This is a genomic window from Mesobacillus sp. QJM3NY_10, from assembly GCF_056173465.1.
Window position 1 is genome coordinate 425,343 of record NZ_CM149675.1, and the last position, 461,373, is coordinate 886,715.

The following is a 461,373-nucleotide window of genomic DNA, read 5'->3' on the forward strand; positions in this document are numbered from 1 at the left end:
AATTCGATAATGAAATAACAGTCAAATCAAATGATGAAATTGCCTTTCTTGCTAAAACCTTTGATCATATGCGTACGAACATAAATAATTTAATTCGGCAAATAAAGGAAAAGGCAAAGCTGGAACACGAGCTGCAGCAGAACAAAATTTTGCTGCAGGAAAGTCATTTTCGCAGTCTGCAAAGCCAAATGAATCCGCATTTCTTGTTTAATACGCTTAATACGCTATCGAAAAAAGCTTATTTAGAAGGATCTGAAGAAATTAGTGATTTGCTCGTCAGCGTAGCAGACCTTTTACGCTACAATTTAAAGCAAATTGACCGGTCCGTTACATTAAGAGATGAATTGATTGTTGTCAATCAATATATGCAGATTCAAAAGGCACGCTTTACGGATCGGCTTCATCTGCAATTAGAAATTGATGACTCATGCTTACATGTTGCTATTCCGGCACTCACCCTGCAGCCGATTATAGAAAATGCTGTCATTCATGCAATAGAGCCCAATATTAACGGGGGTGTCATCACAATTCGTGTGAGAGAAAACAATGATTATGTCCTAGTTCAAATTGAAGATGACGGAATCGGCATGTCTGAGGAAATCATTACGCAAATTTTAATGGAACGTCAAGTGCAATCAGCAGGACATTCAACAGGAATAGGTTTCAGTAATGTTGTAAAGCGTCTTCGTCTTTTTTATGAGAGGGATGACGTCATTAAGATCGAAAGCTCATTGGGCAGCGGCACGGCCGTTCTATTAAAAATTCCGAAACAAAGAGGCGAGATACATGATTAAAATTTTAATTGTGGATGACGAACAAATAGAACGGGAAGGGATGGAAGCCATTTTAAATAGAGCATTCCCGGACCTAATTGTTGAACAAGCCAATAATGGGAATAGAGCGGTAGAATTAGCAGCAAGCTTTAAACCAGATTTAGTGTTAATGGATATCCAAATGCCTGGCATGAACGGCTTGGAAGCCGTAGAGCAGATTTCTGCAGACTTTCCTCATACTAAATTCATAATGATAACAGCATTTGATACGTTTAATTATGTGCAGTCAGCCTTGAAGCTTGGAGCGAAAGATTATATCTTAAAGCCGAGTAAGGTGAGTGAAATTAGAACAACGGTTGGTAAGGTATTGGAAGAAATAGAAAACGAGAGAGAGGTACAAGCAGAAAGCAGCTTGCAAAGAGAAATGCTTCAAAGAACATTATCTCTCGTTGAAACAGATGTTGTAACCCAGCTGCTATTTGATCATGTACACGAAGTTCACTTAAATATGCTAATGGAGATGCTCGATATTCAATCAACAAGTCAGGTATTCGTCATGAATGTGATTGTACCAGATGGAATGGAACATCTTTATTCTAGGATTAAAGAAAAAATAAGGGAAACGAGAAGCGGATGGATGGGTGCTCTTTACGATGGGCAGCTGCCGATTATTATCTTCAGAAACGGCCAATCTCATCGATCACAAGCGACTTCACTAGCAAGAGATATTTTAATAGCAGTAAACAAGGAGCAGAAAACTGGTTGGTTCATTGGGATAGGAAATGATTGCAACTCATTAGAGAAAATTCGTCAATCCTATCAGGAGGCCATTATTGCTTCGAGCAATAAGACTCTACCGGTAAAATATCGGTTTTATCAAGATATACCTGTTTTGAATGAAACAGGCAGTTGGCAGCAGGCAAAGTATTTAAAAAAGGATCTTTCCGACCAGGTACGTCTTGGACAGTGGGACCAAATTAAATCGAACATTAGTCATCTTATCCAGGCATACGAAATGGAAGGCATAGAAATCCAGCAAGCACAGCAATTCGTATTAGAAGCACTATGGTCAATCTGGTCGATTGTAAGCGATTTGGGGATTGAGATAGCAACGCCTATTTACCATTATCAATCGCCAAATTACCGTCAATTACGTTCTGAAACGGCCAATCTTCTGATGGATATAAAAGATTCTTATGATCGACATTACATCAGTTTGGAAGCGGATACAATTTATCGAATTAAACAATATATCATGGAAAATTCCCAACAGAATATTTCATTGGAAACACTTAGTAATAAAGTAGGTTTAAGCCCCATTTATATCAGTAAAATGTTCAAAGAAAAACTAGGGATTAACTATATTGACTTTTTAACTGAGTGCCGGATTGAAAAAGCAAAGAAAATGTTAGCAGAACCAGAGAAGAGTATTAAGGAAATTACAATTGAAGTTGGCTATCACGAACCTAATTATTTCAGCAAAGTATTTAAGAAGGTGTGCAATGTTACACCAAGAGAATATCGTAAAACACTGCTTGGAATAAGAGATTAATCTCAATTCTATTAAAGTGTAATCTATGAGAATAACGGCAGAGTAAAACTGAAGTCCTGCAGGCGAAGGGAGGGGAAACGATGGTAAGTAAGCTTAGGAAAGTTGGTCTATTAAATCTTATTTTCCTTCTAATGTTATTGGCGGCATGCGAAGAAGGGGTGTCTACAGCAAAGAAAGAGAACAAAGAACCAGAGAATGAAAGCGTAACTGATTTTGAAGACAAGCTTAAAATCGGATTTTCAATGGACACATTAGAAGAGGAACGTTGGCCAAGAGATAGAGACTTTTTTAAAGAAGCGGTAGAGTCATTAGGGGCGGAAGTCGTGATACGTGAAGCGAAGGGTGACGATACCTTGCAAATTGTGCAGGCAGAAACGTTAATCAGCGAGGGAGTGGACTTACTTGTGATCGTCCCGCATAACGCGGAGGCTGTAGCAACCATCATCAACAAAGCCCACTCTGCGGGTATTAAAGTTATATCTTATGACCGTTTAGTGAAAAATTCTTCTGTTGATTTATACATCTCTTTTGACAATGAGTTAGTTGGAGAACTTCAAGCTCAGGCGATAACAAAGGTAGTTCCAAAAGGGAAGTATGTATATATCGGGGGGGCAAATACAGACAACAATGCCCACTTATTTAAAAAAGGAGTTTTTAACGTCCTCCAGCCGTTCATAGATAGGGGGGACATACAGATTGTGTATGATCAGTGGACAGAAAATTGGACTCCTGAAAATGCACAGGCCAATATGGAAGCTGCCTTGGAAATAAATAATAACGAAATAGATGCGGTTATTGCTGCAAACGATGGGACAGCAGGTGGTGTTATAAAAGCACTTGAAGCGCAAGGGCTTGCGGGAGAAATTCCAGTTGCCGGACAAGATGCAGACTTAGCAGCAGCGCAGCGTATTGTGCAAGGGACTCAAACCATGACCATCTACAAACCTATTAAAACATTAGCATACGAAGCAGCAAGAGCAGCTATCAAAATGGCAGAAGGAGAAACCGTTACATCGAACAGAAAAATTAACAACGGAAAATTAGAAATACCATCCCTCCTCCTTGCACCCATTGCTGTAGATAAGAGCAATATAGATGCGACCATTATTGCTGATGGGTTCCATTTGCGAGATGAGGTATATGGAAAGACAGGGAAATGATAATCATTTTTTAGCAGCAGATTAAGAAATTAGTGGAGGATATTTCATGATCAAAACAATAATTGCTGGGTTTGGTTTTGCCGCAAAGGTTTTCCATTTACCACACTTAGTTCATTCTGAGAAATATGAAGTGGTCGGAATTATTTCAAGATCAGGAACATCAAAAGAACATAATGATGTAAGAAATGTACCGGTGTATGCAACGGTAGAAGAGGCACTTTCACAAAGTGAGGCAACGTTGTATATCATCACCACGCCATCTGATATGCACTATGACATGCTAAAACAATGTATTCTTGCCGGAAAAGATGTGCTTGTCGAAAAGCCGGCATTTTTAACAGCTGAAGAAGGAAGAGAACTCATTCAGCTTACCCAAAATAGCCCGTCGGTGGTGTCTGTGCACCAAAATCGTCGCTGGGACGGAGATTTTTTAACCATACAAAAACTTCTGAGAGAAGAAATACTAGGAGACTGGAAAGTCCTTGAATCGCGGTTTGAGCGATTCAGGCCCGTTGTTCGTAATCGCTGGAGAGAACAACCAGGAATAGGCTCGGGCATCCTATATGATTTAGGTTCCCACTTAATTGATCAAGCACTTGTTTTATTCGGTGAACCAGATGCACTATATGCAGAAATAGTGACTCAACGGGAGAACGGCCAAACGGATGATGGCTTTCTAATCGTGCTGCACTATGGGCAAAAACGAGTATATTTACGCTCAAGTTCATTTATTAATTCAGCTTATCCTCGTTTTGAACTGCATGGATCAAAAGGCAGTTTCGTAAAATACGGCCTGGACAAGCAGGAACCTCAATTGGCAGATGGTACTTTCTATCAAGGGAAAGAAAAAGAAGTGGGTACACTCTATAGAGAAGAAACGACAGAGGTCACAATAGAATCTGGAGGATACGACCATTTCTTTTCATTACTTGCAGATAACATATCGAGCCGGGAGCCAGTCGTATCATTGGAAGAAGCACTTAGAGTGACCAAGTTTATTGAACTGGCCCGTACATCTTCAGCAGAAGGAAGATTGATCAAAAAAGAAGAATGGTTGAATAGGTGAATTTAGTTAATTGTTTGAAACCTGGTCTGAATTGTTACGGTAGAAGCACAGGGTACGTCCGCGTGCTATGGAAACGAAATTAAGTTAGATGAGATTTCAGTAGGGATTATGGTTAATGTTAACTTGCTGAAATAACTTCTAAGAGCGGTCTTTCGAAAAAGCTGATGAGATAGCACCAAGGTTATAAAACCCCATGTGTTGTCACATACTCTATGGACACGTAGAGTGTGTAGCGCAACTCAAATTAACAGAAGGCAACTGGCCTATTGGGCATTGCCTTTTTGCATTTTATTTAATTTATATTCTATAAAGGCCTAACCTTTCGGGGTTGAAAGCGTTCACATAATTGTTAATAAGTTTTGAAATTGACTGAATTAAAATGATACGATGTATGGTATTATTTTTTCGATAAGTGAACGATCCTTCTTGAACTTTCTCGGGAATGTTTCCTCAAAATTTTTCCTGCATTATAAAACCCTTCATAAATGATGCATCTTTTCTGATTGAATCCGTAGAACCTCTCGAAACCATCTTATACTCTCTCGATTTGTCTAAAATAAATCCTTGAATACAAAAGTGAAAGGAGTGGTAAGCCATGTAAACTACTTATCAGCTTTTCTAATATTTCTTATTTTATATTTGAAGGAGGAACATTAAATGGGTCACGATATTTATGGATTGAATAAAGCGAGGGAAGAAATTGCTTACGCCCGTTTTAGCATGGGGAATCATAATGCCCTCCTGCTGTACCGTTTACTTGATGCATATCAGTTCTATGCTGGTGTCAGCGGATCAGGTAAAAGCTCGACCTTTTCGCTGCAACAAGTTGAAAAGGCTATGAAGGGCTATAAAAAATTCTTTAAAACTGCTGCACCGTCGGAAAGTGACTGTGCATCATGGGATCAAAAACAAATCTTCCTCTTTATCCAAAGCTGTTTGGAAACGGCACAGAAAGAAAAAAGTGTAGAAGTGTATTTTGGCTAGTATTTCACCCTAATTTTGAACCGGTAGAATCCTATTTTTCACCTAAACCTAATCTGCTCTTAATTCCTCAAATTCACCCTCAGCTGCTTCTAATCATAAAAGATTCCAATTATAGATACTAAATCCCTTGTCTCTTTCATAGTTATTAATGTTGAAAGTTTAATTATTTTTATTTTGACGAAAGGGGAAAGAAAATGGACAAGGATACTGCGAATGTTGGAAAATGCCCGTTTACGCACGGGGGTGCTACTAGTCATAAAACCAGTGGCACGACGAATAGAGACTGGTGGCCAAACCAGTTACAATTGAATATTCTCCATCAGCATGACAGAAAATCAAATCCTATGGGAGAAGATTTTAACTATAATGAAGAATTTAAAAAGCTGGACTATGATGCACTTAAGCAGGACTTGCATGATCTTATGACAACCAGTCAGGACTGGTGGCCGGCTGACTATGGTCATTATGGGCCATTATTTATCAGAATGGCTTGGCACTCAGCGGGCACGTACCGGATAGGTGATGGCCGTGGCGGCGGCGGAACTGGTTCACAGCGTTTCGCACCGCTTAACAGCTGGCCGGACAATGGCAACCTTGATAAAGCCCGCAGACTGCTGTGGCCGGTCAAGCAAAAATATGGCAACAAGATTTCCTGGGCTGACTTAATGTTGCTGGCAGGTAATGTGGCAATTGAGTCGATGGGCGGTAAGACGATTGGCTTTGGTGCAGGACGTCCGGATATTTGGCATCCGGAAGAAGACACTTACTGGGGTGTTGAATCTGAATGGCTTGGAGACAAAAGGTATACTGGCGACCGTGAGCTCGAGAATCCGCTTGCTGCCGTGCAAATGGGTCTGATTTATGTGAATCCTGAAGGACCGAATGGGAAGCCGGATCCACTTGCTGCCGCTCGGGACATTCGCGAAACCTTTGCGCGGATGGGCATGAATGATGAAGAAACAGTAGCCCTGATCGCTGGCGGCCATACTTTTGGAAAAGCCCACGGTGCAGGGGATGCAGCTAAAGTTGGTCCAGAACCTGAAGCTGCTCCTATCGAAGAAATGGGCTTAGGCTGGAAAAATGCATACGGCAGCGGCAAGGGACGTGATACGATTACGAGCGGCCTGGAAGGAGCCTGGACGGCAAATCCGACACAGTGGGATAATGGATACTTTGATTTATTATTTGGATATGAATGGTGGCTGACGAAGAGTCCGGCAGGTGCCTATCAATGGCTGGCTGTAGATCCTGCGGAGAAAGACCTTGCACCAGATGCAGAAGATTCATCTGTAAAAGTTCCAACCATGATGCTTACTACCGATATTGCATTGCGCCACGATCCGGAATACGAAAAAGTCTCACGCCGATTCCATCAGAATCCAGAGGAATTTGCCGATGCATTTGCACGCGCATGGTTCAAATTATTGCATCGAGACATGGGCCCTAAAACAAGGTATAAAGGTCCGGAAGTTCCGGAAGATGATTTTGTCTGGCAGGACCCTGTTCCAGCTGTTGATTATGAATTGACGAATGAGGAAGTAGAAAAGATCAAAGTTATGATTCTGGACTCAGGGCTTAGCATCGGCGAGTTGGTTACAACTGCCTGGGCTTCAGCAAGTACTTTCCGTGGCTCGGACTTCCGTGGAGGAGCGAATGGTGCCCGCATCCGTCTTGCACCGCAGAAGGATTGGGAAGTGAATCAGCCGGAACAGCTTTCAAAGGTGCTAAATGCACTGGAAGACATCCAAAGTCATCTCGATCAGAACGTCAGTCTTGCCGACTTGATTGTACTTGGCGGAAGTGCTGCAGTAGAGAAATCCGCGCGAGATGCAGGTTTTGATGTAACCGTTCCATTTGCTCCTGGACGCGGGGATGCGACTGATGAGCAAACAGATGCAGAAGGCTTTGCGGTGCTAGAGCCATATGCTGACGGATTCCGCAACTACCAGAAGAAACAGTATGGCGTCAGTCCGGAAGAGCTGTTACTGGACAAGGCACAGCTGTTAAACCTTAATGCACCGGAAATGACGGCACTGATCGGTGGAATGCGTGTCCTTGGTACGAATCATGGAGGTACAAAACACGGTGTATTTACTGATCGCGTCGGTACTCTCACAAATGACTTCTTTGTAAACCTGCTGGATATGGGGATTGAGTGGAGACCTGCAGACGGTGTTGTATATGAAGGGCGTGACCGAAAGACAGGCGACGTTGTTCGGACAGCCACCAGAGTCGATCTGGTTTTCGGTTCAAACTCACAGCTGCGTGCGATTGCGGAGGTTTATGCTCAAGATGATAACAAAGAGAAGTTTGTGCGCGACTTTATCTCTGCATGGGTAAAGGTCATGAATGCAGACCGTTTTGATTTGAGTGAACAGGCTCGCGAGACTTCGGAACTGGCACGCACACGTTGAAAAAATTAGATAAATAGTTTATGAGATAGCAGACCGAGGAATTGGTCTGCTATTTTTTCTTGTCGGATTTTCCGAAGAAAATAGCCCATTATCTTCATTTGGGTAAAAGGAGAGCCCCTGCATTGCCCGAAAGTGCGCTATCTCTTTCATTTGGGTAAAAGGAAAGCCCTTGCATTGCCCGAAAGTGTGTTATTTTCTGCATTTGGGTAAAAGGAGAGCCCCTGCATTGCCCGAAAGTGCGCTATCTCTTTCATTTGGGTAAAAGGAAAGCCCTTGCATTGCCCGAAGGTGTGCCATTATCTTCATTTGGGTAAAAGGAGAGCCCTTGCATTGCCCGAAGTGTGCCATTTCCTTCATTTGGGTAAAAGGAGAGCCCCTGCATTGCCCGAAAGTGTGTTATTTTCTTCATTTAGGTAAAAGGGAAGCCCTGCATTTTCTATCGGGATAAGGAAATACCTTGTTTGTATAAGTCTCTTCCATCAATAAGTTGAGTCTAGTGACCATTCTTAGGAAGAATTATCTATTAACAATTGGATTCAATTCAGGGTATGATGATTGAGTATTTAGATAATTGAAATTTTACATATATTCATATCTTTATATTGTAATATAATTTTTCAACATCTATAATACATAGTACACGAACAGTTGTGTTTTTAAGGAGGACAATGTTAGTTGTTGGCCTCTTGAAAAACCACAAACAAGAGAACTTACTTATGGGGGAGATGACGATGAAAGATTTACTGAAGAAGTGGAATCAAGTAAGCCTGGTGAAACAGATCATTGCTGGTTTGTTGGTTGGTATTATCCTTGCTTTATCCATCCCGGAACTAGCAAAGCCGGTTGCTATTTTTGGATCTTTATTTGTAAGTGCCTTGAAGGCGGTTGCTCCTGTATTGGTATTATTCCTGGTTATGTCGGCGATTGCCCAGCATAAACGCGGACAAAAAACAAACATGAAAACGATTATTTCTTTATACCTTTTAGGAACATTTGCCGCCGGACTTATTGCGGTCATTGCTAGTTTTATGTTCCCGGTAAGCTTGAAGCTGTCAACAGGTGCTGAGGGCCTGACGCCTCCTGGAAGTATAGTTGAGGTTCTTAGAACGGTATTGCTTAACATTGTTGATAATCCTGTTAATGCTATTATGAATGCTAATTATATCGGTATCTTAGCCTGGGCAGTCTTAGTCGGCCTTGCTCTGAAGAATGCGTCTGATTCAACAAAAACAGTGATTGGGAATTTATCCGATGCCATGTCCAAAATCGTCACTTGGGTGATAAAATTCGCTCCACTTGGCATCATGGGACTTGTATTTGAGTCAATTACAACAAACGGACTTAGCTCTTTGCTAGGTTATGGAAAACTACTTGCCATTCTGATTGGCGTCATGCTTGTTATGGCACTTGTAGTCAATCCGCTCATTGTTTTCACTCAAATAAGGCAGAATCCATATCCGCTTGTCTTCAAATGTTTGAAGGAAAGTGGTATTACCGCATTCTTTACACGCAGTTCAGCTTCAAACATCCCAGTTAATATTAAAATATGTGAAGATTTAGGTCTGGATAAGGATTCATATTCTGTTTCCATTCCATTAGGCGCAACCATCAATATGGCTGGAGCTGCCGTGACGATTACTGTTATGACACTGGCTGCTGTTCATACACTTGGCATTCAGGTTGATATTCCTACTGCCATTCTTCTAAGTGTTATGGCTGCCATCAGCGCTGCAGGTGCTTCAGGTGTTGCCGGTGGTTCACTGCTGCTGATTCCTCTCGCATCCAGCTTGTTCGGCATCCCAAATGATGTCGCCATGCAGGTAGTTGCAGTAGGTTTCATCATCGGTGTTTTACAGGATTCTTTTGAGACAGCCCTTAACTCATCGACAGACGTATTATTTACGGCTGCCGTAGAATTCAAGAAATGGCGCCAAGATGGAAAAATCATCGAAATCAAAAAAGCATCATAATATGGACGGAAGCAGGGGAACGGACCTCTGCTTCCCTTTTTTTGCTCAGCATATGAGCTAGTTGTCTTAAAGAAAAGGGTCCACACGACGAATTAAAAATAGTTGAAAAAGAATGAAAGATGATTTACTATCAATTCATAACACGATATATTGTGTTAGATGAACAGTTTCATAACTAAATATTGAAATTACCGATAAGTATGGTGTCTGAACAAGACTTAATAGGGAATCTGGTGAGAATCCAGAACTGTTCCCGCAACTGTAAGTGCTGACGAAATAAGGAAGAACCACTGTCTAAAAAATAGATGGGAAGGCCTTAAAGTAGGGTGAAGCACAAGTCAGGAGACCTGCCATATTTATTCGTGTTATCTTCTTCGGGAATAGGGAAGGTATACGGGGATCAATTGATAGACTCATGCTGTTTTTTACGGCTTCATATGAGCTGTTAATACATCAACGTTTACTTAAAACCCATCTTTCGAGATGGGTTTTTCTCATTTTTTAGGGAGCATTTTTTACACACAGGAGGTCAGAAATGGAAGGATTATCAGCAAATGTATCAAGGACATTTCAGAACAGGCTCGTCCTGCCGCCGGATACAAACCATCTTGGAACGATTTTTGGCGGAACCGTGCTGAGCTATATTGATGAAATAGCTGCAATTGCAGCAATGAAACACAGCAGAAGGGCTGTTGTCACCGCCTCGATTGACTCGGTTAACTTTTTGTCTTCCGCTGTAGTGGGCGATATTTTAACACTCGAAGCGGTCGTCATTTCAACAGGCAGGACGTCGATGGAAGTGTTCGTGAAAGTGGAAAGTGAAAACTTGAAAACTAGCAGGAAAACGCTGACGACCACTTCAATTCTTACCATGGTCGCGAAGGATGACAGTGGTGCACCTGTACCGGTTGCGAAGGTCATTCCCGAAAATGATGAAGAACGGCAGATGTCCAACACTGCCGATATGAGAAGGCAGCGAAGGATGGAAATGAGAAAAAGTAATCAAGTTGGAGGGATAATCGATGAGTATCCAGGTAAAGGATGAGAATACAGCCAAACTGATTGCAGGAATAGAGTCTTCGTTCCCTGAATTGGACTTTCAATCGTTCAAAGAGAAGGTGGACCAAGCTCTCGAAGTAAAAGAAATGACTGGCGATCAGGTTGAAAACATGCTGATTTTGACCGCAGTTGAACGAATCGGCCGGAACGAACCTGAATGGACATATGTGGCAGCCAGGTTTTACCTAAAGAAATTATACAAGCTTAGCGCACGCTTCAGAAAAAGCGGGAAAGAGACTGGTTACGGTTCGTTCTACGAATTGATCAATAGCTTAATAGAGATTGGCATTTATGACGGCGGGATATTAAAGTCCTACACCCGAGAAGAAATCGAATATCTTGAAAAAGTCATCGATCCAGAAAGAGACAAGCTGTTTACTTACATAGGCCTTGTGACCATGGCGGAAAGGTACCTGGCACGCACACAAAATGGTGATTACGCTGAACTTCCCCAGGAGCGGTTCATGACGATTGCCATGACGTTGCTGGCTGAAGAACCAACGGAAATACGGCTTCAGTTAGTGGAAGAGGCATATTGGGCGCTTTCCAATCTATATATGACAGTCGCCACACCGACATTATCGAATGCTGGGAAAAGCTACGGCCAGTTATCGAGCTGCTTTATTGATACAGTCGCGGATGATTTGAGGAGTATTTACGATAGTAATACAGATATCTCCACTTTGAGCAAAAATGGTGGCGGCATTGGCGTCTATCTTGGCAAAATCAGAAGCCGCGGCAGTGATATTAAGGGTTTTAAAGGGGTCAGTTCCGGAGTCATTCCCTGGATGAAGCAGCTGAATAACACCGCGGTTTCTGTTGATCAATTAGGTCAGCGCCAGGGTGCGATCGCTGTGTATCTTGATGTGTGGCATAAAGATATCTTTCAGTTTCTTGATGCAAAACTGAACAATGGAGATGAGCGACAGCGGACGCATGATTTGTTTTCGGGCATTTGCATCCCCGATTTATTTATGGAACAAGTAGAAAAACGAGGTGACTGGTATCTGTTCGATCCTCATGAAGTGAGGAGTGTCATGGGGTTTTCCCTAGAAGATTATTTCGATGAGGAAAAAGGGGCAGGCTCCTTCCGTGAAAAATATTGGGCCTGTGTCTACAATCCTGACTTGTCACATCAGGTGGTCCCTGCCATCGAAATCTTTAAATCAATCATGATCTCTCAGCTTGAAACCGGAACACCGTACATGTTTTACAGGGATCAGGTTAACAGGCTGAATGCCAACCACCATAAAGGGATGGTTTACTGCAGCAATCTTTGTACGGAAATCACACAGAATATGAGCCCTACCCTTTTGGAAGAGGAAACAGTGCAGGACGGAAAGATTTTAATCTATAAAAAACCGGGTGACTTTGTCGTCTGCAACTTATCCTCGATTTCTTTAGCGAAAAGTGTGATCGATGATGTCCTGGAAAGAGTGATCAATATCCAGGTGAGGATGCTCGACAATGTCATCGATATCAATGAGATTCCTGTCCTGCAGGCTCAAATTACGAACAAAAACTACAGGGGAATCGGACTGGGGACATTCGGCTGGCATCATCTGCTGGCTCTAAAAGAAATCAAATGGGAGAGCGAAGAAGCTGTCGAGTATTGTGATAGTCTTTATGAAAATATCGCTTTTTTAACCATTAACGCTAGCCTCGAACTGGCAAAAGAAAAAGGGGCATATCCTTATTTCGAAGGCTCCGACTGGTGTAATGGACAGTTTTTCGAGAAGAGACAATACACTGGCGAAAAGTGGAACAACCTCGCTGAAGAAGTGAAGCAGAACGGAATCAGAAACGGGTACCTAATGGCAGTAGCGCCAAACTCTTCGACCTCAATTTTAGCAGGTTCAACAGCGAGCATTGACCCGATTTTCAGGCTCGAATATTCCGAGGAGAAGAAAGATTACAAGATTCCTGTGACCGCGCCAGATCTATCAGCCGAAACGATGTGGTTCTATAAGACAGCCTATAACGTTGACCAGCATTGGAGCATCAGGCAGAATGCCCGCCGACAGCGCCATATCGATCAATCGATTTCATTTAATTTTTACGTCACCAACAACATTAAGGCAAAAGCATTGCTGGATCTGCATATGGATGCCTGGAAGTCGGGATTAAAAACGACGTATTATGTCCGCTCCACATCCAGCAGTGAGTTTGACGAATGTGAGAGCTGCCATAGTTAAGAGGAAAGGACGGATAAGAATGAAGCAATTGAAGAAAAGAACTCTTGTAGACGTCGAGGCTCCCAATGCTTCGACTGCTATTATAAATGGCCGTAGTTCAAATATCTTAAACTGGGATGATGTGCGCTTCCCGTGGGCCTATCCGAAGTATAAAAGGATGCTGGGCAATTTCTGGACTCCTTTTGAGATCAATATGTCAAAGGACATTAAGCAATTCCCCATGCTTTCCGAAAAGGAACAGGATGCCTTTTTAAAAATCATCGGGCTGCTGGCACTCCTTGACAGCATTCAAACGGACTATGCCGGTAAAGTTGCCGATTATCTCACCGACTCCAGCTTAAATGCACTGATGATCATTTTGGCTCAACAGGAAGTAATCCATAATCATTCCTACAGCTATGTGCTGTCAAGCATCGTATCCAAATCGAAGCAGGAGAAAGTGTTTGACTATTGGAGGACAGAACCAATCCTGCGCAAGCGGAATGAATTTATAACGGACGGCTATAAAGGTTTCGCGGAAAATCCAAGCATTGAAAATCTATTGCATTCGATTGTTTATGATGTCATCCTTGAAGGCCTGTTTTTCTACTCGGGCTTTGCCTTCTTTTATAATCTGGCCCGAAATCAGAAAATGGTCGGCACCAGCACGATGATTAATTACATCAACCGTGACGAACAGCTTCATGTAGGGTTATTCGAAAAGATTTTCAAAGAAATTCTGCATGAAAATCCCGAATACAACACAGAATCATTGAGAGAATTTGGAACGGCAGCCTTCCAGGAAGCAGCACGATTGGAGATTGAGTGGGCGGAGTATATTATCGGCAACGAGATTGATGGACTGCTCATGTCAGACGTGGAAGCCTATATCAAGTTCATGGCAAACAAACGAGCAGAACAACTAGGCTTTCCTGCCCCATTCGAAGGACATCGAACCAATCCATTAAGATGGATCATCGCCTATCAGGAAGTAGACCTTGGCAAGACCGACTTCTTTGAGCAAAAATCAAGACAGTACACGAAAACATCCGCTGATAATGGGTTTGATGAATTATAAAATGATCTGCGTTCGTTCATTTTATAAGTTTTACTATTATTTGATAAAATGGAAGCATAGGGACGTCCCTTTGCTTCCATTTTTTATCGTCCACTATACTTCATTAGAAAGTAGGGCATCAGAATGAAAACGGAGAAAGAAAAGATGCTGGCCGGGGAAATGTACAATCCTGCTGACCCCGTTTTGGTAAAAGAGCGTGAGGAAGCTAGACGAAAAGTTAGAATTTATAATCAAACATTGGAAACCGAAGGGGAAAAACGGAGCAAGTTATTAAAAGAATTACTAGGCTCAACAGGGGAAACCGTGGTGATGGAGCCGAATATCCGCTTTGATTACGGCTATAACACCCATGTGGGAGAGAACTTTTTTGCCAATTTTGATTGTACCATCCTCGATGTTTGTGAAGTCCGCTTTGGCGACAATTGTATGCTCGCACCAGGCGTGCAGATTTACACAGCCACACATCCACTCCATCCAGATGAACGAAATTCAGGAAGGGAATATGCAAAGCCGATTACGTTTGGAAATAATGTCTGGATTGGCGGAAGTGCCATCATAAACCCGGGGGTAACGGTGGGAGACAATGTCGTGATTGCATCAGGAGCGGTTGTTATAAAGGATGTACCAGATAACGTGGTGGTTGGCGGCAATCCAGCGAGAGTTATAAAACAGATTGAACTTTAAGAAGGAAAACCTAGCTTGTTTTGGACAGGAAAGAATCTCTAGATCAGGTCTGGCCCTGGGAACGAAGTGTGTATGAATGGAGGAAACAAGAATGAAAGAACAGGTTGTGATTGTCGGGGCTGGCCTATCAGGTCTTCATGCTGCCTCTATGCTGCAATCAAAAGGTATAAGCTGCAAAGTCCTGGAAGTGCGCAGCCGGATTGGGGGCAGGGTTTTGAGCTTAGAGGTCAAAGACAGTCCGGAGCTTGGCCGGTTTGATTTGGGGCCGACCTGGTTCTGGCCGAATCACGAGCCTGCGATAACCAATTTGGTGAAAGACCTTGGATTGCCCACCATTGAACAGCATACAGCAGGAGCGATGCTTTTTGAGCAATCGCAAACTGGGCAGGTACAACGTCATGTTCTGCCAGAAGGCGCAGTTGAAAGGTCGGTGCGGCTGGCCGGTGGAATCCAGTCCCTAATTGACGCCATTGCATCATCACTTCCGTCTGAGACAGTCTTACTGAATACCCAGGTTAAAGCAATCCAACTGGATCAATCTGGCGGAGTCACAATAGAAGCAGAGCAACCTGATGGAAAAGAGAAAAGCATTCGGGCCGCAGCTGTCATCCTCGCATTGCCACCTCGAATCGTTGTGGAAAGGATTGCTTTTTCACCGGCACTTCCCAATGAACTGATAGCCAGCCTCAAAGGCAAGCCGACATGGATGGCGGGACAGGCTAAGGCAGTAGCCGTTTATGAACGCCCATTCTGGAGGGATGCTGATCTTTCCGGTCAGGTCACTAGCTGGGCCGGGCCCCTGCAGGAAATCCATGATGCTTCTCCTGATACAGGTTATGGCGCCCTTTTTGGTTTCTTCGGACTTCCGGCAAAGATGCGTCATGAACTTGGTGAGGAACATATTCTGAGACTAGTCACTGACCAATTGACAAGGTTATTTGGTCCTCAAGCTGGAAAACCTCTTGCTCTCCTTTACAAAGACTGGGCGAGCGATCCAGAAACAGCTGTGGAGGAAGATGCACAGCCGTTGACCAGCTTCCCGGAATATGGACTTCCGGCAGGAAAGAGTTCATGGGAAAAGCGGGTTATTTTTGCTGGTACAGAAACAGCGTCTGGGCACGGAGGGCATCTGGAAGGAGCGCTTCAGGCAGCTGAGCGAGCGGTCTCTATAGCGAGGGAAATGGTTAATAGCAATTTAGCATAAGGAATAGAGAAGTAAAACAAAAGCGCCACTCGTCCGATAATTTGGAAGAGGCGCTTTTTTTGATGTTCCAAAATTATTCTGGTTTACTTCTATTCATCGATGATAGAAACGGTGGAGGTTAAATAGTTCATATTACCTACATAGCAATGATATAGTTATAAAAAACTAACTTGAGAGGAAGCTGTAATACATGAGTTGTAATGCGTGTGTGGTAGGGAATTTACAGTTTGAGATCAAGGTTGATGGGGAACGGAATTTGTCCATCTTTCCTGAAGTGGTCCACCATATGGACCGTAACGGTGATTTGCTTCGGGCTGATGGGGATTTTTTAGTTGTAAGAGAAGCGGGAATGAGGGATTTCCTGGATTTTTGCGATGATCATATGGATCCTGAGAATGTTTTCTTCCGGTTGGATGGTGAGAAATGGAGGCTGGTTGCAGAGGCAGGAGATATTCTCGAAAGCCAGTGGATTGACGAGGTCATCCTTAGTGAGCTTGTGACCTGCCATGCACAGCCGATCCTTAAGGCTGAAGGCGAAATTTATGCGTATGAGATGCTGGCACGGTTTTACCGTGAGGATGGGTCAATGATCTATCCTGGTGAAATCTTCGGCGCGGCGAGGAAGAGGGACAGATTGTATGCGCTTGACCGGATTTGCAGGATGGCTGCGGTAAGGGCATCTACTTTTACTGATAAAAAGGTTTTTATTAATTTCATCCCGACTTCGATTTATTCACCGGAGTTCTGTCTGAAATCGACCACCATGCTGGCAGATAAGTTAGGAGTCAATCCGGATAGGCTTGTATTTGAAGTGGTAGAAACAGAAAACGTGGAAGACACGGATCATCTGAAAAGGATCCTGGCTTTTTACAAAGAAAAAGGTTTTCGTTATGCGTTGGATGATGTAGGAGAGGGATATAGTACACTTGAACTGCTGTCAGATCTGCAGCCACATTATATGAAATTGGATATGAAGTATGTCCAGGGAGTTGCCACGGATACACAAAAGCAACAGACAGCTTCCGCTTTTTTGGCCGAAGCGAAGAGGCTTGGTTCCGTACCGCTTGCGGAGGGGATCGAGTTGGAGGAAGATTTTAAGTGGCTTAAGGAAAAAGGATATCAGCTATTTCAGGGATATCTGTTCGGAAAGCCTGCTCCAATTGAAGTGAAGAAGTTGAATGAAGAATAAAAAAGAAACCGTGAAATACGGTTTCTTTTTCTTAATCCAGCTCCAGCGCTTGTCGGGGCTGAACGAGGCGCTTGCGCTTTTTGTTCCTATATATTCTCGGGTGAATTCTGGGAACATCTTGCTTCCCATACCTCTTTCATTTCTTTGATCGCTTCTGTCAGGAGCGCGATATCCTTCAGAATTTGCGCTTTGATTATTGTATCAGCACTTGATTGATATTCATCTTTCAGTTGACTTAGTTCCCTCTGGAATAGAAAAAGTGTGAGCAACTTAATCTCCCCCTTTTGGTATAACAATCATTCTCTCTATATATAGTTCAAAATACCCAAAATTCTAATAGGATAAACATAAAATTTGGTAAAAAGCCTCACCCAACTAAATTGGGCGAGGCTTTTGAAATTAGGCTGTTGTCTTTTGCGCTTCAAGTACCGCTACAGACTCTTTCCTCTGGTAGTAATACCAGTTTAAGATGATTGACAGTACATAGAAGCCAATGAAGATGAAGAATGCCGGTGCATAGCCTCCTGAAATATTGATGGACCAGCCGAACAGTTTTGGAATCAAGAATGATCCATATGCTGCGAATGCTGCGGTAAAACCGAGCACTGGTGCCGCTTCTTTCGGAACGAAGATTCCCGGGATCATTTGGAATGTTGAACCAGAACCGATTCCAGCAGCAATGAACAGGATTAGGAATGAAATCAGGAAGCCGCTGAATAGCTTGTTGCCAAGGAAGAAGATGACGCTTCCTGCTCCGACCATCATTACCAGCAAGACAATCGATGTCAGTTTAGCCCCCCCCATCTTATCAGCAAGCCACCCGCCGACAGGACGTGATGCTGCAGCAAGGAAAGCACCTAAGAAGGCTAAAGAGATATATTCAGGGAACTGTGATTTCAATAATAGCGGGAATGCCGCTGAGTATCCGATGAATGAACCAAATGTTGCAACGTAAAGCCATGTCATGATCCAAGTGTGCTTTCTTTTAACAATGACGAATTGATCAGAGAATGATTGCTTTGTTCCAGGCAGGTTATCCATGCCGAACCATGCTGCAATTGTGACAATCGCGATTGGTAAAAGCCAGATGAATGCTGCGTTTTGCAGGAATACTTCCTGGCCGTTAGACAATTTCTGTCCATCGCCAGCGATAAAAGCGAAAGTTCCAGTTGTAATGATCAATGGTGTTACGAATTGAACGACTGATACACCCATGTTGCCTAAACCGCCATTAATACCAAGCGCGGTTCCACGTGCTTTTTTTGGGAAAAAGAAGCTGATGTTGGATGAAGAACTAGAGAAGTTACCGCCACCCAAGCCGGAAAGTGCTGCGAGTAAGAGCATGACAGAATATGGTGTGTCAGGATTCTGGACTGCAAAACCGATTCCGATTGCTGGAATCGCCAGTACAGCTGTTGACAGGACCGTCCAGTTACGGCCACCCATCATTCCAACGCCAAACGTGTACACAAATCGCAAAGTTGCACCAACAAGACCTGGCATTGCTGCCAAAGTGAAAAGTTGCTGATCAGTAAAACTAAAGCCAATATCATTTAAGCGAATTGCGACTACAGACCAAATTTGCCAGACAATGAATGCGAGCATCAAGGAAGGGACAGAAATCCATAAATTCCGTTGGGCATGTTTTTTGCCTTCGGATTGCCAAAAACGATCGTCTTCAGGATTCCATTTATTTATGCGAGCCATTTTAATTCCTCCAAATAATTTTGAGTGGGTGTTTATAAGATTAATAAACCATTTATATCACGAAGCAGGTGTGACGTACCTCACAATTATTTTAGTGCACACAATTCTGTCAAAAAGTCTTGAACATTCTTTGACAGAGGGTGATAAAAGTCAGTACCCGTAGGGGTTTTACCTAGTGGAAACACAGTATTTTCTAGTGCGAAAACGGCTGCGAACACAAGAGAATAGGGGAAGTTTTGGAAGCGTACTACTTCAAAATATTGTCATAGACATATCACAAAGTTGAAACTTCCACTCTTCAATTTTGTGATTTAATAGTATATAGATTGTGAAATTATGAGCAAAGTAGAACGGAGGCAAAGTTAATGAAATATCCGCATTTATTTACCGTTGGAAAAATAGGCAGCTTAATGCTTAAAAACAGAGTGGTGATGCCGGCGATGGGAACGCGTTTGGCCACTGCTAATGGAGAAATGACGGATCAGCAGATTCGCTATTATGAGGAAAGGGCCAAGGGGGGAGCGGGCTTAATCATCACTGAATTTACGACAGTTGACTTTGAATTGGGAAGAGCGGCAGTCAACCAGCTCAGAATCGATGATGACTGTTTTATTCCGGGGTTCCGCAGGCTTGCAGACGCAATTAATACATATGGTGCGAGGGTATTTGTCCAGCTTCACCATGCAGGTAGAGAAACAACTTCCTTTTTAACAGGAGGGAAGCAAATCGTTGCGCCTAGCCCAGTTACTTGCGAAGCAATAGGTGAAGAACCGAGGGAGTTGACTACCGCAGAGGTAAAGGAAATCATCCAGCAGTTCATAGACGGGGCAGCCCGCTGCCAGGCTGCCGGCATTGATGGGGTAGAACTGCACGGAGCACATGGTTACTTGATTAATCAATTCCTTAGCCCGAATACGAATGTCCGTACAGATGAGTATGGAGGCAATTTTGATAAAAGAATGAGATTTGTAGAGGAAATCATCACCGGGATTAAAGAGCGATGTGGAGCTGATTTTCCTGTCACTGTTCGACTTAGCGTCAGTGAGTTTGAAGAAGGCGGCCTGGATCTGCTGCTGAGCAGGGAAATAGCCAGGTATCTAGAAAAAGCAGGCGCTGATGGAATCCATGCGAGTTCGGGCAATTATAATACGATGGAAACGGTCATCGAATCACCGCTTTACGAAGAAGGCTGGAGAGTCTACCTTGCCGAAGAAATCAAAAAAGAAGTCAACATCCCTGTCATTGCTGTTGGCAATATTCGTGACCCGCAATTCGTCGAATCTATTTTGCAAGAGGGCAGGGCTGATTTCGTCGCGATTGGCCGCGGACACATTGCGGATCCTGAGTGGGTGCGAAAAGTGGCAGAAGAACGCGAGAAGGCAATCAGGATGTGCATATCCTGTCTGCATTGCGTTTACACACAAGGTCCTATAGAGTGTTCCGTCAATGTCAGAGCAGGACGCGAGCTCGAATTTTTGGAAATGACGAAGATTGATGAGAAGCGTCATGTGGTGATTGTCGGCGGCGGTCCGGGCGGAATGGAAGCAGCAAGAGTTTTAGCGCTCAAAGGATACCAGGTGACGCTTTTTGAAAAAAACAGCAAGCTTGGCGGCCAACTCAACCTTGTAACCGATCCGGTCTATAAAAAGAAAATGAAAAAGTATGTGAAGTACTTAAACAATGAAATGGCGAGGCTGAATATTCATATCCGACAGAATACAGAGGCTTCTGTTGAGTTGATTAAATTGCTGAATCCTTACGCTGTTCTTCTGGCAACGGGAGGAATGCCATATATGCCCGATATAGAGGGCTGTGACCTGCCAAATGTATGCAACTATAGAGCCATCAAAGTTGAAGACAGTGTCCTGCAAGGCAAAAAAGTCGCGGTTGTGGGAAGCGGAATGGTTTGCCATAGCACATCCCGCAGACTAGCAGAGCAAGGAAATAAAGTGATCCTCATTGAGGTCCTTACGGAATCTGCCAAGAAAATAAGTCCTGTGACAAGAAAGAAACTGCAGGAAAAGCTGCAGAATGAAGGAATTCAAGTCGTTACCGACCACGACGTAGTCAAGGTCGTTCCTCAGGGACTTATTTTACAAGAGAAAGAAACGGGTGTAAGGTTAGAAATCGGCGTAGACCAGGTAGTCATAGCCATGGGCGTCCAGGCTTATAATCAATTGGAACACCCATTGAGAATGGAAATGGAGAATGTCTTTGTGATTGGTGATGCAGCAGGCAATACATCGCTGGCAGATGCTACAAGAGAGGGATTTGAAACGGCATATGCCCTTGAATCATTAGTTAAGGAGCCGGCTTTGAAGTAGAAGGACAGACTTTATTGGCGAAAATGAAATTATATCGACCATATTTCAAGATATATCAGCGGATTTTTGATTTTATCGACCACATTTTAGGATATATCGACCACTTTTCGAAATATATCGACCAAATCCGATCAAGACTGCTAATTTGCAGACTTTTTACACATCAAAAAAGCCTAGATCCACTCGCGGTCTAGGCTTCTTTGTAAACTCAGTTAGTAACCTTTATTCTCTTTTAATGGTGACAGGGTATAAATATGGAACTTCCGGCTCTTCGGTTATCTCCCATTTAGAGACTTTAACTAGCGGGATAGGGGTGTCCATATAGGAACCAGTCTCAATGACACCTTCAATTTTGATCCACGTGTCTTTTTCGATATTGGCTGCGTCTGGGAACTCAGATAAAAATCCGATGATGCTGGCATCTGCGACGCAGTGGGTGACCAGGAATCGTGATACGACCAGCTGGTCTTCTGCAAAGCCTTCTTCTTTATAAACGAATCCATAAAGACTTACCTTTCGGCCCTGGAACTTATCGATGTCGGAGCTGATTTCCTCATAGTAAGATGAATAGATACTGTCATTAAAGATGATGGTGGATCCTGTCTCCAACTCTTTTATTTTTTTATTGTACTCTTCATCTGTCATTTGATTTTCATAACCTGTGGCAGTCTCAGTGCCTTCGGGTATGTCAGAGTCAGAGCCTTGTCCAGCCAGATCATCGCTCTCCTCTGGCGACTGAGTGGCATCGCCTGTTCCCTGGCTATCTGCCTGTTCTTTCGTATCACTCGCTGCCTGGCTGCTTTTTCCGCTTTTGCTAGAACCAGCGATTGACAGCATCGCGCCCTTTTTATCGGCGATCGCGGAGTCGAGAACCTTTGCAGGCAGAAAAAAGCCTGATAGCAGAGGCAGGACGATAATCAAGTAGGACACCAGTTTTTTTGCTGAAAAAGGTGTTGTCCCATGGTCATGAAAATGGTCGTGGTGATTATCATGAGAGCAGCATTCACCCACATGACTGCAGGAGTCGTGGTCATGTTCCGTTTTTATTGTCCAGACTCGTGTAATCTGGATAAAAAACAGGAGCAAAAATAGGAACGCGGCTGCCTGACTTAAAAGCAAATACTTTGGATTAATGAATAAATAAATCTTACCTGTAAAATGCAGCATATAAATCAAGACGGAAAATCCAAGCAGGATCAGGGACCTTGCCGCCTGCTGTGCATGGAATTGCATGGACAAGACCTCCTATAGCATGCCGCCAACCAGCATGAGAATGGTGAATACAGTCCCAGCGACGAGCGCAAGAACGGTCATGACAAATTTAAACCGAAACACACTCATCATGATCAGCGTATTTTTCAAGTCAATCATCGGCCCGAAAATCAGGAAGCCAAGGATCGAGGTTGAAGGAAAGATACTGCTGAAGGAAGCCCCAATGAAGGCATCTGCCTCAGAGCAAAGGGATAGGAAGAACGCTAGTCCCATCATGACAGCCAGTGAGGAAGCCGCACCACTGCCGATTTCCAATAAGGTTTTCGCCGGCATATAGGTTTGGACCATTGCTGCCAGGAATGCACCGATGATCAGATACTTGGCCATGTCGAAAAACTCATCAATTGAATGCTGGAGCATTGCCCAGAATTTTTCGAGAAAGGACTGTTTTCCAGAATGGCTATGGACGTGCAATGAGGTGCTTTTTTTGAATTGTGTTCCTTTGAATATCATTCCAACCATGAAGGCGACAATGATTGCAATGCCAAATCCCAATCCCATTCGAAGCGCAGCGATTTTAAAATCGTTGCCAAAAGCCATATATGTAGACGCAATGACAATCGGATTGATGAGGGGACCTGTCAACATAAAACCAATAGCAGCGGCGATCGGGACTCCTTTGCCAACTAATCTGCGGATGATTGGCACAATTCCGCATTCGCAGGCTGGAAAAAGAGCGCCAACACTGCAGCTCATGACAATCGCCAAATATTTATTCTTAGGAATCCACCTGCTTATATGCTCCTCGGTGACAAAAATCTGAATCATCCCCGCAATCAGCACCCCAATCAGAACGAACGGGAAGGCTTCTATTAAAATACTGAGAAAAATCGTATTCAGATTCAGAATGGAAGAGGGGATTTCCAACTTACTCTGAAACCCCATCCCCAGGCTTAGCAGCATGAGAAACGCCAGAATGACAGCAAAACCTGTAATGTCCAATAAATTAGACCGGATTAATCGAATCATTTTCTCCTCCTAGTTACTTTTACTAGATTGTACTATTTAATTTAAGAAAATATGTACAATCTAGTAAAAAAGACTATCAATTTAACACTTTTTCAAGCGTCTGAAGATTTTTCCGCATCAGGCTGAAATAATCCTCTTGATTCTTCATATCTTCAGCTGAGATGGACTCAAGATTATACAAGGTAACTGTCTCAGCACCGATTTCTCTTTGAATCATTTCTGCCACGCGTGACGAAACATTCTGTTCAAACGCAATGTATTTCAAATCATGTTCTTTTGCTTCTTCAATCAACTTTGTCAATTCACGTTGTGAAGGCTCCTGTGTAGGAGAAAGTCCGTTGACAGCGATCTGGATGATTCCATATCTATTTGACCAGTACCCATACGCTTCATGAGCAACAAGCAGATGCTTGTTTTCGGCCTGTTCAATCACACTCTTGAATTCATTGTCCAATTCCTTTAGGTCTTTCTCAAGTTGGGCGAAATTCTGTTCAAATTCCTGTTCACGATCAGGCATAAGCTCAATCAAGGAATCTTTGATATTCGATGCCAGTTTGATAGACAGGATTGGATCAAGCCAAACATGAGGGTCTAAGTTTTTATCATGATGGTCGTCCGAGTGAGCGGCTTCTTCGTCATGGTGTTCTTCATCAGAGTGAGCGGTGTCTTCGTTATGTTGTTCTTCGTCCGAATGAGCGGCTTCTTTGTCATTTTGCTCTTCATCGGAATGAGCGGCTTCGTCCTCATGGTGCTCTGCATCGGAGTGAGCGGCTTCTTCGTCATGGTGCTCTTCTTCGGAGTGAGTGGCATCTTCGTCATGGTGCTCTTCTTCAGAGTGGGCGGCATCTTCGTCATGGCGCTCTTCTTCGGAGTGAGTGGCTTCCTTGTCATGGTGTTCTTCTTCGGAATGAGCATCTTCTCCTTCATGAGAATGATCATGGGAAGTCTCAATCATTTCCGCATTTTCTGCTGCTTTTACCATCATGACCTTTTCATTTTTCAAGGCTTGCTCTGCTTTATCTGTAAATCCTTCGATTCCCGCACCGGAATAAATGAATAAATCAGCTTCAGCGAGCTTCATCATATCCTTCGTGCTTGGTTCGAAGCTATGGGCGTCTACATTCGGTGGATAGATGCTTTCCACATCCACGAATTCCCCGCCTATTTTTTTCGCAAAATCTTGAAGAGGGTAGATGGTTGTATAGACTGTCAGCTTAGTAGCTTCTGAATTATTTTTGTTGGCTGATTCCTTGCTGGAAGAACAGCCGGCTAGTGTCAAACCCACTAATAGCAGTAAACCAAGTGATAGTTTAGTAATTTTCATAGTGATCTCCTTAAACGATATTTTCATTAATCGAAATGATTACGATTTAAAGTGTAAAACAGAAATTTAAATTTGTAAATGATTTTAGGAATCATTACGATTTAATTTTTCCGAATGCTATGCTTCTAAAGAGAGGATGACCAGTTAAGTATTACATTTCTAAATAATTGACAAGCAGAAGAGAAGCGATTATTATCTAACTCAAATCGTAATGATTACGATTAAGTTTGTCTAAAAGAATAGTATGCCGAACGGAAGGTATGTATGAGAAAAAATAAAAAAGAGGTGTAGAAATGAACAGGAAAATACCTGTTACTGTGTTGAGCGGATACCTTGGTTCAGGCAAGACCACATTATTGAATCATATATTGAACAATCGCGAAAATAAAAAAATTGCGGTGATCGTAAATGATATGAGTGAAGTGAATGTGGACGCAGCTCTGATTAAGCAAGGGGGTTTTTCAAAAACCGAGGAGAAGCTTGTCGAGCTTCATAACGGCTGCATTTGTGTACATTAAGAGAGGATTTAATAATTGAAGTGGAGCGACTGGCGAAAGCTGGAGACGTTGACTATATCGTTATTGAATCGTCAGGGATTTCAGAACCGATTCCGGTTGCCCAGACATTTACCTATGTGGATGAGGAGCTGGGGATTAATTTAACCGAATGGTGTGAACTCGACACTATGGTAACAGTTGTGGATGCAAACAGGTTTTGGCATGATTTCTCTTCAGGGGAGAGCCTCCTGGACAGAAAGGAGGAAACGGATGAGAATGATACACGAGAGGTCGTCGACTTATTGATTGATCAGATAGAGTTTGCCAATGTCATCATTTTAAACAAAAAGGATCTGGTCAATGCTGAAGTCTACCTTGAGTTGAAGGCAGTACTGCAGAAGCTGAATCCGGGGGCAAGAATCATTGAATCAAGTCACTCCAGGGTAAGGATGGAGGATGTTCTAAATACTGGATTGTTCAATTTCGAAGAGGCCAGCCAGGGAGCGGGATGGATAAAGGAACTAAATGAAGAACATATCCCCGAGACGGAGGAGTTTGGAATATCTTCATTTGTTTACAGAAGAAAGCGTCCATTCCATCCTGCGCGATGGAGGAAGTGGCTTGAGGAGTGGCCTGAGGATATTGTGAGAGCAAAAGGCTTCTTCTGGCTGGCAACCCGGAATGATATAGCAGGATTAATATCCCAGGCGGGACCTTCTATCATTCTAGAGGCTGCGGGAGAGTGGATAGACGCATACCCGGAGGAGGAGAAAAATCAAATCCTTAAGGAAGAGCCTGAATTATTGGCAAAATGGGATATTGAGTTTGGGGATAGAATGACGGAGCTGGTTTTTATTGGTGTGAAGATGGATATGCAAGACATCATTGACAAGTTGGATCAGTGTCTGCTAACTGAGGAAGAAATGAGGATGGATTGGCGCCAATTCTCTGATGATCTTCCGCCTTTTTCTGTGCCGGCAGAGAGTGGCAGCTAAGGTTCTATTCGGCAGTGACTGGTGATAACAGGACGTAAGTTTCCTAAGAAGGGTAATTAAGCCTAATTAGAAAAAAAGCTATTCTTGGAGTTGCGCTCACTGAATATATGTGATTAAATGTCTGTATGTTAATTTCTAAATCGTAATGATTACGATTATCTTTAGTGAAGGGAGTGAGTTAATTGGCTAAAAAATCAAAGGTAGTAAAAGAAAAAAAACGCCAGGAGCTGGTGTTGAAATATGCAGACTTGCGCAGGGAACTGAAAGAAAAGGGCGATTACGAAGCGCTGAGGAAGCTTCCGCGTGATTCTGCACCGACTCGCTTGAAAAATCGCTGCGAAGTGACAGGACGACCGCGTGGATATCTCCGTAAATTTAAAATGTCGCGTATTGCTTTCCGCGAATACGCCCATAAAGGCCAGATTCCGGGCGTGAAAAAATCCAGCTGGTAAAAAGATTGGAGGAATTTACGATGAAGGAAAACATTCATCCGGATTATCATAAAGTAGTATTCATGGATATAAACAGCGGCTTTAAGTTTTTAACAGGATCGACAAAGACTTCGAACCAGACAATCGAATGGGAAGATGGCAACACTTACCCGCTTATTAAGGTGGAGGTAAGCTCTGATACCCATCCATTTTATACGGGCGTCCAAAAGTTCTCTGACCGTGGAGGCCGAACTGAAAGATTTATGAAGAGGTATAATTTAAAGGACAAATAGAATGTAAGTCAGGTGAGGTGGACGTATGAATTCGCATTTAATGGAGATTCTCTCAAGAGAAATTATAAAATCACTTCCAACTGAACAGAGAGAGGTCTATGAGTATGTTGTTCGGCTGGAAGACGATCTGGCTCAACAAGCTGAAACATCCGATGAATTTATGTCACTCCTTGTAACGCATTCACCTCACAGACAGGCAGCAAGGCATTTCAAGTTAACATTCGGACAGCTGATGGCATTAATGAGAGAAGCGGAAAACTTTATCAATCAGCAGCTGGAGAGAAAACTGAAAAATGTAACATGGTTAGATCTCACAGAACAAGTCAATTCAAGAAAAAAGGTCGTTAATGACAAAATAAAATATTTTTATTTCTCGGTTAATGAAGTTCATTCGTGATTTTTTCACTTTGTAAATCGTAATGATTTCGTTTTAAGTATGAGGAGGGTATCAATGTGTACGAATGGATTGTTATAGGCGGAGGCATACAAGGATGTACGATCGCCACTTTTTTGTTAAGAAACAAAAAGGTTTTACCAGGCAATCTCTGTATTATTGACCCGCATGAAAAACCTTTAGCCAATTGGACGAGAAATACTGGGTTAATTGGTATGAAGTTTCTTCGTTCTCCGTTCGTGCATCATCTTGATGCCGATCCGTTCAGCCTGATCAGTTTTACAAAGAAAAAGAACCTTAAGGATAACGAGTTTTACGGTCAATACAAGCGTCCATCGCTGAAGATATTTAACGAACACAGTCATGATCTCTTTCAAGAGACAGCTTTGAAACAATCCTGGCACCAGGGCTATGTCAATGACATCGAGAAAGAGAAGGACCACTGGCGTGTCCATACATTAGACGGTAAAAGCTTGGCTGGCAGGAATATCGTATTGGCACTAAGCGTAAACGACCGGTTGTTTATTCCTGAATGGGCAGACTCACTTCATGAAGAATCAAACCAGGTGTTTCATATCTTCGATAAAAATGCTTGTATCCAGGAGCTGAAGCCTCCAATTGCCGTAGTAGGAGGCGGAATCACTTCTGCGCATCTGGTAATCAGGCTAGCTGCTATGTATCCGGGAGGGGTCACTTTAATCAAAAGGCATCCCTTCAGAGTGGTTGATTTTGATAGTGATCCAGGTTGGCTGGGGCCAAAGAGACAAACTGCCTACCGTCAGATCAACGATTATGAAAAACGCAGAGAAGTCATCATTAGCGCCAGGAACAGAGGGTCGCTGACTGCGGAACTGTTCCAGAAGCTCAAGAAACTTGAAAATGAGCAAAAGATTAAGGTAGTGGATGGTGAAGTAACATCAGCAAATAAAAGGGACGGGGAAGAGATCGGCCTTATACTTGACCAACAAGAGGTCAACGTAAAATCCATCGTTTTCGCGACAGGGTTCAAGCCCGGGCGCCCTGGCGGCGGATGGCTGGACAAAGCGATAGAAAAGTTTGATCTTCCATGTGCCCGATGTGGTTACCCAATTGTCAGTCCGACGCTCGAATGGTGCCCTCACTTATACGTAATGGGATCTCTAGCCGAACTGGAGATTGGCCCCATTGCCCGGAATATCTCCGGTGCACGCCAGGCAGCCGAAAGAATCGTTCACAATATATAGAAGAAAAAATTAGGAGGAAAGAAAGATGAGAGTCAAAATTACACTTGCATGTACGGAAACAGGAGACAGAAACTACATTACTACCAAAAATAAAAGAAATAATCCGGATCGGATTGAATTAAAAAAGTATTGCCCACGCTTAAAGAGATACACGCTGCATAGAGAGACGAAATAGGCGGTGGATTCAGCATTCATTTTAAAACACACAATTTCCAAAGGAGGGCTTATCAAAAAGCCCTCCTTTTATAGTCTTTTCTCTGCCTGCGCAGCTTCGTTATGATGAAATCCATAACGAAGGGGTCCCTATATCCAATTCCTGCATTGTGACAGACTCAGGAATTCCCTCCTGAGAACATTCGGGTCCCATGCTCAATAAAATCAATGCGCACATATAACAGTTCCCTTTGCCCTTTCTGAAACTTATTGTGTCCCTAACCGTAATAATGGGTAGGAAAGGGTGATGGAGATGAAAAAATATTTGTTGTTTGCCGGAAGTTTTATCTTGTCATATATCGTGTTGCAGGTAGGATCTGGTCTGCTGTTAACCGCAATTTATACGCCTGAATTCCCATCGGAAGCAGCCAGTTTGCCATCCCAGGTAGAGTTTGGGGAAACAAACTCAATCCCATTGATTATCTCTGTATTGTCATTGGGGATTGCATTTGTTTTAACCAGGTTCTTTAGCAAAAGCCAGAAATCTTAATGAGTTGTTGCAGCTCCCCGATCTAAAACTGCCTCCAGACGCTTGTGAAGGTGAAAACTATAGGCTTTTTTAACATTTAATGTTAGACTGCAATAGTTAATCGGGAATACTAACGGTACAGCTTTTTATAGGAGGATTTTTAAATGCTTAACAATGATATAATGATCCGTTTGCGGTACGCTTTGGATATCAAAGATACTGATATGGTAGAGATATTCAATCTTGGCGGCGTGAACGTGACGAAGGACGATGTCCGGATGATGCTGCAGAGAGTAGATGAAGATGAATTTGGTGAGGAGATTGTCCCAGAGGGCTACATAAGAGTCAACAATGCAATGATGGAGCAGTTCCTGAATGGTATGGTTACTTTTAAAAGAGGGAAGCGTCCGGGAGAGACTGGAACTCCTCCACTGACCGGGGAGACTGTGAATAACCAGCTTTTGAAAAAAGTGAAGATCGCCTTGTCGCTCACGAGCGAGGATATGCTCGAGATTTTTGACCTTGCGGGAGTACGCGTGTCTAAGGGTGAGCTCGGGGCAATTTTGAGAAAAGAAGGGCATAAGAACTATCGGGAATGCGGCGATAAATTCGCACGGAATTTCCTGAAGGGGCTGGCCTTGAAATTTCGCGGATAGAAATATAAAAGACGGTTCTCATGAAGGATGAGAACCGTCTTCTTGTTTGTTGAGCCTCATTTCTTTGATTTTCTGACGCTGCTCGTCTGGCCACCATGCTCCACAGTCATCGGAGACGATACAGGCAGCACATTTTTCAAGGTCGTAGACTTTCATCCCGCTGATGGGCGGGGAATAGAGGTGGAGAGTGACGAGTCCACTTGTGCCGTCCGCTTGCATTTTATGAACGCCTTTCTCAGGTGCATAGAAGAACTTCCCCTGATGGTGGTACTCCTTGAACAGCTCTTTGGGCAGACTGTTGCCATCGGCCTCGTAAACTGAATTAACAGAAGTTCCGTTAAGCACCTGGATCCAGCCATGGGAATTCCCGTGGTCATGGGGAGCGCATTCTAAATCTGACCAGTTCATCACCAGAAGCTCTATATCCTCGCTTTTGTACAGGAGTTTGCGGTAATAAGGCTTGCCGGAAGATGATTGAAGAAAGGGCTTCAATTCATCTACAGACATATTGATCTTCGCCAGTGCCTCCTTCAGCTCGTGTTTAGAAGGATCTATTAGTGAATCTAACACATTTTTTGCCTGAGGATTTAGAGTCATGGGCATTCCCACCTTCTTCATTTTTTAAAAAACGCACTCGTCATTAAACGTGCAAGACCACCATTGACAATAACCACTCCTATAATAATTATGATTCCGCCAATCGCACTTATGAGGATAAATTTTTCATGTAAAAGAAAGATGGCGGCAATCAGGGTAGCCAGCGGCTCTAGGTACAAGAACATGGACACTTTCGAGGCATCCAAAACCTCCAGTGCCTTTCCCCAATACCAATAGCCAATTCCAGACACAAAGATCGCAAGGAACAAAAGATGGGCCCACTCCGTCTGGGTCAGCAGGGGCACGGATTCCCAGCCTTTGTTGCGGATGATGAAAGGGAGAGTGAGGATAAAGCCAATCAGGCTCATGTAAAATGTCACCAATAGTGCAGGATACGGGATGTGGAGCCTTTTTAACAGGATGGAATAGATCGCCCAGTTCAGTGTGCTGAGAATCATCAGGATGAAGCCGAGGTTCAATGCGAACTCGAAGGAATGGCCGCTCCGGGTGGTAGTGACAAGAAAGACCCCCGCTATGGCGACCACCATTCCAAGTGCTTTTTTTACATTCATCTTTTCATGCAAAAACAGAACTGAAAGGATGACGGTGAAAATAGGCGAAAAAGAAATCAACCACCCGGCAGATGAGGCATTGATCGTTAACAGAGCGGTTGCCTGCAGGACCTGGTGAACAAAGACGCCCAGTATTCCGAGGACAACCAAATGAGGGAGGTATCCGATTGAAATCCGCAAACGAGAACGGTTGAGCAGTAATATCACCAATAAAAATAAAGCTCCGAGGCCAAAGCGGAGCACCAATAAAGAATACGGATCGAGCTTTGCGAGTACAGCTTTTGCAGAAACAAAGGAAACTCCCCAAAAACTAATCGATAAAAGAGCATAAAAAGAAGCGGTAAGCTTGGCGCGTAACGGAATCATTGCGTGGAATCCTTTCCGGTGGACAAGTTTTCTACTAATTTATGCTTGTCTTGGGGGAAGAAGAATCATGAAAAATTATCCAATTATATTTACAAAATAATGTAAACTTGAGATAATGAAGCAAATGATTGAGGAGGGAAAGTAAGTTTATGGAACCAACATCTAATTGCTAATTATTAATTTTATTAATAAGGATTTTGTATTGAGTGTAAAAATGCCTATGTTGCATAGGTTTATTTCGTTATGCTCTTTATGGAATTACGGCAATTAGAAGATAACTTACTTTACTGAATCGTGATCGTGATTTTTTGGCATAGGCTTATTTGTGCTTGCTGAATTGTTGATTCAAGACTGTAGGGATTTCTACAGTCTTTTTATATTGGAAAAAATGAATGGTAAATAGGTTCTTCTTTGTGCTGTCCATAAAAAGCGTAGCTTCATTATGGATGAAAGAAGGAATTAATATGTTAGAACTGAAAGTGCACGGAATTAAAAAATATATGGAAGCGACGCTGGTCGTGAACAGTTTTACATTGGAAGCATTTGAAGGGGATAAAATCGGGATTGTTGGGGCGAACGGCAGCGGGAAAAGCACGGTCCTTAAGGTGATTGCCGGGATCGAGCCTATGCATTATTATCCCGGCTATCCGCAAACCTCGAGTCCTGGATATGATGAAGGGCTGGTCCATCGTCCTCGGGGAGCATCGTTTGCCTATCTGGAACAGATGCCATCGTATCCGGCCGGCTTGAAAGTGATTGATGTGCTGAATCTTGCGTTTGAAGAGGTTCATGAGGTTGAAAAACAGATGAGAGAGCTAGAGGCGCAGATGCAGGTTTTGGAGGATGTGGCCCTGGAAAAAGCGCTGAATAAATACAGTGATCTAGTGAATTTGTATGAATCAAAAGGCGGTTATGAGCAGGAGGAGAAGCTAAGCAAGGTGTGCACCGGGCTTAAGTTTACCGACAGCTTTTTACAGAGGGATTTTGATTTGCTGAGCGGCGGGGAGAAGACGACGGTTGGGCTTGCGAAGATTCTGATTCATCATCCGGATATTCTGCTGCTCGATGAGCCGACGAATCATCTTGATATGGATTCAATTGAATGGCTGGAAGGCTTTTTGAAAAATTATAAGGGAATCGTGCTGATTGTCTCACATGACCGTTATTTCCTTGATCATGTCGTCAATAAAATCGTCGAGATCGAGGATATGGAAACGATTAGCTACAAGGGGAATTATTCTTCTTTTATCAGCCAGAAAGAAGAAAATATGCGGGTGCAATATGAGCAGTTCCGCGAGCAGCAGAAGAAGGTCAATAACATGGAAAAGCAGGTGATGAGCCTGCGGGACTGGGCATTGCGTGCCGATAATAACAAATTTTTCAGGCGTGCGGCGAGCATCCAGAAGAAGCTTGATAAGGTGGACCGTATTGATAAGCCGATTTTTGAACGAAGGAATATGAGGTTGAGTTTTAACGATGCGGTGCGCTCCGGGAATGAAACGATCAAGGCGGTTGGTGTTTCTAAGCGCTATGAGGATAAGGTGATTTTTGACGGCGCTGATCTGATGGTTCATTACGGTGAGCGGGTCGGCCTTGTTGGTCCGAATGGCAGCGGCAAGACGACCTTCTTGAAGATGCTGTTAGGAGAAGAGCAGCCTGATTCGGGTTTAGTGGAGTTGGGTGCAAATGTAATGGCCGCCTACCTGCCTCAGAAGATTGAATTTAAAAATGAGGAGCTCACGCTGCTCGAATGCTTCCGAGAGGATATCTCGATTGTAGAAGGGAAAGCGCGCGAGTACCTGGCGAAGTTCATGTTTTACAAAAAGAGTGTCTTCAAAAAGGTGAAGTTCCTGTCAGGAGGGGAGCGAATCAGACTTAAGCTGGCGATGCTGATGTTCCAGGATATCAACTTGCTGATTCTAGATGAACCGACAAATCACCTGGATATAGATTCGATTGAAACGCTCGAAGCAGCCTTGGAGGATTTTAAGGGCACGATCTTCTTCATTTCTCACGACCGCTATTTCATCAATAAAATCGGTGAGCGTGTGATTGCGGTTGAGAATTTTGGCTTGAAGAGCTATCTGGGGAATTACGATGATTATAAAAGAGAGAAGTCTGCGGCAGAGCAGAAAAATGTGATCGAACCGGTGCCTGTTTTCAAGGAGAAGAAGGTGGCGCATAAGTCGCAACCGAAACCTTCCACGGCGCAGATTTTCAGGAAGATCGAAGGCCTGGAAAAAGAAATCACAGAGCTTGATTTAGTGATGGGGATTAACCAGGATTATGAGGAACTTGATAAGCTGTTTAGCAGGAAAAAGCAACTGAATGACGAACTCGAGCTGGCAATGGAGATGTGGTTGAGTGCCGGGGAGTAAGCGAGAGGAAGCATGGATATTTCGTTCATGCTTCCTTTTTTGTTGTTATAGGAGAAAAACACTATAAACAAGTTGTGAATATAGAATTTTTTACCCTTAAAGGGAATATTTATGGTATAAATATATAGGTAAAAAGTTCTAGGGGGGAATGAGTGTGACTTTATATGGATTATTAGTTTTAGTTCATCTCATCGCGGCCGTTGTTGGTTTAGGAGCGAGCTTTGGAATGCCGGTGGTTGCCAAGTTTGGTGCTAAGTCAGTAACGAACGCAAAAGTTTGTTTTGAGATTAATAAAAAAATTGAGATCTTTGCCAAAGTCGGATCACTTACATTGTTAGCCAGCGGAATTTTGATGGCCATCGTCAATCCGGTGCTTTGGTCACAGGGATGGTTCATCGGTTCCTTGATTATATACGTGCTGATTCAGCCTGTTGTCGCAGCAATGTTACCAAAAACAATCGAAAAGCAAGTCGATATCGTGATGAACAGCGGTGACGGCGAACTGCCAGCCGAGTATCATCAGCTGGATAAAAAAGTCGCCAAGATGAATGGCATCGCGCATGTTGCAGCAGTTGTGCTGATCGTGCTTATGTCAACAAAACCATTCTAGGGGGAAATACAAATGCAAGCGAAGCCAATGTATTATGACGGGAACGGAGAAAACAAACAGACCACAGGTGCTGCACCGACACAGGTATCCAGCGTGGTCATTACTGCAGAAATGAGGAAGTCCATCGGCGGAAATCCTTATGTGTTTGTTAAGTAGGATGATAGGAAGAGAGAGTGCCAGCCTTTTGGGTTGGTGCTTTTTTTGTTATTCAGACAGCTTCGGGGTCGAAATAGGAATAGCTGTCAGAAGTAGGGCTGGGTTTGGACAGGTATGAGGTCCTGAGGCCAAAAGCTGTCAAGAAACCGAAGGAATTGTGACAGGTATGAGGTCCTGAGACCAAAAGCTGTCAAGAAACCGAAGGAATTGTGACAGGTATGAGGTCCTGAGGCCAAAAGCTGTCAAGAAACCGGAGGAATTATGACAGGTTTGGGTGCACCGGGCCAAAAGCTGTCAAGAAACCGGAGGAATTGTGACAGGTATGAGGTCCTGAGGCCAAAAGATGTCAAGAAAACGAAGGAATTGTGACAGGTATGAGGTCCTGAGGCTAAAAGCTGTCAAGAAAATGGAGGAATTGTGACAGGTAAGAGGTCCTGAGGCCAAAAGCTGTCAAGAAACCGGAGGAATTATGACAGGTTTGGGTGCACCGGGCCAAAAGCTGTCAAGAAAACGAAGGAATTGTGACAGGTAAGAGGTCCTGAGGCTAAAAGCTGTCAAGAAAACGAAGGAATTATGACAGGTAAGAGGTCCTGAGGCTAAAAGCTGTCAAGAAACCGGAGGAATTATGACAGGTGTGAGGTCCTGAGGCTAAAAGCTGTCAAGAAACCGAAGGAATTATGACAGGTAAGAGGTCCTGAGACCAAAAGCTGTCAAGAAACCGGAGGAATTATGACAGGTTTGGGTGCACCGGGCCAAAAGCTGTCAAGAAAACGAAGGAATTATGACAGGTATGAGGCCCTGAGGCTAAAAGCTGTCAAGAAACCGGAGGAATTGTGACAGGTATGACGCCCTGAGGCCAAAGGCTGTCAAGAAACCGGAGGAATTATGACAGGTATGGGGTCATCTGGCCTACTTGCTTCAGCACGATTGCACCACGTGGAATCTGAATAAAGATAAACTGTAAAACTTTTACTTAATTATGCAACTTTTCCAATTCACCTCCGTCTAAACTAATAGACTACCAATCCTTCTAAAAATTGGGTGAATAAAAGTTTGCTAGAGTGGGAATACTATAACCAACAACATATTAACAACGGAGGTAGATTAGGATGAAGCAAATTAAGGAATTCATGAATGATGAGGGTTTTGAATTAAAAGGTTATATTTCACAATTATTTGAGCAAGTTTCCGATAAAGATGAAAAGAAGAAACGCTGATCGCGAGTTAAGCTGATCAGCGTTTTTTCATTTGCTGCAAGACTTCATCAATTTTTGCGTGATCCTCGGGTGATTCATCGATATGCTTCCATAAGAGTATGCCGTCGGCCGAATAGAGCCAGGTTCCTCCTTGAATATAGACGTCCTGTGTCTTCATCGACTTCATGACGAATTGTTTCTGCTTCTCGTTTTTAGGGATAAAGTCTTTGACCTGGCCAGTAATAAAACCAAAACCGGCTTTCGCCAGCAGCTTCCACTTAGGCATCGTTTTATGGCCCATACCCCGATATGCTTTACGCGTTGGATCCCCAAGTATAGGAAATGGGAAAGGCCCAAACTGTTCAATGAATTGCTTGATAAAAGAGCCTTTTGATGGGGCGACGGCTATGACCTGGTAACCTGTTGCTTCAACTTCAGTTATTCGCTCGCGCAACTGCGCAAGGTATGCTCGGCAGACTGGTCAGCCAAGGTGGCGCACAAATACGACCATCGTTGGATTCCCCTGAATGGCTGTTTCCAAGGTTAGTGATTTTTCAGGATCTGTAGTTTCTAATACATATTCCATACCGAAACCTCCTTTTCTTCACTATATATAACTTCTCCCTTTGAGGAAAGAATTAACATTCCTTAACAAACCTTTTCAATTAATTTACAACTCCTTAAAACGAGGTTAATAACTGTCTAGTAATCTTGTTCTTGTAGCAACGGACATAATATTAGGGGGAATTAAGGAATGAAGAGTTTTAAAAAATTAGCGATGTTTACGATGCTTGCTGGTGTAATGGCTTTCGGAACTGCTTGCTCAGATGGAGAAAGTAACGCAGAAGCAACGAATGGTTCTAATGAAACTGAAACTCAACTTGAAGGCAGCGTTGTGATCGATGGCTCCGGCACTGTTTACCCGTTCATGGCAAAAATGGCAGAGAACTATATGTCCACCCAAGAAGATGTATCTGTAGAGGTTAGCCGCTCCGGCACTTCCGCTGGCTTCAAGAAATTCCTCGTTGAAGATGGAACAGACTACAATGATGCATCACGCCAGATCAAAGACGAAGAAAAGGCAAAAGCCGAAGAGCTTGGAATCGACGTGAAAGAAATGAAAGTAGCTTTGGATGGCCTGACGATTGTCATCAATAAGGACAACGACTGGGCAAAGGAGCTGACAAAAGAAGAAGTCATTGATATCTTCCTTGCTGAAGGCGGAAAGAAGAAATGGTCGGATGTACGTCCTGACTTCCCGGCTGAAGCAATTAACACATATGGTCCGAACGAAAATCATGGAACATACGAGTTCATGTTTGAAAACATTCTTGATGAAAAAGATCTTGTAGAAGGCATCAACCTGCAACAGGACTACTCTACACTGGTTGACCTGGTTTCCAAAGACAAGAACGCAATCGGCTTTTTCGGCTATGGCTACTATGCAAACAACAAAGAAAAATTGGATGCAGTGAGGGTGGATTTCGGTAACGGACCTGTTGAACCTTCACTGGAAACAATCAAGGAAGACGGGAAGTACGGTCCATTCACACGACCTGTGTTCACATATTTGAATGTTAATAACGCAAAAGAGAAAGCACAAGTACTAGATTACGCGATCTACACAATGGAAAATGCACAGGATATTGCCGCAGAAACAGGCTTCGCACCACTGACAGACGAGGACATCCTTGCAACAATCGAAGAACTAGAAGAATTGAAGTAAACAAAAAGGAAGTATGAGGCATGTTCTCATACTTCCTTTTGTTTCGTATGAATAAAGATTATCGTATCAATCCTCCTTAAAGTAAGTGTATTCTTCAGAAGATCGTAGCGATTAAGAAATAATTGATAGAGGAATGGGTATACTACGGAAAACGTTTCCTTTATTTGTAAATAATTTTCAGTGAGGCAGACTATGACGAATGCGATTTATGCGATTTTTTGGCTGGGAATTTTAATCATATGGGGGGATTGGAGGAACTGGAGAAGGTACTATCCGACAATCCTTTTCTTTATGCTTGGGGATTTTATTTATCTTTATTTACTGTCGGATTATTATCCAATGTGGAGGTATGTACCCTCGCCTGGTGACAGGGAACTGGGAATCACCAATTCTCATATTACATTTTCAATCATGATATTAAAATACCCTGCGACATGTCTTGCCTACTTGTCTCATTTTCCACAACAAGGTGCCATCATTAAGTTCATTTATTATTTAGGGTGGATGCTAATTTACATTCTAAATGAAATGATCGACTTGCATTATCATTTAATAAAATACTACAATGGCTGGAATTTCGGGTGGTCCATCCTTTTTAATGCGGTCATGTTCCTCATATTGAAGATCCATTTTCATAGGCCGGTATTCGCCTGGATCCTCTCGGCGGTATTTATTGTTTTCTTATGGAATAGCTTTGAAGTACCTGCTAATGTTTTTCGATAATACTCCTTGTCTTTTGATGATTGTTTGTTGTAAAAAAGTGAGTAAGTTCATATAGATGCGGGAAAAGAGAATAAATCAGGAGGTGTTGTTATGTCGTTTAAGTATGCAGAAGAAGACGGACGTTTTGTCGCAAAGGATTCAGATGGGCTCGAGGTAGGGGAAGTAACCTATACTCGGGATGGAGATAAGTTTCTTGTCATTAACCATACGGGTGTCGACCCAGCGAATCGCGGACAGGGCGTGGCGGAGGAATTGGTACGCCAGGTTGTTGAGAAGGCAAAAAATGAAGGCCTGAAGGTGGAGCCAGTTTGTTCCTTTGCGCAAAAGGAATTTGAGAGGAAACCTGAATATAAAGAAGTTCTAAAACAATAGCTGGAGAAAGCCTTTGAGACAGCTCAAGGGCTTTTATCCAGGTTGACATGAAAATAACCACATGATAAAATTATCTCGAATTCAAGATATTATGTTTTTTTCGAAGGCATTAAGGTTAAAGTAAGAATAGATATTTTTTGTAATAATATCTCGGTTTCGAGATAAAGGGGGAGACAACTTGAACGAATTAAAAGGAATTCACCATGTTACCGCCATTACTAGCAGTGCGGAGAAGAATTATGAGTTTTTCACATATGTGCTGGGAATGCGTCTTGTAAAAAAGACCGTCAACCAGGATGATATCCGTACTTATCACTTATTTTTCGCGGATGATAAAGGGTCAGCGGGAACGGATATGACATTCTTTGATTTCCCTGGGATTCCGAAGGGTTCTCATGGAACGGACGAGATTTATAAAACAGGCTTCCGTGTTCCGACAGATGAGGCGCTGGAATACTGGGTGAAGCGTTTCGATAAATACGAAGTCAAGCATACTGGCATCCAGGAACTGTTTGGCAAGAAGACGATTTCTTTCGTCGATTTTGATGATCAGCAATACATGCTGGTATCAGATGAGTTCAACGAGGGTGTCGCTTCAGGAACACCATGGCAAAACGGTCCGGTACCGTTGGAGTACGCGATCACAGGCCTTGGGCCAATCCATATTAGGATCTCACGATTTGATTATTTTAAAGAGGTATTGGAAAAAGTCATGCATATGCGTGAAGTAGGGAAGGAAGGTTCCCTGCATCTTTTTGAAATGGGTGAAGGCGGGAATGGCGCACAGGTCATTGTTGAGGACAATAAAGTGCTGCCAGCAGGACGCCAGGGATTCGGCACCGTGCACCATACCGCTTTCCGTGTTGCTGACACTTCGGTTCTTTATGAGTGGATTGATCATATGAAGGCGGCGGGATTCGGTACATCCGGTTATGTCGACCGATTCTTCTTTGAATCATTGTATGCGCGTGTAGCACCAGGAATCTTGTTCGAATGGGCAACAGACGGACCAGGCTTCATGGGTGACGAACCATACGAGACCCTTGGTGAAAAATTGTCACTGCCGCCATTTCTCGAATCGAAACGCGAGCAGATCGAGGACTTTGTGCGACCGATTGATACAGTCCGCAGCACACGTGATATTGAAAAAGAGTATCTGTAAGTCTAGTTTGCAGGACGGGAGTTTGTGGAAAACTACTACTAAAGGAGGCAGATAAAATGGTCAAATTAGCAGTGATTTTTTACAGCATGAGCGGAACGAATGTACAGCTTTCGAAATGGGCTGCAGAAGGCGCAAAAGAAGCTGGAGCAGATGTGAAGGTTTTTAAGGTGAAGGAATTAGCCCCTGAATCAGCAATTGAAGGTAATGAAGCGTGGAAAGCCACTGTTGAAAACACAAAGGATATCCCTGAAGTGACTCCCGATGATCTTGAATGGGCAGACGCGATTATCTTCAGCGTTCCAACACGATTCGGGAACATGCCATCTCAAATGAAGCAATTCCTAGATACGACAGGCGGCCTCTGGGCACAGGGCAAGTTGGTAAACAAAGTTGTGAGCGCCATGTCATCTGCGCAAAATCCGCACGGTGGGCAAGAAGCTACCATTCTGTCACTATACACGACGATGTACCACTGGGGTGCAATCGTTGCGGCGCCAGGTTACAGCGATCCAGTCACATTCGGTGCCGGTGGCAACCCATACGGAACAAGTGTTACGGTTGATCAGGACGGCAACATGATTGAAGACGTTGAAGCTGCGGTAAAATACCAGGCGAAGCGCACAGTGACCGTTGCTGGTTGGGTGAAGAACGGGAATCAATAAGGTGTGATTAGATAGCCTAATTCCTTTTGAGGAGTTAGGCTGTTTTTTTTGGTATGGGTAGGCAGGGTGTGTGGAGGAAGTTTTTAATGGACATTTTGATTGTAGAGCGGGATAAAATGTCTAATAAGAGTTGTTTAATGGACATTTTGAGAGCGGAGGAGTGTTGAAATGTCTAATAAGAGTTGTTTAATAGACATTTTGAATGCGGAGGAGTGTGGAAATGTCTAATAAGAGTTGTTTAATGGACATTTTGAATGCGGAGGAGTGTTGAAATGTCTAATAAGAGTTGTTTAATGGACATTTTGAGAGCGGAGGAGTGTGGAAATGTCTAATAAGAGTTGTTTAATGGACATTTTGAATGCGGAGGAGTGTTGAAATGTCTAATAAGAGTTGTTTAATGGACATTTTGAATAAGAGAACCCGGAGAAATGTCCGATAGAAGAGGTCTATCGGCCAAATGGATGACGAAATCACGAGGAAGTGTCCGATAGAAGGGGTCTATCGGCCAAAAGGAAGGCTAAATCACGAGGAAGTGTCCGATAGAAGGGGTCTATCGGACAAAAGGAAGACGAAATCACGAGGAAGTGTCCGATAGAAGGGGTCTATCGGCCAAACGGAAGGCTGAATCACGAGGAAGTGTCCGATAGAAGGGGTCTATCGGCCAAACGGAAGGCTGAATCACGAGGAAATGTCCGATAGAAGGGGTCTATCGGCCAAATGGATGATGAAATCACAAGGAAATGTCCGATAACTTTGTCTCTGATTTTGATAAAAGCTTGATACCAGCCAAAACAAAATGCCCAATCCACACAAGGATTGGGCATCTGCATATGAGGTTATTCTTTTAGAAAACCTGGCTGTTCATAGCTAGGGTTCGGATATTTATAAAATCCTTCACCGGTTGCTACACCGAGTTTTCCTTTGTCAATGTACTCAGTTTTCAATAGATTCGCGAGCTCTTTAAATTGTGGAACTCCAGCTTCGCCCTTGGCATTGGCGATATTGTATGCTGTGGTGATTCCGACGATGTCTAAAATCGCGAACGGTCCTTTTGGAGCGCCGGTTGCGATCATCCACGTCTTGTCGATGGTTTCCTTTTCGGCTACTTCCTTCAGGAGCAGCATTTGGCCTGCTTCTAAAAACGGCACCAATAACGAGTTCAGGATATATCCAGGCTGCTCCTTGTATAAAGGCAAGGCGACCATGCCGATGGCTTTTGCGAATTCCAACAGATCATCAAACACTTTCTTGTCTGTGCCAGGATGCATCATGACTTCGGCGGTGTTATTTTTCCAGATTTCATTCGCAAAGTGAAGGGCGAGGAATTTTTCAGGACGCCCTGTCGCATCGGCAAACTGGCTTGGCAGCAACGTAGAAGTGTTCGTCGCGAACACAGTCTTTTCAGGTGCGACTTGTCCTAGTTTCTTGTAAAAATCCGTTTTGATGTCGATGACCTCAGGTACCGCCTCAATGACCAAATCAGCGTCAGCTACCGCCTGTGGAAGATCACTGTAAAAAGAAAGGCGGTTGTAGGCCTTATCAACCTCCTGCTCGGATGCTCCAAGATCCTCCTGGTAACGCGGCATAAGCTTCGAGATACGTTCCTTGGCGCGCTCGATCGCTTCATCGTTGATATCGTAAACTGAAACATTGAAACCACTATATGCAGTTTGAAAAGCAATTTGGCTTCCTAAAACGCCGCTTCCGGCGACAGTAATGTTTTTATAATTCATGGCAATTCTCCTTTCTACACTATTTGTTTACCCACAATTATTATTCTTAAAAAGTATTTTTCTAACCCTTGAGCTAAAACAAATGACAGCTTTACCAATCAGTAGGGAGGGTATATTAAGTAGAAGGAAGAATACATTAATGGATATGAAAAACGAACGACAAGAACGTGAAGATAAAGGAGGCAATCCAATGACAACCAATCAAGCTGGCTGGAATATCGATAATAGCTATTCACGGCTGCCTAAAATATTTTATAGTCTGCAGAAACCGACTACTGTGGAAGCACCGGAAGTGGTAATTTTCAATGAGTCGCTGGCGGAAGAACTCGGTTTGAATCCTGAAGCGCTGCAAGATGAAGAAGGGGCTGTGATCTTTGGCGGAAACGAGATTCCTGAAGGAGGAACTCCTCTTGCTCAGGCATATGCAGGACATCAATTCGGGCATTTCACAATGCTTGGAGACGGCAGGGCGGTCCTGTTGGGCGAGCAGATTACTCCGGATGGTGAGAGGTTTGACATACAGCTGAAGGGTTCAGGGCGGACGCCATATTCGCGTGGTGGAGACGGGCGCGCAGGACTTGGGCCAATGCTGCGGGAGTTTATCATCAGTGAAGCGATGGTAGGATTGGGAATCCCGACGACCAGAAGTCTGGCAGTGGCGACAACTGGGGAGGAAATCATCCGCGAGACGATGCAAACTGGCGCAATTCTTACCCGTGTGGCAGCAAGTCACCTCAGGGTGGGAACATTCCAATTCGCCGCTAACTGGGGTAAGACAGAGGACTTGAGGGCACTGGCTGATTATGCAATTGAGCGACATTATCCTGAAGTTGCGGGGGAGGAAAACCGCTATCTTTCCTTTTTGAAAAAAGTGATCAAGCGCCAGGCATCATTGATTGCGAAATGGCAGCATGTTGGTTTTATCCACGGTGTCATGAACACTGACAACATGACGATCAGCGGCGAGTCAATCGATTATGGCCCTTGTGCTTTCATGGACACGTATGACCCGGCGACGGTTTTCAGTTCAATTGACCGGGATGGCCGCTATGCCTACGGCAATCAGCCATATATCGGTGGCTGGAATCTCTCGCGTTTTGCTGAAGCCTTATTGCCTTTATTGCATGATGAAGAAGATGAGGCCGTGAAACTGGCGGAGGAAGCCCTCTCTGAATTCCCGGAAATATTTGAAGCAGAATTCATTTCCGGAATGAGGATGAAACTAGGTATTTTCAATGAGGAAAAAGAAGACAAAGCGCTTATTTCTGAATTGCTTAATTTGATGCACAAACATAAAGCTGACTTTACGAATACGTTTAAAGCTTTAACCTTTGATCAGCTGGAAGGATCAGAACTGTTCAAGGCTGAGGAGTTCACGAAGTGGCAGGGAAGATGGAAGGAAAGGCTCGGACGTCAAGAGCAATCGAAGGAAGACGCACAGGAACTGATGCGTGACAACAATCCGGGCGTAATTCCTCGCAACCATAGGGTAGAGGAAGCACTCGAGGCTGCTGTGAATGGTGACTTGAGCGTCATGGTGAAATTGCTCGAAGTCCTTGCCAACCCATACGAGCATTCTCCTGAACAGGCCGAATACTGCAAGCCAGCTCCCCCAACGGCAAGACCTTACCGGACATTTTGTGGGACGTAATATGTAAGCGTAAAACGCGATGAAGTGACCGTCGTCAAAGTCATGACGGACAAAAACCCGAGAGAAATGAGAAAAAGTGTCCGTCATCAAGGCTATGATGGACAAAACCTCGAGGGAATCCTGAAAAAGTGTCCGTCATCGAGGTTATGACGGACACAAATCCAGTGAAATCATGAAAAAGCGTCCGTCATCGAGGCTATGACGGACAGAAATGCAGGGAACTCATGTGAAAGTGTCCGTCATTGAGGTTATGACGGACACAAATCCAGTGGAATAGCGAAAAAGTGTCCGTCATCGAGGTTATGACGGACAGAAATCCAGTGAAATCATGAAAAAGTGTCCGTCATCGAGGCTATGACGGACAGAAATGCAGGGAACTCATGTGAAAGTTTCCGTCATCGAGGCTATGACGGACAGAAATGCAGGGAACTCATGTGAAAGTGTCCGTCATCGAGGTTATGACGGACAGAAACCCCGTGAAATCATGAAAAAGTTTCCGTCATCGAGGCCATGACGGACAGAAATCCCGTGAACTCATGAAAAAATGTCCGTCATCAGGGTCATGAAGGACAGAAATCCATAGCGATCGTGATAAAGTGTCCGGTTATATAAAAAAGGCAATCCCATGGCTACTGCTACTGGGATTGCCTTTTTCTAATTCTGTTGCACTTCAGCTGTCTTCTCATCTTTTTCAAAGAAAAGAATCAATGCTGGCAATAGCATGCCGCGCACGAGGAACGTGTCGATCAGGATTCCGACTGCGACGATGAAGCCGAAGACGAACAGGTCGGCGATTGGCATTGTTGTCAGCGCTGCGAAGGTTGCAGCTAGGATGACACCCGCTGATGAAATGACGCCGCCGGTATTGCGAATCGCGATTTCAAGTGCGTCCTTGACTTTGTGTGCCTTACGCTCTTCTATGAATCGGGAGGCGAGGATGATGTTATAATCGATTCCCAATGCCACCAGGAAGATGAAGGCGTAGACTGGAACGCGCGAGCTTAATGCTTCGAAGCCGAATAAGACGTCGACGAGGAAGATTCCGAGTCCCAACGCAGATAAGTATGATAACAGGATGGTTCCCATCATGTAGATGGACATCTTGATCGAACGGGTGAGAGCGTACAAGAGAACGAGAATCAACACCGTCTCTAGGAGCACGATTTTTACGATATCACGGTTATTGATTTCCCGTTCGTCCAAAAGCTTGGCCGTGACTCCGCTATAATAAGCTTCTCCATCGATCGCAAGCTCCTCTAATAACTCTGGAGTTTCACCGCGTAGATCCCCGATGAAATCAATTGCTTCTGTCGAGTATGGATTCATTGATAAAGCAACGTTCAGCTTCAAGGCTTCTGCATCATCAGTTTGAGCGGATACCCGGACGGAGGCAATCTCATCATAGCTTTGCCACTGGTCGATAATGGCCTTTGTCTCTTCCGGGGTGAAAGCATCATCGCCTTCGATCACCAGGGTAGTCGGTGCCAATTCCCCTTTGTCAAACCTTGCCTCGACGATTTCATAGCCGACGCGTGAAGGCAGGTCTTCAGGGAATTTTTTTACCGTATCAAATTCAAAATCCAGATTGAAGACATTGAATGCAGTGATGACCAGGAATAAGGCAACAATTCCACCTGAGATTCCAGGCTTGTTAACGACGAACCTGGCGACCGGTCCCCAGATTCCGTGCTTCACTTCGGTTTCCTGGCCGTACTTCGGTACCTTCGGCCAGAATGCTTTACGTCCGAATAATGTAAATAGTGCCGGCAGCAATGTGACCGACGCAATCATGATGAAGAACATGGCCGTCCCGAAAACAGGTGCGAAGTTCAGGTAATCGCGGAAATCGGCAAAGAATAGGATCAGCATCGCAGCTAACACAGTGCCTCCTGCGAAGAATACGGGTTCACCAGTTGCACGCATCGCGTATTTCATTGCCTCGTACTTGCTCTCATATTTGTTCAGTTCCTCGCGGTACCGCGAGAAGACGAACAGTGAATAGTCAATGACTGCAGCAAAAAGCAAGATACTCATGATGGAGGAGGTTTGGCTGCTGACCTCCAGGCCGCCTGCACCCATCAGCGCGACGCTTTGATTTACGACTTGATAGACAATGACAGTCGCAAGAAGCGGGATAATCGCGAGCAATGGTGACCGGTAAATAACAATCAACAAGATTAAAATGATCAAAACAGTTGCGATTAACAGGACAAAGTCAGCTTGTTCAAAAAGCTTGACCGTATCGCCGGCAATACCGGCAGGTCCAGTAATATAAAATTCCGTATTTTCAAGGTCTTCAGCAATCTTGTTGCCGGTCTCCAGAGCCTTGTCATTAATTTCGGAATACTGGCTGTTCCCGAGTCCTTTTTCAAGCTCCATCGGGACGATCATCGTTGAGCCATCTTCTGATGTAAAGCCTCCCAAAGCTTGAGGAGGTAGTGCGCTGATATCAACGATGGTTTCAATGCCTTCTATATCCTCAGCAACAATTCCATTAAGGATTTGTTTAACTTCATCCAGATTGATGTCGCCATTTTTATTGTGGAAGACCAGAATTCCCGGTGTTCCTTGTTCATTTGGAAAGAGCTCTTCAGCCTTTTTCTCTGCTATCATTGACTGTGCTTCATCAGGAAGCGATTGGAAGTTGGTTGTTTTATATTCACTAAGCATAGGTCCTGCACTTAAGCCAACCATAAGGACCAGCCAGGCGATGATTGTGATCCACATTCCACGCTTCGTTGAAACCCAATCGGTAATTGGATATAACAGCTTTTTCACTAGTAAACCTCCCTGATAAGATTCCATTCTAATCTTACCATTTCATTTCTCTGTAAAATCAAGATAATTATAGAGTTTCTGTTAATAAAATATCAGCGCATAAATGAGTCATGCCATCTATCCCAATCAGAACCTAGGGAGTAGCTGACAGACTTGGACTCCAGCTTTGGACAATCTTTTACGCAGCTGCCCCCGACAAAGAACTTCAGGGATGGATCCATTTTGAGGCATGATTGAATCCAGTCCTCCACCTTTTTAATGGGATTCGGATTCGTCATTGAAATCGCGACAACGCTAATGTTTTTCATTTTTATCAAATCTGATAATCCCTCAAGCGGCGTATTCGGGCCTAAATAGATGACGTCATGGCCCTTCTTTTTTAAAAATAAGCTGAAGACCATCAACCCAATCTGATGCTGCTCTCCTTCTGGACAAAATGCCAGCACTTTCGGAAGGGCAAGATTGACAGGGAGGACCCTCAGGAACTGGGTACAGCGGTTGATAATGAACTGCGAAGCAAAATGCTCCTGGGCAACCGAGATGGCGCCATTCTCCCATTCATCTCCAACCTTATACAAAACCTGAACTAATATGTGATGGAATACCTCTTCATAGTCATACAAGGAAAAAGCGAGGTCAGCAATCTGATTTGCTTCTTGAGTATCAAGGTTGACCAGCGCTTCGTAAAGCTTTTCTTTTAGCTCACCGTACTTGTCATTCTGTGATGGAGGTGGGGAGGAAGCCGGAGGGGACTCCTGTAGCATCCTGACTGCATCACTGATTTTCATATTCTTTTCGTGTACTTGAGTCTTAATCCACTTAAGTGTTTCGAAATCCTTTTCGCTATATAAACGGTGACCGCCCTCAGTCCTTGTCGGAGCTACGACACTATAGCGGTTTTCCCAGGCCCTGATCGTGACGGCGGGTATATCCAATCGTTCTGATACCTGCTTGATGCTATACATTATTTTCACCTCCACTCATCAGTATAGAGAAGTTATACAAAAATTACACAGGTTAAAAGTTGTCAAATCAACATTTTCATATAATTATATAAAATGTTTGCTAATTTTGTATAGGTTTTGTATAATTAATTTCGAAAGGTTATACAAAAATTATACAATGGGTGGTGTCAAAATGAAAACGTTGAATTTGGTATCATTAGTATTGCTTATTGTCGGCGGTTTAAATTGGCTATTGGTTGGATTATTTGAATGGGATTTGGTTGGCGGTCTTTTCGGAGGCATGGACAGCCCGATCGCAAAATTGGTCTATATCCTTGTAGGACTCGCGGCCATTTACAGCATCACGCTTTTATCTAAAGTGAATAAATAGAGGAAAGGGCGTACAGAAACTTATCTGTACGCCTTTTGCATGCATCTTGAATAAACGCCCTGTTATCGCTATTCTATAAGAAGTAATCGTCGAAACAGGGGGAGCAAGCAATGGATAAAAGAGAAATTGAATATAAAATCGTCGAACTGAAAGACGAGTATTTGCAGCTTCAGCACAATCTCGAAAAATTGGAATCTGTCAAAGGCAACTTGCATCCGCTGGAGAAGCGGCTGGCAGCGATTGAAGAGGAATTAAGCTCTTTGAACACAATGCTTCGTGATATGTAAAATGACAAGCCTGTTCCTTAAAGGAATTAGGCTTTTCTTTTTGGAAGAAGGACTATTTTAGATTGTCAGGTCCCAAGGATTAAGCCTAATAAAGTTAGCACTTTAATAGAGCAGCTTTCAAAAATGATTTGTGCTTCAACAAAGTCAATCATTCCTGTACTTAAATTTATTAATCAAACGTTTGATTAAACCCATTTTCCCATCGGCCACAGCGTCATGCACAGTTATGGAGGGCAACTACCCTGGACTATTGAAAGAATTAAAGGCATGAGCCAGTTCATTACCTGGCTCATGCCTGTTAAGCTTACTGACGTGAATCCTTTATTTAACTCCCATTTTTCGACCTTCAAGTGCAGAAGTTCTTACTGCATCTAAAACTTTTTGAGTCGCATGTCCATGTTCGAAGGCAGCGAGGTATGGGTGTTTCTTTCCTGAAGCCAGAGTTTCATGCAGGGCATCTAAAGCCCTTTGGAAGCCGTTATAGTACCTTGCTGCGATTTGCGGCATAGTAGAAGGGGCTTCAATATCTGGAACTAGCTCAACTTCTTCAAGTGGAGAATTTCCAACAGATAGCAGCACCTTTTTGTCATCCAGCATAACAAGTGTGCCTACCGTACCGTAAATCTCAAGACGCCATGTATGCTCAGTTTGGCGCGCTGCAGAAAGGAGTTCAAGCGTTACAGTAGCCCCATTTTCCAGAGAGCCGATAATCTGAAAAGCATCGTCCGCTGTTCGATGTTCAGTATTCCCGTTTTGATCAGTCTGGGTGGGGATGTGAATTGGCAGCTGGGCAAACACTTCTTTAAATGGGCTGTCCAACCACCATTGAAGAGCATCTGTCATATGAGATCCGATTGCGCCAAGCATTCCGCCGCCTTTTTCTTCCTGTCCCAGCCAGCCTCGCGGTTTTGAAATCAGTCCGGTATAATTCGCAAAAGAGCACTCGTAGCGAACATGCAAAATTCCCCCGAGTTTTCCGCTTTCCATGATTTCTTTTACCTTCGTACGAGCCGGCAAAAAGCGGAATTCATGATTGATCAGCCCGAGTTTGCCTGCCTTGTCTCTTTCTGTGATCATCTCTTTCGTTTCAGCAATATCCAGGGCCATTGGCTTTTCACAGACGACATGAATGCCCTTGTCAAAAGCGGCGGCAACCATTTCCTTATGTAAATGCACAGCAGATGCCACGACCACTAAATCGAGGGTCTCCTGCTCAAGCATCTGCCGCCAGTCGGTATAGATATTGTCAATCCCGCTTGCCTTCCGTGCCTCTTCAACATTTCCTCTTGATACACTAGAAATAGATACAACATCAAAACCCTCATGATGGTCCATCATCGGAGCATGAACTTTGGCACCAAACCCCGTTCCGATAATCCCGACTCTAAACTTTTCCAAAAATACCACCCCTGTCCAGAATATAATTTAATAGTAAGTCCAGCAGGGGAGGAATGTAAATCAATATAAACAACAAACAAATACCTTTTTATTACAAAGTAAGAGGATTACTAGACAAACGTGGAGAATATGAACTGACAATATACTCTACTATAGTAGGTGCCTATTATGTTAAAAGCTTGCTGGAGAAACTTTCTTTATATACTTGAACATAAAATTAATGTATTAGTTGAATGTTGGAGAGAAGGTTTATATATACAGGGGATTACTCATGACTTATCAAAATTTAATCCAAAGGAATTTTTCCCATATACGAAGAAATTTTTCATGGATAGGAATATAGATTCTATTGATGAAATGAAATGGAAGTTTGCATGGCTCCATCATCAACATAAAAATAAACATCATTGGGAGTATTGGGTAGTTGATCCGAATCAAAAGATAGCCTTGCCAATGCCAAGAAAATATCTACTTGAAATGGTTTGTGATTGGCGTTCTTTTTCGAGAAGATGGGGTAGGAAGGTGAAGTTGTCGAATTTAAAACTTACAGAAAAAATGATACTGCATCCTGAAACAAGAGATGCACTTGAAATGATTATTAAAAATGAAAGGGAAGCGGAGGTTAAAGAAACTATAGGATAATAAATCATAAGAATTATGGGGCGGGATTAATATGAACATTGGAGATCTATTATTTCAATTTATTTCTTTCATTTTAATGATTGGTATTGTGGCTGCTGTTTTTTATGCTGTCCGGTCACTTGTAGTAAAGGAACCTAATCATTCGAAGAGTATAGAACGAAAACTTGACCGAATAATTGAGTTGCTTGAGAAGGAAAATAAAGACTAAACAGCTTATATAATTGTATGTCGGCACATGGTATAATGAAGAACTTAGATGAATTTTAAACATAATTGCACGGATGCTCGAAAAGCCTCCGCCTAGCGATCATATATGGAGGTATAACATGAACAAACGATGGACGATTGAAAAGATTAGAGAGTTTGTGGAGAAAAACTCAGAGAGTAAGCTGCTGACGACAGAATATCATGGTTTTTCACAAAAATTACTCTTTAAATGCGCTTGCGGCAACAATTTTGAAAAACCCTTCAAGAAATTCAAGGATAATCACCAGCGCAAATGTGAAGTGTGCCAGCCGCCAAAATCTTCACGGTAGTTGGACAAGGTGAAGGATAAAAACTAAGTGCTGCCTTAGGCCTTCACGCCAAGCAACGTAGTTATTTTAGTAAAAGCTCAATATTCTAGCAAAGAAGCGTAAATCTTGGAGGATTCACGCTTCTTTTTGTTGAACTTATTGAAAAGAATCTTACAGGAGTAACAAGAATAATAATGAAGAGATATATGCTGAAAAACGAATTTAAGGGTTTGAAAAAAGGCACGCACTTCTATTTGATTGCTGAATCAGAATTTATCGGGATCAAAGAGTATGTGCTGCGAACCAGTGATTTAAGAATTAGGATATCGATAAATGATAGAGTATTTAGGAATCATTTCATTTTATTAAGCTAGAAATGGGGGCATGTATTTGTTTTTATCCATACTGTTAAGTGTCATTCTAGGTTACCTTCTATTTGTTATGGGGCCGATTGTAGGTGGCATCCTTGCCTTCGGAATTATTGCAGGCAGTCTATTTAGAGGGATTTACTTACTGAATGACGTCCGTAAAAGGATTGCGACTATATCGCCTGAGGTTGGAAAAGTACAAGAGAAGGTGCAGGAGCCGGCACATGAAATCGTTCCTGAACATTTGCAAAGCCCGGGCGCTTATAAAAAATACCTAGAAGCTAAACAGTAGAAATGTGAGATAGAACGACTGGGTTGACCAATATGGAGGAGGATTCAAAGTGGAATCCGCAGAATTAATGGTTTTTGGTATTGTCTGGGGAGGCTTGATGGTTTACTTCTTAACGTCTTTTAACAATAAGATCAGGGTCGAAGGAAATTCTAAGGTGACAGTCTCCAAGGATTTTAAGGAGAGTTTGTCTAGATTGATTTTACATAAAAAGGCCTTTCTTGCTTTACTATTATTGGTGATCACTTTAAGTTACATCTGGTCTTATTTTATATCGATTGATGACTATAACAAACTCCACGGTGTCGCCAGTGAATCAAGGAAACCACAGGCGATTTTTTACATGATTAGCTTAACTTTGTATTCCGCAACTCTGTATATATTGCTTGCAGTAAGAAGGACCCTGAAATTCAAAAAGTAATTTTGTCCAGGGGGGACAGGTTTGAAAAGAACTACTAAACTGGTTATCGTGTTTTTTATGATTGTAAGTTCAGTTATTGTGTCTTACGGTTCTGATTCCGAAACGCTGAAGAATGTTGGGAAAGGTCTGTTCACTGTTCTAGTAGCTATAATGGTTTGGGACGCATTCAGGGATGATAAGGGGAAAGGGATATAATTGCTGTTGCAATGTGCAGCTGTTCCGATAAGGGTCAGTAATTTAAAGTTAACCGTCTCATTGCTCATACTTCAGAGTTGCTGAATAAAATTACCAGTTTTATTAAAAGATAGCCTTAACATATAAAAAGTTGAGGATATACTTATGGAAAATTTCAATCCAACAAATCCAGTAAACCCCTCCCGAAGAGCAAGGAGGTTTAAAGCTCACGTTAGTACCCTTGGTACAACTCAACTTCATCTGCGAAATCCTTTTATTATTGCCTGGTGGTCAGCCGCATTTCCGGGGTTTGGACATCTTCTTCTGTCTAAATATCTTAGAGGTTATGCTTTATTTATTTGGGAGATTTTTGTTAATAACATGGCTCACATAAACCAAGCTATGGTTTTGTCTTTTACTGGGAATATTGAGATGGCAAAAGACGTTCTTGATCCGAGATGGACGCTTATGTATATTCCTGTTTATATTTTTGCTATTTGGGATAGTTACCGAACCACTGTTGATATGAATAAAGTGTTCCTATTAGCAGAACGGGAGGATGCGGAATTCAATTCATTTGTCATTGGTGCCGCAGAGATAAATTATTTAGATAAAAGAAGACCGCTCAATGCCTTTGTATGGTCTATACTTACGCCAGGGTTGGGTCAACTATATATCCACCGAGTGATCACTGGGATTTTCACATTGATATTTATGATTGTTTTTGTATATTTTTCAAAGATCCTGGTTGCAGTTCATCTTCTTTTCCTGGGGGATATTAGTCAAGCAACACAAGTCCTTGATCCGCAATGGCTTCTGTTTATGCCTTCTCTTTACGGGTTTGCCATTTATGATTCGTACGTCAATACAGTTGAAAATAATAAACTATTTGAAAGTGAACAAAGAAAATATCTTAAAGAAAATTATCAGCAATCTCGGGTGAAAATTCCTGTTTCGGTGGATGAGGTGAAATAATTGCAGATTTTCTCAACCTTTGAGCATTCCTCCTATCTTGAACTTGCCATCACTTCTTTGGAAAAAGTCGGTGTGAAAAAGGAAAGTATTCTTGCTGTTCCCCTTATTAATAGAGTGGAGGAAAGGAGATTATTTGATACACTTCATCGTGCTGATGGTATTAGCCTATTTGACAAGGGAGCAGCGATTGGAACAGCCTTTTCTGTCGTTGGCGCAAGCGTAGGGTTTATTTTAGAATGGGGGCCCATTTATTGGGGACTCATTGGCGCGGCAACTGGATTTATACTTGGCTTTATCATCGACTACATCATTTATAAAGTTGTACATAAAAGAAATAGGGTTGTGAAAGGGAAGAAGTCAGAAGTGGTGTTAGTCGTAGAATGTCAGAAGGAATTGGCTGAAAAAGTTGAAGAGGTACTGTGGGAACATTTAGCATTAGGGGTAGCAAAACTAGAGTAATGGATCTTGCGCAGTTTAAACAGTAACATTCAAGAATTGGCAATTGTGCATGAAAACAAGGGGGAGTTAATATGGCAAAGGGAAACAGAGAGTTGTCACGAGAACAACAGGGAGAATTGCTAGAAACTTTGAAAGCTCGTTTTGAGAAAAATATGAACAGACATGAAGGTCTTGAATGGGCTAGTGTACAAGCTAGTCTTGAAACTAATAATGAAAAATTGTGGTCACTCAGTGAAATGGAAGCAACTGGCGGGGAACCGGATGTTGTTGGTCTTGATCCAGAGACGGGCGAATACATTTTTTATGATTGTTCAGCGGAAAGTCCTAAAGGCCGCAGAAGTGTTTGTTACGACCGGGAAGCTTTGGAGGCAAGGAAAAAACACAAGCCTGAGAATAGTGTGATGGATATGGTAGCTGCCATGGGGATTGAGCTCTTAACGGAAGAACAATACCGGGAGCTGCAGAAACTAGGGAAATTTGATCTGAAAACGTCAAGCTGGGTGCAAACGCCTGAGAATATTAGAAAACTAGGCGGGGCCCTTTTTTGCGATCGCCGCTACGACACGGTCTTTGTGTACCACAATGGAGCGGATTCCTATTATGGTGCAAGGGGTTTCCGTGGGTCGTTGAGGGTTTGATTTGTAATTTATATTCAATAATAGAAATAATAGAGTTCAAATGTAGAAGCTCAGAGTGATTATACTCTGGGCTTTTTTACATGGCTATAAAAGGTTTATGTTTCACGCCATCGCCTCCCGGGAAGATGAAAAGACTAGTTCATATTGATAGGAGGAGTCGGAATGACTAAAACGATTTTTATTACGGGTGCTGGCAGCGGGCTTGGCAGGGGAGCTTCTCTTGGGCTTGCGAAGCAGGGGCACCGCGTGATTGCGACGACTGAACTGACTTCCCAGAAGACGGATCTGATGAGGGAAGCTGAGGAGAAGGGGCTTGATATGGAAGTGTTTAAGCTGGATATTACGAATGAGCGGGATCGTGAACAAATTAAGAACTACGACTTTGATGTGTTTGTCGCGAATGCAGCCATCAATGAAGGCGGACCGCTGGGTGAAGTGCCAATGGACCGGATTCGTGCTCTCTTTGAAGTGAATGTGTTCTCGACACTGGAAACAGTGCAAATCGCAGCACAAAAGCTAGTGAAGAAGGGAAGCGGAAAAATCATTTTCATGAGCTCGATGGCTGGTATTTCAGCAACACCGTATGTTGGTCCCTATACGGCTACGAAGCATGCCATCGAGGGAATCGCGCAAACGTTGAAGTCGGAGCTTGCGGAGTTCAATGTAAAAGTAGCGACGATTAACCCGGGCGCATTCGAAACCGGCTTCAATAAGCGAGCTGCTGAGGAAAAGTGGAAGTGGTACGATGAAGAGAAGAATTTTACCCGGAAAGAGGATATGGAAAAGCAGGAAGAGGCGCTGAAGGACCAGTTTGATCCAGAGGATATGATTGCGAAAATGGTAGAAATCATCCCTGCAGATCACCATAAATTCCGGACGGTTTATCCGGAAGAAACGGAAAAACAACTCAAAAAGACGCAAGAAGAAAGATGGACGATGGACATTTAATTGTGGAGGTAAGAAGCCTGGCATTTGTTGTGCCAGGCTATTTAATATGCTGGTGCTTCCATCAAATTCAACGTGTACAGGCTTTTTGTTGTGGTATAGCTTAAATAGACGAAAATCACAAGGAGGGGAAAACATGGCGAAAAAATCAAATGAGCGGATAAAAAGACAGGATGTGGATGAAAAGCAGACCTGGGATTTAAGTACTCTTTTTGAAACGAAGAGTGACTGGGAGAAGGAGCTGAAGGCGGTCAAGGACGATTTGCCGGAAGTCACTAAATATAAAGGGAAGATTGGTAAAAGTGCAGGTGAGCTGCTGGAATGCCTTGAGGCGAAGGAGAAGCTGCTGGAACGCTTTAACCTTGTTTCAATGTATGCAAATCTGCGTCAATCGGTAGATCATACCGATCCAGAAAGACAAAAGGATGCGGCTAAGGCGAGCGATGCTCAGTCGACAGTCAATTCGGAGCTGTCGTTTGTAGAGACAGAAATCATCAAGCTTCCGGATGGGAAAGTCGATCAATTTATAAATGAGGAGCCGGGATTGGAGCCATTTAAAAGGTATTTGAGCGATTTACAGAATCGCAAGGCACACGCACTCGGAGAGGAAACAGAGGAAACGCTTGCGGCTCTCGGTTCACTGTTCAGTTCCCCATACAATATTTATAATCGCGGCAAACTGTCAGACATGCAGTTTGATTCTTTCATTGATGATGAGGGTAATGAATTTCCTTTATCATTTGCACTTTACGCAGGGAAATATGCATCGTCACCATCCAGTACGGTGAGGCGGAATTCATATGATTCTTTCAACAAGACATTGAACCAGTATAAGCATACCTTTGCGGCAACCTACGCAACTCAGGTGAATCAGGAGGTGGCGATGTCCCGGCTAAGGAACTATGATTCTGTCACGGACATGCTTCTGCATGATCAGCAGGTCACCCAGGAGATGTACGATAACCAGCTGGATATCATCCAGGAAGAGCTGGCTCCGCATATGAGACGCTATGCTAACTTAAAAAAACGCGTTTTAGGACTGGATAAGATGACAAATGCCGACCTTAAAGCGCCGCTGGATCCAGATTATAAAATAGAGACCAGCTATGATGAGGCAGCTGAAACGGTCCAGGAAGCATTCGAAATCATGGGGCCGGAGTACAGCAAGATGATCAAGACGGCGCTATCCGAGAGATGGGTGGATTATGCTGACAATGTCGGGAAAAGCACGGGAGCTTTTTGTTCGAGTCCATATGGTGCACATCCATACGTCCTGATGACCTGGCCGGATACGATGCGCGGTGCATTCACGCTTGCCCATGAATTGGGGCATGCCGGACATTTTTACCTGGCAGGAAAGAATCAGAGAATGGTCAATACCCGGCCATCGAGATATTTTATCGAGGCACCATCGACGATGAATGAAATGCTGCTCGGAAACCACTTGTTGTCGAATACGGAGGACAAGCGGAAAAGGCGCTGGGTCATCCTTCAGCTGTTAGGGACGTATTATCATAATTTTGTTACCCATCTGCTCGAGGGAGAACTTCAGCGCAGGGTTTACAAACTGGCCGAAGAAGGGGAGCCGTTGACAGCAGACTTTTTGTCCAAGTTAAAGCTGGAGATCCTTGAAAACTTCTGGGGAGACTCTGTTGAAATGGACGAAGGAGCTGGCCTGACCTGGATGCACCAGCCGCACTATTATATGGGCTTATATCCATATACGTATTCCGCTGGGTTAACTGTTTCAACGCTTGTTTCCCGACAAATCTTGGACGAAGGCAAGCCGGCGGTGGAAAAATGGCTCGAAGTATTGAGAGCTGGTGGAACGATGAAACCTTTAGATTTAATCAAAAAGGCAGGAGTCGACATGTCCAAGCCAGAGCCAATCCGCGAGGCGGTTGCGCATGTAGGTAAGCTGATTACGGAGCTGGAAGAAAGCTTTGAGGAGTAATGTTCAAAAAAAATGGCCGGATCCTGGTTTAGGATTCGGCCATGAAATACATATTAATCAGTCGCAATAAAAGCATCGATTCCGTTACTTTCGATTTCCCGGAGGCGAGATTTAGCATTCTCGCGGTTAGAAAAAGCACCAGCTTGAACACGGAACCAGGTTTCACCGGAAATCTCCGCTGTCGTAATAAAGCTCTCGAATCCTTGTGTTTCCAGTTCTGTCACTCGCTTCTCGGCATTTTCCCTTTGCTTGAAGGATCCGGCAATCACTTTATACAGTGCTCCGCGATCAGTGGCTTCCTTCGGAGTTAGGTTGAATGCTTGTGCAATACCATTCGCATGTCCCTGGGCAACATTTCGCCGCCAGGATCCTGCTTCATCAGGGCGGCATTCTGGGCATTGTCGATAAAGCCGTTCTCAGATAGCATCGCATCCATCGTTGTTTCACGCAGAACATGGAAATCTGCTTTTTTCTTGCCACGGTCATCAAGCTGATTCAGCTTCATAACCTCAGTATGGATGATGTCGCGGTATCTTGCGGTTGCCGAATTATTGGATAAGCTGCTATGAATATAATCCTCATATCCCTGGGCAGAGCCATTGAAGGAATTGATGTGGATTGATAGGTAAAAGTCAGCGCCCCAGGCATTAGCCTCATTGGTGCGCTGGCTCAAGCTTTTATTCATATCGCTTGTCCTACTCATTTTCACTTCAATATTTTCGTAGTTATCTTCAAGAATGGAACGGATTTTCAATGCAATATCCAGGTTCAAGTCTTTTTCCCGAAGACCATTTCCCTGCGCTCCCGGATCCGAGCCGCCATGGCCTGGATCTAAATAAAGTTTCATATAGCCTCCTCCTTTAAGTTGGTCTTTATAGGATATGTAGGAGAAAAGTATTGGCAAGGGTACATGTCCCGGCTGGGAAAAGTTAACTTTATTTTGACGGAACATTTTTTGATTTGAATCGTAAAACAAAGAAGACTTAATAATATTTGAGGTGGTAGGATGGAAACGAAAATGCAGACATCACAAAATATTAAAATAGAGAGGACCCCGGAAAGTGATTTGAAAAAGGTGTTGAATATTATCGGGGTATTCATTTTTGCCGGATTGGTGCTGACTATTTTTACCAACCCATTGCCGGCTAAATACCTCAAGGAATATTTCCTGTTCATCGGAGGAAGTGCGATTATTTATTACTTTTTGCTGAACATCTATTTCATTGGGGAAACATGGAGGAAAGTGTTTTATGCTAGCCTGATCGTACTCGGAATCGGCAGCCTGTCGTTGGCGATTTACTTGTTCAGTCATTCATCACATTAGGAGTATTTAAGTTCCTGTGGGGATTTTCCCTTAATATGGATGAAGGTGCAATTAATCGTGTTGAGTGCGCAATTTCCGTTTTGTACCGTGCAATTAACATGAACGAGCGTGCAATTATCCCCAAAGACCGTGCAAATATTAAACTCAACACTGCAATCATTAAATTTTTCAACAGAAAACTCCCTGCTCTGGGAGTTTTTATTTTTACGAAAGGCTGTTTTCGTAAAGATTGTTGTTAAAATCCTAAAGCCGATTTTAACGTGGAAAAAGCTATTTTGTAGTTCGGTATTAAGTGTGCAAGCTCTTTTCTCCTAATTATCTTTAATTTTGTGAAGAAAAATAAGTCATTTAATCTTTTTTGTAGTCAATAGCAACAAAGTTTGAGAAAAGAGCCTTACGAAAAAGTGCTTGTCTAGTTGCTAAATAACTAATTCAGAATATTCATAATATATTTACTTCGATAAATTTTGTAAGCGTTACCATTCCTAACAGACTAGTCAGGGCGCGGTTTTTGCCTGTTCTCAATATCCTGTAACATCCTTGAAACAATTCAGGATGTTTGTTAGGTTTAATAACCGTAAGCCCCATGAGGGCAGGAAAAACTTGGACGGCATAATTAACATAAGGATTATTTCTGTGTGGTTCGGCTGGTTAGCTCTTATAACTTTCATGATTAAGAATTCATTTTTATTCTTGTACGTTAGCCGATTTTGTTAACCACTATGTTACTTATTTCGTTTAGGGAAAACGAAAAGGAGAGATTTGGTGAGTATTGAAGTATTTATTTCTTTAGCAATTTATTTTATTGCAATGATCCTGATCGGATTGTATGCATACCGCAAAACATCTGATCTATCAGATTATATGCTTGGCGGACGTGGTCTTGGACCGTCGGTAACGGCTCTATCAGCTGGAGCATCTGACATGAGTGGCTGGATGTTGATGGGCTTGCCTGGCGCAATGTACACTTCAGGTATTTCCAGTGCCTGGATCGCAGTTGGGTTATCGATTGGTGCCTATTTGAACTACCTCATCTTAGCTCCAAGACTTCGAACCTATACGGAGTTGGCAAATGATTCAATCACAATCCCCGATTTCCTAGAAAACCGCTTTTCTGATACAACTAAAATTCTGCGTTCTGTATCTGCAGTCGTTATTATCATTTTCTTCACGCTGTACACTTCAGCGGGTCTAGTTTCAGGCGGTACTTTGTTTGAGTCAGCATTTGGGCTCGATTATCGCTGGGGATTGTTCCTGACAGCTGGTGTCGTTATCGTTTATACACTATTCGGTGGTTTCCTTGCTGTTAGTTTGACTGACTTTGTTCAAGGGGTCATCATGTTCCTTGCACTTGTCTTGGTGCCGGTTGTTGCCTTTACGGAACTTGGCGGACCTGGAAACGTTATGGATACGGTTAGTGGAATCGATCCTACGTTAATGGATCTTTTCAAAGGTACGACATTCCTTGGAATTGTTTCTCTATTGGCATGGGGTCTTGGTTATTTTGGCCAGCCTCATATCATCGTCCGCTTTATGGCGATCAAATCGATGGAAGACCTTAAGCCTGCACGCAGAATTGCGATGACATGGATGGTCGTTTCGATTATCGGTGCTTTGGCGGTCGGACTCGTCGGTATTGCTTATGTAGAGATGAACAACGTAACGCTTGAAAATCCAGAAACAGTATTCATCATGTTTGCGAACATTTTGTTCAATCCTTTTATCACTGGATTCCTGCTCGCCGCGATTTTGGCTGCGATCATGAGTACAATTTCTTCACAGCTGCTCGTAACGTCCAGTGCGTTGACTGAAGACTTTTACAAGGCGTTCTTCCGCCGCGAAGCAACAGACAAAGAATTGGTATTCGTCGGCCGTGCAGCCGTATTGCTTGTTGCATTAGTAGGTATCGCGCTTTCTTATACGCCTAACGACACGATTCTTTCATTAGTCGGTAACGCTTGGGCTGGATTCGGTGCTGCATTCGGACCAGTCATGCTTCTGAGCCTGTACTGGAAGCAAATGAACCGCTGGGGTGCGCTTGCCGGTATCGTCGTCGGTGCACTTACCGTCATCATCTGGATCAGCATCGATGGATTATCAGAATTCATGTATGAAATGATTCCTGGATTCTTCTTGAGCTTAATTGCCGTCATTGTTGTAAGTAAAATCACAACAGGACCAGGCAAAGCTGTAAAAGAAGAGTTTAAAGAAATGGAAGACATTATGTCTGAGTAATTTAAAAGTAACCAGGCTGCTAGATTGCTAGCAGCCTGGTTTTTTATTTAAGGCTTGAATAGGTAGCATAGATGAACTCTATCTCCCCAAAATGAAAGCCGCTGCGTCAATATTTGAGAAAAACTGAAATTAAGAAAGAAGCCTCTTAAATTCATGGATAAATATCCAACTATGTAGAATACTACCTTTTGTAAAATACCGAGGTTATGCATGCCTCTATTGGAAAAAGGAGTGATTCACATGATGAAGAAATTTGCGGTAGTTCTTTTTGCAGTGATGATGGTAATATCAATTGCAAATCCTAGTTTTGCTGCGGGGAATCCTGGAAACAAAAAGGATATTGTAGATACAGCAGTATCAGCTGGGAACTTTAAAATTCTCGCGGCTGCACTGGAGAAAGCCGGATTGGTTGAAACCCTTAAAGGGGAAGGGCCATACACTGTATTCGCACCGACCGATGAGGCGTTCAATAAGCTTCTGAAGGATCTAGGGATTACAGCAGATGAGTTATTAGCAAGACAGGATCTTAAGGATATCCTCCTGTATCATGTACTTCCTGGTAAAGTCATGTCAGGTGACTTAAAGGAAGGAATGCAGGCACAGACACTTGCCAAGAAGAATGTCACCATTTCACTTGACCCGGTTCAAGTAAACGAAGCGAATGTCGTGACACCTGACGTTGAAGCATCGAACGGTGTCATTCATGTGATCGACAAGGTATTGCTGCCTAAATAAGTACGACAGACTGGATTCCATGCGGATTCAGTCTTTTTTAATTTGGGCAAGCCCCTGAGGTTCACCATCATGGACATTTAGGATGTAAAACGGTATAATTAATTCGGTTTTCGAAATATTATTTACATCTTAGAGTTTGAAGGTGAACGTATGCAAAAAGAAAAATTATGGACGAAGGATTTCATTTCGATTTCTCTAGTGAATTTCGTGATGATGCTTTCGATGTATTTATTAATTGTCACAATGGCTTCCTATGCGACTGATACGTATGGAGCGTCAACGAGCATGGCAGGATTGGCGTCAAGTATCTTCATCATTGGGGTTCTTTTTGCCAGATTGTATGCTGGTAAGGAAATTGCGAGGATTGGCAGTAAAAAGATGTTAATTGGAGGAATTTTGTTCTTTGTTCTAATTACTGCTCTATATTTAATCCCGTCGAATATCTATGTCCTCCTGATCGTCCGTTTTCTTCATGGTGTCGGGATCGGGTTCGCGGCGACAGCAACGGGGACGATTGTGGCACAAGTTGTTCCTGCGAGCAGGAAAGGGGAAGGGATCAGCTATTTCAGCTTGAGCGTGATTTTATCAACCGCGGTTGGCCCGTTGATTGGCCTCGCAATGATTAATGAGTTTGGCTATCAGAGCATGTTTATTTTTTCCCTTGTCGTCGGGCTGGCCAGTTTGCCAATCGCCCTTATGGTAAATGAACCTGTTGTGGATGATCAGGGAGAAGCTAATAAAAGCAGGAGCTTCAGTCTGGCAAACTATTTAGAAGCAAACGCATTGCCGATCTCGATTGTCACGTTCGTCATCGCGCTAGCTTATTCAGGTACACTATCATTCATCGCGTCATTTGCGAAGGAAGCTGAATTGACAGAGGCAGGCAGCATGTACTTCTTCGTTTATGCGATGGCTGTCTTATTTTCCCGTCCATTCACGGGGAAGCTGATGGACGCAAAAGGTGCGAACAGCGTTGTGTACCCGGCATTGATTGCCTTTGCTCTTGGGATGTATGCATTAAGCCAGGCGCAATCCAGTGCCGTGTTCCTGTTGGGAGCCGCGCTCATTGGGTTAGGGTATGGCAATTTCCAATCTGTCGCACAGACGATCGCCATTAAGATGACACCCCCGCACCGTATGGGAATGGCCACGTCGACCTTTTTCATCATGATGGATATCGGAATTGGCTTCGGACCATTCCTGCTGGGATATATGATCCCGGATTTCGGATACCGCGGATTGTATCTGGCGATGGTGCCCTTAATCATAGCAGGTGTCTTTATCTACTACTCTTTGCATGGTAAAAAAGAGAGAATGAAGGCAGCATAGGATTCCGTTGTTCAACATGAAAACCTCGCCACATATCGGCGAGGTTTTATCTTTTTACATATTCGGTGCATAGTTCTTATTTTTTTCAACATCAGTTTCCTCTGCCAATTCTTCCATTTCCATATGAGTCTGCGGGAAACCATTGGCCACCCATTCTGCGCGCATTGCAGAGTCCAGCTGGGTAAGCCCTCTTTCAGCGGGGTCTAGGCCCGCATCGACACTCTCCATCTGATCGATTTTCTTGCTGTTCCTCATGTCTGTATCCTCAAGAAAACGAATCGCATCCCGCTGGCTTTTCCTGTATGCGGCTGTCAGCAATACGGCGCCGCCAGCTGAAAGCAAAGAAGCCAAAACAAAATTCTTGGTCGATTTCTTCATCTTCGTTTCCCTCCATTCGATAATAACTCCTCTTGAACTCTATATTCCCGTTTTATGTGACTATAAAGAGTCCAGTTATTTACATTTTTGTTGCGAGATATGGTCAGTAGGAGAGATATTAAGGCAATCTAGAGCAGAAAAGAGAGTTCGATTCTCTAAGGCCAGAGGGTTATCAGCTTGAGAAGGCTTCATAGAGGAATTTTATAAGCCCAAAATGAGGATAAATCCAGGAAAAGGTCCTATAGAAGGATTCTATAAGCCCGAAATGGGGGCTGGCCTTGTAAAAGGTCTTATAGAAAGATTCTATAAGCCCAAAATGGGGGAAGATCCTGTAAAAGGTCCTATAGAAAGATTCTATAAGCCCGAAAAGGAGGGAGAGCTCCCTAAAAGGACTTATAGAAAGCTCTATAAGCACGAAGCAAGGAGTTTGAGCTATGCTGAAGAATAAAAAAGCTGCCATGTAATCATGACAGCCAACTACTCAATAACTACACCTTTTCCATCATCTTCTGATCAAGATGTTCAAGGATCATTTCCCAGGCTGATTCATGCCTGGTTTTTGATTTCTCATGAGGGAATCCTTTGTGTGAAAGACTTAGATACGTACCATTGCCCCTAGGTTCAAGCTCGATGGTCACCACGGTCTCGGCACCTTCTGTTCCTCCAGCGCCTGTCAGCCATGTAAATTCAATCAGGCGGTCCGGTATTAAACGAAGGAATCTTCCATAATGCGGGTGTCGCTGCTCAACTAGATCTTCTTCGGTTTTAAAGACGGTTTCAAAAAAGAATACGGAATTGACCTCTGCCTTCATGATCAGCGTTCCGGGTGCGGCAAACCATGTATCGAATTTTTCCGTCCACGCTTGGTAGAGGGTATCAGCCGGGGACTCCATTAACCGTTCAACTTGAAAACCGAGCGGTCTTGCTGAAAGGTCTGGTACTGTGATTGGTTCCATTTTAGTTCTCCTTATCCAGTGGGATATCTTTCTTTTAAAAATGCAACAGATTGATGAATCAAAGCTTTTAAAACATCCACATCAATATCTGCCACTTTATTTATGTACACACATGCTTTCCCGGAAGTATGTTTGCCGAACTCTTTCAATAGCGCTTCTCTTTCCGTGTCACCAGTAGCAAAATACAGGCTGATCTTGGCTTTGCGAGGAGAGAAGCCTACTAGCGGCGCATCTCCTTCGTGGCCAGATTCATATTTATAATGATAGGAGCCAAAGCCAATAATGCTCGGTCCCCACATTTTCGCTGGATAACCTGTTGTTTCTGTAAAAATATCTAACAGTCTATACGCATCCTCCCGTTTTTTAGGGCTGTCGACATTTTCAATGAACTCGATGACACTATTGTCGTTCTCCTTCGTTTTCAATTCATACATAATCAAAACATCTCCCTTCGATCTTTTAAAATATGTATTTATCTATGCTGGTCAACAAGAATTTGATTGCCATCAGGATCCTCAATCGTAAAATGAGCCGGACCCTCTCCGGATTCATCTACTTCAGTAAGGAACTTAACTCCGTTTCCTTTAAGCTGCTTTTGAAGTTCTCGAACATCCGTGAAGCTTTCCAGATTTTCGGCATTCTCATTCCAGCCCGGATTGAAGGTAAGGATATTTTTTTCAAACATCCCCTGGAACAGTCCGATTATGCAATTTTCATTCTTCATGATCAGCCAATTTTCATTGATATCTCCTCCCAGGGCTTGAAACCCCAAGTTTTCGTAAAAAGATTTTGAAGCCGCAATGTCTTTTACAGTTAAGCTTACAGAAAATGCACCAAGTTTCATATGATCTGCCACCTTTATAGAATGAATATTCTGATATCGTTGTTACCAGTATAGACAAGCATTGTAAAATTTACAATTAACCACGGTAATATCGGGAAAATAACTTCGAAATGATCCTCTGACATAATTTGGTCAAAGCTTTTCAACAGAATTGTGACTAATGTCACAACGCAGTATTCTTTTGATGGAAATTTGATATGTTAATAGTGTACTAATACTAAATAACCCATTGGAGTGAAGAACATGTTTGCAAAGTGGTTAAGAGAAAACAATGTTGCTGCTGGTTTATTGGCTGTTATAAGAATCTGGCTTGGATACAACTGGATGACTGCTGGATGGGGTAAATTGACTGGTGAAGGTTTTGACGCATCCGGTTATCTGAAAAATGCGGTTGCGAATCCGGTAAAGGGTCCAGACGGAAACGCAGTGTACGGCTGGTACGTGAACTTCCTTGAAAGCTTCGCGATCCCGAATGTAGAATTGTTCAACTTCATCGTCCCACTTGGAGAATTCCTAATAGGACTTGGCTTGATCCTTGGAACTCTGACAACTGCTGCAATGTTCTTCGGTCTAGTGATGAACTTCAGTTTCTTCCTAGCCGGAACTGTATCTCACAACCCAACTGACATCTTCTTCGGCTTCATCATCCTGTTCGCAGGCTACAACGCAGGTAAATACGGTCTAGACCGCTGGGTCGTACCATTTATCCGCAAAACTGTTTTCAAACGTGGAGAAGAAACGGCACGAAACGCTGCTTAACTTAGTTAAATCCCCCTTTAATATAATTTGGCTGCCGGGAATTCCTCGGCAGCCATTTTTTATATCCAGGGAGCAAATCCTTCCTGAAAAAGCAAAAGCATAGGAAAATCATTCCTATGCCTCGTCGCCGTTAATGAAATTATCTTCCGAAGAAATTGCCCATTGTGTTTCTGAAGTCATCAAATAGACCGTCTCTGTTTCTGTTATTGCGGATGTCATCGGCGAATGTTCCCATTCTGTTGAAGGCATCACGGTCAACCGAAACGTATACATTATCGATTCTGTTATTTGCCTGGCGCACTCTTTGTTCAATCTGCTGCTCCAGCTGGCTCTTATTACCGTTCATGGTGTTACCAGTTGCGTTTCCATTCATGTCTGTATTACCAATTCCATTCATGTTTCCATTGCCGTTATCATTTCCGTTGCCAAAAATATTGTTGCCATTTGTGTTTCCAGCGTTTTGGCGATCGCCATTTCCTGCGTCACCTTTGCCGTCAATGATTCCATCATTTCCTGCACGGTTGTCACCCTGGTCAACTCGTCCATTCTCGGCAAAAGTCCTGCCGTTGCCATCCAATGCATCATTGACTGAAGCATTCCCATTATTTTCGCCATTGTTATCTGCGAGTCTAACTGCGACGTATGCATTGTTTTCCGAGATGATGACTCGTGCGTCGTCGACTTCCGGCATCTGTTCTACCTGGCGCTCTGCACGATCAGCCAGCTGGAGCCTGGTTCCTTCGGTAGCTGGTCCGCGCTGAACCTGGGAGATTTCTACCTGCTGTTCGCCGTTATCGTCGGCAGCATTGTTATTCGCTCCGCAGCCAGCCAAACCGAATGAAATTGCAGCACATCCTGCTAAAATGAATGACTTTTTCACTTTATTCACTCCTTCTTTTGTTGTTATTCGTCCTTATGATGGCTTGAAATTGGCGCAGTATGCAGGGAGATAAATTTTTTTTGGAAAAAAAGCCATTCCATTGAAGATCCTTGCAGGTCTCCTGCCAGTTACCTTTAAAGTTTCTTGATAGGGGGGACGTCCAATACCCCTTAATAAGGTCGAAGTCCAATAACAAATCCAGTGTTAATTTGATGGAGAGCCTTTATTAGTAAGCTTTTAAAGCCTGGATGATTGCGTTGTCACCATTCGTTCAAAACATTTCAACAGAATTGTGAATTCATTCACAAAAACCCCTATTTTCGAGATATATTTGATATCTTATAAGTGTACTAATACTAATTAACTTATTGGAGTGAGGAACATGATTGCAAAGTGGTTAAGAGAAAACAATGTTGCTGCTGGGATATTGACTGTCATTAGGGTTTGGCTAGGATACAACTGGATGACTGCAGGTTGGGGTAAATTGACTGGTGACGGCTTCGACGCTTCTGGATTTTTGAAAAATGCGGTGGCGAACCCAGTTAAAGGTCCAGACGGAAATGCAGTGTATGGATGGTACGTGAACTTCCTTGAAAGTTTCGCGATCCCGAACGTAGAATTGTTCAACTTCATCGTTCCACTAGGCGAATTCCTTGTTGGACTTGGATTACTACTTGGAACTCTGACAACTGCTGCAATGTTCTTCGGCCTTGTGATGAACTTCAGTTTCTTCCTTGCCGGAACAGTATCTCACAACCCAACTGACATCTTCTTCGGATTCATCATCCTTGCTGCTGGTTTCAACGCAGGCAAATACGGTTTAGACCGCTGGGTTGTACCATTCATCCGCAAAACAGTTTTCAAACGCGGAGAAGAAGTCACTCGCAACGTAGCTTAACTTGATTTTAAATCCCCCTTTAAAATAAATAGGCTGCCGGGAAATTAAATCCCGGCAGCTTTTTTTATAGGTCATTCTTATTTCTGAGGATTTTGTATTTTCTAATCTTGTACAATAGACCTTGCCTTGTTATGCCGAGAGCTTCGGCAGCACGTGCCTGGTTGCCGTTTTCGCTTGTCAAAGCGGTTTCAATCACTTCTTTTTCAACCTTTTCTAGATGTTCTGGTAAAGAAAAATCGTCAGTCAATTCGATATGAATATCAGGAGATTCAAGCTCTTTTTCTGAAAAATGGTTCTGGGTTTCCTCGGGAAAATCCTCGAGAATCAATTGTCCTGAACGGGAAAGGACGGTTGCCCTGGACAAGGCATTTTGCAATTCGCGGATATTGCCAGGCCATGGATAGGAAGTGAGTTTTGTTAATAGGTTTTTGGAAATCGAATAGCTGCGGTTATGTTCTTCTTCAAACTGTGCCAAAAATTGTTCGACGAGCAAAGGGATGTCTTCGATACGCTCGCGCAATGGAGGCAATTTGATTCCAATGATATTTAACCGGTAATACAAGTCTTCACGAAACTCACCGTTCTGTACCATTTCCCATAAATTCCGGTTAGTGGCTGCGATGATACGAACGTCTGAAAAAACCTCTCTGGCGGTCCCTAGCGGTGTAAAGGTTTTGTCCTGGGTGAACTGCAGGAGCTTTGCTTGCACATCCAGCGAGATTTCGCCGATTTCATCCAGAAAAAGAGTGCCTTTGTCGGCAGCGGCGCATTTGCCTTCCTGGGATCGGACTGCACCGGTAAAAGCGCCTTTTTCGTAGCCGAATAATTCACTTTCCAACAGGTTTGAGGGGAGGGCGGCGCAATTGACTTTTATGAATGGACCTAACCTCCGGGTGCTCTCGAGATGCACAGCGTGAGCTCCACGCGATTTACCAGTCCCGCTTTCTCCTTCAAGCATGATGGTGATATCCTGCTTGGCTACTCTTTCAATTAACGAGTAGACCTCCTGCATTTTTGGACTTTTGCCAATCATCCCATGAAGATCATATTTTTGCTGAACAGCCTGTTTTAACTCTTTGTTTTCTTTTTTCAAATGTTTCATTTCAAATGCCCGTTTGATGACGACCTTTAGTTCATCAGCCTTGATTGGCTTAGTTAGATAGTCGTAAGCCCCCATTTTCATGGCTTTGACGGCATCCTCGATATCTCCGTAGGCAGTACAGGGAATAAAAACAGTATCAAGAAAAATTGGCGCCAATTTTTCCAGCAGCTTCAGCCCGGTCGTGTCCGGCAGAAGGAAATCGAGCAAAACAAGGTCAATGTTCTCGCTCTCCATCAGCTTTTCAGCTTTATTGCCTGTTTCTGCTTCGATGACGGCATATCCCTCCTTCTGTAAGGTCAGCTTGGTCAGGCGGCGGAATTTTTCATTATCTTCAACTAACAAGATTGTTTTTTTCATAGTGATCGCCTTTCTCGTGCTTTTTCAATGAAATCAGGAAGGATGTTCCTTCGCCCATTTCACTTTCTACCTCGATATGGCCGTTATGGGAAGAAATAATGTCATGGGTAATCCATAAGCCCAGCCCGGTACCTTCTTGTTTGGTAGAAAAGAATGGATTGAAAATACGCTTGATCTTTTGCTGGGGGATACCGATTCCATCATCTTTTATCTCTATTTCAATAGTATCACTATTTGCTTTTTTCATCGAAACAGTGATTTGGCCATAATGGGAAACCGCTTCTATACTATTGATAAAAAGATTGATCAGAGCCTGAATCATCTGGTTTCGGTCACCTTTAACAAAGTAATCCTCACCATCAGCCTCCAGAGTGGCATGAATCTGCTTTTTCCTGAATTGATGGGATAAAAGCTGAAGGGTTTCAGAGGCGACTGTTTTCATGTTAAAAACAGATTCGTCCTTTTTGTTTTCCCGGCTGAATTGAAGGAACCGTCTTACAAGAAGGTCAAGGCGCTGTATTTCATCCTGAATATCCTTTGCCGCTTCGGAAATGATGTCAGCGGAAGCAGCCTCACTTTCGCTGGCAGCTGTCATCTCCTGTATTTCGCTTGCGATTAAATCACTCGCAAGCTGGACAGTCCCTAGCGGATTTTTTACCTCGTGAGCAAGCCCGGCGGTCATCTGGCCAATCGCAACCAGCTGTTCTGAACGTTGAATATGAGTTTCCAGCTGGCGCACCTTTGTCACATCCCAAAAGGTGATCAGGACCCCGATGACGTGGTCTTTTTCATCCAATAATGGTGAACTGGATTGCTTGATGATTTTCTTGCCCCATTCATTTTCAAAGGTGAAGTCATCTTCAAGGCCGTCAAATTTCCTTGAGACATGCTTGCACTGCTCAAAATGATTCCTGAAAGAAAGCGGCAGGGCAGAGACCGATTTTCCAATGATGTTTTCTTTTTTTCTATTCAATAGATCCCCGGCCGTTGTATTCATTGAACTGATGAAGCCCTCCGGATTGATAGCGAGGACGCCAAAAGGGAAGGATTCCAAAATCAGCTGCAAATGGCGCTCATGTGACTTTAAGCTCTCGGCCATATACTTCATGGTGCTGGACAATGTCTTGATCTCATCCTCTTTCTCAAGTACAGGAACAAACCACTCACCGCCCTTTGCGTAGCTTGCTGCCTCCTGGGTGAGAGCTTTAATCGGCTTAATGATCCAGCGGATACCGAATATAAGCAAGGTCAGCGCCGCTAAAAAAATCAGGATGAATCCTTTCCATAAGATATCCTTCAAGGAATCGATTACGGCGTTTGCTTCTGACAGCGGGATAGAAGTGGCTGTATAAAATGGCAGCCGATCGACAGGGTTATAGGCAACAAGGGATTCTTCGCCCCAGAGGTCACCTCTGTAAACCCCGGTCCTGTCCAAAAAAGCCTCTTGCGAAAATGGATACTCATTAAGCAGGTTGCCTGATTTACTAAAATCGTTCGTATCGAACAAAACTTTTCCTTCCCGGTTAAAAACAAAGCTGTGGCCGAGTTCGCCAATGACATTTTGCTTGAAGTACTTTTGCAAATACACGAGACTCACATAAGCAATCAAGCCGCCTTCAACTTCCGCTGCTTCGTCAGCCTGAAAAGGAACGATAATCATAAGTGTTGGCTCACCGTTCATTTTTGAAATCGAGTCAGCGACAAAAGAGCTGCGCCGCCATTTCAGTTCGGCATACAAGTCGGCTTCAGCCAAAGTCAGCTTGGAATCACTTTCGATAAAAGGAGCTTTATAGACGATTCTTTCCTTCTCATCATTCACGATCTGGATTCTTTTAAAGAAAGGATCATTCACGACGAGATTGGTCAGTATTCCTTCTAATTTGCCCGTCTCTTCAGCCTGATTTACAACGATATTCTCCAGCAGCTGGATCTTCAGGTTGAATAGGTCACTCGTCTTGTCGGACATGACCCTTGTCACCTGGATCGCCTGATTCTCAGTCTGATTTTTTATGATATCTCTTGAAGAAGTGGCTGCGAGAATGAATATGATCAGTAGAGGAATAAAAATGATGATGGTAGTAAGATATAGAAACCTTTTGGTTAATCGTGATGGATAAAGTCTTTTCATATCGATTTCACCTTTCTGACAGCATGCCTCCATCGTAATAAGAAGCTTATTAATCTATTACCTTTATACCATACTATTGAATGGCTATGGCCGGTACCCCGGACAAAGGAAGAAGTTAGTATTTTTCCAGACAGATGTTCAATTTTTCTATAAGGCACTGTCTGAACCTGGTATGCGTAAATAAGCAAGGGATCATAACTCAAGAAGGGGTATCTTCAACCATTTTAAAAAGGAGGAAACCATTGCTGATTTCCTCCCGAAAAACTTATTATTCTTCAATTAAGCCGTTTTCTGTCAGCCATTTTCTAGCGACCTCTGTTTCACTCTTTTCTTCAATATCGACTTGATAGTTGAGATCCGTCATAGCTTCTGTATTGATTTTTTCAGCTAAAGGCTTCAGGAGCTCTTCTAATTCAGGAAACTTTTCGAGTGTTTTTTCATGAATCGTGATGCCGGCATTGTAGGCAGGGAAGAAGCTCTTGTCATCTTCAAGGTTTACAAGGTTGAAAGCCTTGATTCGGCTGTCTGTGGCGAATCCTGTTGCCACATCGACCTGGCCATCTCTCAGTGCCTGGTAAAACAGACCTACGTCCATTTTCTTAATGTTGGAAGAACCAAATTTAAAACCATAGGCTTTCTCTACACCTTTAATTCCATCAGGTCTTGTCGCGAACTCAGCATCTGTACCTAAAGACAATTTGTTGCCATCATTCAAGTAAGCTGCCAAATCACTGATTGATTCAATGCCGAGTTCTTTGGCTTTGTCTGCTTTCATCATTAGAGTATACGTGTTATTTACCTGAGATTGATCAAGCCACACAAGGCCGTTCTCTTTGTCCACTTCCTTTACTTTTTCATAGGCTTCCACTGAATCGGAAAGAGGATCAAGCTTGTTGTAGTTTACGAGACTGGTTCCTGTATATTCCCAATAAAGGTCTACCTGTTTATTCTCCAGTGCCTGGCGGACAACCTGGCTTGCCATATTGTTTTTTTCCTCAACCTCATAGCCATTCTCTTTTAGATAGATGGCAAGAATTTTGGAAAGGACGAATTGTTCCGTGAAGTTTTTTGCACCGACGACAACCTTTTTGTCTGAAGCAGAAGCGGATGAGTCCTCTTCACTGCTGCAAGCGGAGAGCAGCGAAACCATTAAAGCGATGATGACGGTAAATGATAAAATCTTTTTCAATTAGTTTTCCCCCTAAAAATTGTTTTCTTTAATCTGAAACTGTTACTGATTGTCTTAACCCTTTAGAAATAACCAGCTTTTCGATGAGCCTGACCAATTGGTCTGCCAATAGAGCAAGCAAAGTAACCGGGATTGCACCGGATAGGAGATAAGAGTTATCCCTCATCATGATTCCGGTAAAAATCCAGTCGCCCAGTCCGCCGCCGCCTACCAGATAGGCTAAAGCAGCCGTTCCGATATTGATCACCACAGCTGTCCGGATGCCTGCCATGATCGGATAGGCTGCGTTAGGCAGCTCAATTTTCAGAAGAATTTGAGCCGGTGTATAGCCGATGCCTTTTGCTGCATCCAGCAAGTCCGGATCAATCGATTTAATCCCGGCGACAGTATTCCGTAGAATCGGCAGCAAGGAATAAAGAAACAGAGCAAAGACTGCCGGCTTGAAACCGATTCCCATCCAGGTCATCGCCAATGCCAGAATCGCGAGGCTCGGAATCGTCTGCCCAAGATTGGCTGTATTCATAAACAGCCATTGAAGCTTTTGGAATTTAGGCCTCGTAACCAATATTCCCATCGGAATCGCAAGCACGATTGCCAGCAGCGAGGACAGGAGCACCATGTTGATATGCTGCTTCAATAGAAAGATAAATCCTTCTGAATCATCGATGATCAGCTGGTAATACCCAGACTTGAATGACCAGGCGAAAAAGCTCCCGACAAGGGTGAAGAGGATCAGCTTGATGACAAAAGATACAAAACGTTTATTGTTCATGCTTTCTCTCCCCCGTTATTTAATATGCTGATGCAAGTAGGCCTCTACATCATCAATCTGCATCGCACCCACAAGCTTGTTGTTTGCCTGGACGACTAGCTGGTCGGCTTCCTGGTTGAGCAGGATGGATAAAGCATCCCTAAGATTCGTTTCAACTGAAATCGTCTTTTTGTTGGCTTTTTCCGGCCCGTCCAGTTTTCGCAGCATCCGTTCTGAAATCAAATCCTTCACGGTATGCAGGCTCAGACTCTTCAACGCGCGGTCCTTGCCGACGAATTCACGAACAAAATCATTCTTTGGATGGGCAAGCAGCTCGCTTGGAGAATCATATTGCATCAATTTTCCTTCTTTGAAAATCGCAATTCCGTCCCCCATTTTGATGGCTTCATCAATATCATGGCTGACAAACAGAATCGTCTTTTTTACTTCCTTCTGAATTTGCAAAAACTCATTCTGAATCCGGGTACGGATGACCGGATCCAATGCCCCGAACGGTTCATCCATTAACATGACAGGCGGGTCTGCAGCCATCGCACGGGCGATGCCGACTCTTTGCTGCTGTCCTCCTGAAAGCTCATGCGGATAACGCTTCCGGTATTCATCCGGATTCAGGCCGACCAGATCCATTAAGTATTTATATCTGTCTGCTTTCTTCTTCCGGTCCCAGCCGATTAAATTAGGGACAGCCATCACATTATCTTCAATCGTCATGTTTGGGAACAGGCCGTTATGCTGGATGACATAGCCGATATTCCGTCTTAGCTCGATGTCATTCAAGGAATTCACATCTGTTCCATTAACGAAAATTTTGCCATCGGTGATCGACTCCAGCCTGTTTACCATTCTTAGTGTTGTCGTTTTTCCGCAGCCTGATGGCCCTAAGAAAACGACGATATTGCCCTCGGGTACATCAAAGCTTACATTATCAACAGCTTTCACCTTATCTCCGTACACTTTGGTGACTTGATCAAACTTAATCATACTTTTCACCCCATCTTACTTCTATTTATTGTTGAAAACCTTTTGGAGTCATACGCTTTTGGAGAAGCCCCAACAGTCCGTCTGTCACAATCGCCAGGATGGAAATGGCAATCGCTCCTGCCAGTACCATTGTTGTATTCGATCTTGAAATCCCCTGGTTGATCAAAACACCAAGACCGCCAGCTCCGATGAACGCTGCAATTGCGCCGATTCCGATATTCATGACCACGGCCTGCCTGACTCCTGCCATAATGATAGGAAGGGCATTTGGAATCTCAACACGCAGAAGACGCTGCATCGTACTCATTCCCAGCCCAATGGCGGCATCACGAATATTGGGATCGACATTATTGATGGCTACATATGTATTACGGATGATTGGCAGCTGCGAATATAAAATGAGTGCGATTACAGCTGGCACAAAACCAATTCCCTGATTGATGATCGACAGAATCGGAATCATAATCCCGAAAAGCGCGATACTCGGAATCGTCATAATCACATTCGCGACCTGAAGGACCGTCTCCGCTAACTCCTCATTGGTTGTTAAGTAAATCCCAAGCGGAAGGCCAATTGCTATGGCAATCAAGACAGACAATCCAACAAGCTGCAAATGCTCCGCACTATATGTCCAAATCGAAGCCTGGTTCTCTATTATGTAGTTCAATAAATCATTCATCTCTTTACACCTCCTTCAAAGTAACTAGTACAAATAAATAGTTGCAAGAAGCGTGCCAATTATAAAAAAGGACGCAAAAAAGCGCCTGAGCCCATCTATTTCTATGGGTCAAGCGCTTTTTTTATTTATTAAGGTATTAAATAGATTCTTTTACAGGAGCAAAGAATTTTTACATGCTTGTTAAAATTTTTTTACAAAAAGTGAGATTATCTGCATTTCTAGTTACTTACCCGAAATAGAAGGAGGATAAACCAGCGTTTAAGAAATAGTTCAAGAAAAAGGAGTGAAAGGGTGTTTCATAGAATAGAATATACAGCCATTAAGAGAAAAAGGGATTTGGAGAGTGCTGACAGTGAAAAAAATACATAAACCATGGATCAAACTTAAGGAAAACATCGGTGATGAGGATTATAAAATAATCAATGAACTTCAGGAACGGTGCCTTCAAACGGCTCAAACCGCACTGAAGCTAGAGCTAGATTACAAGCTCGGGGTCAGCGATGGCAGCGGCAATGGGGTTCAGGATATAAATGAGTTCATGTACTTCGATGGGGAGCTGTTGATTGGATATATGGGGATTTGCAGCTTTGGCGGTCCGTGGGAAGTGAATGGGATGGTGCATCCTGAGTACCGGCGTCTGGGTGTGTTCACCAGGTTGTTTGAGTTGGTCATGGCGGAATGGAAGCGCAGGGATTCAGGCAGCATGCTGTTGCTCAGTGACCGCAACTCAGAATCCGGGCAGCAATTCATTGCCGGAGTTGGTGCGCAATACAAGCATTCTGAATATGAAATGTTTTTGAAAAAAGATACTCCGGTCACGACGCCAGAGCAGCTGGCGGGCATTTTCTTCAGGAAAGCTACGAACGCGGACGCGAAGGAAATCGCCCGGCAGAACGCGATTTATTTTAACGATGAAGAAGAAATCAACGCCGATGACATGCCTCTGCCTGAGGTAGAGGAAAAGCGCGGAATGACTTCTTATCTTGTTGAAAAAGAAGGGCAAATCATCGGGAAAGTGAATCTGCAGCTTACCTCGAAACTTGGTGCCATCTTCGGTCTCGGTGTGTTGCCAGAGCACCGTCGCAAGGGGTACGGAAGAGCGCTTCTTTTGCTTGCTATTGAAAAACTGAAGGAAGCAAACGCACAGGAAATCATGCTGCAGGTAGCGGCAGAAAACGCAAATGCACTGAACCTTTATAAGTCATGCGGCTTTGAAGAGACTTCTACGATGGACTATTTTGAGCTTAAATAAACGATATCCACCTTGTACAGAACAAGGTGGATATTTTTGGATTAGTTTGAAACTAATGAATGGGAGATTCGTATTATATTTTGATCATCATTTTTGAATGGGAGGGTTACCAATGAACTGGAATAAAGACTTTAAAACTTCCGCTCTCATCATTTTATTAGTCATCACGGCGATTGCTCTTTTGGATAATGCCAGAACAGCCGATTTTGCCGCGAATCTTGAGGATGATAAAAATCGACTTGAAAAGAAAGTTATTAGTTTAGAAAAAGAAATTGAAAGGCAATCCCGGATGACAGATGACTTAAAGTATGAAAATGATGCTTTGGGCGTCAACCTTTCAACCCTGGAAGAAGAAATAGCGGTAGCACAATCCTCTGTTCAATATCAGGACTTCATGGATGCGATCAGTGTCGTTGAGACCTATAAGGCTGCGGAAGAGTTTAAAGAAGTAATTGAATTAATCGCAGTTGGAAATTTTACAAGTTTTACCCTTGATCAAGAGGACAATTGCCCTTGCAGTATTCACTTCAAATATAGCAATCTTGATTGGATTCCAAATGTAGTCTTAAACCTAAGTGAATTTAATATTGAAAAAGGAAGAATCGTCCTTACATATCTTACAGTCGAGGACCTGGAAAATAATTATCAATTTGTATTGACTAAGAGCGTTGGCTATTACGAAAGAACTGAAAAATGGGAAATAGAAGAAATTAGACTTATAGAAAAGGAGGACTCCCAATTATAAAATTTGATCAACGATTTCTCCCGTTATTGGTCTATTTTTTATTGATCATCTTGCTTCTGCTTTTTACGAAGCAAACGGACTTTAATTTGTCAGGGGTGAATTATCAGTTCAATCAGGAAACGATGACGATGACCATTGAAAAGGGGATTTTGAATAAGCAGGTGGATGAAGGGAAGGTTACCGCTCAGGAAGCGCTTGAAATCATGTTGCCGATTAATGAGGCGAATCAGCTCTGGAAGATGAATATATATCTTATACCGCTGTTTACAGCTGTTTTTATCGCTCTATTTTTTACTCCTTTACGACCGAAGAAATATTATAAATGGTATGTATTCATGTATTTTATTTTCCTTGCCACCTTCGTAATATGGGATGTTACAGTACACAGGGTACTTGCCGGGAAACTCGCTGTAACCTTGAAGGGTTTATAGTGAAAGCCCGATCCCTGACCTCCAGGCCCTGAAAATGTTATGGACATTTTTTGGAAAAATAATGTTGACAGCCGAGTCGAATTCATGATAAATTTATCTTGAATTAAAAATAATTGATTTTGAGATTTATTTTTTTAGAATAATATCTCGAATTCGAGATAATAACATAACAGGGGGATTTTAGAATGGCTAAATTTGTAGTAGATCAGGCACACTCAGCATTAGGATTTGAAGTGAAACACATGATGGTTTCAAAGGTAAAGGGACAATTTGGTTCTTATTCAGCGGATGTCGAAGCAGCAGACCTAACAGATTTAACAACAGCTTCAATTGCATTCAAAATTGATGTAGCAAGCATCGACACACGCAGCGAGGACCGCGAGAACCACCTGAAATCAGCAGATTTCTTTGATGTTGAAAACTATCCAACAATCGATTTCAAATCTACTAGCATCACTCGTGATGGCGATGATTACAAAGTCACTGGTGACCTGACAATCAAGGATGTAACGAAGCCAGTCACATTCGATGTGGAATTCGGCGGCAAAGGCACAAACCCATGGGGCGTAAAAGTTTACGGTTTCGAAGCAGAAGCAAAAGTCAACCGCGAAGATTTCGGCCTAACATGGAATGCAGCATTAGAAACAGGCGGCGTGCTAGTAGGCAAAGACATCAAGATCAAAGTGGAACTAGAAGTGAATCCAGCAGCGTAAATTTAATGAGAAAAGGGCGGCTACCTATCGGTGAGCTGCCCTTTCCTTTACAGTTCCATCGTCATAAATACACTGTTCTGATCTTCTATATAATCACCGAATGGAGGGCAATAGACAAAGCCGTATTTTTCATAGAGCTTCCTCGCAGGCAAGAACGCCTCCATTGAACCTGTTTCGAGGCTAAGTCTTGTATAGCCGCGCTTTCTGGCTTCCTTGATGATGTGCTCTAGCATGGCCTGTGCGACGCCTTTTCGGAGGTGGGCGCTGGCGGTTCTCATCGATTTGAGCTCACCATGATGGGAATCAAGCTTTTTCAATGCACCGCAGCCCATTAAATGCTCCTCATTCCAGACTGTCCAGAAGGTAATATCCGGTGCTTTTAACTCACCAAGCCCCAGCGCATGAATGCTCTCGGGAGGGGAGTGAAGCTTCATTCCGTGCAAATGTTCCCCTATTAATGAAATAACCTCAGAACCTGTTAGGTCATCGACTTTAATTTCCATACACAAACCCCCCGGCGATTATTAAACTCTATTTCTTTTTCTGACGAAATAAATCCATGGATCTATACCCTTGGGATAAAACCTCAATCATTTGTTCCTGGCGTTTTTCGCGCGTTTTTTGTTGCTTGGCTGAAAAAAGGAATCGAGCCCAATCTTTTTGGTAGCCAGGGGTGAGTGCTTTATAAAATTGTTGCTCATTTGGATAATCTGTTAGTAATTTTTCAACATCATGGACGTTGTCCTCGTAATCACCCACACACTGACTAGCTGCTGTTGACTTCTGGGCTGGCTTCTTTTCGCGCTTTAATCCAACGACCGTAAAAACATCATCCATACTGACCATTCTCGAAAATTTAATATCGCTATTTTCCACATATCCATCTTCGCCAACCTTCAACGCGGGGAAGATCTCATCTCTATGAACATATGTATTATATCGCTTGTTCCCTTTTTTCGGGTAGGCAAAAAATAAGTAACCTTTTTCTTGCAAGTGCTGCCCATTTATGATGCTTTGTGTGTGTCCCACCATATCCTCAATACTTTCGACAAAAATGAAAATCGCACCATGGTCACCGGAAATTTCTGTCCTATAACCATCGAAAAGATCATAATCATCTGGCTGATTGAGTACAGCCAGATTGCTATACTTAGTCAGTTTTAATTTATTTATGATTGTCATAATTTACTCCTTTGGCTATAAAGTATTATGTACCAGCAACGAGTTAAACTTGATTCTACTTTTTTTGTATCTCTTTATTATAGAGTATATAAAGTGATGTGATGCAATGATAATTTTGCTTGTGAAAGATAGTGTATTATTAGACTTTTCTAAGATATTGAATTATGAAAAATCCCTTCTCAAATAATGAGGTGGGATTATTTTTTTTAATTCCTTATCAATTCTTAAACTCAATGATTGAGTCGTAAGTGCTAGAAAAGTAGAAGGAATAAATCAGGATTTTTGAAATATAATAATAGTTGGTAGAGGAATGTACTATTACCAATAGGTTAACAATGTTAATCTAGATTATGAAACTATTATAGGAGAATCCTAAAATGAAAATGAACTATTTTATCTTACTTTTAACAACCATTATGATGGTTGGTTGTACCAACATAGAAGATGCACCCAGTAAAGATGTGGAAACCGATCCACAAGAAGTAACCACAGTTAATACAAATGAAAATAGTGAAAAAGAAGAAACCAAGGATGTCGATGAAGCAGTAGTAGAGGAAACACCAAGCCAATCAAATGATGAACTGTTCTCAGGATACAAACTAATTGAAGTTGATGGTGGTGATTTGTCCGGATATCGTGAACCGAATGTCGTCGTTGACATTGGTTTTGGGGACCGTGAATATTGGGCATTTACTAATGAATACGGCCAACTAGTACGTGTCATAGCTGACGAAATCATTCTACAAGATGACCTTAACGAACCAGTATTATCTTCTGGCAGATATTACTCTGATGAGGCAAAGGTTTCTGGTGTCGAAAGTGACGTTTTAGATGAAGGACATATCATTGCTGATTCTCTCGGAGGGGTATCGAATGCTTATAATATTACCCCACAAGATAGTACGCTCAACCGACATGGTGATCAAGCGTATATAGAACAAGCGATCCGTAGTGCAGGTGGAGCCACTAATTTTGAAGCAATTATCACATATCCGAATACGGAAACGCAGATTCCTTCAAGTTATCAGTATACCTATACTTTAATGGGTAACGAAATCGTTGATACCTTTGACAATGTGAACCCTGACGAAGTAAACGAATCACTCGGTTTAACAGGCAGTGAGCCTTCTGATTCAACTAGTTCAAACACAAACGGTGATATTTCTAGTGTTGATACAAACGGTAATGGACAGGTGACGATTAAAGAAGCAAAAGCCGCAGGTTTTAGTATGCCAATAACCAGTGATCATTGGTTATACCCCTATATGGACGATCGTGATAACGACGGTATGGTTGGTGAGTAAGCCCCTAGAACTTTGAGGCAAAATAAATGAATCAAAGGATTTTTCTCGTTGGACGATTTATATCCAAATTTATATGATAAAAGTATAGGTATCCTTCACTACCAGGTGCGTTGATCCAGCAGGATTAACGGCCTTTTTTGTGAATTCTTTATTATGCTAAGTTGCAGGTTAGTTCAATAAATCGAAAGGGAAAAGGGATATGAAAAGGGAATTACTTGATAAACCATACTAAATAAAGGAGAGGTAGTTTATGAGTAATTCATTTATTGAGCAAGTACATTATATTAGAATTCCGGTAAAAAATTTAGAGCAGTCTGCACAATGGTATAGAGATATATTACGGCTTCAACTAATAACCATTACTGAGGATCCATTTGCCATTATAAAAGTTAATGAGGGACCTTTTTTACTTATCTTAGTTCCTACTGAAGATGATACATTTGCACATTTTACAGTTGATAATGTGCCAGCCTTTAGCATTGGTTTTACAAGTCCAGAATTATCTAAATTTCATACACACCTTATTGAAAATGGTGTTAAGGTTGAGGATATAAAAGAGGATAATGGACATTCTTTTTTTCACTTTTTTGATTTAAATGGCAATAAACTCCAAGTACACTGGTAAGATATATATACATAAAGGTAATTTAGTGAAAGTCACACTTAAACTAAAAAGGGCATTCTTTAATTAAGGAATGCTTTTTTCTTGTTGAAGTAAAGGAGCATCTGAAGAAGAAGTGGTAAGATTACTATTAAAATAGATGATGAATTGTCCTGAAATGGAGTAATATGGTGAATCCAGAAGTTAAAAATTCCGTACAGAAATTACTAGAACGTGCTGAAAGTGAAGGTGAAATGGGAGAGAGATGTTCATTAAATCAACTTAATGATATAAATAAATTATTTAAAAATAAACTCCCCGAATGGCTTATTAAGTTTTATTATAGTACCCCTATTTGTGGTTTAGAAATTGCAACAAAATACTCAGATTCAGAAGACGACGAAGATTACTTAAATATAGAATTCCTAAATGTAAAAGGGATAATCTCTGAAGCAACTGAGGCATATCCAGGTTTTTCTTTAATAGAAAAGTCTATTTATGCATTGGAAATGATGCTTTAGGAACAGGAGACCAGATTTATATCTCTTTAGATGAAGGTGAAAATCCAGCAGTTTATCAGATATATCACGATGTTAGTGAACATCCCGATGAAATTTTATCAGCAAAAAGAATAATCGCTAATTCTCTATCTGAGTTATTTAAAAATGCAAAGGTTACATAAGAATTACCTTTTCTTTCACGATATCAGGTGCGGAGATCCAGGAAAGATTATTGCACTTTTTTTACAAAATCCTTATGGAACTAAAGAAGCAGTTATATATAGTATGGTTTTGGACCGTAATTAACGTTAATAAAGCTACAAAAACAGCCTATTTCTTATCTTTGTTTACTAGTTATATATAGTTATTAATTATAGTTTCCAACGTAAAAAACGATAGGACTTTACTTGGAGGGGTGGGTACGATAGGCTGATCCGCCACTGAAACACCTGCTTCAGCCTTTTAAGACCAATCATGCTCACAGAGGCTCCAAGTCAAGTCCTTAAACGCCTTATCTATGGTTACATGTAAATAATGATAAAGGGTGCACCATATCAATGTTTGTGAACAGATACTACTTATAACTCCCCGTTAGTTCAACAAACAATATCAAAAAGGGTGAGGAAAATGCCATCAGACGACAGAAAAATGATGGACACTGCGTTGAAAAAAATAGTTATCCCTATACTAAGGGATCAAGGATTTAAAGGTTCCTTCCCCCATTTTAGACGAAAGAATAACGATTATATAGATTTAGTAACTTTCCAATTTAACAAATGGGGCGGGTCTTTTATAGTTGAGTTAGCTGTCTTCCCGTTGGAAGGTATTACAGAGCCTTGGGGAGAACACATTTCACCTAACAAAATAACGGCTCACCATATTAACAAAAGACATAGATTAGGAGCAAAATCCGAAGAAGAAGACGGAATATGGTTTGATTTTGAAAAAGCAAATTCAGAGGGTGACTATAACCAGGTTGCAATAAGGGTTTTGAATTTACTTAACACATCGGATTCTTTGTGGATTACGAATTTATTCAAATGAAAACCTTATTTACTAACGGATGCAAGAGTACAGAAGCAACACATAATTGTGTTGCTTCTTCACTTTGTTAGAAGTATTTTTGGTAAAACTCCTGTCTCAGCCTTCCGCTTAATTGAGCATATATTCGAGTGGTTTCACTTTTCTCGTGGCCCAAAAGGCTCTGGATAACCTCCACGGGTGCTCCATTATTTAATAAGTGAGTGGCGTAGCTGTGCCTGAGTTGGTGAGGATAAATTTCCTTATCTATGCCGGCACGCGCTGAGATTTTCTTAATGTAATACCTCATTTGGGCAATACTCATCCTGTGTGGCTGTCTCTCTGTTACAAAAATGGCCGGATCTTTATCCTGGCGGCTATCAATGTATCGCTTAAGCCATAACTCTGCCCGAATATTAAAATACACTTCACGTTCCTTGTCACCCTTTCCCCTGACGATGGCAGAACGGTTGGACCAATTAATGCAATTGCGATCAAGTGCAGCAATTTCACCGATTCTGCAGCCAGTTGAAAACATAAATTCAAAAAGTGCCTTTTCCATAGGACTTAGACAGGCTTCACGTAAAAGTTCAATCTCCCTTTCAGATAGAAACTTTGGGATTCTCTTGCCGGCTTTAGGTTCCTTTATCTTTGCTGCTGGATTTATGGTTAAATGGCCCTCCTCGTGACACCAGCGAAACAATGATTTGATAAACCGAATTCTGTGGGCCAAACTTGAGGGTTTTAAATCCTTGCCTTGAGTAACAAGATATTTCTTTAATCCTTCAGTATTGAAGGTATCAATAATTGGGTCCTTAAAATAATTTATAAGCAGCTTTGCCTGAATTCCATATGCTTTTAAGGTATAGGGGGAAAACCCTTCAATACGCTTATCTGCTTCATAGGATTTCCAAGCAGTTGATAGTAACAAACAAATCCCTCCCATTAATTAGGATAATAGAAGGTATTTTTGCCAGTTTTATAGAAATTTAGACTTGGTGTAAAGAAATTTTAAAATATCTAACAAACCAAATTTATTGGAGGTGTTGAAATACATAGCATTTATAATGTCAGACCCCGGCTTCGGAGTTGGATATTAAATGAGTAGTTCCCATACAGATCGCTCAACAAAAACAGGAATGTGTTGTTGAAAGAAGCAGGTTAATTCATTATCAGTGTCAGTGTTAAGGTTTAAAAATACAATGTGTTTCAGAGTCTTAATTATGCCTGAAGTTAATATAAACATTTAATGATGATACAAACAAATCTTGTGATAAATCTAGTCCCCCAGATTTATCAGATATTTGAAAGGAGTAAATATTTGATGAATAATCCAATTTAAACTTCCCCTATTTAAGAAAATATTCATTTCAGAAATTGGGGGACATAAAATGAACTTGAATAAAAACTTTTCTTTATTACTATTGGGTCAATCGCTCGCTAATATTGGCGATGTATTATATATGGTCAGTATCATTAGTACGATTTTTGTATTAACGGGCTCGGCAACAGCTTCCTCATTTGTACCATTTACAATTACTTCTTCCATGTTTATATCTAGTCTGTTAACACCACTTTTGGTGGGGAAAGTAAATCTTAAATGGTTAATGGCTGGATCGCAAATCGGAAAGACTATTCTGCTTTTTATTCTGGGAGTAATGTTAGGTGGAGTTACAGCATCAAATTATTATTTGATTTTCTTAATCATAGGATTGATTGCTTTACTAGATGGATGCGCAAATCCAATAAGGCAGACATTAATTCCATACTATGTTAATCCTAGTCAATTAATTAAAGCCAATGGACTTGCAGAAACTGTTACACAGATCATACAAGCAGTGATGTGGTTCATAGGGAGTTTATTCTTAATTATTATGAGCTCACAGCAACTGGTATGGTTAGCAGGAGGTTTGTTTATAGGAGCAAGCATCTTGCTCAGTCTTTTAGAAAGTGTAGCTGATAATAGAATTGAGGCTAAAGGGAAATTTGAACAGATTACGGAGGGATGGGTAACTTTATCTAACACTCCAGTATTAAGAAAGATTGCTTGGCTAGACTTCTTTGAGACAATCGCAGGAACGGTTTGGATAGCAGCCATACTCCTTGTGTTTGTTAACGATGCTTTAGAGGTTGGTGGACAGTGGTGGGGATTTATCAATGGTGCCTTCTTTATAGGATTGATTTTAGGAAGTGTTTATTGTATTAAATATTCTTCAATCATTGAAAAGAAATTGGGGACCTTTATATTTATTGGTTCAATCCTAAGCTCCTTAGTCACATTACTATTTAGCATAAACAGCATACCAATCGCCGCACTCCTATTGTCGCTCTTTGTAGGGCTTTTTGGTCAAATTAAAGGCATACCTCAACAAACAGTGATACAAACCAGCGTTTCAAAAGAACAGTTATCAACGGTTTATACTTCATTAGGAGCTATCGGTACTGGAATCTTTGGCGTTGGCTCTCTTGTAATGGGATTGCTAGCAGATTTACTGGGAATAAGAATCGTGTTTATGATCTCAGGAATACTGCTTGCAGTGGTCAGTTTAATTGTTTATAAAAGTAAGCACTTGTTTGTTAGGAATATAATCAAATTAAATAATTAATGATAGAGTGGGACTGCGATTCATCTGTGGTCCCATGCCTTTATAATTTGTGCTTCAAGGGGCTGAAATGATGGAGGTAAAGAAATCACAAAGCAATTCTAATTTATTGACAAGAATAAAAATTGTAAAAGGAGAAAACTTTGTAACTATAGAAGATACAAAAAGCCTGGCGAATCAAGAGCTAATTGAACTTATAAAATATCTGATGGGACAGTCATTTATAAAGAACTGTAAAAATGTAAATATACTGGTTAATAGTAAATTTAACAAAGAAGTAGACTTTCTTTTAATAGAAAATGGGTTTAAGTTACATGATGAAAATGTTACTGTTCACAAGGTGTTAGATGATTCACCTAAGGTTGAAAACGGGTTCTTACTAAAGGATTTACACGAACTTTCGTTAGTAGAGTTTAAAAGGGTTTGGGAGGAATCTATGCAAGGATCATTAAATGCGCCCTCTTCGCTAAATGTTGACGAACAAATGCGAAGTGTAGAGTTGGAATTAGGCCCCCACTATAAGAAATCTTGTATTATTGCTTATGATAATGGAAATCCAATCGGAGTCATTATGCCGCATATAGAACCTGGGACTTCAGAAGAAGGAAGGATTTTTTATTTTGGAATCATTCCAAGCGAAAGAGGGAAGGGAATCAGCAAACTTCTTCATCAACAAGCATTAGAAATATTAAAAAATGACTTTATGGCCACCCATTATATTGGCTGCACTAGTCACAACAACCTTCCAATGCTTAAAACATTCCGGAATAACGGATGTACAGTTATAGAACGAAATAAGGTTTTCAAAAGGGAAAACTAAAAATTTGTGAAGAGTAAAGGGAGAGTTGATCAGGAAGGATTTATGTATTTTTTTGTTGAATTCCTTATTAAGCTATAGGTGCAGGTTAGTTGAAGAATGAAAAATATAATCGATATACCATTTTATTCTATTTAATATATAAATGGGAGGAAATTTATGACTACAAATAAGGATTACATTCGTTATATTCGGGGAAAAGTGGGGCACGATTTAATATTTCTTAATTTTGCTGGAGGAATTATTTATAACGAACGAAATGAAATTCTTTTACAAAAACGTGGAGATAGAAATGAGTGGGGTTTTCCAGGTGGTGCTATGGAACTCGGAGAATCTCTTGAAGAAACAGCTAAACGAGAAATACTTGAGGAGACAGGATTAAATGTTGAGGTTGAACATCTTATTGGTGTCTACTCTAAATATTCTGGTGAGTTTCCGAACGGAGATAAAGCTCAGACTATCACTCACTTTTTTCAATGTAAACAAATTGATGGGGAACTTACCGCAGATGGTATTGAGACTTTAGATTTAAAATACTTCCCAATAGACCAAATACCAAAATTATTCACAAAACAACACGACGATGCCTTAGAAGATTGGCTTTCCAAAAGAAAAGGTATATTTAAATAAAAACAACTTCAAAAAATTATCCATAATTTTTAACTACTCTCGCTATCCTTAAATAAAAACAAAGGAAGCCATTTTCTTATGTCGTTAGTGGGGAAGGATAGTGGCACAAGGATAATAAAACATACATATAGAATTTTAGTATGATAATTAATTGAAGCAAAGAGAAGGTGTTACTAAATGAACAAAGTTCAAGGTGATATTAAGGTAGTTATAGGATCGGGAGAATATGTTAATAATCCTGGTTGGATACACACTCAGGAAGAAGAATTAAACTTATTAGACGAAAATATGTGGCAAAACAGGTTCAGTGAAAGTTCAATAAAGGTTATATTGGCTGAACACGTATGGGAACATCTTACATACGAAGAAGGTATTGAGGCAGCGAAAATGTGTATCAAATACCTAAAAGCTTCTGGCTACATTCGTTGTGCAGTACCTGATGGCTATTTTCCAGATGAATATTACCAAAATATTGTACAGGTTGGTGGACCTGGACCAAAAGATCACGCAGCAGCTAGTCATAAAATAGTTCACAATTATAAAACTTTGACAAAAATGTTTGAAAGTGCTGGATTTGAAGTTAAATTACTTGAATACTGTGATGAGGATGGCAACTTTCATCAGAATTATTGGGATGGTAGTGATGGTGTAATTTTTCGCTCAAAGAAGTATGATCCAAGAAATCAAGGCGAAAAACTTGTGTTTCCTTCTCTGATTATTGATGCTTTGAAACTATAAAAACTCCAAGTTTGTGGATAATTTTACTTAAACTATCGGGTGCTTTAGTTAAATAACATAACACAAAAAGGCTTAGAGTAGAAAATAACTCTGAGCCTTTTTGCCCGTGAAATATACTGCTATTTGCCGTGCGATTAGCACTGTGATTTAACGTTTTGCACCTCACAAGTAAACCCGTTAGTATTTTGTACGGTTTTTCTTATATTATTGTAAGATATTTGAGTTTATCGCGTCTTATATGTAAGGAGGTGAGATGGTGACACAGCTTGAGGATATTTATAATAAATACTTTAAAGATGTATTTTTATATGTGTATAGTTTGTCTGGCGATAAGCATATCGCTGAAGATATCACTTCGGAAACTTTTATGAAGGCATTAACATCGCTAGACAGTTTCAGAGGGAATAGTGATATCCGTGTTTGGTTATGCCAAATTGCCAAAAACAGTTATTACTCTTATTTGCGTAAGAATAAAAGCTTGGTGGATCTTGAGTCGGTTCCAGAATCAGCTAGTGGAGACAATGTAGAACAAGAAATAGCCATTTCAGAAGCGTCTATGAAGGTACATGAAGTTATCCAGAATTTGAAAGAGCCATACAAAAAGGTCTTTACTCTCCGTGCATTTGGAGAACTGTCATTTAAGCAAATTGGCAAATTGTTTGGAAAAAGTGAAAACTGGGCTTGTGTTACTTATCACCGTGCTAGAGAAAAAATTAAAGCGCGATCGGAGGATTATCGATGAAAATTAGCTGTAATATGATTAGGGATATACTGCCGTTATATGTGGAGGATATGGCAAGTCAAGATACTAGAGATCTAGTTGAAGAACATATAGCTTCTTGTGAGAACTGTAAAAAACGACTTGAAGAAATGAGGACTTTTGAAGAACCGCCAGTAGATACCGATATAGCTCCCTTAAGAAACATACAAAATACATTGCGAAAGAAGAAGCTGCAAACGATTATTCTTTCAGTCATGGTAACATTGGTTTTTGCAGTGGTTACAATCGCTTATCTGACAACCCCAGCATACATCTCTTATAATGAAAATGCGGTTTCAATTATTGAAAAGGATGACGGAACTGTACTTTTGAATTTTAGTGAAGAAGTCTCTGGATATAATGTAAATCAATATCCAGCAGCAGACAATTCAGGTTATGTCTATGATATAACTACATGGGAAACGATTTGGCAACAGAAAATAAACAAAAACAACCTGGAAAATACGGTCATAAACCCGAATGGGGAAACGGTCGCTTCGATCTACTATTACAATACCGATGGAATTGAAAATACTTTAATTTATGGAGATCCAATAACGGATGGTTCTGTCATGACGTTACCTCGGCTTGTTTTAAGCTACTATGTGTTGTTTGCTATAGGATTTTTACTTATTTGTGGAATTGGATTGGTCATATTCCGTAAGAACGAAAAAATAAGAAATGGACTAGAAAAAATGATTCTATTGCCTATCTCGTACCTGTTTGCTCACTTACTTATAAAAGGTCTTCACTCTGCCACTTACCTTGCTGGACGAGACCTTTATGTAATATTACTTGTCACAATTCCTTTATATTTTGCGTTGTTAGCTGGAAGGAACATATTAATAAAAATATCAATCAAGAAGCCGAAAAGCACTTTATAATAGTTGTTGCTTTCACTGGTTTATAATAGACTCACCAATCAGCGATTTTTTTCTTAATTTCAGTTCTATTTTACTTGATTCGGAAAGGTTTCCTGATGGATTCAAATTTCTAAAACATGGACAAAAAGTATCCTTTGAATTGGTTGAAAACCCAAATTCTACTGTCCAGGGGCAAGTTGCAGAAGATGGACTCATTATTTCTGATTAATGAGTCCATTTTCAACAAACGGGTGCTTCGTTTAAGTAGAATGAATTATTTTCTGGATACGAAAATACATAAAATTAGAAAAATGGCGTGTCAAAACTGTTGTAAGTTTACACGCCATTTTCATTGTCTTTTATAAGATATGCATCCTAAACGGAACGGTTTTGTATAGCTCCAGAGCGATTTTTTTGTTATGTAGGAAAAGTGTTTGTTGTGGAGTAGAGGGAAAACATGTACGGGAGGATATAAATAGCTGGGACTTTTTGCTATGATATACTTGTCAGAAAAGTCTATTAATACGGGAGTTTATGATATCGTGAAAATTGAGTTTATGAAAACTGATGAAGTTGATATGGTTGCTAATTTCATTTCAGAAATTAATAGTGTTGAAGAATCACATATTGGTTATTGTGGCAAGGATCCTAAGGAAATTGCACATTCATTAAGGAAGGATATTTCAGATATCACCTGTGGTAACAGCTTCTGGACTGTCTATGAGGAAGGTGGACTAATTGGTGTACTAGGGTTTGATGCAGATTTGGAAAGCAATAGTGCGGAAATTTGGGGTCCATTTGTAAAAGAAGATAGGTGGGATATTGTTAATCCACTGTGGAATAAAATGATTGAATTAATGCCTGAAGAAATAAATTCAATTAGTATTTTTGCAAATAAACAAAATAAACAAAATAAACAAGTCATTCAACTTGCTAACGACTTTACATTTACCAGACATAATGACCAAACCATATTGAATTTCAATCGAAATGGAATGGCTGAATTAGAAGAGGTCCCTGCTTTAGAATTAAAGGAAGAGTATTTTACAGAAATGAAACAGCTGCATGATCAATCTTTTCCTGATACATATTACAATGGTCAACAAATTATTGACCGACTGAATCAGGATAGGAAGGTTTTTATAATTGTAAAAAACGGTCATCTAAGCGGTTATATTTATGTAGAAGCGCAACCAGCCTATGGGGAAGCAAGTATTGAATTTTTCGCTGTTGATGAAAGTGAAAGAGGAAAGGGAATAGGAAGTAAGTTATTAACTGTTGCCCTAAAATGGCTCTTTACGATTGAGAGTATCGAATCAATTACGCTTTGTGTTAATTCAAGTAATCAGAATGCTATAAATCTGTATAGGAAAGTTGGATTTCAACATATACATGATTTATGTTTTTTTACAAAAAGCTTATAACTAAACACGGAATTAGAAAAACAATATATTTTAACCCGAAGTTTTGGTATAATTTTACCAAAATAACCTAAGCAAGAGGTACATACTTTGACTAAATCTAAACTGCAATTTTGGCTGATTCAAATTTTGCTTATATCGACGATCATTTATGTTTCTACAAAGATTTCATTTATGTTTGAGCCGATAGGGGTCTTCATATCAACGGTGTTCTTTCCGATTCTGATTACTGGATTCCTCTATTTCTTGCTGAATCCGGTGGTGGATTTTCTGGAACGCAAGAAACTTCCTCGGGTACTCGCAATATTGATCATTTATGTTGTGTTTGGGGCCCTTCTTGTTCTGGCGATCGGGAATTTAGTTCCCGCGGTATCCAAGCAGGCGACAGAGCTTGCGAATGATCTTCCTATTTTTGCTGACAAGACGACGGAGTATTTTTACGATGTTGTTCAGTCCTCAGAGTTTAAAAGCTTTAGGGATGAGCAGCGTGAAATGATTGATACGGTGCAGGAGCGTGTAATTGAGTATTCAAATACGATACCGACTAAATTGACGAATGGGCTAAAAGGCTTTTTGGGTATCGTCACCAATATTGCAATCATCCTTGTTACCGTTCCATTTTTATTGTTTTACATGTTCAAGGACGGTCACAGGTTTCCGCTTGCAGTTTCCAAGTTTATTCCGAAAGATTACCGTGATGAGGGGCTTAAAATCCTGAAAGAAACTGGTGAAACACTGGCTGCATATATCCAGGGACAGGTAACGGTCGCCTCGGCTGTTGGGATTTTGGCTTTTATCGGGTATCTCATCATTGATTTGCGCTATGCCTTGATTCTGGCGTTAATCGTCGCCTTCACAAACATTATCCCGTATGTCGGGCCGATTATTGGCGGAGCGCCTGCAGTGCTGGTTGGTCTCTTTGATTCCCCTACAAAGGCTTTGCTGGTAGTAGTGGTTATCCTGATAGCACAGCAAATTGAAGGGAATTTACTGTCTCCACTTATCCTTGGTAAAACCCTGGATACCCATCCGGCAACGATCATCATTATTTTATTGGCTGCCGGAAATCTGGCTGGCGTTCTGGGAATGGTGTTAGCTGTCCCAACCTACGCCGTCACAAAAACAATCGTATTGAACCTAGTCCGATTTTTAAGAGCAAGGAAACGAGCAACGATTACCACAGAGGTAACATGAGTCATAAACTAACAAGAGAATCCTGGATTAGACTTTGGGCGATAGAGCTGTCTGTATTGAAGCTGCTATCGCTTTTTTAATACGAAGATTATTTAACGTGCCATTTATGATGCAGCAAATCTCGTTATGGTCACATAAAAGAGAATAATGTGCGGATAACGAAGGCGTTCCCAGAATTATCGTCACATAAAAGAGGATAATGTGCGGATAACGAAGGCGTTTCTTGAATTATCGTCACATAAAAGAGGATAATGTGCGGATAACGAAGGCGTTTCTTGAATTATCGTCACATAAAAGAGGATAATGTGCGGATAACGAAGGCGTTTCTTGAATTATCGTCACATAAAAGAGAATAATGTGCGGATAACGAAGGTGTTTCCAGAATTATCGTCACATAAAAGAGGATAATGTGCGGATAACGAAGGCGTTTCCAGAATTATCGTCACATAAAAGAGAATAATCCACCGATAACACTGGACCATCCTGGTTTACGGGAACATGATAGGGCCAGCTGTAATTTTGTAAAAAGGGTCAAGGGAGGTTAACATGTCCGAGGAAAAAAGAGAGCGGCTGAAATTAAAAGAACAAAGGAAACATCCGGGGGCAGCCTTGAACAATGGATGGGCACAGGCGATGACAGGGTCACCAAGCGGTGGTTGTTTGGTAAATGTGATATCAATTCTGATTGTAGTGGGGGTAATTCTGGTAATTAGAGCATGCTCACAGTAGTAAAAGGGGGGATAGGATGAGGGCTTTATTTAGTTTTATTCTGTTGCTGGTCGGTGGACTCTTTATTGGGGTTACGGTTGAGAATTCTATTGTAGGAACAAGCGTTGTCAAATCAATTGGGGCCTTATGCTTGATAGGATTCTGGAGGACGTTCCCTAAAAGGGAAGATAAATTATATTAAGCTTTATTTTGGATTCCAAGTAAGGTGGGGAATGTGATGAGGAAAAAGAAGTGGCTGCTGTTATTGGTAGGTGTTTTGATTGTCGCTGTAATCACTATAACTCAAAAGCCGAATGAAGATGACTTTGTAAGTTGGATGGAAGAGACGTATGAAATACAATGCCTTGATGAACGCTGTAGTGCCTTTCATATTGAAGAAGGTGATGAAAAAATCTTACTGCAATCGATGCGCGGTGGTTATTCACCAGGAATTTTTCAAATGAAGGTTCATGAGGCTTACCGGAATCTTGATGATCCTTCCTATTACCTAGAACTTGAAGTAGCAGGCTTTGTTGGAAAAATAACGATCGAAGAGGAAAAGGTAAACAGAATAAATAAAAGGTAAAGTGATGCTATTCGACTAAGGAATAGCATTTTTTTAAAATAATATGTAAGGTTTACTTGACACTAATAGGGAATAATTGTAATTTATATGTAAGGTTAACCTTACACAGGAAGAGGTATTTATCTTGAAAAACAAAGTAAAACAATTAAGGGAGCAATACGGCCTAACGCAAGCGCAGCTGGGCCAGAAGGTAAATGTATCACGCCAGGCGATCAATGCGATTGAAAAAAACAAATTCGATCCTTCCATCTGGCTGGCCTATGATTTAGCGAAATATTTCAATATGACGATTGAGGAATTATTTGAATTTGAGGAGAGTGAGCGAAAGTGAGTTTACTGAAACATCCGGCTGTTAATATTCTTTTCATAAGTTTTATGTCCGCAATCTATTCATTCATTTTTATTTTCACAGCTGGTCATATGGAATTTATAAGTATCCTTTCACATGGCAAGACACTGAACTCGGATTTTTGGAACGGGTGGTCGGACTTTTTAAGAACAGGCAATATGAAATTCATTGGTTACTTGATCATCGGATTAACTGGTGTAATTATCGTTTTTATTCTTGTGAAAAGAACGAAGCAATACGATGAATATCAAGTGAGTATATTAGCGAAAAGCCTGTTTGTGGCCGGGGTTTTATCAATCAGTATGATTCCATTTCTGATGATCATGCTTTTGAGTGACCCAAACTACAGTACGGAAACCATCTTTTTATTTGCGACGATCCAATGGGTAGGTGTTTTGGTTTCGTATTTATTTTTTGTAGTGCGGTCTTGAGGACGAACTTTTTTCCATAAAAGTACAAGGACTTTTCAATACTCAGAACTCCATAACTGAACATAATAAAAGAGGGTTTTTACTAAACAATGGAGGACTAAATTGGATGAGCGGAACAAAAGATGAACTTAAAGAACAGCTTAGTGTATTAACCGCTAGGAGGGACCGGATGCAGAAGAATCTCTACGAGGTGGAGAAGGAAATTGCGGAAATCACCAATAAGCTCGCTAAACTGAAGTAAGAACTGCACAAGGTAATCTTCAAAAACCAGACAGAGATAACGTCCCTTTGCTTCTATTTAATGGAAGAACTCCGTTTCTATGCTTCCAAGTATTTGTTGACAAGCTTTCCAGACGCCTTTAATATTTACTTATTAATTGAATACTCCTAAAGGGGAGTAGCTTTTACAGCAAGGTCGTCATTACGGAGTTCTTGACTCTCGGCTTTGTTGGCAACCACTGTTGTTAGCAAGACCTTTACCCATATTAGCGGTAAGGGTCTTTTTTGTCTGAAAAACCTTTGCCTGCAATACGGTAAAGGTTTTTTCTTTTTTGAATGACCATTAAAACTTAAGGAGAATGACATGGAAAAATGGTTAATTGGAATAATGGAGGAATTCGGCTACGCTGGTGTAATGTTTTTGATTGCGCTTGAGAACATCTTTCCCCCAATCCCATCCGAAGTTATTTTAACTTTTGCTGGATTTATGACTGCTTCAACGGATCTTAGCATTGCGGGCGTGATCCTTTCGTCCACTCTAGGATCACTGTTGGGGGCTGTATTGCTATATGGACTAGGGAGACAGTTGGGTGTGGATAAGTTGGAGAGGATTGTTGATAAATGGGGATATCTTCTTGGGGTAACCAAAAATGATATTTACAAAGCGGATTCCTGGTTTGATCGTTATGGAGCCTGGACTGTTTTCTTTTGCCGTGTTATTCCTTTACTTCGCAGTCTGATTTCCATTCCTGCCGGCATATCAGAGATGAGATTTAGGACATTCCTGCTGTTTACAACAATTGGTACGCTGATCTGGAATTCGATTCTCGTCTATTTAGGGGCCACTGTCGGAGCTTCCTGGGAGGAGATTGTTAAGTATATAGATATTTACTCTAAGTTTATTTATATAATTCTACTACTGATCTCAGTCAGCCTGTTATTTGTGTTGGTTATAAGGAAGAGGAAATGATAGGAAGAAGAAGCAAAGGGAACCTAAGCAGTTTCCTTTTCCCTCATTTTAGAGGAATATCTCTCTTTTTGTTGAAATTCATTAGGATAACGGTGGAATGAAAAAGGTGATTTTTTATGAAGTACAAGCGTTTAATATGGCTTATATTTGTTCCTTTATTCTTATTTTTCCTTGGCCTGTTCTATATTGAAGTGTCCGTTTATTCGCTTTTGCCTCCGGATCAGGGCGGAATGAGTTTTTGGATAGAATTGAAGAATGTCTGGTATCGTTCTGTATGGTTTTATGCCATGGTCCTGATTGCTTCCTATTTTCTGTATTTGCGTTTTAAACATAATCGAAAGTAGCCGTATATAAAAAATGTCCCTCCATATTCGGGGGACATTACAATTATTGCTTATCGTTTGCGAGTTCTTTTCGATTGGGAGCCAGTGGGGGTTGTTCTAACCAGTTGTTTTTTTTCATGATATCAAACCATTTCTTTGTCACCATTAAATTTTTCAGGATTATGGTTTCATAAGTAGCTACGAGGTCTGTCCGCATGGCAGATGCCAAACCTGTACCGTGATAGACTTGAGCAGCCTGGAACAAGAAGCCGGTATGATACATCATCAGCTTGTCTGAAAAAGGAGGATCCGTTGATGTTGTGACTTCTGCTTCCCACGAAGGTGGAACTGGCAGATTATCCTCGTGCATGATTTTGGCAAAAGTTTGTATTTGTTGATCAGCTGTTTTCTCAGATTCGGTTAAAAACTTCCGAACTTCCTTTGAGTGGGCAACTTGACTGAAAGCAATCGACAAAGTTTTAGCCATAATGTTCTTTTTTACATTGAAAGAAATACTTATAATCTCTGTGGCAGATAAACTCCTGGCCTTTCCGAAAATCCCATCTGTGAAATCTTTACTAACAATAAATTCAGGGTTCTTGGCAGGATAAAATAAAGGATCTCTCTGGAAACAGCCATTCTCAAGCAATAGTTCGATGGTCTGGTGGTACATTCTTTTCCCATCGTTATCAGATGAGTCGTAAAAATCCCGTAAGTCTTTTCTGACAGAAACACCTAAAGCGGTGATATGTCCAATCAATCCATGCAGTGTCATGATATGTAGGTAATTCAGGCAAAACGTGTCCGAGAACAATCTTTTTGCACCTTTATTTATATCCGCTTCACTAAATCCTACGGGGACCGGAAACCCCTCATTCTCTAAAAATGAAACCATTTGATTCTTTTGCCGTTCGAACGTCGAAAGAGCATCCGCAAATATGGCTTTTATCGATTCATCTTCAATAATGGTGTACATATATCGATTCACTGTATCGATCATTGTCCCGTTTACATATTCGCCCCACAAGGTTCCTATTTCAGAAGAAGTAAGTTGTATTTTATCCTTATCCATATTTTCACCTCCTCGGTATTATTTCCGCATACAAAAGAAATATGAATATTCATGTGTTCAGGATTGTACTCAATATCATGTTCTCTTAGTTTTCGAATGTTTATTGACATCCCTAATTTTTTCGAGGAGAGTTGTGAACTGAAGTGAATGCTAACTCTTCATACTTATAAATAAGAAATTTAGTTAAAAAATGAACTTTTCAGGGTGGTTTTGACTCTTACATAGGAGCGGGGTGAGGGGATGAATGTAGTTCGGATGGTGAAAAAGGCCAAAAAGGGCAGTAAAGATGCGTTGCTGGAGTTGATTATGGCTGAGAAGGATGCCATGTACCGGCTTGCTTTTACATATATGGGGAATGAGAATGATGCGATGGATGTGCTGGAGGAGATGATTGTCCGGCTGTATGAAAACATCGGCCAGCTAAAAAAGGAAGAGGCGTTTTATAGCTGGGGCAAGACCATTCTTGTGAACCTTTGTAAAACAACGCTTCGTAAACAAAAGAAGGTTGTGCTGCTCGATAACTGGGAGTCTTCTAAAGAAGGGGAGCAAAAGGCTTATACCGACTCAAATGTGCAGCAATTAGAGATTGCTGAGATGTTATCGATTTTAAATGAACATCAAAAAGAAGCGATTCAGATGAAGTATTTTCTCGACCTCGATTATCAAACGATTGCGGAATTGACCAACGTTCCAGTAGGAACTGTGAAATCGAGGATTTTTCAGGGGTTAAGGAAAATGAAAGATTATGATGGAGGTGAAGCAGATGAAAGAGATAGAAGAACGATTGACTGAGGAGAAGCAGCGGTTGGACGCCATGACCGCCCCAGCTGATTTCGAAAATAGATTGCGAAGCGCTCTTGACACAACACCTGCGAAGAAGCCCAAGCGCAGGAATCCTTTCATTATGGTCGCTGCTGTTAGCGTTCTATGCTTTTTGCTGATTAGTTATAATTACAACGCTGTTGCATTCTATGGAAAAAAGATTTTCGGTTTTGAGGAAATTATGTCGGGGACGATGAAGGATTTGAATGATAAAGGAATGGGGCAAATCATTGATAAAAAGACGACATTATCTGATGGAACAAAGCTGACCATTGACGGGATCATGACGGACGCCAATCAATTGATTATGTATTATACGCTTTCCAATCCTCAGGGTGTGGGTGAATTGTGGGGGGACGCCTTTAATCCTGATAAAATATCGGGCTTCTTTACTAATGCCCGGGCAGGAGGTGGCATGGCAAAAGTAAATGATTCCGGTACAGAAATAAAGGGGACGACTTATTTTGATCCAGTCAGTCCATTTTCAAAAAAATTGACTATGCACTTTTGGCAAGGTGCAGAAAATCGGCAGGGGAGCATCACGTTTCCTTATGATCCAAACAAAGCCATGCAGACTCAGATAAAACAGTCGATCAACGAAACAGTAAAGGTCGACAAAGGGAAGGTTACTTTCAAGACGATTACAGCGACTCCAACTTCAACAGTATTAGAAGGAAAAATGGACGTGGATAATTTCGATCGAATTCATTTCGGCTTTGAAGGAGTCAAGTTAATAGCTAATGGTAAGTCCATTGACAACCTGGGTTCTGGTGTATCCGGTAGTAAGTTTGATTTGCGATTTGATGGCCTTCCCCAAGAGCTGTATTCTCTTGAATTAGCTTTTAATGAGTTTGTAGGATATCAAAAACTAGCGGAACAGATTCCACTTAATGATGATACGCACCATGAACTCGAAGGAAAGGATCTTTGGGTAAAAAAAGTTAGTACTACTGAGCGAGGAGTCGAAATCACGATTGAGACAGACGAGAATCTATTGCTTGACGGTGTTTCTATTCAAAATGGTGACAAAGTGACTCCTATAAAAACAACAATAAATCAAAGGTTGGAGAAAAAGGTAGATAGAATTACCAGCGAGCGGACGATGGTCTTTGATACGAATTCTATGCCGGAATATTTGTTGATCAAGGGCATACATTATGTAAAAAAATACAATCAAAAGATTGAGATTCCGGTTGATTAGTCGTAGTAATTGGGAAATAAAATCGGAGTAAAACCAAGGCATTGTTAATTCAACAATGCTTTTTCATTTTCAACACTCTTTTAGACGACATATTAGAAGCAAAGGCAAGTCCCTGCATTTCATAAAAAAATCATTGACACTATTAAGCTATAGGAGTAATTTATACTTATTAAATTTAATAAAGACCTTTTTGCTGAATCTTTTGAGCGGGGGAACCAATTTTGATAAAGCTACTTTATCTTGGGGTGAATTTTAGCGAATGAAGCTAAAAAGGGATACTCTCAATCCCTAATCCGACAGCTAACTCCGTAAGCCGTGAAGAGAGAAGGGTTGATGATCTTAACATTGACCATTCTTATTAGGGATGGTCTTTTTGTGCTTGCATCGTTTTAAAATAAAACGTAGAAAAGAAGGAATTACCTTGGCGAAAATTTTTAAAAGAAACTGGTTAAAGCCTGCGCAAATCATTGTATTTTTTTATGTCATTGCCGTATTGATTTCGGCGTCGCTCCTCAGTCTCCCTATTGCGCTCAAGCCTGGGGTGAGCTGGACATTTATTGACGTTTTATTTACGGCAGTTAGTGCGGTGAGTGTAACAGGGCTGACGGTTGTATCAACACCGGATACCTTTAGTACACCAGGCGTTTTCATTTTAATGTTTATCCTCCAGTTTGGCGGAATCGGCATCATGACGCTCGGTACGTTTTTCTGGATGTTGCTGCGAAGGAAAATTGGCCTTAAAGATCGACAATTAATCATGACCGACCAAAATCAATCTCAAATGTCTGGCCTGGTCAAGCTCATGAGGCAAATTTTGGCCATCATCCTTTTGATCGAGGCGGTAGGGGCTCTCATATTAGGAACGTATTTTCTTGGCTATTTCCCGACATGGCAAGAAGCTTATCTGCAAGGCTTATTTGCGGCGGTAAGTGCAACGACGAACGCTGGTTTTGATATTACAGGGAGTTCGCTTATTCCTTTTGCGCATGATTATTTCGTTCAGTCTGTGAATATTATTCTCTTAACCTTAGGTGCCATAGGATTCCCGGTATTAGTGGAAGTGAAGGAATTCTTTTTGAATCGAAAAAAACACCATCGATCTCATTTTTCCTTATATACTAAGCTGACTACGTTAACATTCTTTGCGCTTATGTTTTTCGGTACATTCGCCATCCTGCTGTTTGAATATAATCATTTTTTTAAAAGCTACAACTGGCATGAATCGTTTTTTTATGCCTGGTTCCAGTCGTCCTCCACTAGAAATGGCGGGCTTGCTACGATGAATGTGAGTGATTTCTCTAACCCTACCTTACTGCTTCTTTGCTTTTTGATGTTTATTGGAGCTTCGCCAAGTTCTGTGGGCGGAGGCATAAGGACGACCACTTTTGCGGTCATTATATTGCTGATCATCAATTTTGCAAAAGGGCATAATGCCATCAAGGTGTTTGGTCGTGAGCTGCATGAGGAAGATATTAGAAAATCAGTAGTTGTAAGCTTTTTGGCCATTATCCTCTGTTTTGCGGCGGTGGTCATATTGAATGCGACTGAAAGCTTCACGATGATGGAAATCATGTTCGAAGTCAGTTCAGCATTCGGGACAACAGGCTTATCTATGGGCATAACTCCTGAACTTAGCACAGCAGGGAAGATTGTCATTATATCCTTGATGTTCATAGGAAGAATAGGAATTCTATCTTTTATCTTCTTATTCAATCGCGGAAAACTAGAGCCAAAATGCCATTATCCGAAAGAAAGATTGATTGTTGGATAGAAAATCTGGGAAGCAGAGGGGATGTTTAGCCCCGTGCTTCCTTTTTTCATGTCTCTTATTGTCTTTTAAAAAGAAGCATAAGGAACGTCTCTCTGATTCGAGAAATCGTGTATGACTTAGTGGATTAATAGGTGATTTGATATATGAACCTTCCTAAAGCTCAGAGCAATAACCTGAGCTTTTTTGCTGTTCTTGTGAATTCTTTTTGTCCCATGTTTCTGTTGCGATTACACCCAATAGTAAGAATAATTTCGAAAAATATTAAGAAGCTAATGATAGGGAAAATCTTATAGGAGATGAAATAATGCGCAATGTAAGATGGTTAAGCTTCTTAATAATTGCTCTGGTTTTTGTTTTCGCAGCTTGCAATAATGACAGTGCAAAAGATCCTGAGGAAACACAAAGCAAGAATACGGACGGCAATACGAATCAGCAGGCTAGTGACAGTAAAAAGGATGAAGGGAACAATACTGGTGATGAATTGGCCTATGACCCTCCTTCAATGGAGGAGCTGGATCCGAAAAATCCTATGACCGAATATATTGAATATGGACAGAAGGTGTTCCATGAAACAGATACTGTCCTGGATGAATATGTGGGAAACCAATTATCATGCTCAAGCTGTCATGCAGATGCTGGATTGGCCCGTTCCTCTTCGATGGTGGGAGTAACAACCCAATTTCCGCAATACCGGCCAAGGGAGGGTGTGGTTTTTACACTCGAGGATCGTATTAATGGATGTATGGTGCGAAGTATGAACGGTAAAATGATTCCTCAAGACAGCAAAGAGATGCGGGCCATGATGGCTTACCTGACTTATATATCTAATGGCATTGAAGTGGGAGCAGAAATTCCGTGGAGAATGCTGAATACGATGAAGGAAATTCCTCTGCCAAGTGTTGAAAATGGCGAGAAACTCTATGCCGAAAAAAGCTGTATAGCTTGCCACGGGCAAAATGGTGAAGGAAAAGGCGCGAATATTGGTCCAGCGTTATGGGGGGACAACTCCTTTAACGATGGAGCAGGGATGAACCGTATGTCGAAAATAGCCGGGTATATTCAAAATAATATGCCGCCAAACGGTGGGACTTTAACGGATCAGGAAGCGGCAGATCTCGCTGCCTATATCTTGTCACATGAGCGCCCAGTATGGGGAGGACATGAAACGGACTGGCCAAAAGGCGGCCGCCCAACTGATATCATTACAAAAGACCGTCGGGAGAAAATCCGCGAAGGAACATTCGATTGGTCGGAGATTGATAATGTTGTACAGCCTGATTGAGCAGTAAGAGTGGGACATTAGGAGTTCTCATGTCCCGTGATTGATGGGTCGCAAGAACGGACTCTCTAGAATCATTAAAATTTTAGTTCATAGTCGCTAACTCACCTGATTTTTAATTACGTCTGGTCCTCGATCCTAGCCAATTTCGATTTTTTAACGTATTTTTATGGAAAAAATGCGTCAGGCAACGTAATTTTACTTAAAATGAGCGATTTTGATTCTGGATTTTAACCGAAATCAACCCGCCTAGTTTATTTATTGGCGAAAAAATATTTTTATTGGCGATTTTCAAGATTTATTGGCGATAATTTAATTTTATTGGCGATAATGAGCTGGTTATTGGCGAAAATCAATTTTTATTGGCGACTTGGAAATTTTCGCTGATTTTTTCCAGTTCAAATAGACCCAAGTGCGACCAATTTTTCATGAAACTTCCAGTTATCCTATCCGTATAGATAACAAGGGATAGGAGGATGGAGAATGAAAAAAGTATTTGAAACTACATACAGAGACCATCATATAATTGTGGAGAATACCTGGTTTAATGGGGAAAAGCTATTTGTGGACGGTAAATTACAGGATCAGAATCTTGGATTTGCTTTTGACCGAGCCAGTTTGAGAGGGGTAATCAAAAATAATAATGGTGAAAATCAGAATATTAAGGTCAGCCTTGGCGGTGCGATAACGGTAGAGTGCAGGATCTTTGTGGACAATGAATTGATTTATCCTGACCACGAGGTTTGATAGTAAACAAAAGGAGTTCAACTTAGTTGAGCTCCTTTTTTAGACTTTAAATCTTTTTTTGATCTTTCTTGCTCTGAAAAATAAAGATGGCGATTGCTACAGCTGATGCAAGCAAAAAGGCCAGGATGGTGATCGTGATGTACAACGGATCATTGTTTGCTTCTTCTGGTACAAATCTTGTTGCAATAGGGCCCATGGAGAGAAATAAAGGGATTAGTACGGTGAACCATGTTTTGGTGTAGAGTGCTGCACCGATGAAAATGACGGCACACAGGACAATGATCAGGTTGTTTTGCGCTGGTGTTGCTACGAAAACGGCTTCGAATTCCTGTGATTTGTACCAAAACATAAAGGCTACCATTAATCCGGTTACCGCCAGAAAGGTGCCGGAAAATAAAACATAATTCCATTTAGATTGAAAGAATTTCGGCATTACTTTGAATAAGAATAAGCCGTAAACCAGGATGCTAATGGAGCTGATGACAAGCGCAAACCAGATGGTCCCCTGGGATACGGAAAAAGTTCCTTCAATTGCAGGGCCGATACTTAAGTATGCTGCGATCAGCAGAATCATCAAAGGAACCAAACCTGCCAGCTGACGGTAATCCGTTTTCATGGATTCGCCGATGCTTTTCATATAATTCTTCGGACTGTCCCCGATGATATGGCTGACATCTTTGCCGGCCGCTTCGGCCTCTGTCAAATGGACCTCAAGCTCTTCGGTAATTTCATTGATTTCCTGGTCGTTTTTCCCTTTTGAAATCAAGTACATACGCAGTTCCACTAAAAACTGTTCCGCTCGTTTTGATACCATCCCGTTAATACCCCCTTTTATTTAAAACATTGTTCACCGAGGAGCTCAGCTGCGTCCACCGTTTGATGAACTGCTCCAATTCCTGTTCGCCTTTTTCCGTCAATGAATAATATCTCCGTTTTGGTCCGGCAGTGGATTTCCTTAAGGTTGTGCTTACCAGACCCTCTTTCTGCATCCGCAGCAGCAGAGGGTAAATCGTTCCTTCGCTGAAAGAGTGGAAGCCATAGGACTCTAATTTGGCGGCCAACTCATACCCATAAATTTCGCCCTCTTTAATGATGGACAAAAGACATCCATCGAGAATCCCTTTAAGCATTTGCGTAGTATCAGCCATGGATTGGGCTCCTTTCAGTAGCTTGTAATGCAAGGTATTTGATGTGCTGAACAGTACCTTGTATTACAAGATATATCTTCACTATACAATATGCTATCTTGTAATGCAAGGGTTAAGAAAGAAATCCGAAAGACGCCTCTCTCCTTGAAAGGCGTCTTTCGGATTATTTTTTCGCAACAAGCGGTCTGTCGTTTAAATACAGCTTCAGGTCGGGACTGTTTCCGGTTCTGATTTCTTCAGCAATGATTTTCGCGAGCATCTGGCTGTAGACGGTGCCATTGTCGCCGAATCCCATGAGGAAGTAGCTGTTTGGATATTCTTCATACTTCCCAATGATCGGGAGGCCGTCCGCAGTTCCACCGTAAAATGCAGCTAAATAATACTCAGGTTCTACCTGGATGGACGGGAACATCTTGTTGAATTCTTCAATCAGTTTGTCGCGTTTATGGATGAGTTTACTGTCCCTGTCCTCAGGATAGGGAGTGTTGTCATCAAGGCCGCCAATGATAATCCGGTTATCAGCTGTCGTCCGCATATATAGATATGGCCTTGCCGTTTCCCATAAAAGCGTCTGGTTGTACCAGAACGTCAGGTCAGCAACAGGCTTTGTCGTGACGGTATACGTACTCACGAAAGAAACCTGTTTTTCTTTCTTTAAGTCGATTCCCTCATAGCCACATGCAATTATGACTTTGCCTGCCGAGATGGATTGGCCTCCTTTGGTAGAAAGAATCACCCGCCCTGATTGCGGATCAACATGGTGTCCATTCATCTCGGTGTTTTCAAAGATCTGTCCGCCTTTTTTAGCGGCGTAGTCGATCAACGCATGGGTGAACTTGAAAGGGTTCATCTCGCCATCACCATAGGAGTAGATGGCGGCCTCGCGGCTGAACGGATATTTCTCCTCGATTTCTTCGTTGCTGAGAAAGTCTACCTTCAGACCTTGCTCTTTTAAAAAGTCGTATTCTTTTCTCAGCGATTCAACATCTTCACTGCAGCTTGCAGAATATAGGGAGTCTCTTCGTTGAAATTCGCAGTTGAGTTCTACCGTCCTGCACGCTGTTTCCATTTCATTGATGGCTTCCTGCAAGAGTTCTAAATGCCTTGAAATATACATTTTTCCAAAGGTGTTAACCAGGTTCGTGAACATCTTCTCCCCTGAATACTGTATGAGTGCCGTATTCGAACTCGTGCTGCCGCTGCCAATCTTCTCTTTTTCAATGACTGCCACTTTCAATCCAGAATCCGCAAGATAATATGCACATTGCGAAGCTGAACTCCCTCCTCCAACGATCAGGACATCGCATTCCAAATTCTCTTCCAGCTGAGGATAGGAGGGGGGAGAAGGGAAAGTGGAGGGCCAATAATATGTACCAGACATTATATTCATGTGTTTCCCCCTGCTCATAGAGATATCGATAGTATTTCCACGATAAGCTATGACATTCATTCAAGGTACCCGCCAATGAACAGCTTTTCCTGCAGGCTGACTCTATACCCTTGGGTGTTCTTAAATCCATGATTAAATGCTAAACCACTCCGTTTTAAGATGCATATTCTATTAATGACAATGAAAATGGCATGTGAACCGACATTCGTTTTTGCATGATGGTTTATTTGTTTTTTCTCCGCTGAATTTTATGGAATAGCCGTATAGTTCCTATGTCTCTGTCTGCCATTTTGTGGTATCGTTGAAGTTAGAGGTGGTTGTCTTGAAGAAAAAATTAGCCTTAAGCTTTTTAATGGTGATCACACTAACAGCTTGTAATCAGAATGAATCGTATACCCACTGGACAGACAGTACGGATAACCAAACCCAGCGTCTGGATGAAGCGGGGATAAAATATGAAATCAGAGAAGGCGAGATCTGGGTCCGCGAGAAGGATTTGAAGAAAGCAGTGGCCTGTTGCTCTTAATGTGTCTTTCTGGTTTAAAATAACTGATTATTCTTATAGTTTGGATAACTCTGGTGTCATAGAAATAGAGAGGTTGGAAGTCTGGGCGTTGGGTGAACAGCCTTTTGTCCGAGGGGGGAAATTCGAAAATGATCTTGGAAAAAATGGAGCCAATTTCGATTACGGCGATACAAGAAAAGGGCATACAGTCTGTCGTGGATTGGTTTGGTGGGCATAAGGAATATTTCTATAGTGTTGGCTGGCATTTTGTTCAAAATCAGCATCAGATGGAGGAGCTTTTTTACCAGTCGATTCTGAAAGTGCATAAGGAGTTTCCCCGGTATAAAGGGAATCTGTCGTTCAAGATGTGGGTCACTTCGATTTTTCTTCAAAGCATCCGCTTGCAAGGATCAGAAGAACTAAACCCGCGTCGGGAAATGTTTGCTGGAATGAATCAACTGGAAAAGGAAGCGCTGGTTCTTACATATGTAACAGGTTTTACCCTTGAGGAGACTGCACAAGTCCTCGATGTTCCGGCTGGAAAAGTGAAGGAATTGTTGTTCTCTGGTATTCAGTCGGCCAGAAAACAAATAGATGGTTCAGTCTATTATGGCTGTGAGCAGTTCCAGAAGCATTACATTGATTACCTTGAAAAATGCATGGAGCGTCCGGCGAAGATAGAGTTTGAGATTCATCTTTATAACTGCAGGGAATGCCAGGAGGATTTAGCGAGCTTCCAGGAAGTCGCGATGAATAGGCTGAATCATGTTGAGGAGGGCAATGACCGGAGTGTGCATCCTCAACTAATGGAAAACGTCAAAAAGAGATTTGCAGATCAGAAGGAACATAGACAACAGAAGAATAAAAAGCGTAAAAAGTGGGCCCTTGGTTTAGCAAGTGCGTTTGCCTTCATCGTGGCGATCGGCTTCATTAGCGGTGCGTTTCCAAATGTCTATTATGCATGGACGGAAGATGACGTGCAATTGCGCGCCTTTCTCCAGGAGGGTTTTGGCCAGAGGCTGAATCTGGAAGCGGAAAGCGACGGAGTAATTGTGAAGATCAAGGGCGTGGTGGCGGATGATATCCAGACGCTTGTATTCTATGAAATTCATGATATGAAGGAAGACAAGCAATATTTTATGACTTTTGAGGATGGGGTGACTGTTGAGAACGAATTTGACATTTTAAAACGCGACACCTATCCACGCTATTCTTTTCCTGATGTCGAGGCGGAAATGAATAAAAGTGATAAAAACGTTTTTTATGGAAAGATCGCGCTAAGACCACTTGAGGAAGAGCAAGGTGAAATCAAGCTGAGGATCACCAGGATTCAGGAATTGGCTAACGATGCTGCGATATCATTGGGTTTTAGGGCTCGCGACTATAAAAACGGTTACTGGAGCTTCGAGTTCCCGGTAACCAAACAGCCTACCACGGAGTACGAAATCAATGAACAAAGGGAACACGAGGGGGTAGCCGTCCGATTGGAAAAATTGATTGTTGCTCCAACCGCAACTTTTTTACAATTTGGCATCAATACAGAAAAGCTGGAGAAGCGGATCGATTTCCTTAATTTTAAATCGCTGGAAGTGAATAATAAAAAAGTTGAGTCGGAACGATATGGCAGCCACTTTATGGATTACCAGCAGGACAGTGCCTGGACTGGTTTCCAAGCCTATTTTGACCCGCTTTATGGGGAGAAAGTAAAAGATTTTAGAGTCCAATTAGACTCGATCTATTTATCGATTGTAGATCATAGAAGCATCGAACTTAGCGGAAATCAGACATTCCCGCAGACGATTGAGTATGCAGGCAGTACCCTCTGGATCGATAAGACACAAGCCGGTCAGTCAACCGAGGTTATAATACGTAATGATGATCTGAAAAATCGAGAATATGAATCACTTCACATTAATTACGTCGATGAAAATGATCAGCAACCTGAAATCACCCATATAGATTCCAAAGGCGTGCTGGTAGACAAAAACGGTGTTGAATATGATCCGCATAAAGGGCCAATCGACTATGAAAAATTGGAGCAGCCACGTCATTTCATCACAGAACAATCCATGAGAGTGGAAGGCATCGACGATAACTCCATGAAACTTCAGATTACCGGTTATAACAGCCTGAAGTATCTGGATGAAGTTTGGGAGCTGGGGCCGGTTATAGTGTCTCAGGATAAGGAATAAAATATAGTTTACTAGTGGGGCGGGGAAACCGTCAGCTTGTTTCCAACTATAGAAGCAGGTTAATCAACGGGAAATAGCAAATATAATAAAGTAAGAATAGCTATAAATTATCTATAAATAGGGGGAAATTATGAATTCAAAACCAATATTAAATCAAATAGGAACTACATTTATTCCTGTTAGTAACATTGAAAGAGCACGCGACTGGTATTGTGACATATTAGAATTACCATCAGATGGTGAGATACTATTTGGTCATCTATACATACTACCTATGAACGGAACAGGTATCGTATTAGACAGCAAAATATTTTCAGAGGAAAATATATATAAAGCTCCACCTTTTCATTTAAACACAGATAATATAGAACAAGCTTTTCAATACATGAAAAGAAAAAATGTAGAAATTACCACAGAAATTGAAAATAATCATTGGTTTAATTTTAAGGATTTAGACGGTAATCATTTAATGATTTGTCAATGCTAGTTGTTTCACTATCGGGGGCAAATTTGGTGCCTCAATATATGGAGTGAAATGTAATTACAAGGGACGGGAAAAACCGTCCCTTGTTTTTTGTCTCGGCAGGGAAGGAAATCATGAATAAAATCCGTAAAGAAAAAATATATAAAGAATATATGAAAATGGACAACTACTGTTTTGATAATTTGGAACTATAAGGTGCTGATGTTTTGAATAGAAACAAGAATTTGCATTTATTCATCTTTTTGCTTGTTTGTCTGCTTATAGTTCTAATTGTTCACGTTATCCTCCACACAAAAGTATATGTAGTGTATAGTGCAAGTCTTGGTTCAGTCTTCATGATTGGACTAGTCATCTTCCTGATTATATTTCTCTATTTAAACGGGTGAAAAGAGAATTGAAGTGTTTCAATTTTTTAAAAGAATACCCCAGGTAACGAATTTTCACTTCAAATGAGCAGTTTTGATTCAGGATTTTAACATCCTTCCTTGAGTTGGTCGATATATTGCGAAAAGTGGTCGATAAAATTGATAATCCGCCGATATATTGCAAAATGTGGTCGATAAATTTAAATATAATTAAATCTGTATTCTAAAAGAGGGGAATTTCGGTGAGAAATCTACCTGCCTGCTTTGTTTATTGGCGATTTCCAAGATTTATTGGCGAAAAATTAATTTTATTGGCGATAATGAGCTGGTTATTGGCGAAAATCAATTTTTATTGGCGACTTGGAAATTTCCGATGATTTTTTCCAGTTCGGATAAGTGGAAACTGGGTGTCCCAGCAATAGTAGGATTTGGGACGGGAAAACCGTCCCTTTGTCTTTTATAAAGCTCCCAACTTCGTGGCAGATCTCGCCCCGGCCTTATTGGCAAACTCCATATAATCCGTTAATTCAGCTTCGTTTTTAGGAATCCCTCTGTCATGAAAACAGGATAGGAGGGCCGCCATGAATGCGTCGCCGGCACCTGTTGTGTCTACTGCTACAACCGGAAATCCGGGAACGTGCACCATCCTATTATTATGAACGGCGGATGCTCCTTCTTTTCCTTTTGTGATAAAAAGGAAAGGAATCTCCATTTTTGTTAGGTGATCCAAACCTGTATTTTCCGTTAAAAATAGCAATTCATCTTCTGTCATTTTTACGATATCTGCCTGTATTAACATCTTTCCTTCCTTGGCATATTGAAGAGCTTGCTCAGTTGTTTTCCTTGCGATTGGATGAAAAAGAGTGCCGGACCCAAAGTAAAAGATTTTGTTATTCACAAACGGCTTTTTATCAAGTTCCTCCGAGGTAATCCACTCATCCGGAGTTTCGTTTACGTACGCATGAAAATAGCGTTCTCCATGCTGATTCAAGTGAATATAAACCGAGCAGATTCTTTTATTTGAATGATAGGAACAAAAGGAAAGGTCAACATTTTCCTTCTTTAACTCTCCCTCTACAAATTTACTTGTTTCATCCATTCCCAACTTGCATAAGTATGACGATGGAATGCCATGTCTGCTAACCCCAACTGCTACATTAACAGTAGCTCCTCCTAATAATCTCTGCAACGTCGAATTGGAGGGGTCGGTTGCAATAAAATCAACGATTACTTCGCCCAGTGATATAATACCTAGCTTTTTCAATATGGAGCTCCTTTCGTCCATGTAAAGAACTGACAACATATTTATTTTACGAATATTTTAACAGCTATTTCAGCCGCTTGGGAAGCAGAGGAGGCATCCGGTGGATAGAAACCCGAAGTTGCTCGCAAAAAAGAATCTTCATTAAACATCCGGACATCCTACAATCAGGAGGGATGTTTTTTGAAGAACCGATTGATTGTCGTGCTACTTCTCGTAAGTTTTCTTTTACCAATGGCAGTAAGTGCAGAAGCCCCGCCTACTGCTGCATTTATTCGTGATCATCAGCTATGGATCAAAAAAGGAGAAGAGGAAACGCAAATTACGAAGGGACGGTATGTGTATTCTCCGAAATGGTCATTTGATGGCCGTTTCATTGCCTATATTGATGGAGATGAACAAGGAGAAAAATCGGATTTATTCATTTATGATACGAAGGCAAAGGAAAGCTACCAGCCTTATGTAAGGGTTGAGACATCTGACTTCAAATGGTCACCGGTGAAAAATCAATTAGCCTACAGTGATCATGGATTGCTGAACGTGACAAAAATGAAGGATGGTCGCCCGCAGGGTTTCGAGAATGTTGCACTGGGGGTAAGCGGGTTCGAATGGTTTCCAAATGGAAAAGAATTCATCGTTTCCTCGCAATCCAGTTTGCGTCCTACCGGTTGGGGACCAATCCCGCTATATAAAATCCCGGTCAATGCGAATCTTGCAAAGGAAAAAATGAAGAAATTTTATACAATCCAAACACAAGAACCGGACTTGTTTGGTATTGATGCTGACTATTTTAAGTGGAGCCATGATGGGAAATGGGTCAGTTTGATTCTGATTCCTACCGCTTCCTGGTCGATGGATAGCCAAACTTTGTGTGTCCTGTCAAATCAGGGAGAACAATTCCAGTCAGTAGGGAAAATGCTGGGGTACAAGGACTGGTTCAAGTGGGCACCATCCTCCAACCAGCTTGCCTATATTTCAGGTGAAGGAAGATTTTTTGTTGAAAATAAGAAAACCAAAATCGCTGACATTCCCATTTTTAAGGAACAGAAGGAATACACACCCGTAGGTTTTGTCGACCTGGATCTGGAATGGTTCTCGCAGGATCAAGTAATCGTGGCACGTGCAAAAGAAAACAAGGAATGGAACGAGGGACCTGTTCCAACTATGTACACCTCCCTTTATGCGATCAATATTAAAACCGATGAGCAAAAACAAATTACTTTTCCGAAAAAGAATGAACTTGATATAGATCCCCAAATGACTGGCCATCATCTTGCCTGGTTTCGAAAGAATCCAAATGATGTGCGGGGCGATGTATGGTTGAAGGAAGGCGTGAGTGGGGAAGAGTATAAATGGATTAAGAACGCTGATTCTGCTCCGGTGTTTTTAGCTGTAAAAGAAAAGCCATGACAGGAACGGAATTGTCAGGAGTTAGAGATCCGTTCTGTGGACCGCGACGCAAAAAAAAGCAGCGAAGTACTTCGCTGCTTCAGTAATCAAGATGCTTGTTCTTTATCAGATACAGTATAAATTAAAGAATTTCCTACGCTTAGTAAGCTTTTTCGCAAGTCCTTCTTATCATTAAGGATAATGACACAAGTATCCTCGAACTCTCCGAGATTATTTATATATTTTTCATATAATGCCTCTTCGGCTTCATCTAAATCTGTACTGTTCGGAAGTGACAGGTCAAGTCCTAGCACGTATTGTTTGCGCTCTGGGATTGACGTGAGTTGCTTTCGTACGAGATAGGCATTGGTAATTTCCCTGTATTGTGCAAGTTGATTTATGCCTGCGAGTATCTCGCTGCTTTCTTTGTCATGAGGAATAAAGTTGTCTGCTGGCTGGATAAAATCGCACTCCTCATTGGAAGCTTCCACGTTTTCTTCCCACTTCTCCAGTTCATCTCTCGTCTTTTCAAATAACTCGCTTTGTTCAGTTTCATAATAGTAGCCGCATAATAGGTCAAGCGCGGGCAGACGTAATTCCCAATCATAGGACATAGCAAGGTGAATCAATTGTACAGCTTTGTCCGCAGTGTCCCTGGATTCCAAATAATACTCTCCCAAAGTTAACAGGGCGCCCGCGGTCCGCGGATTCTCTGAATGCTTTTCAGCAATCTCCTTATACAAGGGAATCGCTGCTTCCATACTATTGAATTCAACTGTCAAAAAGGCTTTTTCCAGCAATTCCTCAAGGTTGGTAACTTGCTGGTTTGATAACTCTTCGAATCGCTGCTTTGATTCATTAAAGTTTTCAATTTCTTCTTTCCAGTTATCCTGATTGTAGTCAATCCACATTTTATTAAAGTCACTGATTATCCGGCCTGGGAAGGTGAAGAAATAGTCAAGCGCAGATTCCTGCTGTTTTTTTGGTAACTCTGCCTCTATTCCCAGTGCAGAAAGTCTATCCCTTAAACAAGGGTGAGTGTCTGTCATATAACTTTCCTCAGCAAGCTGTTCATTGAAATATTCGCTTGCTTTTTGATCACTAAGTGACTGGAACTTCTCCGTGAAATTCGAATATGGCTGAGGGACATTATTGGTCTTTGCACATTCTTCAAACAACTCGCTGTAAAAATCACGATAATAATAGGGTGCAGCCACAGAGATCACTGTCAACGCTTCGCCCATTGCTGTCGAAGAGGTTGCCAAGGCTGCGGAACGGTCTGCATCGTATTCTTCCTGCCTGGCCATGGCAAATGTATAGGCATCAAACCTTGGATAAAACCACTGAAAGAATTTTTTAAAGATGAAAGTGCCGAATTGTTCGTTTTCTTCCAATGAATGCAATAGACGTCCCCAGCTCATTCTCAGGCGGTATATTTTTGCGCCAAGAGCAGTGTCAGAGTTAGAGATATGAGCAAGCTCATGGGCTAGGACTGCCGTAAATTGTTCCTGGGAAAGTGTCGATAGAAGTGGGATTCCGATCACAAGGACGTTCCGCTTTTTTCCGAACATTCCATATGCTGAAATTTGTGCGACTGAGGCATTAAATTCACTATCCAGGACAATCGCATCGATCTGTGGTGTATTCAATCTAAGGCGCAAAGTGTCAATCATCTCAAATAACTTGGGAGCTTCCTCCCTTTGCAGATAATAGCCATCAGGCATTTCCATTTTCGCAATCAGGGCTTTAATGATGAAAAATGACAAGGTTCCTGTCAAGAGCAGAACTTTCACATTTCCAAAGGTAAAATTCCCATCAGCAATCATGGTAATCGAAATGGCCATCAAAACTAAAAACAACGACAAAAATAATGCAACATAACCAAAACCAAGTCCAGTAAGCATGATGACTTTGAATCTGTAAAGCTTCGGGTTGGCAGAGGCCTGCTTTTCCAGCTTGCTCACCAACGTTTCAAACTCTTGAACTGTCATTCTCATTCCCCTTTAATATGTTATCGATAGTATTATAGCAGGCAGGAAGTTATTGTTAATAGATGTTTTTTATTGGAAAAAGAGGAAAATTACTTATTGAAAAATTTAAACTGATGTTCGTGGATTAACGACGTAAATTTTTAATAGGAACATGGGGTTTATTTGACGGTACAATAAGCATGAAAAGTACCCTTATGCAGCCGTTTGAGCCGACATAAGGGTACGATTATGGAAGAAAGATACACTTATGGAGCTGTATGAGCCGACATAAGGGTACGATAAACGAAGAAAGATACCCTTATGCAGCCGTTTGAGCCCACATAAGGGTACGATTAGTGAAGAAAGATACCCTTATGTAGCTGTTTGAGCCGACATAAGGGTACGATTAGTGAAGAAAGATACCCTTATGCAGCCGTTTGAGCCGACATAAGGGTACGATTAGTGAAGAAAGATACCCTTATGCAGCCGTTTGAGCCGACATAAGGGTACGATTAGTGAAGAAAGATACCCTTATGCAGCTGTTTGAGCCGACATAAGGGTACGATTAGTGAAGAAAGATACCCTTATGCAGCTGTTTGAGCCGACATAAGGGTACGATTAGTGAAGAAAGATACCCTTATGCAGCCGTTTGTCACCACATAAGGGTATCATTCATTTATGTATTCCTAAGAACCGTAATGAATCCATCTAGAATTTGATGGCTAATTTTAAAACCTTTGCTCTTGTAAAAATGGAGGGCGGCATCATTCCCGTTGGATACATAGATAAACTGGTCGTGAAACCCGTCAAAGGAATCAAGCCATTTCTTTGATTCATCATACAGTACCGAACCGATGCCCATGCTGCGGTATCCTTCTTTTATATAAAATTGCGAAAAGCAGCCGACATCATTTCCTTTTACCGAATCCATATCAAAAAAAGTAGCAAAGTCATTAGAATAAACTTCTTTTGGGGAAACATTGCTATACACGTATCCGACGATCTCATCGCCATCCATCGCGGCAATGATTTGATTCGCCTTCGCGTTCTTAATCGAGGGGACCATTCTGGTTTCAAAACTCATGCCATCAAAGAGCTCCGGGCGAAAAGTGGCTAGTGATTTTTGATAGCTCATCAACTCATTGCAAAGATCTTTTACCAGGCTAATCTGATCATCAGGAACAAGCTCATAACGGATTGGCATCATCCAACTTCCTCTCTTAACAGGGTTCTTAATGGAATTATATCGCAATCCTTCATTTCTTGATAATCAAAAACCCGCCTCTTGAAGGCTTCCCTTTCCCACGAGATCCCTGTGTCTCCCGAGCTGTCAGCCGCGGGGAACAAGCCGAGCCAGCTGGTCATAGAATAAACATGAAAAAATGGTGACCTGCCTGGAGGGAGAATGAACAAGATGATGCGCAATGGAATGTATTCACAGGGAACACAAAGCGGACCAATGAATGTGGTAGTAGTTGAGCCGTTTGTATATGGAGCTCTTCATAATCTTATCGGAAAAAGAGTAGTCCTGGATACGACGCGAGGTTCAGTTAGTGGGATTGTTATGGATGCAAAGCCAGACCATGTGGTGATAAAGGAGCATGATTCCACATTTTTTGTCCGGATACGCGAAATCGTTTGGATCATGCCGGAGTCTTGACTAGGATCTAAGAAGATACCTCTGACTGTCTATAAATCTAATATGAAAAAAAGCAAAGGGAACTAGACGTCCCTTTGCTTATTTAGTTTGTGGATTCTTGTCTATACATAATTCTTGGTTCGCGAATAGAATATTGGGAGTGTCTTCATGTAAGGAGGTTAGACAAGAATGAAGCAAGCAAAAACAAACCAGACCTATTCAAACAGGGTGTTACGAGCGGAGTTTGATGATGACTGGAAGACAACAGTGACGAAATCTGGCTATGTGAAATATACAGCTTTGAAGAATAAAGCAAGAGTAGACGTGATCCTTTCTGATGGTTCAACCAGGACAGTGTTGTTTCCTAAGAATGGGTATGTTCTGGTCGGCAGCGGGGGAACAAGCCACTTTAGCAAGCCGCATATTACGATTACTCCCTAGGTTATTGATAGACTTCTATAAGTCGTGGCCCTCACCTTGATTGCTAGCTTTATCTAGCAATCAAGGTGCTTTTTTAGAGCCGTCCCCATGCTTCACTTTCTGGCAACTAAAAAATAGGCTGTGATCCAGGATGTTATCGGGATCACAAGTGTTACGCCAATTCCGGCACAGAGGATGGTAATCATCTCTGCGCTGAAGATTTTGGAATTGATGATTTCTCCTGCTGAATAGGACAAGTCTTTGAACCAGATCAGCAGGGCGAGATAACTTCCGAAGAAGGCGAAAAATAACGTATTGGTGCTCGTTCCTAATATATCTCTGCCGATGCTTAGCCCTGATTTAAATAAATCCTGTCTGGTGATATCCGGGTTATGATAATGAATCTCGCGCATCGGGGAGGAAATCGCAATCGCAGCATCCGTGATCGCGCCAATCGTGCTCATGATGATGACCGATACGGCAATTTTAACGAAATCGACGCCAATATGAAGGGAGAACATGCCAAGCTCCTGGATTTCCTCTTCGCCAAAGCCCTGGATTCTTGCCCGGTCCGCAATGATAAAAATAAACAAAAGCAGAACAATCGTTGAAATTACCGTTGAAATGAAAGCGGTCTTTGTTGTACTATTCACTTCGTTAATATAGAACAGGTTAATGACGCTGATGAAAATACAGGCGACCAGCGTAATAATAATCGGATTTGCATTGGGGTCGTTCATGAAAATGATGGCGATGAAGATCACGCTGAAATTGAAGAAGATCGCTAAAAAAGACCGAACGCCTTTGCCTCGTCCAATCAGGGCCATCAAGATGAATAAAATAGCAGCTAACACAACTAGAGCATTCATAGTCCAGCCTTCTTTCTATTGATGAAAAAGATCGTCACATAGAGACCGATTGGAATGGTCAAAACGATTCCAATCCCGCCTGCCAATGCCCGGGCCATTTCCAGCGAAAGGTTCATGGAAAGAGCAAAGCCCAATGGAGAGCCATTTTTAAAATAAAGAATCAGGATCGGGATCGAACCGCTGACATAGACGAAGAACAGAATATTCGTCATCGTTCCCATGATGTCTTTGCCGATTTCCATTCCGGATTTGATTAGTGCCTTAACGGGTATGTTGTTGTTCTTTTCAAACATATGGAACATAGAAGAAGACATCGTAATCGCGACATCCATGATCGCTCCAAGGGATCCTAGGAACAGGCCAGCGAGAAACACCACCTGATACGGCCGGGTTATAAATTGCAGCTCTTCGTAGCGCAGCCCTTTTTCCGAGGTCCCCCATAGGACCACCCAGACGATGAACAGGGAGGCGAAAGTCCCCAGGAGCGTTGCGATGATGGCAGCATAAGTTTTTTCATTAAAGCCATTCACGAGCAATAAGGAAATCACGGTAAAAAAAACTGCAGCGATACTGCAGATCAGTAATAGGCTCCAGTTGGCGTTATTCAGATACACATCCAAAGCAAAGGAAAGCAAAAGGGCATTGATGACTAGGCTGACAATAGACAACAGCCCTTGCTTCCTGCCGACAATCAATAACACAAGAACAAACACCCATGCCACATACATAAGGTATTTATCGCGTTTCACGTCTTTGATGGTACCCTGTAATTCTCCTGTATCCGTCCTGGTCGAATCAAGATCGACGAATAATTCGTCCCCAGCCTCAAATTCATGGTCGTACCCTTTCGAAGTAGAGAATTCATTCACTAGATCAATGAGCTTGCCCTTCTCTTGGCCATTTTTTATTTCCGCAGTTAACTGCTGGGTGTATAGATGGTCTATATTATCGAGCGGATGTATCACTTCTGTCTTTTCAACGACTTCTGTCTCCAGTACCTTCACAATCGTGCGATCATACAGGAAATGATTGTTATGTACAAAAACAATGGTCCCTACAATGAATACGACAAAAAGGGATAGGAAAAGCAATTGCTTCTTTTTAAGTAAGTTGCTGAATGGATTCAAGTTAGGCCTCCGCGGTTGGAAAAATAAAAAACACCTTCGTTGACTGAAGATGTGCATTGGTGAGGTTACGGTTATTGATCGATAGATTATGTCGCCAAAAGTCATACGTTATAATCACATGTGATCAGTCAAAGTTATCTTATCAGTAATGATTTTGGTAAGTCAAACAGAACAAGGGCTGCCGGATTTTACGAGCATATCCGGCCTCAACATGATCAAAGGAATCCTCAGCAATTTTCGATGTGCTGGTGCTATTGCCATAAGTATTGCTTTTGGATTCCCAAACTGGCATAAGAGCTGTCCGAAGTCAGTGCTTCCTAAACAGCCTGAAGAAAATCAGGACCAAAATGATTGCGGACAGGACATAGGAAGTGGTGCTGACTGTCGGGTGGGAGGCAGCATTTTTCACACCGATTCCGATAAAGGCCCAGACGAATACGAGCGGATAGATATGATCCTCATTTTTTCGGTGAAAATAAAAAGCCAAGAGTGTGGCGATCACGAGCATGATCAGTGTCCAGGTGACATCCGAAAGACCGAAACCCTTCCAACCTATATCCTTCAAGTAATAGCTGATATTGGCGATGGTGGCGACGCTGATCCAGCCGAGGTAGACAGAAAAGGGAAGAAGATCCCAAAATGAATGGTCTTCATTTTTGATGAGATGATATAGTCGGATGAGAGTCAGCAGCAAACCAATCATCACCAATACCGTCAAAAGGAAAAACTCGTAATGCCATAAAAGGATCCAGGCGATATTAAGGATAGAGCTTAGTACATAAAGCGGAGTGGACTTTTGGTAAACCGGCAAATTCCTCCTTGAAGCGGGAAACTGCCTGATTGTCCAAATGAACAATAAAAAATAAATCAATCCCCATATCCCAAAAACATATCCAGCTGGAGTAAACAACACATCCAGTCTATTTGAAATTTCCCCCGTCGTCTGCCCGTTGATCGGAAGGATATTCGCAAGCGCATTGACCAGTACCACGAGCACGGTGGCAATCAGATTCAATAAAAATCGTCCCATTCTTATCCCAGCCTTCATTTTAGTAGTTTATTCATATTATTCCACTTCCCAAAAGTGCATAACTACATTTAGCCTCTGAGTAAGGAGATAAACATTCCAATGTGTTGGCGGTACCGTCATACCATCTATCCATTGTTTTGATGGTATAACGTTAGTTTGTCCCATTATATTCCATAAATAGGTCTCGAGGCTGATTACAAGTTAAAGCCCCAGCCGGTTAAAGGAAGCGGGGGAGTGCCTTATGATTAACGTATAATCAATTGGAGGCGAAATAAAATGAAAAAAGTGATCAGTTTTGGTTTGGCGGCATTATCGGCTGTTTTAATATTGTCAGGGTGTAATAACACAATTCTTGCTAATAACGAAAGTGATGATGAAATTGTCGTTGAGAAGGATCGGGCAAAGGAGCTTGAGGTTGTTTTGAATTTTGGCGCCGGGAAAATGGATGTTGCGGGCGGTGCAGATGAATGGGTGAATGGCAACGCAATCTATGAACCTGAAAAAATGAAACCTGAAGTCTCATATGATCTAAACGGGAAAGTTGGCAAAGTGGAGATTGCTCAGCCAGACCATTTTAAATTTGGAAAGATGAAGAATGAATGGGACCTGAAAATCAACGAAGATGTTCCAGTGGACCTTGTCGTAAATGCAGGAGCATCAGACACCGATCTGGACTTGAAGGGAATTCAGCTTTCCAACCTTGAAGTGAACGCAGGGGTTGGTGATATAACCGTGGATCTCGGAGGAGATTGGCAAGAAAGCTTTGATGTCCGTATTTCATCGGGAGTAGGAAAGATGACCGTGATTCTTCCAAAAGATACAGGTGTAAGAGTACACGCCCAAAAAGGTATCGGCTCCTCATCCTTTGAAAACTTAATTTCAAAAGGAGACGGCGTCTATGTAAATGAAGCCTACGAAGATGCAAAAGTAAAGATTGATCTGGAAGCAGACTTAGGTGTCGGTGAAGTAACATTTAAAACGGAAAATTAAATCGGTTATAAGGGGACGGTTTCAGCGTTTCATAATTCGTAAAGAATTGTGGGGCTGCGGATCCGTCCCTTTGTCATTGTTTTGGATTTTTATGGTAAAATTTATGTGAGGAGGGATAATGTTGCGATTTAAGATATTTAGAATCATACATGTAGTCATGATGGGGATTATCACGATACCAATCAGTATTTTTATGGCAGCAGGGGCAATTGGTGAAAACTATGGTGATGACTATTTTGTTGATCCTGGGTTCCTTGTGTTTATTTTAATATGGCTAGTTGGTGCTGTTCTTTCTTTCACTAAAAAAGGTGCGAAGTTTGGATTAATCATCAGTGCATTGCCTCCATTACTTTTCCTAGGGGTTATTACTTATACTGTTATTAGTGGCTTTTTTATTTGATTCTTTCTGGCAGGACACCGAAAACATAAATCATTCTTGATGTTAACGTTCAGAGCTTTTCGGGCTCTGGGCGTTTTTTTAAAAAGTCAGGATTGATAAGGTCTCAACCCTTATTAATCAAACGTTTGATTAAGAAAAATCTACTGGTTATATTTATTATAATAATAATGTATCATTTACAATACTGTACGTCATACACTATGATGAGGGTAGGAGTTGATACAATGAGCAATGTGAATGAAATGGTCGATAAATTACTTCAGGAATTGCGCAGGGGGACGATTACGATTGCTGTATTGAGCCAGCTTGAAAAACCTCAGTATGGGTATTCCCTCGTCACTATACTGGCGGAAAAAGGGGTTCAGGTGGAAGCGGGGACCTTATATCCTTTGCTTAGAAGGCTGGAAAAGCAGGGATTACTGATTAGTGAATGGGATACAAATGAAGCGCGCCCTCGGAAATTTTACTTGCTGAGTGCTCTTGGAAAAGACGTTTATATAAAGCTGCTGGATGAATGGAAGAAGATGGCCTCAAGTATGGATGGGCTGATCAATGGGGGAGGAACTGAACATGGAGATGATTAAGAAGTATATTTATGCTGTAACCCACAGGCTTCCGCAGTCTCAGAGAGCAGATATTGCGATGGAATTGAGGGGCTTGATTGAAGATATGCTTGGAGAAAGAACAAATGGACGTCCTACTTCCCAAGAGGATGTGGAAGGTGTCCTGCTTGAGCTGGGCCACCCGAAGGATTTAGCTGAAAAGTACCGCGGATCAAAAAGGTATTTGATAGGACCAGAACTCTTCCACCCATATATAACTGTACTGAAAATAGTCTCTTTTGCTTTGCTGGTCGCCATGAGTGTCGTGTTCGTCATCGAATCCATGGTTGAACCCCGCTCGGTGATTGAGCATATTTTTGGTTTTGTTACATCAGTCATCAGCGCCAGCATGCAGGCGTTCGTTTGGATAACAGTCGGTTTTGCGATCGCTCAATATAAAGGGGTCGCACCAAATGAAGGAATGGCTGAAGAAAATGAAAAATGGTCACCGTCTGACCTGCCACCAGTACCGGAACAGAAAAAAAGGATCAAGCGCGGCGAAGCAATCACAGGAATCGTATTTTCTATCCTATTCCTTGTCTTCCTTCATACTTCCAACCACGTGTTTGGAGTTATAATGTTTGATGATGGCGAACTAGTAAACGTTATTCCGTTTTTAAATAATGAGCGTATAGAACAATTCTTCAACATCATTTATGTCATCACGATGATTGGGATTTTAAAAGAAGGACTAAAGCTGATCATCGGAAAATGGACGAAGAAACTAGCATTGTATAATTTGATTCTGAATGCAGTCACCTTGATTCTTGTAGCATTCTTATTTAAGGACCAGGCGATTTGGAACCCCAACTTTATGCAAGAGTTGAACCAGGTGAGCCAAGCCAATTTGAACCAGGATACGTACGATCTGATAAAAACCATCTGGACGCAATCCAAAACATGGGTCGTCATTGGGTTTGCGATTGTTTTGATCATCGATACAGTATCCGGATTTTACAAAGCATATTTGAAATGAAGCGGGGGACGTTGCTTCTTAAAATGAAACCTTTTCAGAGTAAAAGCGTAACAATAGATAGGGTCCAACGATGAATTCTCAGGGAGGTGCATTGTGGCTGCAACGATTTTTTTTACCGTGGTTATTATGGTCCCGATCTATGCCTTGTTGATCTGGACTTACTATGAACCTGAAGAAAGTATCCTGTTTGGGAGCCGCTGGATGTATAAAGAGGAACCAGAAATATCAAGCAAAGCTGTCCGTTATACAAGATTCGTATCGGTTACTTCGATGATTGCCATCCCTTTTGCTGTCGTGAGTCTCATCCTGGAAATCTATGTCCTTCGATTAGTATTAGTGGTCATTCCGATCGTGTTTATCTTCGGGGGACTCAAAATCTTCACAGATGATAGAGATCAATAAACCGGCTTTATTCTGGGAAGATTCGCAGGACAGTCCCCTGTTTCCTCAGGATTTTGTCGAAGGGTATTTCTTTATTGAGGATATTTTGTTCTTTATAATGAATTTGTGGGCTGGTTTTTTCAAAGGGGGATGAAGATGGCGAAAATCATTGTTACTTATGATCAACCGAAAGACCAAGAAGGTTTTGAAAAGTATTATCATGAGGTTCATATTCCCCTTGTTCAGAAAGTGCCAAATTTAAAAGGTGCAGAGGTTCATCGTGTACTACAATCCATGTATACTGAAGAAAAATTGTACTTGATTGCTGAACTGCAGTTTGAAAGTCCGGAAGTTTTGACACAGGCGCTGGCAACGCCAGAATTCCAGGAAGTGCAGGGAGATGTAAAAAATCTAGTAGCCTTTCTTAATAAGCCCCCGGTAGTGGCGATTGTGGATTAAGCTATTGGAAGCAAGGGGGACGTTCCCTTTGGAAGCGCGGGTCCCCGTGCTTCTTTTTTTCTCTCTTTGTGAGGGATTGGATAATATTTCTGCCATCGAATCTCAAAAATGCGAATATAAGTTAGTATAAAGAGAGTGATCCTTTTTACATAGGAGGTTCGTATGAACGATAAAATCGTGGTAATTACAGGAGCGAATTCTGGTATTGGCAAGGCGGCGGCCATCAAGTTTGGCAATGAGGGGTACACCGTCGTTCTGGCTTGCCGCAACCTTGAGAGAAGCAAAATCGCCCAACAGGAAATAATTGAAGCAACCAAGAATCCTCATATTGATTTACAGCAGCTAGACATTTCTTCATTCAAATCCATCCACCAAATTTCCACAGTGCTCAAAGACAAATATCCAAAATTGGACATCCTGATTCACAATGCGGCCTATTTAAATCATGGGGAGAAAAACTATTTGCTAAGCCAGGATGGCATCGAACTTTCTTTTGCCACGAATACAGTGGGCCCGTTCCTGCTTACCAGGCAATTGGCAGGTATGCTCGGAAAATCGGAGGATGCTCGAGTCCTACACGCCTGCACGACCAATATCAGGCATTTTTTCGATCCAAAAAGGAAAATTGAGTTCGACAACCTCCAGGGAGAGTTCAAAGACGAAAGGACATTCAACGCCTATAAAATGTACGGAGATACCAAAATGGCCTTGTTGCTGATGACATTTAAAATGGCCGAAGAATTGAAAAAACAGCGGATTAGCGTCAATGCTGTGCAAATTTCGGCTATTAAACTATCGAAAGAAACCATTGAAAAATTTCAATCAGGCTGGAAATTCGCGGCGAGGATTCAGAATGTGTTCAGTGCACCCCGTGAAACAATGGCCGACACCTACTTCCACATATGCACTTCAGAAGAGTTTAAGAATGTGTCAGGCAAATTCATCAACGATAAAAGGAAGGTGATGGAGCCATCCCATTATTCCGCTGGACTGGCACAGGATATCAAGCAACTAATGGATCAAAATGTTTACCCGAAATACGCTGACGATCGAGAGAACATCGAGAAAGTCTGGGATCTGTGTGTCAGCATGACGAGCAATCCTGTAAGCAGGGTATAGGGAAGCAATGGGTACGTCCCTACGCGTCAGTGATATTTGGAGCACTCAAAATATTCACTGATGATAATGATCAGTAAACCGGCGTGATCCAGGAAGGATTAACGCCTTTTTTGTTGTATTTAATCAAGTACAGGATTTAAACATACAGGAGGAGAGAACAATGACATTACAGGTTGGAAATATCATAACGTTTAAGCGGACTTTTACAACCAGGGATGTTGAATTGTTTACAGAGATTTCAGGTGATGAAGGAATTCATCACTTAACACCGGATGAACAGGGCAGGCTTGTTGTCCAGGGGTTGTTAACAGCCACACTGCCGACCAAAGTAGGCGGTGACCATAACGTCCTCGCACGGAATATGAATTTCGAGTTCATCAGGCCAGTTTTTACAGGAGATACGATTCTTTGTGAAGTGACAATTGAAAAATACGAAAAGCAGGAAAAGAATCGCACTGCCATAAGAGCGTCCTTCATTTGTACGAATCAGAATGAAAAAGAAGTGCTGACTGGGGAGTTTTCTGGTGTGATTCTATAACTCTAGGTTTAGTGTTGCTTTTTAGCAAGAAAGACAAGGTGGATAAGATGGAAGGTTCTATTAAAATAGAAACAATGCGTGCGGATGATTGGGAAGCGGTACGAGCAATCTACCTTGAGGGAATCGCTACTGGACATGCAACTTTCCAAAAGGAGGCACCCGCCTGGGAGGAATGGGATCTCGGTCATAATGCGGAATGTAGGATTGTTGCGCGTTTAGATGGAGATGTTGTGGGCTGGGCTGCGTTAAGTCCTGTATCAAGCAGGAGTGTGTACGCAGGTGTTGGAGAAGTCAGTGTGTATGTTAGTCAGAAGCATAACGGAAAAGGGATCGGCAGCTTGCTTTTAAAATCCTTGATTGAATTAAGTGAGCAGAATGACTTTTGGACATTACAATCTAGCATTTTTCCTGAAAACGCGGGCAGCATTAGATTACATAAAAGGCATGGCTTCAGAGTAATGGGACGGCGGGAGCGGATCGGTAAAATGGATGGGGTATGGCGCGATACAATCATATTGGAAAGAAGAAGCAGGGTAGTGGGTAATGATTAATTTGGACAACCTATTCTTTGCTGAAACGCGGTAGTATATTTCTCTTCCTTGTGACTCTTGGAGAATTTTGAGCGCAGACAATTAAAAAATGTATTTTTCGACTCACAAGTGGGACGGAAAAACCGCCCCTGTCTCCCCGCTAAAAAAATAAAAGAAGTAACCTACTCCTTTTTGGATGGAAGTTGTCAGCCGCCTTCTACACAGGTTGCTGAAGTACTTCCTACAATATCATTTAATTCCTTGACCAGTGAATCGAGAATATTCCCCTCAACTACTTTTTCTAAAGGGATTTCTGAAATTGCAATGTTGTTCTTTTTAAAGATATCTTTGGTGTTTTCCAAAATTTCAATAATGGATTTTGAGGACATATTTGGCTGGATGACCATAATAGTAGTCTCCTTATACAATATTATTTTAAGTATATCATTTTTCTCCCAATGGGTATTTAATCAAAGCGCGACGTTCCCTGTGCTCCTTTTTTGGTGGATTGGAGCATAAGTTTTTTTTTTTGTTTAAATTTAAAGTACCGATTGCCACTTAATATATTTCAATCTGATAACAATTTCTTAAAAACTTCCCTTTTAATCCGAAGAATGTGATAATATGACGGACAAGTTAAGTGAAAGGGGATTTTATTTTTATGATGAAGCGAATTTTAACAGGAATTCTTTTATTGAGCGTGGCTGTCCTTGTGCTTGGCGCATGCAGCAATGATAGCTCAAAAGGGAATGCTGAGAAAGAAAATAAAGAAGATATGGTTGCAACAGTAGATGGAAAAGGCATTTCTAAAAAGGATTATGAGAAAGAGCTGGACGTCATGAAAGCAACTTACGAACAACAGGGCATGCCGGCAGATCAGATGGACGACAAGCAGAAGGAAGAACTGGAAAAGTCGGTTCTGGATCAAATGATCAATGCAGAGCTGCTTCTCCAGACAGCTGAGAAGGACGGCATCTCGATTGAAGATAAAGAAGTCGATGCAGAGCTAGAAAAAATCAAAACCAACTTCGAAGATGAAAAACAGTTCGAAGACGCACTAAAAAAGAACGAAATGACTGAAAAAGAGCTCAAGGCCCAGCTGAAAAAGCAAATGACGGTCAATAAATATCTGGACAGTAAGATTGGCAAGGTCGAAGCAACTGACGAAGAAATTCAGGCCATGTATGATCAATATAAACAGATGGCACAATCTCAAAAACAAGAGCCAGAAGAATTAGAGAAGATCAAACCACAGCTTGAGCAGCAGGTTCTTTCAGGAAAAGAAAGTGAAAAAATCAGCAAGCTGGTTGAAGACCTACGTAAAGAGAATGAAGATAAAATCAAAATCCTTAAGGCGTAGGAAGCTTTCCTATGTTGCATAAACTAAGGATCTTGAATAAAGCGTAATGCAAGGGGATGGACATTTGTCTATCCTCTTTAATATATTCTCTAAAGCCCTTAGCCTAACTAAGTAAGGGTATTTTACATAATCTATCTTCGCAAAATAAACACGGGACAGATTCAATAGCCCGTCACTGAATCTTCATAAACAAAGACTGTTGACAAAAATAATAAAATCATTTATCTTTAATTCAAGATATTTAATTTCAAGATATTTTTAAAGGAGGGATGAAATGCTGGATATTTTAAAAAGGATAAATGAACTTGCTCTTAAGAAAAAGAATGAGGGATTAACAGAAATCGAAACCGAGGAAATGATCAGGTTACGAAAAGCCTATCTGCAAATCTTCCGCGGATCGATGGAGGATCTGCTATTGAATACAACGGTTGTCGATCCTGAAGGAGCAGATGTAACTCCGAAAAAGTTACGAACAGAACAAGCAAGAATTAGAAAGAAAGCAATCTGGTCGTCTTAAATTATTTATTGACACACAAACGGACTTCGTGTTAAATTTATCTCGAATTAAAAATAAATGAATTCAAGATAAAATTTTTTAAAGAAATATCTCGAAATCGAGACAAAACGAATTAGGAGGAATTTTAAAATGGCAAAATGGACAGTGGATCAATCGCACTCAAGCATCGGATTTGAAGTAAAACATATGATGGTATCGAAGGTGAAAGGTCAATTTGAATCTTACACTGCAGATGTTGAGGCAGCAGACCTAACAGATTTAACAACAGCTTCAATCGCATTCAAGATTGACGTAGCAAGCATTGAAACACGCAATGAAGACCGCGATAATCACTTGAAATCAGCAGACTTCTTCGATGTTGAGAATAACCCGACAATCGATTTCAAATCTACAAGCATCACTAAAGACGGCGATGACTATAAAGTAACTGGCGACCTAACAATCAAGGATGTAACAAAATCAGTAACATTCGATGTGGAATTTGGCGGCAAAGGCACAAACCCATGGGGTGTAGAAGTTTATGGTTTTGAAGCTGAAGCAAAAATTAACCGTGAAGAATTCGGTCTTACTTGGAATGCAGCACTAGAAACAGGCGGCGTTCTTGTAGGAAAAGACATCAAAATCAAAGTGGAATTAGAAGTGAACCCAGCAGCATAAATCGGTTCAAACCCTAGTGGTTATGCTGGATTCGTTGGAATCCAGCTCGACCATTGGTAAGGAGCAATGGAAATGGAACTGCCAAAAGATGAGTTAAAAGCTGTGACTGTGATCATTCGTGCCGCTCAGGCCATCCAGGAAGTGATTCGGAAAGATGCGGCGAAGTTCGGATTGAATCCAACGGAATTCTCTGTGTTGGAGATGTTGTACCATAGAGGGGAACAGCCGATTCAGGTGATTGGAAAAAAGGTTCTTATTTCAAGCGGCAGCATCACTTATGTCATCGATAAGCTTGAGCAAAAAAACTATGTGAAACGCAAGGGATGCCCAGAGGATCGCCGCGTAACCTATGCGGTTATAACAAGCGAAGGGAAAGAATTGATGGATGATATTTTCCCGCAGCATGAATTGGAAATGACCAAGGTTTTCGCTGACTTGGATGCCGACGAGGTCAATCAGACCATTTCTCTATTAAAAAGAATCGGTTACCGGGCGAAGAAATGTTAAATATATATTTTTTTAATTAGATATCTTGAATTCGAGATAATTACAGGAGGAATATTAAAATGATGGATTTAGGTTTGTTAATCATAAGATTGGTGATTGGTATTTTATTTATCGGACATGGTGCACAAAAGCTGTTTGGCTGGTTCGGTGGTTATGGATTAAAGGGAACGGGCGGCTGGTTTGATTCGATCGGCATGAAGCCGGGTGTGACGATGGCGCTTTTCGCGGGATTAGCAGAATTTATAGGGGGAATATTACTAGCGGTAGGACTTTTAACGCCACTTGCGGCTTTAATGATTGCCGGAACAATGCTGATGGCGATTGTAAAAGTGCATGCCCCAAATGGCTTGTGGTCCACTTCAAATGGATATGAATATAACTTAACGTTAATTGCTGTAGCTGTAGGACTAGCACTTATTGGTCCAGGTAAATATGCAATGGATGCAATTTTATTCTAATTTATCTTGGAATCAAGATTTTGAATAGGAGTGAAAAAAATGAGCAAAAAGACAATGGGAATTCACCATATTACCGCAATTGTTGGCCATCCTCAGGAAAACGTCGATTTCTACGCTGGTGTATTGGGTCTGCGCATGGTCAAGCAAACGGTCAATTTTGATGATCCACAAACATATCACCTTTACTTCGGAAATGAAGGCGGAAAGCCGGGAACGATCATTACGTTCTTCCCATGGGCTGGAGCAAGCCAGGGAGTCATTGGTGACGGCCAGGTAGGAGTGACTTCCTATGTGGTACCAGTCGGTGCGATGGACTTTTGGAAAAGGCGCCTGGAAAAATTCAATGTAGCTTTTACAACGATGGAACGCTTTGGTGAGCAGTATCTCGAATTTGATGATCCTCATGGACTTCATATGGAGATCGTTGAGAGAGAAGAAGGCGAAACCAATGATTGGAGCTTTGGTGAGATAACACCATATGTTGCGATTAAAGGATTTGGCGGAGCCACTCTATTATCGACCAAGCCGGAAAAAACCGCTGAATTGCTGGAAAAAGTAATGGGCCTTGAGCTGGAGAGTAAAGAGGGAGATTTCATCCGCTTCCGTTCTTCAGCAGACATCGGGAATGTCATCGACCTGAAATTGACGCCGATTGGACGAGGTGTGATGGGTGTAGGAACGGTTCATCACATTGCCTGGAGAGCTGTTGATGACGACGACCAGCTGGATTGGCAGAAATACGTGGCCGACAATGGTTATGGTGTCACTCCTGTACAGGACAGAAACTACTTCAACGCGATTTATTTTAGAGAGCATGGAGAAATCCTGTTTGAAATCGCAACGGATCCTCCGGGATTTGCGCATGATGAAAGTCAGGAAACAATGGGTGAAAATTTGATGCTGCCTGAGCAATATGAGCAGTATCGCGGTCAGATCGAGAGAAGACTAATCCCGATTGAAGTTAGAGAGTTGGACTGAATCTAATCAGAAAGGATGAGGGCTATGCTTTCAATTGACCCGTCAAGTCTTTCCGAGAGGGACAATTACAAATTCCTGATTGGAAGCATCATTCCCAGGCCAGTCGCCTTCGTCACGACAACCTCGAAGGATGAGGTATTGAATGGAGCGCCATTCAGCTACTTCAATATCGTATCATCCAATCCGCCGATGATTTCTTTATCCATCCAGAGGTCAGGCCGTAATCAGAAGGATACAGCGAGGAACATCCTTGAATCCGGAGAGTTTGTCGTCCACATTGTTGACGAGCATAATGTTGAAAAAATAAACCAGACTGCCGCCAGTCTTGCTGCTGACCAAAGCGAGGTGGAGCTGGCCAGGTTAACTCCGATCGATAACGTGAAGGTTGCTGTGCCTGGTGTGAAGGAAGCCAAAATCAGGATGGAATGCGTGCTGGAGCAATCGCTGGAATTAGGCGGCGGAGATACGGCAGGCTGTGATTTCTTCATCGGAAAAGTCGTTCAGTTTCATATAGAGGAAGGCATCTATGAGAATGGAAGAATCGATGCGGAAGGGCTGGCTGCTGTTAGCAGATTGGCAGGTAACCATTACGCCAAAATTGGAGAGATTTTTGAAATCGAAAGACCGAAATAGATTCCCAAAGCGAAAGGGTGATTGATGAATGCAAAAGACTTCAGGTATCCACCATATTACGGCGATGGTAAATGATGCACAGAGGAATATCGATTTTTATGCAGGCGTACTTGGGTTGAGACTCGTTAAAAAAACGATCAATTTTGATCGCCCGGAAGTGTACCATCTTTATTTTGGTAACGAATCCGGAGATCCAGGGACCGTCATCACCTTTTTTCCATGGGCTAACCAGCTGAAAGGGCGCATCGGCATAGGCCAGGTCGGCGTGACCAGCTATGTCATTCCAGTCGGCTCCCTTCCTTTTTGGAAAGACCGATTGAAACGGTTTGGAGTCAGATTCATTCAGAATGTCCGGTATGGCGAAAGCTATTTACAGTTCCAGGATCCAGACGGGCTTGAAATCGAGCTGGTCGAACGAAACGAGGGGCCAGTCAATACCTGGGGCTTCGGAGGGGTTACATCTGACGTTGCCATCAAAGGGTTTGGCGGGGCGACATTGATTTCGGCGCAGCCTCATAAAACAGCAGAGGTCCTGGAGGATACACTCGGACTAGAGAACATTGGCCAAGAAGAAAGCTTCTTAAGGTTCAAATCAGAAGCTGAGATTGGCAATACGATCGATATCAAGCTCACTCCGTCCGTGCGTGGATTGATGGGTGCAGGAACCGTTCACCATATTGCCTGGAGAGCAAAGGATGAAGAGGATCATAAAAGGTGGAGAGCGCTTCTCGTGGAGAAAGGCTATTATCCAACCGAGATCCTCGACCGCAACTACTTCAACGCTTTGTATTTTCACGAAGGCGGTGGCATTCTCTTTGAAATAGCGACTGATTCACCAGGTTTTGCAGTTGATGAACCAATGGATGCACTGGGTGAAAATTTGATGCTGCCATCGTGGCTGGAGTCAAAGAAGAAGAATTGGAAGACAAGCTGCCAATGGTAGAAGCTCGTATTTTGGAGGGTGATTTGAAATGAAACATATATTCAACAAGGGAAAAGTCCCGACAAAACCAACATTGTTATTGCTTCACGGCACAGGAGGCAATGAATTAGACCTTCTGCCACTTGCTGGAATGATCGATGATGAAGCGTCAGTATTAAGTGTCCGCGGAAATGTATTGGAAAACGGAATGCCAAGATTCTTCCGCAGGCTGGCAGAAGGTGTTTTTGATGAACAGGATCTTATTTTCAGAACAAAGGAATTGAATGAATTCCTTGATGAAGCAGCAGAAAAGTATGAGTTTGACCGCGACAATGTAATAGCGGTCGGCTATTCAAATGGAGCGAATATCGCAGCAAGCTTGCTCTTCCACTATCAGAATGCATTGAAGGGAGCCATTCTCCACCACCCAATGGTGCCGAGAAGAGGCATTGACCTGCCAGAACTGACAGGAACATCGGTATTCATTGCTGCTGGAACTAACGACCCAATCTGCTCACCACAGGAATCCGAAGAGCTAAAATCTCTACTGGAAAAAGCCAGTGCGGATGTAGAGCTTCATTGGGAGAATAGAGGCCATCAACTGACACAGCAGGAAGTCGAAGCAGCGGCGAAATGGTATCGGGATGTAATAGTTAAATAATTATTAGTAGAAGACATTATCGGAGCACTTACGAGGAGCATGAGGACGGGAGCATGGGGACGTATCTTATGCTTCCGTTTTCTTATTTCAATTCATTACTTAGGCCACTGAACGAAAACTCCTAAAATGAAGCAAAGGATCTTAACTCCGATATACATCCATATAACCTCCTAAGAAAGTCTGAACAGTGATTACCCTAATAAAATACACCCTATCTTCCTGATGTTACCGCTTTCATTCACTATCTCGGCCATATGCTCACGAATGGCAGGATATCCCTTGAAACTATACTTGAGGATGTTACCATTAATAACGTTGGCAAAATACGAACGGTATACGAACACTTTTTGAATGAGTGATTGTTCCTTATGTTTTAGAGGGAATCACAAGGAGGTATTGGATGGTAGAGCAAGACAAGAAGATAAAAAGAGTTGTAATTAAGATTGGCAGTAGTTCGCTGACGAGTATGCACGGGGAAATCAGCCGCCGGAAGCTGGAGAACCTAGCGAACCAGATTGTGGCCTTGAAGGATGCGGGGTATGAAACGGCCGTTGTTTCATCAGGCGCCGTAGCAGCAGGGTACCGCAAGCTTGGCTGTATTCAGCGACCGACTTCATTGCCGGAAAAGCAGGCAGCCGCTTCGATCGGCCAGGGCCTGTTAATGGAATCTTACTCAGAACTCTTTTTATCTCACGGGTATGTCGCTTCGCAGATTTTAATCACGAGAAGCGATTTCGCGAATGAAAATCGCTACAACAATATGAAAAATACGCTGAACGTTTTGTTGGAGAGAGGGATCATTCCGATCATCAATGAAAATGACACGGTCACGGTTGACCGTCTGCGTTTTGGCGACAATGACACATTGTCAGCGAAGGTTGCCGCGTTGATCGAGGCAGACCAGCTGATCATTCTTTCCGATATCGACGGCTTGTATGATGCAAACCCGAACAACAATCCAGATGCTAAGTTGCTTGATAAGGTCCATGAAATTACTCCTGAAATCGAAGCAGCAGCAGGCGGTTCCGGAAGCGCGGTCGGTACAGGCGGGATGAAGTCGAAAATCTCCGCTGTAAAAATTGCGATGGCATCCGGTATCGATTCGTTTTTAGGAAAGGCCGACAGCAAGGATATCCTGGTAAAAGCAGTGAGCGGAAGTGCAAAAGGGACGTATTTCAACCAGGATCCCGAAGGCTTCAACCTCGACAACAACCAGCAATGGATCGCGTTCCATTCCGGACCTGAGGGCGAAGTAATCATCAGTCCAGAATCAAAGGCTGCGGTTATCGAGAATCGGAAAAATATCCTCCCATCAGACATCCTTCAGGTAAAAGGAAGGTTCGGAGAGGGGGCGGTTGTCCGAGTGATGGATGAAAACGGAGAAGAAATCGGCCTTGGCCGAATCAATTATTCTAGCGGAAAATTGGAAGAGACACTTAATGAAGAAGAATGTGAAACAAAAGAAGCAATCGAACAGGATACATTTGTCTGTTCACGTGATTTTGCAATGCCGGTATCAGTCTAAAAATATACAGGAGGCGTTTTGATGACATTGACAATGACTCAAACAACGACAGTAGAGGAACAAGCGATTGCAGCGAAAAAGGCAGCGAAAAAGCTAAGCATTCTTTCCACGGAGGAAAAGAATGAGGCACTGCTTGTTTTAGCTGACGCTTTAGAAAGCAATTATGAAGCCATTTTAGCGGAGAACGAAAAGGACCTATTGAACGGAAAGGAAAAAGGCTTCGAGGACGCATTCATGGATCGCCTGGCACTCTCACGCGAGCGAATCTTCGACTTTGCGGAAGGACTGCGCCAGGTTGCTGAGCATGCTGATCCAGTCGGGGACGTCCTTTCAGACTGGACGCTTGAGAATGGCCTTAATGTAAAAGAAATACGCGTACCGCTAGGCGTTATTGGCATGATTTACGAAGCACGCCCGAACGTAACCGTCGATGCAGCAGGCCTGGCTCTAAAATCAGGAAACGCGATCATCTTAAAAGGCGGCTCCTCCGCACTGTCCTCCAACAAAGCCATCGTCGACATCATGCACCAAGCACTCGAAAAGACAAAGGTGCCAAAAGAAGCCATCCAGTTCATCGCAACAGCAGACCGCAAAGCCACGCAGCAGCTGTTCACGATGAAAGAGCACATCGATGTCCTGATTCCACGCGGAGGCGGAGCATTGATCAAAGCCGTCGTTGAAAACGCAACGGTACCAGTGCTTGAAACCGGAGTAGGCAACTGCCACCTGTATGTGGACGAGGAAGCTGACACCGAAAAAGCATTGAACATCATGATCAATGCCAAAACAGACCGCCCAGCAGTTTGCAACGCAGCAGAGACACTTGTTGTCCATAAAGCATGGCTCGAGGAAAACAAAGAGAAGCTTGCGGCCGCATTCCAGAAGAATGGGATTACTGTACATGGTGATGAGTTGGCAGCCGCTTCACTGCCAAACGTGGTACCAGCAACTGAAACCGACTGGGCAGACGAATACCTGAGCCTAGACATCGCTGTTAAGGTTGTTAACGATATCGATGAAGCCATCGACCACATTGACCAGTACGGTACAAAACACTCAGAAGCTATTATTACTGAAAATGCTGAGAACGCTAAAAAGTTCCTGCAGCTTGTTGATGCAGCCGCTGTATACCATAACGCATCCACTAGATTCACAGATGGCGGAGCGTTAGGATTTGGTGCAGAGATTGGTATTTCTACACAGAAACTTCATGCCAGAGGACCAATGGGGCTGCCAGCGTTGACTACTCGTAAGTATGTTATGGTTGGGGATGGATTGGTTAGATAACTTACAGCTAAATTTTATAGAAGAGATAGAAGGCTTTCCTTGTCGTTATTGATGGGGAGGGCCTTTTTTTGATGTAGGAGTGTGATGAAAAGTAAGATTACAATTGGTTCGTAAATGTACCCTTATGAGAAGGAGAAAGGCGACATAAGGGTACGATTAGCCCGAAAATGTACCCTTATGAGAAGGAGAAAGACCACATAAGGGTACGATTAGCCCGAAAATGTACCCTTATGAGAAGGAGAAAGGCGACATAAGGGTACGATTAGCCCGAAAATGTACCCTTATGAGAAGGAGAAAGGCGACATAAGGGTACGATTAGCCCGAAAATGTACCCTTATGAGAAGGAAAAAGGCCGCATAAGGGTACGATTAGCTCGTAAATGTACCCTTATGAGAAGGGGAAAGACCGTATAAGGGTGCGATTGGCCAGTATCGAGACATAGGGTGGTTCAGGAGTCTCGTAAACTGTAAAAAAGTGTTGTTAATTTGGGGCAGAACCGCCTGTGTCCTATAAAGTTGAAACTTTTGTAAGAATGTATCGTAAATCATTAGAGGTGACTTTGGTGATTGAACTATTATTTCTCTTTGTACTATTATTGCTGACAACACTTGCTCGATATATCGTGTTTGGTGCATTCGAGCCTTTGATGTTTGCGATAATTCTGCTGCTTCCATTAGGTTCACTTGCAATTTATCTGATCAGTAAAAAGTTCGCAGAAAAAGAGCGTGCTTATCAGCCGAAAAATATCGAAGGCTGGTCATTTTACAACATTCAAAAATCATTACCCATTCAGAAACCTCTTTTTAAAGGGAAAGCTCAAAGAGGATACATAAAACGTTACTTTCAGCAGAAATGGAATTATATTTTTGGTGATCTTCTCGGTTTTAACTGGTACCTTTCATTAGAAATTAAAATTGACAATGATTTATATGATGTACGATGGTATCGAGAAAAATGGTTCACCCAACAGGATCAATGGAAAATCTATAAAAATGGAAATCTCATCGGTAAAGCCCAAACACAAATAAATCTAAAAAACGCACTGATGCTAAATGAAGAGATTAAGTTTAGCTTCGTTGACACTACGATTTTGTCCTCAGCAATGACAATTACATCAGCCATTTCACTAACCCAAGACAAAGTGCTGCTTGGCACAATGAAACGGAACCATATCATCAGCAATGTACAAGTATTAGAAGTACAAGAAGAAAAACCAGAATACCTCGTCGCACTGATCCTTCATTCCTATTTTTTCAAAAGTAAATAAACGTGAACATTGGTGGTAATTAAAAATATGTAGAAGAAGGAGGATAGCAATGTTGCTATCCTCCTTAATTTAATGGGTTTGGCTGGTAGGATTCTGTTGTTGTCTCACTTCTTTTTTACCTCTTTGGGAGCATCCACAAAAAAGCCATTAAGGAATGACTGGAAATTATTCGTTTCATTGAAAATAAGAAAGTCTTCTCCCGTATTTTCCTTCACTTTCAAATCTGCCACTTCGTTATTGATCCTCTCCATTTTCATATCCAATTCAGCAGCTGAAATGGCTGCGTCCTTCAAATCCTTTTTGATCCGTTCAGGTATTTCCTTTTCATATTTATAGTATATTTTATGTTCCAGGCTGGCCCAAAAATCCATGGCGATGGTTCGAATCTGCAGTTCCACAAATACCATCTCTACTCGGTCAGACATAAAAACCGGGATTTTGATAATAAGATGGAGACTCTGATAACCGTTGGGTTTTGGATTACTAATGTAATCCTTCCGTTCAACCAATTCTATATCTCTTTGCTTTTCAATCATCTGGCTTATTTTATAAACATCGGTGATAAATGGACAAATGATTCGGATTCCGGCGATGTCTTTAATGTTATCCCTGATGGATTCTATTGAAATGCTAAGGTTCTTCCTGATCACTTTTTTTATGATACTCTCGGGAGACTTTAGCCTTGAATTACAATGTTCAATTGGATTGTAATCGTGTATATGAATAAATTCCTCTTTTAAAATATTGATCTTTGTATTCATTTCATCCAGAGCAAATTTATAAATCAATGAAAACCTTTTTAGGTCGTTTCTCATTTCTTTCGGATTGATTCTATACTGCTGAGTCAATTCTTCCATTTAGGGACTACTCCTTGTGGTTATAGTTTATCTCGCCACCATCACAGCCATCAATTAAGGAGGGACTCTAACAGAGGGGAGGCCACCATTTCTGATAAAAAACTTCCGAAAAAGTTAACTCTCTATAGGTTGTAAGTGTTCCATTTTCCATTGCAGCCACTGAAACTTACGAACCTTTCTCGGAAGGAATTGCCGGATTTCCTCCTCGTTATAACCAACTTGAAGCTTCTTGTTTTCCACGATTAGAGGACTCTTCAGTAACCGGGGGTGTTGATGGATCATTTCCAGTAATTCAAGCAAAGAAAGGTTATCAAAATCTATATTCATGGTTCTATAAGGAAGGGACCTTTTAGAGAGAATGTCATCGGTACCATCAGTGGTCAATTGTAATAGTTCCTGAAGCTCATGAACCGTTAAAGGCTCCTCGATCATATCCCTTTCCACGAAAGGAATCTGGTTGTTTACCATCCATTTTCTTGCTTTCTTGGTAGACCTGCATCCCAATCCATATATCATTACAGTCATTAACCTACACCTCCGTACTGATCAGTCGTTTTTCTTGTATATACCTTGTTTTAGCAAACTCATACTAAGTTTAAAGGATTCCATTGCCTCATCATCAGATAAGCCCTTTACTGTTTTTTCAATAAGGTTGTTAAAGGCCAGTGCAGAGACCATTTTAAAGATATGTAACAGCTCTTTTTCGGCTGTTGAATTCAGGTAGTCTCTATTAATCAATTCCCCAACCTTCTTGAATTCCTGGTTATCCAAATAGGTATCCCAAATACTTGTAAAGGAGCTCTCTACCCTATGTGTTGTGAAAAGCAGGGCATTTTTTAAAAATTGCTTCTCTTCCTCATCTGATAGGGCAAGTAAAAAGTAATTTTGGAGTTCAATCAAAGCTTCGATTACATCCCCCTGATGCTTTGCCAGTAAGGCGCTGAAATAGATTTTGCCCTTTTTTAATTTATCTTCTAATAAATAGAAATATAAATCATCTTTGTCCTCGAAATATTGATAAAAGCTACCTCGAGATATACCAGCCGTTTTAATGATATTTGCTATCGAAGCTTCAAATAAAGGAGCTCTTGCGAACTCAATTTCTGCTGATTCCAGCAGCTTTTTCCGTTTTTGCTCTGACAAATTAAAAAACGTTTGCTTTGGAATAGTGATCACCTCAGTTTAGAGATATGACACGGTGTCATATTATAGTTTTATAATATATGACACCGTGTCACATGTCAATGTCGAATGTGGCAGTGTGTCACATTTTAGAGATACGGAGGCGGTTTTGGCGTTTCATTATTCCACGTACCCCAAAAGTCTTGTAAAATTGGAGGGGAGAGATTACCCGTAAAGTGGTGAGGATGATTCAACAGTTACTTTTACTTCAACGTGTCATTGATTATATAGAGGATCATATTAAAGAGGAGCTTAGTGCTGAAGAGCTGGCGAGAATGGTTGGGTATTCTCCTTATCATTTTTCGCGGATTTTTCATAAGCAGACGGGTTATACATTGATGGATTATGTGGTAAAAAGGAAGCTCCAGTTTGCGCTGTATGAATTAGTGAATGGGAAAAAGATCATCGAAATTGCGATGGATTATGGGTTTGAAACTCATTCGGGCTTCACGAAAGCGTTCAAGAAGTGTTTTGGAAGTCCGCCGAGTCTTTATAAGGAGCATTGTCCAACATCACTGCCGCAAAAGCTGGATCTGATGAGCCTTCATGAAAAGAACACGGGTGGCATTGTCCTGCAGCCGCAGATTGTCCGGCGAAGCGCTTTTAATGTCGGCGGAAAAATCTTCAGTATTGAGAATTTCCCTTCTGACAGAAATGTGCCAGCCTTCTGGGAGCAGGAAGGTTTGACAGATGGTTCGATTGAAACATACTTGTACAAAGAGTTGTCGCCGAAAAAGCATGGAGAGTATTGCATCAATTTAAGCCGAAGCCTGGAAGAAGGGTGTCGTTATTTATTTGCTGTAGATTATGACGGTGAAATGAGCTTACCGGATGGAGTAACCGCTACACGAATCCCCGAGGCTACTTATGCCATATTCCGTACGCCTTTGGTTGAGGTTGGCCAATTTGCAACGGCGATCAAAGGGACGTGGAGATACATACTGGAGGATTGGTTTCCGCACTCATCCTATGAAGTGGATGAAGAGGGCTTCGACTTTGAATTTTATGACGAGCATTGCCATTATTGGGATTATAAAAAAATCTACATGGGAATTCATATCCCGATCAAAGAAAAATCTCGAGAGTGAAATCACCCTCGAGATTTTTTGATGGCCAATTGATAGAAATAGATCACAGGTGTTAAAAGAAGGGCACTTGCGATTATGGCAATTTTAATAGAATAATTGGCGGCAACCATTCCAATTGTTTCTAATCATATAGGTATTTTTAATTCATTATTTAGAATCCGGAGGCAATGGAACGGTCCACCTGTCCCTCTGTTTCTTCCAACAACCACGCCTTGGTTATCATAGGACTTATACTCATTTTTTAACCTGCTGTGCATCAGTACAAGCAATTTTCCTTAATTCTCATAAGCTGATATAACAACTGCGCAGTTGTTATGAATGTAAGAGAGGGGATATGAAAAGTGAGTAATGCCGATACAATGATCACTTATTTTAACAGTCAAAGAGAAATCAGCAAAAAGCAGTATGAGAGTTTGAGGGAGAATGGTAATTCTATAGGTGTACTGCAGGAAGGTGAAGTTTCCTGTCCAGTTACCGTTGACTTTTGCTGTAGAATTGAGATTCCACAGGGGTTTAATGCAGATACTAATAATTTTCCGGAAGGGTTTGGCTTCCAATTCGACTTGTCCGATATTAGATGCTATAAAGAGCCATTGCTTGCTACTGCCAGTGTTCCAACTTGCGTAGAGGGAGTACCGTTGGAGTGTGAGGTTGTAGCTGGATATGCTGTAAGAGTGTGTGGAAGTAGCACTTTGTTAGTCAATGCACCACTTGTTGCTACAGAACCTGCTTTTTTCGGTGACCAACTACCAGCTAGAGGGTGCTGCAGTAGGCAAACTCCAGTAGATGATATTATTGCATATACTTGCAATCCTGCTCCATGTACACTGGACTGTGTGACGGATATTCTGGGAGGTTTTGTAAGCTGGAGATTACTATCGGATGAATGTGGTGAGTATTTTTTAGTAAATTCAGAAATTACTCTTGCTTACGCTGGATGCACTACGGATTAAATGGGATTTACTAGTACAGTTTAATCGTGGACAACAGGGATTAGGCAGCCATCTTGCAGAATCCCTTTTTTGTATACTCCCCTTAGCGAGGGTACCAAACCTTTTCAGAATGCTGTAGATTATGAATGCTTACCGGACGGATTAACCGCTATACAAATCCCCGAGGCTGTCTATGCGATATTTCGGACGCCTTTGGTTGAGGTTGGTCAATTCGCAAAAGCGATCAAAGGGACGTGGAGATACATACTGGAGGATTGGTTTCCGCACTCATCTTATGAAGTGGATGAAGAGGGCTTCGATTTTGAATATTATGATGAGCATTGCCATTACTGGGATTATAAAAAAGTCTATATGGAAATTCATATCCCAATCAAAGAAAAATCTCGAGAGTGACTCTATCACCCTCGAGATTTTTTAATAGCCAATCCATAGAAATAGATGACTGGCGTTAAAAGAGTGGCACTTGCAATCATTGCGATTTTAATAGAAAAGTTTGCGGCAATCAATCCAATAGCCGGTCCACCGCTAATCTGGCCAATTGCATCAACCTGGCCTTTCACCGAAAAGAACGTTGCGCGAGTCGAGGAATCAGGAATGATTTTATTCAGCCATGTATCTTCAAGCGGTGCCATGACAGACCTTGTTCCTTGGATGATCAGGTAAAAGCACAACAAACCGATGATACTTGTTGAAAGAGCAAAGCCGGTCAGCGACGTGATAATCAGAACACATCCAATCAGCAAGGATATATAGATGGTGTTCAATTGATGATGGAGAGAACTCCGGCTGATAAAATGAAGGCCTATAAATGAAAGGAGCATCACGACGAAATTAATGCTGCCAATCAGGATGACCAAATTTCCTTCTGTCATGTAGGCAAGTTGAGTTTCTTCAAGAAAGTGAGAAATCCATAGCCTGTCAAAGCCTTCGCTATATAACCCGAAAAACAAGGCAATAAGGAAAAGAATCCGCATCAGATAACTGGCCTTTGTGTAATGGATCATCTGGCTCATATTACTTTTCAGCGTCTTCCAAGTGGAAGTATTTTCAGGTTGGATAGGTTTGAAATTCTCTTCTTTCATAAAAAGGAGCAGGAAAACTGCCAAGCCGACCATGGATAATCCGCCAATGATGATGGGCAGATTGATCATGAAATAGTAACCAATCAGGATACTTAAAGGAATCGCGATTACTTCTCCAAGCTTGCCAGCCTTAGCTCCATTCACAAACGCCTGGGAAGCACACTCTTCTCCGATCTCATTCGCAATCCACGCTTGATGCGCACCGCTGGTAAATGTGTAGCCAATTCCCCAGAGAACCTGAGACACTAAAACGGCGATGAAATACGGAAAACTGCCCTCGATGAGGAAACCCGCCCCAATCAAAAAGTACCCGAAAATAATAGAAAGCCTGCGACTTTTCAAATCCGCGACAAACCCAGTGGGAATTTCAAACAGGAACACAACCGCCTCCAGAACAATCCCGACCAGGACCAGCTGCAACGGATCAAGACCCACGACCTTCACATGATACAGCAGGTTAACCGTAAAGATAAATGTAAAAAAGAACTGCGACCAAAAACGTGTATATATATAGACACGATATGAATCCATTTTTTTATTAAAAGTCAATTTCATCTCCCCCTAACCAGATTATAGAGAGGGAGGAAGACGTTTTCTTTTCCAAATTTGCGGTTTTTGGGAGGTGAGGGGGAAGCTAACATTGGGTAAAAATGAAACTGTGTCTCCCTTTGTCTCTAAGTACATTCCCAAAATAATTGCATAGGATATTTTGATGAACTGGGAAGGGAATGACAAAAATGTACTTTGTTCCACATGGGTATTCAAATCAATACTCTTATTATGGTAATGGACCGATGTATCACAATGGAAGACAGTCTGTTCAGTGGGCTTATCCTTATGGGGTGCAACATATGAACGGCTTTCATGCTTTTCGCTATCCTAACGGTAATGGAATGATTCCTTTAGCGGATTATGGACCAAATCCATATGTGGTTAATATCAATGAAGCAACAAAGCAAAACAACACGTATCGTACTGCGTTATGGACTGGATCACATTTGCAGGTCACTTTAATGAGTATTGATGTTGGAGATGATATCGGCTTGGAAATGCATCCTGCTGTTGATCAATTTTTACGGATCGAACAAGGGCAGGGGATGGTTCAGATGGGCCAGACTAAAGAGAACCTAACCTTTCAAAGTCCGGTCGTTGACGATTCTGCGATCATGATTCCAGCAGGGACTTGGCATAATGTGACCAATACCGGTAATACTCCATTAAAGCTTTACTCCATCTATGCTCCTCCTAACCATCCATCCGGGACTGTCCATGTGACCAAAGCCGACGCCATGGCGAGTGAAGGCGGAGCAAACGGCAATGGAAATACCATTGTTTTTGGCAAAACTCCAGATGAATGGGTACAGCACACGGAATTTTTAGTGCAAGAAGGATTAGAGGACGTTAAAAGAGGAATCAATGCAACGCATATTCTTCAAGAGTTTATTCTAATGGGAGTCCTTGTAGGGAAAGGGTATACTCCTGAAAAAGCATATGAAACTGTAGAAGAATGGGAACGTACAGGAGAATCCAAACTTCTTCAGGCGAGCAAAAATATGTAGGGATTAAAAAGCATGGGGGACATGGGGACAATGGTTCTCATGTCCCACTCTGTCATTGGACATCGGCCATTCAGATGGGGGAGGTGGAGGAGAGGGAGGCCGATGCGGGTCGATCGTCTCAATCTTCGCTGATTTTTTTCAAAGAACCCATGCCCCTCTAGGGTTGGTATGCATTTAATCAAACGTTTGATTAAGAGGGATGAAAGAACATCCGGCGAGATTAGAGGCTGATTTTACATTCTTTGAATATGAAACTTAATAGGGGATTCTAACTTTTGAGATGAGCGACAAAGCTTGTCTTTTTTTATTTCGGGACAAAGGGACGGTTCTTATTTCCGTCCCATTGCCTTTTAAATTGAACCATGATCTTCGGCCAACTGAATGTCACCGATTCAACCAGCTGCTGGAGGAGTTGCGGCATTTGTTCTTGCACCTAATTCTTGATCTATAAGTAAAAGAGCGGAAGGGTTATTTCCAGCAAGTTTAAGACGATCAATGATGGTTTTGGCTTGTGCTTCTTCATCTATTTGCTCCCTTAAAAAGTCCTGGATGATCAAAGCGGCCTGAGGGTCGATTGAATTCACATAGTTATAGGCTTGACGGTAAGTATTCGTAACAAACTGTTCATGGCTTAATACTTTTTGAAAGGTCTCTAATGGAGTGCCAAAGTCACTTGGTTGTGCAGGGATGCTATTTATTTGGACAGTACCATCCCGATCCACGACAAAATCAATTAAAGTGAGCATGTGGGTTCTCTCTTCCTCTGATTGCAACCTTAACCAATGGGCTATGCCTGTATAATTCTGTTTAGCCATAGAAGCAGACATCGCAAGATATAAAGTTGAAGAAACATGCTCGAGTTGGATTAAATCATTAAACAAGCCTTGAAGTTCATCATTCATTTTTTTCACTCCCCAATAACAATAAATCTACAGTTTAGTTTATAGAAAATAGAAATTTGTGAAACTTGTATATACGTTTTTATAGGAATCAAGGTGGATTCTTTTTAATGGGTTCTAAAGAAGAGCAGGTATGATGAAGAAGGATTTATTGTTTAAGGTGTTGAAGAATGTATCTAGCAGGATATGAATCTAGAAGCATAGATACAGGAGGAATGTTGGTGATGCAGATGAGACCGGAATATGAAGATTTTCCTTTAAAGGCATATGACAAGATCAGGTATGCAGATACGGATCGACAGGGACATGTAAATAACGCACTATTTTCAACGTTCTTGGAAACGGGAAGGACTGAGCTTCTCTATGCAAAGGAGCCGCTGCATGCTGAAAACGCCTCGTTTGTCATAGCGAGTCTAAATCTGGACTTGCTTTCCGAAATACGGTGGCCTGGAACAGTTGAGATTGGCAGTGCCATTACAAGAGTTGGCAACAGTTCCTTTGCTTTATTCCAAGGAATCTATCAAAAAGGAAAGCTTGCTGCAGTGGCAGAAACCGTTATCGTGCAAATGGACGAGCACACTAGAAAATCTGCGCCACTTTCCTCTGAAACAAAAGAGCGATTAAAACAATATTTAGTTGAAATAGAAAAATAGAAACAAAGATCGAAACGCTGGGACGGACGGAATCGACCTTTGTCCATAATCGATAATTAGGAGTGATTGTTTTGGAATTTAATGATGTGATCCACGGGCACCGATCGATCCGAGAATATGAAGATAGGGAAGTTAGTCAAGATTTGCTCGAGAAAATTTTAGAGGCAGGTATTCGTGCCTCATCAAGTGGTAATATGCAAACGTATTCGATCATCGTCACGAAAGATAAGGAACTTAAGAAAAAATTATACACTGCTCATATGGAGCAATCGATGGTTGTGGATGCGCCGATCCTTTTAACATTTTGTGCTGATTTTAATAGAATGAGAAAATGGCTTGAACTCAACGATGCACCTGTCCATTTTGATAACTATATGAGCTTTATGATCGGGGCCATTGATGCAACCTTGGCATCACAAAACTGTGCTTTAGCAGCTGAAAATGAGGGACTTGGCATTTGCTATATGGGCTCTACGCTTGCGAATTGTGATCAAATTGGTGAACTGCTGAACTTACCACCCAATGTCGTACCCGTTGTAGGCTTTTCGTTAGGTTATCCAGCAGAAAACCCTGCCCCGCGTGACCGGCTGCCAATGTATGGACTTGTTCACTATGATCAGTATCGTGATTATTCGGATGAAGATATTCTGGAAATTTATAAAGAGCGAAACGAAAAAGGATGGAACCGCTACATGGCCGTCCCAAAACTTAAAGAAATGACAGAAGAATTAGGATTGAAAAATCTTGCTCAGATTTATACGATAGCTAAGTATACGAAGGAATCGCATCAGGAATTTTCTCAAACAGTGCTGAAGTACTTAGAGAGACAGAACTTTATGAATAATGAGTGAGGGGATTATGGTGCTCAGGACAAATAAGGAAAAGTCATTTTTGGGGACAGCAAAACCATTGCTGGTTTGTTGAAATGTTTAGCGACCTAATCTTTCCATACGAGGGGTAGTAAAAATGAATATCTTAATAAAGAACTTACCTGAAACGGAAATAGCGTATATCAGACGAACGGGGAGTTACTTTGAGCCCCAAGAGCACTGGGGAAAGCTGATCAATTGGGCGATTAGCAATGGACTATACCCTCCCCAACAGTCATTTATCGGTATATCATTAGATAATCCGGAGCAAGTGGAAAGCAAGGATTGCCGTCACGATGCCTGCGTTACATTACCTGAGGGATTTGAAAAAGAAAATCATAAAGAGATGAAATTCAGGAAGTTGGAAGGCGGGCATTACGCCTTGTACTCCTTTTATGAAAAACCTGAAAAGCTAAATTTTGCTTATCAATACATATTTGGCGAATGGCTGCCAAATAGCGACTATGCAGCCGATTACCAAAGATATAACCTGGAATTCAATATGAATAACCCTTCCGAAGATCCTGAAGGGAAATGCAAAGTTGATTTATTTATACCCGTTAAAAAGAGAAGATCTTAGGGCTAAGTGTCACCCATCAACGGTGACATTTTTGTTATTTTACTGAAGTGCAGATTAGTGAAAGACTTTAAAGAATAGTGTTTTTGGGATTCTCTTTAAAGTTAAAAGTAAGGCGGCATTATATATAGAAGCTAAAGGGTGGAACCAAAATGATGATCAAATTCTCAATAGATAATGATAGAAGCTTTCATTTGAGATCTGCTGCCATTATCAAACATAATGGAAAGGTCTTATTTCAAAGGCCAGTTAATAGTGAAAAATGGTTTTTACCAGGAGGAAGGGTTGAGCATTTTGAATCGACGGAGGAGACATTAAAAAGAGAGTTAATGGAAGAGTTTAGCTTACAAGTAGACCATATGAAACTTTGCTGGGTAGTGGAATATTTTTTAGAGGCAGAGAATAAAAAAATTCAGGAATTAGGTATGCATTACCTTGTGGAAATTCCTGTACATCATAAATTAGTTGACCATAAAGATGAGTTTAAAGGAATGGAAGACGGTTATATTCACAAATGGATTGAGATCAATGAACTTGATAAATACAAAATAGTACCCGAATTCGTTGTTCCTCAGTTACAAAAGTTAGGGGATAGCAACAATGTTGAGCATACAGTTTTAACGGTAGTAAGATAGTTTCATTTAGGACTTTCTTAGAATTATACGAGTCCTTCGATCCTTGAGGGGGGTATTTTTAGGTTCGACTTCCGAGGGCGTTGATCAAAGAAGGATTCAGGAGTTTAAATTTTAATAAAATCTTTTTTGGGGTGTAAATGTGGATTCTACGGCAGAAACAATACAAGAATTAACGGATAAAGAACAATGGTTAGAAGCCTTTACGATTATGAATCAGTTACGTACTGAGCTGACTCAAAAGACATACCTGGAGTTACTAGAAGAAATGAGGAAAGATGGGTATTCTTTGTATGCTTTATATAAAGATAATCAGATTGTATCTTTAGCTGGTTTAAGCTGGAGAGTTAACTTCTATAATAAACGACACGTTTTTATCTATGATCTGGTAACGGATACTGCTTACCGCTCATTCGGATTCGGAGAGAAATTATTAAGTTATATACATAATTGGGCAAAAGAAAATGGAGCTGAATATGTGGCATTAGAATCAGGAATTCAGCGAGACAAAGCTCATCGTTTTTATGAAGAGAAATTAGATTATGATAAATGGTGCTATTCATTTAGAAAAACGTTATAAAATAAGATTAATGCTTTGACTAGATAGAATTAAATATCATTAGATAGTCCGGATAAGGTGAAAGAAGGGGTTATCGTCAGGATGCCTGCGTAATATTACCTTATGGATTTTGCATAGAAATTAGGGAGGAATATAGATGAAAACAGAACAAGGGTATTTTGAAGAGGGAAAATCAATTCAAACTTATATGAATGAAATGGGCACGTTAAAAGAGGAAAGTTTTGCAGTTTATGAACAATTTCATCTCCCAGCAGATGGATTTGCTGAAGAGTTAAAACAATATCAACTTCATTTCCTAACGATTACCGAAGATTGGTGTGGAGATGCCATGATGATCAATCCTGTTATTCGCAAATTAGCGGAGGCAGCGGATATTGAAATGCGCGTCGCCTTACGAGATGCAGATACAGATTTGATTGATCGTCACTTAACGAACGGTGGACGTGCCATTCCAATGGTTTTAATCTTTGATAATCAAGGAAATCTACTTGGAAAGTGGGGACCTCGGGCACCCAAAGCTCAGCAAATCGTAGATGAAGTTCGTGCTGCATTGCCACCAAAAGAGGATCCTTCCTTTGCAGAGAAACAAAAAGAAGCCTTTGGTTCTTTAAGAAAAAGGTATGCAGAGGATCCCGTTCTTTGGTCAGATGTTTATGATAGTTTTAAGGAGACGCTATTAGCTATTTTGAAGTGAATAAGCAAGGACATGTCCAGGTGGCCATGTCCTTAAAATTTGGAAAAAAGTATGCATCTCCTCATTTTAGACGGGATAATTCTGGTTCTACCGATTCAGGCTGGCGCATTTCCTTAATCGTACTCACTCCAAACAAGCCAATTAGAGAAAAGATGACTGGAATGATGAAGCCATAAAAATATCCTTCAGTCATACTGCCTGAAACAGAATGAAAATGATCCAATACTTTTCCGAAAAATCCTGGCAATAAAACAGCACTTAGAAAGCCACCGGTATTCGCAAAACCAGATACAAGGCCAGATTCCCTAATAGGAAAGGATTGACGAACGACGGCAAAAGTTAAGGCACTTGCTCCAAATCCATAGCCGATGATAAAGAAAAGCATAATGAGCATGAAAAGAGGAGGGTTCCCTTTAAATAAAAGGAAAGCAGACCAGCTTGTTAAAATAATAAAATGAACCATTACATAAGGACGCTTAATGGTTCCAAGCCGACTTGAAATCCAACTGGTTAGCGGAGCCCCTATAAGTGCCCCTATAAGACCGACCATTACTAGTTGACTGGCATCTGATCGAGTCATTTCATACATGTTCATCCCATAGGGTACTGCCCATGAACTAATAAAGCCCACATAGCCGCCAACAACCCCAAAATGACAGAAGAATAAAGCCCATGCCTGCCGATTCATAACTATTCTTTTCAGTAACATCGAAATGTTTTGACGTTGAATTTCTTCTTTTACAGTTACCGATTCATTATGAAAGAGTTGTCTTGGTTTCTTTACCAATACAATATAAAGAAGAATTCCGGTTAAACATAAAGCTATACCCGCAGAAAAAAATGCAGCTCTCCAGCCGAGTAAGTCAATCCAAGCGGAGAAAGGAACTGTCGCCAGGAGGAATCCAAGACTTCCCGTCATTCCCGCGAAACCAATTAATCGAACAAATTCCTTTACTTTAAACCATTGGCTTAAAATTAATACCAAATTGACCCAAATAGTCGCATCTCCAACTCCCGTAAGTATTCTGGCAAAAAACAAGACAAACTCATGGGTCCCAAGACTATAAATGATCGTGCCTAACCCAGTAACGATTGCACCTATAATCAGAAAAAAATTAGGCCCATACCGATCAGCCAAAATCCCCATAGGAATTTGCAAACTAGTATAAACAAAGAATTGCATACTCGTTAATAACCCAATCGTTGTCGCTGTTACATGAAAATCCTCCATCACCTGCTCAGTAATCAATCCCGGAGCTGTTCGTTGGCTCGACATTAATAAGTAAGTTAACAATACGGAAACAAATACAACCCACCGAAACCTGCTATTTTGTTTGTCCAATGATTTCTACTCCCGTTAGCTTTTACACTATATATATGGATATCCAGCACGGGTAATGATAACTACTGAACCACCGGGCTTTAGGGTAATTTAAGGGTACAGGAGAACCGTCCCTGTTTCCCTATAAACCAAGTGAAAGGATCGTTAAGGAAATATGAGATTATTATATTTTTTCGGCAGTATGATCATTGTTCCTTTCTTGCCATTTTTATATTTTCAAGGAAAGAGGGTCAGAGCAAGTACGCCCCGGTTACCGGAAGCGGAAGGAAATACAGGCATGGTAAAACTTGATGGTGATCAAGAGTTTCGAGTTATATTTCTGGGGGAGAGCTCGATTGCCGGTGTGGGGGTTAATCATCATGAGGAAGGATTCGCGGGTGTTTTTGCTAAGGAATTAGCAGAAAAAACGAATGCGACGGTCCATTGGGAAGTGTATGCAAAAAGCGGCTTTACTCTAAAAAAGATTAGAGAAAATATTGTTCCGGTGATTCCTGACAACAAAGTGGATTTGATAGTGATCGGCCTTGGGGCCAATGATGCCTTTACTCTTAATAATCCATGGGCCTGGCAAAAGCAATCAGAGTACCTAGTTACAGATTTGAGATCAAAATTTGAGGATGTGCCCATCGTGTTTGCCAATATGCCGCCGATCAAAGACTTTCCGGCATTTCCATTTTTAATCAAAGTCTTCATCGGGAATTTGGTGGATATATTGGGGAATGAACTGTTGACTACCGCCTCAAAGTTCAATGGAGTCCATTACAATGATAAGAAAATCCGGCTAAAAGATTGGCGAACAAGAATGAACCTGAAAGCAGAGGATTTTTTCAGTGATGGAGTACATCCATCAAAGCTTACATACGGTTTATGGGCTAGTGAACTATCTACATTTGCATGGGAAAAGATGAGGGATAGAGGAACCGTTCCGGTCACCCAGGAAAAGTAAATCTTAATTAGGTTAGGGGCCTGGGGACGGTTGAAGTGTCCAGAAGCAAAGGGTACGTCCCTTCGCTTCTCGACACGATTCCTATTGTTTTTACTTTTTTTAATTTTAAAGAAAAAGTAGTTGACACTGAAAATAAATTTATGATATTATTAAAAATTTGATAAAAAATAATATATATGTTAAGGTTAAGAAGGTTACCATATATGGAGGTGGATTATTTGTTTCAAATTGACGATACCATTGTTTATCCAATGCACGGAGTAGGTATAATTAAAGCCATAGAAGAAAAGGAAATCTCAGGGGAAAAACAACAGTATTATGTCATAAAAATGTTAATCGGTAATATGCAAGTCATGATTCCTGCGGGTAAAATATTGAGTTCAAATATACGACCTGTTACTGACATAATTGCATTAAAACACATCATGAACATTTTTCAGCATGGAGAATCAGATCGATTACTGCCGTGGAAACAGAGGTATAAAGTGAATACGGAAAAAATAAAAACAGGTAAAATACAAGAATGTACTGAAGTGGTACGTGATTTAATGCGTATGAAGAAAGAAAAAGCACTTAATACAAGCGAAAAAACAATGTTGGATAACGCACATAAATTTTTGATTAGTGAACTGGGATTAATTAAAGGAATTACTGAAAATCAAATAAAAAGTTTCTGTTAAGGTTTCTTTCATACATCTCCTTAAAATAACCTGGATTTTATAGGTTTTTTTAAAAATTTTCAAAGACATTCAACTTCTCCAACTCACCATTAGAGCATTAACCTCTTTTGTTTTTTCTACAATCTAATCCATTTTGATTACTAAAATTTCCTTTACGAACGGTTGAAGTTTCATCAAATAACTCGATAAAATAGTCACTTGATTTTTGCAATCCTGATTCACACTGGCACGGACTAGGAGCCGTAAGGATGAAAGAGAGGTAGGGCTTTCATTGTTTTAGGTATACAAGATATTATTTAAGTCATTATTTCTAGAAGAAAAAACAATCAATCTCACCTCTATCTATTAGAATTTTTTGCATCTACTGAGACAGTGAATAGTAATTGTTTAGCTTCCTTACGTAAAAGAGAAAAACGAAACGGTATCACCATATGGTCCCTCGAAAATGGTTTCCAGACGAGGAAACCATTTTTTATTTACATAACAATTCCTTCAGTAATGAAAATCAAAATAATAGTTGCATATCATTAAATGACAATGTATTATGTAGGTAAGCGCATACAGAACGGATTGTTACTGTTAAATCAGGCAAAACCGATTCCTTTTAACAGGGGAAGGTTTTGCCTTTTTTGTTACTGAATAAGTATAGACATTTTTCACTTAGATTAGTGTCTAGCTCCAGCGCCTAGTCCCTCGAGTCGCTTCGGTCCGCCCAATGAAGTCAAAGAACGACTTCCCTGGTCGGCCCTCCAGCGCTTGTCGGGCCTGACCAAGGCGCTTACGCTTTTCTTATCGGAGGTGGAAGAAGTGAAGGTCAATAAAATACTGAACAACAATGTTATAGTCTCTACAAAGGATAAGCAGGAAGTAATCGTTATGGGGCGAGGGATTGCCTTTAATAAACGGGTTGGAGATGACATCGATCAAGATAAAGTAGAAAAGATTTTCACTTCGGAAGACCAGGATCTTACAAAGAAGTTTAAGACCTTAATTGCGGATATCCCGATGGAGTATATGGAGCTGTCGGAAGAGATCATTCAATATGCTAAGCAAAAGCTTGGTAAAAAGCTAAATGATAGTATTTACATCTCTCTTACGGATCATATTCATTTTGCGATTGAGCGCTATCATAATAATCTTCCAATCAAAAACGGATTACTCTGGGAAACAAAGAACCTCTATAAACAGGAATTCGAAATTGGACTAGAAGCGTTGAATATGATTTGTGACCAGTTCAATGTAATTTTACCGGAAGATGAGGCAGGCTTTATCGCGCTCCACCTGGTTAATGCTCAGTTAAATGAGGACATGACCAATACGGTTGATATGACCAAGGTGATTCAAGACATTTTAACGATTGTGAAATACAGTTTCAAAATCGAGTTTGATGAAAATTCATTGAACTATCATCGTTTTATCACTCATCTGAAGTTCTTTGCTCATCGGCTGGTCAAAGGCGAGCATTATAAAGATGGGAAGGACGACCTTCTAAATGTTATTAGTAATAAGTATCCTGAAGCATATCAATGCTCATTAAAGATCAAAAAGTTTGTAGAAAAGCAATATCGATATGAGCTAACGGAACAAGAGATACTCTACCTGACGATCCATATCGAACGTGTCGTTAAAAGATAAATATTCTTTCCATTTAGGATTGTTACTCAATGAGGCAAAACCTAAATTACGAGAATGACGGGCTATTTATGTCTGGTCTTCACGTAGTTTAGGTTTTTTCTTTTATCAAAAATGCTTTGAAAATAATTGGGGGTGCATGGTGATGAACCATCAGGAGCTAGGTATAAAAATTTTAGAGCTGGTCGGCGGGGAAGAAAATGTTCAAAGTGTAATCCACTGTATGACCAGACTCAGGTTTAACCTTCGGGATAATAGCAAGGTAAAACGCAGCGAGTTAGAAAGTTTGGACGGTGTCATGGGCACGAATATAAGCGGTTCACAGTTCCAGATCATTATTGGAAATGATGTACCGAAAGTGTATAAGGAAATCATTAAAAACAGTAATTTAACTGAAGACAGTAACAACGGAGGCAAGTCAGGTGGAACAAACGTAATAAGTGCAATCTTTGATGTAATCTCAGGTGTTTTCACTCCGATTCTTCCAGCCATTGCTGGAGCAGGTATGATCAAAGGGATCCTGGCAATCCTGTCGACATTCGGCTGGCTTGATCCGGCCTCTCAGACATATATCATTTTAAATGCCATTGGTGATGGAGCATTCTACTTCTTGCCAATCTTGTTAGCTGTCAGTTCAGCTCGTAAGTTTGGAAGTAATCCTTATATAGCCGCAACTATTGCGGCAGCAATTTTGCATCCGACGCTAACAGCTTTATTTAGTGCAGGTGAACCAATCAGTTTCATTGGATTGCCAGTCATAGCAGCCGTTTATTCATCTACCGTTATTCCGATTATCCTGGCTATTTGGATTGCTTCACATGTTGAAAAGTTTGTAGATAAATTTACTCATAACTCTTTGAAGCTGATTGTAGTTCCAACGCTAACCATTTTGTTCGTTGTACCGGTTACATTAATGACAGTTGGGCCTCTGGGTGTTATTTTAGGTGATTATTTATCTAGTGGTTTAAGCTTCTTATTTAGCGAGTATGGATTCATTGCAATGGTTTTACTGGCCGGAACTTTCTCGCTAATCATTATGACTGGTATGCATTATGCTTTAGTGCCGATTATGATCAACAACCTGACAGTAAAAGGTATCGATTATTTAATGCCTGCCATGTTCCTGGCGAATATGGGGCAAGCAGGAGCAGCATTCGCTGTGTTCCTGAAATCAAAAAACAAGAAGTTTAAGTCTCTATCATTAACTGTCTCCATCACTGCACTTATGGGTATTACAGAGCCTGCAATGTATGGAGTGAACGTAAGACTAAAAAGGCCATTTGCTGGTGCACTATTGGGTGCTGCTGTCGGAGGCTTGTACTATGCAATCACAGGAGTGGCTGCTTATATCCTGGGAGGAAGCGCGGGTTTACCGGGAGTTACATCATTTATTGGACCAACATTCATACACGCATTAATCGGTCTTGCCGTTGCATTCTTTGCGGCAACCATCATTTCCTACCTATTAGGTTTTGAAGATATTCCTGAAGAAAACAAGGAAGAAACAAAAACCGATGCAGCAGCAGATCTACTAGTAGCAGAAGGTGATTCCGTGTTAATAAGCCCGGTCAAAGGAGAAGTTGTAAAACTTTCTGAAGTTAGTGATCCAACCTTCTCATCAGAAGTAATGGGTGAAGGAATTGCAATTAGACCGCATGATGGCAAGATTGTCTCGCCTGTTAATGGTGTTGTGACAACACTTTTCAGAACCAAACATGCGATAGGTATTACATCTGAAGAAGGTGCGGAAATCTTGATCCATGTTGGAATTGATACCGTAAAGCTAGAAGGAAAACATTTCGAAGCTTTGATTGAACAGGGAGATACAGTAGTCGCTGGCCAGCCATTATTAGAAGTGAACATTGAAGGCATCAAGCAAGAAGGATTTGATACAGTAACACCTGTGATTATCACAAATACAGCATCTTTTGAAAAAGTGGATAAAACCAATATGGCCACTGTTACACATCATGATGTTCTATTAAAACTTGAGGCGAAAACGTTAAAAAAGAGTGTGGTTTAAAACCAGATCACACTTTTAAATATGTTAAATATAAAAAACTAGGAGGCAATTACTATGAATTTTCCAGAAAACTTTTTATGGGGCGGCGCGACAGCTGCCAATCAATTAGAAGGTGCATCACTAGAAGGCGGCAAAGGGCTTAACCTTGCAGACGTATTACCTGGAGGAAAAACTCGTTTAAAGATTCTTTCACAGCCGGGATTTGACTTTGAAATGGACACAGAGAAATATACTTACCCAAACCATGAGGCGATTGATTTTTACCACCGTTATAAAGAAGATATTGCTTTGTTTGCAGAAATGGGCTTCAAAGTGTTCCGTATGAGCATTGCATGGAGCCGTATTTTCCCTAATGGTGATGAGGTTGAACCAAATGAAGAAGGCCTGGCTTTCTACGATCGAGTATTTGATGAACTCCATAAACACGGAATCGAGCCATTGGTGACCATTGCCCACTATGAAACGCCATTGCATCTGATAAAAGAATATGGCGGATGGAAGAATCGTAAACTGGTAGAATTCTTCGAGCGTTATGTAACGGTTCTTTTTAACCGCTACAAAGGTAAAGTGAAATATTGGCTGACATTCAACGAAATCAATGGTGCTACACACTTCCCACTGTTTGGTCTGGGATTCTCAGCAACCAGTGAGGAATCACGTCTTCAGGAAAGCTTCCAAGGACTGCACCATCAATTTGTCGCAAGTGCGATTGCTGTAAAACTAGGACATCAGATCATTCCTGGATCACAGATTGGCAACATGCTGATCTACGCACCGACTTATTCATACGATTCCAATCCAGAAAACGTTATGCATGCTTTGGAAGATGGAAGAATCTTTAATTTCTTCTGTGGAGATGTACAGGTTCGCGGAGAATATCCAACATTCATTAATCGTTACTTCAAAGAAAACGGTATTAAAATTGAAATGCATGAAGGCGATCTAGAGACAATCAAGGAAGGAACAGTTGACTTCATTTCCTTTAGCTACTATATGTCGAGAACAGAGAAAAAGGAGAAAACACCTGAAGAGATTGGAGAAGGCAACCTAATCGGCGGTGTGAAAAATCCATTCCTTAATGCAAGTGACTGGGGTTGGGAGATCGATCCGACAGGCCTTCGTATTGCACTGAATGAGCTATACGACCGTTATCAAAAACCACTGATGATCGTTGAAAATGGACTGGGCGCATACGATAAAGTTGAAGAAGATGGAAGCATCAACGACGATTATCGTATTGATTATCTCCGTGACCATATTCAAGCAATGGGCGAAGCAGTTGAAGATGGTGTAGATGTCATTGGATATACATCATGGGGCTGCATTGACTTAGTAAGTGCCTCGTCTGGAGAATACTCCAAAAGATACGGCTTCATCTATGTCGACAAACACGACGATGGAAGCGGAACAATGGAAAGAAGCAGAAAGAAATCATTCTATTGGTATAAAGATGTGATCAGTAGTAATGGGGGAAATCTGTAAGACTCCCGACCATATGGGAGTCGGAATAAAGGGGGAGGAGCGTGAAGCGGTGATGTGCTTTGCGCTTCTTTTTTTAGGATTATAGGGATATGGGGACGGCTCCTTTGTGTCTGTTTACCCACTTGCTAATCTAACATCCCCGTTTTTATTTTCATGACATGGGGCGGCGCCTGTCATTCATCACCAGTGCAATGCTAGTGATTTTGAGCACCGTCGCACCGCTTCCATCCACAAGTCCTATCCGGCATAGTGTCTTAGTAGTATTTTAATGACCTATAGTATGTATTTTGCCCTTGCAGCAGAGGTAAAACCAATTAGGCCAACGTATTCTTTCCTTGAAAGAAGATTTTTCGAGGAGGGTTTTGCGTAGATGAAAAAGCGAAAGCTCGTGACGGCTCTATGTTCGACGCTGCTGGCTGGCCAGGTTTTGTTAACAAGCGGAATAAATGCTGATCAGGTTACAGGCCCAGTGACCGCAGAGGGAATCCATGAGGATCATGAGTCTCATTTGTATGATGTCAGAAATGTTGTAAACAGTGTTCTGCCGACACAGAAACAGCTCGATGCCGCTAACACACTAGTACAATCAGTGGGAGCGGGAACGAAGATTAAGTGGAACACCCTGTTTGGCACCCCATCGACCATCATCAAGGATCAGGGTTATTTGTCAGCTCCTTCTAATGACAGTGCTGAGACGATTGCGCGTAACTGGTTAAAGCAAAATGCGGCTCTCTTTGGTCTTCAGGCCTCAGACATTGACTCATTTGTCGTAAGCAAAAATTTTGAAATGCCGGGAACAGGGCTGCGTCCTGTAACTCTTCAGCAAACATTTGATGGTATTGAGTCTGTGTACGGAGGACGTGTGATCATCGCGGTAAACAAAGATGGCCAAATCCTGTCTGCAGCTGGAAATCTTAGCCGTGCAACAGGTCTGATTGCTGACTTTCAGCTATCGGAGGCAGATGCTTTGAACAAAGCTGTTGCGCTTGAATTGCCAAACGTAAGTTATGTTCCGAAGCTGCTAAGTGAGGAAAAAGGCTGGGCTGTTTTTGACGGAGGAGAAGTGCTTCCGACCAAGCAGCGTGTGAAAAAAGCAACATTTATTACAAAGGATGGTGTCCGGCCAGCGTACCGTGTGCTTTTCATCAAGGAGCTGAATGAAGGCTTTGAAATGGTGATCGATGCAGCGAATGGCGAGCTTTTATACCAGCGCTCCCTCGTTGATTATTTACTAGAAACAGAGGGTCTTATTTTTGAGAATTATCCTGGTGCGCCAGCTGGGGGGACACAGGTGGTAAAGTCGTTTAAGGGAGATCCAAAGGCGTCACCAAACGGCTGGCTCATTCCGGGCACAAGCCTGGGATTGACGACATTTGGAAACAATGCGAACTCGTATGCGAACTGGAGCAACTTTTTAGTACCGGCGGATCAGGCCACTCGTCCACTTTCGTTAGACGGCGATTTTAGCTTTTTATTTAAAAACGCATGGCAAAAAACAAACGGGCAAACTACACCTCCATCATATGCAGAGGATCTAAACAGTGCTGCCACGAACTTGTTTTATCACCATAACCTATTCCATGACTATTTCTACAACCTTGGATGGACAGAAGCGGCAGGAAACCTGCAGCTTTCAAACTTCGGAAAAGGCGGAAAGGACGGCGATGCCATTTTAGGTTTGGTTCAAGCAGGAGCGCTGTCAGGCGGTGCGCCAACTTATACGGGACGGGACAATGCTTACATGCTGACGCTTCCTGACGGAATTCCAGCGTGGAGCGGAATGTTTCTTTGGGAACCGATACCAGGGGCCTTTGAGGGTCAATATGCAGATGGAGATTTTGACGCTGGGATAATCTATCATGAATATGCCCATGCGTTGACCAATCGTTTTGTAGCAGGTGGAGAAGCACTCGGCAGCCACCAGTCAGGTTCCATGGGCGAAGGCTGGGGTGACTTCTTAGGAATGCACTACTTAGCAAAAAAGGGTTTGCAGGATAAGCCAGTTGTCGGTGCCTATGTGACAGGAAACGCTGAACGAGGCATTCGGAGCTATTCACTTGATGAAGCCCCATACAACTATGGAGATATTGGCTATGACGTTGGAGGTCCAGAGGTTCATTCAGACGGCGACATTTGGGCAGCTATTTTGTGGCATGTAAGAGATTCATTAATCGATCGCATTGGAAAAACAAAAGCAGAATCTGTCATTGAGCATCTAGTCATGGATGCCATGCCAATCTCAGCTCCAAATCCGTCTATGGAAGACATGAGAACAGCCATTATCGCAGCTGATTTTGAACGCTACGACGGAAAGCACTATGATGCTTTATGGACGGCATTTGCCCAGCGCGGCTTAGGGGCAAATACATTATCTAAAGGCGGAGACGATACCGATCCGGTCCCAGGATTTAATCATCCAGATGGACAGCGAAATGGCCAGTTGATTGGAAAAGTGGTGAATGCTGCCACAAAGAAGCCGGTCCAGGATGCACGAATCATCATTGGCGAATTCGAAGCTAGAACGAGTCCATTAGCAGTATCCGGCCAAAAGGGCGACTTCGGGGCATATATTGTAGAAGGAACCTATGACATTACAATCCAGGCAAAAGGTTTTGGATCAAGGACAATTCGTGATGTAGCCATCAAGGCAGGGGAAAAGAATCGTTTAACTTTTACAATTGGACCAAACGTTGCATCATCCTTTAATGGAGCAGCGATTTCAAGCGTATCCGGGTCATCGGACAGCAATCCAGTCAAGTTTGCGATTGATGACACAGAAGCAAGTGTGTTTGCTTCAAATACGCAGGAAAATGGGTTCCTTGGCGCGAACTTCATCGTTGACCTGGCAGGAGATGAACCGGTGGAAGTTTCTCACGTTCAAGTGAGTGCCATGAAGGACATTTCCGGTTCGCGATTTGCCACACTGAAAAACTTCAGTCTTCAAACATCGATTGACGGTGAAAACTTCACAACTGTCTGGAAAGGGAAGTTCGAAGCCGGAAAGCCAAGGCCAACGGTAGCTGACCTTCATTACCAGGGTATTGATCTTCCACAAACAGTAGAGGCAAAATACCTTAAATTCATCGCCCATGATACGCAGGATAACAGCAAAGGCTTTGTCCAGGTAGCTGAGGTTCAAGCCTTCTCTGAGCAAAAATCAAAGATTGAACCGCTTAAACTAGAACCAGAAGCACCATTTGTTGCGGAAGGCACCGTGCAGGCAGGAAATGCAGGAACAGGAATTGGAAGTCTGGCAGGTGTACCAGCGACACTAGCTGTTACAGAGAATGAGTTCGTGACTACGCAAAATCCAGAGCCGGCATCCCAAGGTGCAGATGGATATGTTGTGAACCTTCCAGAGCAATATGGAGATGGTATCCATAACTTCACACTGCAGGGAAGTAATGACGGATCCTATGACTACGATGTGTATTTCTATAACCAAAACTTTGAGCTGATTGGAAGTGTCGCCACATCCGGGGCTAACGAAGCAGGAGTCATTCCGGGCGGCACACGCTATGTGTATGTAGGATTATATTCAGGAGCAAATGTACCGTTTACATTTACAGCTACGAGTCCTTATTAGGGATGTTACAAGAAGAGATAAAGTGGTCTTAGGCATAATGTCTCTATTTGGGAAAAGGGGATAGACTTTTGTCTATCCTCTTTTAATATGATTGAGAAGGCTTTGCGACAAGGGAAAGGTTCTCACGTCGCAGAAATTGAAGTGAACTTACAGTTGACGGAATAATTACCTTCTAACTTTATAATTTTCCTGCAAACATCGAAATCTCACAATTAAATCAGGGAGTAGGGATACCTTTAAAAAAGTTAAAATATGTAAAAGCATGAGGCAGCAGAACCGTCCCTGTGTCTCTTATAATGTCAACATAAAAGAAAAAGACCAACGAATGGTCTTTTTCCTACAATTAAAGATAATTTTTCAATGTCTCTTTAAGGGTCCCTCTTGTTTCTGTATCTTTTTCAAAAAGTATTCCGCCATGGACCATTTTTCTTACAAGATCCGGTCGGAGTCCGGTCAGAATGGCTTTGCAGCCCATCATGGCCACTCCAGTCAAGATCTTTTGAAAGTAGTCGATAACATCCTTATCCATCATAGCTACACCTGATAGATCGATAACTAAGTTTTGGAACCTTGTGTTGGCTATTTCGTTTAAAACTTTTTCTTCAATGATTCTAATCCTAAAGGAGTCGATTGTGCCAATTAGAGGCAGTACAGAAACAGTCTCACTTACAGGAATGATTGGGACAGACAAATGTTCAACCATTTCTCTTTGCTTATGGAGCATTTGATCTTTATATTTTGAGTAGCTTAGAAAGAAGCTGTTAAGAAATTGGTCTATTTGTACGTTTATGAATTCTTCCATTTCATAAAAATCTTTTTTTCCATCAGTCAGGTTCTTTTCTTCATCAATTTTACTAATTATATGCCAAAAGGTTCTTCTGATCGCTTGAACCCATTCTAATTTCAAAGACAGAGTTAGAGAATGTCCTGCCCAAGCAATTCCCTCCTCTTCTGCAAAAGCGATTAAATCTTTTTCATTTTGATCAATTATGAAGAAAATTAATTTCCTGGCATTCTTTAATAGGTCAATGTTTCCTTTTTCTAAAATCTCAGTGATTTTCCCCGAAACATTAACTGCTTGAGAGAGCAAATTCTCTTCAAATATCTCACCATTATCATTAAAGTAGATTTTGATGTCTTCTCTTAAATCATTGATGTTATTCAATTTCTTTTACCCCCGAAGTAATAACGTAACAACTGATATTACATACCCTGTTAGACGATTTATAAACCATTTTACCTAGAAAAAATGCGAATATTTTTTGTTGGGAAAAATAATCCAAAAGCCGTTATGCTATATTGAAAAATCCGATACAGAAATATAAAAACCTCAGCCAAAAGTTGTAGTTAGGTTACACCATTCTTCCGAAGAGATCGCGTAATGGTTTTCTTATAATAAAGATAAGAAAAATCATAGGAAGGTGTTCAAAATGAACCATTATATATGTAATACTTGCGGTGTCCAATATCATGATTCTGCTCATGCTCCTGAAACCTGCTTGATTTGCGCGGACGAAAGACAGTACATCCATCATAATGGACAGTCATGGACAACGCTTCAACAGCTTGTAGATACAGGGAAATATAAAAATACCATTGTCCAAGAAGAGGAAGGACTGTACAGCCTTACCACTACTCCTTCGTTTGCGATTGGGCAGACAGCCTATTTAGTTCGGAATGAAGGGTTCAACTTGTTATGGGACTGCATCACCTACCTGGACGAAAAAACAGAAAATGAAATACATTCTCTAGGAGGAATCGATGCCATCGCATTATCCCATCCGCATTATTATTCGACACAGGTTGAATGGGCTGAACGATTCGGAGCAAGCATTTATATCCACGAAGCTGATCGCCAGTGGGTCACTAGGCCGAGTGACAGGATCATATTCTGGTCTGGTGATTCTCTGGAGCTTGATGGGGGTGTAACATTGTATCGTTTGGGTGGTCATTTTAATGGGGGAAGTGTTTTACACTGGGAAAATGATGTGAACAAGCAAGGGTTACTTCTTACTGGTGATATTATTCAAATAGTGGCCGATCGACAATGGGTAAGCTTCATGTATAGTTATCCAAACCTTATTCCATTGCCAGCTAACAAGGTTCAGGAGATGGCAGCTAAAGTCAGCGTTCTCAATTTTGATAGACTGTATAATGCATTCCATCGTGTCATAAATGAAGACGCCCATCAGTCTGTTCAAAATTCCGCTAAGAGGTATATTGAGGCTTTGGAGGGAAAGTTAGTGAGCGATTAAAATGATCGTCTGAAAATAGCGCCTGGTTGATTAAACCTGGCGTTTAACTTTTAAATGACTATTCTCCGAAAATACTTTCAATAAGCTTAGGGACGTACATTATGCTTCTGTTAAGTAATTAACTCAATCTACTTCCATTGAGCCAAAACATGAAAAAGAGCAAAGGGTACGTCCCCAAACCTATTATTTTGCTGCGTATATAGCATAGAGCATAAGCTCCTCATCGTCTTGAGGAAGAGTCACGTATCCTTCGAAAGTCATACCAAGCTTTTCAAGGAGTTTTGAGGAGGAAGCATTATCCTTGGTTGTAATGGCAACGATCCGATTCAAACCTAGTTTTCGGGCATATTCCAATGTTCCTTTTGCTGATTCAAAGGCATATCCTCTTGATTGATGTTGTGCAAGAAAGGCGTATCCAATATCGACATCCTCTAGTCCATCCCGTTTAATCAAACCGCATAAACCAACCGGTAGTTGACTCTCTTTTAGTTCAACCACAAATAAGCCGAACCCAAATCGTTCGTACATCTTTCTTGGCCCGGTCAAAATATAATTCTTGGCATCCTCAAGCGACCGAATGCCTTTATCTCCAATATAATTTAACCATCCTGGTTCATTTAGCAACTTAAAAATAAACTCTTGATCACTTACTTCCAGCCAGCGGACTTTCAAACGTTCTGTCTCAAATACAAGCACTTGCCATACCTCATTTCAAAAAAGTTCAGTGTAGCACCATCTTATCATTATAGAAAGTTTTCGAGGGGTTTTTCTTATTTATTTCGGTTCACAATGCGACCCAGGAACAGTCCATTTGCGTTTCGCTGGCTGAAGGGCAGGGCATGGGGACGGTTCCTGTGCCCGAAGAAGTGAAAAAAGGTTAATTCGTGGGACAGAGGAGCCCCCTATGTCTCTTGATAATAAAAATGCCATGTGGAAAATTTTTGTAAAAATGAGATTGGTTGTTTATAATTCTTCTATATAAATTTTTAAGGAGATACATATGAAAAGGATTTTCTTTTTATTTGCGATTACCGTGATTTTTCTGGTTTTGACGGGCTGTTCAGTGAGCGATCGGGAGCTTAAGGATTACGTCCATGATAAACACAATGTGGATGTCGATATTGTCTCAAGGCCAACGATTGACACGGGTAATGGAGGGAGAAGCAGCTTCAGGGTAAAGCATAAGGACATCCCGGAGTTTAGGTTTTCCGTGTTTGTTGATGGCCTTTTTTTCAATGGAATCACAGGGGATGATTATAAAGAGAGCCTAGAATTCTATGAATTCAATAAAGAGTATATGGAATCTGACCTTCATGAAAACTTTAAAAAACTGGGGTTTGATAAATCGTTCCTACAGGTGTATAGAACTAAAGACGAGGATGGGTTTAAAGGCAGTGCTCTTCTCTTCTTGTTTAAGCCTGGAGGAATAGGCGTGGATGAACAGGATTATTCCTTGGTGCAGCAAAGTTATCCTCTGATCCAGGAGGTGAAGCAGAAACTGGCGGGTCTGGAGTATGATCTGTTTGAACTCTATATTTACGACGTGAATGCTTTCAACCGCTTTTTTCTACATGAATATGATAGCAAAAAATACAAGATTATGAATGAAGTCAGTATCTATAAAACTGGTATAGAGAAAATGAATACGGTCGATGGGGTGAAAGAAGCGATTTTTTCTGACAGTCTTAACCGCGGGAAATTGATCAGTTATCATTTTTTCAAAAAAGAAGGAGATAAAGTCGATGAGAGATTGCCAGAACTAAATGAAATTGGCTTCGAACCAGATGAGGGCTTTTTTTATGGCTTTGTTGATCCTTATCTATTCTGTGGTGATGGAGGAGAGGACTATGTTTCCTATGAATCATTGAACATAGACGCCTGCCAATCCTATGATCTCAACCTGCAAACAAAGGGCACTTTGTCAGGCATGGCGGAAGAAACCAGGAAGGAACAAATCATGCAAATGCTATCCATTGTCCAGTCAATCAGCTTACCGATCAACAATGTAAGCCTGAAGGTGATGGATGGGAAATATGTCGATTTCATTTACCTGGAGGACATACATAACATGAAAGATCTGCAGGCTTTGGAAGCAAGTCTTGATGAGCAACTGCCGGAAGAAGAGCAGTGATGTTAGGTAAGGTGGTGTCATATGTGCAAGAGTGCTTTGAGTTTTATGTTCTCAACTTCTGTACCATCGATATAGTTAAATGAATGAACATTACCTAAGGAGTTGTAGTCGTGTTAAAAAAGATCGTGATTCTTCTGGTTTTGCTTTCACCCATTGCCTCGCCTGTGTTTGCAGGGTCTTATTCGATTGATGAAATTCGAATAAGGGCGTGGATTCAGCCTGATGGTGATTTGCTTGTTAATGAAATCTTCACCTATAACTTTGATGGTGATTATGATGGCGTCAGCAGAGCTCTACATAAGAAAAATCATAAGGGAGTAGAACTTTTCGAAGCGTATGAACTGTTGAATTCTAAGGCGGAGCTTGGTTATGTGAATATGGAAGACCTGCGTCCTCTTGAGGTATCAAGAGAGGACAACATCTACCGCGCGATACTGCCGGCTAAGGATGAAAAGAAAGCTATCTTCTTTATTTACGAATTAAAAGAAGCAGTGAAGACGTATGATTCATACAGTGATCTGACTGTTCCTTTCTTTGGGACAGATACCAATCATGATGAAGATTTGAATAAGGTCACGATTGACTTTGTTTTTCCAAAGGAACTCAGGCCGAACAGTTATTTTGCCTTTTTCCATGATCGGAAAGGCAAGGTGACCGAAAAAGGCCCTTGGGTGGTGCGGTTTAAAACACCAGTGTCCGAGATGTACTCACTGACCGAAACCCGCCTGCTGTTTCCTTCTTCTTTAATGTCGGAGCAATCTCAGACCAAGGCACCGATGACATTAAAAGATGCGATAGCAGAGGAAGAACAACTGGCTGAAAAAACCGCCTCAATGAAGAAACAGCTAGGCATGCTGGAAAATGTATTGACTGGCCTTGCTGCTTTCCTAGCACTCGGAGTGTTGACCGTGCTATTCATGCGTCTTCTTAGGAAACTTAGGAGCGCTGATCGTCCTGAAGTGCTGCTTCAGACAGATCCTCTTGTTCTGTATATGATCAACCGGCGGGGTAGAATGGATCCTTATGCCTTTCTAGCTGGACTGTATTCGCTTGTTGAAAAAGGAAAGGCAGTGGTCAGGACGGAGCAAAATGCCGGCCGATTCCTAAAAGATGACCAATCCGCTGACCAAACGCTTTATTTTACATTAACAGCTCCGGAAACGAGCTTATCGACATGTGAGCATAAATTAGTATCCTGGCTGTTCAATAGAAAAGCCAAAAATGGAAGTCCGGTTTTCTTCATGAGTGACATCGCAGGTGCATCAAGCCAGCAAAGAAATAATCCACAGCACCTGCACAATTTCCATTCAAAGTACAAACTGTTCAAGGACAATGAAAAGGAATGGTTTGCCTGTGTTTTAAAAGAGTTGAAGGAAGAAGGCATGATGAGTGATAAAATGAGTCGGCTGGTTGGAAGGGGGCTTATGCTGATCATATTTTCAGCTGTGATCTACGCCTATTATCTGGATTTTCTATCAACAGCAGCTATAGTAACCTATTCAATCATTGCAGGGTTCCTATTAATAAGAGGGTGGCTCAAACCCGTTCGAAAATTATTCACCCTTCTATTTTATCTGGTATCCCTGATTGCCTCTCTAATGCTATATGATGCCGAGGCACTCACCTTGCTGCTGATCACCATTATCTTTTCGGCGTTGCTCAGCATATTAACGCCACCGATGACCCTGTCAGGAGAAGCTCTCGCGATTGAGCCGGAAATACATGCTTTTAAAAAGCAGCTTAAGTTTGAGAGATTCCCTGATAAAATGAGCAGCCAATCCGATAAATGGATGATTCGCAGTCTTCTGTTAAAGCCAAAACGTCAATCCAGGGCAATAGACAAAGAATTCGTCAGCGATGAAAAATCAGTAGCACCATTAACCTATCTGGTTGCATCCGGACAGAACCCTGTAGAATTCCTTGCAAACACATGGAAGTGGAGCATCCCTCCAGGAAGCAGCTCATCATCCTCCGTGTCTGGGGATAGCGGCTATTCAGGTGGGGGAGATAGCGGAGGCGGCAGTGATGGAGGCGGAGCTGGTGCAGATTGATCGCCTGCTAGTTATCCTTTGCAAGGAAGCAGTTGCTAAAAGGGGGCAGTTCCAGTGTCACATAAATTGAGAGTGAAAATTCGCAAGCTAAGGAAAAGGAAACGATAAATCATGGGAAATAAGATTGAAAACACTCCAGAAGAACACAATATTATCGTATCAAAAGGTAAAGTCGAGATCGTTTATACAAACGTCGGTGCTGGCTGTATGCTTACTGGCATGGGGCTAATGACAGTTGCTTCACTTTTTATTTTCTTTACCGTGCCAGACGTAAGTTTTGTAAAAGGATTTTTTGGAGTCATCATCGGTGTGTTCGGATTGCTGTTCTTTGGTTCGATGCTGATCAGGTTGCTTTCCATGCTGTTATCCGGCAGAGCTGTCATTACCGTACAGGATGGCTATTTAAAAGGCAGGAAAAAGAGTGTTCGGATCAGCGATATTAAGGATATTCAGCGGGGCGGAAGCGGCTTCAAATACATCGCGGTCCGTACCATGAACAACAAAAGAATCAAGCTCTCTACCTATAATCTGATCAATGAACAAAAGGTACATAAGGTCCTTGATACATATGTTGTCCCAAAAGGTACTCCCGAATTGAAGGAGAACTGGGCGAAAAGGTATGGCGGTCAGGGATATAAAGGGTAAAACTGAAAAGAACTTGTCATCTTTGCTGTAAAGGAAATTGGGTGGCAAGTTTTTTTATTATGGTGCACATTACCTTCCCTGTGTCCCAATCGAAGAAAATTCAAAGGTGAATGGTTTAACCGTTTAGGGACTTTTTGCGCATCAACAAAGACGATTACTTATTCTGAGCTAATGGCATAATCATTTAATCTTATTATCTTTTTATATTACTGTTCCTGCTTCTCGTTGGACTTTGTTTTTTACATCTAACTCTGGATGGACTTTACGGACTACACTTGGCCTGGCTAGGATTAATACTACACCCATTAGTAATGCTGTTGAGGCAAGCAGGATATACTGGCCTGGTAATATATCGTATAAGAATCCAAATAGAATCATACCTAGTGGCATAAGTGCCATTGCCATTGTCTCTATGATGGAGAATACACGTCCTTTGTAATCATCATCTATCAATTTTTGCATCATAACCTGTAAGGGTGTATTTACAAGGATAATCATTGAACCGAAGCTGAACATGAGGATGAGGTAATAAGTAAACATTGTCCAATATGACATTGAAATCATCAATGGTATTGAGATTGCCCCCATGATCCCTCCTAATGCTAGGATGCCACGTTTCGAGACGAGAAATGGATATTTCACTTCTTTTCTTACAGAAAAATAAATGGATAAGACAAGCATTCCAGCTGCAAATGCTCCTTGTGTAAAGCCGAAATGCTGGGAACCCATCTCTAATTTTTCAATTAAAATGTAGGAGTAACCCACTTCATATGCACCGAAAAGAAAGTTAATGATTAATGAAATCCAAATAAGACTCATAAGAATTTCCTTTGTTTTTAAATAACGCAGCCCTGCCCTTATGCTTTGCGACATGGATTCCTTAGGCTCTCCTTCAGTCTCTGCCGTACGCTTGGCAAACAGATTGAAATTCATGGTTGATTCTAGAAAAACTGCAATTAGTGAAGCGGCTATGAATATCACTAAAAATGTCTCGATTGAAACCGCACCATATAATAATCCTCCAACGGCTGGGCTGCCAATTGCAGCAAATGACATGGATATTTGATTCAAAGACATCGCTCGTTGTATTCGTTTGGGGTCTACTAGACCGGTGATGGATGATGTAAACGTTATTGAAGTAAAAGAGGATGCAATAGCGAGTATACATGTCGTTACATAGATGGCGATTAGTGACAGCCCATGTGTTAGACATACATAAAGAAGCCCACTAATTGCTAGTATTGTAGATATTTGTGAGATAATGACAATTTTCTTTCGAGAATATTGATCTGCCATATAACCAGCAAAAGGTGAAATAAGTGTACGCGGTAAGATATTACATATTAGGTTAGCTGCAAAGCTTGTTGCAGAACCAGTTGCTTGTAATATATAGAAACTCATTGCAAATGCATATACTTGTGCGCCAAACGATGAGATGAGCTTGCTAATTGTGAATGTATACAAGTGATAGGTTGCTTTTTTCAACTTAATGGATTCATTCATTAAAAAACCCTCCACACTTAAAAAAAGTTTAATTTAATTAAACAAATCATAACACATACATTTCTTCCTTTTCAAGGAAAAGTTTAATATAATTAAACTAATTGGTTTTATAGGAGTGTTTTTGACATGCTGGGAGAAAGAATACGAAAACTGCGAAAGCAAAAGAAGCTAACACTTGAAGAACTTGCTGGATCTGAGCTTACAAAAGGAATGCTCAGCCTAATTGAAAATAATAAAGCAAATCCCTCAATGGAAAGCTTGGCATATATCGCACAACGTCTCGAGGTTGATGTGTCTCAGTTATTAAATGAGGTTAGCGTGGTCGAATTAAGAAAAGTGTTGGATGAGGCAGAGAAACTATTCAATATCAATAAGGAAGACTTAACAGATAAATATGCAAAATTGATTTATCTTATAGAGCCATATATCAAGAAGCTGCATCAAGGATATGAAGCGGCAAGATTGTTAGAAATCTATGGACGCAGTTTGTATTGGGAAGAGAAGGAAGAGTGGAAAAATCCTATCGATGCCGCTGCAACATTGTATGAGCAGATGAACGTGACACCAAAGCGGGCAAGTATTGGGATCTTTCGCAGTATGGCGTTTTTTACCGAGCATAATTACGATCAAGCCTTGGAAGTTCTGCTTTTTGAGCGAAGTGAAATACAGAAGATGTTTGCCTATATTGACCCAATCACAAGGTTGGATCTTGATTATCATGAAGCCATCCTTCAATTTGCAGTTGGGAATACAGCAGCTGCGAAACGTGTGATGGATAATGCAATTGCCTTTTCGAAAGAAAATAAAACATTTTATCTAATTGATGATCTGTATAGGTTGGCAGCAGCGTCTGCGATGATGGCTAAAGATACAGAACTTCATGAGTATTATTTAATGAAATTGAAGCAGTATGTTGAATTCTCTGAGGACCGTGTATCTAAATTAAGCTATCAGATATTTTATATAGAATCACTCATTACGGTTAAACATGATTACAAATCAGCACTAGAAAGTATCAATCAACATTTAGAAGACCCTGAATTCACATCCTCATTAAAGGCATGGTTCTTCCTCGAAAAAGGAAAGGCCTTGCATGGACTTGGTGAATATGAAGCGGCCATTTATTATTTTAATCAAACAGAAATCCCGTCCTTTCATCACCATCCTTTCGACTTATCTCTATTTTATTTAAAAGATACGTACAAAGCCCTATGCTATCTAGAACTAGGGCACCAGGACAAAGCCTTGTCTGCCGCTAAAACAGCAGTTGAAAATTTTGAGTCACAACCAGAATCACCATATAAGGATTTCAGCAACAGTACGTATCAGAATATTGCTGAAAAATAATTGGGTTGAGTCACTACTCGATTATGTTGAATGGGGATCGGCTTTGAAGCTTAAAGATTGATTATGGTGGGGCATAGGGACGGTTTCCCTTTCTCGAAAATTTTAACAAACTTCCGATTTACTTGAAGGGGACATGGGGACGGTTCTCATGTCCCAAAAATGATAAAAAGCTCCTATTTTACGAGCCAATTATCTTCTCTCTGTGTATTAAAATAAAAAACATAAAGTCTCTTATTTTCCTGCCATATTAATAAAATTTTTAGAAATGCTAATATCCTCGACGCCTCCCTTTAAATGTTGTTCTGATTGAATGAGACACCGACCCCTTTGCCACAGGGCAGACTCATCACATAGATTACTTCCACCTCATCGAACAGTAACTTGAATTCAATCCGTTTTCTTTTTCTGTAGACGTCTTCCAGACATTCCTCGTTATTGCTCTACTCATTGAACCCTTTACCCAATTAATCTATACACATGAACCGGATAGTCAACCACACTAAGAAATAATCCTTTAAACGAAAAAACGTTCATCCAACCACTCCACGCTTTTCTTATTTCGACTCCCGACCATCTTATCTTGAGGACACAACTAAAAACCGAATCGTCTGATCTGTATGGTTGTACCAGTAATGTGTTTCGCTGGCTGAAAAGAACCAGGATTCTCCTTGTTGGAGTTCGATCATTTTTGTACCTATTTGAAGTGTTAAGGTTCCTTCTATTACATAGACAAATTCATGTCCGCTATGTGAAAAGGGCTGTCCGTCGCTTTGGTTTGCTGGGAGAGTGACGAGTATTGGCGACAAGGGGACGGTTCCTGCGTCTCGTGAATTATAATGATCTACCCATGTAATCTGGGGCACAGTCTGAAATGAGCTGTGTCCCACTTCTTTTTTATCTTGTACGGTATGGGCTCAACCAAGAATTATTAGGGTTTTTCATAACTATTTCGGTTCCCGAATGAGACGTGAGAACCGTCCCTGTGTCTCATTCAGTTTTCGAGTCCACTGCTTCTTTTATTGCGATCGACTTTCATCGCAGTTGAACCGTAACGTTCTCATCCTACTAAAGTCCCTTGCAATTTTTCCTAAATCTTGTTATTCTTAGGTAGAATTATTTTTGTTCGGTGTAAAGTTCGACTCTTCGTTCTAATGATCACTTTGGGCAAGGATAGTAATACAATGTGCATTAGCACTAGGAGGCAACAAACATGGAACAAGGTACAGTTAAATGGTTTAACGCAGAAAAAGGTTTCGGATTCATCGAGCGCGAAGGTGGAGAAGATGTATTCGTTCATTTCTCTGCAATTCAATCTGAAGGCTTCAAATCATTAGACGAAGGTCAAAAAGTTACTTTCGACGTTGAGCAAGGTGCACGTGGACCTCAAGCTGCTAACGTTCAAAAAGCTTAATTTTGATATAGCATACCGAAACAGACTCCAAAAGGGTCTGTTTTTTTTATTTTCCAAAAATAACAGCAATAAAAAACCCTACTCAACGAACGAGTAGGGGCATGGTACCGGTAAAGAAAAAAATTTAAAGCAAAAGGTTATTTACATTATAACACAACAATCTCATAATCAAATGATTAGCAGAAATTTAGCAAGTGCATGATAATGACAACATAGAAGTCACACAGATGGAGGAATGAATGATGAAATTTCCAAACGACGCGGATGGAGAAGCAATGCGCAGTTTGTTTAATGAAGGTGTAAGTTTTAAAAAGCCGCAGCCAGTCGAGTTTTTTATAGCTGTGCCGGATAAGGCAACTGGCGAGAAGCTTCTGCCAGTATTGAAGGAAGAAGGCTTTCATGGCTTACTCGAGCAGGATGATGAGACAGATGAGTGGGCTTGCAGCTGCTCGAAAAGGATGCTCCTTAACCATAGCGAATTAAAAAAAGTGCAGGAAAAGCTGGATAAAATAAGCAAGCCTTACGGCGGCCATTCTGATGGCTGGGGCGTATTTATAGAATAAAATGAAGGTGATGACATGCTTCATACTTTTTTGGGTGAAACAATCGGGTATGATGTGATTTTTAAAAATCGGAAAACAATCGGCATTTATATGGATTTGTACGGCCATGTCGAAGTCCACGCTCCTAAGGGGACCTCAGATGCAAGTGTGCTTAAAATCCTAGAAGGCCAATGGGACTTGATCCTGAAAAGGGCGAAGGAAATGAAAGACCGGGCCTCAGCCGGTAGGGAAAAAGAGTACGGACCAGGCGGACAATTTCTATATTTGGGCAGGCTCTATCACATTCTGATTTCACAGGATGAAGATATCGAAAAAGACAATGCCGTGTTCGAGGCTGACAAGCTCCACGTATACGTGAAAGAGCAAAATGAAGAGAGCATCAAACAGGCTTTAAAGCGATTTTACTATCAGCAGTGCAAGGCATTAGTCGAAAAACGAGTTAAATTTTATCAAAACGAATTCAAAATAAAGCCGCGCTCGATTCGAATCACGGACAGTAAGACGAACTGGGGAACGTGTGATTCCATGAGGAATTTGACATTCAATTGGAAGCTGTCCATGGCACCAATGGAAGTGATTGATTATGTTGTCGTCCATGAAATGTGCCATATGGTCCATATGAATCACGACCGTTCATTTTGGCGGCTTGTCGGAAAAATCATGCCAGAATATGAACGGTATGAGCGCTGGCTCGCGGTGTCGGGGTGGAGGATGGAGGTTTAGTGTAGTGGGAGTGACAGATCCTCTCAGCGGAGCAAAAAACTTCAAAAATATTATCCTTATACTAGTCCACGAAGGCTACTGGCAAGTGAGGGGATATGATACCGATGCATGGGTAGGATCAGAAGAGACAACTTGAGCTAATCTTAATGGAGCGCAGCAAACAGGGAGCAAAGGGTGACTGACCTTTTGCTCCTTTTTTTTGTGATTGTTTTTGGAAGCGAAAGGTACGTCCCTCTGCTTCTGTCGAGAGCAAAAAAGAACTACCATTTCTATTTGAATGGTAATTCTTTTTTGTATATATTTATTTATTCTTTTTATCTCTTTCTTGCATTTTTCTAACATTATCTGAGTGATAAGGGGAACCATTAACTTCATTAACCACACTAAAGGGGTTACCGTCCAAGTCAAAGAAATCAAAAAATTTCATTCCACCAAAATTATCGATTTCGGTTGTAACTATTCCATTTTTTTTAAAATGTTGATGGGCAGATTCAATATCATCAACAACAAAATTAAAATAGGAATTCTTCTGGTCACCCTTGATAATAAACTCAGTGGGCTGCGGGGATTCAACTTTTACCAAGGCTAATTGTGTTGACCCATTTGGTAAATAAAATCCACTACCATCTCCCCAACTATCAATTATCTTTGCACCAAGAAACTTTACATACCATTCTGTGGACTTTTTAATGTCTGTAACTGGAATAAATATACTACCTACTTTAAACATAACCTTCCTCCTTGAAATGAAATTCTCACTTATAACGGTTATAATAATGTAAAAGTTACACTTACTGTTAAATTTCAATAAAAAGGTGTTAAAACATGGTTTTCGATGATTTAGAGTTTGAGATTAATAAACTATATAAATATTGCTTAAAGTTGTCAGGTTCACCTTGGACAGCCGAGGATTTAGTACAAGAAACGATGCTAAAGGTTTATATGATTAAAAATTCCGAACCGGAAAGAGAGTTTACATTCTCCTATTTATGTACTGTGGCTAAAAACCAGTTTATCGATGAGAAAAGGAAATATAAAGAAAGTATTCTTTTTAATGATGACTTATTCGGAGAAGAGTACGACTCTATAGAGTACTACGGTCTAATAGAAATCTTACTTACCACCTTACCTTTGAAACAGTCTATGCTAGTTACCTTAAAGGATGTATTTGGATACACTTCAAAAGAAATAGCAAAAATGTTAAGAGTAAGTAATGAGTCAGTTAAAACAGCGCTTCATCGTTCTAGGAAGAAACTAAAATTAAAAAATAATATTATAGATAAGGAACTTCAAACTCCTAATCACGAAATTTTTATAGCACTCTCAAAAGCAATACGGGAATCTAAGCCGATGCAAGTATTTTATTATTATCGACTATTAGAATCGAAAAACTTTCAAGTGAGAAGAAGTTCTGTGCATTCCGTATTCCATGTTATAGACCCAGATGGAAATATTCTAGAAATTAAATCTTAGTAACTTGAACACTATTCACAGCAACTCAGTGGAAACGTGGGGACGGTTCTTCCATTTTAGTGGATAGCATATTTTAACGATTTATGAAACGGCTTGTCAAAATTCAAATAGTATTACCGTCGATTTCCTTCGTGAGGTATAGAAAAACAGCCATTCCTATGAAGGCGGCTGTTTTCTATAAAGTAATATTTACTTTTTTAATTCCTGGTAATAAACTTCAAGTAGTTTTTCTACTGGTATATTATCTATTGTCATTCCTGATATGTCACTATCTGTAATTTGTAGGTTTCTTAGATTACTGTTACTAATTTTAGTTCCTTGAAGGTCACAACTTTCAAAAGAGAGTGGTTCTTTGTCATCTCCAAGATTTGTATCTATAAAGCGCACCCCTCCCAGAGTAACTAACCTCATTTTGCTATTAGAAAGGTTTAAATCGGCATAAAATGAATGTTTGAAATTAATGTTTTGGAACTTTGAGTGACTAAGGTTACAGTTACTGAAATGAGTATTCATTAGGTTACTATTAGAAAAAGAACTTCCTTCTAAATTCACTTGGTAACACTCTGTCTTTTCCATATTGCAATTCTCATATTGAGTATTTGAAATATCTTTATTATCGACTAGGTTTTCTATACCTAATGGACTTTCTTTTCTCTTTATGTAGCAATATTCCTCTTCTGATTGAAAGATAGTTTTATAACCCATTTTCTCATAGAAATGGTGGTTATTAACTTGTCTACTGGATGTCTCAAGGTCCCAGGTTCTTACGGTCGGAAATTCCTCCTCTATTAATTCTATTACTCTTGAACCGATTTTTTTCCCTTGATAATCTGGGTCAACAAAAATACGGTCTATCCGTCCAAAGGACTTACCCGTTATGGTCACTATAATGCCGCCAACAATATCTTTGTTGTATATGATTTTGTAATAAACTAATTCTTCTATCATATATTTAGTCATTTCAACTGAAGAATAACCGGGAGGTTGGATATTATAATCTGTAATTTCTTGATTTAATAGCCATCTTCTTGCTTCTTCATCGAATGTCTTTTTCATTATTTCTGTTAACTTTTCGGCATCTGAAATGATTGCTTTTTGAATATTTATCAACATTTAATTCTCCCTTTTACATAATCGAATAAAAATCTACATAGAAAAGCTTATCCTCTTTTTGAGGAGGACCTTAGTTATATAAAGTAAATTATACCTTGTTATAATTAAAAGCAACAATCTTTACGAAAAGAGCCTTTCAAAAAAAGTTTTATTTGGAGGACACAACTAAAAATCTGATTGTTTGATCGGTATGGTTATACCAATAATGCGTTTCACTGGCTGAAAAAAACCAGGATTCTCCCTGTGGGAGTTCGATTATTTTTGTATCTATTTGTAGTGTCAAGGTTCCTTCTATTACATAGACAAATTCATGCCCGCTATGGGCAAAGGGTTGTCCGTCGCTCTGGTTTGCTGGGAGTGTGACGAGTATTGGATGAAAGTCTGGGTTAGGGACTTGTTGTGTCAGGTCTTGATAATGAAATGTAGGGTCACTCATAGGCTCATTGTTATTTGGGAAGAAAGTACTTGGATTGACACCAAGAACTTCTGAGATTTTTCGCAGTGACTCGAGTGTGACGCTGGACTTTCCGCGCTCAACTTGAGATAGAAAGCTAATGGATACACCGGCACCTTCTGCAAGCTCCTTCAAGGTCATTTTTTTCTCTTTACGGATTTCTTTCAGTCGTACACCGATCATAAAACTCACCTTCCTAATTCCTATTTTTCCCTTATATATGGATTGTGTCAATCTGAACAAAGTTGACAGAAAATTAACCATTATCTAAAATCTAATTGAAGTATTACTTCAATTTTAAGAAGGAGGAAGGGAAAATGCAATTGGATAAGAAAACGACTTATCGTGTATTGATTGCCAGCCTTGTTGGCAGTTCCATTGAATGGTTTGACTATTTTCTATATGGAACAATGGCTGCACTTGTATTTAACCAATTATTCTTTGTCAACGAGGATCCAACAGTAGGATTGCTACTAGCGTATGCATCGTTTGCCCTTTCGTTTTTCATCCGGCCATTTGGAGGAATCATTTTTAGTCATATCGGGGATCGAATCGGCCGGAAAAAGACACTCGTTTTAACATTGAGCTTGATGGGTGCTGCGACATTTGCAATGGGTATCTTGCCTACATATCAAGCAATCGGTGTAGCTGCACCGATCATTTTGATTACACTTCGTCTGATCCAGGGACTTGGAATCGGCGGGGAATGGGGAGGAGCTCTGTTGCTTGCGACTGAGTATGCTCCACCAGAACGCAGAGGATTCTTCGGTTCTATTCCGCAAATGGGTGTGACGATTGGAATGGTGATGGGTACACTCGCTCTTTGGATCATGAGCTTATTGCCAGAGCAGCAATTCATGACATGGGGCTGGCGCGTGCCATTCATCTTTAGTGCATTACTTGTAGTCTTTGGTTTATGGATCCGTAAAGGAATCGACGAGACACCTGAATTCAAGAAAGTTAAGGAAAGTGGTGAGATTCCAAAGCTGCCAATCGCCGATACCCTTCGCTATTACTGGAAAGAAGTGCTGATCACAATCGGTGCGAAAGTGGTGGAGACCGCTCCATTCTATATTTTCAGTACGTTCATTGTTTCCTATGCGACAAGCACTCTTGGATTCAGCCGCTCTGCTGTGTTAGGTGCCGTCATGGTATCAACCGTCATTACGACCATCCTTATTCCGATCATGGGAAGTCTGTCAGATCGCGTTGGCCGTAAGAAAATGTATATTGCCGGTACACTAGCGATGATGGCTTTCGCTTTCCCATACTTCTGGATGATTCATCAAGGTAGTGTACTCATGCTGGTTTTGGCGACGATTATCGGCCTGGGGATCATTTGGGCTCCGATTACGGCTGTACTTGGAACAATGTTCTCCGAAATCTTTGATGCAAAAGTTCGTTATACTGGTGTCTCACTAGGTTATCAAATCGGTGCCGCAGTCGCTGGCGGTACAGCGCCGCTCGTTGCCACAGCGCTGCTCGCTTCATTCGATAATTCCTACGTCCCAGTTGCACTCTACATCATGTTTACTGCTGTGGTGTCACTGATTGCCATCTGGGCAGTGAAAAGCCGCGTTGAACCAACTGTGATCACTGGTAAAATGAGCTCGGCCAAATAATTTGGCCGAGTTTTTATTTAAAAGGAGAGATTCTAAATGCTTATACTGAACGAACAACTAATTCAATCCATCTATAAAATTGAAGATGCTATTCGAGATGTCGAAAACATGTTAGTGGCCATTCATGAAGGACGTGTTGAAAATCCTCATCGGACGGTACTGAATGTCCCGGAACGAAACGGGTCTGTTCTCTATATGCCAAGCTCGGATGGAACATCAATGGCAGCAACCAAAATTGTCTCGATTTTTCCTGATAACAGCTCAGCTGATCTACCGACCACACAAGGAGCCATTTTACTCACAGAACTACAAACAGGAAGACATATCAGCTTACTGTCCGCTTCTTACCTGACACGATTGAGAACCGGCGCATTAAGTGCCATCTCAGCCCGCCACCTCGCCAGGCCTGACAGCCAAGTATTGACCGTCATTGGCACAGGCGGAATGGCGTTTGAGCAAGTATTAGGAATAGTGAACGTGCTGCCAATTCAAGACATCTACTTAATCAATCGTTCCATCGATAAAACATACACATTCGGCGAAAAGCTCAAAGAGGCAGGTATTACCGCTAAAATCCATACTGGAGTCGACCGGAACGAAGCCGTCGCCCAGTCCGATGTCATTTGCTGTGCAACCCGATCAACCGAAGAAGTATTTGATGCCGATTATTTAAAAGCAGGAACCCATATCATCGGCGTAGGCAGTTACTTACCCGAAATGCGCGAAATCCCGTTAGGTGCGATTGAAAGAGCAGCTTTGATTTATGCGGACGATTATGAGGGGATGAAAGCAGAAGCTGGGGAATTCATTGATGCTGTGCAACGAGGGAAGTGGTCGTTTGAGCAGCTGTCTGGTACCTTGGCGGAACTTCATGTGAATCAGGTGGAGTGTGGAGTGGAGGATATTACGATATTTAAATCAGTAGGGGCTGCACATTTTGATTTGGCTGTGGCGAAAGGGGTTTTTGAGAAGGCGGAGGAGATGGACGAAGGGGAGGAGATTTTTTTGTAGGGTTGATGGGACGGAGCTCATGTCCTCCAAATTTTTATAAATATTTTATTAAAGTATCTTTATGGTTACATCTTTGTTTTTTAATGAGAGTTCCCTATTCTTCGACAATATCTATAATTGATTGAAATGCCGAATATCCTTTATGCCTGCTTGTATTGATTCCTTGGACGAAATAGAGCAGTCTTTTCACATGAAATTATTAGACCTCAAATAGTAACTAAAGTTCAGTGTTTTCAATTCCTGTTGATGCCTAGCAGATATTCCTCGGTTAAAGGCTTTGATTATAGTTAACCCTCTAATCCTTTGCAAGAATAACCGTAAAGCCATTCTAGGCATCCTTTATTTCGATTCCAAATTGGGGACGAGAATTGTCTCTATGTCTTCTAAAAGTAGGCTTTCACCTTCATTTTATTGGAGAAGGCATTTGTTTAGTGGGAAAAGAGAACGCCTCAGTAATATTATTTCGTCCACATCCAATGAAAAAAAGTTGTTATGTACAAATGTAATGGTTAATATAGATAATAACAGCAGTGGATTGTGTCCACGATACGAGGATTGTAGGTGTGTGTGAATGAGTAGAGGCGAAATGTTAGTTAGTTTAATTGCTGCTTTTAGTAGAAATGATAACGAGGGTTTTATCCAAGAATGTAATGAGCTGATTGCTTTTGAAGAAAGTAAGAAAAATTTCCGAGTTGCTAGTTTAATGAGAAAGGCGTTAAAAGAGGGTGAAAAAAATAACGCTGACTTGTTACCTAGTTCATTTGCTATTACTCCTTTAGAAAATAATCGTATTAATAAGCAGGTTCCTCCCCAGAGGCATGACATAATTAGCTTGGAAAAGTCTAATGTTTACTTGAGTAAAATTGAATTGCCATCAATGACTAAAAGAGCAATAAATTCTCTGATTGAACAATGGGGAAAGAAAGATAAATTAGCAAAACATAATTTAACACCACAAAACAAAATATTGTTTCATGGTCCGCCCGGTACTGGAAAGACTTTTACTGCTTATGGAATTGCAAATTCCCTAGGTTATGAAGTAGCTTATATTCGATTCGATACCTTGGTCTCATCTTATCTAGGTCAAACAGGTGCAAATATAAAAGAAATCTTCGAGTTTTCAAAAAAAAATAAATGCATTCTCTTACTAGATGAAATTGATGCTATTGGAAAGAAGCGAGATGACCAACAGGAGCTGGGTGAGTTAAAGAGAGTTGTGATCTCTTTGTTACAAAACTTAGATAAATTCCCCTCAGATTCACTTTTAATTGCTTGCACAAATCATCCACATTTATTAGATGCTGCTTTATGGAGGAGGTTTGATTCTATAGTTGAATTTAATCTTCCGGAAGTGACAGAACGGATTTCTATAATTAAATCACGCTTATTAGAGCTGAATATGAAAACAGATGATAGTTGGATAAAATTATGGGGAGATATTTCAGAAGGTCTATCACCAGCAATATTAGTTCAAGTTATAGAGAATGGGATAAGGAAATGGGCAGTTCAAAGCAAATATAATTATTATAGCTTAGTTACTGAAGAATTAATTCACTATTTAAATATAGAAGACACACCAGAAAAACTACGGGTAATTCTATCCAAAAAGTTAAGAAACCAAAGCAAGGTTTTTTCGTTTTCATATTTAAGTTCATTGATGAAAATTCCTAAATCTACTCTTCACAAAAGGTTTAAAGAAGAAATGGAGGATTGAGATATATGAAGAAAAGACCTCATTTGAGAATATCGAAAGAAAGTGTAATTAATAGGAATACTGATTTTGATGGGGGAGGTCGCTCATATAGAAGGAATGATTATTATACTCATGGTCAATCCCTCATTAATGGTCTAAGAACTATAAACCAAAGAATACATACAACAAGTGATGTAGTAAAGGATAGAGCGTTCTTAGAAATTAAGTTAGCACCTGGGGAGAAAATAAAAGATAGGTTTAAAAACCTTCAAAACAATGCTCAGATAACGGTGTTAGACGTAGTTAATGAATCAACGGGATATGGATTTATAATGAAAGATAATATCCCTTCGCTATCTTCTAGGCTTCGACAATATGCTGAAACAGATGAACATACAGGAAAGAGTTATTTTTCATTTGTGGAAGAATTAAATAATATAGATAGTTTCGAAAAGCTGAGTCCTAAACTTAGAACCATCGTAGATAGTCAAGAGATAACTGACAATATTGATGTCACAATTGAATCTTTTAGTGATTTACCAAGGGAAGTAATTGAGCTTAGCTTTATTCAGCAATGCGAAAAACTCTTAGGTGATAGTGGAAAATTGAAGTCATCCTATATACATGCATCTGGAAGTGTAGTAGTTGAGCTTGAAACTAATAAGGCAGGCATAATTTCTCTAGCACAGAATTTTGATTCTATTCGTTCGATCGATATTTCACCCAGAATTACATTGCCAATGAATCAACCAAATGCAGATAATATGCAGAACCTGAGTATAAAAGAAATAGAGGGTGATGCTAAAGTTTGTATTTTTGATACTGGGACTATTGAGGGGAATCAATATTTTGACCCTTATATTCTTAATAGATTTAATGCAATAGCTGCAGATGATTTTAATACGTATCATGGCAGTTTTGTTGCTAGTCGGGTGATTTATAGAGAGGATGTTGAAGACCAATTAGTTTTAGGAGAACTTACTCCTCATGTGAAAGTTCTGGACATTCGGGTTTTTGGAAAAGATCAAAGTGGTAATATTGTAGGAATGAGTGAATCAGAACTAATAAATGTTATTAGACAAACAGTAAGGGATTATTTTCAGGAAATTAGGGTGTATAATTTATCATTAGGATTTGTGGACCCAAACACTGATGCAACAACTTTAAGTGATGTACAAGTTACACGGATTGCGTCTGAATTAGATGCAATAAGTAAGGAGAAGGATGTATTATTTATCACATCAGCAGGTAATATTAATTCATTGTACCAGAAAATGGTGCAGAATCCTTACCCAAATTACTATTCTGATGATGCTACAAGAGTATTACCACCAGGTGAAAACTTTTTAGGAGTTACAGTAGGATCTGTAGCGACGAAGTCAGAAAATGGGGCATTAGGATTGCTAAATCATCCATCCCCTTTTTCCAGACGAGGACCTGGTTCTTTTGGTACTTTAAAACCTGATATTGTAGTGGATGGTGGGAATGTAACGATAAACGGGAACGCCGATAAAAGAATATATTCTGTTGCGTTAGGGGAGAACCCTGGAGACCTTTCATATGATATTGGAACAAGCTTTGCTGCACCTTTAGTTTCGTCTTATGCAGCGGAACTTTTTGATAAGATACCTGACGCTTCAGTAAATTTAATAAAAGGGCTTCTGCTGCATTTCTCTGCTCATCCCAACGAAATAAATACTTATGCCCGTACGAATAAACTTGAGCATATTGGATTTGGAGTTCCTAACTTGCAATATTGCTTAGAATCTTTGAAAAGCAAAGCCACCTATGTTTATGAAGGGGCTGTGCCTCAACAAACATATGTTAAGTTACCATTTTGGGTACCGTCTATACTAGCAAATGATACCACTAGAGGGGGAAGAAAGAAGCTAAAGTTAAGGATTACATTAGTTTGGAATCCTATTACAGATCGAAGAAAACAAATGGATTATTCTCTAACTCATCTAAATATGAATCTATTTAAGGTTGGTGATGATGGAGAAGAGAAAGAAGTTAGCATACCATTATCTCAATTATTAGAACCCTCTTATAAGAAGAAGTTTTTCCCTGTCATTAGAATTGAAAAGGAATTTGAAAGAAGTTTTTCCGGTGGGCTTTGGTCAATACAATTACGTTTGTCTCATCGATGGGACGTGCCAGACGAATATGAGCAAGACTTTGCTTTATTAATTTCTGTTGAAGACCCACAAGATACTATTAATGTATATCAATGATATTCGAGAATACCTTGCCGAAAAATAATATAAATAACCTTGTAGAACAAAATAAAGACTTAAAACATGAGGTGAGATTATGGAGAAAGATAGTAACAAAATCAAACACCAAGGGTTTGAAATTAGTGAAGGAACTTCAAAAAAAGATACAACAAAAGTGGACATCTTAAAGCAGATAGTTATAAAAAAAGATAAAGAAGAATAATAGAATATATTTAAAATACTCTTCTCAGGGAAATATCCGTGGTAAGAAAATAAATCCTTTGTTTTTGCAGGCTCTAGGTAAAAGTTACTTAACATAATAAATAAAGAGCGATTATAGAGGGTGTCAAAAAAGGTAAAGTGATTCTAATAAAATACAAGCACCTTCCATTAATAGTGGAAGGTGCTGTTTTGATTACATAAACATTTGTTGCATGAAAGCTTTTTTTTGTTCAGTTAATTGATGTAATTTGTTGTTTTCGATTTGTATTTTTTTAAATATCGTATCCAAGAATGATACAATTCTTTTCTGCTCATCAATACTAGGAAGTCTGATAGGTGTTTTTCTTGCGTTATCTATTGTATATGTTCCAACAGTTCCCAACCCAGAAGTAGTTTTAATGAAATTCTGAACTTCTTGTGATAGCATTGTGTAATATAAAAATTCACCACTTATTTGCTTTGAAGTTTTTAGCCAGACAACATTCCCATCCTTAAAGTATATAGGATCATCATCCTTTACTAAATAGGGTACTCCTATTGTTCCAACTCCAGTAATCATTACATCTCCTTTTTTTACAATTCCTGATTTAGATGATTTTTCTTTATATGTTTCCTCAGAAATAAACAAAGGAAATGTTTCTTCACCATTGTTAATAGCAACAATATCTCGTGCTCTATAAAATGGTATGCCATTTGAGGTCCAGTCTTTTTGATGAACTCTTGTACAGGAACCAACTTCGCACACATCATTAATGAATATATTATTCCACTCTGGGAATTCATTTCCCTTTTCATCCTTAAAACGTAATTCCTGACTAAAAATTTTCTTCATGAAACTTTTTTTCTGTTGTTTCAGTAATTTGATTTTTTCTTGTTGAAGATGAATTTTTGAATCAAGATGGTTGAATAAAGTAGTTATTTTTTCTTGTTCTTCTAAATTTGGTATAAATAATTTTACTGATTCTAAATCCCTTGGGTAAACTGCAGCAACACTGGTGGTACCAACAGCTCTTGCTTTAATTTGAGACCAAACAAAAGGAGTTGTATATAAATAATTTAAAAAGTGACTATTTATTATTGAATCATCGAGACTAATACGAGCAATGTTATTGTTGAAAATAAAATCTTTATTATCGATTGTCCAAGTTGCTGCTTTACCAACTAATGCTAATGTATTCCGTGTATTAAATAAGAAATCTCCATTTTTAGCAATATACTTTTTAGAACTTTGGAACTGTTTTTTCGTTAGATATTCAAGTTTGGATAAATCAAAAGTTCCAAGTTGTATATTCCCCATTTTCAATAAGGGGAAACCGGTTGTAATTTCTTTACCTAATTCATTAGTGCCCGTTTCAATCTTTGTAATGAGAGATCCTAGATTATATTGCTTCCAGTATATCTCTTTATTAAATCTTAAAGTTGGTTTTTGTTCCATTTTAAGTTTACACCCCCAACTCTCTAAAATACTTCTCTAACTTCCGATCCACTTCCGCAATTTCTTCATCAATTTCCTTCAAACGTTCTGCCACTGATTTTAAATCAATCGGTTCTTCTTCTTCAAACGTATCCACGTAACGAGGGATGTTTAGGTTATAGTCGTTTTCTCTAATTTCCTTTAATGTTGCTGCATAAGAGTACTTTTCATTTATTTCACGGCTTTGGAATGTTGTAATGATTTTTTCGACATGTTCGTCTGATAAATGGTTTTGGTTCTTACCTTTTTCGAATTCATTGGATGCATCGATGAATAGTACAGTGTCGTCATGCTTACGGCATTTTTTGAATACTAGAATGGATGTTGGAATGCCTGTGCCGTAAAAAATGTTTGATGGTAGTCCTATTACTGCATCTAAGTAATTTTTTTCTTCAATTAGATGCTTACGAATTGCTGCTTCTGCGGCGCCCCGGAATAGGACTCCATGTGGCAATACAACTGCCATCGTACCGTTGTCATCTAAATGATGAATAAAGTGCTGGATGAAAGCGAAGTCTGCCTTTGATTTTGGCGCAAGCTTTGCATAGGCACTAAAGCGTTCGTCTTCCGTGAATTTGTCATCGGCGCTCCATTTTGCAGAGTATGGAGGATTGGCTACAATTGCTTCAAACCGTTGATCGATATGTTGAGGTTCTTCTAATGAATCCGCATTTCGAATGTCAAATCGTGTATACGGTACGTCATGCAGCAACATGTTCATTCGAGCCAAGTTGTATGTCGTTGATACCTTTTCTTGTCCGTAGTATTTGTGTACCTTCGCTTCTTTACCTACACGAAGTAGCAATGAACCTGAACCGCATGCGCCATCATATACATCGCGAATTTCTGTTTTACCTGCAGTGACGATTTTAGCTAAGATCTTTGAAACTTGTTGTGGAGTATAGAATTCGCCAGCCTTTTTACCAGCGTTTGCTGCGAATTGAGAGATCATGTATTCATAAGCATCGCCTAGAACGTCGATTTCAACATCGTCCTGTAAAAAGGGAATGTCTGCGATGTTCACAATGACTTTACTGATTAAGTTTGTGCGATCCTTGACTGTACGTCCCAAGCGAGAGGAGGTTAAGTCCAAATCATCAAATAGATGTTGGAAATCATCCTGGCTGTCTGCTCCTAAAGTAGAGGATTCAATCGCTTTGACACCGTTTTGAAGCATTTCAATATCGAAGCTTCCATTTGCACCTTTTTTGATTTCTTCCAGGAAGTGAGAGAATAGGAATTGCGGCTCGACTACATAGCCTAATTCATCAATTAAGTACTCAGCCAGGTCATCACGGTATTCTTTATTTTTCCATGCGTCAGTATATGAAATATTGTCTTCTTTTAGCAATACATTTGCGCGTGCTTCTACTTTTTCAGAAAGGTAACGATAGAATATCAATCCTAAAATATAATCTTTAAATTCGCTGGCATCCATTTGGCCACGCAGGTCATTTGCCATAGCCCATAATTTTTTATGTAGTTCTGCCTGTTGAAGGCGTTGTTTTTCGCTTGAAGTCATTGAAGATTCCTCCTAAAATAGCTTTTTAAGCCATACTTTGAATGAGTTTTTGCTGGATATACACCAGTTGTAAATTTGTTCTTTCAGCCATCAATGCAGCTTTTCGCTTTTTTAGCTGAGCGATTTTGCCAATGATAGTCTGTTGTTGGACAGGTGGCAAAACAATTTCTAGATCTTTAACATTGGATAATTTCAATAAAGGAGTCACTGTACCTTCACATAATATGGCCAACTGTTTTTGGATAAATGGATGTTCATTAAAGTACCACTCAAAGAAAGCTCCATCGACATTACTAGCTAATTGGATTTTGATAAAGTTATTTGTTAGCAATAACCCATTGTATTTCTCAGGTAACAAAGCAATTTTCTGTGTTTGCGTATGTAGAATAAGACTATTCGAATCGGTTAAAAGCTGAGGTGTCAACTTATCCTTCGGTACAGTAATTACCACATTTTTTTCTTTTGAAATACGGTAGGTTAAGCCAAGTGTCTGATTAAATTCCTTTAAAGAAAGTGGTTTAACTTTTGATGTCACAACATCAGAAGAAAAGGTTTCTAGACGGTTTACAAACGCACCCTGAGTAACTTCCGCGATTTCGCCAAGTTTCATCACACACCTCCTTGATATTTTTAAATATATCATAACAACTAAATAGAGAGGAATAGATATTTTTAAAAATATCATAAAAGAGAAGAACGCTTGATCAGCGCTCTTCAGAATTAGGCTCCATACTTTTCAGTAAAGTCTCGGATAAAGGTAGTTATCGCTTTGATGGCTTTGTTCTTTTTTAGGAACGAACCTGATAAAGAATCCATGATTGCATTCTTCTCAATTAGATTGGAATACTCATACGTTGAAACCTGTTCGCGCAAGACGCTGTCTTCAATATCAACTGTTTTTGCAAACATAGCGAGTTCATGATCGCTCATTTCTTCTTCGTAACGGTTGTATGCATCAATCACCGATTCATTTTTAGCTAATGTCGGTGCGACCTTATCCAGGAACCCTTTAATCAGTTCAATCTTCAGGCGCAGTTTAGGATCTGATGCATGATCCAGTTCCTGTTTGATGAAGCGAATCTCTCTGTCGCGTTCCTCATCATTTTCAGTGTTGAGGTTGGCGATTAGATTTAAGATGTAGCTGACATTGATTTTATCTGTGTGCATGAGTTCCAACTCGAAGTCGATGTCGTGTAGGATCGATTCTTTTGGCACTTCGCTACGCTTGAAATCTTCGTATACCTTGAAGTATTTGCTCTTGTAATCCTCGTATGATTGCTGCGATATTGTCAGCTCTGTTTCGTTAAACTCAAAATCAGAAAATGACTGTAAGCGTTGAAGGAATTTGGTTACATTCTTGAATGCTACGATAAAGCTTCGTTTATCTTCTTCTCGCTCCAGTTCGTCAACTTCTTCGGGAATGACTGCAATCTCACGTAAATTTTTCACCGCTTCTCTAAATGCATCTAAGTAATCCTCGTAGCTCCCCATTAGTACCGTATCAACATTGTCAGTTCGAGAGAATAACTTGATCGCCTCATCTGTATTTTCTTTTAAGTTGCGGTAGCAAACGATATTTCCGTATGGTTTGGTCGCCTTCTCAACACGGTTCGTACGACTGTAAGCCTGCAACAGGTCATGATACACCATGTTTTTATCAACATAGAGAGTATTAAGCGGCTTACTATCGAATCCGGTCAAGAACATTTTTACGACTAGCAGAATATCGATTTGTGCATTTTTTACTTTTTTTGATACGTCAGAAAAATAACGATCCCATGTTTCTGTAGAGTAGTCTGTGTCGTACATCTCATTATAATCATCAATCATACGGTCAAGCGCTTCACGAGAATGTTCGCCTGTTCCATCGCTTTCCTCATTTTGCCCATATGAATAGATACCGGCGATCTTCAGGTTGTGATCTTTTGACTTAAAAATATCGTAGTATTTAATCAGCGTAGGTATGGAATCGACTGCAAACATGGCGCAATAACCTTTGCTCTTCGAACGTCGTTGGTGATTTTCAATGATGTGGTCAGCAACGAGATTTAAGCGGCGCTCATCATGCCAAACTTCATCTGTATCAATTCCCGGTACTTTGGTTTTATCATTTTCATTTATCTTGGCGTTGAATGTACGAATATATTCTACTGAGAAACCTAATACGTTTCCGTCACGAATTGCATCTTTTATAAGGTAGTAATGTAAACACTTTTCAAAAAGGTCAGCAGTGGTGCGGCCGTCCTGGCTCTTGTTCTCCTTGAACCTTGGCGTTCCTGTAAACCCAAAGTACTGGGCATTTTTAAAGTGATGATCAATTTCCTTGCGCATGTCTCCAAATTGGCTGCGATGGCATTCATCAATGATGAAAACAACACGCTCCTGTTTATATGGCTCCATGATGTGAGCGTACTTTGGGTTCTTGATTGCATTGTTCATTTTCTGAATTGTAGTCACAATGAACCGCTTCATTGGATTCTGAATTTGCTCTATCAGAATCTCGGTTTTGTCTGTCCTATCCACAGCACCTTTTTGGAACTTATTGAACTCTGCAATTGTCTGGCTGTCCAGGTCCTGACGGTCAACGAGGAAGAATACTTTTGAGATACTTTCCTCATCGGCTAGAATTTGTCCGGCTTTAAAAGAGGTTAAGGTTTTACCCGAACCGGTTGTATGCCAAATGTAGCCGTTATTATTTGTTTCCGTTGCCCGTTTTACCAGTGCCTCTACGGCATACACCTGGTATGGACGCATAACCATCAAGGCCTTGTCCGTATCATTGATAACCATATAGCGACTGATCATTTTTGCTAGATGGCATGGCTGCATGAACGCTCTCGCAAAATCCTGTAAGTTCGTAATTAGCTCATTGTTTTCATCCGTCCAGAAGAACGTAAAGCCAAACTGGATGTCATAGTCGGAATTTGAGAAGTACTTAGTATCCACTCCGTTACTCACGACAAAGATTTGCAAGAAACGATACAATCCATTGAAAGTATGCCGACGATATCGCTGAATCTGATTGAACGCTTCTTTAAAGTCTAGGCCACGTCGCTTAAGTTCAATTTGAACAAGTGGCAGCCCGTTAATCAGGATCGTCACATCATAACGATTGATATAGGTGCCTTTCACCGTTGTTTGTGTCGTTACTTGGAACAAGTTCTTACACCAGTCTTTTGTATTCATGAGCTCCACATATAACTGCGTACCGTCTTCACGTTCAATTAGTAATTTGTCACGCAGGATTTTTGCTGAATCGTAAATGCTTTTTCCTTCAATGAGTGTAAGAATTCTCTTAACTCTGTATCAGTTAACGGCTGTCCGTTTAACTTATGTTGGTTGAATGTATTTAGCTGCTGCTTGAAGTTAGCTAATAGTGCCTCATAGTCGGCAATCTTTACTGCTTGATAACCAAGATTCACAAGCTGACTATGTAAATTCTTTTCAAGTGCCGCTTCAGATTGATATCCCATGCATATACCCTCCTTGCCATGGTCTTGTTTTTATTATACTTAAAAATTGGGGGCTTGGTTTCATTTCTTGATAGGTTTTCCCAAAAATTGTTTGTTGAGGCGATGTAGGAATATTGACATACCGGATTTTTCAAAGATAATACCTTAGGATCTGAATATGTGATTAAAGATTGACAAACTCCATGAAAGTTAGAATTTCGTGGTGATTTGGAAGGATATAGAAAAGAACTTGTCGAAAAAAGTAAATATAAATAATTAGGAATTCGAATGTCCTTATAACAAAACAAAGGATGATTAAATTGGGTATTTTCAATACAGTTAATACTTATTTTTTAGTAAATCAATTGAAAGCTGCAACAGGGAGCGTTATATATGTTGCTCCAGGATTGACAATTGAAGTAGCGAAAGTTTTTCAAGAAATTAAGCAAAGAATCCCTTCACATAATATCAAAATCATAATTGATTCTAATCCTAACATTTGTAGGTTGGGATATGGGGATATAGAATCTGTTGAGATGCTGATAAATGATGGTTTTAAGGTAAGTAAAGTAGACTCAATTAGATTAGGGATAGTAATTGTTGACGGAAATGCATGGATTTTTTCACCTATACCACTAATTATCGAAGATGACCATAAAGTTAAACTGAATGGTATCAATGTAACCGTTGATCAAGCATTTGAATTGATTGATGAAATATATGAATTAAATCCAGAAAGAAGTCAACAGATCACTATATTTGATTCAACAATTGAAGATAAAACAGTTGAATTTAAGCCGGAAGAATATAGGAAACAAGATTTAAAAGTAGCAATACAGGATTTAGAAATGAGGCCACCAAAGAAGTTTGATTTGGAAAGGCAGGTTCAAGTTTATACAGGTTATTTCCAGTTTGTTGAGTTAAGTTTAGTTGGAATGGGTTTAAGAAGAAGGACGATTAATATACCTTCTAAGCTTTTGGCAGTTAGTGGTGACAGAGTAGTACAAGAAAAATTAAAAGCAACATATAAGCTGATAACCGAAAACAGTAAGTTATCAGGAAAAGAAATAGAAGATAAAGTCGCACACCTAAGGAAGACATATACAAGGTCCTTGGGCAAGCGACTAGGTTCAGTAATCTTATTAAAGAATAAAGAGGTATTTCTTAAAGAGGTTGACAAGATTAAATTAGAAATTAGTAAATTCTCAGAAAAAGTCAAAGCTTCATTAGAAAAGGAATTAGCTCATACTAAGAAAGAAATATCAAAAATTCTGGTTCCAGTTATTATGAAGAATCCACCTAATGATTTAAAAGGTATTATTCTAACCAACAAACCTTCCAAAAGAGATGCCACAGAGTATATTGATGAAGAAATAAGTAAATTTATTCCTAGTGCAGAGGAGCTCATTACGAAAATGGAACTTCAATGTGACTTTAAAGATATTACATATGAAATGTTGAATGATACTCAATTTATAGAGAGTATAAAAAGCCAATTTAAAATCAAGGCACTGGATAAGTTGTATGAATCTTGTGAGGCGGTTAAAGTAACTTAAATTAAGAAAAGAAAAGAAAAGAGTTGAAAAATATGACAAATCAAACAAAAGAGTTTGATATAAACGTGTTTCTTAGTGAATTAGTGAAAAGCAATGTAGACAAACTGATTAACGGCATTCATAAAATAGGTACAGATCAATATAATAGGTTGAAAATTAAAACTGGATTAGCATTTGAAAACTATCTTGCTACTGGTGTTAAGAAATATGGATTTACTAAAACGATTTTATATAGAGAAAAGACCGTACCAATATTCGAATTTTTTGTTGATATGGAGTTAGAATGTCAAGGAGAGATCATTAATACTCGGGATTTTGGCTCTATTTTACAAAATAATAAGTTTATTACTATCCTTGCCAGTGGAGGAAGTGGAAAATCTACTTTATTTAAAGCCTTCTTCCTTAAAGCAATAACTGAAACAGCATTAATACCAATATTTGTAGAATTAAAGTCATTAAATGATGAAAGCATAAACCTAATGGATTGTATTTATAAGAGTTTATGTGAATTGAAGTTCGACCTAGAAAAGGAGTATTTTATCAAGTCGTTAGAAAGCGGAAGATTTTTAATCTTGATGGATGGTTTTGATGAAGTAATTGATGAGCGAAGAGAAAATTTAATAAAGGATATAATTTCCCTAACTGACAGATTTGATAATAACCATTTTATACTTTCTTCAAGACAAAATAATACGCTTTATAATGGATGGAGTAGGTCAACAGACTATAAACTTTTACCTCTCAAAAAAAAGCAAGCTTTGGAATTGGTGGAGAATTTAACATATAACTTAGAAACTAAGGAGAAATTTTTAGAAGAACTAAATAAATCTCTTTTTGATAAACATACATCTTTTGCATCAAACCCCTTATTATTAAATCTTATGCTCCTGACTTATGAGGAGTTTGCGGAAATACCAGAGAAGGTTCATATTTTTTATGCTAGAGCTTTTGAAGTTTTATATGCGAGACATGATGGGACTAAGGGGTTAAAAAGAAAGCTAAGGACGGAAAAGGAACTTGGATATGAAGAGTTTGTTAGAGTACTCTCTTCCTTGTCGGTACTAAGTTACTTTGATTCTAAAATATCGTTCGACCTAGTAACTCTTAAAGGATATATAGATAATTCAAAAAAGCTAACTAAGATACAAGACTTTAATTCAGAAGATTATATTACTGATTTGGTAGAATCTATTTGTTTACTTTTTTTAGATGGGCTTAAATATAAGTTTCAACATAGGTCATTTCAGGAGTTTTTTACAGCAAAATTCATTTTGAGCTTACCAGATAAACAGCTTTACGATATCATTTATAAATTAATTAAACAGAGATTTGCATCAATTGCTACTGACAGTGTGATCGACTTAATAATTGAAATGGATAGACAAAAATTTGAGAAAGTTTTTTTAATACCAATGTTACGAGAAGTAAAAGAAAGTACTGAGGCTAGTGATCCAAACATTACCTATTACAATTATATGGTTTCTGCCTTTAAGACTTATGGTGTAGACTATAGTTTAATGAGTAGTGATATTGATGGGATTGAGGAACCTTGGGATTGTGTTACCTTTGGTTATGATTCTAACGGTAAGAAATATTATGTAGAGTTAGTCTCCTACGTAGCAAAAAAATACGCTAGTATTTACCCATATCAAGAAACTAATAAAACTTATAATAGATTGGATATAATAGAGAAGTACGGGGAGGAAAACGAATATAGTCCGTCATATAGTATTAGGATTGATAAGGTAAAAGCCCATGAAGAGCTTTTTGAAGACTTCTTATTACATTCCCAAACATATATATCAAATTATAAATATGCAATGGAGATTCTTAAGAAGCTAGAAGAGAAGCATAATGATCAGGATAACATTTTAAATCATTTATTTGAACTTAATTAGTAGGTTAAGTAGACCGTTCCACCATTTCATAAATACTAAAAACTGCTTTTGAGAGGCACCGGAATCCTCACGCTGTCTCTTGAAATTATTTAATTGTAATAAATCATCTAGATATAAAAAAATATTTGAAAATTATTAAATGAGGTTTTAATGGATACTCAAGATATTATGTATAACACACTCATCAACAAAGAGTTTGACCACAAAGATATTAATAAGTTTGTTCAATTACAAATGATGCTCAATAAAATTAATAAATATAAAAAAGGTTCTATAATTTTCTTTTTAGCTATTATATGTGGTCAATTCTTGTTTCTAAAGAGTATTCTCAATAGTAATCGGGACTTTGATATCCTACTCTTTTTCTGTGGTGTATTTATTGCATTTTTTATTAATAATTTAATCGCGTATTTACTACATTATTGGGCATTTTATAAAGTTGAAAACAAACCTTTTTATTATCATTATGGAAGATTTGAAAAAGTGTTTCTCACATTGTTATCCCCCGATTATATATATGCTTCATGGTTCAAAAGTGATATAAAAAATTCACAAGTGAACAATCGACATATTGATTGTAATGAAGCATGTTTGAGAGACGAAGATGGAAAGGGTATATGTTTAAAGTCGTGGGATACCATAAGAATAAAAAACAAATTTTTTATAGAGTTATCTAACTGGGGAAACCTAATGTTGTCTATCTTTATATCAATTATATGCATAATCACTTATATACTTGATATCCCCTTTTTAATATATAGTATAAATTCATTAATAATTTTTAGAACTCTTTCTCGGATAATAGAGGTAATATTAGCTTTTTATAAAGACATTGTTGAGGTTAAGGAAAAAATTTTCACTTCAAGAGATAATAAGCATGAATTTTACATTCACGGATGGAGAAATTCCTTGCTATTAAAATCCTCTAGAGTATCTCTTGCAGTTCACTCTCTATTAGAGATGAATATATTATACTCAGCCATATACTTTTTCTTAGCACAATTTTCAGATCAAACTTTTCTAAATGAAAATATTGTGGCTATATCCACTGAGAAAGATGATTTCATAAATTACTTATTTTTTAGTTTTTCAGTTTCTGTTTTTAACTTTTCATTCACTAGTTTCCCTTCAATATATTGGGTATTCTTTCATGTGTCACAGATAGGTTTGAGTTTTATATTAATCATCCTTTCTATTGCAGGTTATTTAGGGATAAATACTAATATGTTAGAAAGGGATAAGAATCTTTATCTGGAAATGCATAAAAGGGTAAATCGATAAAAAGGTATCTGACCTTTAGACAGACTAAGTAAACGGCTACAGCTTCTCATAAACTATAATGATATGTACATCTAGCTCTTTGCTAATAGCTAGAAGCCATTATAATCAAGAGTCACATTTGGGCATAGGGACGGTTTTTGGTTGAAAGTGGTAATAAAATGTTGAATTGCCAAACGGACTCGAGGTTAAACTAGCAGTATGCAATTGTAAGTTAGTAATTAGCATACTTGCAGAGTGATTGGATGCTCTAGAATCAAAAAAACGATAAGCAGTCCACACTGCTTATCGTTTTTTTTACCCCAACCAGCCAACTACCCTCTAAATCTCCTATTTAACTGTTCACAAAACCACCACAATCCCACGCTTCCTACCCTGTCCTTTCCACCCATTCATCCATATATAAAGGGTGAAAGGGTGGTGCATTAGCATGACAATTAAATCGGCGGTTGTTGAGAGTTTTGCGGAGTATTCACAGTTTGGTTCTTTGAAGGAGTTTAATAATCATTTTGAGATGTGGATGGCGGATAAGAAGCGTTTTTTCAGTAAGGGTGAGTTGATTGGTATGAAGAGGCTGGCTCGTTTTGCTGCGAAGGTTCCTGGGGTGGCGAATGCCAAGATTGGGACGGTCCTGAAGGCGATTTATGAGGAGTATGGGGAAATGGGGATTTCCCGTTCTACTTTTAAAAGGATGATCCTGAAGGCAAGTGAAATTGGTATTTTCACTATATATGAGACTGCGCGCAAGAACGGTTCACAGTCTAGCAACCTGTATGTGTTCAATCGTTTCCCGATGAATGAACTACCGGATGGCGTTCAATTGAGCCACCAATATAAAACTATCATTCCTTCTGAAACTAACATAAAAAAGAATAATAAACGTGAAGAAAAGGCTGCTGAAGAACAATCATCCAAAATTCAGGAGGTAAAACCCGTTGCTGAACAAGCACCGGAAGAGCACCTATTTGTCAGTGACCGTGTTCCAGGTGATTTCGTCAATCTTGTAAAATACTTCTACCCAGCTGCAAAGTCGATCGAGGAATTCTGGCGGATGAGCATGGTCGCTGCCTACCGTAACAACTTTGAAAAGGACACGGATCTCCTGTTATCACTGTCCCTTGACTCCTTCAGACAGCTCGTCCGGAAGCTGAAGTCGAAGGTGGAAGTGAAGAACCCGATCGCTTATTTTACCGGGATTTTGAATAAGAAGTTCCAGGATCGTTATTTTGAGGAACTTTATTACATGCAGTTTTGTTGAAACGCTGATCAATTCCGGAAGCTTTTTCTTGAAAGGGAACGATGTGCTGTGTAATTTGTTTCCACCATATCAAAGTAAGTCTCTTAATTACGTTTATAAATCTCTCGGAAGATATGGAGTGGTCTATACCTTCTGTTTAACATTTTTTGTGTAAAAGTAGTAGAGTATGTATATTGTTTGGGAAAAATATCTATTTATGTTATATTATATATGCCTCATAGAAATTGTTGTGAGGGAAATTGGTGAACTGTTGTCAAGCTTTATCCACGCGACATTTCTGACTTGGAACATCCAGTAAGAGATTAACAAGGACACTGCGACGCAACAACACTGCATATGCGAATCAACACCTCCATTTGTAGTGATTAACCATTCTACTATACACTCTATAGTATAGCAAATAAGTGATTATAGCAGCCATGTTGTGCGAGGGAAATTGAACACAATGTAAGTGGTCCTTTTGAAGCTTAGAGATAAGATTTAATTGAGACCAAAGGTATGCTAGGAGGGGTGACTGGAATGTTTCAGGGTAATAGGCTGCGATTACATACCCTCTCTAGCTCTGCTAAAATTGATTTAAGTAAATACAAAATTAAGAAATATAAGCATTTCGATAATAGAGTGTCAATTAACAATATAATAAAGGATATACAAAATCCAGGCTGGATAGTAGAGCGTGGCTTTTTCCCGTTTATTCATTTTCAAATAAAATTTTACAAATATAGTAGAGTGGAAAAAAGGAAGAAGCTGAAAACGAGAGATATTTATTATGCTTCACATATAGATAGTTATATTTATAAATACTACGGTGATTTGCTTAACGATAAGTACAATGATAGTGCTAAAAAGAGTGGAATTAATGAAGTGGCGACAGCATACAGAAATAATCTCAATGGCAAAAGTAATATCCATTTTGCGAAGGAAGTCATAGATTTTATAAAGAAAACAGAACGCTCTTTTATTTACGTTGCTGATTTCACGAATTTTTTTGATACGTTAGATCATAAATATTTAAAAAAACAGCTTAATGTTGTTCTTAAGACTAATAGGTTGCCTGATGATTACTTTACTATTTTTAAAAATATTACTAAGTTTAGCTGGGCTGAAAAGGAAAAAATAGATCAAATATTAAAGAAGAAATATAAAGACAAAGAAAAAATAAAAAAATTAAAACGACTTTTTGATGATAAGGATTTTAGGAAATTTAAAAAATCCGAGAAGAACAATATACTAGTCAATAAAAAGGATTATGGGATACCACAGGGGGCGGGTTTAAGTTCAGTATGTTCTAATATTTATTTATTGGATTTTGATAAAAAGATAAATGATTATGTAAAGAAAAACAACGGTCTATATAGAAGATACTGCGATGATTTAATAATTGTAATTCCCTTTAAGGAGGAGGATAAGAATTGCGATTATCAAAAACATATTAACTATATAGAAAGCGTAAGAGCTGAGACACCAAGATTAGTTATTCAAGAGGAAAAGACGAAAAAGTTTTTGTACTCAAATAATAGGGTTTTAGATGAAAAACTAAATCAAAGTATCTTGGACTATCTGGGTTTCGCTTTTGATGGAAATAGTGTCAAACTAAGGGAAAAAAGTTTGTTCAAGTACTACAGTAGAGCTTATAAAAAAGTTCGCTTGTGTAACCGGAAAACTGAAGAAAGCGGAAGGAAAAAACATCGAAGAAGTCTTTATGTTAATTACACACATTTAGGCACTCGTAAAAAGGGCCATGGTAATTTTATTAACTATGCTTTAAGAGCAAAGGAGATTTTTGATAAAAATCCTACTACGAATAACCTAATAGAATCACAAGTAAAGAATCACTGGAGAAAGATAAATAAACGTTTGATAGATAAATAAATAATCCTCTTTCTTTTCAATTACTCTATTATAATTAAGTAGTTGTAGGGGTTTAAAAAGACTCATGAGACAGGACTTATACCCAATAACTTTGTTTCTGTCCCACCTTACGAGGAATGAAGAATACACAATGACACGATGAGCAGTTTTCACCGCTTATCGTGTTTTTATTTGCGCCAACCGAATGAGTTTAATATCCTCCTATCTAACTGTTCACAAAACCGCCACAATCATCCCTATTCCACCCTGTCCTTTCCACCCTCTCATCCATATATAAAAGGTGAAAGGGTGGTGCATTAGCATGACAATTAAATCGGCGGTTGTTGAGAGTTTTGCGGAGTATTCACAGTTTGGTTCGTTGAAGGAGTTTAACAATCATTTTGAGATGTGGATGGCTGATAAGAAGCGTTTTTTCAGTAAGGGTGAGTTGATTGGTTTGAAGCGGCTGGCTCGTTTTGCTGCGAAGGTTCCTGGCGTGGCCAATGCCAAGATTGGGACGGTCCTGAAGGCGATTTATGAGGAGTATGGGGAGATGGGGATTTCCCGTTCTACTTTTAAAAGGATGATCGTGAAGGCTAGTGAGATTGGTATTTTCACTGTATATGAAACTGCGCGCAAGAACGGCTCGCAGTCTAGCAACCTGTATGTATTCAATCGTTTCCCGATGATTGAACTACCGGATGGCAATCAATTGAGCCACCAATATAAAACTATCATTCCTTCTGAAACTAACATTAAAAAGAATAATAAACGTGAAGAAAAGGCTGCTGAAGAACAATCATCCAAAATTCAGGAGGTAAAACCCGTTGCTGAAAAAGCACCGGAAGAGCATCTTTTTGTCAGTGACCGGGTACCAAGTGATTTCGTCAATCTTGTAAAATACTTTTATCCAACCGCAAAGTCGATCGAAGAATTCTGGCGGATGAGCATGGTTGCTGCCTATCGGAACAACTATGAAAAAGAAACAGATCTCCTGTTATCCTTGTCCCTTGACTCATTCAAGCAACTCGTCCGGAAGCTGAAGTCGAAGGTGGAAGTGAAGAACCCGATTGCTTATTTTACCGGGACCTTGAATAAGAAGTTCCAGGAGCGTTATTTTAAGGAGCTTTATGAAATGCAAGTTTGTTAAACAGATAATAGCGGAGCATTCTATAGATAAAATTGTGACGAGTGAAATATGGTCACAAATAAAGAATGTATTAGAACAACTTTTTTAGTATTAGCTGTTAAGATAGCTCTGTAATATAATGGGTATATGCAAATATTGTAAAAAGAAGTGATTCGGAATGACCGAGGGTAAGATTCGATTTGTTATTTTAAGAGAAACTGATAATGGTACTTTGTTTAAGAATGTCAACGGGAATAACTTTAACCAGTAGTACCAATACAAAATTAAATATTTTAAAGAAGATATAATAAAATTTTTTGAAGTCACTGAATATACAAACATTACGGTAAATGTGGATTATGATATTATTACTGGTTGGCTATAGGGTGAAGTAGAACCAGTCACTATTGATGGTGAGAAGAAATTTAAATCTTAAGATGAATTCCGGTTGGATTCAGAGGTTAAAAATACATATCACGATCTTAGGAAGAACAAAAATAAGTGATAATGAGGTGTGCATAGGTGGGTGAAATATTTAGAGAAAATCAAAATACAAAATTGTTGCTTGAGATGAGCGTTGTGGATGGTAAATATGACTTCACATCGTCTATTGTCGCAGCACTAAATCAAGCAGAATTAGAAATACATAATTTAGATGAAACAATTGAGTCAATTCAATGCCTAAAGCCTAATTGTGATAAATTGGACTATATATTAGCAGGAAGTTCAGGTGCATTGTGTGGCATCATTGATATTTTCTTGGTTGGTAAACCTGGAGAATCGCCTTTCGGAGATATTACTGATAAATGGTTTGCTAATCGAACAACTGATTTTGCTAAATTGTGCGGATGGGAAGCTAAAGGAGAGAACTCTTTGTCTTCAGCAATCCGTTTTCTTGAAAAAAAGTTTAAAATCCCATATGACCAACGTGGAGTTGGTGACGCGGCCAGTTTTGTTTTTGATTTAACTCCGACAAATCATCATTTTAAATCGCTCGCACATAATCCTAGTTTGCTTGGTTTGTTCTTTTCAATATTAGACCAGTTTACTAATTCTTCGCATTTTATTTCTGGTGGTGAACTTATATCTTTAGCTGATGCAGATGGGAAATTCGAGTTAAGAGGAAACGACATACCAAGCAAATTATTCTGTGCATTTGCTAATTGGTTTGGTCATTTAATTTCTGATATGTCAGGCTCATCAGGTAGTAAGGGCCGTGGAATGGGGATTCCTTCTCCTTTATGGACATGGACAAATGATATTATTGCAATAAAAAGGTCGTTGAATATTCCTGTGTCACAGTTCGATAACTCAATAAACGAGCTAGCTATAAATATATATAAAGAAGGATATGATGCTCGATTCCAGTCGACTCAAGCCATTCCAGTTTTTATAAACGAGATGTTAGTTCGACTTGTTTATGCTATCAGAAGACTAATAAAATACTTTGCTGAAACCGATAAAGAAACTCGTTCGTTTTCACTTATGTGGAAAAAGTGTGAGCCTTTTTCAAATCCAACTGTTAAAAGAATGTTAACTGTAGCACATGGGACGTTTTGCCTTATAGATATAAGTGATGCTACTGTTCGTGGTTTTGTAACAGGTGCAGGAACTTTTAATCCTACTGAGTTTTTCTTGCGTCTTAACATCGTAGGGGTTGGACGATTTACTATTTCCTTATACGGTGAAGTTAAGCGTGAAATTGGCATGCAAAAAGCAGAAAGAGAAGTAATCTTTGCGAGAAAAGAAAAATTAGTTGTAGAAGATTATATTGAGGGACTTAAACTATTATCGGAACTATATGAAGATAAAAATCTTTTGAATTTTATAACTGATTTCAAGAATAGTGATATGTATGTACACGCTTTTGAAAAAACTGTTATGTTAGCTAAAAAGAGAAATGTGCCGAATAATGAAATATTAAAAAATAAGATGGAAATAGATTCTTATTTTTTGGGAGGAAATAAAGCGTGAGTAAGAAGAAATCCAATTTACAGATTGCTCAAGAACAAGCTGAATCTACCATCAAAAAGACAAATGATAAAATAGAGGAGCTTGGAAAATATACTAGCAATCTTTATACTTCATTAAACGATATTCAGCAGCTATTTGATAAAATCAGAAACGTGCCAAGTCAGAAACACTTGGAATATAAAAAACTAAAAGAAGTTCGTTTGAATTGGAAACAACAGGTTGAAAAAATCCAGTTAGACTATAAAAATGCTGTCGCCAAGAATGCTGGAAAAGGTGTAGCAGGTGTTGGCGCAGGTGTTGCAGTAGCCGCCCTTGGTCCTACTGCAGCAATGGGAATAGCTACAACTTTCGGTCTTGCATCAACAGGGACGGCTATATCCGCTTTGAGTGGTGCTGCAGCCACTAATGCTGCATTAGCGTGGTTAGGTGGTGGAGCACTTGCCGCAGGTGGTGGCGGTATGGCAGCTGGAAATGCTTTCTTAGCCCTTGCTGGACCTGTTGGTTGGGTAATTGCAGGCATTGCATTTTTAGGTAGTGGACTTATTTTTTGGAAGACTAAAAGTGATCAACATCGACTTGAAAACATTTTCACATTGATAAGTAAGCGAGATAAAAAATCATATGAACTTGCAATTGTCGAGCTTAATGAACGCATATCTCGTATAAAAGACGAAAGTTTTAAACTCAACGATGCGATTGAAAAGATAGACTCATTTGGAGTGGATTATAATCAAATGAGCGAAGCTCAGCAGTATGAATTAGGAGCTTATGTGAATTTGATGTCAGCATCAACACAATTGCTTGTAAATCCGATATTAGGTTTGCAACCAAAGTATAATGAAGAAGACTTCAGCCAATTTATTTCTGAAGGCAACGGAAAAGCTAATGAAGTTTTATGTTCCTCACGTAAAGATTTGATAATCGCATTAGCAAATCTTTTATATAAAATTAAATTAGATGATAAGGATAAAAAACTTTTGTGGAAGTCCTTTAAAAAGAACAAGAAGTTCTTATCATCAATGAATATCTCGAAGAAAGAGTTTGATGATAAAATTCTTGATATAGTTTGCGAGGCTCTTAATTTTAGGTACTGTTAAACGTTATTGTTGATATCCAGTAAAAAAATATAGAACATATGTTCTGTATTGGGTAATCATGACGATTACACGGCTACGGCAAATATTATTACAAAAGGTTCTACATAGACAAAGGGAAGGTTCTTGCGTCTACTAAAAATGAATTATGTAAATATTAGAGAAGGTGAGAATCGTCCCTCTGTCTCTCAATCAGCAATTGAACACAGATGCATTGGTTGATCACATGCTGGATGATCAATCCTTGTGGGATTATGTGCCTGGTTTATCAGCCTGATCGCTGCTTCCTTAACAAAGAGGTATATCAATAAGGAAATAAACCAAAAGCAATACTTCACTATGCTAACAGTGTTCGGAGGAGCAAGTGTGGCGAAAGTATCAATTTTTATTCCCCTAATGTCAATCCCGGGTGTGAATGCAGTCGCGGGAGCAGCCCTTTTTATGAAAATGGCGTTTTCTGTAAAGGGTGCTTATACAAGGTAAGAGAAACTAAAAGAGGATTTAAAAAATAATTTGAAACTTCATTATTTAAAAAGCTCATATACAGATGAGCTTTTTATTATTTTTAAATAAAACAGACTATGTATGCTATCCTAATTTACAATTATCCAATATTTGTCGATATATATATTGATATATCTAACAAAATAAACTATTGAAGAGGGAAAGATGAAAAGCTTTATTGAAGATATAAAAAAAGAAATGGTTCCCAAAATTAAACTGACCTTTGAAAAAGGGCAAAAGGTATTGTCCATTTTATTGAACAGAATTGATTTCCAATTGACAAGAACTATAAGAATTTTATTGGAACAACAAGAAAAGTTAAAGCAATATCTTATTAATAGAGATAAATTGCTAAAGGAGATTAATAGAAAAGAACAAGAAGTAAATCAACTAAAAGAACAAATTAATGAATTTAATAATGATCATAATTATCGAGAACTTGACTTATTAAGGAATGAATTAAGCTCAAAATTAGATGATTTAATTTCTAGCCAACGAAGTTATTACGAGTTAGAACAAAAAATTGAAGATAAACAAAAGAATATAAATAAGCTTACTCAAGATAAACAAAGACTTGAACAAGATAGGAATTTAATTAGATCAAAATATGACGAAGCTAAGTCAAAGCTTAAAGAAAACGAAAATAGAACCAGCCAGTTAGAGATAGAAATAAAAGAATTAAGAGAACAAGCTCTAATTTATGAACAGCGTTTAAAGGAAAGTAAGACAAAAGAGGAAATAGAGAGATACGAAACATTATTAGCGGAGTTGCGAAACAACTATGAAGAAAAAATTAATGAGGAAAGTAGATTAAGAGAAGAAAATAAACACTATAGGAAAGAGTATCAGGAACTAGAAAAAAGCTTATTATTGAAAATTACCGAATTAAGTAAGTTAAGTGGGAAACTGAATCAAGCGAATATTCTGTTGGAAGAAAATAAGAAAGAAAAGGATTTAATAAAATCTCAACTTCATATTAAAGAGAATGAACTCAAAAAGTCCAATAATCAAATTGGAGCGTTGGAAAAGAAAATAGAACAATTAAGACAATTAGAGAAAAAATACTTAGAAATGTACGAAACTTCAGTTGCAGAGACACAGAATGCGAACAAGTTATTAACGGAATTACAGGAAACTTTCACCAAGGATTTAATAGAATACGATGAACTTCTAAAGGAACTCGAATATGAATTAGTCGATAAACAAAATGAAATTTCAATTATTAAGGCAGATAAGGGTGAAGCTGTTGTTTTAACAGAAGAAGAAAAGGCGGTCTTGGAAAGAGAATACGAGCCAAGATTCGTATTGTTATATAAAGATTGTAAATTTTATCCGGAATTCTTTAGTGATTTCTTTCAAGTTACATCTTCAGACCGTTTGAAGATAGAGGCGGCAATAGCACAACTTAATTACCACTACCCTTTAGCTATCTCAAGAATTCGACAGAACACTATACAAACGAAGACAAAAAATATTCTTGAATATCCCTTTGGAACTGACTCTGTAGGAAGGATTTACTTTTCTAAAGAAAACAATGTAATTCATATGTATCGTATCAGTAGAACGAAGAATGGAAGAGGTAATTTAACGCAAGACAATGTGATTCAATGGTTGAAGAGGAAATTATAATCGTATTCTAAAGATGGAGCTACTTATTTTATTATAATAGATAAAGAAGCTATTTAAACTGGATACGAGGCAGTCTGAAAATAGGTAAGATGACAATACAAATTATTTTAAATTGAATATGGAAACCAAAATCTCTGAATACCAGAAAAATGAGTTTGAATATATGTAAATCTGTTATATAGATATATATAAAAATGAGGAGAAGAGAAAAATTATGCCAGAATATAGAGTTAATAAGAAGCAAGCATCGAAGAATAGAATTGTTATTACCATTATTTTTGCTTTGCTCTGTGCCTCCGTTGGATCAGCAGGAACATATATGCTCTTGAAAGGTGATAAAAAAGTAGTTAAACCAACGACAGCAATACAAGGTGAGGTCATCATAGAAAATATCGCATACGATAAGGTGAGAGAAATCAGCAAACATTTCGGATATGAGGATGTTCAAGACTTCGATTACACTGAAGATGACACTTATGAATTTTTAAAAAATCAAGATGATGATATTTGGCTTGAAACAACAGGCAAAAAATTCGGAAAGTATCTTTTCGGTAAAGAATACAACATTCATTTGTTTGGTTACTTTATGCTTGGTTATGATTTGAAAAATATTGAAAAAGAAGATTTTTATTATGATGAAAAATCCAAGGTTTTACACATTAAAGTACCAGCACTAGAATTAGCTTATATTCCTATGTTTGACAAGAGTTATTTTGATAGTTTTGTTGGAGTATTTAGAAAGGAATACACTGAGGAGTACCGAAAGTTGATTTATGAAGATGCGATAAATCAAGGTATCCAAGCTATCCTTGATGATAAAAGCAAAGTTCGTGAAGGATATAAATTAACAAATGATTCTCTTAAAGAAACATTATTCGACAAACCAGAGTTAAAAAAACATGTCAAAGATATTGTTTTTGAAAAGTCCGATCAAGAAGCAACTATTAGAGTCGAAGAAACTAGAGAAGCTGTTCTTGGTGAAAAAAAAGAAAAGGACAAGTAAAATCTATTCTATTTATGGTGTATATAAAATAAATACTGTCGACAAATTCGGTTTCATCGAGTTTGCCGACAGTGACTATAATTCATATAGCTAACAAAAGGCTTGGGAACATCCCAAGCTTTTTTCCTTAATAACCTGTTAATAAACATCTTTCTGATGCTCATAACAATAAATCTTCCCGTTGAATTTTTGGTTTGATAAACAATATGCTTTAACTTTATCAGACACGGATTTATTACAGATTGAACAAGTTGATTGAGTGGTGGTATCTGTAGTATCAGCCTTCAATGCCTGCTCGTGTGCTCGTCTAATGGCAGGATCTTTAATATCTGCATTTAAAAAGACAGCGTAAATCTCTGATATCATCCTCTCGCTTAAGAGAGGTTCTTTGTGTTGGATTTTTAATACCGAAACTTTCCGATGAATGAATTCTGATAGCTCGATATCATAGACAATGAGTTCGTTAAAAGCAATTTTGCGGTAATCCAGGCCGACATTAAATGTAGAGCGCTTAGTAAAAGAGACCATTGATATAAAGGACTTCTCGTACTTTCGATCAATCAAGGAAGCTAGTGCTTTTATATGCCCATAGTTTTGGACAAAAGGGTTCATCATTTTGAACTTTCCATTGACTGACCATGTTTTTCTGTCCTTTCCGCCATATATTGTTCCTTGATAGTTTTTCGTTTCAATTACAAAAATGCCGTATGGTGTCAGCACAACATGGTCGATCTGGGAATATCCTGATTTTGCTTTTGGGTTCTTTATAAGAAGGTCACTCAAGTACCGGCAGTCTTTTGGCAGCTGGTCTAGCTGTATATCAATCTTGTATTCTCCGATTTCACCTTTTCTTACGGCAACCTGTTTTGGAACGGGAGTATTCGTTTTTACAGGAGGTGCCTCTGTCTTCTGCTTCTTCAAGAAACTCAGAAATAATAACATGATCCTCTCTCCTTGCTGTTAAGTATCCTCTCTTATACTTTCGTTCTAATACCTTCTTTATTTAAGCTTTTATTTGATATAATGGAAAAAATAACTAATTTACGGCTTGGGTTTAGGAAGTTATTTTATTATTGAAGGGTGAATTAAATGAGTTTAATGCAGATACAAAAAACCTAGTGGAATATGTATTTGTCATTAATTCTGTTTTATATGCATAATGAAAAAACAGCACCGATAATTGACGGAATAGAGGCCTTTCCGAATTAGCTGCAGGAAGCCTTGAAATCAATAACAGGGTTAAGGAGGAGAAATTAAGTTGGTAAAGTACAATTTAGAGCCGAATGAATCGATCCTTATACAGCGCACAGGCGTCCTGCGTGAAACTGGAAGTCTTCTCATGAAACCATTTACTGATGAACTTATATTAACGAACAGGAACATCATTTGGATCAGTAAAGGTATGTTTGGTAATACAAAGGGTGTGCAAAAATACCCGCTTACTCAATTAAAGGTTATAAATGGTGAAGCGCAGGCTTTTGTTGGAAAGGGCTCAGCTGGCATGCCTAATCTCCAGGTATACTTCATTAATGGTCAGGAGGCATTTCAATTTCAGAACTCCAACAAAAGGGAAATGGCAAAATGGGTTAATGAAATCAGTAAAGTGTTAACTGGACATGATTCTACAAGGGGCTCTGTAACAAGTCAGTCTGCTATTCCTGGAACGGAATATTTAGCAGAAACCCTTAAAGATACTGTTGGCGTGTTTAAAAATGCCCTTGGAATAACATCAAAGAAAGTAGCTGATGCTGTGCCTGAAAAGGTCACAAAAAAATGTATTGGCTGTATGTCTCCACTTACCGGAACTAAAGGACAAAGTGTTCTCTGCAGATATTGCGATACTGTCCAGATTTTATAATGAGAGAGGTGTACGACATTGGGAATTTTAAAAGCATTTACCGATTCAGTTGGTGGAACCTTGGCTGGTCAGTGGAAAAAACTAATCACAGCGGGACATTTTGATGAACATACAGTTGTTGCTCCTGGAATTCTTAAAGACAACAATAATGGCCGTGGACTTAATACTCATGGCTTGACGGATATAATATCAAACGGCTCAAAAATATTTGTACCTGAGAATACTGCGGCTTTCATCTTTAGTCAGGGTGGAATTGAGAATATCATCACTACCCCTGGTGGATATGAATATCAAGATGGAGAAGAAAGTGTTTTTAATGGAGATGGTATAGGTGTATCTATCTTCAAAATGGCAAAAGACAGAATAGGCTATGGTGGTATCTCATCCTCTGAAAAGAAGATAGCATTTGTAAACCTACGAGAGATTCGTGACATTAAATTTGGTACACGCGGTCCTCAGGTTTATAACGATTTATACTATGGTTGTGACCTTGAGATTTACGCTTATGGCAGTTTCTCTATAAAGGTCCTTGATCCTGAGGTATTTATAAAGAATTTTGTGCCCGCTAATACGAACAGCTATTCATTTGATAACCCGAATGTTAGAGCGCAAGTTCTTTCTGAATTTGTACAATCATTTATTGTCGCACTTAATTCACTTTCAACTACTTATAGGATTTCACAGTTACCATCACAGGCTATGGAAATATCCAAGAGAATATCCGAAGATTCGTATAATGCTGGTTCTTGGAAAGATCGTTTCGGATTTGAGATTACTAAAGTTTCAGTTGAGAACATCGAATTCTCACTTGAGTCTAGAGTGCTTGTTAACCAGTTTTCTGCTAATAAGATGAATATAAGAGCTTATGAGGATGTTTCACAGAGAGCCTCCGATATTGCAGCTCAGCAGAAAATTGCTCAGGGCATTCAAGACAAAGGACTTGGAAACGGCGGCATGGTCTTTGGAATGAATATGGCTCAGAATATTGGACCTCAAGGACAACCTGCTTCAGCACCAGCATCAAAAATGTCATTTGACGAGCAGATTGAAACATTGAAAAAATTAAAAGAACTGGTCGATATGGGCATTTTAACGCAAGAAGAGTTTGATGTTAAGAAGAAAGAAATCACGGGGCTTTAAGGTTAAACTAGCCGTTGGCAATTATAATTAGTATATTGAAAGTTTGATAAAATACTCAAAAATCCAAATAGAACGATAAGCAGTTCACACTGCTTATCGTATTTTTTTTTGCCCAAACCAGCCAACTTTCCTTTAAAGTTCATATTTAACTGTTCACAAAACCGCCACAATCCTCTCTATCCCACCCTGTCCTTTCCACCCTTTCATCCATATATAAAGGGTGAAAGGGTGGTGCATTAGCATGACAATTAAATCGGCGGTTATTCAGAGTTTTGCGGAGTATTCACAGTTTGGTTCGTTGAAGGAGTTTAATAATCATTTTGAGATGTGGTTGGCGGACAAGAAGCGTTTTTTCAGTAAGGGTGAGGTGATTGGTTTGAAGAGGCTGGCTCGTTTTGCTGCGAAGGTGCCTGGGGTGGCTAACGCCAAAATCGGCACGGTGCTGAAGGCAATCTATGAGGAGTATGGCGAGATGGGAATTTCCCGTTCTACTTTTAAAAGGATGATCCTGAAGGCGAGCAAGATTGGCATTTTCACCGTCTATGAAACAGCACGCAATAACGGCTCTCAGTCTAGCAACCTGTATGTATTCAATCGGTTCCCAATGAATGAACTACCAGATGGCGATCAATTGAGCCACCAATATAAAACTATCATTCCTTCTGAAACTAACATAAAAAAGAATAATAAACGTAAAGAAAAAGCTGCTGAAGAACAATCATCAGAAATCACAGAGGCAAAACCCGTTGCTGAAAAAGCACCAGAGGATCATCTTTTTGTCAGTGATCGGATACCGAGCGATTTCGTCAATCTTGTAAAATACTTTTACCCAGCCGCAAAATCCATCGAGGAATTCTGGCGGATGAGCAAGGTCGCTGCCTACCGCAATAACTATGAAAAAGAAACAGATCTCCTGTTATCACTGTCCATAGACACCTTTAAACAGCTCGTCCGGAAGTTGAAATCGAAGGTGGAAGTGAAGAATCCGATCGCCTACTTTACCGGAATTCTGAACAAGAAGTTCCAGGAGCGTTATTTTGAGGAGCTTTATGAAATGCAAGTTTGTTGAAATTCGCCAAAGTGTCCGTAATCATTTCACTAGTCAGTCAACAATAATCTTCGATGTATTTAAATAAGCAGGCGACTTAGGAAGGGCTATGGTACAGTGCCAGCGCTCCCCGAAAAGTGCATATGGCGTATAGTGTGACCGTGGCACCTTCCCTGAAGCCCTTTTATTTTCTTTTCCGCAGTTTCTCTAAGTACAGGGCCATACCTATGTAAATCAATAAGAGTAAAAATATGAATAATGGAGTGGATAGTGAGTCCATCGCTTCACCTTCTATTTCAATTCGTGTAACGCTGGGTGAAAAATCAATAGGAGAACCGCGATAATGGGTGCCGACACCAGGAATGCTGCTAATGCATTCTTAAAGTGGATTTTAATGATGGTAAAAGTGATGAGGTTAAATAACAAAGACCACCAGGCGTTCCAGCCATTTTCATAAACAAATAGACCCTTTGCCTCAAAAAGATATTCTAACGCAGAGAAATAGGCTACCCAGATTAATAAATATAAAAATCCTCTTACTTTGCCTTTTGGAAAATATTCAAGGTAAAGCATCAATACGACAGGGACAATGAAGAATGTGAAGGCAATCTCGATCAACGTGTGGTTTAACCAGGCTACTGTAACAGCTTTATACTTCCATAAAGTATGCTGATAAAACAGGAAGTTATACAATAAATTACATATGATATAGAACTGGATTGTAGGGTAATAATCTTTCCACTTTTTCCACTTAACGAATTTTTTTGCGAAAAAAATATAAACAACTATGACGAATAATAAATACATGTCCAAAATCCTCATTTGTTTTTAGTAGAATTTTCTCCAAAAAGAGGCTTTCTTAGACTCGAATAAGCATATCGTGGGTTCAGTTCTATCGAGGACTTACAAAGTGTGGCGTGGCGTTTGGGTTTGCGGATTGGGAACTAGATGAAATAGATACAGGAGAAAAATAACGAAATGTATAGAAGAGGGATATGGAGATGACTTTTATTAACTGAAAACGTGAAAAACGCTTGCTGTTAACCGACATTAAATCGGACAAGCACATTGTATCTTAGTCTTTATGTTGAGAAAATTATCCAATAGGGGTTGGAGCTGGGGTTTAAACCATGAAGTCATGATTTGGTTTTTTTGTTCCATTTCTAAGCAATAAAAAAAGACCAATAAATTGGTCTTGAAAAAAGCCCTACATGTCCGCAGTATGACCAATTTTTTTATCTAAGAAACGAATAAGTTTAATGGTTCTATTTACTAGGATAAAAGTAAACGAAAGGACTGCAAATGTGATATAGCTGTTCCACCCTTTGTGATACTCGACTAAATTCGTATTCTTTTCTAGCCAGCTCTCCATCAATGTCATTGGCGCACTAAAGAGAAAAACGCTTAAAACCGTTTTTACTATCTGCATTTTATAAGTAAATTGATTGTACATAACACATGATAATGGAAACAGTATGTATAGAAACACTATATTGGAGTCAAAAAACTTAGGGAAATAACGGTGCGGATATTTCACATATTTTCTTTTTATTATAGGCCCATCGATGATCGTGGATACTAAAGTTTTAATGAAAAAGATGAGAAACCAGTCTTTTGTATCACCTTTTCTTCGCAATAAAAAAAATAAACTTCCGCCAACACCAGCTAAAGTAAAAAGATTTAATAATGTCCGGTCCTTCATAGAATACACCCCTTTCACAAAAAGACACCGATGTAAAATTATTATTAGTAGAAAAAACATGTGTTATACAAGAAATATTAAAAACAGCCTGAACGGTAATGTGATCCCTGTCAGGCATGGTTATCATTTAAAGAAACATGAGGACGGCTCCAGTGTCTCGTGGAAATGCAATTTTGTGCGACAGCAGAACCGTCCCTGTGTCTCAAAAGTTAAATCATCATTTTGCCAAATCAATTTTGTTTGCTGGAGAGAAAGTGGTAATTTGAATGTATTCAATCAACTGATTTCTTTATTCGGAGGTTTTTATGAAGGAGATAAAGGCAGGGTCGAAGCTGGTTATATTGGAGACAAGTGATCTTCATGGTTCAATTTTTCCCATTAATTATGGGACGAACGAGATTGTGCCACAAGGACTCTCACATGCAGCGACAGTTATTAAGAAGCATAGGAAGCAGGAAGAAAATCTCCTTGTGATTGATAACGGCGATTTAATCCAGGGAACTCCGCTGGCCTATCATTTTGTGAAATTTGGAGGCAATCTCCCCAATCCGATGATCAAGGCCCTAAATGAGCTAGAATATGATGCGGCCGTCATCGGTAATCATGAGTTCAATTATGGAATGAAAATCCTGAATCGGGCAGTGAGCGAGTCGGATTTTCCATGGCTGTCAGCCAATATTGTTGACTCTCAAACTGGCACTCCAAAATTCGGGACTCCCTATATGGTGAAAAAGTTTGACAGTGGGGTGAAAGCAGCGGTTCTTGGGTTGACCACTCACTATATCCCGAATTGGGAAAACCCTAAACATATTAAGGAATTAAAGTTTAAGGATGCACTTGAGACCGCGAAAAAGTGGTCCAATTACATACATGAAAAGGAAAAGCCTGATATATTGATCCTGGCTTACCATGGCGGTTTTGAGCGGAATCTTGAAACGGGTGGGGAAACAGAGAACCAAACAGGGGAGAATCAGGCGTATCGGATTTGTCATGAAGTTGAAGGAATTGATCTCCTGCTTACAGGACATCAGCATAGAAAAATAGCCGGGGAGTTGAATGGTGTGACCGTCCTGCAGCCAGGATTTAACGGCAAACAGATCGGCAAGGCAACTATTTCATTCGTGAAAGATAACGGGAAATGGAAGATTGTCGATAAGATGGCTGAAATAATGGAGCTCGAAAATGAAGATCCGGATGGAAGCATCCTGGCACTTGTTGAAAAATATGAACAGGAAACACAAAGCTGGCTTGATCAGACACTTGGAACAATTGTAGGGAACATGGAAGTCTCAGACCCGTTCGACTTGCGGACGAATGAACATCCTCTTATTGAGTTCATCAATAGAGTTCAGATGGAGGCAAGTGGCACGGCTATTTCAAGTACCGCCCTGTTCCATAATGAGGCACCAGGCTTTAGCAAGCATGTAACAATGCGTGAAATTGTTTCAAATTATGTATATCCCAATACGCTTACTGTGATCAGGATATCAGGGCAGGATATGAAGGATGCTCTTGAGCGGTCGGCCAGCTATTTCATAGTCGATAACGGTGAAATCCATGTAAACCCAAGCTTCTCTGAGCCCAAGCCACAGCATTACAACTATGATATGTGGGAAGGTATTGACTATGTCCTCGATATTAGGAAACCAGTTGGAGAACGAGTGGTGAAGCTCTCTCATAAAGGTCATGATGTAAAACCGGAAGAAGAGTTTGAGGTAGTGATGAACAATTACCGTGCCGGAGGCGGAGGCGATTATACAATGTTCAAGAACAAAACCATCATCAAAGAAATCCAAACCGACATGACCGAACTCCTCGCAAACTACTTACTCAAACATAACACCGTCAAAGCAACTGTGAATCACAATTGGAAGGTGGTTTGGTAAAACACGAGAACCGTCCCTCTGTTTTTCATATTATTAAACTTATTTGGGTTGTCTCTACATTCGATTTTGTAGATGGCAGCCTTTTTTTGTCATTTTGGTTCTGGAAAATTATGCTACAATTAAATCACTAAACAACAGGAGCGGATGCTAGTGCATAAAATTACGGAAGGCACGATCGTGCAGAGCGATAAATTTGTGAATGGCATTTATGAGGGTGGCCAATTGTATGTGGGTGATTATAGTGAGAATAGTATTTTTGGATTTTCACAGGGGACAAGGGCGAACGACATCTCCCGGGCAGATAAAAAATATGTTGTGATTGGCTACTGGGAAATGGAAGCCAACGGCATGACCTTATATCAAAACCGGTACCTCGCCAAAGAACTGAATGAAGATGGCACCTACAATGAAAATGGTGAGGAGATTAACTTTTCTACTGCGGGTGTTTATCGAGGGTCGGTCCAGGAATCAGATCTTACTATCATTAAGGTGATGAAAAAGATATTTATCTAGATTCATAAGGAGGAGCTTTGATGTGGGAAGAGCTTTGCCCAGAATGCGGCAGCAAAATGATTGAGGATGCTTTTGAGGAGGTTGTTGAGCTCAAGGATGGGTCTATACAGCTTGAGACAATTTACCCTGCCTGGGTGTGCAGTGATTTCTGCGGATATTATGTAAAAACAGAGACTAATAGGAGTGAATGAACTTGTCGCGGTATTTTAAATTTGTATCAATCAGGAAAGACCAGGAAGATTGGATGTTAAAAGAGTTGCAGGAGGGGCGGGCGAGGTTTGGCTGGAGCAGTGCTGGATCTGACTTGAGAGTGATTAAGGCAAAACCTTTATCTTCCAGGTCGGCGGATGAAAAAATTGTATGGCGGTACACCCAATTTTTGATCAACAGGCTGACGAAGGGTGACATGCTGATAATACAGTTAAGCAGGCCATTGCGTAAGTTCCTCATCGCCGAAGTGACCGGGGAGTATCATTCGACAGAACCGCAAGAGACTGATTTCAATCATTATATCGAGTGCAAGCTTTTAACAGATGCATTTATAAACGTGGAATCTCAGGGGGTTTCACAATCGTTGAGGCACCATCTTTCTAAACGAGGTCACTATTATGAGATTTATGAGGACCTTGCCAAAGAGGAACTGGATTGGATTGTGGAAAAATCACGGCAACGGGACGCGGAGTTCTTGAAGGCAAATGAGATTGAGCATACAGCTGAGTTTGAGTCAAAGATCCTCGAAGAAGATGTAATTACGCAAACATATAAGCGAATTTCTACAAAATGGCCGAGTGCGTATTTTGAGAAATTTGTTGCGGACCTTATTCGTTCGACTCCTGGGCTGGAAGTCAAGAAACAGGGAGACTCGGGACTGGGGTGGGATCTAACTATGAGAATCCTCGACCCGATTGATGGGTCTATTTTACATGATGATATCCCGGTCCAGTGTAAGAACTATATTGGGGATGTTAAGACGAAAAGACCAATTGAGGACCTAGTAAGATGTATTAAGAACTCAGGTTCATCGATTGCATACCTCTTTATTATCGGAGACCTGACAAAGGAATTCGAAGATGAGCTTGAAAGAAGACTTGAGATATTGAAGGCTGAAAATGAAGATATCAAATGGAGAGTCATTGGCCAGGAGCAAATAGCGAAAATGTATTTGAATAGGGTTGGGGCTGGGATTTAAGAGCAAGGTACCCAGGTACTATTCTAATAAAAAACATGGTTTGAAAAGGAAAGATTCCTTTTCCAGACGGAGGCAGTAAAATGGGATATTTGTTATTTTTGTTTGCTTTGGCGATGGTAGGTGGGATCTGGTACGGCTGTCTTATCCTTCAGATTAAAATCTCTAGATATTCTACTGAGAAAGCTGGATGGAAAACGTTCGGGAACTTTTTGCTGCTGACTTTGGGACCAATTGCAGCAATGGCATTTTCACTTTTCCTCAGTACGCAGGTCACTAATGAATCCGAATATACTGGCCAGGGAGTAGGTTGGCTTTATGTCATCTTCTTCATGTTTCAAATTATCAGCATTCCAGCAAAAGCCATACTATTGCCAATTATGCATGTTGTGATTAGGAAGAAAGAGTTAAAGAATAATGGAACGGGGAAACCGATTTAAATCTTGAGTTAAACTTAGGAAGGGACAGAGGGACGGTTCTCATGTCCCGGAAACTTGAAATGCGCTTTCTGTTTACCGATATAACATGAGTGAAAAACGTAATTTATTAAAGTAAAAGAGGGAGTAAAAAATGTTTTGGTTCTTTATTGTAATATTTTTTGCTGATTTGTTATTAGGTTTGATGCAAGCGCCAGTATGGCTGTTTATTTTGGTCAATCTTGTTTTTCTCTTAGTCTTTATGTTGAAGAGTTTTTATCCGGTTCTTTTTGAGAAGGATCCGGATAAGATCATGACCTTTATGAAAAAATCGAAGCAACCGCAATTTCAATTTTATTATTATTTTTTCAATGATGAATTTGAGGAGGCGGAGGACAAGCTGCATAAAATTAAATCTCCTTTCTATCAAAAGCTGAATCATGTGAACCTGCTTGTTAAAAGGAAGCAGTATGATGAAGCGGAAGAGATGGCAAGAGGGTTAAAGGATAATATGTATAAGTGGTATTCACTTGCAGGGATTGCTATTGAGCAGGGGGATCGTGAATCGTATAGAGATTATAAAGAAAAAGTGAGGAATCCATTTTATCGAAGGCTATTGGAATTAGAGGAAATGGTCCATGATGGGAAGAAGGAAATGGTGCTCTCTGAATTGGAAAACATGATCCCGAATCTAAGGGGATTAAAGCTGCTTAGCGTTATTCAGTATAAACAGGATCTCTTGAAGCGGGATGAGTATTAAAAGCAGGTTACCTGAAGAGCATGGGGACGTACCCTGTGCTTTTTTTTGCATATGAGTCCTTTGCTGATGCAGAATGATATAAGGTATATTGAGGAAGATAGGACGTAAATCCAAATGAGTGTGGGACAGGTTCCAGAGTTCCATTTCATGGTTTCGTCAGGAGATGAGTAGTCCACAAGACAAGTCTGGAGGTCAGATACATGCAAGATACTAGCTTTGCGATTCAACCAGGAATGAAGAATAAGACTAAAGGAACAACTTTCCGCAGTGTGGGAGCTGTTGTTTCTAGTAAGCTGGAAAGCAACAACCTGAATCTGCTTTGTGAAAATGGATTTGTGACAGTTCGTTTTTATCGGGATGACATCGTACGGGTTGTCATGAATCCTAAGGAGCAGCCGTCATTGGAATCGAGTTTCGCGGTCGTAAAAGAACCTGAAGAAGTAGAGGTTTCTTTTACCGAAAGTGAGGGTGAAATCAAGCTTTCAAGTGGGAAGCTTACGTTGGTCATTGAAAAAAGTCCGATAAGAATTACGATGCTGGATGAACAGGGGCGGACAATCGTACGCGATCATGAGTCTTCGATGGGATTCAATGCGAAAAAAGAGGTTATTTGTTTTAAAGAGATGCTTCGGGATGATCATTTCTACGGGTTTGGGGAGAAGACGAGCTTCCTGGACAAGCGGGGAGAAAAGATGACGATGTGGAACACCGATGTGTATGCTCCTCATAATCCGGAGATTGATGCGCTGTATCAGTCGATTCCATATTTTATGGGTATTCGCAACGGAATGGCGTATGGGCTGTTTTTTGACAATACCTTTAAGAGCGTATTTGATATGAAGTCGTCGAACGAAACGTATTCTTTTTGGACAGAGGGCGGGCAGCTGGACTATTATCTTTTTGCAGGTCCGAAGCCAAAAGACGTGGTGGAGCAGTACACCGAAATCACCGGAAGGATGCCCCTTCCTCCTAAGTGGGCTCTCGGCTACCATCAATCGCGTTATAGCTATGAGTCGGAGCATGAAGTGAGGGAACTTGTGAAGGAGTTCCAGGAGAGGGACATTCCGCTTGATGCCATCTACTTGGATATTCATTATATGGATGGATATCGGGTGTTTACTTTTGATGAAGAGAGGTTCCCGAACCCGGAGAGTTTGATTGACGATTTGAAAAAGGAAGGAATCCACGTGATTCCGATTGTGGATCCTGGTGTGAAAGAAGACCCGGAGTATCCTATTTACCAAGAGGGTGTGAACGGGGATTATTTTTGCGAATATCTTGAGGGGAATATTTACTTCGGCGATGTCTGGCCTGGCAAGAGTGCTTTTCCTGATTTTACGAGTGAGGATGTGCGTAAATGGTGGGGTGAGAAGCATCATTTCTACTCCAGGATGGGGATTGAAGGCATTTGGAATGATATGAATGAGCCAGCTGTTTTTAACGAAACGAAAACGATGGATTTGAAGGTCGTGCATAAAAATGATGGCAACCCTAAGACCCATCGTGAGCTGCATAATCTGTACGGACTGCTGATGGGTGAGGCGACCTATGAGGGGATGAAGGCGCAGCTGGATGGCAAACGGCCATTTTTACTGACGAGGGCGGGTTTTGCTGGAGTGCAGCGTTATAGTACGGTTTGGACCGGGGATAACCGCAGCTTCTGGGAGCACTTGCAGATGTCGATTCCGATGTGCATGAATCTAGGGATATCAGGTGTCCCGTTCTGCGGACCTGATGTCGGTGGCTTCGCGCATGATACAACCGGGCAGCTGCTAACACGCTGGACACAGGTGGGTATGTTCACTCCGTATTTCCGGAATCATAGTGTGCTCGAATCGATTCGCCAGGAACCATGGTCATTCGGTGAAGAGTTTGAAAAGATCATCAGGAAGTACATTCAAGAGCGGTATGTGTGGCTGCCATATCTGTATACTTTATTCCGTGAAGCCAGCCTGACTGGAGCTCCGGTCATGCGCCCGTTAGTGTTCGAATATCCAGAGGATCAACATACATCTAATCTTTCCGATCAATTCATGATTGGTACCGATGTGATTGTCGCGCCGATCATGAAGCCCGACACCTACCACAGGGTTGTTTATTTGCCTGAAGGCAGCTGGGTGAACTATTGGACAGATGAAAACCTAGAGGGCGGAAAGCATCATCTAGTTGAAGCCGACATGGCGACAATGCCAATTTTCGTAAAAGAAGGTGCGACGCTGGTCCATGGCTCTGTAAAAAATTCGACTGAGGAAAAGGAGTCCCAAATCAAGGTTCATTTATATCCTTCAGAAAACGGATTGACCCAGTTCGTCTACTATGAAGACGACGGCAAAACTTTTGAATATGAGCAGGGGAATTACCTTCAATTGCAGATTGATGGAAAAAAAGCAGCAGACTCCCTGGAAATCACGATGGATGTTTTACACAATCAGTATGAGCCTGAATGGGAGCGTATGAGTTTTGTTGTACATGGAGCCAATAAAGATTTGAAGGTGCAAATTAATGGAGTTCTTCAAGAAGAAGCTGAGTTTGATATTGCATCTGGAATGATGAAATTTTCGGTTGAGAAAAGTGGGTTATTTTAGATGGAAGCGGGAGCATGGGGACGTACCCCTTGCTCTCTTTTTATATCAGAGATGGGAAAAAGGGAGAAGTTTCTTCGGTTGATAGGAAGTTAGGTATGTAGAATCATGAGACGGCAGAATCATCCTGTTGTACCTTTTAGAAACAAACAAAACGTAAAGGAAATTTATGTTAAAATTTATATGTAGGAAACTAGCTGGTGTTTCATTAGCTGTTAAATTTGTACAATAAAGCATCAATTTATAAATTAATGGTGCAAAGTTTTTAGGGAGAGGTGCAATATGAAATTCCGCATTGCCAATGAGGTAAACGAAAGTAATAAAAGCCATGTTAATCACAAACTTTATGAATATAATTTAAGACATTTTCCTGAAGATTTAAGAGGAAGATACCGAGAAGTGAATCTCTTTTTACTAGATGAGGCTGAGAATGTTCGTGGGGGCATTTTGGGAGAGATATGTTGGAATTGGCTGGAAATACATACACTTATGATCGATGAAGATCTCCGTGGCTTAGGATATGGAACTAAATTGTTAGTTGAAATGGAACAAATCGCCATAGAGAGCGAATGTGATTTTATAAAGGTGGATACTCTGAGCTTTCAGGCGCTGGATTTTTATCAAAGTAACGGTTATACCGTTTACGGTACATTGGACAATGTGGGAAGAGAATTCAAGCATTTCTATTTAAAGAAGGATCTTTTAAAAGGGGAATCATTGTGAATATAGTTGAGGCAAAGATAACGGATTTAAACGCGATTGTACAAATAGACCGTCAAGTTATAGGGAATACGAGCAGAAAAGATATTATTGAGAATGCCATTAAGCAAGGACGTTGTATTCTAGTAAATGAAAATGAGGATGTTGCTGGATTTTTGATCTATGATACTCACTTTTTTGAATGTACTTTTATATCTCTGATTATTGTGTCTCCCGCAAAGAGACGAAAGGGGTATGCTAGTCAAATGATGAATTACTTGGTTCGTACTGCTCCTACTGACAAAATTTTCTCGTCTACAAATCGTTCTAACGAGAGCATGCAGAAAGTATTTGAAGCGACTGGATTTGTCGAGAGTGGTATAGTCGAAAACTTGGATGAAGGTGACCCTGAAATAATCTACTTTAAATCAAAATAATGATGATTCCTTCTAGGGTTTGTAGGAGCATGGGGACGTACCCTGTGCTTCCTTTTTGCGTGCGGAAAAGGAGAAGGACCAAGGAATAATAAGTTAATATATGAATTATTGAGACAGCAGAACCGTCCCTATGTCCCAGTCCCTACGTTTTTACCATAAACCTTGTATTGATAGTGTATAGTATCAAGTGATACACTATTGGGTATGTGGATTTTGATAGAGGCAGGTGATATTTATACTTAGCAAGCGAACTTTTATTAGTAATTTTTTCGTTCTATGTTCTCTTATTTTTATTTTAATGGTTCCGCAAGAAGTCTTTGCTCATGCGACGTTAGAGAAGGCTGATCCTGCCCCTGATAGTGAATTGAAAGAATCTCCGAAAGAGGTTGTTCTGATATTCGATGAACGACTTGAAGACGAGCTCTATTCAATTAAGGTTTTTAATGAAAATGGGGAAAGAATCGTCAATGCAAAACCGGAGATGAGCCAGGATCAAACAACCATTAAGCAACCTTTGCCTGACTTGCCTGACGGAAATTATGTTATATCCTATAATGTGATTTCAGCGGATGGCCATCCGATCAGGAGTGCCTATGTCATCTCCGTAGGGGAAGAAACGGTCTTCCAAAGGGATATTAACAAGCAAGTTTTAGAAACGCAAAAGAGCTCAGCAGCGGCAACTGCTATCAAGTCGGTGGTAAGGATGCTTTTTTTTATGGCGCTAGTCCTGACAACTGGCTGGATTCTGTGGGGGACCATTTATTCTTTAAAAGAAGAGATGAAGCCAACCTTCAGACGGAGGACCTTTCAATTACAAATTGCACTGTTCATTTCAACTGTGGGAGTGGCATCACTCCAACTCTTAGAATTACTTGATCGCAGGACATTAACCGAAGTCGTATCACTTTTAACAGGTACAACAGTAGGACTATCTTTGCTTGCTTCCGTGCTTTTATCTCTATTAGGTTTTTTCATCTTACTTCGTTATAAATGGATCGATTTAGTGTGGGTGTTTTTGATCCTGACGGCAAAGAGTTTTAACGGACATGCTGCAGCATTTGAATCGGAAATCCGCTCCATGTCACTTGAACTGGCTTTCATCCATTTAATTTCAGCCGCCGTTTGGGCAGGTGGCCTGTTGTACATCCTAACTTACTGGAAAAAGCAGAAGGAACACATTAGGCAATTCCTACCGTTCTTTTCGCAATTTGCTTTAATCAGTATGGTCATGCTGTTTTTAACGGGCTCAGCTTACACTTTAATCTTCGTGCCAGAACTTGAGTATCTGCTTCATGCACTATGGGGAAAACTGCTTCTGGTCAAAGTAGCCCTAGTCCTGCTGGTATTCGTGATTGGGGCAATTTTACGTTATAAGTTGAAAAAGAAGAAAGAAGACTCTATCGGCAGATTGGTTAAGTTCGACTTCAGTTTGATGATAATCATTTTAGGAATTGTCGGTGTAATCACTTTCATGAACCCATTCCCGGAAAACGAACCATTAGAATGGGAAAACCAGGGCCAAAACCTTGAATTTACAACCCTGATCTCACCGAGGACACCCGGATACAATCATTTCAAAGTTACAGCAAATTCGCTTAAAAAAGACATAGAGATTAAACGGATTGAGCTATTTTTAATCTTTAGAGACAACCTTGAAATCGAGCCAATCCAAGTTCCTTTTTCCGAAATACAACAGTCCAAGAATGTTCAATTTAAGATTAATGGTTCGTATCTTCCTATTGAAGGAAACTGGACCTTGCAACTTCGAATAGTAGATTCAGAGGACAATGAGAAGGTATTCCATAAGGATTTTATTGTTTATTAAAAAATAATGGCTTTGTTAAAGGTGAATGTTGATTTTGAGCACCTGTTGATTGTAGTGGAAAGCGAAGCGCCTGGAGCAGAAATCAACAGACCAGTTTAACAGAGCCAAAAATATAGGAGATTTCACAATGAAAAAACTTTTAACATTAACCATATCAATGATTGGTGCGATCACTCTTTTTGCCGGTGTGGCAAGCGCGCATGTAACCGTTCAGCCACAGGAAACTTCACAGGGGAAATATGAAGTATTCACTGTGCGAGTTCCTTCTGAGAGTCAAGATGTTCAAACAACGAACGTGGAAGTGAAATTCCCTGAAGAAGTGAATATCACCCGCTTTGAAGCGAAGCCAGGCTGGACATACGAGGTTCAAAAAGATGACACTGGAAAAATCACGAGTGCTACGTGGACAACCGAAGGAAAAGGATTAACAGAAAGCGAATTCGTTCAATTTAACATCCAAGGAAAAGTTGACGATGAAGCGACAGAGATTATTTGGAAAGCCTATCAAACCTACAGCGATGGCAGTGTAGTTGAATGGGTTGGCGCACCTGATGCAGACAAGCCGGCTTCTTTTACAGTAGTGAATCCTGCAGATGGATCTAGTCATGGACATGGAGGAACATCAACTGATTCTTCCAATGACCACAGTGCTGCTGGAGACCTCGAAAATGACGTGGAAGCAAAAACAGCAACGAGCAACGTACCGCTTTACCTTTCGCTCGCTGCTTTAATTGCAGGATTGTTAGCATTGGTTATTTCTTTTAGAAAAAGAGGATAAATTGATTATCCAGAGGGAGCTAGGGGACGTACCCTTTGCTCCCTTTTGTATTAGATGCGGTTAAGGATGGGAGCATGGGGGTATCTTGTGCTTCTTTTTATGGCTCAACTTCAGACAGGTTAGAGATCGTATGAAGAAAAGCTGTCAGAAGAAAGGGCAACTTCAGACAGGTTTGGGACCAAATGAAGAAAAGCTGTCAGAAGAAAGGGCAACTTCAGACAGGTTTGGGACCAAATGAAGAAAAGCTGTCCGAAGAAAGCGCAACTTCAGACAGGTTTGGGATCGTATGAGGAAAAGCTGTCAAAAGAAGGCCCAACTTCAGACAGGTTCCGTGTCAAATGAAGAAAAGCTGTCAAAAGAAAGCGCAACTTCAGACAGGTTCCATGTCAAATGAAGAAAAGCTGTCAAAAGAAAGCGCAACTTCAGACAGGTTTTTCATCAAATGAAGAAAAGCTGTCAAAAGAAGGCCCAACTTCAGACAGGTTCCGTGTCAAATGAAGAAAAGCTGTCAAAAGAAGGCCCAACTTCAGACAGGTTCCGTGTCAAATGAAGAAAAGCTGTCAGAAGAAAGCGCAACTTCAGACAGGTTTTTTGCAGACCTCGAGCATCAAACACCGTCAAGCTGTCCCAAAAAAGACGGCCGATACAGCGGTTGCTATTCCTCCATGCCATCTTCGCTCCATGTTCAAGTTCCTCAAATGTATGTTCATAAGTCCGGGTTTCAGAAATCTCCTGCTTTATTAAATCAATTCTCGCTTCGATTTCCTGCTTCGATTTTTGCAACTCTCCATAACAGTTCCGTATAAATCTTTCCGCTTCAATAACCAACTGATTAACCAAGCCTGAATCCTCCTGTTACTGTTATCTCATTATTATTTTAGCATGAAGGCCGTATGATCAATAATTAGAGCATTCTCCTTCTTTATCGTTTAACTCCATAATTCCTCTCTACTTAACATCTTCAAAAACAACATTGACTTTTTGTCAGCCGTTTCTTACTCCCTTATAGTTTGGCTTTTATAATACCAAGAACTTACTAGCAGAATTATAAGTGTTGAATAAAAATCAATGAACATCGAATAATAATTTCATACCTAAAGAAGTATAGAAACAAAGTCAGTATTGGGTTGGAGGATGTATTATTGGAGGTGATTTTTATGAAAGATGTAAGCCATAACGTTTCGTTAACCTCAGCTGAGTTAGCTAATCTTTGGACTCAATATGTGAATGATACATTAGCGATTTGTATATTTCATCATTCTATTAATAATGTTAAGGATGAGGATATTAAGGGGATCATTGAATTTGCACTTAGCATTGCAGAATCTCATGTTGTTCGAATTAAAGAGTTTCTGAATCAAGAGGGATTTCCTGTTCCCAAAGGTTTTACGATTGAGGAGGATGTGAATCCTAGTGCTCCGCCTTTATTTACAGATATTTTCATGTTGGACTATGTGCATGTTATGACGCTGCACGGTCTGACAGGATATGCTGGCGCTGTTGGAACTTCAACTCGTTCCGACCAAATTGAATATTTTATCCAATGTAATAAGGAAACAATGGTATTGTTCGAAAAGGTTGTCCAGTTAATGCTGGAAAAAGGGGTCTATAGCAGGGCGCCACGCCTCAATAATCCATCGCAAATAGACTTTGTGGATAAACAAAGTTATTTAACAGGATGGTTTGGAAAAAAGCGTCCACTAAACGCAATGGAAATAAGCGGTTTAAGTTTTAATATGAAAAAGACAGCAGTAAAAGTTGTTCTAGAAACTGGATTTGCACAAGTCTGTAAAACAAAAGAGGTTCAAAAATATTTCTTAAAAGGAAGAGACATCTGTAAAAAACACTTCTCTGTTTTCGGGGCTATTTTAACAAAAGAAAACTTAACCCCACCAAACTCCTGGGCATCGGAAGTCACAAATTCCACCATAGCACCCTTTTCGGATAAACTGATGTTATTCCATATCGAATCATTAGTTTCAGCAGCAATAGGATTTTATGGTGCTGGTATGGCTGTAACACAAAGAAGGGACTTAGCGCTTCAATACACGAGTCTACTAGCAGAAATCGGATTGTATGCAGAGGATGGAGCAAGGCTTTTAATAAGCAACGGCTGGCTGGAGCAGCCACCTTTGGCTGATGACAGATCCAGATAATAGGAAATAAAGTCATTATTTTTTTCTTCCTTGGGAGCATGGGGACGTATCCTGTGCTTCTTTTTGTTATAAGGGAAGTGGGAGAAGGGGGAACCAGGTGGAAATATGAAATAAAGGAATCTTTCTACTGTCTCCTTGTTTTTTTATTTTTGGGGAAGAATCGTATCTGTATTCCGTTAAAATTTTTTAAGGAGGAACGGATACGTCCTTTTCTTCCTCGTGGTAATGTAATGAAAGGATAATTGGAGTTCTGGTTGAATTTGAAGGGGTTTTTGGGGACAAGAGAACCGTCCCCATGTCCCATCGTCTCATTGACTTACCTGAATTCGAATAACCATACACCTCCGAGAGAATACTACGAAATAAACTTTGGAGGCAAATGATGAAAGATAACAAAAAGGCACATAAGGATTCCCCAAATATAAACAACGTCCAAAACGAAGAGTTACTGGAGATCAGTCAAACAGATTATGGACTGGAAGCAGTTGAAAAAGGCATGGATTACATGGAGGGAGATCAAAACAATTCACCAAACTGTGGTGGGCTGTAGTTGAATCAATTTATATCAGACAAACCAAAATCCATCTTGTAAAAAAGATGGATTTTTCTTTTTAGCTGATGAAACGGTGAACAGCTTGTCATGATTAGATAATATGATTCATAAACTCTATCAAAAGGGGAGGTGTAGAATTGAACCGAGTTCCTAACAGAGTGGATTATTATCTGAAAGACAAGTGTCTCTTAAGTGCCAATGTAAAGCATTGGGAGCAGTATGTTGCGGCTTTGAGGGCTAGTAATACTGTCACGATCTACAAGAAAGAATATGTGGTGGATAAAATAAATATGGTTCATGATCCCGCAACCGTAGTCTTAAAGATCAACATTGAACCGCTTAAAATATATAAATAAGTATCCTTAGGGATGCTTTTTTTATGTAATGGCAAGATATTGTAGAATACATTCGAAGGTTGTTCTGCTGCTTGAGTGGGACAGGAGAACGGTCCCTATGTCCCGCTTCGTCGCTTTTTTTAAAAGGGTAACGTATAATTAAATTATAGAAGTAAATATACGATTCAATAGGAGGCTCAATTTTTCATGAAAAATGAACTAACAATGCCGACAAAAATATCGTTCAAATCTAATAGGGTTATGGTCAATGGAGAAGTTGTGCGGGCAGCAATCTTCGCCAGATTCATGGTCGCCGAGGTCCAAACTGAGGTAAACGAAAAATACTATTTGATTTTTTACAAAAATGCCCTTATCTATGGTGATCAACTTGAAAAGGTTGAAAAGGGTTCATTTATTGATAAAGTGCTGAATGAAGGGGTCATATTAGATCAAAAGCATCCACTTCTGCCTGTACTCATTCCCACGACAGCTTTAACCATACCAGTTAAAAACAAGTTCTTCAATCATCTCCAGCGCAATTATTCCCTCCTTGAAATACCATGTATTGCCGCAGCACTCGACTCGTTTTTCTCACCAGAACAGCTCGCCAAACCAATCGAAAATATCTTCTTTCACTACAGAAGAAACGGCAGTTTTTCCAAAGCCTATCAATCAATCCATCTCTTGTCTGACTTATCTCCTTCTCTGGAAAAAATCAGTGATCTCCTCCATTCCCGGGAATACAGCTCATATTCCAGTTTTTACACAACTTCATCTTTACCGGCAATCCAAAAGAAGGACCCCTTATTTGCAGAGTTCCATTGCTTTATGAATCGGAAAAAAAGCGAACATTTTCAAATGCTCGAAAAGATATTAAGAAACGAAGAACGGTATGCAGAAGGTCTGCTGCTTTGGATGGAGGATAAAATGAATCTTACTTCTGAGTCCGTTAAGAGCCAAACAGAGTTGGCCTTGAAGTACATCCCGCTCGAGAATTGGATTCTAGTCCTATCCTATGCAAAAATAAATCCGTATAAATGGGTACCGGAAGCTCGAACTTTCATTGAAGGATTGATGAGAGAAGGGCAATATGAGAAAGCGGCCGTTTATTTATTCCCCTTCATAGAGGATCTGCCTGAAGAGTTTCATCAGATTCTTAATGAAATTTGGAAGCAGGTTGATGCTGAATTTGTCTCTTCTCACTTGGATGAGTTTTTGCTTCTCCATCAGCAAGCTTCCCAGGAAAATGACCCGAAGCAATCTGAACAAAGAATTCTGCAGCTTGCAGCAAAGCTAATGGAGGGGCATGACTTGAAAGTAGTCTGTGAAAAACTGAAGCCTATTCAGAAGCATTTTCCACATTCCCTCGCCATGCGCAAAATCAATAAAATGGCCGCTCTTTTGGAGAATCCTGACAGAATGATGGAATTGGGGCAATTATACGCAGATTTCAATCAATATGATCAAGCCATCGAATGTTTCTTCTGGGAAATGGAGCTCAACCCGGCGGACCCAGCTCCGGTCAGGCAGCTGTGCAAAATGTATCAGCACAAAGGCATGGTCAACGAGGCGTCAGCCTATCAGCAAATTTATACACAATTAAGGAGCGACCAGGAGACGGGCTAAAGAGACATGGGACGGTGCTCTTGTCTCACAAAATGGGATTGGAGCTGCATTTTTCTCCACTATGTTAAGATGAAAGTGAGTCTTGTTTAGGGGGGATAGTATGAAAAAAGCAGGGTATTTGGTTATACTCGTTGCAGTTATGGCGATTGGCTATGTGATCTATAACTTTAATCAATATCCAATCGAAGATAACCCAGCTGCTATTCAATCAGGTTTGCAGGAATGGAGTAACCGGGATTCAGGCAGTATAAAGCCAGAGGTCATTAAGTCTGTTCAGTTAGATGATACCAACTCGTACATCGTTCTGTTCCAAACCGATAACGGTGAGATGGGCTATGCTCATCTGATCAAGGGGTTGAATGGAAAATATAAAATTGAGCATTCTGGTTATGGAACCAATATCGTATCCTATCAAAAAATTAAAACAAACAAAGGTATGTATGGGATTATGATTGGGAAAAATCCAAAAATGAGAATTGATCATATCAAAGCGGAATTGTATTCAGGAGAGTATAGTATTGAATCTAATGTAAAAGGCGAAGAGAGATTTATAACCTATGAAAAATTTCCCGAAGACACAAAGCAACCATTTCCAGCTGAACTGACTTTTTACGACGAGAAAGGTTCCGAAATTGGACTGTCTCAATTTCAGGAGTAACTTTGTAGGGACGTGGCATTCTAGTGTCGAGATTTTAAACCGCTTGTCTTGAAAACCGATTAAAATATATTCCTAATTTCCTCAGGTACTATTACCTAAATATTATCAATCGTTAAAAAAACATTAAAAATAGTTTGACAAATCATTTGCCAGCTGATAATTTTATAATTAATAATTTTTCGAAAATAAAATCGATGACGAGAAGAGTAAGATGAGTGCCCTGTTCTACAGAGAGTCGGTAAATGGTGCAAGCCGATGTTCAGAACTGATCCGAAAATCATCTCCGAGATGCAATGCTGAACTTTTTCAGTAAGTGTTGCCGGGTGGTCCGCCGTTACAAGGAACGCGTATGATTGTACGTTGATTGAGTGCCGTAATGTGGATTTTTCTATCCATGACGGAACTAGGGTGGTATCGCGAGCTAAACTCGTCCCTATTTTAGGGGCGAGTTTTTTTATTTTTCAAAAAAAGATTAAAAAAATACCGGAAATGAGGAATGGATGATGAAGGAGCAATTGATCTTTTTGAATGGCCAGTTTGTCAGTAAGAAAGACGCTGTTGTGTCAGTGTATGATCATGGTTTTCTATACGGAGATGGTGTTTTTGAAGGTATTCGAGTGTATGAAGGCAATGTCTTCCGGCTTCAGGACCATGTTAATCGGCTATATGATTCGGCAAAGTCGATTATGTTGTCCATTCCTTACAGCAAGCAGGAGTTAAGCGATCTTGTAGTAGAGACTTTAAGGGTGAATGACCTGTTGAATGGCTATATTCGCGTGGTTGTCTCGAGAGGAGTGGGCAACTTGGGTCTGGATCCGGCCTCCTGCTCACGGCCGCAGGTCATCGTCATTGCGGAAGAGCTTGCTTTATTCCCGAAAGAACTATATGAGTCGGGAATCGAGATTGTCACGGTAGCGACGAGACGGAATCGCTCGGATGTGCTTTCACCGAAAGTGAAGTCACTGAACTATTTGAATAATATCCTTGTCCGGATCGAGGCCGGTTTATCTGGTGTCAATGAAGCGCTCATGCTGAATGACCAGGGCTATGTAGCGGAAGGCTCTGCGGACAATGTTTTTATCGTGAAAAATGGTGAGATCCTCACGCCGCCCGGGTATGTAGGAGCACTGGAAGGGATCACAAGAAATGCGATCATGGAAATTGCCCATAATCTTGGCTTCTCGATGAAGGAGGAAGTTTTCACAAGGCATGATGTCTATGTGGCCGATGAAGTCTTTTTAACGGGAACGGCAGCGGAGGTCATTGCGGTTGTGAAGGTGGATGGCCGAGTGGTCGGTGATGGGAAACCAGGTGCCGTCACCAATCAACTTTTAGAAGAGTTCAGAAAAACCGTCGTTGAAGACGGAGTCAAAGTATATGAACAACAAAGTGTATAAAGATTAAAAACTGGGGGGATTTTTTATGCGCAGTGACATGATTAAAAAGGGAGTCGACCGTGCTCCGCACCGAAGCTTGCTTTATGCAACTGGAGTGAAATTAGAGGATCTTGAAAAGCCTTTTATTGGCGTTTGCAATTCATATATCGATATTATTCCTGGCCATGTCCATCTGAGGCAGTTTGCGGATGTCGTCAAGGACGCGATCAGAGAGGCGGGCGGAATTCCGTTCGAGTTCAATACCATTGGGGTGGATGATGGAATCGCGATGGGGCATATCGGCATGAGATATTCCTTGCCAAGCAGGGAGCTGATCGCCGATTCGGCTGAAACCGTGATTAATGCGCACTGGTTCGATGGTGTTTTCTACATCCCGAACTGTGACAAGATCACTCCTGGGATGCTGATGGCGGCAGTGAGGACGAATGTTCCTTCCGTATTTGTTTCGGGTGGCCCGATGGAGGCGGGTGTTTCCAGCACTGGACAGCCTTTATCGCTCGTGTCCGTCTTTGAAGGTGTCGGAGCCTATCAATCTGGGAGAATGTCTGAAGAGGAATTGCTGGATATTGAAAAGAACGCCTGTCCAACCTGTGGCTCCTGCTCGGGAATGTTCACCGCCAATTCGATGAATTCTCTTATGGAAATGCTGGGAGTCGCGCTGCCTGGCAACGGCACACTGGTTGCGACCTCAGCGGAGCGCCATAAATTAATCTATGAAGCAGCTCGTCATTTGGTCGAAATGGTCAAAAAGGATATCAAGCCAAGAGACATTATCACCAAGGAAACGATCGATGATGCCTTTGCGCTTGATATGGCGATGGGCGGGTCAACGAATACGGTGCTCCATACGCTGGCAATCGCGAACGAGGCGGAAATTGACTATGATTTGAGTCGGATTAATGAAGTGGCAAAGCGAATTCCTTATTTGTCTAAAATCAGCCCGGCTTCCCATTATTCGATGCAGGATGTCCATAATGCCGGCGGTGTGAGCGCAATTATCAAACAGCTTTGTGAAATGGAAGGAGCTGTACATCCGGACCGGATCACCATCACCGGTAAATCGCTTTACGAGAATGTAAAGGATGCAGAGGTTTTAAATGGTGATGTGATCCGCAACAAGGAAACGGCTTATAGCCCGGTCGGCGGATTATCGATTCTGTTTGGAAATATCGCACCAGATGGAGGCGTCATCAAGGTAGGAGCAGTGGACCCGTCCATCAAGACTTTTAAAGGTGAGGCGATTGTCTACGAATCCCAGGATGAGGCTCAGGCTGGAATCGAAAGTGGCGATGTACGTGAGGGGCATGTGGTTGTCATCCGCTATGAAGGGCCAAAAGGTGGTCCGGGAATGCCGGAAATGCTTGCACCAACAGCCGCCATTGCCGGAAGAGGACTGGAAAAGAAGGTCGCCCTGATTACGGATGGTAGATTCTCCGGAGCTTCAAGGGGAATTTCCATCGGCCATATTTCACCGGAAGCGGCTGAAGGAGGTCCGATCGCGTTTGTGGAAAATGGAGATACTATTTTCATTGATTTAGAGGAAAGAACGATTACCCTCGAGGTTCCTGAAGCAGAATTAAATGATCGTAAAGTCCAATGGAAACAGCCGGAGCCGAAAATCAAGAAAGGATATTTGGCTCGCTATTCGAAGCTGGTCACCTCAGCGAGCACGGGTGGCATCCTGAAAATATAGTAAATAACTCGATTACGAGGTTAAGGAATTTTAAAAATATAGTAGATAACTCGATTACGAGGTTTAAGGAATTTTAAAAATATAATAGATAACTCAATGACGAGGTTTAAAGAATTGGATTCCGTATTCACAGAGAGCTGGTCGCGCTGGAAGCCAGCAATACGCCAATTCCTTCATCCCCTCTGAGTGCTGTCCTGAAATATCAGTAGGGGCAGCCGGGTATACACGGGTATACTCGTTAGCAAAAAATAGACAGTTCAGAGCTTTTTGGAAAAAAACCTGAGCTGCCTTAAAAGGCTGTGCTTCGCAAGAGATGCAGCAAATGAGGGTGGTACCGTGGAATGCTATAAGCCTTTCACCCCTGCACAAACTTGATTTTTGTGTGGGGTGAAGGGCTTTTTTGCCCTTTGTTGATGAATCAATAGGAAGAAAAGGAGGAAATTGGGATGGCAGCAAAAGAGCCAATGGTAACGGTAGAAACAGAAAAATTGAACATGAATGGGGCGGATCTTTTCATTCAGGCCCTGAAACAGGAGCAAGTTGAGCTGTTGTTTGGCTATCCTGGCGGAGCGGTTTTGGGCATTTACGATGCATTGTACCGGTCGCCGATCAAGCATGTTCTGGCGCGTCATGAACAGGGAGCCATCCACGCGGCGGAAGGCTATGTGCGGGTTTCGGGAAAGCCCGGCGTCGTGATCGCTACCTCGGGACCTGGCGCAACAAATGTTGTCACAGGAATCGCCGATGCGATGATGGATTCATTGCCGCTTGTTATTTTTACAGGCCAGGTTGCTTCACAGGTAATTGGAACAGATGCCTTTCAAGAAGCAGATATTGTAGGGATGACAGCGCCGATCACAAAGCAGAATTACCAGGTGAGAAGGGTAGAGGATCTGCCGAGGATCGTGAAGGAAGCCTTCCATTTGGCGACAACTGGACGGCCGGGTCCTGTGTTGGTGGATATTCCGAAAGATCTTACAGCACTTCAAACTGACTGTTTGCCAGAGGCTGAGGTTAATCTGCCAGGGTATTTGCCAACCATAAATCCTGACCCTTTACAGGTAGACAGCTTGCTTGAGGCACTCCAACACTCCCAAAAGCCTGTCATCTTAGCCGGGGCTGGAGTGTTGCATGCAAAGGCGTCGGAGGAATTGGTTTCTTTTGCAGAACAGTATCAATTGCCTGTTGTCCATACTTTGCTAGGTCTCGGAGGATTTCCGGCAGGGCACCCACTGTTTTTGGGAATGGCCGGTATGCATGGCTGTTATACCGCCAACATGGCGCTTTATGAATGCGATCTTTTGATCAATATCGGTGCCCGTTTCGATGATCGCTTGACAGGCAATCTGAATTCCTTTGCTCCGAATGCCAGGGTTGCTCATGCAGACATTGACCCAGCGGAAATCGGCAAAAATGTCGAGACCGAGTTTCCGATCGTTGGAGATGCGAAAGCAGTTTTACAGATGCTTTTAAGCCGCGAAGTTGAAGGGCCGGATTCACGAGATTGGCTGGACCTTTTACAGAAAAACAAGCAAGAGTATCCGTACTGGTTTACGGATGACGGAGAATTACCTTCACCGCAGCAATTAATTGAATTAGTGCACAAACATACAGATGGGGATGCGATTGTCACTACGGATGTCGGCCAGCACCAGATGTGGGCTGCCCAATTCTACTCGTTTTCGCAGCCAGATCGCTGGGTCACATCGGGCGGACTGGGAACAATGGGATTTGGTTTCCCGGCAGCGATTGGTGCACAGCTGGCAGAACCAGATGCGACGGTCGTATCGCTCGTCGGGGACGGCGGCTTTCAAATGACACTGCAGGAATTGATTTTATTAAAAGAATGGAATCTGCCAGTAAAAGTGCTGATCGTCAATAATGGATCACTCGGAATGGTCCGCCAGTGGCAGGAAACCTTCTATGAAAAAAGGTTATCGCATTCCGTTTTTTCCTTGCAGCCGGATTTCATAAAGCTTGCAGAATCTTATGGCATAAAAGCTTATAAGGTGAGCAGTGCTGACGAAGCAGAGAGAGTTTTCAGTGCAGTTTTAACAGACCGCGAGCCAGTGTTGATTGATTGCCGCGTGAATCCTGATGAAAAAGTCTATCCAATGGTCGCGCCGGGGAAAGGGCTGCATGAAATGATTGGGGTGAAACCATGAAAAAGCGGATGGTCACGGCATTAGTCCAAAATCAAAATGGGATTTTCACCAGGCTTATGGGTATGCTCCACAAGCATCATTACAGAATTGAGAGCCTTGCAGTTGCGGTCGCATACCCGGAGCTGAAGGATGTTTCTAAAATGTCTGTCATTCTCGAGGTCGAAGATGACCATAAGTTTTTGCAGCTGGTGAAGCAGGTGAATAAACAGGTTGATGTTTTGTTTGTCACGGATGTCACGGACGAACGTGTCATTGAGAGGGAACTCGCAGTGATGAAGAAATTGCTGGTCTAATTTTAAAAAAGGGAGAGGTTGGAATGGTAAAGGTTTATTATCAAGCAGATGTGAATGAAGAAGTTTTAAAAGGAAAGACGGTGGCTGTCGTTGGGTATGGCTCACAGGGACATGCACATGCGCAAAATTTACGGGATAGCGGGCATCAAGTTGTCGTAGGATTGCGTCAGGGGAAATCATGGGCTCAAGCTGAAGAGGATGGGTTCCAGGTATTGTCTGTCAGGGAAGCGTGTGAAGCGGCGGATGTGGTCATGGTGTTATTGCCTGATGAGAAGCAGCCAGCTGTTTATGAATCAGAAATCAAACCAGCTTTAACTGCTGGTAAAGCACTTGCTTTTGCCCACGGGTTCAATGTTCATTTTCATCAAGTTGTGCCACCAGAAGATGTGGATGTATTTTTAGTGGCGCCAAAAGGTCCGGGGCACTTAGTCCGGAGAACTTTTGAAGAAGGAGCAGGGGTTCCGGCGTTGATTGGGGTGCATCAGGATGTGACGGGCCAGGCGAAGGAGCTGGCCTTGGCCTACGCAAAAGGCGTAGGAGCTGCGAGGGCAGGAGTGCTGGAAACGAATTTTCAGGAAGAAACGGAAACCGACCTTTTCGGTGAACAGGCCGTCTTATGTGGCGGTTTGACATCCCTTGTGAAAGCTGGGTTCGAGACGCTGGTGGAGGCAGGATACCAAAAAGAAGTCGCCTATTTTGAGTGCATGCATGAGCTTAAATTAATCGTGGATCTCATGTATGAACAAGGGCTGGAAGGAATGAGGCATTCGATTTCGGACACAGCTCAGTGGGGAGATTTTGTATCAGGCCCGCGTGTGATCAACGATGAAACAAAGGCGCGAATGAAGGAAGTGTTGGCGGATATTCAATCAGGCAGTTTTGCCCAAGGATGGATGCTGGAAAATCAAACTGACAGGACCAAGTTCAACGCCATTAACGATCGGGAAAAACAGCATCCGATCGAAGATGTTGGGAGAGAACTGAGAAAAATGATGCCTTTCGTTCAGCAAAACCAAAAGAGAGAGTTAGTTAAATAATCATTTTCGAGGTGAGCATATTGGGAATTTGTTAAAGAACGTTCAGATCGAACAAGCGATGGAAAAGCTGAAGGATAAAGTGCACGAGACTCCATTGAAGCAAAGTACGACTTTAAATTACTTAACGAATGCTGATGTCTATTTAAAATTGGAGAATCTGCAAAAGACGGGTTCGTTCAAGCTAAGGGGAGCGATGAACAAGATTTTGTCGTTGTCAGATCTGGAAATGAAAAATGGCATTCTGGCTGCTTCGGCCGGCAATCATGCCCAGGGGGTAGCTCTGGCAGCCTCATTAAGAGGCATCAAGTCAAAAATTTACATGCCGAAGCATACGCCTTTTTCCAAGGCTTCCGCCACAAAGGGATATGGTGCGGAAATCGTATTGACCGGCGAAACGTACAATGAATCCTATCAAAAAGCGGTTGAAGAAATGAAGCAGAATGGCAGCACCTTTGTTCATGCGTTTGATGATGAAGAGGTAATCGCAGGGCAAGGGACGATTGGATTGGAGCTTTTGCAGCAAAATGAAGCATTGGACGTCATTTTTGTGCCAATTGGCGGTGGCGGATTGATCTCTGGAGTGGCACTCGCTATCAAAGCTTTTAAACCATCTGTTAAGGTAATTGGCGTCCAGGCTGTCGGGGCGTCTGCCACTTATCAGAGATTCAACGGGCAAAAATTGAAGTCGCTTCATGCTGTTCACACCATAGCGGATGGGATACTGGTGAAGGAGCCAGGGATCGTAACCTACCCAATCATCGAAAAGTATGTAGATGAAATCGTAACCGTAACTGATGAAGAAATTGCCCATGCGATCATGTTCATGCTTGAAAGAGAGAAAATGCTGGTTGAAGGAGCAGGTGCTGCGGCATTGGCAGCCATTTTATACAAAAAGGTAGCGGTCGACGGTAGGAAAGTAGGTTGCATCATCAGCGGCGGTAATGTCGACCCCGTTAAAATTCCAACCTATAAGGAAATATCCAATAGGTCGATGAAGCTTTATTATACTGGGTGATAAGTGACAAGCAGCTTTCCTTGGGATTGAGGGAGAGCTGCTTTTTTTAGTTTGATTAGGTATACAGGGCAAGCGGTTAGATTCGGCCGTTGGAAAAAGGTTGCCTGATTCAGACAGGTTTGAAGGGGGAAGAGGACGAAGCTGTCAAGAATCCGGTGTTATTGTGACAGGATTGAGGGAGAAGAGGCCAAAGCTGTCAAGAAACCGTCGTTATTGTGACAGGTTTGAAGGAGAAGGGGCTAAAGCTGTCAAGAAACCGCCGTTATTATGACAGGTTTAAAGGTTAAGAGGGTAAAGCTGTCAAGAAACCGATGTTATTATGACAGGTTTGAGGGAGGAGAGGGTAAAGCTGTCAAGAAACCGCTGTTATTGTGACAGTTTGACGGAGAAGGGGCTAAAGCTGTCAAGAAACCATCGTTATTATGACAGGTTTGAGGGAGAAGAGGGCAAAGCTGTCAAGAAACCATCGTTATTGTGACAGGTTTGAGGGAGAAGAGGCCAAAGCTGTCAAGAAACCATCGTTATTATGACAGGTTTGAGGGAGAAGAGGGCAAAGCTGTCAAGAAACCATCGTTATTATGACAGGTTTGAGGGAGAAGAGGGCAAAGCTGTCAAGAAACCATCGTTATTGTGACAGGTTTGAGGGAGAAGAGGCCAAAGCTGTCAAGAAACCATCGTTATTATGACAGGTTTGAGGGAGAAGAGGGCAAAGCTGTCAAGAAACCGCTGTTATTATGACAGGTTTAAAGGTTAAGAGGGTAAAGCTGTCAAGAATAATAAAAATGATTGAATGGCATTAATTTTTTTATAAAAGTCCTGCATAGAGCAAGGCTTTTTTCTTCCTCTGGAGAATAAATAAAAAGAGGGATGTTATAATGTAAGTAATTGAAAAAAGTAAAGATGGCGGTGATATGATGGTATCACAACAAGAAATCCTTGATGTATTCTCCAAAAATTTAAGTTCATGGAGTGAAAAATACGGTGTTAAGCGTATTGGCCTGTTTGGATCGTATAGCCGTGAAGAGCAAAAAGATGACAGTGATATTGATGTGATTGTTGAATTTAGTGATTCTCATTTATCCTTTGATAACTATATGGACCTAAAGTTTTATCTTGAAGATACCTTCCAAAAACCTGTGGATTTAGTTATTATCAACGATATCAAGCCTGCACTGAAGCCTAGCATTCTAAGGAGTGCTAAGTATGCATAGAGAGCCAAAAGTCTTCCTGGAAGAAATAAAAGTAGCTGCTAACAAGGTGTTAAAGTATACAGAAGGATTAACTTATGACGACTTAATAGATAACGAATTAGTCTCCGATGCGGTGATAAAAAATATTTTAGTGATCGGAGAAGCAACAAAGAATATCCCAGATGAAATTAGAGATGCCAATCCGCATATTGAGTGGAGAAAGATGGCTGGAATGAGAGATATGATGATACATGGGTACTTCTCTATCAATTATCGTATCGTATGGGATGTTGTCCAAAATAAGATACCAGAATTAAAAAAACAAGTGGAACGATTATTAAGAGAAATCGAATAGGTTTTGGGCCATAGGAAGGTTTAAGTGTCCCATAAAACATAAAAATGTGTTGTTTTGTGGATCAATAAAACCTTCCCTTTCTCTCCCGTGAACCGGCAGCCGTAGTGTTAATTAATTACTTAGAATGTACGATTCCAGTATCCCACGGGATGCTTTTTTTTGTTTAACCGTAATTTTATTATTGAAAAGAGACTACTACTCCTTGCCAGGGACGTTGAGAAGGGGTTGTTCTGGTTTTAATATTTTCATGGGGCAGCATCACATCTTTCTGCCCATTTGTGATTTTTGTTATTGAATTCTTCTAAAATATGTGAAAAAATAATGAGGTCATCTGATGACCAGATATCTGTCAAAGTGTGAATGAAAAACTATGAAACTATCAAGCTTATGAGCAACTAGGGGGAAGGAATCAAATGTTATTGCTGATTGCGTTAAGTGCGATTATCGCTCCGTTTTTATTCCTTGTGATCATGCGGATGCCTGCAGCTAAGGGGATGGCCTTGAGTTCACTGATCGTCATTTTGTTAGCGCTTACTACTTGGGGGATGGAAGGACAAGTGGTGTTGGCGTCGATTTTTCAAGGGGTACATAAAACGCTGACTATTCTTTGGATTTTATTTGGTGCTTTGGTGTTGTTGAACACGCTTCGAAATACGGGAGCGGTTGTGCGGATTAACCAGGGCTTTCAAAGTATTTCTGGTGACATGCGAGTGCAGGTCATTATCGTTGCCTTTTTATTTGGTTCTCTTATTGAAGGAGCGGCAGGCTTTGGGACGCCTGCGATGGTTACCGGGCCGTTAATGCTGGCTTTAGGGTTCCAGCCGATCGCGGCTGCGACGATTGCTTTGATTGCTGACAGTACAGCGGTCATGTTTGGAGCGGTGGGAACACCGGTGGCAGTGGGATTGAGCAATATTCCAGGTGCGGACACTCCGTTTTTCCATGATATTGCCGTTACGGTGACGAGTCTTGATTTACTAGCAGGTTCGTTCATTCCGTTCATTTTAATGGTGGTTTTAACAGTGTTTTTTGGAAGCGGTATCAAGGATGCGTTGCCGATGCTTCCGTGGACACTGATGATTGGATTTATTTACACAGGCAGTGCGTTACTGGTAGCTAGCCTTTTCGGGCATGAGTTTGTTTCGATTCTTGCATCGCTCATCACCCTGGCAGTGGCAACATTGACCGCGAAAAAAGGCTTCTTGCTTCCAAAAACAGAATGGAAAGCTGCGATGCGAAAAGACTTTGTTGTTTCGACGGAAAAGTCAAAGATGAGCATTGTCACAGCCTGGTCGGCATATGTTGTCGTCGTCCTTTTATTGCTGCTCACACGGATTGTTCCGGCGCTGAAAGAGTTTACGAGGACAGCGATTGACTTTACCTGGAGAAATATATTAGGAGTTGAGGGCGTGACATCAGCCTGGGAATTCTTGTATTCTCCAGGAACCATCCTTACTGCTGCGGCAGTTTTAGCGTTCTTATTCCAGCGAAAGTCGTACCAGACTTTTACCAATGCGTCGAAAGAGTCGTTATCGACGATGAAAATGACATCGATTGCCTTGGTTGCGACGCTGTCAATGGTTCAAGTATTTGTTAACTCGGGGATGAACCTCAATGAACTAGTCAGTATGCCGCAGTATATTGCGGAATCCTTTGCTGGCTCTCTAGGTTCGATCTGGATCTTCGTTGCTCCATTCCTTGGTGAGTTAGGAGCGTTCATAACTGGAAGTGCAACGGTTTCGACGCTAACATTTTCGCCAATCCAATTTAATGTTGCGGATGCCGTTGGCCTGGAGTCGAATATCGTGCTGGCGGTCCAGCTTATTGGGGCAGCTGCAGGAAACATGATTTGTGTGCATAATGTCGTCGCGGCGAGTGCGGTTGTTGGGGTGTCCGGTAAAGAAGGAGAAATCATTCGTAAGACATTAGCGCCTGCGATTCTGTATGGAATTCTTGCGGGAGTGTCTGGTTTTATCTTCTTAAACTTACTTTAAGCTGCCAAAAGGTCCCACTATCTTTCGGAGAGCTAAATTCTCTGTATAATGAAAAGGAATAGATGGGAGATGAAGGATATGCCATATAAACGAGTGCAAGCAAAAAGGGTTTATGAACAAGTTGCTGATTCAATAATTGAGTTAATTAAAACTGGTGAATTAAAACCAGGTGATAAATTAGATTCAGTCGAAAAGCTGGCGAAAAGCTTCGACGTTGGGAGTTCCACGATCAGGGAAGCATTAAGTGGGTTGCGGACGATGGGGCTGGTGAAAATGCGCCAGGGTGAAGGGACGTTTGTGAATACCTTTGATCCGTCAAAATTCCAATTGCCTGTTACCAGCGCCTTCTTAATGAAGCTTGAAGACGTAAAGGAACTATATGAAGTCCGTAAGATTTTAGAAATCGGCACCGCTGCACAGGCAGCTGCTGTGCACGAAGAAGAAGATTTGCTTGATATGGAAAAAGCATTGATCGTGATGGAACATGCCAATGGAAATGAAGATCTCGCTTCGCAAGCGGACCTTGATTTCCACGTTGCGATCGCGAATGCGACACATAACAAATTATTAATCAATTTGATGAGCAGCGTATCAGCGCTGAATTCGCAAACGATACAGGAAACCCGGAAGGTGCTCTTGTATTCGGATAACATCGTCGATGACTTGCAGTTCGAGCATCGACGGATTTTTGAAGCAATTAAAAACCGACAGCCAAACGAAGCGCGCCAAGCAATGCTTGAGCATTTGCAAAATGTCCAGGACCGACTTTTTAGATACATTGAGTAATTCGGGCGGCCGTCGGATGACTTTTACATGAGGTGAACAAACATGAAAGTTTCATTATTCAGTACGTGCTTAAGTGATATTCTCTTTGCGGATGTGGCGAAAAACACACTTGAGATTCTGGAGAGAGTTGGCTGTGAAGTGGATTACCCGATGGAGCAGACATGCTGCGGACAGCCTGCTTATAACAGTGGATACTTGCAAGAAGCGAAAGCATCAATGAAACAGATGATGAAGGCTTTCCGGCATTCGGAATATGTGGTTGGACCATCAGGATCCTGCGTGAGCATGTTGAAGGAATATCCGCATATTTTTGCCGGCGACCCAGAGTGGGAAGAAGAGGCGAAAGTATTTGCGGCGAAGTGTTATGAAATTACTGAGTTCCTTGTCGACGTAATGGACATTACCGATTTGGGCTCGACTTTTAAAGGAAGAGTGACGTTCCATTCATCCTGCCATATGAAACGCCTTCTTGGTGTAAAAGAACAACCGAAAATCTTGTTGCACAATGTCAAAGGTGTTGAGCTGGTTGACCTGCCGTGGGAAGAGGATTGCTGTGGATTCGGCGGAACGTTTGCCGTGAAAAACCCGGTGATCTCGCAGGAGATGGTAAGTGAAAAGTCACGCCACGTGGCAGAAACTCAAGCTGAGTATTTGGTTGGCGCGGATATGGGCTGCTTGATGAATATTGGCGGCCGCATGGAGCGCGAAGGCAAAAAAGTGAAGATTATTCATATCACGGAAATTTTAAATACGCACTAAGAAACGGAGGGAAAAAAGATGAGCATCAAAATTGGCGAGGTTCCTTATAAAGAGCGTATCCAAAAAGGAATAAAAGATGATTTTATGCGGCAGGCTGTTTCCTCCGCGCAAGGGAGATTCCGGACTGGCCGGATCACGCAGGCTGAGGAACTGGGCAACTGGGAGGACTGGCGCAATTTGGGTGAAGAAATCCGTACCCATACGCTGGAAAACCTCGATTACTACTTGCAGCAATTAAGTGAGCAAGTGTCCAGACGCGGTGGCCATGTGTTTTTTGCCGAGACAGCGGAAGAAGCCAATCAGTACGTTAAAGACATTATTATAAAGAAGCAAGCGAAAAAAGTCGTCAAAGCGAAATCGATGGTAACCGAGGAAATCGGTTTAAATAAGGCGCTTGAGGAAGTTGGCGCTGAAGTGGTGGAATCGGATCTTGGAGAATGGATTCTGCAATTGGATGAGGATCCGCCATCCCATATCGTAACTCCTGCGCTGCATAAAAATAAACAGCAAATCCGCGAGACTTTTGCGAAGAAAAAAGGCTATACAGGTTCTGACACGCCGGAAGAACTGGCTGCCTTTGCCCGTGAGCAACTGCGTCAGGACTTTTTAGCTGCGGATGTCGGTGTGACAGGCTGTAACTTTGCGATTGCAGAGTCAGGGTCGATTACGCTGGTCACAAATGAAGGAAACGCTGAAATGGTGACCGCTCTTCCGGATACCGTGATTACGGTGATGGGCATGGAGCGAATCGTGCCGACATGGGAAGAGATGGAGGTCCTTGTCAGCTTATTGACACGTGCGGCAGTTGGCCAGAAGCTAACAAGCTATATTACCGCGCTTACCGGAGCACGCCTTGATGAAGAGGTCGATGGACCGGAGGAATTCCACCTGGTTGTTGTTGATAATGGCCGCTCTAAAATCCTCGGCACGGAATTCCAGTCTGCCTTGCATTGCATTCGTTGTGCGGCATGCATCAATGCTTGCCCAGTTTACCGTCATATCGGCGGACATGCGTATAACTCGATTTATCCAGGCCCGATCGGTGCGGTCATCACTCCGCTGCTGGAGGGTTATGAGGATCATAAAGAGCTTCCATATGCATCGACATTGTGTGCGGCGTGTACCGAAGCTTGTCCGGTTAAAATTCCATTGCATGAGCATCTGATCCGTCATCGCCAAATCATTGTGGAAAAAAATATGGCCCCAACAGCTGAAAAGTTGATGATGAAAGGTTTTGCGGCATGGGGTTCTAATCCGTCGATTTATAATATGAGTGCGAAAATGGCAAAACCAGCTCTTGGTCCATGGACAAAAGACGGGATGATTGAAAACGGGCCAGGACCATTAAAAGCCTGGACGGAAGTACGTGATTTTTACGCGCCACAAGGACAATCGTTCCGTTCGTGGTTCAAGCAAAGACAGAAAGACGGTGAATCCAAATGAGCATCCAAAATCGAGAAGCCTTTTTAGATAAGCTGGCGTCCAGACTTGGGCGGGAGAGACGGACAGCCGGAGTGGAGCGTCCTCAGTGGAGTGTCACCCCACAGGATGAAGTGTTCAAAGGCATGAACCAGGACGAATTGGTCGAAGTGCTCGAAAAACATTGCAAGGTCATCCATACAACTTTTAAACGGACAGATCGCGACGGACTTGCCAAGGTGTTGAACGAAACGCTGGAGGCTTATGAAGGCAAGCTAATCATCACGTCTAAAGATGCTCGTTATCAGGAGTATGGAGTGACTGAGTTTTTTGAGGAGCAGAAAGATCAGCTCGATGTCCATGTGTGGGATTCAGCACTGGGCAAGGAAAATCAAAAGATTGCAGAACGCGCAGATGTGGGGATTGTATTCAGTGACATCACACTTGCCGAGTCTGGCACCGTGACATCATTTAATACGAAAGACAATGGCCGCTCGATCAGCTTGCTGCCGCGGACATTTATCGCCATCATCCCAAAAAGCACACTCGTGCCACGGATGACCCAGGCAGCCAGAAAAATCCATCAAGCCCAGGCCAGCGGCGAAGACGTCCCATCCTATGTCAGCTTCATCACCGGCCCAAGCAACAGCGCCGACATCGAGATGAACCTGATCGTCGGCGTTCATGGACCTGTTAAAGCCACTTATATTGTGGTGGATTAGGTGGGACATGGGTGGGACATGGGGACGGTTCTTGTGTCCCGTGAATCGGAAAATTAGTCATCTTGTAAGACAGCGAAACCGTTTCGCTGTCTTTTTTACATTCTTCTGGAACACGAGCGGTCTTTGTCCTGCAAATTGTAGGACCACAGACCGACGCGTCTTCTCAGGATTGAATAATTAAGTGAAAGAATAATAAAATAATAGCAACTAAGGAGTTGATATTATGCCGTATATTAAACCTGTTTCAGATTTGAGAAATTACAATGAGAAAAGTAAACCGACCATTCAATTGCTTTCAAAGCTAATGGAAGCTGAAAAAGCAATTAAAACTGGAGATGAATGGCTAACTGAAGATCAGGTTAAATTTGATCTGGGAGTATAGTTTCTATGCATAAGCTGAGAATTAACCCTGTCGCTAAAAAAGACCTGCAGGAAAATAAGAGAACATTGAGTAAAAGCGCATCTCAAACGAGGTGCGCTTTTACTAGTTGATGGCTTCAAAACAAAATCTGAAATCGTTATAGTAGTATTAGTGAATACGCGGTCCCTTCAAAGTTCGGGGCAAAGGAGTTAATTATGGACCAAAAAACAGTGAATCAATTGATCAATGCAATGGAACGTGCGAAGCAGCATCACCAGGGGCTAAAAATGAAATGGGATGAAAAACTCTGGAAACAGGTTGACCAACCGTACCGGCTGATCGATGCTTTGCCAATGCTGACAAAAATTGAATTAGACAATATCCGTAAGCAACTTGACCTGAGCGGAATGAGTTCTCTGAAAAAAGCGGAGCTGGCTGTTGAACTGGCCCGTATCATTCCAGCACGGGTTGAGAAGGTATTGTCAACTTACGACAAGGAAAGATACGACTTAATAAGAAAGATTATAAATAATGCGGGATTGATGGCAGTTGATGATGGGTTCCCGAGCTCCAAGATTACATCTCTCAGGGACGATGGAGTGGTGTTTCCTGTTCTAAAGGATGGGCAAAAGCATTTGATGGTGCCGGTGGAAATTATTGATGTGTTCTCCGAAATTGACCAAGTGAAGTTGCAGGACACCATACGCCAAAATACAGAATGGGTTAAGCTGGTTCACGGGATGATCTATTACTATGGAGTAATGAAGTCTTCGGAAATGCTTGAAAGGGTTGAAGCATTTACGGAGGGTGATTTTGATATCAGAAAATATTATGCCGTCATTGCCGCAGCTGAAAACTACTATCAACAAATAAGGATATTGCCTTATTCCTATGGTGGATATATCACCAACGACAGTATTCTTAAGGCAGAGGGCATCATAAAGGAACACGAGGCGAGACCGGATTTAGATTACTATCCTTTTACAAAAAAACAGCTTTTAAAAGCAGGAAAACCTGGTTTTATTGATAAATCTCCGGAAATGGTGAAGTTCCTGTGGTTCTTGTCGGAGTCCTATGACCTGACCGAGGAAGTACTGGAAGAAATCGCATTACAACTTATCAATATCATCAATTCGGATGCCGACCCATCAATGATGACGGATTATTTACAAAGCATGCTGGAGATTCCCTCCTTAGAATTCATGCAGGAATTAACCGGATACGTCGTGAATGTCCACAATAACACGCGCATGTGGATCTTGAAGGGTTATACCCCGACAGAGTTACGAAGAAAAGAGAAAAAGCACCTAAATCCATTGCCAGCTATAACTGCTCAACCACAGATTCCATCGAATGTTATTAATATAAACACAAGAGAAAAAGTTGGGCGAAACGATTCCTGCCCTTGTGGAAGCGGGAAGAAGTATAAGAAATGCTGCGGGAAATAGCCATTGGGGCATGGGAAGGGATTTCTGTACCACTCGAAACAATCAACCACCGACCCATAAATAGCTGAAATAGACACAGGAGAACGTCCTGTGTTTTTTTTCGATTGCCAGGAAACGCTAAAGGTAGAATAGCTATTCTGAAGCAGGTGTTGTTTGGAATGAAAGTATTGTCGATGATTCAGCCGTGGGCGGGTTTGTTTGTCTTGCGGGAGGCTCAATATGAAACGAGGTCATGGAGGACGAAGTATCGAGGCCCTCTTGCGATTCATACCAGCAAAAAAGTCGATAGGGGAGTCTGCAGCCATGTGGCCATCAAGTCGCTGCTTTTAAAGCATGGCTACAAGACAGAAGAACTTCCAACTGGCGTGATCATTGCTGTCTGTCAGCTTGTTAATTGTTTGAGAGTGATGGAAAACAACGAGACATGGGCAGTGTTGGAGGATGGAAGGACGGTATCTGGCAATGACTTTTTCCTTGGTGATTATAAAGTGGGAGGGTATGTCTGGGAAGTCCAGGATATGAAGATGCTGGACGGCTTCATTCCGGCAAAAGGAAGGCTGGGCTTATGGGAGTATGAGGTGTAAAGTGCCGGTTCATCGAGGAACAGGCACTTTTTTCGTTTTGTTATCTTCGCCTGCTAAAATACAGGCAGAAACCGGAATCCTGAACCTGACAGGCTTGTTTTTCAAAAGGGTAAATAAAAAGCAGCCTGCAATAACAATGACGCTGCCAGCGGCCTGGATCCAGGTCATGTTCTCTCCTAAAAAGGCAAATGCCAAGACAGCGGTAAAGATGGGGTTGAAATTCAGGAACAACCCGGAAGTGCTGGGCCCCAGTTTATTGACTCCGATATTCCAGAGAACCATACAAAGCACGGTCGAGACAAGGCCTGTGTATAAAATGCCTTGCATAAAGGAGGAATTCAAGTTGGTTACTGTGAAGTCCCTGATGGAAAAAGGCAGCAAAACGAGCAGGCCGAAAATACCGGAGTAGAGGATGGACATCATCGGTGTGACGGTCGCCATCGCCCACTTGCTGCTGACCGAATAAATCCCCCACATTCCCACAGCTGCCATCATATAAAGGTCTCCTTTATTGTACTGCAAGGAAAACAATACATTCATATTCCCTTTCGAAAGTACGAGCAGAACACCAAATAGGGAGAGAATCATTGTAAGGAATTGAAGCCTATTAATCTTTTCTTTTAAAAAAAAGAAAGAGAATGCCGCAATCGAAAACATATTCAGTGTCGAGATTAAGCCAACGTTCGTTGCCGAAGTCTTTTCAAGTGCCATGAATTGCAATGCCTGAAATAAGGCGACCCCGGTGACGCCCATTATAAACAGCGGAAGAATGGATTTTTTTGGCGGGATCAGCTTTTTTTCTTTCCACCAGACAAGCGGGATCAGGCAGATGATCGCGATGGCCCATCTTAATATGGTCAAGGTGATCGGAGAAGCATGGTCTACAAGCGTCTTCCCCACGATAAAATTTCCGCCCCAAAGAAAACTCGTTAAAAGTAATAGTAAATAATATTTCACGTCATTTGGCCCCCTGATCAGAGCCATTGTGCACAATGACTTACGTTATATGAATTATTTTAACATTTTACGTAAATGACAAAAGATAATTTTGTATAATTAATTTAATTCAAAATAAATAAAAGTATAATAGAAATATAGTTTAATAAATTCAAATACAGGTCGTTATTTCACTGGTATTTGGAATTTTTAAAAAGGGGGTTGAATCGTGGAATCAGTTGTAAGCAAAGTATTGGATAATGTGGATATTAAAATCCTGGATTTATTGCAAAAAGATGCTCAGTTAAGCAATCTGGAACTCTCGAAGCGAGTGAATTTATCTGCGCCGGCCGTTCACGCCAGAATCAAGCGACTGGAAGGTGAAGGATATATCAAAAAGCAAGTCGCGATTTTGAATCACGAGAAGCTCGGCTTTGATTTACTGTGCTTTGTTTTTATGAGCACCAATATGCATCAGTTAGAAAAGCTGGAATCATTGGAAGAGACCCTGGAAGCAATGGAAGAGGTCTTGGAGTGCCATTGCCTCACCGGGGAGTATGATTATCTGTTAAAGGTGGCCTGCAAAGATCGCAAAGGACTGGAGATGTTTATCAGAGGGCTGAATGAACTGGGGATCACCAAAATCCAGACAAGTCTAGCATTAAGGGAAATCAAAGACTCCACCGTGCTGCCAATCAGTGGGGAAGTGTGAGCCGAAACTATTTGGCGAGAGGTGGGGACGTAGCTTTTGTTCTTTTCTAGACATTAATTTAGAAGTATTAAGTTACGTCCCTCTGCTTCTCCAGATTGAATCTGGAATAAAGGTTATGTAGTGGAAAGCAACCTCATACATCCAGAATAAGCTGCCAGGAAGGGCGGCATATTTGTTATTGCACAGAGGCAGGTTGAACAAGCCTTAGATAAAACTATTCATGAATGGAATGAAGTTAACGCATGGAAAAACTAACTAGAGCTGAACTAAGTAAACTAGTAGGGATGATTAGAGCGGGGGATGGTAGTGATGAAGAAGTTAGTGTTTGGATAGAAAAGATTAGATATAGTGTTCCTCATCCAGAAGTGTTAAATGTTATTGCTCGGAATAATAAAGCCAAATCATCGGACCAAATTGTAGATCAACTAATGAGTTATATTCCCATAACATTAAATTCAGACACTGAAAAGTAAAGATAAGGAAATAAGATTGTAAAGTAGTTCACTATAATCTATCTGGTGGGTTGGTCCAGGAAGGATTAACCGCCTTTTTTGTTGAATTCCTTATTGAACAAATAAACAAATGGGGCAGGATAGATTAATAATGAGTTATAAAGTTACGATGGAAAAATCGAGAGGTGAAACAATGGTAATTGAACAACATATAAACAAATGTATTCAATCCGCAATTAACTATGGCATTGCTGCCTACGAGGTTGTTGAGGATTTTAAAAAAACAAATAAGTTATATGATATCCAATACAGAAATTTTAGAGTGTTAAAGAAACAATTAAATGGAGTAGATGCTTTATATCAATTATTGGAGCATCCCAATATGTATGTAAGATACATTGCTGCAATTCATCTACTTTCAGTAAATGAAAAAACAGCAAAGGATGTAATAATATCTGTTGCAACATTATCTAAATCCTTAAAGTTTGATTCAAAGTATCTTTTACAAGAATGGGATAACGGTAATATAAAGGATTATTATAGTTAATTGTTCTACTAAAATTAATTAACTTACGATTCCAGGAGCTTTCAGATCGTGCTGATTATTTAGGCAGCACTTTGTTATTGAACTAACGAGACAGGTTTAATTTAATAATGAATTAATACTGCGATACATGATTAGAGATCACATTCCTTTATATATGTATGAATCTGATAGATAAAATTTGCGACATAGAATTGAGGTATTAATAAGCAAGATGACAAAGATATTTGAGGATTTTTTTTCCGAATTACAAGCAAATATAGTTTCAGTATGTTTAGATTATGTTGATGATAAAGCTGACGAAATCTTTATTTATTGCTCTTATGAACCTAAAATGTATTTTTTTGATGTTTTCTTTAAAATCCACGGAGAAATAGTCCATAAACACAAATTGAATCAGGTAGTTAATAATACTAACAACAATCATGTATATGATGTATCAAGAGAAAATCAGAGGTATTTATTAAAAGCTGGCAATGAATTATTCAAAAACCTACATAAAAAATTTCTGGAGTTTAATAGAGAAATGCCTACAGAAGTGAAGTTGCATTTTGATGTTAAGTATCATAAATTACATGGTAAATATAATTATGAACTAGTGTATTCTAATGATAGTAAATTACTTCCTGATAATATATTTGAGCTTTGGTATGACGAAATTAAAGCCGAAAATAAGGGTTAAAAAACTGGCAGCTTCTTATTTAAACAACGGGAGAGGATAAAAATAACTATCTTTGTGAATAATTGCACTTAAGCTATAGTGTGCTAATGTTTAACAACCCTCTAATATATTGAAAACTCAGGGCTTTTTATGGCTCTGAGTTTTTTGTATGTAATTAAACTGCTAAAGTACCTGATTACAAGTACGAGTTATTGTGAGAAAAGCAGTGTTAATCTGTATTTTGTACTTCAAAATCGAACTCATTAAAATCTTCTCGCTGTCTCTTTAATTTAGGATTTTTACGCCGCGATACCTTCGCTCTATCATTAAAAAATTTGTAGAATTTTCAAATAAGTATCTGTAATCTATAATTAAGAGTGAAGCTGAATGTACATGAGAATAGGAACCGTATTTGGCTAGGAGAATTATATTAAGTCGAATTATTCTTGAAGGGTTGAAGGGGACGAGACTATGACAGATAAAGAGATTCTATTTCGGAAGAAGGTATCTGACTACTATATAATATTAATTGGTATTCTTGGGTGGGCATTTATTTTGTATTCCATCCCTTTTGCGACTTTTCCTGAGAAGCCAATTGTGCTAATCCTCCTAATCGTATTAATGTTGCTTGCAGAGTATTTCCCAATCCCCTTGTTTTCCATAACAATGTTCAGTACGATGACGTTTCCAATTCTTTATATCATGAATCTATATTTTGGTATTTATACCGCCACTGTCACCTTTGCGTTTGTGCTGATTTTTGAATCTTTTCATCATAAAAGGTCTCTTCGTTCAACCGTGTTCAACATTGCCCAATATACTCTGTCTCTTGTAGGAGCGGACTGGCTGATTAAGGTATGGATTAGCCAGTACCCGTTAGGTGACCCATTCTCAAACCTGTTGATTATTTATGCTTTTACAACGTTCTATTTTTTAATTAATAATGTCTTGAACGATATCCTCTTTTACATCCGGCCTTTCCCTTTTACAAAAAAAGAGTGGAAGAGTAAAGCTTTACAAGAGTTGGTTATTGCCAAGATGTCGATCATCTTACTCGCTTTTCTTGAGATCTATACGAATTATCTTCCTGAAAACGTGATTGATTTTACAACTATTCTTTTTTTATCCCTCTGGATTGGAATCACAACGACTAGTTCCATTCTGACAAAAGCAAGAATCGAAAGAAAAAGATTGAATGCGCTATCCATCCTTAGTACAGAATTGAACAGGATCAATACAAAGGATTTCGATGAGAAGAAAAGACTTCTCGCCGAAACCTTCAATGCCAATGCTTTCGTTTTACTAGTTAAAGAACATAATGCCTGGAATCTTTTGCTTAAGGATGGGCAGGTGAAAAGCGAGGTAACATTGAGTGATGAAATGTCACTCTATCTTGATGAAGTTTCTGAAATGACGGTTGTGACCGAAAAGGAAATAGAAAAGCTGCCAGGCAATAATATATTTAATAAGATGATTCTCTCGCAGATCTTTTCACCACTTATTATCGATAATGATAAAGTTGGGATGTTGATCGTTGGCAGAGTAAGTGGGATTGGTTTTATCCATGATGAAATTCGGTTATTGACCGTATTATCCAATGTTCTGGCAAGTACATTGAAAACACGATCTCTCATACTGGAAAATGAAAAACTCTTGATAGTGGAAGAACGAAGCAGAATTGCACGTGATATCCACGATGGCATTGGCCAGTCTTTGGCAGGTATAGTCTTTCAAATGGAATCTTCGTTGCGAAAGAAGAGTGGAGCTAAAGAGAATCTTCCTAATGAACAAATTGAACAATGGATTGATAAACTCAGAGACAGCCTGAAAGAGCTTCGTCAATCGATTTATTCATTAAGAACATGCCCTGTGGAAAAATACGGGCTGAAACGGGCGATAGAAGAGAAAATCCGGAAAATTGAGGCGGAGGAAAAAGCCAGTATCACTTTCACTCAGAAGGGTGAGCCATACGCTTTAAGCTATCAAATCGAAAAAGTGATCTATGATATATTCCAAGAAAGCCTGCAAAATGCTGTGAAACATGCAGAAGCTGATAAAATTGACGTCATGCTTAAATATGGGCGTGAGCAGACAATGATCAAAATCAAGGATGATGGTATCGGATTTTCATTATATGACAAGTTGATCAAAGGCCAGACAGAACCTCATTTTGGAATCCTGACGATGAGCGAGCTTGCACATGATTTCGGAGCTAAATTGGAGATCGACAGTGCTGAAGGAAAAGGAACGGAAATTCGGCTTTGCATAAGGCACTTTAAGTAAAGGGGTGAGAGAGTATGATTAAGATCATGTTAGTGGATGATCATACAGTATTAAGGGATGGCATCCGCAGTATTTTGGATATTGAAGAGGATTTGATCCTTGTAGGAGAAGCAGAATCAGGGGACGGATTATTAGAGAAATTGGATACCGTCGTGCCTGATGTAATCGTTTTGGATATCAATTTACAGAATAAAAATGGAATTGAACTCATTCCCCTTATAAAAGAAAGGCATCCAGCTTGTAAAATACTAATCTTAACGATGTTTGATCATGAAGAATACTTTAAATCTGCTCTCCGGGAAGGTGCGGACGGATACTTACTAAAGGATGCTTCCTCCTTGGAAGTCATCGACGCAATCCGTAAAATCCATAAAGGGAATTCTATCATTCACCCGAAAATGGCCAGTAAGTTGATATCCTATCACCGGCATCAGAGCGACTTTACCATCCAGGAAAATGAATTGACCAATCGGGAGAAGGAAGTGCTCAATCAGTTGGTCAGAGGGAAATCCAATAAGGAAATAGCAGAGCATCTATCCATAAGCGATAAAACGGTAAAAATCCATGTGAACAAAATATATAAGAAACTAAACGTTAATAGCCGCTCACAAGCAATCATATACGCTGTGCAGAATAAACTGGTACCTTATTTAAATTAACATCAAACTGCCTATTTGGTGCTGGAATTGAGCGATAAAGAGAGAGTTTATAGATGATTCATATATGGTAATAGGCTATAAGTAAGATGATCCAAAACCTTTAATCCAAGTGGGATTGAAGGTTTTTTTGTTGGTCGGAGAGAGCAATCTTTATTTTGACAAGTTTTACAGAATATGGGCTCAAGCTGTCAAGAATCCGTTGTTATTCAGACAACTTTTAGGTTAAGGAACCCCAAGCTGTCAAGAAAAGCTCATTATTGTGACAGCTTTCAGGTTAAGGAGCCTCAAGCTGTCAAGAAAAGCTCGTTATTGTGACAGGTTTCAGGTTAAGGAGCCCAAAGCTGTCAAGAAAAGTTCGTTATTGTGACAGCTTTCAGGTTAAGGAGCCCAAAGCTGTCAAGAAAGGATCGTTATTGTGACAGGTTTCAGGTTAAGGAGCCCAAAGCTGTCAAGAAAGGATCGTTATTGTGACAGGTTTTAGGTTAAGGAGCCCCAAGCTGTCAAGAAAAGCTCATTATTGTGACAGGTTTGAGGTTAAGGAGCGCAAAGCTGTCAAGAAAGGATCGTTATTGTGACAGCTTTCAGGTTAAGGAGCCTCAAGCTGTCAAGAAAAGCTCGTTATTGTGACAGGTTTTAGGTTAAGGAGCGCAAAGCTGTCAAGAAAAGCTCGTTATTGTGACAGCTTTTAGGTTAAGGAGCCCAAAGCTGTCAAGAAAAGCTCATTATTGTGACAGGTTTTAGGTTAAGGAGCCTCAAGCTGTCAAGAAAAGCTCGTTATTGTGACAGGTTTTAGGTTAAGGAGCCCAAAGCTGTCAAGAAAGGATCGTTATTGTGACAGGTTTTAGGTTAAGGAGCCAAAGCTGTCAAGAAAGGATCGTTATTGTGACAGGTTTTTCAGTAGATGGGCTGAAAGCTGTCAAGCAACCACTCGTTTTCCAGTCAGTTTGTATGGCAGTTTTTTATATTTTAATAGAAAGTATAAACTTTGGACGTGCGGTTTAAGCCGAGCCGCGCTTGTGGGACTGGCCATGGCACTTTTCTATAACCTTTGTACTATCACCTCTATAATCAAGTATCTAGAAAGATAGAACAAACACTCAATATTCAAAAAGGGTGAATTCTACCATAATAGTAACAGTAGGATAAATGGGAATAAAGTTAAGTTTTTGTAAAGATTTTTAGTGGATAAAGAGGTGTGCTTCGTCATGACTAAGGAGGACCTAATTGAGGATACTCGCAGGAAAATGATTATCAGTATTAAGGAAAACGGATACTTGAGTAAAAGGACGATTCAACTGAGCCAGGAATTGGATGTATATATATTGGAGCAACAAAAGATCGGGATGGAACTTTTGAGGAGAAAACGACGCGATTGTCTTGGGTGAACACTTTTTTCTATTAAAGCTCAATGTGGATTTTAAGAAAAAGCGAGCAGGCAGTTATAAGGAGTTGTGACAACCACATGAAACCTAATAGTCTGGGCGATATATTGAGAATGGAAAGATATAAAAGAAACTTAACCGAGGAAAAAGTGTGTGAAGACTTGGAAATTAAGTTGAACACACTTAGTCGAATCGAAAGCGGTAAAAGCGTCCGAGGAACCACTATAAAAAAACTATTAAGTTATTATCAAATGAGTAAACTAGATGAATAAGGGGTCCCCCCCTTTTTTTTTATTTCCATTTCGCTGGAGATTATAGCTGCTGTTGGCGGTTTTTCTCCCCCTCCCTTATAAGGAATTTCTAATATCCCCATGTTCCTTATTTACTCAAAAGTATTTTAGTTACCCGAAATAAATCCATGGTATAATATATCGAATTAAAAGTATTTTGCTGAAGATTCTAGTCGGGATTTTCTCAAAGTATGGCTGGTGCATCGAAAATCCATGACCAAAGTTTACTAGAATAAGTGAATTTATTAAGAATAAAGAAGTCTCCTGTTGCTTTTAGCAGCAGGATTTTCATTTACTTTAAAATAGAAAGTTTAGGCTTCGAGGAGGACAGCATGAACGAACAAACAGAATGGAACGATCTAGCTGGATTAAATAGGTTAATATTGAAATTTTCATGGTGGATGGTTATCGTTGTAGTTCTTCTATCGGTTACGGGAATCATGATTACATATCAGTATTATAGAGAAGGCCTTATGCAAATGGCGGTCTCATACGTATTGTTGCCGACAATATATACAGTTGTGATTCTTGCGATAACGCAAATGTTATATAACATGTTCAAGCGTTGGGGAGATTATATACTCCTTTTAGGAATTTTTGCGATTCTCCATGTTTATATTCTTAACTTTCCTTTTGCGCAGGGCATCCATTATTTGCTGATTATCAGCGTTCTCATTTCAGCTTTATACTATCAAAAAGAGAAAGTCTATTTCACTGGGATATTAAGTTTGATTTCCATTCTATCTCTTTATTTCCTTTATGAGCCTCTTTCGAGAGAACTTGAGAGAAGAGATATCTACGCATTCGTAGGGATTTTTATTGGATTCGCATTTATATCCGTTGGAATCATTTATCGTGGCCATTATTTGCTGAGGCATCTAGAAGAATCGATACGGAACCAGGAGGAATTAATGGTTCGGAATATCATGATGGATAAAGCAAGCAAAATGGATGCGCTGACCGATTTGTACAATCATAAAACGTTTCATGAATACCTTGATCGTTTGATCGAGCAATGTGATCAGAACCATTTATCCTTCCAATTAGCCATTATTGATATTGATAACTTTAAGGGAGTCAATGACAATTTCGGTCACTGGGTAGGTGACATTGTTTTAAAACGGGTCGGGGAACAATTGAAAGAGAAGGTAACAACAGACGATTTTGTCTCAAGGTATGGCGGTGAAGAATTTGCCGTGATCTTGACTGAGAAAGATAAATCTGAATCTTATCAATTAATGGATACAATTCGATCAAACATAAGCAATATGGTGCATCTGGAATTGGAAAACAAGCCTGTCACGGTTAGTATCGGGATGTGTTCTTATTCAGCGGGACTTGGGAAGGAAAACTTTTTCAAAGCTGCAGATGATAGTTTGTATCAAGCGAAAAGGAATGGCAAGAATCAAACGATTATGGCGAAGATCTCTTAGAAGCGACAAAAGAATGGAGAGTCCAGAAAAAAACCATAAGGCTCGTATTATTTTGGCCCCGCAAGTTCGATAAAACTTGTGGGGCCTTTTTTTTTGACTTAGTGACAAGTGAGCAATCACTTTTTATTTACTCATCTTTTACTAAAAATAATATGTAAACCTAAATAAATATTGGTTGACATAAAATATTATGAAAGCGTATCCTTGATTTATATAACAGAAAAGGAGAGCTTTTATATGAAGTTTAAAGCATTAGATTTAACTCTGGCATCCATGTTCATTGGTCTAATGGCGATCGGGGCGAATATCACCTCCTTTGTGCCATTTATGGTCGTCGGCGGTGTACCGATCACTTTGCAAACCTTCTTCGCTATTTTAGCAGGGATCATCCTCGGCAGCCGTTTAGGGGCCATTTCCATGACGGTCTATGCATTGGTTGGATTGGTAGGTGTCCCAGTCTTCGCAAAATTTGGGGCAGGGTTGTCTACTTTTATTAGCCCAACATTCGGTTTTATCCTATCGTTCATTTTTACAGCTTATGTTGCAGGGAAAATGGTAGAAAAGAACCGTACGTTATTCGCCTTTATCTCTGCTTCATTAATCGGGCTCATCATTAACTATGTATTCGGCACAAATTGGATGTACTTTGCTTATAAGTTCTGGGCTGCTGCACCAGAAGGTTTTACATATCAAATGGCCTGGCTATGGATGGTTGTCCCACTTCCAAAAGACATCATCCTTGCTGTTTTTGCTGGCATGATGGGGCATAGGCTGGAAAAAACGGTCCTGCAAAAAGGCAGCTTCAAGCACTTAAGGAAAGCAGCTTAATATTAAAGGGGGAATGGATCGCATGGGATACTGGAAGGATTTAGCGGTGGGAGTGCTCAATGGAGACGAGCTTTCGGATGCAGAGGCTTTAAGCATACTGGATTGTCCCGATCAGGAACTGCTCGAATTGCTTCAGGCAGCCTACATTATACGCCATCACTATTATGGAAACAGCGTAAAACTAAATATGATCATCAACACCAAATCAGGGCTTTGCCCGGAAAACTGTGGTTACTGTGCACAATCCAGCGTATCAGAAGCACCTATCCAAAAGTATAAAATGATGGATAAGGATACAATCCTTAAAGGAGCAGAACAAGCTTATAACCTCAATGCAGGCACCTATTGCATTGTTGCCAGCGGCAGAGGGCCCAGTGAAAAGGAAATTGATACAGTCACTGCGGCTGTAGAGGAAATTAAAGATAGATATGGCCTGAAGGTATGTGCCTGCCTCGGAATCCTTAAACCTTCACAAGCAGAAAGACTGAAAGCAGCTGGTGTCGATCGATACAACCATAACCTCAACACTTCAGCTAACCATCATACAGCCATCACGACATCACATACATATGAAGATCGCGTCAATACGGTAGAACTTATTAAAAGCTCCGGGATTTCACCATGCTCGGGGGTCATAATTGGAATGAAGGAAACGAAGGAAGATGTGGTTGACATGGCACGCAGCCTGAAATCACTTGACGCTGATTCCATACCGGTCAATTTCCTTCATGCGATCGATGGTACCCCACTGGAAGGAACTGATGAATTGAATCCGCGTTACTGCCTGAAAGTCCTTTGTCTGATGCGATTCATCAACCCATCAAAAGAAATCAGGATCTCGGGGGGCAGAGAAGTGAATCTGCGCAGCTTACAGCCTCTAGGTCTCTACCCTGCCAACTCAATCTTTGTCGGGGATTATTTAACAACAGAAGGCCAAGAAACGACCGCAGACCATAAAATGCTCGAGGATCTTGGATTTGAAATTGAATTTGCAAAGGAAGAAATTCCGTCATAACTTTTTAACAGAACCCAGTGTAGTAGACACGTTTACTGCACTGGGTCTTTTTTTGTGAAGAAAGACTATTGTATATTATTGTTAATCCGTCTTTACCATTCTTATACTGAATTTTTACACAACTCTGGTAATACCTTAATAATTTCCATTTAATCTATTGATAGATTCAAAAATACATAGATGAGGAGAGATGAGGTATGACTGATCAAAATACGAATAATGGCTTGAACAGAAGGGATTTCTTGAAAGCGGGAGGAATGGGCGCGCTTGCTCTTACTCTTGGCAGCACTGGCGTAATGGGACTGAGTTCAACAGCTCTTGCGGATTCTGCTGATAATCCAACCAGCGGATTTGGCGGGTATGGAGATTTGGTTCCAGATCCTAATGGTATTCTCGATCTTCCAAAAGGCTTCCATTATAAAATCATCTCCAGAGAAGGCGACTTGATGACAGACGGAACCAAGATCCCTGGTGCTTTTGATGGAATGGCGGCTTTTGAAGGACCGAACAACACGACGATTCTTGTCCGCAATCATGAATTATCGTCAGGTCCAGCTTTCGGCAGAAATCCTTATGATCCAAATGCTCAAGGTGGTACTACCGCTCTAGTTGTAGGAGCAAATCGTAAATTGATCAAAGAATATGTGACATCTTCAGGTACAATCAGAAATTGCGCAGGTGGCGCGACTCCTTGGGGCACTTGGCTAACTTGCGAAGAAAACCGTTCCGAGGGACATGGATATGTATTCGAAGTGGATCCGACACAGCCTGAGAATGATATGTCAAAAACGCCAATTAAGGAAATGGGCCGTTTTTCACACGAAGCATGTGCAATTGACCCAGCGACAGGATATGTCTATTTGACCGAGGATGCGAGCCCAAGCTTTCTCTATCGTTTTATCCCAAATGACTTGAGCCAAAAGCCAGGTGCGCTGCAAAAGGGCGGCAAGTTGTATGCGGCTGCGATTGAGGAAGTCGCTGACCCATCTGCGAGCACATTTAAAACGGGACAAACTTTTAAAATTGTGTGGAAGGAAGTAAATCCTCATTGGTGCCGTGAAGAAGCTGCTGCGCAAAACTGCATTGTCTTCTCCAGGCTTGAGGGAGCCTTCTTTCAAGAAGGAGTCTTCTGGTTCGATGATACCTCTGCCGGTGATAAAAAACTTGGCCGCGTATATCGTTATGTTCCTCACACGAATACATTGGAGCTTTTCTATGAGGGAAATGACGCAAAGTATATGGAATATCCGGACAATATTTGCTGTACACCTTGGGGCGACCTTTGGTATGCAGAAGATGGTTCCGGTCAGGACCGCATTATGGGAATTACTCCGGAAGGCAAGGTGTACCCTTTTGCCGCCAACCGTTTGAGTGGTTCTGAACTGGCAGGTCCGACCTTCTCGCCAGATGGAAATACCCTTTTCGTCAATATCCAAAGCCCTGGCAAAACGTTTGCGATTTGGGGGCCATTCCAGCGCCGTAATGCTGCGCGCGCAAGGGAGATGTCCTTTGCTGCACCTGCGAATCTTGCACCACAAGTTTCTGAAAAAGTGGCTAAGGCTGCCGAAGCGCAAGGTATGTCCATTCTGGAAGCAGCCGCATTTGAGCGCCACGGAGTAAAAATTAATTAAGTCGTTTTAATAAAAAAGATGTAGGCTAAACACCTTGTATGGTTTACATCTTTTTTAACACCCAAGAAAGAAGTCAGGGAGGTTATGAAATTGTTACAGAATATCGGGATTCCCGGTTTAATTTTAGTGCTTGTCATTGCCTTGATAATTTTTGGTCCATCCAAGCTGCCTGAAATTGGCCGGGCGTTTGGATCGACTTTAAAGGAGTTTAAAAAATCAACACGTGAGTTGGTTTCGGATGACGAGTCGAAGAAAGATGAAAATAAAAGCAGTGCAACTTAATAAGGAATAAAGAAGATGCGGGTATATACTTTCATCTTCTTTTTTTAGAGGTGATTTTATGGATGAAAAACAGATGAATCTGGTGGGCCACTTGGGTGAATTGCGAAAACGACTGATGATCATCGTTGGAAGCTTTATGTTCATTGTCATGTTGGCTTTGATTTATGTAAAGAATATTTACCATTGGTTAGTCCAGGATTTATCAATAAAATTAGCCGTTCTCGGTCCAAGTGATATTTTGTGGGTTTATTTGATGCTTTCAGCTGTGATTGCCTTAGCAGGTACGATTCCTATTGCAGCCCAACAGATTTGGCTCTTTGTACGGCCTGCTTTATCTGAAAAAGAGAAGAAAGTAACAATAGCCTACATACCAGCACTATTCCTGCTTTTTATAGCGGGCATTTGTTTTGGTTATTTTGTCATTTTTCCGCTCGTGTTTCAATTCCTGCTATCGCTATCCCAGGACATGTTCATGGAATTTTTCACAACAGAGAAATACTTCCGTTTTTTAATTCATATGGTCCTGCCCTTTGGTTTTCTATTTGAACTTCCTGTCATTATTATGTTTTTGACAAGCCTGGGTGTGTTAAATCCATACCGTTTGCAAAAAGCCAGAAAGTACTCTTATTTTATATTGATTGTAACGGCAGTCCTAATAACGCCACCAGATCTTCTATCAGACATACTTGTCATTATTCCGCTGCTATTTTTGTACGAATGCAGTGTTTTACTATCGAAGGTAGTTTACCGTAGAAAACAGAGATCTGAATTATCGGCAGCATAACAGGGGACTTACTATGCAGTAAAATACGTCATATTTTAAGACAGCGAATCCGTTTCGCTGTCTTTTTTAGTTTCAATCTTCTCTGGACATGGCATTGTAGTGTTTTAAGTTTTTAAACCGCTTTTTCTTTTTCAAGTACTTTTCGTTTAGTACTAGTACTTTCCCATCCTCGGCGGCTGAAAATTTGCGGTAGACGGATTTGTATTTTTCAAAGGCTAAGTGACCGGAAATGTAAACAGGTAAAATGATGGCGATGAGAATCAGTACATCTCTGATGATATGAAATGGTTGCTCGAAAACATATCTCGTCATAACCGCCTGGGTTGCAAAAGCCACCATTAAAATGATCAGCACATTGCAGATGTGAAAAGCAAAAAATTCCTTTCCTCTAAGAAACATCCGCTCCAGTTCATTTTTAAAAATGAGGGAAATGAATACCGAAATCACAATGAAAATAAACGAAATGAAAAACGCCATTTTACCCGTCCTCCTTCGTGGATTAACCCTTTTCAGCATTGTAACATAATGTTTGCGGGGAGTAATTGAGGATGGGATTCTTATCTAAAGCATATGTGGATGTGAGACAGTAGGTGATCCCACGATTCTCCTTTTACATACTTTTCCTCTCCCTGAGCAACATAAAAAGAAATTGAATGGGAGTCTGGGGGATTGGAAATGAGCTTAGATGATGTGATTTTAGCGCGGGAAAAAATGAAGGGCATTGTACATACGACCCCTCTTGATTATTCTAAAACGTTCAGCGCCCTCTCAAATAGTGAAGTATATTTAAAGCTTGAAAACCTGCAAAAGACTGGATCCTTCAAGGTTAGGGGTTCTTATAATAAACTAATATCTTTGCCTCCTGAAAAGCTTCAAAACGGGGTTGTGGCAGCTTCAGCCGGAAACCATGCTCAGGGTGTTGCGTATTCCTGCCAGATGCTCGGCATTCGGTGCACGATTGTCATGCCGAAAGGTGCGCCTCTCAGTAAGGTGCTGGCAACACGGCAATACGGAGCGGAAGTCATACTCGAAGGTGCAGTTTTTGATGAAGCCCTCGCCTTTGCATTGGAGCTAAAAGACAAGGTTGGCGCCACTTTTATCCATGCCTTTGATGATGAGGCAGTCATTGCCGGACAAGGCACAGTTGGTTTGGAAATACTTGATCAGCTGCCGGATGTCGAGGCGATTATCTGCCCTGTTGGTGGGGGAGGGCTTATTGCGGGTGTTGCTTTGGCGGTGAAAGAGAAGAATTCGAACATTAAGGTATATGGAGTCCAAACGCTTGCATGTCCAAGCATGAAACAGTCGTTAACAGAGAACAGACCTGTCGCTGTTGAAGCAGCCCCAACGATGGCAGATGGAATTGCTGTTCAAAAACCTGGGCAAAAGACTTTTGAAATCATTAGAAATTATGTTGATGACATTTTCTGTGTCGACGAAATGGAAATAGCCCGAACCATGCTTCTTGTCCTGGAGCGAAATAAGCTGCTGGTTGAGGGATCCGGTGCAAGCCCGCTTGCAGCACTGCTTTACGATAAAGTGAAGCTTAGCGGTAAGAAGGTTGCCGTTATTTTAAGCGGGGGAAATGTGGATGTCAATTTTATCTCCCGAATCATTGAACGCGGACTCGTTGAATCCGGGAGATTCGCCCATTTTACGATCACTTTAAAAGATAAGCCAGGAGAGCTGCAAAGAGTGCTGAGCTCTGTAACTGAACTGAACGCAAACATCCAATCCGTCAACCTTAACCGGATCGGCAAGCATATCTATCCAGGCTTTGCTCAGCTGGAGTTATCAGTGGAAACGAAGGACCATGAACATATAGAGCAGCTAGAGAAGAAGTTAAGAGGTCAGGGGTTTCAGCTGCAGATGGAAGAATAGCCATGGGTATAGAGATACTGATACACAGGGACAGTTTCATGTCCCGCAGGCTAAGGAAACTGTTCCCGAGCGAGGAGCATAATAGATTATATTCTTTTGAAAGGTTGTTGCTTCTGTGGATATGGAGAGATGGATATTAGCAGGTATTTCTTCACTAAGTATTCTAGCGCTCATTAAATTAGTGCCGAGAGATAAATCAAGAGACGCGTGGGTACTATTTTTGTTTTTGCAAGTAATAACCTGGCCTGCAGGATTAGTGGCTGTCGAAATGGGCTGGATTGAGTATCCCACACAGTTACTTCCTCAGGCTAATGCATACAATAAGACAAGCTTCACTTTTGAATTCTTCTTATTTCCAGCGGTTGCAATATTTTTTAGTTTGTATTATCCGTCCAAAGTAAACAAGATGGGGGCAATCTTATATTACCTAGGGTTTGCGGGTTTCTTTACATTTTTAGAAGTGGTTATTGAGAGGTATACATCATTGGCAAAATATGACGAGTGGAGATGGTATTGGACTTTAATAACAGTCATTATTTCATTATATATCAACCATACATATTACCGTTGGTTTAGAAGGCGATTGATGAAGGGTGAAAGTATATGAATAAAGAAGTCCTGATTCTGCTGTTTTCGTGGCTGATATCTATTTTTTTATTAGTAAAATATATACCGATAGAACAGAAAAGGACTGCCCATATCACTTTTTTAGTTGTGCAGGCCATTGCCTGGATTTTTGAATATATCCAATTACTGCTTGGAGTGATGGATTTTCCATTTAGAGAATTTGAAGATGCTACAAAAATGAGCTTCTCCTTACATTATCTTATCTATCCAACATTCGGTGTATTTTTTATTATGTTATATCCTATCGATAAAAAGAATCAAAGAATCATCATCCATTATCTGATTTTTGCTATTGCTATCACTACGTATTCCTTTTTAGTTGAAAAATACAGTGCTCTTTTCCATTGGAAAAGCTGGAATGTGTATATCTCATTCATAGCTAATTTGGTGATATTATATGTAATTAAAAAGTTTGTGTTTTGGTATCAGAAAGGATTAGTTTAGAAGAAAGGATACCATAGCTCCGTTAATAGAGGACTATGCAGGTGAAGTGCAGTGACAGTTCAGCAGTTTCACGAAAGAAACAAAGTGTGTGTTTGAACTAGAGCATCTTTTAAGCGGTATTAATGTGGTAGAGGGGACAATTAAATGACAGATTTAATATTTAAACAGTTATCGGTGGACGAGTGCGAACTGATGAGGGATATGGACGCTTCTCAGTATATTGGGAAAGCTTGGAGGGAAATCGATGGCAAACGTCAACTGGTCGAGATCAATTACCAGGATCCTGGTTGGCCAAATGGATATGAACATCATTTCAATAATTTGAAACAAACGGTCAGCCATGGAGGGAGTGCGATTGGCGCATTTGACCGCGATGGTAGATTAATAGGTTTTGCCACCGTAAATCGCGTTTTTTTTGGCAAGAACGTTAATTATGTACTATTGGACCAGCTTTTCATCACACTTGAGCATAGGAATAAAGGGATTGGCAAGAAGCTATTTTTTCTTTCAGCAAAGCAAGCGAAAGAGTGGCGGGCTGATAAGCTCTTTATCTGTGCAGGATATGCAGAAGAAACAGTCGCCTTTTATTTTGTAATAGGGTGCAAAGAGGCTGAAGAAATCCAACAGGAGTTTTACGAAAGTGCTCCAAGGGATTATCAGCTGGAGTTCTCGTTAAGTTTCTTGTAAGAGAGAAACAAGGGGGCGTTTCAAGGGAGTAGAGGCTCCGTTCCAATGCTTTTTTATTGAGGCAGATCCATCTAACGACCTTCTAGTAATCATTATTAATAGTATAATGGACTAACAAGGTTTGATCTGACCAGTGCATATTAAGGAGAGGATTAATCGATGGACGAAAAAACTATCAAGTGGGGAATATTAGGAACAGGTGGAATAGCTAGTGCTTTCGCCAGGGATTTGGTGTTTGCTAAAAATACCGAAAAACTTGCTGTCGGTTCACGTACAATAGAGAGTGCTGCAAAGTTTGCGGAAGAGCATGGCGTTTCCCGCGCATATGGAAGCTACGAAGAACTAGTGCAGGATCCGGATATGGATGCCATTTATGTTGCTACGCCACACCCTTTTCATAAGGAAAATGTATTGGCGTGTCTTCGTGCTGGGAAGGCTGTGCTTTGCGAGAAGCCTTTTACCATAAATAGCGGGGAACTTGAAGAGATCATTCAATTTGCCAGAGATCAAAAGCTTTTCTTGATGGAGGCGATGTGGACACGTTTCCTGCCTCCGATTATTAAAGTTAAAGAATGGATTGACAGTGGCGAAATTGGCGATGTCCTTTTAGTAAAAGCAGATTTTGGTTTCCGTGCACCATGGAATCCTGAGTGGAGATTACTTAATCCAGACCTTGGAGGAGGAGCGTTACTGGATGTAGGGATTTATCCGGTAACATTTGCATCAATGATTTTCGGAACAAAACCAGAGAAGATTCTAAGCTCAGCTCATATTGGTGAAACGGGTGTTGATGAACAGTTTTCCATTCTACTGTCCTATCCTTCCGGAAAAACCGCCACCCTTAACGGAGCCTTTCGAATTGGTTTAACGAACGAAGCTTACATACATGGAACAGAAGGATATATTCGGATTCCATCATTCCATAGTGCCAAATCTGCCACCTTATATAAGGATGGTCAGGAAGCTGAGACATTCAATGATGACAGAAAATCAGCTGGTTATGCGTTTGAGATAGAAGAAGTAGGAAGATGCCTGAGTCAAGGGCTTTTAGAAAGCCCTGTCGTTCCATTGGATGAATCATTAGAAATTATGAAACTGATGGACGAAATTCGTGGACAATGGGGATTAAAATATCCGTTTGAGTGATTTTTATGAGAAGCACGGGGACGTACCCTGTGCTTTTTCCTTTCTCCATTTAAGTAAATCCATCGTATTGCTGAAAATCGAAGGTGAAAAAGTACGCTGGAAAAATTATTCTGTTCGTTCCACCCAATAATTGCACGTTCATCGTTAATAATTGCGCTGAGATGAAGGATAATTGCACCAATATAAGCCATAATTGCCGCTCAGAAACATTAATTGCACGATCACCCAATTTTTACCACACAAGAGGTCGGCATAGTTATCTAGTACGCTTCCATTCCTGTATAAGCCCCCCGTGAAACTTTACAACAGTTGATTCGTATATGTAGAGGACAAAAAAAAAGGGGATTTTTCTATGGGAAATATCATTCTATTTGCTCTTTTGGTTGGATTGGCTTCTGCTCTGATTCTTACTCCTTTTTCTAAAGGGGTAGAGAAGGACAGGAAAATGACTTCTGCCTTTTTGATTGCAGCGATTGTCCTTTTTACGGTTGGGACTTTTGCGTTTTATTTTGCGTTTAATTTGGATCGCAACCTTTCTTCTTTGTGGCCGTTTGCGATTGTGATCACGCTTGCCGGAACGTTTTTTGCGGCTGGTAAGGAAAGAATGATTAAAGGGAGCTTGTTTTTGCTAACCCTGCTTCTAGGTGCGTATTTTATGATCGCTTTTCTTTTTAACGCAGAGGAAAAATATGAGTCTGCGAAAATGGCGGAGAAGATGGAAATCTCGACTTTTGATGAAAAGGAAACACCAGCGAGTGTCCCTCCACATTTTGCACGCAATAAGATGAAAAAGGCGTTTGGCCAGGTTCCGAATACGAGTTATTATGAGCTTGGTAATCTGCAAATCCAGAAGGTCAATGGAGAGTATGTCTATATTGCTCCGGTTGAATTCTCAGGCTTTTTCAAATGGTGGAATGGAAAGTCCACACCGGGTTATTTTACAATCAGTGCCACGGATTCATCAGCAAATCCAAAATTCAAGAAATCTGACATGGTTTATACACCTTCTTCGTTCTTCAATAAAAATGTAGAACGCCATATCCGTTTGCAGTATCCAGAGGCGATTTTCTACGGAGACACTCAGCTTGAGATCGATGATGAAGGCAAACCTTTTTATATCAGGACCTTCGGTGAGTTCATCTCAGCCAGGAATGGTTTTGATGTTAAAGGGGTTGTCATAGTGGATCCTGATTCTGGGAAGACGAAATCCTATGCGCTGGCCGATGTTCCAGAATTCATTGACGGCGCCGTTTCTCCCGAGGCAGTCAGTCTGCAAAACAGCTATTATGGTAATTACATTCATGGTTATTGGAACAGCGTGTTTGGCAAGACGGATATAAAACTGCCTTCAGATGAAGGAACCGAAGCCCAGGTCAGCCCAATTTTTGATGAAAATGGTGATATGTATTATTTCACCGATTTTACCTCCCCGAAAGAAGGGGTCGATTCCATGCTTGGGTACGCCTTGACGAACGCAAGGACTGGGAAAGCGACCTTCTATACTGGCAATCTTGAAGAGTCTTATATGGATTCCGAAGGAGCGCTGCAAATTATTGAAAAGAAGTTCATTGAGAAAAAGTGGCATGGCGAAATGCCGATCCTCTACAATTTCTATGGAGAAGCAAGCTGGCTGACACCTGTTCTAGATTCGAATGGCTTCCTGCAAAATTACTTTATCGTGTCGGCAGCAAACCCGGAAATTTCGGTATTTGGCAATACGCCTAATGAAGCATTGAAAAAGTATAAAACGGCCCTGCAGCATGGCGGCGGAACGGTGGATGGAAGTTCGAAGGCAGAAGAAAAGCAAACGAGCGGAACCGTGCTGCGCGTCTATAAAGAAAAAACAGGCGACTTCACGCTCGTCTCAATCCTGCTGGACAACAAAAAGAACTACATCATCTCATCAGAAACCAGCCCACTGGCGATTTATGTAAAAGAAGGAGATCAAGTCAATATCAAATACAGTGATACCGGCGAAACCTTCCTGCCAGTGAAAGAGTTAGTGATACAAGGATTAGAGTAAGGAAAAAATAGTGCCTGTCCCCGGAGTGATGTTGCACCTGGGGACAGGCACTTTTTGGTTTGGATAAGTATAGGGAAAGATAATGTATTCTCGAGGATTCCTAAGAAGTATTATGTGAGAGGGATATTAAAGAGAGTGCATTGAACAATCTTACTGCTGTTTTTCATTCAATATCTCTAAAACATCCTGATGCTGCTTCTGAACATTGGAGACATGCTTGATTTCACTGGATAGTTCTGATTTCGTTTCATCAAGCTTCTTCATCAAGGTGCCATAATAAAAGCCCATTTCCCTCCGCATTTCACTCTGTTCAGATAGTATAGTTTGCTGGCCTTTGTTCAACTCGCTCTGTTCAGATAGTATAGTTTGCTGGCCTTTGTTCAACTCGCTCTGTTCAGATAGTATAGTTTGCTGGCCTTTGCTCAACTTGCTCTGTTCAGAATGTAAAGCTTGCTGGCCCTTTTCTCAACTTGCTCTGTTCAGAATGTAAAGCTTGCTGGCCCTTTTCTAAGTTGACTAAACGTACCTCCATGGATTCAAAGCGATTATCCACAGCATCAAATCGGGCATCAACAGCATCAAATCGTGCATCAACAGAATCAAAGCGCTTGTCCATTGAATCTAAACGATCTAGGATCTTATTCAATATTTTCTCCATCGTATTTCACCTCCTTCTCTATGGATTTATTATACCCAGTCCAGTAAAACAAGTCACCACGAAGTGACAAGTATTTTTGCTTTTTTCACAACTGCTTCTCTAATTGCATTAGATTACATAAGTAGTCTACTAGATGGAAGTAATCACCTTTTAAATTGGCAGTGAACAAGACCACATTCGCAAGAAATTGTTTCGTGTAAAATAGAACATATTGTATACAACATCAACGTACCTCTGTTGTATCCTTGGCTTTGCAATACTCTAAGTGGCGTAGGGAAGATAGCTAGGAATTTTATAGCAAAATTGTCTTTAATCTCGTATTCTATAAAAGGAAGTTGAAATTCGCGTTTTAGGTGGTATTACCTTGCTGAAAGATTTTTTTATACATTCTAGTTTTGTTATCACATTTTTGTTTATAGGCGGAAGTTTATTTAAAAGCAATCCGGAGATAGATACAACTCTTCAAAAGTTGAAACTTGGAGCATTGGCGGGAATACTTGGTTCAGTGTTAATGGCTTTTAGTATCCAGGTTACTCCTGTAATCATAATGGACTTGCGTCATATCGCGATCTTGTTGTCGGCTTTTTATGGAGGGTTCGTGTCGGCTTTCGTGGCCGCCACCATAATCAATATCAGCAGATTAGTATTTTTTGATGGAAGTTTGGAAACATTTCTGGTCACTGTAATCATAATGTTTATTATTGCGACGTTTGCTGCACTGGTCCAAAAAAAGGTGAAGGGTTCGGACTTTTTTAAGTGGACGGTTATGGGATTGGTTAGTTTAATTGCGATTTCATGCGGCTTTTTGTATCTAATGGGATTATCAAATCAAGTGTACCAAATTTTGGTTAACTATTGGGTTATTACAACAATATCGGGAGTTTTGGTGTTTTTTTTGGCAGGATATATCGTTCAATCCAACCAAATGTTTATGCAACTGAAAACCCAGTCGGCAACAGACTTCCTTACGGGGTTAAATAATGTCAGACAGTTCGATTCTTCACTAAATGAAAGTATAGAAAGTGCCCAGGAGCTTAATGAAAAATTATCGTTGCTTATGATTGATATCGATCACTTCAAAAAGGTGAATGATACGTATGGTCATCAAGCTGGAGATGAAGTATTAAGGCAATTGGGAGGACTGTTAATCACCTGCTCACGCCCAAGTGATATTGTCTCAAGAAATGGCGGTGAAGAATTTTCACTGTTATTAAAGAATTGTTCCTATTCTCAAGCGCTGGAAATCGCAGAACGTCTCCGGGGAATAGTGGAAAATCATCGATTTCCCTTACCAAATGGCAAGGAAATCAAGATCACCATCTCCCTTGGTGCTTCAACCTATCTAGAGACAACCCAAAGTTTAGAAGATTTTATAAAACAAGCGGATGATACCTTATACAAAGCAAAACGGACAGGAAGAAATAAAGTATCCTCACTATAAAGATATGAAAGCACGGGGACGTACCCTGTGCTTTTTTTGGTTGAATAGGGAATTACAAGCAGAAAGATACCCTTATGCAAGCAACTTCAGCTCTATAAGGATACCAATCAAGCGGAAAGATATCCTTATGCAAGCAACTTCCCCTCTATAAGGGTACCAATCAAGCGGAAAGATACCCTTATACAAGCAACTTCAGCTCTATAAGGGTACCAATCAAGCGGAAAGATACCCTTATGCAAGCAACTTCCCCTTTATTAGGGTACCAATCACTCCAAAAAGGCAAAAGACATCTAGCATAACAGGAAATTAAAGGTAAAATAGAACTAGAGATAGACGTGTTAAAGGGGGAACAATTATGGTCCCAGAAATGGAACCCATTACGATTGCCACTATACAGGTAAAAGGGATCGATTCTGTCGTTGACTGGTTCGATCGGCATAAGCAACCCTTTTATGCAATGGGCTGGTTTTATCTTCGCAACCAAAAGCAAATGGAGGAGTTATTTTACCGGTCAATTTTAAAGGTGCATAAGGAAATGCCACGGTATAAAAATGCTGCATCATTCGAATTGTGGATTACCTCGATTTTCATCGATAACTGCCGGGAGCTTTCTCAGGATAAAGTTATACAAGCATCGAGGGAAATTACACCTCATCAGGACTTATTTAAAGCACTCGATCAACTTGGGGATGCTGAAAAGGAAGCGATGATCTTTACATATGGAGCAGGGTTTTCACAAGAGGAAGCTGCGCAAATTCTACGGGTGTCTGTGGGGAAACTGAAGGAGCTAATTTTTTCCGGAGTAAAGTCGGTAAGAAACCAACTCGACGGGTCAACTTTTAACGGCTGTAAGGAGTATCAGAATAACTACATTGATTATCTGGAAAAAACGATGGAACGGCCGGAAAAAATAGAGTTCGAGATGCATCTCTACAATTGCCGGGAATGTCAGGAGGATTTGGCTGCCTTTCAGGATGTCACGATTATGATGAATCATGCTGAGTGGATGAATGACTTGCCAGTGCCGGATAATTTTATCCAGAACATTCAAGAGAAGCTGACAGAAAAAGAGAAAGCCAGGCAGCAGAAGAGTAAAAAGCGTAAGAAAGTAGCATTAATTTTTGCGAGTGTATTTGCATTCTTTATCGGCATTGGTTTCTTTACTGGGGTTTTTGCCAATGTCTATTATGGTTGGACAGAAGAGAATGAGCAATTACGTACCTTCCTGCAAAATGACCTGGGCCAAAGGCTCAACCTGGAAGCGGAAAGAGACGGCGTGAAAATCAAAATCAAGGGTGTCGTTGCTGATGATTATCAGACACTTGTTTTTTATGAAATTGAAGATACGAATGAGGATAAACAATATGTTATGTTTTCGGAAGACGGGCTTATTATAGAAAACGAGAATGAACTCATGAAACACGATACATATCCACGTCATTATCCTCCGGACCTAAAAGCGGAGATGAATAAAAAGGAAAAGAATGTGTTTTATGGAGTGGTTGGACTGCGGCCGCTCGAGGAAAATAGCGGTGTTCTTAAACTAACTATTGCAAGGATTCAGGAGCTGGCTCTTGACGATCAAGAGGCGAGGTGGGGATTTGGTTATAGGAGCAATGGCTTTAAGACAGGTGATTGGAAATTCGAAGTCCCGGTAACTAAGCAGCCTTCCGTCGTATATGAATTGAATGAACAAGCTAAAATCGAAGGGGTCCCGGTTCGTCTGGATAAATTGATCATCGCCCCAACAGCAACGCTTTTGGAATATGGCCTTCCCATGGGGGAGATGGAAAAGAGAATCGATAGGATTCAATTTGGTAATTTAGAAGTGAACGATGTAAAAATGAAACCGGACCAGTTTAATGGATATAACTATTTGCAGCCTGAGGCCAATTGGCAAAAATACCAAATGTATTATGATCCGTTTTATGGGGGAACACCGAAAGACATAACAGTTCAATTCGAATCAGCCTATTTTTCATTAGAGGACCATAAAAGCGTAGAACTGGATGCGAATCAACAATATCCTCAGACGTTTGAATATGCGGGAAGTACCATCAGCATTGATAAAGTTGAAATTGGCCAGCCCACAATCATTGTCATCAGCAATCATGAAGTTGAAAATCGGAAATTTGAAAGACTGCACCTTAATGTTGTAGGTGAAGATGAACATGAACCAATTTCAATGGGGATGGACAATGAGGGAGTGATCGTGGATAAGAATGGTGTTCAGTACGATATGAATTCACCCACATTCGTTTATGAAAAAGTTGAACAGCCACGCCATTTTGTTACCGTCGATACCTTGATGTTAGATGGAGACAACGTCATCCCTAAACGACTGGACATCTACGGGTACAGCTCGATGACATATTTGGATGATGTGGTAGAGATTTCGCTGGATTGATACGCGGGAAAGGGCAGTTAGCTTTTATCAATAAAACTGTCCTTTTTTAACAGGGAGGCCAAAATATGAAGCTATTCATGCAAGCAGCCATGGGCTCGATTGCCATTCATGTGATCTATTTTGTGGGCATACTGCTGATTGGCTACATTAAAACGATGAATTATACACCGGATATCGAAGGTACATGGGAAAGTGTTGGTACGCTTCAGAATGAGGTGGCATTCGGTATGACGGGTTCTCCGTTTTTCTTTCTTTTTACCTTTATCGGAGTAACATTATTTTGCGAAATGGTGATCGTTTTCTATAGAAAAGTTAAAAGAGCACAGGGATAAAATGCCCTGTGCTCCTTAAATCTATCTTCAGTTCTTTCCAATATGTTTCAAGGCTTCTCTTCGGCTTAAGTTTGAAAGAGGAAGGCCGTTTGTAATCTGAATGACTTTCTCAGGATTTTGCTTGGCATATTCTCTTAATGCCCAGCCGATTGCTTTGTTGATGAAAAATTCGTTTGTATGGCAGGTTCTTGAAATTATATCCTCGAGCATAGCCACATCAGTTCTTTCTTTATAGCCTAACTGGAATAAAATACAGGAACGGATCAGCCAGATGTTATCCGAGGCGATCCATCTGTCGATAATTTGCTGCCGTTGCTGCGGGAATTTTTCAAGATAATACCCGAAATGCTTTTTCGCAATATGGTCGATGGTGTCCCACCAGGGCTTGGTCGTGATGATATGTTCGAGCAGCTGGAGATCATCCTCTGTAAACTGCTTTTTCATTAAATCTAATAAGTATAGCGCGCTGCTTTGCATTTCTCGTTCTTCCAATTCCCAGAGCGAAGTAATGACCTCATGCAAATCTTCCTTTGCAGGCAGGCCGTACTTCTTCACATGCTGTTTGAATACTTCTTTCATCTGCGGAGCTCTTAACCCAATAAATTCGAATTGATTCCGCATGTAATTAGACAGCCTTACTGCTTCCTCGCTATTCCGGTGCTGTAATGCTTCTTCATATAATGCTTCAACATAGTTGTTCGTCATACATTCCTCACCATTTCATTTTCATGAATTAACGATTTTGATTACTAACTATATTGTATAGGTATATTCAAACAATTAAAACCGGTATTGTAGGGGAGAAGCTGCCTTGTTACCACAAATACTTAAAAGAAGGTTTTTAATCAATAGAGCCGAAATTAATGTTATATATATTGGCCGTATGCAGGGTAGACAGCGGCTTGAGGGGATAGAGGATGTGAAGAAGGTAGAAAAGGCTATTTTCGGCTGGGGCATTTCTTTGGTTATTTTTCTGGTTATTATGGTTGTAGATCAAACGGTGTATGTTGGTGTTTGGCCATCGACGCTGCCAATTATACTCCTCGTCACACATGCCCTTTATTTTAAAGCGGATGTAAAGGGAAAAAGGAGAGTGCCATATTGGATTTTTGTCATGCTGTTTCTAACGATTCTCTACTTCTCTATTCCTCGGTTCACATATAATCAGGCGAAGGAAAAGGTCCTAGATAAATATGAAGTCATAAACGAAAAAGAGCAGATCATACCTGTGATGGATTCCGGATTTCATCCCTTCGCATTTAAACACTTTTATTCTTTTAAGGTTAGATCAAAGGAAACAGAGCAGCGGATCAGGTAAACCCGGACATAGGAGAGATCATCGTCTTGCGATAATTTAGTTGCCTAGCCTTAAAGGGAAAAAACCACCTCATAGTGGTTTTTAGTCGTGCATGGCTCCTGCCTCTCGGGAAGTCATGGCACCTTGCCCGGCAGCCACATCTTTTTGAATTTGTTGTTTTACTTGTTCCGCATCCGTTCCTGAATATCCTGGCTGCATAACAGAATCTTTATTTCCTTTAAAATTAGAATCCTTCTGCATATAAATCCTCCTTTGGTTTTGTTTTAACAATCCTATTATTCACAAAAAAATCCTTAGTAACCATGGCTTGGGGACTTCTATGGCACCCTCTCTTTCCGGGGAACTTCTGTAATCTTAGAACAAGAATTTTTAGTAAATATAACAATTTTATCTATTATTTGTAAACAACTTATATATAATGTATTTAGGAAAATGTAGGGCTTTACATATTCGTTAAAGTTGGGGGAGAGAGATGATGTCTAATGAGCATGAGGTATCATTGAATAAAGAATTAGAAAGAAAGCCAAAGGTGAAAGTTGAAAGGAAAGAAGGAGAACCTACTGCAGCATTCAAGGGGGCTTCATGGGGAGCTCTGTTAGTGGGTGTTTCCGCTTATCTGATTGGTTTGTTCAACGCAGCGATGGAACTGAATGAAAAAGGGTATTATTTTGCCGTATTGGTATTCGGTCTCTATGCAGCGGTATCTTTGCAAAAGGCAGTGAGAGATCGGGAGGAAGACATACCAGTTACGAATATTTATTATGGCATTAGCTGGTTTGCGCTTATCGTATCTATTTCCTTAATGGCGATCGGTCTATACAATGCCGGAAGTATTGTTTTAAGTGAGAAGGGCTTCTATGGTATGTCCTTTGTCCTTAGTATCTTTGCAGCCATAACCGTTCAGAAGAATATTAGAGATACACAGAGAGCAAAAGAAAGAGATTGATAAAGAACACCAGATGTGTGGGTCCGATTAGGATTTGCCACTTAAGCCATAGAGCCATCATATTAGTGAACGAAACAGGGACGGTTCCAACACAGGAATCGTCCCGGTTTTGTCTTTAATCATAAGGTATCTTCAATGTGCTCCATGATATCGTACGCACCACTTGATTTATTGGAGCAAACGACGGCAATGGTTCGTGAAGCTGGATAATAGGCGGAATGGAAGCTGACTCCTGGGTCATAGCCCATCACATGGTATTTTAGGATTTGGTCGTCCTGTTTCTTAATCCAAACACCGTATCCGTAATAGCCTGTTTCATTGACTTGAGCATGAGGAATGAGTAGTTTGTGCAAGGTCTCTTCACTTAGTAAAAGTTGACCAAAAAGCGCCTTCCACAGTTTGCTCATGTCATCTACGGTGACGTACGCGCCTCCGTCAGAGCCGCCTTTTACCGGCAGTGAGTAGATATTGGTTTTCCAGCTCCCGTCAGGCAGGTCAATATAGCCTAAAGCCGTGTTTGATGGAAGAGCATCAAATGAGAAGTAGCCCGAATCATTCATTCCTGCTTTTTTAAAGATTTTTTCCTGTACATACTCAGTGAATTCCATCCTCGAGACTTGCTCCACAATTAGTCCAAGCACAATGTAGCCTGCGTTATTGTAGTGAAAGGATTCCCCTGGAGAGAATTTCATTTGCTCATTCTGAAACATTGGCAGGAAATCCTTAAGGCTCCTGATATGATACATTGGTCTCTTAATCCATAACTCTTCAAAATCATCCATGACATCCTCATCAAAGTAATCTGGAATACCAGATGTATGCGTCAGCAAATGATGGATTGTAATCTCATTACTGAAACTAGGAAACTCTATATCAAGACAATCTTTCAATTTCGTATCAAAGGTAAGCTTGCCTTCCTCCACAAGCTGGCAAATGGCGATCGCCGTGAAAAGCTTACAGCCAGAAGCAATTCCAAAACGAGTTTCCAAATTGTTTTTGGATTGATTAGCTCGATTTGCATAGCCATAGCTTGCAGTTGAGGTCTGACTCTTCCCATCTTGAACTATGACCGTTCCTGAAAAATCAACCTTAGTCTGGAGTTCTTGAATTGCTAATTCTAAGTTTTTCATTTTTATCCTCCTAACCATATCTACTATAAGGTTAACATTGGAAATTTTTAAAATATAGTAAAATATGACAAAGTAAAGTGGAAGGGATGACTTGCTGTTTCATTGAATCATGGGAAATCCTCTTTCTGGTAAAGGTGTTTCACTCTCGGAATATATCCGCAGAAGGAAGCTTACTTTAGCGGCGTTTGATCTGAAGGACAGCAATGTGAAGGTGATCGATGTTGCGATGAAGTATGGCTACGCTTCCCCGGACTCTTTTGCCAGGGCCTTTCAGGTTTTGCATGGGATCACTCCGTCAGAAGCCAGAAATCATGGTCAATCCTTGAAGGCCTATCCGCCGATGACCTTCCAGTTATCAATAAAGGGAGGATCAGAAATGAATTATCGAATCGTCGAGAAGGAAGCATTCCGCATTGTCGGCATCACAAAAAGAGTGGCGCTAATTTATCATGGAGTGAACCCGGAGATTGCCGAGATGTGGAACAGCTTGAATATGGAAAAAATACAGGAACTGAAGGACCTTTCGAATATTAAGCCTAGCGGATTAATCAGTGCGTCTACAAATTTTTCCGAGGGCCGGATGGAGGGGAAAGGAGACCTGGATCATTATATTGGGGCTGCGACAACGAAGGAATGTCCGGGGCATCTAGCTTCCCTTGAAGTTGCACCAACCACATGGGCGGTGTTTGAGGCAATCGGCCCATTCCCTGAGACTCTCCAAAATGTCTGGGGGCGGATTTATTCCGAATGGTTCCCGTCCTCGAGTTATGAGCAAGTAGAAGGTCCCGAAATCCTGTGGAATGAAAATAAAGATATGACCTCACCGAAGTACCGGAGTGAAATATGGATTCCGGTGAGACGCAAATAAGGAACTGACTCAAAACGAAGCACAGGGTACGTCCCTATGCTTCGTTTTCATCCTCTTGTTTTTCTTCGTGTTTTTTTCTCCAATTTTTAGGGTTAAAGTACTTTCTGATTTTACCTGCGACTTCTTTTCCGACCAAAATCGCTCCAAGCCAGAAGGTAACTTCAGCAAGTACCAGGCTGGTTGTGATACTGATGACCTTCATTTTACTGGATATCGGTAGAAAAGGAATGCCAAGTGGAGTCACCCATATAATGAAGGATGAAATAATAAGGAACATTCCAATTTTATATCGTAAAGGTTTTTTATTTGTTGATTCGGTTTGCATTCTAAACCCCCGAAAAGAATTTATTTTGATTTTAACACAGTGGGCCTGGATTCACAGGGCCGAGAGTGGAAGAAGCATATGGTTCTTTCACATTGCTTGTTGACAGAATGGCTAGGAATGAATTATATTGTATTTAATTATTTGAATAGTTCTCCTAAAGGGGAGTAGCTTTTACAGCAGAGTCGTCATTTCGGAAGTTTCGCACTTCCCGGCTTTGTTGGCAACGTTGACGTTGTTAGCAAGACCTTTACCTTTTTGGTAAAGGTCTTTTTATGTCTTAAAGACCTTTACCATGTCTGGTAAAGGTCTTTTTCTATGTTCAGACCGGCCGCAGACGAATTGGAACTTTCAATAATATGAAACTATTGAAAAGGAGCTGAATCAGGTGAAAAAGAAAAAGGTGTCTTTTGAGGAGTTACTGAAGGAGAACAGGCGTGAGCTTTTGGAGGATCAGAAGCTGCTTGAAAAGATCGACGAGCGAATTGAAGCAAGACGCTTGGGAGTTAAAAACGGAAACGCATCTTAATTTTAAAAGGGGGAAAAGTGATTGGAACTGTCGATTTTATTTGAATACGGTTGGGTATTGCTGCTATTAATCGCTCTTGAAGGATTGCTTGCAGCTGATAATGCATTGGTATTGGCGATTATGGTAAAGCATCTTCCGGAAGAAGAACGGAAAAAGGCACTATTCTATGGTTTGGCAGGAGCATTTGTTTTTCGATTTGCTTCATTATTCATCATTTCTTTCTTGGTTGATGTCTGGCAGGTACAGGCAATCGGAGCGTTATATCTGCTATTCATTGCGATCAATCATATAGTCAGGAAGCTTTATTTTAAAAAATTGGAAGACGAAAACAAAGCTGCAGAGAAAAAGAAATCAGGCTTCTGGGCGACTGTATTCAAAGTGGAGCTGGCGGATATCGCTTTTGCGGTCGATTCCATACTGGCAGCTGTTGCTTTGGCGATGACACTTCCGAATACCAATCTGCCCAAAATCGGCGGGATGGATGGCGGCAAGTTCCTGGTCATTTTTGCCGGCGGATTAATCGGTTTGATCATCATGCGTTTCGCTGCCAACCTCTTTGTGAAATTGCTCCAATCAAGACCTGGTCTCGAAATCGCCGCTTTTGCGATTGTTGGCTGGGTAGGCGTCAAGCTTGCGGTGTTAACACTTGGTCATCCTGATATCGGAGTATTATCCTATGACTTCGCCCATTCAGTAGAATGGAAGCTGTTCTTCTACACGGTCCTAATTGGGATAGCAGCAGCCGGCTGGTTCCTGACGAAGGAAAAAGAGCAAGCGCAGAGTGCGTAAAACATACCTTGAATGTGCAATGACCTATTAACGAAGTATGTCATCCATGCAATTGAGTATCATAAAAACACCGACTGTCTTTTTACCGGAAGAAATGAATTGAAATAATTGGGGTGTTTCCGTTGATGTAGGATAGCACCCATTGGCAATGGTTTGAGGGTCTTTGATACAATTAAAGAAATGAGGAATTTGGAGGTTGATCCCTTTTGGGAATCGAGATAGTGGTGTTATTGATCCTGATTGTACTGAATGCTTTTTTTGCCGCATCAGAGATCGCGTTAATTTCGTTGAATGATAATAAAATAAAATTGATGGCAGACAGCGGGAATCGAAAAGCGAAGATGCTGTATAATCTAACTGCCGAACCAAGCCGTTTTTTGGCCACCATCCAGATTGGTATTACTCTGGCAGGCTTCCTGGCGAGTGCGTTTGCAGCTGAAAGCTTTGCTGGCAGGATGGCAGTATTCTTGAACGAAATGGGCGTCCCGCTTTCACAGGGGATGCTTGAATTGATTTCTGTCATCACGATTACATTGGTGTTGTCTTATTTTACACTCGTGCTGGGAGAATTAGTCCCCAAGCGGCTTGCGCTTCAGAAAGCTGAACCGATTGCGATGTTTGCCGCTGGTCCTTTGACTGTGTTGTCCAAAATCTCCTCGCCATTCGTTAAGTTGTTGACGATATCCACGAATGGAATTGTTCGGCTGTTTGGGGTAGATCCAAATGCGGAGAGTGAACATGTGACAGAGGAAGAAATCCGGATGATGGTTGATGTAGGCAGGGAAAAAGGGACCATACAGGATTCAGAAAAGGTTATGATTAACAATATTTTTGAATTCGATAATAAAACGGTATCTGATATCATGACACACAGGACTAATATTATCGCTCTTTCAGCTGGCACCAGCCTGAAAGAGACGGTCAAGATCGTCAACCAGGAAAAATACACAAGAATGCCTGTTTACGATGGAGACATTGATCATATCATTGGTATTCTTCATACAAAGGATTTAATCCCGTTCATTGAAGGTGTTGATCCGCAGGAGTTCAATTTGAGAAGTATGCTGCGGGAGCCAAGCTTTATCCTGGAATCGATGCGGCTCGATCAATTGTTCAGAGATATGCAGAAGAGCAATATTCATATGGCGGTTGTCATTGATGAATACGGCGGAACGGATGGAATTGTGACCATTGAAGACCTGATTGAGGAAATCGTCGGCAATATTTTTGATGAGTATGATGAACCGGAACTGGACGTCGACGAAATCGAACAAATTGATCAAAATCACTTTATCATGGCTGGCACCCTTAATTTGTATGAGGTAGAGGATATACTCAAAGTAGAACTTCCAAGCGCAGAATATGATACGTTAAGTGGATTTATCCTCGGTCAGCTTGGTTATATTCCTGGTGCGGACGAACGGCCAGAGATTAAGTATCAGGGAATTGTGTTCGCAGTTGCTGAAATGGATGACAGAAGGATCGCCCGTGTCCATGTGAGTATTGAAGATTCGACTCCAGGAATAGAATCATAAGACCGTATTTAAGAAGGTTCTTTCGTTTTTTTTAATGAGAGACCTTCTTTTTTATTTTTATTACAGAAGGGCAGAACCTTTTCGACAGGACTACTCTCCACAGACCAGTACCTTAGTGATTTTATCGAAGATTTTCCTCATGGCAATGACATCACTATCCACCATTTACTCACCCACAGCTCCGACATCCCTGAATTTTTAAAAGTAGTAGAGTACGAGCAGGCATTTGAGCCCATTGAGATGACCAACTAGATGGCGGTTATAGAAGGGTTTTGTGAAAGTTTGGTAGAAATATACAAAAGTGAAAAGGAGGGAAAGAATATGATTAAAAAAGGATTGTTATTGATTGTTTGTTGCATTCCAATCATTACAGCTTGTACTGATACAGAAACAGACAATCAGCTCGAGAGTGAGAAAGAAACATTAACCCTGAATCTTACTGAGAATAAAAAGGAGATTGCTAGGTTAAATGAAAAAATATCAGAACTGGAAAAACAAATTGAAACCAATGAACAAGAAAGCGAACTGTTTTCACAATTGAGCAACCTATCAAGAGATTTCGTAAAGGCACATACTACAGGTGATAAAGAAACCCTGCAATCTCTGCTGTCTGCAGAACTTATGCTGGAGGAAAGGGAAAATAAGTTATTTGTTAAAAATAACGATAATGTCGAATGGCTGCTATATTCAGCTGATGATTATCAGTTGGATGACTGGGTCATACAAGGTTTTCATTACGACCGCGAAAACAATACCTATACTGTATATATAAGAGAATTTTTAAAGGATGCAAACGGTGAGCCAGTAAGCCCCCCAACATTCTTGAAACTGAAATACAAATTATACAATGACCAATGGAAAGTGGATGGGGTGGAATTTGATGTATAAAAGTAGAAGCATAGGGGGCACACCGCACCCTATGCTTCTGTTTCATTCATAGATATAACTGATGACATCCAACGCCTGATCAACGGTTTCTACCGTAACGTTCGCTTTATTGGATAGTTCTTTCAATGGGTGAATCAAGGATTCTGGTCTGACGATGATGGTTGGTTTGTTCATCGTGATGGCAGCGCTGGCGTCCATCGCTGTGTTCCATTGCTTGTACTTTTCACCAAAAAGCGCGATGACGATATCCGATTTTTGCATTAAAACCTGTGTCCTGAAGTTGTTGATATCAGATGCAGCGTCGTCCTTATACACATTGCCCGGCTGTTTTCCAAGGATGTCCTCGCCAATATTGTCAGAGCGATCATGGTTAGTCTGCGGGCCGACGAAGACCAAAGGCAAGTTCTTTTCCTTCGCCTTTTGTGCCACCTGATCACGCCAATCATCGTGAATCTGGCCTGCCAAATAAACCGTTAATTCCATCGTAACACCCTCCAATTGAATCTATTGTAATTCAATCATATAAGACTTTACTGATAATTCAAAGGAATTAGGATGGAGTGATTTTTCGAAGGAAGATTTGGTGAAAGTTAATCCTCTGTTAGGTAGTAATGCCGTTTACGTGCCCCAACTTGGTGGATTTTCAAGGGTATGGGCACATAATCAAGTTCAATATGGCCTAACCTTGGTGGATTTGCGTGCAGATGGTTTCTGGCCTTACATTATCGTCTTTCCTTTTCGTATGATAGAATGTCTTGCAAAGAGTTTTAAGGAGGAAGGAAGAATTGAAAAAGTTGCCTATTAATGAAAATGGATTGAATGCTTCACAGCTTGTGTTTGGCTGCATGGGCCTTGGCGGGAGCTGGGACAGCAGTCCGATCGAACCGGAACATGTCAAGCAGGCATATGAAGCGGTGGAAGCGGCGTTAGAGTCTGGGATCAATATGTTTGATCATGCCGATATTTATACTTTGGGAAAAGCAGAGAGAGTTTTTGGGCAGGTTTTAAAAGAAAAACCCGGACTTCGTGATGATATGATCATCCAGTCGAAATGCGGCATTCGTTTCGCTGACCAGGAATCTGGCCTGCCAGGCAGGTATGATTTTTCCAAATCATACATACTCGACAGTGTGGATGGCATCCTTTCAAGGCTTGGCATCGAGTATCTGGATATCCTGTTATTGCATCGTCCTGATCCTCTAATGGAACCGGCCGAAGTTGGCGAAGCCTTTCATCAGCTAAAAGCTTCCGGCAAGGTGCGTTCATTCGGTGTTTCTAACATGAGTGCTGGTCAAATCCGTTTTCTTCAGAAGCATACCGATGAAAAAATCATCGTCAATCAGCTGGAAATGAGCTTGAATAAAATCGACTGGCTTGAGACGGGTGTCCATATCAACCAGGACGCCGCACGCCAAAACACCTTCCCTGAAGGGACTCTGGAGTTTATGCAGATGGAAGGAATCCAGATTCAATCCTGGGGTTCGCTTGCCAAAGGGCTCTATTCTGGTAAAAATATCGAGAATGAAAGCGATAGTGTCAAGCAGACTGCGGCCATGGTACAAAAGCTTGCAGAAGAAAAACAAACAACACCAGAAGCCATCGTGCTCGCGTGGCTGATGAGACACCCAGCCGCCATCCAGCCTGTCATTGGCACGGTGAACCCAGCACGGATCAAGGCAAGTGGTCATGCAGTCAATATCAGCCTCAGCCGTGAGGAATGGTATTCATTGTATGTAAGCTCACGCGGTGTCAGACTGCCTTAGGAAATTAATGGAGTCAGCAGAACCATTCTGCTGCTCTTTTTTTTTGTTGGTCTATAACTAATTCTTATCGATATTTATTGATTTTATTAAATTTTCTTATTACATATTTACAAATATAATGAATGAAGGAGGTGTTAAATTATGGATTATATCATTCTCTTTTTCATTGGAATTTTAGCAACGACGATTGGAACTCTGGCTGGTGGCGGAGGATTAATCAGCTTGCCTTCCATGCTGGTGTTAGGCATCCCAGTGCATTCTGCGATTGCCGCGAATAAAGTTTCAAATACAATCAGCTCCTTCTCGAGCTTTTATCATCTTTATAGGGAAAAGAAAATTACTTTCAAGGAATCATTCTGGATCATCCCTGTCAGCCTGATTGGAGGAGTCAGCGGCGGTTTCATTGCTACGAAAATCTCAAGTGAAGACATGTATGTAGTGGCGATTGGCTTGCTGATTTTTGCTTTCCTCGCCTCATTCTTGGGGAAAGGGAGCATGTCTGGAGATCAGCCATTAAAGCCTTCTGGTAAAAGTGTTCCTGGTTTATACGCAATCGGGATTTATGATGGGCTTTTTGGGCCAGGACAAGGAACGCTGATGCTATATCTGTTTGATCATTTGAACATCGCCTACATCCGGGCGGTCGGATATGTTCGCCTTGCCACGTTTTCGAGCTGTTTAGGTGCGGCTATTACCTATATTTCTACCGGGGCTGTTATCTGGCCGCTGACCATTGCCTTAATGCTCGGTTCGGTGACAGGAGCGCAAATTGGCGTCAGGATTGCCAGTAAGCTGAACCCCAGCTATGTCAAACCGATATTGCGGGTGATGACAGTGGCGCTTGTTGTACAGATTCTTTTCGAAAAAGTGGTGTAGCAGGATGCCCCCTTATTTTATTGATAAGGGGGTTTTTCGCATGATACCCCACATGACATTCCAGTATTTTACTACTGTGTTAGAATGATAATATGGCATTTTGAACCATTTTTAAAAGGGGGAGAGTCATGTCTTCGGAAATATTATCAATTACCGGCCTGACTAAATCATACGGAAGCAAAGAAGTGCTGAAAGGGATAGATTTAAAGGTTGATAAAGGTGAAATCATTGGATACATAGGACCAAACGGCGCGGGAAAAAGTACAACGGTAAAACTGATGCTTGGCCTTGAAGAAGGATATTCCGGGCGGATTGAGATTTTTGGAGAGGATATTGCGAAGCAGGGTGAAAGCTACAAGCGGAGGATCGGTTATATTCCCGAGACTTCTGAAATGTATGATTCGCTTACGGCTCAGGAGTATTTGACGTTCGTTGCTGAGCTGTATGGGATGGATTATGATGATGCGGACAGGAAGGCAAAGCAGCTTTTCGATGTGTTCGGCCTGGCTGAGGTCTATCAATCCCGGATTTCTTCTTTTTCGAAAGGGATGAGGCAGAAGACGCTGATTGTATCTAGTTTTTTACATAATCCTGACTTGCTGTTCCTTGATGAACCGCTGACGGGTCTGGACGCGAATAGTGTGATGGTTTTTAAGGAGATTCTTGCCTTGTTCGCTGATGAAGGGAAGACGATTTTTTATTCGTCCCATATCATGGATGTTGTCGAGAAAATCAGCAACCGGATTGTCCTGCTTCATGGCGGCTATATCGTGGCGAATGGCAGTTTTGAAGAATTGAAGAGTCAGAGCAAAGAGGGGTCACTTGAGAATATCTTCAATCAGATGACCGGCTTCCATGAGCACCAGGATCGTGCCTCTGAATTTGTATCCATCGTTAAGGAGGGGTGACGATGGACAATTTTTTCGTTTTAAGGCTGCTGGATGTTTTTAAGCCATTCTTTTTAAAAATGGGTGTAGATTATAGGACGATGCGGCGAATTCTCCAGGTCAAGCTGACAATGGATCAGCGCCGAAAGCCGACGGTGTTCAACCAGTCAAGGAAAAAGAAGGATAAACCAGAGAAGAATGAATTCTTCAAATCATTGTGGATGTACGGCTTTTTTGGGTTGATGCTGATTCCGTTTTTATTTTTAAAAGATAATTATCTGTTTCAAGTGTCGATCTTGTTCAGCATCTTCATGTTCATCATTATGACGACGCTGATTTCCGATTTTTCATCGGTCTTGCTCGACTTGCGTGATAAAAGCGTCCTTGCTACGAAACCAGTCAACTCGAAGACTGTAAGCATGGCAAAGTTGCTGCATGTGACGATTTACATGCTGTACATTACCCTGGCAACAACGTTGATTCCGTTGTTGGTCAGCTTGTTCTTCAAGGGCATCCTATTCACTTTATTGTTCCTTGTCTCATTCGCGCTGGCCGACATTTTTATCATTGCATTTACAGCGTTGTTGTACCTGTTTATTTTGCGGTATTTTGACGGTGAAAAGCTTAAGGATATTATCAACTATGTCCAGATTGCCCTCACTGTCGGCATGATGATTGGCTACCAGGTGGTGGCGCGTTCTTTTGAACTGGTGAATCTTGATTATACAATCGATTTTGCCTGGTGGCAGCTATTGCTTCCGCCGATGTGGTTTGGCGGCTTGTTCGATGTGCTGCTTGGGGGAGGCAGAAGCATCGGGAGTATGATCTTGACGATGCTGGCCGTGCTTGGACCGGTTGTGTCCATCCTCGTTTATTTGAAATTGATCCCGGACTTTGAAAGGAATCTGCAAAAGCTATCGAGCCAGACTGGCAAGAAAAAAGCCAGCAACAAATGGAAGCTATTCCGTTCCATGCCGATGCTGGTTTCCAAAGATGAGCTGCCATTTTTCCGGTTCGCAAGGATCATGATGAAAAATGAGCGTGATTTCAAGCTGAAGGTCTATCCTTCACTTGGGTTTGCCGTGGTGGTTCCGTTCGTGTTTATGTTCAACAGCTATTCCATAATGAGTTTTGAGGAATTCGCTGCCAGTCGGTCCTATTTAAGTATGTATTCAATCATGCTGGTCATCCCGACGTCGGTCATCATGCTCGCGCATTCCGGTTCCTATAAAGGCAGCTGGATTTATCAGGTCGCACCAGTAAAAAGGCTTGGTCTGATCAATAAAGCGGCATTGAAGGCATTCTTGTTCCAGTTGTTTTTGCCATTGTTCCTGCTCGTGTCGGTTATGTTCAGCTTTTTGTTTGGTCTGAGGATTTTGGATGACCTGGCTGCGGTATTATTTGCGGCATTGATTTATACAGCGGTGTGCTTTCTGGCAGGAGGAAAGGAGCTCGCCTTTTCACAGCCGTTCGACGCTGTCCAGCAGAGTGGCGATATCAAAGTGTTTCTTCTTTTCTTTATCATCCCTGTCTTTGTGGGACTTCACTTTTTAGCATTGAAATTGCCCTTTGGCGTGGCTGGATACGCGATTTTGATGTTTGCAGTGAATTGGGGTTTGTGGAAAGTATTGAAGTGAGTTCGTTTTAGGTTAAAAGCTATTAATCATGCGAAGAATGGGGAGTGACTGCACATGTCACTCTTTTTTTTTGCGTATGTTTTCGTCCGTATTAATAATTTATTAATAATTTTATAAGGGTATTTTAGGGTTTCGCTGACAGAATAGAGTTTGTGAAAGGGAGGCAATGATCTATGAAAAAACCGATTGTTGAGATAAAGAATTTAAAGAAAGTGATTGGAGATAAAACGATTATCCATGGAATCAGCATGGATGTCTTTCCGGGTGAGGTGTTTGGGTTTCTTGGGCCGAATGGTGCGGGGAAGACGACGACAATCAGGATGATGGTTGGGTTGATGGGCATTACGGAAGGTGAAGTGCTGATCAATGGTTTTAGCATCGAGAAGAACTTTGAAAAGGCGATTTCGCATGTTGGAGGCATTATTGAAAATCCGGAAATGTACAAGTTCCTTTCCGGTTACGATAATTTGCTTCAATATGCGCGGATGCTGCCGGATTCTGTGAAAAAGGAAAGAATCGATGAAATCGTCAAGCTGGTCGGACTGGAAAAAAGGATTCATGAGAAGGTTAAGGGCTATTCACTGGGAATGAGGCAGAGACTTGGACTGGCGCAGGCGTTATTGCATTCGCCGGCGCTATTAATCCTCGATGAGCCGACAAATGGCCTGGATCCCGCGGGAATCAGGGAAATCCGCACTTATATCCGAAAGATCGCCCATGAAGAAGGGATCGCCGTCTTTGTATCCAGCCATATGCTTTCGGAAATGCAGCTGATGTGTGACCGGATTGGCATTATCCAGGATGGACATCTGGTGAGCGTGGAAACGGTGGGAGACTTTGTCGGAGAAAAAGTGAATACGGTACTTGAAATTGAGCCGATTGAAAAAGCCAGGGAGTTTGTTGAACAGACGTTTCCTGAGCTCAATCCAAAGGTGAATGGAGCTAAGTTGTTTGTTTCAGCCAGTCGTGAGAAGGTTCCATCCCTGGTTAAGGCGCTTGCGGAAAATGAATTTGAGATTTATCAGGTTTCTTCTGAAAATAGTACGCTGGAGGAAAAATTCCTGGAAATGACGGAGGGAAGATAAATGAGCCATTTTTTTAGACTGATTCATAATGAAAACATAAAAATTTATAAACGTATGGGAACATGGGTGATGATTGGAATACTGGTACTCGTCGTGGCCCTCGTTGGTATTTTTACAAAGTTTGTCCTGGACCCTGGCAGCAATGCTGACTGGAAAGCACAGCTGACCGCTGAAAATGCTCAATTGACAGAGAGCCTTGAATCAGCGCCGATGCTTGATGCCCAAAAGCGACTGTTGCAGGAAAGGATCGCCTTAAATGAATACCGGATCGAACATAATCTTGCGCCAATTGAACGGGATTCACTTTGGGGCTATATGGTTGATGCGACGACATTCACCGGGATTGCAGCCTTGTTTACCATTGTGATTGCTGCGGGGATGGTAGCAAGTGAATTTTCCTGGGGGACAGTCAAGCTGCTGCTGATTCGCCCTGTGAGCAGAACAAAAGTACTCTTGGCGAAATATGCTTCGACCTTGTTGTTTGCACTTTTGATGCTCGTTTTATTATTCAGCACTTCTTTCCTGTTTGGAATGATCTTTTTCGGCTTCAGCGGAGCGGAAACTCCATATCTTTCTTACAGCAATGGCAGGGTTATCGAGCAGAATATGGTCACCCATATTATTGAGCTGTTTGGATTCAGGAGCATTGATTTGATTATGATGGTCACTCTGGCTTTCATGATTTCGACTGTATTCCGCAGCAGCTCGCTCGCCATCGGGATCTCTTTGTTCCTGATGTTCACGGGTCCGCAGATCGTCCAGCTTTTAAGCCAGTACGACTGGGTAAAATACATCCTATTTGCCAACACGGATCTTCAGCAGTACACAACGGGGACACCGCTGGTTGAAGGAATGACAATGACATTCTCGATCGTGATGCTGCTGATTTATTTCGGGCTGTTTGCTTTTCTATCACTGTTCATTTTTAACAAGCGTGACGTTGCAGCTTAAGCTTGACTATGTTATGAAAGAGGAAACCGCATTTGTGGTTTCCTTTATTTTTAAAAATAGGACGGTACCAATATGGATGAAGATTTGATTTTAATTGTGGAAGACGAACGTGAAATTGCCGAGCTTGTCCGTGATTATCTGGAAGCGGAGGGATATCGCAGTGTTCTGGCTTTTGACGGGCATGACGGCTTGAGTCAATTTATTGAACATCGGCCCACGGTGGCAGTGCTCGATGTCATGCTGCCAAAAATGGACGGAATAGAGCTTTGCCGCAGAATCAGGGCGGAGTCGAACATTCCGATCATCATCATGAGCGCGAAGAAGAGTGATACCGACAAGATTATTGGTCTCGGGATTGGCGCGGATGATTATGTGACCAAACCGTTCAGTCCGGGGGAGCTTGTTGCCCGGATCAAGGCGCAGCTGAGAAGGTTTAAGCATCTGTCAGTCCCGAAGGAAACTGAAAATACGATTAGATATCCTGGACTTGAAATTAATTTGAAGGAATATACCGTAAATGCGGAAGGAAGGCCAATCGATCTTTCCGCAAAAGAGTTCCAGCTGCTCGCCTTCATGGCGGCCAATAAAGGCCAGGTGTTTACAAAGGAGCAACTGCTGGAAAACGTTTGGGGCTATCAGCATGTCGGCGATACGAACACAATCACTGTTTATGTGAGAAAGCTTCGCGAGAAAATGGAAGTTAACCCGTCAGAACCACGGTTTATCAAAACTGTCTGGGGAATTGGCTATAAGTTCGATGGTGGCAGCCAATGAGGTGGGGGCTGAAACCGCGATTGATCCTCGCTTTTGTCAGCATTATTATTGTGCCAATTGCGGCAGCAATTTTGTTCATGACCTTTTATTCGGCAGGTATGGAAGAGCGGGCAGGCAAGAGCGAAGATGAACTCGATGTGCTTTTAACAGAGACAAAGGAAATCATTAACGAGAATGCTGGACATCTTGATGAGCCAGATCTTTTTTACGAAAAAGTGAGGTCGTTGATGCAAAAATACCAGATGGGATTGACTGTTTATTCCTCAGAGGGGGAGACTTTATTCAACTCTTCGGGGTATCAAAAAAGGCAGGAAGAATCCATATGGCTGGACCGGTTGGGAAAGCTTAATGTTGACGTGCTGACACAGGAGCATGGCGAGTTGTCTGCGGAAATCCAGGCTCATTCTCTCACCGTTCCTCCATTTAGTCAGTTCAAAGAAATGATTTATGCCATCCTGGGAGCGATTGGGATTGGCCTGGCGGTACTGCTTGCGCTGATTTTACTATGGACATGGTATATTTCCAAGACGATCCTCCAGCCTCTGAAGGAAATATATCATGCGACAGAGGAAGTAATTGAAGGGAACCTTGATTATAAGATCAGATATGGAAAGCAGGATGAAATCGGCAGGTTCATCCATGGCTTTGACCTGATGCGTGACCACTTGAAAAAATCGGTTGAGCAGCAGCAGCAATATGAACGGGCGCGTAAGCAATTGATCGCCAGCATCTCTCATGACTTAAGGACACCGCTTGCCTCGATCAAGGGCTATGTGGAAGGATTGGAAGACGGCATTGCCAAGAATGAGGAGATGCAGAAGAAATATTATTCAGTCATCAAATCAAAGACAAACCAGCTGGACAGGCTGATCGAAGACTTGTTTGAGTTCTCGAAGTTTGAGCTCGAGCAGCTTTCAATTGATAAGAATCTTGTGAACAGTCGCGAGTTTTTCCAGGAGACCTTTCATAGTGCGCAATTGGACTATCAGGGGGTAAAATTAGTGCTTGCTGATCCACTGCCGTCTATCAGTCTGCAAATAGACAGCGACAGAATCAAGCAAGTCATGGCGAACTTGGTTGATAATGCAGTCAAGTACGGCGGGACGAATATCCTGTTGAAAGTAGAGAACCAGGGCGGATATCTTCAAATCATCATTAAGGATAATGGACAAGGAATCGCAGAAGAAGATTTGCCATTGATCTTCAATCCATTTTTCCGTGGTGAAAAATCTCGATCAAGGGAATCAGGCGGTACAGGACTTGGCCTTGCGATCGTCAAATATATCGTCAACGCGCATGGTGGAGAGATTCACGCTGAAAGTCAGCCAGGAAAAGGCAGCAAATTTACTTTTACATTGCCTTTGTATCTGAGACAGAAGTGAAGCATGGGGACGTACCCTGTGCTTTTTTTGTATACTGCCTCTCATGTTTTTGTACGAAAACCTGTGTTCAACCAATGTTCTCACGCATACATTTATAGTTAACAGCATTTTAAATGTACAGCGAGGTGATGACATCATGTTTTCTGTTACGGGGATGCAGGGGTTTGAATTGTTTTCTGCTGAGCACCTGGTTACCCTGGGAATTTTCTTTGGTGTTTGTCTTGGGTTGGTGCTATTCCGAAACCAAATCAGGCCGCACAAAAATGTTTTGAAATGGATCATATTTTGGACTCTGGTGGCGTGCCAGGTTTCTCATCAGTTATGGCTCATCGTGACCGGGCAATGGCAAATCGGTGACCTTCCTTTACACATGTGTTCGCTCAGCTCCTTTCTGGCGATGTACTTGTTTTTAAGAAAGAGTGTGAAAGGATTTTATGTACTTTACTTCATTGGCACCTTGCCGGCAGTTTTAGCCATGGTTACACCTGAAATGTCTTACACCTTTCCTCATTTCGACTATATTGAATACTTCCTCAACCACTCAGCCATTCCGATTGCCGCATTATATTTCATCCTTTTTGAAGGCTACAGAGTTCCCCGCAAAGCCATTCTGTTCACTTATCTTGTCGTGAACATTATTGCCGTTCCGATCTTCATTTTCAATTTCCTGTTTGATACGAACTTCTTCTATTTGGCGAGTCCGACAGAAGCGAAGACCATCCTATCCTTCTTTGACAGCGGCATCATGTATTATCTGAATCTTGAAGTTGCGGCACTAATCGTGTTCAGTATTACGTATATCCCAATGTGGCAGCTGATCAAAAGAGAGAACCGAAGGCGGCTGGTTGGAGTGTATCATAAGTAGGATAAATAGCACTGTAAAATAAACATCCTGGAACTTTCTGTTAGGATTCCAGTATAGTTGATGATTTGGATTTTTAGGGTTAACTTGGTTTTCATCTTGGGAACAAGCTGATAGAAGTAATCAAAGGAGACGGATATAACATAATCCGTCTCTTTTTCATGTGTTGCGCAAAGCGAAGACCATGCTCACTCGCCACAGTTCCTCGATTTTTTAACTGACAAATAAATCATATTGACTCGTACACTTGAATCCTGTAAAGTACAAAAGTATGTTTTTTGAAATGTAGAAAGTAGGCAACTCACCTTGAGAATTGTTAAGCTCCAGCGCCTGTCGGGGCAGACCAAGGCGCTTGCGCAGTTATTTATAGGAGGAAGAAGAAATGGATACTCAGAATCAAACACAGATTAAAATTACAACAGCGGATCCATCAGCGCTAGGTTTGTTTGGACTAGCCATGGTCACATTAGTTGCGTCGTCCCAGAAACTTGGGTTCACAGATGGCGTATCACTCATCATCCCTTGGGCAATTTTCCTTGGTGGACTAGCACAGCTTTATGCTGCGATTCTTGACGGCAAGCATAATAATATATTTGGAATGACAGCTTTCGGCGCGTTCGGACTCTTCTGGTTCGGTGTTGGAACTTCCTGGCTGATTCAACTCGGATTCTTCGGTGAAAGCCTTGCAGCTGATGGCGATGTGAAGCAATTAGGAATGGCCTTCATCGGCTATTTGATTTTCAGTGTCTTCATGACGATTGGAGCCCTGGAAACAAATAAAGTCTTGTTCTTTATTTTCGTATTGATCGATTTCTTATTTATTGGCCTATCATTAAGTTCATTTGATATCTTCTATGAGGCATCGCATATGCTGGCAGCCGTGGCTGAACTGGGAATTGCGATTCTTTCATTCTACGGCTCAGCAGCAAATGTGCTGAACACCCACTTTGGAAGAGTTGTCCTGCCAATTGGCAAGCCGTTCGGGATTTTTAAGAAATAAGGAAAAGGTGCTAAGCATGATTGCTTAGTGCTTTTTTTTTTCGAAAAAAAAGGAAGAGAGGGTTGAAGGGAGAAACTAAATGGTCAGTGGGTGAAAATACTGACAAACATGAGCAAAAAATGACCGGATTGCCGAAATGAAACTTGATAGGATGTTTATAAGGGAGTGAGTTGGATGGCGTGGATTGAATCACTACAGAGGGCAATTGACTTTATGGAGGAACACTTGCTGGATGATATGACGGTGGAAGCTATTGCGAAACAGGCAAATTCATCTTCATTTCACTTTCAGCGGACGTTTGCCATTTTAACGGATATTTCTATTGGCGAGTACATCAGACGGAGGCGGTTGACGCTGGCAGCCGGTGAACTATGCAACACCGAAGCAAAGATCATTGACCTTGCGCTGAAATATGGCTATGACACTCCTGAAGCATTTACGAAGGCTTTTCGCAGACAGCATGGCATTTCTCCAAGTGAAGCAAGGAAGTACACTGGAAAGCTGAAATCTTATAGCCGCCTGGGGATTCAGGTGAGTTTGAAGGGAGCGGAACCGATGCAATATAAAGTGGTGGAGCAGGAGAGTTTTGAAGTGATTGGGATTAAGCAGGGTTTTTTTTATGGTAACGGGGAGAATCTGGCCGGGATTCCAAAAATGTGGGATCAGGTAAACAATGATGGCACCTGTGATGAATTGCTCTGTAAAAACAATGGGCCTGTAAAAGGAGTTCTTGGTGTATGTGTGGATAAAAACAACCAGGATAAACAGATGGATTATTGGGTAGCTGCGGCATATGACGGTGAAACGCCTGATGGCTTTCTGAAAATGGAGATCCCTCCATCCAAGTGGGCGATCTTCGAAGTACACGGAGCGATGCCAGACGCCATGCAAAAGGTGTGGAAGCAAATCTTCACGGAATGGTTCCCGTCCAGCGGGTTCGAGCATGCTGGCACACCAGAGCTGGAGGTTTATCCAGCAGGGAATTCAGCTGATCCTGACTATTATTCTGAGATTTGGATTCCGGTTAAGTAAGGGATGGCACTGCCAAATAGTGTATAAGAGAGCGGTGAAAGGCCGCTCTCTTTGTCTAGCTTTTTTACTCCCCAAACTCTACATCAAATAGATAACTAGATGACTCGGTTCCTTCAAAGCTTTCATGTACTATTCTTCCTTGATCATCTTTTTCTTCTTCCATTTTCTTCATTGCAAAGGTTGAAACAATATAACCTTCAACTGGCAATTGCTTATGATCTAGTAACCGGATTTCTCCATTTGATACAAAGAAATCAGTTCGATTTTCTTCTTCTGCAAAAAAGACTCGTTCCCCAGAACCTTGGATAACATAGAAGGAAAAACTGCCCTTTGACTTCGTAAGTTCCTTAATATCAAGTACATCAAGATTTTCAAAGAATCGGTCAACACCCGTTAATCGATCATACTGGAGCCATGTATCGGCCGTGCTTTTGGTAACCTGATACCTGCTTTTGCCGGGGTCATATTGAATATAATAAAGGGTAAAGTTATTGTCATCTTGTCGGACCAGTTGCCAGCTTATGTCTGTAATGCTGCCATCTTCAAGATATTCCACTCTAAATTCTCCAAGCTTCAAAAAGTGGTTCTCCAAGCTTAATTCCTGCTTGATCAGCTCAGATTCATCCTGAAAATCTATCGTATAGACGGAGCCAAGTTCATGCTCGATAAAAATGGAGCGATTCTCCCATTGGTTAATGCCAAACGGGAAAATCCAATAGACAATGATAAAGGAAAAAACACCAAGAACAGCAGCCATCCGTTTTACATGTGCATTTAACTTGGGACGAAAAAATAGGAGGTACAAGATAAACCCAAGCGGAAGAGAGACTTGATTCAAATTAAAGGCAAACGAACCTAATAAAAAGTATCCAATGATCTTTAACGGAAAATAGGCTTCTGTATCGTCTTTTTTCTGCAATAAAAATATGAAACTAGCAATTAAAATGACATTATAAATAATAGCTGCCATTTTTGCCCCCCTTAAGCCTTCAAGTCAGTCAGCCAATCAAAACAAGTCGAATAAATTATTGATTACATTTTAACATATAATTCCAATAATTCTTTTATAATTACGCAAATAATTTAATCAAACGTTTGATTAAATGAAAAAACCACCCTCTTTATTAAAAAAGAGTGATGGTTTCAGATGTTTAGTGATTGATTTCCTGGATTGTCTTTTGGGTATAAACCAGCTCTGGCTCTTGCCTTTCCTGCAATCTTACGGGCAGGTTCTGGATCGATTGGACGACAGTATCCAGCTTTGCTTCGATTCGATGAAGCAAGTACAGCGTCACGACAATCGGGAACCCAACATCGCTGATGAACGGAATCAGCTGCTCCATGTGCGTTTCCTCCTCCCTAAAATCTTTAAAACAAGAGCCGGTCTCTAGAAGAAGACCGGCTCACTTTCATTACACTAGTTCGTATTCGGTTACGTTGCGTTCGACGATGCGTGCGCTGTGAACGGAAACAAGGGTTCCATTCGTTGGCAGGAATGCGTTGGAAGCGATGATTTGCTCCATTGCCAGCTTGACCGCTGCTGGATCAACCGGCTCCGTCGGGTTATCAACCGTAAGCTTGGCATACTTGCCAAGATCAGTAGCGAATTGCAACTCAAGTGTCTTAGCCATTTTTTTCACCTCCTATAGAATTAGTAGATTGCCAGATTAGATGATATCGAAGCTGTCGTTACGCTCCACAGAGCTTAACAAGTTCGCGCTAAGGCCACGAAGTGCCACAGCCGCCTGCTGAACCTGGTCAGCAGTAGCTTCCTTTCTCACATAGCGGTAAGTCTTGCCCTTGAAGATTGGCTCGCCCTTCTCATCAACACCCGCTTCAAACATCAGCCTGATATTAGAATCCTTCAACATCGCCATTGCCATTTGCCTCACCTCCTTTCACCTTCTATATACAGGCGGGGAGGGGAAAAGGACAGGGTGGGATAAAATATTTAATTAAGTGGCCGCCATTTGTGCTCTATCGGACAAACTGAGCAGGAAAAAAGAGGAAACTGTCCGATAGAAAGGCCCTATCGGACAAACTGGACGGAAAAGAAGAGGGAACTGTCGGATAGGAAGGCTCTATCGGACAAACTGAAGGGGAAAGAAGAGGAGAATGTCCGATAGAAGAGCTCTATTGGACAAAACGGTCGGGAAAGAAGCAGAGAATGTCCGATAGATGGGCTCTATTGGACAAACTGGGCGGTAAAGAAGAGGAGAATGTCCGATAGAACGCTTTATCTGACGAGGAGGTTTTCTCCTGTCGGCAGGCATGGAACCAAAACAAAAGCATCCCCCTGTCATGACGAGGGATGCTTTAATCAAATTACAATATCGCTTCAGCTATCAACTTATCAAACTTGCGGATATCTACGCCCTTCTTCAGGTTGACCTTAATGTGGCCGGCCCTGGTCCATAATTCAACCTCTGCATTCACATCAAACAAGCTGCCGGCATTTTCGGTGGACCACATATTGATCGAAGAGTAAGGAAGGGAGTAGATTTCTACCTTTTTGCCAGTGAGACCCTGTGCGTCCCTGACAATCAACCGTTTATTGGTAAAAATCGCGCTGTCGCGTACGGTTTTATAGGCGGCGATCGCCTTTTCCCCTTCTACTAAAAGGTCATTCACGTCATTCGGAATCGGGCATTCAGAGATAAACGTCCACGCTAAAATCGCTTGTGTTGCAACCATCTTCATAACCTCCCAATATATTATTTCTCATCTGGTATTCTGTATATAATTGGGAATACCTGCTGTGTTGTTCAAATCTTTTTCTTTTTCCAGGGCCTTATAAAAGAAATGATGAAAATGAAGATAGTGACGACAATTTGAAAGTATACAGCGTATTGCCTGACGATATGATTTTGAATAAAGTCTGGATTGCTTAAGGCGGACTCTTTTTGCGTTTCCAAGAGCTCCATGTTCTCCATCATCAGCTCGTCGACGATAAAAATGCCGACAATCGTCTGGATGATATACAAAATGAATTTCACGCCCACCCATCGGTGCTTGAAGAATCCCCAATTCGTAAAAAAACCATACGTGAACCCGACAAGTAATGTTCCAATTGCACCCCATCTGACAATCTGGTCACTGATGGTAACGATGTTTTTATAACCGAGGTAAGCCTCGTCATATCGAGTGAAATCAATGTGGAGATTTAACGCCACGGAACTCAATATCCCGCCAAAGAATAATACCACTAGAAAAACATGAATCATTTTCAACCATTTCAAACTTTTAGGTCCGATTTTTCTCATGTTGAATCCCCCAATCTATTAATCGTCTCTCATTATAGTGATAGAAAAGTAATTTCATAATGTGCCACAGGCTTAATATCTGCTAAGACTGTGGTCGTATTTTTAGGCAAAAAAAGACAACAGCCGTGGTGGGCTGTTGCCTAGTGTAAGTTTAAGAAAGAATCCGTTTTTCTCCTTCAAGTGCCTGAATCGGATTGATGTTCTGCGTGAATTCAAGGGTGCCGATATATTGATTGTCCTCATCCCGAACCGCGAAATAGCGGATGTATACAAATTTGTCGCGGACCTTGATCCAGAAGTCTTCGGTGTCTTTTTTGCCTGCTTTGAAGTCGCGCAGCAAATCTTCGACGACATGGACGCTTCTTGGCGGATGGCAGTTTTGGACGGTGCGGCCGATGACGGCTTTTGTTCTCGCAAAAATTCGTTCTTTACCATGTGAAAAATAACGGACGACATCGTCCTGATCAATGAAAGTAATATCGACCGGCAGATGGTTCAGCAGCAGTTCAAGCTGCTTCAATGACAGGATGCCTGTTTCCATTTTGATATAGCCTTCAGAGATTGCGTCTGCATCAAGGTGTTTTCGGGCAGGCTTCCATTCCTTAGTTGGAGATGTCAGGCAATAGCCGATCTCGTCACTTTCATGAGCAATTTTAACCCATTCATCTTCGGTAAAGTTTTGCAGTGCCATTGGGAACAGGATGTTTTCTTCCCTATAGATCATTTCACTCACTTCTTTTAGGACAAACTGAACCTCTTCGATGACGCCATTTTTATTGCCATCATAATTGGCCAGCTTCTTCTTAGCTAACTTAATTCCGTCCCGGATGAAATCATCGATCCGCCACATATTCGTCGTCGGACCGTAAATCCCGTACTTTTCAAGGTAAGGAAAAATCAAGTTTTCCTTACGGCTGTAGTGCTTGTCAATGTCATAAAGCAGGTTGCAATCCTCTAACAGCAGGTTGATATTTTCAGCGCTGTCTTCCATTGCAAATTGTTCAAGATGAACGCGAAGCCTATTTTGTAAAAGCTGTTCAATCTCACGGTTTTCCAATTCGAATGTATGGACAGGGTGGCCAGGCTGGTTTTCAGGCCCGTACACTGAATCATTCTCCTCGATTGCTCCTTTAAAAAGGTCAGCGTGTGCCGCATAAATTCGCTGCATTTCCGTAACGGATATATCGCCTTCAATCAGCTCGATATGCTGTAGACCAGCAATTTCATCGATGGTTATTTTTCCAATAAAAGCATCGAAGTGAGCCTTGACCTCATTCACATTTTTCCCATCATGCAGATCTTTGAAAAGCTGCTTTAAAGTTGCCTTTCGCTTTGCAGGATCCATTGCTTTCAATTCACGATTATTTATCATTTCACTCATGATTATATTTCCTCCTAGAGTGTGTATTGGATATAACTGATAATGTTTCTCATATTAAAAATAACACTTATCAAAACAGAAAGAAGTGATACAAATCATTCCTTGACGTTTTTTTCATAGAAATTCAATGTTATGATGAAACGAGTAAAAAATAGAGAGGGAGGATGAAATGACCTGGTGGGAATATCTTTTGTCTTATGAAGTGCTGAAAAATTTGGGGATCTCGGTAGGAATCATCTTCTTATTCCTTTTGTTCAGGAAGCTTTTCACAAAGTATGTGTTCAAGCTGATGTTAAAACTGGGGCAGAAGACACCGACTGAACTTTTCTCCAGTATGACCGTCGCATTTGAGCAGCCAATTCGATGGTTATTTATCATTATAGGAATCTATGTTGCAGCGGATTATTTCCCGTTTATGGAGCAATCGAATCCGCTATTTTTAAAGATTATCAGAGCCTCGATCATCATGCTGATTGCATGGGGGCTGTACAATCTATCTTCGGGTTCATCGCTATTATTTATGAAAATCAATGATCGTTTTAATATGGAGATCGACCAGATCCTGATTCCATTTTTCTCGAAGGCGATTCGATTCATCATCGTCGCGATCAGCTTAAGTATTATCGCGCAGGTATTTGAATACGATGTGAATGGTTTTATTGCAGGGCTGGGCTTGGGCGGTCTCGCGTTTGCGCTGGCAGCCAAGGACGCTATCGGGAACTTGTTCGGCGGCATCATCATCATTACCGAAAAACCATTTACGATTGGGGATTGGATCAAGACGCCAAGTGTCGAAGGGACAGTTGAGGATATTTCTTTCAGAAGCACGAGAGTCCGCACCTTCGCGCAAGCCGTTGTCACGGTACCGAACGCGATTTTAGCAAATGAATCGATTACAAACTGGAGCAAAATGGGGAAAAGACAAATTACCTTCAAACTTGGTGTTACGTATGACACGCCGAGAATGAAGCTGCAAAGGACGATCCTCAGGATTGAAGAATTGTTGAGAGCAAACGACGATATCCATCCGGATACGATTTTTGTAAAGTTTGACGAGTACAATGACAGCAGCCTCGACATCTTCCTTTATTTCTTCACAAAAACAACCGTCTGGGCAGAATACCTGGCAGTGAAGGAAGAAGTCAATTTTGCGATTATGGAAATCCTTGAAGAAGAGGGAGTATCCGTCGCGTTTCCGAGTCGGACACTTTATGTGGAGACACAGGGGGAGTCTGCTGGCAGAGTTGCTGAATCTATATAGCAGAAAAAGAGAAGCCGGGGAGCAATCCCTGGCTTCTCTTTTTAAAATATTTAAGCTGCTTCCGACTCTTTGGAGTGAACTTGTTTCATAAATTCGTTCACATCAGATGGTACCTTCCGGTCGAGCTTTGAGACGATGTAAACGGACAAGAATCCAATTGGCACAGTGATGATTCCCGGTACGTTGAACTGCAGGAACTCTGGCAGTGTCGTCTTGAAGAAGATCATGTACATGGAAGAGACGAGACCGAGAACCAGGCCGGCGATCGCTCCTTTTTCCGTCATTCCTCTCCACCAGATACCCAGGATAAAGATTGGTGTGAACGTACTGGCCGCAACTGTAAATGCCAGTGCGACAAGGTGGCCGATGGAGGCTTCCTTTACCATCAGGCCAAGGATTCCATATAGAACACCAAGCACGATAATGGAGGCTTTTCCAGCGATTACGCGCTCTTTTTCAGTAATGTTTTTACGGAAGAATGTTGCGTACAAATCATGTGCCAGGGCACCAGAGCTTGCGATGAACAGGCCTGAAAGGTTCGAAAAGACGGCTGCGAATGCACCGGCGATGACAAGGCCGAGCAGCCATTCTCCGCCAAGGGCCTGTGCTGTTGATGGAACAACCATGTTATTCCCACCGGCAATCAGATCTTTCACAACAGCTGGATCAGCATTGCCAGTCAAGAAGATTGAGCGTCCAACTACTCCAAGGTAAACAGCGAACAGGAAGAACACGCTTGCGATCCCGATTGCCATTAGGGCGGACCTGCGGGCAGCTTTCGCACTTGGGTTCGTGTAGAAGCGCAAAAGGATATGCGGAAGCCCGATTGTACCAAGTGAAAGCCCGATTGTCATCGAAATGGTTTGCCAGAATGACGGGAAGTAGTTGCCTGTTCCTGTCCAGACAGAACCGTCGAACGGAATATCTTTTCCGTCAGCCGTTAAGCTTGCTGTACCTGTGATCGTTCCTTTGAACTCATTAATTGATGCAAGGATATCCTGATAATGAAGTCCGCCCCAGATGGCTGCGCCGACCATAAGGAGGAACGCGCCTAGGCGAATCCATAGTTCAAGCGCCTGGTTGAGGGTAGTACCCTTCATCCCGCCGATTCCTACATAGAAAATCATGACAGAGCAGGTAAAAATGATCCCGAATTCATAGCTGGTCCCAAAAAACATGCTAAGAATCTGCGCAGCACCAAGGAGCTGTGGGGCTGCATAAAAACCGGAAATGGCGAGCACGACAGCGACGGCAGCAAGGCGGGCGCGTCGGCTATGGAACCGGTAGGCCAAGAAGTCAGCGACTGTATAGGCACCGAACTTGCGAAGCGGTCCAGCGACGAAAATTGCCAGGAGTGTCAAGCCGATCGAGAAGCAAAACGCATAGTAAGCCCCATCATAGCCGAGCTGATAGGTCAGGCCGGCAATCCCAAGGAAGGTGGCTGCGCTCAAATAGTCGCCGCCAATTGCCGACCCGTTGGTGAACCAGCCGAAGCTGCGTCCTCCGACGAAGTAATCTGAAGCTGTCGCGTTTCTTTTTGTAAGATAGGTGATATACACAATGGTCCCCATCAGGATCAATGTTAACAGGAATTTCGGCTCCATGAATGTCGACATCAGCCAATCCTCCTTCCATCAGCAGGAGATGTGGATTGTTCTGCTTGTTTTTTCAGGCGTTTCTCATACAAAGTCGTATGGATGAGTGCAATGACAAACGCCATCGCCATCGCGACAATACTTGTGAAGAACCAGCTGTAGGTCATGCCGCCCCACATCCGGGAGAACATGAAATCTCCTGCATACCAATTCAAAATAGGAATGGAAAGAATGAATACATAATAAAAGAGCGTAAGTTTAATGCCTGTACTGAATTCACTTTTCATGTTTTGCTTCGTTTCCGGATCAAGTGGCTTTAGCTCGCTGACGTCAATTGTATCAGCCTCTACATAATTATACTCCCGATACTCCCCTGCCAAATATGATTCCCCCTAGTTAAAATTTTGGCCTAACCCGTTATCAAGATTTCCCTCCTTTAGGTTAGCCGTGATATCATTAAATTGATTGTACGATAGAGAATTGTCCAATACCTTACAATAAATTATCAGAAATATACAAATATTTAATATAATTTAAATTTTTATTCACTCATGTGAATAAGACAAGGGGGTGGTAAGGTTGCAATCAATTTGGCTTGGTGTTGAGGATGAAGCGGAGTATGGGAAGCTGGCTGCATGGATTCTGGAAGAATGCCAGGAGAATTGTAAGCTAGTAGACGAAGAGAATGATATACATATCGCGATCATTGAAGTGAACAAATGGCATGATTGGGTAAAAATACACCGGTTCCGCAAAAGGAATAAAGGCTGCCGGATCATTCCGCTGCTGGACCCGTCACTTTTGCACACCTCTCCGCTGGCAATCGAGTTTAAGTTGACCTACCTGCTGGTAAAATCGGTGAAACAACGAATTTTTATACGTACATTAAAGCGAGCGGTCGAAGAGATTGAAAGTGAGAATACCAGATTCGCAGAAAGCGAGGAAGTATTCCATCATTTCGATGCGGCGCAGGCAGTTGGGCGCAACACCTTGCCATTTAGGGAGGCTTTTTTACGGAGACTGTTGTCAGGGGAAGTGAAGACAGAGGAGGAGCTTCTGCAATCCCGTTTTTTCCTGCCAGGGGAAGCTGTTCCGAATGTGGTCTGTTTTATTCAGGGATTCGTCCGCTGTCCGGCTAAACGAATGCAAGAGGGCTGGCAGTCGTCGATGGTCATCCAGGAGTTTTTGAAAAAGCAGTTTGAAGGGCATCAGCTCACGTTCCTGTCCTACAGGAAACATCTCCTCATGCTGCTCCAAGTGCCGTCGGAGTATGGTTCATTGAAGCATTGGAAAGAGGGGGAGGAGCGAATCCTTGGGACGATTGAGTCTTTGGAAAATGAATACGGGATTCAGCTTTATATAGGTGTAGGCTCGGTTTATCGCGAACCGCTGCTGCTGCACCATTCGTACAAAGAAGCGTGTAAAGCAAGGCGGACATCGCCATACGAAAGACTGCAGCTTCGCTATTTCGAGGAAATCACGATGGACATGCAAATCCAAAAGTGTGTCGAGTATATTTCCCAGTACTGTACGGAGGACCTGTCAATCAAGCAGGTTGCCGATCAAATCAATCTGAGCGTCCCATATTTCAGCCGCATTTTTAAACAAGAAACAGGAAGAAACTTCGTCGAGTATGTCACCTTCGTCCGCATGCAGCGAGCTGTCTGGATGCTCCGCCACACCGACCATACAGTAGAAGCCATTGCCGAAGAACTAGGGTACAACACTCCCAACTACTTCAGCGGAACATTTAAAAAATACGTTGGCCTGTCACCGAGGGACTACAGGGCAACTGAGGAGATTATTTTTGTTTAGGGTGAGCTAGGACAATAAGTGAAAACTAGAAAAGGAGGTCCAACCATGACGGCGGACCTCCTTTTTGTTGGCTTGGCAAACACGCTGTGTAAGTGATGCCTATGCCAGCTGCTGCTGTGCAAACTCCCTATACAAATCATGCATTTGAATCAATTCCTGGTGAGTGCCAATCCCGGTCACTCTACCTTTTTCGATAAAAACAATTTTATCGGCATTGACGATGGTGGAGAGTCTGTGTGCGATGACAAATGTCGTCCGGCCTTCCATCAGTCGGGTCAATGCTTGCTGGACGATGCCTTCTGACTGGCTGTCGAGGCTGGCGGTCGCTTCGTCCATCATCAGGATTTTTGGATCTCGGAGGAAGGCGCGAGCAATTGCGATTCGCTGCCTTTGTCCACCAGACAGCTTGACGCCACGTTCGCCGACTTCGGTATCAAGCCCCTTTGGAAAGTCTGCAATGAATTGGTCGGCATAGGCCATTTTTGCGACTTCCCACAGGCGTTCATCGGGAATTTTATCTCCGTTATCCAGCCCATAATACAGATTTTCGCGGATGGTTCCGGCCATCATCGCGCTTTCCTGAGAAACATAGCCGATCTGATTGCGCCATGAGGTGAGCGATAGTTCCTGGATCGGAGTGTCGCCGATCCGGATTTCTCCTTTTGTCGGTTCGTAAAAACGTTCAATCAAGCCAAACATAGTCGTTTTGCCGCCGCCGCTCGGTCCAACAAAAGCAACCATCTGTCCAGGCTGTGCGTCCAGCGAAACTCCTTCAATGACCGGCTCTTCTTCACTGTAGGCAAAACTGACGTTATCGATGGTGATTGGCAGGTTGCTAATATCAGTTTCGATTCCTTCCTGTCCTTCTTCAAGTGGTTGATCGAGGATCTCGATGATCCTTTCTGTCGCGCCCTTTGCTTTTTGCAGCTGGGTAAAGAACATCGCGAACGAAGTGATCGGCATGATGATTTGGAACAAATAAAGCAGGAAGGCGATGAGCGACCCTGTCGACATGGTTCCATTCACTACGCGCATTCCTCCGTACGCAATGATGATGACGATAACGACCATGATCATCAGCTGCATGACTGGACCAATCAACGCGAAAATGCGCGCTTCCTTCAATCCAAAGTTGAACAGCTTATCAATCCCGTTATAGCCGTTGTCCTCTTCAATTTTTTCCGCGGTTGAAGCTTTCATTAAGCGAATTTCGCCGAGAGTCTGGGTGATATGTCCGGTAAAAACGGCCGTCTCATCCTGAAGCCCACGTGCAATCTTGGCCATTTTCCTGCCAAGAGGCATCATGATGGCCAGCGTGAGCGGCACGGAAATGAGCATGAGCAAGGTCATTTTCCAATCCATCACGAGCAAAATCACAACAGCACCAATGATGGAGATGATTCCTGTGGCGAAATTCGGAAAATGGCTCGTGATCAAGTCTTTGACTATACTCGTATCATTGACGATCCGGCTGACCGTTTCCCCACTGGACTGCTTGTCAAAATAGCGGACAGGCATGCGGATGAGCTTCGACCACATCCGTTCGCGCAGCCTCGCAACTACCTTTTGACCGACATAACTGAGCAGGTAGATGGAAATCCCACTTATCAAGGCCTGAATAACGAAGGCGGTACCGATTGCGATCATAAGCGGAACGCTGATCGCCTCAACAGAAAAGCCATCAACCAGATTTTTCGTCAGGAGCGGGACCACCAGGCCAGCTAGGGTGGTAATCAGACTGGCAGCCAATCCGGTGAAAAGTGCAGCCTTCGGAATATTCGTCGATAAAATCAGTGAGAGGAAAGGCTTTAAGCTTGTTTGCTGTTTTTCCATTACTAGTCTCCTGTTCGTTCTGAATAATTACATCATAAACCACTATCAGCATAGATGGAAATATGGGTGTAAGACATAAATAGATATGATAATCGCCTCTTTTACTATAAAAAATAAACAAGCAGTCTGGTACATGCATATGATGAAGGTGAACAATAGTTTGGAGGTGAAGCATATGAGTAACGGTGTTCATGCTGCGTGCAGCGTGTTCGAATTGTTTCTTGGAGTCTTGCTGGGGGTAGGGTTGATTCTGTTGTCTTACTTTGGACTGCTCGGTTTTGTCCTTGGCGGAGCTGCATTGGCTGGTACTATAAGCACAATTGTAGGGATTATTGGATTAATCGTCGTCATCCTGTTTGCCTACTGCATCATACGAAGGTTATGGCGTTGTTGTTTTGGAGGCCGATGCTAAACGCTTAAAAAGTATTGAATAGACAGTCTCTATTTGAGGCTGTTTTTTTGATGTTTCGTATGGCTGCCAGAGTATCTATACCCTGATTTCAGGAAAAGGAAAAAATCGCGGGATCTGTTGTTACGTTCAAGCAATTATTTTCAATGAACACACATATCATGATCATCGGTGCGGCGGGCCTGTTGCTGAATATGCTCCTTAGGGCAACAATTGGCGGAAATCCGGAAATTTCCATTACGAGCCTTGTTGGATTGATGAACAGTGACAAGCCTGGTGTGCTTGGATCGATCGAGGTATTTTCCATCTGGCAGACGATTTTGACAGCTATTGGTCTCCACCGCCTTGCTGGCCTGTCAAAAGGATGGGCATGGGGCATTGCCATCGTATTCTTCCTGATTGGAATCGGGTTTGCGATAGCTATATAAATAAAAAAGTCGCTAAATTAAATTTTTTCTCCATAAAATCAGTGTCAGGGTTACATATTTATACCACTTTACACTAGATGAAGAAAGGATTTCATAAATAGTGACTCAAAAAAGGGGTGAACGCAATGACCTGTCATTATTTTATCGCAACAATGAGGCCGATTGAGGAATTTCATGTGAAGGGACAGGATTATCCTTTTATAAGTGGTGAGGCGTACAAGAAGGAACTGCCGTTTTCTCTTCCATATGTGTATGAATACGGAGGCGAGGACCCTGAGTTTATCTCGTTTCTGGATGATTTCATGGAATTTGGCGATGTTGTTGAGTTTTATATATATGAAGAAGGAAAGCGGGGAAGGCCTTTGTCTATCAATCTTCCTGAAGAAGCCCGGACGATCAATTTTTTGAAAAAGACCTATAAAGATGAAAATGGTGAATACCAGCTGGAAGAGAAGGACTGGAAAGAACAGCTCGCCAGAAAAACGATTGCTTCAAAGCGGAGCATCACTAATTTCGTAAAAAATTAAAATGACAAGCCATCGTTATACCGTTACCAATCGATCATCATTCATAAGAACAAGTTTTTCTTTGATTAAATCAGCGAATTCATCAGGCTGGTCAATGTAGAATAGCACCTTTTGCACTTCTTTTTCCTGGCCGAAATATCCTCTTGCAATCATCGGTTCTTTGAAAATAATCTCATACTTCGCCTCATCACTCATCCCGAAAATCCTGGTGAGCGCCCGCGGAAAGGCGGTGGCATGGAACAAGGACTTTTCATGGATGATTCCGCCGCTATTGTTATACTTCAATTTTGCGGGCTGGATTCTTTCAATATCGCTCAAGGGAAAATTTAATTCTCTTCTAACGCCAATTTTAATGTGGATCCGATCCTTCTTCACTATGATCGGCGTATTCCTCAATAAATTGTAATCTCCCATTATGTAAAAAACGCTGTATATGTGAAGCAGCAGCATAGCCAGAGCGATTTCCGGCGCTTCTTTTCTTAAATAAATATGGAAAACAATCATCTCGATGATTTGTTCATGGACGAGTGCGAGAAACAGCCAGAAGTAGTTCGACTTTTTATGATAGTAAAAAGTACCTTGGGCAGGAGCTGGGAGTTTCCATTTAAAAAAAGCATAGAAAAGGATTTTCAATTCTTTTTTGTAGATCAGCAGCAAGGGATTCTCATTGATTTTTCCTTTCCGGTATAAAAGAAACAAATGCACGAGAAAAGTTTCTAGGAACACTACAAGAATGATGGCCGTGACGATCAGGCGAGTCTCCATACATTTTCCTCCTTTTACGAGTAACGTTTCATTTGGAACCAGAAGATCAGGTACTGAGTAATTCCCATGATGATAAAAATAATGATGGGCAAATACGGGATGTGATTAAAATACGCTGTCAGGGCAATGGCGATCGGGATGAATGTGGCAAAGAAGATGTACACATTCCTGGCCGCTTTAAAAGTTAGCCACTGCAAACCCTCATCCTCTTCTCGCATTTCCATCGGGATCAGGCTGGCCTTTATCGGATCTTCGGGGTTGCGTTTGTTATAGAGAGGGATAATCGCAATCATGATCAGAATCGGAATGCCCAAAACCATCGGATCAATGTTAAGCCAGGCGGGAACATGGTCGGAATAGTGGTTGCCAATCATGATGATACCAAGGCCCAATATTAGAACAATGTTGAATAACGGTGATTGAAAAGTTCTTTTTAACATGGTCATTTCTCTCCTTCTAAGCGAAACACTTCTTCGACTGGTACTTCGAAGGCAGCTGCTATTTTTAATGCGAGGGTGACGGAGGGAGCGTAGTCCCCTTTTTCGATCAGTCCGATTGTCTGTCTCGTCACGCCGATCTTGTCCGCTAAATCTTGCTGTGAAAATCTGAATCTTGCTCGGAATTCACGAACAGAGTTTTTTAACATTTACAAGATTACTCCTTTGGTAATATTTGTTTATCTACCCTAAATGTAATATATCCTTTGCATTTTGTAAACTTTTATTTACATTACTAATGTCTTAATGAGCTGTTCTATCAACAACGAAATTTTTCAACGGTACTATGGGATTTCGATTTGAGCATCCCCTATGAAAACTAGTCCAACAGACCTAACTGTTAAAAAATACCTGTGTAACCATAGTAAGGGAGTGCCGATATGACATGTATATACTTAAAATGTAGATGGACGGGGTGACTGCAATGCAGCCAGATTTGAATAACAGCTCTCTTTTTGAGGTATATAAATCCTTGTTTGATTATAACCATGATGGGTGCTATGCCCTTGATAGAGAAGGGAATTTTATTGTTTTTAATGAAGAGGCGGTAGCCATAACGGGTTATACCATTGATGAAGCTATGGAAATGAATTTTATATCGATTGTTCATGACGATTATCTTGAGGAAACAATAAAGCATTTTAAACGGGTCACAAGAGGAGAACGTGAGAGGTTTGAAACGGTCATTTTAAGGAAGGGGACAGGTGAGCGTGTCAATCTGATGATCACAGCAGTGCCAATTAAGGTTGGAGGTGAAATCCTGGGAGTTGTCGGTTGCGCACAGGATATCACGGAAAAGAAGGAACTCGAGGCCATGGTGAGAGGCCAAAACCGGATCCTTAAAATGATGGCAAAGGGAGCTGGTTTTCAGGAAGTTCTTGATGAAATAGTATTTTTCATCGAGAGTTTCACGGACGGCGCGCACTGTTCCATCCTCATTGCTGATCAAGAGAAAATGAAATTGCATCATGGATCATCTCCCCATTTGCCGCCAGTATATAATGCAGCAGTTGATGGTATGCCTATTGGTCCTACGGCTGGTTCCTGTGGCACGGCGGCCTTTTTTAAAAAATCTGTAGTCGTGACAGATATTGAGAACGATCCATTATGGGAGAATTACCGTGAGCTGGCTCTTCCCTATGATTTGAAGGCTTGCTGGTCATCACCAGTTTTTGATGATGATCAGAGGGTGATTGGCACATTTGGCATGTATTATTGCAGTACGAGATCTCCACGCGAGAAGGACCGGAAGATCATTGAAAAAGCAACAGACCTCACCAGCCTTGTGATTCAGCACTATCGGGCAAAAGAAAAAATTGATTTTATGGCGTATCATGATGCGTTGACCGGGCTGGCGAACCGCAGACGGTTTGATGAAAGGGTCCAAAATGCCATTGCCGAGACAAATCTGGAACAGGAAGAAAAAATGAGTCTGATGTTCCTCGACCTCGATCGATTTAAGTACGTGAACGACTCTCTAGGCCATTCGATTGGTGACCGGCTTCTTGTGCATGTTTCTGATAAATTAAAAGATTGCCTGGGAGACGGTGACTTGTTCTCAAGACAGGGCGGGGACGAGTTCACTATTTTACTAGAGCATACGACGAAAGAAAAAGCTGAAGCTGTGGCTCGTAACATACTCAAGGCATTAGAGGAGCCTTTTGCCATTGATGGTACAGATATTTTCATCTCAACGAGTATAGGCATGAGCTTTTACCCAGATGATGGTGAGGAAGTTGATATGCTGTTGAGCAAAGCGGATGTCGCGATGTATCAGGCAAAAAAGCAGGGGCGCAATAATTACCAGATGTATGATGTGTTGCTTGATCGAAAAGCTTTTGAAAGGCTTCAGATTGAAAATGAGCTCCGCAAAGCACTCGAGCGTAATGAATTTGCGCTTCATTATCAGCCGATTGTAAACTTATGCAAGAATGAGATTAAAGGAGCGGAGGCGCTTATCCGCTGGCAAAATGAAAGAGTTGGTCATGTATCACCAGATCAGTTTATTCCGATTGCGGAAGAAACGGGATTGATCATTCCGATTGGTGAGTGGGTGCTGAAAACAGCCCTGCTGCAGCTCAAGGATTGGCACCGTAGTGGAATGGATGGATTGACGGTATCGGTGAATTTATCGATTCGCCAATTTTATCAGCCTGATTTGATTCCGATGATTAAAGACACAATTGAGTTGGCCGGAGTCGAGCCGCGCTTCCTGACGATTGAGATTACTGAAAGCATGACAATGGACGTAGAGAAAGCAAGCGTGATTCTTCATGAGCTGAAGGAGCTTGGAGTGAATATCTCAATTGATGATTTCGGTACAGGCTACAGCTCGCTGAGTTACCTGAAGAGATTCCCGATTGATCATTTGAAAATCGACCGCTGCTTTGTGAAGGACATCGCCGATAATAAAAGCGACGAAAACATTGCCACAACGATTATTTTAATGGCGCATAACCTGGGATTGTCCGTTATTGCAGAAGGCGTGGAAACAGAAGACCAGTTAGGTGTATTGAAACAGCACCGCTGCAATGAAGCTCAAGGTTATCACTTCAGCAAACCCGTGCCAGGAGAAGAATTTCCTGGAATTAAAGTTCCTTCCTGATGCGGAGGAGCTTTTTTTATGCAAGTCAATTGGAAAAAATGAGCGAAATTTCCAGTTCGCTATAAAAAGGAGATTCTCGCTATATTAATTAGAAACTCGCTATAAACAAAAAAGTCGCTATAAAAAAGATTTTTTCGCTATAAAACTTGATTATTAGCTATAAAAATTTTCTCGGTAAAGTTGAACTTCGTATCTTAAAGCAAAGTAGCCAGCTCTTTCATGAGATTTCTTCCTGAATTGTAATTTTTAGGTTGGAACCTGAAACAATAGCAAGCAATCCCCGTCTAATTTTACAAGGGGGTTCGAAAAATGATGAAAAAATGGTGGTTAATAAGCGGTTTGTTGCTCGTTTCAATAGTAGCGGTGGCATTTTATTCTTTGCCCCAGTTCAAAGTCGTGAATGCGTGGGAAGAGCAGCATGTGGTCCTGCCGAATAAGTTGTGGAAGCTAGAGTTTTCCGAGAAAATCTCTGAAAAAAGTCTCGATGCTGATTTAATTTATGTGACGAATGACAAGGGAGAGAAGCTCGACACGAAGCTGGAGCTGGGTGACGACCGGAAAACCATCTACATCCATCCTCCGAAAACCGGTTATGACCTCAAAGTGAAGGAGTATACCGTTCATTTTAAAAAAGGGATTCAATCTGCGCTCGGCAGGGAGCTGAACTCTGAGCACAACTGGAAGTTCGTTGTAAAAGAAACGCTTCCGACGGTTGGCTCGCAGGAGAATTTGGCGAGCTACTTTGAGGAGATTATCGAGGAAGAGAAAGAGGCCCGGAACTGGTTTGGCGGATTGAAGGAGTCCTTCACGGCTGGCGAGGATAAAGCGTCGGAGGAGTCCATGTCTGCTGATAATTCTGGTGGCGGCGGGGATGTTTCCGAAACGAATGTCCAGGTGCAGGGTGTAGATGAAGCGGATATCGTCAAAACAGATGGAAAAAGCATTTTCCAGGCTGAACATGACAAGGTGCGAATCATCCAGGCAGTGCCAGGCGCACAGATGAAGGTTCTGTCGACAATCCGTTTTGATAGAAATTTTTCGCCTAATCAACTGTTCCTGCAAGACGATCAACTCGTGGTCATTGGACATCAATACAATGAAATTTACAAGCCATATGAAGAAGCTGCTAAGGATTCGCTGATTGCACCTTTGATGCAGATGACGACAATCATTGTTTATGATGTCAAAAATCCTGCTGAACCCAAACAGGTTCGTGAAGTCAAAGTGGAGGGTCACTATATCTCGGCAAGGAAGGTGGATAATCTTGTCTACCTGATCACGCAGCATTATCCGGATTACTGGCTACTGAAGGAGAACCGGAAGATTGATATCAGGCCGAAGTACTCTGACACCGCATATGATTCAAAGGAAAGAAGTATTGATTATGACGAAATTCATTATTTCCCAGAGTCACGCCAGCCGAACTATACATTGATTGCTGCGCTCGATCTCGACCAGCCGAAAAAGGAAGTGGCCATGACCACGTATTTGGGCAGCGGAAACCAGCTTTATATGTCCAAGGAAAATCTTTACCTGGCTGTCGAGAATTATGGTGATATGGAGCGGAAGGATCGAGGTGTGGTTGCTCCGGACACCGATGTCCATAAATTTGAGGTTAAGGGCCTGGATGTAAACTACCACAGCTCCGCAACCGTACCGGGAACCGTGCTGAACCAGTTCTCGATGGATGAGCATAATGGCTATTTCCGGGTGGTGACGACTAAAGGCTATGCGTGGGATGAACAACGCCATTCTAGTAACCATCTCTATATTTTGGATAAAAATTTAAAGGAAACAGGGAAAATTGAGGAGCTGGCGCGCGGGGAGAGAATCTATTCCGCAAGGTTCATGGGTGACCGAATCTATATGGTTACTTTTAAAGAAACAGATCCGCTGTTTGTGTTCGATGCAAGCGACCCAGCCAATCCTAAGGTGCTCGGCGAATTGAAAATCCCAGGCTTCAGCAATTATCTGCACCCATATGATGAAAACCATATCATCGGCTTCGGCCAGGATACGAAAATTGTCGCTGAAAAAGGAGCCTCGCAGCCGCGTATCCTGACAGATGGAGTTAAAATCTCCTTGTTCGATGTGAGCGACATGTCCAATCCGAAAGAGAAATTCACTGAGATCATTGGGGGTCGCGGCACTTACTCACCATTGAACCATGACCATAAAGCTTTGCTGTTCAATAAAGACAAAGACATCTTTGCCTTCCCGATTTCAGTTTACCGAAACAGTGAGAAGAATGAATACGAACAAATCTTTGAATATCAGGGGGCTTATGTTTACGATATTGACCCTGAAACTGGTATCCACCTTAATTCAAAAATAACCCATATCAACGGTGACATGCCGTATTACGAAGAATGGGAGCACCAAATTCAGCGCCTGCTCTATATCGGAGACACAATGTACGCCCTGTCCGCCGAAAAAATTACAAGTCATAAAATGGGCAGTTATGAAAAGGTTGGGGAGTTGGAGTTTTAAAAAAGAAGGCACTTCTGCACTTGAGCCCCGCAGAGGTGCCTTTTCGTTTTAGTTACTGCCGAGCCCTTCAGTATTCTGCAGCACGATTCTCCAACCATCGGGATCGGCAATCGTCACACCGGCATTTTTCCAATACGGATTTTCCGGCTCGACTTCCGGATAGCCCATATCATGCAGCCGCCCAGCGATTGCGTCTAGCGCTTCCTTGTCAGGAATGTAGAAGACTAATAGATTGTCTTCTGTGGGCGCGGGACAGGGACTGCCATTTTCATGCTGGGTAAACTCAAGGTGATAGCTCAAATCAGGCAGGCCAAGCATCACCCCGTCATAGCCATCATGTTTTTCAAATGAACCTACTACTTCAAGCCCTACACCATCACGATAAAATTCAACGACCTTTTCCAACTGATCCGTTGGCCGTGCAATCCTGAATTGGACAGCAGGCATTTTTTCAGACCAAGATTTCTTCATCTTCAGCACCTCGCTTCAATACTTTAGTTTTATAATATTGTAAAAAAACACATTTGAGGTCGGAGATAGGAATGAGAATTTCTCAGACTTTCGATGTAGTTTGTTATAATTAAGATGATATTAAATTAAGAGGTGTTTACATGACCCTTGGTCTTGTTTTAGTCATCATTATTCTCATTGGAGCACTGCTGGCAACATTGTTATTGTCCGGCAAGGGAGACGAGGAATATAGCAAAGCCACGAAAAAAAACACGACGAACCTGACAATGATTTATGTGGTGGTTATTTTGTTATCATTCATTGCCGTTGGGGTTTATATTAGGTGGTTTGTTTAGGAGTTTAAAAAAGGTCAGCCCTTCATAATCGGGCTGACCTTTTCGTTTATACAAACAGGCAAAGCAACAAAATAAATCCTAATCCTGCTACTGAAATAATCGTTTCAAGCAGTGTCCATGTTGCGAATGTTTCTTTCATGCTAAGACCAAAGTATTCTTTGAACATCCATTTCTATTATGAAATTCTTTTGGACTAAACCTAACGGAGGTTCATTGCTTTTTCAACTTCTATTACAAGTTCTGTTGGTTTCATTCCTAAAGCCACTGCAATTCTAAAAAGATCATCGAGTGTTAGATCATACTTAGCGCTTTCTATATCGCTGATAGATTGTAAACTTATACCGCTGTATAAAGCCAGGTCCTCTTGTGTCAATTGTTGTTCGGCTCGCAGTCTTTTAATGGTTTTTCCTAACTCATGAGTAATGTTCATGGAGTTATCCCCTTTTCTCATATTTTTCGCATAGTGCTAGCTGAATAAAAATCGTCACACTACCATTTTATGTTTTAGCTGATTTTATATATATTATTTACTTTTTATTCACTTTTTGCATGCTGTGAATCCAGCAAGAATTTATAAGGAATCGTGTACCTTCTTATTTTGTTCCCACTGATGCATTCTAAGAACTATCATAGCATCTCCTAGAAAAAGAAAAAATAAGAGATGATATTGAAAAAGTAATAGAATCAGCAAGCCATTTTTCGGATGAAAAGTAAACTCTTTCAAAAAGTAAAAGGGTTAAATTAAAATAGGGATAAAAGATTACGATCACATAAATAAAGGGAATGTGCCCTTAGGGAAGCAATCGTGGGGTTAAAGGTCACATAAAAGGACATAATGTTCCCTTAGAGAAGCAATCTTGGAGTTAAAGGTCACATAAAAGGAGATAATGTGCCCTTAGGAAAGCAATCGTGGGGTTAAAGGTCACATAAAAGGAGTTAATGTGCCCTTAGGGAAGCAATCGTGGGGTTAAAGGTCACATAAAAGGAGTTAATGTGCCCTTAGGGAAGAGATTGTGGGGTTAAAGGTCACATAAAAGAAGATAATGTGCCCTTAGGGAAGCAATCGTGAAGTTAAAGGTCACATAAAAGGGGATAATGTGCCCTTAGGGAAGCAATCGTGGAGTTAAAGGTCACATAAAAGGAGATAATGTGCCCTTAGGGAAGCAATCGTGGAGTTAAAGGTCACATAAAAGCCCGGAAGAAGGCGATACTTCTTCCGGGCTTTGTATTTTACTCATAATGAGTTGAAATCCACTCTCCTTTGACTAAGAGGTTTTTCTTTAAGACTCTTCTTATGGCTTTCTTGGGCAGAATCCCATATGTCCATTCAAAAATTGCTGATGTGGTTACTCTCCGATCCGGGAAGAGTAATTGAAAGCTTTTAACAGTGCGTAGCACCATAGAATCAACCGGTTCCCTGGAGTCACAATGATTGCATATAATCCGCTTTCGCTCGAAAACCTCCAAAAACTCCCCGCACTCTCCACAAATAACCCCTTTCCTCAACATACCAAAATCATAACCTGGTACTCTGCTATATGGTGATTTCGTAATATGCAATGACAATAGAGCCTCGGCCAGCTTGGTATGCTTGCTCGTTAATTTTGATGAGGTTCTGTTCATTTTATTCATAAAGCGGTTGAGTTGGTTTGGCAAAATAATGGGTGATTTTAATGGTGCTTGCAGTAGGGCAAATTCAGGGTTGATGAACACGAGGTGAGGTTCAAGTGGGGTGTAAAATCCCAGGCTCTTCAGCAGTTGTTTCAGGAGTGTTTCTGCTCTATTTAGTTGGTGTAGGGGGTTTTTGGTTTCTAACCCTGCGACTGTTTTAAATTTGTCACCATCCAGATAATAGTCCCCTTCAAGGTTTTTTACTTCAAAAAGGTGTAGGCGGTCCTGTGTAATCACGAGAGAATCGATTTGAAAAAGGGTGCCACTCACTTCGAGGAGCAGGTCGTTGATAATGAGACTCTCAACTCGGTAATTCGTAAACCATTTGTCAAACTGCACTTCACCTTCATACCCTTTTTCAAGCGTTCTCAGGTTTTGGGCATCTTTCTCTTCCAGTTCCATTCTGCGATTCAAAGCTTCCAATATCTCTAATTCTTCCGGTTTGGTTCTTTCTTTTACTATCATATTCCACTTCCTTTCTTTTTCATTTTAAAAGACTGTCAAATAAAAATCAGTGAACATTCTTGGACATTTATGATACTATTAAGCTAATTTCATATGATCTTATCAGGTCGGTGAGGTAGAGGAGCGAATAACAAAAGTAGTCCATCGGAGTATGACATCGTTGATGGTGGCTGAAAGGGTTGTTTGCCGAAGCGTAATCAGGGTCAAACTGATTACTGCTGGGATGCTTTCTGAACAAGGAGCAGACTGTCATGCGGGGTTTGTGCATGGAGAACTACTGATCGAAATGGAGGATAACGTATATTGTAAAAGCAATGATAGGTTATTTTCTGTCATTGCTTTTTTGCAGACAAAAGCCTTTCCATTATCCCCTTCTATCAAACTCCTAACGCACTCCCCAGGCATTCACAATTTTTATCTATCCAAAGGGGAGAATCTTCTTGAGAACCATCTATAAAAATGGAACGATCTATACATTCAATTCACGCAATCCAATTGTACAGGCTGTGGTCATCGAAAATGGCCGTTTTATCGATATGGGAACTACCGCGGATATGGTGCTGCAATGGGGCAGCAAGGCACAAACCATTGACCTGGAAGGGAAGACAGTTACGCCAGGCTTGATTGACAGCCATCTTCACCTGTCCATCATGGCGGATAGTTTTATCAATCTCGATTTTGTCGGAATCACGACCAAACATGAGATGCTGGCAAAAATTCAGGAAAAAGCCAGCCAGCTTGAGCCGGGCGAATGGATTGTCGGCAGCAGCTGGGATGAGAATCTTTTTACCGACGGAGGGATTCCGACGATAGCAGAGCTGGATTATGTGGCGCCAGCCAACCCGTTATTTTTAACAAGGACGTGCCTGCATGCGACCCTCGTCAACAGCAAGGCGCTCGAAGTGAGCGGCTATCATCAGTCGATATCGGTTCCGGAGGGCGGCACAATCGTACTCGATGAAATCACCAAGCAGCCGACGGGACTGTTCCTCGAGTCAGCGGCGAATCTGGTCAGACAGCACATTCCTGAACGCTCGTACGACGACTGGAAAAAAGCGATGAGACAGACGATGCATTTTGCCATGAGTAAAGGGCTGACGAGCGTGCATACGAATGATCCACTCTATCTTGGCGGACTTGAAAAAACGTGGGACCTATTCAATGAACTTTTAAATGGAGAGCAGCTCGGTTTGCGCAGCAATCTCCTAATCAACCATGAGTTTTTACCAAACCTAAAAGAAGCTGGAATGTACACTGGTTATGGCAATGATACCCTGCAAATCGGTGCGGTGAAAATTTTTGCCGATGGAGCATTTGGCCGGAGAACCGCGCTGTTGTCAGAACCATATAGCGATGCGCCAGGTCAGTATGGTGATGCGATGTATGACCAGGAGCATTTATATGAAATCGTGAAAGGTGCACGGGAACTGGACATGCCGATTGCAGTCCATACAATTGGCGACCAGGCACTGGAGAATGTTCTCGACGTGCTGGACAAGTTCCAGGCAGTGGCTTATCGAGACCGGCTAATCCATGCGCAGGTTTTACGAGAGGAATTGATCCCTAGACTAAAGTCGCCAAGCAGAATTGCCGATATCCAACCGCGCTTTATCGCAAGTGACTTCCCATGGGTTCAGGAGCGTCTCGGCGTAGAACGAATCAAGCTTTCTTACGCATGGAAAACCTTGATGGAAGCAGGTGTCATATGTGCCGGAGGCTCTGATTCTCCGGTTGAACCAGTCGATCCGATTTTGGGAATCCATGCGGCAGTAACAAGGAAAAAGCCGGGGGAAACTCACGCTGGCTACGTGCCGGAGCAGAAGCTGTCGATGGTCGATGCTTTCCGACTCTTCACCGAACTAGGAGCTTATCCAACAAACGAAGAGACGGTGAAAGGCACTATTGCACGGGGAAAATTAGCAGATCTGACCGTTTATTCCAAAAATCCATTTGAAATGACAGATGCAGATGAACTTTTATCGATGGAAATTGAAATGACGATCATTGGCGGAGAAATCAAATATCGCAGGCTCAATTAGAAATATGGAGACGGTTCTTAACTTCCATTCGGAAGAAAGAACCGTCCTTTTTATTTTTATGGCTAAAGTCCTAAAATTTTCTGAATTTGAACCGAAATAGTAGGTAAGAGTGGTAATTTAATCTATTGCTGGACAGGAGAGCGGAAAATGAAATTCAAAAAAAGGTTCACAAAACCACAGATGAGATTCAGTGTTCGTGCTAAACTATTGACCGGCTTTTTCTCGGTTTTAACTTTGTTGGCGCTCGTGGCAATCATCACGAACTTTCAGTTTAACAAGATGAACAGCCAGTATTCGTCATCCATTGATGAACGGATGGAAAAGCTGAATCTGATTGTTGAGATGAAGGATGCCATCATGAGGGAGCAACTGGCACTCCAAAAGTATATGGCTAATGGTGATGGAGAAAGCCTGATTGAATTTGAAGGTGCGGTAGAAGATTTTGATAAAAGCTCTAAGAAATATTTAAGCTCAGAAGAATCAGCTGAGGGAAAAAAGGTAGGAGAAAACCTTGTTGCAGCTGAGGCGCAATATTATGAGGTGGCTTCAGAGGCTTTTCTTTTAATAAGAGATGAACAAATGGTCAAGGTCAGGTTATTGATGCAGGAAAAAGGAAATCCGCTTATCTTCAGCCTGAATTCTGCTGCTGAGGACGCGATTGAGTACCAGCAAGACGCTCTGGAATTAACGGGTGAAACGTTATCTGGTGATGTTAAGAAAGTAGCCTTGCTCATCATTGTGCTCAGTGCAGCGGCGTTTGTGTTGGGAATCGTCATTGCGCTGCAAATAAGCCGAATGATTTCCAAGCCGGTTCAGCTGGTATCGCAAGCAGCAAAGCAAGTGGCGCAAGGGAACCTGGCTGTTGAAAAATTGAATGTGAAGAATAAAGATGAAATCGGCGAGTTGGCCGCGGCTTTTAACGAGATGACGACCAATTTAAGGGAACTGATTTTCAAGGTAAGCAGTACATCGGAGCAGGTTGCGGCATCGGCTGAAGAAATGATGGCAAGTGCGGAACAGACCAACTCTGCTACAAACCAGGTAGCAACAGCCATCCAGGAGGTTGCTGGCGGTGCCGAGGTCCAGAGCAAAAATACAGAAGAAAGTGCGAAAGCGGTAGGCGAGATGTCAGGCGGGATCCAGCGAGTGGCCGAAACGACCTCTACCGTTGCCGAGTCTGCGGCTGAAACGGCAAAACAAGCACAGGTCGGCCAGGAATCTCTGGAAAAAGTCATTGAAAAAATGAAGTCGATCAATAATACGACAAGCGAAACCAATGGGGTTATCAAAGACCTGGATCGGAAATCAGCGGAAATCGGCAAAATCATCGAAGTCATCACAGGCATCGCTGACCAGACGAACTTGTTGGCGCTGAACGCAGCCATCGAAGCGGCAAGGGCCGGTGAGCATGGAAAGGGCTTTGCAGTTGTTGCTGATGAAGTCAGGAAACTGGCTGAGTTATCGAGACAATCTGCGAGCCAGATTTCCGGCTTGATTGAGGTTATTCAAAAAGAAACTCATCAGGTTGTGGAAATGATGAATAAAGGAACGTTTGAGATTTCTGAAGGTTCGTCTTTAGTTGAGGAGACGGGCCGTACCTTTGAGGAAATTCTAAAATCGATCGAAAATGTCAGCGAGGAAATCCAAGAGGTATCCGCGATATCTGAGGAAATGTCGGCAAGTGTCCAGCAGGTAAATGCCTCAATCGAAGAGGTGACCAAAATCGCCCGTGATTCCGTAGCAAGCACTGCAGAAATCGCATCCGCAACGGAGGAACAGCTGGCATCAATGGAAGAGGTGTCCTCTTCATCAGCTTCACTAGCAAGTCTGGCGGAGAACCTGAGAGAGATGGTCGCGAAGTTTAAAATTTAAATTAGGGAGAAGCATGAGGACGATGAGCGTTCTTATGCTTCTTTTTTTAATGGTGGATTGGTGCCCGGAAAATCAAGTTTTTGGAAAAAGAGTTCACCAATGAAGCGTATTGGAGCACTTACCAAAGCAGTCTCCAATAGGATTCATCCCTCCCACAGGTGCATTCGCCCAAGCCAAAGCCGTGATAAACGCATATAAAGTTAGTGAATACAAAAAGAGAAGAGGGAGGTAAGCCGTATGCGTGCATACAGACATCCTTATCGTTCGCAGGATCAGAGGTTTATCGGCTGGGGCTTTGGATTGCCGTTTTTAGGTGGTTTGGCTGGTGGTTTGTTAGGCGGAGCGTTATTTTATCCGCGACCTTTCTATCCTCCATACCCGCCAGTTTACCCGTGCTGCCCGCCGCCTAGATATCCGTTTTATTATTAATTAAACAAAGGGAATGAGCTGCTTAGCTCATTCCCTATTTTTATCTTTTTAAAAGTATAGACTTTTTGCACTTACGCTTTTCTGTCTAACTAATATTGGCTTGTTTGATTTCATGCTTATCCATGAATTCGAGTGACAGCTCGTTGAACTCTTCGGCTTTTTCAATATTGCAGACATGGCCGCAATGCTCCAGAATCACCAGCTCGGAGCTTTCATCCCCGCGAAGGTCTTCTGCTACTTCCCTGACAAACATATGGTCCTCAGCACCTGAGATATAAAGCTTTGGGACATCTGCGCTTTTTTCCTGCACATTGCTATAGGTGGTTTCGACATCTCCGGCAAGAGGATACCACGCGAGGAAATTTTTTCGTTTCATCTTATAGGCTTCCTGGATGAAAAATTTTCTTGAGCCTTTATGGTTACCACGAGGCATCAGAATCCAAGCCAGTATGCGGTACAGCCACATGAATGGAATGAAGTTCCTTATTAACCAGGCGAGTTTGATCAGTGATTTTCCAAAAAGGTTTAATCTGGTGATCGCCCCTCCAAGGACTGCTGATCTCACTCGTCCGGGTTCCGTCTGCAGCAGATGATGGACGATGATCGTTCCCAGTGAAACGCCGACAAAATGGGCCTTGCGGATTGAAAGGTGGTCCATTATCTTGAGAATCTCGCTGATAATCAAATCAAAAGAAAACCTGCCCTTATAGGAATCTATGTCAGGTGACTTCCCATGCCCAGGCATGTTAATCGCGACAATATTATATTTTTTCAGGAATGGTTTTAGCTGCTTGTAAAAAATATTCGAGTTCCCGCCAATTCCGTGCAGCAGAACAATATACTCCGAGCCGCGGCCCTTATACAATCTGTAATCTAGCATCCGATTCTCCTTAGGCGTACTTGTTGTGATAATAATGATACCCTTGATGCTGATGTTAGTAAACTATTGAGGCAAAAATAACGACAGGTACCATCTGGTAAAGATGATACCTGCCGTGTGAAAATTATTTCTTCTTGCCCTTTTTGTCCATTTTTATGACCACTGTCGTCAATGGATCAAGAGTTAACTTGCCATTTTTCATCTTAAATCCGGATGGCTTGGATACAGGTGTTTTGCCTGCTTCGTCGTTATCGACTACAACCTTAGCTTTAGAGAAGTCAAGGTCTCCTAAAGTCAACGTGCGAGCTTTCATATCAGCATTGACGAATACATAGTACGTACCAGTCTTATCGGTAGATACGTTTTCGTATGCGATAACTAAGTCGTTATCGTTGATTTCAGGCAGGTCAAGCAATTTGACATTTTTGTCAACGAGTTCTTTCTCGCCAAGGCGGAAAGCGTTCGTTGATTTTCTCAGCTCGATCAAGCCTTGAGTGTAGGCTTGTGTCGTTGTGTTAACTGAGTATTCTTTCTTGTTTGTTGCTTTTTGCCAGTCAAACATGTTAATCGCATCGGAAGAATCATATGAATCGTGGATGAAGTAGCCGAATGGGTTGCCTTGCTCATCAGCCAATTCATGATACTTTTGCTCAGGAACGCCTTCACCTTTCCATTGCTTCGTCCTTCCATACTCCTGGCCTGCGTGAAGGAAAGCAGTACCTTGAGAAGTCAGGATCAAGGAGTTTCCAAGTCTGATGCGCTTGTGGATCTCCAGGTTGTTCTCAGGAATGGCCGGGTCCTTTTTAATCGACTGGGCAATGACATCGTACAGCGGTAGGTTATCGTGTGCCGCGATGTATTGGACCATGTCGCCAGGATCGTCATCGGCTGTGTTGCCAGGCTGTCCTTTGATGTTGTTGAAAATCGTGTTGATATCACGAGCGCCGCCAGTCAGGAATCGAGGCTCACCTTCTGAGCCGAAGCCTGATTTCAATTCGTTGCGGATCTCATCAGAGAATACACCAACATCATCAGTTTTATCCATCCAATCCTGGTCAGCACCCATGCCAGCTAGTTCTGGCTCGGCGATGTGGCCAGCAAATGTTCTCCAGCCTTCACCGATGAACAATGCATCAGGATTTACAGATGCAGCTGCATCATATGCGTTTTGGATAGAAGGGTAGGTTGCGTCACCCATCATATCGAATCGCATACCGTCAATCTTGTATTCTTCAAACCAGTATTTCACTGAATCTACCATCAGCTTTTCAGCCATTTTGTGGCTTGTTGCCAGGTTGTTTCCGAAGCCGCCAAGGAAGTTTCCTTGTGCGTCCTGGAACGCATAGTAGTTAGGAACGATATCATTCAGCTGGCTGGATTGTGCCATATGAGTGTAGACAACATCAAGGACGACACCCATTCCAGCATCATGGATTGCATCAATCATCATTTTCAGTTCTTTTACGCGTAATTCAGGATCCGTTGCATCCTCTGAATAGGCGCCATCTGGCGAGAAGTAGCTGTGTGGGTCATAGCCCCAGTTATATTCGTTGCCGCCAGCAGAGTAGTCAAGTTCTCTTTGGCCCATCTTCGTTTCATCGCCATAATACCACGCCATAACAGGCAGTAATTGAACGTGTGTTACGCCAAGCTTTTTAATATAATCCAGCTTGTCAATAAAGGCATTGTAAGAACCCCATCTAGCGTCCAAGTCACCTTCAATAGAAGGGTCAGATGTGAAGTCACGTACATGAACCTCATAAATGACTGCATCTTCACGCTTTTCATAGCCTTTGATTTTTGCATGATCGAAATCTTCAGGATCTGTTCCGCTCAGGTCAACAATCGCTGCTTTACCAACGGTGTCACCATCCGGACCAGCTTCACCCTTCGTATTCACAGTGAAGGCTGCCATTGATTTTGCGTAAGGATCAAGAACCTTTTTAGTCACTCCGTCATTTGTCACTTCATACTGGTAAAAATAACCCTCGAGATCAGTTACATTCAGGTCGCTAGGAGCAACGTCAGCAGACCAGACTCCTTTTTCACCCTTCGTTAACTCGATGCTGCCAATTTGTTCTGCTGCATTGTCCTTGTTAAAGAAGTTCGCCACAACCTTGCTTGCTTTAGGAGCCCAAAGCTTCAATGTTGCTGAGCCGTCTTTGTAAGTGGCACCCAGGTCATCGCCGTCGTAAGCAAACATTTCATCAAGCATTCTCCAGCCCGATGAAGCAGAAACAGTTCTGCCCGAATACGTGATGGACAAAGGAAGCTTTTCTAAATCAAATTGAGCTTTTACTTCTACTTTTTTGTCTCCTGCAATCTTCACACTTTCAATCTCAACAGTTGTACCGTCTGCGTCTTTAATCTCCAGTTTCGATTTCAGATCTTCAGCTGTTAAGCCGTCAGTCATGGTAAAGCTCAGTAAAATCGTATCCTCGGAAATCACTTCAGCTGATGTGAGACCAGTTGCCTGCTCCCAATATGGTGAAACGTAGACATTGTCATCGCCCTGACGGACCCATACATGATTGTACTTATCCAGCAGGTTGAAAGATTTATCTCCGCCGTCTTTGTCTTCGTTTGTTCGATTGAGCGTAATCATTCCGATCGTTTTCGCATTTTCTTTTAGCTTAATGTCAACATACGCACCATAACGGTCCGTTCCAGTGAAGGAAGCCGCTCCTGTTGGCCAGCCATCAGAAGGTGCAGCGACATCGCCCCAGTTCCAAAGACCCCAGTTTTCATAATCAGCGTTGTCACGTACATAGTGAACGCGGACTGTGTTTTCAGGAAGGTTGACTGGTTCGTAAGTGTAAACCTTGTCATCGCCTTGCTTGATGAAAATTTCATTAATTTCTGGTGAAGTGATGGTAAAGCCTTTGTCTCCGCCGTCTTTGCCAGCATCACCTTTTGTTACATCCATGACGAGGAAGCCGATGTTCTTTGCGCCCTCTGCAAGCTCGACGTCAATGTATGCACCGTAGCTGTCTGTTTTCTCAAACATCGTAGCACCTGTCGGCCAGTTGGCAGAAGGGGACGCTACATCGTTCCACAGCCATGCTCCAAAGTTTTGGTAGTTGTTGTCATCACGCTTGTAATGGATACGGACATGGTTCGCAGGGATTGTCTCAACAGTTCCATCTCCGCCGCCATATCCAGTACCAGCAGATGCAGCAGCTGTAATCGTGCCGCCTTCAACTGTTAGTAAAACAGTACCGCCATCAGCTTTTGCTGGAATTGTTAATGTTACTTTCCCATCAGCAGCAGAATATGTTTTGCCTGAATAGTGGTCTGTCACAACTGCGTTTTCACCATCAACAGTCATGGTGACTTCTTTTGCAGCGTCAGCAACGTTCAAGCCAACATATGCAGCTTCATTTCCGTGCTTTCTAGCAAAAATCATGAACTTATCAGCATCTGTGCCGCCGATTGCTGTACGTTCTCCTTTAGCGAACACTTCTGAATGATCGCTTCTGAAGTTCAAAATCTTTTTATAGTGTGCAAGGACATCATTGCCTTCAACCTGATCCCATGCTAGATCATAACGGTTGTCGTATTGCGGATAGTTGTTTTCTCCAGATTGTCCAAGTTCTTCACCGTAGTAAATAACTGGCTGGCCTTTTGCTGTTGCCTGCAGGGAAGCAGCAACTTTTAGCTTGCCTTTGTCATTACCTGCATCAAATAGGAATCCATTTTCATCGTGGCTTCCAAGGAACTGGCCTAAAGTTGCCGTGTTATCAATTTTCGTGTTTCGTGATATTAACGCATCATTAGCGGCTTTCAGGTTTCCGCTTACAAATGAATGAGCAATGTTGTTAAAGTCAAAATCAAGCAGCGAGTCCATCATACCTGTTTCTAGGTAGCCATAATCGTCTTTTGCACTTGCTCCCCATGCCTCACCAATCATCTTATGTTCAGGCATTTTTTCAGTAATCGCGTTCTTGAATGCCATCCATGTTGCATCTTCAACGTGCTTCACTGTATCCACACGGAAGTAGTCGATTGTGTTGCCATTAGTAGTTGTCGCTTTGTCAATCCAATCTGTTTGCCAATCAATGATTTGTTGGCGTACTTCAGGATCTTCTGTTTTAAAATCAGGAAGTCCAGCTAATTCGCCAACGACTTCATCGCTTCCAACATTTGCACCCTGACGGAGCAGGCTGCTGAAAGTGCTGCGCTCTTCATCTGTTGGGTATCCAGTTGGCTGATTATCGACAGAACCATCAATGTCTTTTAAGCCATAACCAGTGTGGTTCAATACCACATCAACCATAATCTTGATTCCGCGTTCATGGGCAGCGTCAATCAGGTTATGGAATTCCTCAATTGTCCCGAAGTGGGGGTTCAATTCACCAAAATTGCTAGCCCAGTACCCGTGATATCCATAATAGGAAGGGTCACCTTCGTTGTAGCGGACATTGTGTTTAACATTCTCAACGATCGGACTGATCCAGATTGTGTTAACACCCAGTTCATCAAGATAGGCTAATTTCTCAGTGATTCCTTTAAAATCTCCACCCTGATACGTACCGCGGTCAGTAGTGTCATAGTTCAATCCATAAGGATCATTGTTAGATGAATCCCCATCAAAGAAACGGTCAGTCAGCATGAAGTAAATGATGGACTCGTCCCAGTCAAAATCATTTTCGCCAACGGACTGTCTTGTTTTCACGTTCACAGTTGCTGTCCCATTATGTGTAGTTCCGAATGAATCGGTAACACTTAGTGGAATGGATTTTGTGCCTGCTGTTACGTTGTCATCGACGCTAATCGTAACTTCTTTTAACGATGGGTCGATTTCAAGAGCATTTGATCCACCAAGCTCAGAAACATCAGCAGTGATCTTGCTGATTTCCACGCCATCAGTCAATCCTTGTACATCTACAGTCAACACAGCGTTTTGGTTGTAATCAATTTCTGCCGGATGGACAGAGCCTGAAACAGCCAGGTCAGCGCTAGCGTAGGTGATTTTTGAAGCACCATCAACCGTATTGTAAGGATCGGTTACTTCATTCGTAACGCCATCCTTTGTTACTAGATATGTGTACTCACTTGTTCCGTTAGGAATGTTTTCATATGAAACTACGAATCTCTCATTCTCTGGCTCGTACGTCATTGGAAGGGTTTCGCCATTGAACTTCAATTCTACTTTTTCAATCGTGCTCATTGCATCGTTAGCGAAAAGCTCTTTATCACGATAGAAGAAAGTTGCATTTCCATTATCAATGACTGGAGCAGATCCATCGGGAACGATGCGAATTTGTTCTACACCACTTGTGATGAATGCTTTTGTAATGGAATCGTTTTTGTTGACGTTAATAAAACGGTCTCCAAATTCTTTTTGTGCAGTATCCCAGTTATAAGTACTGCGAAGAACAAAGCCCATCTGTGCAGAATCAGGGCCTACGGGGATATCAACAACAGCTTTGCTGCCTTCCTTTTTTGTAAAATCAACCTGGCCATCTTGTACCCCTGTATTCCAGGTCCATATATTCCATTCACCAAAATTCTGGTCTTCACGAATGTAAGTAAAGCGCACCTTGCGATCAGTCGATTCTGAGGTTACAGTGGTTCCTTCAGCATTAGCCTGCTGTACAGGTATAAAAGGAAGCCATAAACTCAAAATCATGATCGCCGTCATAAAAATAGAAAAGCTGCGTTTTATGCTTTTTCTCATACGGATTTTTTCCTCCCTAGATTGAATGATGTAGCTAGAGTAATAGAAATGATCCTCCTTTCTATGTATCTGGAATCTAAATGAAACCGTTTGCACAACTGGGTAAAAAATTTTAAAATCTTTTAAATCATGCAAACGCTTGCAAATTGCTTTCTTCTTGATTTTACAATATTTCAACCAGGCCAGCAATGGTAGGAGGGGAGGCTGATTGCATGTAAATAGTACCAAATATCTACATGGTTTGACAGGAGGGTAGGATAAAAGTATTTGTAGATTGTCAGTTTTTATTTAATTTTCTTGAAAACTCATATGAATATGAAGAAAGTTGTCGGAATAAATATATTACAATGATAGAAAATGAATAATAAGTCCTATCTGAAATGTCTGCTTTTTTGAGTGAAATCATGTATCTTTACGATAGATATGCTTAACGAAAGAGGTATTGGAAGATGAGTAATCTAAATGAGTTATTTCGTGAGAGAATCGGGCTACCCATATTAGCACCTGCCACATTAGCCAAGCTGGATACAATTCTGGAACTGACCGCAGCTTCAATCCCGTTTGAAAACCTGTGCACGCTTTCTGGTGATTTAAATGAGTTAAATGAAAGCAATTTAGTGGAAAAAATCATCAGGAAAAATGAAGGCGGCCTCTGCTATGACCTGAACGGCATCCTCTATTTATTTTTAAAAGATAATGGGCTTGATGTCCAGCTGGTTCGCGGTTCAGTGTATGTCCCGGATTTCAAAGGCTTTAGTCCAACAGGCAGGACGCATGCTGCGATTTTATTGAAGGAAGAGGGCGAAAGATATTTGGTTGATACAGGTTTTGGCGGGAATCTGCCGTTAAGGCCGGTGCCGATGGATGGGACAGAGATTAGTTCTCCTAATGGGGATTTCCGTGTAAAACAACATGATAGCGAGTTCGGGGATTACATTTTAGAGATGAAGCTGAAGTATAAGGATTCTGATTGGAGAATGGGATACGCCTTTGATTCAAGGGAGCCGGTTGGAAATGTCAGTGATTTATCTGAAATGAAGAAAATCATAACGCAACATCCGCAGTCTCCATTTAATAAGAAGCCCTTGCTGACTAGAGTGACAGCTGATGGAAGCATGGTATTAACGGAAACTAGTTTTACACAGTGGACAGAAGATGGTGTTAAGAAAGAGGAGATAGACTCGGAACGCTTCAAGGGACTGGCAAAAGAATTCTATAACATTGAACTAAAATGAAACCTTCCTATGATGTTAACCGTTAATATAGTATCAAAAATGACAGGTGGATGAAGCAGATGGATTCACGGGACTACTTATTGAATGAACTGAAGGAAATTGAAAAATGGGAGAAGGACCAAAAGGGGCTTTGGTTTTGGGAGCGCCTGACCCGTCTGCCATTCAAGATGCTTGACCGGTTCACGCCAAAGTTCATTCAGGGGAAGGTTGGGATCCTGCTTGATGAGCTCGGCAGCTATATTCAAACCGGCGGCCAATATTTAACAAGCGAGAAGTCTGTGTTTCAATTTTTCGAGAAGAAGACTGGCAGGAGAGTCAGCCAGCTTACTGACATGGAGCGCGTTCCGGTGGAAGAAATGAAAATAGCATCACTGGCACTTGGCGAGCAGCGAAAGAAGGCAGCGACAATCCAGGGTGCAAGTACCGGAATCGGCGGAATTTTTACGCTGGCGATTGATATTCCTGCTGTGCTGGCTCTCTCGCTAAAAACAATCCAGGATATTGCGATTATCCATGGTTACGATCCAAGAGATAAAAAGGAACGTGTATTCATCATTAAGTGCCTGCAGTACTCTTCAGCGGATGTTGTTGGAAAACAGGCCATCTTGAATGAATTGAGCGATTTTAACAATGAAAGTAAATCAAGGGAAGTCATCTCCCAATTGCAGGGCTGGCGTGAGGTAACCTTGACGTATACAGAATCATTTGGCTGGAAAAAACTGCTTCAGATGGTCCCGGTGGCAGGAATTGTGTTCGGTGCATTCGCCAACCGGTCGATGGTGAGCGACCTTGCCGAAACCGCGACGATGTTATATCAGAAGAGGCGGATTTTGGAGAGGCTGGAGAGGGACTTGATTGAGGAAAAATAAGGACTTTAAGTTTGCCAGGGAGATTATTATTACAGAAAGCAGAGCCTGACCGTGATGGAATTAGGCTCTGTTTACTAACTTATACTTTGCAGATTGTATAAGCTTATATGTGGTATACGACAAAACAAAAACAAGAAGTGCATCCACTAAGTTCATCAGCAAGTAATGGGTGCCTGGCTCCAGGCCGATTGTTTCAAACAAAATATCAATCATATCAATAAAGAATACATGAATGGCATATATTCCGAGAGAGTTTCCTCCTATTTTAGTGATCAACAATCCCTTTCCGAGATGGGGATTGCTTAGTGCGTATAGGAATAGAAATAAGGTAAGAAAAATCGTCGTAAAAAAGTATTCTCCATGTTTGGAATCTAAACTCTTCAGCCAATAACCTTCGGAAACCTGGAGGAGGGCAAAAAAACAAAACAAGTAAAAATATATCTTTCCGCTAAATCTTTGCCAGGATTGAATAGTAGCAAGCCAAAATCCCAGAACTGTATAGAACAGGCTGATATAGAGAGCGGCCCGGGTTGTGCTCACTGGCAGCTCTTCAAATATGGAATAGGACTGTCCAAATAAACCTAATAGGTTTAAGCAAAAAGAGATCATCAAAAGCAGCCTCACTCTTTTCAACCTATAAAAAAGATATAAAATCGCGATACTCCATACAAGCGAAATAACGAACCACAGCTGATAACCGCTTGTTCCTTGTCCATAATAGAGGAGATTAAGAACAGTCAGGTTGTCCTTGTACTTGGATAGTTCAGCTTTAACGTTTCCATGAGTCACTATAATTCTCAATACATCATAAACAACATAGAAAATGAGCCAGCTAACATATATCTTAAGGATTTTTGTTATATATTTTTTAAAGTAAGAGAAGGAATCGGGATTACTGCTTACTTTAAGACTGAACAAATAGCCAGAAGCGACAAAGAAAAATGGGACAGCAAACCTTGAAAGGTTATCAAGAACAAAATAGCCCACCTGGTCATTGCTGGGGAATGTATGAATGATGACGACTGCCAGGATGGCAAAAAATTTGATAAAGTCGATTGCGTAGTTGCGCTCCATGATTAGCCTCGGGTGAAAGGATTTGTACCCCTAGTCTTTCCACTATATTCAGTCTTATGAATATAAGGGGAAGTGACTTGGGATAATAGGGAGCAAAAAGGAGGCAAAATTTGTTGAAGTCTAATAAAAAACAGCAAGACAAGAATCAAATTGAGCAGAACGTGAAAAACAAAAAGAACGAACGCACTTCTAATCAAACAGATGGCTTCCGCTACGACTATGATGATTCTTCAGACTTGAAATGAAAAAGAGGGAAAACCTTTTACTTGGGTTTCTCCTCTTTTTTCTAAGGTTTTTATGTTTTGTGTGACTGGTGTTCAACAAGATTGGCTGGCTTATCCATATGTTTATCGGTATACTGGCTGCTAAATCAGGCAGCCACTGACACTACTCTGCGTATAGCCCCTTCGTATAAAGCTCTGTCACTGTTTGTGCTATTTCCTCAACCTTAAATGAATAGTTTTCATGTTTAACTAGTTCCCATAAATACATTTCATTAATGGCAAACCAGCTTCGTGCGACTACTTCGATATTAAGTGTGCTTTTAGCGAGTCCCTTATCTTGTACATGAGATATATCCTTTGATATTCTTTCGATGAATTTATTTTGGATCAATTTCCATTTCTTTTGGGTGTTTTCCGATTTTCCCATAGCTTCATGAAATACTTGCAGGATGGAGCGGTTTTGTTCTGCAAGATATAAAAATTCGCCGACTTGGTGCTTAATCCTTCCCTGGGCATCAGTTAGATTGGCTGGCTCATACTCCATTTCAGCGATTGTGTAAAATCTGTCCATTACGTCTTCCATTATAGTTATTAAAATTTCATCTTTTCCTTTAAAGTGGGTATAGGCTGAACCATATCCAATCTGTGCTCTTGAAATGATTTGTTTAATGGTTGTTTTTTCGAAACCATTTTCGATAAAAATCTCTTTTGCCGCAGAAATAATCTTTTCCTTGGTTTCTATTGACCGTTGCAGTCTGCCATCTATTTGTTCTGTCATAGATTCACCTTTTTTCTGAAAATTTATAATACTTTTATAATATAATATTGACACGGTGTCAATATTCCGGTTAGGATATTGATTAAACCAGTAGAGGGGGATTGGGATAAGAGAATGAAAACGCATACATCGTTTGATAACACTATAGATTATGCTCGGCAATTAGACCAGAAAAATGCATTAAGTAGATTCCGTGACGAGTTTTACATAAAGAGAGACACCTATTACATGGATGGAAATTCTTTAGGGCTACTGTCCAAGCGAGCGGAACAAACATTAATGAATTCCCTGGAAGATTGGAAGAATTACGGCATCGACGGGTGGATGTCTGGAAAACAGCCATGGTTTCATTTTTCTGAAAAGCTGGGTGCCCTTACAGCGCCGATTGTCGGAGCTAAAGCTGAAGAAGTCATTGTGACTGGATCGATTACAACGAATATCCACCAGGTGTTGAGCACTTTTTTCAAACCTACAGGAAAGAGGACGAAGATTCTGGCTGACGAACTTAATTTCCCTTCGGATATTTACGCGATTAAAGCACAGTTGAAGTTGCATGGCCTCGACCCGGAGGAAAACTTAGTCCAGGTAAAAAGTAAGGATGGCCGCACCATTGAGGAAGAAGATGTAATTGCGGCGATGACAGAGGAAATTGCGATTGTTTGGCTTCCGTCCGTATTATACCGAAGCGGACAGCTTCTCGATATGAAGCGGATAACAGAGGCTGCACATGACAGAGGTATATTGGCAGGCTTCGACCTTGCGCATTCAATTGGTGCGATTCCTCATTCCTTGCATGAGTGGGGAGTTGATTTTGCCGTATGGTGTAACTACAAATATTTGAACAGCGGTCCAGGCGGTGTTGGAGGTATTTTTGTACACCAAAGTCATTTGGGAACAGCCCCGGGTCTTGCTGGCTGGTTCAGTTCCAAAAAAGATAAGCAGTTTGATATGAAGCATGATTTTGAACATGCTGAGACTGCAGGAGCTTACCAAATTGGAACACCGCATGTGTTAAGCCTTGCCCCGCTGTTAGGCTCACTTGAGATGTTTGACGAAGCAGGCATTTCAAATATACGTGAAACATCCTTGAGGATGACTGAATATATGATGCAACTCATTGAACATGAACTTGGGAAAGCTGGTTTTGAAATCGGAAACCCAATGGAAGATTGGCGCCGCGGCGGACATGTGTGCCTTGAGCATGAGGAGGCAGCTAGAATCTGTAAAGCTCTTAAAGAATCTGATGTCATTCCAGATTTTCGTGCTCCAAATGTCATTAGACTCGCGCCGATCGCTTTATATACGAGTTATGAAGATGTTTATAGGACAGTGCAGATTTTAAAAAGAATTATGGAGAATGAAGAATACAAAAAATTTGAGAATACCAGAAATGTAGTGGCTTAGTATAGTCCCATCAGCCAGACCTCACATCATCTGTGGAATGCCCCGTTAGGGTGAAAATAATAATTCATAGGAGGATGTATATGAAGCAAAAAGGAAGCTTTCAACAAATTGTTGATCGTGAGCAAGGCCTTAACAAAGGTTTGACGACTGGGCAAATTTCAATGATTGCTATTGGTGGTGCAATTGGAACAGGATTGTTCTTAGGGAGTGGCTTCGCCATTGGGCAAGCTGGACCTAGTGTCATCATCAGCTATGCGATTGGAGCACTTATTTCGCTTTTACTTATGGGTGCTCTTGCAGAAATGACGGTTGCTCATCCAACATCAGGATCGTTCGGTGCATTTGCTGAGCATTACATAAATCCGTGGGCAGGCTATGTTGTCCGTTTCACTTATTGGGCGTGTATCGTAGGCGCAGTCGGGACAGAGGTAACAGCTGTCGCCGTGTATATGTCCTATTGGTTCCCAGACGTTTCTGGTACTGTTTGGATATTGGTATTTTCAGCGATATTAATCTATGTAAACGCAACTAGTGTCAACTTGTTCGGTTCAGTTGAATACTGGTTCTCCATGATTAAGATTGTGGCTATTGTTGGATTTATCCTCATTGGAGCATATGTCGTATTCGGTGGAAGCAATCCATCGATTGGATTTCAAAACTATACGAATGATGGAGGCTTCTTACCTAATGGCTGGTCAGGAATGTGGGTAGCAGTAGTTATTGCGCTGTTTAGCTACCTTAGTATCGAGATGATCGCCGTTACTGCCGGTGAAGCGAAAGATCCCCAGACTGCTGTTCCTAGAGCTTTAAAAGCAACAGTGTTCCGTTTAATCCTATTCTATCTTTTAACTTTAACACTAATGCTTGCTATCGTACCATGGGCAGGCGCTGGCATTGAAAAGAGTCCATTTGTAGTAGTCATGGAATTAATGAACATACCTGCAGCAGCAGGCATCATGAACTTTGTTGTCTTAGTTGCGGCACTGTCAGCAATGAACAGTCAGTTATACATCACAACCAGAATGATGTTCTCGTTATCGAGAGCGGGGTATGCACCAGCTCGTTTTGGTAAGCTGAACAAAAAGAATGTACCTGTATATTCATTGATCCTTTCAACAATCGGGATTGCAGCAGCTGCAGTCATCCATGCAATTGTTCCAGACCAAGCCTACTTATTAATGATGGGAATTGCCATGTTTGGTGCCATGTTCACCTGGTTCATGATTTTTGTGACTCATTACTTTTTTCGAAAAAAATATAGTGGGGAGCCACTGGCAGTCCGGATGTGGGGTTATCCTTATCTAACAATACTTGGAGCTGTACTCATGGTCAGCTTGCTCATCACAACCTGGTTCGTCTCATTCTTCAAAGCCACATTGATTGTAGGAATACCTTGGTTATTACTCCTGTCATTAGCGTATTACCTGCACCAGAAAAAGCATACTGCTATACCAGTGGATTTGGATAGCAAATCAGTATAATGTTAAAGCATCAGACTTGGTCTGGTGCTTTTGTTTAGGTAATTCTCTATGAGGATGACGTGGACAGGGAGGAACTGGTAGTCACAATACCGAATATAAGTAAATAATTACAATGCCAAAGGAGTTCCTATGTCAAAAAAAGATCTTTTCTTGGCGTCCCTGCTTGGTGGGGCGATTGGTGATGCACTTGGGTATACGGTTGAGTTTATGAAGCTTGATGAAATCACAGCGAAGTTTGGTGAAGAGGGAATCACGGATTTGGAATTGAATCCTTATTCCGGAAAAGCGCTGGTTTCGGATGATACCCAGATGACGCTGTTCACGGCAGATGGTTTGATTTGGGCTTATGACCGGATGAGCGAGCGCGGGATTGGCAGCTATGCGGGGAGCGGAGTCTATCAATCTTATCTTCGTTGGCTGTATACTCAGACAAAGAGTTTGCCGGATGAACATTACGACTGGCTGCTTGAGCCTCAGCCTCATGAGGAGAATGGAAGCATTTTAGCGCATAAGGAACTATTCTCAGCAAGAGCTCCTGGAAACACGTGCTTGTCGGCGCTTGAGAGTAATAAAATGGGAACGATGGAGAGGCCGATTAACGATAGCAAGGGCTGCGGCGGCGTCATGCGGGTTACGCCGGTCGGTTTATTTTTACATAGAAATCCTAAACAGGCATTCAAGGTGGCTGCCGAGGTAGCGGCGATTACACACGGGCATCCGTCGGGTTATTTATCAGCGGGGGCACTTGCTGTAATAGTCGCTGAGCTGCTCAATGGTAAAAACATTACCGAGAGTACCAAGAGTGCAATGATGATTTTAAAAGAGTATCCGCAGCATGATGAAACATTGTCGGCACTGGAGGATGCGATTCAACTTGCCAGTAGCGGAGAGAGTCCGGAAATCGCGATATCAAAACTTGGCCAGGGCTGGGTAGCTGAGGAGGCACTGGCGATTTCGCTGTATTGTGCCTTGAAGGAGCCTGATTACAAGAAGGCTCTGATTTTAGCTGTCAATCATGATGGCGACAGTGACTCAACAGGCGCGATTTGCGGGAATATTCTGGGGGCATGCTATGGTTTAGATGCTTTACCTGAAGAGTGGGCCAGTCATCTTGAGCTCAAAGAATTGATTGCCGATGTTAGCAACAGATTATATGATAGATATATAAAGATGTAGGTAAAGGGAGAATCCTGATGAAGCTGGGATTCTCTTTGTTTTTTAACGTGGATCAGACAGGAGAGCATGTAGTGAAACAGGAAAAATTTGTAAAACGTCTTCAGCCATATGATTAGTATGCTGTTGGCTTCTTTTATATTTATGGTGGTTGCACAGTTCATACAGTGGTTTGCAGGAGACGAGGGAGGGGAGGCTGTCACATGGCTGACTCGATAGAAAAGGCGATGAAGAATGCAAAGGCTTCATTGGAGTTGTCAGGATTTAAAGTTGAAGAGAAGCATACAGAACTAGTCAGGAAAGCTCTTGCGAAAGAAATAACCAATGAGGAATTCCTAAAAGAAGCTAAGCGATTGGCACAGCAAAAGGATGGGGAATTGAAATGATGATGCAACCGCCCGGATCGGATTTACTTGAGCAATATTTAGACTCGATTCAAAGGCTTATTTTAACAGTAGACGATTCTAAGCTTAAACAGGAGCTATCGGACGTCTCCGACGCACTGGAGAGTGGCTCGATCACTCTTGATACAGCTTTGTTCTGGGAACACAATGAAGCAAGGAAAATCTTGCGGAAGGCTTTTTCGGAGGCCGACTTCCTCATAATACGCTTGGAAAAGTAAAGAGAGTATACTGCTCTCTTTTTTTTAATGGGTATAAAAAAAGATAGTAAATCACCTTCCACCGTTGTAAAATAAATTGAAAATTGAATAGAGTTTGAGATTCGGTTTTGTCATCCATTTTGAATTACAGGAGGAAACAAGGGAACATAAAGAATGAATGATGCTTTCGTTTATATATCAATCTAATTTTTGGAAAAATTTATTATTAAGAGGTTGATGAAAGTTGATAATGGATGCTGTTGATTTAACTGCGAAAGAACCAACGATTTTTAATCATATCGGGAACAAAATCAAAACCGAGGACCGTGAAGTCAACATTATTGCTAGAATGGAAGAACCATTAATCGTCATTTTGGGAAATGTACTAAGTGACGAAGAGTGCGACGAGCTTATGAAGCTGTCAAAGGACAAGCTGCAGCGTTCAAAAATCGGGAATACCCGGGAAGTTGATGAACTGAGGACGAGCAGCAGCACGTTTATTGAAGAAGCTGAAAATGACGTTGTTGCGCGAGTTGAAAGAAGAATTTCACAAATTATGGGCATTCCGAACGAACATGGCGAAGGACTGCAGATCTTAAATTATAAAATTGGCCAGGAGTATAAAGCGCACTTTGACTTTTTCACGTCAAATGTAAGCAACCCGAGGATCAGTACACTCGTCATGTACCTGAATGATGTCGAGCAGGGTGGAGAAACTTATTTCCCTAAGCTCAATTTCTCGGTGTCCCCACAAAAGGGCAGTGCCGTTTACTTTGAATATTTCTATGACAATCAAGAATTGAACGACTTGACCTTGCATGGCGGAGCGCCAGTTATCATCGGCGACAAATGGGCCGCGACGCAATGGATGAGACGGAAAAGAGTGAAATAGACGCTGAAGGAGCATGGTGAACATGCTTCTTTTTTTTGTAACCTTTTACTCTACTAAAATGGTTCAATGTCTTTCTAGTCCCTATTATTTCGCCACTCTACAGCTTCTGAATCTTACCAACAATTTTACTATTCCGCCTTATAGATTTTCTCTTTATATTAGCGTAGACACCATCTATAATGTAAAAAGTCTTATGCTATTATTTGTCTGAATATTTATATTAATTTTAAGGAGGTCCTCTCTTGGAAACGACAAATAAAAAAGGTTTTATTTTGCGTTCACTTGATGTGATTGAGCGTGTGGGAAATAAATTGCCTCATCCGGTCACGTTGTTTGCAATTTTCTCCGTGATGGTCGTCTTGCTATCTGCCGTGTTCTCGGCGATGGGTGTAAAAGTGGCAGATCCTATGAACGAAGGGGAATTTTTAACAGTTAAGAACTTGTTAAGCAAGGAAGGGATCGCCTATCTATTTGAAAGTGCTGTCACCAACTTCACTGGCTTTGCTCCGCTGGGAACAGTCCTTGTAACGATGCTGGGAATTGGGATTGCAGAACGTACTGGATTGATCAGTGCTGCATTGCGCGGTCTTGTTACTTCCGTTCCTAAGCAATTATTGACTGCTGCCCTAGTATTCGGAGGCGTTATGTCCAGCATGGCAGCTGACGCTGGTTATGTTGTCTTGACACCACTTGGAGCGGTTTTGTTCGCAGGTCTAGGAAGGCACCCACTTGCTGGTTTGGCTGCAGCTTTTGCTGGTGTATCCGGCGGATTCAGTGCAAACCTGCTTTTGACTTCATTGGACCCGCTTTTAGGGGGACTAACGAAGGATGCTGCGGCTATTTTTGATCCGGCTTACGCTGAAAACATCAACTATGCAATGAACTATTATTTCATGATTGTGTCTGTATTCTTGATCACAATTGTCGGAACATTGGTAACAGATAAAATCGTTGAACCGCGTCTTGGTACATTCAAAGGCGATGTAAAAGAAGAGGTTGAATATTTATCTGCTGTCGAGAAGAAAGGTCTATGGGGTGCTTTGATTTCGATCATCATCACAGCGATTGGCATTGCATTGCTTGTTATTCCTGAATGGGGACCACTTCGCGGTGGGGAAGAGAACATCATCAATGCTCCATTCTTCCACTCACTAGTCCCAGTCATCCTGATCCTTTTCTTCGTACCAGGCTTTGTCTATGGCCGAATCACGAAATCAATCAAGGATGACAAGGATGTAGCGGACCAGCTATCTGACACGATGGCAACGATGGGTTCATACATCGTGCTTGCGTTCGTTGCCGCTCAATTCGTTGCCTACTTCAAGGAATCGAACCTTGGGTTGGTACTGGCTGTAAACGGTGCAGAACTGCTAGAAAGCACAGGCTTCAAAGGAATTCCGTTAATTCTGGCGTTCATCGTCATTTCTGGATTCATCAACCTGTTCATCGGCAGTGCTTCTGCTAAGTGGGCAATCATGGCGCCGGTATTCGTACCGATCATGATGCAAATCGGTTACACACCGGAGTTCACACAGCTTGTTTATCGTATTGCTGACTCAACAACGAACATCATTTCACCATTAATGCCTTACTTCGCAATCGTCATCGCGTTTGCGCAAAAGTACGACAAGAAGGTTGGTATCGGTACACTGATCGCAACCATGCTTCCGTACTCAATCGCCCTGACAATCGCATGGGTAGCAATGTTGATTATCTGGATGCTGTTAGGTATCGACATCGGTCCTGGTTCATCCATTTATATGCCTAAATAAATTTTAAGAATCCAAGCTGCGTTGCTTGGGTTCTTTTTTTATGGAAAAATATCTGCCGAATTTTTCATTTGAACTGTATAATAATAGAACAAAATTAATAGGGAGGTGACTTCCATGGAATTATGGAATATTTACGATCAATACAGGCATTTGACTGACCGCATACATAAAAGAGGGGAAGAAATGAAGGTGGGGGATTACCATCTTGTTGTCCATGTTTGGATCATCAATGATGATGGCCAGTTTCTGATCCAGAAGAGGCAGCCGTGGAAGATCGGTTTTCCGGACATGTGGGACTGTTCTGCTGCGGGTTCTGCGGTTATGGGCGATAACAGTGAGCAAGCAGCCATCCGGGAGGCAAAAGAAGAGCTTGGGATCGACCTCGATATTGAAAAAGGCGAACGATTATTCACTGTAAAATTCTCGCAAGGCTTCGATGATATCTGGCTCATCAGGCAAAATGTCGCACTTGAGGATTTGCATCTTCAGGAAGAGGAAGTCGCCGATGCAAAATGGGCGAGTGAAGCGGAAATAAGGGAAATGGTAGAGACAGGTGAGTTCATCCCGTTTAACTATTTTGACTTATTATTTGAAATGGCCAATTCCAGTATCGCTCTCAAAAAGGCTTCAGTGGATGATACTGACGAACTTTTAGCTCTGCAAAAAGAAGTTTTCATGCCTTTGTATAAAAAATACAATGATCATGAAACAAGCCCGGTAACTCAGACGAAGGAGAGATTCTATGCGAGATTCGAACGAGGTGAATATTACAAGATTCTTTTTGATGGTAAACTCGCAGGAAGCGTCCATGTATATGAAAAATCGCCTGGATTGATGAGGCTGCATATCATCAACATCCTGGAAAAATACCATAATAAAGGCATTGCCCAGGAAGTCATGAAACGCCTGGAACTCATGTACCCGGAAGCGGATGCATGGGTGCTGGATACGATTCTTACCGAGGGGCGCAACTGCTACTTGTATGAAAAGATGGGGTATACCCGAACTGGAGATTTAAAAGTCATTAACGATAACCTGACGTTTATAAGCTATCGGAAAGACTCAAACTTAAACAAAATGAAAAGTATATAGAACATAAATGGAAAGGGCCTGCCTTCAACATCGCAGGCCCTTTCCATTCTTTTAATTCCGGAAGATAATATAAACCAAATATGCAATATAAACAGCTGCAAGTATGGCTCCTTCTATTTTTGAGATCTTGAATTTTGATCTTGAGAAAATCAACAGGAGCGCTGTCAAAATAATCATCAAGGCGATATCGGTAAAAATTTTATCATTGACAGCGAGTGGTGCGATGGTTGCTGATGTCCCCAGTACGAATAGAATGTTGAAAATATTGCTTCCGACAATATTGCCGAGTGCGATTTCGCTTTTCTTTTTCAAAGCGGCTGTAATCGATGTAATTAATTCGGGCAATGAGGTACCGACGGCAACAATCGTCAAGCCAGCAAGAGTCTCGCTCATCCCAAAGGAAAGGGCGATTTGGGTTGCATTATCAACTACCAGGTCACCGCCAAAGATAATCGCAGCCAGGCCCGCAAGCGTAAAGAGAATATTCTTTCCCCAAGTTCCCCTGCTGGTTACTTCAGCCACAGCCGGTGCTGGCTCACGGTTATTCAAGGCAACCTCAATGATGTAATACAGAAAGATCATAAAGAAGAGAAGCAGGATGAGTCCTTCGCTTCTGCCAATTAAATTGGTGTTTGCCGTCTGGAGCGCTATATCATTGGCAACTACTGCAAGCGCTACACTAGCCAGCATGGTGAACGGTATTTCTTTGCGAATGGTCATTGTTTCAACGGTAAGCGGATTGATCATTGCTGTGATGCCGACAACAAGAGTGATATTGAAAATATTGCTCCCGATGACATTTCCGAGAGAAACCTCGCTGCTGCCCTCCATTGCGGCAATGATACTGACGGTCGCTTCAGGTGAGCTTGTTCCGAACGCGACAATCGTCAAACCGACCAATAGTGGAGGGACCCTGAGCATCGTCGCAATCTTTGAGGAGCCGTCGACAAAATAATCCGCTCCTTTTATGAGTAAAGCAAAACCAATGGCTAAAAGGATATAGGTCAAATTTCCATCCCCTCTACGAAAGATTATTGCTTACAACATATCAAAAAAATACTTCAAATAAAAATTTTTACCGGCAAAAAAAGACGACTCGGAGTGAGTCGCCTTTTTTATAACAGAATTATTTGATTCCCCTCATGTACCCTTGAATCTTTGGTGACATGATGAACAGGATGATACCGAGAATGATGGATGCTCCGCCGATTGTACCGAAGTAAGCCATCTCTGTTTCTGGTGAATAAAACTTAACGATCTGAGCATTGATTGCTTGTGCTGCAGCACTTGCAAGGAACCAGAGGCTCATCGTTTGTGCAGAGAAAGCAGCCGGTGCCAGCTTAGTTGTTGCTGATAGACCAACAGGTGAGATCAGCAATTCACCGAATACAACGATCAGGTAGCTAAGTACAAGCCATAATGGGCTTACCAGTGCATCTGTACCTGTAAAATATGCCGGGATCAGGATGACAAGGAATGAAAGACCTGCGAACATCAATGAGAATGAGAACTTCTTCGGAATTGATGGCTGTCGGTCACCTAGCTTCACCCAGAATCCTGCAAAAATCGGTGCAAAGATAATGATGAATAATGGGTTCAGTGACTGGAACCAAGCCGGTGAAATGGTCATACCCGCGAACTCGAGCTGTGTACGCTTGTCCGCATAGTTTGCAAGGATAGTTGAACCTTGTTCCTGGATTGCCCAGAACATGACCGCTGCCAGGAATAATGGAATATATGCAAGAACGCGCGAACGTTCAACTTCTGTTGTCTTAGGGCTGCGATACATAACGATAAAGTACACAGTCGGAATTAAGATACCAAGAATTGTTACCAGGTTAATAAAGCTTTCGAATGTTAAAAGTCCAGCAGGAATTAAAATAGCACTTAAAATACCGATTGCAACAACTGCTATAGCAAAGGTTGTGAAAGTTTTCTTCTTTTCAGATGGTGAAAGCGGGTTTGGTACAGCTGTGCCAGCAAGACCCAGATTCTTTTTCTTTGTAAGAACGAAAACTACAAGTCCAATAAACATACCGATTGCGGCAATTGCAAAACCGTAATGGAAGTTATAAGCCTCAGATACTGTTCCAACGATCAGTGGCGCAAGGAATGCACCAGCGTTGATACCCATGTAGAAAATTGTGAAACCAGCGTCACGGCGAGTGTCTTTTTCGCTGTACATTTCACCGACGACAGTAGAGACGTTTGGCTTCAATAGCCCTGTACCGATTACGATCAGGATCATTGATACGAAGAACATTGCCACGCTGCCAGGAATAGCAAGCGCGATATGACCTAACATAATCAAGATTCCGCCGTAGAAGACAGCTTTTGAGGTACCGAAGATTCGGTCAGCAAGCCATCCACCGATAATACCTGACATATAAACGAGTGAGCCGTAAATGGACATGATGGAAAGTGCTAGAGTTTCATCAAGCCCCAAGCCGCCTTTTGATACTTCGTAATACATGTAGAATACGAGGATTGCTCTCATTCCGTAGTAAGAAAAGCGTTCCCAAAACTCTGTGAAGAAAAGTGTGAAGAGACCTTTAGGATGTCCGAAGAATCCTGTTTGAGGTACACTATCCACAATTTTCTGCCTATTATGGTTTGACATGATTACCCCTCCCTATTTTCTATTCTAGAATACTTTTCGAAGTGTGAATTGTCAAAAACAATATTAGGAAGACAATGTGTAAAACGTTGGTGTGTAAGGTGTTTGGAGCATTATTAAGTCTAAAAGAAAGTGTATTAAAAATTATTAGATTAATAAGAATATGTTAAAAAATCAGGTAAATTAGTAAAAATATCCCTTTCAACACCAAACCGTATTTACCCCCTTTAACCAAATGGCAAACCAGCAAATGGGACGAATATTTATTAGCCAGCAGGGTATTCAAATAATAACAGCATTAAACCAGATAAAAAGGAGGGAAAACAATGAAGAATAAATACGGCAGATTTGGCCTGATGGTGCTGACTTCCACCATCATTATGTTTTTTCTGATGTACTTGAATGCATATAGTATCGATCATGTATTCTTCAGCGAAACGAGACTTTACATGGCCTTGATTATGGGCGGTGTGATGGCAATTGTCATGCTATCTTTCATGCTTAAAATGTATACAAATAAAAAAATCAATATAGGTATTTATGCTGGGAGTGCTTTATTGATCGCGGTTTCCCTGTTCCTGGTCCGCAGCCAGACAACCGTTGATGATACATCTTGGATGAAAGCGATGATTCCGCACCACTCGATCGCCATCCTGACAAGTGAACGTGCCGAAATCGAGGACCCCCGAGTGAAAAAACTTGCAGACGAAATTATTGAGGCACAACGTAAAGAGATTAGCGAAATGAAAACATTGATTAAGGACCTTGAAGAGAAAGAAAAATAATATCCGATGAGAGCTTAATCGATCTGATTAGGCTCTATTTTTTTGCGGCAAAAAGGATTTATACCCGTGACTGGAGAATTACCGTGAGGAAGAGAATTGTAGGAGTGCATAAAATGAAATCGAAATTGATTTTAGTTGAGGGCCTACCAGGCTCAGGAAAATCGACAACCGCGAGATTGACCCATGACATCCTCATAGAGAATGGTGTGAATGCAGAGTTTTACATGGAAGGTAACTTAGATCATCCAGCCGATTATGAGGGTGTTGCTTATTTTACAAAAGAAGAATTTGAAGATCTTCTTATAGAGAGCGGCAGTCTCAGCAAGATCTTTCAGGATTGGGTAACCGTAAAGAGGGGGCGTCGTCTGCTCCCATATATGAAAATCAAAAATGAATTAGGTAGTGGTTTTCCAGACGAACTGTTTGCAGATATTTCAAAAAAAGATGTATATGAACTTCCACTGGAAGAGAATATAGCAGTCATTTCGGAAAGCTGGGCAGAGTTTGCAAAACAAGCGGCCGTGGATGAAAAAGTCTATATTTTCGAGTGCTGTTTTATTCAAAATCCTGTGACTGTCGGCATGGTCAAGTATGGGTGTTCAGATGAAATAACCATTGATTATGTAAAAAAGCTTGCACAGGCAGCAGCAGCTCTTAACCCTTTGCTAGTCTATGTGGGTCAGGAAGACCTGGATAAATCCTTCCGCAAGGCAGTAACCGAACGGCCTGAAGACTGGTTTAAAGGTTTTGTCCATTATTATACGTCTCAAGGTTATGGGCTCTCAAATAAACTAAGCGGGCTGGAGGGCACAATTGATGTCCTAAAAGCAAGGCAGGAACTAGAGTATAGTATTCTGGATCACCTAACTATGAATGCTTACATCCTGAATAATTCCCAATTCGACTTTGATAAGTATAAGGGAAATTTAAGAAATGTTCTTAAAAGGAATCACTATTAAAATTTTACCAATGAATTTTATTGGAATATCCCGGAAAATGCCTGTAATATAGTAGTAATAGGGGTATATAAGGGGAAGATTTAATGAGCCAAGTTTTATATAAGAAAATTTATAGTGTGACCGAAGGGTATCTTACACTATACGAAGGGTTGCGGACGGCAAGATTTTTGTTGCGTGCAAAGAGGAATAAGGTAATGTCCTCTCAATTCATTGAGCGAATCATGCTGGCAGTTACAGAGGTGAATGGTTGCGAGGTATGTTCCTACGCCCATACGAAAATTGCGTTGGAGCAGGGGATGACCAATGAGGAAATACAGATGCTGTTATCCGGGACAGCTGAAAATATTCCAGCGGACGAAATGCCGGCGATCCTGTTTGCACAGCACTATGCTGATACGAGGGGAAATCCTACAGAAGAATCCTGGAAGAGGGTTGTTGATGTCTATGGTCAAGAGAAGGCATGGGGTATATTAGCTGCTATCCGGATGATAATGATCGGAAATGTTTTCGGCATTCCTTTGAGTGGCCTGAGGACGCGCCTGAAAGGAAAGCCAAGCGGAAAAACAAATGTATTTTATGAGCTTTCGATGATTCTCAGCTTTCCATTACTTTTTCCGCCAGCGCTGTTACACGGATTAATTTTGAGTGCGCTAAAGAAGCCGGTTATCGAATTTTCATAGAATCAGAAAATCCTGTTCCAAACATAGGAACAGGATTTTTTATTTATCTGAGTCATACATTCTAATAAAGATCACCAATAGGGTGTATTTGCGCCCGGAGTATTCAAATCGCGGAAAAGCAGGTCATCAATAGGATGTATTGGCGCCCGAAAAATCCAGATTGCGGAAAAACAGGTCCCCAATAGAGCGTATTGGCACCCGGAAAATCCAGATTGCGGAAAAACAGGTCATCAATAGGATGTATTGGCGTCCGAAAAATCCAGGTTGCGGAAAAACAGGTCCCCAATAGAGCGTATTGGCACCCGAAAAATCCAGATTGCGGAAAAACAGGTCCCCAATAGAGCGTATTGGCGCCCGAAAAATCCAAATCGCGGAAAAGCAGGTCATCAATGAATGAAGCATAACTAAAGAGGGATTTTAATATTTTTAGAGAAAGTAGATAAAAAAATAGATGGTGGTGAGGGCGATGGAGGGTTTCATTTACAAGCACTATGACGGACTGGGTCTTGCAGAGCTGGTAAAAAAGAAAGAAGTTCAGCCAATAGAACTGGTTGAGGAAGCAATCACATTAACAGATTCATTGAATCCGAGAATGAATGCAGTCATCAATAAGATGTTTGAACAGGCACGGAAGACAGCTGGGCAGCAGCTCACTGGCGCTTTTGCAGGAGTCCCAATGTTTCTTAAAGATATCTCGCAGGAAATTGAAGGACAACCAATCACGGCAGGGTCCAGGGCGTTTCTGAAATATCGGGCTAAAACAGATTCAGAGTATGCTAGACGTCTGCGCCAGGCCGGAGTGGTTTTCCTTGGGCAGACGAATGTGCCTGAATTCGCGTTAGTTGCCGTGACTGAACCCGCTCACTATGGTCCAACACGGAATCCGTGGAATCTAGATCGCACTCCTGGTGGATCAAGCGGAGGATCGGCGGCAGCTGTAGCCTCCGGAATCGTCCCAATTGCCGGCGCTAATGATGGTGGAGGGTCGATCAGGATTCCTGCTGCCTACTGCGGATTATTCGGGCTGAAGCCTACCCGCGGCCGTACTCCGGTCGGTCCGAATTATGGCCGAGCATGGCAGGGTGCATCTGCGGAACATGTCCTTACACGTACAGTCAGGGACAGCGCGGCCATGCTCGATGTCCTTCACGGTCATGAAAAAGCAGGTGCGTTTTCAGCTCCGCCTTTTGAGGGCAGCTATCTAACAGCGGCAAGCACTCCTCTTGGTAAAAAGCTGCGGATCGCTTTTTCGGTAAAATCGCCGATTGGCACGGAGGTGGATGCTGAGTGCAGGAAGGGTGTCCTGAAAACGGTTCGGCTCCTCGAATCGATGGGACACCAGGTTGAAGAAAAAGATGCTCCAGTGGATGGCGATAAAATCGCGAAAAGCTATCTCACAATGTACTTCGGAGAAACGGCAGCACTTTTAGCATCTTTAGAGGAAGTGCTTGGACGAAAAGCGACTGCCGCTGATGTGGAGCCAACAACCTGGCTGCTCGGCCTGCTTGGCAAGGCCACATCCGCAGAAGAATTCGTTTTAAGTTTAAGAGAATGGGACAGGGCAGCACTAAAGATGGAGACCTTCCATGAGACCTATGACTTTTATATCACTCCGACAACTGCTCATCCGCCAGCAAAAATCGGAGAGCTTGAGCCATCATCATCTGAAAAATTCCTTATCAGCACAGTTGGGAAGTTAGGGCTTGGTGGAGCTTTAAAGAGGGCGGGAATCGTGGACCAGATTGCACAAAAGAATCTCGCACGAACGCCATTCACCCAGCTAGCAAACCTGACAGGCCAGCCGGCAATGTCCCTGCCGCTCCATCAAACAAAAGAAGGTCTGCCAGTCGGTGTGCAGGTCATGGCAGCGAGAGGAAGAGAGGATTTGCTTTTCCAACTGGCTGGGGAGCTTGAGCAATCTGAAATTTGGCAGAATGTGAGGGAGAATCCATTATTCTAGTATTTAATCAAACGTTTGATTAAATGGGGTTGTACCCTTGGTAACACTAAAAAGAGGCAGTCGTGGCTGCCTCTTTTTCAACATAATACAATAATCCTGTACGGTGTTGTTTGCGCTGGAATGCTGAAGGTAGATGGACCGTAGACAACAATCAGATTCCTATTCGCAGGATTCTTTGTAAACCTCTGCCCATTTTCCAATAAGAGCTGTGTCCCAGGTGAAAGGTTAAGCTTCAGCATGCCATCACTGCTGACGAGCTGGCTGTTGAAGAAATCAACTTTCACATTTTGGTTCCGCGTTTCTTTTACCATGACAAGAGCCCGGTATTGTGGGGGATAAATCAGTGGGACAGGTGCGTCTGCGTCATGGTAGCCCGTCACCCTGTCGCCAACTCCCACCATCGCCTGATCCACAAAGTAAGTCTTCGGTTCCACCACAAAATTAACTTGCCTTCCACTTCCATCAATGACGGACATTAATTTATAGCAGCCTTCATTTTCGCCGGATGGCGTGATGGCAAAGTCGTTTATCATCGTCACCGTTCCACTAAAAGGTTGGTACTTAACCATTCTTTTACCTCCACTCATTGTACGTATGCCTATAATTTATTCATCCAGTACATATCGGTGCTTGTTATTCAGACATATGAAAGGGTAAACACTCATAAAAAGGGAATGGTAAGATGCCTTTCAACTATGATCTTGATTTTGATAATATTGATTTTCGTGAGCAGCCTGAACTGTACCGTGTGGGAAGGGGAGAACAGGGTGTTTTGCTTGTGGAACCCTATAAAAGTGAGATCCTGCCTCACTGGAGGTTCAAGACGCCGGAAATCGCCACGGAATCCTCAGAACAAATCTATAAAATGTTTCTTGATTATAAAGAGAAGAATGATTTTGTCGGCATGGATATGGCGAGGAAGTTTTTACAGATGGGTTATACTCGGGCCCGCCGCTATACAAATTATAAGGGCGGAAGGAAATATGACGAGGACGGCAACGTAAAAGCCCGTCAGAATGATCCGGTAAAAGCCGAATCTGCCGCCATATTTATGGAAAAGTGGAAGCAGGCCAGAACAGATAAAGAGTATCTTGAGATGAAAAAAGAGCACCAAAAGCGATATGGATGAAAAAATCCCCCTGATGACTGAAAGATCAGGGGGATTCACTTTATTTTACAGGGATTACAGCTTCATTTAAAGCTCCTTCAAGCTCCAAAGCGAAGGCTTCAGTTTGCTGCTCGCTCCAGCTGAATTGGTCACGCATGAAGTTAATAACATTTTCCTTGAAGTTATGCACAAGGTGGATATCAAATAAAATCGCTCCTGTACGTCTGTTAAAGAAGTCGATTGGTGTTGCTGCCGCTTCATATTGGATGCCATAAATCAGCTTCGCGAACAATTCCAATGGCAACCCATATTGATCTGCTTCCTTTTTGTGTTCAGATGCAAGCTGGAACACAATCGGAGTGTTCGATCCATACTGGTAGGCAAGTCGTTGGGCTTCTTCTTTTGTGAAGCCCGCTCTCATGCCTTCTTCAAGCTGTTTTTCAACAAAAGAGTCAAGCTTTGCAGAACCGCCGACATCTCCGCCTGAAATTGGCAGATTCTTCGTCTGGCATGCAGGGAAGCTGCGTCCATCTTCTTGAGCGAATTTTTTAGCAAGCAGATCCACGATCGTTTCCGCCATCTTTCGGTAGCCAGTCAACTTTCCGCCGGCGATGGTGATCAGCTTTGAATCTGATTCCCAGATTTCATCTTTCCTGGAGATTTCAGAAGGTGCCTTGCCATCCTCGTGGATCAGCGGCCTAATGCCTGCCCAGCTGGATTCTACATCTTTTTCCGTCACTTTCACATCCGGGAACATATATTGAATCGCTTTTAGAAGATAGCTTCTGTCTTCTTCCGTCATCCCTGGGTTGATTGGGTCTTCATTGTAAAAAGTATCTGTCGTGCCGACATATGTTTTGCCCTCGCGTGGAATAGCGAATACCATTCGTCCGTCAGGTGTGTCAAAATAAATCGCTTGCTTGAGCGGGAAGCGCGATTGATCAATGACGATATGGACGCCTTTTGAAAGCTTGAGGGTTTTTCCTTTTTTCGAATCATCCATTTCACGGATGCCATCAACCCATGGACCGGTTGCATTGACAACTTTTTTGGCATGAACTTCATATTCCTCGCCTGTTAAAAGATCCTCGACAACTACTCCTGACACGATTCCATTCGTATATACAAGGTTTTTAACTTTGGAATAATTCAATGCAGTTGCGCCTTTGTTAACAGCCTGCTTCATGACCTCGATGGTCAGGCGGGCATCATCGGTACGGTATTCAACATAATGTCCGCCGCCCTTCAATCCTTCTTTTTTCACGAGCGGTTCCTTTGCCAATGTTTCAGCAGCACTGAACATTTTCCTGCGCTCCGATCTTTTGACGCCTGCTAAAAAGTCATACACCCTCAGGCCGATGGACGTACTGAAACTGCCGAATGTTCCGCCTTTATGGAAGGGGAGGAGCATCCATTCTGGTGTCGTGACATGCGGACCATTTTCATACACAATCGCACGTTCCTTGCCGACTTCAGCAACCATTTTCACTTCGAATTGTTTTAAATAACGCAGACCGCCGTGCACGAGCTTTGTGGAACGGCTTGAAGTACCTGCCGCAAAATCCTGCATCTCCAATAGAGCAATGTTCATTCCTCTTGTTGCAGCATCAACAGCGATCCCGGCACCGGTAATTCCGCCGCCAATCACAAGGATATCAAATGCCTCATTTTTCAGTTTCGATACTATATTATTACGATCGAGATTTGTGAATCTCATACGATACGCCTCCTTGATAATGAAAAAAAGAGAGACCACAAACAACATTATCGCCCAAAAGCCGAAATGTTATCGTGGTCTCTCCAGTTCTCCTACCCGATTTATTAACTTGTAATCATTATATCACAGACACCTGGAATTTTCATGTGTCGGATTTCTGAAATTGATTTATTTCCCACAAGTCCCTTTTAGAAGTGGTGATGGCAGAAGCACCAGCATCCAGTGCATTTTTAACTTCTTCAGAGGTTCTAATCAGGCCGCCTGCGAAAATCGGGATGTTCACTCGTTCCTTGACTTCCTTGATCATCCAGGGCATCGCTCCTGGTAAAACCTCAATATAATCAGGGCGCGTTTTTTCAATGAGTTTATAGCTTTTTTCGAGTGCATGAGAGTCAATAAGGAATATCCTTTGCACAGCCAGCACGCCTTTTTGCTTTGCTTTTAAAATGACACTCGACTTCGTAGAAATCAGGCCATATGGCTTGTACTCCTGGCAAAGATATTCGGTCGAATAATCATCACTCTTCAGCCCCTGGATCATATCAACATGATAAATCATTTTTTTTCCATACTGTTTGGCCATCGCATTGATATTTTTCAATTGAGCGATATGCACTTCTAGCATGACCCCAATTTCGAAAGGGCTTTTAAGAAACTGCTCAAACTCTTTCATGTTCGAAGATGCGGGCAAGATTTTTTGATCCAAAATAATCCCATCCTTCAATTAGATTACCAATTATCTTAACATGAGGCGTTTGGTTTTTTCTATGACGCAGAGGACCAAAGCATATTCAAAATTGTCGAAGGACCTCAAGACTAGTACGATAGTAACAAAGATACATATCATATGACGATGAGGAGACAACATGCAGATTAGAATGGAAAAGAAGAGCACGCAGGTTTTTGAAGAAGACGCCGTCCTGGCAGCCATTGAAAGGTCACTGGCGATGATCGAGTTTGACCCCAATGGGAAAGTGCTTTGGGCGAATGAGAATTTTGCGACGACAATGGGCTATCGAGTGGAAGAAATGCCAGGACTTTTGCATAAACAGTTTTGTACAGCAGAGTTTGCCGGAAGCAGGGAATACGCAGAGTTATGGAGAAACCTTCGCAACGGCAAAAGCTTTCAGGAAAAAATCCAGCGAGTCACGAAAAGAGGCAAGCTGCTCTGGCTGGAGGCTACCTATACACCGGTTTACGATTCTTTAGGAAGAGTTGCGGGTGTGGTAAAAGTGGCCACGGACATAACACAGCGTGAGTTGAATACGACCAGACTGGCCGAGCAGCTTCAGCTGATGTCTGAAAATCTGAGCGAACGCGCAGAAATGGGCATTGCGAGAAGTGAAGAGGCATCCACAGCGGCCATTAGGCTAGCAGAGGAATCAAAAGAAAACCTCGAGATCCTAGAAACACTAAAATCACAGGCCAAATCAATCGGCAGCATCGTGCAGACCATTCGCGAAATTGCCGCACAAACCAACCTGCTTGCCCTAAACGCAGCCATCGAAGCGGCAAGAGCCGGAGAACATGGAAGAGGTTTTAATGTCGTTGCCGGAGAAGTGAGGAAGCTCGCCACACGTGTCCAGGATTCGATCCAGGAAGTCAATGAACACATCGCAGGAATCGCAGGCGAAATCACCAAAATAAACGAAGCCACCCAGCGCTCGCAAAATGGAATCAATAACAACCAGAAACTCAATGAACAAGCAGTAACCGCCTTCAAAGAAATCGGCAGCGCCGCCCACGAATTGGACCAGCAGGCAAAGACGTTCAAGGAAATATTGTAAGGACCGCGCACGGGCACCGCGATCATTTGAAATGATCGCGGTGTTTTTGATGTATGGGAGGTAGTGTGTAAGAAATTTCTATAAGCCCGAATAAAGTGAACCACCGACAAAAAGTCACATAGTAAGAGTCTTTATGCGCTGCTTTACCCGATAAAGAGTCAAAAGAAGAAAAACGGTAAAAGCAGAGCCGCTGCATTACCCGAAAAGAGTGAAAGGAGCGAAAACGGTAAAAGCAGAGCCGTTGCATTACCCGAAAAAGAGTGAAAGGAGCGAAAACGGTAAAAGCAGAACAATCGGATTACCCCATATAACAATTAGAATCCTCAGGACGGAAAATTTATCCGTCTAAGTAACTTTCCCCCTTAAATACTCGTCTCAATACTAAAAGGGTTAGCATTATTTGTTGTAATGCTTATTTTATGGTATATTTTAAGAACTTCAAACCCCTATTTTCTCCAACCAATTTCTTCACTATTCTTTTTAGACTATGATTCCCATGGGAATTAATAAATATATTTGTACTAAGAAACAGGAGTTGAACTATGGAAACGAAATTGAAAAAAGATCTTAAGATTTTCGCTTTAGGCGGTCTTGGTGAGATCGGAAAAAATACGTATGTAATCGAATACAAAAATGAAATGGTGTTAGTGGATTGTGGAATCAAGTTTCCGGATAATGAACTGTTCGGGATTGATTATGTGCTTGCGGATTATACTTATTTGAAGCAAAACCAGGACAAGCTGGTAGGGATTTTCGTGACGCATGGTCATGAGGACCACATCGGCGGGTTGCCATTTTTGCTTAAGGATGTAAAAGCGCCGATTTATGGCGGTGATTTCGCGGTTGAACTTATCAAGTCCAAGTTGCTGGAGCACAAAATCAAAGGCGTTAAATTCCACCAAATCAACAATGATACAGTCGTCGAATTCCAGAATATCAAGGTGCGTTTTTTCAGGACGACGCACAGTATCGCGGACTCATTCGGTGTTGTCGTGACAACTCCGGAAGGGAACATTGTCCACACGGGTGACTTCAAATTTGACCTGACGCCGGTTGGCGCGGGCACTGATTTCCAGAAAATCGCTGAAATCAGCAGTGAGGGAGTGCTGTGTCTATTATCTGACAGCACGAACAGTGAAGTGCCAGGTTTCTCGGTATCAGAAAAACGTGTCGGCGAAGCAATCGAAGATATTTTTCAGACGGTGGATGGCCGCGTTATTTTCGCGACGTTTGCATCGAACATTGACAGGATCCAGCAGGTGGTGAAATCATCACTAAAGTATAACCGAAAAATGGCCATCGTTGGCCGCAGTATGGAAAAGACGTTTGAAATTGGCCGCAGATTGGGTTATATTTCTGCACCTGATGAAGCGTTCGTGAGTGTCAATGAAATTGGGAAGGTTCCCAGCAATGAGATGACCATCATCTGTACGGGAAGCCAGGGTGAACCGATGGCGGCGCTTGCGAGAATCGCGAATGGCACACATAGACAAATTTCCGTCATTCCTGGAGATACGATTGTATTTTCTTCCTCGCCAATCCCGGGCAATACGATCAGCGTAAACCGTGTGATTGATAAGCTGCACCGTATTGGCGCAGAAATCATCCATCATAAAATCAGCGAAGTCCATACTTCCGGTCATGGAAAGCAGGAAGAACAGAAACTGATGATCAAGCTGCTTAATCCGGAATTCTTTATTCCAATTCACGGTGAGTACCGGATGCTTAACCAGCACGTAAAACTCGCGGAGCAATGCGGAATCCCGGCTGAAAACTGCTTTATTTTAGACAATGGAGATGTCCTTGAACTTTCTGCTGAAGGCGGACAGGTTACCGGAAAAGTACCAGCGCAGCCAGTATATGTAGACGGCAGCGGCATCGGTGATATTGGACATATCGTGTTAAAAGACAGAAGAGTCCTGTCCCAGGATGGACTTGTGATCGTAACGATGATGATCGATCGTGACAAAAAGCAGCTTGTCAACAAGCCGACAGTCGTGACAAGAGGATTCGTTTACGTCAGGGAATCTGGCGACCTGATGAAAAATGTTGAAGAATTGATCAAGGATAAAATTGTAACAGAACTGGCAGGCGGCACGAAGGACTGGTCGAGCATCAAGAAGGCTGTCATCGACGTCGTCAATCCGTTCCTGTATAGCCAAACGGGCAGAAGGCCAATGATTTTGCCGATTATTATGGAAGTCTAATTCGAGAACGCTCCTTTATGGGGCGTTTTTTTACGTATCAACCCAAATCCCCACAAAAAACCCCACTGACTAATCAGTGGGGTTCTCAATTATTATTGTTCACCTTTTCCATAAAAGCGAAGCAAGTCACCATAAATAATCTGGTCAGAGTAGCTCAGTTCGTTCTTGGCATGCTCGATGTATGGTTCACAGCTTGCACCGTCTGTCGGCTCTTCTGTGGCCTTGTCGTAGCATACGCCTTTCGTGTAGACTACATCTTCGGTAATGAAGCTGCCGTCTCTTAGTGCAACAAAGTTATCCTGGTTTTCGGAGAAGAGGTCTTCTCCAAATTGGATGTCTTGTTTTGTATCAATTCCAGCAAGATTCAACAATGTCGGACGAAGATCGATCTGTCCAGATACAGTTGAAATCGTTTTGCCTTCATGTCCAGGGATATGGACAATCATTGGTACACGCTGCAATTGTGTAGAAACAAATGGCGTGATTTCCTTGCCAAGGTACTGCTCCATTGCTTTGTTATGGTTCTCGGAAATTCCGTAATGGTCACCGTAGATCACGATGATTGAATCCTCGTAAAGTCCTTCTGCCTTCAAATCCTCGATAAACAGCTTGAACGCCTCATCCGTATAACGGACAGTTGGGAAGTAACGGTTCAAGGTACCGCTGTTTGAATCGTATTCATCGATGAATTTATCCTCTTCATCCAATTCGAATGGGAAGTGGTTTGTCAGCGTGATGAACTTCGCAAAGAACGGTTTAGGCATTGCTTTTAAATGTTCGACTGACTGGTCGAAGAACTCGATGTCCTTCATGCCCCAGCCTACAGAGTTTTCTTCGTTCACTTCATAATCTGGCAATGAGTAGAAACGATCATAACCAAAGTTATTATACATTACGTCACGATTCCAGAAGCTCTTGTTGTTTGCATGAAGCTTCGCTGTGTAGTAAGAGTTTTCCTTCAGCCTTTCAGCAAGTGACATGTACTGATTTCCTGAGTGGGTGAAGAATACTGCTCCGCGTCCAAGCGGATATAAAGAGTTTTCTAATAGGAATTCAGAATCAGACGTTTTACCCTGTGCCGTCTGATGGTAAAAATTATCAAAGTAATAGCTGTCTTTAATAAATTCATTCAAAAATGGCGTTATTTCCTGGCCATTTACTTTCTGGCCAATGACAAAGTTCTGGGTAGACTCCATTGAAATGACAATGATGTTCTTGCCCTTTGCTGCTCCAAACATTTCTTCAGAAGGAGCTGCATATTGAGCTCGTGTATAGTTCTCGATTTCAGTCAATTGGTTGCCATCTGCCATGGCTCTTTGTGCAGTTGTCTTGGTTTGCAGGTACGCATCGTAAATATGGTGATTGTACGTTCCGATATTCTTAACAAGGATTTCCCGGTCAAACGTACGAGTCAGCAATTCAGGACGTTCGGATTCAGAAAGTCCGAGGTTGAAAAATGCCAGGCCGATTGCGCTGAAGTAAAAAGCAGCAGCATAAACGCTCTTATACTTTTTAAAAGAGACTTTAGGTGTTTTTACCATAGCTAAAGCCAGGATCAAAAGGGCATCTGCAAAATAAAGGATGTCAGTCCAGCTGATCAATTCGCCGACACTGCTCTTTAAATCGCCCATATTGCTTGTCTGTGTCAACAACGGAATCGTGATGAAATCACTGAACTCCTTATAGTAAACAACATTTGCGTAAAGAATAAAGGATGTAATAAAGCTAGTCGCAATAACAAAGATTTTCTGCTTTCTTCCTGCCATGAAAATCCCAATTCCCAGGATAAACATAAGGAAGCTCAAAGGATTAATGAACAGGATGAATTCCTGCATTTTATTTTCAATATCTATATCAAAATTAAATTTATAAACGGTGTAGGTTTTAAGCCATAATAGGACAATGGCAATCAATACGAAACTTATGGACATGTTCTTTTTTGTCCCCATGCAATCCCTCCTAGGAATCTACTGAAGTTTACATTTTACCACAAATGAAAATAGATTTGTAGCTGTACCTGTAATCGCGTAATTTTCCGATATTTATTAGTACGTATTTAACCACGGAAAAGTTTCTGGTAATTACTTCTATTTCTTTCTTTTTACCTTGGGAAACTTTTTTGCTTCCCTGTCAATTAAATGGGCAAGGGTAAAAAGGTTGCTATAGACTCACTTGCTCTTTGATTGTTAAAATGTTCTAGCAGTTGAATGGAGGCCAGTCCATGAATGAACAACGTTATTCCAATTTAAAACTAGGTGAACGCGGGGCGATGATCAGTATCCTCGCTTATATAATTCTTTCTGCCTTAAAACTTTCTGTAGGTTACATCAGCGATTCCGAAGCATTGAAGGCAGATGGCTTGAACAATACAACCGATATTTTAGCGTCGTTGTCTGTTTTGATCGGGTTGAGGCTATCGCAAAAACCTGCGGATGATGACCACCTTTATGGCCATTGGAAATCGGAAATGGTCGCTTCGATGGTGGCATCTTTCATCATCATTGTTGTCGGTTTCCAGGTTTTAACCAGCGCCTTCACATCATTTTTTGAAGGAACTGCCGAAGCACCAGATCTTATTGCTGCCTGGACAGGATTATTTTCTGCATTGATTATGTATTTCGTGTATCGTTATAACCGGAACCTCGCACGCAAAATAAAAAGCCATTCGGTCATGGCCGCGGCTAAAGATAACCTGTCCGATTCGTGGGTGAGTATCGGTACTGCTGTTGGCATCATCGGCTCCCAATTTGGTTTGCCGTGGCTCGACCCAGTAACTGCATTCATCGTTGGCGGACTAATTCTAAAAACAGGCTGGGACATCTTCCGGGAAGCATCCCACCAGCTGACAGACGGCTTTGATGTAGACCTCATTAAAGAATATAACGAAACCATCTGTAATATTCCTGGTGTCAAGGGAATTAAAGATTTAAAGGCACGAAGCTACGGCAACAATATTGTCGTTGATTGCGTCATCACTGTGAAACCTACCCTCGACATCAGCACCGCTCATGATATCTCGACGAGGGTCGAAGATAAGCTCATGCAAGAATATGATATATATGACGTCCATGTACATGTAGAGCCGGATTGATTAAAAAAAGTTATGAACGGCTATAGACTTGTTCATGCTATACTTAGCGGGACTATAAGATTTCGAAGGGTAAAGGTAAAAATTGATGAAGTTTGTAAAATCTCAAATGAAACAATTGATTAAGGATAACCCAGAACTGCAAACGCGCTTATCCAGTTTGATAAAAGAACATGATCTGGAGAAAAGCTTTGCCCTTAAGGCTTTGTATCATTCTGAAGTAGCTGAGGGCGGAAAGTATCAGCACGCATACCAAGCACTTGACTTGCCCAAGGGGTAAGTCATTTTTATTTCGATTTAACCTTTAAAGTTATATGTTATGGAATGGATAAAAGCTGTTTTTTACAGCGGAAGGATTGAAATTGATTGGAATTCACTAACTTTGAACCTATGTCTTTTATATATAATTACGCTTTTCCAGGTGAAGAAAAAGAGTTGTGCGCACTGGAGATGCGCTCATTTTTTGGGGAGGATACAGAATCCAGCATCCTGGAGAGCACTTTGAAAATCGATCCAAGCCGAAGTCCGTTCATGAGGGGACGTATGGATGTCATCCTTGAAGGTGAGAAATTGGAGGACCTAATTGAGCAAGTGAAGAAGATAGAATTGAATGCCGCTACTTTTAAAGTGATGTATGTAAAAGTGGCAGGTCCTGATAAGGTGGATTTTAAAGAGAGGCGCCGAATTGAACGGGAAGTGGGGCTGCAAATTCCCGGAGAGCCGGAGCTCGTAAATCCAGATGTGCTGTTGGGGATCATGAATTTAAACGAGCGTTGGGTATTTGGTGAATACCACAGCAGTGAAGCGGTCTGGCTGAACCATCAGCAAAAACCGCATAGCTACTCAACTTCATTAAGCACCCGTGTCGCAAGAGCTGTCGCCAATATCGCAGTTCCTGATCCAGCTGGAGTTAAAGCGATCGACCCATGCTGCGGAATTGGAACGGTAGTGGTGGAAGCATTGTCGATGGAGATCGACATCGTTGCCAGTGATATCAATCCGCTCATACTGCCTGGAACAAGGGAGAACATCGCGCATTTTGGCTATGCAACGGAAGTGGCGTTTAAGGACATCCGCAAGATCACTGGGAGCTATGACGTGGCGATTATTGATATGCCGTACAATCTGTGCTCAGTAATCACACCCGAAGAGCAGCTCGAGATGCTCCAGAGCACATACGAATTCGCTAATAAAGTAGTTATCGTCACCATTGAACCAATCGATCCTATCATCGGAAATGCCGGCTTTGAAATCGCTGATCGCTGTGTCGTGAGAAAAGGGACCTTCGAACGTGAGATCATTGTATGTAGAAAATAAGATAAATTTAAGGACGATTATGGGCTGTCATAATCGTCCTTTTTCTACCCTCTATTTAATAGCCTTGCTCACTTTTAGCTTCTTTCCCTTGATAGTCGCATTCTCCATTGCCTGAATGACAAGCGAGCCTTTTCCGTTCAGGATATCGACGTAGGACATCGTATCGTGGATCGTGATGATGCCGATATCATCTGCGGTTACTCCAGGGATTTTCGCGATTGTTCCAACGAAGTCGACGGCGCGAAGCTTTTTCTTTTTGCCGCCGCTAAAATGAAGCTTCATGATATCCTGGTTGATGCGGGCTGTTTTGTTGTTTTTCACGACACGGCGCCCGCTGATTTTTTCATCGAAAGCAGCCTGGTTTCTGGCAACGTCCTGCTTGCTCGGAGCTTCTGTCACAGGGATCTCAAAGCCAATGTATCGTTCGATTGCCCTGATGAATTTGCCTTCATAAGGTGTAGCAAGCGTGATCGCTTTCCCTTTATTTCCGGCACGCCCTGTTCTGCCTGTACGGTGGACATAACCCTCTTTTTCCATCGGAACGTCGTAATTGATGACTATCGAAACGTTATCGACGTCAATTCCGCGCGCAGCAACATCGGTAGCCACTAGATAACGGAAATTCCCCATCTTAAAGCCATTCATTACGGCGAAGCGGTCTTCCTGCTCTAATCCGCCATGAAGCCTTTCGCAGGAATAATTGGCATCCTCAAGCTGTGCAAACACTGTATCAACATTTTCCTTCGTTCGGCAAAAAATGATGCAGCTATCTGGGTTTTCAACAACGGTAATGTCTTTAAGTAGTGAAATTTTATCTTCTTCTTTCACTTCGATCAGCATATGGTCTATCGTACTGGTTGTCATTCCAATTGACGCAATTTCGATATTAACCGGATCTTTCATATATTTGTGACAGAGATTTTCAACGTCTTTAGGCAATGTCGCAGAAAACACCATCGTTACTCTATCTGATGGAAGGTCTTCAATAATTGATTCCACATCATTGATAAAACCCATATTGAGCATTTCATCCGCTTCATCTATGATCAGGTACTTGATTTCATCTAATACAAGTGTTCCTCTTTCGATATGATCGATAACACGTCCTGGCGTCCCAACAACCACATGCGTTTTTTGCTTCAATTCCTCTTTTTGTTTTGCAAAAGGTTCCTTCCCATATACGGCCATCGCTTTGATTCTTTTAAACCTTCCAATATTCGTAATGTCTTCACGAACCTGAACAGCCAGCTCCCTGGTCGGTGTTAAAATCAAGACCTGCGGATTCCTTTCCTCCCATTCAAGCAAATGACAAACAGGAATGCCGAAGGAAGCAGTTTTGCCGCTGCCAGTCTGGGACTTCACGACAAGATCTTGCTTTTCCAATGCTAATGGAATGACTTCTTCCTGAACCTCTGTTGGCGATTCATATTTCAACACGGAGAGGGCGCGTTTAATTTCGTCGCTTAAGTTATAATCGTCAAAACTTCTTTTACTCATGTAAAAACCTCTTTTTATTTAGTATTATCCAACTATATATAGGATTCTCGCAACGAATCATCATATGCATAAACTGAATAGTATTCATTATACTTCAAACAGCTGACTAATCGACTTAAATTTAAGAATGGGAAGCCATGGAACAAATTGTGCTCCTTAAGTTTGCTGATGAAGCTTTTGTGAAAATAAATCTGAAGCTACGTGTAAAAAGGCTAATTTCTAAAAAAAGTTTCACAAATTATCAATAAATATATCGATACCCAAAGGGGTTATCGATATATAATAAAAACAGGAAAGAAAACGATTTCATTTTTATGAAAGGGTGTTGGACATGAACTATCAAGAAGTCAAATATCATTTAGAAGCATTGCAGATGCAGCTGGCGAATAAGATGCAGAATCCAAACCTGTCTATAGATGAAAAATCTGAGCTCCAAAGAGCAATCGCAAATTACGATTATATTATCGAATTGACTTGCATGAACCATTTTGAGCGCGGAATTGCCATACATTAAAACAAAGCCTGGAGGCTATTCCTCCAGGCTATTTTTAAGAGAAAGTATTAAAGGTCACTTCGATAATGGTCCAACTCCAGCGCTTGTCAGGGCTGACCAAGGCGCTTGCGCTTTTCTTATAGTACGCCACCCAATGGCTTCTGGCTGAAATAGTCGAGGGCATAATTGACCTGGTCAATTTCAAAGATTTTTCTTTCGATACAAAATTGAATGACGAGGTCAGCTGTTTCACTGTCTGACAAAGAGTAGCCGGCAGAGCTTAACAGCTTGTCGGTTTCTTTTTTCTTCAATTCAAGTGCCAGTGCGAGGGCGATCACTGTATTTTTGCTTGGCCTGTATTCAGGGTTAGAGCGGATTTTTGAAAAATGCCTGCGGTCAATTCCTGCTTTTTTATAAATTTCAACGTCGGAAGCGGCGCCATTTCTATCAATAAAATCAAACAGCACCTTTTGCAGAGTCGGCTTCCGTTTCTCGGCAATGAAGCTTTCAATCTCCAGCGGTGAAATACTCTCCAGGACATAATCCTCAAGTGGTCCAGCAGATTTTTCATAAAGGATGATCGTCATATTACTGTCGATATACTCCTGTAAATCTGCCAATATCTTTTTATCCAGCATGGGGTCAGCCTCCTTAAAATGTCGCTTAACAGGCGACCAATATATGGATGAATCTAGATATGATTATATCAGATTCAACCTAGGAGGATGATAGATGATGAACAACAATTTAACGGAAATCATTTTTTTGCTTGACCGGAGCGGCTCGATGGCAGGGCTGGAGAGCGACACTGTTGGCGGCTTCAATGCTTTCGTGAAAAAACAGTCCAAACTTGCAGGCGAAACAATACTGACAACCGTGCTTTTTGACGATGAATATGAGGTGCTCTGGAACGGCATTGATGCAAAAGAGGCGAAGCTGACAGAAGATGATTATTATGTCCGCGGGACGACAGCACTTCTGGATGCCGTGGGTAAAACGATACTCGATGTTGGCTACCGCCTGGCAAAAACAAAGGAAGACCGCCGGCCAGGCAAGGTTATATTCGTGATCACGACAGATGGCATGGAGAACGCAAGCAGTGAGTTCACTTATGGAAAAGTGAAGGAGCTGATCAAGCACCAGCAGGAAAAATACGGCTGGGAATTCATCTTCATGGGTGCGAATATCGATGTCGCCAAGGAAGCTGACAGCCTTGGAATCAATATTGAGAATTCTTTTAAATTTGAAGCCTCAGAAAAAGGCATTGAAAACATGTATGAGATAGTTTCGGAATCCATTATGGAAAAGAGAATGAAGTAGAAATTAAGATCCAGGAGGAATGGTCATGACAAACAATAATTTAGGAACCTGCAAGACTTGTGGAAAAGAAATCGCAAAAGGTGTGAAGAAATGTCCTCACTGCGGGAAAGACCAGCGAAGCTTTTTCGGGAGACATAAAATTCTGAGTTTCATTGGTGTATTGATCCTTTTTGGTATCATTGGCTCAGCACTTGGCGGCGGAGAAGAAGTAAGCAATGAAGGTGGCTCTGCTGCAACAGCATCTGCACCTGCCAAGGAACAAAAGTTATATATAGTCGGAGAAGCTGTTCCAGCAGACAAGGTTGAAATCACCGTTACAAAATTTGAAGAGAAAAATCAAGTTGGCAATGAATTCATCAATAAATCGGTATCTGAGGGCGGTACGTTCGTAGCAATCCAATATAAAATCAAGAACACTTCCAAGAAGCCGGTCGGAATGTTTGATTATCCAAGTGTCAGACTGGTGGATGGAGAAGGAACAGAGTACGATTCTGATATTGATGCATCTTCTAACTACGCACTCGAGACGAATGTAGACAATGCCAAGATTGCAAGCGACTTAAATCCAGGAATTACTGTTACCGATACAAAGGTATTTGAAGTATCGAAGGAAAGTTTTGCTGTAGGAAAATGGTTTATCAAGATTGGCGATGAAAAAGTACAGTTGAATTAACAGGTTTAATCCCGGAGTATTTCCGGGTTTCTTTATTTTCCATTCGATCTGACATTTCGAGGACATAAAAGGTTTTCAAGAAAGCAATGATGGTAGGCTTAAACCCGGCTATTTCAACCGGCTAAAGCTTATCTAATTTTTTTATTCATTTTTTCTCATCTGACATTTTGCTGACATATTCACAGAGTAAATTATGAGTATAAGGTTCATGTCCATCTTGAACCTGAAAAATAGAATGGTTTGTAGGAGGATGTCAGATATGAAAAAGAAATCAGTTATTGGATTTACAATCGCTGGAGCACTTTTGCTAGGAGGTTATGCTACTACCTCTTTAGCGAATGACGACAGTACAACAGGCACAGCAGCAACGGCTGTCAAAAGCTTTTTCGGTAAAGGTTTTGGTCATAAGGGATTTTACGGAGGTAACTCAGAGGCACTGATCGAAAAGGCAAAAGAACTTGGAATCAGTACATCAGGTAAAGACGCTCAAACCTTGATGGGTGAAATTCGCGAAGCTACCCTTAAAAATGAAGCAAAAGAACTGGGAATCAAGACAGATGGCAAGGATGTCGCAACGCTGGCTGAGGAAGTCCAGTTGGCCAATCTTAAGGATAGAGCGAAGGACCTGGGCATCTCGACTGATGGGAAGGATGCAGCTGCACTTCATGATGCGATCCGTTTAGAGAACCTTAAGGATAAGGCGAAAGAACTCGGCGTCTCAACAGACAACAAAGATGCTCAGAATCTAATGGAAGAAATCCGCACAGCGAACTTGAATAAAAAGGCCAAAGAGCTCGGTGTCTCCACTGAGGGTAAAGACCTGCAGACACTGCAGCAGGAAGTTCATGCGGCTTTTATAAACCAAGAGGCTAAAAAGTATGGAATTACAGTAGACGGCAAGGATATCCGCGAAATAACTCAGGAGGTACAGTCCGCCAAAGTAAAAGCAGACGCAAAAGAGTTGAATATCACGATTGACGGGAAGACTATCGGCGAAATCTCCCAGGAAGTACAGGAAAAGAAAGTCGTGAACCTGGCGAAGGAACTTGGAATATCCACTACAGATAAAGATACACGCGAACTAATGGAAGAGATTCGAGATAAAGATGCTGACAAGCTTGACGAGCTGTTTGAAGATGGATTCGGACGCCATGGTATGGGCTTTGGGCAAGGCGGAGGTTTCGGAAAAGGTAATGGCATGGGAAATGGTGAAGGCATTGGAAAAGGCAGTGGGTTTGGACATGGCGGCGGCAAAGGCGGAATGGGTCAAGGTGGTTTCCGCGGTGAAGGCGGTCGTGGCGGCATGCACCAGAATGGTAGCGGAAACGGGTTTTAACTTAAAAATATCGTCATAATCCCCCGGTATCTAGCGGGGGATTTTTCTTGTAAAATAAGGAGTAGAAAATGAACCGGAATGACGGGCACCAGAGTGAAAGCTTTCTAGTAGTGATGGGAGTGGCGATAATATGAAGACCATTTTAATCGTAGAAGATGAACAAACGATCTCAAGAGTGCTGGCGGTTTACCTGAAACATGAAGGCTATGAGGTTGTACAGGCTTTCGATGGTAGCGAAGGTCTGACATTGTTTACTAAGCAAAAGCCGGATCTTGTTCTGCTGGATGTGATGCTTCCGGAAATGGACGGCTGGGAAGTTCTAAAGGAAATCCGTCAAATCAGCCCATGTCCGGTCATCATGCTTACTGCCCTTGGGGACATTGATTATCGTTTGAAAGGGCTGAACCAGGGAGCGGACGATTATATTTCCAAGCCTTTTATTGGTGAAGAAGTGGTTGCCAGGGTAAATGCCGTACTTCGCCGTTCTTCCTATGTGCTCGAAACGGAAAACATGAAACAGTTTGGCAGTCTGAAAATCAACATGGATTCCCATGTTGTCACGGTGGGTGGAGAGAAAGTTGTCTTAACTCCCAAAGATCTCAGTTTGCTGATTTTTTTAGCGGAAAGGCCAAACCGAACATTTACCCGAGAAGACTTGATCGAAAGCGTATGGGGAATGGATTATGACGGAAGTGACCGTGCAGTGGACCTATCGATAAAAAGAATCCGCCAATCCCTAGCGGAGTGGCCCGCGTCACAGGGAGAAATCACGACATTAAGAGGATTGGGGTATCAGTTCAGTGTTTACGAAAAATAAAAAGCACGTGACATTGTTGAGATTTTGGACAACGAGATATCTTCTAACCCTGATTGTCGGGCTTCTTTTGCTTGGTGCGGGATCGGTGTGGTGGATCAAGGAAACGACACTGGAAAACAGATTGAAGTTAATGGAATATATGGCAGTTGAAACTGCGGACCGGGTCGCCCAGTCCAGTAATTTCAGCGGTTTTGACCGTAGAATGGAAGACCGGACAAGATTCTTCGAAATGGAAAATCAGCCTCTGCTTTTGATTACTGATATGGAAGGGAATGTTCTGAATACAGGTCCGATGCATGGTGGAGGTGGTCCACGCCATCTATCAAAAAATGTGCCTGCAGAGGTAATTGCAAGTGAGGATTCCATTAAGAGACTCACAGAAAATGGAACAGATGTTTACGCTGTTAAGGCGCCAATCATCATCGATGATATTCAAGCCGGCTGGGTAGTTGTGATGCAAAATGCTGGCGACTTGACTAACATCGACCAGGAATACCGTTTGTTACTCATTTTACTGTTGGGGCTTGGCTTGCTTGGATGGGTAGTTATTTATCTTCTCACGAAAAGAATCCTCAAACCAATCCAGAGTGTAGCACGGGCAGCGGCACAGGTGCGTGAAGGTGATTATGACATCAAGCTTGATGCCAACCAAAAGGAACTTGAAATATATGAACTCGTGACTTCTTTTAAAGAAATGACCAGCCGTTTGACCCAGCTCGAGCAAATGCGTGCTGAGCTGCTGGCTGGTGTGACCCATGATTTGAAAACGCCTGTGACCTCGATCAGCGGACTTGTCCAGGCTGTGCGGGACGGGGTCGTAACAGGGGAGGAGCGCCAGGAATTCCTGGACATCACGCTGAGGGAAATCCAGAGATTGCAAACCATGATTTCTGATTTGCTGGAATTCAACTCATTGGCAGCAGGTGCCTTCACGATCCGTACAGAGAATTGTGATATGAACAAACTCGTTGTGGATATCGGGAGGCAGTGGCAGGTCACGCAAAATGAACCCATTGATTTAAAGGTCATCACACCTGACGACACCATACATGCTATGACTGATCCATTACGATTGCAGCAAATCTTGATAAACCTATTGAATAACTCCTATCAGGCGATCGGCCATGGTGGTACTATATCCCTCATTCTTTCAGAGGGAAGAATTGATGTAAAAGATACAGGTTCAGGGATCCCAGAAGAAGAGCAGGCACTCGTCTTTGACCGTTTCTTCCGGGGTGAGAAGAAAAAACTCAAGGTAAGAGGTCTTGGACTTGGCCTTCCTTTTAGTAAAATGCTTGCTCGTTCCCTGGGGGCAGATCTGATTTTAAAGGAGAGCAGTCAACAGGGAACGACATTCTCCATCGTTTGGGACAAAACAGGGCTGCCATCCTAGGCAGCCCTTACATCTCTATTAATTCTTTTAAAGTATTGTCTAACCTCTCATAGCTGCCGCCAATAATCAGCCAATCATCTGGAATGACGGTGAATCTGCTGTTGCTTCCACTCAAATAACTGTAGATGATCTGTGCTTCATCGATCTCAGCTTTGCCAATTATGAGTGATCTCCCCATTGCATACTCTTGATAAGAGGTCATAATGCTTGTCCTGATTTCTTCTAAATGCTGCTCAATCATCTCCAGAGTATATTTTTTGCTGAAAATGACCTTGTGTCCCTTGATGAAAAAAAGTTTCATTGTATTCTCCATTAATCGCTCGATAGCCACAATGTTTTGACTGTCTTCGGTAAACTGAACGACGGTTTCTTTATATAAAAGGACTGAAAAGGATTTAATGTAATTCCTGAATTTTGAGGCTGCCTCATATTGATATTCACTGGCAGCGTGCTGCATTTTCTCTCTTAATCCCTCAATGATTCCTGAGTCATCCCCCTTAAGCAATGAAATGATGGTGTCCACCACCTCATTGTATTGTTTGACAGCATTTCCTCCTAAACACAAGCCATTGCACTGGCCAAGAAAATAATTCAGGCACGGAGAACCTTTAAAGGGCTGGAGGCAGTTTATTTTAAAATACTCCTTCATATCTTCAATTGATTTCTTTACATAGATTGGGCTTGTGTACGGACCAAAGTACATGACGCCGTCCTTATCCGTTCTATTTTGTGTGATGGAGATTTTTCGATATGGCCCCTCCATGTCAATTTGAATATATGAATATGCCAGGTGACTTTTCATTTTTTTATTGAAAAGAGGTTTTAATTCTTTGATCAGCTGGCATTCAAGCAAGAAAGCCTCAAATTCTGTATCAGTAAGGATATAGTCAAAATCGTGGATGTTTGCGACCAATTTCCTGATTTTTTGAGGGTGGGCTGCTGATTTATGAAAATAGGATTGGACTCGCTTCTTAAGACTTTTTGCCTTTCCAATATAGATGATTGTTCCTGTTTGATCCTTCATCAGGTAGACACCGGGTGTCAAAGGAAGGCTGTTGATTTTTTCTCTTAATTTCATTTCGCTCTCCTTCCTCAGTTTTGATTGTTCTTTTTCATATTCCACTTGGTTTTGGGACTTTTATCGAGAAGATGTGATGCACCTAGAGATTACGAAGCGACACGTAAAATTCAAGATGGTTATTAAAATTTTGAATCCTTATATCTCTCCATATTTTAGCATGAATGAGGATTTAAGCCGTTTATCCGTACAAAATACGCGACTAAGTCCAAATGTTTCCGCTTTCATTCACTATCTCGCCAGTATGCTCCCGAATTGGCTTCATATCCTTGAATCTCATTCTGAGGATGTTACTATAGGTAACGTTGATAAAATGTGAACGGAAATAAACTTTTATGAGGTGAATGCGGTTGTTAAAACATAAAAAAGTAGCTTTTTTAGGTGCCGGATCCATGGCGGAAGCAATGATTTCAGGTGTAGTAAAGTCAGGTAAAATGCGTGCGGAAAATGTTTATGTTACGAACAAGAGCAATGCAGCGAAACTGGAGCGATTGGAATCCAGATATGGAATCAATGCGATGCCCCAGGCTGAACTGCCTTATGAAGATATCGATATGTTTATTTTAGCGATGAAGCCAAAAGGAGCAGCGGGAGCACTTGCGGCTTTGAAGGATAAATTAGTGCCTGGTCAGGTGGTCGTGTCCGTTCTGGCAGGTATTTCAACAGGTTTTATGGAAGATAACCTTAAAGATGGCCAGCAGGTTGTCCGAGTCATGCCGAACACATCAAGCATGATCCAGGAATCAGCCACTGCCATTTCTCCAGGAGTACACACAACGGATGAAAACATCGAGGATGTAAAAGATCTTTTAAGCAGCATGGGCAAAGTGTTCCTGATTGAAGAGGAGCAGATGGATATCTTCACAGGCCTTGCCGGAAGCGGCCCTGCTTATTTTTACTACTTGATGGAGCATATGGAGCGTGTCGGCAGGGAAAACGGCATGGACGAAAAAATGGCCCGTGAAATCATTGCCCAGACAATCCTTGGTGCAGCTAAAATGATCATCGAAAAAGACGAAACACCAGAGGTCCTCAGGAAAAATGTGACCTCTCCAAATGGAACGACAGCATCTGGTTTGAACGCGTTGAGAAAGTACAACGGCGGTACGGCAATCTCCCAGGCAGTCAACCATGCGGCAAACCGCTCAAAAGAAATTAATCGAGAACTTGAAGGAGTCCTTGTTCCTTCATAAAAAACGAACGCTCCGGGCATTGTAGCCCGGAGCGTTTTTTGCATATGGCCGTTTTACATTGCGGTTTTGACCTTACATGTACAATCTATAGCCCCGCATTTTCTCAAACAGGTATTGTACCCCATACAGTAAGTAAGCTTTGTAGTGCAGGTAGAAAAAGAACTGAAGGTGGCTCAAATTGTTCAGCCTGATGATTTTTAGCTTTTTGAGTACATCAATGAAAAAGAAAGCAAAAATCGCGTCAGCAACCGCATTTAGCGTAATGAACTTTTTGAAATTCCCAAACGAGTACTTGAGCAGCCACATTGAAAGCGGCATATATGGTCCGATGCTAAATGGAAGTTCATCCCTCAGGAAAGACTTTCGTTTATTATAAAACTTCCACCATCTCCGTTTGTGACCATACAAATGGTTAACAATCTCAAAAACAATAATAAAAATACCAGCAAAAGAGAACCGCTTAAAGCTTCTTTTGCCGATGAACAATAAAGACAGCCATGGAACGGCAATGATTATTACATTAAACAGGAAATGTTTTCTTGAAATCAATTATGTATTCACCTCAACCGCAGTTCGATTCTTCTATAAACTGTCCAATATTTAGTAAAAATAACCGTGTATTGAAGAAATATCCTCTGTGTTTATTTTTTCAAAATTATTGAAATAGTGACACTCCTTGGCATATAATCACTTGAAGATATTAAAGGAGATAGGAAAATGATACGGAGATTCTTTACTTATTACCGCCCTCATCGGCGGTTATTCATCATTGACTTCAGCAGTGCGGTAATTGTTGCTTTGTTGGAGCTAGCTTTTCCGCTCGCTGTGCAATGGTTTATTGATTCGTTATTGCCTGGCGGGAATTGGAACATGATTGTCAGTGTAAGCATCGGTTTGCTGCTGTTGTATATCATTAGCACATTGCTTCAATTCATCGTCAATTACTGGGGCCATAAGCTGGGGATCAATATTGAGACGGACATGAGGCAGCAGCTGTTCCAGCATGTGCAGAAGCAATCGTTCCGCTTTTTCGATAATACGAAAACGGGACATATCATGAGCCGGATCACCAATGACCTTTTCGATCTGGGAGAGCTGGCGCACCATGGACCGGAGGATTTATTCATCGCGGTGATGACCTTTGTCGGCGCGTTCTGGATCATGCTGACGATCAACGTCAACCTCGCATTGACGACGATGATCATCGTGCCGTTTCTGATCTGGCTGATTACCTATTCAAACCTGAAGATGAACGCGGCATGGAAAAATATGTACACAGATATTGCCGATGTGAATGCCAGGGTTGAGGACAGCGTGTCCGGAGTCCGGGTTGTCCAGTCTTTTACAAATGAAGATTTTGAGATTGAGAGATTCACAAAGAATAACCGCAAGTTCCGTCGTGCTAAATTGACTGCCTATAAGGTGATGTCCTTCAGTTCATCTGGCATCTATATGCTGACAAGGCTGATTATCCTTGTAGTCCTGGTGTATGGGGCGTGGCTAAGCTTTAGCGGAACTCTGAGTTATGGAGAACTGGTCGGATTCGTCCTCTATGTGAACGTACTTTTCAAGCCGATTGATAAAATCAGTGCAATACTTGAGTTATATCCGAAAGGGATGGCAGGTTTCAAACGGTTTACCGAGCTGATGGACCAGAGTCCTGATGTCGAGGACCGGGAAGATGCGATTGAGGTTCCTGCTTTGAAAGGGGATATTCAATTCAAGGATGTTACATTCAGCTATGATGAAAACAAACCTGTCTTGGAAGGAATCGATTTGAAAATTCGTCATGGGGAAACGGTCGCGTTCGTCGGACCTTCTGGTGCAGGGAAAACGACGATTTGTTCATTGATTCCTCGCTTTTATGATGTGAATAGCGGCAGTATCACGATCGATGGCATCGATATCCGCGAGATGACGAAGAAATCGTTGCGCTCGCAAATCGGGATTGTCCAGCAGGATGTATTTCTTTTTACAGGAACGCTGCGTGAGAATATTGCCTACGGTTCACTCGGGGCAACACATGAGGATATCGTCAGAGCCGCTAAACAAGCGCATTTGGAAGATTTCATCGCTGCCCTGCCGGATGGCTATGAAACGCAGATCGGGGAACGCGGACTGAAGCTGTCGGGAGGACAGAAGCAGCGGATTGCGATTGCGCGTATGTTCCTGAAGAATCCGCCGATCCTGATTCTTGATGAAGCGACCTCCGCACTAGATACCGAGACAGAAAGAATCATCCAAAAAGCTCTCGGAGAATTATCCAAGAACCGGACAACGCTAGTCATCGCACACAGGCTGGCAACAATCAGAAGCGCGGATAGGATTGTCGTCGTGACAGAGGACGGAATTGCTGAAGAAGGCAGCCATGATGAGCTGATTGAACAGGGCGGAATCTTCGCGAACCTGCATAAAGTCCAGTTTGAAACTTCTGTTTAGGGTTGGTTTATTTTTCCTGTTTTTGCTATGATATAAGTAAAATCATGATAGATTTGGAGTGAAGTTCCATGACAGGAACGATTACGGTCATAATGGTATTCTCGATTCCGCTTGTCGCCATCGTAACCAGCCATTATCAAAGAGTAGCCAAAATCAAACACAACATGATTAAAGACGAAATTGAGCTTGAAAGATTGAAACATGAAAACTACCTGCTTGAAACGGAAAAAATGAAACTTGAACTTATGAAGCTGGAAAGTCCTCTTGAAAAAACAAAAGTGTTATAGGATGTGCCCTCTCGTGGAATCGAGGGGGTTTTTTATATGGTGAATTCTTGCCACTTACAATAAATTCGCACAAACCGCATCTTCTCCCGCTAGAATCCTGCTTCATTCAATTAATCGATTTTTTTTAAACCTCCAAATTTTTTCTAAAAAGTGGTAAATTTCCCTTGTTATCTAGCATAATATGATGTATAGTACATTACAACAGTAATGCACTATGTAACCTGTTAGAGGAGGTGCGGGGTTGATTCTTAATTCAGATAGCATGAAACCGATTTACGTCCAAATCGCCGAGTGGCTGGAAACGGAGATTCTCAGCGAGAGTATCAAGAAGGATGAGAAGGTTTATTCACAATATCAGCTTGCGGAAATGCTGAATATCAATCCAGCGACAGCGGCAAAAGGGTTGAATATTTTGGCAGATGAAAACATTGTTTATAAAAAGCGCGGTCTCGGGATGTTCGTAGCTGAGGATGCGAGGAAAATTATCATGGCGAAACGGAGGAACCAGACATTGAAGTCATTGGTGGCTGAGTTGGTGCGGGAGGCGGAGCACCTCCAGGTGACGGAAGAGGAATTGATCGAGATGATCCAGGAAGCCAAACGGGATATGAAGGGGGATTCATGATGAGTGTGCTGGAGTTCGAATGTGTAACAAAAACATATGGGAAGAAAAAAGCTTTGGATAACCTTTCGTTTTCCCTCGGTGAAAATAAGATCACCGGTCTGATTGGCAGGAATGGAGCAGGGAAGACGACGATGCTGAAAATCGCTGCAGGTTTCATGCGCGAGAGTTCAGGTGAGGTTAGAGTGTTTGGAGAGAATCCATTCAATAATCTAACGGTGTCTGCCAACATGATCATGATTGATAATGACATGAATTTGCCAGCCGCATTAGATCTCGAGGAACTGCTGGAATCAGCAGCCGATTTTTATCACAACTGGGATATGAAGCTTGCGCGTAACCTGTTTGATTATTTCGGTCTGAATCCAAAGCAGAATCATGACGGATTATCAAAAGGGATGAAGAATACATTCAACGCAATTATCGGACTCGCGGCCCGCTGTCCGCTGACTATATTCGATGAACCAACAAACGGAATGGATGCGGGAGTCAGGAAGGATTTTTACCGTGCTCTCTTGAAGGACTACATCGCGAATCCCCGGACGATCATCATCTCAAGCCATCACTTGAACGAGGTAGAGGATATCCTTGAAGACATACTGCTACTAAAGGATGGAAAGCAATTTTTGCATATGCCGATTGAAGAACTTCGCGAGTATGCTGTGGTTGTCAGCGGAAAAGAAGAAGCGATTAAGAACTGGCTCCGAGGCCATGAGGTGTTTCATAAAAGTACTACCGAATTCGGAAGGTTATATGCGGTAATCCGTAATGATTTATCCGATGACCAGATTGCTTCAGCGATGAAGAACAACCTGGAATTCTCGACGATTTCGAACGAGGACCTATGTCTGTACCTGACGAGCCAGGAGAAAGGCGGGATTGATGATGTATTTAACAAAGGTTAGCCTTTGGGATGTTGTGAAAAAGCAGTTTCGTTTTAAAATGAAATCTTACCGTGGGATGTTCACGTCGCTGATGATGCTGCAGATTATCGGGATTCTTTTTTCGCTTGGCGGAGAAGGAGGCGGAGGCGGAGGATCGGAAACTTTCAGCTATGATATGAACTATTATTCTGGCAATATCATCCTCGCTTTTATGATGATCTGGGCTTTCATCTCAGCAATCGTCGTCACCACCCAGGCTTATCGTTTTGATGATTACTCGTTTGTGGCCAACAGGCTGAGCAGTCATTTATCGAATATCCTGTTCCTTGGATGGGCAAGTGTCATCGGTGGAGCTACATTCGTGCTCGCAAGCCAATCATTGAAGCTGGCGATTCTGTTCCAGAAAGACCGGGAATTCATCGAAAGCCAGCCAATAACAATGCTGCAAATGGCAGAAGGCCTGGCTGCTACGATTCTTTATCTGTTCCTGTTCACAGCGCTTGGCTACCTGGTTGGAATGCTGGTACAGAGGAACAAGGCTTTCATTATCATCCTTCCTGCGCTCCTTTTCGGAAGTTTGTTTTTAAATGTGTTCCTGGCAAGCGAGTCTACCCTTGTGATTGATATCGGGCAAATTTTTGTGTTAGAAACATCTTTTCTGCTGTTTATGTTAAAGGTGCTGCTCACATCCGCGCTTGCTTACGGAATAGCGGCCTGGATTTCGAACAGCCTGGAGGTGAGGAAATGAGTATAATCTTTCTATTATTCTTTATCATCCTGCTGATGGTCAGTTTCGGGAGTTTTTCAAATAGATTCTTCGGTGCTAGGTTCATGAGCGGAAGCGGCATCACAAAGGTTTTTGCTGGATACATCATTATCCTGCTGGTGGCGGGGATTCTATCATTCATGGTGCCTGTTGAAGATGCATTAGAAGCTGAGTACCTGACTGATAAAGAAATTGAAGAAAACGATAGATTGAATAACGATATTTATTCTGTAGTCGAATCTGGAAGGATTGAAGAAGCGGAAGGACTTACCCAAAAAAAATCATGGGATTTTCCTCTCAATGATCAGCTTCTGGACATAAAGTTTATGGGACAGAATGTTATGATTTTCATTGAGAAGGTGGATTCTCTTGAGGGGAAAGTAGAAGTGACCCATTATTCAACTTATTCCTATATGGACAATATTGATATAACCGACCGCTTTAAATCACCAGAGGTAGAACTAAGTGATTCTACTCTGAAAATCTATCCTCCTGAACATGTGAATATCAAGCTTGTTAAGTACAAGAACGCATTTCCATTTACGCAGTTTTCCGAAGAAGGAGAGCAGTTCAACGGCGGATATGGAATGATGCAAGGAATGGAATTCATCTATGTAACTGTCCCAGCTGATACTGAGGTCACCGGAGACGGATATGTGATCAACTAATTCAGGAGTCCCTATTATTAGGGGCTCTTTTTCGTATCTGGTTCCCATACGGTATAATGATAGTAAGAGTATTTTTAAATGAGGAATGCAAAATGGCTATACTTAAAAAATTTAATTTTGTCGGAGGAAGGGTTCTTAAAACGGGGATTGCTGTCTTCATCACGGCTTTGATTTGTGAGCTGTTAGGCTGGCCGCCGATGTTCGCCGTGATCACAGCGATTGTGACGATTGAACCGACCGCGGCTGATTCGATAAAAAAAGCATATGTACGATTTCCTGCATCGGCGATTGGAGCTGCTTTTTCCGTTGTCTTCAACTTTGCGTTTGGAGACAGCCCGCTAACCTATATGCTTGTTGCCGTCGCAACCATCATTGCCTGCCATAGGCTGCACCTCCAGGACGGGGCGCTGGTAGCGGTCCTGACGGGGGTGGCGATGATTTCGACTGTCCAGGATCACTATTTGTCCAACTTTTTCATCCGTCTCGGAACGACTTTAACCGGGCTAACGGTGTCGACCCTGGTAAACCTGCTCGTCATCCGTCCTGATTATTCAAAATCAATCAAAGCAAAAATCCAGCAATTGATTGTAGAGACAGGGGACCTGATAGAAGGCAGGGGAACGGAAATCACAAGACATCAGCCTTTGCACCGGGAAACAAGGTCAGATTTTCAAAGAATCCTGAAAGACATGGAAGCTATTGAAACACTATGCAAGCACCAAAAGAAAGAATGGAAGCTGCACCAATTCGACCGGAAGAATATGCGGAACATCCATTATGAATTTAAGAAGCTGACGATTTTGAGACAGGTCCATTATCATGTCGGAAATCTCGTTTCGCTCCCCTCGATGCACCTGCCTGAGGAAAAAGCACAGATAGTCGAAGACATGGTAAAATCGATCAAGTCCGCGTTCCACCATCCCGATTTTGCGATGGATGAATCTCACGATGTTATTGTAAAAGAACTGCTGGATTTATTGAGGCATGAGGTAGATGGGCGGGAAGCTTACTCCCACCGGTTCTCCGAAGAAACCATCATCTATTACGAACTGGTCTCGATTCACGACCTGCTTGAAGAATTGAACCACATCCACAAATTTGAAATCAGGCATCAAAAGCTGTTGGAAAAGTCATTGGATATAAGCTCCTAATAGGGGCTTTTTTTCGTTTGCAGATAAAACTTGGGACAAGTTTCGCGGAAGAGCTGGAAAAGCTGTCAGAAGATCGGCCAACTTAAGACAGGTTTGGGTGAAAAGCCAGAAAAGCTGTCAGAAGATCGGCCAACATCAGACAGGTTTGGGGGAAAAGGCAGAAAAGCTGTCAGAAGATCAGCCAACTTCAGACAGGTTTGGGGGAAAAGGCAGAAAAGCTGTCAGAAGATCGTCCAACTTCAGACAGGTTTGGGGGAAAAGGCAGAAAAGCTGTCAGAAGATCGTCCAACTTAAGACAGGTTTGGATGAGAAACCAGAAAAGCTGTCAGAAGATCAGCCAACTTAAGACAGGTTTGGGGGAAAAGATAGAAAAGCTGTCAGAAGATCAGCCAACTTCTGACAGGTTTGGAGTAAATGATAGAAAAGTTGTCAGAACACAGGCTAACTTCAGACAGGTTTGGAGGAAAAGCCCGAAAAGCTGTCAGCACCCTGATCAACTTAACACGCTTTTGCCCAGTGGCGGTGTGATCAGGCATTCCTTACCTAAAAATCTACGACACCAATACATCTGCTGGATAACCCACCTGTGATTTTGATAATTCCACGACAATATCCCATCAACTTCCAATCTAATTGAAAAAATTCTCAATTAATCATTGACTTTTGTTATAAAGAAGATTTAATATTTAAATAGGTTAACTGATAATGATTATCATTATCTATCGATAAATTAGGAGCATGGCCATGAAAAAGCGTTACTTGATTACATCTTTGTTCATACTTTCAATGCTTTCTCTCTTTGTAGGAGTAAGCAGAATCACACCTCTGGAACTGCTTGATTTTCAATCGGAAGAGACGGAAATTTTCCTGATCAGCAGGGTGCCGCGGCTGATTGCCATCCTGCTCGCCGGGGCAGGGATGAGCATCGCCGGGCTGATCATGCAACAACTGAGCCGAAATAAGTTCGTGTCGCCGACAACGGCGGGCACGCTTGATGCTACGAGATTGGGCATTCTCATTTCGATGCTGTTTTTTGCAAACGCGTCCACGATTGAGAAAATGCTGATTGCATTTGTGTTCGCACTGGCGGGAACGTTTTTGTTTATGCAAATCCTTGACCGGATCAAGTTCAAGGATGCGATTTTCATTCCGCTTGTCGGGATGATGCTGGGTAATATCCTATCATCCATATCGACATTCTTTGCTTACAAAGCAGATGTCATCCAGAACATGTCCGCGTGGCTGCAGGGTGATTTTTCGATGATCATGAAGGGGCGCTATGAGCTGTTGTACATAAGCATTCCCATCCTCGTGATTGCCTATTTATTCGCCAATCGCTTCACGGTGGCGGGAATGGGAGAAGATTTTTCGAAGAACCTGGGGCTCGCCTACAAACGGGTCGTCAACATTGGATTGATCCTTGTCGCTCTGATTACGGCCACAGTCGTGCTTACGGTCGGAATGATTCCGTTCCTCGGGCTGATTATCCCGAATATCGTCTCGATTTTCAAAGGTGACCATTTGCAAAAAACATTGCCGCATACGGCTTTACTGGGAGCGAATTTTCTCCTGGTAACGGACATCCTGGGCCGCGTGCTGATCTATCCTTATGAGATTTCCATCTCCCTGATGGTCGGCGTCATCGGCAGCGGAATTTTCTTGTACCTGTTGTTTAGGAGGAAGGCATATGCGTAACTCAGTTAAACTACTCCTCCTGGCATTGCTCGCCATTGGTGCGAGCATGCTGTATTTATTCCATGACCTGAATGGCAGCTTTGATTATGCCCTGCCGAAGCGGGCGATGAAGGTGGCGGCAATGATCATCACCGGAGTGGCAATCGCCTATTCAACCGTCGTTTTCCAGACAATCAGCCACAACCGCATCCTGACACCGAGCATAATCGGACTTGATTCGCTTTACATGCTGCTGCAGACAGTACTGATTTTCTTCCTCGGCTCTGGTCATGTGACAGTCGTCAATAAACAGTTGAACTTCATTTTAACAGTGGCCATCATGGTTGTGTTCGCCTTGCTGCTTTACCGGCTTCTTTTTAAAAAAGGGAATCAACCAATCTACTTTTTGCTGCTAGTGGGAATCATTGTCGGAACCTTTTTCTCGAGCATTACGACATTCTTGCAGGTGCTGATCGATCCGAACGAATTCCAGGTTGTCCAGGACAGGATGTTTGCTAGCTTCAACAATATCAACACCGACCTGGTATGGCTGGCGATCGGCCTGATTGTCCTGCTGATCATTTATGCCTGGAGGTTCACAAATTATCTCGATGTGCTGTCGCTGGGCAGGGAAAATGCGATTAACCTTGGGGTTTCCTATGATTCTATTGTAAAAAAAATGCTGGTGCTCGTTGCCGTATTCATTTCGATTTCCACCGCTCTGGTAGGACCGCTAACTTTTTTAGGCTTGATTGTAGCAAATCTATCCTATCAAGCTTTCAAAACTTACAAGCACAGCGTCCTGATCAGTGGAGCGATTTTAATCAGCGTGATTTCTCTTGTTGGCGGCCAATGGATCGTGGAAAGAGTCTTCACATTCTCCACCACGCTTAGTGTCATCATCAATTTCGTCGGTGGCGTATATTTCATCTACTTACTGCTGAAGGAGAGTCGATCAACATGATATCAGTTCGTTCACTGTCCAAATTTTACGGAAAAAAGAGTGTCGTCGAGGATGTGACGGTCAATATCCAACGCGGGCAAATCACCTCGTTCATCGGGCCCAATGGTGCCGGAAAGTCGACGCTGCTTTCAATGGTCAGCCGGCTGCTCGATGCTGACTCCGGAGAAGTTCTCATAGACCAGAATGATGTCCGGAAGATGAAGTCGAATGAATTTTCCAAGGTCGTCTCAATCTTGAAGCAGTCAAATTACATGAATGTCCGTCTGACGATCCGCGAGCTGGTTTCATTCGGAAGGTTCCCTTATTCGAAAGGGAGGCTGACTGAGGAGGATGAACGGTTCGTCGACCAGGCGATCGAGTACATGCACCTTACCGAAATGCAGGACAGTTATCTCGACGAGCTGTCAGGCGGCCAGAAGCAACGTGCGTTCATCGCAATGGTCATTGCCCAGGATACTGAGTACATCTTGCTTGATGAACCGTTGAACAATCTGGATATGAAGCATTCCGTCCAGATCATGAAAATACTTCGCCAGCTTGTCGATGACCTTGGTAAAACCGTCGTCATCGTCCTGCATGACATCAATTTTGCATCCGTCTATTCGGACCGCATCGTTGCGTTAAAGGATGGAAAAGTTGTCAAGGATGGCCCAACTAGGGAAATCATCCAATCTGATGCTCTAAAAGAAATTTACGATATGGATATTCCAATCCAGGAAATGAATAATTGCCGGATCTGCGTTTATTTTAATTCTTAGTAAAAGGGGAGTTTAACTATGAAAAAACTTAGTTTATTAGCACTTGTTTTAGCGATGTTATTTGCATTGGCAGCATGTGGTTCCGAGGAAAAAACAAAAACAACTGCAGCTTCAGGAAAAGATGAAGCGAAGGAAATGACCATCAAGCATGAGTATGGAGAAGCAACTGTCAAAAAGAATCCAGAAAAAGTAGTCGTTTTCGATTTCGGTGTGCTTGATACCCTTGATGAGCTAGGTGTTGAGGTTACAGGCGTTCCACAGGCAATCGTTCCTGAATACCTTGAGAAATACGCTGGCAAGGAATATACGAATGTGGGAAGCTTGAAAGAACCTGATTTTGAAGCCATCCACGCAATGAAGCCAGATGTCATTTTCATTTCTGCAAGACAGGCTGAATTGTACGACCAGTTCGCGGAAATCGCGCCAACTGTTTTCGTTGGCATGGACTATACAAAGTACATGGAATCCTTTGAAAAGAACATGAAACTGATTGGTGATATTTTTGAAAAAGAAGAAGTTGTGACGGAAAAATTAGCGGAAGTCAATAAGAGCATAGATGAAATCAATAAAGAGGCTTCAGCTGCAGAAGAGAAAGCATTGCTTGTGCTGGCGAATGAAGGCAAAGTCAGCGCTTATGGTGCCGGATCCCGTTATGGTTTCCTACACGATGTATTCGGCTTCAAGGCGGCAGATGAAAATATCGAAGCATCCACTCACGGCCAGAGCATCACGTTCGAATATGTCCTTGAGAAGAATCCTGGAATCCTGTTTGTCATTGACCGTACCGCAGCTGTAGGTGGCGAAGTCGGCGCAAAGGAAACAATCGAAAATGAACTTGTGAAAAAGACGGATGCCTTCAAAAACGGTAAAGTCATCTACCTTGACGGTACAAACTGGTACTTGAGCGGCGGCGGCCTGCAGTCAATGCAGTCCATGATCGATGAATTGAGGTCGGCATTATAATGTTCTATCAAATTAAGCGAATACTAGTAAAAGAAGGACATTCCAGCCAGGTGATTGAACGCTTTTCGAAAAAAGGCATGCTAATCGAGCAGCAGCCGGGATTTCTAGATAAACAGGTTCTCGTTAAAAAGAGCCGCCGTGGCGATGAAGAAGTCATGGTCATGATCAGCTGGAAATCACAGCAGGACTGGAAGAACTGGGAGAAGCATCCCGACCATATCGCCGGTCATAAAGCCAAAATCGGCCAGCCTAAACCAGATCATATTTTAGAATCCTCCCAGGATGTTTATGAAGTGATTTAATTAGAAGAGACTCAGCGATGGGTCTCTTTTCAATTGGTAAAAAAGCGCGTTTTTAACCAATTCGCTATAAAAAGAGAAAAGTCGCTATAAAAAAGATTAAGTCGCTATAAAAAAGGAAAAGTCGCTATATAAATTTATATTTCAGCTATGCGAAAGTAGAGCAACGTGATTTCTCCGCTGAAAAATAGTGATTTAAAACTAGTCCTACTGTTTGAGAGCCAATAAGGCCGTTTACAACTCCCTTCTTTGAGGAAAACGCATTAAAAGTATTGTTTTTTTATAGAAGAAACCGTTTTCAACAGCCAGGTGTTGTTTTTGTACTAATTTCGTCACTGTCTGGTTATGAATAGTGTAGGCATCGTGATATTCTAAATTGTATAGATTTTCACAAACGCACTCATTTGGAGGAATCATCTGTGGACGGCATAATTGGTTTGCTTGATGAACCGTTAATTTTACTATTTGTCATCTTATTTCTTGGCTCGGCGCTGGGGGAAATTAAAATACGGGGACTTAGCCTCGGTACGTCTGGTGTCTTGCTGGCGGCAATGGTGTTCGGACATTTCGGCTATCAGGTGTCGCCGGTCATCCAGCAGCTGGGTCTCGGCTTATTTATTGTGGCCGTCGGCTTGTCTGCCGGACCGCGCTTTTTCCGTATGATGAAAACGAGCGGGATTGTCTTTGGCATCATCAGTTTATTGATTGTCCTGGTCGCATCGGTTACAACGATTGTCGTATCCAAGCTGTTTAACCTGTCACCGGCATTAAGCATCGGGATTATGACGGGGGCGCTGACAAGTACACCAGGATTAGCAGCTGCACTTCAGGCAACAGGCGACCCACTCGCGTCTGTCGGCTATGGTATTGCCTATCCATTCGGAGTGCTGGCGGTTGTGCTGTTCGTGCAGCTCTTGCCTCGCGTACTCAAAGTGGATTTGGCGGAGGACTTGAAAAAGAAATCGGGACCTGTGCGCAATGATGAGTCGCCTGAAGTTATGACAATCGAGGTCACGGATTCTTCTATTAATAAAAGAACGTTAAAAGAGCTGGAGTTCAATAAATATAATACGGTCGTCATCAGCCGCGTCATCCGCGGGGACAGGAATATCATTGCCCTGAATGATACGGTAATCCTGGTGGGGGACAGGCTTGTTGCTGTCGGTCTACCGAGTGACTTGAAGAGACTGTGTGAGGATATCGGCAGGGAAGTCGAGTCCAATTTCAAGAATCAAGACAATGTGGAGCTTCGCAAGGTCACTGTCGATGCCCTGGAATTGATTGGGAAGACAATCAAGGAGCTTGAATTAAGGCGCACATACGGTGTAACAGTTACCAGAATCGAACGGGGTGGCTTTGAATTCAACCAGAGCTCCAAATGGCGCCTTGAACGTGGCGACGTCCTGACGCTTGTGAGCAGTGAAGACCGTCTGGATGATGTAGAAAAGCTGTTTAGCAGAAAGAAACTGACAGTTACCAATATCCATATCTTGTCTCTGAGCTTAGTGTTGCTGCTAGGTGTGCTGGCCGGTATGATTCCGTTTCATTTTCCGAAGCTCGGCACGATAACATTCGGCGTCGCCGGCGGACCGTTGTTCATCGCTCTAATCATCGGTCACTTTGGAAAACTCGGTCCGATTCATGCGCGCTATTACCAGCCGTCGAACCAGGTCATCCGAGATATCGGATTGGTCTTATTCCTTGCCGGAGCGGGTACTACAGCCGGAAAAGGAATCGTGCAGGTCATCCAGCAGGAAGGCTTCAACCTTGTCATCGGCGGTGCGATCATTACAATTCTGCCAGTCGTAGCCGGCTTTTTCATTGCAAGAAAGCTTTTCCGACTCAGCATCATTCACTCATTAGGCGCACTCTGCGGCGGGATGACAAGTACACCTGGACTTGGAGCCACCAACCAGTTGATGGATTCCGAAGATCCCGCGATCGCCTACGCAGCCGCGTACCCATTTGCGCTAATATCAGTTGCGGTGGCATCACAGATTTTGGTTTTCTTTTTATAAAATCGTAAAAATCGACTTCTGAATTTTAAATTATATCGGTTCAGGAACTTCCTCAGCCAAGACTAGTTCAGACGAGCAATCCCTTTATTGTAAAAGCAAAAAGACACTGACAATATGTCCGTGTCTTTTTTGAATTTACAATTTCAAGCCGGTACGGCTCTTGAATCTTCTAAGCAGAATATGGCTTTCTACCCTGGTGATACCCTCCAAGCTGTAGAGTTCCTCATTGATGAAATTTTCCAACCTTATAAAATCCTCTACTAGAACATGCATATGTAATGTACTTGGACCTGTCATCTGGTAGCAGCTGGCCACACTTGGATTATTCGCAAGTGTCTCGGCAACCCTCACGAGCGAGGAAGGCTCGCAATCTACTTCGAAAAATGCAGAAACAGATTTCCCTACTTTTTCCGAATTGATGACAACAGAAAACTTCTCGATCACACCATCTTCGATTAATTGATTGACTCTTTCCCGTATTGATACTCTTGATAGATTCAACTGTTTGCCAATGTCCACATAAGACATTCTCCCATTTTCGGATAATAGTTGAAGTATCATTCGATCCGTTTCATCGATTACCATTTAAACACCACTCTTTTGAAATCGTTTGTAAATTCATCTTAGCTTACAATTGATAACATTTTCAACGGAAACTGGAAAAAAACGCAGAAAATTATATTAATAAAAATATTTTAATATTTTCTGAATATTATATAGATTTTTTAAAATACCTGTATTATAATAATACGAAATTCGAAATGATATTAAATTCAGTGAAACGCTTTCATAAAGTAGTCTTATGTTACCTTTAGCGTACTTATGTTAGGGAAGCTGTTTTACAAAAAGGGGGACAAGCAAAAATGAGTAAGAAAGTTAAAGTGTTCGCAGCAATATTTATGAGTGTTCTTTTATTTCTGACTGGTTGTAACAATAGTAATTCTTCCAGTTCAGAAGGGGGGGAAGCAACGACTGCGGGTGCTCCTGCAAAAACGGACAAAACAGAATTAGTAGTCGGTCTCGATGATGACCCGCCACAGCTGGATCCTCATTTCTCTACAGCAGCAGTTGACCGTCAAGTATTCCATAGTATCTATGACAAGTTGGTTGACGTGGATGAAGAACTTAACTTTGTTCCTATGCTAGCGGAAAAATGGGATATTTCAGAAGATGGAAAAACATATACATTCACTTTACAAAAGGGAGTTACATTCCATGATGGAACTCCGTTTAATGCAGAAGCAGTTAAATTCAATTTTGAGCGCATGATGGATCCAAATGCAGGCTCGCCTCGTGCATCTGAATTATCATCAATCGAAAAAATTGAAGTGGTTGATGAAACAACATTGAAGGTTGTCCTTTCCGAACCATACAGTCCATTCCTTGCAGCGTTGTCTGACCGTGCAGGTATGATGGTTTCACCTACAGCAGTAAAAGAGAAAGGCAAAGATTTTGCCAACTCTCCTGTTGGTACAGGTCCTTTCAAATTTGTTTCCCGAGTTAAGCAAGACAAAATCGAGGTAGAGAAAAATGCAGACTATTGGGACGGTGCACCAAAGTTTGAAAAAATCGTTTATCGTCCATATTCAGATGAAAATGTCAGGCTGACTAACCTTACTTCAGGCAGTGTTGACATCATAAGCAAGGTACCACCGAAGGATGTCGAGAAGTTGAAGAATGATTCAAACCTTACATTATCTGAAACAGGGGCACTCGGCTTTCAGGGTCTATATTTGAATCATAAGAGTGAACCATTCAATAATAAAGCACTTCGCCAGGCATTAGACCTAGTTATTGACCGTGAAGCAATTATAAAAGTTGCTCTTCGCGATACTGGTGTACAAGCTGCAGGAGCCATCCCTCCTGGAACTTGGGCATATGACGATAAACTTAAGCCGACAAAAAAGAATGTTGAACAAGCCAAGAAAATCATGGCTGAAGCAGGTTATCCTGATGGATTCGAATTTACATTACAGCTTTCTCCTAAACCGGTTGAAGAACAAATCTCGCAAATGATCCAATCAATGGCTGCAGAAGCCGGAATCAAGGTTAAGCTTGAAATCGTTGAATTCGGAACGATGCTTGATAACATGGATAACTTCAAATTTGATGCAGTACGTTTGGGATGGAGCGGAAGAACAGATCCAGATGGCAACATCTACGCGCTATTCCACACGGACGGCTCAATCAACTACGGTTATTCTAATCCGGAAATGGACGAGCTGTTAGAACAGGCTCGTGTTGAAACGGATCAAAAAGAGCGTAAGGCAATTTACAGCAAAGCAACTGAGCTGGGACAGGAAGAAGTACCGTTTATTTTCATCTACCATGAGAAGGATTACAAGGCATTTAAAAACAACTTACAGGGCTATAAACACATCTCGGATCAAATGATGCGCTTCCACGACGTTTCATTTAAATAAGCATTCTACTTGATTCGGCTTGGGGATTTGTCCCCAAGCCGATGTATTTTAAAAGCTGAAGAAAGGGAGGGAGCAGCGTGGTAAAGTTTTTACTTCGTAGATTGGGCCTTATGGTCGTTATCTTATTTTTAGTAAGTATCATCGTTTTTTCTTTAGTGCATCTTACTCCGGGTGACCCGGCAAGGATGATTTTAGGGCAAGAGGCAACGGAGGAGTCATTGCATGCATTAAGAGAGCAGATGGGCCTGAACGACCCTCTTTATGTCCAATATTTTAACTGGATAACAAATGTCATCCAGGGGGACCTCGGAAACTCTTTAAAGGATAATACCCCCGTACTGACAGTGCTGCTTCAGAAGCTGCCGGTTACGATTCAGCTGTCGATCATGTCATTTATTATTGCGATGCTGATTGCCATCCCTGCTGGTATTATTTCAGCGACAAGAAAAGGAACCTTCTGGGACTATTTTGGAACGACTTTTGCATTGTCAGGGGTTTCGGTTCCTCCATTTTTCTTAGGAATATTGCTCATTTTCGTCTTTTCAATTTCGCTTGGATGGCTTGCACCTTCAGGTTATGTAGAGCCATGGAAGGATTTTAAACAGAGTATGATGTTAATGATTTTGCCTGCGATTGCAGTAGGAATTCGATTGAGTGCCGAAATCACAAGAATGCTGCGTTCAAGCATGCTTGAAGTGTTGGAGGCCGATTATATCCGGACGGCATATGCAAAAGGTGTTTTAGAAAGAGGAGTCGTTATCGGCCACGCCTTGAAAAATGCACTTATTCCTGTAGTTACCGTCAGTGGACTGCAGTTAGCCACTTTTCTCGGCGGAGCTGTCATCACCGAAACGATATTCGCGATTCCAGGCTTGGGAAGGCTAGTCATTGATGCCATTTTGACAAGGGATTTCCCGGTTGTACAGGGAGCTGTCTTGTTTATGGCTATTGCGGTAGTGGTTGTTAACTTCTTCATTGATGTCCTTTATTCGATCCTAGATCCTAGAATTAAGCTAACAGGGGGCCAGTGACCATGGAAGCACAGTTAGAACAAAAAATCGTAGTCGTTGAGAGCCCGAGGAAACGCCGAATGAGAGAAATGAGCTCTCGATTTTTTCAAAATAAGTTAGCCGTTCTTGGCGGTATCTTTACATTGCTTCTTATCTTTATGGCTGTTTTTGCGCCGGTAGTAGCGCCCAATAATCCAACAGAACAGGATTATGCAAAGTTTCTTCAGAGCCCAAATGCCGAAAACCTCTTAGGAACTGATGAACTTGGACGCGATATTTTAAGCCGAATTATCTATGGCGCAAGAGTATCGATCCAGGCTGGGATTATATCGGTAGGTATTGCTTTAGTAATCGGAATTCCAATCGGTCTTTTTTCAGGTTATTACCGTGGCGTTCTTGATGAATATGTGGTTATGCGTTTTACGGATGCATTGCTTTCATTCCCTCCGTTAGTATTGGCACTTTCACTGGCAGCGGTTCTTGGGGCCGGATTACAGAATGCCATGATTGCAATTGGTATTATCTTTACTCCTAACTTTATCAGGCTGGTAAGGGGAGAGGTACTGAGCCAGAGGGAGCGGGAATATGTTACTGCGGCAAAAGCCTCTGGAATCAGTGACCTTAAAATCATATTCAGGCATATCCTGCCGAACTGCATGCCGCCAATTTTAGTCCAGGCAACATTGGCCATTGCGGCAGCCATCATATCGGAAGCCTCTTTAAGTTACCTTGGACTGGGGACTCAGCCACCAACACCTAGCTGGGGAGCAATGTTATCTATGGGACAGGGCTACCTTGGAGATGCACCTTGGATTTCTCTATTCCCGGGCCTGTTTATCTTTTTGACTGTCCTATCAATCAACTTATTTGGTGATGGGCTACGTGATGCATTGGATCCCAAACTGAAGTGAGGTTAGTAGAATGACATTTTCGATAACTGCTAGATGTGAGAAAACCGGAATGCTGGGCGTGGCCGTATCAACTGCAAGGCCAGCAGTCGGTTCACTTGTTCCTTATGTGAAACCTGGGATTGGAGCGATCGCCACCCAGGCTACTGTTAATCCGTTTTACGGCATTGATGGAATCAAGCTTTTAGCTGAGGGAAATTCCCCAGCTGAAGTGCTGGAGCAGTTGCTGGCTTCAGACCCAGAACGGGAGAGAAGGCAATGCGCCATCGTTGATAAGAATGGAAATGCGAAAGGTTTTACAGGAAAAGACACGGTGCCATGGCAAGGACATAAAGTCGGAGCGCACTTCGTTGTCGCTGGTAATATGCTGACCGGGCCTGAAACAATCGATGCAATGTTTGAAACCTATCAGGCATTGGAAAATGAAAGTTTGCCAGAAAGACTTTTAGCGGCTCTTGCAAGCGGTCAAGAAGCCGGCGGGGACAAACGGGGAAGGCAGTCAGCGGCTATTTACGTTGTTGACCAGGAAGAATATCCGCTTGTGGATGTTCGGGTAGATGAACATCCTGACCCTGTTCAAGAATTAATCCGAGTCTATAAAAAGTGCCAGGAAGACCTGTTTCCTTACACTGCTAATCTAGTAAAACGAAAGGAGGAGGCAATCAAATGACACAGCCATTATTGGAAGTGAAGAACCTGAAGGTCAGCTTTGCCGGGAAAAAGAAGAGTACTAATATAGTAGCCGGATTATCCTTTAATGTGGAAAAAGGGAAAACCCTTTGTATTGTTGGAGAATCAGGCTGTGGAAAAAGTATGACCTCCCTTTCGGTCATGGGGCTGCTTCCTAAGACAGGGGAAGTGGAAGGTGAAATTCTATTAAAAGGCGAAAACTTGACGGAAAAGTCGATGAAACAGATGAGCAGGATTAGAGGCAACCAGATTTCGATGATTTTCCAGGAACCTATGACGTCGCTCAATCCAGTACAGACGGTAGGAAAGCAGATTGCCGAAACCATTATTCTCCACCAGAATGTAACGAAAAAGGAAGCTCGCCAGAAAGCCATTGAGATGCTTCAGCTAGTAGGCATCCCTTCGCCAGAAAAACGGATCGATGCCTATCCCCACGAATTGAGCGGCGGAATGAGACAGCGGGTCATGATTGCGATTGCCCTGAGCTGCAATCCGGAACTGCTGATTGCCGATGAGCCGACGACAGCTCTTGATGTAACAATTCAGGCGCAAATCCTTGATCTAATGAAGAATTTGCAAAGAGACCTGGATATGGGAATTATCATGATTACCCATGACTTGGCGGTTGTTTCTGAAATGGCGGATACAGTTCTTGTCATGTATGCAGGGAAAGCGGTCGAATATGGTGACAGGAAATCCATTTTCAACAACCCAATGCATCCATATACACAGGGGCTGATGAAGTGTATTCCCGATGTAGACGCTGAAGACGATGTGGAGGAGCTCTTTGTCATAAAAGGCTCAGTACCATCTCCGGATGCCATGCCAGCAGGCTGCAGATTTGCCGATCGCTGCCCGTATGTACAGGAAATCTGCAGGGCACAATCCCCGGATCTTGAGCAAATCGAATCACAGCACACAGTCAGCTGCTGGAAATACACTGATTTTTGGAAGGAAGGTGAGGCAAATGGGCCAGCCATTAGCGAAGTTGCCGTCGGAAAATCTTCTTGATGTACAGGACTTAAAGAAACACTTTCCTGTCGGTGATCAAGGGTACTTTGGAGAGAAACAGGTGGTAAAGGCATTGGATGGTATCACCTTTACTCTGAAAAGAGGCGAAACGCTGGGAATTGTAGGTGAATCGGGATGCGGCAAATCAACAATGGGCCGGGCCATCCTCAGGCTTCATGAACCTAGCTCAGGAACGATCGTTTACGACGGAAAGGATATCACGAATGTTTCCAAGCGGCAGATGCGCGATAATCGTAAAGATATGCAGATCATCTTCCAGGATCCATATGGTTCTCTGAATCCAAGGATGACTGTGGGAGCAATGCTGTCAGAAATCGTTGAAACACATAAAATCGTTCCGCGAAAAGAGCTGTATGACTATGTTTGTAATCTGTTAGTAGAAGTAGGGCTTTCGGAACAGCATTATTACCGTTTCCCGCATGAGTTTTCGGGCGGGCAGCGCCAGAGGGTAAGTATTGCACGTGCGCTATGCACGAACCCAAAGCTGATAGTTTGCGATGAAGCAGTCTCCGCGTTGGATGTATCAGTCCAGTCACAGATCCTGAACCTGTTACAGCGCTTAAAAAAGGAGCACCAGCTGACATACTTGTTTATTTCTCATGACCTTAGCGTTGTTAAGCATGTAAGCGACCGTGTTGCTGTCATGTATTTAGGGAAAATGGTGGAGCTGGCTGATAAGAAAGATCTTTATGATAATCCGCTGCACCCTTATACAAAGGCCTTGCTTTCTGCCATTCCTTCTACCAAGGAAGAGAAGAAACGGGAAAGAGTTATTTTAAAAGGGGATGTGCCAAGCCCAATCAATGTTCCTAACGGCTGCCGTTTCCATACAAGATGTCCGCTTGCTACCGATCGATGCAGGGCAGAAGAGCCGGCATTCCGGGAGGTAAGCGAGAACCATTTTGCCGCTTGCCATTATGCATAACTTGGAGAGGTCTTTACCTAGTTGGTAAAGACTAGGTCCTTACCAACCTGGTAAGGACGTTTCTTTCGATGTGAAAAATAAACACAGTTAACTCAAAGCTGTTTTCGCATTGATTGTTGCTTTTCGAACATATTTACGTATACGCATTGCGAAAGGTTTCGGGTCTCTTTTCGAAAATGCTTCCGCAATCTGATATGCGTAAATATTCGTAAAAACCCAAAAGCCGGTTTTTACTTTAGGTGTGAAAGTAACAAAGCTTACGAAAAGAGACTTAAAAAAAAGAGAATATTTCATTTGTTAGGCTAATAAGTTAAATTGACTTACAAATGAAAGAAACCAGCGTTGAGGGGGAGATCGATTGATGAACGTAGATTATCTAAATTATCCATACCAATCACAAAGAACCGTAAGTTTTGCCAGAAATGGCATGGTTGCCACTTCTCAGCCGCTGGCAGCGCAAGCAGGACTGGATATTTTAAAAAAGGGCGGAAACGCCATTGATGCAGCGATTGCAACAGCGGCTTGTTTAACAGTTGTTGAGCCAACTTCCAACGGAATTGGCGGCGATGCGTTCGCGTTAGTCTGGGTAAAAGGGAAACTTCATGGCCTGAACGCCAGCGGTCCAGCTCCACAAAGCATATCGATTGATGCCGTTAAGGAAAAGGGGCATGAAAAAATGCCGACGTTCGGCTTGATTCCTGTAACTGTTCCTGGCGTGCCTGCAGCATGGGCTGAGCTATCAAGACGATTTGGAAAGCTGCCTTTGACAGAGGTGCTTCAGCCTGCGATTGATTATGCAGAAAAGGGATATCCTTTATCGCCTGTTCTGGGCAAATATTGGAATGTAGCCTATGAAAAGTTTAAAGAAATTTTTACAGGTGACGAATACAATGGCTGGTTTGACACATTCGCTCCTAACGGAAAGGCACCGCAAATAGGTGAGGTCTGGAAATCTGAAGGCCATGCAAGTACCTTGCGGCAGATTGCCGAAACAAACGCGGAAAGCTTTTACCGCGGGGAACTGGCAGAAAAAATTGATGAATTCTCCAAACAGCATGGCGGCTTCATTTCAAAAGAGGATTTAGCTGCATACAAGCCTGAATGGGTACAGCCAATCAAGGTCAATTACAGAGGCTATGATGTCTGGGAAATCCCGCCGAATGGCCAGGGAATTGTTGCTTTAATGGCACTTAATATGCTGAAGGGCTATGAACTGAAGGAAAAAGAGTCTGTGGATACATACCACAAGCAGATTGAAGCGATGAAGCTTGCGTTTGCTGATGCCAAGAAATACGTTACCGATCCTGACAAAATGACGGTGACATCTGAAGATCTTTTATCAGAGGAATATGCCGAAGAAAGAAGAAGCTTGATTGGTGATTCGGCGCGACTGCCTGAGCCTGGTACACCTCCAAAAGGTGGAACTGTCTATCTGGCTGCGGCGGATGGAGAAGGAAATATGATTTCATTCATCCAGAGTAATTACATGGGCTTTGGCTCAGGGATTGTCATTCCAGGAACAGGTATTGGACTCCAAAACCGCGGAGCTGATTTTTCACTGGATCCGTCCCATGATAATCGCCTTGAGCCTGGCAAAAAAACGTATCATACGATCATTCCAGGATTCTTGACAAAGGATAATGAAGCAGTCGGTCCGTTCGGAGTCATGGGCGGATATATGCAGCCGCAAGGTCATGCACAGGTCATCATGAACACAATCGACTTCAATCTGAATCCGCAGGCGGCACTTGATTCGCCGCGCTGGCAGTGGATGGAGGGCAATAAGGTCGTTGTTGAGAATACCTTCCCTGCACACATTGCCCAGGCACTAGCAAGGAAAGGGCACGATATCCAATTTGCATTGGATGGAGGCGGATTCGGCAGAGGCCAGATCATCTGGAGAGATCCTGTAACAGGAGTTCTATCCGGCGGAACAGAGTCAAGGACTGATGGGGCAATCGCAGCTTGGTAATCTCAAAAAAGGTGATGAATGAGAATGAAACAGCTTGATTTATTCCTGGCATTCTTCCGAGTCGGGATGCTGGGGTATGGCGGAGGGCCATCATCCATCCCGCTCGTCCATAAAGAAGTCGTTGCAAAATATAAATGGATGAATGACGACGAGTTCGCTGATGTTTTAGCCTTGGGTAATACCCTGCCGGGACCGATTGCTACCAAGATGGCAGGGTATATCGGGTACCGGGTTGCTGGTATTACAGGAATGGTGAATGCCGTCATGGCAACGATAATTCCTACCATATTGTTGATGATTGTGTTATTAACCTCGATTTCTTCGTTTAAAGACCTGCCATGGGTTGCTGGGATGACAAAGGCTGTAGTTCCGGTCGTTGGTGTCATGCTGGCGACATTGACATGGGACTTTTTCAAGAAGTCGAATGAAACGCTGGGAAAGGTCAACGCAGGCTTAATGATTGTTGGCGGCCTCATCCTGATGGAAGTTCTTAATGTTCATCCTGCCATCCTGATTCTTGGATTGTTAATTTTGGCGATGGCTAAAAAGGATAAGGCTCCTGAGACGGAGTTAAAGAATGAGAGAGGGGTGGGCTGATGATTTATTGGCATATTTTCCTCGCTTTTTTCATCCCGGGAATCCTTGGTTACGGAGGAGGTCCTGCCTCCATTCCTCTAGTGGAAAATGAAGTAGTCGACCGTTATGGCTGGATGACTGTACCAGAATTCAGCGAAGTGCTGGCGATTGGAAATGCACTGCCGGGACCAATCGCGACAAAAATGGCAGGATACATTGGTTATGAACAGGGTGGAATACTAGGTGCTGCTGTAGGCATTTTCGCCACCGTTGCACCTTCATTGATACTAATGATTTTCCTCCTTGGATTATTGTATCGTTATAAAGATTCTCCTAAGGTTAAAAGGATGACGAATTATATCAGGCCGATCATTGCGGTATTGCTAGGTGTCATGACTTTCAACTTTTTCTTTAGTGCCTATGCTGATACCGGCATCATGCAAACAATATTGTTAATTGTTGCCAGCTACTTGCTGCTTGAAAAATGGAAGGTACATCCTGCATATGTCATCACAGCATCGTTAGCCTATGGCGGTTTATTTTTATAACTGTAAAAGCTCATCCAACAAAGGGTGGGCTTTCTTTTGGTGAAAATTTCTTGACTGTAAGTTTAAGAGTTTAAAATCCATGTCGTTGAAAACATGGACCATGGATTGAAGGAGCAGCTTACATCAATTGTCCCATCCAACTATAAAAAGGATTATCTTAAAACAGTTGGCAAGCCAGTCCATCCAGAAGCAGTCAAGCATCTGACTTCCTGGCTGCAAAGGTATCTTTAAAGAGTAAAAGTCCCATTATCATAGTGATAATGGGACTTCTTCACATTCTAATAATGAAACCTCTTCGTGTATTACTCCAAAAACGGCTTGATCTTCGGAAACACCTTAAGGGCAGTATTGTAAAATACATCCTCATGGTGTTCGGGCGGAATCAGGTCTTTGATGAACTCGATATACGGACCGATTGGAATCAACGGCCAGTCTGTGCCGAACAGCAGCTTATCATACGAGTCGGCAAACTCAAGCGCATGACGCAGATGGTCAAGGAACCGTCCCTGGCTGCGTTTATCCAGCTCTTCTTTCGTGCCAACGATCAACCCTGACAGGTCAGCAAACACATTCGGGTTTTTATAGATGATTTCCGCTCCGGTCAGTGTCCACGGATCCCCAAAGTGGGCCATCATGAAATTCACATCGCGGTGGTTGACCGCGACCTCGTCAATCGCCATTGGATGGGAATATTTCAAATAGCCGCGTTCCGAATAGGTGTCGCCGGTATGGAACACAACCGGGAGCTGATATTTCGCCGCCAACTTGTAGACCGGTTCGTACACTTCGTCATACGCATAAAAAGGATAGTAGCCAAGATAGATTTTAATTCCGACCGTCTTCGGATTTTGCAGTTCTTTTTCAAGACGGGCAAGGGCTGCCTCATCCAGGTCATAAGGATTGACCCCGGCGCAGCAAAAAATGTTGGCCGGGAGTTCGGCTTCCATATCGAGCCCCATCGGCGTCCGAGCTTCATAATCTGGGAAGCCCATCTTATCGGTTTCCGTCAGGCCCATGCCGATTCCGAGCACCACATTAGCTTCCTCGAACTCTTTCAGGATGCCAGCTGTGGAGTAGTCGACGAATGACAGCTTCTCGGCCGTTTCATAAAAGGATTTAATGTTTGATAAATGTATATGGGCATCGATGATTTTCATGTTTTCTCCTTTTAAAATTGGACTCTTCTCAATTTTTTCAGCAAGTCGCCGGTCAGTCTGCGTTCATCAAACAGCAGGAACAGGGGAGCACTTTTTTCAAAGTCGCCTTTGTGCCTTGAGACAAGCTGCAAAACTTCTTTATTTGTATACGCATCAGTTGGAGAGGCATCGTTGTTCGGGATCATGTAAAACTTTTCATCACAGCTGTTGGAGGTGAAATGCGAGTCGCCATCCAGCAGCAAACCAATTTCCTCACTGCCTGCATGATAAACATTTGCCAGCTGGGTGTCACTGACGGAAACCTGTACATCAGTCAGCTGGTCTCCGCCAATGAACATGTCTGTAATCCAAATTTCATCAGCAAGGTTTTTCCCGCCAGCGTCCTTCACTTCTGCAAAAGAAGCGACAACAGGTATACCTGGGAGCATCAAATAATATTGCGCATACTGGACATCTTTCCACTGCTTATGCTCTTTGAACTCAGTGGTGATCGCGAGACCGGTCCATTTGTTGCCTTCACTGTCCGTCAATTCGACCACTTCAGCATGGCTATTTTCTTTTAACAACGAGAAGGTATTGATTCCGTTCGGTACGGTCTTCATTCCGCCGGCCCATGGATTCCACCAGCTTTTCGCCGTCAGCTCTGGGTAGGAGTTGGCGAGCCATTCGTGGCCATTCACGTTCACTGAATAGATACCAGGATAGAAATCTGGGTCTGCCTTCAGCGTAATGACGCCATTATCGACGATGAAGGTGCCATCTTCCGTTCTGGCATTCACACATCCTGAAGGAGAGATTAGCATTTCTCTGAATCTAGCTTCCGTTCCATTGCCCGCGTAAGTGGCTTCAAGAATGGACACAGGCTGTAGAGCTCCTGTTGGCACTATCATAGAATGAGAGGTTTTCTCCATATCAGCGGTAACCGTATGAATCTCATCTCCAATTGTTATTGTTCCATCAAGATAGCTGTTTCGATGCATTTTTAAAGTGAAAGCTAGCTCAGTATCAGGCTTGGTCACGAGATGATCAGCTTTGAAGCATAAATCACTTGCTGTTTCAGGCCTCTTTCGGACTTGAACTTGCTCTGCATAGGCGATGAACTCCTCAACATTCTCGAAAGCGCCAAGTGACAGGGTAATGGTCCCTGACACAGCTTTCTCACCTGGCTCCAGCTTTCCGAATTGGTCCTCGATGATAAACTGCCAGCTTTCAGGACCGGCATCGCTGCTTTCAGACCAGGCCAAACCGATTGGTCCTGATTGTCCTTGTGTAAAATACCAGTTTCCGCTGATTCTCTCTGTCTCCAGCTCGCCGATTTCCATGATCCGGTTTTCGGTAAAATGCACAACCTCGCCGTCGAGTGGGAAGTAGACCTGCTCCATCTCGTGATAGATTGGCTGGCTGAAAGCCACATTGGGATGGATGCTGTCACCTTTATTTTCCACCTCAGCCCAAGTGTGTATGATGCCATCACCGAATAGACGGTATGTCTGAGTTAAGTGCAGTCCTTCCATCTCTGCAGATTCCAGGCAGATCTTCAGATCAATCGAGGAATCATTGATCTCCCACGTGACCGAGGAAGGCTTTTTCTTAGTGAACTCAAGTGAATATGGTTTTCCGAGCTTCGGTGTCATGAAAGCAAAAGGCTGATTCTTTTTGTTGTTTCTGGCGGCAGACGTCAGCAGGTCCCGTTTGCGGACATTAATCTGTCCGAGGCCGTTGAAAATATGCCAGAAATCCTTCGATTCACCGCCGAACTTTTCGCCAAGACCTTTAAAAGCAACCGATATTTCCTGCTCGAATCTTAGCTTTTGTCCATCCGCTTTGGTTGCTGTAATCGTCAGCTCAGGCTTATAAAATCCATGCTGTTTTACCGTTAAAGGAACAGACAGCGTCTTCCGCCCGCGTGCAGGAATTTCCACGGTGAACGTTCGCTGGGCTAACACGACCTGCTCATCTTCAGGAAAGTCTAATTCAAAAATAGCGTTCTCGTTCAAGTTATTGCTTATTTCAACATTAATAGATGTTTCTTTTTCCAGGAAAGATAGATTGCCAGAGTAGCTGGCCTCTATTTTTGCCGGATTGATTGGGAAGATCCCCAGCTTTAATTCGCATTCCAGCCCGTTGATCCACACTGTCGCCTTAATGCTTGGATGCGTCCGCCAGTTGCTCGGTTCTTCTCCTTTTTCCACAGAGAATGTGGCGGATATAGTAGACTCATCATCTACCAGTCCTTCCGCATCGAAATCATACTTAATGCGTCCGTTCTCCGTCCCATTTGTCTTAAAGGAGAGGGGAGCTTCGCCCTTGTTCACGACCTTGATCTCGAATTCCCGTTCTTCCTCCTGGATGACTTCATGGTCTGCCAATTTCATTTGCAGGATGAAATCATCTGTTTCAATCAAGCTGATGCCGCGGCTTGTTCGCTCGAATTGTACTCTCGCTGACGTGCCTGCGTTCTGCCAGCTATATTCATAGAAAGTGAAGCCATTTTGCTTGGTTCCGTCCGGCTTTACTTCTATTAATCTTGTGCTGTCTCCATACCAATCCAATTTTTCAAAGACCGGTTTTAAAAGCGGCGTGTTCAGGACCTGCGGAATGAAATTCATCAGGTGAGTTGAGTCATCCCTGTCCTCCCAGAAAAAGCCGCATTTCTTATAAAGCGGAACGGCCTTCGTGTTCCCGGCCCAGGTGTAAAGGTCAAGCCGAGGCCAGCCAAGCTCCACCGTTTTTTCGAGCGCCTCAAGCAGGAGCTTCTTGCCGATCTTGTGCCCCTGGTAATCGGTCCTGACATTAAGCAGCGGGATATACAAGGATCCCGTATCCTCCTTGTACTCAGACAGTCCGCAGTATCCGACGACTTCCTCTCCGTCCAGTGCCAGATAAAGCTCGATGTTGTCAGAGTTCGCTTCCTTCTTTTTCACCTGCTCCTCAGTCATGACGCGCGTATCTCCACCCCAGCCGTCACGACTCAGGTTCCACATCTTAGCGACTCCAGCCGCCAATCCTTCATGATATTTCTCGATTTGAATAACCTTGTTCAATTGTGCCACGTCCATTCTCCTCCCTAACTATGGGCCATCTTCCTTTTTCGTTAAAATAAGCTTCTTTTTTGAATTGTCCATGATCCTTAACCTCCTTTGATTTGATGGGAGTTTTTTGCACTCCATATTCATCGTAAAGGGAAATTTTACTAGTGTAAAGAAAATTTAGAATTTAATGTTTTTTCTTATTGGAACGGTGGCTTTCTTTTTTAGTTATAATGAGGAAAAGACTGTAAGAAGGAGTGATGAAGTGTGGAGCAAAAAATCTATTGGGACATCTTAAGTTTTAATCGTAATGAAATTTATATTTCGGCAACAGACAAAGGCTTATGCTATGTCGGGTCACCAGAGGAAGACTATGAACACATGGTTAAACGGTTTCCCGCCGCTGTTTTTGAAAAGAATCTGGAAGCTTTAATAGCATATAAAGAAGAATTAACTGAGTATCTCGAAGGGAAGCTAGTCGAGTTCTCTTTGCCGATCGATGTAAAAGGGACGCCATTCCAGGAAGCAATCTGGGGTGCACTGAGGGAAATCCCTTATGGGGAGACCTGTACATATTCAGATATAGCGGGAAAAATCGGCAAGCCTGCGGCTGTAAGAGCAGTTGGAACAGCCATTGGGGCTAATCCAGTCTTGATCACCGTACCCTGTCATCGCGTCATCGGAAAAAATGGAGCAATCACCGGTTATAGAGGCGGGATTGCAATGAAACAGCAGTTGTTGGAATTGGAGAAAACGTATTGTAGAAGTTAATGTGCCGATAAGGACGGATCAGCGAAGATTATCGTCACATAAAAGAGGTTAATGTGCCGATAAGGATGGTTCAGCGAAGATTATCGTCACATAAAAGAGGTTAATGTGCCGATAAGGATGGTTCAACGAAGATTATCGTCACATAAAAGAGGTTAATGTGCCGATAAGGATGGTTCAGCGAAGATTATCGTCACATAAAAGAGGTTAATGTGCCGATAAGGATGGTTCAGCGAAGATTATCGTCACATAAAAGAGGTTAATGTGCCGATAAGGATGGTTCAGCGAAGATTATCGTCACATAAAAGAGAATAATGTGCCGATAAGGATGGTTCAGCGAAGATTATCGTCACATAAAAGAGGTTAATGTGCCGATAAGGATGGTTCAGCGAAGATTATCGTCACATAAAAGAGGTTAATGTGCGGATAAAGAGGGTTCAACGAAATTTATCGTCACATTAAAGAGGTTAATGTATCGATATAGAGGATTCAAAGTAGTTTTCATTTATTATCGAATTGTAAGAATATTGCCATACATCTTTCACACTTTTTCTTTTGCTAAAAGCTATAATGAACCCAAATGGACTATTGCACGGTGGCCAGGATACCAGAGAGCTGATGGGGGCGATCTAATGAAGAGTTTGATTGTTTACTGCTCAACGCATGGTACGACAGCGAAAGCGGCACATCTTTTACGAAAGCAGATTGAAGGGGAAGTCATTGCCATCAATCTGGATAAGACGAAGCTTCATTCAGATTTGGAGCTGTTTGATTCGGTGATGATCGGCGGATCGATCCATGCCGGCAGCATCCAGGGGAAAATCAAGAAATTTATGAAAGAGCATGAGGACGTGCTGCAAAGAAAGAATCTCGGCTTGTTTCTCTGCTGTATGAGGGAAGGGCAGGAAGCACACACTCAGTTTGAAAGTGCATTCCCGCCCAACCTGAGGGAAGCTGCAATCGCGAAAGGGTTGTTCGGGGGCGAATTTATTTTTTCAAAGATGAATTTCTTCGAAAAGATCATTGCAAAAAGCGTAAGCGGATCGACGGAGGAAATTTCGCATCTCGACCTTGAATCGATCAACGAATTCGCGGCAACTTTTAATAGAAACAATAAATATTTACCTGTCTAAAAATCGGAGGCTGCTTTGGCCTTCGATTTTTTATTTTGAGGGGCGGAAAATATTATATAATCTAATTAATTTGTGAAGGGGAGAGTGTTTTAAAAGATATGAATATTGAGCTTTTCAGGATTATCAATGACGCAGGAAAGGAATTCGAGGTTTTAAATCCGGCCATGGTCTTTATTGCTAACAATGCGATTTACCTTTTAGCGGCGGCCGTCCTTGTGTACTTGTTCAGCCGTAAGCCTGGGAACCGGTTGATGGTGGTAAGCGGTCTGGCGGCGCTTTTGTTGGCAGAGGTGGCCGGGAAGATTGCCGGCATGTTCTATTCAAATCACCAGCCATTTGCGACGCTTGCGGATGTCAATCAGTTGATAGACATGGAAGTGAACAACTCGTTTCCAAGCGATCATACCATTATATTTTTCACGATGGCGGTTACGTTCTGGCTGTATAAAAGGCAGCATACATATTTATGGGTTCTGCTCGCAGTGATGGTTGGTTTTTCACGGATATGGGCTGGGGTCCATTATCCGGCAGACATCGCTGTTGGGGCAATGCTTGGGTCAGCTTTTGCTTATCTTGGCTATGTAATGATTCCCAAAGTGAAGTTTGTGAACAAGAATAATTTGGCAGGCAAGGAAATGTAAAAAAATCACTGATTATGAAACCTAATCGCCGGGTAAACCGTACATACATAAGAATGAGCAAGAGTATTTGATTTATGCCCGTAGAAACAGTAAAATATATTCTGACAAATTTTTTTTCGGAGAGTGAATTTTTTTGGAAGTTCCCATAGGTTTAGTCATTTTATTAGGTGTTTTAATTCTTTTATCTGCCTTCTTTTCATCGGCAGAAACCGCTTTTTCCAGCGTCAATAGAATCAGGCTGCGGAATTATGTGTCCGAAGGCCGAGCTGGAAGCAAGAATGCTTTGCATATTTCCGAGAACTTCGATGATGCGTTATCTACGATTCTAGTAGGAAACAATATCGTCAATATCGCTGCGGCGAGTATCTCGTCAAAAGTAGCGGTCGACCTGTTCGGTGCTAGCACCGGTCTGATCGTAAGTACATTTGGCATGACGATTCTCATCCTAATCTTCGGTGAGATTTTACCAAAGTCTATGGCCAAGGAAAATGCAGAGGAGTATTCGTTAAAAATTTCTGCCATTCTGTTGCTGCTGATTAAAATCCTGACCCCCGTCAACTTCGTATTCAGTAAGTTGAAGGCATCCGTGTCGAGGATGTTCTCAAAGGGAGAAAATCAGCCGTCTGTCACCGAAGAAGAAATCAAGGTGATGGTGGACATCAGTGAAGAAGAGGGAGTCATTAATAATGAGGAAAGGGAGCTTGTGCACCGTTCCCTGGAATTTAACGATGTTCTTGTCGGTGAAGTCTTAACGCATCGAATGGATATGATTACAATCGAAGTAAACCAGCCGCTCGAGGAAATCAAGCAGATTTTCCTTGAGGAACGTTTTTCACGGATCCCGGTTTATGAAGATAATATAGATAGTATCATCGGATTCTTGTCCGAACGTGAATTTTTTGCCGAATTGATCCAGAACAAAGAGGTCAATGTCCGTGAGATGCTGCGCCAGCCAATGTTCGTCGTGAAGTCAATGAAAATCGCAACCTTGCTGCCTGAGCTGCAAAGGACGAAGAGCCATATGGCCATCGTCGTCGATGAATTCGGTGGAACGAGCGGCTTGATTACACTTGAAGACATCCTTGAAGAGCTAGTCGGCGAGATTTGGGATGAGCATGATGAAAAGGTCAACATCATGACGAAGATCGATGAGAGCACGTACGAGTTTGATGCGGCCTACGATCTAGATGATTTTGCCGAATTGTTCAATGTACCGATGCCAGAAACATCGTACCATAACCTTGGCGGCTGGATTTTCGAAACATTGGAGAGTATCCCAGTAAACGGTGATACATTTGTTTATGAAACTCTAAGAATCATCGTCAAGGAAGTAGAAAACCATCGTATTCGTAAAATTAAAGTAGAAATCATGCCCGTTTTAGAGGTTGAGGAATAAAAAAGCAGGTGGAGATCAGACATTTAGATTTAGATGTCTGGCTCCACCTTTTTGTTATTTTTGATGCGATAGTGGTGTGCTGATTATTCTCTTAATAAGAAGCGATAATCCTACGAAGTCACCACTATTGCACGATCAAGTGAGGAATTCGCGTGTAAACTTATGCACGGAAACATACCCGAATTGCGGCGTCTTCCTTTTATTGTAAAAATATTAGCAGCAAGAAGTATCGCCTCCGCAGCAAGCTGCTTCGTTTTTCTCTTCTGTTTCATGGACTTCCTTGATTTCAACACTGCAGCAATCAGACTTTGAGTTGTTGCCCATAAGGATTTTGATAAAGTTAGCCATTGATTTCACCTCCTTTCATCAAGAAAATTTGATTTATTAAACAAAGTAGAACACAAACCCAGAGACAGTGGACATCGTGATAACAGAAGCGATGAAGGCAATCACAAGCTGCTTTTTAAAGATTGATTTTAACAGGATGACTTCAGGAAGGCTGGCGCCGGCTGAACTGATCATCATCGCCATCACGGGACCAAGGGCCATGCCTTTTAAAATCAGCATTTGCGAAATCGGAATCATGCTGGAAAGCCGGATATATAATGGAATCCCTGCAATTGCTGCGACTGGGATCAGCCACCATGCATCGTGCCCGAACCACTTCGTGATGATTTCAGTTGGAACAAGTCCGTGGATGACCGCACCGATCGCTGCACCTATCAGCAAGTAAGGATAGACACTTTTCATCAGCGACCAGGTTTCGTCTAAAGCAAATCTCCAATTGAACTTTTGGTTCTTTTCTTCATAGCCAGACATGATGACATTTTTGACGTACCTCTGGAACCCCAATTTATCGAGTGTAAAACCGATGACAATCGAGAAAACACTTGTGATGATTGTGTAAATGATTGTTACTTTCCAGCCCATCACGACGCCCATGATTGTTAAAATCGTTGGGTCCAATACTGGAGAAGCGAAGAGGAAAACCATAACGATTGAAAACGGAATTTTCTTTTTCAGCATATTGACGACTACTGGTATCGTGGAACATGAGCAAAAGGGTGTGATAAACGCGAACAGGATGGCGGCAAAGCTGGCAAGCACTTTATTGCGCCCTGTCAGTTTCTTTTCGATTTTTTCATAAGGAATATAACCCTGTAGCAGGCTGATCAAGAAGGAAATCCCGATAAAAAGCACCGTTAATTCAAGGGCGATCCATAAAAAGCTTCTTAGAAATTCAATCATTATCCTCTACCTTCTTCCTCCATTATTTAAGCGTTAGCTGGAACTGTGCAGCATTTTGGCTGCTGTTTTTGAGTGCGAGCTGGCCAAGGGAATCGCTTCGTTTCAGGCTGTTCAAAGAACTTCCAAGCGTGTCTAGCTTTCCTTTCAACTTCCTGCTGTTTTAACTGTGCAATTGTTTGATAATCTTGATAAAACATGTATATCCTCTCCTTAATCAAAATATGTTGATTTATTTATCAAAAAAAAATTGATTAATACGTTGAAAAGTTAACCTAACAACAGTTGCTAGGTCTAAAAAGGCAGCAAAGCTCTGGAGACAAGAGATGATTAATTTCTTTGGTGTTTACTGTGTAGTAGCTCCAGGTTCCCTTTGTTTCTTTCTGGATCAAATCGGCATCAAGCAAAATCTTCAAATGATATGACAATTTTGATTGAGGCATGTCAATCAGTTCACTTAGATCGCAAACGCAGCTGGAGTCTTGCTGGCATAGAAGATTGAGGATGTGCAGGCGTTTTTGGTCGGCAAGGGCTTTGAATTTCTTCTCGTATTTTTCAAAGGTGCTTTGAAGCGGCGGTTCCTTAGTGGCTTTGGAGTCATTGGTCAGGTCTGTTAAAGGAATGAATTTTTCCACTGTCAGCTCTCCTTAATCAAAATCTCTTGATATATTGTATTATATTTCCTGTAAAACCATTTTGCAACTGTTAAATCAAAAATTTTTGATTTTTTTTTATTAATCACTAATAAGACAAATATTAAGACTACAAAACTAGAAAAATAGTTGTATACTTTTAGTGGGAGGTGCTTTAAATGAGTTGTCGAACTGGATGGGAAATTAAATCGTCTAACACCATGCAAGGAATCATTGCCGGAGCCAAGGAACAATTTCCACTTATGAATGATGCAGAAGAGCTTGAAAGCACGGCAGCCTTTTTTAAAGCGCTTGGAGATGAGACACGACTTAAAATCTTGACCCTGTTATGGTTCGAGGATCTATGCATGTGCGAGATCGTTGATGGCCTATCTGGAGCGTCATCAACAATCAGCCACCACTTAAAAATCATGGAAAAAGGTAAGCTCATCAAATCCAGAAGAGAAGGAAAGTTCACTGTCTATAGTCTGGATAAAGAAAAGCTGGCACCTCTGACACCGTATATAAAAGAAGGCGATTTACATGTTTAATCAACTGGCCACTTGGCTTGTCGTTGATGTCTTGAATATGGAGCTATCCTCAAGACTTGGCGGTGCACTCCACTTTTTCATTTACGACACGACGAAAATCTTATTTTTGCTTGCAGTGATGATTTTCGCGATTTCATTCATAAGAAGCTTTTTTCCACCTGAAAAAGTAAAGGAATGGCTTGAAGGCAGAAGGAAGGGTGTTGCCAGTGTAATGGCATCAGTACTGGGTGTCCTTTCGCCGTTCTGCTCCTGTTCGACGGTGCCTTTATTTATTGGCTTTGTTGAAGCAGGAATCCCATTAGGTATCACATTTACATTCTTGATTTCATCTCCGATTGTAAATGAAATCTCTCTGGTCATGCTGTTTTCCATTTTCGGCTGGAAAGTAGCCTTGATTTATGTCCTTGCCGGAATGACTCTGGCAATTGTCGCTGGTGCCATCATTGGCAAGCTGAAGATGGAAAAGCATGTGGAGTCATATGTATATGAAATCGCCGCTGGCCAGGAACGCATTCACATGCCAGAGGGAGACACCAAAACGTTTGCTGAAAAAATCAAAGCAGTGTTCTCTTGGGAGGAACTTAAGGAAAGAACCACTTTTGCTGTCCGCAATGTTGTGGAGACAGTGCAGAAGATTTGGCTGTATCTCTTGATCGGGATTGGTATCGGAGCTTTCATCCATGGATATGCCCCGCAGGACCTGCTAGTAAAATATGCGGGAGAAGGCAATTTCTTCGCGGTGCCGATTGCAACGATTTTAGGCGTGCCGCTTTACTCTAATGCTGTCGGTTCCCTGCCTATTGTCGAAGCATTATTAAACAAAGGTGTAGGAGCAGGTACTGCGCTGGCCTTCATGATGGCCATCACTGCGTTGTCCCTGCCGGAAATGATTTTGCTGAGGAAGGTAATCAAGCCAAAGTTGATTGCTGTATTTGTCGGCGTTGTAGCGTCAGGAATCATTATTATTGGCTATGTTTTTAACGCAATTCTATAATTTTTGAGGAGGAAATGAAGATGAACATTAAAGTTTTAGGTACAGGCTGTAAAAAATGCAAGGAGCTTGAAAAGAACACCCGTATGGCAGTAGAGGAACTACAGCTTAATGCAACGGTGGAAAAAGTTGAAGACATCAAGGAAATCATGAAATACAAAGTTATGAGCACGCCAGCGTTAGTCATCGATGAAAAAGTGGTATCCACAGGCAAACTGCTTACTGTCAATGAATTGAAAGGTATGCTGGCTTAATTTTAAATAATCATGAACGCCAGGGGTGATACCCAGGCGTTTTTTCATATGTAAATAATATCGGAACATTGGCTTAAAATAAGGAGAGTCTGCCTTTACAAAACCTTAAGATTTTTCACATATGATCACTCTTGAACATATAAGCAAATTATTATATGATGATACAGTAATTGGAGGTGGAGAGTAATTGATTATGCAAAGTATTGAAATGGATCAGGCTGCTGGAATTTTTAAGCTGCTTGGTGACAAGACGCGTTTGACGATGATGAGAATTCTCGCTGATCATGATTGCTGTGTCTGTGAGTTTGTAGCAATATTTGATGCCAGCCAGCCGGCGATCAGCCAGCATATCCGCAAGCTGAAGGACGCAGGTTTGGTAAAAGAGAGCAGGAGAGGGCAGTGGATTTTTTACTCGCTGAACCGACAATATGAGCATTTCGATTTTGTGCAATTGCTCATGGATGCACTTCCAAGCCAGGAAGAAAAATTAACAGAACTTGAAAAGCAGGGAAAACGGATTTCCTGTGATTAACGGAGGTGTGTGGATTTGTCTTTACCGATTATTGCTTCATTGATTTTCCTCGTGACGCTGACATTGGTCATCTGGCAGCCGAAGGGTCTGGGGATTGGCTGGTCAGCAGTGGGCGGAGCGATTTTAGCATTGATTTTTGGAGTTGTTGATTTCCAGGACGTCATCGATGTGACCGGAATCGTCTGGAACGCAACACTCGCATTTATCGCAATTATTATCATTTCACTTATTTTAGATGAGATTGGATTTTTCGAATGGTCCGCATTACATATGGCTCGGGCCGCAAAGGGTAACGGCGTTAAGATGTTCGTCTATGTCACCCTGCTTGGCGCGGCTGTTGCTGCATTGTTTGCGAACGACGGGGCCGCACTGATTTTAACGCCAATCGTTCTGGCGATGGTTCGTAACCTGAAATTTGAAGAAAAAATGGTGTTTCCATTTATCATCGCGAGTGGATTCATTGCCGATACGACGTCATTGCCGCTGGTTGTCAGCAACCTGGTGAATATCGTATCTGCTGACTTCTTTGATATTGGATTCGTCGAATATGCATCCCGTATGATTGTGCCGAACTTCTTCTCATTAGGTGCAAGTATTTTAGTCTTGTATTTATTTTTCCGAAAGAGCATTCCGAAAAATTACGAGATGTCACATTTGAAAAAGCCGGTTGAAGCGATCAAGGATGCGAAGATGTTCCGCTTATCTTGGATTGTGTTGGGAATCCTGCTTGTTGGCTACTTTACAAGCGAGTTCCTGAACATCCCGGTATCGTTCATAGCTGGTATCGTTGCGATATTCTTCTTGATGATGGCCAGGAGGAGTCCAGCTGTCCATACCGCAACCGTTGTAAAAGGCGCACCATGGGCAATTGTGTTCTTCTCGATTGGTATGTATGTCGTCGTTTATGGCTTGCGTAACGCGGGCTTGACGGATATCCTCGCCGATGTCATCCAGGCTGCAGCTGACCAGGGGTTATTTGTCGCAACGGTCGGCATGGGCTTCATCGCCGCGATTCTTTCTTCTGTCATGAACAATATGCCAACCGTCATGATTGATGCGTTGGCGATTGCGGATACTAATACAACAGGAGTGGTCCGTGAAGCACTGATTTATGCGAATGTCATCGGATCCGACCTCGGACCGAAAATCACGCCGATCGGTTCATTGGCAACATTGCTGTGGCTGCACGTCCTTTCACAGAAAGGCGTCAAGATTTCATGGGGCACTTATTTTAAAACAGGGATCATCTTAACCATTCCTACTCTTTTCATCACTTTGGTAGGTCTATATATTTGGTTGCTAATTATCTAATAAGGGAGCGAATCTACTATGGCTAAAAAAACAATCTACTTCTTATGTACTGGAAACTCTTGCAGAAGCCAAATGGCTGAAGGGTGGGCAAAAAAATATCTTGGTGACGAGTGGGATGTGAAGAGTGCGGGGCTTGAAGCGCACGGCTTGAACCCGAATGCTGTAAAGGCAATGAAGGAAGTGGACATCGATATCACTGGCCACACATCTGATGTCATCGATCCAGAAATCCTGAACAATTCGGAATTGGTCGTTACACTTTGCGGTCATGCTGATGAGCACTGCCCAGTAACACCGCCGCACGTACGACGTGAACACTGGGGCTTTGACGATCCGGCGAAAGCGGAAGGAACAGAAGAAGAAAAGTGGGCCGTGTTCCAGCGCGTCCGTGACCAAATCAGCGACAGAATCAAAACATTTGCTGAGACAGGAAAATAATTCGAAGCCAAGGGGAAACTCTTGGCCTTTTTTAAAAGGAGGAATAGTACAATGACCAAGAACTACCAGGCTTTAATACCAGGCCGGATTTTTATCGGCGGAGAAGACGCGATACCTGAACTGCTTGAGAATGAAAAAATCGATATGGTTTATGATTTACGTGCGGAAAATAAGGATGGCGAATATGAGTATCCACGCACACACCTGCCAATGTATGATGATGACTCCCAGCAGGATGAGTCCGTTCAGCAGGCGCTTGAGGAAGTGGAGCGAGCTTACGATGCAGGAAAAAACATCTACTTCCACTGTTCAACAGGAAGAACGAGAACAGGCACTCTTGCCGCAGGTACTTTGCTGAAACTAGGCAAAGCTAATAGTGTTGATGAAGCGAAGGCAAAAGCAAGAGAAGTTCGTGAAGTACTGAATCTCGACTCCAAATTGATCACATCCCTTGAGCGGATTTTTCCTGAGAAAAAATGAAGATAACTGACAAAGCGCGTGAACGTATATTGAACCTGCTGGATGAGAAGCAGGTTCCAGGCATCCGTCTTTATTTTGCCGGGATCAGCTGAAGGAGCTCCAAAATTGGACTGGCTCTGGATGAGCCGGACGAAGACGATGAGATCATCCTGGTCAATGGAATCAAGGTCGCTGTTGACCCATCGATTGAATATGAAGTGAAGAGTTTGACCATCGACTTTAATGAAGGTTTTCTTTTAACAAGAAACAATAGAGATTTCTGCTAAGCAGCCGCTGTTTTGGTGGCTGTTTTTCTATATTCACGAAAAAAATTGACTATGTGGTGCACTACATAGTTTAAGATGTTTCTATAAGGGGGCCGAAATGTACAAGGTAAGCGAATTTTCCAAAATGACGGGGCTCAGCAAGGAGACACTCAGGTATTATGCGGAGATCAAGCTGCTCGAGCCTGTATTCATCGACCCGAATAATAAATACCGCTATTATGACAATGGATCTTATTTGGTTGCGCTGTTATTGGTGCATCTGAGACGGTTCAATTTTACCATCCAGGAAATGTTGACCGTGGTGAATGATGAATCGTTTGAAAATCTCGAACAAATATTATTGAAAAAGAGACAAGGACTTGTGAATCAGGTTCAGAAGTTAAATGAACTCATTGAAGAGATGGATGATTTTTTCGAATTTGGGGTGGAGGGTGCAGAAGATGATTAAATGGTACGAAGAGCGGGTTATACCGGTCAATATCGAGACAATATGGACATTATTTCAGCTGGAGAATATTCAGAGAATCATGCCAAATGTAGTAGAGAACAAGGTGATTGAAAAGAAAGAAGGAATCGTCGGCACAAAATACGAACAGAAATACAAAGAAGGCAAGCGGATCGAAACCTATATCGTTGAAGACCTCGAGTACGAGAACACTCCTGATAAAAAACACAACAAAATCGGTTTCACACTAGCCAAAGCATTTCAGGTTGAAGCAGCGTTCACACTGGTCAAGGTCGGGGAGGATGAAACCAGGTTCATTTATCAAGGACAGAATACTGGACTGAACTTTCTGGGCAAGACATTACTTAAATTAGGCGGAGAAAAGAACAACAAAAAAGTCGTCACCGATTTTATGGATACAGTGGAAGAGGAATCTTTGAAAGAAGCGAAGAAATGATTAGAAGGCTGCCATTAATAAGTAGGCAGCCTTATTTTCATGTAATATGTTTGAATTCCACAGGTGAAGACAAGTTGATCAAAGTTGATGGGTGCCCGTATGCCATTGATTCATCGATAAACTCCTCAAGGTTTTCCACTGAACCTGCAAGGATTTTTACTAGATAACTATATTGTCCAGCTAGCCTGTGGCATTCGACGACCATTGGATGCTGAATGCAGAATTCACGGAACTCCTTGCAGCGCTTCGAATCGAACAGGATAAAAGCCAGCACTTGCTTGTTCACTTTTTTGGGATTGAGAATAGCGCGATATCCAAGAATCGTATCATTTTCCTCTAGTCGTTTTACTCGCTCCTTTACCGCAGGGACGGATAACCCCACTCGTCTCCCTAATTCAGTCATCGAAATCCTGCCATCATCCTGAAGATGGTGAAGGATATTTTTATCCACCTGGTCCATACTGACACCCCGTTTAATGTTTTTTAAGTAAGAGAATTTCTGCTTAGATACCTAATCTATGTTTTTAAGGAAAGATGACTTAAATGCAGTATATTTTAAAGAAAATGATTTGAAATAACGAAGAAACTTCATGTAAATTATATCCTTTTATCATTAAAATTACCTTATAAATGATAAGGGGCTGATGGATATGAAATTGACGAAAAATGATCCGCTGATTGTGATTGATGTACAAAAGGCTTTTTTTAACCCGGCCTGGGGGAACAGGAACAATCCGAATGCGGAAGAAAACATTGATAAACTGATCCGGCATTGGCGGGAAATGGGGCGACCGATTATGTTCGTGCAGCATATCTCTGAAAATAAGAGTTCCTTCTTTTTTAGTGAAAAGAAAGAAGACATTGAGTTCATGGACTTCATCCAGCCGTTGGAGGGAGAAATTGTAATCACCAAATCTGTGAACAGTGCTTTTATCGGTACTGATTTGCATCAAATCCTCGTGGATATGAAGAGTGAGCATATTGTCATTACGGGATTGACGACGAACCACTGTGTTGAAACGACAACACGCATGGCTGGCAATTACGGGTTTAATCCGATCCTCATTACCGATGCGACAGCAACATTTGACCGGAAAGGGATAAATGGAGAAGTCTACGAAGCAGAATTGATTCATGCCATGACGATGGCGAACCTGAATGAAGAATTTGCAGTAATTATGGATACTGAATCTCTTTTAAACGAGGGGATTCTTGTAAAATGAAGAATTTCTTCGTCCTGAAGTAGAAGTGATTTAGCGGAAATTCGTTAATATCGCCCATATGTTTAATTTTATTGGCGAATAACAAATTAATTCGACCACATTTCTCGATAATTCGACCACATTTTGAATTAATTCGACCACATTCCGATTTAATTCGACCACATTTTAGATTAATTCGACCAAGTCGTTAAATTCCGCCAATTGTTAAAGCCCGGGCAATGCCGCCCGGGCTTCATCCATCTTATTCACCACAAATTCGGTTTCACGACCATGAACCAGAGCATCGACATCAATAAGATGATGTAAGTCCAGATGGTGCGCTTTAATTTTGCGGAGAGTTCTATTTTATTCGCGCCTTCTTCGGCAAACTTCCGGAGTGTCGGCGAGAATGCCCTTGCCAGGAAAAAAAGCGAGGCAAACAGCAATGCCAAAGTCCCGACAATCCACGGCGTTTTCCATGTCCATGGGCCAAGGATGACGAGCAGCACTCCTGTTCCTATCAGTACATGGCCGGCGTGCTTTGACAGCCGCACGACTGACTTCAACAAAGCCAAGTGTGCCTCCAATTCTTTCCCCACAGCATCAGGCAGTTTTTTTACAATGGGCATCAAAATGAAGAAAGGCCCAATTGATGCAATCACGCTTGCAACGTGAAGATAAATAATGGCTCGATAAGCTAAGTCCATTTTTTATTCTGCAACAGGACTGAATTCGTGCACCCAGACGCGCATTTGTGGAAGCCAAGGCATTCCAGGGTGATAAGACAAAATCGACTGCTTGTACTCCTCGACATTTTCAAAGCCTTCGCGCTGAGCATCAGCGTCTGTCAATTCTCCAAGTGACTGGGAATAAACATTATCCACGACGAATTTCTTTCCTTTTAACTCCATGATTTCGCCTACATCAGCGTAACGGCCATTACGGCGAGTCGCTGTTTTCTTGCCTTCGAGTACCTTATTGATATCGTCTTCCATTGTGATCAGACGCTCAATCTCACACGTTTTTGGCGGTAAAGCATTGTTCTGTTCTGTCATTGAAAAAACTCCCTTCCTTTAGTTCCTATAATAATGTACCATACTTCGAAAAAGGAAAGCCAAGGCATTCAACGTGAAAATAGTGTTTTACAAACTTTTTAACAAAACTTTTCATATAGAGTGTAACATTTTATATAGTTCATCGTTTTAGTTATGAGATTTTAATAATGAGGGGCAGTAGTATGAATGACGGCAGAAGGAATGAACTCGACAATTTATATAGAAGGTACACAAAGCCCCTTTATTATTTTCTGCTGAAGCTTTCGGGCTCTCATCAGCTGGCGGAGGATTTGGTGCAGGAAACGTTTGTCCGCGCGACGATTTCGCTTTCTTTTTACCAGAATGAGGATGTGAGGGCCTGGCTTTATAAGGTGGCCCGCAATGCGTATCTGGATGAATGGCGCAGGCGACAGCGGAGAAAGTGGGTCCCGTTTGCGGATTATTTGTTTGCAAAGGATGAGATGGCGAGTCCATATGGGCTTCCGGAGGACGAGGCAATCCAGGCAGAGACCTCCGACGACCTGCAGCAGCTAATGACCTATTTGCCGGAGCAGTACCGCTCAATCCTATACCTGCGCGAGGTCGAAATGTTCAGTTACCAGGAAATTCAGGAAGCTCTTGAGCTGTCGGAAAATCAGGTGAAGGTGACGCTTCACCGTGCTCGGAAAAAGCTGGCGCAAATGGCGGAAAAACAAGGATGGAAGGACGATGAGCATGGAATGGAATAAGGATAAGGAAAAGAAAATCCTATTAAAATATCGATTCACGTTGACAATGAAGATAATCAGGATTATCGCAGCCACACTGTTTTTCTTCTGGCTGTATATGCTTGTCGTTTCAATCAGCTATGACGCCCTGGGTCTTGATAAAAAGCATATTTTTTACAGCCGGGTGGCGATGGACTGGACACAGCCGAATATGCACGAGGAGTTTGGCAGCATTGACTCGGCCGAAATCACACCTTTCTTTACGCAAAAAATGTCCTATCCTGTTTATAAAATGATTGGGAAAGAGATGGAACTCGTGGGTACCAAAAAGTTAGCCAAGCGGATGATACCAATATATTCAACGAATAATATCGAGTACCTAAAGCCTAAAACCGAAAGGGAACCCAATTTTTACCTGCCGGAACATCCGAAGACAGGCAACAAGCTTGAAGCAAATGAGGATCCAGCAGTTTGGACGAAGCTGGAAAAGGTCCACGAAGGTACGGTTGCCGAGCTTTCTTTTTCAACAAAAGAATATAAGACACCAGAAGAAATGCTGGAGTTTTTAAAGCCGTATGATCTCGATGTGCTATGGATGCCGCTGTATACCGGGGAGTTGAAGGAATATGAAGAAAGCTGGTGGGGAAGCAGTGAAACATTGTCAGTAGCACCTTTTGGATTTACAGGTGGGCGTGAAGCGGATAATCGTTACAGGTCCCAAAGCAAATACGGCCTTGAGGAAAAATTCACTGATTTAAATAAGAAATTGATGCTCCGGCAAATGAAAAATCTGATCGAAAATGAATCAACCAGCTACCGTGAAAATTTCCTCGGCCTCAGCTACCTTGAGGAGCGATATAATTACCTTATGAAGGAAGGATTCCAAGTCTACGGCGCGGTCGTGACTGGCCCGGTGAAGGAATTGCTGAAGCTAAAAGAAAACGAGCAGATCCAGGGAGCCAATCTTGGGGAAATGGCTTACTGGAATTGGTCTGAAGAGTAAAGTACCCGGTCTGAAAAATATTTTATCCATTTAAGAAGAAGCGGAGTCTTTCCTAGGACTTTTGCTTCTTCTTTTGCATTTAGAAATATACTAAAATAGAGTTTTCTAGTAAAATGGAAGTATAGGGTGCACAGCTGTCTTTTTACAGTGGATGCCCAATTCTAGACAGATTTACCTCAGTTTCAAAATAGTTACTTTCGAGAAATAATTAAGATAGATTGAGCGATGGACAATTAGGGATGGGTGCAGAAACGCCTACACCTGAGGCGGATCTCCGGGGAGATGAGGAAGATGTTTGATAAATTCGATACAATCGCTGAGCTGAAAAGAAGCGTGTATATGTGGTTACTGCCGATCATCACGGTTGCACTCGTCATCAACAGCTTCCTGAACATTCAGAGTCAGTTTGATACAGTAATAAACACCACACTCATTTTCTGGTTTTCTGTCAGCTGGGTTCTGGCATTCTTGAATCGGGGAATCCGGTTCGGCGAGTACTCAAATCTATTTTTAGTCAGCATATATCATGTCTCAACCTTATTTGATGTTGTCCACAACGATCTGGCGAAAACCGGGGGTTCGCTTGGTGATTTCATCGTCTGGATACCGTTGATCATCATGTTTTTCTTTCTGGTGCTGGGCACAAGAAGAGGGATGTATTTCTCGATTTTCATCTTCCTGATTACATTAACCATCGCGGTGATCTACAGCGGGCAAATGACTCCAGAATCAATCGATTCCCTGACGCAATTCCATGCGGCGAACATCGTCTATATTCTTGTACTCTTTTACGCGCAAAATATGTTCCGTGCTTTTACAGAGAGGGATTTCTTTAAAAAGCACGCCTATATTGATTCCCTGACCCGAGTGGCGAACCGGCACCAGATTGATGTCTGGCTCGAGGAAAAGCTCGAGGCTGCGGAGGATGGAAGGGCGTTTTCAATTATCTTTTTCGATATCGACCATTTTAAAAAGGTCAACGATGACTTTGGTCATAAAATCGGGGACTGTGTTTTGAAGGAGCTGTCTGCCATCGTCTCTGGTAATCTATCAGATGGTGACCTGTTCGGCCGCTGGGGCGGAGAGGAATTCATCCTGATTACGGATAATATCGATGGACAGGCCTATAAAAAAGCAGAGCACTTCCGCAAGATGGTCGAAAATCATTGCTTCAAAGGAGCTGGCAGTTTGACGGCGAGCTTTGGCGTCACGGATTACCAGGACGGAGACAATATTGATTCCTTGCTAAACCGTGCCGATGAAGGATTGTATGTATCGAAAAATTCTGGCAGGAACAAAGTTACCGTGAACTAGCCGTCCTCATTTATGGGGACGCTTTTTGTTCTTCCATTAAATTTATGATTAAACTATATTGATAATGTGGTAAGATAACTATGGTTAGGACTCTTTAAAAATGTTTATATATGAAATCGCTTTCAATAGATTGGAAAAAGGAGCAGTGCACCATGAAATATCGTTCTGCATTTGATATTATTGGTCCGGTGATGATCGGGCCGTCGAGTTCACATACAGCCGGTGCTGCAAGGATTGGCCGCATAGCGCGCACTTTATTCGAGAAGCAGCCGACGAAGGCCGTCATCTCCCTGTACGGCTCTTTTGCAAAGACCTATAAAGGCCATGGAACAGATTTGGCACTCGTTGCCGGAATCATGGACTTTGATACATTTGATGAACGGATTCCCAATGCTTTGAAAATCGCAGAGGAATTAGGCCTTGAAGTTGAATTCATTGCGGAGGATGCTGTTATGGAGCATCCGAACACTGTAAAAATAAATTTATATGATGGGCAGGGCAAGGAGCTTGAAATCGTCGGGATTTCCATTGGGGGCGGAACGGTTGAGATTACAGAAATCAATTCGTTCAAATTGAAGCTGTCCGGTGGCAATCCGGCAATCCTGGTCGTCCATCATGACAGATTCGGGCTGATTTCAGCCGTGACGACTGTTTTATCAAAGCATCAGATTAACATCGGCCATATGGAAGTCTCCCGAAAAGATAAGGGAGACACAGCAGTAATGGTCATTGAAATGGACCACAAAATCGAGGACGGCGTTTATGCCGAGTTAACTGCACTTGATGGAGTTGACCAGGTTATCCGTCTCGTTGATTAAATATGAGTTACATCAGGAGGGCTAGCGATGTTTCGTAATGTTGCGGAGCTTGTTGAATTAGCTGAAAAAAATAACGTTAAAATCGCCGAAATCATGATTCGGCAGGAAATAGAAGTTTCAGGACGTTCCCGTGAGGAGATCATTGCCCAGATGGATAACAACCTGCAGGTAATGGAACGCGCTGTGGAAAGAGGCTTGAATGGCGTTAAGTCCCAGACCGGCCTTACTGGCGGGGATGCAGTCCTGTTGCAAAAATACATCGACAGCGGAAAATCCCTGGCTGGCAAGCTATTATTGGATGCTGTCAGCAAGGCAGTTGCCACGAATGAAGTGAACGCGGCAATGGGCATCATCTGCGCGACACCGACTGCAGGATCAGCAGGCGTTGTTCCGGGGACACTTTTTGCAGTAAAAGAAAAGCTGAACCCGACGCGTATGGAGATGATCGAGTATCTGTTCACGACAGCGGCGTTCGGTTTTGTCGTTGCGAATAACGCATCGATTTCCGGCGCAGCAGGCGGTTGCCAGGCAGAAGTCGGTTCCGCTGCCGGAATGGCTGCGGCTGCCATCGTCGAAATGGCCGGCGGAACCCCGCAGCAGTCATCTGAGGCATTTGCAATCACGCTGAAAAATATGCTTGGATTAGTCTGCGACCCAGTCGCAGGACTGGTCGAAGTTCCATGTGTAAAAAGAAACGCAATGGGTGCTTCGAACGCCATCACTGCTGCCGACATGGCACTGGCAGGCATCACAAGCCGAATCCCTTGCGACGAAGTCATCGGCGCGATGTACGCAATCGGCCAGACAATGCCATCTGCATTAAGGGAAACAGCAGAAGGCGGACTCGCGGCAACACCAACAGGCAAGCGTTTAGAGGAAGAAATCTTTGGGAAGCCAAAGTCGAAGCTTGTGGATTATTTAATCCAAAAATAAGTTTGAAAAAGCCACTTTCAATTGAAGTGGCTTTTTCTAATGGACTGAGCTTTTTTTACAATAAATGAATGTTCCGTTTCTGGCACTCTTCGATCGTTTCCTCATTCCACACAGATACCTGCACCTCGCCAATATGGATTTTTTGCAGAAGAAACATGCACAGCCGTGATTGCCCGATTCCGCCGCCGATGGTGTAAGGAAGCTCCTTATTCAATAACGCCTGATGATACTCCAATTGTGTGCGTTGTTCCTGGCCGGCCAGCTTCAGTTGTTCCAAAAGAACTTTTTCATCCACCCTGACCCCCATTGAAGTGATCTCGATTGCCCGGTCCAAAGGTGGATACCAGAGCAACAGGTCGCCATTGAGATTCCAATCATCATAATCAGGTGAACGGGAATCATGCCTTTGTCCAGATCGAAGCTCATGCCCTATTTGAGTAATAAAAACTGCCCCGAATCTCTTTGTGATTTTGTCCTCCCGCTCCTTTGGTGAAAGGTCAGGATACAGCTCCTCCAGTTCCTGTGAAGAGATAAAGCTTATTTCTTTCGGCAGGATGGGATTCAAAACCGGATAAAGTTTTGCCAAAAAGCTTTCCGACCTTTTGATGACATCATAGATTTTTTTAACAGTGACTTTCAAGGTATTCACGTTCCGCTGCTTTCGGGAGATTACTTTTTCCCAGTCCCATTGGTCCACATAAAGGGAATGAAGATTGTCGAGAGTCTCGTCACGCCGAATCGCGTTCATGTCGGTATACAGCCCCTCGCCTTGAGAAAAACCGTACCGCTTCAACGCCATCCTTTTCCACTTGGCAAGTGATTGAACAATCTCAATCCTTTCGTTTTCCACATCAAGTGCATCAAAGGAAACAATCCGTTCATTTCCCGCCAAGTCATCATTGATTCCCTTCCCGCCTCTTACAAAAATCGGGGCAGACACCCTAGTCAGATCCAGTGCCTCCGCAAGATTGCTTTCAAAAAAATCCTTTGTCTTCTTGATTGCAACTTCTGTCTCCCTTAAGTCCAGTTTTGACTGATACTTCAAAGCAGCATTGCTCAATTCCTCTCATCCCCTCCAGATTCATTTAGCACTTTAGTGTATTTACGCAAACATCCATTTACTTTATGACAGCAGGAAGTGAAAGTTGCTACTGTCCTTCTGCAAAAACGAAAAGCGACAACAGAAGTCGACAGTTTTAGTAATGAAGTGCCTATATACTAGTTAATAGAATGAAGAAGTAGGGGGCGTGTGATGAGGAAAAAAGGTTGGGCGGCCGCAATTGCAATTGGACTAGTCATGACAGGGATTCATCCCGCTGAAGCTGCAGAATTATCGGACATCCGCCAGCAACGACTGAATCTTAAGCAGGATTTTACCAAGAAAGAAGCGCAAATCGACGCAATGGATGAGGCTGAGCAAAAATATCTCTCCGAACTAAAGGCATTGGACGATGAGGTGGCAGAGGTCAATCAGAAAATCCGTGACCTTCAAAGCGTACTTGATGGGTCAGCGAAATCTGTAGCAGACTTGCAGGCGGAAATCGAGGAACTTAGTGACATCATCGTCCAGCGCGAAAAGCGAATCAGAGAACGGCTGCGGACTATGCAGGCACAGGACGGGTTGGGGCTTTATGTAGGCATGATCTTTGATTCTAAAAATCTATCCCAATTGCTCGATGTGGCCACTGTCGTAAGTACCATCATAAAAGCCGATAAAGAGTTAATGGCAAAACATCAGGCAGACCTGCAGGTATTGAAGGATCAAGAGATTTTCCTCCAGCAGGAGATTGTTTCACTGGAGAAAGACCAGAAGGAAATGAATATATTGCAAGCTCAATTGCAAAAGAAGGCCGAAGAAAAGCAGAGCCTGCTTGATACTGTTCAGGATACAAAGCGGGAAAGCGAATCAGAGCTGATGGACATGTATGAGGTCTATGTCAATCTGGCATCCCAGGAGATTGCAATTTTAAAAGAAAATCAGAATCATCGGGAAGAATATCTCGCTGCGAACCCAGAAGACGTATTCATCATGCCGACAAGCGGCGAGATGACTTCAGGTTACGGTCCAAGATGGGGCAAGCTCCACGCCGGAATTGACATCGCCGACGAATCGCCTGACACCGAGGTGGTCGCCGCTGCTTCAGGAACGGTCATCCGCTCTTATTATTCAGCTACATATGGAAACTGCGTACTGATCACTCATAAAATTAACGGCAAGACATTCACCACGCTTTATGCCCATCTGGAAAAAAGCACTGTCACCACCGGGCAGTCCATCAGCAAAGGTGAAATGATCGGCTATATGGGAAACACCGGTGACAGCAGAGGCAAACATCTCCACTTCGAAATCCATGAAGGCCAGTGGAACTATGAAAAATCAAACAGCGTCGATCCGCTGGTATACGTGAAAAACTGAGCTAGATTCAATTTACGAATCTGGCTTTTTACAGTTGTTCTTTACGTTAACGTCAATGGTATAATTTATTTACTGATTATTCTGTTAAAAAAGAGGGTTTGATTATGAATTCGATTTCTGATCTGGCTGAAGAGTTTGGCGTCACCACAAGGACCATCCGTTATTATGAAGAGCTTGGATTGCTAAAGCCTTCCCGCACTGAAGGGGGACGGCGGATGTATACCAGCAGTGATGTGGCAAAGCTGAAACTCATCATCCGCGGTAAACGGTTCGGTTTTTCGCTTGAGGAAATCAAAGAAATGGTGCTGCTATTCGACGAGGATCGGTCCGGCGAAAAACAGTTGAAGTGTACCATTCAGTATGGAGAAGAGAAACTTGCAGAAGTGAACGAAAGAATAGCAGAGCTCGTAGAAATCAAAGAGGAAATCGAAAGGCTGATGATTGAATTTAAAGGGAGGTTACAAGGATGAACTTTTACGAAGAAGAACCGCAGTTTAGGGCATTGCTGAAGGAATTATTGGATGAGGAATTTTTTACGTATGCAGATAGGGAACTACATGCGTTCGGTGAAAAATGTGCCAACGAGATCGACGAACGAGCCAGATTTACCGACCGGGAAGGACAGCCAAAGCTAATTAAGTTCGATGCTTATGGTGAGGACATCTCTGAAGTTTGGGTGAATGATGGTTACCGGAAGACGGTCGAAGATTCATATAATACCGGCATTGTCGGTTATGTTCATAAAGAAATCCCAGAACTAGGTCGCCAGGGAAATTACATTTATTCCTATGCCCAGGGATATTTGTTATCCCAGACAGAGCCAGGGTTTTACTGTCCAGTCACACTTACGATGGCAACAGCTTATTTATTGGACCAATACGCCTCTCCAGAGGTGAAAGAGAAATTCCTGCCCCATGTTTTATCAACAGGAGAAACAACATTATACGAAGGCGCCACATTCCTGACCGAACGCCAGGGCGGATCCGACGTCGGCGCAAACGTAGTGAAGGCAGTCCAAACGGCGGACGGCTACAAGATCTACGGAGAAAAATACTTCGCCTCCAACGCAGGAATGTGCGGCGTCGCCATGGTTTTAGCAAGAAAAGAAGGAGCCCCATCCGGCACAAAAGGGCTTACCTTGTTCGCTGTTCCATGGCGCAAAGAAGACGGAAAACTCAACGGCATCAAAATTCGCAGACTCAAAGATAAACTCGGAGTACGCGCAGTCCCATCAGCCGAAGTCGAATTTGACGGGGCAGAAGCTTACGTAGTTGGCGATCCAGCAAAAGGCTTCTATTACATGATGGAAGCATTGAACCTCTCCCGCGTCTGCAACACCGTGGCCTCACTAGGCATCATGCGCCGCGCCTACCGCGAAGCACGGGAGTATGCACTAAAGCGCGACGCCTTCGGCAAAAAGCTCGCCGACTTCCCTATGATAAAAGATTCCCTGGTTAAAATGGCTGTCAAACTCGAAGTTGAAACCCGATCAGTGTTTAAGTACCTTCCATTGTTCGAAAAAGTCATGCGGAACGAACCAGGAGTAACAGAAAAAGACATCGTATTGAATCGACTCTACATCGCCCTCTTGAAAAAAGAAACCGCCGAACAAGCCGTCCACTTTGCACACGAAGCCATCGAAATGCACGGAGGAAATGGGTATATTGAAGACTTTGTTACGCCTCGATTACTGAGAGATGCTCAGGTACTGACTGTTTGGGAAGGGACAGCCAATATCCTTGGACTTGAAGTATTGAGGTTGATGGAGAAGTTCGGAGCTGGAGAGTTGTTTTTGGAGGAGATGAATGGGCGGATCTCTGGGGTGGAGGGAGAGTTTGTGGACCTAGTCCATGGAGGAATTCGGCAGCTGGAAAATCTGTTAGTGGCTCTGCAGATAGCATCTAATGATCATAAGACATTTCACTCCAAGCGGGTAGCTGAATTAATGGTGAAGATTTTTGAGAGTGTGAATGCGTTGGAATATGCTGTTAATGGGGATGAACGGGCTAAGAAAGTGATGGAAGTCTATATAAAAGAAACTTGGAAATCAAGATATGAATTTGTTGATCAATTAAAGCCAGTGGATTATTTTCATGAGGTAGTCAGCGGATTTTTGTCTCAAGAAAAATCCTTAGTAAAATAACGATACCATAGCGTCTCCTTAATTTAGGAGGCGCTTTCCTATATCTTATCGTTCTATATATATAACAAAATGTTCTATTTAGATTACGAAAAATTAAGAAAACTAGAGATAAAAAGAGATAACCAACGATATTCGTGCGTTATTAAGAAAATACAGCCGAATTTGACGTTTTTCAAAACTAGTATGTTGGCCTATACTCACAATATAAAGTTCGTTAAAAAGAACAAAAATTGTGCGGTATAAGGGAAGTTGATAAAAGTGAAAAGAAAATTCACCAACTTCGTTCTCCAAATCATACATACATTGAGTAGTTCAATACAAAAGGATAACAGGGAGGGGAGAACTATTCGATACTCTAGATCGAGGAAGTTTAGAAAGCGTTATGTCTTTTTTCGTAAATCGATGCAAGTACTTCTTGTATGGTACCTGCTTATTTTTACCGTCATTCAACTTAATTCTTTTACTAATGCAGCATTTAATGATGTAGAGGAATTACAAGCTTCAATCCATGTGAAATGGCCGATTGATGAATGGGATAAAAGCTCGTTAGACTTTGATGTTGCTGGACTTGAAAGAGGTGGTTCGTGTCAGCCTCCAGAAGTATATGCAGAAATATATAACGATGGAGAAGATATGACTTTCTCTACATGGACATGGGAATTGTTTAAGGTTGGAAAAGGGCAGGATACCAAAACACCTATAAGTCCAGTACTGGAAAGTGGAGAAGTACCAATGATTAAGGCTGGTGAAAAAGGAAGGATTATAACAACCAAACTTCAGGAGCTTCCAGGCGATGGTCAGTATAGATTTAAAGTAACGAAACCTGATCGACCAGGGCAGGAAGCCATTTGGAGTGAGGTAATTGAAATAGAGGGTTGTATTGCTGGGAAAGTAGAAACTGAGCAAACGGTCACAGAAGAGAAACCAACCGAATCCATTGAAAAAACTGATACCAATACTAGCCAAACTACTGAAGAAACAAAAGACTCACCTGAAAAAGTTAAGGAAAGCTCGGACTCTGAATCAGCAAATGAAGAGTCCGAAGAAGAGAACACCGAATCGTCAGATAGCAATGAAGAAGATAGCACAAATCAAGAATCATCTAGTGAGGATCAAACAGAAGAGCAGCAGCCAACTGATTCGACTAATGGATCTGATGAGAGTAATGGTAACTGATAATTAATGAGAACAGAAAGGAGAACAAAATGAAGAGAACAACTAAAATTATTGGAAATGTTTTATATGGAGTAGTGTTTGCCACATTGCTTCTCATGATAGTAATGGTAATTTCCTCACGAGCATCTGGTGGGGAGCCACAATTGTTTGGGTACCAATTTAAAACCGTTCTTTCAGGATCGATGGAACCAACCTTTAAAACTGGATCACTCATAGTAGTTGAAGAAGTTAAGGATGCCAAAAACTTAAAAGAAAACGACGTGATTACATTCAGGCAAGACGAGAAGAATGTTGTGACTCACAGAATTGTAGAAGTGGTTAAGCAAGGAGACAATATCTTCTACCGCACCAAAGGTGATAACAACGAAGAAGCTGATATGAATCCTGTTATGACTCAGAATATAGTCGCAAAATACTCAGGTATTACAATTCCATTCATCGGATACTTCCTAAACTTTGCTAGCACTCCATTGGGAACCGGTCTTTTGCTTATCATCCCAGGATTGTTGCTCCTTGGCTATGCTGCCTGGACAATTAGACTAGCAATTAAAGAAATCGAAGAAAGAACAAAAGTTGCATCTGCACCAGATCAGAAACAAATAGTTTCCTAGGTTGTTACTCTTTTAGAGTGCACATATACATACCCTTCTGGGGTGAGAAATTTTGAGGAGGAATAATAAATGAGTATCAAAAAGAAAATGGGCATTGGAATCTTAACAGGTGCATTAGGCTTATCCCTAATTGGTGGTGGAACTTGGGCAGCATTCAACGATGTGGAAAACACTACTAACACTTTTGAAGCTGGGACATTGGATTTAACTACTGATAAAACTGTCCTTTTTAACCTAAGTAATCTAAAACCCGGCGATTATTTTACCAAAACATTGAAACTTGGCAACAACGGTTCATTAGCAATAGACGACATTTTTTTGAAATCAACAGTAAGTGGATGGGAAGATGTTAAACATTCAAACCTACCTTTTAACGGAGAAAACGGTCAGATTGATTTCCTTAAACAATTCAAAGTAACTATCAAACGTGATGGTGTATCTTTAGGAACAGTAACAGCAGATCAATTAATGTCTTACACTTCAAATCCGCGTGAAATCACAGGGAGTGGAACTAACCCTGCACTTCTTTCAGGTGAAGATATGGATATTGAAGTAAAAGTAGAGTTTGTTAACGACCCTGCAACTTATTCAGGTAGCAGACTGCATACTCAAAACAAATATCAAGGTGAAGGCGCAGATATTTCATTAAAGTTTGAAGCAACACAAATGCCTGGAGAAGAAAGAAGTAACGACGCTGAATAAATTTTTCATTACCGATTAAGTTCATTATAGGAGGAGAAAACAATGAGTTTAAAGAAAAAAATCACTATGGGTGCGCTATCTGCCACTCTTGGTCTTTCATTAGTTGCAGGAGGAACATGGGCAGCGTTTAACGATGTTGAAACGGTGTCTGCTGGCATGGAAGCAGGTACATTAAAACTGGATTTGAAAAAATATGAAAATAAACCATTTAATTTTCAAATTTCAGACTTGAAACCTGGAGATAAAATGACAAGGAATATCAAATTAGTAAACAGCGGTACCCTTGCTATCAAAGATGTATTGATGTCAATTGAGAGTGTACAGTTTACAGATTACGTACCAGCAGTGGGTGATGCTGGTTATGAAGATGATGATACATGGGGAGATAATAACGTTGTTCAGTATTTGAACCAATTCAGAGTCACAGTTATGCAAGTAGGTGCTGAAGGTGGTTCCGGCGGATTCCCTCATCCTCTCATTCCTGCTGATAAGGATGTAAGGTTAGGTGATTTTTACTTAGCATCTGGTTCTTTAGCTGGTGATGCTAGTAAACAACATGATGGTGTTACACAGGCTGATATTAACAATGCACTTTCTAACGTTTGGGGAGCAGTGGACCATACTTACATTGATGCAGCGTCTCGCCGCATAAATGGAGCTACTATTAATCCTAACGAGTGGACGGGGCTACCTGTTAATCCTAATGACGATGATGTAATTGAAATTTCTATAGAATTTGTTAAAGATAATAATTTAAACGATAAAGGTACTTATGTGCAAAACAAATACCAAGGCGATACTGCAACTGTAAACTTCCAATTCGAAGCAAGACAATGGGGAGGTCAGGAAGTAACTGACAGCGATATTGGTGCAGGACGTAAGGGCGCTGGTAAAGAAGGCTACATTCAAACTAATGAACGTGCAAATAATGGTAACTAATCCTTATTAACATTTGATTGGAAGGCAGGGTCTCCCTGCCTTTCCTAAAAAATGGAAAGGAAACATAATATGAGGAATTTCTTCATAACCATAATCATTACTTTCTTGTCCTTGATTTTACCTGCCACTTCTAATGCAGTATCCAACGAAAACGATACTGTTAATCAAGTTACACAAAAAGAAATAGACATTGCTACCAGTCCTCATAAAATATTTTTTAATCTCAGCAATATTAAACCAGGGGATCGAGTTACTAAAATACTTACTATATATAATAATGGAAAACAAGATTTTAACTATTTGTTTTCAAATAACTTTGTGACAGGATCTGAAAAATTCTATAATGAATTACTTTTAAAAGTGAGTGATAGTAATAAGGTTCTTTATGAAGGAAAGTTAAAGGACTTTCATAAGTTAGATGCCCGTGGCTTGAAAAATGGAACTGAAGAGGAATTAGTCTTTGCAGTCGAAATTCCTTTTGAGTTGGGAAATGAGTTCCAGGGAGTTGGATGCGAGTTTCAATTCAAGCTTTATGTAGAAGGTACATTGGGTGGGGTATTACCAGTCGATGGTCCCAAACTTCCGAACACTGCTACTGGAATGTTTAACTTGATGGCGCTTGGTGCTGCATTGATAATTGGTGGTTTTATCTTTTATTCTGTATTGAATAAGAGACGCCAGGACATTAATCCGACATGAGACTGACCCTGATAGAAGAGTATCAAGGTCAGTTTTTATGTCCGATAAATTGAAGGTTGCCAGTTATTATTCCTCAGTTTAGGGAAACAATGTGATATATAATTGAATTTTTTTAAAAGACCAATGAGGTGAATTCCATTGATACTCCTTTTTTACTATCTAACTATCCTGAACCTTCTCGACGGAGCTGTAACCTGGTTTGGCCTCAGGTATGTACTTATCTCCGAACTGAATCCACTGATGCACGCAATATACGAGAATAACCCTTTAATGTTCATATTGACAAAAGCTGCTCTCTCCATTTTCCTCTTATTATTCATCTTGCTTAAGAAAGTCCCTCGTTCATTTTTAATCAAAGGACTAACTGTATTTGCTTCTGTTTCATATACGGCTGTTTTCTGCTTGCATAGCTTCTGGCTAATTCAGCTTGCTTGATCAGTCAGATCTCTTGTTTTAACTCTTCAGAATGATCTTCGAAATGTTCACTTCTTTTTACTATTTTCATATTCATTATCCATTTTAACAGGCGTATAATTTTTCTTATAAAAGAATAGGAAAGAAGGCGTATCGTACATGTTTCAGATGCTGAAGCGTGAACTATTGGCCGGGATTACGGTTTCGGTTGTTGCGCTGCCGCTTGCGTTGGCTTTTGGGATGCAGGCGACGGGTAATTCGGATGGAGCCATTATTGGTTTGTATGGTGCCATCATCACTGGTTTTTTTGCGGCTTTGTTTGGCGGAACGAAGGGCCAGGTAACGGGGCCGACTGGTCCAATCACGATTATCTTTACGGGGATTGTGGCTACTCAGGGGCTGGAGTATGCATTTATTGCCGCGTTTATGGGTGGCCTATTTCAGATTGTATTTGGGCTACTTAAAGCAGGCAATTATTTAAAATTCATTCCGTTGCCGGTGGTCAGTGGTTTTATGAATGGAATCGCCATCATCATTATCATGGGACAGCTGCAGTATGTGACGGGCAGCTTTTTGGTGGTGATATTGACGATTGTCTTTATGCTGGTGGCGATGAAATGGATCAAGAGTATCCCACCAAGCTTGATGGCGCTGATTTTAGGGACAGTGGCGGTAATCCTTCTGGAAAAAGTACTGCCTGCCGTCCATTTCACACTGCCTTTTTTTATCAATGACTTCATTTTCTTTGACACTGCCGAAAGGATTGGCGAGATTCCGAAAGGGCTGCCACAATTTCACCTGCCAATTGCAGACATAAGTGTCATCATCCAATTGATTCCGGCAGCATTAAGCATTGCGGTGCTTGGGTCAATTGACTCCCTGCTGACTTCGGTTGTCATGGACAATATGACAGGTACAAAGCACAAGAGCAATAAAGAGTTAATTGGCCAGGGAATTGGTAACACCCTTGCTGGATTATTTGGTGCTATGCCGGGGGCTGGGGCGACAGTCAGATCCGTAGTCAATTTACGAAGCGGGGGGCAGACTGCTTTATCTGCTATGATTCATAGTGTAGCTCTTCTGCTGTTCATGCTAGTATTCGGTCCGCTGGCGGAAGAAATTCCACTCGCAGTTCTAGCCGGCATTTTAATCATGACCGGAATCACAATGTTCGATTATGACAGCTTGAAAATCCTTAAGGATGAGCCACGTACCGATGCAGCGGTCATGCTGGTGACGATGATTTTAACAGTAGCTATTGACCTTATGGTAGCCGTCGGCGTCGGAATCGTGATGAGTGCGCTGATTTTCATGAAGCGGATGAGTGAGGAAGGCTTCAAGATTAATAGTAAAACGGATAGTGGTTTAAAGGTTTATAGCTTGGAAGGTCCGCTTTATTTCGGTGCCACAGAGCTAATAACCAAGACAATCAGTGCAGAAAACAGTCCTGATATAGTTATAGATATAGAAAAAGTAACGGTTGTTGATGCTTCCGGTGCACTGCTCCTGATACAGCTTAAAGACCAATTAAAAGAGCGGGGCCAGAATCTTTATCTTGTCGGCAACGACCTTGACCTCGGCGGGATCCTGCGGAAGATGAATATATTCTATGAATTTGGCACTGCCGGACACTTTGAAACCCTGGAAGAACTAATCACTTATTTAAAGTTTAATAATAAAATAGTTCACGGTGCCTGAGTAAAATCAGGCACCATTTATTTTTTTACAATACAGTTGCCAAAATTTTCTTTAACAGGTACAATATGAAAGTATTCAAATAACTTAAGGAGGCAGTCGAAATGATTAACACAACTAATGGAACAGCAACAACAATTTCATATGTTTTACCTTCGGCCTGCCTGTATTGTGTGTAGTGCGATTATTTTTCGTGTAAAAAATAAAGCTTAACCACAGACTGCGTGTCTGTGGTTTTTTTGTGCCTAAAAATCGAATGTATGTTCTTGGAGAGTGATAATGTGATTACTGTTGAAAATTTAAAAAAGGAATATAAATTGGTGAAGCGCGACCCTGGTCTTAAAGGGGCAATCAAGTCGCTTTTTAACCGAAAGTATGAGACGAAGCATGCGGTGAAGGGGATTAATTTTACCATTGAGCAGGGTGAGACGGTTGGCTATATCGGCGCGAATGGTGCCGGTAAGTCGACGACGATCAAGATGCTGACGGGGATTCTGACACCAACGTCTGGCAAGGTGACGGTGAATGGGCTGGTACCATATGAAAATCGCCAGAAGAATGCGGTTAATATCGGAGCGGTCTTTGGACAGAGGACACAGCTGTTCTGGGACATTCCGGTACGTGAATCTTATAATCTCTTGAAGCATATTTACGAGATTCCGGAGCAGGAATATCAGGAGACAGTCGAGATGTTCACGGAAGTCTTGAATCTTGAGCCGCTTCTCGGCATTCCGGTCAGACAGCTTTCACTTGGGCAAAAAATGCGCTGTGAGCTGGCTGCAGCCTTCCTTCACAGGCCTAAGGTTGTTTACCTGGATGAGCCGACGATCGGTCTTGATATTGCAGTAAAAGTGAAAATCAGAAAGTTTATCAAGGAAATGAATCAGCGCTGGGGCACAACAGTGCTGCTGACTACACATGACATGCAGGACATCGAGGAAATTTGCGACCGGATCATCATCATTGATGGCGGTACGATTTTATACGATGGTGGCCTTGAGCAGATAAAAAAACAATTTGGCCAGCAGCGGGTCATCCATTTTGAACTGGCAGATAAGGAAAAGTTCGTATTGCCCGAGTCACTCATCGGTCAGGCGGAAGTTTTACCGAATGATGAAGAAACGAAGGTCAGCTTAGCGTTTGACCATGAGACTGTTAAAAGCTCGTTGGTCATTTCGGAAATGATGAGCATGTATGAAATTGGCGATTTGAATATAGCGGATCCTAAGATCGAGACGATCGTTGAGGAGCTGTACAACAAGCAGGAACAGGGGGGAGAGCATGAGAAAGTATTGGCAAATAGCTAAAGGGCGGATGCAGGAGAATACTGCCTATTCAGCCTGGTACTGGGCTGGGAGCATATCATCAGTGATGAGGCTGTTGATTATTTACTTCTTCTGGCAGGCGGTTTATGCAAACCAGACGACGATTCAAAATATCAATCTTGAAACGATGCTGACATACATCGTGATTGCGATGTTGCTGCAGGGATTTGTTGGCGGTGTCGGCAATGAGCTTGCGGAGAATATCAAGGAGGGGCAGGTCGCAATTGAGCTGATGCGCCCTTACGATATGATTTTTAAAATGTTTGCAGTTGATGTAGGTGAGAAAGTCATGTACTTGATTCAGGGAACTATTCCGATGGTATTGATTGTTTACTTCTTTATGGATTTAAGCTTTCCAAAATCACCTGAGACGATTTTGCTATTCGTGGTGAGTGCGCTGGTGGGAATCTGGATCGGAACATTTTTTGATTTCCTCGTCGGTGTCCTCGCGTTCTGGACAGTCAATGTCTGGGGAGTAAGGGTCCTGAAGGAATCACTAATAACTTTTTTCTCGGGAGCGTTGGTACCAATCACGCTTTTCCCGGATTGGCTCAGAACCATCACTGAGTTCCTGCCGTTTCAGGCAATGGTGTATCTGCCGGTTTCGATTTTTTCTGGGCTGATCACTGGAACGGAAGCTTATATGGCGCTTGGAGTCCAGCTGTTTTGGCTGATTTCATTGTATGTTTTAGTAAGGGTAATCTGGTCGCAGGCGATTAAACAGATTACGATTTTTGGAGGATAGGAGGCGATTCTATGCGTCGTTATACGAGACTATATTGGGAGTTTGCGAAGAGCCATATGAAGGTGATGATGGAGTACCGGATCGACTTTTTGATCGGTGTCGCCTCGGTCATGCTTGAGCAATTCGCTTCGATCTTTTTTGTAAAAGTGGTGTTCGATCACATTGAGCAGATCAATGGCTGGTCATTTTACGAGATATTGTTCATTTACGGAATCGCGGCAACGGGCCGTTCGATCCACCAGATTTTCTTTGATAATCTTTGGACGCTCGGCTGGCAGTATATCAGGCCCGGAAAACTCGACCGTCTGTTAATCAGGCCGGTCAATCCGTTATTTCATGTCGTGGCGGACCGGCTGCATCAGGATGGTTTCGGCCAGCTGATTATCGGGTTGATTATCCTAGGAACAGCGATTCCACAGCTTGACCTTGTTTGGGGAGCAGCGGAAATTGCGATGCTGGTTATCATGATCATTTCATCCGGCTTGATTTTCGTGGCGATTAACTTATTTTTCGCGACATTCAGCTTCTGGATGATTGACAGTCTTCCTATAGTATGGGCAGTTTTCAACCTGAGCGATTTTGCCAGATACCCACTGACGATTTACCACAAAGGAATTCGCATGTTCCTGACTTGGATCATTCCTTACGGGTTCACGGCATTCTATCCGGCAGCCTATTTTATCGACAAGTCCGGCTACAAGGAATTTGCACTCTGGACCCCGGTTGCAGCGGTTGTTTGCTGTGTCCTTGCCTATGCATTTTGGAATAGAGGATTGAAGGCTTTCGCAAGTACGGGCAGTTAAGCTAAAAGCAACTTGTGAAATATAGGGAATTATCAGATAATACGTTCATTTTCGGATTGCCCATGGTACTTCAGTCGGGTATGATGAAAATAAAATAGTTTGATAGAGGTGGCGAGTGTAGTGGAGAACAAGTCAGTTAGAGAAGTGTGGCAGGAAATCGAAAAGGTCATGAAAGAAAGACCAGAGCCGATTCAAGGCATGAATGTTGTTTATCAGTATGATATCTCAGGCGACGACACCGGTACGTTCCAGCTATTCATTTCTGACGGAACTGCTCGCGTAGTCGAAGGAACGGAAGGGACTCCAGACTGTACTCTGAAACTGTCAGATAAAAACTTCAAGAAGATGATCATGGGCAAGCTCAACGGAACAGCCGCCTTCATGACAGGAAAGCTTAAAATCCAGGGCAGCATGGGACTCGCACTCAAACTCGAAGGAATCCTCAATGAATACAATCTAAGCGAAACAGCTTAAAGAAGTGGATCAGGGTCTAATCGCCTGGTCCTTTTTTCATTCCATAAAAATTCTCTTTCCATCCATAAAAAATATTTATTAAAAATTCGTTGCACAATGAGACAAAATGTAACAAGATGTGACACATCCTGATATAATAAGGCTATCAAGTTTTCAGATTTAAGGAGATTCTTATGGATCCACTCAAAAAAAATTCAGTTTTAGTATATGAAGAAGTAAAAGCAGTTAAGTTCTTTTTGTGGACTTTTTATATAATATTAGTTCCTTATGATTTAATTTATTATTACTTAGTTCCTTATTTTAATAAAGAAGAGATAGGTTTACCATTAGGCGGGTTAGGATTTTTATTCCATATTTTTCTTTTTGCATTAATTCCACTTGCCATGTACTTAGTTAAACGTGGTCAGCCAGAAAAAATTAAATATATATACTTTGTGGCTTTCACACTCTTAGATGTGGTTAACAATGTAATGATCTATTGGGGAACCAACGAGCAGTTTGGCAGCGGACATGTACTAGAAATATATTTTATTCTTTTTTCACCTATATTTGTAAGTAGCCGCTTCTTTTGGACAATGACTATTGGGTTTTTCTTGAAATACCTAATAACTGGTCTGATTTTTCAAGCTGCTGAAGTTTTAATGCCTATGGGCTTGATTATCTTCATTGCTACAATTGCATTTATCCTGCTTAATCGTTTTCAGTCCTATGTTAAAGCGATAACATCCATTCATGAAGATATGAGACAGAAAGAGAAGCTAGCAGTTATTGGACAGATGGCAACTGCAATAGCCCATGAAATTAAAAATCCTTTATCTTCTTTAAAAGGCTTTACTCAGTTGCAACAAGAAAAAGATAAGGGTGATGAACAATACTATCCAATCATGCTAAATGAAATCGATAGAATCAATGCGATAGTAAATGACCTGTTGATTTTAGGGAAACCTAACACCGCTGTTAAAACACCTAAAAAACTTGTTGATATAATCCACTACGTTATATCGGTGATTGATCCGCATGCTCAGAGGAAAGATATTCAGATTGAGTATGATGTAGACGATTCAACTGTGCTTTTATGTGATGAGAATCAGATGAAGCAGGTCTTTATCAACTTAATAAAAAATGCAATGGAATCTATGCCTAATGGAGGGACAGTAACCATTCAGTCCAAAATTGTTGGCGGTCGTGCTTTAATTTCAGTCAGTGATGAAGGATGTGGGATCCCTCCAGAGAAACTTGCTAAGTTGGGAGAACCTTTCTATACAACCAAGCAAAACGGAAACGGATTAGGCTTGATGGTCACAAAAAAAATTATTGAAGAGCATGAAGGTACATTAAGTATTCAAAGTGAAATGGAAAAAGGAACAATTGTTACTATATCGGTACCATTTTTTAAATAAAACTATGGTTGTATAATGAAAATTCATCCAATAAATAAACCAAAAGGACTATTTTTATAATAGTCCTTTTGGTTTATAATGGAGAAAAATGTCGAATGTTAGTAGTTTTAAACTAGGTATAAATATTCATTTTTGCGTTATTTTACTAAAACTATTAATTTAAAAAGAATAATGGCGATATCAAGGGAAATAATGATTTGGTAATTGACTGAAAACGAGGTACTGAAATGCAAAATTCATTTAAAGATCCATCTTTACACCACGAAGAAAAAAGAGCTATTAAATGGTTCTTAACATTGTTTTATTTTTTGTTTATTTCCTTTGAGATTTTTTACTACTATATACACCCAAAATATGTTGTGCACAAAGATGTTTTGATTTTTGATAATTCAAGATACTATTATCACCTTATAATCCTGTTATTATTACCAATGGTGATAGCGATGATAAAGAGTGGGAAACTATTATTAGTAAAATATGTTTTTTTTATAGGGACCATTTTTTTAACAATATTGTATGATTCAGTAACTTATTTTGGTAGTGGCATACAGTATAGCAGTGGAAATATTGTAGAAGTGTTCCTTATACTTTTTGCACCAACTTTTGTGAACACTGCATTCTTTTGGACTGTTTCTATAGGCACAGTTTTTAAATATACCTTTTTGGGGCTGCTGCTTCAGACAACTACAGTTTTATTTCCAATAGCAGTAATAATAATCCTATCTTTATTAGGATTCATTATATTAAAAAGATATCAAGGGTACGTTGAAGCGATAAAAACTTCTTATGATAATCAGTTATCAGGGATTGTGAAGGGCGTTATTGCAACTATTGAGTTGAAGGATCCATATACTAAGGGACATAGCGAAAGAGTAGCATACTATGCAAACTCACTTGCAGAAGCCACTGGAAGATATACAAAGGATCAACTGCGTTCCTTTACATATGCATGTTTATTACACGATATAGGAAAAGTTAATATACCAGATTCAATTCTGATGAAGCCTGGGAAACTGTCAAAAGAAGAATATGAAATTATTAAATCTCACCCAGAAGTTGGTGCTGAAGCCATTATCAAGGTGAAGGGTCTAGGAGATAGTATTGATATTATAAAGTCTCACCATGAAAGATGGGATGGCAAGGGATATCCTGAACAGTTAAAGGAGGGTGAAATACCTTATCTAGCAAGGGTAGTGTCTATAGCGGATGCTTTTGATGCTATGACATCATCCCGTTCATATCGTTCAGCTATGCCTGTTGAAGAGGCCTATAAAAGGATAGTTGAAGGTCAAGGTACGCAATTTGACCCGGATTTAGTGGAAGTGTTTAAAGAGGTTTTTCCAGATTGGATCGCATTCCATGTAAAGTATAATTTGCATGAAGATCTTCCTGTTCAAAATTATATTAGTTGAGAGGAGGTGACATCATGAGAATTCGCAAATTAAACAAAGTTAAAACAACTTGCTGGTGGTGTGCATTTATACCGCAATGATTACAAGGGGGGGATGCCTGCATGTTGCTGCATCCCTTTGCTATTCACTAAATAAGGTGATCAAATGAATGTGAATTTTGATACAAAAATATCTCTCAAGCCGCTAGATATACGAAAAGATAATAAACATTATATTGTTGAGGATTCAATCACTGGTGACTTCTACGAAATGCCCGAAGCTTGTATTGTAGCGATTGAGTTGATCAATCAAAGCGAGTCACTTGATAAAGTAGCAAGAACATTGATCAAGAGATATCCTGATGAGAATATAAATATACTAAACTTTGTCTCTCAACTCCTTGAACTTAACTTAATTAGCGAGTTAGATGGCAAAGAAATATTGAGTAGTTCAGTGCAGAAAAATCACTTAGGCTACTCCTGGCTCCCAGAAACCCTAGGCCGCTTCTTCTTCAATCCAATGAGTTCAAAGGTATACTTCCTTTTACTCATTGCAAGCGCAGGCTTAATTCTATTTAATCCAGATCTATTCCCGCGCTATTCGGACCTGTTTGCGTTTGACCTGATGTTCCAAAATGTCCTGGCCTTGCTTGTAATAAGCTTCTTCCTTGTCATCCTCCACGAATTCGGCCATGTGCTTGCCGTCCGGTCTGAAGGCTTACCAGCAAAAATAGAAGTTGGGAATCGTCTGTTTTTTGTTGTGTTGGAGACGGATATGTCCCAGGTGTGGAAATTGCCTGCTGAAAAGCGCAATAAGCTTTACCTTGCCGGGATGTATTTTGATATTGTGGTGTTGTTCCTTGCGTTATCAGCCCAGCTCTTTGTGAGCGAAAATAGCCTGACAATGGGTATATTGAAGCTAGTTGTACTGAACACGTTTATCCGTCTGATCTATCAGGGAGCCGTCTTCATGAAAACGGATCTCTACTATGTCCTTGAAAACAAAACTGGCTGCTACAATCTAATGGAAAATGGGCGTAACTTCTTAGCGAGATGGCTGCCTTTTCTCAGTGTGCCAGAAACTGAAACATTCGCCGGGGAAGAAAAGTTCGTCCGCAGATATGCAGGCTTCTATCTTTCAGGCATCTTGCTCACCCTGATCATCACCGCCTACTACTACATCCCGCAAATGATTTTCGCTGTAAATGAAATTATGCTGCCGGGATTCTTTGAACCAATCACCAGCATTCGTTTTTGGGATTCGGTTGTCTTTTTGCTGCAAATATTATTAGTTTCAGGTTTATTGATTTACTCATGGACAAAGAAATATCGTTTAAGCAGTTAAAAAGACAGCCGAGTGGCTGTCTTTTAGTTTCTAATATGTTTTTACGTAATCTATCAAGATATCTTTATATTTTTCCAGGGACTCTAGCACAACATATTCGTCATCACCGTGCCAGTTCGCTCCGCTCGGTCCGAACTCGATTGCTGGAATTCCGTGAGCTGCGAAAAACTGGGTATCAGCGGCCCCATGTTGACCAAAGATCACTGCTTCACCAGCAATATGCTTTTCCAAAACTGGTTTCAGCTGGGTGATGAATGGGTCATCCTGTTTTGTCGCAACAGGGATACCCTTTAGACCTACGGTAACGTTGCCATCTGAAATACTTTCGATCTGCTGCACAATCGAATCGGCATCTTGGCCAGGAAGATAGCGGATGTCAAGGGACATAGCGCAATGGTCGGGCACCTTGTTAAAAACCTCGCCGCCCGAGATGATGGCTAGATTAATAGAGGGTGCTTGATAATACTCCGAGCTTTCTTTTGTAAAAGGCAAATCTAGCAGTTTCTCGTAAGCTCGATAAGCTTTAACAATCGCATTGTCGCCCTCCCACGGCCGGCTGCCATGGGCGGATTTTCCGGTGACCTCGACTTCGAGCCGCAAAACACCTTTTGCCTGCAGGCCGATCCCGAGCTGTGTGGGTTCAGAGGAAATGACAAAATCCCCTCGATAGCCATTTTCAACGAGATAGCCGGTACAATTCATGCCTCCAATTTCTTCGTCGGAAACAATCTGGAGCTGGATTCTGACTCCGAGTTTTTGATTCCGCAATTCTTTCATCGCGAACATCATCGCGGCAACTCCGGCTTTCATATCAGCCGCGCCCCTTGCGTAGATCCGGCCATTCTTTTCAACAGGAACAAATTGCTCCTTTTTACCGCTGACCACATCAACATGTCCGTTGAATACAATCGTTTTATCTCCCTCGCCAATCTCACAGACCAGCATTTTATATCCATTGTTTTCAATCAAAATCGGCTGTAAATCATGCTCAATAAGCCATTGTTTGCAAAACTCCACCGCCTGATTAGCACCTTCCTTCGTGGAGCTATCAATCAGGATCAATTCCTTTAATAATTCCTTCATTGTTCAAACACTCCTTGAAAAAGGTTCTATAGTACAATACCACAGGCAGTGAAATTCAATCGTTAATGTAAATAGTACCAATTTACTTAGATTAATTCCTTAATTATTTTTGAGAAATCACTAATATGTTGCTAGTCCATTAGAATTAAATTTAGAGACCCGAAGAAAATTCCCTAATATAAAACTTTATTAAAATAGTGTTAATTACACTAATATTTGAGATGAAAACAGGATGAATGATGCAGTTTTATTTTAAAATAGGTTTTTCAGACAAAAAGCGGCTCGCTTTATAGATAAATATTACTATATTTTAAAAATTTACAATATTTTAAAACCTTGCTACAATTCCAATCAGAGTCTTCAGAAAATATATGAAAATTCGAAACTTGGAAAATAGCAGGGGGTTATCTTTTTGAAGAAGAAAAGTTCGTTGAAGGTTCTTTCTAGCGTGGCGGCAAGTGCTGTCTTCGCTTCTACTTTATTTGTGGGTTCGTTTGCTGGACCAACTGCAGCTCCTAAGAGTGTGGCAGCTGCAACAGCTCCTGAGTCTGCACCAATCGATTTACATATCGTTGACCAGGATCGTCTGGCAAAGGCTTTGCAGGAGCGAGGTCTGATCGCGAAAGGCGCTTCACAAGAGGAAATTAACAAAGCGGTAACAGACTATATCAAAAAGAAGCAGGGCGCTAAAGCGGGCAAGACAGACAAGCACACTGCTGAAGATGAAATGACAAAGAAGTCTAAGGACTTTTTGACAAAGCAAAAAGACAAGCTCACTAAGCAGCTTGAAAAAGGGCATGACAATTTTAAAAAGGGCAAGCCGACAGGGTACGCGAAAGTGGATTCTGCCAAGCAGGCTCCATACAATGGTGAAGTCAGAGAGGACAAGGTTCTTGTTCTTTTAGCGGAATTCGCAGACTTCAAGCACAATAGCATTGAGCAAGAAGAAGGCTATATGTATTCAGACGACTTCAGCCGCGAGCATTATGAAAAAATGCTGTTCGGTGATGAAGAGTTCACATTATTCAATGGTGAAAAGGTCCAGACATTTAAGCAGTACTATGAAGAGCAATCTGGCGGCAGCTACACTGTCGATGGCCATGTAACTGACTGGGTGACTGTACCTGGCAATGCTGCTGACTACGGTGATGACAATCCTGAAGGTGGCCATGATAATAATGGTGAAACAGGACCTCGCGATTTTGTAAAAGATGCTTTGAAAGCAGCAGTAGAAGGCGGACTTGATTTATCTGAGTTTGACCAGTTTGACCTTTATGATTTAGATGGTGACGGCAACCAAAACGAGCCGGACGGACTTGTTGACCACTTGATGGTTCTTCACGCTGGTGTTGGTCAGGAAGCTGGCGGCGGCAAGCTTGGTGATGACGCGATCTGGTCTCACCGTTGGGTATTGGATGGAGTGTATGCAGTGGACAATACAACAGCTGAGGTTGGATACTGGGGCGGCAAAATGGCGGCATTCGACTACACAATCGAGCCGGAAGATGGAGCGGTTGGTGTATTTGCACACGAATTCGGACATGACTTGGGTCTTCCAGATGAGTACGACACACAGTACACTGGTCAAGGTGAGCCGGTTGCATCATGGTCCATCATGAGCGGCGGCAGCTGGAATGGAGCTGTTGCAGGTACTGAACCGACAAGCTTCTCTCCACAGAATAAGGAATACTTCCAGAAGATCATGGGCGGAAACTGGGCGAACATCACGGAAGTAGATTATGAAGACATCGACGAAAATGGATTGACAGCTGTCATCGACCAGAGCGTCACGAAGTCAAAGAATAACGGAATTGTAAAAGTGAACCTTCCTAAGAAAAAGGTAGAAGGCATCAAGCCGGCTTTCGGTGAGAAGTACTATTACAGCACTAAAGGTGATGACCTGCACACGGCATTGGAAACACCTGTGTTCGATCTGACAGCTGCAACTACTGCTACTTTCGACTATAAAGCATGGTACGAAGTAGAGTTTGATTATGACTATGTATTTGTAAACGCAGTAACTGAAGATGGAACAGAAGTTGAGTTGGATGTCATCGGTGATCAAAACACTGCTGGCGGCATGGAAACATCTCAAGGCGAATGGGAAGACAAGTCTTATGACCTAAGCCAGTTCGCAGGTCAGAAAGTGAATCTAGTGTTTGAATATGTAACTGACGGCGGTCTTGCTCCAGAAGGTTTTGCAATGGACAACCTAAGCTTGACAGTTGACGGCGAAGTTGCTTTCTCTGACGATGCAGAAGGCGCTGAACAAGTGACTCTTGATGGCTTTATCTCTACTAACGGTTTGTTTGACAAAGATCACTACTACTACCTTGAGTGGAGGAACTACGCTGGGTCTGACAAAGGCTTGATTGCAGGCCGTGGCGTGAAGTACAACACTGGTATGGTTGTTTGGTACGGTGACGACAGCTTTACCGACAACTGGGTTGGCGTCCACCCGGGCGAAGGCTTCATTGGGGTTGTTGACTCTCATCCAGAAGCAATCGTTGGCACGTTGAATGGCCAGGATTCCGTAAAGAGCAGCACGCGTTACCAAATTGCTGACGCAGCATTCTCACTGGATAAGGCACCTGCCTGGACAGTAGATTCTCCATCACGTGGAGTGTTCGACTACGAAGGACTTCCTGGTGTGACAACATTTGATGACTCTAAAAAGTACATCAACGAACTGATTCCGGATGCAGGCAAAAAGCTTCCTAACTACGGATTGAAGTTCCAGGTCATCGGCGAAGCGAAGGATAACTCTGCTGGTGCAGTGTGGATCCATAAATAAGAATGAATCTAAAGACATCGGGCGGTTTTCTCGCTCGATGTCTTTTTGTTAATTGGAAAAAATCAGTGTTTTTTTCCAAGTCGCCAATAAAAATGAATTATCGCCAATATATTTTTATTTTCGCCAATAAAAAATGAAAATCGCCAATATAATTTGATTTTAGCCAATAAAAAATAAAAATCGCCAATAAAACCAAATCAAGCCAAAAACAATCTATAATAAAAGGTGCAAAACTCCATTTTTCCGGGGAATACTGGACTTATAATCGTGTTTTAGCTAGTATCAATACTAGAATGTTTAACTGAAGGAGAAAATCATGTCAGAAACTCAACCAATTATCGCACAACTGAAACCGTTCCTGCAGCAGGCCTGGGAGAAGGCTGGATTCGAGACGATGACTTCTGTCCAGACGACGGCGATTCCATTAATAATAGAAGGAAAAGATGTCGTAGGGGAATCCCCGACTGGTACGGGTAAAACTTTAGCGTACCTGCTTCCTGTTTTGAATAAAATTGACGCTAATATGCAGAATACACAGGCAGTCATCCTCGCTTCATCACAGGAGCTTGTCATGCAGATCCTGTCCGAAATCCAGAAGTGGGGAGAAGACAGCGGTATCAAGTCGGCAAGCCTGATCGGCGGCGCCAACTTAAAGCGTCAGATTGACAAGCTGAAAAAGAGCCCGCATATTATTGTAGGCACTCCCGGCCGGACGAATGAACTGATCAAACAGAAAAAGCTGAAAATGCACAAAGTCCATACAGTCGTCCTTGACGAAGGGGACCAGCTTCTAACCCCAGAGCATAATGAAACGGTAAAAAGTATTGTAAAGTCGACACTTGCTGATCAAAGACAGCTATTATTATTTTCAGCAACTCTTCCAGAGACAGTTGAAAAGTCAATCAAGAGATTGGCGAAGGAACCTGAAATCATCAATGTAAAGAAGGATGAAACGATTGACGCTGCTAAAGTCGAGCATATTTACTTTCTCAGCGAGCAGCGGGACAAAATCAAAATCCTTGAGAAGGTTGCCCGCCTAAATGGAAGCAAATCACTTGTTTTTATTAAGGATATCGCTAATCTGACCATCGCTGCTGAAAAACTGAAGTTTAAAGACATCCACGTCGGCCAGCTGCACAGTGATTTGGACAAGCAGGACCGTCAGCGTTATTTGAATAAGTTCCGGGACGGCAACAGCGAAATGCTGCTTGTCACCGATGTCGCAGCGCGTGGCTTGGATATTAAAGGTGTCACTCATGTTGTCCACTATGATTTCCCGAGGGAGCAAGACCAATACGTCCACCGCTCCGGACGGACAGGCCGTTTTGGTGCGGAGGGGACTGTCATCTCGATCGTCAACGAACGTGAAGAACGCGATTTGAAAAGATTCTGCAATGCACTTAATATAACGCCAGCGCAAAAAGAATTTTACGGTGGTAAAATTGTTGACCCAGAATAATTATTTCGAAGCTATAGGACTTTTTCCTATAGCTTTTTTACTGCATTTAAAGGTTTTTTCGTAAAAGAATCAGAATATATATTCCGTAGTTTATTTTTGAAGGCTCTGTTAAAGCCGTTGAAAAATCAACAGCTGAAATGCCTTTTTGAAAGGAATTGTTGAACTTGAAAAATCCACGTTTAAATACATTGATGACAGAGTGGCTGCCTGAAGCGACGATTGATCAAATGCAGGAAAAAATGGAGAAAGGCGAGCTATCTTCACATGACCTTGTGTTGATGTACCAGGCCCGCATCGCTGCCTTTGACCAAACAATCCATTCTGTGCTTGAACTGAATCCCGATGCTCTTCAGATTGCGGCTGCACTGGATGCCGAACGAAAGAAGAAAGGTTCAAGAGGCCCTTTGCACGGAATACCGGTCCTGGTGAAAGATAATATTGATACAAACGATAAAATGCATACCAGTGCTGGTTCGCTGGCATTGAAGGATTCATTTGCCCAGAAGGATTCCTTTGTTGCTGCAAAGCTAAGAGAAGCAGGTGCGGTCATTCTTGGTAAAACGAATATGACTGAGTGGGCAAATTTCATGGCGAATGGCATGAAGAGCGGCTACAGCTCCCGCGGTGGCCAGGTGCTGAATCCGTACGGACCCGAGAAATTCGATGTCGGCGGCTCAAGTGCTGGTTCCGGCGCAGCAATCGCCGCTAATTTAGCTGCAGTAGCGGTCGGCACGGAAACGGATGGCTCGATTCTAAATCCAGCTTCACAAAATTCATTGGTTGGCATCAAGCCGACAGTTGGGCTGGTCAGCCGCAGTGGTATCATCCCGATTGCGCACACGCAGGATACAGCCGGCCCGATGGCGAGAACGGTCAAGGACGCGGTCTACCTTTTAGAAGCGATTGTTGGCCAGGATCCGCAAGACCCGGCAACGATGGTTGTTTTGCCTGATTTCAACCACGAAATCCTGTTTGATGCTCAGGCACTAAAAGGAATGAAGATTGCTGTTGTCAGGGAAGAGTATATTGGAAAATGGACTCAGGAACAGGAGCAAATTTTTCAAAAAGCGGTTGAAAAATTGGAAGAGCTTGGCGCTGAGATTGTTGAAGCAGCACTCCCAGCGGCGAAGGCGACTTGGGGATATAAGGTTTTGAGCTATGAATTCAAAGCTGATTTGAATGCTTATTTGAACGGGTTGGCACAGAATGTTCCTGTCAGGACGCTTGCTGACGTGATTGCTTTCAATTATGAGCATGGGGAGAAAATGCTGAAGTACGGCCAGGAAGTGCTGTTGGAATCTGAAGCAACAAGCGGAACATTGACTGAGTCTGAATACCTCGAAGAACTGGAGTATAACCTTTATATGGCAAGGGAGCAGGGAATTGACTATGCGTTGAAGGAGTATGGTGCCGATGCGGTGCTTTTCCCAATGGATGGTTCCACGATTGGCTCGAAATCAGGATACCCATCTATTACGGTCCCTACTGCTTTTACGGAAGAAGGCGAGCCAGTCGGTATCACTTTCACCGGTACTGCCTTCAGCGAACCATTGCTGATCAAGCTTGCCTATGCATACGAGCGGGCAAACATGGTGCGCCGTGCGCCTGAGCTTAGAATAAACGACGAGGGAAAAATCCATACTACTTCATGAATCCATCAAAAGGAGCGAGGAAGAATGGGTAAACAAAAGCTCGGCAACGGAAACGCCCAGCGCAACAACAACAAGAAAAAAGGCAACAACACACCCGAAGAACTAGTCGAATTCACAACCGGCCAGAAAGAAAAGAAATTCAACAATCCGATTGATTAACAGCAAAGTGCCCCGGCGTATTTTACGCCAGGGCACTTTTTATAGCTGTTTTATATCAAAAACAGGATTAAATACTATGGAATACATCCTAGACCGAGCCTATTCAAGATTTTATTGGCGAAAAATTAAATAATTCAACCACATTTGAAGTTATTTCGACCACATTCTGAAATATATTGGCGGATTTTTGATTTATTCGACCACATTCAAGAATTATTCGACCAACTGCTAAATCAACAGGTTTCTATCTCCTCATTAATCCCCGCCGCTCTTATCAAAGTTACTGCCCGAGACGTCGGCGACATTCTCAATCGCGACCAGCGCATTCGGATCGATGTCATCGACAACTGAGCGGACGGTGGATAATTCGATTCGGCTGACGATAGTATAGATGATTTTCTTCGGTTCATTTGAAAAAACACCCTGGCCCTGAATATAGGTCATGCCGCGGCCCAATTGCTTGAGCAATGCTTCGGCGATTTCTTCAGGGACGTCGGAAATGATCGTAACTGATTTGAGCTCTTCCATCCCTTCAACGACGACGTCAATCATCTTGAAAGCAATGAAATAGGTGATGATTGAGTACATCGCCGTTTCCCAGCTGAACACGAGCAAAGCTGCCAGGACGAATATGAACAAGTTCATGACCATGACGATCTGCCCGACAGAAACGGTGCGCTTTTTGCTGACGAGGATGGCGATGATCTCGGTTCCGTCCAGTGCACCGCCTGCCCGGATGACCAAACCGACACCCGTTCCAAGGATGACCGCACCGATGATGGTTGCTAAAAATAAATCATCCGTCACAGGTTCAAAGTGGTGTAAATAGGCAGTCGCACCGGATAAAATAATGACTCCATATAGAGTGCGAAGTGTAAATTTCAAGCCCATCCTCTTATACCCGATATAAAGGAAAGGTAGGTTGAACAAAATCAGGTAAATACTCATCGAGATGTTAGTCAGTTCGGCTGCGATAATCGAAAGTCCGATGACTCCACCGTCAAGGATTGCGTTAGGAACAAGGAACATATCAAGCCCGAATGCCGCGATAATGGCCCCGATTGTTATCGTCACAAGCTGTGTGACCTCTTTGATCACTCTTTTTTTCTTCGTTGCTGCCACTGAATATCCAACCCTTTTCTATTAAAAATAACTTCTGTGAATTAGTAATGTATGTACCATACTTATTGTATCAAACTTAATGTTCATCTGGTATTTTTACATTATATACATGATTAGTAAAAGCGATAATTGGGGTAATGAGAAGGGGAAGTTAATTGAAATGACGGAGGGGCTAATTTGGCTAATAATACTCAAGTTAAACATAAATCCAATAATCAGTCTGGTTCAAAAAACAAGAAGAATCATCAGACTGGTACCAATAAAAGAAAGTCATATATGAGAACCAATCCTAAGCCGCAGGAGATTGAGGAAAACAGATTGAAGCGGGTTGATGAAAATAACCCAAAGCATGATGGCAATAAGGGAAGCGGTAATGGAAAGCCATCCAATCCATCAAAAAAAGAAAAAGGTAATTCTCATTCCAATAGCGATAAAACCAAGTCATCTTCCCAACAGACCGACAATGGTAACTCATCTTACAATCAATCCAAGTATGGCGGTAATGACAAATCATCTTCCAACCAATCGAAAAATGGTAACGGTAATGACAAATCATCTCCCAACCAATCCAAAAACGGTAACGGGAATGACAAACCATCTTCCAATCAACCCAAAAACGGTAACGGGAAAAATCGCAAGAATGAAGGCGGTAAGAATTCAACCAATCAAAATCCTGATTCAGGCGCTAAAACTTCAGAAGACCACGAGGTAAAGCATAAGGAGCAATCCGGAAAGTTTGAGACAGCTTTTAACAGGATTCACAAAGCGCTGAAGGAAATGGTGAAGGGGACGGACAGCGATGCGTTTGTCGAACTGCTGTATTCCGGCTATAAAAACCATTCATTGGTGCGTAAATATAAAAGTGAGCTGCATCAGTTTGCGAAGCTTCGGAATGCGATTGTCCATGAGCGGGTGAATGCGGATTATTATATTGCTGAGCCGCATATTGAGGTGGTCGAACGGATTGAGGAGATATGCAAGGAGTTTGAGAAGCCGCAGACGGCATTGTCAATCGCAACAAGTCCGGTGTTCTACTATTACGAGGATGCCTATCTTAAAGATGTTCTAAAGGTCATCAATAAGTTTGATTTTACAAGATTTCCAGTCTATGACAAGGAAGATAAGTATGTTGCCTTGTTGACTTCAACAGAAATTATTCAGTGGATGGCGAAGCATTTTTCCGACAGTGTGGTCCATTTTGAGGATGTCCGTGTAAAAGAGTTGTTAACGAAAGGGAAAAATTACTTTGTGACCTTTGTTGATGAGGATGCGTCTCTGTATCATATTGAAGAATTGTTTGAACGCTACCATACAAGAGGCAAGAAACTGCAGGCAGTCATCATCACGGAGACGGGAGACCGCCACGGAAAGCCAATTGGAGTAATTACGCCATGGGACTTACTTGACAGTGATCCGGAAGATTGAGTTCCCGGTGTGTGAACTGTTATTGAAGAGAAGCCAAGAACCTGAAGATTGACATACAGGAACTTGAACAGTTTATTAACGAATAGTTCATTGACGATATCATGGCAAAATTGATATACTGCAGCTATTAAAAAACTATTTTCAAAACCGAAATAACTCTTATCCAGAGCGGCGGAGGGACAGGCCCTTTGAAGCCCGGCAACCTTCATGTTCAGAATGAAAAGGTGCTAAGTCCTGAAGATTGCAGACTGAAGATAAGAGAGGGCAATGTAGATAGAAACCTCTCCTGATGCGGAGAGGTTTTTTAATGTATTACGAATCCTAAAAGCAGGTGACAAAATGGCTAAGAATTTTGAAACAGAAGTACTTCATTCAATACATACTAAGCAAAGGGGAATTAAAAGCAAGGCGACACCGATTTATCAGACTTCTGCTTTTACATTTAATGATCTTGACGAGCTTGAGGGCTTCTATCAGGGAGAAGGAAGCTATTTGTATTCAAGGGTTGGGAACCCGAATACTGATGAACTCGGTCAATCCGTAGCGGCACTTGAGCACGCAGAAGATGGGGTAGCGGCTTCCTCTGGTTTGGCTGCCATTTTAGCGGGGGTCCTGGCAGTAGTGAAGAATGGCGATCATATCGTTGCAGCTGACGATGTATATGGCGGGAGTTTCCATATGCTGAAAGCTGAGCTTGAACGCTTTGGAGTGGAGACGACATTTGTATCGTTTTCTGACCTGGATAAAGTCGAACAGGCAATCAAACACAATACGAAGCTTCTTTACACGGAGTCCATTACGAATCCGCTCCTTCGTGTTGAAAAGTTAGATGAAGTCATTGAGTTGGCCAAAAAAAGAGATCTCACCGTTTTGGTTGACAATACATTCGCTACTCCGCTTCATGTCCGCCCGTTTTTACTCGGAGCCGACCTGGTCGTCCACAGTGCGACGAAATACATCGGCGGCCACAGTGATGTCACATCAGGTGTGGTCGTTGGAAAAAAGGAACTGATTGCAGAAGCGCGGGCTAGAATCGTGAATCTGGGTGCGAACCTTAGTCCATTTGAAGCGTGGCTGACTTGCAGAGGGTTGAAGACTTTGGCGTTAAGAATGAAGGCTCAATCGGAGAATGCAAGGTTACTGGCCGACAGTCTGAGTGAACATCAGAATGTCGCAAAGGTATATTACCCTTTTGCTGAAGGTGAAAAAGGCTTTGGTGCGATCGTGACGATTGAACTGGCAGAACACGTGGATACGGACCAGTTTTTCAAGTCACTTGGATGGATAAAAATCGTGCCAACACTTGCGGGAGTCGAAACGACAGTTTCACATCCGCTGAAAACCTCCCATCGAGCACTGCCGCCAGAGGCGCAGGCGGAGCTTGGCATTACTTATCGTTTAGTAAGGGTTTCAGTTGGAATCGAAAATGCCGATGACATTATCGAGCAATTTGAAGCTGCACTGGAAGCGGCAGGGGAATAATTTGGATGCTATAACTGAGCTCTCCTCCGTTTTGAAAAAGACTGTCTCCGTTTATAACAATGGCCAGTAATCGTTCGACATAATGTTTAGACATCCTATATGCGGGTATTTTTAAAAGGACAACTCGTCTAAAGGAGGCTTTTATTATGTTTGAACATGAAAAACATCTTGTTGGAGTATATGATAATGAGCAAGACGCAATCCAGGCTGTTGAGGACCTGAAAAGACAGGGATACGCAACCGATGATATTTCGGTTATCAGTAAGAACGAAGATGAGGTTCACGATGTTAACGAAGCTACCGGTACAAAGACTGAGGAAGGTCTTGCTGCAGGTGCGGCAACAGGCGGCGTATTAGGCGGCCTTACTGGATTATTGGCAGGCATCGGAGCACTAGCGATTCCTGGAATAGGACCAATCGTCGCTGCAGGCCCAATCGCTGCGACACTTACCGGCGCGGCAGTAGGCGCAGGTGCTGGCGGTTTAGCTGGAGCACTGATCGGAATGGGTATTCCGGAAGATGAAGCTGAACGCTACGAAGGCTATGTAAAAGAGGGCAAGATTCTAGTTGTTGTCGAGCGCGACGAAAACAGAGTTGGCCTGAATAATGATGCCACAACTGTTGATGCCTTAGATGGCACAAGGACTCGCAATCCAGTTGATGCACCGCTTACTTCGGACAACCCTGCCAACACTCGTTTTGATAACACACGCGACTTTTAATAACCATGTCATATAAAAAGGCTGCCAGTAAAATCTGGCAGCCTTTTGGCATTTTTAACGAGGATCCTATCAACGACATGAATATACAGCCGCAAAAGGCATTCACCTATACAGTGGAAAACATCTTGCATAGCTTAGTAATGAGGAGATTTTGTCCTTATTCTACTATAAAGGATGAGAGGCATGAATTTTAAAGGCAAGAAACAAAAGCAAGGATTCGGCGGCAGTCACTGCCCGCCAGACCCACAGCCAGTGGATTGTACAGCTCCTTCTTCATATACTGTGCTGGATTCGATGGCAAATCCATTGTATGTGGTAACGTTCTTGGGAGTGGTTCCTGTTACAGACGGGTATCGATGGGATTACCAAATTACCAATATCAATGCTCAGAATGCACTGAGCAACTGGGTGTTGGAACTTGAAGGATGTTTCAGTGATTTTGAATGTTTTGTAGGGGATATCTTTCCGGCTGATGAAATGAATATTCCTGTTCCAACGACACCTGGAGACTGTTTGTTCCCTTCTTCAAACCCAAATTTCCCTTGTCCAATCACTGACCCATGCACGACTGTAGTAGGGCTGAAATTTGATAATTTGAATCCGCAGGGCGAGCCAGAACTGGAACCAGGGACAACACAGAGATTTTCGTTCATAATCCCTGAAAATCTCCCAGCAGAAGTAGCGTGTTTTCAATTGAAGTTTGGAACCATGTCCCGCTGCGGAGAAATCTGTGCACCGGCATGTATTTGCGATAATCCGTGCATTTGCGAAGAAGATAATAATTTTACCTGCGATGTCATGTTCCCAGATTGCTTCACACTTGGAGGCACGGAGGAAGATGTGAGAGTCGCCTATTGTATTGGTGACGTCAGCGAATGTGTAGAGGATGGAACATGCGAGGTGCTGGAGACGATTAATGTCTGCAATACCAACTTGCAATGTTGTGTTCCTGTACAGCGCTGGAGGCAGGAATTTGACTTTCAGGTCATCTTCAATGTCCCGATGCTTCCATTGCTGGGTTCAGGTGCCTGTGTAGAGGAACCAGTTTTTGCGTGTTGCCAGGATGAGGGAACGGCGATTCAAAACTGCTTCACCTGTATAGGCGATACTTCTGTAGAGCCACCTTGTGTTGAACCAGATTGTGAAAATACTGAAGTTGTCGTTACGGGCTTGACTCCAATGGTAGATCGTTCTGGAACAATTATCGGTGTTACGATTGAATATTCCTTTGTCACCCCGCCATGTGCCAATGAAGTGATCGATGATTAAGAAGTGAATGTAAAAAGCTGGCTGCTTTATTTAATCTGCAGCCAGCTTCTTCTATTCTTCTTTCCTTGAATCCAATAAATCAATCCGGCTTGCATCCTTAAGGTTAAAAGCCGTTGAGATAAAATACAACAAAATGCCGCCAACTAAACCGAGACAAATGACAAAACCGATGGTCATCACCCAAAGATAGCCCATAATTCGCATTCCTCCCTTGATAAAACTATATGCACCGTATTCGTAATGTTTTCACGCAAAAAACAATAAAGTATAATTTCTTGAATTAATCTCATCCTATCAGTTGAGGAGGAGTGTATTGTGTTCAAGAAAATAATTTTAGCTCTATTATTAATCCTAATGGCAATCCCGACAGTTTCGTTTGCCCAACAGGTCCATACGGTTTCTCCGGGGGACTCCTTATGGAAAATTTCTGTTAGGTATCAGGTTGGCCTTTCAGAAATTATCGCCGCCAACCCTCAGTTCAAAAACCCTAACTTGATCTATCCTGGCCAGAGAGTCAATATCCCAACTTTAAGAGCGACAAAGAGTATTGAGAGCCAGGTAATCCAGCTGACAAATCAGGAGCGCGCTAAAAATGGACTGAAGCCACTTGCTGCTGACTGGCAGCTTTCTAGGGTAGCGAGATATAAGTCTGCAGATATGAGAGACAAGAATTACTTCTCACATACCAGTCCTACATACGGCAGTCCTTTCACGATGATGAAGAACTTCGGAATCAACTACCGAAGTGCAGCCGAAAATATCGCAGCCGGCCAAAGAACTCCAAATGAAGTAGTCCAATCCTGGATGAACAGTCCAGGCCACCGCAAGAACATCCTTAGCCCAACATACACACACATTGGTGTCGGGCACGTAACCGGCGGCAATTATGGTCACTATTGGACGCAAATGTTTATCGCGAAATAAATAATATCCTGAATGGAAATAACCCAGTGAAACAGCCACTGGGTTATTTTTTGTGCCGCACAATCGGAAAAAAGGCCAATATGGCAGAAAAAACGAATATTAGTGGCCTCAAAACACAGACATACCGGCAGTCCTGTGCCTTACTAAGCCTCAGGTCCTACTCCAAAATCAAGCTCAGGCACGTTATTGAATTTTTGCGAGAAAGGTAAGATGTAATCATAAGAGATAAGGAGGAATTGAACATGAAAAAATTTGGTTTACTTGTTGCCGGCTTCATTGCAGCCATGGTGCTGATTTCAAACCTTGGCCCGCTCGTCGGACTTGGGGTCAGCTTGCTGGTGCTCTACTTCGTCGTCAAGCAATTTTTAAAAACAGACTCGACAGCTGCAAAAATCGGCTGGGGAATCGCAGGCTTCATCACCCTGATGGCAACTGCTTCTAACGTACCAGCGATCCTCGGTATCGCAGCAGCTTATGTCCTGTACCTTGTATATAAAAACTGGGACAAAAAAGAAGAAGCGATCCGCGAAGAAAGCGATCCTTTCGTCAACTTTGAAAAACAATGGGCACAGTTGAATAACAAATAATTTTAAAATCAAAGGAGAGATTATAATGGCTAATCTATTAACAAGAATTAAAAACACAGTAATGGCAGATCTTCATGAGGTGATTGACCAGAAGGAAAGGAAAAATCCAATTGCGCTTTTGAACCAGTATCTTCGTGAGTGTGAAGCAGAAACTGAAAAGGTGAGAAAACTTCTTGAGCGCCAGGGACAATTGAAGGAGCAGTTTGCCCGCGAGCATCACCAGGCGCTTGAAATGGCTGAAAAGAGGAAGTACCAATCCGATGTGGCTATGAAAGCCGGGGAATCCGAGCTTCAGGAGTTTGCCCAGCTGGAGCAGGCCCAATATGAAGAGCGCGCTGCCAGGCTGAAGGAAGCGATGGAGAATGCGGTCAAACAGCAGCTTGAGCTAGAGCGTAAGTATGAAGAGATGAACCATAAGTTAAAAGATATGCACATCCGCCGCCTTGAATTGATGGGACGTGAAAATGTGACAAGAGCACACCACCGAATGGACAAGGTGCTTGATAACAATTCATATTCTGACAAAGCCTATTCAAGATTCGCAGATATGGAAACTTACCTTGACCAGCTAGAGGAGAAAGTGAATAACAATTACAACCGCAATACAATTGACAGCAGGATTGCCCAGCTGGAAAAAGAGTTTAAAAATAAAGAATCGCATACTATTTAATAGGCAAAACATGGTATTCTATAGAGGCGCAGGCACCTGCGCCTTTTGAGTATCACCTCGAAAGGACTTCATATTACCAATCCTCTATTATGTGTATTCCATTTTAAAAAATAAATCTAGAGGAAGGGAGGAGACAGCATGTTGAACAACATGAAAAATGATTATATCAGCTGGATTGTGATTACTGGACTTATATTTCTTTTGCTCGAAGTTTCATTTTTTAACGAAGGATTGATTTTCTCCCTTCTTGCAAGCGGAGCGATGGTTTACTTTGGTCGCTCTTTAATGCCGAAGAAATCTGGGAAGCTGTTGTTTTGGGTAGGTTTGTTCTTTTTCCTGAGCAGTGTTTTCAGCATGATGACGTTCAGATTCTTCTTATTGGCCGTACTGATCTATCTTGCCTATCAATTTGCACAGTCGAAAAAGAAGCCAGAAGTAATCACGCCAGTTTTACAGGAGCCTGAAAGGGAAATCAGAAAGGAGATGCTGATTGAAAAGCCTCCTCTTTTTAAAAATCGTTTGTTTGGCCATCAGGAAACGCCTTCTCATGTTTATGAGTGGAACGATGTCAATATTCAGACTGGGATTGGCGACAGTGTGATTGATTTAAGCCTGACGGTGCTGCCAAAGGGAGAAACCGTCATTTTCATACGTAATATCATTGGCAACGTAAAAGTGTATGTGCCATATGATTTAGAAGTCACCCTCCGGCATTCATCGGTAATTGGGTCTGCTGAAGTATTCGAGCATGAGGAAGGAAGAGTGCTGAACCAGAGTTTGTATGTACAGACACCAGGCTATGACGAAGCGGAGCAAAAGGTTAAGATTTTTACCTCGATGCTTGTTGGTAATGTCGAGGTGAAACGCATATGACGACTGCGATGCGCCAAATCTTATGGGGATTGACCCTCGGGATTATTTTATTCATAGCGGTGACTTTGTCTTTTGTGCTAGTTTTTCCAGTAGCGAAGCTTTCTGACCTGTGGAACCGTGAACTGATGGATATTCCTTTCATCATTTTCACATTCAGCATTAGTGTCGTGTTAGGCATTGCCTTTGGAATGGCATCGGGGACATACTGGCGAAGGCAATTCGGGACGGTCGATAACTGGCTCTTTCAGCTGGAGGAAGGCCAGGAGCCCGAAATTGAACAGAATCAGGCATACTCGGAAATTACATCGATTGCGAAAAGAGTCGGCAAGCTTCATAAGCAAATCTCTGAAAAAGCGATGCTGTCACAGAGGCTGGCGACTGAAAAAGCGGAGGAGCAAGAGTCGCGGATTCAGGAAATCATTTCGCAGGAGCGCAACAGGCTGGCGCGCGAACTGCATGACTCGGTCAGCCAGCAGCTTTTTGCGGCATCAATGCTGATGTCAGCGATCAATGAAACAAAGGGGCCTTCCGAGGAACGAGAAGCGAAGCAGATGAAGATGGTCGAGGAAATGATCCATCAATCGCAGCTTGAAATGAGGGCGCTCCTATTGCACCTGCGGCCAGTTGCTTTGAAAGGGAAAAGCTTGCAGGAAGGAATCGAGGAACTATTAATCGAATTAAGACAGAAAGTCACCATGAATATCAAGTGGAAGGTAGAGCCGTTTCCATTGGATAAGGGAGTCGAGGACCATCTATTCCGCATCCTACAGGAGTCTGTTTCGAATACGCTTCGCCATGGTAAGGCAGAAGAACTCGAAGTATTATTGATCAAGCGCGATGATAAAGTGATCATGCGTGTTGTCGATGATGGTGTTGGCTTTAACGTAGAAGAAGCAAAAGCGGGATCATATGGCCTCCAGAATATGCATGAACGTGCCGGGGAAATCGGCGGGACATTGAAGATTGTCAGTGTTCAAAATAAAGGGACCAGGCTTGAGGTTAAGGTTCCAATTTTAATGGTGGCGGGTGAGAAGAATGATTAAAGTTGTGTTTGTAGATGACCATGAAATGGTGCGGATTGGAGTTTCGTCGTACTTATCGGCACAGCCGGACATTGAGGTAATCGGCGAGGCGGATAATGGGAAGAAGGGTGTCGAGATGGCGCTTGAGCTGCGACCGGATATTATTCTCATGGATTTGGTCATGAAGGAAATGGACGGAATCGAGGCGACAAAGCAGATCATCGAGCAGTGGCCGGAAGCTAAGGTCATCATCGTAACCAGTTTCCTCGATGATGAAAAAGTATACCCCGCGCTTGAAGCCGGGGCGACGAGTTATATGCTGAAAACATCGAAGGCCAGTGAGATTGCTAATGCTGTAAGGGTTACATACTCAGGGCAGCCGGTGCTCGAGCCAGAAGTGACGGGCAAGATGATGATGAAAATGCGCCAGAAGAATAATGTTGAGCTGCACGAAGAGCTGACAGAGCGCGAGATGGAAGTATTGAAGCTGATTGCCGAAGGAAAGACAAACCAGGAAATCGCCGACGAACTATTCATCGCCCTAAAGACCGTGAAGACGCATGTCAGCAATATCTTGAGCAAACTGCAGGTGCAGGATAGAACCCAGGCAGTCATTTATGCATTCAGACATTCAATCGTAAAATAGGAGGTGCTCTAGATGGAGCCGTTATTTGGTTTGTTCGGCCTTTTTGGGGTGTTGTTGTCAATCGGATTGCCAATCGTTCTAATTGTGCTTTTTGTCATGCTGGTCACCAGCACTAAAAGACAGGAAGCATTGTTGACCGAAATCCTCGCGGAGTTGAGAAAGAAGGATTCAACACACAATCATCTGTAACGATAAAACAAAAAAGAGGCCAGGGCCCCTTTAAATGTTAATTTGCTTTCTTATCGATTACATCTAATTTCATAAGCATTTCGCTTAACGCTATGGATATGACTTCCCGTTCTTCAAACTCATTTGGATAACGGGAAGCACTATTTATATAGTCATGCTTTTCAGCTAACTTTTCTTTTATTTTTTTGCACATCCAGAGCTGGTAATCAGAAAGTTCCAGTTGTCTAAGCATTGCCACCCACTCCTTCGTTATTATCCATTACCCGCAGGCCAAGCTTGCTTAAACGCTTTATACAAAAGATAATCATTATGGGAAAAATTGAGAAAATCCCAGTGTGGCGGGAATGAACGGGATTTAATCAAACGTTTGATTAAGATGAATTTGTTATAGTCAGGCTTCAAATATGTGCCCGGTTTTAGCAATTCATCATGGGACCGGGCTCATATCCAGTCTTTATATACGAGGTTTCAACACAAGGAAAGAAATCCAACATCCAGTAACATTTCAGGAAAAACTTGCTAAAATAATTATGTGATTGTAAAATAAAGCTAACTATTATTGAACGGAGGTGAGGAGAGATGATCAAGACTGTTTTTGTACGCGGATTTTGGAATGAGTTCCTTTATTTTTGTCGTGCAAAATTTGCTGTTGCAGCTGCCAACGGGATACGTATGCCCTTTTTTAACAGCTCAATATCAAATACAAACGGTAGGATCATCTCTTTTCCCGCTTAATTGCAAGCTTCGGTGAATGGGGAGGGCTCTTTTGCCCTCCTTTTGAATTCATTGAATTGCTGGAGCCAGGAGCAGAGCCATCTGCCCCTGGCTTTTTTGTGCTTATTAAACAAACCGGGCGGCATTAGCTGAAAAGGGGGATCGTTAATAGGAGGAAAAAATAATGATAGCATGCAGTATTAACCATATAAGCAAAATGTACGGAGGCAATCTGATTTTTGAAGATTTGTCTTTTGAAATAAACGAGAAAGACAGGGTTGGTCTGGTAGGACCAAACGGATGCGGCAAGACAACGTTGATGAAACTGATTGCTGGCATGGAGGAAGCAGATCAAGGAAAGATTCACTGGAAAAAAGGGTTGAAAATCGGCTACCTTGCCCAGATACCGAATTATGGTGAGAAGATGACCGCCAGGGATGTTCTGGAAACGGCCTTCGACGAGCTGCTCGATGTTCAGGCAGAAATGAAGAAGCTTGAAACCGAGATGGCAGAAGTTGGTGAGGATTCAGTTAAGCTTGAAAGGCTGCTGGCGAAATACGGAGTTCTCCAGGAGAAGTTCACTCTCGGAGGCGGTTATGAAATGGAAGCCAATATTGACCGCATTGCCAACGGCTTGAAGATTGAGACCTTGCTTGATTCGAACTTTAACAGCCTTAGCGGCGGTGAGAAAACGAAGGTAGGTCTGGGATTGAGCTTGTTGAGAAATCCAGATTTGCTGCTTCTCGATGAGCCGACAAACCATCTTGATATTATGGCTGCCGAGTGGCTGGCTGAGTTTTTGAAAGAATACGATGGTACCGTTGTCATCATCTCGCATGACCGTTATTTCCTTGACGAAACAGCGACGAAAATCCTCGACCTTGAAGATGGCGAGATTGACCTCTATCATGCCAATTACTCAGGGTTCATCAAGGAAAAGGAAGCGAAATTACTGCGTGAATTCCAGGCATTTGAAGAGCAGCAGCGGAAAATCAAGAAGATGAAAGAGGCAATCAAGCGACTGCGTGACTGGGCGAATAGATCGAACCCTCCAAGTTCGGCGCTTCATAAAAGGGCTACGAACATGGAGAGAGCGCTGGCCAGGATGGAGAAGCTAGACCGGCCGATTTTAAACAGGAAGAAAATGAATTTCGAACTGGACACTGGCGCGCGGAGCGGGAAGGACGTACTGGTCTTCAAAGATGTCCAGAAATCATTTGGAGGGAGAGAACTTTTCTCAAAGGTCAATCTCCAGCTCCACTATCAGGACCGTGCGGCGATTGTCGGCGAAAATGGGTCGGGGAAAACAACGCTGCTGAAGTTCGTCCAGGGTGATCTTGCACCTGACCGTGGAGAAGTCCGAAACGGAAGCAATGTCAAAATTGGGTACCTTTCACAGCATATGGAGCTTTCCAGTCGGAACGGCACGGTTCTTGATGCATTCCGAAATGAGGTAGTAATGAATGAGGGAGAGGCACGGAATGTTCTCGCAGGTTTCCTGTTCTATGGTCCGGATGTCTTTAAAAAAGTATCCCAGCTAAGCGGAGGCGAACGGATGAGACTGCGCCTGGCCCAGCTGATGCATCAGGATCTCAATTTTCTGATTCTTGATGAACCAACCAATCATCTGGATATCGATTCAAGAGAAGTACTGGAAGAAGCGCTGGCTGGGTTCGAGGGTACGCTCCTGGCCGTCTCACATGACCGCTATTTCTTGAATAAGCTTTTTGACAAGGTTTACTGGCTGGAGGGCGGAGATCTAACGGAAATAGAAGGCAATTATGATCGGGCGAGAGTGAAGATGGCGGAGAAACGGAAGCAGTGGGAGGATGCGGCTCCTGCTCCTGCGGGATCTGGAAAGCCTCCTATTAAGCAAGAAAAAGTCAAGGAAGCAGTTGTTGATATTGATGAGGAAGCTCTATTTGAGGAAATCGAGAATCATGAAAAATCGATTGGCGAGCTTGAACAGCAAATGGCGATCATGACCGATCTCGAATTGCTCCAGAAGCTCCACTCTGAAAAAGAAGCTTTAGAGTCAAAACGAAATCAGCTGTATTCAAAGCTTGAGGAGATATCATAGATCCCGTCGAAGTAAGAGCGAACACAAATACCTTTTATCTCCCCCCTTTTCATATTGTCCGGACTTGTCTCATATGTTTATAGGAGTAAATGAGACAGGATTGGGAGAGAAGCTATGAATACTTTTTTAAAAGGGATGTCTATCCTCGTGATTGCTACTTTTCTGGGAGAAGTGGTGGAGTTCCTCGTCAATATGATTCTGGCAAGGGAGCTCGGGGAAAGCGGGATGGGGCATTACATGACGATATTGCCGACGATTTTCCTGATCATGATGCTTGCGAGCTTTGAACTGCCGGTGTCGATTTCAAAGATGATCGCGGAGAAGGATGAGTCTTACCACCGGAGCATGATCAAGCATGCCATCAGGCTTGCGGTGGTATTCACCACAGTTTTGCTGATTGCGGCTGCGATTGTGCTTCCAATCATTCCTGTGTTCAAGGATTATCACCCCCTGCTTAAATGGGTCGTGCTGTCACTCATTCCGGTGATGACGATTACCGCAATCGCCAGGGGATTTTTCATGGGAAAACAGGATATGGGGAAAATTGCGATTTCCCATTTTGTGAGAAGAGCTGTCCAGCTCATATTACTTTCAGCCCTTTTTCAGTTTTTTGAGTTTGGCAGTGAAACGGCTCTTCTTGTTGCTTTCTGCACACTGGCGGGCAGCGAACTCGTGGTATTCCTTTATCTATTACACTACTTCATTATGTCTTATCAGAGGATTAAAAGTGTGCCAGGTAAGCATGTAAGCGGGCGAGAGGTGAGAAAAAGCCTTGTGGAGGTCTCCGTGCCGACGACCGGCCTGAGAATTTTTCATTCCCTGACACATGCTGTCCAGCCATTTCTGATAAAATTTGCGATTGTCAGTGCAGGATTCTCAGCCGAAATGGCAACGGAACAATTCGGGATGATGGCGGGCATCGCGATGACGATTGGATTTTTTCCAGCGTTCATTGCCCACTCATTTCTCATCATATTGATTCCGACGGTATCGAAGGCCTATGCGGAAAAAGAATTCTTTAAGCTGCAAAAACTGCTTCAGCAGGTGATGCTGCTGACATTGCTTTATGGATTGCCGGCTGTCACTGCTTTTTACTTTCTGGCAGAGCCGTTGACCAATACCTTCTTTCATTCTAAGCAGGCAGCGGTATTTTTGCAGCTGCTGGCGCCATATTTCCTGTTCCACTACTTTACCATCCCAATGCAGGCCTTTTTGATTGGACTTGGATTGGTGAAGGATGCCTTTATTCACTCTGTCTATGCAACGATTGTTACCTTTTCTCTGATTTACCTGGTCGGCTCAAGACCGGAATGGGGGATGGAAGGGGTCATAATCGGCATGAATACTGGCAGTATGGTCATCCTGCTTCTGCATTACCTGACGATTTGCAAAAAAATCGGCATTACCTGGGTGGCTAAGAGAACGATTAAAGATTCGAGGTTTTAAAAGGAAAATAGGGATTCTTGCAGAATTAGTTAAACAGCTTAATTTTTCAGGAGTGATGGCGTGGAAAAAGTATTGCGCGGGCACCATCTCCTCTGTGTGCATGGTTTCCGGGGGATGGGATACAGTCCGGAGTTTGTGAAGAAGATGGAGAGCATCGTAAAAGATATACGCGACCCTGAGCAGGATTTTTACATAAAGGTAGTCGCTGCGTTTGATGACGCATGTATGTCCTGTCCGCATAGAGGCCTTGAGATATGCGAGGCGAGTGAGGGTTCGAATGAACATGTTCTGTCGATGGATGGAAATGTCATTCGTCATCTGGGACTGGTGCCAGGTGAACGTTATCTAAAATCAGAGCTTGTTAAATGGACTGCCGAACAGGTTGAACCTGATGACCTGGATGTTCTTTGTAAAAACTGTTCATGGCTATCATATGGAGTGTGCAAGGAAGGGATAGCCGAACTTCGTGAAAATAAAAAATGCCTGACGCGTAATGGTTGATATAACCATCGTGTCAGGCATTTTCAAATATTTTTTCTATCCTTGGGTTATTGCCGTATAAAACTAGTTTGTCGCCAGGCTCCAATTTGGTATCATATGCTTTGTTGCGGATATTGATCTCGCCCCTCTTGATGAACAGGAGCATGACATCATCCTCTTTATCCACTATTTCATCAAAAGTCTTATCTGCAAATCGGGAATCTTCATTTATAGTGATTTCCCTGACCTCGTCTTCCTCGTCCATCAAAAGTACATCGCTGATTGGCAAATCGGCTAACTCGTAATTCTCCTTCAATTCACTTTTCATCTTTTTAGCCATCATTGTTTGTACGAATGGTGCTCTCAATACAAATAAGAGTACTACAAGTCCGCCTGCGATATAGGCAATTTCCATCGTGTAAAAATTATCCGTTAAAAGATTGCTGATGGCAGAAATAATCACCGCAAGCGAGAAGGCCCCAAACAGAATCAAAAATGCACCCAATTTTCTCCGGACCGGATGATCAATGATCAATTCAGATTCACCGGTCGTAAAACCCGTGCCGGTAAGCATGGAAATGACCTGGAACCGCGCGATTTTTCTGTCCAGCCCGGTTGCAACAAAAATCGAGGTGTTAATCTCAATCACAGTAAAAACAATGAACAGATATATGAAAATAAATAGAATACCCATAGCCACCATCCCCCTCGCAGTATCTAGTATTGAACGGCGAGGTGTGAATTAAACAAAAATAGACCGGGGAAGGCTTTCCCCGGACATCTTTATCGCTGTTCTTGTAAGTTCTCGTTGTAATAGTTGACTCCGTACATTGCGCCTTCGCTGACCATCTTGTTGTCTTCAACATCCATTGGGTCAGGGTTGCCAGCTTTTTGTACAGGAACGACATTTGTTTTAGATGGCATGATCTTTTCTTTTACCTGTGTGGCCATCTCTGTGAGTTTTGCTTTATTTTCAGGCTTCATCGCCATCCACAGTGCTGCGGCTCCAGCACCTAACATAACTGCATTTTTTGTTTTGGTTTGCATAGTTTTTCCCTCCTATATTAATTGTGGTTAATTGCGCTATTTCTATTGTCTATATTCCTATTTACCCGGTCCACAACACTGAGAAACATTTTTAAAATGGAAGCTCTGCCAATCGTTTCAAAACTTCTTTTTAAGGGAAGAGTATTACTTGATTATTAAAAGAAAGGTCTGAGACCATTGCGCCATACATTTAATGAGAATAAATGGAAGTGGTTTGATTATGTAAATGGGGACCAGCAGAAATTAAGAGAGCTGGTATCAAATAATCCTGAATATGAAAATTGGTTTGAAAATATAAAAGACAGCAAAACAAACTTGCTTGAGCTCGACACTCAAACAAGGGGAGAGGAATATATTTGGGGTTCCCTTATTTACCAACAGGATATTGAGGATAAGGGCCAGAAAAATATTTTTCACTTTTGGATTAGCAGGGACTTCTTTATATTGGTTGATTTCGACTTTGCCGTTCTTAAGGCAAATCCCGTCGCAGTCCACAAACAAATGGACCAGGCAGAAAATGCGGTAGAAGGATTTTTTATCATATTGGGAGAAATTCTTGCGAGCTATCTACAAAAGATTGATGGGTATGAAGAACGGCTTCATGATCTTTTATGGGAAATGAAAGAGCATAATAACCGTGAAATTCTTGAAAAAATATACGAAAATCGCCACGAATTATTGGTTTGGAAAAACATGGTCATCCCTATTGTGGAATTAAGATTCATTGCAGAAGAAGCCTATGGCCGTGAGATACATGAAAAAATGGAATTCAGCAGGGTTGTCACTCGTGTCGAGCGGATTCGGACATTGCTTGATGAATATCAGCATGCAATCGATACGATGGTCAATCTCGAAGAAGTGGTCTCTACCCATCGAGGAAATGAAATCATGAAAACCCTGACTGTCATGACGATTCTATTTACTCCTGTTACAGCATGGGGAGCGGTGTGGGGAATGAATTTTAAGGTCATGCCTGAGCTCGAGTGGAAGTTTGGCTATGCATTTGCGGGAGTTTTAATTTTAGCGTCCACCGTGGGGATTTATTATTACTTGAAAAAGAAAGGCTGGATGGGAGATATTTTGAGAGTGAAAAAGAAGAATAGGTTCTTTGGATAAGATAGAAAAAATCGCCCGGAGGGGGCGATTTTTTATTCTGCCAATTTTACGAGCATATGTGCCAGCGCATGCTGCTCTTCCTTTGTGCCGACCTTCCAAAGCTCCTGCAGCAGCTGCTCCTCTTTGTTACGCGGTGTTACGTTATCAGCAAGATAACCGGCTACTTTTTCAGCCGTTTTCGCAAGCTGCTCTTCATCAAGTCCAGCTGTTTTGCCAAGCTTGACACGTTTGCTCAGATAAGTTCTGAATTCATTAAAGTCCCCCAGAATCTCATCAGCCTGCTGCGTATCCATCCGATCAAGGGTCTCATCCACCTTGCTAGTATCCACTTCGCCATCTTTATGAATCATATGGTCTTTTTCCATGTTAAAAACCTCCTTGTAAAAGATATATATTAAATACCCTGATGCCGGAAACTAGTAAACCTTGAGGAGCACATTCAGTTGAGAAAGTGTAAGAGGGAAAAATCCTAAAGCCGAATTTTTCCTGGCGCAAATATCTTGTGAGGTGTGATACTTTGAGGCTCTTTTCGTTTGGGATAAAGTTCTATTTTTAAATCTAAATAGACGCCAAAATGGAAAAATTCCAGGTGCTTAATTTTTCCTTGATTGTAATACAATACTTATATGAAAAGAGCTCTATCAAAAAAGGTGCGGGCCACTTGGCCTGCACCTTTTTTGAGTCCGACATACGGACGATGGGAGGAGTATTCAGCTGTTGCTATTCAATTTTGCGCTACTGGGGTAGATCGATTTTAAATGTATCGATTTAAGACCAGCGTGCCTTGAGACAGCAGCGCGAATCTTCCTCCGCTTGCATAGCCAATGACGTATTCCGAAGTCGCCGTAAAGTCTTTCAACTTAACCAGTCCCTTCCTTACTAGTATTGGCCTTGCTCTTATCCTGCGGTCGAACTTAGAGGAGTGCTTTGCTCAAGCTATTCAATAGCAATGTGGTCAATCGATATTAAGTCCATCGATTTAAGACCAGCGTGCCTTGAGATAGCAACGCAAATCTTCCTCCGTGTGCTAAGCCAATGACATATTCCGAAGTCGCCGTAAAGTTTTGCACTTTAACCAGTCCCTTCTTGGTTGTATTGGCCTTGCACTATACATATACCCGGGTGAAATCACAGAAAACTAAATAAACTTAATAAAAAGTTGGCATTAAAGCTAAATATTGGAACAAGCATAAAGGCAGCCGCTAAGGACTGCCTTTAGATTGTTTTTTTAGTCATCGCTACTATAATGAAACGCAGGTTAACAGGTTACCTAATTATATTTGTTATGTATACGGGTGACAGTTACAATCGGTTTCATCCAGCATAGGAAAAAACTTTAGATATGCTTTTTTTCCTTCAAAAGATCGCGAATCTCCACTAAAAGCTCTTCTTTAGCGTCAGGTTTTGGAGCTGCAGGTTTGGCTTCTTCTTTTTTACGATAGCGGGTGATAATTCTAATGAAGAAAAATATAGCTAAGGCAGTAAGGAAAAAATCCATGACAGACTGTAAGAATGCCCCGTATTTTATCCCGTTGTATGTCAGTTCTGAAAAATTAGCTCCAAAAGTAGCAAACCCTATGATCGGCATGATGATGTCATCGACAAGCGAGGAAACGATCTTCCCGAACGCAGCACCGATGATTACACCGACAGCGAGGTCTAGCACATTGCCTTTAAAGGCAAATTTCTTGAATTCATTCCACATCCAATATGTACCTCCTATAAAATAATATCTCTTATATTCTGCGAGATTGTGAGGCAAAAAGCAATAGGTCCTGCTCCCATTAGGGGGAGCAGGACCAAGTTTTACTGAATCAGCCTCATCTTCAACGCTTTGACCGCGGCATCGGTCCGATTCTTCGCGTCGAGTTTCTGGATGATGGCTGAAATATAGTCACGTACGGTGTAGGAACTGAGGTGAAGGGATTCGGCCGCTTCGTTGATGGAAGCCCCTTCGGCAATCAGCTTTAGCACCTCACGCTCACGGATAGTCAGAACTGCGCGCTGGACGCCGAAAAGCTGGACGGCATCCTCATAATACTGATTCAACAATTCCCCGCCATATTGTCCGAACTTGATCAGAGCGGTGAGAGTTTGATTGTTGACGGTAAATGATGTATTTTCTCCACGATCAAGCAGGGCGAGACCAATCAATTTGTTTTCCACAGGCACGTAAATAGGCAGGACGACCAATGATTTCAGGCTGTAGTCGTGAACGTATTTTCCAGGCAGGATTTCAGATGCATCTTCGATAAAAATAGGTTTCGAATGGCTGAAATGCTTTAAGTATTTTGTCAGCAGCGGAAATCCGGCTATGCTTTCCTTGATATGCTGTACAGAGCCTGTATGGACGTTATGGGCATGGACGCCGACCCCGCTGTGCTCTCCCGGTGAGTAGATGAAAAGGGCGCAGCGTGAAAAGGGCAGATAATCGACCAACCCCTGGGTGATCATTTTAACGGCCTCCGAGGCACTTTGAGAATGGATCAGCCGCTGCTGGAACAGAAGGGTGGCATCCTTCCACTCAAGCTCGCTTTCAAGGTGATTCAGCTTCATCTGTTTCAGATACATTTTTCGAAGCGTCTCTTTTTGTTCATCTGTCACGGTCTCAACTTTTTCCTTCACACAAATTAACAATGTTTCAGTCAAACAGGGAATCGTGATGATTTGCGGCTGGTCCTGACCTGGTGACAATAATCTGGAAAGCGCCATCGCCAGGTCTGATGTATGCTCAGCTTGAAGTCCCTCACACATGGTGATCAGCTGTTCATTCACTACAAGGTCATCGCCACAGACGACTTTACTCACTTTGCATTGCGCTTTTTCATTACGGATGACGGCAAGCCAATTACTAGGCACAGCACGCAGACTCAACATCATCTTCAGCCATTTGTCATCTTGGTATTCCAGTTGCTGGGTGTGCAGAACCTTGTCGAGGATTTTTGTGAAAAAAACCTGCACCGCCTGATGCTCAAGGAATCCAGCATTTTTTCTTTTTAAAACCTTATGGAATAAGTTTTCAACTGCACTGATCAGAAAGATAGCGTCAAAATCATCGACGAAATCGGGATGTCGTTTTTGCCACCTAAGGACTAATAAATGGATGAAATCATTTGAAGATTCAAAAGTGGTCTGTGAAAGGTTATTGAAGCCATAGACAATCATGCTTTCAAACTCAGATACAAGCTCGTTCTGCCAGGCTTTCATGTCCTTCTTTAAATGGGACCATTCTTTAAGAAACGGTTTCTCGCATTCTTTTAAAAGAACCAAACCTCTAATGGCCAAATCCTCAATCTTATGTTCCATCAGGCAACCTCACTCTCAAATTCTGGTAAAATACCATTCGTTTAAAAATTTAGATTTTTGTCCGTCAATGCTTTATACCCCGTCATTTAACGGGGTTAACACCTTGTTAACGATTTTTTTCGGAGTTGTAGGCTTGATTTTTCGGGGATATGTTATAAGCAAGAATTAATTTTGAATTTTAAAAATATTTAATTGGAGGTGGCTTTCTTGAACGGAGCTGTCGTAATGGAAAGCAAGACGAATAAAAAGGTTTTTTGGGGTGCCCTGTCAGCAGGCCTTCTTGCGCTGGGGATCTTACTTATTTCTTTCGGTGTATCGGGTGTGGCTTATGCAGTCCCGATTGCAGGTGTAGGAGATTTTTATGTTGAGTTCGATAAGCTTGAAGGAGAAGGCTACACATTCTATCCGAAACTGGGTGAAACAAGCAGTTCAGACGCAGCGCCACAAGGTACAAATATCATTGAAAAGCTGACCATCGACAACCTGCAATTATACAAGGATTTTCAGGTAGGCGGGGATTGGATCCGGGTGAAAATCCAGGCATCAAAACCTGTACAGATTTCCGGACTGCAGCATGATGCCGGCTTGATCGAGGCGAACGCCAAGTTCCAAAACCTTGCGCTTGCAGAAAACAATAGCACGGACTGGACAAAGCAGTTCCAGCAGACATCAAGCACCATCATCCTTGAGAATGCCAAATTGAAAACACATTACTTATTCCAGGAAACGATCAATATGGCCGGCATGAAACTGACCGTGGAAAAAATCGATAAGAAATAATCGAGGTGATAGGGAATGGTTTTTAAAAAATGGAGGCATACGAGGCCTTTTTTCGGAGCGATATTAACGGTCTTAAGCGGCCTGATGATTTTATGGGTGCCACTGAACTTGTATCTCAGCACCTTTCTCCCAGGATCAGTTGCCGTCATCGGCTTGCTGTTTGGCGGGCTGATCACGCTGATGGGACTGATGTCCTTCTTTTTGCCAAGTGCTTCTAAAGCATTGGGCATCATCGTGATTTTCCTGTCGATCCTATCCGTCATCGGCGCTCTGGGCGGCTTCCTGTTCGGAACGGTATTCGGAATCATCGGCGGGGCCTTGCTGACAGCATGGCGGATGGTGCCTGCGGAAGAATCCGCGGGAACACCAAGTTCCGACGTGCCTGCGCAGCCTGCCAAAACGGGGTGAAGGGAGAAAATATGAAGCTTGTAAAACATCGATTGTTTTTAATAGTGATGAGCATTCAGCTTGCTGCATTATCCTTATTCCCTTTTATCGAAAAAGTGAATGCAGCGGCAAGCGATGTTGAGGGATTTATTATCCAGGCTGACAGGGTCGTTGGTGAAAATATGAAGGCTATGATTGTGGCTGGTGAGACATCTGAATCAAAAGCAAAGCCGATGCTACGGATCACCTACGATTCCGCACAGATTTATGGCATGAAACTGACAAAACAGTTCGCGACCCCAGGAGGAACTGTAAGCATCACGATGAAAGCAAGTGGTCCGGTTTCTATAAAAGGAATGCAGGTCGATGCCAGTGCCATTTCATTCAAAGGAGCATGCGTCCATGCAGCAAAGGTAATCCCGAATGCTGCACTCGAAGGAGTGACGATGGTCGCCCATTCGATGAACGCAACTAACAGCAGTCTCGACCAGCTTCAGCTGCAGACGGTAAATGGCAACGGCGGAGTCCAGAAACCAGGCACTTTGAAAATTTTACAGGACCTTGGATCAATGCCTTTTGAACAAATGAACAAGGAAATCAAGAAAATCACTTCCGGACAACTTCCGCTGACGTGCGAAGGAGCCCCTGATGGAAATTCTGAAGTAGTGGAGGATACAGTAGGGGCAGTGACCGATCCAGTCGATGACATGCTGGATGAAGTAACCGACCCGCTTGATGGAACAATCGGGAAAGTCACCGATCCTCTCGAGGATACTGTGGGGAAAGTGACAGATCCACTGAAAGACACAATTGGTAAGGTAAAAAATCCACTAGAAGACACAATCGGAAAAGTGACTGACCCATTAAAAGATACGGTCGGCAAGGTGACAGATCCATTAAAAGATACGGTCGATAAGGTGGCCACTCCTTTGGAAGGGACCGTTGGCAAGGTAACTGAGCCTGTAAAGGATGTCGTCAAGGAAACGACGGACACGGCGAAAAAAGTGACAGAGCCAGTGGTCGAGCCTGTGAAGAAAACAGTAGATGGAACAGCTAAAACAGCGTGCGAAAAGCTGGAAGCTGTAAATGGCGAGATCACAAAGGAGCTGGCGCTGGAATTAATCGACAAAGCGCTGGCAGAAAACATAATGCTAGATGAACTTTGCCCGACAGACGCAACATTGACACAGCAGCTTGAAACATGGACAGAAGGGCTGCTTGATTCTCTCGGACTGCTGTCACTTCTAGGGTTGAAGCCTAGTGAGGAAGAACAACTGAAGAAATTGCGGGAGGCTATTTTAAAAGAGCCTGATGGATCGATTATAGACATTTAATTTTTTACACAACAAAGGCAGAGGATAATTCCTCTGCCTGTTTAATATTTTATTGCAAATGACTTATAGGTTTCGGTTTTCTCCGTTTCGTTCACTTCAATGTGGTCAACAGTGGAGAAAGGATTGCCCCTGCGGACCTCATCAGTGAACTTTTCAAGGTCAGCCCTGGAACCTGAAGCTAGAATTTCAACGCCGCCCTCCTGAAGGTTCTTCACCCAGCCCGTAATTCCAAACTGGATCGCCTTCATTTGAGTATAATACCGATACCCCACACCCTGAACATCCCCCGTTACAATAATTTGTAATTGGATCAAGACGTCGCCCCCAGATAAACGAATAGGTTAACAATATATCTAATGTTTTATGTAATAATTTCTTGGTAACTTCATTATAGCACAGTGTTCTGGGGTACATAAGGCGAAAAAAAGGAATGCTCCCTTTATTAAAGACATTCTTTGTGGATGGTGCTGAAAATCCTTATTCAAAAATATCGAGCGTATCCATTGCCCCAAGTGTAAAAGGAAAGCCGTTGCATTGCCCCAAATGGCAGGAAGGAAAGGAAAAAGGTAAAAGGAAAGCCGTTGCATTGCCCCAAATGGCAGAAGGAAAGGAAAAAGGGTAAAAGAAATGCCGTTGCATTGCCCCAAATGGCAGAAGGCGAGGAAAAAAGGTAAAAGGAAAGCCGTTGCATTGCTCCAAATAGCAGAAGAAAAGGAAAAAGGGTAAAAGGAAGACAACTGTATTGACTCAAACGGCAGAAGGGATAACAAACTGACGGGAAGTTAAAAAACAGCCGAACAAAATGTCCGGCTGTTTTCATTCACACATATACAATCTTACAACGCCCAGTCTCCATTACGGAACACTGGCTCGGCATTTCCATCTGAAGTGATTCCGTCGATGTCCATTTTATCGGAGCCGATCATGAAGTCGACGTGCGTGATGCTTTCGTTCAGGCCATTTTCAGCCAGTTCTTCTGAAGACATTGTCTTGCCGCCCTCTACGCAGAATGCATAAGCACTGCCGATTGCGAAGTGGTTTGACGCGTTTTCATCAAACAATGTGTTGAAGAATAAAACATTTGATTGTGAAATTGGCGAGTTAAATGGTACAAGGGCAACTTCACCAAGATAGTGTGAGCCTTCATCTGTCGCCACAAGCTGCTTCAGGATTTCTTCGCCTTCTTCTGCTTCGACGCCGACGATTTTTCCATTTTCAAAAGTAAGCTTGAAGTTGTCGATGATGTTTCCACCGTAGCTAAGTGGCTTTGTGCTTGATACGTAGCCGTTCACGCCAGTTTTCAACGGTACAGAGAAGACTTCTTCAGTCGGCATGTTTGCCATGAATTCATTGCCTTGCTCGTTCACGCTGCCAGCACCAACCCAGATGTGCTTTTCTGGAAGCTCGACTGTCAGGTCTGTGCCTGGTGCTTTATAATGAAGCTTTTTGTAACGCTTGCTGTTCAGGTAATCAACTTTTTCATGAAGGGAAGCGTCATGATCTTTCCATGCTGCGACTGGATCTTCAGTATCTACGCGAACTGCCTTGAAAATCGCATCCCAAAGCTTCTGAACAGCAGTTTCAGCTGTATCCTCAGGGAATACCATTTTCGCCCATCCTTCAGAAGGAACGGCAATAACAGTCCAGCTTACTTTATCGGATTGTATGTATTTGCGATATTTTGAAAGCGCCGTTCCAGCAGCTTTCTGGAAGTTTGCAATACGCTCAGACTTTACACCTTTTAATAGGTCAGGACTTGAAGAAACGATTGACATGAATGCCGCACCATTTTCCGCAAGCTCTTCCACTTCGCGCGCGCGCCATTCAGGATACTCGTTGAAAGCCTTATCAGGTGCAAGGTCATATTTTGTTCTGTTAACAGTGTCATCATTCCAGTTTACAACGACGTTTTTAGCGCCGGCTTCGTATGCCTTTTTCGCAACAAGGCGGACAAACTCAGCGGAATCAAGCATTGTATTGATGACAAGCGTCTGGTCCTTCTGGATGTTGACGCCAACCTTGACAGCAAGGTCTGCATATTTTTCTAAATTCGTTTTGAAATCACTCATCTATTTCGCCCCTTTTCTGAATCTTCTTTTATATTGTAACGATTTTATAGAAAAAAAGAAACTTAAGACATTCGACTTAACTAGACATTGGGAAGGCTTCCTTTCTGTCTAAAATTGCTAGCCTATCAAACTGGCATTCTAACATCAGCGTAGGGTAAAATAGAGCGGTATACAAAAGGGGTATAGGAGGACTTTTTTACATGAAATTCGATGTTGTCTTGTTGCGGCTATCGGCGATTTACGCTTTCGTTGGTGCGTTCATGGGCTCGCATATGGCAGGTGCCGGGGACTATGCAATCCGCCCGGTCCATGCGCATATTTTGGTTGTCGGCTGGCTGAGTTTATTTGCATTCTCCAGTTACTATCGTTCCTACGTGGTGCCCAAAACTTCAAAACTAGCATTATTCCATGTCTGGACAGCAATCATTGGAAGCTTCGGCTTGACTCTAGGCATGTGGCTTTATAACGTGAAACCATTCCCGCTGCCAGAAACATTCACAATGGTGTTTTATATCGTCGGCGGATCCACTTTGCTGCTAAGCTTCCTGCTATTTGTGTTCATGACATTCAAGTATAGCGATGCAAAGGTAAAATAATAGAGAAAAATCCATGCAGAATCAGTTTCTGCATGGATTTTTTGTCCGCTGGGATAAGTTTTTTAAATATATGAACCACTTTTAGCATCCTATCAGCGTGACTTCATTAATTTATTGACGAGAATAAAATAATTCGACCACTTTTTTAAATAATTCGACCACATTTCCGAATAATTCGACCACATTTCCGAATAATTCGACCACTTTTTCAAATAATTCGACCACATTTTCGAATAATTCGACCACATTTTAAATTTATTCGACCAACTTCATATTTTCCACCTATATCCGAGCTGTTAACTGCATAACGTTTCTTAAACCCCCGCTGCTTTCCTATTCTCATACATCTTGAACATAACCCAGAACAGTACTGCGCTTAAAACGGCGAGAATGCTGAGGATGGTGAACGTCCAGCCATAGCCGATCCAGACGGTGAGCGGAATGCTGATTGGTGCAATCGTCCTGCCTACCGTATAGCGCAATGAAGCGGCCGCAAAATACTGGCCGCGCATTTTCTCGGGTGCCAGGTTGGAAATGAAGGTTTGTTGCAAACCCGCGGTCATCAGTTCCGCCAATGTGAACACAGCCATCGCTGCAATTAAACCCCATATCCAATTTGTCGCACCGAACATCAAAATCGCCACTGCATAAATAAGCGAGGACAATACAAATACATTCCGTTCGCGGAAACGGGTCACCCATCTTGTTACAACGACAGTAAAAAGGGCAACCAGCAAGCCATTTTCAGATAGAATCAATCCAAAGGCCTGCTCGCCATTTACTGTGAAAACCTTGCTGCCGAGCTCGAGCACGGTTTGATTATGGACCGTATCCTTTGTGTAAACAGGGAATAGCAAATCAAGCTGCATGAACGTTTGTGCCGCTAAAATCCCTGCAATGATGAACATGAGGAAAATTTTATCCTGGACAATGACTTTGTAATCGGCAATTTGATCCATAAGGAAGCTATACCATTTTCCATTCTCTGCCCGTGCCTGCCTGGCTGAAGCAGGTACCGTTTCACGCGTCCATTTTGCGAGGACAAGCGCAAGCAGGATGGAGATAATCGCTACTGCGATCATCAATTCAAACCGATATTTTACATAAAAAATCGCTCCGAGAATCGGGCCGACAACAACGGCGATATTGATCTGCGTATAAAAAATCGCGAATACACTGCTGCGGTCTTTTTCCGGGACCACGTCCGCAACCATCGCCTGGCTGGCTGGCCAGTAAATGGAGCCGAACATCCCGACGAGCGTAAAGCAGATGAACCCGAGTATCGGTGAGGTGAACCATGGTGAAACCGCGTAGGCAAAAACAAGGAAGGCAATTCCCTGGCCAAAAGCAGAAATCACCATCATCCGTTTGCGCCCGAACCGGTCGGCGGTATATCCGCCCATCAAATTGGCGAATACCGAAAAGACCTGGGATAAGACGAGCAGGAATCCCGCGTTGCCCTTCCCGAAACTTTCAGCAAAATATATCGTCAAAAACGGGAAAAACATCCAAAATGTTATATTCATTAAAGCCTCGCCAAACAAGCGAATCTTCAAGTTTCGATCCCAATCCCTTATCCTCATGATGTTTCTCCTTTTATATCTAAAATAGAACCAACGAATATCATACTACTTCAAAGGAATTTTTAACAAGTTAATTCATTCTACATATTCCACTCTCATTGAAAATAAAAAAAAGCGGCACAATGGCCGCTTTAGAGTAACTTGTTTCTAATCCTTATCCTCCATCGCAGCTTTCAGCAAGTCTCCGAGACTGGTGCCGAAGTTTTCCTGGGATGGTGAGTATTTTTCCTTCAACTTGCGCTCCTCACGTTTGGATACGCCTTTTTTCTTCTTATCTTCGGCCTTTTCGACGACATTACAGCGTCGGCACTGGAAGTAGGCGCCTGCCTTGCCATTGTGGATTTCCATCCGTTTGTGGCACTGAGGACAGCGTCTTTGCGAAAGCTTAGGGTCCTTATGCTTGCGGAAGCTGCACTCAGGACTGGAGCAGACGAGGATGCGCCCATCTTTAGTCTTGCGTTCTTTCATGAACTCACCGCACTCAGGGCATTTTGAGCCAGTCAGGTTATGGGCGCGATATGTTTTGTCGCTTGTCTTGATTTCAGATACTAGGCGGGCCGTCTGCTCGCGGATGCGTTTCTTGAACGCCTTTGGATCCCCTTTGCCGCGGGCGATCTCTTCAAGTTCCTTTTCCCATTTTGCCGTCAGTTCAGGGGAAGTCAGTTCATCGTTTACCAGGTCGATGAGCTGCTTGCCTTTTTTCGTTGGATACAGGCGGCCGTTCTGGCGTTCCACTACCTCAGAAGAAATGATACGCTCAATGATTTCAGCTCGCGTTGCCGGAGTACCGAGTCCGAATTTCTCCATTTTTGCAAGGATATCCGATTCAGATAGGCGAAGCGGCGGCTCGGTCATTTTTTTATTCAATGTAACCTGGCCCACAGAGTAGCTCTTGCCTTTTTCAAGGTGGCCCAAAGATTGTGTACCTGCATCATCTTCGTCTTTTCCTAGCACCTTTTTAAAACCGTGCTCAAGAATATTCGTTTCCCGAGCTGATAATGATTCACCCTCCACATCGAAGTTAGCATGAACCACTTCAAACTGA

At 42.0% G+C, this 461,373-nt stretch carries 465 protein-coding genes, 7 pseudogenes, 4 riboswitches and 1 other annotated feature (2 of these 477 running past the window's edge); of the genes and pseudogenes, 348 read left to right on the top strand and 124 right to left on the bottom strand.

Annotation, left to right across the window (positions count from 1 at the left end; genetic code table 11):
- The 13 genes from AC0VX7_RS02120 to AC0VX7_RS02180 form a co-directional block, all read left to right on the top strand.
- Positions 1-794, top strand: the 3' portion of a protein-coding gene (locus AC0VX7_RS02120; RefSeq protein ID WP_475426448.1) for a sensor histidine kinase. The gene continues 646 nt to the left of window position 1, outside the view; the window shows 794 of its 1,440 coding nt (coding positions 647-1,440); its start codon lies beyond the left edge, outside the window; the stop codon is at positions 792-794.
- Positions 787-2,325, top strand: a complete 1,539-nt coding sequence (locus AC0VX7_RS02125) for a response regulator (RefSeq protein WP_475426449.1) — start codon at positions 787-789, stop codon at positions 2,323-2,325. Before AC0VX7_RS02120 ends, AC0VX7_RS02125 begins: the two co-directional genes overlap by 8 nt.
- Positions 2,326-2,405: 80 nt before the next feature.
- Positions 2,406-3,485 (top strand): D-xylose ABC transporter substrate-binding protein, encoded by a 1,080-nt coding sequence (gene xylF, locus AC0VX7_RS02130; protein WP_475426450.1) that lies wholly within the window; start codon positions 2,406-2,408, stop codon positions 3,483-3,485.
- 46 nt (positions 3,486-3,531) lie between these two features.
- Positions 3,532-4,551: a Gfo/Idh/MocA family oxidoreductase gene (locus AC0VX7_RS02135; protein WP_475426451.1), complete on the top strand. Its 1,020-nt coding sequence runs from the start codon at positions 3,532-3,534 to the stop codon at positions 4,549-4,551.
- 657 nt (positions 4,552-5,208) lie between these two features.
- Positions 5,209-5,535 (top strand): hypothetical protein, encoded by a 327-nt coding sequence (locus AC0VX7_RS02140; RefSeq protein ID WP_475426452.1) that lies wholly within the window; start codon positions 5,209-5,211, stop codon positions 5,533-5,535.
- Between the two features lie 194 nt (positions 5,536-5,729).
- On the top strand, positions 5,730-7,949 hold the full coding sequence (katG, locus tag AC0VX7_RS02145; RefSeq protein ID WP_475426453.1) for a catalase/peroxidase HPI: 2,220 nt from the start codon (positions 5,730-5,732) through the stop codon (positions 7,947-7,949).
- A 731-nt stretch (positions 7,950-8,680) separates the two neighbouring features.
- Positions 8,681-9,919, top strand: a complete 1,239-nt coding sequence (gene sstT / locus AC0VX7_RS02150; RefSeq protein WP_475426454.1) for a serine/threonine transporter SstT — start codon at positions 8,681-8,683, stop codon at positions 9,917-9,919.
- Positions 9,920-10,103: 184 nt separating this feature from the next.
- Positions 10,104-10,288: riboswitch (cobalamin riboswitch) on the top strand.
- A gap of 166 nt (positions 10,289-10,454) precedes the next feature.
- On the top strand, positions 10,455-10,964 hold the full coding sequence (locus AC0VX7_RS02155; protein ID WP_475426455.1) for an acyl-CoA thioesterase: 510 nt from the start codon (positions 10,455-10,457) through the stop codon (positions 10,962-10,964).
- A complete protein-coding gene (locus tag AC0VX7_RS02160; protein WP_475426456.1) occupies positions 10,942-13,173 on the top strand; it encodes a ribonucleoside-diphosphate reductase subunit alpha in 2,232 nt (743 codons plus the stop codon). The genes AC0VX7_RS02155 and AC0VX7_RS02160 overlap by 23 nt, the downstream gene beginning before the upstream one ends.
- A gap of 19 nt (positions 13,174-13,192) precedes the next feature.
- Positions 13,193-14,230 (top strand): ribonucleotide-diphosphate reductase subunit beta, encoded by a 1,038-nt coding sequence (locus AC0VX7_RS02165; protein WP_475426457.1) that lies wholly within the window; start codon positions 13,193-13,195, stop codon positions 14,228-14,230.
- A gap of 123 nt (positions 14,231-14,353) precedes the next feature.
- Complete coding sequence (locus tag AC0VX7_RS02170) at positions 14,354-14,914, top strand: sugar O-acetyltransferase (protein WP_475426458.1); 561 nt, start codon at positions 14,354-14,356, stop codon at positions 14,912-14,914.
- 91 nt (positions 14,915-15,005) lie between these two features.
- Positions 15,006-16,118, top strand: a complete 1,113-nt coding sequence (locus tag AC0VX7_RS02175) for a flavin monoamine oxidase family protein (protein ID WP_475426459.1) — start codon at positions 15,006-15,008, stop codon at positions 16,116-16,118.
- Between the two features lie 190 nt (positions 16,119-16,308).
- A complete protein-coding gene (locus AC0VX7_RS02180) occupies positions 16,309-17,307 on the top strand; it encodes an EAL domain-containing protein (RefSeq protein WP_475426460.1) in 999 nt (332 codons plus the stop codon).
- Between the two features lie 86 nt (positions 17,308-17,393).
- Here AC0VX7_RS02180 and AC0VX7_RS02185 read toward each other — a convergent pair whose 3' ends face one another.
- Both AC0VX7_RS02185 and AC0VX7_RS02190 read right to left on the bottom strand, forming a co-directional pair.
- The gene (locus AC0VX7_RS02185) at positions 17,394-17,576 is read right to left on the bottom strand and encodes a hypothetical protein (RefSeq protein ID WP_475426461.1); all 183 of its coding nucleotides are present in this window, start codon (positions 17,574-17,576) and stop codon (positions 17,394-17,396) included.
- A gap of 130 nt (positions 17,577-17,706) precedes the next feature.
- Positions 17,707-19,014: an MFS transporter gene (locus tag AC0VX7_RS02190; RefSeq protein ID WP_475426462.1), complete on the bottom strand. Its 1,308-nt coding sequence runs from the start codon at positions 19,012-19,014 to the stop codon at positions 17,707-17,709.
- Positions 19,015-19,379: 365 nt separating this feature from the next.
- Here AC0VX7_RS02190 and AC0VX7_RS02195 point away from each other — a divergent pair, with 365 nt between their 5' ends.
- Positions 19,380-21,338, top strand: coding sequence for an oxidoreductase (locus AC0VX7_RS02195; RefSeq protein ID WP_475426463.1), 1,959 nt, complete (start codon positions 19,380-19,382; stop codon positions 21,336-21,338).
- A 222-nt stretch (positions 21,339-21,560) separates the two neighbouring features.
- Here AC0VX7_RS02195 and AC0VX7_RS02200 read toward each other — a convergent pair whose 3' ends face one another.
- The 3 genes from AC0VX7_RS02200 to AC0VX7_RS02210 form a co-directional block, all read right to left on the bottom strand.
- Entirely contained in the window at positions 21,561-22,571 is a 1,011-nt protein-coding gene (locus AC0VX7_RS02200) for a TIGR03943 family putative permease subunit (protein ID WP_475426464.1), read from the bottom strand.
- A 12-nt stretch (positions 22,572-22,583) separates the two neighbouring features.
- Complete coding sequence (locus AC0VX7_RS02205) at positions 22,584-23,579, bottom strand: permease (protein WP_475426465.1); 996 nt, start codon at positions 23,577-23,579, stop codon at positions 22,584-22,586.
- 76 nt (positions 23,580-23,655) lie between these two features.
- On the bottom strand, positions 23,656-24,903 hold the full coding sequence (locus AC0VX7_RS02210) for a metal ABC transporter solute-binding protein, Zn/Mn family (protein ID WP_475426466.1): 1,248 nt from the start codon (positions 24,901-24,903) through the stop codon (positions 23,656-23,658).
- A 293-nt stretch (positions 24,904-25,196) separates the two neighbouring features.
- On the opposite strand from AC0VX7_RS02210, the pseudogene AC0VX7_RS02215 reads away from it, so the two are divergent.
- The 8 genes and pseudogenes from AC0VX7_RS02215 (at position 25,197) to AC0VX7_RS02250 (ending at position 30,074) form a co-directional block, all read left to right on the top strand.
- Positions 25,197-26,395: pseudogene (locus AC0VX7_RS02215) on the top strand (CobW family GTP-binding protein).
- A gap of 182 nt (positions 26,396-26,577) precedes the next feature.
- Positions 26,578-26,847, top strand: coding sequence for a 30S ribosomal protein S14 (rpsN, locus tag AC0VX7_RS02220; protein WP_167832349.1), 270 nt, complete (start codon positions 26,578-26,580; stop codon positions 26,845-26,847).
- A 20-nt stretch (positions 26,848-26,867) separates the two neighbouring features.
- Positions 26,868-27,119 (top strand): type B 50S ribosomal protein L31, encoded by a 252-nt coding sequence (locus AC0VX7_RS02225; protein WP_475426467.1) that lies wholly within the window; start codon positions 26,868-26,870, stop codon positions 27,117-27,119.
- Between the two features lie 25 nt (positions 27,120-27,144).
- Complete coding sequence (locus AC0VX7_RS02230) at positions 27,145-27,516, top strand: hypothetical protein (RefSeq protein WP_475426468.1); 372 nt, start codon at positions 27,145-27,147, stop codon at positions 27,514-27,516.
- A 56-nt stretch (positions 27,517-27,572) separates the two neighbouring features.
- Complete coding sequence (locus AC0VX7_RS02235; RefSeq protein WP_475426469.1) at positions 27,573-28,736, top strand: FAD/NAD(P)-binding protein; 1,164 nt, start codon at positions 27,573-27,575, stop codon at positions 28,734-28,736.
- Between the two features lie 25 nt (positions 28,737-28,761).
- A complete protein-coding gene (gene rpmG, locus AC0VX7_RS02240) occupies positions 28,762-28,911 on the top strand; it encodes a 50S ribosomal protein L33 (protein ID WP_079504591.1) in 150 nt (49 codons plus the stop codon).
- Between the two features lie 291 nt (positions 28,912-29,202).
- Positions 29,203-29,439, top strand: a complete 237-nt coding sequence (locus tag AC0VX7_RS02245) for a hypothetical protein (protein WP_475426470.1) — start codon at positions 29,203-29,205, stop codon at positions 29,437-29,439.
- 143 nt (positions 29,440-29,582) lie between these two features.
- Positions 29,583-30,074, top strand: a complete 492-nt coding sequence (locus AC0VX7_RS02250) for a YehS family protein (protein WP_475426471.1) — start codon at positions 29,583-29,585, stop codon at positions 30,072-30,074.
- An 18-nt stretch (positions 30,075-30,092) separates the two neighbouring features.
- On the opposite strand, the gene AC0VX7_RS02255 is transcribed toward AC0VX7_RS02250, so the two are convergent.
- Together AC0VX7_RS02255 and AC0VX7_RS02260 are read right to left on the bottom strand one after the other, a co-directional pair.
- The gene (locus tag AC0VX7_RS02255; protein WP_475426472.1) at positions 30,093-30,671 is read right to left on the bottom strand and encodes a cysteine dioxygenase; all 579 of its coding nucleotides are present in this window, start codon (positions 30,669-30,671) and stop codon (positions 30,093-30,095) included.
- A gap of 17 nt (positions 30,672-30,688) precedes the next feature.
- The gene (locus AC0VX7_RS02260; RefSeq protein WP_475426473.1) at positions 30,689-31,609 is read right to left on the bottom strand and encodes a DMT family transporter; all 921 of its coding nucleotides are present in this window, start codon (positions 31,607-31,609) and stop codon (positions 30,689-30,691) included.
- A gap of 464 nt (positions 31,610-32,073) precedes the next feature.
- On the opposite strand from AC0VX7_RS02260, the gene abc-f (AC0VX7_RS02265) reads away from it, so the two are divergent.
- From abc-f (AC0VX7_RS02265) to AC0VX7_RS02275, 3 genes are all read left to right on the top strand, one after another.
- Positions 32,074-33,987 (top strand): ribosomal protection-like ABC-F family protein, encoded by a 1,914-nt coding sequence (abc-f, locus tag AC0VX7_RS02265; RefSeq protein ID WP_475426474.1) that lies wholly within the window; start codon positions 32,074-32,076, stop codon positions 33,985-33,987.
- Between the two features lie 154 nt (positions 33,988-34,141).
- Positions 34,142-34,597, top strand: a complete 456-nt coding sequence (locus tag AC0VX7_RS02270; protein ID WP_475426475.1) for a DUF2269 family protein — start codon at positions 34,142-34,144, stop codon at positions 34,595-34,597.
- A 12-nt stretch (positions 34,598-34,609) separates the two neighbouring features.
- Entirely contained in the window at positions 34,610-34,753 is a 144-nt protein-coding gene (locus AC0VX7_RS02275; protein WP_475426476.1) for a hypothetical protein, read from the top strand.
- Between the two features lie 1,233 nt (positions 34,754-35,986).
- Here the strand turns inward: AC0VX7_RS02275 and AC0VX7_RS02280 are convergent.
- A pseudogene (locus AC0VX7_RS02280) lies at positions 35,987-36,418 on the bottom strand (AhpC/TSA family protein); the annotation flags it as partial.
- 285 nt (positions 36,419-36,703) lie between these two features.
- On the opposite strand from AC0VX7_RS02280, the gene AC0VX7_RS02285 reads away from it, so the two are divergent.
- The 5 genes from AC0VX7_RS02285 to wrbA all read left to right on the top strand — a co-directional run bounded on the left by AC0VX7_RS02285 (position 36,704) and on the right by wrbA (position 40,594).
- The gene (locus tag AC0VX7_RS02285) at positions 36,704-37,675 is read left to right on the top strand and encodes a PstS family phosphate ABC transporter substrate-binding protein (RefSeq protein ID WP_475426477.1); all 972 of its coding nucleotides are present in this window, start codon (positions 36,704-36,706) and stop codon (positions 37,673-37,675) included.
- A 192-nt stretch (positions 37,676-37,867) separates the two neighbouring features.
- Positions 37,868-38,398, top strand: coding sequence for a CBO0543 family protein (locus AC0VX7_RS02290; RefSeq protein WP_475426478.1), 531 nt, complete (start codon positions 37,868-37,870; stop codon positions 38,396-38,398).
- Positions 38,399-38,488: 90 nt separating this feature from the next.
- The gene (locus AC0VX7_RS02295; protein ID WP_475426479.1) at positions 38,489-38,770 is read left to right on the top strand and encodes a GNAT family N-acetyltransferase; all 282 of its coding nucleotides are present in this window, start codon (positions 38,489-38,491) and stop codon (positions 38,768-38,770) included.
- Positions 38,771-38,948: 178 nt separating this feature from the next.
- Positions 38,949-39,932 carry a ring-cleaving dioxygenase gene (locus AC0VX7_RS02300; RefSeq protein WP_475426480.1) on the top strand — a complete coding sequence of 328 codons (984 nt, stop codon included), beginning with the start codon at positions 38,949-38,951 and terminating at the stop codon, positions 39,930-39,932.
- A 56-nt stretch (positions 39,933-39,988) separates the two neighbouring features.
- Positions 39,989-40,594, top strand: a complete 606-nt coding sequence (gene wrbA / locus AC0VX7_RS02305; RefSeq protein WP_475426481.1) for an NAD(P)H:quinone oxidoreductase — start codon at positions 39,989-39,991, stop codon at positions 40,592-40,594.
- Positions 40,595-41,430: 836 nt separating this feature from the next.
- Here wrbA and AC0VX7_RS02310 read toward each other — a convergent pair.
- The gene (locus AC0VX7_RS02310) at positions 41,431-42,327 is read right to left on the bottom strand and encodes a 3-hydroxyacyl-CoA dehydrogenase (RefSeq protein WP_475426482.1); all 897 of its coding nucleotides are present in this window, start codon (positions 42,325-42,327) and stop codon (positions 41,431-41,433) included.
- A 145-nt stretch (positions 42,328-42,472) separates the two neighbouring features.
- Here AC0VX7_RS02310 and AC0VX7_RS02315 point away from each other — a divergent pair, with 145 nt between their 5' ends.
- Positions 42,473-43,978: a protein adenylyltransferase SelO gene (locus tag AC0VX7_RS02315; protein WP_475428059.1), complete on the top strand. Its 1,506-nt coding sequence runs from the start codon at positions 42,473-42,475 to the stop codon at positions 43,976-43,978.
- A gap of 654 nt (positions 43,979-44,632) precedes the next feature.
- On the opposite strand, the gene AC0VX7_RS02320 is transcribed toward AC0VX7_RS02315, so the two are convergent.
- On the bottom strand, positions 44,633-46,756 hold the full coding sequence (locus AC0VX7_RS02320) for an MMPL family transporter (protein WP_475426483.1): 2,124 nt from the start codon (positions 46,754-46,756) through the stop codon (positions 44,633-44,635).
- A gap of 92 nt (positions 46,757-46,848) precedes the next feature.
- Positions 46,849-47,721, bottom strand: coding sequence for a MerR family transcriptional regulator (locus AC0VX7_RS02325; RefSeq protein WP_475426484.1), 873 nt, complete (start codon positions 47,719-47,721; stop codon positions 46,849-46,851).
- Between the two features lie 172 nt (positions 47,722-47,893).
- Between AC0VX7_RS02325 and AC0VX7_RS02330 the strand changes: the two genes are divergently transcribed.
- Positions 47,894-48,091, top strand: a complete 198-nt coding sequence (locus AC0VX7_RS02330; RefSeq protein WP_213371547.1) for a DUF378 domain-containing protein — start codon at positions 47,894-47,896, stop codon at positions 48,089-48,091.
- A 110-nt stretch (positions 48,092-48,201) separates the two neighbouring features.
- Positions 48,202-48,378, top strand: a complete 177-nt coding sequence (locus tag AC0VX7_RS02335) for an SE1832 family protein (RefSeq protein ID WP_170029930.1) — start codon at positions 48,202-48,204, stop codon at positions 48,376-48,378.
- A 321-nt stretch (positions 48,379-48,699) separates the two neighbouring features.
- Here the strand turns inward: AC0VX7_RS02335 and AC0VX7_RS02340 are convergent, their stop codons facing one another.
- Positions 48,700-49,776 (bottom strand): Gfo/Idh/MocA family protein, encoded by a 1,077-nt coding sequence (locus AC0VX7_RS02340; protein WP_475426485.1) that lies wholly within the window; start codon positions 49,774-49,776, stop codon positions 48,700-48,702.
- Positions 49,777-49,944: 168 nt separating this feature from the next.
- Here AC0VX7_RS02340 and AC0VX7_RS02345 point away from each other — a divergent pair, with 168 nt between their 5' ends.
- The 11 genes from AC0VX7_RS02345 (at position 49,945) to pepF (ending at position 57,156) form a co-directional block, all read left to right on the top strand.
- A complete protein-coding gene (locus tag AC0VX7_RS02345) occupies positions 49,945-50,418 on the top strand; it encodes a DUF5662 family protein (RefSeq protein ID WP_475426486.1) in 474 nt (157 codons plus the stop codon).
- Between the two features lie 31 nt (positions 50,419-50,449).
- Positions 50,450-50,626: a DUF4083 family protein gene (locus tag AC0VX7_RS02350; protein WP_475426487.1), complete on the top strand. Its 177-nt coding sequence runs from the start codon at positions 50,450-50,452 to the stop codon at positions 50,624-50,626.
- 118 nt (positions 50,627-50,744) lie between these two features.
- On the top strand, positions 50,745-50,954 hold the full coding sequence (locus tag AC0VX7_RS02355; RefSeq protein ID WP_041964925.1) for a hypothetical protein: 210 nt from the start codon (positions 50,745-50,747) through the stop codon (positions 50,952-50,954).
- A gap of 363 nt (positions 50,955-51,317) precedes the next feature.
- A complete protein-coding gene (locus AC0VX7_RS02360; RefSeq protein ID WP_475426488.1) occupies positions 51,318-51,593 on the top strand; it encodes a hypothetical protein in 276 nt (91 codons plus the stop codon).
- A 49-nt stretch (positions 51,594-51,642) separates the two neighbouring features.
- On the top strand, positions 51,643-52,011 hold the full coding sequence (locus tag AC0VX7_RS02365) for a hypothetical protein (RefSeq protein ID WP_475426489.1): 369 nt from the start codon (positions 51,643-51,645) through the stop codon (positions 52,009-52,011).
- Positions 52,012-52,032: 21 nt separating this feature from the next.
- Positions 52,033-52,206: a hypothetical protein gene (locus tag AC0VX7_RS02370; protein WP_475426490.1), complete on the top strand. Its 174-nt coding sequence runs from the start codon at positions 52,033-52,035 to the stop codon at positions 52,204-52,206.
- Positions 52,207-52,350: 144 nt separating this feature from the next.
- Complete coding sequence (locus tag AC0VX7_RS02375; RefSeq protein ID WP_475426491.1) at positions 52,351-53,160, top strand: hypothetical protein; 810 nt, start codon at positions 52,351-52,353, stop codon at positions 53,158-53,160.
- On the top strand, positions 53,161-53,619 hold the full coding sequence (locus AC0VX7_RS02380) for a hypothetical protein (protein ID WP_215036865.1): 459 nt from the start codon (positions 53,161-53,163) through the stop codon (positions 53,617-53,619).
- A gap of 71 nt (positions 53,620-53,690) precedes the next feature.
- A complete protein-coding gene (locus tag AC0VX7_RS02385; protein ID WP_475426492.1) occupies positions 53,691-54,257 on the top strand; it encodes a DUF4256 domain-containing protein in 567 nt (188 codons plus the stop codon).
- Positions 54,258-54,419: 162 nt separating this feature from the next.
- Entirely contained in the window at positions 54,420-55,205 is a 786-nt protein-coding gene (locus AC0VX7_RS02390) for an SDR family oxidoreductase (protein WP_475426493.1), read from the top strand.
- A gap of 133 nt (positions 55,206-55,338) precedes the next feature.
- Positions 55,339-57,156, top strand: coding sequence for an oligoendopeptidase F (gene pepF, locus AC0VX7_RS02395; RefSeq protein WP_475426494.1), 1,818 nt, complete (start codon positions 55,339-55,341; stop codon positions 57,154-57,156).
- Between the two features lie 53 nt (positions 57,157-57,209).
- Here pepF and AC0VX7_RS02400 read toward each other — a convergent pair whose 3' ends face one another.
- Positions 57,210-57,425 carry an SPOR domain-containing protein gene (locus AC0VX7_RS02400; protein WP_475426495.1) on the bottom strand — a complete coding sequence of 72 codons (216 nt, stop codon included), beginning with the start codon at positions 57,423-57,425 and terminating at the stop codon, positions 57,210-57,212.
- A 38-nt stretch (positions 57,426-57,463) separates the two neighbouring features.
- Complete coding sequence (locus tag AC0VX7_RS02405) at positions 57,464-58,003, bottom strand: N-acetylmuramoyl-L-alanine amidase family protein (protein WP_475426496.1); 540 nt, start codon at positions 58,001-58,003, stop codon at positions 57,464-57,466.
- Positions 58,004-58,162: 159 nt separating this feature from the next.
- Between AC0VX7_RS02405 and AC0VX7_RS02410 the strand changes: the two genes are divergently transcribed.
- From AC0VX7_RS02410 to AC0VX7_RS02425, 4 genes are all read left to right on the top strand, one after another.
- Positions 58,163-58,480 carry a hypothetical protein gene (locus AC0VX7_RS02410; protein WP_475426497.1) on the top strand — a complete coding sequence of 106 codons (318 nt, stop codon included), beginning with the start codon at positions 58,163-58,165 and terminating at the stop codon, positions 58,478-58,480.
- 765 nt (positions 58,481-59,245) lie between these two features.
- The gene (putP, locus tag AC0VX7_RS02415) at positions 59,246-60,715 is read left to right on the top strand and encodes a sodium/proline symporter PutP (protein WP_475426498.1); all 1,470 of its coding nucleotides are present in this window, start codon (positions 59,246-59,248) and stop codon (positions 60,713-60,715) included.
- Positions 60,716-60,955: 240 nt separating this feature from the next.
- Positions 60,956-61,450 (top strand): fasciclin domain-containing protein, encoded by a 495-nt coding sequence (locus AC0VX7_RS02420; RefSeq protein WP_475426499.1) that lies wholly within the window; start codon positions 60,956-60,958, stop codon positions 61,448-61,450.
- A gap of 150 nt (positions 61,451-61,600) precedes the next feature.
- Positions 61,601-62,779, top strand: coding sequence for an MFS transporter (locus tag AC0VX7_RS02425; RefSeq protein ID WP_475426500.1), 1,179 nt, complete (start codon positions 61,601-61,603; stop codon positions 62,777-62,779).
- Between the two features lie 54 nt (positions 62,780-62,833).
- Here the strand turns inward: AC0VX7_RS02425 and AC0VX7_RS02430 are convergent, their stop codons facing one another.
- Complete coding sequence (locus AC0VX7_RS02430; RefSeq protein ID WP_475426501.1) at positions 62,834-63,157, bottom strand: hypothetical protein; 324 nt, start codon at positions 63,155-63,157, stop codon at positions 62,834-62,836.
- Positions 63,158-63,371: 214 nt separating this feature from the next.
- Here AC0VX7_RS02430 and AC0VX7_RS02435 point away from each other — a divergent pair, with 214 nt between their 5' ends.
- The gene (locus AC0VX7_RS02435; RefSeq protein ID WP_475426502.1) at positions 63,372-63,605 is read left to right on the top strand and encodes a hypothetical protein; all 234 of its coding nucleotides are present in this window, start codon (positions 63,372-63,374) and stop codon (positions 63,603-63,605) included.
- Positions 63,606-63,645: 40 nt separating this feature from the next.
- Here AC0VX7_RS02435 and AC0VX7_RS02440 read toward each other — a convergent pair whose 3' ends face one another.
- From AC0VX7_RS02440 to AC0VX7_RS02450, 3 genes are read right to left on the bottom strand one after another with little or no spacing between them, the layout of a single operon-like run.
- Positions 63,646-64,113, bottom strand: coding sequence for an SRPBCC family protein (locus AC0VX7_RS02440; RefSeq protein ID WP_475426503.1), 468 nt, complete (start codon positions 64,111-64,113; stop codon positions 63,646-63,648).
- Positions 64,114-64,124: 11 nt separating this feature from the next.
- Positions 64,125-64,547 carry a DUF1801 domain-containing protein gene (locus AC0VX7_RS02445; protein ID WP_475426504.1) on the bottom strand — a complete coding sequence of 141 codons (423 nt, stop codon included), beginning with the start codon at positions 64,545-64,547 and terminating at the stop codon, positions 64,125-64,127.
- A gap of 38 nt (positions 64,548-64,585) precedes the next feature.
- A complete protein-coding gene (locus AC0VX7_RS02450) occupies positions 64,586-64,957 on the bottom strand; it encodes a VOC family protein (protein ID WP_475426505.1) in 372 nt (123 codons plus the stop codon).
- 243 nt (positions 64,958-65,200) lie between these two features.
- Between AC0VX7_RS02450 and AC0VX7_RS02455 the strand changes: the two genes are divergently transcribed.
- Positions 65,201-65,716 carry a DoxX family protein gene (locus AC0VX7_RS02455; protein WP_475426506.1) on the top strand — a complete coding sequence of 172 codons (516 nt, stop codon included), beginning with the start codon at positions 65,201-65,203 and terminating at the stop codon, positions 65,714-65,716.
- A gap of 139 nt (positions 65,717-65,855) precedes the next feature.
- Here AC0VX7_RS02455 and AC0VX7_RS02460 read toward each other — a convergent pair whose 3' ends face one another.
- The gene (locus AC0VX7_RS02460; RefSeq protein WP_475426507.1) at positions 65,856-66,596 is read right to left on the bottom strand and encodes a YhcN/YlaJ family sporulation lipoprotein; all 741 of its coding nucleotides are present in this window, start codon (positions 66,594-66,596) and stop codon (positions 65,856-65,858) included.
- A 382-nt stretch (positions 66,597-66,978) separates the two neighbouring features.
- Here AC0VX7_RS02460 and AC0VX7_RS02465 point away from each other — a divergent pair, with 382 nt between their 5' ends.
- The gene (locus AC0VX7_RS02465; protein ID WP_475426508.1) at positions 66,979-67,494 is read left to right on the top strand and encodes a DoxX family membrane protein; all 516 of its coding nucleotides are present in this window, start codon (positions 66,979-66,981) and stop codon (positions 67,492-67,494) included.
- A 64-nt stretch (positions 67,495-67,558) separates the two neighbouring features.
- Here AC0VX7_RS02465 and AC0VX7_RS02470 read toward each other — a convergent pair whose 3' ends face one another.
- The 6 genes from AC0VX7_RS02470 to AC0VX7_RS02495 all read right to left on the bottom strand — a co-directional run bounded on the left by AC0VX7_RS02470 (position 67,559) and on the right by AC0VX7_RS02495 (position 74,702).
- The gene (locus tag AC0VX7_RS02470; protein ID WP_475426509.1) at positions 67,559-68,953 is read right to left on the bottom strand and encodes a sigma-54-dependent transcriptional regulator; all 1,395 of its coding nucleotides are present in this window, start codon (positions 68,951-68,953) and stop codon (positions 67,559-67,561) included.
- Positions 68,928-71,081, bottom strand: a complete 2,154-nt coding sequence (locus AC0VX7_RS02475; RefSeq protein WP_475426510.1) for a sensor histidine kinase — start codon at positions 71,079-71,081, stop codon at positions 68,928-68,930. The genes AC0VX7_RS02470 and AC0VX7_RS02475 overlap by 26 nt, the downstream gene beginning before the upstream one ends.
- A 268-nt stretch (positions 71,082-71,349) precedes the next feature.
- Complete coding sequence (locus AC0VX7_RS02480) at positions 71,350-72,270, bottom strand: glycine betaine ABC transporter substrate-binding protein (protein ID WP_475426511.1); 921 nt, start codon at positions 72,268-72,270, stop codon at positions 71,350-71,352.
- 28 nt (positions 72,271-72,298) lie between these two features.
- Positions 72,299-73,042, bottom strand: a complete 744-nt coding sequence (locus AC0VX7_RS02485; protein WP_475426512.1) for an ABC transporter permease — start codon at positions 73,040-73,042, stop codon at positions 72,299-72,301.
- Positions 73,043-73,057: 15 nt separating this feature from the next.
- Complete coding sequence (locus AC0VX7_RS02490) at positions 73,058-74,023, bottom strand: ABC transporter ATP-binding protein (protein WP_475426513.1); 966 nt, start codon at positions 74,021-74,023, stop codon at positions 73,058-73,060.
- A gap of 25 nt (positions 74,024-74,048) precedes the next feature.
- A complete protein-coding gene (locus AC0VX7_RS02495) occupies positions 74,049-74,702 on the bottom strand; it encodes an ABC transporter permease (protein ID WP_475426514.1) in 654 nt (217 codons plus the stop codon).
- A gap of 352 nt (positions 74,703-75,054) precedes the next feature.
- Between AC0VX7_RS02495 and AC0VX7_RS02500 the strand changes: the two genes are divergently transcribed.
- The 4 genes from AC0VX7_RS02500 to AC0VX7_RS02515 all read left to right on the top strand — a co-directional run bounded on the left by AC0VX7_RS02500 (position 75,055) and on the right by AC0VX7_RS02515 (position 77,843).
- Entirely contained in the window at positions 75,055-75,954 is a 900-nt protein-coding gene (locus tag AC0VX7_RS02500) for a GNAT family N-acetyltransferase (protein ID WP_475426515.1), read from the top strand.
- A gap of 112 nt (positions 75,955-76,066) precedes the next feature.
- Positions 76,067-76,699: a hypothetical protein gene (locus tag AC0VX7_RS02505; protein ID WP_475426516.1), complete on the top strand. Its 633-nt coding sequence runs from the start codon at positions 76,067-76,069 to the stop codon at positions 76,697-76,699.
- Between the two features lie 128 nt (positions 76,700-76,827).
- On the top strand, positions 76,828-77,130 hold the full coding sequence (locus AC0VX7_RS02510; protein WP_475426517.1) for a hypothetical protein: 303 nt from the start codon (positions 76,828-76,830) through the stop codon (positions 77,128-77,130).
- A 185-nt stretch (positions 77,131-77,315) separates the two neighbouring features.
- Positions 77,316-77,843, top strand: a complete 528-nt coding sequence (locus tag AC0VX7_RS02515) for a YceI family protein (protein WP_475426518.1) — start codon at positions 77,316-77,318, stop codon at positions 77,841-77,843.
- A 47-nt stretch (positions 77,844-77,890) separates the two neighbouring features.
- Here AC0VX7_RS02515 and AC0VX7_RS02520 read toward each other — a convergent pair whose 3' ends face one another.
- Positions 77,891-78,346, bottom strand: coding sequence for a GNAT family N-acetyltransferase (locus AC0VX7_RS02520; RefSeq protein ID WP_475426519.1), 456 nt, complete (start codon positions 78,344-78,346; stop codon positions 77,891-77,893).
- 28 nt (positions 78,347-78,374) lie between these two features.
- On the bottom strand, positions 78,375-79,025 hold the full coding sequence (locus tag AC0VX7_RS02525; protein WP_475426520.1) for a YdeI/OmpD-associated family protein: 651 nt from the start codon (positions 79,023-79,025) through the stop codon (positions 78,375-78,377).
- A 377-nt stretch (positions 79,026-79,402) separates the two neighbouring features.
- On the opposite strand from AC0VX7_RS02525, the gene AC0VX7_RS02530 reads away from it, so the two are divergent.
- From AC0VX7_RS02530 to AC0VX7_RS02545, 4 genes are all read left to right on the top strand, one after another.
- Positions 79,403-80,329: a DNA/RNA non-specific endonuclease gene (locus AC0VX7_RS02530; protein ID WP_475426521.1), complete on the top strand. Its 927-nt coding sequence runs from the start codon at positions 79,403-79,405 to the stop codon at positions 80,327-80,329.
- 250 nt (positions 80,330-80,579) lie between these two features.
- Positions 80,580-80,954, top strand: coding sequence for a VOC family protein (locus AC0VX7_RS02535; RefSeq protein ID WP_475426522.1), 375 nt, complete (start codon positions 80,580-80,582; stop codon positions 80,952-80,954).
- Positions 80,955-81,118: 164 nt separating this feature from the next.
- The gene (locus tag AC0VX7_RS02540; RefSeq protein WP_475426523.1) at positions 81,119-81,451 is read left to right on the top strand and encodes a hypothetical protein; all 333 of its coding nucleotides are present in this window, start codon (positions 81,119-81,121) and stop codon (positions 81,449-81,451) included.
- Positions 81,452-82,057: 606 nt separating this feature from the next.
- Positions 82,058-82,474, top strand: coding sequence for a DUF4304 domain-containing protein (locus tag AC0VX7_RS02545; RefSeq protein ID WP_475426524.1), 417 nt, complete (start codon positions 82,058-82,060; stop codon positions 82,472-82,474).
- A gap of 67 nt (positions 82,475-82,541) precedes the next feature.
- Here AC0VX7_RS02545 and AC0VX7_RS02550 read toward each other — a convergent pair whose 3' ends face one another.
- Entirely contained in the window at positions 82,542-83,381 is an 840-nt protein-coding gene (locus AC0VX7_RS02550; RefSeq protein ID WP_475426525.1) for a tyrosine-type recombinase/integrase, read from the bottom strand.
- A gap of 460 nt (positions 83,382-83,841) precedes the next feature.
- On the opposite strand from AC0VX7_RS02550, the gene AC0VX7_RS02555 reads away from it, so the two are divergent.
- The 15 genes from AC0VX7_RS02555 (at position 83,842) to AC0VX7_RS02625 (ending at position 95,083) form a co-directional block, all read left to right on the top strand.
- Positions 83,842-85,056: an MFS transporter gene (locus AC0VX7_RS02555; protein WP_475426526.1), complete on the top strand. Its 1,215-nt coding sequence runs from the start codon at positions 83,842-83,844 to the stop codon at positions 85,054-85,056.
- 67 nt (positions 85,057-85,123) lie between these two features.
- Complete coding sequence (locus tag AC0VX7_RS02560) at positions 85,124-85,873, top strand: GNAT family N-acetyltransferase (RefSeq protein ID WP_475426527.1); 750 nt, start codon at positions 85,124-85,126, stop codon at positions 85,871-85,873.
- A gap of 156 nt (positions 85,874-86,029) precedes the next feature.
- Positions 86,030-86,500, top strand: a complete 471-nt coding sequence (locus AC0VX7_RS02565; RefSeq protein ID WP_475426528.1) for an NUDIX hydrolase — start codon at positions 86,030-86,032, stop codon at positions 86,498-86,500.
- Between the two features lie 177 nt (positions 86,501-86,677).
- Entirely contained in the window at positions 86,678-87,238 is a 561-nt protein-coding gene (locus AC0VX7_RS02570) for a class I SAM-dependent methyltransferase (RefSeq protein ID WP_475426529.1), read from the top strand.
- Between the two features lie 253 nt (positions 87,239-87,491).
- Positions 87,492-87,980 (top strand): RNA polymerase sigma factor, encoded by a 489-nt coding sequence (locus AC0VX7_RS02575; protein ID WP_448975974.1) that lies wholly within the window; start codon positions 87,492-87,494, stop codon positions 87,978-87,980.
- Positions 87,977-88,882, top strand: a complete 906-nt coding sequence (locus AC0VX7_RS02580; RefSeq protein WP_475426530.1) for a zf-HC2 domain-containing protein — start codon at positions 87,977-87,979, stop codon at positions 88,880-88,882. Before AC0VX7_RS02575 ends, AC0VX7_RS02580 begins: the two co-directional genes overlap by 4 nt.
- A 521-nt stretch (positions 88,883-89,403) precedes the next feature.
- The gene (locus AC0VX7_RS02585; RefSeq protein ID WP_475426531.1) at positions 89,404-90,285 is read left to right on the top strand and encodes a GNAT family N-acetyltransferase; all 882 of its coding nucleotides are present in this window, start codon (positions 89,404-89,406) and stop codon (positions 90,283-90,285) included.
- An 87-nt stretch (positions 90,286-90,372) separates the two neighbouring features.
- Positions 90,373-91,476 (top strand): AI-2E family transporter, encoded by a 1,104-nt coding sequence (locus AC0VX7_RS02590; protein ID WP_475426532.1) that lies wholly within the window; start codon positions 90,373-90,375, stop codon positions 91,474-91,476.
- A gap of 546 nt (positions 91,477-92,022) precedes the next feature.
- Complete coding sequence (locus tag AC0VX7_RS02595) at positions 92,023-92,205, top strand: DUF6366 family protein (RefSeq protein ID WP_475426533.1); 183 nt, start codon at positions 92,023-92,025, stop codon at positions 92,203-92,205.
- 217 nt (positions 92,206-92,422) lie between these two features.
- Positions 92,423-92,770, top strand: a complete 348-nt coding sequence (locus AC0VX7_RS02600; protein WP_475426534.1) for a hypothetical protein — start codon at positions 92,423-92,425, stop codon at positions 92,768-92,770.
- A gap of 124 nt (positions 92,771-92,894) precedes the next feature.
- Entirely contained in the window at positions 92,895-93,101 is a 207-nt protein-coding gene (locus AC0VX7_RS02605; RefSeq protein WP_475426535.1) for a helix-turn-helix transcriptional regulator, read from the top strand.
- Positions 93,098-93,550: a hypothetical protein gene (locus tag AC0VX7_RS02610; protein ID WP_475426536.1), complete on the top strand. Its 453-nt coding sequence runs from the start codon at positions 93,098-93,100 to the stop codon at positions 93,548-93,550. The genes AC0VX7_RS02605 and AC0VX7_RS02610 overlap by 4 nt, the downstream gene beginning before the upstream one ends.
- Before the next feature lie 106 nt (positions 93,551-93,656).
- A complete protein-coding gene (locus tag AC0VX7_RS02615) occupies positions 93,657-93,791 on the top strand; it encodes a hypothetical protein (RefSeq protein ID WP_286181122.1) in 135 nt (44 codons plus the stop codon).
- Positions 93,792-94,133: 342 nt separating this feature from the next.
- The gene (locus AC0VX7_RS02620; RefSeq protein WP_475426537.1) at positions 94,134-94,739 is read left to right on the top strand and encodes a DedA family protein; all 606 of its coding nucleotides are present in this window, start codon (positions 94,134-94,136) and stop codon (positions 94,737-94,739) included.
- Between the two features lie 116 nt (positions 94,740-94,855).
- Positions 94,856-95,083 (top strand): hypothetical protein, encoded by a 228-nt coding sequence (locus AC0VX7_RS02625; protein WP_475426538.1) that lies wholly within the window; start codon positions 94,856-94,858, stop codon positions 95,081-95,083.
- A 43-nt stretch (positions 95,084-95,126) separates the two neighbouring features.
- On the opposite strand, the gene AC0VX7_RS02630 is transcribed toward AC0VX7_RS02625, so the two are convergent.
- Positions 95,127-96,134 carry a DUF3231 family protein gene (locus tag AC0VX7_RS02630; protein WP_475426539.1) on the bottom strand — a complete coding sequence of 336 codons (1,008 nt, stop codon included), beginning with the start codon at positions 96,132-96,134 and terminating at the stop codon, positions 95,127-95,129.
- 240 nt (positions 96,135-96,374) lie between these two features.
- Between AC0VX7_RS02630 and AC0VX7_RS02635 the strand changes: the two genes are divergently transcribed.
- The 5 genes from AC0VX7_RS02635 to AC0VX7_RS02655 all read left to right on the top strand — a co-directional run bounded on the left by AC0VX7_RS02635 (position 96,375) and on the right by AC0VX7_RS02655 (position 101,954).
- Positions 96,375-96,926 (top strand): RNA polymerase sigma factor, encoded by a 552-nt coding sequence (locus tag AC0VX7_RS02635; protein WP_475426540.1) that lies wholly within the window; start codon positions 96,375-96,377, stop codon positions 96,924-96,926.
- Positions 96,898-98,157, top strand: a complete 1,260-nt coding sequence (locus tag AC0VX7_RS02640) for a DUF4179 domain-containing protein (RefSeq protein WP_475426541.1) — start codon at positions 96,898-96,900, stop codon at positions 98,155-98,157. The genes AC0VX7_RS02635 and AC0VX7_RS02640 overlap by 29 nt, the downstream gene beginning before the upstream one ends.
- Positions 98,158-98,338: 181 nt before the next feature.
- A riboswitch (cyclic di-AMP (ydaO/yuaA leader) is annotated at positions 98,339-98,487 on the top strand.
- Between the two features lie 91 nt (positions 98,488-98,578).
- Complete coding sequence (locus tag AC0VX7_RS02645; protein ID WP_475426542.1) at positions 98,579-99,928, top strand: TrkH family potassium uptake protein; 1,350 nt, start codon at positions 98,579-98,581, stop codon at positions 99,926-99,928.
- Between the two features lie 304 nt (positions 99,929-100,232).
- Positions 100,233-101,210: a c-type cytochrome gene (locus AC0VX7_RS02650; RefSeq protein WP_475426543.1), complete on the top strand. Its 978-nt coding sequence runs from the start codon at positions 100,233-100,235 to the stop codon at positions 101,208-101,210.
- Between the two features lie 480 nt (positions 101,211-101,690).
- Positions 101,691-101,954, top strand: a complete 264-nt coding sequence (locus AC0VX7_RS02655) for a hypothetical protein (protein ID WP_475426544.1) — start codon at positions 101,691-101,693, stop codon at positions 101,952-101,954.
- 46 nt (positions 101,955-102,000) lie between these two features.
- On the opposite strand, the gene AC0VX7_RS02660 is transcribed toward AC0VX7_RS02655, so the two are convergent.
- From AC0VX7_RS02660 to AC0VX7_RS02670, 3 genes are all read right to left on the bottom strand, one after another.
- Positions 102,001-102,768 (bottom strand): DUF1129 family protein, encoded by a 768-nt coding sequence (locus AC0VX7_RS02660; protein WP_475426545.1) that lies wholly within the window; start codon positions 102,766-102,768, stop codon positions 102,001-102,003.
- 4 nt (positions 102,769-102,772) lie between these two features.
- On the bottom strand, positions 102,773-103,102 hold the full coding sequence (locus AC0VX7_RS02665; protein WP_475426546.1) for a PadR family transcriptional regulator: 330 nt from the start codon (positions 103,100-103,102) through the stop codon (positions 102,773-102,775).
- Between the two features lie 163 nt (positions 103,103-103,265).
- A complete protein-coding gene (locus AC0VX7_RS02670; protein WP_475426547.1) occupies positions 103,266-104,492 on the bottom strand; it encodes an NAD(P)/FAD-dependent oxidoreductase in 1,227 nt (408 codons plus the stop codon).
- A 322-nt stretch (positions 104,493-104,814) separates the two neighbouring features.
- Here AC0VX7_RS02670 and AC0VX7_RS02675 point away from each other — a divergent pair, with 322 nt between their 5' ends.
- From AC0VX7_RS02675 to AC0VX7_RS02685, 3 genes are all read left to right on the top strand, one after another.
- Positions 104,815-105,018 carry a hypothetical protein gene (locus AC0VX7_RS02675; protein ID WP_475426548.1) on the top strand — a complete coding sequence of 68 codons (204 nt, stop codon included), beginning with the start codon at positions 104,815-104,817 and terminating at the stop codon, positions 105,016-105,018.
- A gap of 128 nt (positions 105,019-105,146) precedes the next feature.
- The gene (locus AC0VX7_RS02680; RefSeq protein WP_475426549.1) at positions 105,147-107,189 is read left to right on the top strand and encodes a DUF4179 domain-containing protein; all 2,043 of its coding nucleotides are present in this window, start codon (positions 105,147-105,149) and stop codon (positions 107,187-107,189) included.
- Positions 107,190-107,319: 130 nt separating this feature from the next.
- Complete coding sequence (locus tag AC0VX7_RS02685) at positions 107,320-107,676, top strand: VOC family protein (RefSeq protein ID WP_475426550.1); 357 nt, start codon at positions 107,320-107,322, stop codon at positions 107,674-107,676.
- A gap of 819 nt (positions 107,677-108,495) precedes the next feature.
- On the opposite strand, the gene AC0VX7_RS02690 is transcribed toward AC0VX7_RS02685, so the two are convergent.
- Positions 108,496-109,302 carry a carbohydrate kinase family protein gene (locus AC0VX7_RS02690; RefSeq protein WP_475426551.1) on the bottom strand — a complete coding sequence of 269 codons (807 nt, stop codon included), beginning with the start codon at positions 109,300-109,302 and terminating at the stop codon, positions 108,496-108,498.
- Positions 109,303-109,533: 231 nt separating this feature from the next.
- Between AC0VX7_RS02690 and AC0VX7_RS02695 the strand changes: the two genes are divergently transcribed.
- Positions 109,534-110,709 carry a translocation protein TolB gene (locus AC0VX7_RS02695; RefSeq protein WP_475428060.1) on the top strand — a complete coding sequence of 392 codons (1,176 nt, stop codon included), beginning with the start codon at positions 109,534-109,536 and terminating at the stop codon, positions 110,707-110,709.
- An 86-nt stretch (positions 110,710-110,795) separates the two neighbouring features.
- Here the strand turns inward: AC0VX7_RS02695 and AC0VX7_RS02700 are convergent, their stop codons facing one another.
- On the bottom strand, positions 110,796-112,679 hold the full coding sequence (locus AC0VX7_RS02700) for a M48 family metallopeptidase (protein ID WP_475426552.1): 1,884 nt from the start codon (positions 112,677-112,679) through the stop codon (positions 110,796-110,798).
- A 655-nt stretch (positions 112,680-113,334) separates the two neighbouring features.
- Entirely contained in the window at positions 113,335-113,865 is a 531-nt protein-coding gene (locus AC0VX7_RS02705; RefSeq protein ID WP_475426553.1) for an N-acetyltransferase family protein, read from the bottom strand.
- A 198-nt stretch (positions 113,866-114,063) separates the two neighbouring features.
- On the opposite strand from AC0VX7_RS02705, the gene AC0VX7_RS02710 reads away from it, so the two are divergent.
- Both AC0VX7_RS02710 and AC0VX7_RS02715 read left to right on the top strand, forming a co-directional pair.
- Complete coding sequence (locus tag AC0VX7_RS02710; protein ID WP_475426554.1) at positions 114,064-114,318, top strand: YuzF family protein; 255 nt, start codon at positions 114,064-114,066, stop codon at positions 114,316-114,318.
- A 168-nt stretch (positions 114,319-114,486) separates the two neighbouring features.
- Positions 114,487-114,738 (top strand): hypothetical protein, encoded by a 252-nt coding sequence (locus tag AC0VX7_RS02715; RefSeq protein ID WP_475426555.1) that lies wholly within the window; start codon positions 114,487-114,489, stop codon positions 114,736-114,738.
- A gap of 92 nt (positions 114,739-114,830) precedes the next feature.
- Here the strand turns inward: AC0VX7_RS02715 and AC0VX7_RS02720 are convergent, their stop codons facing one another.
- The 3 genes from AC0VX7_RS02720 to AC0VX7_RS02730 form a co-directional block, all read right to left on the bottom strand.
- Complete coding sequence (locus AC0VX7_RS02720; RefSeq protein WP_475426556.1) at positions 114,831-115,586, bottom strand: YibE/F family protein; 756 nt, start codon at positions 115,584-115,586, stop codon at positions 114,831-114,833.
- Positions 115,583-116,713 (bottom strand): YibE/F family protein, encoded by a 1,131-nt coding sequence (locus AC0VX7_RS02725; protein ID WP_475426557.1) that lies wholly within the window; start codon positions 116,711-116,713, stop codon positions 115,583-115,585. The genes AC0VX7_RS02720 and AC0VX7_RS02725 overlap by 4 nt, the downstream gene beginning before the upstream one ends.
- A gap of 307 nt (positions 116,714-117,020) precedes the next feature.
- Entirely contained in the window at positions 117,021-117,743 is a 723-nt protein-coding gene (locus AC0VX7_RS02730) for a TspO/MBR family protein (RefSeq protein ID WP_475426558.1), read from the bottom strand.
- Between the two features lie 276 nt (positions 117,744-118,019).
- Between AC0VX7_RS02730 and AC0VX7_RS02735 the strand changes: the two genes are divergently transcribed.
- The 9 genes from AC0VX7_RS02735 to AC0VX7_RS02775 all read left to right on the top strand — a co-directional run bounded on the left by AC0VX7_RS02735 (position 118,020) and on the right by AC0VX7_RS02775 (position 123,759).
- On the top strand, positions 118,020-118,733 hold the full coding sequence (locus tag AC0VX7_RS02735) for a toast rack family protein (protein ID WP_475426559.1): 714 nt from the start codon (positions 118,020-118,022) through the stop codon (positions 118,731-118,733).
- A 118-nt stretch (positions 118,734-118,851) separates the two neighbouring features.
- Positions 118,852-119,133 (top strand): hypothetical protein, encoded by a 282-nt coding sequence (locus AC0VX7_RS02740; RefSeq protein ID WP_475426560.1) that lies wholly within the window; start codon positions 118,852-118,854, stop codon positions 119,131-119,133.
- Positions 119,134-119,357: 224 nt separating this feature from the next.
- Positions 119,358-119,717 carry a PadR family transcriptional regulator gene (locus tag AC0VX7_RS02745; RefSeq protein ID WP_475426561.1) on the top strand — a complete coding sequence of 120 codons (360 nt, stop codon included), beginning with the start codon at positions 119,358-119,360 and terminating at the stop codon, positions 119,715-119,717.
- Complete coding sequence (locus AC0VX7_RS02750) at positions 119,704-120,711, top strand: hypothetical protein (RefSeq protein ID WP_475426562.1); 1,008 nt, start codon at positions 119,704-119,706, stop codon at positions 120,709-120,711. Before AC0VX7_RS02745 ends, AC0VX7_RS02750 begins: the two co-directional genes overlap by 14 nt.
- Before the next feature lie 93 nt (positions 120,712-120,804).
- A complete protein-coding gene (locus AC0VX7_RS02755; RefSeq protein WP_475426563.1) occupies positions 120,805-121,113 on the top strand; it encodes a hypothetical protein in 309 nt (102 codons plus the stop codon).
- A gap of 135 nt (positions 121,114-121,248) precedes the next feature.
- Entirely contained in the window at positions 121,249-121,551 is a 303-nt protein-coding gene (locus AC0VX7_RS02760) for an EthD family reductase (protein ID WP_475426564.1), read from the top strand.
- Positions 121,552-121,713: 162 nt separating this feature from the next.
- On the top strand, positions 121,714-122,670 hold the full coding sequence (locus AC0VX7_RS02765; RefSeq protein ID WP_475426565.1) for an SDR family NAD(P)-dependent oxidoreductase: 957 nt from the start codon (positions 121,714-121,716) through the stop codon (positions 122,668-122,670).
- 160 nt (positions 122,671-122,830) lie between these two features.
- A complete protein-coding gene (locus AC0VX7_RS02770; protein ID WP_475426566.1) occupies positions 122,831-123,208 on the top strand; it encodes a hotdog domain-containing protein in 378 nt (125 codons plus the stop codon).
- A gap of 47 nt (positions 123,209-123,255) precedes the next feature.
- Positions 123,256-123,759 (top strand): N-acetyltransferase family protein, encoded by a 504-nt coding sequence (locus tag AC0VX7_RS02775; RefSeq protein ID WP_475426567.1) that lies wholly within the window; start codon positions 123,256-123,258, stop codon positions 123,757-123,759.
- Positions 123,760-123,944: 185 nt separating this feature from the next.
- Here the strand turns inward: AC0VX7_RS02775 and AC0VX7_RS02780 are convergent, their stop codons facing one another.
- Positions 123,945-124,145 (bottom strand): hypothetical protein, encoded by a 201-nt coding sequence (locus AC0VX7_RS02780; protein WP_475426568.1) that lies wholly within the window; start codon positions 124,143-124,145, stop codon positions 123,945-123,947.
- Positions 124,146-124,399: 254 nt separating this feature from the next.
- Between AC0VX7_RS02780 and AC0VX7_RS02785 the strand changes: the two genes are divergently transcribed.
- The 12 genes and pseudogenes from AC0VX7_RS02785 to AC0VX7_RS02840 all read left to right on the top strand — a co-directional run bounded on the left by AC0VX7_RS02785 (position 124,400) and on the right by AC0VX7_RS02840 (position 134,510).
- Positions 124,400-125,098, top strand: coding sequence for a SurA N-terminal domain-containing protein (locus AC0VX7_RS02785; RefSeq protein ID WP_475426569.1), 699 nt, complete (start codon positions 124,400-124,402; stop codon positions 125,096-125,098).
- A gap of 274 nt (positions 125,099-125,372) precedes the next feature.
- Positions 125,373-125,615, top strand: a complete 243-nt coding sequence (locus tag AC0VX7_RS02790; RefSeq protein ID WP_475426570.1) for a DUF896 domain-containing protein — start codon at positions 125,373-125,375, stop codon at positions 125,613-125,615.
- 129 nt (positions 125,616-125,744) lie between these two features.
- A complete protein-coding gene (locus tag AC0VX7_RS02795) occupies positions 125,745-126,272 on the top strand; it encodes a YceI family protein (RefSeq protein ID WP_475426571.1) in 528 nt (175 codons plus the stop codon).
- 72 nt (positions 126,273-126,344) lie between these two features.
- On the top strand, positions 126,345-126,779 hold the full coding sequence (locus AC0VX7_RS02800; protein WP_475426572.1) for a MarR family winged helix-turn-helix transcriptional regulator: 435 nt from the start codon (positions 126,345-126,347) through the stop codon (positions 126,777-126,779).
- A gap of 59 nt (positions 126,780-126,838) precedes the next feature.
- Positions 126,839-127,237 (top strand): DoxX family protein, encoded by a 399-nt coding sequence (locus AC0VX7_RS02805; protein ID WP_475426573.1) that lies wholly within the window; start codon positions 126,839-126,841, stop codon positions 127,235-127,237.
- Between the two features lie 39 nt (positions 127,238-127,276).
- Positions 127,277-128,215 carry a ring-cleaving dioxygenase gene (locus AC0VX7_RS02810; RefSeq protein WP_475426574.1) on the top strand — a complete coding sequence of 313 codons (939 nt, stop codon included), beginning with the start codon at positions 127,277-127,279 and terminating at the stop codon, positions 128,213-128,215.
- A 24-nt stretch (positions 128,216-128,239) separates the two neighbouring features.
- Positions 128,240-128,848 (top strand): flavin reductase family protein, encoded by a 609-nt coding sequence (locus AC0VX7_RS02815; protein ID WP_475426575.1) that lies wholly within the window; start codon positions 128,240-128,242, stop codon positions 128,846-128,848.
- 28 nt (positions 128,849-128,876) lie between these two features.
- Positions 128,877-129,823, top strand: a pseudogene (locus AC0VX7_RS02820) (ring-cleaving dioxygenase).
- The gene (locus AC0VX7_RS02825) at positions 129,820-130,431 is read left to right on the top strand and encodes an alpha/beta hydrolase (RefSeq protein WP_475426576.1); all 612 of its coding nucleotides are present in this window, start codon (positions 129,820-129,822) and stop codon (positions 130,429-130,431) included. The pseudogene AC0VX7_RS02820 and the gene AC0VX7_RS02825 overlap by 4 nt, the downstream one beginning before the upstream one ends.
- A gap of 400 nt (positions 130,432-130,831) precedes the next feature.
- The gene (gene proB, locus AC0VX7_RS02830; RefSeq protein ID WP_475426577.1) at positions 130,832-131,956 is read left to right on the top strand and encodes a glutamate 5-kinase; all 1,125 of its coding nucleotides are present in this window, start codon (positions 130,832-130,834) and stop codon (positions 131,954-131,956) included.
- 15 nt (positions 131,957-131,971) lie between these two features.
- Positions 131,972-133,243: pseudogene (locus AC0VX7_RS02835) on the top strand (glutamate-5-semialdehyde dehydrogenase); the annotation flags it as partial.
- A 562-nt stretch (positions 133,244-133,805) separates the two neighbouring features.
- Complete coding sequence (locus AC0VX7_RS02840; RefSeq protein ID WP_475426578.1) at positions 133,806-134,510, top strand: hypothetical protein; 705 nt, start codon at positions 133,806-133,808, stop codon at positions 134,508-134,510.
- A gap of 104 nt (positions 134,511-134,614) precedes the next feature.
- On the opposite strand, the gene AC0VX7_RS02845 is transcribed toward AC0VX7_RS02840, so the two are convergent.
- From AC0VX7_RS02845 to AC0VX7_RS02855, 3 genes are all read right to left on the bottom strand, one after another.
- Positions 134,615-135,367: a GTP pyrophosphokinase gene (locus tag AC0VX7_RS02845; RefSeq protein ID WP_475426579.1), complete on the bottom strand. Its 753-nt coding sequence runs from the start codon at positions 135,365-135,367 to the stop codon at positions 134,615-134,617.
- A gap of 114 nt (positions 135,368-135,481) precedes the next feature.
- The gene (locus AC0VX7_RS02850; protein WP_475426580.1) at positions 135,482-135,892 is read right to left on the bottom strand and encodes a Spx/MgsR family RNA polymerase-binding regulatory protein; all 411 of its coding nucleotides are present in this window, start codon (positions 135,890-135,892) and stop codon (positions 135,482-135,484) included.
- 21 nt (positions 135,893-135,913) lie between these two features.
- The gene (locus tag AC0VX7_RS02855; protein ID WP_475426581.1) at positions 135,914-136,510 is read right to left on the bottom strand and encodes a TetR/AcrR family transcriptional regulator; all 597 of its coding nucleotides are present in this window, start codon (positions 136,508-136,510) and stop codon (positions 135,914-135,916) included.
- Positions 136,511-136,734: 224 nt separating this feature from the next.
- Between AC0VX7_RS02855 and AC0VX7_RS02860 the strand changes: the two genes are divergently transcribed.
- The 3 genes from AC0VX7_RS02860 to AC0VX7_RS02870 all read left to right on the top strand — a co-directional run bounded on the left by AC0VX7_RS02860 (position 136,735) and on the right by AC0VX7_RS02870 (position 138,983).
- The gene (locus AC0VX7_RS02860) at positions 136,735-137,637 is read left to right on the top strand and encodes an AraC family transcriptional regulator (protein WP_475426582.1); all 903 of its coding nucleotides are present in this window, start codon (positions 136,735-136,737) and stop codon (positions 137,635-137,637) included.
- Positions 137,638-137,978: 341 nt separating this feature from the next.
- Positions 137,979-138,590 (top strand): hypothetical protein, encoded by a 612-nt coding sequence (locus AC0VX7_RS02865; RefSeq protein WP_475426583.1) that lies wholly within the window; start codon positions 137,979-137,981, stop codon positions 138,588-138,590.
- Between the two features lie 69 nt (positions 138,591-138,659).
- Positions 138,660-138,983, top strand: a complete 324-nt coding sequence (locus tag AC0VX7_RS02870; protein ID WP_475426584.1) for a GyrI-like domain-containing protein — start codon at positions 138,660-138,662, stop codon at positions 138,981-138,983.
- Positions 138,984-138,988: 5 nt separating this feature from the next.
- Here the strand turns inward: AC0VX7_RS02870 and AC0VX7_RS02875 are convergent, their stop codons facing one another.
- A complete protein-coding gene (locus tag AC0VX7_RS02875; RefSeq protein ID WP_475426585.1) occupies positions 138,989-140,221 on the bottom strand; it encodes an MFS transporter in 1,233 nt (410 codons plus the stop codon).
- 188 nt (positions 140,222-140,409) lie between these two features.
- On the opposite strand from AC0VX7_RS02875, the gene AC0VX7_RS02880 reads away from it, so the two are divergent.
- Positions 140,410-141,231, top strand: a complete 822-nt coding sequence (locus AC0VX7_RS02880; protein WP_475426586.1) for a cupin domain-containing protein — start codon at positions 140,410-140,412, stop codon at positions 141,229-141,231.
- A gap of 392 nt (positions 141,232-141,623) precedes the next feature.
- Here AC0VX7_RS02880 and AC0VX7_RS02885 read toward each other — a convergent pair whose 3' ends face one another.
- Entirely contained in the window at positions 141,624-142,133 is a 510-nt protein-coding gene (locus tag AC0VX7_RS02885; protein ID WP_215035224.1) for a ferritin, read from the bottom strand.
- A 221-nt stretch (positions 142,134-142,354) separates the two neighbouring features.
- Here AC0VX7_RS02885 and AC0VX7_RS02890 point away from each other — a divergent pair, with 221 nt between their 5' ends.
- The 6 genes from AC0VX7_RS02890 to AC0VX7_RS02915 all read left to right on the top strand — a co-directional run bounded on the left by AC0VX7_RS02890 (position 142,355) and on the right by AC0VX7_RS02915 (position 146,135).
- Positions 142,355-142,783 (top strand): acyl-CoA thioesterase, encoded by a 429-nt coding sequence (locus tag AC0VX7_RS02890; protein WP_475428061.1) that lies wholly within the window; start codon positions 142,355-142,357, stop codon positions 142,781-142,783.
- 62 nt (positions 142,784-142,845) lie between these two features.
- Positions 142,846-143,634, top strand: coding sequence for a nitroreductase family protein (locus AC0VX7_RS02895; RefSeq protein ID WP_475426587.1), 789 nt, complete (start codon positions 142,846-142,848; stop codon positions 143,632-143,634).
- 115 nt (positions 143,635-143,749) lie between these two features.
- Positions 143,750-144,232: an AraC family transcriptional regulator gene (locus tag AC0VX7_RS02900; RefSeq protein WP_475426588.1), complete on the top strand. Its 483-nt coding sequence runs from the start codon at positions 143,750-143,752 to the stop codon at positions 144,230-144,232.
- Positions 144,233-144,381: 149 nt separating this feature from the next.
- Positions 144,382-144,864 carry an NUDIX hydrolase gene (locus AC0VX7_RS02905; RefSeq protein ID WP_475426589.1) on the top strand — a complete coding sequence of 161 codons (483 nt, stop codon included), beginning with the start codon at positions 144,382-144,384 and terminating at the stop codon, positions 144,862-144,864.
- A gap of 139 nt (positions 144,865-145,003) precedes the next feature.
- Positions 145,004-145,441, top strand: coding sequence for a GNAT family N-acetyltransferase (locus AC0VX7_RS02910; protein WP_475426590.1), 438 nt, complete (start codon positions 145,004-145,006; stop codon positions 145,439-145,441).
- A 136-nt stretch (positions 145,442-145,577) separates the two neighbouring features.
- Positions 145,578-146,135, top strand: a complete 558-nt coding sequence (locus tag AC0VX7_RS02915) for a thioredoxin family protein (RefSeq protein WP_475426591.1) — start codon at positions 145,578-145,580, stop codon at positions 146,133-146,135.
- Positions 146,136-146,196: 61 nt separating this feature from the next.
- On the opposite strand, the gene AC0VX7_RS02920 is transcribed toward AC0VX7_RS02915, so the two are convergent.
- On the bottom strand, positions 146,197-147,477 hold the full coding sequence (locus tag AC0VX7_RS02920) for an MFS transporter (protein ID WP_475426592.1): 1,281 nt from the start codon (positions 147,475-147,477) through the stop codon (positions 146,197-146,199).
- Positions 147,478-147,754: 277 nt separating this feature from the next.
- Between AC0VX7_RS02920 and AC0VX7_RS02925 the strand changes: the two genes are divergently transcribed.
- From AC0VX7_RS02925 to AC0VX7_RS02950, 6 genes are all read left to right on the top strand, one after another.
- On the top strand, positions 147,755-148,423 hold the full coding sequence (locus AC0VX7_RS02925) for an SGNH/GDSL hydrolase family protein (RefSeq protein ID WP_475426593.1): 669 nt from the start codon (positions 147,755-147,757) through the stop codon (positions 148,421-148,423).
- Between the two features lie 203 nt (positions 148,424-148,626).
- Complete coding sequence (locus tag AC0VX7_RS02930) at positions 148,627-149,103, top strand: CarD family transcriptional regulator (protein WP_475426594.1); 477 nt, start codon at positions 148,627-148,629, stop codon at positions 149,101-149,103.
- A gap of 807 nt (positions 149,104-149,910) precedes the next feature.
- Positions 149,911-150,738, top strand: coding sequence for a BglG family transcription antiterminator LicT (licT, locus tag AC0VX7_RS02935; RefSeq protein ID WP_475426595.1), 828 nt, complete (start codon positions 149,911-149,913; stop codon positions 150,736-150,738).
- A gap of 142 nt (positions 150,739-150,880) precedes the next feature.
- Complete coding sequence (locus AC0VX7_RS02940; RefSeq protein ID WP_475426596.1) at positions 150,881-152,758, top strand: beta-glucoside-specific PTS transporter subunit IIABC; 1,878 nt, start codon at positions 150,881-150,883, stop codon at positions 152,756-152,758.
- A gap of 54 nt (positions 152,759-152,812) precedes the next feature.
- A complete protein-coding gene (locus AC0VX7_RS02945; protein ID WP_475426597.1) occupies positions 152,813-154,240 on the top strand; it encodes a glycoside hydrolase family 1 protein in 1,428 nt (475 codons plus the stop codon).
- Between the two features lie 370 nt (positions 154,241-154,610).
- Positions 154,611-157,826 carry a M36 family metallopeptidase gene (locus tag AC0VX7_RS02950; protein ID WP_475426598.1) on the top strand — a complete coding sequence of 1,072 codons (3,216 nt, stop codon included), beginning with the start codon at positions 154,611-154,613 and terminating at the stop codon, positions 157,824-157,826.
- Between the two features lie 343 nt (positions 157,827-158,169).
- Here AC0VX7_RS02950 and AC0VX7_RS02955 read toward each other — a convergent pair whose 3' ends face one another.
- Positions 158,170-158,991 (bottom strand): STAS domain-containing protein, encoded by an 822-nt coding sequence (locus AC0VX7_RS02955; RefSeq protein WP_475426599.1) that lies wholly within the window; start codon positions 158,989-158,991, stop codon positions 158,170-158,172.
- A gap of 265 nt (positions 158,992-159,256) precedes the next feature.
- On the opposite strand from AC0VX7_RS02955, the gene AC0VX7_RS02960 reads away from it, so the two are divergent.
- On the top strand, positions 159,257-160,081 hold the full coding sequence (locus AC0VX7_RS02960) for an MBL fold metallo-hydrolase (protein WP_475426600.1): 825 nt from the start codon (positions 159,257-159,259) through the stop codon (positions 160,079-160,081).
- 183 nt (positions 160,082-160,264) lie between these two features.
- Here the strand turns inward: AC0VX7_RS02960 and AC0VX7_RS02965 are convergent, their stop codons facing one another.
- The gene (locus AC0VX7_RS02965) at positions 160,265-160,777 is read right to left on the bottom strand and encodes a GNAT family N-acetyltransferase (protein WP_475426601.1); all 513 of its coding nucleotides are present in this window, start codon (positions 160,775-160,777) and stop codon (positions 160,265-160,267) included.
- 304 nt (positions 160,778-161,081) lie between these two features.
- On the opposite strand from AC0VX7_RS02965, the gene AC0VX7_RS02970 reads away from it, so the two are divergent.
- The 3 genes from AC0VX7_RS02970 to AC0VX7_RS02980 all read left to right on the top strand — a co-directional run bounded on the left by AC0VX7_RS02970 (position 161,082) and on the right by AC0VX7_RS02980 (position 164,908).
- Positions 161,082-162,212, top strand: coding sequence for a hypothetical protein (locus AC0VX7_RS02970; protein ID WP_475426602.1), 1,131 nt, complete (start codon positions 161,082-161,084; stop codon positions 162,210-162,212).
- Positions 162,213-162,322: 110 nt separating this feature from the next.
- Positions 162,323-164,263 (top strand): DUF2207 domain-containing protein, encoded by a 1,941-nt coding sequence (locus AC0VX7_RS02975; RefSeq protein ID WP_475426603.1) that lies wholly within the window; start codon positions 162,323-162,325, stop codon positions 164,261-164,263.
- 111 nt (positions 164,264-164,374) lie between these two features.
- The gene (locus AC0VX7_RS02980; protein ID WP_475426604.1) at positions 164,375-164,908 is read left to right on the top strand and encodes a DUF5381 family protein; all 534 of its coding nucleotides are present in this window, start codon (positions 164,375-164,377) and stop codon (positions 164,906-164,908) included.
- A gap of 201 nt (positions 164,909-165,109) precedes the next feature.
- Here AC0VX7_RS02980 and AC0VX7_RS02985 read toward each other — a convergent pair whose 3' ends face one another.
- Positions 165,110-166,411: an MFS transporter gene (locus AC0VX7_RS02985; RefSeq protein WP_475426605.1), complete on the bottom strand. Its 1,302-nt coding sequence runs from the start codon at positions 166,409-166,411 to the stop codon at positions 165,110-165,112.
- Positions 166,412-166,537: 126 nt separating this feature from the next.
- On the opposite strand from AC0VX7_RS02985, the gene AC0VX7_RS02990 reads away from it, so the two are divergent.
- On the top strand, positions 166,538-167,758 hold the full coding sequence (locus tag AC0VX7_RS02990) for a helix-turn-helix domain-containing protein (protein WP_475426606.1): 1,221 nt from the start codon (positions 166,538-166,540) through the stop codon (positions 167,756-167,758).
- A 575-nt stretch (positions 167,759-168,333) separates the two neighbouring features.
- Here the strand turns inward: AC0VX7_RS02990 and AC0VX7_RS02995 are convergent.
- The gene (locus tag AC0VX7_RS02995) at positions 168,334-168,645 is read right to left on the bottom strand and encodes a cupin domain-containing protein (protein ID WP_475426607.1); all 312 of its coding nucleotides are present in this window, start codon (positions 168,643-168,645) and stop codon (positions 168,334-168,336) included.
- Between the two features lie 323 nt (positions 168,646-168,968).
- On the opposite strand from AC0VX7_RS02995, the gene AC0VX7_RS03000 reads away from it, so the two are divergent.
- The 4 genes from AC0VX7_RS03000 (at position 168,969) to AC0VX7_RS03015 (ending at position 170,591) form a co-directional block, all read left to right on the top strand.
- A complete protein-coding gene (locus tag AC0VX7_RS03000; protein ID WP_026694123.1) occupies positions 168,969-169,169 on the top strand; it encodes a cold-shock protein in 201 nt (66 codons plus the stop codon).
- 239 nt (positions 169,170-169,408) lie between these two features.
- Positions 169,409-169,732 carry a ribonuclease E inhibitor RraB gene (locus AC0VX7_RS03005; protein ID WP_475426608.1) on the top strand — a complete coding sequence of 108 codons (324 nt, stop codon included), beginning with the start codon at positions 169,409-169,411 and terminating at the stop codon, positions 169,730-169,732.
- Between the two features lie 15 nt (positions 169,733-169,747).
- Positions 169,748-170,455 (top strand): M48 family metallopeptidase, encoded by a 708-nt coding sequence (locus AC0VX7_RS03010; protein ID WP_475426609.1) that lies wholly within the window; start codon positions 169,748-169,750, stop codon positions 170,453-170,455.
- A 4-nt stretch (positions 170,456-170,459) separates the two neighbouring features.
- Positions 170,460-170,591 (top strand): hypothetical protein, encoded by a 132-nt coding sequence (locus AC0VX7_RS03015; RefSeq protein ID WP_475426610.1) that lies wholly within the window; start codon positions 170,460-170,462, stop codon positions 170,589-170,591.
- A 165-nt stretch (positions 170,592-170,756) separates the two neighbouring features.
- Here the strand turns inward: AC0VX7_RS03015 and AC0VX7_RS03020 are convergent, their stop codons facing one another.
- Positions 170,757-171,185 carry a VOC family protein gene (locus AC0VX7_RS03020; RefSeq protein ID WP_475426611.1) on the bottom strand — a complete coding sequence of 143 codons (429 nt, stop codon included), beginning with the start codon at positions 171,183-171,185 and terminating at the stop codon, positions 170,757-170,759.
- A 95-nt stretch (positions 171,186-171,280) separates the two neighbouring features.
- Between AC0VX7_RS03020 and AC0VX7_RS03025 the strand changes: the two genes are divergently transcribed.
- Complete coding sequence (locus AC0VX7_RS03025; protein WP_475426612.1) at positions 171,281-171,928, top strand: RNA polymerase sigma factor; 648 nt, start codon at positions 171,281-171,283, stop codon at positions 171,926-171,928.
- A gap of 189 nt (positions 171,929-172,117) precedes the next feature.
- Here the strand turns inward: AC0VX7_RS03025 and AC0VX7_RS03030 are convergent, their stop codons facing one another.
- Both AC0VX7_RS03030 and AC0VX7_RS03035 read right to left on the bottom strand, forming a co-directional pair.
- Positions 172,118-173,041 (bottom strand): GNAT family N-acetyltransferase, encoded by a 924-nt coding sequence (locus AC0VX7_RS03030; protein WP_475426613.1) that lies wholly within the window; start codon positions 173,039-173,041, stop codon positions 172,118-172,120.
- 148 nt (positions 173,042-173,189) lie between these two features.
- Positions 173,190-173,678 (bottom strand): helix-turn-helix domain-containing protein, encoded by a 489-nt coding sequence (locus tag AC0VX7_RS03035; protein ID WP_475426614.1) that lies wholly within the window; start codon positions 173,676-173,678, stop codon positions 173,190-173,192.
- Positions 173,679-173,818: 140 nt separating this feature from the next.
- On the opposite strand from AC0VX7_RS03035, the gene AC0VX7_RS03040 reads away from it, so the two are divergent.
- The 5 genes from AC0VX7_RS03040 to AC0VX7_RS03060 all read left to right on the top strand — a co-directional run bounded on the left by AC0VX7_RS03040 (position 173,819) and on the right by AC0VX7_RS03060 (position 180,260).
- The gene (locus tag AC0VX7_RS03040) at positions 173,819-175,117 is read left to right on the top strand and encodes an MFS transporter (RefSeq protein WP_475428062.1); all 1,299 of its coding nucleotides are present in this window, start codon (positions 173,819-173,821) and stop codon (positions 175,115-175,117) included.
- 36 nt (positions 175,118-175,153) lie between these two features.
- On the top strand, positions 175,154-176,128 hold the full coding sequence (locus tag AC0VX7_RS03045; RefSeq protein ID WP_475426615.1) for an ornithine cyclodeaminase family protein: 975 nt from the start codon (positions 175,154-175,156) through the stop codon (positions 176,126-176,128).
- A gap of 571 nt (positions 176,129-176,699) precedes the next feature.
- On the top strand, positions 176,700-177,842 hold the full coding sequence (locus AC0VX7_RS03050) for an AAA family ATPase (RefSeq protein WP_475426616.1): 1,143 nt from the start codon (positions 176,700-176,702) through the stop codon (positions 177,840-177,842).
- A gap of 5 nt (positions 177,843-177,847) precedes the next feature.
- Positions 177,848-180,055 carry a S8 family peptidase gene (locus AC0VX7_RS03055; protein WP_475426617.1) on the top strand — a complete coding sequence of 736 codons (2,208 nt, stop codon included), beginning with the start codon at positions 177,848-177,850 and terminating at the stop codon, positions 180,053-180,055.
- Positions 180,056-180,134: 79 nt separating this feature from the next.
- On the top strand, positions 180,135-180,260 hold the full coding sequence (locus tag AC0VX7_RS03060; RefSeq protein ID WP_475426618.1) for a hypothetical protein: 126 nt from the start codon (positions 180,135-180,137) through the stop codon (positions 180,258-180,260).
- A 192-nt stretch (positions 180,261-180,452) separates the two neighbouring features.
- Here AC0VX7_RS03060 and AC0VX7_RS03065 read toward each other — a convergent pair whose 3' ends face one another.
- The 4 genes and pseudogenes from AC0VX7_RS03065 to AC0VX7_RS03080 form a co-directional block, all read right to left on the bottom strand.
- Positions 180,453-181,694, bottom strand: a complete 1,242-nt coding sequence (locus tag AC0VX7_RS03065) for a restriction endonuclease subunit S (protein WP_475426619.1) — start codon at positions 181,692-181,694, stop codon at positions 180,453-180,455.
- 7 nt (positions 181,695-181,701) lie between these two features.
- On the bottom strand, positions 181,702-183,255 hold the full coding sequence (locus AC0VX7_RS03070; RefSeq protein ID WP_475426620.1) for a type I restriction-modification system subunit M: 1,554 nt from the start codon (positions 183,253-183,255) through the stop codon (positions 181,702-181,704).
- A gap of 25 nt (positions 183,256-183,280) precedes the next feature.
- A complete protein-coding gene (locus AC0VX7_RS03075) occupies positions 183,281-183,865 on the bottom strand; it encodes a restriction endonuclease subunit S domain-containing protein (protein WP_475426621.1) in 585 nt (194 codons plus the stop codon).
- Between the two features lie 110 nt (positions 183,866-183,975).
- A pseudogene (locus tag AC0VX7_RS03080) lies at positions 183,976-186,728 on the bottom strand (type I restriction endonuclease subunit R).
- Between the two features lie 299 nt (positions 186,729-187,027).
- Between AC0VX7_RS03080 and AC0VX7_RS03085 the strand changes: the two are divergent.
- The 10 genes from AC0VX7_RS03085 to AC0VX7_RS03130 all read left to right on the top strand — a co-directional run bounded on the left by AC0VX7_RS03085 (position 187,028) and on the right by AC0VX7_RS03130 (position 201,881).
- Positions 187,028-188,263: a hypothetical protein gene (locus AC0VX7_RS03085; protein WP_475426622.1), complete on the top strand. Its 1,236-nt coding sequence runs from the start codon at positions 187,028-187,030 to the stop codon at positions 188,261-188,263.
- Positions 188,264-188,295: 32 nt separating this feature from the next.
- Positions 188,296-190,161: an NACHT domain-containing protein gene (locus AC0VX7_RS03090; protein WP_475426623.1), complete on the top strand. Its 1,866-nt coding sequence runs from the start codon at positions 188,296-188,298 to the stop codon at positions 190,159-190,161.
- A gap of 150 nt (positions 190,162-190,311) precedes the next feature.
- Complete coding sequence (locus AC0VX7_RS03095; RefSeq protein ID WP_475426624.1) at positions 190,312-191,442, top strand: hypothetical protein; 1,131 nt, start codon at positions 190,312-190,314, stop codon at positions 191,440-191,442.
- 427 nt (positions 191,443-191,869) lie between these two features.
- Positions 191,870-192,697, top strand: a complete 828-nt coding sequence (locus AC0VX7_RS03100) for a hypothetical protein (RefSeq protein ID WP_475426625.1) — start codon at positions 191,870-191,872, stop codon at positions 192,695-192,697.
- A gap of 519 nt (positions 192,698-193,216) precedes the next feature.
- Positions 193,217-194,569: a reverse transcriptase domain-containing protein gene (locus tag AC0VX7_RS03105; protein ID WP_475426626.1), complete on the top strand. Its 1,353-nt coding sequence runs from the start codon at positions 193,217-193,219 to the stop codon at positions 194,567-194,569.
- A gap of 301 nt (positions 194,570-194,870) precedes the next feature.
- The gene (locus AC0VX7_RS03110) at positions 194,871-195,698 is read left to right on the top strand and encodes a hypothetical protein (protein WP_475426627.1); all 828 of its coding nucleotides are present in this window, start codon (positions 194,871-194,873) and stop codon (positions 195,696-195,698) included.
- Between the two features lie 501 nt (positions 195,699-196,199).
- Positions 196,200-197,651, top strand: a complete 1,452-nt coding sequence (locus tag AC0VX7_RS03115; protein ID WP_475426628.1) for a hypothetical protein — start codon at positions 196,200-196,202, stop codon at positions 197,649-197,651.
- Complete coding sequence (locus AC0VX7_RS03120) at positions 197,648-198,748, top strand: hypothetical protein (protein WP_475426629.1); 1,101 nt, start codon at positions 197,648-197,650, stop codon at positions 198,746-198,748. The genes AC0VX7_RS03115 and AC0VX7_RS03120 overlap by 4 nt, the downstream gene beginning before the upstream one ends.
- A gap of 666 nt (positions 198,749-199,414) precedes the next feature.
- On the top strand, positions 199,415-200,878 hold the full coding sequence (locus tag AC0VX7_RS03125; RefSeq protein ID WP_475426630.1) for a hypothetical protein: 1,464 nt from the start codon (positions 199,415-199,417) through the stop codon (positions 200,876-200,878).
- A 214-nt stretch (positions 200,879-201,092) separates the two neighbouring features.
- Positions 201,093-201,881: a hypothetical protein gene (locus AC0VX7_RS03130; RefSeq protein WP_475426631.1), complete on the top strand. Its 789-nt coding sequence runs from the start codon at positions 201,093-201,095 to the stop codon at positions 201,879-201,881.
- A gap of 138 nt (positions 201,882-202,019) precedes the next feature.
- Here the strand turns inward: AC0VX7_RS03130 and AC0VX7_RS03135 are convergent, their stop codons facing one another.
- Positions 202,020-202,823, bottom strand: a complete 804-nt coding sequence (locus AC0VX7_RS03135; protein ID WP_475426632.1) for a nuclease-related domain-containing protein — start codon at positions 202,821-202,823, stop codon at positions 202,020-202,022.
- Positions 202,824-203,220: 397 nt separating this feature from the next.
- On the opposite strand from AC0VX7_RS03135, the gene AC0VX7_RS03140 reads away from it, so the two are divergent.
- The 3 genes from AC0VX7_RS03140 (at position 203,221) to AC0VX7_RS03150 (ending at position 205,948) form a co-directional block, all read left to right on the top strand.
- The gene (locus AC0VX7_RS03140) at positions 203,221-203,739 is read left to right on the top strand and encodes a hypothetical protein (protein ID WP_475426633.1); all 519 of its coding nucleotides are present in this window, start codon (positions 203,221-203,223) and stop codon (positions 203,737-203,739) included.
- Positions 203,740-203,757: 18 nt separating this feature from the next.
- Positions 203,758-204,879 (top strand): SPFH domain-containing protein, encoded by a 1,122-nt coding sequence (locus tag AC0VX7_RS03145; protein ID WP_475426634.1) that lies wholly within the window; start codon positions 203,758-203,760, stop codon positions 204,877-204,879.
- A gap of 241 nt (positions 204,880-205,120) precedes the next feature.
- Positions 205,121-205,948: a hypothetical protein gene (locus AC0VX7_RS03150; protein WP_475426635.1), complete on the top strand. Its 828-nt coding sequence runs from the start codon at positions 205,121-205,123 to the stop codon at positions 205,946-205,948.
- Positions 205,949-206,218: 270 nt separating this feature from the next.
- On the opposite strand, the gene AC0VX7_RS03155 is transcribed toward AC0VX7_RS03150, so the two are convergent.
- Together AC0VX7_RS03155 and AC0VX7_RS03160 are read right to left on the bottom strand one after the other, a co-directional pair.
- A complete protein-coding gene (locus AC0VX7_RS03155; protein ID WP_475426636.1) occupies positions 206,219-206,734 on the bottom strand; it encodes a CBO0543 family protein in 516 nt (171 codons plus the stop codon).
- Positions 206,735-207,134: 400 nt separating this feature from the next.
- Positions 207,135-207,629 carry a CBO0543 family protein gene (locus tag AC0VX7_RS03160; RefSeq protein ID WP_475426637.1) on the bottom strand — a complete coding sequence of 165 codons (495 nt, stop codon included), beginning with the start codon at positions 207,627-207,629 and terminating at the stop codon, positions 207,135-207,137.
- Between the two features lie 305 nt (positions 207,630-207,934).
- Between AC0VX7_RS03160 and AC0VX7_RS03165 the strand changes: the two genes are divergently transcribed.
- The 11 genes from AC0VX7_RS03165 (at position 207,935) to AC0VX7_RS03215 (ending at position 218,711) form a co-directional block, all read left to right on the top strand.
- Positions 207,935-209,515 carry a bifunctional metallophosphatase/5'-nucleotidase gene (locus AC0VX7_RS03165; RefSeq protein ID WP_475426638.1) on the top strand — a complete coding sequence of 527 codons (1,581 nt, stop codon included), beginning with the start codon at positions 207,935-207,937 and terminating at the stop codon, positions 209,513-209,515.
- A 150-nt stretch (positions 209,516-209,665) separates the two neighbouring features.
- Positions 209,666-210,028 carry a hypothetical protein gene (locus AC0VX7_RS03170; protein ID WP_475426639.1) on the top strand — a complete coding sequence of 121 codons (363 nt, stop codon included), beginning with the start codon at positions 209,666-209,668 and terminating at the stop codon, positions 210,026-210,028.
- Between the two features lie 20 nt (positions 210,029-210,048).
- Positions 210,049-210,219, top strand: a complete 171-nt coding sequence (locus AC0VX7_RS03175; RefSeq protein WP_475426640.1) for a hypothetical protein — start codon at positions 210,049-210,051, stop codon at positions 210,217-210,219.
- A gap of 2 nt (positions 210,220-210,221) precedes the next feature.
- Complete coding sequence (locus AC0VX7_RS03180; RefSeq protein ID WP_475426641.1) at positions 210,222-211,217, top strand: hypothetical protein; 996 nt, start codon at positions 210,222-210,224, stop codon at positions 211,215-211,217.
- An 80-nt stretch (positions 211,218-211,297) separates the two neighbouring features.
- Positions 211,298-211,654, top strand: a complete 357-nt coding sequence (locus AC0VX7_RS03185; protein WP_475426642.1) for a hypothetical protein — start codon at positions 211,298-211,300, stop codon at positions 211,652-211,654.
- 130 nt (positions 211,655-211,784) lie between these two features.
- The gene (locus tag AC0VX7_RS03190) at positions 211,785-212,390 is read left to right on the top strand and encodes a hypothetical protein (RefSeq protein ID WP_475426643.1); all 606 of its coding nucleotides are present in this window, start codon (positions 211,785-211,787) and stop codon (positions 212,388-212,390) included.
- A 200-nt stretch (positions 212,391-212,590) separates the two neighbouring features.
- Positions 212,591-214,975: a glycoside hydrolase family 31 protein gene (locus tag AC0VX7_RS03195; RefSeq protein ID WP_475426644.1), complete on the top strand. Its 2,385-nt coding sequence runs from the start codon at positions 212,591-212,593 to the stop codon at positions 214,973-214,975.
- Between the two features lie 279 nt (positions 214,976-215,254).
- Positions 215,255-215,695 (top strand): GNAT family N-acetyltransferase, encoded by a 441-nt coding sequence (locus AC0VX7_RS03200; RefSeq protein WP_475426645.1) that lies wholly within the window; start codon positions 215,255-215,257, stop codon positions 215,693-215,695.
- A complete protein-coding gene (locus AC0VX7_RS03205) occupies positions 215,689-216,108 on the top strand; it encodes an N-acetyltransferase family protein (RefSeq protein ID WP_475428063.1) in 420 nt (139 codons plus the stop codon). Before AC0VX7_RS03200 ends, AC0VX7_RS03205 begins: the two co-directional genes overlap by 7 nt.
- A gap of 298 nt (positions 216,109-216,406) precedes the next feature.
- The gene (locus AC0VX7_RS03210) at positions 216,407-217,933 is read left to right on the top strand and encodes a copper resistance CopC/CopD family protein (RefSeq protein ID WP_475426646.1); all 1,527 of its coding nucleotides are present in this window, start codon (positions 216,407-216,409) and stop codon (positions 217,931-217,933) included.
- A gap of 127 nt (positions 217,934-218,060) precedes the next feature.
- Positions 218,061-218,711 carry a YcnI family copper-binding membrane protein gene (locus AC0VX7_RS03215; RefSeq protein ID WP_475426647.1) on the top strand — a complete coding sequence of 217 codons (651 nt, stop codon included), beginning with the start codon at positions 218,061-218,063 and terminating at the stop codon, positions 218,709-218,711.
- Between the two features lie 474 nt (positions 218,712-219,185).
- Here the strand turns inward: AC0VX7_RS03215 and AC0VX7_RS03220 are convergent, their stop codons facing one another.
- The gene (locus AC0VX7_RS03220; RefSeq protein ID WP_475426648.1) at positions 219,186-219,551 is read right to left on the bottom strand and encodes a nitric oxide synthase oxygenase; all 366 of its coding nucleotides are present in this window, start codon (positions 219,549-219,551) and stop codon (positions 219,186-219,188) included.
- A 317-nt stretch (positions 219,552-219,868) separates the two neighbouring features.
- On the opposite strand from AC0VX7_RS03220, the gene AC0VX7_RS03225 reads away from it, so the two are divergent.
- The 21 genes from AC0VX7_RS03225 (at position 219,869) to AC0VX7_RS03325 (ending at position 241,257) form a co-directional block, all read left to right on the top strand.
- Positions 219,869-220,867, top strand: a complete 999-nt coding sequence (locus AC0VX7_RS03225; RefSeq protein ID WP_475426649.1) for a DUF3231 family protein — start codon at positions 219,869-219,871, stop codon at positions 220,865-220,867.
- A gap of 379 nt (positions 220,868-221,246) precedes the next feature.
- Positions 221,247-221,417 (top strand): hypothetical protein, encoded by a 171-nt coding sequence (locus tag AC0VX7_RS03230; protein WP_475426650.1) that lies wholly within the window; start codon positions 221,247-221,249, stop codon positions 221,415-221,417.
- Positions 221,418-221,557: 140 nt separating this feature from the next.
- Positions 221,558-221,776, top strand: a complete 219-nt coding sequence (locus AC0VX7_RS03235) for a hypothetical protein (RefSeq protein ID WP_475426651.1) — start codon at positions 221,558-221,560, stop codon at positions 221,774-221,776.
- Between the two features lie 186 nt (positions 221,777-221,962).
- Positions 221,963-223,381 (top strand): tetratricopeptide repeat protein, encoded by a 1,419-nt coding sequence (locus AC0VX7_RS03240; protein ID WP_475426652.1) that lies wholly within the window; start codon positions 221,963-221,965, stop codon positions 223,379-223,381.
- 100 nt (positions 223,382-223,481) lie between these two features.
- Positions 223,482-224,039, top strand: a complete 558-nt coding sequence (locus AC0VX7_RS03245; RefSeq protein ID WP_475426653.1) for a hypothetical protein — start codon at positions 223,482-223,484, stop codon at positions 224,037-224,039.
- 185 nt (positions 224,040-224,224) lie between these two features.
- Positions 224,225-224,477: a binding site (T-box leader), on the top strand.
- Between the two features lie 65 nt (positions 224,478-224,542).
- The gene (ilvE, locus tag AC0VX7_RS03250) at positions 224,543-225,436 is read left to right on the top strand and encodes a branched-chain-amino-acid transaminase (protein ID WP_475428064.1); all 894 of its coding nucleotides are present in this window, start codon (positions 224,543-224,545) and stop codon (positions 225,434-225,436) included.
- A 25-nt stretch (positions 225,437-225,461) separates the two neighbouring features.
- Positions 225,462-227,129 carry a dihydroxy-acid dehydratase gene (gene ilvD, locus AC0VX7_RS03255; RefSeq protein ID WP_475426654.1) on the top strand — a complete coding sequence of 556 codons (1,668 nt, stop codon included), beginning with the start codon at positions 225,462-225,464 and terminating at the stop codon, positions 227,127-227,129.
- A gap of 446 nt (positions 227,130-227,575) precedes the next feature.
- Positions 227,576-229,294 carry an acetolactate synthase large subunit gene (ilvB, locus tag AC0VX7_RS03260; RefSeq protein ID WP_475426655.1) on the top strand — a complete coding sequence of 573 codons (1,719 nt, stop codon included), beginning with the start codon at positions 227,576-227,578 and terminating at the stop codon, positions 229,292-229,294.
- On the top strand, positions 229,291-229,587 hold the full coding sequence (gene ilvN / locus AC0VX7_RS03265) for an acetolactate synthase small subunit (RefSeq protein ID WP_475426656.1): 297 nt from the start codon (positions 229,291-229,293) through the stop codon (positions 229,585-229,587). The genes ilvB and ilvN overlap by 4 nt, the downstream gene beginning before the upstream one ends.
- 23 nt (positions 229,588-229,610) lie before the next feature.
- Positions 229,611-230,624 (top strand): ketol-acid reductoisomerase, encoded by a 1,014-nt coding sequence (gene ilvC / locus AC0VX7_RS03270; RefSeq protein ID WP_475426657.1) that lies wholly within the window; start codon positions 229,611-229,613, stop codon positions 230,622-230,624.
- Positions 230,625-230,652: 28 nt separating this feature from the next.
- The gene (gene ilvA, locus AC0VX7_RS03275) at positions 230,653-231,639 is read left to right on the top strand and encodes a threonine ammonia-lyase (RefSeq protein WP_475426658.1); all 987 of its coding nucleotides are present in this window, start codon (positions 230,653-230,655) and stop codon (positions 231,637-231,639) included.
- Between the two features lie 914 nt (positions 231,640-232,553).
- On the top strand, positions 232,554-232,850 hold the full coding sequence (locus AC0VX7_RS03280; RefSeq protein WP_475428065.1) for a nucleotidyltransferase family protein: 297 nt from the start codon (positions 232,554-232,556) through the stop codon (positions 232,848-232,850).
- Positions 232,843-233,184, top strand: coding sequence for a HepT-like ribonuclease domain-containing protein (locus AC0VX7_RS03285; protein WP_475426659.1), 342 nt, complete (start codon positions 232,843-232,845; stop codon positions 233,182-233,184). The genes AC0VX7_RS03280 and AC0VX7_RS03285 overlap by 8 nt, the downstream gene beginning before the upstream one ends.
- Positions 233,185-233,597: 413 nt before the next feature.
- A complete protein-coding gene (locus AC0VX7_RS03290) occupies positions 233,598-235,178 on the top strand; it encodes an L-lactate permease (protein WP_475426660.1) in 1,581 nt (526 codons plus the stop codon).
- 78 nt (positions 235,179-235,256) lie between these two features.
- Positions 235,257-235,964, top strand: coding sequence for a FadR/GntR family transcriptional regulator (locus AC0VX7_RS03295; protein ID WP_475426661.1), 708 nt, complete (start codon positions 235,257-235,259; stop codon positions 235,962-235,964).
- 42 nt (positions 235,965-236,006) lie between these two features.
- The gene (locus AC0VX7_RS03300; protein ID WP_475426662.1) at positions 236,007-236,723 is read left to right on the top strand and encodes a (Fe-S)-binding protein; all 717 of its coding nucleotides are present in this window, start codon (positions 236,007-236,009) and stop codon (positions 236,721-236,723) included.
- Positions 236,724-236,741: 18 nt separating this feature from the next.
- A complete protein-coding gene (locus AC0VX7_RS03305) occupies positions 236,742-238,166 on the top strand; it encodes a LutB/LldF family L-lactate oxidation iron-sulfur protein (protein ID WP_475426663.1) in 1,425 nt (474 codons plus the stop codon).
- Positions 238,163-238,864: a LutC/YkgG family protein gene (locus tag AC0VX7_RS03310; RefSeq protein WP_475426664.1), complete on the top strand. Its 702-nt coding sequence runs from the start codon at positions 238,163-238,165 to the stop codon at positions 238,862-238,864. Before AC0VX7_RS03305 ends, AC0VX7_RS03310 begins: the two co-directional genes overlap by 4 nt.
- Positions 238,865-239,087: 223 nt before the next feature.
- Positions 239,088-239,246 carry a hypothetical protein gene (locus AC0VX7_RS03315; protein ID WP_475426665.1) on the top strand — a complete coding sequence of 53 codons (159 nt, stop codon included), beginning with the start codon at positions 239,088-239,090 and terminating at the stop codon, positions 239,244-239,246.
- A gap of 194 nt (positions 239,247-239,440) precedes the next feature.
- Complete coding sequence (locus AC0VX7_RS03320; RefSeq protein WP_475426666.1) at positions 239,441-240,673, top strand: YecA family protein; 1,233 nt, start codon at positions 239,441-239,443, stop codon at positions 240,671-240,673.
- Positions 240,674-240,831: 158 nt separating this feature from the next.
- Positions 240,832-241,257 (top strand): ASCH domain-containing protein, encoded by a 426-nt coding sequence (locus tag AC0VX7_RS03325; protein ID WP_475426667.1) that lies wholly within the window; start codon positions 240,832-240,834, stop codon positions 241,255-241,257.
- A 9-nt stretch (positions 241,258-241,266) separates the two neighbouring features.
- On the opposite strand, the gene AC0VX7_RS03330 is transcribed toward AC0VX7_RS03325, so the two are convergent.
- Positions 241,267-242,214: a DMT family transporter gene (locus AC0VX7_RS03330; RefSeq protein ID WP_475426668.1), complete on the bottom strand. Its 948-nt coding sequence runs from the start codon at positions 242,212-242,214 to the stop codon at positions 241,267-241,269.
- A 208-nt stretch (positions 242,215-242,422) separates the two neighbouring features.
- Here AC0VX7_RS03330 and AC0VX7_RS03335 point away from each other — a divergent pair, with 208 nt between their 5' ends.
- From AC0VX7_RS03335 to tatC, 14 genes are all read left to right on the top strand, one after another.
- On the top strand, positions 242,423-242,905 hold the full coding sequence (locus AC0VX7_RS03335) for an Lrp/AsnC family transcriptional regulator (protein WP_215035809.1): 483 nt from the start codon (positions 242,423-242,425) through the stop codon (positions 242,903-242,905).
- Positions 242,906-243,147: 242 nt separating this feature from the next.
- Positions 243,148-243,378, top strand: a complete 231-nt coding sequence (locus AC0VX7_RS03340) for a bacteriocin immunity protein (protein ID WP_475426669.1) — start codon at positions 243,148-243,150, stop codon at positions 243,376-243,378.
- 130 nt (positions 243,379-243,508) lie between these two features.
- The gene (locus AC0VX7_RS03345) at positions 243,509-243,904 is read left to right on the top strand and encodes a hypothetical protein (protein ID WP_475426670.1); all 396 of its coding nucleotides are present in this window, start codon (positions 243,509-243,511) and stop codon (positions 243,902-243,904) included.
- A 211-nt stretch (positions 243,905-244,115) separates the two neighbouring features.
- Entirely contained in the window at positions 244,116-244,583 is a 468-nt protein-coding gene (locus AC0VX7_RS03350; RefSeq protein ID WP_475426671.1) for a DUF600 domain-containing protein, read from the top strand.
- A gap of 450 nt (positions 244,584-245,033) precedes the next feature.
- Positions 245,034-246,845: a sensor histidine kinase gene (locus AC0VX7_RS03355; RefSeq protein WP_475426672.1), complete on the top strand. Its 1,812-nt coding sequence runs from the start codon at positions 245,034-245,036 to the stop codon at positions 246,843-246,845.
- A gap of 14 nt (positions 246,846-246,859) precedes the next feature.
- Positions 246,860-247,504 (top strand): response regulator, encoded by a 645-nt coding sequence (locus tag AC0VX7_RS03360; protein WP_475426673.1) that lies wholly within the window; start codon positions 246,860-246,862, stop codon positions 247,502-247,504.
- A gap of 1,205 nt (positions 247,505-248,709) precedes the next feature.
- Positions 248,710-248,889 carry an aspartyl-phosphate phosphatase Spo0E family protein gene (locus AC0VX7_RS03365; RefSeq protein ID WP_475426674.1) on the top strand — a complete coding sequence of 60 codons (180 nt, stop codon included), beginning with the start codon at positions 248,710-248,712 and terminating at the stop codon, positions 248,887-248,889.
- Between the two features lie 77 nt (positions 248,890-248,966).
- Positions 248,967-249,158, top strand: coding sequence for a helix-turn-helix domain-containing protein (locus AC0VX7_RS03370; RefSeq protein WP_475426675.1), 192 nt, complete (start codon positions 248,967-248,969; stop codon positions 249,156-249,158).
- Between the two features lie 350 nt (positions 249,159-249,508).
- Positions 249,509-250,609 carry a GGDEF domain-containing protein gene (locus tag AC0VX7_RS03375; RefSeq protein WP_475426676.1) on the top strand — a complete coding sequence of 367 codons (1,101 nt, stop codon included), beginning with the start codon at positions 249,509-249,511 and terminating at the stop codon, positions 250,607-250,609.
- 237 nt (positions 250,610-250,846) lie between these two features.
- Positions 250,847-251,437 (top strand): biotin transporter BioY, encoded by a 591-nt coding sequence (locus AC0VX7_RS03380; RefSeq protein WP_475426677.1) that lies wholly within the window; start codon positions 250,847-250,849, stop codon positions 251,435-251,437.
- Positions 251,438-251,459: 22 nt separating this feature from the next.
- On the top strand, positions 251,460-252,452 hold the full coding sequence (gene bioB, locus AC0VX7_RS03385) for a biotin synthase BioB (protein ID WP_475426678.1): 993 nt from the start codon (positions 251,460-251,462) through the stop codon (positions 252,450-252,452).
- 197 nt (positions 252,453-252,649) lie between these two features.
- On the top strand, positions 252,650-254,083 hold the full coding sequence (locus AC0VX7_RS03390; RefSeq protein ID WP_475426679.1) for an alkaline phosphatase PhoX: 1,434 nt from the start codon (positions 252,650-252,652) through the stop codon (positions 254,081-254,083).
- Positions 254,084-254,173: 90 nt separating this feature from the next.
- On the top strand, positions 254,174-254,365 hold the full coding sequence (locus tag AC0VX7_RS03395) for a twin-arginine translocase TatA/TatE family subunit (protein ID WP_475426680.1): 192 nt from the start codon (positions 254,174-254,176) through the stop codon (positions 254,363-254,365).
- Positions 254,366-254,423: 58 nt separating this feature from the next.
- A complete protein-coding gene (gene tatC, locus AC0VX7_RS03400; RefSeq protein WP_475426681.1) occupies positions 254,424-255,149 on the top strand; it encodes a twin-arginine translocase subunit TatC in 726 nt (241 codons plus the stop codon).
- A 72-nt stretch (positions 255,150-255,221) separates the two neighbouring features.
- Here tatC and AC0VX7_RS03405 read toward each other — a convergent pair whose 3' ends face one another.
- On the bottom strand, positions 255,222-255,626 hold the full coding sequence (locus AC0VX7_RS03405) for a hypothetical protein (protein ID WP_475426682.1): 405 nt from the start codon (positions 255,624-255,626) through the stop codon (positions 255,222-255,224).
- Between the two features lie 198 nt (positions 255,627-255,824).
- Between AC0VX7_RS03405 and ilvA (AC0VX7_RS03410) the strand changes: the two genes are divergently transcribed.
- The 6 genes from ilvA (AC0VX7_RS03410) to AC0VX7_RS03435 all read left to right on the top strand — a co-directional run bounded on the left by ilvA (AC0VX7_RS03410) (position 255,825) and on the right by AC0VX7_RS03435 (position 261,957).
- Positions 255,825-257,030 carry a threonine ammonia-lyase gene (gene ilvA / locus AC0VX7_RS03410; RefSeq protein WP_475426683.1) on the top strand — a complete coding sequence of 402 codons (1,206 nt, stop codon included), beginning with the start codon at positions 255,825-255,827 and terminating at the stop codon, positions 257,028-257,030.
- Positions 257,031-257,151: 121 nt separating this feature from the next.
- Positions 257,152-257,637: a CBO0543 family protein gene (locus AC0VX7_RS03415; protein WP_475428066.1), complete on the top strand. Its 486-nt coding sequence runs from the start codon at positions 257,152-257,154 to the stop codon at positions 257,635-257,637.
- Complete coding sequence (locus tag AC0VX7_RS03420; protein WP_475426684.1) at positions 257,634-258,101, top strand: CBO0543 family protein; 468 nt, start codon at positions 257,634-257,636, stop codon at positions 258,099-258,101. Before AC0VX7_RS03415 ends, AC0VX7_RS03420 begins: the two co-directional genes overlap by 4 nt.
- 144 nt (positions 258,102-258,245) lie before the next feature.
- A complete protein-coding gene (locus AC0VX7_RS03425) occupies positions 258,246-258,788 on the top strand; it encodes a GNAT family N-acetyltransferase (protein ID WP_475426685.1) in 543 nt (180 codons plus the stop codon).
- Between the two features lie 159 nt (positions 258,789-258,947).
- Positions 258,948-259,934: a Gfo/Idh/MocA family protein gene (locus AC0VX7_RS03430; RefSeq protein WP_475426686.1), complete on the top strand. Its 987-nt coding sequence runs from the start codon at positions 258,948-258,950 to the stop codon at positions 259,932-259,934.
- A 352-nt stretch (positions 259,935-260,286) separates the two neighbouring features.
- Complete coding sequence (locus AC0VX7_RS03435) at positions 260,287-261,957, top strand: hypothetical protein (RefSeq protein ID WP_475426687.1); 1,671 nt, start codon at positions 260,287-260,289, stop codon at positions 261,955-261,957.
- A gap of 150 nt (positions 261,958-262,107) precedes the next feature.
- On the opposite strand, the gene AC0VX7_RS03440 is transcribed toward AC0VX7_RS03435, so the two are convergent.
- Together AC0VX7_RS03440 and AC0VX7_RS03445 are read right to left on the bottom strand one after the other, a co-directional pair.
- Positions 262,108-262,383: a hypothetical protein gene (locus AC0VX7_RS03440; protein ID WP_475426688.1), complete on the bottom strand. Its 276-nt coding sequence runs from the start codon at positions 262,381-262,383 to the stop codon at positions 262,108-262,110.
- 10 nt (positions 262,384-262,393) lie between these two features.
- Positions 262,394-262,615 carry a hypothetical protein gene (locus tag AC0VX7_RS03445; RefSeq protein ID WP_475426689.1) on the bottom strand — a complete coding sequence of 74 codons (222 nt, stop codon included), beginning with the start codon at positions 262,613-262,615 and terminating at the stop codon, positions 262,394-262,396.
- 364 nt (positions 262,616-262,979) lie between these two features.
- On the opposite strand from AC0VX7_RS03445, the gene AC0VX7_RS03450 reads away from it, so the two are divergent.
- The 3 genes from AC0VX7_RS03450 (at position 262,980) to AC0VX7_RS03460 (ending at position 266,795) form a co-directional block, all read left to right on the top strand.
- Entirely contained in the window at positions 262,980-264,056 is a 1,077-nt protein-coding gene (locus AC0VX7_RS03450; RefSeq protein ID WP_475426690.1) for a GGDEF domain-containing protein, read from the top strand.
- A 355-nt stretch (positions 264,057-264,411) separates the two neighbouring features.
- Positions 264,412-266,463 carry a DUF4179 domain-containing protein gene (locus tag AC0VX7_RS03455; RefSeq protein WP_475426691.1) on the top strand — a complete coding sequence of 684 codons (2,052 nt, stop codon included), beginning with the start codon at positions 264,412-264,414 and terminating at the stop codon, positions 266,461-266,463.
- 65 nt (positions 266,464-266,528) lie between these two features.
- Complete coding sequence (locus AC0VX7_RS03460) at positions 266,529-266,795, top strand: hypothetical protein (RefSeq protein WP_475426692.1); 267 nt, start codon at positions 266,529-266,531, stop codon at positions 266,793-266,795.
- 27 nt (positions 266,796-266,822) lie between these two features.
- Here AC0VX7_RS03460 and AC0VX7_RS03465 read toward each other — a convergent pair whose 3' ends face one another.
- Positions 266,823-267,500, bottom strand: a complete 678-nt coding sequence (locus AC0VX7_RS03465) for a DNA alkylation repair protein (RefSeq protein WP_475426693.1) — start codon at positions 267,498-267,500, stop codon at positions 266,823-266,825.
- A gap of 214 nt (positions 267,501-267,714) precedes the next feature.
- Between AC0VX7_RS03465 and AC0VX7_RS03470 the strand changes: the two genes are divergently transcribed.
- A complete protein-coding gene (locus tag AC0VX7_RS03470) occupies positions 267,715-268,113 on the top strand; it encodes a hypothetical protein (protein WP_475426694.1) in 399 nt (132 codons plus the stop codon).
- A gap of 81 nt (positions 268,114-268,194) precedes the next feature.
- On the opposite strand, the gene AC0VX7_RS03475 is transcribed toward AC0VX7_RS03470, so the two are convergent.
- A complete protein-coding gene (locus tag AC0VX7_RS03475; RefSeq protein ID WP_475426695.1) occupies positions 268,195-268,353 on the bottom strand; it encodes a hypothetical protein in 159 nt (52 codons plus the stop codon).
- A 235-nt stretch (positions 268,354-268,588) separates the two neighbouring features.
- Here AC0VX7_RS03475 and yiaA point away from each other — a divergent pair, with 235 nt between their 5' ends.
- Complete coding sequence (gene yiaA / locus AC0VX7_RS03480; protein ID WP_475428067.1) at positions 268,589-269,059, top strand: inner membrane protein YiaA; 471 nt, start codon at positions 268,589-268,591, stop codon at positions 269,057-269,059.
- A 119-nt stretch (positions 269,060-269,178) separates the two neighbouring features.
- On the opposite strand, the gene AC0VX7_RS03485 is transcribed toward yiaA, so the two are convergent.
- On the bottom strand, positions 269,179-270,189 hold the full coding sequence (locus AC0VX7_RS03485; protein WP_475426696.1) for a serine hydrolase domain-containing protein: 1,011 nt from the start codon (positions 270,187-270,189) through the stop codon (positions 269,179-269,181).
- Positions 270,190-270,322: 133 nt separating this feature from the next.
- On the opposite strand from AC0VX7_RS03485, the pseudogene AC0VX7_RS03490 reads away from it, so the two are divergent.
- Positions 270,323-271,057 (top strand): annotated as a pseudogene (locus tag AC0VX7_RS03490) (AraC family transcriptional regulator); the annotation flags it as partial.
- A gap of 34 nt (positions 271,058-271,091) precedes the next feature.
- Here AC0VX7_RS03490 and AC0VX7_RS03495 read toward each other — a convergent pair.
- Entirely contained in the window at positions 271,092-271,382 is a 291-nt protein-coding gene (locus tag AC0VX7_RS03495; protein WP_215035775.1) for a transporter suffix domain-containing protein, read from the bottom strand.
- Positions 271,383-271,767: 385 nt separating this feature from the next.
- Between AC0VX7_RS03495 and AC0VX7_RS03500 the strand changes: the two genes are divergently transcribed.
- The 4 genes from AC0VX7_RS03500 (at position 271,768) to AC0VX7_RS03515 (ending at position 275,120) form a co-directional block, all read left to right on the top strand.
- The gene (locus AC0VX7_RS03500) at positions 271,768-271,908 is read left to right on the top strand and encodes an FbpB family small basic protein (RefSeq protein WP_475426697.1); all 141 of its coding nucleotides are present in this window, start codon (positions 271,768-271,770) and stop codon (positions 271,906-271,908) included.
- 21 nt (positions 271,909-271,929) lie between these two features.
- Entirely contained in the window at positions 271,930-272,697 is a 768-nt protein-coding gene (locus AC0VX7_RS03505) for a TerC family protein (protein WP_475426698.1), read from the top strand.
- Between the two features lie 206 nt (positions 272,698-272,903).
- Positions 272,904-274,232, top strand: coding sequence for a hemolysin family protein (locus AC0VX7_RS03510; RefSeq protein WP_475426699.1), 1,329 nt, complete (start codon positions 272,904-272,906; stop codon positions 274,230-274,232).
- Between the two features lie 321 nt (positions 274,233-274,553).
- Positions 274,554-275,120 carry a hypothetical protein gene (locus AC0VX7_RS03515; protein WP_475426700.1) on the top strand — a complete coding sequence of 189 codons (567 nt, stop codon included), beginning with the start codon at positions 274,554-274,556 and terminating at the stop codon, positions 275,118-275,120.
- Between the two features lie 42 nt (positions 275,121-275,162).
- Here the strand turns inward: AC0VX7_RS03515 and AC0VX7_RS03520 are convergent, their stop codons facing one another.
- Positions 275,163-275,603, bottom strand: a complete 441-nt coding sequence (locus AC0VX7_RS03520; RefSeq protein ID WP_041966786.1) for a YtoQ family protein — start codon at positions 275,601-275,603, stop codon at positions 275,163-275,165.
- A gap of 100 nt (positions 275,604-275,703) precedes the next feature.
- On the opposite strand from AC0VX7_RS03520, the gene AC0VX7_RS03525 reads away from it, so the two are divergent.
- From AC0VX7_RS03525 to AC0VX7_RS03580, 12 genes are all read left to right on the top strand, one after another.
- Positions 275,704-275,925 (top strand): hypothetical protein, encoded by a 222-nt coding sequence (locus tag AC0VX7_RS03525; RefSeq protein WP_475426701.1) that lies wholly within the window; start codon positions 275,704-275,706, stop codon positions 275,923-275,925.
- Complete coding sequence (locus tag AC0VX7_RS03530; protein WP_475426702.1) at positions 275,906-276,883, top strand: aldo/keto reductase; 978 nt, start codon at positions 275,906-275,908, stop codon at positions 276,881-276,883. Before AC0VX7_RS03525 ends, AC0VX7_RS03530 begins: the two co-directional genes overlap by 20 nt.
- Positions 276,884-277,024: 141 nt before the next feature.
- Entirely contained in the window at positions 277,025-277,759 is a 735-nt protein-coding gene (locus AC0VX7_RS03535) for a sulfite exporter TauE/SafE family protein (protein WP_475426703.1), read from the top strand.
- 128 nt (positions 277,760-277,887) lie between these two features.
- Positions 277,888-278,667, top strand: a complete 780-nt coding sequence (locus tag AC0VX7_RS03540; RefSeq protein ID WP_475426704.1) for an ABC transporter ATP-binding protein — start codon at positions 277,888-277,890, stop codon at positions 278,665-278,667.
- Positions 278,668-278,669: 2 nt separating this feature from the next.
- Entirely contained in the window at positions 278,670-280,283 is a 1,614-nt protein-coding gene (locus tag AC0VX7_RS03545; RefSeq protein ID WP_475426705.1) for a hypothetical protein, read from the top strand.
- A gap of 173 nt (positions 280,284-280,456) precedes the next feature.
- Complete coding sequence (locus AC0VX7_RS03550) at positions 280,457-281,368, top strand: ABC transporter ATP-binding protein (RefSeq protein WP_475426706.1); 912 nt, start codon at positions 280,457-280,459, stop codon at positions 281,366-281,368.
- Entirely contained in the window at positions 281,369-282,319 is a 951-nt protein-coding gene (locus AC0VX7_RS03555; RefSeq protein WP_475426707.1) for an ABC transporter permease, read from the top strand.
- 72 nt (positions 282,320-282,391) lie between these two features.
- Positions 282,392-283,093, top strand: coding sequence for a winged helix-turn-helix domain-containing protein (locus AC0VX7_RS03560; RefSeq protein WP_475426708.1), 702 nt, complete (start codon positions 282,392-282,394; stop codon positions 283,091-283,093).
- On the top strand, positions 283,090-284,475 hold the full coding sequence (locus AC0VX7_RS03565) for a sensor histidine kinase (RefSeq protein ID WP_475426709.1): 1,386 nt from the start codon (positions 283,090-283,092) through the stop codon (positions 284,473-284,475). Before AC0VX7_RS03560 ends, AC0VX7_RS03565 begins: the two co-directional genes overlap by 4 nt.
- Before the next feature lie 136 nt (positions 284,476-284,611).
- Positions 284,612-285,340, top strand: a complete 729-nt coding sequence (locus AC0VX7_RS03570) for a YwaF family protein (protein WP_475426710.1) — start codon at positions 284,612-284,614, stop codon at positions 285,338-285,340.
- Between the two features lie 379 nt (positions 285,341-285,719).
- The gene (locus AC0VX7_RS03575) at positions 285,720-286,337 is read left to right on the top strand and encodes an acetate uptake transporter (protein ID WP_475426711.1); all 618 of its coding nucleotides are present in this window, start codon (positions 285,720-285,722) and stop codon (positions 286,335-286,337) included.
- Between the two features lie 174 nt (positions 286,338-286,511).
- On the top strand, positions 286,512-287,369 hold the full coding sequence (locus tag AC0VX7_RS03580) for an AraC family transcriptional regulator (protein ID WP_475426712.1): 858 nt from the start codon (positions 286,512-286,514) through the stop codon (positions 287,367-287,369).
- A 64-nt stretch (positions 287,370-287,433) separates the two neighbouring features.
- On the opposite strand, the gene AC0VX7_RS03585 is transcribed toward AC0VX7_RS03580, so the two are convergent.
- The 7 genes from AC0VX7_RS03585 to AC0VX7_RS03615 form a co-directional block, all read right to left on the bottom strand.
- Complete coding sequence (locus tag AC0VX7_RS03585) at positions 287,434-288,339, bottom strand: hypothetical protein (RefSeq protein WP_475426713.1); 906 nt, start codon at positions 288,337-288,339, stop codon at positions 287,434-287,436.
- A gap of 181 nt (positions 288,340-288,520) precedes the next feature.
- Positions 288,521-288,712, bottom strand: coding sequence for a YvrJ family protein (locus tag AC0VX7_RS03590; RefSeq protein ID WP_215035743.1), 192 nt, complete (start codon positions 288,710-288,712; stop codon positions 288,521-288,523).
- 69 nt (positions 288,713-288,781) lie between these two features.
- On the bottom strand, positions 288,782-289,000 hold the full coding sequence (locus tag AC0VX7_RS03595; protein ID WP_475426714.1) for a DUF2922 domain-containing protein: 219 nt from the start codon (positions 288,998-289,000) through the stop codon (positions 288,782-288,784).
- A gap of 36 nt (positions 289,001-289,036) precedes the next feature.
- Positions 289,037-289,252, bottom strand: coding sequence for a DUF1659 domain-containing protein (locus AC0VX7_RS03600; RefSeq protein WP_475426715.1), 216 nt, complete (start codon positions 289,250-289,252; stop codon positions 289,037-289,039).
- A gap of 442 nt (positions 289,253-289,694) precedes the next feature.
- A complete protein-coding gene (locus AC0VX7_RS03605) occupies positions 289,695-290,063 on the bottom strand; it encodes a PH domain-containing protein (RefSeq protein WP_475426716.1) in 369 nt (122 codons plus the stop codon).
- 71 nt (positions 290,064-290,134) lie between these two features.
- Positions 290,135-290,632: a DUF2269 family protein gene (locus AC0VX7_RS03610; RefSeq protein ID WP_475426717.1), complete on the bottom strand. Its 498-nt coding sequence runs from the start codon at positions 290,630-290,632 to the stop codon at positions 290,135-290,137.
- 151 nt (positions 290,633-290,783) lie between these two features.
- Entirely contained in the window at positions 290,784-292,013 is a 1,230-nt protein-coding gene (locus AC0VX7_RS03615) for a DUF438 domain-containing protein (protein ID WP_475426718.1), read from the bottom strand.
- Between the two features lie 169 nt (positions 292,014-292,182).
- Here AC0VX7_RS03615 and AC0VX7_RS03620 point away from each other — a divergent pair, with 169 nt between their 5' ends.
- Positions 292,183-293,274, top strand: coding sequence for a mechanosensitive ion channel family protein (locus AC0VX7_RS03620; protein ID WP_475426719.1), 1,092 nt, complete (start codon positions 292,183-292,185; stop codon positions 293,272-293,274).
- A gap of 50 nt (positions 293,275-293,324) precedes the next feature.
- On the opposite strand, the gene AC0VX7_RS03625 is transcribed toward AC0VX7_RS03620, so the two are convergent.
- Positions 293,325-294,890: a sodium/solute symporter gene (locus tag AC0VX7_RS03625; RefSeq protein WP_475426720.1), complete on the bottom strand. Its 1,566-nt coding sequence runs from the start codon at positions 294,888-294,890 to the stop codon at positions 293,325-293,327.
- Entirely contained in the window at positions 294,890-295,249 is a 360-nt protein-coding gene (locus AC0VX7_RS03630) for a hypothetical protein (RefSeq protein ID WP_475426721.1), read from the bottom strand. The genes AC0VX7_RS03625 and AC0VX7_RS03630 overlap by 1 nt, the downstream gene beginning before the upstream one ends.
- Positions 295,250-295,448: 199 nt before the next feature.
- On the opposite strand from AC0VX7_RS03630, the gene AC0VX7_RS03635 reads away from it, so the two are divergent.
- Positions 295,449-296,684 carry a helix-turn-helix domain-containing protein gene (locus AC0VX7_RS03635; RefSeq protein WP_475426722.1) on the top strand — a complete coding sequence of 412 codons (1,236 nt, stop codon included), beginning with the start codon at positions 295,449-295,451 and terminating at the stop codon, positions 296,682-296,684.
- Positions 296,685-296,783: 99 nt separating this feature from the next.
- On the opposite strand, the gene AC0VX7_RS03640 is transcribed toward AC0VX7_RS03635, so the two are convergent.
- On the bottom strand, positions 296,784-298,517 hold the full coding sequence (locus AC0VX7_RS03640; protein ID WP_475426723.1) for an ABC transporter ATP-binding protein: 1,734 nt from the start codon (positions 298,515-298,517) through the stop codon (positions 296,784-296,786).
- 175 nt (positions 298,518-298,692) lie between these two features.
- Between AC0VX7_RS03640 and AC0VX7_RS03645 the strand changes: the two genes are divergently transcribed.
- From AC0VX7_RS03645 to AC0VX7_RS03655, 3 genes are all read left to right on the top strand, one after another.
- The gene (locus tag AC0VX7_RS03645; protein ID WP_215035727.1) at positions 298,693-298,929 is read left to right on the top strand and encodes an ABC transporter; all 237 of its coding nucleotides are present in this window, start codon (positions 298,693-298,695) and stop codon (positions 298,927-298,929) included.
- Positions 298,930-299,033: 104 nt separating this feature from the next.
- Entirely contained in the window at positions 299,034-299,354 is a 321-nt protein-coding gene (gene yknW / locus AC0VX7_RS03650) for a YknW family membrane protein (RefSeq protein WP_475428068.1), read from the top strand.
- A gap of 125 nt (positions 299,355-299,479) precedes the next feature.
- Complete coding sequence (locus AC0VX7_RS03655; RefSeq protein ID WP_475426724.1) at positions 299,480-299,881, top strand: hypothetical protein; 402 nt, start codon at positions 299,480-299,482, stop codon at positions 299,879-299,881.
- A 15-nt stretch (positions 299,882-299,896) separates the two neighbouring features.
- On the opposite strand, the gene AC0VX7_RS03660 is transcribed toward AC0VX7_RS03655, so the two are convergent.
- From AC0VX7_RS03660 to AC0VX7_RS03670, 3 genes are read right to left on the bottom strand one after another with little or no spacing between them, the layout of a single operon-like run.
- Positions 299,897-300,646: a hypothetical protein gene (locus tag AC0VX7_RS03660; RefSeq protein WP_475426725.1), complete on the bottom strand. Its 750-nt coding sequence runs from the start codon at positions 300,644-300,646 to the stop codon at positions 299,897-299,899.
- Positions 300,647-300,660: 14 nt separating this feature from the next.
- Positions 300,661-301,086 carry a hypothetical protein gene (locus tag AC0VX7_RS03665; protein WP_475426726.1) on the bottom strand — a complete coding sequence of 142 codons (426 nt, stop codon included), beginning with the start codon at positions 301,084-301,086 and terminating at the stop codon, positions 300,661-300,663.
- A 2-nt stretch (positions 301,087-301,088) separates the two neighbouring features.
- Positions 301,089-301,292 (bottom strand): helix-turn-helix transcriptional regulator, encoded by a 204-nt coding sequence (locus AC0VX7_RS03670; protein WP_215035715.1) that lies wholly within the window; start codon positions 301,290-301,292, stop codon positions 301,089-301,091.
- Between the two features lie 275 nt (positions 301,293-301,567).
- On the opposite strand from AC0VX7_RS03670, the gene AC0VX7_RS03675 reads away from it, so the two are divergent.
- Positions 301,568-303,748, top strand: a complete 2,181-nt coding sequence (locus AC0VX7_RS03675) for a bifunctional diguanylate cyclase/phosphodiesterase (RefSeq protein WP_475426727.1) — start codon at positions 301,568-301,570, stop codon at positions 303,746-303,748.
- A 309-nt stretch (positions 303,749-304,057) separates the two neighbouring features.
- On the top strand, positions 304,058-306,238 hold the full coding sequence (locus AC0VX7_RS03680) for a beta-propeller domain-containing protein (protein WP_475426728.1): 2,181 nt from the start codon (positions 304,058-304,060) through the stop codon (positions 306,236-306,238).
- Positions 306,239-306,286: 48 nt separating this feature from the next.
- Here AC0VX7_RS03680 and AC0VX7_RS03685 read toward each other — a convergent pair whose 3' ends face one another.
- Positions 306,287-306,709, bottom strand: a complete 423-nt coding sequence (locus AC0VX7_RS03685) for a VOC family protein (protein ID WP_475426729.1) — start codon at positions 306,707-306,709, stop codon at positions 306,287-306,289.
- Positions 306,710-306,849: 140 nt separating this feature from the next.
- On the opposite strand from AC0VX7_RS03685, the gene AC0VX7_RS03690 reads away from it, so the two are divergent.
- On the top strand, positions 306,850-307,044 hold the full coding sequence (locus tag AC0VX7_RS03690) for a hypothetical protein (RefSeq protein WP_475426730.1): 195 nt from the start codon (positions 306,850-306,852) through the stop codon (positions 307,042-307,044).
- A gap of 46 nt (positions 307,045-307,090) precedes the next feature.
- Here the strand turns inward: AC0VX7_RS03690 and AC0VX7_RS03695 are convergent.
- The 3 genes and pseudogenes from AC0VX7_RS03695 to AC0VX7_RS03705 form a co-directional block, all read right to left on the bottom strand.
- Positions 307,091-307,213 (bottom strand): annotated as a pseudogene (locus AC0VX7_RS03695) (GntT/GntP/DsdX family permease); the annotation flags it as partial.
- A 30-nt stretch (positions 307,214-307,243) separates the two neighbouring features.
- Complete coding sequence (locus AC0VX7_RS03700; protein ID WP_475426731.1) at positions 307,244-307,495, bottom strand: helix-turn-helix transcriptional regulator; 252 nt, start codon at positions 307,493-307,495, stop codon at positions 307,244-307,246.
- 779 nt (positions 307,496-308,274) lie between these two features.
- Positions 308,275-309,180: a nuclease-related domain-containing protein gene (locus tag AC0VX7_RS03705; protein ID WP_475426732.1), complete on the bottom strand. Its 906-nt coding sequence runs from the start codon at positions 309,178-309,180 to the stop codon at positions 308,275-308,277.
- A gap of 108 nt (positions 309,181-309,288) precedes the next feature.
- Positions 309,289-309,465: riboswitch (Lysine riboswitch) on the top strand.
- A gap of 155 nt (positions 309,466-309,620) precedes the next feature.
- Between AC0VX7_RS03705 and AC0VX7_RS03710 the strand changes: the two genes are divergently transcribed.
- The 3 genes from AC0VX7_RS03710 to AC0VX7_RS03720 all read left to right on the top strand — a co-directional run bounded on the left by AC0VX7_RS03710 (position 309,621) and on the right by AC0VX7_RS03720 (position 313,520).
- Positions 309,621-311,219, top strand: coding sequence for an amidohydrolase (locus AC0VX7_RS03710; RefSeq protein WP_475426733.1), 1,599 nt, complete (start codon positions 309,621-309,623; stop codon positions 311,217-311,219).
- A 147-nt stretch (positions 311,220-311,366) separates the two neighbouring features.
- The gene (locus AC0VX7_RS03715; RefSeq protein WP_475426734.1) at positions 311,367-313,091 is read left to right on the top strand and encodes a methyl-accepting chemotaxis protein; all 1,725 of its coding nucleotides are present in this window, start codon (positions 311,367-311,369) and stop codon (positions 313,089-313,091) included.
- Between the two features lie 237 nt (positions 313,092-313,328).
- On the top strand, positions 313,329-313,520 hold the full coding sequence (locus AC0VX7_RS03720; RefSeq protein ID WP_215034261.1) for a hypothetical protein: 192 nt from the start codon (positions 313,329-313,331) through the stop codon (positions 313,518-313,520).
- Positions 313,521-313,605: 85 nt separating this feature from the next.
- Here AC0VX7_RS03720 and AC0VX7_RS03725 read toward each other — a convergent pair whose 3' ends face one another.
- Together AC0VX7_RS03725 and AC0VX7_RS03730 are read right to left on the bottom strand one after the other, a co-directional pair.
- Positions 313,606-314,400 carry an alpha/beta fold hydrolase gene (locus AC0VX7_RS03725; protein ID WP_475426735.1) on the bottom strand — a complete coding sequence of 265 codons (795 nt, stop codon included), beginning with the start codon at positions 314,398-314,400 and terminating at the stop codon, positions 313,606-313,608.
- Between the two features lie 124 nt (positions 314,401-314,524).
- Positions 314,525-320,080, bottom strand: coding sequence for a pullulanase (locus tag AC0VX7_RS03730; RefSeq protein WP_475426736.1), 5,556 nt, complete (start codon positions 320,078-320,080; stop codon positions 314,525-314,527).
- A 449-nt stretch (positions 320,081-320,529) separates the two neighbouring features.
- Here AC0VX7_RS03730 and AC0VX7_RS03735 point away from each other — a divergent pair, with 449 nt between their 5' ends.
- The gene (locus tag AC0VX7_RS03735; protein ID WP_475426737.1) at positions 320,530-321,315 is read left to right on the top strand and encodes an arylamine N-acetyltransferase family protein; all 786 of its coding nucleotides are present in this window, start codon (positions 320,530-320,532) and stop codon (positions 321,313-321,315) included.
- Between the two features lie 59 nt (positions 321,316-321,374).
- A complete protein-coding gene (locus tag AC0VX7_RS03740) occupies positions 321,375-322,184 on the top strand; it encodes an EcsC family protein (protein ID WP_475426738.1) in 810 nt (269 codons plus the stop codon).
- A gap of 60 nt (positions 322,185-322,244) precedes the next feature.
- On the opposite strand, the gene AC0VX7_RS03745 is transcribed toward AC0VX7_RS03740, so the two are convergent.
- Positions 322,245-323,258: an acyltransferase gene (locus AC0VX7_RS03745; RefSeq protein WP_475426739.1), complete on the bottom strand. Its 1,014-nt coding sequence runs from the start codon at positions 323,256-323,258 to the stop codon at positions 322,245-322,247.
- Between the two features lie 113 nt (positions 323,259-323,371).
- Here AC0VX7_RS03745 and AC0VX7_RS03750 point away from each other — a divergent pair, with 113 nt between their 5' ends.
- Complete coding sequence (locus tag AC0VX7_RS03750) at positions 323,372-323,503, top strand: hypothetical protein (protein WP_475426740.1); 132 nt, start codon at positions 323,372-323,374, stop codon at positions 323,501-323,503.
- A 142-nt stretch (positions 323,504-323,645) separates the two neighbouring features.
- Here AC0VX7_RS03750 and AC0VX7_RS03755 read toward each other — a convergent pair whose 3' ends face one another.
- A complete protein-coding gene (locus AC0VX7_RS03755) occupies positions 323,646-324,260 on the bottom strand; it encodes a TetR/AcrR family transcriptional regulator (protein WP_475426741.1) in 615 nt (204 codons plus the stop codon).
- A gap of 114 nt (positions 324,261-324,374) precedes the next feature.
- Here AC0VX7_RS03755 and kynU point away from each other — a divergent pair, with 114 nt between their 5' ends.
- The 8 genes from kynU to AC0VX7_RS03795 all read left to right on the top strand — a co-directional run bounded on the left by kynU (position 324,375) and on the right by AC0VX7_RS03795 (position 332,675).
- A complete protein-coding gene (gene kynU, locus AC0VX7_RS03760) occupies positions 324,375-325,664 on the top strand; it encodes a kynureninase (protein ID WP_475426742.1) in 1,290 nt (429 codons plus the stop codon).
- A gap of 80 nt (positions 325,665-325,744) precedes the next feature.
- Positions 325,745-327,145 carry an amino acid permease gene (locus tag AC0VX7_RS03765; protein ID WP_475426743.1) on the top strand — a complete coding sequence of 467 codons (1,401 nt, stop codon included), beginning with the start codon at positions 325,745-325,747 and terminating at the stop codon, positions 327,143-327,145.
- A gap of 129 nt (positions 327,146-327,274) precedes the next feature.
- Positions 327,275-328,321 carry an ADP-ribosylglycohydrolase family protein gene (locus AC0VX7_RS03770; RefSeq protein ID WP_475426744.1) on the top strand — a complete coding sequence of 349 codons (1,047 nt, stop codon included), beginning with the start codon at positions 327,275-327,277 and terminating at the stop codon, positions 328,319-328,321.
- A 200-nt stretch (positions 328,322-328,521) separates the two neighbouring features.
- Positions 328,522-328,704, top strand: coding sequence for a hypothetical protein (locus AC0VX7_RS03775; RefSeq protein WP_475426745.1), 183 nt, complete (start codon positions 328,522-328,524; stop codon positions 328,702-328,704).
- Positions 328,701-328,940, top strand: a complete 240-nt coding sequence (locus tag AC0VX7_RS03780; RefSeq protein ID WP_475426746.1) for a hypothetical protein — start codon at positions 328,701-328,703, stop codon at positions 328,938-328,940. The genes AC0VX7_RS03775 and AC0VX7_RS03780 overlap by 4 nt, the downstream gene beginning before the upstream one ends.
- Before the next feature lie 229 nt (positions 328,941-329,169).
- Complete coding sequence (locus tag AC0VX7_RS03785; protein WP_475428069.1) at positions 329,170-329,811, top strand: 2OG-Fe(II) oxygenase; 642 nt, start codon at positions 329,170-329,172, stop codon at positions 329,809-329,811.
- Between the two features lie 242 nt (positions 329,812-330,053).
- On the top strand, positions 330,054-331,583 hold the full coding sequence (locus tag AC0VX7_RS03790) for an AbgT family transporter (protein ID WP_102261305.1): 1,530 nt from the start codon (positions 330,054-330,056) through the stop codon (positions 331,581-331,583).
- A gap of 114 nt (positions 331,584-331,697) precedes the next feature.
- Positions 331,698-332,675, top strand: coding sequence for a GNAT family N-acetyltransferase (locus tag AC0VX7_RS03795; protein WP_475426747.1), 978 nt, complete (start codon positions 331,698-331,700; stop codon positions 332,673-332,675).
- 51 nt (positions 332,676-332,726) lie between these two features.
- On the opposite strand, the gene AC0VX7_RS03800 is transcribed toward AC0VX7_RS03795, so the two are convergent.
- Together AC0VX7_RS03800 and AC0VX7_RS03805 are read right to left on the bottom strand one after the other, a co-directional pair.
- Entirely contained in the window at positions 332,727-333,683 is a 957-nt protein-coding gene (locus tag AC0VX7_RS03800) for a calcium/sodium antiporter (RefSeq protein ID WP_475426748.1), read from the bottom strand.
- A gap of 118 nt (positions 333,684-333,801) precedes the next feature.
- Positions 333,802-335,295, bottom strand: a complete 1,494-nt coding sequence (locus AC0VX7_RS03805; RefSeq protein WP_475426749.1) for a peptide MFS transporter — start codon at positions 335,293-335,295, stop codon at positions 333,802-333,804.
- Positions 335,296-335,618: 323 nt separating this feature from the next.
- Between AC0VX7_RS03805 and AC0VX7_RS03810 the strand changes: the two genes are divergently transcribed.
- The 4 genes from AC0VX7_RS03810 (at position 335,619) to AC0VX7_RS03825 (ending at position 339,676) form a co-directional block, all read left to right on the top strand.
- Positions 335,619-336,077: a DUF305 domain-containing protein gene (locus tag AC0VX7_RS03810; RefSeq protein WP_475426750.1), complete on the top strand. Its 459-nt coding sequence runs from the start codon at positions 335,619-335,621 to the stop codon at positions 336,075-336,077.
- Positions 336,078-336,190: 113 nt separating this feature from the next.
- Positions 336,191-337,036 carry a P-loop NTPase family protein gene (locus AC0VX7_RS03815; RefSeq protein ID WP_475426751.1) on the top strand — a complete coding sequence of 282 codons (846 nt, stop codon included), beginning with the start codon at positions 336,191-336,193 and terminating at the stop codon, positions 337,034-337,036.
- 83 nt (positions 337,037-337,119) lie between these two features.
- On the top strand, positions 337,120-337,716 hold the full coding sequence (locus AC0VX7_RS03820; RefSeq protein ID WP_475426752.1) for a carboxymuconolactone decarboxylase family protein: 597 nt from the start codon (positions 337,120-337,122) through the stop codon (positions 337,714-337,716).
- Between the two features lie 466 nt (positions 337,717-338,182).
- Entirely contained in the window at positions 338,183-339,676 is a 1,494-nt protein-coding gene (locus AC0VX7_RS03825) for an amidase (RefSeq protein ID WP_475426753.1), read from the top strand.
- A gap of 77 nt (positions 339,677-339,753) precedes the next feature.
- Here the strand turns inward: AC0VX7_RS03825 and AC0VX7_RS03830 are convergent, their stop codons facing one another.
- A complete protein-coding gene (locus AC0VX7_RS03830; protein WP_475426754.1) occupies positions 339,754-340,245 on the bottom strand; it encodes a hypothetical protein in 492 nt (163 codons plus the stop codon).
- Positions 340,246-340,358: 113 nt separating this feature from the next.
- Here AC0VX7_RS03830 and AC0VX7_RS03835 point away from each other — a divergent pair, with 113 nt between their 5' ends.
- Positions 340,359-340,805: a DUF4385 domain-containing protein gene (locus tag AC0VX7_RS03835; protein ID WP_475426755.1), complete on the top strand. Its 447-nt coding sequence runs from the start codon at positions 340,359-340,361 to the stop codon at positions 340,803-340,805.
- 40 nt (positions 340,806-340,845) lie between these two features.
- Here AC0VX7_RS03835 and AC0VX7_RS03840 read toward each other — a convergent pair whose 3' ends face one another.
- A complete protein-coding gene (locus AC0VX7_RS03840; protein ID WP_475426756.1) occupies positions 340,846-342,501 on the bottom strand; it encodes a glycerol-3-phosphate dehydrogenase/oxidase in 1,656 nt (551 codons plus the stop codon).
- A 142-nt stretch (positions 342,502-342,643) separates the two neighbouring features.
- On the bottom strand, positions 342,644-343,213 hold the full coding sequence (locus AC0VX7_RS03845; protein ID WP_475428070.1) for a glycerol-3-phosphate responsive antiterminator: 570 nt from the start codon (positions 343,211-343,213) through the stop codon (positions 342,644-342,646).
- A gap of 154 nt (positions 343,214-343,367) precedes the next feature.
- Between AC0VX7_RS03845 and AC0VX7_RS03850 the strand changes: the two genes are divergently transcribed.
- Together AC0VX7_RS03850 and rnjA are read left to right on the top strand one after the other, a co-directional pair.
- Positions 343,368-344,288 (top strand): methyl-accepting chemotaxis protein, encoded by a 921-nt coding sequence (locus AC0VX7_RS03850; RefSeq protein WP_475426757.1) that lies wholly within the window; start codon positions 343,368-343,370, stop codon positions 344,286-344,288.
- A gap of 542 nt (positions 344,289-344,830) precedes the next feature.
- Positions 344,831-346,495: a ribonuclease J1 gene (gene rnjA / locus AC0VX7_RS03855; protein WP_215034213.1), complete on the top strand. Its 1,665-nt coding sequence runs from the start codon at positions 344,831-344,833 to the stop codon at positions 346,493-346,495.
- A 92-nt stretch (positions 346,496-346,587) separates the two neighbouring features.
- On the opposite strand, the gene AC0VX7_RS03860 is transcribed toward rnjA, so the two are convergent.
- Positions 346,588-348,444, bottom strand: coding sequence for an LTA synthase family protein (locus tag AC0VX7_RS03860; protein ID WP_475426758.1), 1,857 nt, complete (start codon positions 348,442-348,444; stop codon positions 346,588-346,590).
- Positions 348,445-348,716: 272 nt separating this feature from the next.
- Here AC0VX7_RS03860 and AC0VX7_RS03865 point away from each other — a divergent pair, with 272 nt between their 5' ends.
- The 3 genes from AC0VX7_RS03865 (at position 348,717) to AC0VX7_RS03875 (ending at position 350,900) form a co-directional block, all read left to right on the top strand.
- Entirely contained in the window at positions 348,717-349,586 is an 870-nt protein-coding gene (locus AC0VX7_RS03865; RefSeq protein WP_215034205.1) for a cation diffusion facilitator family transporter, read from the top strand.
- 85 nt (positions 349,587-349,671) lie between these two features.
- Complete coding sequence (locus AC0VX7_RS03870; RefSeq protein WP_144475303.1) at positions 349,672-349,863, top strand: hypothetical protein; 192 nt, start codon at positions 349,672-349,674, stop codon at positions 349,861-349,863.
- A gap of 110 nt (positions 349,864-349,973) precedes the next feature.
- A complete protein-coding gene (locus AC0VX7_RS03875) occupies positions 349,974-350,900 on the top strand; it encodes a TRM11 family SAM-dependent methyltransferase (protein WP_475428071.1) in 927 nt (308 codons plus the stop codon).
- Positions 350,901-350,951: 51 nt separating this feature from the next.
- On the opposite strand, the gene AC0VX7_RS03880 is transcribed toward AC0VX7_RS03875, so the two are convergent.
- Positions 350,952-352,397 carry a DEAD/DEAH box helicase gene (locus tag AC0VX7_RS03880; protein WP_475426759.1) on the bottom strand — a complete coding sequence of 482 codons (1,446 nt, stop codon included), beginning with the start codon at positions 352,395-352,397 and terminating at the stop codon, positions 350,952-350,954.
- Between the two features lie 331 nt (positions 352,398-352,728).
- On the opposite strand from AC0VX7_RS03880, the gene AC0VX7_RS03885 reads away from it, so the two are divergent.
- Complete coding sequence (locus tag AC0VX7_RS03885) at positions 352,729-352,911, top strand: DUF3896 family protein (protein ID WP_215034199.1); 183 nt, start codon at positions 352,729-352,731, stop codon at positions 352,909-352,911.
- A 116-nt stretch (positions 352,912-353,027) separates the two neighbouring features.
- On the opposite strand, the gene AC0VX7_RS03890 is transcribed toward AC0VX7_RS03885, so the two are convergent.
- Complete coding sequence (locus AC0VX7_RS03890; RefSeq protein ID WP_475426760.1) at positions 353,028-353,528, bottom strand: hypothetical protein; 501 nt, start codon at positions 353,526-353,528, stop codon at positions 353,028-353,030.
- A gap of 94 nt (positions 353,529-353,622) precedes the next feature.
- On the opposite strand from AC0VX7_RS03890, the gene AC0VX7_RS03895 reads away from it, so the two are divergent.
- The 5 genes from AC0VX7_RS03895 to AC0VX7_RS03915 all read left to right on the top strand — a co-directional run bounded on the left by AC0VX7_RS03895 (position 353,623) and on the right by AC0VX7_RS03915 (position 358,429).
- Positions 353,623-354,210 carry a vWA domain-containing protein gene (locus AC0VX7_RS03895; RefSeq protein ID WP_475426761.1) on the top strand — a complete coding sequence of 196 codons (588 nt, stop codon included), beginning with the start codon at positions 353,623-353,625 and terminating at the stop codon, positions 354,208-354,210.
- Between the two features lie 25 nt (positions 354,211-354,235).
- Positions 354,236-354,883 carry a DUF4352 domain-containing protein gene (locus tag AC0VX7_RS03900; protein ID WP_475426762.1) on the top strand — a complete coding sequence of 216 codons (648 nt, stop codon included), beginning with the start codon at positions 354,236-354,238 and terminating at the stop codon, positions 354,881-354,883.
- 259 nt (positions 354,884-355,142) lie between these two features.
- Positions 355,143-356,219 (top strand): hypothetical protein, encoded by a 1,077-nt coding sequence (locus AC0VX7_RS03905; RefSeq protein WP_475426763.1) that lies wholly within the window; start codon positions 355,143-355,145, stop codon positions 356,217-356,219.
- 130 nt (positions 356,220-356,349) lie between these two features.
- Entirely contained in the window at positions 356,350-357,036 is a 687-nt protein-coding gene (locus tag AC0VX7_RS03910; protein ID WP_475426764.1) for a response regulator transcription factor, read from the top strand.
- Complete coding sequence (locus tag AC0VX7_RS03915) at positions 357,020-358,429, top strand: HAMP domain-containing sensor histidine kinase (protein ID WP_475426765.1); 1,410 nt, start codon at positions 357,020-357,022, stop codon at positions 358,427-358,429. The genes AC0VX7_RS03910 and AC0VX7_RS03915 overlap by 17 nt, the downstream gene beginning before the upstream one ends.
- Positions 358,430-358,436: 7 nt before the next feature.
- Here the strand turns inward: AC0VX7_RS03915 and AC0VX7_RS03920 are convergent, their stop codons facing one another.
- Positions 358,437-359,507 (bottom strand): GIY-YIG nuclease family protein, encoded by a 1,071-nt coding sequence (locus AC0VX7_RS03920; RefSeq protein ID WP_475426766.1) that lies wholly within the window; start codon positions 359,505-359,507, stop codon positions 358,437-358,439.
- A 344-nt stretch (positions 359,508-359,851) separates the two neighbouring features.
- Between AC0VX7_RS03920 and proC the strand changes: the two genes are divergently transcribed.
- Positions 359,852-360,700, top strand: coding sequence for a pyrroline-5-carboxylate reductase (proC, locus tag AC0VX7_RS03925; RefSeq protein ID WP_475426767.1), 849 nt, complete (start codon positions 359,852-359,854; stop codon positions 360,698-360,700).
- Between the two features lie 72 nt (positions 360,701-360,772).
- Here the strand turns inward: proC and AC0VX7_RS03930 are convergent, their stop codons facing one another.
- Positions 360,773-361,249, bottom strand: a complete 477-nt coding sequence (locus tag AC0VX7_RS03930) for a hypothetical protein (RefSeq protein ID WP_475426768.1) — start codon at positions 361,247-361,249, stop codon at positions 360,773-360,775.
- A 168-nt stretch (positions 361,250-361,417) separates the two neighbouring features.
- On the opposite strand from AC0VX7_RS03930, the gene AC0VX7_RS03935 reads away from it, so the two are divergent.
- From AC0VX7_RS03935 to AC0VX7_RS04000, 14 genes are all read left to right on the top strand, one after another.
- Positions 361,418-363,139 (top strand): ABC transporter ATP-binding protein, encoded by a 1,722-nt coding sequence (locus AC0VX7_RS03935; RefSeq protein WP_475426769.1) that lies wholly within the window; start codon positions 361,418-361,420, stop codon positions 363,137-363,139.
- A gap of 68 nt (positions 363,140-363,207) precedes the next feature.
- The gene (locus tag AC0VX7_RS03940) at positions 363,208-363,426 is read left to right on the top strand and encodes a hypothetical protein (protein ID WP_475426770.1); all 219 of its coding nucleotides are present in this window, start codon (positions 363,208-363,210) and stop codon (positions 363,424-363,426) included.
- A gap of 241 nt (positions 363,427-363,667) precedes the next feature.
- Positions 363,668-364,051 carry a GntR family transcriptional regulator gene (locus AC0VX7_RS03945; RefSeq protein WP_475426771.1) on the top strand — a complete coding sequence of 128 codons (384 nt, stop codon included), beginning with the start codon at positions 363,668-363,670 and terminating at the stop codon, positions 364,049-364,051.
- Positions 364,048-364,953, top strand: a complete 906-nt coding sequence (locus AC0VX7_RS03950; RefSeq protein ID WP_475426772.1) for an ABC transporter ATP-binding protein — start codon at positions 364,048-364,050, stop codon at positions 364,951-364,953. Before AC0VX7_RS03945 ends, AC0VX7_RS03950 begins: the two co-directional genes overlap by 4 nt.
- Positions 364,928-365,680 carry a hypothetical protein gene (locus tag AC0VX7_RS03955; protein WP_475426773.1) on the top strand — a complete coding sequence of 251 codons (753 nt, stop codon included), beginning with the start codon at positions 364,928-364,930 and terminating at the stop codon, positions 365,678-365,680. Before AC0VX7_RS03950 ends, AC0VX7_RS03955 begins: the two co-directional genes overlap by 26 nt.
- Complete coding sequence (locus tag AC0VX7_RS03960; RefSeq protein WP_475426774.1) at positions 365,677-366,366, top strand: hypothetical protein; 690 nt, start codon at positions 365,677-365,679, stop codon at positions 366,364-366,366. The genes AC0VX7_RS03955 and AC0VX7_RS03960 overlap by 4 nt, the downstream gene beginning before the upstream one ends.
- 92 nt (positions 366,367-366,458) lie before the next feature.
- Complete coding sequence (locus AC0VX7_RS03965; RefSeq protein ID WP_475426775.1) at positions 366,459-367,517, top strand: aromatic acid exporter family protein; 1,059 nt, start codon at positions 366,459-366,461, stop codon at positions 367,515-367,517.
- Positions 367,518-367,614: 97 nt separating this feature from the next.
- Positions 367,615-367,863, top strand: coding sequence for a hypothetical protein (locus AC0VX7_RS03970; RefSeq protein ID WP_475426776.1), 249 nt, complete (start codon positions 367,615-367,617; stop codon positions 367,861-367,863).
- Positions 367,864-368,261: 398 nt separating this feature from the next.
- Complete coding sequence (locus tag AC0VX7_RS03975) at positions 368,262-369,212, top strand: ABC transporter permease (RefSeq protein WP_475426777.1); 951 nt, start codon at positions 368,262-368,264, stop codon at positions 369,210-369,212.
- Entirely contained in the window at positions 369,205-370,155 is a 951-nt protein-coding gene (locus tag AC0VX7_RS03980) for an iron chelate uptake ABC transporter family permease subunit (protein ID WP_475426778.1), read from the top strand. Before AC0VX7_RS03975 ends, AC0VX7_RS03980 begins: the two co-directional genes overlap by 8 nt.
- Positions 370,152-370,913, top strand: a complete 762-nt coding sequence (locus tag AC0VX7_RS03985) for an iron ABC transporter ATP-binding protein (protein WP_475426779.1) — start codon at positions 370,152-370,154, stop codon at positions 370,911-370,913. The genes AC0VX7_RS03980 and AC0VX7_RS03985 overlap by 4 nt, the downstream gene beginning before the upstream one ends.
- Before the next feature lie 18 nt (positions 370,914-370,931).
- Entirely contained in the window at positions 370,932-371,876 is a 945-nt protein-coding gene (locus AC0VX7_RS03990; protein WP_475426780.1) for a siderophore ABC transporter substrate-binding protein, read from the top strand.
- The gene (locus AC0VX7_RS03995) at positions 371,876-372,178 is read left to right on the top strand and encodes an antibiotic biosynthesis monooxygenase family protein (protein WP_475426781.1); all 303 of its coding nucleotides are present in this window, start codon (positions 371,876-371,878) and stop codon (positions 372,176-372,178) included. Before AC0VX7_RS03990 ends, AC0VX7_RS03995 begins: the two co-directional genes overlap by 1 nt.
- 416 nt (positions 372,179-372,594) lie before the next feature.
- Positions 372,595-374,193, top strand: a complete 1,599-nt coding sequence (locus tag AC0VX7_RS04000) for an aspartate:alanine exchanger family transporter (RefSeq protein WP_475426782.1) — start codon at positions 372,595-372,597, stop codon at positions 374,191-374,193.
- Positions 374,194-374,328: 135 nt separating this feature from the next.
- Here AC0VX7_RS04000 and AC0VX7_RS04005 read toward each other — a convergent pair whose 3' ends face one another.
- The gene (locus AC0VX7_RS04005) at positions 374,329-374,778 is read right to left on the bottom strand and encodes an Lrp/AsnC family transcriptional regulator (RefSeq protein WP_475426783.1); all 450 of its coding nucleotides are present in this window, start codon (positions 374,776-374,778) and stop codon (positions 374,329-374,331) included.
- Between the two features lie 278 nt (positions 374,779-375,056).
- Between AC0VX7_RS04005 and AC0VX7_RS04010 the strand changes: the two genes are divergently transcribed.
- The 10 genes from AC0VX7_RS04010 to AC0VX7_RS04055 all read left to right on the top strand — a co-directional run bounded on the left by AC0VX7_RS04010 (position 375,057) and on the right by AC0VX7_RS04055 (position 384,508).
- Positions 375,057-376,616, top strand: coding sequence for an ABC transporter substrate-binding protein (locus tag AC0VX7_RS04010; protein ID WP_475426784.1), 1,560 nt, complete (start codon positions 375,057-375,059; stop codon positions 376,614-376,616).
- 77 nt (positions 376,617-376,693) lie between these two features.
- The gene (gene nikB, locus AC0VX7_RS04015) at positions 376,694-377,647 is read left to right on the top strand and encodes a nickel ABC transporter permease (RefSeq protein ID WP_475426785.1); all 954 of its coding nucleotides are present in this window, start codon (positions 376,694-376,696) and stop codon (positions 377,645-377,647) included.
- Positions 377,648-377,649: 2 nt separating this feature from the next.
- Positions 377,650-378,537, top strand: coding sequence for an ABC transporter permease (locus tag AC0VX7_RS04020; protein ID WP_475426786.1), 888 nt, complete (start codon positions 377,650-377,652; stop codon positions 378,535-378,537).
- 10 nt (positions 378,538-378,547) lie between these two features.
- Positions 378,548-379,204, top strand: coding sequence for a DUF1028 domain-containing protein (locus tag AC0VX7_RS04025; RefSeq protein WP_475426787.1), 657 nt, complete (start codon positions 378,548-378,550; stop codon positions 379,202-379,204).
- A complete protein-coding gene (locus AC0VX7_RS04030) occupies positions 379,201-380,235 on the top strand; it encodes an ABC transporter ATP-binding protein (RefSeq protein WP_475426788.1) in 1,035 nt (344 codons plus the stop codon). The genes AC0VX7_RS04025 and AC0VX7_RS04030 overlap by 4 nt, the downstream gene beginning before the upstream one ends.
- The gene (locus AC0VX7_RS04035; RefSeq protein WP_475426789.1) at positions 380,192-381,181 is read left to right on the top strand and encodes an ABC transporter ATP-binding protein; all 990 of its coding nucleotides are present in this window, start codon (positions 380,192-380,194) and stop codon (positions 381,179-381,181) included. Before AC0VX7_RS04030 ends, AC0VX7_RS04035 begins: the two co-directional genes overlap by 44 nt.
- Before the next feature lie 361 nt (positions 381,182-381,542).
- Positions 381,543-383,153, top strand: coding sequence for a gamma-glutamyltransferase family protein (locus AC0VX7_RS04040; protein WP_475428072.1), 1,611 nt, complete (start codon positions 381,543-381,545; stop codon positions 383,151-383,153).
- A gap of 24 nt (positions 383,154-383,177) precedes the next feature.
- On the top strand, positions 383,178-383,750 hold the full coding sequence (locus tag AC0VX7_RS04045) for a chromate transporter (RefSeq protein ID WP_475426790.1): 573 nt from the start codon (positions 383,178-383,180) through the stop codon (positions 383,748-383,750).
- A complete protein-coding gene (locus AC0VX7_RS04050) occupies positions 383,750-384,277 on the top strand; it encodes a chromate transporter (protein ID WP_475426791.1) in 528 nt (175 codons plus the stop codon). Before AC0VX7_RS04045 ends, AC0VX7_RS04050 begins: the two co-directional genes overlap by 1 nt.
- 93 nt (positions 384,278-384,370) lie before the next feature.
- The gene (locus AC0VX7_RS04055) at positions 384,371-384,508 is read left to right on the top strand and encodes a hypothetical protein (RefSeq protein ID WP_475426792.1); all 138 of its coding nucleotides are present in this window, start codon (positions 384,371-384,373) and stop codon (positions 384,506-384,508) included.
- A 71-nt stretch (positions 384,509-384,579) separates the two neighbouring features.
- Here the strand turns inward: AC0VX7_RS04055 and AC0VX7_RS04060 are convergent, their stop codons facing one another.
- Both AC0VX7_RS04060 and AC0VX7_RS04065 read right to left on the bottom strand, forming a co-directional pair.
- Entirely contained in the window at positions 384,580-385,434 is an 855-nt protein-coding gene (locus AC0VX7_RS04060; RefSeq protein WP_475426793.1) for an amidohydrolase family protein, read from the bottom strand.
- An 11-nt stretch (positions 385,435-385,445) separates the two neighbouring features.
- On the bottom strand, positions 385,446-388,487 hold the full coding sequence (locus tag AC0VX7_RS04065; protein ID WP_475426794.1) for a GNAT family N-acetyltransferase: 3,042 nt from the start codon (positions 388,485-388,487) through the stop codon (positions 385,446-385,448).
- 243 nt (positions 388,488-388,730) lie between these two features.
- Here AC0VX7_RS04065 and AC0VX7_RS04070 point away from each other — a divergent pair, with 243 nt between their 5' ends.
- The 4 genes from AC0VX7_RS04070 (at position 388,731) to AC0VX7_RS04085 (ending at position 392,401) form a co-directional block, all read left to right on the top strand.
- Complete coding sequence (locus AC0VX7_RS04070) at positions 388,731-389,234, top strand: methylated-DNA--[protein]-cysteine S-methyltransferase (RefSeq protein ID WP_475426795.1); 504 nt, start codon at positions 388,731-388,733, stop codon at positions 389,232-389,234.
- Positions 389,235-389,863: 629 nt separating this feature from the next.
- Positions 389,864-390,364, top strand: coding sequence for a flavodoxin domain-containing protein (locus tag AC0VX7_RS04075; protein WP_475426796.1), 501 nt, complete (start codon positions 389,864-389,866; stop codon positions 390,362-390,364).
- 98 nt (positions 390,365-390,462) lie between these two features.
- A complete protein-coding gene (locus AC0VX7_RS04080; protein ID WP_475426797.1) occupies positions 390,463-391,005 on the top strand; it encodes an undecaprenyl-diphosphatase in 543 nt (180 codons plus the stop codon).
- A 133-nt stretch (positions 391,006-391,138) separates the two neighbouring features.
- The gene (locus AC0VX7_RS04085) at positions 391,139-392,401 is read left to right on the top strand and encodes a hemolysin family protein (protein ID WP_475426798.1); all 1,263 of its coding nucleotides are present in this window, start codon (positions 391,139-391,141) and stop codon (positions 392,399-392,401) included.
- A 213-nt stretch (positions 392,402-392,614) separates the two neighbouring features.
- Here the strand turns inward: AC0VX7_RS04085 and AC0VX7_RS04090 are convergent, their stop codons facing one another.
- The 4 genes from AC0VX7_RS04090 to AC0VX7_RS04105 all read right to left on the bottom strand — a co-directional run bounded on the left by AC0VX7_RS04090 (position 392,615) and on the right by AC0VX7_RS04105 (position 394,254).
- A complete protein-coding gene (locus AC0VX7_RS04090; protein ID WP_475426799.1) occupies positions 392,615-392,749 on the bottom strand; it encodes a hypothetical protein in 135 nt (44 codons plus the stop codon).
- A 36-nt stretch (positions 392,750-392,785) separates the two neighbouring features.
- Positions 392,786-393,649 carry a permease gene (locus AC0VX7_RS04095; RefSeq protein WP_475426800.1) on the bottom strand — a complete coding sequence of 288 codons (864 nt, stop codon included), beginning with the start codon at positions 393,647-393,649 and terminating at the stop codon, positions 392,786-392,788.
- A 26-nt stretch (positions 393,650-393,675) separates the two neighbouring features.
- Positions 393,676-393,846 carry a hypothetical protein gene (locus tag AC0VX7_RS04100; RefSeq protein WP_475426801.1) on the bottom strand — a complete coding sequence of 57 codons (171 nt, stop codon included), beginning with the start codon at positions 393,844-393,846 and terminating at the stop codon, positions 393,676-393,678.
- 75 nt (positions 393,847-393,921) lie between these two features.
- Positions 393,922-394,254, bottom strand: coding sequence for an ArsR/SmtB family transcription factor (locus AC0VX7_RS04105; RefSeq protein WP_475428073.1), 333 nt, complete (start codon positions 394,252-394,254; stop codon positions 393,922-393,924).
- Positions 394,255-394,457: 203 nt separating this feature from the next.
- Between AC0VX7_RS04105 and AC0VX7_RS04110 the strand changes: the two genes are divergently transcribed.
- The 9 genes from AC0VX7_RS04110 to AC0VX7_RS04150 all read left to right on the top strand — a co-directional run bounded on the left by AC0VX7_RS04110 (position 394,458) and on the right by AC0VX7_RS04150 (position 400,003).
- The gene (locus AC0VX7_RS04110; RefSeq protein ID WP_475426802.1) at positions 394,458-394,829 is read left to right on the top strand and encodes an ArsR/SmtB family transcription factor; all 372 of its coding nucleotides are present in this window, start codon (positions 394,458-394,460) and stop codon (positions 394,827-394,829) included.
- The gene (locus AC0VX7_RS04115; protein WP_475426803.1) at positions 394,822-395,823 is read left to right on the top strand and encodes a permease; all 1,002 of its coding nucleotides are present in this window, start codon (positions 394,822-394,824) and stop codon (positions 395,821-395,823) included. The genes AC0VX7_RS04110 and AC0VX7_RS04115 overlap by 8 nt, the downstream gene beginning before the upstream one ends.
- A gap of 20 nt (positions 395,824-395,843) precedes the next feature.
- Positions 395,844-396,074, top strand: coding sequence for a thioredoxin family protein (locus AC0VX7_RS04120; RefSeq protein WP_475426804.1), 231 nt, complete (start codon positions 395,844-395,846; stop codon positions 396,072-396,074).
- Positions 396,075-396,267: 193 nt separating this feature from the next.
- A complete protein-coding gene (locus AC0VX7_RS04125; protein ID WP_475428074.1) occupies positions 396,268-396,606 on the top strand; it encodes an ArsR/SmtB family transcription factor in 339 nt (112 codons plus the stop codon).
- Positions 396,607-396,621: 15 nt separating this feature from the next.
- A complete protein-coding gene (locus AC0VX7_RS04130; RefSeq protein ID WP_475426805.1) occupies positions 396,622-397,917 on the top strand; it encodes an arsenic transporter in 1,296 nt (431 codons plus the stop codon).
- Between the two features lie 18 nt (positions 397,918-397,935).
- On the top strand, positions 397,936-398,355 hold the full coding sequence (gene arsC, locus AC0VX7_RS04135) for an arsenate reductase (thioredoxin) (RefSeq protein ID WP_475426806.1): 420 nt from the start codon (positions 397,936-397,938) through the stop codon (positions 398,353-398,355).
- A 51-nt stretch (positions 398,356-398,406) separates the two neighbouring features.
- Positions 398,407-398,835 (top strand): protein-tyrosine phosphatase family protein, encoded by a 429-nt coding sequence (locus AC0VX7_RS04140; RefSeq protein ID WP_475426807.1) that lies wholly within the window; start codon positions 398,407-398,409, stop codon positions 398,833-398,835.
- A 363-nt stretch (positions 398,836-399,198) separates the two neighbouring features.
- On the top strand, positions 399,199-399,549 hold the full coding sequence (locus tag AC0VX7_RS04145) for a MerR family DNA-binding transcriptional regulator (protein ID WP_475426808.1): 351 nt from the start codon (positions 399,199-399,201) through the stop codon (positions 399,547-399,549).
- Positions 399,542-400,003, top strand: a complete 462-nt coding sequence (locus AC0VX7_RS04150) for an SRPBCC family protein (protein ID WP_475426809.1) — start codon at positions 399,542-399,544, stop codon at positions 400,001-400,003. The genes AC0VX7_RS04145 and AC0VX7_RS04150 overlap by 8 nt, the downstream gene beginning before the upstream one ends.
- A 37-nt stretch (positions 400,004-400,040) precedes the next feature.
- Here the strand turns inward: AC0VX7_RS04150 and AC0VX7_RS04155 are convergent, their stop codons facing one another.
- Positions 400,041-400,463: an Lrp/AsnC family transcriptional regulator gene (locus AC0VX7_RS04155; RefSeq protein ID WP_475426810.1), complete on the bottom strand. Its 423-nt coding sequence runs from the start codon at positions 400,461-400,463 to the stop codon at positions 400,041-400,043.
- Between the two features lie 196 nt (positions 400,464-400,659).
- Here AC0VX7_RS04155 and AC0VX7_RS04160 point away from each other — a divergent pair, with 196 nt between their 5' ends.
- Positions 400,660-401,226 (top strand): cysteine hydrolase family protein, encoded by a 567-nt coding sequence (locus AC0VX7_RS04160; RefSeq protein WP_475428075.1) that lies wholly within the window; start codon positions 400,660-400,662, stop codon positions 401,224-401,226.
- A 245-nt stretch (positions 401,227-401,471) separates the two neighbouring features.
- On the opposite strand, the gene AC0VX7_RS04165 is transcribed toward AC0VX7_RS04160, so the two are convergent.
- Together AC0VX7_RS04165 and AC0VX7_RS04170 are read right to left on the bottom strand one after the other, a co-directional pair.
- Positions 401,472-401,912, bottom strand: a complete 441-nt coding sequence (locus AC0VX7_RS04165; RefSeq protein ID WP_475426811.1) for a hypothetical protein — start codon at positions 401,910-401,912, stop codon at positions 401,472-401,474.
- A 3-nt stretch (positions 401,913-401,915) separates the two neighbouring features.
- Positions 401,916-402,260 carry an ASCH domain-containing protein gene (locus tag AC0VX7_RS04170; protein ID WP_475426812.1) on the bottom strand — a complete coding sequence of 115 codons (345 nt, stop codon included), beginning with the start codon at positions 402,258-402,260 and terminating at the stop codon, positions 401,916-401,918.
- A gap of 182 nt (positions 402,261-402,442) precedes the next feature.
- Here AC0VX7_RS04170 and AC0VX7_RS04175 point away from each other — a divergent pair, with 182 nt between their 5' ends.
- From AC0VX7_RS04175 to sdaAA, 5 genes are all read left to right on the top strand, one after another.
- Positions 402,443-402,988, top strand: coding sequence for a sigma-70 family RNA polymerase sigma factor (locus AC0VX7_RS04175; protein WP_215036880.1), 546 nt, complete (start codon positions 402,443-402,445; stop codon positions 402,986-402,988).
- Positions 402,969-403,970 (top strand): anti-sigma factor, encoded by a 1,002-nt coding sequence (locus tag AC0VX7_RS04180; RefSeq protein ID WP_475426813.1) that lies wholly within the window; start codon positions 402,969-402,971, stop codon positions 403,968-403,970. Before AC0VX7_RS04175 ends, AC0VX7_RS04180 begins: the two co-directional genes overlap by 20 nt.
- Positions 403,971-404,261: 291 nt before the next feature.
- Positions 404,262-405,284, top strand: coding sequence for a GGDEF domain-containing protein (locus AC0VX7_RS04185; protein WP_475426814.1), 1,023 nt, complete (start codon positions 404,262-404,264; stop codon positions 405,282-405,284).
- Positions 405,285-405,436: 152 nt separating this feature from the next.
- A complete protein-coding gene (gene sdaAB / locus AC0VX7_RS04190) occupies positions 405,437-406,102 on the top strand; it encodes an L-serine ammonia-lyase, iron-sulfur-dependent subunit beta (RefSeq protein WP_215036883.1) in 666 nt (221 codons plus the stop codon).
- Between the two features lie 27 nt (positions 406,103-406,129).
- Positions 406,130-407,035 carry an L-serine ammonia-lyase, iron-sulfur-dependent, subunit alpha gene (gene sdaAA / locus AC0VX7_RS04195; RefSeq protein WP_475426815.1) on the top strand — a complete coding sequence of 302 codons (906 nt, stop codon included), beginning with the start codon at positions 406,130-406,132 and terminating at the stop codon, positions 407,033-407,035.
- 55 nt (positions 407,036-407,090) lie between these two features.
- Here sdaAA and asnA read toward each other — a convergent pair whose 3' ends face one another.
- Positions 407,091-408,080 (bottom strand): aspartate--ammonia ligase, encoded by a 990-nt coding sequence (asnA, locus tag AC0VX7_RS04200; protein ID WP_475428076.1) that lies wholly within the window; start codon positions 408,078-408,080, stop codon positions 407,091-407,093.
- 207 nt (positions 408,081-408,287) lie between these two features.
- Here asnA and AC0VX7_RS04205 point away from each other — a divergent pair, with 207 nt between their 5' ends.
- The 17 genes from AC0VX7_RS04205 (at position 408,288) to AC0VX7_RS04285 (ending at position 425,312) form a co-directional block, all read left to right on the top strand.
- Entirely contained in the window at positions 408,288-409,451 is a 1,164-nt protein-coding gene (locus AC0VX7_RS04205; RefSeq protein ID WP_475426816.1) for a murein hydrolase activator EnvC family protein, read from the top strand.
- Between the two features lie 104 nt (positions 409,452-409,555).
- Complete coding sequence (locus AC0VX7_RS04210; protein WP_475426817.1) at positions 409,556-409,921, top strand: MerR family transcriptional regulator; 366 nt, start codon at positions 409,556-409,558, stop codon at positions 409,919-409,921.
- Positions 409,918-411,594 (top strand): acyl-CoA dehydrogenase family protein, encoded by a 1,677-nt coding sequence (locus tag AC0VX7_RS04215; protein WP_475426818.1) that lies wholly within the window; start codon positions 409,918-409,920, stop codon positions 411,592-411,594. The genes AC0VX7_RS04210 and AC0VX7_RS04215 overlap by 4 nt, the downstream gene beginning before the upstream one ends.
- A 258-nt stretch (positions 411,595-411,852) precedes the next feature.
- Positions 411,853-412,770, top strand: coding sequence for an amyloid fiber anchoring/assembly protein TapA (gene tapA / locus AC0VX7_RS04220; RefSeq protein ID WP_475426819.1), 918 nt, complete (start codon positions 411,853-411,855; stop codon positions 412,768-412,770).
- 29 nt (positions 412,771-412,799) lie between these two features.
- Positions 412,800-413,381 (top strand): signal peptidase I SipW, encoded by a 582-nt coding sequence (sipW, locus tag AC0VX7_RS04225; protein ID WP_475426820.1) that lies wholly within the window; start codon positions 412,800-412,802, stop codon positions 413,379-413,381.
- Positions 413,382-413,450: 69 nt separating this feature from the next.
- Positions 413,451-414,083 (top strand): TasA family protein, encoded by a 633-nt coding sequence (locus AC0VX7_RS04230; RefSeq protein WP_475426821.1) that lies wholly within the window; start codon positions 413,451-413,453, stop codon positions 414,081-414,083.
- A 42-nt stretch (positions 414,084-414,125) separates the two neighbouring features.
- Complete coding sequence (locus tag AC0VX7_RS04235) at positions 414,126-415,022, top strand: TasA family protein (protein ID WP_475426822.1); 897 nt, start codon at positions 414,126-414,128, stop codon at positions 415,020-415,022.
- 69 nt (positions 415,023-415,091) lie between these two features.
- On the top strand, positions 415,092-415,721 hold the full coding sequence (locus AC0VX7_RS04240) for a TasA family protein (protein WP_475426823.1): 630 nt from the start codon (positions 415,092-415,094) through the stop codon (positions 415,719-415,721).
- A 138-nt stretch (positions 415,722-415,859) separates the two neighbouring features.
- Entirely contained in the window at positions 415,860-416,156 is a 297-nt protein-coding gene (locus AC0VX7_RS04245) for a DUF5658 family protein (protein ID WP_475426824.1), read from the top strand.
- 138 nt (positions 416,157-416,294) lie between these two features.
- On the top strand, positions 416,295-417,833 hold the full coding sequence (locus AC0VX7_RS04250; RefSeq protein WP_475426825.1) for a SulP family inorganic anion transporter: 1,539 nt from the start codon (positions 416,295-416,297) through the stop codon (positions 417,831-417,833).
- A gap of 278 nt (positions 417,834-418,111) precedes the next feature.
- A complete protein-coding gene (locus AC0VX7_RS04255) occupies positions 418,112-419,137 on the top strand; it encodes an ABC transporter ATP-binding protein (RefSeq protein ID WP_475426826.1) in 1,026 nt (341 codons plus the stop codon).
- Positions 419,112-419,900: an ABC transporter permease gene (locus AC0VX7_RS04260; protein ID WP_475426827.1), complete on the top strand. Its 789-nt coding sequence runs from the start codon at positions 419,112-419,114 to the stop codon at positions 419,898-419,900. The genes AC0VX7_RS04255 and AC0VX7_RS04260 overlap by 26 nt, the downstream gene beginning before the upstream one ends.
- Positions 419,901-419,911: 11 nt before the next feature.
- On the top strand, positions 419,912-420,703 hold the full coding sequence (locus AC0VX7_RS04265; RefSeq protein WP_475426828.1) for an ABC transporter permease: 792 nt from the start codon (positions 419,912-419,914) through the stop codon (positions 420,701-420,703).
- 120 nt (positions 420,704-420,823) lie between these two features.
- Entirely contained in the window at positions 420,824-421,177 is a 354-nt protein-coding gene (locus tag AC0VX7_RS04270; protein WP_475426829.1) for an SCP2 sterol-binding domain-containing protein, read from the top strand.
- 173 nt (positions 421,178-421,350) lie between these two features.
- Complete coding sequence (locus AC0VX7_RS04275) at positions 421,351-422,577, top strand: ATP-binding protein (RefSeq protein WP_475426830.1); 1,227 nt, start codon at positions 421,351-421,353, stop codon at positions 422,575-422,577.
- Between the two features lie 227 nt (positions 422,578-422,804).
- Complete coding sequence (locus tag AC0VX7_RS04280) at positions 422,805-423,989, top strand: HD-GYP domain-containing protein (RefSeq protein ID WP_475426831.1); 1,185 nt, start codon at positions 422,805-422,807, stop codon at positions 423,987-423,989.
- A gap of 144 nt (positions 423,990-424,133) precedes the next feature.
- The gene (locus tag AC0VX7_RS04285; protein WP_475426832.1) at positions 424,134-425,312 is read left to right on the top strand and encodes a hypothetical protein; all 1,179 of its coding nucleotides are present in this window, start codon (positions 424,134-424,136) and stop codon (positions 425,310-425,312) included.
- A gap of 30 nt (positions 425,313-425,342) precedes the next feature.
- Here the strand turns inward: AC0VX7_RS04285 and AC0VX7_RS04290 are convergent, their stop codons facing one another.
- Entirely contained in the window at positions 425,343-426,395 is a 1,053-nt protein-coding gene (locus AC0VX7_RS04290; protein ID WP_475426833.1) for a M20 family metallopeptidase, read from the bottom strand.
- A gap of 412 nt (positions 426,396-426,807) precedes the next feature.
- Between AC0VX7_RS04290 and AC0VX7_RS04295 the strand changes: the two genes are divergently transcribed.
- The 4 genes from AC0VX7_RS04295 to AC0VX7_RS04310 all read left to right on the top strand — a co-directional run bounded on the left by AC0VX7_RS04295 (position 426,808) and on the right by AC0VX7_RS04310 (position 432,459).
- On the top strand, positions 426,808-429,189 hold the full coding sequence (locus AC0VX7_RS04295; protein ID WP_475426834.1) for an immune inhibitor A domain-containing protein: 2,382 nt from the start codon (positions 426,808-426,810) through the stop codon (positions 429,187-429,189).
- 316 nt (positions 429,190-429,505) lie between these two features.
- Positions 429,506-430,648 carry a DEAD/DEAH box helicase gene (locus AC0VX7_RS04300; protein WP_475426835.1) on the top strand — a complete coding sequence of 381 codons (1,143 nt, stop codon included), beginning with the start codon at positions 429,506-429,508 and terminating at the stop codon, positions 430,646-430,648.
- Positions 430,649-430,812: 164 nt separating this feature from the next.
- The gene (locus AC0VX7_RS04305; RefSeq protein ID WP_475426836.1) at positions 430,813-432,300 is read left to right on the top strand and encodes an amidase family protein; all 1,488 of its coding nucleotides are present in this window, start codon (positions 430,813-430,815) and stop codon (positions 432,298-432,300) included.
- A gap of 24 nt (positions 432,301-432,324) precedes the next feature.
- A complete protein-coding gene (locus AC0VX7_RS04310) occupies positions 432,325-432,459 on the top strand; it encodes a hypothetical protein (protein WP_260983522.1) in 135 nt (44 codons plus the stop codon).
- A gap of 255 nt (positions 432,460-432,714) precedes the next feature.
- On the opposite strand, the gene AC0VX7_RS04315 is transcribed toward AC0VX7_RS04310, so the two are convergent.
- Positions 432,715-433,581: a YitT family protein gene (locus AC0VX7_RS04315; RefSeq protein WP_475426837.1), complete on the bottom strand. Its 867-nt coding sequence runs from the start codon at positions 433,579-433,581 to the stop codon at positions 432,715-432,717.
- A gap of 177 nt (positions 433,582-433,758) precedes the next feature.
- Here AC0VX7_RS04315 and AC0VX7_RS04320 point away from each other — a divergent pair, with 177 nt between their 5' ends.
- The 4 genes from AC0VX7_RS04320 to AC0VX7_RS04335 all read left to right on the top strand — a co-directional run bounded on the left by AC0VX7_RS04320 (position 433,759) and on the right by AC0VX7_RS04335 (position 438,479).
- Positions 433,759-435,006, top strand: coding sequence for a CBS domain-containing protein (locus tag AC0VX7_RS04320; RefSeq protein ID WP_475426838.1), 1,248 nt, complete (start codon positions 433,759-433,761; stop codon positions 435,004-435,006).
- A 156-nt stretch (positions 435,007-435,162) separates the two neighbouring features.
- Positions 435,163-435,267: riboswitch (SAM riboswitch) on the top strand.
- Between the two features lie 78 nt (positions 435,268-435,345).
- Entirely contained in the window at positions 435,346-436,488 is a 1,143-nt protein-coding gene (locus tag AC0VX7_RS04325) for a trans-sulfuration enzyme family protein (RefSeq protein ID WP_475426839.1), read from the top strand.
- 146 nt (positions 436,489-436,634) lie between these two features.
- The gene (locus tag AC0VX7_RS04330) at positions 436,635-437,210 is read left to right on the top strand and encodes a YflT domain-containing protein (RefSeq protein WP_041967081.1); all 576 of its coding nucleotides are present in this window, start codon (positions 436,635-436,637) and stop codon (positions 437,208-437,210) included.
- A 183-nt stretch (positions 437,211-437,393) separates the two neighbouring features.
- Positions 437,394-438,479: a hypothetical protein gene (locus AC0VX7_RS04335; RefSeq protein WP_475426840.1), complete on the top strand. Its 1,086-nt coding sequence runs from the start codon at positions 437,394-437,396 to the stop codon at positions 438,477-438,479.
- Between the two features lie 51 nt (positions 438,480-438,530).
- Here AC0VX7_RS04335 and AC0VX7_RS04340 read toward each other — a convergent pair whose 3' ends face one another.
- Entirely contained in the window at positions 438,531-438,674 is a 144-nt protein-coding gene (locus AC0VX7_RS04340; RefSeq protein ID WP_215036940.1) for a hypothetical protein, read from the bottom strand.
- 159 nt (positions 438,675-438,833) lie between these two features.
- Between AC0VX7_RS04340 and safA the strand changes: the two genes are divergently transcribed.
- The 7 genes from safA to AC0VX7_RS04375 all read left to right on the top strand — a co-directional run bounded on the left by safA (position 438,834) and on the right by AC0VX7_RS04375 (position 443,390).
- On the top strand, positions 438,834-439,403 hold the full coding sequence (gene safA / locus AC0VX7_RS04345) for a SafA/ExsA family spore coat assembly protein (RefSeq protein WP_475428077.1): 570 nt from the start codon (positions 438,834-438,836) through the stop codon (positions 439,401-439,403).
- Between the two features lie 242 nt (positions 439,404-439,645).
- Positions 439,646-439,990 (top strand): lmo0954 family membrane protein, encoded by a 345-nt coding sequence (locus AC0VX7_RS04350; RefSeq protein WP_475426841.1) that lies wholly within the window; start codon positions 439,646-439,648, stop codon positions 439,988-439,990.
- A 25-nt stretch (positions 439,991-440,015) separates the two neighbouring features.
- The gene (locus AC0VX7_RS04355) at positions 440,016-440,660 is read left to right on the top strand and encodes a PspA/IM30 family protein (protein WP_475426842.1); all 645 of its coding nucleotides are present in this window, start codon (positions 440,016-440,018) and stop codon (positions 440,658-440,660) included.
- 138 nt (positions 440,661-440,798) lie between these two features.
- Positions 440,799-441,533, top strand: a complete 735-nt coding sequence (gene liaF, locus AC0VX7_RS04360; RefSeq protein ID WP_475426843.1) for a cell wall-active antibiotics response protein LiaF — start codon at positions 440,799-440,801, stop codon at positions 441,531-441,533.
- Positions 441,530-442,576 (top strand): sensor histidine kinase, encoded by a 1,047-nt coding sequence (locus tag AC0VX7_RS04365; RefSeq protein ID WP_475426844.1) that lies wholly within the window; start codon positions 441,530-441,532, stop codon positions 442,574-442,576. The genes liaF and AC0VX7_RS04365 overlap by 4 nt, the downstream gene beginning before the upstream one ends.
- Complete coding sequence (locus AC0VX7_RS04370) at positions 442,569-443,201, top strand: response regulator transcription factor (RefSeq protein WP_215036945.1); 633 nt, start codon at positions 442,569-442,571, stop codon at positions 443,199-443,201. Before AC0VX7_RS04365 ends, AC0VX7_RS04370 begins: the two co-directional genes overlap by 8 nt.
- A gap of 12 nt (positions 443,202-443,213) precedes the next feature.
- Entirely contained in the window at positions 443,214-443,390 is a 177-nt protein-coding gene (locus tag AC0VX7_RS04375) for a hypothetical protein (protein WP_215036946.1), read from the top strand.
- 37 nt (positions 443,391-443,427) lie between these two features.
- Here AC0VX7_RS04375 and AC0VX7_RS04380 read toward each other — a convergent pair whose 3' ends face one another.
- Complete coding sequence (locus AC0VX7_RS04380; protein ID WP_192469657.1) at positions 443,428-443,622, bottom strand: hypothetical protein; 195 nt, start codon at positions 443,620-443,622, stop codon at positions 443,428-443,430.
- Between the two features lie 347 nt (positions 443,623-443,969).
- Here AC0VX7_RS04380 and AC0VX7_RS04385 point away from each other — a divergent pair, with 347 nt between their 5' ends.
- From AC0VX7_RS04385 to AC0VX7_RS04400, 4 genes are all read left to right on the top strand, one after another.
- Positions 443,970-444,125, top strand: coding sequence for an RAxF-45 family protein (locus tag AC0VX7_RS04385; RefSeq protein WP_286181274.1), 156 nt, complete (start codon positions 443,970-443,972; stop codon positions 444,123-444,125).
- 163 nt (positions 444,126-444,288) lie between these two features.
- A complete protein-coding gene (gene abc-f / locus AC0VX7_RS04390) occupies positions 444,289-446,184 on the top strand; it encodes a ribosomal protection-like ABC-F family protein (RefSeq protein ID WP_475426845.1) in 1,896 nt (631 codons plus the stop codon).
- 114 nt (positions 446,185-446,298) lie between these two features.
- The gene (locus AC0VX7_RS04395) at positions 446,299-447,630 is read left to right on the top strand and encodes a polysaccharide biosynthesis protein (RefSeq protein WP_475426846.1); all 1,332 of its coding nucleotides are present in this window, start codon (positions 446,299-446,301) and stop codon (positions 447,628-447,630) included.
- A gap of 114 nt (positions 447,631-447,744) precedes the next feature.
- On the top strand, positions 447,745-448,131 hold the full coding sequence (locus tag AC0VX7_RS04400; protein WP_475428078.1) for a DUF1284 domain-containing protein: 387 nt from the start codon (positions 447,745-447,747) through the stop codon (positions 448,129-448,131).
- A 13-nt stretch (positions 448,132-448,144) separates the two neighbouring features.
- Here the strand turns inward: AC0VX7_RS04400 and AC0VX7_RS04405 are convergent, their stop codons facing one another.
- Positions 448,145-448,804 (bottom strand): TrkA C-terminal domain-containing protein, encoded by a 660-nt coding sequence (locus AC0VX7_RS04405; protein ID WP_475426847.1) that lies wholly within the window; start codon positions 448,802-448,804, stop codon positions 448,145-448,147.
- 89 nt (positions 448,805-448,893) lie between these two features.
- Entirely contained in the window at positions 448,894-449,157 is a 264-nt protein-coding gene (locus tag AC0VX7_RS04410; protein WP_192469652.1) for a hypothetical protein, read from the bottom strand.
- 177 nt (positions 449,158-449,334) lie between these two features.
- Between AC0VX7_RS04410 and AC0VX7_RS04415 the strand changes: the two genes are divergently transcribed.
- Positions 449,335-450,273 carry a magnesium transporter CorA family protein gene (locus AC0VX7_RS04415; RefSeq protein WP_475426848.1) on the top strand — a complete coding sequence of 313 codons (939 nt, stop codon included), beginning with the start codon at positions 449,335-449,337 and terminating at the stop codon, positions 450,271-450,273.
- A gap of 32 nt (positions 450,274-450,305) precedes the next feature.
- Here AC0VX7_RS04415 and AC0VX7_RS04420 read toward each other — a convergent pair whose 3' ends face one another.
- From AC0VX7_RS04420 to AC0VX7_RS04430, 3 genes are all read right to left on the bottom strand, one after another.
- Positions 450,306-450,638 (bottom strand): DUF3243 domain-containing protein, encoded by a 333-nt coding sequence (locus tag AC0VX7_RS04420; protein WP_475426849.1) that lies wholly within the window; start codon positions 450,636-450,638, stop codon positions 450,306-450,308.
- 971 nt (positions 450,639-451,609) lie between these two features.
- On the bottom strand, positions 451,610-451,978 hold the full coding sequence (gene mscL / locus AC0VX7_RS04425; RefSeq protein WP_475426850.1) for a large conductance mechanosensitive channel protein MscL: 369 nt from the start codon (positions 451,976-451,978) through the stop codon (positions 451,610-451,612).
- Between the two features lie 101 nt (positions 451,979-452,079).
- The gene (locus tag AC0VX7_RS04430; protein WP_475426851.1) at positions 452,080-453,579 is read right to left on the bottom strand and encodes a LuxR C-terminal-related transcriptional regulator; all 1,500 of its coding nucleotides are present in this window, start codon (positions 453,577-453,579) and stop codon (positions 452,080-452,082) included.
- Between the two features lie 207 nt (positions 453,580-453,786).
- On the opposite strand from AC0VX7_RS04430, the gene AC0VX7_RS04435 reads away from it, so the two are divergent.
- From AC0VX7_RS04435 to AC0VX7_RS04445, 3 genes are read left to right on the top strand one after another with little or no spacing between them, the layout of a single operon-like run.
- A complete protein-coding gene (locus tag AC0VX7_RS04435; RefSeq protein ID WP_475426852.1) occupies positions 453,787-454,359 on the top strand; it encodes a DUF6230 family protein in 573 nt (190 codons plus the stop codon).
- A gap of 15 nt (positions 454,360-454,374) precedes the next feature.
- Complete coding sequence (locus AC0VX7_RS04440) at positions 454,375-454,767, top strand: DUF6114 domain-containing protein (protein ID WP_102261407.1); 393 nt, start codon at positions 454,375-454,377, stop codon at positions 454,765-454,767.
- An 11-nt stretch (positions 454,768-454,778) separates the two neighbouring features.
- Entirely contained in the window at positions 454,779-456,080 is a 1,302-nt protein-coding gene (locus AC0VX7_RS04445; protein ID WP_475426853.1) for a hypothetical protein, read from the top strand.
- A gap of 41 nt (positions 456,081-456,121) precedes the next feature.
- On the opposite strand, the gene AC0VX7_RS04450 is transcribed toward AC0VX7_RS04445, so the two are convergent.
- Positions 456,122-456,394 carry an acylphosphatase gene (locus AC0VX7_RS04450; RefSeq protein WP_475426854.1) on the bottom strand — a complete coding sequence of 91 codons (273 nt, stop codon included), beginning with the start codon at positions 456,392-456,394 and terminating at the stop codon, positions 456,122-456,124.
- 116 nt (positions 456,395-456,510) lie between these two features.
- Here AC0VX7_RS04450 and AC0VX7_RS04455 point away from each other — a divergent pair, with 116 nt between their 5' ends.
- The gene (locus tag AC0VX7_RS04455; protein ID WP_475426855.1) at positions 456,511-456,702 is read left to right on the top strand and encodes a hypothetical protein; all 192 of its coding nucleotides are present in this window, start codon (positions 456,511-456,513) and stop codon (positions 456,700-456,702) included.
- 214 nt (positions 456,703-456,916) lie between these two features.
- Here AC0VX7_RS04455 and AC0VX7_RS04460 read toward each other — a convergent pair whose 3' ends face one another.
- Positions 456,917-458,149 carry an aminopeptidase gene (locus AC0VX7_RS04460; protein WP_475426856.1) on the bottom strand — a complete coding sequence of 411 codons (1,233 nt, stop codon included), beginning with the start codon at positions 458,147-458,149 and terminating at the stop codon, positions 456,917-456,919.
- 200 nt (positions 458,150-458,349) lie between these two features.
- Between AC0VX7_RS04460 and AC0VX7_RS04465 the strand changes: the two genes are divergently transcribed.
- Complete coding sequence (locus tag AC0VX7_RS04465) at positions 458,350-458,745, top strand: hypothetical protein (RefSeq protein WP_475426857.1); 396 nt, start codon at positions 458,350-458,352, stop codon at positions 458,743-458,745.
- A 314-nt stretch (positions 458,746-459,059) separates the two neighbouring features.
- Here the strand turns inward: AC0VX7_RS04465 and AC0VX7_RS04470 are convergent, their stop codons facing one another.
- The gene (locus tag AC0VX7_RS04470; RefSeq protein ID WP_475426858.1) at positions 459,060-460,328 is read right to left on the bottom strand and encodes an MDR family MFS transporter; all 1,269 of its coding nucleotides are present in this window, start codon (positions 460,326-460,328) and stop codon (positions 459,060-459,062) included.
- Between the two features lie 147 nt (positions 460,329-460,475).
- Positions 460,476-461,373, bottom strand: the end of a protein-coding gene (locus tag AC0VX7_RS04475; protein WP_475426859.1) for a DNA topoisomerase III. Its footprint extends 1,199 nt past the window's final position; only the last 898 of its 2,097 coding nucleotides appear in the window; its start codon lies off the right edge, out of view — the gene reads right to left on this strand; it ends in the stop codon at positions 460,476-460,478.

Coding starts and splice junctions, on each gene's coding strand:
- AC0VX7_RS02125 (WP_475426449.1), top strand. CDS start 787: ATGATTAAAATTTTAATTGTGGATGACGAACAAATAGAACGGGAAGGG.
- xylF (WP_475426450.1), top strand. CDS start 2,406: ATGGTAAGTAAGCTTAGGAAAGTTGGTCTATTAAATCTTATTTTCCTT.
- AC0VX7_RS02135 (WP_475426451.1), top strand. CDS start 3,532: ATGATCAAAACAATAATTGCTGGGTTTGGTTTTGCCGCAAAGGTTTTC.
- AC0VX7_RS02140 (WP_475426452.1), top strand. CDS start 5,209: ATGGGTCACGATATTTATGGATTGAATAAAGCGAGGGAAGAAATTGCT.
- katG (WP_475426453.1), top strand. CDS start 5,730: ATGGACAAGGATACTGCGAATGTTGGAAAATGCCCGTTTACGCACGGG.
- sstT (WP_475426454.1), top strand. CDS start 8,681: ATGAAAGATTTACTGAAGAAGTGGAATCAAGTAAGCCTGGTGAAACAG.
- AC0VX7_RS02155 (WP_475426455.1), top strand. CDS start 10,455: ATGGAAGGATTATCAGCAAATGTATCAAGGACATTTCAGAACAGGCTC.
- AC0VX7_RS02160 (WP_475426456.1), top strand. CDS start 10,942: ATGAGTATCCAGGTAAAGGATGAGAATACAGCCAAACTGATTGCAGGA.
- AC0VX7_RS02165 (WP_475426457.1), top strand. CDS start 13,193: ATGAAGCAATTGAAGAAAAGAACTCTTGTAGACGTCGAGGCTCCCAAT.
- AC0VX7_RS02170 (WP_475426458.1), top strand. CDS start 14,354: ATGAAAACGGAGAAAGAAAAGATGCTGGCCGGGGAAATGTACAATCCT.
- AC0VX7_RS02175 (WP_475426459.1), top strand. CDS start 15,006: ATGAAAGAACAGGTTGTGATTGTCGGGGCTGGCCTATCAGGTCTTCAT.
- AC0VX7_RS02180 (WP_475426460.1), top strand. CDS start 16,309: ATGAGTTGTAATGCGTGTGTGGTAGGGAATTTACAGTTTGAGATCAAG.
- AC0VX7_RS02190 (WP_475426462.1), bottom strand. CDS start 19,014: ATGGCTCGCATAAATAAATGGAATCCTGAAGACGATCGTTTTTGGCAA.
- AC0VX7_RS02195 (WP_475426463.1), top strand. CDS start 19,380: ATGAAATATCCGCATTTATTTACCGTTGGAAAAATAGGCAGCTTAATG.
- AC0VX7_RS02200 (WP_475426464.1), bottom strand. CDS start 22,571: ATGCAATTCCATGCACAGCAGGCGGCAAGGTCCCTGATCCTGCTTGGA.
- AC0VX7_RS02205 (WP_475426465.1), bottom strand. CDS start 23,579: ATGATTCGATTAATCCGGTCTAATTTATTGGACATTACAGGTTTTGCT.
- AC0VX7_RS02210 (WP_475426466.1), bottom strand. CDS start 24,903: ATGAAAATTACTAAACTATCACTTGGTTTACTGCTATTAGTGGGTTTG.
- AC0VX7_RS02225 (WP_475426467.1), top strand. CDS start 26,868: ATGAAGGAAAACATTCATCCGGATTATCATAAAGTAGTATTCATGGAT.
- AC0VX7_RS02230 (WP_475426468.1), top strand. CDS start 27,145: ATGAATTCGCATTTAATGGAGATTCTCTCAAGAGAAATTATAAAATCA.
- rpmG (WP_079504591.1), top strand. CDS start 28,762: ATGAGAGTCAAAATTACACTTGCATGTACGGAAACAGGAGACAGAAAC.
- AC0VX7_RS02245 (WP_475426470.1), top strand. CDS start 29,203: ATGAAAAAATATTTGTTGTTTGCCGGAAGTTTTATCTTGTCATATATC.
- AC0VX7_RS02250 (WP_475426471.1), top strand. CDS start 29,583: ATGCTTAACAATGATATAATGATCCGTTTGCGGTACGCTTTGGATATC.
- AC0VX7_RS02255 (WP_475426472.1), bottom strand. CDS start 30,671: ATGACTCTAAATCCTCAGGCAAAAAATGTGTTAGATTCACTAATAGAT.
- AC0VX7_RS02260 (WP_475426473.1), bottom strand. CDS start 31,609: ATGATTCCGTTACGCGCCAAGCTTACCGCTTCTTTTTATGCTCTTTTA.
- abc-f (WP_475426474.1), top strand. CDS start 32,074: ATGTTAGAACTGAAAGTGCACGGAATTAAAAAATATATGGAAGCGACG.
- AC0VX7_RS02275 (WP_475426476.1), top strand. CDS start 34,610: ATGCAAGCGAAGCCAATGTATTATGACGGGAACGGAGAAAACAAACAG.
- AC0VX7_RS02285 (WP_475426477.1), top strand. CDS start 36,704: ATGAAGAGTTTTAAAAAATTAGCGATGTTTACGATGCTTGCTGGTGTA.
- AC0VX7_RS02290 (WP_475426478.1), top strand. CDS start 37,868: ATGACGAATGCGATTTATGCGATTTTTTGGCTGGGAATTTTAATCATA.
- AC0VX7_RS02295 (WP_475426479.1), top strand. CDS start 38,489: ATGTCGTTTAAGTATGCAGAAGAAGACGGACGTTTTGTCGCAAAGGAT.
- wrbA (WP_475426481.1), top strand. CDS start 39,989: ATGGTCAAATTAGCAGTGATTTTTTACAGCATGAGCGGAACGAATGTA.
- AC0VX7_RS02310 (WP_475426482.1), bottom strand. CDS start 42,327: ATGAATTATAAAAACATTACTGTCGCCGGAAGCGGCGTTTTAGGAAGC.
- AC0VX7_RS02315 (WP_475428059.1), top strand. CDS start 42,473: ATGAAAAACGAACGACAAGAACGTGAAGATAAAGGAGGCAATCCAATG.
- AC0VX7_RS02325 (WP_475426484.1), bottom strand. CDS start 47,721: ATGTATAGCATCAAGCAGGTATCAGAACGATTGGATATACCCGCCGTC.
- AC0VX7_RS02330 (WP_213371547.1), top strand. CDS start 47,894: ATGAAAACGTTGAATTTGGTATCATTAGTATTGCTTATTGTCGGCGGT.
- AC0VX7_RS02335 (WP_170029930.1), top strand. CDS start 48,202: ATGGATAAAAGAGAAATTGAATATAAAATCGTCGAACTGAAAGACGAG.
- AC0VX7_RS02345 (WP_475426486.1), top strand. CDS start 49,945: ATGTTAAAAGCTTGCTGGAGAAACTTTCTTTATATACTTGAACATAAA.
- AC0VX7_RS02350 (WP_475426487.1), top strand. CDS start 50,450: ATGAACATTGGAGATCTATTATTTCAATTTATTTCTTTCATTTTAATG.
- AC0VX7_RS02355 (WP_041964925.1), top strand. CDS start 50,745: ATGAACAAACGATGGACGATTGAAAAGATTAGAGAGTTTGTGGAGAAA.
- AC0VX7_RS02360 (WP_475426488.1), top strand. CDS start 51,318: ATGTATTTGTTTTTATCCATACTGTTAAGTGTCATTCTAGGTTACCTT.
- AC0VX7_RS02375 (WP_475426491.1), top strand. CDS start 52,351: ATGGAAAATTTCAATCCAACAAATCCAGTAAACCCCTCCCGAAGAGCA.
- AC0VX7_RS02385 (WP_475426492.1), top strand. CDS start 53,691: ATGGCAAAGGGAAACAGAGAGTTGTCACGAGAACAACAGGGAGAATTG.
- AC0VX7_RS02390 (WP_475426493.1), top strand. CDS start 54,420: ATGACTAAAACGATTTTTATTACGGGTGCTGGCAGCGGGCTTGGCAGG.
- pepF (WP_475426494.1), top strand. CDS start 55,339: ATGGCGAAAAAATCAAATGAGCGGATAAAAAGACAGGATGTGGATGAA.
- AC0VX7_RS02405 (WP_475426496.1), bottom strand. CDS start 58,003: ATGAAACTTTATTTAGATCCAGGCCATGGCGGCTCGGATCCGGGAGCG.
- AC0VX7_RS02410 (WP_475426497.1), top strand. CDS start 58,163: ATGGAAACGAAAATGCAGACATCACAAAATATTAAAATAGAGAGGACC.
- AC0VX7_RS02420 (WP_475426499.1), top strand. CDS start 60,956: ATGATGAAGAAATTTGCGGTAGTTCTTTTTGCAGTGATGATGGTAATA.
- AC0VX7_RS02425 (WP_475426500.1), top strand. CDS start 61,601: ATGCAAAAAGAAAAATTATGGACGAAGGATTTCATTTCGATTTCTCTA.
- AC0VX7_RS02430 (WP_475426501.1), bottom strand. CDS start 63,157: ATGAAGAAATCGACCAAGAATTTTGTTTTGGCTTCTTTGCTTTCAGCT.
- AC0VX7_RS02435 (WP_475426502.1), top strand. CDS start 63,372: ATGAGGATAAATCCAGGAAAAGGTCCTATAGAAGGATTCTATAAGCCC.
- AC0VX7_RS02440 (WP_475426503.1), bottom strand. CDS start 64,113: ATGGAACCAATCACAGTACCAGACCTTTCAGCAAGACCGCTCGGTTTT.
- AC0VX7_RS02445 (WP_475426504.1), bottom strand. CDS start 64,547: ATGTATGAATTGAAAACGAAGGAGAACGACAATAGTGTCATCGAGTTC.
- AC0VX7_RS02450 (WP_475426505.1), bottom strand. CDS start 64,957: ATGAAACTTGGTGCATTTTCTGTAAGCTTAACTGTAAAAGACATTGCG.
- AC0VX7_RS02455 (WP_475426506.1), top strand. CDS start 65,201: ATGTTTGCAAAGTGGTTAAGAGAAAACAATGTTGCTGCTGGTTTATTG.
- AC0VX7_RS02465 (WP_475426508.1), top strand. CDS start 66,979: ATGATTGCAAAGTGGTTAAGAGAAAACAATGTTGCTGCTGGGATATTG.
- AC0VX7_RS02470 (WP_475426509.1), bottom strand. CDS start 68,953: ATGAAAAAAACAATCTTGTTAGTTGAAGATAATGAAAAATTCCGCCGC.
- AC0VX7_RS02475 (WP_475426510.1), bottom strand. CDS start 71,081: ATGAAAAGACTTTATCCATCACGATTAACCAAAAGGTTTCTATATCTT.
- AC0VX7_RS02485 (WP_475426512.1), bottom strand. CDS start 73,042: ATGAACAATAAACGTTTTGTATCTTTTGTCATCAAGCTGATCCTCTTC.
- AC0VX7_RS02490 (WP_475426513.1), bottom strand. CDS start 74,023: ATGATTAAGTTTGATCAAGTCACCAAAGTGTACGGAGATAAGGTGAAA.
- AC0VX7_RS02495 (WP_475426514.1), bottom strand. CDS start 74,702: ATGAATGATTTATTGAACTACATAATAGAGAACCAGGCTTCGATTTGG.
- AC0VX7_RS02505 (WP_475426516.1), top strand. CDS start 76,067: ATGAACTGGAATAAAGACTTTAAAACTTCCGCTCTCATCATTTTATTA.
- AC0VX7_RS02510 (WP_475426517.1), top strand. CDS start 76,828: ATGACCATTGAAAAGGGGATTTTGAATAAGCAGGTGGATGAAGGGAAG.
- AC0VX7_RS02515 (WP_475426518.1), top strand. CDS start 77,316: ATGGCTAAATTTGTAGTAGATCAGGCACACTCAGCATTAGGATTTGAA.
- AC0VX7_RS02520 (WP_475426519.1), bottom strand. CDS start 78,346: ATGGAAATTAAAGTCGATGACCTAACAGGTTCTGAGGTTATTTCATTA.
- AC0VX7_RS02525 (WP_475426520.1), bottom strand. CDS start 79,025: ATGACAATCATAAATAAATTAAAACTGACTAAGTATAGCAATCTGGCT.
- AC0VX7_RS02530 (WP_475426521.1), top strand. CDS start 79,403: ATGAAAATGAACTATTTTATCTTACTTTTAACAACCATTATGATGGTT.
- AC0VX7_RS02535 (WP_475426522.1), top strand. CDS start 80,580: ATGAGTAATTCATTTATTGAGCAAGTACATTATATTAGAATTCCGGTA.
- AC0VX7_RS02540 (WP_475426523.1), top strand. CDS start 81,119: ATGGTGAATCCAGAAGTTAAAAATTCCGTACAGAAATTACTAGAACGT.
- AC0VX7_RS02545 (WP_475426524.1), top strand. CDS start 82,058: ATGCCATCAGACGACAGAAAAATGATGGACACTGCGTTGAAAAAAATA.
- AC0VX7_RS02555 (WP_475426526.1), top strand. CDS start 83,842: ATGAACTTGAATAAAAACTTTTCTTTATTACTATTGGGTCAATCGCTC.
- AC0VX7_RS02560 (WP_475426527.1), top strand. CDS start 85,124: ATGATGGAGGTAAAGAAATCACAAAGCAATTCTAATTTATTGACAAGA.
- AC0VX7_RS02565 (WP_475426528.1), top strand. CDS start 86,030: ATGACTACAAATAAGGATTACATTCGTTATATTCGGGGAAAAGTGGGG.
- AC0VX7_RS02570 (WP_475426529.1), top strand. CDS start 86,678: ATGAACAAAGTTCAAGGTGATATTAAGGTAGTTATAGGATCGGGAGAA.
- AC0VX7_RS02575 (WP_448975974.1), top strand. CDS start 87,492: ATGGTGACACAGCTTGAGGATATTTATAATAAATACTTTAAAGATGTA.
- AC0VX7_RS02580 (WP_475426530.1), top strand. CDS start 87,977: ATGAAAATTAGCTGTAATATGATTAGGGATATACTGCCGTTATATGTG.
- AC0VX7_RS02595 (WP_475426533.1), top strand. CDS start 92,023: ATGTCCGAGGAAAAAAGAGAGCGGCTGAAATTAAAAGAACAAAGGAAA.
- AC0VX7_RS02600 (WP_475426534.1), top strand. CDS start 92,423: ATGAGGAAAAAGAAGTGGCTGCTGTTATTGGTAGGTGTTTTGATTGTC.
- AC0VX7_RS02615 (WP_286181122.1), top strand. CDS start 93,657: ATGAGCGGAACAAAAGATGAACTTAAAGAACAGCTTAGTGTATTAACC.
- AC0VX7_RS02620 (WP_475426537.1), top strand. CDS start 94,134: ATGGAAAAATGGTTAATTGGAATAATGGAGGAATTCGGCTACGCTGGT.
- AC0VX7_RS02625 (WP_475426538.1), top strand. CDS start 94,856: ATGAAGTACAAGCGTTTAATATGGCTTATATTTGTTCCTTTATTCTTA.
- AC0VX7_RS02630 (WP_475426539.1), bottom strand. CDS start 96,134: ATGGATAAGGATAAAATACAACTTACTTCTTCTGAAATAGGAACCTTG.
- AC0VX7_RS02635 (WP_475426540.1), top strand. CDS start 96,375: ATGAATGTAGTTCGGATGGTGAAAAAGGCCAAAAAGGGCAGTAAAGAT.
- AC0VX7_RS02640 (WP_475426541.1), top strand. CDS start 96,898: ATGAAAGAGATAGAAGAACGATTGACTGAGGAGAAGCAGCGGTTGGAC.
- AC0VX7_RS02650 (WP_475426543.1), top strand. CDS start 100,233: ATGCGCAATGTAAGATGGTTAAGCTTCTTAATAATTGCTCTGGTTTTT.
- AC0VX7_RS02655 (WP_475426544.1), top strand. CDS start 101,691: ATGAAAAAAGTATTTGAAACTACATACAGAGACCATCATATAATTGTG.
- AC0VX7_RS02660 (WP_475426545.1), bottom strand. CDS start 102,768: ATGGTATCAAAACGAGCGGAACAGTTTTTAGTGGAACTGCGTATGTAC.
- AC0VX7_RS02665 (WP_475426546.1), bottom strand. CDS start 103,102: ATGGCTGATACTACGCAAATGCTTAAAGGGATTCTCGATGGATGTCTT.
- AC0VX7_RS02670 (WP_475426547.1), bottom strand. CDS start 104,492: ATGAATATAATGTCTGGTACATATTATTGGCCCTCCACTTTCCCTTCT.
- AC0VX7_RS02680 (WP_475426549.1), top strand. CDS start 105,147: ATGATCTTGGAAAAAATGGAGCCAATTTCGATTACGGCGATACAAGAA.
- AC0VX7_RS02685 (WP_475426550.1), top strand. CDS start 107,320: ATGAATTCAAAACCAATATTAAATCAAATAGGAACTACATTTATTCCT.
- AC0VX7_RS02695 (WP_475428060.1), top strand. CDS start 109,534: ATGGCAGTAAGTGCAGAAGCCCCGCCTACTGCTGCATTTATTCGTGAT.
- AC0VX7_RS02700 (WP_475426552.1), bottom strand. CDS start 112,679: ATGACAGTTCAAGAGTTTGAAACGTTGGTGAGCAAGCTGGAAAAGCAG.
- AC0VX7_RS02705 (WP_475426553.1), bottom strand. CDS start 113,865: ATGATGCCAATCCGTTATGAGCTTGTTCCTGATGATCAGATTAGCCTG.
- AC0VX7_RS02710 (WP_475426554.1), top strand. CDS start 114,064: ATGAACAAGATGATGCGCAATGGAATGTATTCACAGGGAACACAAAGC.
- AC0VX7_RS02715 (WP_475426555.1), top strand. CDS start 114,487: ATGAAGCAAGCAAAAACAAACCAGACCTATTCAAACAGGGTGTTACGA.
- AC0VX7_RS02720 (WP_475426556.1), bottom strand. CDS start 115,586: ATGAATGCTCTAGTTGTGTTAGCTGCTATTTTATTCATCTTGATGGCC.
- AC0VX7_RS02730 (WP_475426558.1), bottom strand. CDS start 117,743: ATGGGACGATTTTTATTGAATCTGATTGCCACCGTGCTCGTGGTACTG.
- AC0VX7_RS02735 (WP_475426559.1), top strand. CDS start 118,020: ATGAAAAAAGTGATCAGTTTTGGTTTGGCGGCATTATCGGCTGTTTTA.
- AC0VX7_RS02740 (WP_475426560.1), top strand. CDS start 118,852: ATGTTGCGATTTAAGATATTTAGAATCATACATGTAGTCATGATGGGG.
- AC0VX7_RS02745 (WP_475426561.1), top strand. CDS start 119,358: ATGAGCAATGTGAATGAAATGGTCGATAAATTACTTCAGGAATTGCGC.
- AC0VX7_RS02750 (WP_475426562.1), top strand. CDS start 119,704: ATGGAGATGATTAAGAAGTATATTTATGCTGTAACCCACAGGCTTCCG.
- AC0VX7_RS02760 (WP_475426564.1), top strand. CDS start 121,249: ATGGCGAAAATCATTGTTACTTATGATCAACCGAAAGACCAAGAAGGT.
- AC0VX7_RS02765 (WP_475426565.1), top strand. CDS start 121,714: ATGAACGATAAAATCGTGGTAATTACAGGAGCGAATTCTGGTATTGGC.
- AC0VX7_RS02770 (WP_475426566.1), top strand. CDS start 122,831: ATGACATTACAGGTTGGAAATATCATAACGTTTAAGCGGACTTTTACA.
- AC0VX7_RS02775 (WP_475426567.1), top strand. CDS start 123,256: ATGGAAGGTTCTATTAAAATAGAAACAATGCGTGCGGATGATTGGGAA.
- AC0VX7_RS02780 (WP_475426568.1), bottom strand. CDS start 124,145: ATGGTCATCCAGCCAAATATGTCCTCAAAATCCATTATTGAAATTTTG.
- AC0VX7_RS02785 (WP_475426569.1), top strand. CDS start 124,400: ATGATGAAGCGAATTTTAACAGGAATTCTTTTATTGAGCGTGGCTGTC.
- AC0VX7_RS02790 (WP_475426570.1), top strand. CDS start 125,373: ATGCTGGATATTTTAAAAAGGATAAATGAACTTGCTCTTAAGAAAAAG.
- AC0VX7_RS02795 (WP_475426571.1), top strand. CDS start 125,745: ATGGCAAAATGGACAGTGGATCAATCGCACTCAAGCATCGGATTTGAA.
- AC0VX7_RS02800 (WP_475426572.1), top strand. CDS start 126,345: ATGGAACTGCCAAAAGATGAGTTAAAAGCTGTGACTGTGATCATTCGT.
- AC0VX7_RS02805 (WP_475426573.1), top strand. CDS start 126,839: ATGATGGATTTAGGTTTGTTAATCATAAGATTGGTGATTGGTATTTTA.
- AC0VX7_RS02810 (WP_475426574.1), top strand. CDS start 127,277: ATGAGCAAAAAGACAATGGGAATTCACCATATTACCGCAATTGTTGGC.
- AC0VX7_RS02815 (WP_475426575.1), top strand. CDS start 128,240: ATGCTTTCAATTGACCCGTCAAGTCTTTCCGAGAGGGACAATTACAAA.
- AC0VX7_RS02825 (WP_475426576.1), top strand. CDS start 129,820: ATGAAACATATATTCAACAAGGGAAAAGTCCCGACAAAACCAACATTG.
- proB (WP_475426577.1), top strand. CDS start 130,832: ATGGTAGAGCAAGACAAGAAGATAAAAAGAGTTGTAATTAAGATTGGC.
- AC0VX7_RS02845 (WP_475426579.1), bottom strand. CDS start 135,367: ATGGAAGAATTGACTCAGCAGTATAGAATCAATCCGAAAGAAATGAGA.
- AC0VX7_RS02850 (WP_475426580.1), bottom strand. CDS start 135,892: ATGACTGTAATGATATATGGATTGGGATGCAGGTCTACCAAGAAAGCA.
- AC0VX7_RS02860 (WP_475426582.1), top strand. CDS start 136,735: ATGATTCAACAGTTACTTTTACTTCAACGTGTCATTGATTATATAGAG.
- AC0VX7_RS02880 (WP_475426586.1), top strand. CDS start 140,410: ATGTACTTTGTTCCACATGGGTATTCAAATCAATACTCTTATTATGGT.
- AC0VX7_RS02885 (WP_215035224.1), bottom strand. CDS start 142,133: ATGAATGATGAACTTCAAGGCTTGTTTAATGATTTAATCCAACTCGAG.
- AC0VX7_RS02890 (WP_475428061.1), top strand. CDS start 142,355: ATGCAGATGAGACCGGAATATGAAGATTTTCCTTTAAAGGCATATGAC.
- AC0VX7_RS02900 (WP_475426588.1), top strand. CDS start 143,750: ATGAATATCTTAATAAAGAACTTACCTGAAACGGAAATAGCGTATATC.
- AC0VX7_RS02905 (WP_475426589.1), top strand. CDS start 144,382: ATGATGATCAAATTCTCAATAGATAATGATAGAAGCTTTCATTTGAGA.
- AC0VX7_RS02915 (WP_475426591.1), top strand. CDS start 145,578: ATGAAAACAGAACAAGGGTATTTTGAAGAGGGAAAATCAATTCAAACT.
- AC0VX7_RS02925 (WP_475426593.1), top strand. CDS start 147,755: ATGGTAAAACTTGATGGTGATCAAGAGTTTCGAGTTATATTTCTGGGG.
- AC0VX7_RS02930 (WP_475426594.1), top strand. CDS start 148,627: ATGGAGGTGGATTATTTGTTTCAAATTGACGATACCATTGTTTATCCA.
- AC0VX7_RS02940 (WP_475426596.1), top strand. CDS start 150,881: ATGAACCATCAGGAGCTAGGTATAAAAATTTTAGAGCTGGTCGGCGGG.
- AC0VX7_RS02945 (WP_475426597.1), top strand. CDS start 152,813: ATGAATTTTCCAGAAAACTTTTTATGGGGCGGCGCGACAGCTGCCAAT.
- AC0VX7_RS02950 (WP_475426598.1), top strand. CDS start 154,611: ATGAAAAAGCGAAAGCTCGTGACGGCTCTATGTTCGACGCTGCTGGCT.
- AC0VX7_RS02960 (WP_475426600.1), top strand. CDS start 159,257: ATGAACCATTATATATGTAATACTTGCGGTGTCCAATATCATGATTCT.
- AC0VX7_RS02970 (WP_475426602.1), top strand. CDS start 161,082: ATGAAAAGGATTTTCTTTTTATTTGCGATTACCGTGATTTTTCTGGTT.
- AC0VX7_RS02980 (WP_475426604.1), top strand. CDS start 164,375: ATGGGAAATAAGATTGAAAACACTCCAGAAGAACACAATATTATCGTA.
- AC0VX7_RS02985 (WP_475426605.1), bottom strand. CDS start 166,411: ATGAATGAATCCATTAAGTTGAAAAAAGCAACCTATCACTTGTATACA.
- AC0VX7_RS02990 (WP_475426606.1), top strand. CDS start 166,538: ATGCTGGGAGAAAGAATACGAAAACTGCGAAAGCAAAAGAAGCTAACA.
- AC0VX7_RS03000 (WP_026694123.1), top strand. CDS start 168,969: ATGGAACAAGGTACAGTTAAATGGTTTAACGCAGAAAAAGGTTTCGGA.
- AC0VX7_RS03005 (WP_475426608.1), top strand. CDS start 169,409: ATGATGAAATTTCCAAACGACGCGGATGGAGAAGCAATGCGCAGTTTG.
- AC0VX7_RS03010 (WP_475426609.1), top strand. CDS start 169,748: ATGCTTCATACTTTTTTGGGTGAAACAATCGGGTATGATGTGATTTTT.
- AC0VX7_RS03020 (WP_475426611.1), bottom strand. CDS start 171,185: ATGTTTAAAGTAGGTAGTATATTTATTCCAGTTACAGACATTAAAAAG.
- AC0VX7_RS03025 (WP_475426612.1), top strand. CDS start 171,281: ATGGTTTTCGATGATTTAGAGTTTGAGATTAATAAACTATATAAATAT.
- AC0VX7_RS03030 (WP_475426613.1), bottom strand. CDS start 173,041: ATGTTGATAAATATTCAAAAAGCAATCATTTCAGATGCCGAAAAGTTA.
- AC0VX7_RS03035 (WP_475426614.1), bottom strand. CDS start 173,678: ATGATCGGTGTACGACTGAAAGAAATCCGTAAAGAGAAAAAAATGACC.
- AC0VX7_RS03045 (WP_475426615.1), top strand. CDS start 175,154: ATGCTTATACTGAACGAACAACTAATTCAATCCATCTATAAAATTGAA.
- AC0VX7_RS03050 (WP_475426616.1), top strand. CDS start 176,700: ATGAGTAGAGGCGAAATGTTAGTTAGTTTAATTGCTGCTTTTAGTAGA.
- AC0VX7_RS03055 (WP_475426617.1), top strand. CDS start 177,848: ATGAAGAAAAGACCTCATTTGAGAATATCGAAAGAAAGTGTAATTAAT.
- AC0VX7_RS03060 (WP_475426618.1), top strand. CDS start 180,135: ATGGAGAAAGATAGTAACAAAATCAAACACCAAGGGTTTGAAATTAGT.
- AC0VX7_RS03065 (WP_475426619.1), bottom strand. CDS start 181,694: ATGGAACAAAAACCAACTTTAAGATTTAATAAAGAGATATACTGGAAG.
- AC0VX7_RS03070 (WP_475426620.1), bottom strand. CDS start 183,255: ATGACTTCAAGCGAAAAACAACGCCTTCAACAGGCAGAACTACATAAA.
- AC0VX7_RS03075 (WP_475426621.1), bottom strand. CDS start 183,865: ATGAAACTTGGCGAAATCGCGGAAGTTACTCAGGGTGCGTTTGTAAAC.
- AC0VX7_RS03090 (WP_475426623.1), top strand. CDS start 188,296: ATGACAAATCAAACAAAAGAGTTTGATATAAACGTGTTTCTTAGTGAA.
- AC0VX7_RS03095 (WP_475426624.1), top strand. CDS start 190,312: ATGGATACTCAAGATATTATGTATAACACACTCATCAACAAAGAGTTT.
- AC0VX7_RS03100 (WP_475426625.1), top strand. CDS start 191,870: ATGACAATTAAATCGGCGGTTGTTGAGAGTTTTGCGGAGTATTCACAG.
- AC0VX7_RS03105 (WP_475426626.1), top strand. CDS start 193,217: ATGTTTCAGGGTAATAGGCTGCGATTACATACCCTCTCTAGCTCTGCT.
- AC0VX7_RS03110 (WP_475426627.1), top strand. CDS start 194,871: ATGACAATTAAATCGGCGGTTGTTGAGAGTTTTGCGGAGTATTCACAG.
- AC0VX7_RS03125 (WP_475426630.1), top strand. CDS start 199,415: ATGAAAAGCTTTATTGAAGATATAAAAAAAGAAATGGTTCCCAAAATT.
- AC0VX7_RS03130 (WP_475426631.1), top strand. CDS start 201,093: ATGCCAGAATATAGAGTTAATAAGAAGCAAGCATCGAAGAATAGAATT.
- AC0VX7_RS03135 (WP_475426632.1), bottom strand. CDS start 202,823: ATGTTATTATTTCTGAGTTTCTTGAAGAAGCAGAAGACAGAGGCACCT.
- AC0VX7_RS03140 (WP_475426633.1), top strand. CDS start 203,221: ATGAAACCATTTACTGATGAACTTATATTAACGAACAGGAACATCATT.
- AC0VX7_RS03150 (WP_475426635.1), top strand. CDS start 205,121: ATGACAATTAAATCGGCGGTTATTCAGAGTTTTGCGGAGTATTCACAG.
- AC0VX7_RS03155 (WP_475426636.1), bottom strand. CDS start 206,734: ATGTATTTATTATTCGTCATAGTTGTTTATATTTTTTTCGCAAAAAAA.
- AC0VX7_RS03160 (WP_475426637.1), bottom strand. CDS start 207,629: ATGAAGGACCGGACATTATTAAATCTTTTTACTTTAGCTGGTGTTGGC.
- AC0VX7_RS03165 (WP_475426638.1), top strand. CDS start 207,935: ATGAAGGAGATAAAGGCAGGGTCGAAGCTGGTTATATTGGAGACAAGT.
- AC0VX7_RS03175 (WP_475426640.1), top strand. CDS start 210,049: ATGTGGGAAGAGCTTTGCCCAGAATGCGGCAGCAAAATGATTGAGGAT.
- AC0VX7_RS03185 (WP_475426642.1), top strand. CDS start 211,298: ATGGGATATTTGTTATTTTTGTTTGCTTTGGCGATGGTAGGTGGGATC.
- AC0VX7_RS03190 (WP_475426643.1), top strand. CDS start 211,785: ATGTTTTGGTTCTTTATTGTAATATTTTTTGCTGATTTGTTATTAGGT.
- AC0VX7_RS03195 (WP_475426644.1), top strand. CDS start 212,591: ATGCAAGATACTAGCTTTGCGATTCAACCAGGAATGAAGAATAAGACT.
- AC0VX7_RS03200 (WP_475426645.1), top strand. CDS start 215,255: ATGAAATTCCGCATTGCCAATGAGGTAAACGAAAGTAATAAAAGCCAT.
- AC0VX7_RS03210 (WP_475426646.1), top strand. CDS start 216,407: ATGGTTCCGCAAGAAGTCTTTGCTCATGCGACGTTAGAGAAGGCTGAT.
- AC0VX7_RS03215 (WP_475426647.1), top strand. CDS start 218,061: ATGAAAAAACTTTTAACATTAACCATATCAATGATTGGTGCGATCACT.
- AC0VX7_RS03225 (WP_475426649.1), top strand. CDS start 219,869: ATGAAAGATGTAAGCCATAACGTTTCGTTAACCTCAGCTGAGTTAGCT.
- AC0VX7_RS03230 (WP_475426650.1), top strand. CDS start 221,247: ATGATGAAAGATAACAAAAAGGCACATAAGGATTCCCCAAATATAAAC.
- AC0VX7_RS03240 (WP_475426652.1), top strand. CDS start 221,963: ATGAAAAATGAACTAACAATGCCGACAAAAATATCGTTCAAATCTAAT.
- AC0VX7_RS03245 (WP_475426653.1), top strand. CDS start 223,482: ATGAAAAAAGCAGGGTATTTGGTTATACTCGTTGCAGTTATGGCGATT.
- ilvE (WP_475428064.1), top strand. CDS start 224,543: ATGAAGGAGCAATTGATCTTTTTGAATGGCCAGTTTGTCAGTAAGAAA.
- ilvD (WP_475426654.1), top strand. CDS start 225,462: ATGCGCAGTGACATGATTAAAAAGGGAGTCGACCGTGCTCCGCACCGA.
- ilvB (WP_475426655.1), top strand. CDS start 227,576: ATGGCAGCAAAAGAGCCAATGGTAACGGTAGAAACAGAAAAATTGAAC.
- ilvN (WP_475426656.1), top strand. CDS start 229,291: ATGAAAAAGCGGATGGTCACGGCATTAGTCCAAAATCAAAATGGGATT.
- ilvC (WP_475426657.1), top strand. CDS start 229,611: ATGGTAAAGGTTTATTATCAAGCAGATGTGAATGAAGAAGTTTTAAAA.
- AC0VX7_RS03280 (WP_475428065.1), top strand. CDS start 232,554: ATGGTATCACAACAAGAAATCCTTGATGTATTCTCCAAAAATTTAAGT.
- AC0VX7_RS03285 (WP_475426659.1), top strand. CDS start 232,843: ATGCATAGAGAGCCAAAAGTCTTCCTGGAAGAAATAAAAGTAGCTGCT.
- AC0VX7_RS03290 (WP_475426660.1), top strand. CDS start 233,598: ATGTTATTGCTGATTGCGTTAAGTGCGATTATCGCTCCGTTTTTATTC.
- AC0VX7_RS03295 (WP_475426661.1), top strand. CDS start 235,257: ATGCCATATAAACGAGTGCAAGCAAAAAGGGTTTATGAACAAGTTGCT.
- AC0VX7_RS03300 (WP_475426662.1), top strand. CDS start 236,007: ATGAAAGTTTCATTATTCAGTACGTGCTTAAGTGATATTCTCTTTGCG.
- AC0VX7_RS03305 (WP_475426663.1), top strand. CDS start 236,742: ATGAGCATCAAAATTGGCGAGGTTCCTTATAAAGAGCGTATCCAAAAA.
- AC0VX7_RS03310 (WP_475426664.1), top strand. CDS start 238,163: ATGAGCATCCAAAATCGAGAAGCCTTTTTAGATAAGCTGGCGTCCAGA.
- AC0VX7_RS03315 (WP_475426665.1), top strand. CDS start 239,088: ATGCCGTATATTAAACCTGTTTCAGATTTGAGAAATTACAATGAGAAA.
- AC0VX7_RS03320 (WP_475426666.1), top strand. CDS start 239,441: ATGGACCAAAAAACAGTGAATCAATTGATCAATGCAATGGAACGTGCG.
- AC0VX7_RS03325 (WP_475426667.1), top strand. CDS start 240,832: ATGAAAGTATTGTCGATGATTCAGCCGTGGGCGGGTTTGTTTGTCTTG.
- AC0VX7_RS03340 (WP_475426669.1), top strand. CDS start 243,148: ATGGAAAAACTAACTAGAGCTGAACTAAGTAAACTAGTAGGGATGATT.
- AC0VX7_RS03345 (WP_475426670.1), top strand. CDS start 243,509: ATGAGTTATAAAGTTACGATGGAAAAATCGAGAGGTGAAACAATGGTA.
- AC0VX7_RS03350 (WP_475426671.1), top strand. CDS start 244,116: ATGACAAAGATATTTGAGGATTTTTTTTCCGAATTACAAGCAAATATA.
- AC0VX7_RS03355 (WP_475426672.1), top strand. CDS start 245,034: ATGACAGATAAAGAGATTCTATTTCGGAAGAAGGTATCTGACTACTAT.
- AC0VX7_RS03360 (WP_475426673.1), top strand. CDS start 246,860: ATGATTAAGATCATGTTAGTGGATGATCATACAGTATTAAGGGATGGC.
- AC0VX7_RS03365 (WP_475426674.1), top strand. CDS start 248,710: ATGACTAAGGAGGACCTAATTGAGGATACTCGCAGGAAAATGATTATC.
- AC0VX7_RS03370 (WP_475426675.1), top strand. CDS start 248,967: ATGAAACCTAATAGTCTGGGCGATATATTGAGAATGGAAAGATATAAA.
- AC0VX7_RS03375 (WP_475426676.1), top strand. CDS start 249,509: ATGAACGAACAAACAGAATGGAACGATCTAGCTGGATTAAATAGGTTA.
- AC0VX7_RS03380 (WP_475426677.1), top strand. CDS start 250,847: ATGAAGTTTAAAGCATTAGATTTAACTCTGGCATCCATGTTCATTGGT.
- bioB (WP_475426678.1), top strand. CDS start 251,460: ATGGGATACTGGAAGGATTTAGCGGTGGGAGTGCTCAATGGAGACGAG.
- AC0VX7_RS03390 (WP_475426679.1), top strand. CDS start 252,650: ATGACTGATCAAAATACGAATAATGGCTTGAACAGAAGGGATTTCTTG.
- tatC (WP_475426681.1), top strand. CDS start 254,424: ATGGATGAAAAACAGATGAATCTGGTGGGCCACTTGGGTGAATTGCGA.
- AC0VX7_RS03405 (WP_475426682.1), bottom strand. CDS start 255,626: ATGGCGTTTTTCATTTCGTTTATTTTCATTGTGATTTCGGTATTCATT.
- ilvA (WP_475426683.1), top strand. CDS start 255,825: ATGAGCTTAGATGATGTGATTTTAGCGCGGGAAAAAATGAAGGGCATT.
- AC0VX7_RS03415 (WP_475428066.1), top strand. CDS start 257,152: ATGGAGAGATGGATATTAGCAGGTATTTCTTCACTAAGTATTCTAGCG.
- AC0VX7_RS03420 (WP_475426684.1), top strand. CDS start 257,634: ATGAATAAAGAAGTCCTGATTCTGCTGTTTTCGTGGCTGATATCTATT.
- AC0VX7_RS03425 (WP_475426685.1), top strand. CDS start 258,246: ATGACAGATTTAATATTTAAACAGTTATCGGTGGACGAGTGCGAACTG.
- AC0VX7_RS03430 (WP_475426686.1), top strand. CDS start 258,948: ATGGACGAAAAAACTATCAAGTGGGGAATATTAGGAACAGGTGGAATA.
- AC0VX7_RS03435 (WP_475426687.1), top strand. CDS start 260,287: ATGGGAAATATCATTCTATTTGCTCTTTTGGTTGGATTGGCTTCTGCT.
- AC0VX7_RS03445 (WP_475426689.1), bottom strand. CDS start 262,615: ATGGAGAAAATATTGAATAAGATCCTAGATCGTTTAGATTCAATGGAC.
- AC0VX7_RS03455 (WP_475426691.1), top strand. CDS start 264,412: ATGGTCCCAGAAATGGAACCCATTACGATTGCCACTATACAGGTAAAA.
- AC0VX7_RS03460 (WP_475426692.1), top strand. CDS start 266,529: ATGAAGCTATTCATGCAAGCAGCCATGGGCTCGATTGCCATTCATGTG.
- AC0VX7_RS03465 (WP_475426693.1), bottom strand. CDS start 267,500: ATGACGAACAACTATGTTGAAGCATTATATGAAGAAGCATTACAGCAC.
- AC0VX7_RS03475 (WP_475426695.1), bottom strand. CDS start 268,353: ATGCAGAAGGATTCTAATTTTAAAGGAAATAAAGATTCTGTTATGCAG.
- yiaA (WP_475428067.1), top strand. CDS start 268,589: ATGTCTAATGAGCATGAGGTATCATTGAATAAAGAATTAGAAAGAAAG.
- AC0VX7_RS03485 (WP_475426696.1), bottom strand. CDS start 270,189: ATGAAAAACTTAGAATTAGCAATTCAAGAACTCCAGACTAAGGTTGAT.
- AC0VX7_RS03495 (WP_215035775.1), bottom strand. CDS start 271,382: ATGCAAACCGAATCAACAAATAAAAAACCTTTACGATATAAAATTGGA.
- AC0VX7_RS03515 (WP_475426700.1), top strand. CDS start 274,554: ATGATTAAAAAAGGATTGTTATTGATTGTTTGTTGCATTCCAATCATT.
- AC0VX7_RS03520 (WP_041966786.1), bottom strand. CDS start 275,603: ATGGAATTAACGGTTTATTTGGCAGGCCAGATTCACGATGATTGGCGT.
- AC0VX7_RS03535 (WP_475426703.1), top strand. CDS start 277,025: ATGGATTATATCATTCTCTTTTTCATTGGAATTTTAGCAACGACGATT.
- AC0VX7_RS03540 (WP_475426704.1), top strand. CDS start 277,888: ATGTCTTCGGAAATATTATCAATTACCGGCCTGACTAAATCATACGGA.
- AC0VX7_RS03545 (WP_475426705.1), top strand. CDS start 278,670: ATGGACAATTTTTTCGTTTTAAGGCTGCTGGATGTTTTTAAGCCATTC.
- AC0VX7_RS03550 (WP_475426706.1), top strand. CDS start 280,457: ATGAAAAAACCGATTGTTGAGATAAAGAATTTAAAGAAAGTGATTGGA.
- AC0VX7_RS03555 (WP_475426707.1), top strand. CDS start 281,369: ATGAGCCATTTTTTTAGACTGATTCATAATGAAAACATAAAAATTTAT.
- AC0VX7_RS03560 (WP_475426708.1), top strand. CDS start 282,392: ATGGATGAAGATTTGATTTTAATTGTGGAAGACGAACGTGAAATTGCC.
- AC0VX7_RS03565 (WP_475426709.1), top strand. CDS start 283,090: ATGAGGTGGGGGCTGAAACCGCGATTGATCCTCGCTTTTGTCAGCATT.
- AC0VX7_RS03570 (WP_475426710.1), top strand. CDS start 284,612: ATGTTTTCTGTTACGGGGATGCAGGGGTTTGAATTGTTTTCTGCTGAG.
- AC0VX7_RS03575 (WP_475426711.1), top strand. CDS start 285,720: ATGGATACTCAGAATCAAACACAGATTAAAATTACAACAGCGGATCCA.
- AC0VX7_RS03580 (WP_475426712.1), top strand. CDS start 286,512: ATGGCGTGGATTGAATCACTACAGAGGGCAATTGACTTTATGGAGGAA.
- AC0VX7_RS03585 (WP_475426713.1), bottom strand. CDS start 288,339: ATGGCAGCTATTATTTATAATGTCATTTTAATTGCTAGTTTCATATTT.
- AC0VX7_RS03590 (WP_215035743.1), bottom strand. CDS start 288,712: ATGGAGCAGCTGATTCCGTTCATCAGCGATGTTGGGTTCCCGATTGTC.
- AC0VX7_RS03595 (WP_475426714.1), bottom strand. CDS start 289,000: ATGGCTAAGACACTTGAGTTGCAATTCGCTACTGATCTTGGCAAGTAT.
- AC0VX7_RS03600 (WP_475426715.1), bottom strand. CDS start 289,252: ATGGCAATGGCGATGTTGAAGGATTCTAATATCAGGCTGATGTTTGAA.
- AC0VX7_RS03605 (WP_475426716.1), bottom strand. CDS start 290,063: ATGGTTGCAACACAAGCGATTTTAGCGTGGACGTTTATCTCTGAATGC.
- AC0VX7_RS03610 (WP_475426717.1), bottom strand. CDS start 290,632: ATGAGAAAAATCGGACCTAAAAGTTTGAAATGGTTGAAAATGATTCAT.
- AC0VX7_RS03615 (WP_475426718.1), bottom strand. CDS start 292,013: ATGAGTGAAATGATAAATAATCGTGAATTGAAAGCAATGGATCCTGCA.
- AC0VX7_RS03620 (WP_475426719.1), top strand. CDS start 292,183: ATGACCTGGTGGGAATATCTTTTGTCTTATGAAGTGCTGAAAAATTTG.
- AC0VX7_RS03625 (WP_475426720.1), bottom strand. CDS start 294,890: ATGTCGACATTCATGGAGCCGAAATTCCTGTTAACATTGATCCTGATG.
- AC0VX7_RS03640 (WP_475426723.1), bottom strand. CDS start 298,517: ATGGAAAAACAGCAAACAAGCTTAAAGCCTTTCCTCTCACTGATTTTA.
- AC0VX7_RS03645 (WP_215035727.1), top strand. CDS start 298,693: ATGAGTAACGGTGTTCATGCTGCGTGCAGCGTGTTCGAATTGTTTCTT.
- AC0VX7_RS03655 (WP_475426724.1), top strand. CDS start 299,480: ATGACCTGTCATTATTTTATCGCAACAATGAGGCCGATTGAGGAATTT.
- AC0VX7_RS03660 (WP_475426725.1), bottom strand. CDS start 300,646: ATGGAGACTCGCCTGATCGTCACGGCCATCATTCTTGTAGTGTTCCTA.
- AC0VX7_RS03665 (WP_475426726.1), bottom strand. CDS start 301,086: ATGTTAAAAAGAACTTTTCAATCACCGTTATTCAACATTGTTCTAATA.
- AC0VX7_RS03670 (WP_215035715.1), bottom strand. CDS start 301,292: ATGTTAAAAAACTCTGTTCGTGAATTCCGAGCAAGATTCAGATTTTCA.
- AC0VX7_RS03675 (WP_475426727.1), top strand. CDS start 301,568: ATGCAGCCAGATTTGAATAACAGCTCTCTTTTTGAGGTATATAAATCC.
- AC0VX7_RS03680 (WP_475426728.1), top strand. CDS start 304,058: ATGATGAAAAAATGGTGGTTAATAAGCGGTTTGTTGCTCGTTTCAATA.
- AC0VX7_RS03685 (WP_475426729.1), bottom strand. CDS start 306,709: ATGAAGAAATCTTGGTCTGAAAAAATGCCTGCTGTCCAATTCAGGATT.
- AC0VX7_RS03690 (WP_475426730.1), top strand. CDS start 306,850: ATGACCCTTGGTCTTGTTTTAGTCATCATTATTCTCATTGGAGCACTG.
- AC0VX7_RS03700 (WP_475426731.1), bottom strand. CDS start 307,495: ATGAGAAAAGGGGATAACTCCATGAACATTACTCATGAGTTAGGAAAA.
- AC0VX7_RS03705 (WP_475426732.1), bottom strand. CDS start 309,180: ATGATAGTAAAAGAAAGAACCAAACCGGAAGAATTAGAGATATTGGAA.
- AC0VX7_RS03715 (WP_475426734.1), top strand. CDS start 311,367: ATGAAATTCAAAAAAAGGTTCACAAAACCACAGATGAGATTCAGTGTT.
- AC0VX7_RS03720 (WP_215034261.1), top strand. CDS start 313,329: ATGCGTGCATACAGACATCCTTATCGTTCGCAGGATCAGAGGTTTATC.
- AC0VX7_RS03725 (WP_475426735.1), bottom strand. CDS start 314,400: ATGCTAGATTACAGATTGTATAAGGGCCGCGGCTCGGAGTATATTGTT.
- AC0VX7_RS03730 (WP_475426736.1), bottom strand. CDS start 320,080: ATGAGAAAAAGCATAAAACGCAGCTTTTCTATTTTTATGACGGCGATC.
- AC0VX7_RS03735 (WP_475426737.1), top strand. CDS start 320,530: ATGAGTAATCTAAATGAGTTATTTCGTGAGAGAATCGGGCTACCCATA.
- AC0VX7_RS03740 (WP_475426738.1), top strand. CDS start 321,375: ATGGATTCACGGGACTACTTATTGAATGAACTGAAGGAAATTGAAAAA.
- AC0VX7_RS03745 (WP_475426739.1), bottom strand. CDS start 323,258: ATGGAGCGCAACTACGCAATCGACTTTATCAAATTTTTTGCCATCCTG.
- AC0VX7_RS03755 (WP_475426741.1), bottom strand. CDS start 324,260: ATGACAGAACAAATAGATGGCAGACTGCAACGGTCAATAGAAACCAAG.
- kynU (WP_475426742.1), top strand. CDS start 324,375: ATGAAAACGCATACATCGTTTGATAACACTATAGATTATGCTCGGCAA.
- AC0VX7_RS03765 (WP_475426743.1), top strand. CDS start 325,745: ATGAAGCAAAAAGGAAGCTTTCAACAAATTGTTGATCGTGAGCAAGGC.
- AC0VX7_RS03770 (WP_475426744.1), top strand. CDS start 327,275: ATGTCAAAAAAAGATCTTTTCTTGGCGTCCCTGCTTGGTGGGGCGATT.
- AC0VX7_RS03775 (WP_475426745.1), top strand. CDS start 328,522: ATGGCTGACTCGATAGAAAAGGCGATGAAGAATGCAAAGGCTTCATTG.
- AC0VX7_RS03780 (WP_475426746.1), top strand. CDS start 328,701: ATGATGATGCAACCGCCCGGATCGGATTTACTTGAGCAATATTTAGAC.
- AC0VX7_RS03785 (WP_475428069.1), top strand. CDS start 329,170: ATGGATGCTGTTGATTTAACTGCGAAAGAACCAACGATTTTTAATCAT.
- AC0VX7_RS03795 (WP_475426747.1), top strand. CDS start 331,698: ATGGAATTATGGAATATTTACGATCAATACAGGCATTTGACTGACCGC.
- AC0VX7_RS03805 (WP_475426749.1), bottom strand. CDS start 335,295: ATGTCAAACCATAATAGGCAGAAAATTGTGGATAGTGTACCTCAAACA.
- AC0VX7_RS03810 (WP_475426750.1), top strand. CDS start 335,619: ATGAAGAATAAATACGGCAGATTTGGCCTGATGGTGCTGACTTCCACC.
- AC0VX7_RS03815 (WP_475426751.1), top strand. CDS start 336,191: ATGAAATCGAAATTGATTTTAGTTGAGGGCCTACCAGGCTCAGGAAAA.
- AC0VX7_RS03820 (WP_475426752.1), top strand. CDS start 337,120: ATGAGCCAAGTTTTATATAAGAAAATTTATAGTGTGACCGAAGGGTAT.
- AC0VX7_RS03825 (WP_475426753.1), top strand. CDS start 338,183: ATGGAGGGTTTCATTTACAAGCACTATGACGGACTGGGTCTTGCAGAG.
- AC0VX7_RS03830 (WP_475426754.1), bottom strand. CDS start 340,245: ATGGTTAAGTACCAACCTTTTAGTGGAACGGTGACGATGATAAACGAC.
- AC0VX7_RS03835 (WP_475426755.1), top strand. CDS start 340,359: ATGCCTTTCAACTATGATCTTGATTTTGATAATATTGATTTTCGTGAG.
- AC0VX7_RS03840 (WP_475426756.1), bottom strand. CDS start 342,501: ATGAGATTCACAAATCTCGATCGTAATAATATAGTATCGAAACTGAAA.
- AC0VX7_RS03850 (WP_475426757.1), top strand. CDS start 343,368: ATGCAGATTAGAATGGAAAAGAAGAGCACGCAGGTTTTTGAAGAAGAC.
- rnjA (WP_215034213.1), top strand. CDS start 344,831: ATGGAAACGAAATTGAAAAAAGATCTTAAGATTTTCGCTTTAGGCGGT.
- AC0VX7_RS03860 (WP_475426758.1), bottom strand. CDS start 348,444: ATGGGGACAAAAAAGAACATGTCCATAAGTTTCGTATTGATTGCCATT.
- AC0VX7_RS03865 (WP_215034205.1), top strand. CDS start 348,717: ATGAATGAACAACGTTATTCCAATTTAAAACTAGGTGAACGCGGGGCG.
- AC0VX7_RS03870 (WP_144475303.1), top strand. CDS start 349,672: ATGAAGTTTGTAAAATCTCAAATGAAACAATTGATTAAGGATAACCCA.
- AC0VX7_RS03875 (WP_475428071.1), top strand. CDS start 349,974: ATGTCTTTTATATATAATTACGCTTTTCCAGGTGAAGAAAAAGAGTTG.
- AC0VX7_RS03880 (WP_475426759.1), bottom strand. CDS start 352,397: ATGAGTAAAAGAAGTTTTGACGATTATAACTTAAGCGACGAAATTAAA.
- AC0VX7_RS03885 (WP_215034199.1), top strand. CDS start 352,729: ATGAACTATCAAGAAGTCAAATATCATTTAGAAGCATTGCAGATGCAG.
- AC0VX7_RS03890 (WP_475426760.1), bottom strand. CDS start 353,528: ATGCTGGATAAAAAGATATTGGCAGATTTACAGGAGTATATCGACAGT.
- AC0VX7_RS03895 (WP_475426761.1), top strand. CDS start 353,623: ATGATGAACAACAATTTAACGGAAATCATTTTTTTGCTTGACCGGAGC.
- AC0VX7_RS03900 (WP_475426762.1), top strand. CDS start 354,236: ATGACAAACAATAATTTAGGAACCTGCAAGACTTGTGGAAAAGAAATC.
- AC0VX7_RS03905 (WP_475426763.1), top strand. CDS start 355,143: ATGAAAAAGAAATCAGTTATTGGATTTACAATCGCTGGAGCACTTTTG.
- AC0VX7_RS03910 (WP_475426764.1), top strand. CDS start 356,350: ATGAAGACCATTTTAATCGTAGAAGATGAACAAACGATCTCAAGAGTG.
- AC0VX7_RS03920 (WP_475426766.1), bottom strand. CDS start 359,507: ATGAAATTAAGAGAAAAAATCAACAGCCTTCCTTTGACACCCGGTGTC.
- proC (WP_475426767.1), top strand. CDS start 359,852: ATGCGGTTGTTAAAACATAAAAAAGTAGCTTTTTTAGGTGCCGGATCC.
- AC0VX7_RS03935 (WP_475426769.1), top strand. CDS start 361,418: ATGATACGGAGATTCTTTACTTATTACCGCCCTCATCGGCGGTTATTC.
- AC0VX7_RS03940 (WP_475426770.1), top strand. CDS start 363,208: ATGACAGGAACGATTACGGTCATAATGGTATTCTCGATTCCGCTTGTC.
- AC0VX7_RS03950 (WP_475426772.1), top strand. CDS start 364,048: ATGATGAGTGTGCTGGAGTTCGAATGTGTAACAAAAACATATGGGAAG.
- AC0VX7_RS03960 (WP_475426774.1), top strand. CDS start 365,677: ATGAGTATAATCTTTCTATTATTCTTTATCATCCTGCTGATGGTCAGT.
- AC0VX7_RS03965 (WP_475426775.1), top strand. CDS start 366,459: ATGGCTATACTTAAAAAATTTAATTTTGTCGGAGGAAGGGTTCTTAAA.
- AC0VX7_RS03975 (WP_475426777.1), top strand. CDS start 368,262: ATGAAAAAGCGTTACTTGATTACATCTTTGTTCATACTTTCAATGCTT.
- AC0VX7_RS03980 (WP_475426778.1), top strand. CDS start 369,205: ATGCGTAACTCAGTTAAACTACTCCTCCTGGCATTGCTCGCCATTGGT.
- AC0VX7_RS03985 (WP_475426779.1), top strand. CDS start 370,152: ATGATATCAGTTCGTTCACTGTCCAAATTTTACGGAAAAAAGAGTGTC.
- AC0VX7_RS03990 (WP_475426780.1), top strand. CDS start 370,932: ATGAAAAAACTTAGTTTATTAGCACTTGTTTTAGCGATGTTATTTGCA.
- AC0VX7_RS03995 (WP_475426781.1), top strand. CDS start 371,876: ATGTTCTATCAAATTAAGCGAATACTAGTAAAAGAAGGACATTCCAGC.
- AC0VX7_RS04005 (WP_475426783.1), bottom strand. CDS start 374,778: ATGGTAATCGATGAAACGGATCGAATGATACTTCAACTATTATCCGAA.
- AC0VX7_RS04010 (WP_475426784.1), top strand. CDS start 375,057: ATGAGTAAGAAAGTTAAAGTGTTCGCAGCAATATTTATGAGTGTTCTT.
- AC0VX7_RS04020 (WP_475426786.1), top strand. CDS start 377,650: ATGGAAGCACAGTTAGAACAAAAAATCGTAGTCGTTGAGAGCCCGAGG.
- AC0VX7_RS04025 (WP_475426787.1), top strand. CDS start 378,548: ATGACATTTTCGATAACTGCTAGATGTGAGAAAACCGGAATGCTGGGC.
- AC0VX7_RS04030 (WP_475426788.1), top strand. CDS start 379,201: ATGACACAGCCATTATTGGAAGTGAAGAACCTGAAGGTCAGCTTTGCC.
- AC0VX7_RS04035 (WP_475426789.1), top strand. CDS start 380,192: ATGGGCCAGCCATTAGCGAAGTTGCCGTCGGAAAATCTTCTTGATGTA.
- AC0VX7_RS04040 (WP_475428072.1), top strand. CDS start 381,543: ATGAACGTAGATTATCTAAATTATCCATACCAATCACAAAGAACCGTA.
- AC0VX7_RS04045 (WP_475426790.1), top strand. CDS start 383,178: ATGAAACAGCTTGATTTATTCCTGGCATTCTTCCGAGTCGGGATGCTG.
- AC0VX7_RS04050 (WP_475426791.1), top strand. CDS start 383,750: ATGATTTATTGGCATATTTTCCTCGCTTTTTTCATCCCGGGAATCCTT.
- AC0VX7_RS04055 (WP_475426792.1), top strand. CDS start 384,371: ATGGACCATGGATTGAAGGAGCAGCTTACATCAATTGTCCCATCCAAC.
- AC0VX7_RS04060 (WP_475426793.1), bottom strand. CDS start 385,434: ATGAAAATCATCGATGCCCATATACATTTATCAAACATTAAATCCTTT.
- AC0VX7_RS04075 (WP_475426796.1), top strand. CDS start 389,864: ATGAAGAGTTTGATTGTTTACTGCTCAACGCATGGTACGACAGCGAAA.
- AC0VX7_RS04080 (WP_475426797.1), top strand. CDS start 390,463: ATGAATATTGAGCTTTTCAGGATTATCAATGACGCAGGAAAGGAATTC.
- AC0VX7_RS04090 (WP_475426799.1), bottom strand. CDS start 392,749: ATGGCTAACTTTATCAAAATCCTTATGGGCAACAACTCAAAGTCTGAT.
- AC0VX7_RS04095 (WP_475426800.1), bottom strand. CDS start 393,649: ATGATTGAATTTCTAAGAAGCTTTTTATGGATCGCCCTTGAATTAACG.
- AC0VX7_RS04100 (WP_475426801.1), bottom strand. CDS start 393,846: ATGTTTTATCAAGATTATCAAACAATTGCACAGTTAAAACAGCAGGAA.
- AC0VX7_RS04110 (WP_475426802.1), top strand. CDS start 394,458: ATGAGTTGTCGAACTGGATGGGAAATTAAATCGTCTAACACCATGCAA.
- AC0VX7_RS04115 (WP_475426803.1), top strand. CDS start 394,822: ATGTTTAATCAACTGGCCACTTGGCTTGTCGTTGATGTCTTGAATATG.
- AC0VX7_RS04120 (WP_475426804.1), top strand. CDS start 395,844: ATGAACATTAAAGTTTTAGGTACAGGCTGTAAAAAATGCAAGGAGCTT.
- AC0VX7_RS04125 (WP_475428074.1), top strand. CDS start 396,268: ATGCAAAGTATTGAAATGGATCAGGCTGCTGGAATTTTTAAGCTGCTT.
- arsC (WP_475426806.1), top strand. CDS start 397,936: ATGGCTAAAAAAACAATCTACTTCTTATGTACTGGAAACTCTTGCAGA.
- AC0VX7_RS04140 (WP_475426807.1), top strand. CDS start 398,407: ATGACCAAGAACTACCAGGCTTTAATACCAGGCCGGATTTTTATCGGC.
- AC0VX7_RS04145 (WP_475426808.1), top strand. CDS start 399,199: ATGTACAAGGTAAGCGAATTTTCCAAAATGACGGGGCTCAGCAAGGAG.
- AC0VX7_RS04150 (WP_475426809.1), top strand. CDS start 399,542: ATGATTAAATGGTACGAAGAGCGGGTTATACCGGTCAATATCGAGACA.
- AC0VX7_RS04155 (WP_475426810.1), bottom strand. CDS start 400,463: ATGGACCAGGTGGATAAAAATATCCTTCACCATCTTCAGGATGATGGC.
- AC0VX7_RS04165 (WP_475426811.1), bottom strand. CDS start 401,912: ATGGACTTAGCTTATCGAGCCATTATTTATCTTCACGTTGCAAGCGTG.
- AC0VX7_RS04170 (WP_475426812.1), bottom strand. CDS start 402,260: ATGACAGAACAGAACAATGCTTTACCGCCAAAAACGTGTGAGATTGAG.
- AC0VX7_RS04175 (WP_215036880.1), top strand. CDS start 402,443: ATGAATGACGGCAGAAGGAATGAACTCGACAATTTATATAGAAGGTAC.
- AC0VX7_RS04180 (WP_475426813.1), top strand. CDS start 402,969: ATGAGCATGGAATGGAATAAGGATAAGGAAAAGAAAATCCTATTAAAA.
- AC0VX7_RS04185 (WP_475426814.1), top strand. CDS start 404,262: ATGTTTGATAAATTCGATACAATCGCTGAGCTGAAAAGAAGCGTGTAT.
- sdaAB (WP_215036883.1), top strand. CDS start 405,437: ATGAAATATCGTTCTGCATTTGATATTATTGGTCCGGTGATGATCGGG.
- sdaAA (WP_475426815.1), top strand. CDS start 406,130: ATGTTTCGTAATGTTGCGGAGCTTGTTGAATTAGCTGAAAAAAATAAC.
- AC0VX7_RS04205 (WP_475426816.1), top strand. CDS start 408,288: ATGAGGAAAAAAGGTTGGGCGGCCGCAATTGCAATTGGACTAGTCATG.
- AC0VX7_RS04210 (WP_475426817.1), top strand. CDS start 409,556: ATGAATTCGATTTCTGATCTGGCTGAAGAGTTTGGCGTCACCACAAGG.
- AC0VX7_RS04215 (WP_475426818.1), top strand. CDS start 409,918: ATGAACTTTTACGAAGAAGAACCGCAGTTTAGGGCATTGCTGAAGGAA.
- sipW (WP_475426820.1), top strand. CDS start 412,800: ATGAAGAGAACAACTAAAATTATTGGAAATGTTTTATATGGAGTAGTG.
- AC0VX7_RS04230 (WP_475426821.1), top strand. CDS start 413,451: ATGAGTATCAAAAAGAAAATGGGCATTGGAATCTTAACAGGTGCATTA.
- AC0VX7_RS04235 (WP_475426822.1), top strand. CDS start 414,126: ATGAGTTTAAAGAAAAAAATCACTATGGGTGCGCTATCTGCCACTCTT.
- AC0VX7_RS04240 (WP_475426823.1), top strand. CDS start 415,092: ATGAGGAATTTCTTCATAACCATAATCATTACTTTCTTGTCCTTGATT.
- AC0VX7_RS04250 (WP_475426825.1), top strand. CDS start 416,295: ATGTTTCAGATGCTGAAGCGTGAACTATTGGCCGGGATTACGGTTTCG.
- AC0VX7_RS04260 (WP_475426827.1), top strand. CDS start 419,112: ATGAGAAAGTATTGGCAAATAGCTAAAGGGCGGATGCAGGAGAATACT.
- AC0VX7_RS04265 (WP_475426828.1), top strand. CDS start 419,912: ATGCGTCGTTATACGAGACTATATTGGGAGTTTGCGAAGAGCCATATG.
- AC0VX7_RS04275 (WP_475426830.1), top strand. CDS start 421,351: ATGGATCCACTCAAAAAAAATTCAGTTTTAGTATATGAAGAAGTAAAA.
- AC0VX7_RS04280 (WP_475426831.1), top strand. CDS start 422,805: ATGCAAAATTCATTTAAAGATCCATCTTTACACCACGAAGAAAAAAGA.
- AC0VX7_RS04285 (WP_475426832.1), top strand. CDS start 424,134: ATGAATGTGAATTTTGATACAAAAATATCTCTCAAGCCGCTAGATATA.
- AC0VX7_RS04290 (WP_475426833.1), bottom strand. CDS start 426,395: ATGAAGGAATTATTAAAGGAATTGATCCTGATTGATAGCTCCACGAAG.
- AC0VX7_RS04300 (WP_475426835.1), top strand. CDS start 429,506: ATGTCAGAAACTCAACCAATTATCGCACAACTGAAACCGTTCCTGCAG.
- AC0VX7_RS04310 (WP_260983522.1), top strand. CDS start 432,325: ATGGGTAAACAAAAGCTCGGCAACGGAAACGCCCAGCGCAACAACAAC.
- AC0VX7_RS04325 (WP_475426839.1), top strand. CDS start 435,346: ATGGCTAAGAATTTTGAAACAGAAGTACTTCATTCAATACATACTAAG.
- AC0VX7_RS04330 (WP_041967081.1), top strand. CDS start 436,635: ATGTTTGAACATGAAAAACATCTTGTTGGAGTATATGATAATGAGCAA.
- AC0VX7_RS04335 (WP_475426840.1), top strand. CDS start 437,394: ATGAATTTTAAAGGCAAGAAACAAAAGCAAGGATTCGGCGGCAGTCAC.
- AC0VX7_RS04340 (WP_215036940.1), bottom strand. CDS start 438,674: ATGGGCTATCTTTGGGTGATGACCATCGGTTTTGTCATTTGTCTCGGT.
- safA (WP_475428077.1), top strand. CDS start 438,834: ATGGCAATCCCGACAGTTTCGTTTGCCCAACAGGTCCATACGGTTTCT.
- AC0VX7_RS04350 (WP_475426841.1), top strand. CDS start 439,646: ATGAAAAAATTTGGTTTACTTGTTGCCGGCTTCATTGCAGCCATGGTG.
- AC0VX7_RS04355 (WP_475426842.1), top strand. CDS start 440,016: ATGGCTAATCTATTAACAAGAATTAAAAACACAGTAATGGCAGATCTT.
- liaF (WP_475426843.1), top strand. CDS start 440,799: ATGTTGAACAACATGAAAAATGATTATATCAGCTGGATTGTGATTACT.
- AC0VX7_RS04365 (WP_475426844.1), top strand. CDS start 441,530: ATGACGACTGCGATGCGCCAAATCTTATGGGGATTGACCCTCGGGATT.
- AC0VX7_RS04370 (WP_215036945.1), top strand. CDS start 442,569: ATGATTAAAGTTGTGTTTGTAGATGACCATGAAATGGTGCGGATTGGA.
- AC0VX7_RS04375 (WP_215036946.1), top strand. CDS start 443,214: ATGGAGCCGTTATTTGGTTTGTTCGGCCTTTTTGGGGTGTTGTTGTCA.
- AC0VX7_RS04380 (WP_192469657.1), bottom strand. CDS start 443,622: ATGCTTAGACAACTGGAACTTTCTGATTACCAGCTCTGGATGTGCAAA.
- AC0VX7_RS04385 (WP_286181274.1), top strand. CDS start 443,970: ATGATCAAGACTGTTTTTGTACGCGGATTTTGGAATGAGTTCCTTTAT.
- abc-f (WP_475426845.1), top strand. CDS start 444,289: ATGATAGCATGCAGTATTAACCATATAAGCAAAATGTACGGAGGCAAT.
- AC0VX7_RS04395 (WP_475426846.1), top strand. CDS start 446,299: ATGAATACTTTTTTAAAAGGGATGTCTATCCTCGTGATTGCTACTTTT.
- AC0VX7_RS04400 (WP_475428078.1), top strand. CDS start 447,745: ATGGGATACAGTCCGGAGTTTGTGAAGAAGATGGAGAGCATCGTAAAA.
- AC0VX7_RS04405 (WP_475426847.1), bottom strand. CDS start 448,804: ATGGGTATTCTATTTATTTTCATATATCTGTTCATTGTTTTTACTGTG.
- AC0VX7_RS04410 (WP_192469652.1), bottom strand. CDS start 449,157: ATGCAAACCAAAACAAAAAATGCAGTTATGTTAGGTGCTGGAGCCGCA.
- AC0VX7_RS04420 (WP_475426849.1), bottom strand. CDS start 450,638: ATGGAAAAAGACCATATGATTCATAAAGATGGCGAAGTGGATACTAGC.
- mscL (WP_475426850.1), bottom strand. CDS start 451,978: ATGTGGAATGAATTCAAGAAATTTGCCTTTAAAGGCAATGTGCTAGAC.
- AC0VX7_RS04430 (WP_475426851.1), bottom strand. CDS start 453,579: ATGGAACATAAGATTGAGGATTTGGCCATTAGAGGTTTGGTTCTTTTA.
- AC0VX7_RS04440 (WP_102261407.1), top strand. CDS start 454,375: ATGGTTTTTAAAAAATGGAGGCATACGAGGCCTTTTTTCGGAGCGATA.
- AC0VX7_RS04445 (WP_475426853.1), top strand. CDS start 454,779: ATGAAGCTTGTAAAACATCGATTGTTTTTAATAGTGATGAGCATTCAG.
- AC0VX7_RS04455 (WP_475426855.1), top strand. CDS start 456,511: ATGCTCCCTTTATTAAAGACATTCTTTGTGGATGGTGCTGAAAATCCT.
- AC0VX7_RS04460 (WP_475426856.1), bottom strand. CDS start 458,149: ATGAGTGATTTCAAAACGAATTTAGAAAAATATGCAGACCTTGCTGTC.
- AC0VX7_RS04465 (WP_475426857.1), top strand. CDS start 458,350: ATGAAATTCGATGTTGTCTTGTTGCGGCTATCGGCGATTTACGCTTTC.
- AC0VX7_RS04470 (WP_475426858.1), bottom strand. CDS start 460,328: ATGAGGATAAGGGATTGGGATCGAAACTTGAAGATTCGCTTGTTTGGC.